General features: G+C 69.4%; 405 protein-coding genes, 11 tRNA genes, 1 other RNA gene and 4 pseudogenes (2 of these 421 only partly in view). 228 read left to right on the top strand and 193 right to left on the bottom strand.

From position 1 onward, the window contains the following. From OHB21_RS07860 to OHB21_RS07845, 4 genes are all read left to right on the top strand, one after another. Positions 1-155, top strand: partial view of a hypothetical protein gene (locus OHB21_RS07860; protein WP_195125007.1) — the 3' portion only. Its footprint begins 622 nt before the window's first position; only the last 155 of its 777 coding nucleotides appear in the window; its start codon lies off the left edge, out of view; the stop codon is at positions 153-155. A gap of 94 nt (positions 156-249) precedes the next feature. Then, on the top strand, positions 250-1227 hold the full coding sequence (trxB, locus tag OHB21_RS07855; RefSeq protein ID WP_067502793.1) for a thioredoxin-disulfide reductase: 978 nt from the start codon (positions 250-252) through the stop codon (positions 1225-1227). Between the two features lie 34 nt (positions 1228-1261). Further along, the gene (trxA, locus tag OHB21_RS07850; protein WP_067502790.1) at positions 1262-1594 is read left to right on the top strand and encodes a thioredoxin; all 333 of its coding nucleotides are present in this window, start codon (positions 1262-1264) and stop codon (positions 1592-1594) included. Between the two features lie 155 nt (positions 1595-1749). Further along, positions 1750-2940 carry an N-acetylmuramoyl-L-alanine amidase gene (locus OHB21_RS07845; RefSeq protein WP_067502787.1) on the top strand — a complete coding sequence of 397 codons (1191 nt, stop codon included), beginning with the start codon at positions 1750-1752 and terminating at the stop codon, positions 2938-2940. A gap of 61 nt (positions 2941-3001) precedes the next feature. On the opposite strand, the gene OHB21_RS07840 is transcribed toward OHB21_RS07845, so the two are convergent. The 9 genes from OHB21_RS07840 to rpmH all read right to left on the bottom strand — a co-directional run bounded on the left by OHB21_RS07840 (position 3002) and on the right by rpmH (position 10442). After that, positions 3002-3727, bottom strand: coding sequence for a GNAT family N-acetyltransferase (locus OHB21_RS07840; protein ID WP_195125006.1), 726 nt, complete (start codon positions 3725-3727; stop codon positions 3002-3004). A gap of 242 nt (positions 3728-3969) precedes the next feature. Next, complete coding sequence (locus OHB21_RS07835; RefSeq protein ID WP_067502781.1) at positions 3970-4995, bottom strand: ParB/RepB/Spo0J family partition protein; 1026 nt, start codon at positions 4993-4995, stop codon at positions 3970-3972. Positions 4996-5056: 61 nt separating this feature from the next. Then, positions 5057-6007 carry a ParA family protein gene (locus tag OHB21_RS07830; RefSeq protein WP_228789760.1) on the bottom strand — a complete coding sequence of 317 codons (951 nt, stop codon included), beginning with the start codon at positions 6005-6007 and terminating at the stop codon, positions 5057-5059. A gap of 875 nt (positions 6008-6882) precedes the next feature. Then, positions 6883-7656, bottom strand: coding sequence for a 16S rRNA (guanine(527)-N(7))-methyltransferase RsmG (gene rsmG / locus OHB21_RS07825; protein ID WP_084537277.1), 774 nt, complete (start codon positions 7654-7656; stop codon positions 6883-6885). A gap of 110 nt (positions 7657-7766) precedes the next feature. Further along, complete coding sequence (locus OHB21_RS07820) at positions 7767-8312, bottom strand: Jag family protein (protein WP_067502771.1); 546 nt, start codon at positions 8310-8312, stop codon at positions 7767-7769. A gap of 75 nt (positions 8313-8387) precedes the next feature. Beyond that, positions 8388-9506 carry a membrane protein insertase YidC gene (yidC, locus tag OHB21_RS07815; protein ID WP_067502768.1) on the bottom strand — a complete coding sequence of 373 codons (1119 nt, stop codon included), beginning with the start codon at positions 9504-9506 and terminating at the stop codon, positions 8388-8390. A 4-nt stretch (positions 9507-9510) separates the two neighbouring features. Next, positions 9511-9852 (bottom strand): membrane protein insertion efficiency factor YidD, encoded by a 342-nt coding sequence (gene yidD, locus OHB21_RS07810; RefSeq protein ID WP_195125005.1) that lies wholly within the window; start codon positions 9850-9852, stop codon positions 9511-9513. A gap of 5 nt (positions 9853-9857) precedes the next feature. Continuing rightward, entirely contained in the window at positions 9858-10277 is a 420-nt protein-coding gene (gene rnpA, locus OHB21_RS07805; RefSeq protein ID WP_084537274.1) for a ribonuclease P protein component, read from the bottom strand. Positions 10278-10298: 21 nt separating this feature from the next. After that, positions 10299-10442: a 50S ribosomal protein L34 gene (rpmH, locus tag OHB21_RS07800; protein ID WP_006550910.1), complete on the bottom strand. Its 144-nt coding sequence runs from the start codon at positions 10440-10442 to the stop codon at positions 10299-10301. Between the two features lie 581 nt (positions 10443-11023). On the opposite strand from rpmH, the gene dnaA reads away from it, so the two are divergent. The 11 genes from dnaA to OHB21_RS07745 all read left to right on the top strand — a co-directional run bounded on the left by dnaA (position 11024) and on the right by OHB21_RS07745 (position 24743). Beyond that, the gene (dnaA, locus tag OHB21_RS07795; RefSeq protein WP_067502765.1) at positions 11024-12943 is read left to right on the top strand and encodes a chromosomal replication initiator protein DnaA; all 1920 of its coding nucleotides are present in this window, start codon (positions 11024-11026) and stop codon (positions 12941-12943) included. A gap of 790 nt (positions 12944-13733) precedes the next feature. Continuing rightward, complete coding sequence (gene dnaN / locus OHB21_RS07790) at positions 13734-14909, top strand: DNA polymerase III subunit beta (RefSeq protein ID WP_067502761.1); 1176 nt, start codon at positions 13734-13736, stop codon at positions 14907-14909. A gap of 51 nt (positions 14910-14960) precedes the next feature. Then, entirely contained in the window at positions 14961-16145 is a 1185-nt protein-coding gene (gene recF, locus OHB21_RS07785; RefSeq protein ID WP_195125004.1) for a DNA replication/repair protein RecF, read from the top strand. A 348-nt stretch (positions 16146-16493) separates the two neighbouring features. Beyond that, a complete protein-coding gene (locus tag OHB21_RS07780) occupies positions 16494-17057 on the top strand; it encodes a DUF721 family protein (RefSeq protein ID WP_067502755.1) in 564 nt (187 codons plus the stop codon). 156 nt (positions 17058-17213) lie between these two features. Next, positions 17214-18113 carry an alpha/beta fold hydrolase gene (locus OHB21_RS07775; RefSeq protein ID WP_067502751.1) on the top strand — a complete coding sequence of 300 codons (900 nt, stop codon included), beginning with the start codon at positions 17214-17216 and terminating at the stop codon, positions 18111-18113. Positions 18114-18559: 446 nt separating this feature from the next. After that, positions 18560-20599: a DNA topoisomerase (ATP-hydrolyzing) subunit B gene (gene gyrB / locus OHB21_RS07770; protein ID WP_067502748.1), complete on the top strand. Its 2040-nt coding sequence runs from the start codon at positions 18560-18562 to the stop codon at positions 20597-20599. 49 nt (positions 20600-20648) lie between these two features. Continuing rightward, a complete protein-coding gene (gene gyrA, locus OHB21_RS07765) occupies positions 20649-23162 on the top strand; it encodes a DNA gyrase subunit A (RefSeq protein ID WP_067502745.1) in 2514 nt (837 codons plus the stop codon). Between the two features lie 39 nt (positions 23163-23201). Then, positions 23202-24218, top strand: a complete 1017-nt coding sequence (locus OHB21_RS07760; protein ID WP_067502742.1) for a DUF3566 domain-containing protein — start codon at positions 23202-23204, stop codon at positions 24216-24218. A 228-nt stretch (positions 24219-24446) separates the two neighbouring features. Continuing rightward, positions 24447-24520, top strand: a tRNA-Ile gene (locus OHB21_RS07755). 29 nt (positions 24521-24549) lie between these two features. Beyond that, on the top strand, positions 24550-24657 hold the full coding sequence (locus tag OHB21_RS07750; RefSeq protein WP_211334139.1) for a DLW-39 family protein: 108 nt from the start codon (positions 24550-24552) through the stop codon (positions 24655-24657). A gap of 13 nt (positions 24658-24670) precedes the next feature. Further along, positions 24671-24743 (top strand) — tRNA-Ala (locus OHB21_RS07745). 367 nt (positions 24744-25110) lie between these two features. On the opposite strand, the gene OHB21_RS07740 is transcribed toward OHB21_RS07745, so the two are convergent. Next, positions 25111-25572, bottom strand: coding sequence for a MarR family winged helix-turn-helix transcriptional regulator (locus OHB21_RS07740; RefSeq protein ID WP_067502739.1), 462 nt, complete (start codon positions 25570-25572; stop codon positions 25111-25113). 76 nt (positions 25573-25648) lie between these two features. Between OHB21_RS07740 and OHB21_RS07735 the strand changes: the two genes are divergently transcribed. Both OHB21_RS07735 and OHB21_RS07730 read left to right on the top strand, forming a co-directional pair. Next, positions 25649-26164 (top strand): DoxX family protein, encoded by a 516-nt coding sequence (locus OHB21_RS07735; protein WP_195124948.1) that lies wholly within the window; start codon positions 25649-25651, stop codon positions 26162-26164. After that, positions 26161-26817, top strand: a complete 657-nt coding sequence (locus tag OHB21_RS07730) for an intradiol ring-cleavage dioxygenase (protein ID WP_195124947.1) — start codon at positions 26161-26163, stop codon at positions 26815-26817. The genes OHB21_RS07735 and OHB21_RS07730 overlap by 4 nt, the downstream gene beginning before the upstream one ends. Positions 26818-26830: 13 nt before the next feature. Here OHB21_RS07730 and OHB21_RS07725 read toward each other — a convergent pair whose 3' ends face one another. From OHB21_RS07725 to OHB21_RS07715, 3 genes are read right to left on the bottom strand one after another with little or no spacing between them, the layout of a single operon-like run. Further along, positions 26831-27202, bottom strand: coding sequence for a hypothetical protein (locus OHB21_RS07725; RefSeq protein WP_195124946.1), 372 nt, complete (start codon positions 27200-27202; stop codon positions 26831-26833). Positions 27203-27215: 13 nt separating this feature from the next. After that, the gene (locus OHB21_RS07720) at positions 27216-28529 is read right to left on the bottom strand and encodes a cryptochrome/photolyase family protein (protein ID WP_195124945.1); all 1314 of its coding nucleotides are present in this window, start codon (positions 28527-28529) and stop codon (positions 27216-27218) included. Further along, the gene (locus OHB21_RS07715; protein ID WP_067502733.1) at positions 28526-29119 is read right to left on the bottom strand and encodes a lipocalin family protein; all 594 of its coding nucleotides are present in this window, start codon (positions 29117-29119) and stop codon (positions 28526-28528) included. The genes OHB21_RS07720 and OHB21_RS07715 overlap by 4 nt, the downstream gene beginning before the upstream one ends. A 156-nt stretch (positions 29120-29275) precedes the next feature. On the opposite strand from OHB21_RS07715, the gene OHB21_RS07710 reads away from it, so the two are divergent. Continuing rightward, positions 29276-30115, top strand: a complete 840-nt coding sequence (locus tag OHB21_RS07710) for a MerR family transcriptional regulator (RefSeq protein ID WP_195124944.1) — start codon at positions 29276-29278, stop codon at positions 30113-30115. A gap of 36 nt (positions 30116-30151) precedes the next feature. Here OHB21_RS07710 and OHB21_RS07705 read toward each other — a convergent pair whose 3' ends face one another. Both OHB21_RS07705 and OHB21_RS07700 read right to left on the bottom strand, forming a co-directional pair. Beyond that, on the bottom strand, positions 30152-31492 hold the full coding sequence (locus OHB21_RS07705; RefSeq protein WP_067502731.1) for a TIGR01777 family oxidoreductase: 1341 nt from the start codon (positions 31490-31492) through the stop codon (positions 30152-30154). 259 nt (positions 31493-31751) lie between these two features. After that, entirely contained in the window at positions 31752-32174 is a 423-nt protein-coding gene (locus OHB21_RS07700) for a winged helix-turn-helix transcriptional regulator (RefSeq protein WP_067502728.1), read from the bottom strand. Between the two features lie 76 nt (positions 32175-32250). Here OHB21_RS07700 and OHB21_RS07695 point away from each other — a divergent pair, with 76 nt between their 5' ends. The 4 genes from OHB21_RS07695 (at position 32251) to OHB21_RS07680 (ending at position 36351) form a co-directional block, all read left to right on the top strand. After that, positions 32251-32730: a pyridoxamine 5'-phosphate oxidase family protein gene (locus OHB21_RS07695; protein ID WP_067502725.1), complete on the top strand. Its 480-nt coding sequence runs from the start codon at positions 32251-32253 to the stop codon at positions 32728-32730. Positions 32731-32739: 9 nt separating this feature from the next. After that, positions 32740-33657 (top strand): acyl-CoA dehydrogenase family protein, encoded by a 918-nt coding sequence (locus OHB21_RS07690; RefSeq protein WP_195124943.1) that lies wholly within the window; start codon positions 32740-32742, stop codon positions 33655-33657. A gap of 835 nt (positions 33658-34492) precedes the next feature. Beyond that, positions 34493-35497 (top strand): ATP-binding cassette domain-containing protein, encoded by a 1005-nt coding sequence (locus tag OHB21_RS07685; protein WP_067502719.1) that lies wholly within the window; start codon positions 34493-34495, stop codon positions 35495-35497. Continuing rightward, positions 35494-36351 carry an ABC transporter permease gene (locus tag OHB21_RS07680; RefSeq protein WP_084537272.1) on the top strand — a complete coding sequence of 286 codons (858 nt, stop codon included), beginning with the start codon at positions 35494-35496 and terminating at the stop codon, positions 36349-36351. Before OHB21_RS07685 ends, OHB21_RS07680 begins: the two co-directional genes overlap by 4 nt. Positions 36352-36358: 7 nt before the next feature. Here the strand turns inward: OHB21_RS07680 and OHB21_RS07675 are convergent, their stop codons facing one another. Further along, positions 36359-36571 carry a hypothetical protein gene (locus OHB21_RS07675; RefSeq protein WP_067502716.1) on the bottom strand — a complete coding sequence of 71 codons (213 nt, stop codon included), beginning with the start codon at positions 36569-36571 and terminating at the stop codon, positions 36359-36361. Between the two features lie 106 nt (positions 36572-36677). Here OHB21_RS07675 and OHB21_RS07670 point away from each other — a divergent pair, with 106 nt between their 5' ends. Together OHB21_RS07670 and OHB21_RS07665 are read left to right on the top strand one after the other, a co-directional pair. Further along, positions 36678-37205 (top strand): peptidylprolyl isomerase, encoded by a 528-nt coding sequence (locus OHB21_RS07670; protein WP_067502713.1) that lies wholly within the window; start codon positions 36678-36680, stop codon positions 37203-37205. A 4-nt stretch (positions 37206-37209) separates the two neighbouring features. Further along, complete coding sequence (locus OHB21_RS07665) at positions 37210-38079, top strand: rhomboid family intramembrane serine protease (RefSeq protein WP_084537271.1); 870 nt, start codon at positions 37210-37212, stop codon at positions 38077-38079. A 48-nt stretch (positions 38080-38127) separates the two neighbouring features. On the opposite strand, the gene OHB21_RS07660 is transcribed toward OHB21_RS07665, so the two are convergent. Together OHB21_RS07660 and crgA are read right to left on the bottom strand one after the other, a co-directional pair. Next, entirely contained in the window at positions 38128-38592 is a 465-nt protein-coding gene (locus OHB21_RS07660) for a PH domain-containing protein (RefSeq protein ID WP_067502709.1), read from the bottom strand. Between the two features lie 93 nt (positions 38593-38685). Continuing rightward, entirely contained in the window at positions 38686-38949 is a 264-nt protein-coding gene (crgA, locus tag OHB21_RS07655; RefSeq protein WP_067502706.1) for a cell division protein CrgA, read from the bottom strand. Positions 38950-39138: 189 nt separating this feature from the next. Between crgA and OHB21_RS07650 the strand changes: the two genes are divergently transcribed. Beyond that, the gene (locus OHB21_RS07650; RefSeq protein ID WP_195124942.1) at positions 39139-39783 is read left to right on the top strand and encodes an aminodeoxychorismate/anthranilate synthase component II; all 645 of its coding nucleotides are present in this window, start codon (positions 39139-39141) and stop codon (positions 39781-39783) included. Beyond that, positions 39780-40919: a dihydrofolate reductase family protein gene (locus OHB21_RS07645; protein ID WP_232331611.1), complete on the top strand. Its 1140-nt coding sequence runs from the start codon at positions 39780-39782 to the stop codon at positions 40917-40919. The genes OHB21_RS07650 and OHB21_RS07645 overlap by 4 nt, the downstream gene beginning before the upstream one ends. Before the next feature lie 139 nt (positions 40920-41058). On the opposite strand, the gene OHB21_RS07640 is transcribed toward OHB21_RS07645, so the two are convergent. The 8 genes from OHB21_RS07640 to OHB21_RS07605 all read right to left on the bottom strand — a co-directional run bounded on the left by OHB21_RS07640 (position 41059) and on the right by OHB21_RS07605 (position 51572). Beyond that, positions 41059-41478 (bottom strand): CBS domain-containing protein, encoded by a 420-nt coding sequence (locus OHB21_RS07640; RefSeq protein WP_067502700.1) that lies wholly within the window; start codon positions 41476-41478, stop codon positions 41059-41061. A 95-nt stretch (positions 41479-41573) separates the two neighbouring features. Beyond that, on the bottom strand, positions 41574-43481 hold the full coding sequence (pknB, locus tag OHB21_RS07635) for a Stk1 family PASTA domain-containing Ser/Thr kinase (RefSeq protein ID WP_195124941.1): 1908 nt from the start codon (positions 43479-43481) through the stop codon (positions 41574-41576). Then, positions 43478-44980, bottom strand: a complete 1503-nt coding sequence (locus OHB21_RS07630; RefSeq protein ID WP_195124940.1) for a protein kinase domain-containing protein — start codon at positions 44978-44980, stop codon at positions 43478-43480. The genes pknB and OHB21_RS07630 overlap by 4 nt, the downstream gene beginning before the upstream one ends. Positions 44981-45017: 37 nt before the next feature. Next, entirely contained in the window at positions 45018-46481 is a 1464-nt protein-coding gene (locus OHB21_RS07625) for a peptidoglycan D,D-transpeptidase FtsI family protein (RefSeq protein WP_067502688.1), read from the bottom strand. Continuing rightward, positions 46478-47953, bottom strand: coding sequence for an FtsW/RodA/SpoVE family cell cycle protein (locus OHB21_RS07620; protein ID WP_067502685.1), 1476 nt, complete (start codon positions 47951-47953; stop codon positions 46478-46480). The genes OHB21_RS07625 and OHB21_RS07620 overlap by 4 nt, the downstream gene beginning before the upstream one ends. After that, on the bottom strand, positions 47953-49440 hold the full coding sequence (locus tag OHB21_RS07615; protein WP_113975112.1) for a PP2C family protein-serine/threonine phosphatase: 1488 nt from the start codon (positions 49438-49440) through the stop codon (positions 47953-47955). Before OHB21_RS07615 ends, OHB21_RS07620 begins: the two co-directional genes overlap by 1 nt. Further along, positions 49437-49904, bottom strand: a complete 468-nt coding sequence (locus tag OHB21_RS07610; RefSeq protein ID WP_067502681.1) for an FHA domain-containing protein FhaB/FipA — start codon at positions 49902-49904, stop codon at positions 49437-49439. Before OHB21_RS07610 ends, OHB21_RS07615 begins: the two co-directional genes overlap by 4 nt. A 195-nt stretch (positions 49905-50099) precedes the next feature. Then, positions 50100-51572, bottom strand: coding sequence for a DUF3662 and FHA domain-containing protein (locus OHB21_RS07605; RefSeq protein WP_067502678.1), 1473 nt, complete (start codon positions 51570-51572; stop codon positions 50100-50102). Positions 51573-51808: 236 nt separating this feature from the next. Here OHB21_RS07605 and OHB21_RS07600 point away from each other — a divergent pair. The 3 genes from OHB21_RS07600 to OHB21_RS07590 all read left to right on the top strand — a co-directional run bounded on the left by OHB21_RS07600 (position 51809) and on the right by OHB21_RS07590 (position 54503). Next, a tRNA-Leu gene (locus OHB21_RS07600) sits at positions 51809-51891 on the top strand. 364 nt (positions 51892-52255) lie between these two features. Further along, entirely contained in the window at positions 52256-53026 is a 771-nt protein-coding gene (locus OHB21_RS07595) for an SDR family NAD(P)-dependent oxidoreductase (protein ID WP_067502675.1), read from the top strand. Between the two features lie 55 nt (positions 53027-53081). Continuing rightward, positions 53082-54503, top strand: a complete 1422-nt coding sequence (locus tag OHB21_RS07590) for a hypothetical protein (RefSeq protein WP_228789742.1) — start codon at positions 53082-53084, stop codon at positions 54501-54503. Positions 54504-54846: 343 nt separating this feature from the next. Here OHB21_RS07590 and OHB21_RS07585 read toward each other — a convergent pair whose 3' ends face one another. Continuing rightward, positions 54847-55512 carry a TetR/AcrR family transcriptional regulator gene (locus OHB21_RS07585; protein WP_067502668.1) on the bottom strand — a complete coding sequence of 222 codons (666 nt, stop codon included), beginning with the start codon at positions 55510-55512 and terminating at the stop codon, positions 54847-54849. Between the two features lie 68 nt (positions 55513-55580). Here OHB21_RS07585 and OHB21_RS07580 point away from each other — a divergent pair, with 68 nt between their 5' ends. Further along, on the top strand, positions 55581-57761 hold the full coding sequence (locus tag OHB21_RS07580; RefSeq protein ID WP_328438006.1) for an MMPL family transporter: 2181 nt from the start codon (positions 55581-55583) through the stop codon (positions 57759-57761). 717 nt (positions 57762-58478) lie between these two features. Here the strand turns inward: OHB21_RS07580 and OHB21_RS07575 are convergent. Then, positions 58479-59516, bottom strand: coding sequence for a stage II sporulation protein M (locus OHB21_RS07575; protein WP_084537269.1), 1038 nt, complete (start codon positions 59514-59516; stop codon positions 58479-58481). A 43-nt stretch (positions 59517-59559) separates the two neighbouring features. Here OHB21_RS07575 and OHB21_RS07570 point away from each other — a divergent pair, with 43 nt between their 5' ends. Then, complete coding sequence (locus tag OHB21_RS07570) at positions 59560-60333, top strand: RDD family protein (RefSeq protein WP_067502662.1); 774 nt, start codon at positions 59560-59562, stop codon at positions 60331-60333. A gap of 5 nt (positions 60334-60338) precedes the next feature. Here the strand turns inward: OHB21_RS07570 and OHB21_RS07565 are convergent, their stop codons facing one another. The 5 genes from OHB21_RS07565 to OHB21_RS07545 are packed head-to-tail and all read right to left on the bottom strand — an operon-like array spanning position 60339 to position 65273. Further along, on the bottom strand, positions 60339-61625 hold the full coding sequence (locus tag OHB21_RS07565) for a DUF58 domain-containing protein (RefSeq protein WP_195124938.1): 1287 nt from the start codon (positions 61623-61625) through the stop codon (positions 60339-60341). A gap of 2 nt (positions 61626-61627) precedes the next feature. Continuing rightward, on the bottom strand, positions 61628-62608 hold the full coding sequence (locus OHB21_RS07560; protein WP_113975113.1) for an AAA family ATPase: 981 nt from the start codon (positions 62606-62608) through the stop codon (positions 61628-61630). Next, entirely contained in the window at positions 62605-63822 is a 1218-nt protein-coding gene (locus tag OHB21_RS07555) for a DUF4129 domain-containing protein (protein ID WP_084537267.1), read from the bottom strand. The genes OHB21_RS07560 and OHB21_RS07555 overlap by 4 nt, the downstream gene beginning before the upstream one ends. Continuing rightward, positions 63819-64688: a hypothetical protein gene (locus OHB21_RS07550; RefSeq protein WP_232331609.1), complete on the bottom strand. Its 870-nt coding sequence runs from the start codon at positions 64686-64688 to the stop codon at positions 63819-63821. Before OHB21_RS07550 ends, OHB21_RS07555 begins: the two co-directional genes overlap by 4 nt. A gap of 45 nt (positions 64689-64733) precedes the next feature. Then, entirely contained in the window at positions 64734-65273 is a 540-nt protein-coding gene (locus OHB21_RS07545) for a TetR/AcrR family transcriptional regulator (protein ID WP_067502648.1), read from the bottom strand. 89 nt (positions 65274-65362) lie between these two features. Here OHB21_RS07545 and OHB21_RS07540 point away from each other — a divergent pair, with 89 nt between their 5' ends. Then, entirely contained in the window at positions 65363-66904 is a 1542-nt protein-coding gene (locus tag OHB21_RS07540) for an MFS transporter (RefSeq protein WP_067502645.1), read from the top strand. Positions 66905-66967: 63 nt separating this feature from the next. On the opposite strand, the gene OHB21_RS07535 is transcribed toward OHB21_RS07540, so the two are convergent. The 3 genes from OHB21_RS07535 to OHB21_RS07525 all read right to left on the bottom strand — a co-directional run bounded on the left by OHB21_RS07535 (position 66968) and on the right by OHB21_RS07525 (position 70970). Continuing rightward, on the bottom strand, positions 66968-68536 hold the full coding sequence (locus OHB21_RS07535; protein WP_067502642.1) for an adenylate/guanylate cyclase domain-containing protein: 1569 nt from the start codon (positions 68534-68536) through the stop codon (positions 66968-66970). 148 nt (positions 68537-68684) lie between these two features. After that, complete coding sequence (locus tag OHB21_RS07530; protein WP_147265835.1) at positions 68685-69083, bottom strand: hypothetical protein; 399 nt, start codon at positions 69081-69083, stop codon at positions 68685-68687. A 114-nt stretch (positions 69084-69197) separates the two neighbouring features. Next, entirely contained in the window at positions 69198-70970 is a 1773-nt protein-coding gene (locus tag OHB21_RS07525; RefSeq protein WP_113975114.1) for a DUF4407 domain-containing protein, read from the bottom strand. A 207-nt stretch (positions 70971-71177) separates the two neighbouring features. Here OHB21_RS07525 and aroQ point away from each other — a divergent pair, with 207 nt between their 5' ends. The 4 genes from aroQ to OHB21_RS07505 all read left to right on the top strand — a co-directional run bounded on the left by aroQ (position 71178) and on the right by OHB21_RS07505 (position 79756). Beyond that, complete coding sequence (gene aroQ / locus OHB21_RS07520) at positions 71178-71747, top strand: gamma subclass chorismate mutase AroQ (protein ID WP_067514565.1); 570 nt, start codon at positions 71178-71180, stop codon at positions 71745-71747. A 708-nt stretch (positions 71748-72455) separates the two neighbouring features. Then, positions 72456-77108: a glutamate synthase large subunit gene (gene gltB, locus OHB21_RS07515; protein WP_067514567.1), complete on the top strand. Its 4653-nt coding sequence runs from the start codon at positions 72456-72458 to the stop codon at positions 77106-77108. Beyond that, a complete protein-coding gene (locus tag OHB21_RS07510) occupies positions 77101-78570 on the top strand; it encodes a glutamate synthase subunit beta (RefSeq protein ID WP_067514569.1) in 1470 nt (489 codons plus the stop codon). Before gltB ends, OHB21_RS07510 begins: the two co-directional genes overlap by 8 nt. Positions 78571-78859: 289 nt before the next feature. Further along, a complete protein-coding gene (locus tag OHB21_RS07505) occupies positions 78860-79756 on the top strand; it encodes a cutinase family protein (protein ID WP_084538246.1) in 897 nt (298 codons plus the stop codon). A gap of 61 nt (positions 79757-79817) precedes the next feature. Here OHB21_RS07505 and OHB21_RS07500 read toward each other — a convergent pair whose 3' ends face one another. Together OHB21_RS07500 and OHB21_RS07495 are read right to left on the bottom strand one after the other, a co-directional pair. Next, positions 79818-80168 carry a hypothetical protein gene (locus tag OHB21_RS07500; protein ID WP_067514571.1) on the bottom strand — a complete coding sequence of 117 codons (351 nt, stop codon included), beginning with the start codon at positions 80166-80168 and terminating at the stop codon, positions 79818-79820. A 114-nt stretch (positions 80169-80282) separates the two neighbouring features. Beyond that, positions 80283-80903 (bottom strand): histidine phosphatase family protein, encoded by a 621-nt coding sequence (locus OHB21_RS07495; RefSeq protein WP_067514573.1) that lies wholly within the window; start codon positions 80901-80903, stop codon positions 80283-80285. Between the two features lie 67 nt (positions 80904-80970). Between OHB21_RS07495 and OHB21_RS07490 the strand changes: the two are divergent. After that, positions 80971-81444: pseudogene (locus OHB21_RS07490) on the top strand (Uma2 family endonuclease); the annotation flags it as partial. 144 nt (positions 81445-81588) lie between these two features. Here OHB21_RS07490 and lysX read toward each other — a convergent pair. Together lysX and OHB21_RS07480 are read right to left on the bottom strand one after the other, a co-directional pair. Then, on the bottom strand, positions 81589-84912 hold the full coding sequence (lysX, locus tag OHB21_RS07485; protein ID WP_067514580.1) for a bifunctional lysylphosphatidylglycerol synthetase/lysine--tRNA ligase LysX: 3324 nt from the start codon (positions 84910-84912) through the stop codon (positions 81589-81591). Then, complete coding sequence (locus OHB21_RS07480) at positions 84909-85439, bottom strand: DUF1772 domain-containing protein (protein ID WP_067514581.1); 531 nt, start codon at positions 85437-85439, stop codon at positions 84909-84911. The genes lysX and OHB21_RS07480 overlap by 4 nt, the downstream gene beginning before the upstream one ends. Positions 85440-85518: 79 nt before the next feature. Between OHB21_RS07480 and OHB21_RS07475 the strand changes: the two genes are divergently transcribed. After that, positions 85519-86028, top strand: coding sequence for a MarR family winged helix-turn-helix transcriptional regulator (locus OHB21_RS07475; protein WP_113975115.1), 510 nt, complete (start codon positions 85519-85521; stop codon positions 86026-86028). Here OHB21_RS07475 and OHB21_RS07470 read toward each other — a convergent pair. From OHB21_RS07470 to OHB21_RS07460, 3 genes are all read right to left on the bottom strand, one after another. After that, positions 85924-86652, bottom strand: coding sequence for a TMEM165/GDT1 family protein (locus OHB21_RS07470; protein ID WP_113975116.1), 729 nt, complete (start codon positions 86650-86652; stop codon positions 85924-85926). The two genes, OHB21_RS07475 and OHB21_RS07470, sit on opposite strands and share 105 nt — an antisense overlap. Before the next feature lie 400 nt (positions 86653-87052). After that, a complete protein-coding gene (htpG, locus tag OHB21_RS07465; RefSeq protein ID WP_067509945.1) occupies positions 87053-89011 on the bottom strand; it encodes a molecular chaperone HtpG in 1959 nt (652 codons plus the stop codon). Positions 89012-89026: 15 nt separating this feature from the next. Continuing rightward, positions 89027-90682, bottom strand: coding sequence for a TM0106 family RecB-like putative nuclease (locus tag OHB21_RS07460; RefSeq protein ID WP_407675231.1), 1656 nt, complete (start codon positions 90680-90682; stop codon positions 89027-89029). A gap of 228 nt (positions 90683-90910) precedes the next feature. Here OHB21_RS07460 and OHB21_RS07455 point away from each other — a divergent pair, with 228 nt between their 5' ends. The 8 genes from OHB21_RS07455 (at position 90911) to rraA (ending at position 95819) form a co-directional block, all read left to right on the top strand. Then, on the top strand, positions 90911-91537 hold the full coding sequence (locus OHB21_RS07455; protein WP_067509953.1) for a DUF6474 family protein: 627 nt from the start codon (positions 90911-90913) through the stop codon (positions 91535-91537). Between the two features lie 6 nt (positions 91538-91543). After that, positions 91544-92161 carry a hypothetical protein gene (locus tag OHB21_RS07450; RefSeq protein WP_195124936.1) on the top strand — a complete coding sequence of 206 codons (618 nt, stop codon included), beginning with the start codon at positions 91544-91546 and terminating at the stop codon, positions 92159-92161. 40 nt (positions 92162-92201) lie between these two features. Continuing rightward, complete coding sequence (locus OHB21_RS07445) at positions 92202-92867, top strand: YcnI family protein (protein WP_067509940.1); 666 nt, start codon at positions 92202-92204, stop codon at positions 92865-92867. Next, the gene (locus tag OHB21_RS07440; protein ID WP_067509938.1) at positions 92867-93400 is read left to right on the top strand and encodes a copper resistance CopC family protein; all 534 of its coding nucleotides are present in this window, start codon (positions 92867-92869) and stop codon (positions 93398-93400) included. Before OHB21_RS07445 ends, OHB21_RS07440 begins: the two co-directional genes overlap by 1 nt. Continuing rightward, on the top strand, positions 93381-94346 hold the full coding sequence (locus tag OHB21_RS07435; RefSeq protein WP_084537749.1) for a CopD family protein: 966 nt from the start codon (positions 93381-93383) through the stop codon (positions 94344-94346). The genes OHB21_RS07440 and OHB21_RS07435 overlap by 20 nt, the downstream gene beginning before the upstream one ends. Before the next feature lie 36 nt (positions 94347-94382). Next, positions 94383-94838 carry an SRPBCC family protein gene (locus OHB21_RS07430; RefSeq protein WP_067509936.1) on the top strand — a complete coding sequence of 152 codons (456 nt, stop codon included), beginning with the start codon at positions 94383-94385 and terminating at the stop codon, positions 94836-94838. A gap of 35 nt (positions 94839-94873) precedes the next feature. Then, positions 94874-95254 (top strand): DUF5313 family protein, encoded by a 381-nt coding sequence (locus OHB21_RS07425; protein WP_195124935.1) that lies wholly within the window; start codon positions 94874-94876, stop codon positions 95252-95254. Positions 95255-95333: 79 nt separating this feature from the next. Next, positions 95334-95819, top strand: a complete 486-nt coding sequence (gene rraA / locus OHB21_RS07420) for a ribonuclease E activity regulator RraA (protein WP_067509932.1) — start codon at positions 95334-95336, stop codon at positions 95817-95819. A 1-nt stretch (position 95820) separates the two neighbouring features. On the opposite strand, the gene OHB21_RS07415 is transcribed toward rraA, so the two are convergent. Genes OHB21_RS07415 through OHB21_RS07405 form a run of 3 tightly spaced genes read right to left on the bottom strand, consistent with a single transcriptional unit; the run spans position 95821 to position 97726 of the window. Beyond that, positions 95821-96042, bottom strand: coding sequence for an RNA-binding S4 domain-containing protein (locus OHB21_RS07415; RefSeq protein ID WP_067509929.1), 222 nt, complete (start codon positions 96040-96042; stop codon positions 95821-95823). A gap of 56 nt (positions 96043-96098) precedes the next feature. Then, positions 96099-96743 (bottom strand): TetR/AcrR family transcriptional regulator, encoded by a 645-nt coding sequence (locus OHB21_RS07410; RefSeq protein ID WP_067509927.1) that lies wholly within the window; start codon positions 96741-96743, stop codon positions 96099-96101. Then, entirely contained in the window at positions 96740-97726 is a 987-nt protein-coding gene (locus OHB21_RS07405) for an SDR family NAD(P)-dependent oxidoreductase (RefSeq protein ID WP_084537748.1), read from the bottom strand. The genes OHB21_RS07410 and OHB21_RS07405 overlap by 4 nt, the downstream gene beginning before the upstream one ends. Before the next feature lie 140 nt (positions 97727-97866). Here OHB21_RS07405 and OHB21_RS07400 point away from each other — a divergent pair, with 140 nt between their 5' ends. Then, a complete protein-coding gene (locus OHB21_RS07400) occupies positions 97867-98634 on the top strand; it encodes an SDR family NAD(P)-dependent oxidoreductase (RefSeq protein ID WP_067509925.1) in 768 nt (255 codons plus the stop codon). A 54-nt stretch (positions 98635-98688) separates the two neighbouring features. On the opposite strand, the gene OHB21_RS07395 is transcribed toward OHB21_RS07400, so the two are convergent. The 4 genes from OHB21_RS07395 to OHB21_RS07380 all read right to left on the bottom strand — a co-directional run bounded on the left by OHB21_RS07395 (position 98689) and on the right by OHB21_RS07380 (position 101895). Then, entirely contained in the window at positions 98689-99507 is an 819-nt protein-coding gene (locus OHB21_RS07395; protein WP_195124934.1) for a class I SAM-dependent methyltransferase, read from the bottom strand. 118 nt (positions 99508-99625) lie between these two features. Next, a complete protein-coding gene (locus OHB21_RS07390; RefSeq protein WP_195124933.1) occupies positions 99626-100153 on the bottom strand; it encodes a peptidase in 528 nt (175 codons plus the stop codon). 291 nt (positions 100154-100444) lie between these two features. After that, complete coding sequence (locus OHB21_RS07385) at positions 100445-101065, bottom strand: superoxide dismutase (protein ID WP_067509919.1); 621 nt, start codon at positions 101063-101065, stop codon at positions 100445-100447. Between the two features lie 218 nt (positions 101066-101283). Next, positions 101284-101895 carry a hypothetical protein gene (locus OHB21_RS07380; protein ID WP_067509917.1) on the bottom strand — a complete coding sequence of 204 codons (612 nt, stop codon included), beginning with the start codon at positions 101893-101895 and terminating at the stop codon, positions 101284-101286. 515 nt (positions 101896-102410) lie between these two features. Here OHB21_RS07380 and OHB21_RS07375 point away from each other — a divergent pair. From OHB21_RS07375 to OHB21_RS07360, 4 genes are all read left to right on the top strand, one after another. Beyond that, positions 102411-102776 (top strand): rhodanese-like domain-containing protein, encoded by a 366-nt coding sequence (locus OHB21_RS07375; RefSeq protein WP_195124932.1) that lies wholly within the window; start codon positions 102411-102413, stop codon positions 102774-102776. A 19-nt stretch (positions 102777-102795) separates the two neighbouring features. Continuing rightward, positions 102796-103860, top strand: a complete 1065-nt coding sequence (locus tag OHB21_RS07370; protein ID WP_084537747.1) for a DUF4328 domain-containing protein — start codon at positions 102796-102798, stop codon at positions 103858-103860. Next, entirely contained in the window at positions 103857-104624 is a 768-nt protein-coding gene (locus OHB21_RS07365; protein ID WP_067509915.1) for a glycerophosphodiester phosphodiesterase, read from the top strand. Before OHB21_RS07370 ends, OHB21_RS07365 begins: the two co-directional genes overlap by 4 nt. A gap of 71 nt (positions 104625-104695) precedes the next feature. Further along, positions 104696-105616: a DUF5926 family protein gene (locus OHB21_RS07360; RefSeq protein ID WP_195124931.1), complete on the top strand. Its 921-nt coding sequence runs from the start codon at positions 104696-104698 to the stop codon at positions 105614-105616. Between the two features lie 283 nt (positions 105617-105899). Here OHB21_RS07360 and OHB21_RS07355 read toward each other — a convergent pair whose 3' ends face one another. The 3 genes from OHB21_RS07355 to OHB21_RS07345 all read right to left on the bottom strand — a co-directional run bounded on the left by OHB21_RS07355 (position 105900) and on the right by OHB21_RS07345 (position 108175). Continuing rightward, complete coding sequence (locus tag OHB21_RS07355; RefSeq protein WP_067509910.1) at positions 105900-106448, bottom strand: ferritin; 549 nt, start codon at positions 106446-106448, stop codon at positions 105900-105902. Between the two features lie 71 nt (positions 106449-106519). Next, positions 106520-107068 carry a ferritin gene (locus OHB21_RS07350; RefSeq protein ID WP_195124930.1) on the bottom strand — a complete coding sequence of 183 codons (549 nt, stop codon included), beginning with the start codon at positions 107066-107068 and terminating at the stop codon, positions 106520-106522. A gap of 9 nt (positions 107069-107077) precedes the next feature. Beyond that, a complete protein-coding gene (locus OHB21_RS07345) occupies positions 107078-108175 on the bottom strand; it encodes an LCP family protein (protein WP_228789736.1) in 1098 nt (365 codons plus the stop codon). 204 nt (positions 108176-108379) lie between these two features. On the opposite strand from OHB21_RS07345, the gene OHB21_RS07340 reads away from it, so the two are divergent. Next, the gene (locus OHB21_RS07340) at positions 108380-108550 is read left to right on the top strand and encodes a hypothetical protein (RefSeq protein ID WP_157115839.1); all 171 of its coding nucleotides are present in this window, start codon (positions 108380-108382) and stop codon (positions 108548-108550) included. A gap of 343 nt (positions 108551-108893) precedes the next feature. Here OHB21_RS07340 and OHB21_RS07335 read toward each other — a convergent pair whose 3' ends face one another. Next, positions 108894-109679 carry a CPBP family intramembrane glutamic endopeptidase gene (locus OHB21_RS07335; RefSeq protein WP_195124928.1) on the bottom strand — a complete coding sequence of 262 codons (786 nt, stop codon included), beginning with the start codon at positions 109677-109679 and terminating at the stop codon, positions 108894-108896. A 306-nt stretch (positions 109680-109985) separates the two neighbouring features. Continuing rightward, the gene (locus OHB21_RS07330) at positions 109986-110747 is read right to left on the bottom strand and encodes a DUF2470 domain-containing protein (protein WP_067509855.1); all 762 of its coding nucleotides are present in this window, start codon (positions 110745-110747) and stop codon (positions 109986-109988) included. A 120-nt stretch (positions 110748-110867) separates the two neighbouring features. Here OHB21_RS07330 and OHB21_RS07325 point away from each other — a divergent pair, with 120 nt between their 5' ends. From OHB21_RS07325 to OHB21_RS07315, 3 genes are all read left to right on the top strand, one after another. Continuing rightward, positions 110868-111278: a hypothetical protein gene (locus tag OHB21_RS07325; RefSeq protein WP_067509854.1), complete on the top strand. Its 411-nt coding sequence runs from the start codon at positions 110868-110870 to the stop codon at positions 111276-111278. A 647-nt stretch (positions 111279-111925) separates the two neighbouring features. Then, positions 111926-112840: a prephenate dehydratase gene (gene pheA, locus OHB21_RS07320; RefSeq protein WP_195124927.1), complete on the top strand. Its 915-nt coding sequence runs from the start codon at positions 111926-111928 to the stop codon at positions 112838-112840. Then, positions 112837-113511 carry a histidine phosphatase family protein gene (locus OHB21_RS07315; RefSeq protein WP_067509849.1) on the top strand — a complete coding sequence of 225 codons (675 nt, stop codon included), beginning with the start codon at positions 112837-112839 and terminating at the stop codon, positions 113509-113511. The genes pheA and OHB21_RS07315 overlap by 4 nt, the downstream gene beginning before the upstream one ends. A gap of 9 nt (positions 113512-113520) precedes the next feature. Here OHB21_RS07315 and OHB21_RS07310 read toward each other — a convergent pair whose 3' ends face one another. The 6 genes from OHB21_RS07310 to OHB21_RS07285 all read right to left on the bottom strand — a co-directional run bounded on the left by OHB21_RS07310 (position 113521) and on the right by OHB21_RS07285 (position 119296). Further along, positions 113521-114354 (bottom strand): ESX secretion-associated protein EspG, encoded by an 834-nt coding sequence (locus OHB21_RS07310; RefSeq protein WP_232331768.1) that lies wholly within the window; start codon positions 114352-114354, stop codon positions 113521-113523. Then, on the bottom strand, positions 114351-115499 hold the full coding sequence (locus tag OHB21_RS07305) for a PPE domain-containing protein (RefSeq protein WP_067509847.1): 1149 nt from the start codon (positions 115497-115499) through the stop codon (positions 114351-114353). Before OHB21_RS07305 ends, OHB21_RS07310 begins: the two co-directional genes overlap by 4 nt. 36 nt (positions 115500-115535) lie before the next feature. Next, positions 115536-115856 (bottom strand): PE family protein, encoded by a 321-nt coding sequence (locus OHB21_RS07300; protein WP_067509845.1) that lies wholly within the window; start codon positions 115854-115856, stop codon positions 115536-115538. Positions 115857-116049: 193 nt separating this feature from the next. Further along, positions 116050-116400 carry a metallopeptidase family protein gene (locus OHB21_RS07295; RefSeq protein WP_067509844.1) on the bottom strand — a complete coding sequence of 117 codons (351 nt, stop codon included), beginning with the start codon at positions 116398-116400 and terminating at the stop codon, positions 116050-116052. A gap of 14 nt (positions 116401-116414) precedes the next feature. Beyond that, entirely contained in the window at positions 116415-117536 is a 1122-nt protein-coding gene (locus OHB21_RS07290; RefSeq protein WP_195124926.1) for a septum formation family protein, read from the bottom strand. Positions 117537-117595: 59 nt separating this feature from the next. Beyond that, a complete protein-coding gene (locus OHB21_RS07285) occupies positions 117596-119296 on the bottom strand; it encodes an aldehyde dehydrogenase family protein (protein ID WP_067509840.1) in 1701 nt (566 codons plus the stop codon). Positions 119297-119436: 140 nt separating this feature from the next. On the opposite strand from OHB21_RS07285, the gene serS reads away from it, so the two are divergent. The 4 genes from serS (at position 119437) to OHB21_RS07265 (ending at position 125256) form a co-directional block, all read left to right on the top strand. Next, entirely contained in the window at positions 119437-120699 is a 1263-nt protein-coding gene (gene serS / locus OHB21_RS07280) for a serine--tRNA ligase (RefSeq protein WP_067509838.1), read from the top strand. A 147-nt stretch (positions 120700-120846) separates the two neighbouring features. Continuing rightward, the gene (locus tag OHB21_RS07275) at positions 120847-122607 is read left to right on the top strand and encodes a putative bifunctional diguanylate cyclase/phosphodiesterase (protein ID WP_228789733.1); all 1761 of its coding nucleotides are present in this window, start codon (positions 120847-120849) and stop codon (positions 122605-122607) included. Positions 122608-122707: 100 nt separating this feature from the next. Further along, complete coding sequence (locus tag OHB21_RS07270) at positions 122708-123985, top strand: MFS transporter (protein ID WP_067509833.1); 1278 nt, start codon at positions 122708-122710, stop codon at positions 123983-123985. Between the two features lie 317 nt (positions 123986-124302). Further along, on the top strand, positions 124303-125256 hold the full coding sequence (locus tag OHB21_RS07265) for a DMT family transporter (RefSeq protein WP_232331767.1): 954 nt from the start codon (positions 124303-124305) through the stop codon (positions 125254-125256). 199 nt (positions 125257-125455) lie between these two features. Here the strand turns inward: OHB21_RS07265 and OHB21_RS07260 are convergent, their stop codons facing one another. Both OHB21_RS07260 and OHB21_RS07255 read right to left on the bottom strand, forming a co-directional pair. Next, positions 125456-126991 (bottom strand): Rieske 2Fe-2S domain-containing protein, encoded by a 1536-nt coding sequence (locus OHB21_RS07260; protein WP_067509831.1) that lies wholly within the window; start codon positions 126989-126991, stop codon positions 125456-125458. Between the two features lie 183 nt (positions 126992-127174). Continuing rightward, positions 127175-127945, bottom strand: coding sequence for a hypothetical protein (locus OHB21_RS07255; protein WP_195124925.1), 771 nt, complete (start codon positions 127943-127945; stop codon positions 127175-127177). A gap of 454 nt (positions 127946-128399) precedes the next feature. Between OHB21_RS07255 and OHB21_RS07250 the strand changes: the two genes are divergently transcribed. Together OHB21_RS07250 and OHB21_RS07245 are read left to right on the top strand one after the other, a co-directional pair. Beyond that, on the top strand, positions 128400-129149 hold the full coding sequence (locus tag OHB21_RS07250; RefSeq protein ID WP_195124924.1) for a lysophospholipid acyltransferase family protein: 750 nt from the start codon (positions 128400-128402) through the stop codon (positions 129147-129149). A gap of 34 nt (positions 129150-129183) precedes the next feature. Then, a complete protein-coding gene (locus OHB21_RS07245; protein ID WP_195124923.1) occupies positions 129184-129936 on the top strand; it encodes a lysophospholipid acyltransferase family protein in 753 nt (250 codons plus the stop codon). Positions 129937-129946: 10 nt separating this feature from the next. Here the strand turns inward: OHB21_RS07245 and OHB21_RS07240 are convergent, their stop codons facing one another. Continuing rightward, complete coding sequence (locus OHB21_RS07240; protein ID WP_067509823.1) at positions 129947-130411, bottom strand: nitroreductase/quinone reductase family protein; 465 nt, start codon at positions 130409-130411, stop codon at positions 129947-129949. A 154-nt stretch (positions 130412-130565) separates the two neighbouring features. On the opposite strand from OHB21_RS07240, the gene OHB21_RS07235 reads away from it, so the two are divergent. From OHB21_RS07235 to OHB21_RS07220, 4 genes are all read left to right on the top strand, one after another. Continuing rightward, a tRNA-Gly gene (locus OHB21_RS07235) sits at positions 130566-130638 on the top strand. A gap of 177 nt (positions 130639-130815) precedes the next feature. Beyond that, positions 130816-131745 (top strand): ATP-grasp domain-containing protein, encoded by a 930-nt coding sequence (locus tag OHB21_RS07230; protein ID WP_195124922.1) that lies wholly within the window; start codon positions 130816-130818, stop codon positions 131743-131745. 521 nt (positions 131746-132266) lie between these two features. Next, positions 132267-133676, top strand: coding sequence for a lipase family protein (locus OHB21_RS07225; protein WP_228789730.1), 1410 nt, complete (start codon positions 132267-132269; stop codon positions 133674-133676). Between the two features lie 137 nt (positions 133677-133813). After that, positions 133814-134641, top strand: a complete 828-nt coding sequence (locus tag OHB21_RS07220; RefSeq protein ID WP_067509819.1) for a hypothetical protein — start codon at positions 133814-133816, stop codon at positions 134639-134641. Here OHB21_RS07220 and OHB21_RS07215 read toward each other — a convergent pair. The 3 genes from OHB21_RS07215 to tuf all read right to left on the bottom strand — a co-directional run bounded on the left by OHB21_RS07215 (position 134638) and on the right by tuf (position 138099). Continuing rightward, positions 134638-135129, bottom strand: coding sequence for a DUF488 domain-containing protein (locus OHB21_RS07215; protein ID WP_067509818.1), 492 nt, complete (start codon positions 135127-135129; stop codon positions 134638-134640). The two genes, OHB21_RS07220 and OHB21_RS07215, sit on opposite strands and share 4 nt — an antisense overlap. Before the next feature lie 233 nt (positions 135130-135362). After that, positions 135363-136796 carry a lipase maturation factor family protein gene (locus tag OHB21_RS07210; RefSeq protein ID WP_067509816.1) on the bottom strand — a complete coding sequence of 478 codons (1434 nt, stop codon included), beginning with the start codon at positions 136794-136796 and terminating at the stop codon, positions 135363-135365. A 124-nt stretch (positions 136797-136920) separates the two neighbouring features. Further along, complete coding sequence (gene tuf, locus OHB21_RS07205; protein WP_067509814.1) at positions 136921-138099, bottom strand: elongation factor Tu; 1179 nt, start codon at positions 138097-138099, stop codon at positions 136921-136923. Positions 138100-138471: 372 nt separating this feature from the next. Here tuf and OHB21_RS07200 point away from each other — a divergent pair, with 372 nt between their 5' ends. After that, complete coding sequence (locus OHB21_RS07200; protein ID WP_067509812.1) at positions 138472-139032, top strand: dihydrofolate reductase family protein; 561 nt, start codon at positions 138472-138474, stop codon at positions 139030-139032. A gap of 54 nt (positions 139033-139086) precedes the next feature. Here OHB21_RS07200 and OHB21_RS07195 read toward each other — a convergent pair whose 3' ends face one another. The 4 genes from OHB21_RS07195 to OHB21_RS07180 all read right to left on the bottom strand — a co-directional run bounded on the left by OHB21_RS07195 (position 139087) and on the right by OHB21_RS07180 (position 144031). Continuing rightward, a complete protein-coding gene (locus tag OHB21_RS07195) occupies positions 139087-141330 on the bottom strand; it encodes a heavy metal translocating P-type ATPase (protein WP_195124921.1) in 2244 nt (747 codons plus the stop codon). Positions 141331-141353: 23 nt separating this feature from the next. Beyond that, complete coding sequence (locus OHB21_RS07190; RefSeq protein ID WP_067509808.1) at positions 141354-142283, bottom strand: hypothetical protein; 930 nt, start codon at positions 142281-142283, stop codon at positions 141354-141356. 52 nt (positions 142284-142335) lie between these two features. Then, on the bottom strand, positions 142336-142539 hold the full coding sequence (locus OHB21_RS07185; RefSeq protein WP_195124920.1) for a heavy-metal-associated domain-containing protein: 204 nt from the start codon (positions 142537-142539) through the stop codon (positions 142336-142338). Between the two features lie 73 nt (positions 142540-142612). Next, positions 142613-144031 (bottom strand): MFS transporter, encoded by a 1419-nt coding sequence (locus OHB21_RS07180; protein ID WP_195124919.1) that lies wholly within the window; start codon positions 144029-144031, stop codon positions 142613-142615. Between the two features lie 171 nt (positions 144032-144202). On the opposite strand from OHB21_RS07180, the gene OHB21_RS07175 reads away from it, so the two are divergent. Then, positions 144203-145375, top strand: a complete 1173-nt coding sequence (locus OHB21_RS07175) for a DUF418 domain-containing protein (protein ID WP_195124918.1) — start codon at positions 144203-144205, stop codon at positions 145373-145375. 125 nt (positions 145376-145500) lie between these two features. Here the strand turns inward: OHB21_RS07175 and OHB21_RS07170 are convergent, their stop codons facing one another. Together OHB21_RS07170 and OHB21_RS07165 are read right to left on the bottom strand one after the other, a co-directional pair. Continuing rightward, the gene (locus OHB21_RS07170; protein ID WP_067509801.1) at positions 145501-146157 is read right to left on the bottom strand and encodes a sterol desaturase family protein; all 657 of its coding nucleotides are present in this window, start codon (positions 146155-146157) and stop codon (positions 145501-145503) included. Positions 146158-146184: 27 nt separating this feature from the next. Beyond that, entirely contained in the window at positions 146185-146898 is a 714-nt protein-coding gene (locus OHB21_RS07165; protein WP_195124917.1) for a FadR/GntR family transcriptional regulator, read from the bottom strand. A 101-nt stretch (positions 146899-146999) separates the two neighbouring features. Between OHB21_RS07165 and OHB21_RS07160 the strand changes: the two genes are divergently transcribed. Further along, on the top strand, positions 147000-147389 hold the full coding sequence (locus OHB21_RS07160) for an NUDIX hydrolase (RefSeq protein ID WP_067509797.1): 390 nt from the start codon (positions 147000-147002) through the stop codon (positions 147387-147389). 595 nt (positions 147390-147984) lie between these two features. Here OHB21_RS07160 and OHB21_RS07155 read toward each other — a convergent pair. From OHB21_RS07155 to OHB21_RS07130, 6 genes are read right to left on the bottom strand one after another with little or no spacing between them, the layout of a single operon-like run. Further along, positions 147985-148869, bottom strand: coding sequence for a hypothetical protein (locus OHB21_RS07155; RefSeq protein WP_067509796.1), 885 nt, complete (start codon positions 148867-148869; stop codon positions 147985-147987). After that, on the bottom strand, positions 148866-150548 hold the full coding sequence (locus OHB21_RS07150; protein ID WP_195124916.1) for an ABC transporter family substrate-binding protein: 1683 nt from the start codon (positions 150546-150548) through the stop codon (positions 148866-148868). Before OHB21_RS07150 ends, OHB21_RS07155 begins: the two co-directional genes overlap by 4 nt. Then, positions 150545-152221, bottom strand: coding sequence for an ABC transporter family substrate-binding protein (locus OHB21_RS07145; RefSeq protein ID WP_195124915.1), 1677 nt, complete (start codon positions 152219-152221; stop codon positions 150545-150547). Before OHB21_RS07145 ends, OHB21_RS07150 begins: the two co-directional genes overlap by 4 nt. A gap of 10 nt (positions 152222-152231) precedes the next feature. Beyond that, on the bottom strand, positions 152232-154079 hold the full coding sequence (locus OHB21_RS07140) for a dipeptide ABC transporter ATP-binding protein (RefSeq protein ID WP_195124914.1): 1848 nt from the start codon (positions 154077-154079) through the stop codon (positions 152232-152234). Beyond that, the gene (locus tag OHB21_RS07135) at positions 154076-154996 is read right to left on the bottom strand and encodes an ABC transporter permease (protein WP_067509787.1); all 921 of its coding nucleotides are present in this window, start codon (positions 154994-154996) and stop codon (positions 154076-154078) included. The genes OHB21_RS07140 and OHB21_RS07135 overlap by 4 nt, the downstream gene beginning before the upstream one ends. Further along, a complete protein-coding gene (locus tag OHB21_RS07130) occupies positions 154993-155970 on the bottom strand; it encodes an ABC transporter permease (protein WP_067509785.1) in 978 nt (325 codons plus the stop codon). The genes OHB21_RS07135 and OHB21_RS07130 overlap by 4 nt, the downstream gene beginning before the upstream one ends. 199 nt (positions 155971-156169) lie before the next feature. Between OHB21_RS07130 and OHB21_RS07125 the strand changes: the two genes are divergently transcribed. Both OHB21_RS07125 and OHB21_RS07120 read left to right on the top strand, forming a co-directional pair. After that, the gene (locus tag OHB21_RS07125; RefSeq protein ID WP_067509783.1) at positions 156170-156970 is read left to right on the top strand and encodes a Cof-type HAD-IIB family hydrolase; all 801 of its coding nucleotides are present in this window, start codon (positions 156170-156172) and stop codon (positions 156968-156970) included. 52 nt (positions 156971-157022) lie between these two features. Beyond that, the gene (locus tag OHB21_RS07120; RefSeq protein ID WP_067509781.1) at positions 157023-157436 is read left to right on the top strand and encodes a hypothetical protein; all 414 of its coding nucleotides are present in this window, start codon (positions 157023-157025) and stop codon (positions 157434-157436) included. A 12-nt stretch (positions 157437-157448) separates the two neighbouring features. Here the strand turns inward: OHB21_RS07120 and OHB21_RS07115 are convergent, their stop codons facing one another. Further along, on the bottom strand, positions 157449-159878 hold the full coding sequence (locus OHB21_RS07115) for an N-acetylmuramoyl-L-alanine amidase (protein ID WP_228789724.1): 2430 nt from the start codon (positions 159876-159878) through the stop codon (positions 157449-157451). Between the two features lie 266 nt (positions 159879-160144). Here OHB21_RS07115 and OHB21_RS07110 point away from each other — a divergent pair, with 266 nt between their 5' ends. From OHB21_RS07110 to OHB21_RS07080, 7 genes are all read left to right on the top strand, one after another. Next, positions 160145-161542, top strand: a complete 1398-nt coding sequence (locus OHB21_RS07110; RefSeq protein ID WP_113975118.1) for a SpoIID/LytB domain-containing protein — start codon at positions 160145-160147, stop codon at positions 161540-161542. A gap of 467 nt (positions 161543-162009) precedes the next feature. Further along, positions 162010-162783, top strand: a complete 774-nt coding sequence (locus OHB21_RS07105; protein WP_232331765.1) for a MerR family transcriptional regulator — start codon at positions 162010-162012, stop codon at positions 162781-162783. Positions 162784-162984: 201 nt separating this feature from the next. Further along, the gene (locus tag OHB21_RS07100; protein WP_195124913.1) at positions 162985-164046 is read left to right on the top strand and encodes a hypothetical protein; all 1062 of its coding nucleotides are present in this window, start codon (positions 162985-162987) and stop codon (positions 164044-164046) included. A gap of 342 nt (positions 164047-164388) precedes the next feature. After that, entirely contained in the window at positions 164389-165012 is a 624-nt protein-coding gene (locus OHB21_RS07095; protein WP_067509776.1) for a hypothetical protein, read from the top strand. Between the two features lie 15 nt (positions 165013-165027). Further along, a complete protein-coding gene (locus OHB21_RS07090; protein ID WP_195124912.1) occupies positions 165028-165282 on the top strand; it encodes a hypothetical protein in 255 nt (84 codons plus the stop codon). Between the two features lie 31 nt (positions 165283-165313). Continuing rightward, positions 165314-165517 (top strand): hypothetical protein, encoded by a 204-nt coding sequence (locus tag OHB21_RS07085; RefSeq protein ID WP_195124911.1) that lies wholly within the window; start codon positions 165314-165316, stop codon positions 165515-165517. A gap of 328 nt (positions 165518-165845) precedes the next feature. Next, the gene (locus tag OHB21_RS07080; RefSeq protein ID WP_067509770.1) at positions 165846-166115 is read left to right on the top strand and encodes a hypothetical protein; all 270 of its coding nucleotides are present in this window, start codon (positions 165846-165848) and stop codon (positions 166113-166115) included. Positions 166116-166197: 82 nt separating this feature from the next. Here OHB21_RS07080 and OHB21_RS07075 read toward each other — a convergent pair whose 3' ends face one another. Then, complete coding sequence (locus OHB21_RS07075; RefSeq protein WP_195124910.1) at positions 166198-167415, bottom strand: hypothetical protein; 1218 nt, start codon at positions 167413-167415, stop codon at positions 166198-166200. A 197-nt stretch (positions 167416-167612) separates the two neighbouring features. Here OHB21_RS07075 and glf point away from each other — a divergent pair, with 197 nt between their 5' ends. From glf to OHB21_RS06995, 16 genes are all read left to right on the top strand, one after another. Further along, positions 167613-168830: a UDP-galactopyranose mutase gene (gene glf, locus OHB21_RS07070; RefSeq protein ID WP_067509766.1), complete on the top strand. Its 1218-nt coding sequence runs from the start codon at positions 167613-167615 to the stop codon at positions 168828-168830. A gap of 23 nt (positions 168831-168853) precedes the next feature. Beyond that, the gene (locus OHB21_RS07065; protein ID WP_195124909.1) at positions 168854-170839 is read left to right on the top strand and encodes a glycosyltransferase; all 1986 of its coding nucleotides are present in this window, start codon (positions 168854-168856) and stop codon (positions 170837-170839) included. Then, a complete protein-coding gene (locus OHB21_RS07060; RefSeq protein WP_195124908.1) occupies positions 170836-171396 on the top strand; it encodes a phosphatase PAP2 family protein in 561 nt (186 codons plus the stop codon). Before OHB21_RS07065 ends, OHB21_RS07060 begins: the two co-directional genes overlap by 4 nt. A gap of 64 nt (positions 171397-171460) precedes the next feature. After that, positions 171461-172387, top strand: a complete 927-nt coding sequence (locus tag OHB21_RS07055; RefSeq protein WP_067509764.1) for a decaprenyl-phosphate phosphoribosyltransferase — start codon at positions 171461-171463, stop codon at positions 172385-172387. Positions 172388-172391: 4 nt separating this feature from the next. Next, the gene (gene zomB / locus OHB21_RS07050; protein WP_228789719.1) at positions 172392-174311 is read left to right on the top strand and encodes a flagellar motor control protein ZomB; all 1920 of its coding nucleotides are present in this window, start codon (positions 172392-172394) and stop codon (positions 174309-174311) included. Positions 174312-174541: 230 nt separating this feature from the next. Further along, positions 174542-175627: an alpha/beta hydrolase gene (locus tag OHB21_RS07045; protein ID WP_067509761.1), complete on the top strand. Its 1086-nt coding sequence runs from the start codon at positions 174542-174544 to the stop codon at positions 175625-175627. A gap of 362 nt (positions 175628-175989) precedes the next feature. Then, on the top strand, positions 175990-177048 hold the full coding sequence (locus OHB21_RS07040; RefSeq protein WP_084537731.1) for an alpha/beta hydrolase: 1059 nt from the start codon (positions 175990-175992) through the stop codon (positions 177046-177048). A gap of 300 nt (positions 177049-177348) precedes the next feature. Next, positions 177349-178359, top strand: coding sequence for an alpha/beta hydrolase (locus OHB21_RS07035; protein WP_067509886.1), 1011 nt, complete (start codon positions 177349-177351; stop codon positions 178357-178359). Positions 178360-178653: 294 nt separating this feature from the next. Further along, on the top strand, positions 178654-179691 hold the full coding sequence (locus tag OHB21_RS07030) for an alpha/beta hydrolase (RefSeq protein ID WP_267465286.1): 1038 nt from the start codon (positions 178654-178656) through the stop codon (positions 179689-179691). 147 nt (positions 179692-179838) lie between these two features. Next, positions 179839-181704 carry an alpha/beta hydrolase-fold protein gene (locus OHB21_RS07025; protein WP_084537729.1) on the top strand — a complete coding sequence of 622 codons (1866 nt, stop codon included), beginning with the start codon at positions 179839-179841 and terminating at the stop codon, positions 181702-181704. Positions 181705-181772: 68 nt separating this feature from the next. Then, positions 181773-182309, top strand: coding sequence for a DUF732 domain-containing protein (locus tag OHB21_RS07020; protein WP_067509758.1), 537 nt, complete (start codon positions 181773-181775; stop codon positions 182307-182309). After that, positions 182306-183286 carry a cutinase family protein gene (locus OHB21_RS07015; RefSeq protein WP_084537727.1) on the top strand — a complete coding sequence of 327 codons (981 nt, stop codon included), beginning with the start codon at positions 182306-182308 and terminating at the stop codon, positions 183284-183286. The genes OHB21_RS07020 and OHB21_RS07015 overlap by 4 nt, the downstream gene beginning before the upstream one ends. Positions 183287-183451: 165 nt before the next feature. Next, positions 183452-184471, top strand: coding sequence for an LLM class F420-dependent oxidoreductase (locus OHB21_RS07010; RefSeq protein ID WP_067509754.1), 1020 nt, complete (start codon positions 183452-183454; stop codon positions 184469-184471). A 194-nt stretch (positions 184472-184665) separates the two neighbouring features. Next, complete coding sequence (gene fadD32 / locus OHB21_RS07005; RefSeq protein ID WP_067509752.1) at positions 184666-186585, top strand: long-chain-fatty-acid--AMP ligase FadD32; 1920 nt, start codon at positions 184666-184668, stop codon at positions 186583-186585. Between the two features lie 110 nt (positions 186586-186695). Beyond that, positions 186696-192041: a polyketide synthase Pks13 gene (gene pks13, locus OHB21_RS07000; RefSeq protein ID WP_084537725.1), complete on the top strand. Its 5346-nt coding sequence runs from the start codon at positions 186696-186698 to the stop codon at positions 192039-192041. Further along, the gene (locus OHB21_RS06995) at positions 192038-193582 is read left to right on the top strand and encodes an acyl-CoA carboxylase subunit beta (protein WP_067509750.1); all 1545 of its coding nucleotides are present in this window, start codon (positions 192038-192040) and stop codon (positions 193580-193582) included. The genes pks13 and OHB21_RS06995 overlap by 4 nt, the downstream gene beginning before the upstream one ends. A gap of 58 nt (positions 193583-193640) precedes the next feature. On the opposite strand, the gene OHB21_RS06990 is transcribed toward OHB21_RS06995, so the two are convergent. Continuing rightward, positions 193641-194138, bottom strand: coding sequence for a peptidylprolyl isomerase (locus OHB21_RS06990; RefSeq protein ID WP_067509748.1), 498 nt, complete (start codon positions 194136-194138; stop codon positions 193641-193643). 128 nt (positions 194139-194266) lie between these two features. Here OHB21_RS06990 and OHB21_RS06985 point away from each other — a divergent pair, with 128 nt between their 5' ends. Next, positions 194267-197602, top strand: a complete 3336-nt coding sequence (locus OHB21_RS06985) for an arabinosyltransferase domain-containing protein (RefSeq protein WP_067509746.1) — start codon at positions 194267-194269, stop codon at positions 197600-197602. Between the two features lie 177 nt (positions 197603-197779). After that, complete coding sequence (locus OHB21_RS06980; RefSeq protein WP_228789716.1) at positions 197780-197977, top strand: hypothetical protein; 198 nt, start codon at positions 197780-197782, stop codon at positions 197975-197977. 76 nt (positions 197978-198053) lie between these two features. Here the strand turns inward: OHB21_RS06980 and OHB21_RS06975 are convergent, their stop codons facing one another. After that, the gene (locus OHB21_RS06975) at positions 198054-198215 is read right to left on the bottom strand and encodes a hypothetical protein (RefSeq protein WP_170160759.1); all 162 of its coding nucleotides are present in this window, start codon (positions 198213-198215) and stop codon (positions 198054-198056) included. Positions 198216-198465: 250 nt separating this feature from the next. Then, complete coding sequence (locus OHB21_RS37425) at positions 198466-198627, bottom strand: winged helix-turn-helix transcriptional regulator (protein WP_232331770.1); 162 nt, start codon at positions 198625-198627, stop codon at positions 198466-198468. Here OHB21_RS37425 and OHB21_RS06970 point away from each other — a divergent pair. Continuing rightward, positions 198553-199251, top strand: coding sequence for a zinc-binding dehydrogenase (locus tag OHB21_RS06970; RefSeq protein ID WP_067509744.1), 699 nt, complete (start codon positions 198553-198555; stop codon positions 199249-199251). The genes OHB21_RS37425 and OHB21_RS06970 overlap by 75 nt on opposite strands. A 204-nt stretch (positions 199252-199455) precedes the next feature. On the opposite strand, the gene OHB21_RS06965 is transcribed toward OHB21_RS06970, so the two are convergent. The 7 genes from OHB21_RS06965 to OHB21_RS06935 form a co-directional block, all read right to left on the bottom strand. Then, positions 199456-200292: a HEAT repeat domain-containing protein gene (locus OHB21_RS06965; RefSeq protein ID WP_228789710.1), complete on the bottom strand. Its 837-nt coding sequence runs from the start codon at positions 200290-200292 to the stop codon at positions 199456-199458. Next, the gene (locus tag OHB21_RS06960) at positions 200283-200840 is read right to left on the bottom strand and encodes a hypothetical protein (RefSeq protein WP_067509742.1); all 558 of its coding nucleotides are present in this window, start codon (positions 200838-200840) and stop codon (positions 200283-200285) included. Before OHB21_RS06960 ends, OHB21_RS06965 begins: the two co-directional genes overlap by 10 nt. A 113-nt stretch (positions 200841-200953) precedes the next feature. Next, positions 200954-204205: an arabinosyltransferase domain-containing protein gene (locus OHB21_RS06955; protein ID WP_067509739.1), complete on the bottom strand. Its 3252-nt coding sequence runs from the start codon at positions 204203-204205 to the stop codon at positions 200954-200956. Positions 204206-204260: 55 nt separating this feature from the next. Further along, positions 204261-204428 carry a hypothetical protein gene (locus OHB21_RS06950; protein ID WP_157115838.1) on the bottom strand — a complete coding sequence of 56 codons (168 nt, stop codon included), beginning with the start codon at positions 204426-204428 and terminating at the stop codon, positions 204261-204263. Positions 204429-204454: 26 nt separating this feature from the next. Continuing rightward, positions 204455-206371: a galactan 5-O-arabinofuranosyltransferase gene (locus OHB21_RS06945; protein WP_228789841.1), complete on the bottom strand. Its 1917-nt coding sequence runs from the start codon at positions 206369-206371 to the stop codon at positions 204455-204457. Positions 206372-207003: 632 nt separating this feature from the next. Further along, positions 207004-207783 (bottom strand): decaprenylphospho-beta-D-erythro-pentofuranosid-2-ulose 2-reductase, encoded by a 780-nt coding sequence (locus OHB21_RS06940; protein ID WP_067509736.1) that lies wholly within the window; start codon positions 207781-207783, stop codon positions 207004-207006. Beyond that, the gene (locus OHB21_RS06935) at positions 207780-209267 is read right to left on the bottom strand and encodes an FAD-binding oxidoreductase (protein ID WP_195125185.1); all 1488 of its coding nucleotides are present in this window, start codon (positions 209265-209267) and stop codon (positions 207780-207782) included. Before OHB21_RS06935 ends, OHB21_RS06940 begins: the two co-directional genes overlap by 4 nt. A gap of 186 nt (positions 209268-209453) precedes the next feature. Between OHB21_RS06935 and OHB21_RS06930 the strand changes: the two genes are divergently transcribed. Then, positions 209454-209909 (top strand): GtrA family protein, encoded by a 456-nt coding sequence (locus tag OHB21_RS06930; RefSeq protein ID WP_170160761.1) that lies wholly within the window; start codon positions 209454-209456, stop codon positions 209907-209909. 24 nt (positions 209910-209933) lie between these two features. Here OHB21_RS06930 and OHB21_RS06925 read toward each other — a convergent pair whose 3' ends face one another. The 3 genes from OHB21_RS06925 to OHB21_RS06915 form a co-directional block, all read right to left on the bottom strand. Continuing rightward, on the bottom strand, positions 209934-210557 hold the full coding sequence (locus OHB21_RS06925; RefSeq protein ID WP_195124906.1) for a pyridoxamine 5'-phosphate oxidase family protein: 624 nt from the start codon (positions 210555-210557) through the stop codon (positions 209934-209936). A 211-nt stretch (positions 210558-210768) separates the two neighbouring features. Continuing rightward, positions 210769-212946: a molybdopterin oxidoreductase family protein gene (locus OHB21_RS06920; RefSeq protein ID WP_067509733.1), complete on the bottom strand. Its 2178-nt coding sequence runs from the start codon at positions 212944-212946 to the stop codon at positions 210769-210771. Between the two features lie 132 nt (positions 212947-213078). Beyond that, positions 213079-214062, bottom strand: coding sequence for an alpha/beta hydrolase (locus tag OHB21_RS06915; protein WP_067509732.1), 984 nt, complete (start codon positions 214060-214062; stop codon positions 213079-213081). A gap of 166 nt (positions 214063-214228) precedes the next feature. On the opposite strand from OHB21_RS06915, the gene rfbA reads away from it, so the two are divergent. Next, the gene (gene rfbA, locus OHB21_RS06910) at positions 214229-215101 is read left to right on the top strand and encodes a glucose-1-phosphate thymidylyltransferase RfbA (protein WP_067509870.1); all 873 of its coding nucleotides are present in this window, start codon (positions 214229-214231) and stop codon (positions 215099-215101) included. Between the two features lie 2 nt (positions 215102-215103). Further along, positions 215104-215655, top strand: coding sequence for a dTDP-4-dehydrorhamnose 3,5-epimerase family protein (locus OHB21_RS06905; RefSeq protein WP_067509730.1), 552 nt, complete (start codon positions 215104-215106; stop codon positions 215653-215655). Positions 215656-215881: 226 nt separating this feature from the next. Here the strand turns inward: OHB21_RS06905 and OHB21_RS06900 are convergent, their stop codons facing one another. Next, on the bottom strand, positions 215882-217348 hold the full coding sequence (locus OHB21_RS06900) for an MFS transporter (RefSeq protein WP_195124905.1): 1467 nt from the start codon (positions 217346-217348) through the stop codon (positions 215882-215884). An 86-nt stretch (positions 217349-217434) separates the two neighbouring features. On the opposite strand from OHB21_RS06900, the gene OHB21_RS06895 reads away from it, so the two are divergent. Further along, positions 217435-217863 (top strand): MarR family winged helix-turn-helix transcriptional regulator, encoded by a 429-nt coding sequence (locus OHB21_RS06895; protein ID WP_067509726.1) that lies wholly within the window; start codon positions 217435-217437, stop codon positions 217861-217863. Between the two features lies 1 nt (position 217864). On the opposite strand, the gene OHB21_RS06890 is transcribed toward OHB21_RS06895, so the two are convergent. Together OHB21_RS06890 and OHB21_RS06885 are read right to left on the bottom strand one after the other, a co-directional pair. Beyond that, on the bottom strand, positions 217865-218743 hold the full coding sequence (locus OHB21_RS06890) for a helix-turn-helix domain-containing protein (protein WP_195124904.1): 879 nt from the start codon (positions 218741-218743) through the stop codon (positions 217865-217867). Between the two features lie 223 nt (positions 218744-218966). After that, positions 218967-219527: a DUF4282 domain-containing protein gene (locus OHB21_RS06885; protein WP_067509722.1), complete on the bottom strand. Its 561-nt coding sequence runs from the start codon at positions 219525-219527 to the stop codon at positions 218967-218969. 257 nt (positions 219528-219784) lie between these two features. On the opposite strand from OHB21_RS06885, the gene OHB21_RS06880 reads away from it, so the two are divergent. Beyond that, complete coding sequence (locus OHB21_RS06880; protein WP_067509868.1) at positions 219785-220267, top strand: hypothetical protein; 483 nt, start codon at positions 219785-219787, stop codon at positions 220265-220267. 183 nt (positions 220268-220450) lie between these two features. On the opposite strand, the gene OHB21_RS06875 is transcribed toward OHB21_RS06880, so the two are convergent. After that, positions 220451-221158, bottom strand: a complete 708-nt coding sequence (locus tag OHB21_RS06875; protein WP_195124902.1) for a hypothetical protein — start codon at positions 221156-221158, stop codon at positions 220451-220453. A 303-nt stretch (positions 221159-221461) separates the two neighbouring features. On the opposite strand from OHB21_RS06875, the gene rfbB reads away from it, so the two are divergent. Then, complete coding sequence (rfbB, locus tag OHB21_RS06870) at positions 221462-222466, top strand: dTDP-glucose 4,6-dehydratase (protein WP_067509718.1); 1005 nt, start codon at positions 221462-221464, stop codon at positions 222464-222466. Between the two features lie 8 nt (positions 222467-222474). Here rfbB and OHB21_RS06865 read toward each other — a convergent pair whose 3' ends face one another. Next, a complete protein-coding gene (locus tag OHB21_RS06865) occupies positions 222475-224100 on the bottom strand; it encodes a DUF2142 domain-containing protein (protein ID WP_232331762.1) in 1626 nt (541 codons plus the stop codon). Next, on the bottom strand, positions 224097-225083 hold the full coding sequence (locus tag OHB21_RS06860) for a glycosyltransferase (RefSeq protein WP_228789706.1): 987 nt from the start codon (positions 225081-225083) through the stop codon (positions 224097-224099). Before OHB21_RS06860 ends, OHB21_RS06865 begins: the two co-directional genes overlap by 4 nt. 41 nt (positions 225084-225124) lie before the next feature. Between OHB21_RS06860 and OHB21_RS06855 the strand changes: the two genes are divergently transcribed. Both OHB21_RS06855 and OHB21_RS06850 read left to right on the top strand, forming a co-directional pair. Next, positions 225125-225832 (top strand): GtrA family protein, encoded by a 708-nt coding sequence (locus OHB21_RS06855; RefSeq protein ID WP_228789703.1) that lies wholly within the window; start codon positions 225125-225127, stop codon positions 225830-225832. Positions 225833-225977: 145 nt separating this feature from the next. Then, on the top strand, positions 225978-227876 hold the full coding sequence (locus OHB21_RS06850) for a glycosyltransferase (protein ID WP_195124901.1): 1899 nt from the start codon (positions 225978-225980) through the stop codon (positions 227874-227876). 51 nt (positions 227877-227927) lie between these two features. Here OHB21_RS06850 and OHB21_RS06845 read toward each other — a convergent pair whose 3' ends face one another. The 7 genes from OHB21_RS06845 to OHB21_RS06815 all read right to left on the bottom strand — a co-directional run bounded on the left by OHB21_RS06845 (position 227928) and on the right by OHB21_RS06815 (position 234208). Further along, the gene (locus OHB21_RS06845; RefSeq protein ID WP_067509714.1) at positions 227928-228773 is read right to left on the bottom strand and encodes an SDR family oxidoreductase; all 846 of its coding nucleotides are present in this window, start codon (positions 228771-228773) and stop codon (positions 227928-227930) included. A gap of 156 nt (positions 228774-228929) precedes the next feature. Continuing rightward, positions 228930-229976 carry a ribosome small subunit-dependent GTPase A gene (gene rsgA, locus OHB21_RS06840; protein ID WP_067509712.1) on the bottom strand — a complete coding sequence of 349 codons (1047 nt, stop codon included), beginning with the start codon at positions 229974-229976 and terminating at the stop codon, positions 228930-228932. Positions 229977-230195: 219 nt separating this feature from the next. Next, entirely contained in the window at positions 230196-230639 is a 444-nt protein-coding gene (locus OHB21_RS06835) for a hypothetical protein (protein WP_147265837.1), read from the bottom strand. 57 nt (positions 230640-230696) lie between these two features. Further along, a complete protein-coding gene (glfT1, locus tag OHB21_RS06830) occupies positions 230697-231692 on the bottom strand; it encodes a galactofuranosyltransferase GlfT1 (protein WP_084537713.1) in 996 nt (331 codons plus the stop codon). Continuing rightward, complete coding sequence (wzt, locus tag OHB21_RS06825) at positions 231689-232519, bottom strand: galactan export ABC transporter ATP-binding subunit Wzt/RfbE (RefSeq protein ID WP_067509708.1); 831 nt, start codon at positions 232517-232519, stop codon at positions 231689-231691. Before wzt ends, glfT1 begins: the two co-directional genes overlap by 4 nt. A gap of 11 nt (positions 232520-232530) precedes the next feature. Continuing rightward, on the bottom strand, positions 232531-233370 hold the full coding sequence (wzm, locus tag OHB21_RS06820; RefSeq protein WP_067509707.1) for a galactan export ABC transporter permease subunit Wzm/RfbD: 840 nt from the start codon (positions 233368-233370) through the stop codon (positions 232531-232533). Positions 233371-233602: 232 nt separating this feature from the next. Next, complete coding sequence (locus OHB21_RS06815; protein WP_067509859.1) at positions 233603-234208, bottom strand: bacterial proteasome activator family protein; 606 nt, start codon at positions 234206-234208, stop codon at positions 233603-233605. Between the two features lie 234 nt (positions 234209-234442). On the opposite strand from OHB21_RS06815, the gene OHB21_RS06810 reads away from it, so the two are divergent. Next, on the top strand, positions 234443-235645 hold the full coding sequence (locus OHB21_RS06810) for a cysteine desulfurase-like protein (protein WP_067509705.1): 1203 nt from the start codon (positions 234443-234445) through the stop codon (positions 235643-235645). A 14-nt stretch (positions 235646-235659) separates the two neighbouring features. Here OHB21_RS06810 and OHB21_RS06805 read toward each other — a convergent pair whose 3' ends face one another. Then, positions 235660-236661, bottom strand: coding sequence for an NAD(P)H-quinone oxidoreductase (locus tag OHB21_RS06805; protein WP_067509703.1), 1002 nt, complete (start codon positions 236659-236661; stop codon positions 235660-235662). An 84-nt stretch (positions 236662-236745) separates the two neighbouring features. On the opposite strand from OHB21_RS06805, the gene OHB21_RS06800 reads away from it, so the two are divergent. The 3 genes from OHB21_RS06800 to OHB21_RS06790 all read left to right on the top strand — a co-directional run bounded on the left by OHB21_RS06800 (position 236746) and on the right by OHB21_RS06790 (position 238565). Further along, positions 236746-237921: a lactate 2-monooxygenase gene (locus tag OHB21_RS06800; RefSeq protein WP_195124900.1), complete on the top strand. Its 1176-nt coding sequence runs from the start codon at positions 236746-236748 to the stop codon at positions 237919-237921. Between the two features lie 124 nt (positions 237922-238045). Beyond that, positions 238046-238456, top strand: coding sequence for a MarR family winged helix-turn-helix transcriptional regulator (locus OHB21_RS06795; protein WP_084537739.1), 411 nt, complete (start codon positions 238046-238048; stop codon positions 238454-238456). 24 nt (positions 238457-238480) lie between these two features. After that, positions 238481-238565 (top strand) — tRNA-Ser (locus tag OHB21_RS06790). Position 238566: 1 nt separating this feature from the next. On the opposite strand, the gene OHB21_RS06785 is transcribed toward OHB21_RS06790, so the two are convergent. From OHB21_RS06785 to OHB21_RS06775, 3 genes are read right to left on the bottom strand one after another with little or no spacing between them, the layout of a single operon-like run. Beyond that, the gene (locus OHB21_RS06785; protein ID WP_228789700.1) at positions 238567-239304 is read right to left on the bottom strand and encodes a site-specific integrase; all 738 of its coding nucleotides are present in this window, start codon (positions 239302-239304) and stop codon (positions 238567-238569) included. Between the two features lie 58 nt (positions 239305-239362). Then, positions 239363-240307 (bottom strand): IS3 family transposase, encoded by a 945-nt coding sequence (locus OHB21_RS06780; protein ID WP_324192205.1) that lies wholly within the window; start codon positions 240305-240307, stop codon positions 239363-239365. Next, on the bottom strand, positions 240253-240558 hold the full coding sequence (locus tag OHB21_RS06775; protein ID WP_195124898.1) for a transposase: 306 nt from the start codon (positions 240556-240558) through the stop codon (positions 240253-240255). Before OHB21_RS06775 ends, OHB21_RS06780 begins: the two co-directional genes overlap by 55 nt. A 114-nt stretch (positions 240559-240672) precedes the next feature. Between OHB21_RS06775 and OHB21_RS06770 the strand changes: the two genes are divergently transcribed. Both OHB21_RS06770 and OHB21_RS06765 read left to right on the top strand, forming a co-directional pair. Next, positions 240673-241323: a hypothetical protein gene (locus OHB21_RS06770; RefSeq protein WP_195124897.1), complete on the top strand. Its 651-nt coding sequence runs from the start codon at positions 240673-240675 to the stop codon at positions 241321-241323. A 267-nt stretch (positions 241324-241590) separates the two neighbouring features. Beyond that, entirely contained in the window at positions 241591-241872 is a 282-nt protein-coding gene (locus tag OHB21_RS06765; RefSeq protein ID WP_195124896.1) for a hypothetical protein, read from the top strand. A gap of 89 nt (positions 241873-241961) precedes the next feature. Here the strand turns inward: OHB21_RS06765 and OHB21_RS06760 are convergent, their stop codons facing one another. From OHB21_RS06760 to OHB21_RS06750, 3 genes and pseudogenes are all read right to left on the bottom strand, one after another. Further along, entirely contained in the window at positions 241962-242708 is a 747-nt protein-coding gene (locus OHB21_RS06760) for a phosphotransferase family protein (protein ID WP_195124895.1), read from the bottom strand. A gap of 161 nt (positions 242709-242869) precedes the next feature. Continuing rightward, positions 242870-244034 (bottom strand): annotated as a pseudogene (locus tag OHB21_RS06755) (IS3 family transposase). A gap of 463 nt (positions 244035-244497) precedes the next feature. After that, complete coding sequence (locus tag OHB21_RS06750; protein ID WP_067508070.1) at positions 244498-244848, bottom strand: hypothetical protein; 351 nt, start codon at positions 244846-244848, stop codon at positions 244498-244500. 311 nt (positions 244849-245159) lie between these two features. On the opposite strand from OHB21_RS06750, the gene OHB21_RS06745 reads away from it, so the two are divergent. The 4 genes from OHB21_RS06745 to OHB21_RS06730 are packed head-to-tail and all read left to right on the top strand — an operon-like array spanning position 245160 to position 249220. Continuing rightward, positions 245160-246047, top strand: coding sequence for a hypothetical protein (locus tag OHB21_RS06745; protein ID WP_067508068.1), 888 nt, complete (start codon positions 245160-245162; stop codon positions 246045-246047). A 6-nt stretch (positions 246048-246053) separates the two neighbouring features. Then, positions 246054-247559, top strand: coding sequence for a S8 family peptidase (locus OHB21_RS06740; protein WP_195126131.1), 1506 nt, complete (start codon positions 246054-246056; stop codon positions 247557-247559). A gap of 31 nt (positions 247560-247590) precedes the next feature. Beyond that, complete coding sequence (locus OHB21_RS06735) at positions 247591-248346, top strand: DUF6345 domain-containing protein (protein ID WP_067508064.1); 756 nt, start codon at positions 247591-247593, stop codon at positions 248344-248346. A gap of 10 nt (positions 248347-248356) precedes the next feature. Next, positions 248357-249220, top strand: coding sequence for a hypothetical protein (locus tag OHB21_RS06730; protein ID WP_067508062.1), 864 nt, complete (start codon positions 248357-248359; stop codon positions 249218-249220). 34 nt (positions 249221-249254) lie between these two features. Here the strand turns inward: OHB21_RS06730 and OHB21_RS06725 are convergent, their stop codons facing one another. Beyond that, the gene (locus OHB21_RS06725; RefSeq protein ID WP_067508113.1) at positions 249255-250373 is read right to left on the bottom strand and encodes a nitric oxide synthase oxygenase; all 1119 of its coding nucleotides are present in this window, start codon (positions 250371-250373) and stop codon (positions 249255-249257) included. Between the two features lie 418 nt (positions 250374-250791). On the opposite strand from OHB21_RS06725, the gene OHB21_RS06720 reads away from it, so the two are divergent. The 3 genes from OHB21_RS06720 to OHB21_RS06710 all read left to right on the top strand — a co-directional run bounded on the left by OHB21_RS06720 (position 250792) and on the right by OHB21_RS06710 (position 253567). Beyond that, positions 250792-251856, top strand: a complete 1065-nt coding sequence (locus OHB21_RS06720; RefSeq protein ID WP_067508060.1) for an alpha/beta hydrolase — start codon at positions 250792-250794, stop codon at positions 251854-251856. Between the two features lie 157 nt (positions 251857-252013). Beyond that, complete coding sequence (locus OHB21_RS06715) at positions 252014-252616, top strand: hypothetical protein (RefSeq protein WP_067508058.1); 603 nt, start codon at positions 252014-252016, stop codon at positions 252614-252616. A 3-nt stretch (positions 252617-252619) separates the two neighbouring features. After that, complete coding sequence (locus OHB21_RS06710; protein WP_067508056.1) at positions 252620-253567, top strand: hypothetical protein; 948 nt, start codon at positions 252620-252622, stop codon at positions 253565-253567. Between the two features lie 6 nt (positions 253568-253573). On the opposite strand, the gene hisC is transcribed toward OHB21_RS06710, so the two are convergent. Next, on the bottom strand, positions 253574-254656 hold the full coding sequence (gene hisC / locus OHB21_RS06705) for a histidinol-phosphate transaminase (RefSeq protein ID WP_067508054.1): 1083 nt from the start codon (positions 254654-254656) through the stop codon (positions 253574-253576). 138 nt (positions 254657-254794) lie between these two features. Here hisC and OHB21_RS06700 point away from each other — a divergent pair, with 138 nt between their 5' ends. From OHB21_RS06700 to OHB21_RS06690, 3 genes are all read left to right on the top strand, one after another. After that, entirely contained in the window at positions 254795-255502 is a 708-nt protein-coding gene (locus OHB21_RS06700) for a dienelactone hydrolase family protein (protein ID WP_067508052.1), read from the top strand. A 92-nt stretch (positions 255503-255594) separates the two neighbouring features. Then, a tRNA-Ser gene (locus tag OHB21_RS06695) sits at positions 255595-255684 on the top strand. A gap of 36 nt (positions 255685-255720) precedes the next feature. Beyond that, positions 255721-255793 (top strand) — tRNA-Arg (locus tag OHB21_RS06690). 96 nt (positions 255794-255889) lie between these two features. Here OHB21_RS06690 and OHB21_RS06685 read toward each other — a convergent pair. Further along, positions 255890-256798 (bottom strand): tyrosine-type recombinase/integrase, encoded by a 909-nt coding sequence (locus OHB21_RS06685; protein WP_195126132.1) that lies wholly within the window; start codon positions 256796-256798, stop codon positions 255890-255892. A gap of 425 nt (positions 256799-257223) precedes the next feature. Between OHB21_RS06685 and OHB21_RS06680 the strand changes: the two genes are divergently transcribed. After that, positions 257224-259023, top strand: coding sequence for a hypothetical protein (locus OHB21_RS06680; RefSeq protein ID WP_195126133.1), 1800 nt, complete (start codon positions 257224-257226; stop codon positions 259021-259023). 1147 nt (positions 259024-260170) lie between these two features. On the opposite strand, the gene OHB21_RS06675 is transcribed toward OHB21_RS06680, so the two are convergent. The 5 genes from OHB21_RS06675 to OHB21_RS06655 form a co-directional block, all read right to left on the bottom strand. Next, positions 260171-260890, bottom strand: coding sequence for a maleylpyruvate isomerase family mycothiol-dependent enzyme (locus OHB21_RS06675; RefSeq protein ID WP_067507926.1), 720 nt, complete (start codon positions 260888-260890; stop codon positions 260171-260173). A gap of 287 nt (positions 260891-261177) precedes the next feature. Beyond that, positions 261178-261579, bottom strand: coding sequence for a Rid family hydrolase (locus tag OHB21_RS06670; RefSeq protein ID WP_195126134.1), 402 nt, complete (start codon positions 261577-261579; stop codon positions 261178-261180). 417 nt (positions 261580-261996) lie between these two features. After that, positions 261997-262674 (bottom strand): DUF998 domain-containing protein, encoded by a 678-nt coding sequence (locus OHB21_RS06665; protein ID WP_324192175.1) that lies wholly within the window; start codon positions 262672-262674, stop codon positions 261997-261999. A gap of 637 nt (positions 262675-263311) precedes the next feature. Further along, positions 263312-263722: a very short patch repair endonuclease gene (locus OHB21_RS06660; RefSeq protein WP_067507922.1), complete on the bottom strand. Its 411-nt coding sequence runs from the start codon at positions 263720-263722 to the stop codon at positions 263312-263314. Positions 263723-263768: 46 nt separating this feature from the next. Beyond that, positions 263769-264902 (bottom strand): DNA cytosine methyltransferase, encoded by a 1134-nt coding sequence (locus OHB21_RS06655; RefSeq protein ID WP_195126181.1) that lies wholly within the window; start codon positions 264900-264902, stop codon positions 263769-263771. 354 nt (positions 264903-265256) lie between these two features. Between OHB21_RS06655 and OHB21_RS06650 the strand changes: the two genes are divergently transcribed. The 4 genes from OHB21_RS06650 (at position 265257) to OHB21_RS06635 (ending at position 272425) form a co-directional block, all read left to right on the top strand. After that, entirely contained in the window at positions 265257-266504 is a 1248-nt protein-coding gene (locus tag OHB21_RS06650; protein ID WP_067507918.1) for a KasA/KasB family beta-ketoacyl-ACP synthase, read from the top strand. Between the two features lie 120 nt (positions 266505-266624). Next, positions 266625-268547, top strand: a complete 1923-nt coding sequence (gene fadD32 / locus OHB21_RS06645; RefSeq protein WP_195126136.1) for a long-chain-fatty-acid--AMP ligase FadD32 — start codon at positions 266625-266627, stop codon at positions 268545-268547. 141 nt (positions 268548-268688) lie between these two features. Further along, positions 268689-270524 carry an ABC transporter ATP-binding protein gene (locus OHB21_RS06640; protein ID WP_067507914.1) on the top strand — a complete coding sequence of 612 codons (1836 nt, stop codon included), beginning with the start codon at positions 268689-268691 and terminating at the stop codon, positions 270522-270524. Beyond that, positions 270521-272425, top strand: coding sequence for an ABC transporter ATP-binding protein (locus OHB21_RS06635; protein ID WP_067507912.1), 1905 nt, complete (start codon positions 270521-270523; stop codon positions 272423-272425). Before OHB21_RS06640 ends, OHB21_RS06635 begins: the two co-directional genes overlap by 4 nt. Before the next feature lie 21 nt (positions 272426-272446). Here OHB21_RS06635 and OHB21_RS06630 read toward each other — a convergent pair whose 3' ends face one another. After that, positions 272447-273376, bottom strand: coding sequence for an alpha/beta hydrolase (locus OHB21_RS06630; protein ID WP_067507910.1), 930 nt, complete (start codon positions 273374-273376; stop codon positions 272447-272449). A gap of 222 nt (positions 273377-273598) precedes the next feature. Here OHB21_RS06630 and OHB21_RS06625 point away from each other — a divergent pair, with 222 nt between their 5' ends. Further along, positions 273599-274204 (top strand): putative glycolipid-binding domain-containing protein, encoded by a 606-nt coding sequence (locus tag OHB21_RS06625; RefSeq protein ID WP_084537506.1) that lies wholly within the window; start codon positions 273599-273601, stop codon positions 274202-274204. 12 nt (positions 274205-274216) lie between these two features. On the opposite strand, the gene OHB21_RS06620 is transcribed toward OHB21_RS06625, so the two are convergent. Then, a complete protein-coding gene (locus tag OHB21_RS06620) occupies positions 274217-275170 on the bottom strand; it encodes a prephenate dehydrogenase (protein ID WP_067507906.1) in 954 nt (317 codons plus the stop codon). A gap of 58 nt (positions 275171-275228) precedes the next feature. Here OHB21_RS06620 and OHB21_RS06615 point away from each other — a divergent pair, with 58 nt between their 5' ends. The 4 genes from OHB21_RS06615 to OHB21_RS06600 all read left to right on the top strand — a co-directional run bounded on the left by OHB21_RS06615 (position 275229) and on the right by OHB21_RS06600 (position 276800). After that, on the top strand, positions 275229-275768 hold the full coding sequence (locus OHB21_RS06615) for a tRNA adenosine deaminase-associated protein (RefSeq protein WP_067507904.1): 540 nt from the start codon (positions 275229-275231) through the stop codon (positions 275766-275768). A gap of 50 nt (positions 275769-275818) precedes the next feature. After that, positions 275819-276274, top strand: coding sequence for a nucleoside deaminase (locus tag OHB21_RS06610; RefSeq protein ID WP_195126182.1), 456 nt, complete (start codon positions 275819-275821; stop codon positions 276272-276274). A 32-nt stretch (positions 276275-276306) separates the two neighbouring features. Then, a tRNA-Ser gene (locus tag OHB21_RS06605) sits at positions 276307-276397 on the top strand. Between the two features lie 202 nt (positions 276398-276599). Further along, positions 276600-276800 (top strand): hypothetical protein, encoded by a 201-nt coding sequence (locus tag OHB21_RS06600; protein ID WP_067507892.1) that lies wholly within the window; start codon positions 276600-276602, stop codon positions 276798-276800. A gap of 52 nt (positions 276801-276852) precedes the next feature. Here OHB21_RS06600 and OHB21_RS06595 read toward each other — a convergent pair whose 3' ends face one another. From OHB21_RS06595 to OHB21_RS06585, 3 genes are read right to left on the bottom strand one after another with little or no spacing between them, the layout of a single operon-like run. Beyond that, complete coding sequence (locus OHB21_RS06595; RefSeq protein ID WP_228791682.1) at positions 276853-277305, bottom strand: hypothetical protein; 453 nt, start codon at positions 277303-277305, stop codon at positions 276853-276855. Positions 277306-277322: 17 nt separating this feature from the next. After that, positions 277323-278540: a hypothetical protein gene (locus tag OHB21_RS06590; protein WP_067507888.1), complete on the bottom strand. Its 1218-nt coding sequence runs from the start codon at positions 278538-278540 to the stop codon at positions 277323-277325. A gap of 20 nt (positions 278541-278560) precedes the next feature. Continuing rightward, positions 278561-279364, bottom strand: coding sequence for a hypothetical protein (locus OHB21_RS06585; RefSeq protein ID WP_195126138.1), 804 nt, complete (start codon positions 279362-279364; stop codon positions 278561-278563). A gap of 353 nt (positions 279365-279717) precedes the next feature. On the opposite strand from OHB21_RS06585, the gene OHB21_RS06580 reads away from it, so the two are divergent. Next, complete coding sequence (locus OHB21_RS06580; protein ID WP_324192177.1) at positions 279718-279969, top strand: hypothetical protein; 252 nt, start codon at positions 279718-279720, stop codon at positions 279967-279969. Positions 279970-280157: 188 nt separating this feature from the next. On the opposite strand, the gene OHB21_RS06575 is transcribed toward OHB21_RS06580, so the two are convergent. Together OHB21_RS06575 and OHB21_RS06570 are read right to left on the bottom strand one after the other, a co-directional pair. Continuing rightward, positions 280158-282443: an MMPL family transporter gene (locus tag OHB21_RS06575; RefSeq protein WP_067507887.1), complete on the bottom strand. Its 2286-nt coding sequence runs from the start codon at positions 282441-282443 to the stop codon at positions 280158-280160. Between the two features lie 227 nt (positions 282444-282670). Further along, entirely contained in the window at positions 282671-284962 is a 2292-nt protein-coding gene (locus tag OHB21_RS06570) for an MMPL family transporter (protein WP_195126139.1), read from the bottom strand. A gap of 203 nt (positions 284963-285165) precedes the next feature. Between OHB21_RS06570 and OHB21_RS06565 the strand changes: the two genes are divergently transcribed. The 5 genes from OHB21_RS06565 (at position 285166) to tgt (ending at position 291660) form a co-directional block, all read left to right on the top strand. Next, the gene (locus tag OHB21_RS06565) at positions 285166-285759 is read left to right on the top strand and encodes a TetR/AcrR family transcriptional regulator (protein ID WP_195126140.1); all 594 of its coding nucleotides are present in this window, start codon (positions 285166-285168) and stop codon (positions 285757-285759) included. 38 nt (positions 285760-285797) lie between these two features. Then, on the top strand, positions 285798-286256 hold the full coding sequence (locus OHB21_RS06560) for an RrF2 family transcriptional regulator (RefSeq protein WP_067507881.1): 459 nt from the start codon (positions 285798-285800) through the stop codon (positions 286254-286256). A gap of 68 nt (positions 286257-286324) precedes the next feature. Further along, a complete protein-coding gene (locus OHB21_RS06555) occupies positions 286325-288058 on the top strand; it encodes an ABC transporter ATP-binding protein (protein ID WP_067507879.1) in 1734 nt (577 codons plus the stop codon). A gap of 67 nt (positions 288059-288125) precedes the next feature. Further along, positions 288126-290045 carry an ABC transporter ATP-binding protein gene (locus OHB21_RS06550; protein ID WP_067507877.1) on the top strand — a complete coding sequence of 640 codons (1920 nt, stop codon included), beginning with the start codon at positions 288126-288128 and terminating at the stop codon, positions 290043-290045. Positions 290046-290415: 370 nt separating this feature from the next. Continuing rightward, the gene (tgt, locus tag OHB21_RS06545) at positions 290416-291660 is read left to right on the top strand and encodes a tRNA guanosine(34) transglycosylase Tgt (protein ID WP_407675166.1); all 1245 of its coding nucleotides are present in this window, start codon (positions 290416-290418) and stop codon (positions 291658-291660) included. A 347-nt stretch (positions 291661-292007) separates the two neighbouring features. On the opposite strand, the gene OHB21_RS06540 is transcribed toward tgt, so the two are convergent. Beyond that, positions 292008-292721 (bottom strand): queuosine precursor transporter, encoded by a 714-nt coding sequence (locus OHB21_RS06540; RefSeq protein WP_067507874.1) that lies wholly within the window; start codon positions 292719-292721, stop codon positions 292008-292010. Between the two features lie 185 nt (positions 292722-292906). On the opposite strand from OHB21_RS06540, the gene OHB21_RS06535 reads away from it, so the two are divergent. Continuing rightward, positions 292907-293428, top strand: a complete 522-nt coding sequence (locus OHB21_RS06535) for a DUF4190 domain-containing protein (protein WP_067507872.1) — start codon at positions 292907-292909, stop codon at positions 293426-293428. Between the two features lie 80 nt (positions 293429-293508). On the opposite strand, the gene OHB21_RS06530 is transcribed toward OHB21_RS06535, so the two are convergent. Genes OHB21_RS06530 through OHB21_RS06520 form a run of 3 tightly spaced genes read right to left on the bottom strand, consistent with a single transcriptional unit; the run spans position 293509 to position 295708 of the window. Further along, complete coding sequence (locus tag OHB21_RS06530; protein ID WP_067507870.1) at positions 293509-294186, bottom strand: RDD family protein; 678 nt, start codon at positions 294184-294186, stop codon at positions 293509-293511. Between the two features lie 42 nt (positions 294187-294228). Beyond that, positions 294229-295161, bottom strand: coding sequence for a tRNA glutamyl-Q(34) synthetase GluQRS (gene gluQRS, locus OHB21_RS06525; RefSeq protein ID WP_232331716.1), 933 nt, complete (start codon positions 295159-295161; stop codon positions 294229-294231). Between the two features lie 19 nt (positions 295162-295180). Further along, positions 295181-295708, bottom strand: a complete 528-nt coding sequence (locus tag OHB21_RS06520; RefSeq protein ID WP_067507867.1) for a DUF309 domain-containing protein — start codon at positions 295706-295708, stop codon at positions 295181-295183. Between the two features lie 420 nt (positions 295709-296128). Between OHB21_RS06520 and OHB21_RS06515 the strand changes: the two genes are divergently transcribed. Next, complete coding sequence (locus OHB21_RS06515) at positions 296129-296338, top strand: DUF397 domain-containing protein (protein ID WP_113975365.1); 210 nt, start codon at positions 296129-296131, stop codon at positions 296336-296338. A 103-nt stretch (positions 296339-296441) separates the two neighbouring features. Beyond that, complete coding sequence (locus OHB21_RS06510) at positions 296442-297839, top strand: wax ester/triacylglycerol synthase domain-containing protein (RefSeq protein WP_328437849.1); 1398 nt, start codon at positions 296442-296444, stop codon at positions 297837-297839. A gap of 458 nt (positions 297840-298297) precedes the next feature. On the opposite strand, the gene OHB21_RS06505 is transcribed toward OHB21_RS06510, so the two are convergent. Further along, positions 298298-298747, bottom strand: coding sequence for a hypothetical protein (locus OHB21_RS06505; protein ID WP_195126142.1), 450 nt, complete (start codon positions 298745-298747; stop codon positions 298298-298300). A gap of 102 nt (positions 298748-298849) precedes the next feature. Between OHB21_RS06505 and OHB21_RS06500 the strand changes: the two genes are divergently transcribed. The 4 genes from OHB21_RS06500 to OHB21_RS06485 all read left to right on the top strand — a co-directional run bounded on the left by OHB21_RS06500 (position 298850) and on the right by OHB21_RS06485 (position 302954). After that, positions 298850-301066 (top strand): hypothetical protein, encoded by a 2217-nt coding sequence (locus OHB21_RS06500; RefSeq protein ID WP_195142325.1) that lies wholly within the window; start codon positions 298850-298852, stop codon positions 301064-301066. Then, positions 301063-301521: a GtrA family protein gene (locus tag OHB21_RS06495; RefSeq protein WP_067507861.1), complete on the top strand. Its 459-nt coding sequence runs from the start codon at positions 301063-301065 to the stop codon at positions 301519-301521. Before OHB21_RS06500 ends, OHB21_RS06495 begins: the two co-directional genes overlap by 4 nt. A 164-nt stretch (positions 301522-301685) precedes the next feature. Continuing rightward, the gene (locus tag OHB21_RS06490) at positions 301686-302195 is read left to right on the top strand and encodes a L,D-transpeptidase (RefSeq protein WP_067507859.1); all 510 of its coding nucleotides are present in this window, start codon (positions 301686-301688) and stop codon (positions 302193-302195) included. Between the two features lie 135 nt (positions 302196-302330). Further along, positions 302331-302954, top strand: coding sequence for a hypothetical protein (locus OHB21_RS06485; protein ID WP_147265992.1), 624 nt, complete (start codon positions 302331-302333; stop codon positions 302952-302954). On the opposite strand, the gene OHB21_RS06480 is transcribed toward OHB21_RS06485, so the two are convergent. After that, complete coding sequence (locus tag OHB21_RS06480; RefSeq protein WP_067507854.1) at positions 302900-303079, bottom strand: hypothetical protein; 180 nt, start codon at positions 303077-303079, stop codon at positions 302900-302902. The two genes, OHB21_RS06485 and OHB21_RS06480, sit on opposite strands and share 55 nt — an antisense overlap. A 648-nt stretch (positions 303080-303727) precedes the next feature. Between OHB21_RS06480 and OHB21_RS06475 the strand changes: the two genes are divergently transcribed. Next, positions 303728-304069 carry a hypothetical protein gene (locus OHB21_RS06475; RefSeq protein ID WP_147265991.1) on the top strand — a complete coding sequence of 114 codons (342 nt, stop codon included), beginning with the start codon at positions 303728-303730 and terminating at the stop codon, positions 304067-304069. Positions 304070-304092: 23 nt separating this feature from the next. Here the strand turns inward: OHB21_RS06475 and OHB21_RS06470 are convergent, their stop codons facing one another. The 4 genes and pseudogenes from OHB21_RS06470 to OHB21_RS06455 form a co-directional block, all read right to left on the bottom strand. Then, positions 304093-304665, bottom strand: a complete 573-nt coding sequence (locus OHB21_RS06470) for an ImmA/IrrE family metallo-endopeptidase (protein WP_328440158.1) — start codon at positions 304663-304665, stop codon at positions 304093-304095. A gap of 342 nt (positions 304666-305007) precedes the next feature. Then, positions 305008-305088: pseudogene (locus OHB21_RS06465) on the bottom strand (helix-turn-helix domain-containing protein); the annotation flags it as partial. A 37-nt stretch (positions 305089-305125) separates the two neighbouring features. Next, on the bottom strand, positions 305126-305380 hold the full coding sequence (locus tag OHB21_RS06460; protein WP_195126145.1) for a hypothetical protein: 255 nt from the start codon (positions 305378-305380) through the stop codon (positions 305126-305128). A 159-nt stretch (positions 305381-305539) separates the two neighbouring features. Next, a tRNA-Ser gene (locus OHB21_RS06455) sits at positions 305540-305625 on the bottom strand. A gap of 138 nt (positions 305626-305763) precedes the next feature. Between OHB21_RS06455 and ffs the strand changes: the two genes are divergently transcribed. Beyond that, positions 305764-305858, top strand: an RNA gene (gene ffs / locus OHB21_RS06450) — signal recognition particle sRNA small type. Positions 305859-306036: 178 nt separating this feature from the next. Further along, the gene (locus OHB21_RS06445) at positions 306037-307326 is read left to right on the top strand and encodes an aminotransferase class I/II-fold pyridoxal phosphate-dependent enzyme (RefSeq protein WP_195126146.1); all 1290 of its coding nucleotides are present in this window, start codon (positions 306037-306039) and stop codon (positions 307324-307326) included. Positions 307327-307365: 39 nt separating this feature from the next. Here OHB21_RS06445 and OHB21_RS06440 read toward each other — a convergent pair whose 3' ends face one another. Then, positions 307366-308172 carry a methyltransferase domain-containing protein gene (locus OHB21_RS06440; protein ID WP_067507843.1) on the bottom strand — a complete coding sequence of 269 codons (807 nt, stop codon included), beginning with the start codon at positions 308170-308172 and terminating at the stop codon, positions 307366-307368. Between the two features lie 142 nt (positions 308173-308314). On the opposite strand from OHB21_RS06440, the gene OHB21_RS06435 reads away from it, so the two are divergent. The 3 genes from OHB21_RS06435 (at position 308315) to OHB21_RS06425 (ending at position 311365) form a co-directional block, all read left to right on the top strand. Then, positions 308315-308899, top strand: a complete 585-nt coding sequence (locus OHB21_RS06435; protein ID WP_232331715.1) for an HhH-GPD-type base excision DNA repair protein — start codon at positions 308315-308317, stop codon at positions 308897-308899. A 118-nt stretch (positions 308900-309017) separates the two neighbouring features. Beyond that, entirely contained in the window at positions 309018-309728 is a 711-nt protein-coding gene (locus OHB21_RS06430; RefSeq protein ID WP_195126147.1) for a hypothetical protein, read from the top strand. A 368-nt stretch (positions 309729-310096) separates the two neighbouring features. Then, positions 310097-311365, top strand: a complete 1269-nt coding sequence (locus tag OHB21_RS06425; RefSeq protein WP_195126148.1) for an ROK family transcriptional regulator — start codon at positions 310097-310099, stop codon at positions 311363-311365. A gap of 46 nt (positions 311366-311411) precedes the next feature. On the opposite strand, the gene OHB21_RS06420 is transcribed toward OHB21_RS06425, so the two are convergent. Continuing rightward, entirely contained in the window at positions 311412-313019 is a 1608-nt protein-coding gene (locus OHB21_RS06420; protein ID WP_067507835.1) for a DUF2207 family protein, read from the bottom strand. Positions 313020-313304: 285 nt separating this feature from the next. On the opposite strand from OHB21_RS06420, the gene OHB21_RS06415 reads away from it, so the two are divergent. After that, a complete protein-coding gene (locus tag OHB21_RS06415; protein WP_067507833.1) occupies positions 313305-314222 on the top strand; it encodes a neutral zinc metallopeptidase in 918 nt (305 codons plus the stop codon). 22 nt (positions 314223-314244) lie between these two features. Here the strand turns inward: OHB21_RS06415 and OHB21_RS06410 are convergent, their stop codons facing one another. Both OHB21_RS06410 and OHB21_RS06405 read right to left on the bottom strand, forming a co-directional pair. Next, the gene (locus OHB21_RS06410) at positions 314245-316488 is read right to left on the bottom strand and encodes an MMPL family transporter (RefSeq protein ID WP_195126149.1); all 2244 of its coding nucleotides are present in this window, start codon (positions 316486-316488) and stop codon (positions 314245-314247) included. 70 nt (positions 316489-316558) lie between these two features. After that, the gene (locus tag OHB21_RS06405; RefSeq protein WP_067507829.1) at positions 316559-317389 is read right to left on the bottom strand and encodes a hypothetical protein; all 831 of its coding nucleotides are present in this window, start codon (positions 317387-317389) and stop codon (positions 316559-316561) included. 455 nt (positions 317390-317844) lie between these two features. Here OHB21_RS06405 and OHB21_RS06400 point away from each other — a divergent pair, with 455 nt between their 5' ends. The 5 genes from OHB21_RS06400 to OHB21_RS06380 all read left to right on the top strand — a co-directional run bounded on the left by OHB21_RS06400 (position 317845) and on the right by OHB21_RS06380 (position 329556). Next, complete coding sequence (locus OHB21_RS06400; protein ID WP_324192180.1) at positions 317845-320949, top strand: DNA polymerase III subunit gamma and tau; 3105 nt, start codon at positions 317845-317847, stop codon at positions 320947-320949. A gap of 302 nt (positions 320950-321251) precedes the next feature. Next, on the top strand, positions 321252-322466 hold the full coding sequence (locus OHB21_RS06395; protein WP_067507827.1) for an acetyl-CoA C-acetyltransferase: 1215 nt from the start codon (positions 321252-321254) through the stop codon (positions 322464-322466). Between the two features lie 45 nt (positions 322467-322511). Then, entirely contained in the window at positions 322512-324662 is a 2151-nt protein-coding gene (locus tag OHB21_RS06390) for a 3-hydroxyacyl-CoA dehydrogenase NAD-binding domain-containing protein (protein WP_067507825.1), read from the top strand. Between the two features lie 132 nt (positions 324663-324794). After that, the gene (locus OHB21_RS06385) at positions 324795-325886 is read left to right on the top strand and encodes an esterase-like activity of phytase family protein (protein ID WP_195126150.1); all 1092 of its coding nucleotides are present in this window, start codon (positions 324795-324797) and stop codon (positions 325884-325886) included. A 157-nt stretch (positions 325887-326043) separates the two neighbouring features. Beyond that, the gene (locus OHB21_RS06380; RefSeq protein ID WP_324192182.1) at positions 326044-329556 is read left to right on the top strand and encodes a protein kinase domain-containing protein; all 3513 of its coding nucleotides are present in this window, start codon (positions 326044-326046) and stop codon (positions 329554-329556) included. Between the two features lie 149 nt (positions 329557-329705). Here OHB21_RS06380 and OHB21_RS06375 read toward each other — a convergent pair whose 3' ends face one another. After that, the gene (locus tag OHB21_RS06375; protein WP_328437835.1) at positions 329706-331025 is read right to left on the bottom strand and encodes a class I SAM-dependent methyltransferase; all 1320 of its coding nucleotides are present in this window, start codon (positions 331023-331025) and stop codon (positions 329706-329708) included. Beyond that, the gene (locus OHB21_RS06370) at positions 331022-332464 is read right to left on the bottom strand and encodes an FAD-binding oxidoreductase (protein WP_195126185.1); all 1443 of its coding nucleotides are present in this window, start codon (positions 332462-332464) and stop codon (positions 331022-331024) included. Before OHB21_RS06370 ends, OHB21_RS06375 begins: the two co-directional genes overlap by 4 nt. A gap of 424 nt (positions 332465-332888) precedes the next feature. On the opposite strand from OHB21_RS06370, the gene OHB21_RS06365 reads away from it, so the two are divergent. Next, positions 332889-333323 (top strand): SRPBCC family protein, encoded by a 435-nt coding sequence (locus OHB21_RS06365; protein ID WP_067507819.1) that lies wholly within the window; start codon positions 332889-332891, stop codon positions 333321-333323. Positions 333324-333464: 141 nt separating this feature from the next. Here the strand turns inward: OHB21_RS06365 and OHB21_RS06360 are convergent, their stop codons facing one another. From OHB21_RS06360 to OHB21_RS06350, 3 genes are read right to left on the bottom strand one after another with little or no spacing between them, the layout of a single operon-like run. Beyond that, on the bottom strand, positions 333465-333815 hold the full coding sequence (locus OHB21_RS06360; RefSeq protein ID WP_195126151.1) for a VOC family protein: 351 nt from the start codon (positions 333813-333815) through the stop codon (positions 333465-333467). Positions 333816-333862: 47 nt separating this feature from the next. Continuing rightward, positions 333863-334678: a MerR family transcriptional regulator gene (locus tag OHB21_RS06355; RefSeq protein WP_195126152.1), complete on the bottom strand. Its 816-nt coding sequence runs from the start codon at positions 334676-334678 to the stop codon at positions 333863-333865. A 39-nt stretch (positions 334679-334717) separates the two neighbouring features. After that, positions 334718-335293: a hypothetical protein gene (locus tag OHB21_RS06350; protein WP_067508082.1), complete on the bottom strand. Its 576-nt coding sequence runs from the start codon at positions 335291-335293 to the stop codon at positions 334718-334720. Between the two features lie 206 nt (positions 335294-335499). Here OHB21_RS06350 and OHB21_RS06345 point away from each other — a divergent pair, with 206 nt between their 5' ends. The 3 genes from OHB21_RS06345 to OHB21_RS06335 are packed head-to-tail and all read left to right on the top strand — an operon-like array spanning position 335500 to position 337141. Then, entirely contained in the window at positions 335500-335844 is a 345-nt protein-coding gene (locus OHB21_RS06345; protein ID WP_067507813.1) for a YbaB/EbfC family nucleoid-associated protein, read from the top strand. A 15-nt stretch (positions 335845-335859) separates the two neighbouring features. After that, on the top strand, positions 335860-336468 hold the full coding sequence (recR, locus tag OHB21_RS06340; RefSeq protein WP_067507811.1) for a recombination mediator RecR: 609 nt from the start codon (positions 335860-335862) through the stop codon (positions 336466-336468). Between the two features lie 52 nt (positions 336469-336520). Beyond that, a complete protein-coding gene (locus OHB21_RS06335; protein WP_067507809.1) occupies positions 336521-337141 on the top strand; it encodes a LysE family translocator in 621 nt (206 codons plus the stop codon). Between the two features lie 82 nt (positions 337142-337223). Here OHB21_RS06335 and OHB21_RS06330 read toward each other — a convergent pair whose 3' ends face one another. Then, positions 337224-337859 (bottom strand): hypothetical protein, encoded by a 636-nt coding sequence (locus OHB21_RS06330; RefSeq protein WP_067507807.1) that lies wholly within the window; start codon positions 337857-337859, stop codon positions 337224-337226. A gap of 89 nt (positions 337860-337948) precedes the next feature. Between OHB21_RS06330 and OHB21_RS06325 the strand changes: the two genes are divergently transcribed. Continuing rightward, a complete protein-coding gene (locus OHB21_RS06325; RefSeq protein ID WP_067507805.1) occupies positions 337949-338584 on the top strand; it encodes a Uma2 family endonuclease in 636 nt (211 codons plus the stop codon). 3 nt (positions 338585-338587) lie between these two features. Here the strand turns inward: OHB21_RS06325 and OHB21_RS06320 are convergent, their stop codons facing one another. After that, positions 338588-338788 carry a hypothetical protein gene (locus tag OHB21_RS06320; protein ID WP_067507803.1) on the bottom strand — a complete coding sequence of 67 codons (201 nt, stop codon included), beginning with the start codon at positions 338786-338788 and terminating at the stop codon, positions 338588-338590. 148 nt (positions 338789-338936) lie between these two features. Between OHB21_RS06320 and OHB21_RS06315 the strand changes: the two genes are divergently transcribed. Genes OHB21_RS06315 through OHB21_RS06300 form a run of 4 tightly spaced genes read left to right on the top strand, consistent with a single transcriptional unit; the run spans position 338937 to position 347537 of the window. Further along, positions 338937-342602 (top strand): transglutaminase family protein, encoded by a 3666-nt coding sequence (locus tag OHB21_RS06315; protein WP_195126153.1) that lies wholly within the window; start codon positions 338937-338939, stop codon positions 342600-342602. A 52-nt stretch (positions 342603-342654) separates the two neighbouring features. Then, on the top strand, positions 342655-345528 hold the full coding sequence (locus OHB21_RS06310; RefSeq protein ID WP_067507800.1) for a circularly permuted type 2 ATP-grasp protein: 2874 nt from the start codon (positions 342655-342657) through the stop codon (positions 345526-345528). Continuing rightward, positions 345525-346439: a transglutaminase family protein gene (locus OHB21_RS06305; RefSeq protein ID WP_067507798.1), complete on the top strand. Its 915-nt coding sequence runs from the start codon at positions 345525-345527 to the stop codon at positions 346437-346439. Before OHB21_RS06310 ends, OHB21_RS06305 begins: the two co-directional genes overlap by 4 nt. Positions 346440-346445: 6 nt before the next feature. Continuing rightward, positions 346446-347537 carry a zinc-binding metallopeptidase family protein gene (locus OHB21_RS06300; protein ID WP_067507796.1) on the top strand — a complete coding sequence of 364 codons (1092 nt, stop codon included), beginning with the start codon at positions 346446-346448 and terminating at the stop codon, positions 347535-347537. 60 nt (positions 347538-347597) lie between these two features. On the opposite strand, the gene OHB21_RS06295 is transcribed toward OHB21_RS06300, so the two are convergent. Further along, positions 347598-348512 (bottom strand): LysR family transcriptional regulator, encoded by a 915-nt coding sequence (locus OHB21_RS06295; protein ID WP_195126186.1) that lies wholly within the window; start codon positions 348510-348512, stop codon positions 347598-347600. 111 nt (positions 348513-348623) lie between these two features. Here OHB21_RS06295 and OHB21_RS06290 point away from each other — a divergent pair, with 111 nt between their 5' ends. Continuing rightward, positions 348624-349604, top strand: coding sequence for an EamA family transporter (locus OHB21_RS06290; protein WP_113975361.1), 981 nt, complete (start codon positions 348624-348626; stop codon positions 349602-349604). A gap of 140 nt (positions 349605-349744) precedes the next feature. On the opposite strand, the gene OHB21_RS06285 is transcribed toward OHB21_RS06290, so the two are convergent. The 5 genes from OHB21_RS06285 to OHB21_RS06265 form a co-directional block, all read right to left on the bottom strand. After that, on the bottom strand, positions 349745-350905 hold the full coding sequence (locus OHB21_RS06285; RefSeq protein WP_067507790.1) for a Fic family protein: 1161 nt from the start codon (positions 350903-350905) through the stop codon (positions 349745-349747). A 115-nt stretch (positions 350906-351020) separates the two neighbouring features. Further along, positions 351021-351731: a type 1 glutamine amidotransferase gene (locus OHB21_RS06280; RefSeq protein ID WP_067507788.1), complete on the bottom strand. Its 711-nt coding sequence runs from the start codon at positions 351729-351731 to the stop codon at positions 351021-351023. After that, positions 351724-352944 (bottom strand): Mur ligase family protein, encoded by a 1221-nt coding sequence (locus OHB21_RS06275; protein WP_195126187.1) that lies wholly within the window; start codon positions 352942-352944, stop codon positions 351724-351726. The genes OHB21_RS06280 and OHB21_RS06275 overlap by 8 nt, the downstream gene beginning before the upstream one ends. 216 nt (positions 352945-353160) lie before the next feature. Then, positions 353161-354861: a hydroxysqualene dehydroxylase gene (locus tag OHB21_RS06270; RefSeq protein WP_195126155.1), complete on the bottom strand. Its 1701-nt coding sequence runs from the start codon at positions 354859-354861 to the stop codon at positions 353161-353163. A 543-nt stretch (positions 354862-355404) separates the two neighbouring features. Beyond that, a complete protein-coding gene (locus OHB21_RS06265) occupies positions 355405-357108 on the bottom strand; it encodes a MinD/ParA family ATP-binding protein (RefSeq protein ID WP_232331713.1) in 1704 nt (567 codons plus the stop codon). Between the two features lie 171 nt (positions 357109-357279). Between OHB21_RS06265 and OHB21_RS06260 the strand changes: the two genes are divergently transcribed. Beyond that, positions 357280-357420 carry a hypothetical protein gene (locus OHB21_RS06260; protein ID WP_157115823.1) on the top strand — a complete coding sequence of 47 codons (141 nt, stop codon included), beginning with the start codon at positions 357280-357282 and terminating at the stop codon, positions 357418-357420. Between the two features lie 242 nt (positions 357421-357662). Here OHB21_RS06260 and leuA read toward each other — a convergent pair whose 3' ends face one another. Next, the gene (leuA, locus tag OHB21_RS06255; RefSeq protein ID WP_195126156.1) at positions 357663-359459 is read right to left on the bottom strand and encodes a 2-isopropylmalate synthase; all 1797 of its coding nucleotides are present in this window, start codon (positions 359457-359459) and stop codon (positions 357663-357665) included. 422 nt (positions 359460-359881) lie between these two features. Between leuA and OHB21_RS06250 the strand changes: the two genes are divergently transcribed. The 5 genes from OHB21_RS06250 (at position 359882) to OHB21_RS06230 (ending at position 365249) form a co-directional block, all read left to right on the top strand. Next, complete coding sequence (locus OHB21_RS06250; protein ID WP_067507776.1) at positions 359882-360649, top strand: sulfite exporter TauE/SafE family protein; 768 nt, start codon at positions 359882-359884, stop codon at positions 360647-360649. An 18-nt stretch (positions 360650-360667) separates the two neighbouring features. Continuing rightward, positions 360668-360847 carry a DUF1272 domain-containing protein gene (locus OHB21_RS06245; protein ID WP_195126157.1) on the top strand — a complete coding sequence of 60 codons (180 nt, stop codon included), beginning with the start codon at positions 360668-360670 and terminating at the stop codon, positions 360845-360847. Between the two features lie 67 nt (positions 360848-360914). Continuing rightward, a complete protein-coding gene (locus OHB21_RS06240) occupies positions 360915-362591 on the top strand; it encodes an alpha/beta hydrolase (protein ID WP_407675165.1) in 1677 nt (558 codons plus the stop codon). A gap of 125 nt (positions 362592-362716) precedes the next feature. After that, on the top strand, positions 362717-364318 hold the full coding sequence (locus tag OHB21_RS06235; protein ID WP_228791683.1) for a GMC oxidoreductase: 1602 nt from the start codon (positions 362717-362719) through the stop codon (positions 364316-364318). Between the two features lie 85 nt (positions 364319-364403). Further along, on the top strand, positions 364404-365249 hold the full coding sequence (locus OHB21_RS06230; protein WP_067507764.1) for a hypothetical protein: 846 nt from the start codon (positions 364404-364406) through the stop codon (positions 365247-365249). Between the two features lie 48 nt (positions 365250-365297). Here the strand turns inward: OHB21_RS06230 and OHB21_RS06225 are convergent, their stop codons facing one another. The 3 genes from OHB21_RS06225 to OHB21_RS06215 all read right to left on the bottom strand — a co-directional run bounded on the left by OHB21_RS06225 (position 365298) and on the right by OHB21_RS06215 (position 366698). After that, positions 365298-365753 carry an SRPBCC family protein gene (locus OHB21_RS06225; RefSeq protein WP_067507760.1) on the bottom strand — a complete coding sequence of 152 codons (456 nt, stop codon included), beginning with the start codon at positions 365751-365753 and terminating at the stop codon, positions 365298-365300. A 154-nt stretch (positions 365754-365907) separates the two neighbouring features. Then, positions 365908-366099, bottom strand: a complete 192-nt coding sequence (locus tag OHB21_RS06220) for a DUF1918 domain-containing protein (RefSeq protein ID WP_067507757.1) — start codon at positions 366097-366099, stop codon at positions 365908-365910. A gap of 29 nt (positions 366100-366128) precedes the next feature. After that, positions 366129-366698 (bottom strand): TetR/AcrR family transcriptional regulator, encoded by a 570-nt coding sequence (locus tag OHB21_RS06215; protein ID WP_067507754.1) that lies wholly within the window; start codon positions 366696-366698, stop codon positions 366129-366131. A gap of 72 nt (positions 366699-366770) precedes the next feature. Here OHB21_RS06215 and OHB21_RS06210 point away from each other — a divergent pair, with 72 nt between their 5' ends. Next, the gene (locus tag OHB21_RS06210; protein WP_195126159.1) at positions 366771-367346 is read left to right on the top strand and encodes a dihydrofolate reductase family protein; all 576 of its coding nucleotides are present in this window, start codon (positions 366771-366773) and stop codon (positions 367344-367346) included. A gap of 3 nt (positions 367347-367349) precedes the next feature. Here the strand turns inward: OHB21_RS06210 and OHB21_RS06205 are convergent, their stop codons facing one another. Then, positions 367350-367763 (bottom strand): YjbQ family protein, encoded by a 414-nt coding sequence (locus OHB21_RS06205; RefSeq protein ID WP_195126160.1) that lies wholly within the window; start codon positions 367761-367763, stop codon positions 367350-367352. 165 nt (positions 367764-367928) lie between these two features. On the opposite strand from OHB21_RS06205, the gene OHB21_RS06200 reads away from it, so the two are divergent. Together OHB21_RS06200 and OHB21_RS06195 are read left to right on the top strand one after the other, a co-directional pair. After that, the gene (locus tag OHB21_RS06200; RefSeq protein ID WP_067507746.1) at positions 367929-369194 is read left to right on the top strand and encodes an aspartate kinase; all 1266 of its coding nucleotides are present in this window, start codon (positions 367929-367931) and stop codon (positions 369192-369194) included. Between the two features lie 3 nt (positions 369195-369197). Continuing rightward, positions 369198-370232, top strand: coding sequence for an aspartate-semialdehyde dehydrogenase (locus tag OHB21_RS06195; RefSeq protein ID WP_195126161.1), 1035 nt, complete (start codon positions 369198-369200; stop codon positions 370230-370232). A gap of 241 nt (positions 370233-370473) precedes the next feature. Here the strand turns inward: OHB21_RS06195 and OHB21_RS06190 are convergent, their stop codons facing one another. The 3 genes from OHB21_RS06190 to OHB21_RS06180 form a co-directional block, all read right to left on the bottom strand. Beyond that, complete coding sequence (locus OHB21_RS06190; protein ID WP_067507740.1) at positions 370474-371079, bottom strand: TetR/AcrR family transcriptional regulator; 606 nt, start codon at positions 371077-371079, stop codon at positions 370474-370476. Between the two features lie 88 nt (positions 371080-371167). Next, positions 371168-372508 carry a serine hydrolase domain-containing protein gene (locus OHB21_RS06185; RefSeq protein ID WP_324192185.1) on the bottom strand — a complete coding sequence of 447 codons (1341 nt, stop codon included), beginning with the start codon at positions 372506-372508 and terminating at the stop codon, positions 371168-371170. Between the two features lie 67 nt (positions 372509-372575). Then, positions 372576-373814 (bottom strand): APC family permease, encoded by a 1239-nt coding sequence (locus OHB21_RS06180; RefSeq protein ID WP_198161716.1) that lies wholly within the window; start codon positions 373812-373814, stop codon positions 372576-372578. A gap of 406 nt (positions 373815-374220) precedes the next feature. Between OHB21_RS06180 and OHB21_RS06175 the strand changes: the two genes are divergently transcribed. Continuing rightward, positions 374221-375624: an ATP-binding protein gene (locus OHB21_RS06175; protein WP_067507732.1), complete on the top strand. Its 1404-nt coding sequence runs from the start codon at positions 374221-374223 to the stop codon at positions 375622-375624. A gap of 43 nt (positions 375625-375667) precedes the next feature. Here the strand turns inward: OHB21_RS06175 and OHB21_RS06170 are convergent, their stop codons facing one another. Then, a complete protein-coding gene (locus OHB21_RS06170) occupies positions 375668-376276 on the bottom strand; it encodes a TetR family transcriptional regulator (protein ID WP_067507728.1) in 609 nt (202 codons plus the stop codon). Between the two features lie 166 nt (positions 376277-376442). Here OHB21_RS06170 and OHB21_RS06165 point away from each other — a divergent pair, with 166 nt between their 5' ends. From OHB21_RS06165 to OHB21_RS06135, 7 genes are all read left to right on the top strand, one after another. Beyond that, positions 376443-377660: an alkane 1-monooxygenase gene (locus tag OHB21_RS06165; protein WP_067507725.1), complete on the top strand. Its 1218-nt coding sequence runs from the start codon at positions 376443-376445 to the stop codon at positions 377658-377660. Then, positions 377660-377845: a rubredoxin gene (locus OHB21_RS06160; protein WP_067507723.1), complete on the top strand. Its 186-nt coding sequence runs from the start codon at positions 377660-377662 to the stop codon at positions 377843-377845. Before OHB21_RS06165 ends, OHB21_RS06160 begins: the two co-directional genes overlap by 1 nt. Continuing rightward, positions 377842-378027, top strand: a complete 186-nt coding sequence (locus tag OHB21_RS06155; RefSeq protein WP_067507721.1) for a rubredoxin — start codon at positions 377842-377844, stop codon at positions 378025-378027. Before OHB21_RS06160 ends, OHB21_RS06155 begins: the two co-directional genes overlap by 4 nt. After that, positions 378024-379262, top strand: coding sequence for an NAD(P)/FAD-dependent oxidoreductase (locus tag OHB21_RS06150; RefSeq protein WP_067507719.1), 1239 nt, complete (start codon positions 378024-378026; stop codon positions 379260-379262). Before OHB21_RS06155 ends, OHB21_RS06150 begins: the two co-directional genes overlap by 4 nt. A 209-nt stretch (positions 379263-379471) precedes the next feature. Continuing rightward, positions 379472-379618, top strand: coding sequence for a hypothetical protein (locus OHB21_RS06145; protein WP_157115822.1), 147 nt, complete (start codon positions 379472-379474; stop codon positions 379616-379618). A 788-nt stretch (positions 379619-380406) separates the two neighbouring features. Then, a complete protein-coding gene (locus tag OHB21_RS06140) occupies positions 380407-380853 on the top strand; it encodes a Fur family transcriptional regulator (protein WP_067507717.1) in 447 nt (148 codons plus the stop codon). 52 nt (positions 380854-380905) lie between these two features. Next, on the top strand, positions 380906-382378 hold the full coding sequence (locus tag OHB21_RS06135; protein WP_067507715.1) for a catalase: 1473 nt from the start codon (positions 380906-380908) through the stop codon (positions 382376-382378). A gap of 98 nt (positions 382379-382476) precedes the next feature. Here OHB21_RS06135 and OHB21_RS06130 read toward each other — a convergent pair whose 3' ends face one another. Further along, positions 382477-383220 carry a TetR/AcrR family transcriptional regulator gene (locus tag OHB21_RS06130; protein WP_067507712.1) on the bottom strand — a complete coding sequence of 248 codons (744 nt, stop codon included), beginning with the start codon at positions 383218-383220 and terminating at the stop codon, positions 382477-382479. Positions 383221-383365: 145 nt separating this feature from the next. Here OHB21_RS06130 and OHB21_RS06125 point away from each other — a divergent pair, with 145 nt between their 5' ends. Beyond that, a complete protein-coding gene (locus tag OHB21_RS06125; protein WP_195126162.1) occupies positions 383366-384874 on the top strand; it encodes an MFS transporter in 1509 nt (502 codons plus the stop codon). A 385-nt stretch (positions 384875-385259) separates the two neighbouring features. After that, positions 385260-385751 carry a hypothetical protein gene (locus tag OHB21_RS06120; RefSeq protein WP_195126163.1) on the top strand — a complete coding sequence of 164 codons (492 nt, stop codon included), beginning with the start codon at positions 385260-385262 and terminating at the stop codon, positions 385749-385751. A gap of 378 nt (positions 385752-386129) precedes the next feature. Here OHB21_RS06120 and atzF read toward each other — a convergent pair whose 3' ends face one another. From atzF to OHB21_RS06105, 3 genes are read right to left on the bottom strand one after another with little or no spacing between them, the layout of a single operon-like run. Continuing rightward, a complete protein-coding gene (atzF, locus tag OHB21_RS06115; protein ID WP_195126164.1) occupies positions 386130-387863 on the bottom strand; it encodes an allophanate hydrolase in 1734 nt (577 codons plus the stop codon). Beyond that, complete coding sequence (uca, locus tag OHB21_RS06110) at positions 387864-391469, bottom strand: urea carboxylase (protein ID WP_067507703.1); 3606 nt, start codon at positions 391467-391469, stop codon at positions 387864-387866. Positions 391470-391479: 10 nt separating this feature from the next. Continuing rightward, positions 391480-392187: a GntR family transcriptional regulator gene (locus OHB21_RS06105; RefSeq protein ID WP_067507702.1), complete on the bottom strand. Its 708-nt coding sequence runs from the start codon at positions 392185-392187 to the stop codon at positions 391480-391482. A gap of 438 nt (positions 392188-392625) precedes the next feature. Between OHB21_RS06105 and OHB21_RS06100 the strand changes: the two genes are divergently transcribed. Beyond that, positions 392626-392769, top strand: a complete 144-nt coding sequence (locus OHB21_RS06100) for a hypothetical protein (protein ID WP_157115821.1) — start codon at positions 392626-392628, stop codon at positions 392767-392769. Positions 392770-393854: 1085 nt separating this feature from the next. Here the strand turns inward: OHB21_RS06100 and OHB21_RS06095 are convergent. The 3 genes from OHB21_RS06095 to OHB21_RS06085 all read right to left on the bottom strand — a co-directional run bounded on the left by OHB21_RS06095 (position 393855) and on the right by OHB21_RS06085 (position 397305). Beyond that, complete coding sequence (locus OHB21_RS06095) at positions 393855-395162, bottom strand: GTP pyrophosphokinase (RefSeq protein WP_195126165.1); 1308 nt, start codon at positions 395160-395162, stop codon at positions 393855-393857. Between the two features lie 518 nt (positions 395163-395680). Then, positions 395681-396472: a protein phosphatase 2C domain-containing protein gene (locus OHB21_RS06090; RefSeq protein WP_195142327.1), complete on the bottom strand. Its 792-nt coding sequence runs from the start codon at positions 396470-396472 to the stop codon at positions 395681-395683. Continuing rightward, a complete protein-coding gene (locus OHB21_RS06085; RefSeq protein ID WP_195142328.1) occupies positions 396469-397305 on the bottom strand; it encodes a sigma-70 family RNA polymerase sigma factor in 837 nt (278 codons plus the stop codon). Before OHB21_RS06085 ends, OHB21_RS06090 begins: the two co-directional genes overlap by 4 nt. Before the next feature lie 468 nt (positions 397306-397773). On the opposite strand from OHB21_RS06085, the gene OHB21_RS06080 reads away from it, so the two are divergent. From OHB21_RS06080 to OHB21_RS06065, 4 genes are read left to right on the top strand one after another with little or no spacing between them, the layout of a single operon-like run. Next, positions 397774-398211, top strand: coding sequence for a helix-turn-helix domain-containing protein (locus tag OHB21_RS06080; RefSeq protein ID WP_195126168.1), 438 nt, complete (start codon positions 397774-397776; stop codon positions 398209-398211). Next, positions 398208-399908: a helitron helicase-like domain-containing protein gene (locus OHB21_RS06075; protein ID WP_228791685.1), complete on the top strand. Its 1701-nt coding sequence runs from the start codon at positions 398208-398210 to the stop codon at positions 399906-399908. The genes OHB21_RS06080 and OHB21_RS06075 overlap by 4 nt, the downstream gene beginning before the upstream one ends. Positions 399909-399920: 12 nt before the next feature. After that, the gene (locus OHB21_RS06070; protein WP_324192187.1) at positions 399921-400133 is read left to right on the top strand and encodes a helix-turn-helix domain-containing protein; all 213 of its coding nucleotides are present in this window, start codon (positions 399921-399923) and stop codon (positions 400131-400133) included. A gap of 3 nt (positions 400134-400136) precedes the next feature. Beyond that, complete coding sequence (locus tag OHB21_RS06065) at positions 400137-401342, top strand: tyrosine-type recombinase/integrase (protein ID WP_195126169.1); 1206 nt, start codon at positions 400137-400139, stop codon at positions 401340-401342. Positions 401343-401643: 301 nt separating this feature from the next. On the opposite strand, the gene OHB21_RS06060 is transcribed toward OHB21_RS06065, so the two are convergent. Continuing rightward, positions 401644-401907, bottom strand: coding sequence for a hypothetical protein (locus tag OHB21_RS06060; protein WP_324196566.1), 264 nt, complete (start codon positions 401905-401907; stop codon positions 401644-401646). Positions 401908-402448: 541 nt separating this feature from the next. Between OHB21_RS06060 and OHB21_RS06055 the strand changes: the two genes are divergently transcribed. After that, positions 402449-403285, top strand: a complete 837-nt coding sequence (locus tag OHB21_RS06055; RefSeq protein WP_195126171.1) for a hypothetical protein — start codon at positions 402449-402451, stop codon at positions 403283-403285. Between the two features lie 5 nt (positions 403286-403290). On the opposite strand, the gene OHB21_RS06050 is transcribed toward OHB21_RS06055, so the two are convergent. Then, on the bottom strand, positions 403291-404001 hold the full coding sequence (locus OHB21_RS06050; RefSeq protein ID WP_195126172.1) for a GntR family transcriptional regulator: 711 nt from the start codon (positions 403999-404001) through the stop codon (positions 403291-403293). A gap of 308 nt (positions 404002-404309) precedes the next feature. Here OHB21_RS06050 and OHB21_RS06045 point away from each other — a divergent pair, with 308 nt between their 5' ends. From OHB21_RS06045 to OHB21_RS06020, 6 genes are all read left to right on the top strand, one after another. Further along, positions 404310-404540 carry a hypothetical protein gene (locus OHB21_RS06045; RefSeq protein WP_328437793.1) on the top strand — a complete coding sequence of 77 codons (231 nt, stop codon included), beginning with the start codon at positions 404310-404312 and terminating at the stop codon, positions 404538-404540. A gap of 173 nt (positions 404541-404713) precedes the next feature. Beyond that, positions 404714-405274, top strand: a complete 561-nt coding sequence (locus tag OHB21_RS06040; RefSeq protein ID WP_324196567.1) for a helix-turn-helix transcriptional regulator — start codon at positions 404714-404716, stop codon at positions 405272-405274. Between the two features lie 145 nt (positions 405275-405419). Continuing rightward, positions 405420-406538 carry a helix-turn-helix domain-containing protein gene (locus OHB21_RS06035; protein WP_195126175.1) on the top strand — a complete coding sequence of 373 codons (1119 nt, stop codon included), beginning with the start codon at positions 405420-405422 and terminating at the stop codon, positions 406536-406538. After that, positions 406535-407296 (top strand): helix-turn-helix domain-containing protein, encoded by a 762-nt coding sequence (locus OHB21_RS06030; RefSeq protein WP_195126176.1) that lies wholly within the window; start codon positions 406535-406537, stop codon positions 407294-407296. Before OHB21_RS06035 ends, OHB21_RS06030 begins: the two co-directional genes overlap by 4 nt. A 1-nt stretch (position 407297) precedes the next feature. Next, entirely contained in the window at positions 407298-407693 is a 396-nt protein-coding gene (locus OHB21_RS37420) for a helix-turn-helix transcriptional regulator (RefSeq protein WP_407675164.1), read from the top strand. A gap of 1 nt (position 407694) precedes the next feature. Further along, positions 407695-409029 carry a tyrosine-type recombinase/integrase gene (locus tag OHB21_RS06020; protein ID WP_195126177.1) on the top strand — a complete coding sequence of 445 codons (1335 nt, stop codon included), beginning with the start codon at positions 407695-407697 and terminating at the stop codon, positions 409027-409029. 105 nt (positions 409030-409134) lie between these two features. Here the strand turns inward: OHB21_RS06020 and OHB21_RS06015 are convergent. From OHB21_RS06015 to OHB21_RS06005, 3 genes are all read right to left on the bottom strand, one after another. After that, positions 409135-409208: transfer RNA gene (locus OHB21_RS06015), tRNA-Pro, on the bottom strand. A 60-nt stretch (positions 409209-409268) separates the two neighbouring features. After that, entirely contained in the window at positions 409269-409952 is a 684-nt protein-coding gene (locus tag OHB21_RS06010) for a hypothetical protein (RefSeq protein ID WP_195126178.1), read from the bottom strand. Positions 409953-410771: 819 nt separating this feature from the next. Continuing rightward, positions 410772-411734, bottom strand: a complete 963-nt coding sequence (locus tag OHB21_RS06005) for a metallophosphoesterase (protein ID WP_067507695.1) — start codon at positions 411732-411734, stop codon at positions 410772-410774. A 116-nt stretch (positions 411735-411850) separates the two neighbouring features. Between OHB21_RS06005 and OHB21_RS06000 the strand changes: the two genes are divergently transcribed. Then, positions 411851-412315 (top strand): GatB/YqeY domain-containing protein, encoded by a 465-nt coding sequence (locus OHB21_RS06000; RefSeq protein ID WP_067508076.1) that lies wholly within the window; start codon positions 411851-411853, stop codon positions 412313-412315. Between the two features lie 62 nt (positions 412316-412377). On the opposite strand, the gene OHB21_RS05995 is transcribed toward OHB21_RS06000, so the two are convergent. After that, complete coding sequence (locus tag OHB21_RS05995; RefSeq protein WP_067508074.1) at positions 412378-414741, bottom strand: penicillin-binding protein; 2364 nt, start codon at positions 414739-414741, stop codon at positions 412378-412380. A gap of 377 nt (positions 414742-415118) precedes the next feature. On the opposite strand from OHB21_RS05995, the gene OHB21_RS05990 reads away from it, so the two are divergent. Further along, a complete protein-coding gene (locus tag OHB21_RS05990) occupies positions 415119-415442 on the top strand; it encodes a WhiB family transcriptional regulator (RefSeq protein WP_067507692.1) in 324 nt (107 codons plus the stop codon). Positions 415443-415543: 101 nt separating this feature from the next. Here OHB21_RS05990 and OHB21_RS05985 read toward each other — a convergent pair whose 3' ends face one another. Both OHB21_RS05985 and OHB21_RS05980 read right to left on the bottom strand, forming a co-directional pair. Further along, on the bottom strand, positions 415544-416650 hold the full coding sequence (locus tag OHB21_RS05985) for an ArsA family ATPase (protein ID WP_067507689.1): 1107 nt from the start codon (positions 416648-416650) through the stop codon (positions 415544-415546). Continuing rightward, a complete protein-coding gene (locus tag OHB21_RS05980; protein WP_407675163.1) occupies positions 416647-417684 on the bottom strand; it encodes an ArsA-related P-loop ATPase in 1038 nt (345 codons plus the stop codon). Before OHB21_RS05980 ends, OHB21_RS05985 begins: the two co-directional genes overlap by 4 nt. A 158-nt stretch (positions 417685-417842) precedes the next feature. Here OHB21_RS05980 and OHB21_RS05975 point away from each other — a divergent pair, with 158 nt between their 5' ends. Genes OHB21_RS05975 through OHB21_RS05965 form a run of 3 tightly spaced genes read left to right on the top strand, consistent with a single transcriptional unit; the run spans position 417843 to position 419315 of the window. Continuing rightward, on the top strand, positions 417843-418007 hold the full coding sequence (locus OHB21_RS05975; protein WP_085999251.1) for a DUF4177 domain-containing protein: 165 nt from the start codon (positions 417843-417845) through the stop codon (positions 418005-418007). Beyond that, positions 418007-418480: a RidA family protein gene (locus OHB21_RS05970; protein ID WP_195126179.1), complete on the top strand. Its 474-nt coding sequence runs from the start codon at positions 418007-418009 to the stop codon at positions 418478-418480. The genes OHB21_RS05975 and OHB21_RS05970 overlap by 1 nt, the downstream gene beginning before the upstream one ends. 43 nt (positions 418481-418523) lie before the next feature. After that, positions 418524-419315 carry an MBL fold metallo-hydrolase gene (locus OHB21_RS05965; protein WP_067507680.1) on the top strand — a complete coding sequence of 264 codons (792 nt, stop codon included), beginning with the start codon at positions 418524-418526 and terminating at the stop codon, positions 419313-419315. Positions 419316-419389: 74 nt separating this feature from the next. Here OHB21_RS05965 and OHB21_RS05960 read toward each other — a convergent pair whose 3' ends face one another. Together OHB21_RS05960 and OHB21_RS05955 are read right to left on the bottom strand one after the other, a co-directional pair. Further along, entirely contained in the window at positions 419390-420064 is a 675-nt protein-coding gene (locus OHB21_RS05960; protein ID WP_011206875.1) for a Crp/Fnr family transcriptional regulator, read from the bottom strand. A gap of 155 nt (positions 420065-420219) precedes the next feature. Continuing rightward, positions 420220-420447, bottom strand: a complete 228-nt coding sequence (locus OHB21_RS05955) for a hypothetical protein (RefSeq protein ID WP_084537496.1) — start codon at positions 420445-420447, stop codon at positions 420220-420222. Positions 420448-420685: 238 nt separating this feature from the next. On the opposite strand from OHB21_RS05955, the gene nth reads away from it, so the two are divergent. From nth to OHB21_RS05935, 4 genes are all read left to right on the top strand, one after another. Beyond that, positions 420686-421387, top strand: a complete 702-nt coding sequence (gene nth / locus OHB21_RS05950) for an endonuclease III (protein ID WP_228791714.1) — start codon at positions 420686-420688, stop codon at positions 421385-421387. Then, on the top strand, positions 421384-422007 hold the full coding sequence (locus OHB21_RS05945; protein WP_113975360.1) for a TlpA family protein disulfide reductase: 624 nt from the start codon (positions 421384-421386) through the stop codon (positions 422005-422007). The genes nth and OHB21_RS05945 overlap by 4 nt, the downstream gene beginning before the upstream one ends. Before the next feature lie 82 nt (positions 422008-422089). Continuing rightward, positions 422090-422806, top strand: a complete 717-nt coding sequence (locus OHB21_RS05940; protein ID WP_195126180.1) for an NUDIX hydrolase — start codon at positions 422090-422092, stop codon at positions 422804-422806. Then, complete coding sequence (locus OHB21_RS05935; protein WP_067507668.1) at positions 422803-423996, top strand: MarP family serine protease; 1194 nt, start codon at positions 422803-422805, stop codon at positions 423994-423996. Before OHB21_RS05940 ends, OHB21_RS05935 begins: the two co-directional genes overlap by 4 nt. 115 nt (positions 423997-424111) lie before the next feature. Here OHB21_RS05935 and OHB21_RS05930 read toward each other — a convergent pair whose 3' ends face one another. From OHB21_RS05930 to acs, 4 genes and pseudogenes are all read right to left on the bottom strand, one after another. After that, positions 424112-425047: an alpha/beta fold hydrolase gene (locus OHB21_RS05930; RefSeq protein ID WP_067507665.1), complete on the bottom strand. Its 936-nt coding sequence runs from the start codon at positions 425045-425047 to the stop codon at positions 424112-424114. 51 nt (positions 425048-425098) lie between these two features. After that, positions 425099-425599 (bottom strand): phage holin family protein, encoded by a 501-nt coding sequence (locus OHB21_RS05925; RefSeq protein ID WP_067507662.1) that lies wholly within the window; start codon positions 425597-425599, stop codon positions 425099-425101. A gap of 105 nt (positions 425600-425704) precedes the next feature. Continuing rightward, positions 425705-425848: pseudogene (gene nhaA / locus OHB21_RS05920) on the bottom strand (Na+/H+ antiporter NhaA); the annotation flags it as partial. Positions 425849-425937: 89 nt separating this feature from the next. Next, positions 425938-427890: an acetate--CoA ligase gene (gene acs, locus OHB21_RS05915; RefSeq protein ID WP_328437776.1), complete on the bottom strand. Its 1953-nt coding sequence runs from the start codon at positions 427888-427890 to the stop codon at positions 425938-425940. A gap of 291 nt (positions 427891-428181) precedes the next feature. On the opposite strand from acs, the gene OHB21_RS05910 reads away from it, so the two are divergent. The 5 genes from OHB21_RS05910 (at position 428182) to OHB21_RS05890 (ending at position 434444) form a co-directional block, all read left to right on the top strand. Beyond that, positions 428182-429777: a peptide ABC transporter substrate-binding protein gene (locus OHB21_RS05910; RefSeq protein WP_228790212.1), complete on the top strand. Its 1596-nt coding sequence runs from the start codon at positions 428182-428184 to the stop codon at positions 429775-429777. A gap of 18 nt (positions 429778-429795) precedes the next feature. Then, positions 429796-430722 carry an ABC transporter permease gene (locus OHB21_RS05905; RefSeq protein ID WP_067514232.1) on the top strand — a complete coding sequence of 309 codons (927 nt, stop codon included), beginning with the start codon at positions 429796-429798 and terminating at the stop codon, positions 430720-430722. After that, a complete protein-coding gene (locus OHB21_RS05900) occupies positions 430715-431656 on the top strand; it encodes an ABC transporter permease (protein ID WP_067514233.1) in 942 nt (313 codons plus the stop codon). The genes OHB21_RS05905 and OHB21_RS05900 overlap by 8 nt, the downstream gene beginning before the upstream one ends. Then, the gene (locus OHB21_RS05895; protein WP_195125214.1) at positions 431653-433326 is read left to right on the top strand and encodes a dipeptide ABC transporter ATP-binding protein; all 1674 of its coding nucleotides are present in this window, start codon (positions 431653-431655) and stop codon (positions 433324-433326) included. Before OHB21_RS05900 ends, OHB21_RS05895 begins: the two co-directional genes overlap by 4 nt. A gap of 371 nt (positions 433327-433697) precedes the next feature. Then, on the top strand, positions 433698-434444 hold the full coding sequence (locus OHB21_RS05890) for a Fic family protein (RefSeq protein WP_067514235.1): 747 nt from the start codon (positions 433698-433700) through the stop codon (positions 434442-434444). A gap of 483 nt (positions 434445-434927) precedes the next feature. Here the strand turns inward: OHB21_RS05890 and OHB21_RS05885 are convergent, their stop codons facing one another. After that, entirely contained in the window at positions 434928-435794 is an 867-nt protein-coding gene (locus OHB21_RS05885) for an HAD family hydrolase (protein WP_228790215.1), read from the bottom strand. 814 nt (positions 435795-436608) lie between these two features. Between OHB21_RS05885 and ssd the strand changes: the two genes are divergently transcribed. From ssd to OHB21_RS05850, 7 genes are all read left to right on the top strand, one after another. Further along, positions 436609-437718: a septum site-determining protein Ssd gene (gene ssd, locus OHB21_RS05880; RefSeq protein ID WP_084538209.1), complete on the top strand. Its 1110-nt coding sequence runs from the start codon at positions 436609-436611 to the stop codon at positions 437716-437718. 364 nt (positions 437719-438082) lie between these two features. Beyond that, complete coding sequence (locus OHB21_RS05875) at positions 438083-439270, top strand: TadA family conjugal transfer-associated ATPase (protein ID WP_195126417.1); 1188 nt, start codon at positions 438083-438085, stop codon at positions 439268-439270. Continuing rightward, positions 439267-440076 carry a type II secretion system F family protein gene (locus tag OHB21_RS05870; RefSeq protein WP_067514238.1) on the top strand — a complete coding sequence of 270 codons (810 nt, stop codon included), beginning with the start codon at positions 439267-439269 and terminating at the stop codon, positions 440074-440076. Before OHB21_RS05875 ends, OHB21_RS05870 begins: the two co-directional genes overlap by 4 nt. Before the next feature lie 726 nt (positions 440077-440802). Further along, positions 440803-441381: a type II secretion system F family protein gene (locus OHB21_RS05865; protein ID WP_195125386.1), complete on the top strand. Its 579-nt coding sequence runs from the start codon at positions 440803-440805 to the stop codon at positions 441379-441381. A gap of 563 nt (positions 441382-441944) precedes the next feature. Then, the gene (locus OHB21_RS05860) at positions 441945-442139 is read left to right on the top strand and encodes a DUF4244 domain-containing protein (protein WP_067514247.1); all 195 of its coding nucleotides are present in this window, start codon (positions 441945-441947) and stop codon (positions 442137-442139) included. Between the two features lie 29 nt (positions 442140-442168). Further along, a complete protein-coding gene (locus tag OHB21_RS05855) occupies positions 442169-442474 on the top strand; it encodes a TadE family type IV pilus minor pilin (RefSeq protein WP_067514239.1) in 306 nt (101 codons plus the stop codon). 302 nt (positions 442475-442776) lie between these two features. After that, the gene (locus OHB21_RS05850; protein ID WP_324195166.1) at positions 442777-443193 is read left to right on the top strand and encodes an Rv3654c family TadE-like protein; all 417 of its coding nucleotides are present in this window, start codon (positions 442777-442779) and stop codon (positions 443191-443193) included. Positions 443194-443564: 371 nt separating this feature from the next. Here OHB21_RS05850 and OHB21_RS05845 read toward each other — a convergent pair whose 3' ends face one another. Beyond that, the gene (locus OHB21_RS05845; RefSeq protein ID WP_195125387.1) at positions 443565-445868 is read right to left on the bottom strand and encodes a DEAD/DEAH box helicase; all 2304 of its coding nucleotides are present in this window, start codon (positions 445866-445868) and stop codon (positions 443565-443567) included. Positions 445869-446367: 499 nt separating this feature from the next. On the opposite strand from OHB21_RS05845, the gene OHB21_RS05840 reads away from it, so the two are divergent. The 4 genes from OHB21_RS05840 (at position 446368) to OHB21_RS05825 (ending at position 451929) form a co-directional block, all read left to right on the top strand. Further along, positions 446368-446574 carry a cold-shock protein gene (locus tag OHB21_RS05840; protein ID WP_011206895.1) on the top strand — a complete coding sequence of 69 codons (207 nt, stop codon included), beginning with the start codon at positions 446368-446370 and terminating at the stop codon, positions 446572-446574. Between the two features lie 600 nt (positions 446575-447174). Continuing rightward, positions 447175-449988, top strand: a complete 2814-nt coding sequence (topA, locus tag OHB21_RS05835) for a type I DNA topoisomerase (protein WP_232331931.1) — start codon at positions 447175-447177, stop codon at positions 449986-449988. Between the two features lie 165 nt (positions 449989-450153). Continuing rightward, entirely contained in the window at positions 450154-450657 is a 504-nt protein-coding gene (locus OHB21_RS05830; RefSeq protein ID WP_067514242.1) for a mycothiol transferase, read from the top strand. Between the two features lie 75 nt (positions 450658-450732). Further along, a complete protein-coding gene (locus tag OHB21_RS05825) occupies positions 450733-451929 on the top strand; it encodes a DNA polymerase III subunit delta' (RefSeq protein ID WP_195125232.1) in 1197 nt (398 codons plus the stop codon). A gap of 224 nt (positions 451930-452153) precedes the next feature. Here the strand turns inward: OHB21_RS05825 and OHB21_RS05820 are convergent, their stop codons facing one another. From OHB21_RS05820 to OHB21_RS05805, 4 genes are all read right to left on the bottom strand, one after another. Next, positions 452154-452387 carry a hypothetical protein gene (locus tag OHB21_RS05820; protein WP_195125233.1) on the bottom strand — a complete coding sequence of 78 codons (234 nt, stop codon included), beginning with the start codon at positions 452385-452387 and terminating at the stop codon, positions 452154-452156. 125 nt (positions 452388-452512) lie between these two features. Next, positions 452513-453835, bottom strand: coding sequence for a site-specific integrase (locus tag OHB21_RS05815; protein WP_195125234.1), 1323 nt, complete (start codon positions 453833-453835; stop codon positions 452513-452515). A gap of 122 nt (positions 453836-453957) precedes the next feature. Further along, positions 453958-454125, bottom strand: a complete 168-nt coding sequence (locus OHB21_RS05810) for a hypothetical protein (protein ID WP_195125235.1) — start codon at positions 454123-454125, stop codon at positions 453958-453960. 87 nt (positions 454126-454212) lie between these two features. Continuing rightward, the gene (locus OHB21_RS05805) at positions 454213-454680 is read right to left on the bottom strand and encodes a helix-turn-helix transcriptional regulator (RefSeq protein WP_195125236.1); all 468 of its coding nucleotides are present in this window, start codon (positions 454678-454680) and stop codon (positions 454213-454215) included. Positions 454681-454836: 156 nt separating this feature from the next. Between OHB21_RS05805 and OHB21_RS05800 the strand changes: the two genes are divergently transcribed. From OHB21_RS05800 to OHB21_RS05790, 3 genes are all read left to right on the top strand, one after another. Continuing rightward, entirely contained in the window at positions 454837-455421 is a 585-nt protein-coding gene (locus OHB21_RS05800) for a hypothetical protein (RefSeq protein ID WP_195125237.1), read from the top strand. A gap of 262 nt (positions 455422-455683) precedes the next feature. Continuing rightward, on the top strand, positions 455684-455995 hold the full coding sequence (locus tag OHB21_RS05795; protein WP_195125238.1) for a hypothetical protein: 312 nt from the start codon (positions 455684-455686) through the stop codon (positions 455993-455995). After that, on the top strand, positions 455992-458349 hold the full coding sequence (locus OHB21_RS05790) for a hypothetical protein (protein ID WP_195125239.1): 2358 nt from the start codon (positions 455992-455994) through the stop codon (positions 458347-458349). The genes OHB21_RS05795 and OHB21_RS05790 overlap by 4 nt, the downstream gene beginning before the upstream one ends. A 666-nt stretch (positions 458350-459015) precedes the next feature. On the opposite strand, the gene OHB21_RS05785 is transcribed toward OHB21_RS05790, so the two are convergent. Then, a tRNA-Thr gene (locus tag OHB21_RS05785) sits at positions 459016-459088 on the bottom strand. Positions 459089-459481: 393 nt separating this feature from the next. On the opposite strand from OHB21_RS05785, the gene OHB21_RS05780 reads away from it, so the two are divergent. The 4 genes from OHB21_RS05780 to OHB21_RS05765 all read left to right on the top strand — a co-directional run. After that, a complete protein-coding gene (locus OHB21_RS05780; protein WP_195125240.1) occupies positions 459482-459751 on the top strand; it encodes a hypothetical protein in 270 nt (89 codons plus the stop codon). Between the two features lie 115 nt (positions 459752-459866). Next, positions 459867-460373 (top strand): hypothetical protein, encoded by a 507-nt coding sequence (locus OHB21_RS05775; RefSeq protein WP_195125241.1) that lies wholly within the window; start codon positions 459867-459869, stop codon positions 460371-460373. A 5-nt stretch (positions 460374-460378) separates the two neighbouring features. Continuing rightward, on the top strand, positions 460379-461029 hold the full coding sequence (locus OHB21_RS05770) for a hypothetical protein (protein WP_195125242.1): 651 nt from the start codon (positions 460379-460381) through the stop codon (positions 461027-461029). A gap of 110 nt (positions 461030-461139) precedes the next feature. Then, on the top strand, positions 461140-461373 hold the 5' portion of the coding sequence (locus tag OHB21_RS05765; protein ID WP_195125243.1) for a hypothetical protein. Its footprint extends 201 nt past the window's final position; 234 of the gene's 435 nt are visible here — the first part of the coding sequence; it begins with the start codon at positions 461140-461142; its stop codon lies beyond the right edge, outside the window.

Raw genomic sequence — 461373 nt, 5'->3', positions numbered from 1 at the left:
CGGTGCTCGGCTCGATGAACATGACCTACAGCGGCCAGGCCGCGGTGCTCATCCTGCTCGGCGGCGCCGACCGCGGCCAGATCACCGCGCTGGTGGTGGGGCCGGGCTGCGCGCCGGGAGATCCGCAGGTGAAGAACATCACCGACATCGGGTAGCGACGGGGCCGGGCCGCGCGGGAACATCAGCGTTTACCCTGTTGTTGAGTTTCACGTTCCCCCAGATCACCCCAGATCACCTCGGAAGGGCGCCATGATTCGCGACCTGATCATTGTCGGCTCCGGCCCCGCCGGTTACACCGCCGCCGTCTACGCGGCGCGCGCCGAGCTGCAGCCCTTGCTGTTCGAGGGCACCCAATTCGGCGGCGCGCTGATGACGACCACCGAGGTGGAGAACTTCCCCGGCTTCCGCGACGGCATCATGGGCCCCGACCTGATGGACCAGATGCGCGAGCAGGCCAAGCGTTTCGGCGCCGACATCCGCACCGAGGACGTCGACGCCATCGACCTGAGCGGTCCCGTGAAGACGGTCACCGTGGGCGAGGAGACCTACCAGGCGTACGCGATCGTGCTGGCCATGGGTTCGGCCGCGCGCTACCTGAACGTGCCCGGCGAGCAGGAACTGCTCGGCCGCGGCGTGAGCGCCTGTGCCACCTGCGACGGCTTCTTCTTCAAGGGCCAGGAGATCGTGGTGGTCGGCGGCGGCGACTCGGCCATGGAGGAGGCGACCTTCCTCACCAAGTTCGCGTCCAAGGTCACCATCGTGCACCGGCGCGAGGAGTTCCGCGCCTCGCGCATCATGCTGGAGCGGGCCAAGGCCAACGAGAAGATCGAGTTCGTGCTGAACGCGGAAGTCGTTCGGGTGCACGGGGACAACGCGGTGACCGGTCTCACGCTGCGCGACACCCGCACCGGCGAGACCTCCGAACTGGCCGCGACCGGCCTGTTCGTCGCGATCGGCCACGACCCGCGCAGCGAGCTCGTGCGCGGCCAGGTCGAACTCGACGATGAGGGCTACGTGCAGGTCCGGCATCCGGGCACCGCCACGAACGTCGAGGGCGTCTTCGCCGCGGGCGATCTGGTCGACCACACCTACCGGCAGGCCATCACCGCCGCGGGCACGGGCTGCCGCGCCGCGATCGACGCCGAACGCTGGCTCTCCGAGCAGGGCGATATCACCGCGAACACCCTGGACCACGCGGGACAGCCGGTCGCCGCGAACGCCCACTGATCTCGCCCACATCCCGATCAACGAGGAGAAACCCATGGCCGACAACGGCAACACGGTCACCGTGACCGACGCGTCCTTCGCCGACGACGTGCTGCTCAGCGAGAAGCCCGTCCTGGTCGACTTCTGGGCGGATTGGTGCGGACCGTGCAAGATGGTCGCCCCCGTGCTGGAGGAGATCGCCGGCGCGCACGCCGACAAGCTGACCATCGCCAAGCTGGACGTCGACGCCAACCCGTCCACCGCCCGCGAATACCAGGTGCTGTCGCTGCCCACTATGATGCTGTTCCGCGGTGGGAAGCCGGTGAAGCAGATCGTCGGCGCCAAGGGCAAAGCGGCCCTGCTGCGCGAGCTCGCGGACGTCATCTGACGGACGCGCTCGACGACGCGCCGTAGGATGCCCGTGGCGGCGGTAATTGCCGTTTTCGGGGCCAGGTCTGAGACAATCGACCGACGCTTCGCGCGAGGGTGTACGCCGTCGCCTGAGTGGGTACCCGGTTCGACGGAAGGAAAGGGCTCTCACGCATGCACCGACTTCGTCACGGCGATACCGGTCCAGCCGTAGCAGAGGTTCGGAGCACCCTGGCCAGTCTCGGATTCCTGCACGCGCATGCCGCCGATTCGGCCGACGGGCACGAGTACTGGAAAGACACCGAGGCCTCCTTCGACCACCACCTCGATTCCGCGGTCCGCGCGTTCCAGCAGCATCGCGGTCTGCTCGTGGACGGGGTGGTGGGTCCGGCGACCTACCGGGCCCTGAAGGAGGCGTCCTACCGGCTCGGCGCGCGCACCCTCATCTACCAGCTGTCAGCCCCCCTGTACGGCGACGATGTGGCCACCTTGCAGCGCAAACTGCAGGATCTCGGCTTCTACGTGCACCGCGTGGACGGCTATTTCGGCCCGCACACCCACGATGCGCTCACCGCCTTCCAGCGGGAGATCGGGCTGTCCGCCGACGGTATCTGCGGGCCCGACACACTGCGCTCGCTGGAGTTGCTCGGCGCGCGTGTGACGGGCGGCAACCCGCATCGCATCGCCGAGGAAGAGGTGGTGCATCGCGCGGGCCCGCAGCTGACGGGCAAGCGCATCGTGATCGACCCGGGCCTGGGCGGACCCGACAAGGGGCACGCGGTGCCCACCGAATACGGCGACGTGTACGAGTCGGAGATCCTGTGGGATCTGGCCAGCCGGTTGGAGGGCCGCATGGCCGCCACCGGGATGGAGACGTTCCTCTCCCGCCCGTGGGGCGCCAATCCCACCGACGCCGAACGCGCCGAGACCTCCAACGCTTTCGACGCCGATCTGATGATCTCGCTGCGGTGCGCCACCAACCCGAGCCCCTCGGCGAACGGGCTGGCCAGCTTCCACTTCGGCAATTCGCACGGTTCGGTATCGATGATCGGGCAGGTGCTGGCCGGGTTCATCCAGCGCGAGGTAGTCGCGCGAACCTCGTTGCAGGACTGCCGGACTCACTCGCGTACGTGGGATCTGTTGCGGCTCACCAAGATGCCCACCGTGCAGGTCGACATCGGTTATCTCACCAACGAATACGACGCGTCGGTGCTCACCAACCCGCGCATGCGCGACGTGATCGCCGAGGCCATCCTCATCTCGGTCAAGCGGCTGTACCTGCTGGGGCAGGACGATCAGCCCACGGGCACCTACACTTTCGCCGAACTGCTGGCCGAGGAATTGGCGGCCGCCGACCGGACCTGAGGCTGCCCAGTACTTTTCGAGAACGCCCTGCCATCCTTCGGGTCGGCAGGGCGTTCTCGTGTCAGCGGGCGCCCGCGCGGGTGGGCGCGGTGATCGACGCGGCGGCGAGCAACTGGTCGAGCGCGCGCTCCACGTCTTCCTTCCAGCCGTGGTCGGAATCCAGCTCCAGGCGCAGCCGCGGGAACCGGTGGTGCGCCGCGACGACCTCGAAACCGAACTCCTCCAACAGGTCCGCGTCGATCATGCAGGTCTGCGGCGAACACTCGGCCGACGCCGATGCGGCCGATCCGCGCAGCGGCGCGCCGATCCGCTCCATGAGCGTCATCGAACCCACCAACCGGTCGGTGCGCTTGGCCGGCGGCTCGGACCGCAATCCGAACGCCTCCAGCGCGCGCACGCCACGGCGGATCAGATCCGTCACGACGGCCTGTAGCAGCGCGTGCGCGACATCTTCGTCGCGGTAGGGGAGTTCGGTGCGCAGCGTGGTCAGCAGCACCGCGTCCGGGCTCACCGGAGAAGTCGGGAACAGGCCGGCACGCGGCACGGCGCTCGGCGGCGAGTACAGCGCGCAACCGGCGACCTTGCCGTCCACGTTCGCCACCTGTCCGCAGGAACCCCACTCCAGCATGACAGTCGAGAGCCAGGCTTCCTTCTCGAACACCGGGTCGCTGAACGCCCGGGAGTCCTCCGCCACGGCGGGATCGATCTCCCAGAACACGCAGCGGCGGGCATGCGCGGGAAGGTTGTCCAGGCCGCCGAGGGTAAGTGCTGTGACGCTGGTCGACACCGCTCTGCTCAGCCTCCAGCTGTCCGATTCATCCACGCTCACGCCGCATCAATGTCTTCTCGCCAGCAAGGATATGCGATCAACGCGAAGCCGCCTCATTCCAGGTCGCTGTGCTGTTGTGTCCGAGTCCGGCGGTTCCGCGCGAACGCGTCACCGCGACGGCGAAAACCATGCCGTCACAGTGACGTTTCCGCGCCGGACCCGTCCCTACGGGATACACGGGGCTATTTCCGCCACTTCTGTCACGAACCGAGTTGCTGTTCCATCATGTTCACGATGCGCTCGAGATCTTCGACCGATCCGAACTCCACCACGATCTTGCCCTTGCGCTTGCCCAGGCTCACCGTGACGCGGGTGTCGTACGAATTCGACAGTCGCTCGGCCACATCCTGGAGTCCCGGCATCTGGATCGGCTTGCGCCGGGGGGCCGGGGGAGCGGCCGCATCCGGATCGCGGTTCGCCAGCGTGACCGCTTCCTCGGTGGCGCGCACCGACATTCCCTCGGCGACAATGCGCGCCGCGAGCGCCTCCTGCGCGTCCGCGCCCGCCTCCAGACCGAGCAGGGCGCGGGCGTGGCCGGCCGACAGCACGCCCGCCGCGACCCGCCGCTGCACCGGGATCGGCAGCTTCAGCAAGCGGATCATGTTCGTCACGACGGGGCGGGACCGCCCGATCCGGGTGGCGAGTTCCTCGTGGGTGACGCCGAACTCCTCGAGCAGCTGCTGATAGGCGGCCGCTTCTTCGAGCGGGTTCAGCTGCACCCGGTGGATGTTCTCCAGCAGGGCGTCGCGCAGCATCGACTCGTCGGCGGTCTCGCGGACGATCGCCGGGATGGTCTCGACGCCCGCCTCCTGGCAGGCGCGCCACCGCCGCTCGCCCATGATGAGCTGATAGCGCTCCTCGTCACCGTCCAGGCGGCGCACCACGATCGGCTGCATGAGGCCGAATTCGCGGATGGAGTGCACCAGTTCGGCCAGCGCCTCCTCGTCGAAGACCTGGCGCGGCTGCTTGGGATTCGGCTCGATGCGATCGGGCGGGATCTCCCGGTAGACGGCGCCGCCCTCGGCCAGCTCCGTCTCCTCGGCGGGTTCGGGGACCCGGTGCAGGAACGCCGACGCCGGCTGCGGGCCGATGGGATCGAGCCCGATCACGACGTTCGCCGCCGCGCTGCCCAGCCCCTGGGTGTTCAACCCCTGGGCATTGGCCGGGCCCGTCGGAATCAGCGCCGCCAGACCACGGCCTAGCCCACCCTTCTTCGCCTGACTCATCGACCCACCGATCCCTTCCCTCGTCCGCCACCTGTCCGGGTCGTGCCGACCCGAGCCCGGATCACTCCGCGCCGTTCGCAGCCTGCTCGGCCAGCGCCCGCTGAGCCATCTCGCGTCCGGCGTCGAGGTAGCTCATCGCACCCCGGGAGCCTGGATCATAATCGAGCACCGTCATCCCGTAGCCCGGCGCCTCCGACACCTTCACCGAACGGGGGATCACCGAGCGCAGCACCACGTCACCGAAGTGACCGCGCACCTCCTCGGCGACCTGATCGGCGAGCTTGGTGCGGCCGTCGTACATGGTGAGAATGACGGTGGAGACGTGCAATTCGGGATTCAGGTGCGCCTGCACCAGACCGATATTGCGGAGCAGCTGGCCGACGCCCTCCAACGCGTAGTACTCGCACTGGATCGGGATCAGCACCTCCTTGGCGGCGACGAGCGCGTTGACCGTCAGCAGGCCCAGCGAGGGCGGGCAGTCGATCATCACGTAGTCGATGTCGTAGCCGGCGATATTCGCTTCCTGGATGGCGCCCTTGAGCCGCCCCTCGCGCGCCACCATCGAGACGAGTTCGATCTCGGCGCCCGCCAGGTCGATGGTGGCGGGGATGCACAGCAGCCGCTCGTTGTGCGGGCTCTGCTGGATGGCCTCCTTGACGGAGACCTCACCGATGAGCAGCTCGTAGCTGGAGGGGATGCCCGAGTGGTGGTCGATGCCCAGCGCGGTGCTGGCGTTGCCCTGCGGGTCGAGGTCGATGACGAGCACCTTCATGCCTTGGTGCGCCAGGGCGGCGGCGAGATTCACCGTCGTGGTGGTCTTTCCGACGCCACCCTTCTGGTTCGCGATGGTGATGATCCGTTGCTCGCGCGGTTTCGGCACTGTCACCTTTCCTGGATGCAATATCTGACTGGCACGCTGAGCTTCGGCGGCGATCGGGGTCTCGCTGGGGGAGATGTTCCCGAACGGGGTGCTTCCGAAAGCCTCCGTGTCGAAGTTGCTGGAGTCCAGCATCCCCGGCACTCGCGACGTTGTTTCCCGTGAAACATTCGCCGGACCGCTCGACATAGACAGCTCCTAACCCGAGAACTACAGACCACGCGCCTCGGGCCAACGCCGATGCCGTGTCTTCACACTGCTGTGTCGGATCGAACATGATGCTCCGTCGGGACGGCGCCCGATCAAACGACCGAGCGGAGCAGTCCCGCACACCCACATCCCACCGTGGCACCAACGCTCACGCCCGACGCTCACTAGCTTGCCAGCACTCAGCCCCAGAAGAAAGTTGAATCGCGGCGACACGCGAATACGCGCCGAACGGAGTGCGAGAACGGAGGAATTCCGGCCCGGGGGAGCGGAATTCGGACGATCCGGAGCGCGATTCGGGGAGGTTCGACCATCGATGTTTCCCGTGAAACCTCGGCATCCCTCTCGGCGGAACACGCCGACCGCGCATTCCGCGGATACGCGCGCCGCCGCGATCGCCGAGACTCCCGGGATGGGGTGCGCCCACTTCGGAACTCGTGAGCGATCCGACCCGCGAGCCACTTCCGGGGCGGACGGATTGCCCGCACACGGGACTTCGCACCGACCGGCCGTCCGCATTGCTCACGTGAAACATCGCAGCGTCCGACCGTGGTCACCGCGCGGCTCGCGGCGTCCCGATCGATGTTTCACGTGAAGCATCGATCGGACCCCACCGGATCGGAGACCTCAGACCCGCCACACTGGCACCTCGGGCGACCGCCACACCGGCACCTCGAGAGAGGAACGCACCGGGGCCCCGAGGGGAGTGACTTGTCCACGCACGGCACAGCGAGGGAAGAGCCTCCGGCGACTCCGGTCGCTGGCCCGGTCGCCATCCACTCACGACACCACGGGCAAAGGGACTACTTCCCTGAGCGACGCCCCCGCGTAATCCCCCGACGCAGTCCCGGCGACGCATCCCCGGCACCCACCCTGTCTCGGCGACGAGCGACGCGCTCGGCGCGGGGGAGGCGCTCGGCGCTGATCACCAAGGTGGGGGTTTCGACGATGCCGACGCCGCACTCGAGGACTTCGAAATTGCCGGCGCCGGCGCGGGCGAGGGAGTCACCGTCGCGCTCGAGTTCGTCGGCGGCGCTGACGCCCTTGAGCGCGAGCATCCGCCCGTGGTCGCGCAGTAGCGGCAGCGACCACTGCGCCAGTTTGGCGAGCGGGGCGACGGCGCGGGAGGTGACGATATCGGCACCGCCCGCTTCCTTCATCACGCCGGACTGTTCGGCGCGGCCGCGGACGACGGTGATGTCGAGTCCGGCCTCCTCGATGAACTCACCGAGGAAGGTGGTCCGGCGCAACAGCGGCTCCACGAGGGTGATGCGGAGATCGGGCCGGGCGATGGCGAGCGGGATGCCGGGCAGTCCGGCGCCGCTGCCGATGTCGACCACCGTGACGCCCTCCGGCATCAGCTCGGCGACCACGGCGCAGTTGAGGATGTGGCGGTCCCACAGCCGCGGCACTTCGCGCGGACCGATCAGCCCGCGCTCCACACCGGCGGTGGCGAGCGCCGCGCAATAGCGCCGGGCGATATCGAGCCGCGCGCCGAACACCGTCGCGGCGGCCGGCGGTGCCGTCTCGGTCGGCAGCGCGGCACCTGCACCGGGTTCTCGTTCCACGTGAAACATCCTTCCGAGCTCGAGGTCGACCACACATGGAGAAGGCCCCCGGCCCGAGGGGGCCAGAGGCCAATCCAATCATCAATCGTCAGCGTGACGAAACGCGACGGGCTCCCGGGTCAGGACGGGACGACCACCACGTAGCGATTCGGCTCCACACCTTCGCTCTCGCTGCTGACTCCGTCGACGGCGGCGACCGCGTCGTGCACGATCTTCCGCTCGAACGGCGTCATCGGCGACAGCGATTCCGGCGCCCCCGACGCCAGCACCCGCTTGGCCGCTTCCGCGCCCAGCGAGCTCAGCTCCGAGCGGCGCTTGGCCCGCCAGCCCGCGACGTCCAGCATCAGCCGGCTGCGCACTCCGGTCGCCTGCTGCACGGCCAACCGGGTCAGCTCCTGGAGCGCGTCCAGCACCTCACCGTCGCGGCCGACCAGCTTCGACAGATCGCGCCCGCCGTCGATGCTGACGACGGCGCGGTCGCCCTCCACGTCCAGGTCGATATCGCCGTCGAAGTCCAGCACGTCGAGCAACTGCTCGAGGTAGTCGCCCGCGATCTCGCCCTCCTCGATGAGCGCCTCTTCGGCGTCGCTCACCACATCGTCGGCCTCGGCGTTCACCACGCTCGTCGCCACGGTGGCATCCCCTCCGTCGGTCTCAACAGTCATTTGGTTTCCTTCATCTCCTCCATCGCGCGGGCCGCTCGGCGCCGACGGCGCGCGATCACGAATGGTCGATGGCGATCAGCGACGGCGCTTCTGATTGGCGCGTCCACGCCCGCCGGAGCGCTTGCCGGCCCCCTGCTTGCGCTGCCCCGCGCCGCCCTTGTTCGCGGTCGTCTTCGACTTCGAGGTTCCGTTGGCCGAAGCCGTGCCGTTGGCCGAGGGCTCGGCATCGGACGGCTCGACGGCGTCGGTGACCTTCTCCGTGGACACCGGACGCTTCTTGGTGCTCACCGGTTTGGCGCCCGGCTTCGGGGCATTCTGCGCCCGCTGCTCGAGCTTGGCCTGTTTCTTGGCTTCCTCTTCCTTCTCCATGCGCCCGAAGACCAAATGCTGCTGACCGTAGGTCCAGATGTTGTTGGCGACCCAGTACATCAGGATGCCGATCATCAGGAACGGGCCGCCGACGAGCACACCGAGCGGGAACACGTACAGCGCCAGCTTGTTCATCAGCGCGGCCTGCGGGTTGGCCGCGGCCTCCGGAGACTGCCGCGCCACCGACGCGCGCGCGTTGAAGTGGGTCGCGATGCCCGCGATGATCATCAGCGGGATGGCGACGGCCGCGATGCTGAGCTTGGAGGGCACCCCGCCGTAATCCTCGAACGCGAGCAGTTCGTTGGCCGGGGCGATGATGTGGGCGGCCAGCGGCGCGCCGAAGATGCGGGCGCTCAGGAAGGACTGCACGTCCTCGGGGCTGAACGCGTAGTTGGCCAGCGCGGCGTTCTGCTCGGGAGTGAGGCCGAGCTGACCGAAGCCGTGGCCGGTGCGGTTGAACGAGCGGAGCACGTGGAACAGACCGAGGAACACCGGCACCTGCGCCAGGATCGGCAGGCAGCCCATGAGCGGGTTGAAGCCGTGGTCCTTCTGGAGCTTCTGCATCTCCAGCGCCATCTTCTGGCGGTCGTTCTTGTACTTCTTCTGCAGCTCCTTGATCTGGGGCTGCAGTTCCTGCATCTGTTTGGTGGTGCGCACCTGTTTGACGAACGGCTTGTAGAGCACCAGGCGCAGCGTGAAGACGAGGAACACGACCGACAGCGCCCAGGCCAGACCGTGGTCGGGGCCGAGGAACGGGATGGCCCCGAACACCTTGTGCCAGAACCACAAGATCCAGGACACCGGCCAATAGATGAAGTCGAGCACGGCTCTATGTACTCCCGTCGTTCGTGTCGCCTGACACCGCGTGCGGCGATCCTTTACAAGCGTGTGGCGCCGACGACGTGTCGGCGACTGCCCCGTTCCGCGCGCGGGATCGGCGCTCGGGAACGGGGTCCCACCCACCAGGGTGCCAGGGCGCGCATTTGGCCAAGCGCACGACCGTCAGTCCGAGGCCGACGAACAGGCCTCGGGTGCGCAGCGCGGTGACCGCGTACTCGCTACAGGTCGGCGTGAAGCGGCACACCGGCATGCGGGTGGGGGAGACATAGGTCCGGTACAGCTCGATCAAGAAGATCAGCGTGCGTGCGGGCAACCGGGCCAGGGAGGTCACGACCTTCACGTGCGCCCCGGTGCCTGTGCTACCCCCAGTTTGCGCAATCCGCCGCGCAGTTGGCGCAGCAGTTCGGCGGAGTCGGCGTGGGCGGCGCCGGGCAGCGCGCGGATCACCACGTCGGCGTCGGCCGGGAGTTCGGCGAGCACCTCGGCGCACATATGACGCAGGCGGCGGGCCACCCGGTGTCGTACCACCGCGGAGCCCACCGCCTTGCTGACAATCAAACCGAACCTCGGCCCGCCGACGCGGACGAGCGATCCGGTGTCCACCGGATCGCCGTGCCGTACGTGTGCGCCCACGATTCCTTCGTACTCGCGCACCAGCGCGTGCACTACCAGATCCCGCCTCCCGATTCGCTGGCCACGGCGCACCGTCCGGGAGAAGTCGGCACGATGATGCAACCGATGCGGCTCAGGCAACACCCGAGCGTCCGAGAGCGAGGATCAGGCAGTGAGGGAGGCGCGGCCCTTGCGGCGACGCGCCGACACGATGGCGCGACCCGCACGGGTGCGCATCCGGAGGCGGAAGCCGTGAACCCGCGCCCGACGACGGTTGTTCGGCTGGAACGTCCGCTTGCCCTTGGCCACGGTCAACACTCCTCAGGTAGGTGGGCATCGGTCGACGCCCGAAGTTTTCGGTGATACGTATGTGCGCGATGAATCGCGGTGTCATCATCGGCGCGAGTCGGTCCTGGCGCACACGGTCGTTCAAATGACCACACGCGGTCAGCACGGGACCGCCACCGCACCAAGGGGTGACTGTACGAGGGTACTGACCAGGCTCGGACGGGTCAAACTCGGCCCCCGGCTCGCCATATCGGCCGCCCGATCCGGTGACCTCGTCCACACCCCTGGGCAGGTCCGGCGGTCACCCGATCGTCACGTTGCCGCGAGGTTGCTGACAAACCGCAGGTCGGCGCCCGATACCGCCGTGACCCGGGGCGAAAGGCGAATTCCCCAGGGTTCTCCACATCTGTGGATAATTGTGTGGAAAGACCCTTGGAGTGGCATATTCGTAGAGCCGACGGCGCAGTGCCGCTGCCAGGAACGGGGGAATCCGAGCAGCGTCCCCACCGGCTGCGGACGTACGCGGGATCACAGAATAGCCCATGTCCGCCCGCAACCCCAGCCGTCTGCTCCCATCGACCTACTCCCGGGGAGGACACTGCATGGACGACGAGCAGAACGTGCTGGCCACCGTGTGGCCCGAGGTGATCGCCGAGCTCACCACCGGCTCCGCCGACGGCGCGATCCAGGCCGTGACCAGGGCCCAGCAGGCCTGGCTCAAGCTGGTCAAGCCGATCACGGTGGCGCAGGGGTTCGCTCTGCTCTCGGTGCCCTCGTCGCTGGCCCAGGAGGCCATCGAGCGCGATCTGCGCGAACCGATCCTGCGTTCGCTGGCCCGCAGGCTGGGTCCCCAGGTCGAAGGTCTGGGTGTGCGCATCGCGGCGCCCGCCACCTCGAGCAGCGCGCGAGCGGCGGCCGATCCCCGGCACGCGCGCATGACGAGCAGGCCCGAACGCACCAGGGAGGCCCCGCGCGCGCCCGCCGGATTCCCCGGCGAGCCGCCGAGCCGCACCGACTACCCGGCCCCGCGCTACGCGCAGCCGGGCGAGTTCTCGCCCGCGCCGGAGTACCCGGGCTCCTCGGATTATCCCCAGGCCGCCGAGTACGCGCCGAGCGCCGACTACACGCCGAGCAAGGATTACCCGGGCGCCGACGACTACCCCACCACCGTGTACCGCGCGCCGGTCGCGGGGGAGTACCCGGGCGACGCCGCGCAGGTGCCCTCGGTGTCCACGCCGCCGCGCCGCGAAGCGGGCCCCGGCTCGCGACGGGATTCCGCGCCGCCCGGACAGGAGTCGCTGTTCACGCCGGAACCGGTCCGCGGCCCGGCCCGGATGCCGCTGCGCGAGCAGCCCGCCGCCCACGAACCGGTGCGTGAGCAGGGCGAATCGCCGCGCGCCGAGCCCGAGGACGAGCCAGTCGTCGACGTGCGCAACTCGTGGCCCACCTATTTCGGCAAGAGCCAGGAGAGCGCGCCCGCGCCGGCCAACTCCTCGGCCAGCCTGAACGCGAAGTACACCTTCGAGACCTTCGTCATCGGCGCGTCCAACCGGTTCGCCCACGCGGCGGCCGTCGCGATCGCCGAGGCGCCCGCCCGCGCCTACAACCCGCTGTTCGTGTGGGGAGCGTCCGGCCTGGGCAAGACCCATCTGCTGCACGCGGCGGGTCACTACGCGCAGCGGTTGTTCCCCGGGATGCGGGTGAAGTACGTGTCGACCGAAGAGTTCACCAACGACTTCATCAACAGCCTGCGCGACGACCGCAAGGTCGCGTTCAAGCGGCGCTACCGCGAGACCGACATCCTGCTGGTCGACGACATCCAGTTCATCGAGGGCAAGGAAGGCATCCAGGAGGAGTTCTTCCACACCTTCAACACGCTGCACAACGCCAACAAGCAGATCGTGGTGTCCTCCGACCGGCCGCCCAAGCAGCTGGCCACCCTGGAGGAGCGGCTGCGCACCCGGTTCGAGTGGGGCCTGATCACCGATGTGCAGCCGCCCGAGCTGGAGACCCGCATCGCGATCCTGCGCAAGAAGGCACGCATGGACCGCCTCGATGTGCCGCACGACGTGCTCGAACTCATCGCCAGCCGGGTGGAGCGCAATATCCGCGAGCTGGAGGGCGCGCTGATCCGCGTCACGGCGTTCGCCTCGCTCAACGGCCAGCCGCTGGACCTGCCGCTGGCCGAGGTGGTGCTGCGCGACCTCATGCCCGACACCGCGGCGCTGGAGATCAACGCGAGCACGATCATGGCGGTCACCGCCGAGTACTTCAACACCACGCTCGAGGAGCTGACCGGCCCGGGTAAGGCCCGTCCGCTGGCCCAGGCCCGGCAGATCGCCATGTACCTGTGCCGCGAGCTCACCGATCTGTCGCTGCCGAAGATCGGGCAGGCGTTCGGCCGCGACCACACCACGGTGATGTACGCGGAGAAGAAGGTCCGCAAGGAGATGACCGAACGGCGCCGCGTCTACGACCAGGTGCAGGAACTCACAGCCCGGATCAAGCAGCGCTCGCGCTGAGCTTCCTCCACACCCTCGCACCGCCCCTGACCTGGGGCGGTGCTTTTTTGTGGCCTGTGGATTCCTCGAGGAATCCCTGTGGAGTCCTCGAGGAATCCACCGGTTTGTCCACCGATTCGTCCACAGGCCGTCGCGCGCGCTACTCACAGGCGGGTATCCACATCATCCACATCGATTCCACCCACAGGCCCTGACCTGGGCGGGGACCTGTTCATCCCTGTGGATTCCTCGAGGAGTCCGTGTGGAGTCCTCGAGGAATCCACCGGTTCTCCACCGGATGGTGCACAGGTGTGAACAACTGGGTGAATCCGGTGGAACAACTCGAGGACGACTCGAGGATGAACGGTGGACAGTTCGGGGCGCTCCACAGTCGTCCCCGATTCATCCTCGAGTCACCCCACGGTCATCCCCACGCCACCACGCCTACTGACCAGCGACAACGGCCGCAGTCCACAGATTCCACAGTGCCTACTACTACTTCAGTTCTTCTTCTAATAGATCTCTCTTCAAAACAGGGTGTGTGGAAAGTCGGGCCGAGAGGGTCACGTCCGGATCGGGGCGAGTTACACAGGCAAGGAGGAGAAGGGACACGGCCGATCCGATGCGAGGGGCGGACTAGGTTCACGCGCCGCGCGCGGGTAGGTTTTATGTCGGCCGTCTGTGCCAGACTTCGATAGGCGGCCGGACACCCCCTGAGTAGAACCAAGGCTGACCATTGGGGTCGCCGGGCCACACGGCTCGCGCGCCGCGCAGGTACGGATCACGGAACCGGGAGAGGACAGATCGGGCGATGGAGCTTGCCAGCATGAAGTTTCGGGTCGCTCGGGAGGATTTCGCCGAGTCGGTCGCCTGGGTCGCGCGCAGCCTGCCGTCCCGGCCTCCGGTGCCCGTGCTCGGCGGTGTGCTCCTGGTGGCCGGTGAGGACGGGCTGACCGTCTCGGGCTTCGACTACGAGGTCTCCGCGCAGATGCGCGTGGCGGCCGAGGTCGCGGGCCCCGGCGAGGTGCTGGTCTCCGGCCGGCTGCTCGCCGACATCACCAAGGCGCTGTCCAACAAGCCCGTCGACGTGTCCGTCGACGGCACCCGCGTGCTCATCACCTGTGGCAGCGCCAAGTTCTCGCTGCCCACCATGCCCGTCGAGGACTATCCCCAACTGCCCGAGGTCCCGCAGGTCACCGGTGAACTGGGTGTGGATGTGTTCGCCGAGGCGGTCGGCCAGGTCGCCGTCGCCGCGGGCCGCGACGACACGCTGCCCATGCTCACCGGCATCCGGGTCGAGATCGAGGGCTCCAAGGTCGTGCTGGCCGCCACCGACCGCTTCCGCCTCGCGGTGCGCCACATCGAATGGCAGCCCGCCCAGGCCGATATCGAGACCGCGGTGCTCATCCCGGCGCGCACGCTCTCGGAGTCGGCGAAGACCCTCGGCCCCTCCGACTCGCCCGTGCAGCTGTCGCTGGGGACCGGAGCGGGCTCCGACGGCCTGCTCGGCATCGTCAACGCGGGGCGCCGCACCACCACCCGCCTGCTGGACGCGGAATTCCCCAAGTTCCGCCAGTTGCTCCCCAAGGAGCACACCTCCCTGGCCACCCTCGAGGTCGCGGCTCTCACCGAGGCCATCAAGCGCGTGGCCCTGGTGGCCGAGCGCGGCGCGCAGGTGCGACTGGAGTTCTCCACAGAGGGCCTGCTGCTCTCGGCGGGCGGCGACGACGCGGGCCGCGCCGAGGAGTGGCTGGCCGCCGACTTCCGCGGTGAGTCGCTCACCATCGCGTTCAATCCCGGCTACCTGGTCGACGGACTGTCCGCGCTGCACGCCGACCGCGTGACCTTCGGGTTCACCACGCCCAGCCGTCCGGCGGTGCTGCTGCCCGCCGGCGAGGAGGAGCCCCAGGCGCTCGACTCCGGCGCGTTCGCGGCCCTGGACAGCCCGTACACCTACCTGTTGATGCCGGTCCGGCTCCCGGGCTGAGCGCGGGTGCGCGATCGAGCGCCCCGCCTCGTCGGCGGGGCGGGCTAGCCGATGTTCGTCCGGGCACTGTCGCTGCGTGATTTCCGCTCGTGGGAACACGTGGAGCTGGAGTTGTCCCCAGGCCGCACGGTATTCCTGGGGGCGAACGGCAACGGGAAGACGAATCTGCTGGAGGCGGCCGGCTACCTGGCCACCCTCGGCTCGCACCGGGTCGCCGCCGACGCGCCGCTGATCCGCATGGGCACCCAGCGCGCGCGGATCGGCGCGACGGTGGTGAACAACGGCCGGGAACTGCGCGTCGACATGGAGCTCAACCAGGGCGCCGCGAACCGGGCGCAGATCAACCGTTCGCCGGTGCGCCGTTCGCGGGAGATCCTGGGGATACTCCAGACCGTACTGTTCGCACCGGAGGATCTGGCGCTGGTGCGCGGCGATCCGGGAGAGCGGCGTCGCTTCATGGACGAGTTGTGCACAGCCCGTCTCCCCAGGCTGGCGGGTGTGCGCTCGGATTACGACCGGGTGCTGCGCCAGCGGTCGGCGCTGTTGAAATCCGCTGGGCGACAGGCCAGATCGCGCGCCGATCTGAGCACCCTGGACGTGTGGGACGGGCACCTGGCCGGGCACGCGGCGGTGCTGCTGGGCCAGCGATTGCGGCTGGTCCACGACCTGTATCCCCATCTGGCGCAGGCGTATCGGTCCATCGCGCCCGAATCCCGGCCCGCCGCAATCGGTTACCGCAGTTCGTATCTGCCCCCCGAATTCCTCGATCCGGCGCGTTCTCCACAGCCCGACGACGCCGAGACGCTGGAGGCGATTCTGCTGCGCGAGCTGGCCGCGGCGCGTCCCAAGGAGCTCGACCGCGGCGTCTGCCTGGTCGGACCGCATCGTGACGATCTCGAGCTCATGCTGGGTGACGCGCCCGCCAAGGGGTTCGCCAGTCACGGCGAATCCTGGTCGTTCGCGCTGGCGCTGCGGCTGGGCGCCTTCGACCTGCTGCGCGAGCAGGGCACCGAGCCGGTGCTCCTGCTCGACGACGTGTTCGCCGAACTGGACCGCCGCCGCCGCAAGGCGCTGGCCGCGGTGGCGGCGGGCGCGGAGCAGGTGTTGATCACCGCCGCCGTGCCGGAGGACGTGCCCGCGGAGCTGGAGGCCACACCCTTGCGCGTGGAGGCGGTGGGGGATGCCGCGCACCGGATCTCCCGCATCGCCGAACCCACCCCGGGAACCGTCACCTGACGATCTGTCCACAGGTAACCCCGATGTTCTGCACAGTTTCTCGGCCGCCACTGGACGCCGGATTCGTCGGCTGGTTCACGTACAGTGACCCGTACGCCGAGGTCCGCGGCGGTTCGCGGGTTCATCCCCAGGATCTGTGGATAACTTCGGCGGCGTGTCACCGCTCCCGTGCGGCGGCCGCGACCTCGCGGTCTCGGCCACCACCTGGGAAAAGTGCCACGAACAGGCGTTCGACCTCCGGGTCGGCGCGGTGCGGGCCCGGCGCGCGACGCGCCGAACGAGACCGCGCGGCCTGGGGACAAACGGTGAGAACTGGGGACAAACCCCGCGGGTGAAGGGAGCCGGCTGATGAGCGAGCGGCAGGAACCCGTGCCCCAGCAGCCCGGTGGCGAACCGGAGCTGCGCGGCATCGACCTGGCCCGGCGCGCGCTGGAGGAGGCACGCGCGGCCGCCAAGGCGAGCGGCAAATCGGTGGGCCAGGGGCGCGCCTCGCCGGTCCGCAAACTGCGCACCGGCGCGCGCAAGCGTTCGGGATGGTCCGGCGCCCGCCCCGACGACCGCGATCCCCAGTTGCTCTCCCAGTTGGCCTCGCGCATCGCGAAGTCCAGGGGCTGGGACGGCAAGGTCGCCGAGGGCACGGTGTTCGGCCGGTGGGCCGGTGTGGTCGGCGAGGACATCGCCGCGCATGCCACGCCGGTCGCGCTGCGCGACGGGGTGCTGACCATCGCCGCCGAGTCCACCGCCTGGGCCACCCAGCTGCGCATGCTCCAGAGCCAGATCCTGGCCAAGATCAACGCGGCGGTCGGCCAGGGCGTGGTCACCCAGCTGAAGATCTCCGGGCCCGCGGCGCCGAGCTGGCGCAAGGGGGAGCGCCACATCAAGGGCCGCGGGCCGCGCGACACCTACGGCTGACCGGCCCTGGCGACTGTCCGGTACCTGGTGTTACGTTCATCCACACCATCCACCGGGGACCCACCATGTGGTTCCACGTGAAACGCTCCCGACCCGATGCCGCGTCGGCCTGACGGCCGCGCGGTGCCGGCGACGGGCAGGAAAGGCGCAGCGACGATGACCACCACCACCGCGGGACCGTTCCCCGCCGCGGCCACGGCCACGGTACGCCGTGGCGATGTGGACCTCGCGGTGTTCGAATGCGGTGATCCCCAGGGCATTCCGATCCTGCTGGTGCACGGCTGGCCCGACACGCACGTGCTGTGGAACGACGTCGCCGCCCGGCTGGCCGCCCGCTTCCGCATCCTCGCGGTCGACAACCGCGGCGCGGGCGCGAGCAGCGTGCCCGATGACGTCGCGGCGTACCGGCTCGAGGAGCTGGCCGCCGACGTGCGTGCGGTCGCCGACGCGCTCTCGCCCGACCGCCCGGTGCACATCCTGGGCCACGACTGGGGTTCGGTCATCGGCTGGGAGCTGGTCGCCGACCCCGGCGCGGTGAGCCGCATCGCCTCGTTCACCTCGGTCTCCGGCCCCAACCTGGACTTCCTGGGCGCCTACCTGCGCGGACCGCTCTCCCCGGCCCGGGTGCGCGGCGCGCTGGCCCAGAGCGTCGCGTCGGCCTACACCGTCGCGTTCCAGATCCCGGGGCTGCCGAATCCGGTGCTGCGCGCGCTGTCGAGCCGGTGGCCGCGCTTCCTGTCGTTCTTCGACGGACTCGACCCGGCCGTGGTGCGCACCGCGCCGACGCTGGAGCGCGACATGATCAACAACCTGAAGCTCTACCGCGCGAATATCCGTGCGCGCCTGGGCCGTCCGCATCCGCGCCCGGTGGACGTGCCGGTGCAGCTGATCGTCTCGACCGGCGACCGCGCGGTGCGCCCGGTGGTGCACGCCGAGGCCGACCGCTGGGTCGCCGACCTCACCCGCACCGAGATCCCGGCCCGGCACTGGTCGCCGTTCACCCATCCCGCCGAGCTGGCCGACCGCACCGCGGAGTTCGCCACGCGCCACGCGTGAGCGAACGGATACACCGGCTCGCCGCGCGCACGCCGCAGCTGAGCGTCAGCGCGGCGCAGACGTGAACGAACGTGGCGAGCGAACGGATATGCCAGTGCTCCGCGCGCACCGGGGCCCAGTGTCGGAGAGGCGGAACCACGCGCCGCGAGCGGCCGCCGGGCACACCGGTCTGAGAACATCGGAGAGTCCCTGAAACCGTCGCGAGGCGGACCGGACACGTCGAGATCCGATTTCTCGCAGCCACGACGCCGTCAGGGGTGTCGTAGGTGCATTGTGAGTCGGGTCTACCAGTAGGATGGTGGCGTAACTAGCGGCGAACCTTCGGCGCGCCCGCGCATCGTCCGCGTCTGACCGGTGTATCTCGACCATTTCCACACCCCCGGGCCAGACGTGTGCGACGCGGTCGACGCGCACCGTGGTCAGCAAGTAAGGAGAGCTACCGACCAGTGGCTGCCAAGGACTCCAACGAATCGACCCAGGCGAAATCAGGCGATTACGGTGCCTCCTCCATCACCGTCCTCGAGGGACTCGAGGCGGTGCGCAAACGTCCCGGTATGTATATCGGCTCCACGGGCGAACGCGGTCTGCACCACCTGATCTGGGAGGTGGTCGACAACTCCGTCGACGAGGCGATGGCGGGCCATGCCTCCCAGGTGTCGGTGACGCTGCTGGCCGACGGCGGTGTCGAGGTGGTCGACGACGGCCGCGGCATCCCGGTGGCGATGCACGCCCAGGGCGTCCCGACGGTCGAGGTCGTCATGACCCAGCTGCACGCGGGCGGCAAGTTCGACTCCGACTCCTACGCGGTGTCGGGCGGTCTGCACGGCGTCGGCATCTCGGTGGTGAACGCGCTGTCCACCCGGGTGGAGGTGGAGATCGACCGCGACGGCTACCACTGGAGCCAGACCTACAAGGACGCCTCGCCCAGCAAGCTGATCCAGGGTGAGCCGACCGAGCGCACCGGTACCACGGTGCGGTTCTGGGCCGATCCGGAGATCTTCGAGACCACCACCTACAACTTCGAGACGGTCTCGCGCCGCCTGCAGGAGATGGCGTTCCTGAACAAGGGCCTCACCATCGTCCTCACCGACGAGCGGGTCTCCGACTCCGAGATCACCGACGAGGTGGTCAGCGACACCGCCGAGGCGCCCAAGCACGCCGAGCCCGGCACCGAGGCCCCGGTGGAGCACAAGGTCAAGACCAGGACCTACCACTACCCGGGCGGTCTGGAGGACTTCGTCCGCCACATCAACCGCACCAAACAGGCCATCCACAACTCGGTCGTGGGATTCACGGGCAAGGGCACCGGGCACGAGCTCGAGGTCGCCATGCAGTGGAACTCCGGCTACTCCGAGTCGGTGCACACCTTCGCCAACACCATCAACACCCACGAGGGCGGCACTCACGAAGAGGGCTTCCGCGCGGCGCTGACCACGGTGGTGAACAAGTACGCCAAGGACAAGAAGCTCCTCAAGGAGAAGGACGGCAACCTCACCGGTGACGACATCCGCGAGGGCCTGGCCGCCATCGTGAGCGTCAAGGTCGGCGATCCGCAGTTCGAGGGCCAGACCAAGACCAAGCTCGGCAACACCGAGGTGAAGTCGTTCGTGCAGAAGACCTGCAACGAGCACCTCACGCACTGGTTCGAGGCCAACCCGGCCGACGCGAAGACCATCGTGCAGAAGGCCGTGTCCTCGGCGCAGGCCCGGGTGGCGGCGCGCAAGGCGCGCGAGCTGGTGCGCCGCAAGTCGGCGACCGACCTGGGCGGCCTGCCCGGCAAGCTGGCCGACTGCCGCTCCAAGGATCCGAGCAAGTCCGAGATCTACATCGTGGAGGGCGACTCCGCCGGCGGCTCGGCCAAATCCGGTCGCGACTCGATGTACCAGGCGATCCTGCCGCTGCGCGGCAAGATCATCAACGTCGAGAAGGCGCGCATCGACAAGGTCCTCAAGAACAACGAGGTCCAGTCGATCATCACCGCGTTCGGCACCGGCATCCACGACGAGTTCGACATCGCCAAGCTGCGCTACCACAAGATCGTGCTGATGGCCGACGCCGACGTGGACGGCCAGCACATCTCGACCCTGCTCCTGACGCTGCTGTTCCGCTTCATGCGCCCGCTGGTCGAGCACGGGCACGTGTACCTGGCGCAGCCGCCGCTGTACAAGCTCAAGTGGCAGCGCGCCGATCCGGAGTTCGCCTACTCCGACCGCGAGCGCGACGGCCTGCTCGAGGCGGGCCTGGCGGCGGGCAAGAAGATCAACAAGGACGACGGCGTGCAGCGCTACAAGGGTCTAGGCGAGATGAACGCCAAGGAACTGTGGGAGACCACCATGGACCCCGCGGTCCGGGTGCTGCGCCAGGTGACGCTGGACGACGCGGCCGCGGCCGACGAGCTGTTCTCGATCCTGATGGGCGAGGACGTGGAGGCCCGCCGCAGCTTCATCACCCGCAACGCCAAGGACGTTCGATTCCTCGACGTGTAGTGCGCGCGTGCCAACGCCCCGACACGTCCTGCCCTTCTGAGGAGACTTCATGACCGAGACCACGCTGCCCCCGAACGGCGGTGCGGGCGACCGGATCGAACCGGTCGACATCCAGAACGAAATGCAGAGCAGCTACATCGATTACGCGATGAGCGTGATCGTGGGCCGCGCGCTGCCCGATGTGCGCGACGGCCTCAAGCCGGTGCACCGGCGCGTGCTCTACGCCATGTACGACAACGGCTACCGGCCCGACCGCGGGTACGTGAAGTCGGCCCGCCCGGTCGCCGAGACCATGGGCAACTACCACCCGCACGGTGACGCGTCGATCTACGACACCCTGGTCCGCATGGCCCAGCCGTGGTCGCTGCGCTACCCGCTGGTGGACGGGCAGGGCAACTTCGGTTCGCGCGGCAACGACGGCGCGGCCGCCATGCGCTACACCGAGTGCCGCCTGACCCCGCTCGCGATGGAGATGCTGCGCGAGATCGACCACGAGACGGTCGATTTCACGCCGAACTACGACGGCCGCTCGATGGAGCCGACCGTGCTGCCGAGCCGGGTGCCGAACCTGCTGATGAACGGCAGCAACGGCATCGCGGTCGGTATGGCGACCAATATCCCGCCGCACAACCTGACCGAGCTGGCCGAGGCCATCTACTGGGCGCTGGAGAACTACGACGCCGATGAGGAAGCCACCCTGGCCGCGTGCATGGAGCGGGTGAAGGGCCCCGACTTCCCGACCCACGGCCTGATCGTCGGCAGCCAGGGCATCCACGACGCCTACACCACCGGCCGCGGTTCCATCCGCATGCGCGGTGTGGTGGAGATCGAGGAGGACAACCGGGGCCGCACCACGATCGTCATCACCGAGCTGCCCTACCAGGTCAACACCGACAACTTCATCAACTCGATCGCCGAGCAGGTGAAGGACGGCAAGATCGCCGGCATCTCCGATATCCACGACGAGTCCTCCGACCGCGCGGGCCTGCGCATCGTGGTGACGGTCAAGCGCGACGCCGTCGCCAAGGTGGTGCTGAACAACCTCTACAAGCACACCCAGCTGCAGACCAGCTTCGGCGCCAACATGCTGTCCATCGTGGACGGGGTGCCGCGCACGCTGCGCCTGGATCAGATGATCCGCTACTACGTGGAACATCAGCTCGAAGTGATCATCCGGCGCACCCGCTACCTGCTGCGCAAGGCCGAGGAGCGGGCCCACATCCTGCGCGGCCTGGTCAAGGCGCTCGACGCGCTGGACGAGGTCATCGCCCTGATCCGGCGCTCGGCCAACACCGACACCGCGCGCACCGGCCTGATGCAGTTGCTCGACATCGACGAGATCCAGGCCACCGCGATCCTGGACATGCAGCTGCGGCGCCTCTCGGCCCTGGAGCGGCAGAAGATCGTCGACGAACTGGCCAAGATCGAGGCCGAGATCGCCGACCTCAAGGACATCCTGGACAAGCCGGAGCGCCAGCGCGCGATCGTGCGCGACGAGCTCGCCGAGATCGTGGACAAGTACGGCGACGAGCGGCGCACCCAGATCGTCTCCGCCGACGGCGATGTCGCCGACGAGGATCTGATCGCCCGCGAGGACGTGGTCGTCACGATCACCGAGACCGGCTACGCCAAGCGCACCAAGACCGACCTGTACCGCTCGCAGAAGCGCGGCGGCAAGGGCGTGCAGGGCGCGGGCCTCAAGCAGGACGACATCGTCAAGCACTTCTTCGTGACGTCCACGCACGACTGGCTGCTGTTCTTCACCAACAAGGGCCGGGTGTACCGGGCCAAGGCCTACGAGCTGCCCGAGGCCAACCGCACCGCGCGTGGCCAGCACGTGGCGAATCTGCTGGCGTTCCAGCCCGATGAGCGGATCGCCCAGATCATCCAGATCAAGTCCTACAACGACGCGCCCTACCTGGTGCTGGCCACCCGCAACGGCCTGGTCAAGAAGTCGCGCCTGGTCGATTTCGACTCCAACCGCAGCGGCGGCATCGTCGCGGTGAACCTGCGCGATTCCGACGAGCTGGTCGGTGCGGTGCTGTGCTCGGCCGACGACGACCTGCTGCTGGTCTCGGCGCAGGGCCAGTCGATCCGCTTCTCCGCCACCGACGAGGCGCTGCGCCCGATGGGCCGCGCCACCTCCGGTGTGCAGGGCATGCGGTTCAACGCCGAGGACGAGCTGCTCTCGCTCAACGTGGTGCGTCCGGACACGTATCTGCTGGTGGCGACGTCCGGCGGCTACGCCAAGCGGACCGCCATCGAGGAGTACACGGCCCAGGGCCGCGGCGGTAAAGGCGTATTGACTATCCAGTTCGACGCCCGGCGTGGCACCCTGGTCGGTGCGCTCATCGTCGACGACGAGGATGAGTTGTACGCGATCACGTCCGGCGGTGGCGTCATCCGGACGGCGGCCAAGCAGGTTCGTAAGGCGGGACGACAGACCAAGGGCGTGCGATTGATGAACCTCGCCGAGGGCGATACGTTGCTTGCTATCGCGCGCAATGCCGACGAACCCGACGCGGTCGACGGCGGCGACGACACCGGTTCCTCTCAGCAGTAACCCACAAGCGGCGGCAACGAACGGATCTGAGGATTCCCATTGACCACTCCGAATCAGCCGAATGACGGGCACCAGAGCAACGGTGTGACCGAGCGGATCGCACCGTCCCCGATTCCGCCGCGGCCGATCCCCCGGCCGAGCGGTACGGCCGAGAACGGACCGCAAGGCGGGGGCCAGCCGCACGAGGCGCCCGGCAATCCGGGTCCCGAGGGCGGCGAGGCGCCGCAGGAGGGCTTCGACCAGGAGACGGTGCGGATGGGTCAGTCCGAGCAGGCGAAGGGCCCCGAGTCGGGGCCCAAGCCCGGCGCGGGCGGCCAGTCGCAGTACAAGGAGGGTTGGTCGCAGCTACCGCAGCGGGAGCCGCAGTCCAACCTGTACCGGCCCGGTCAGTCGCCGGTGTCGGGGCGACCGCCGGCCAGCGGCAACGGTGGCGGTGTCGGGCTCGGCGGCGGCGTCTCCAACGCGCGCACCACGGCCGACCTGGCCGCCAAGGCCGCGCGCAAGGAAGCCGCGATGGTGAAGTCCGTCGGCATCGACGGGCCCACCCGCAGCATCGCCCGCCCGGAACTCATCAAGGACATGCCCGACCTGTCCGAGATCCGGCACCCGCTGCCGCCCTCCGAACCCGCCGCGCCGTCGGCGCCCACGCCGTCCTCGCCCGCCATGCCGGTCGCCGTCGCGGCCACCGTGTCGGGCGACCCGCTGCGCGCCACCGTGCAGGTCCGCCGCATCGACCCCTGGTCGACGCTGAAGATCTCGCTGGTGATCAGCGCGTCGCTGTTCGTGGTGTGGATGCTGGCCGTCGCGATCCTCTACATCGTGCTGGCCGGTATGGGCGTGTGGGAGCGGCTCAACAACACCTTCACCGACATGGTGTCGCAGGAGAGCGGCTCCGTCGGCCTGATCGACGCGGGCACCGTGTTCGGGTACGCCGGTGTGATCGGGTTGATCAACGTCGTGCTGTTCACCGCCCTGGGCACCGTGGCGGCGTTCATCTACAACCAGTGCTGCGACCTGGTCGGCGGAATCCAGGTCACGCTGGCCGACCCGGACTAGTCCGGTCTGGACGATGACGGCCGGTGTCCGCGAGCTTTGCGGACACCGGCCGTTCCTGTTCCGGGGGGAGTTCCGCGCGGTATCGGGTGCACTCCGATCGCCCGCCCAGGGGCTCGCCCGCCCGTTCGGGCAACGCCCGTTTCGGGCCCTTTACCAGCCGTTTTGGTTCGGTGGGCGGGTGTTGTGTAGTCTCTACTGGTCCGGCCAGCACGGACACGATCGGAACACGGGCCTATAGCTCAGGCGGTTAGAGCGCTTCGCTGATAACGAAGAGGTCGGAGGTTCAAGTCCTCCTAGGCCCACTCCCGAACATCACAGTAGGGTGGGAACCATGAAAATTCTCCTGACGCTCGGCGTCGCGGTGGCGGTTCTCCTCGGCATCTCCAAGCTGCGCAAGCGCGACGACGCCGACCTCTGGCACGAGGTCACCACCCGCTGACTCACCCGATCCCGGGGCCTTAGCTCAATTGGCAGAGCACCGCCTTTGCAAGGCGGGGGTTAGGGGTTCGATTCCCCTAGGCTCCACTCGATGGCGAACCCATGCTCATGGAGAGCATGAGCCGGGTCTCGTTTCGCGTGTTTTTGCGGGGGCGCAGCCCCGCGCCCCGTCCGGAGGGGCTTTGCCCCCCGGACCCCCTGTTCGGGCCGCGCCTGATTTGTTGTGCGGAGTCCATATGTCGGTTCCCAGGTGTGCCTGCTAGGTAGTGCCGTGTTCGCAGGTAGTGGTTGCGGGGGCCGTCAAGGCGTGTTGGTTCCTGATTGGACAGGGCAGGCTCGGTTGGGGTGGCCGGGGTTGCGGGGGCCGTTGAGTTGCGTTGACTCTCGATCAGCCAGTACGTCGGGCACGGTCGTTGGGCGCTTACCGATGACATCTCGTGGTGTTTCAGCCTTTTCAGTTCCCCCAGCGTTCGGCGTCGTTGGCGGCCAGGACTCTGGCCAGGAGGGTGGTCAGGGTCTTCTGTTCGGCGGGGGTGAGGACGTCGAGGAAGCCTTTCTGGGATTCGGTGGCTACGGGGCGTAGTTCCTTGGCGAGGGTTTCGCCGGTGGGGGTGAGGGCGATCTTGTTGCGGCGGCGGTCGTCGGGGTCCTGGGCTCTGGTCACGAGGCCGCGGCGCTGGAGTTCGTCGATGCGGCCCACCAGGTGGCTCTTGTCCAGGTCCAGGGAGTCGGCGAGCTGCTGCTGCGACAGGGGGCCGAAATCGTCCAGGGCGCTGAGCACGGCCTGATGCCCAAGGCGCAGCCCCCGTTCGGCGAGCGCGGCCTCCAAACGCTTACGCCCGAACTTCGACACCTGCGAGGCCAGATACGAAGGCTGGGCGAGCAAAGACGGCGGGCGCTGCCGGTGGACTGCCATCACGCGACTATAGCGACGGCACAAACTGTTGCACTCCGCTACTATTGCGATAGGCCACTAATTGAGGGATACGCTCATGAACCACACGGACCAGGGATCCCAACGCATCGGCGCCGATCGATCAGCTCTCGCATTGCTGACCGGCGACGCTCCCCGATCGCTCATCGACGGCGCTCTCCTACTGCTTCGCCTGGCTCTGGGGGTGACCTTCTTCGCCCACGGGATGGACGCGTTCCAGAATCTCGGGGTGTCGGGGGTGATCGACGCCCAGCGCGAGGCGGGCATCCCGCTTCCGGAAATCGCGGGACCCTTCACGGTGTTCGTCGAGCTCCTCGGCGGCCCGTTGCTGGCTCTCGGAGCGCTCACCCGCCCCGTCGCGACCGCGCTGGGCGTGATCATGGTGGGGGCCTTCGCCTTCATCCACGCCCAGTACGGCCTGTTCGTCGAAAACGGCGGCTACGAACTGGTTCTCGTCCTCGCGGCCGCCTGCGCACTGCTGGCCGTGCAGGGTTCGGGCCGCTTCGGCGTCGATGGCCTGCTCGCCACCCGGCGCACCGGGAACACTCCGGTGCGCGCGAGCGGCCGGGTATGAGTGCGGGAGCACCGAACCGCCGGACGGTCCTGACCGCGCTCGGGGTGGGGCTGGCCGCGGCCGGCTGCGGCGTGGACCGTCCGGTCTCGACCGCCCCGCCCGGCGGTTCCGCGCCCGCCTGCGTGCTCACCCCGGAGGGCACCGAGGGGCCGTACTACGTGGACACCGATCTGGTGCGCGGCGACATCCGGGAGGACAGGCCCGGAATCCCACTGGCACTGCGCGTTTCCGTGGTCGACGCGGGCGCGTGCGCACCGCTGCGCGGCGCCGCCGTGGACATCTGGCACGCCGATGCCCACGGCGACTACTCCGGTCTCGGCGAGGGCAGCCGGTTCCTGCGCGGGATCCAGCACACCGATGACGCCGGAACAGCTACGTTCGCCACGATCTTCCCCGGCTGGTACGACAACCGCACCGTCCACATCCACGTCAAAGTGCACGTGGGCGGGCGGGAAATCCACACCGGCCAGCTCTACTTCGACGACGAGATCACCTCGGCGGTCGCGACTTTCGCGCCGTACACCGACCGCACCGAACCCCGCACGCGCAACGACCGTGACTTCCTCTTCCGGCGCGGCCACGCCCTCTTGGCGGTGTCCGGCCACCCGAGCGAGGGCTACCGGGCCGAGATCACCCTCGGGATCAACACCTGAACGACCACGCCGATCACGCCGTGGTGTAGGGGGCCGGGGGTTGGGCGGCGGCTCCTTCGCGGGCGGCGATCCACGTGTCGTGCAACCACATTTCGGCGGCGCGTCGGCCCGCGGCGGAATCCCAGGTGATGTCGCGTTCGTAGGTCAGGATCGTCTCGTCCGCGCCGACGATGGCCCAGACGTAGCGGCCGTTCGCGTGCCTGGTCTTGACCTTCGTGCCCGCCACCGTGACGGATGTGCCGTCGGCGAGGGTGAGGTGTTCGCCGCCGAGCCGGTATGCGGCGGGTTGGTGACGGACGACGGTGACCTCGCGGCAGCTGTTCCGCTCGACGGGCCCGACGCCGTCTGCCGAGACGGCAGCACTGCGCAGTTGGCCGGTGTGCACGTAGAAGACCGGCTTACATCCCCGCGACTTCGATGAGCGGGGGTGGGTAGTCGGTGGATTCGCGCCAGGGGGTGTGGATTCGGGGGCCGGGGAGGTGGGCGAGTTCGGGGATCCAGCGGCGGGTGTAGGTGCCGTCGGGGTCGTAGCGCAGGGCTTGGCGCAGGGGGTTGAGGACGCGGTTGGGGCGGGTGTCGGTGCCGGTGCCCGCGACCCACTGCCAGTTGAGCTGGTTATTGGCGAGGTCGGCGTCGACCAGCCAGTGCAAGTAGTGGGCGGCGCCGATACGCCAGTGCACGCGAAGGGATTTGGTGAGGAAGCTGGCGGCGATGAGGCGGGCGCGGCCCGGCACCCAGCCCTCGGCGCGCAGCTGGCGCATCGCGGCGTCCACCACGGGGTAGCCCGTGCGGCCCTCGCGCCAGGCGTCGAGGCCGGCGGGATCGTCGCGCCAGCGGATGTCGCGCGGGCGGTAGTCGTCGCGGGCGGCGGCGGGGCGGGCCGCGAGCAGCTGGTGGTGGAAATCGCGCCACGCGAGCTGCCGGGCGAACGCCTCGCCGCCCGCGGAGCCCAGGTCGAGGCGGTGCACGAGTTCGGCGGGGGAGAGGCAGCCGAAGTGCAGGTAGGGGGAGAGGTGGGAGGTGGCGTCGGCGGCGAGGTCGTCGTTGAGCTCGTCGTAGTCGCCGATCGGTCCGGAGAGCCAGTCGCGCACCAGTTTTCGAGCCGTGGCTTCGCCGCCCACCGCGAGCTGCGGGGACGACTCGCCGACGGCGAGGTCGCCGGGTCCGGGGAGGGGCTCGCTCGTGAGCCGGGGGACCGTGAGTGCGCGCGGTTCACCCAGCGGCGTGCGGTGGTGGACCTCGGTCCAGCGCCGGAAATACGGTGTGAAGACGGCGAAATGGTCGCGTCCGGTGGAGGGGCGCAGCGATTCCGGATCGACGGCGGTGATGGACGCGGCGTGCGTGCGAACCTCGCAGTCGTGCTCGATGAGCTTGTCCCGCAACGCTTTCACTCTGGCGCGACTGTAGCCGCTCACGTCCTCGGCGAGATGCACACTCCCGGCACCGGTTTCGCGCACCACGCGTGCCACTTCGTCCTCCACCGCGCCGCGCCGGATCACCAGCCGGCCGCCGATCGCGCGCAGTTCCTCGTCGAGTTCGGCGAGCGCGGCCGAGAGGAACCGAGCCCGGTTGGGCGGACAGCGATCCGGGACGAGCGCGGTGTCGATCACGAACAGGGGGACGACCTCGTCGGCCGACCGGTGCGCCGCCGTGAGCGCGGGGTTGTCGCGCACCCGCAGGTCGCGGGTGAACAACGCGACAGCGACGCTCATCGCGTGCACAGCGGCTGCAAGGCGGACTGCCCGCCGGTGGCCGGCGTCGTGAGGAACAGGCAGGAGTTCTGACCGTTCGCGCTGATCGCGGCATCGACGGCGGCCCAGGCGTTTTCGTCCAGCGCGGGCGTGCGGGAGAGCACGAAGCCGGACAGCCGCGACGGGTCGGTGACCAGCGCCCACGAATAGTCGGGACCGAGCGCGGTGACGATGTAGTTCGTCGGGCCGTCCAGCTGATCCTGAGAGGGCACGCCGGGGAAGCTGACGTGCAGTTGGGCGCGCGTGACGGGATCGTTCACGCGCGCGGTGCCGCGGATCTCGCTCGTGCCGCCCGTCCAGGTGGTGCAGCGATTGTGGACGGCGATGTCACCGCGCGCGTCGAGCGTGTACTCGGCGGTGGTGTCGCGGGCGCATTCGAGGTTGAAAGGCTGTGGCACCGCGGCCAATTGACGCCAGACACCGAGGTACCGATCGAGCTCGAGCGACGGTACCGGCTGCGGTGGTGCGGCCGAGGCGGCGCCCGCGGCGGCGAATGCCGCGACGCTGACGGCCACGGCGGCCGCAGCGCGGGTGGTGCGGCGAGAGTTCATGGAGACTCCTCGGGTCGGCGATGCGGCCATGCTACCAAACGAACGATGCATAATTGATTCATCGCGAGGAGGTGAGGCGCCGTGACAGTGGGGCGTACACAGCGCACCGCGGGGCGGGTCGCGCGTCCGGCGGGCGGCACCGGGCAGAATGAGGCGATGCCCGCCGGTTCCACGCACGCTTCCGACACGGCCGGTTACACGGTGCGCGCGGTGGCGGACCGTCTCGGCATCCCCACCGCCACGCTGCGCAGTTGGAACCGCCGCTACGACATCGGCCCCGCGCAGGATCGCCCCGGCCGCCATCGTCTGTACACCGAGGCAGATATCGCGCTGCTCGAGCGCATGGTCGAACTTGTGCGCGGGGGTGTGAGCCCGGCCGGTGCGGCCTCGGCGGCCCGTGGCCCCGCCATCGCGCTCGGCGACCGTGTCACGCTGCTGACCGCGGCATTCACGCTGGAAACGAGCACGGTGTCGACCCAGCTGGAATCCCATATCCGCACCTACGGCGTGGTCGACACGTGGGAGCGGCTGTGCCGCCCGGCTTTCGCGGAGATAGTCGAGCGGCAAAGCGGCGGCGAGGGATGCATCGACGTGGAGCATCTGCTCTCGTGGTGCATAGTCGCCGCGATGCAGCGCACCAATCCGCCCGTGGGTCCGGCCCGCGCCGTCTTGGCTTGCACGAGTGGCGAGACGCATTCGCTGCCGCTGGAAGTGCTGCGCGCCGCGCTGGCCGAACGCGATGTCGGTGCGCGCATGCTCGGCGCCGATGTCCCGACCGCGGCCCTGGTCGACGCCCTCGCGCGCGACACCGCCACCCCGCTGCCCGTCCTGCTCTGGTCGCAGCGGGAGTCCACCGCGCTGAGCTCGGCCCTGCGCGCCTGCCTGGCGGCGGGGTCGCGGGTGCTGGTGGGCGGTCCCGGCTGGGACGAGGTCATCCTGCCCGGCGAGGTCGAGGCGGTGCCGAGTCTCGCCGCCGCCGTCGACCGGCTCGGCTGACGAACGATTCGCCGCGTCAGGCGAATGTCGCTCCCCTCAGCCCACCTTCCCCAGCAGATGACGCAATGTCGGCTCCAGCTCGGCCGTGCGGAACGTATGTCCGCGTTCCCCGAGCCGAGCGGGCAACACACGCTGGCTGGCGGCGGCCAACTCCTGCGCCCCCTGTCGACCGAGCAGGAGGGCGGGGCCGAAGTCCGGTACCGGAAGCACCGCGGGTCGGTGCAGCACCCGCGCCAAAACCTCGGTGTATTCACTGTTCCGGACGGGCTGGGGCGCGACGGCGTTCACCGGCCCCGACAGCTCGGCGTCCCACAGCGCGCGGTGGTACACGTCCACCAGGTCGTCGATCCCGATCCAGGAAAACCATTGCCGCCCATCGCCGATGCGCCCACCGAGTCCGGCGGAGAACAGCGGTCGCAGCAGCCGCAACGTTCCCCCGCTGGGTGACTGCACGATCCCGGTGCGCACCCGCACCACCCGCGCGCCTCCATCGGCGGCGGGCGCGGTGGCCGATTCCCATTCGGTGACCACGTCGGCGAGGAATCCGTCGCCGCGCTCGGCCGATTCGGTGAGCGTCTCGTCGCCGCGGTCGTATCCGTAGAAGCCGATCGCCGACGCGCTGACGAACGTGCCGACGCCCGCGCGGGCCGCGAGTTCGGCCAGGCGCCGGGTGGGTTCGATCCGGCTGTCGGCGATGGCGCGCCGGTGGGCGTCGGTGAAGCGTCCGGCGATGGAGGCGCCGGCCAGATGCACCACGGCGTCCACCCCGTCGAGCAGCGCCGGATCGGGATCGTCCGGCGCCCAACGGCGCTCGCCCGCGTCGCGCGGCTGCCCGCGGACCAGCCGCACCACCCGGTGCCCGCCGGTGCTCAGAAATGCCGCGAGCGCGCTGCCGACCAGGCCGGACGCGCCTGTTATCGCGATGGTCGCCGGCGCGTATCCGGCGCGGGTGTGCGCGAGGAGATCACCGCGAAGCTGGCGGTACCGGTAGTCGAACAGCGGCCGCAGCACGGCGGCCGGAACCGGCGTCTCCACGCGGTCGATCACCCGGCAGTTGTCGGCGTCGACTTCTTCGAATTCGTGCACATGCCGCCAGCGCACCAGGCGCGCCACGGGCTGGGAGGCGAGTCCGTCGGCGGCGACGGCGTCGACGAAACGATGCGGCGGCCGGTATTCGCCGGGATCGTGGCGCGCGACCCAGCGCAGACCGCCCGGCAGGCCGAGCACGGCGGTGCCGTCGGCCAGCGATTCGGCCTCGCGCAGCAGCGTCACCGGCTGCCACGGCGGCGCCAATCTGGCGAAAGCACCGGGACGGGCGTACCAGGCGAAGACGTCCCGCCGGGACGCCGGGACGACGCTCGAACAGTCGATGCCCATCACCCGACTGTAGCTCGCGCCGCGCGAATCGCACCGTTCCTGCAGCGATTCGGCCGCGCGAGTCCGGTACCCGCGCCTCGGCGCCCTGAAGCATTCCCTGCGTTCACGCCCGGTTCCGCGAGCGGTAGCGTGCCCTGCGCGATGAGCACCGCGGCCAGGCGGCGCGACTCGGCCTCTTCGTAGGCGGTAGTCACTCAGTGACACCGACCCGCGCCGGAATCTTCCGACCCGTGCGGAAGCGGGCGTGGGAACCCGCTCCTCACACCGCGGCGGCCTCGGCTTCGTCGTAAGCCGTCCTCGCGGCGGCGATCTCGCGCTGATGCGTCTCGGTCCAGTCGACCAGCGCCTGGATGGTGTGGTGCAGGCTGCGGCCCAGCGGGGTGAGTTCGTAGTCGACGCGCGGGGGCACCACGGGGTACACCGTGCGGCGCACCAAGCCGTCGCGCTCGAGGTGGCGCAGGGTGCGGGTGAGCATGCGCTGGCTCACGCCGTCGATCTCGCGGCGCAACTCGGTGAAGCGCATCGTGCGCCCGGACAGCAGTGCGATGGTGAGCAGTGACCACTTGTCGGCGATGCGGTCCAGGATCTGGCGGACGTCGCAGTCGGCGCGGGTGTCCCACTGGCGCGCCGAATAGTCGGTATCCGCGCAGTAACCGAGTGACTCGTAAGTGCCTTCTTCCACAACAGTCCATGCTGACCGAGGATGCTCATGGTTACAAGAAGTAACCGGCAGGCCTATCGGTAACCGGAGGTGGGAGATGACGGTCGAAGTGGCGGACTACACCGAGATCGAGGCGGAGTTCGACCAGTACGTGGGACGCATCAACTACGCCACCATGGTCACCGTCGACAGCAGGAACCGCCCGCGCACGCGCGTGCTGATCCCGGTGTGGGAGAAGGTGGACGGCGCGCCGCTGGGGTGGCTCGCGACCTATCACACGCCGGTCAAGGCCGCCCATATCGCGCGCAACCCGCACGTCAACTTCTCGTACTGGGATCGGCGCAACGACTCCGTGGCCGTGGACGTGGTCGCCGAGTGGGTGCCCGATCTCGCCGTGAAGCAGCACGTCTGGGATCTGTACGAGCGGACGAGTCCGCGCGGCGCAGGCTATCCGCTCGGGCAGTTCTGGAAGGCGCCCGACGATCCGGAGCTGCACGTGATGCGGTTGGCGCCGTGGCGGATCCAGGTGATCCGGGGCGCGGACCTGCGCAGCCGCATCTGGCAGTCGGGCGGCTAGCGTGCAGGGGTGGAGTGCGTCTTCGATTTCCTGCTGACTGAACCGCCCGCGCCCGCCGCGGATTCCGTCGCCGCGGCGTGGGCGCGGCACCGCGCGGTCGCCGCCCGTTTCGCCACGCCGCTGGACGCGGCCGTCGCGGGTGGGTACAGCGCCGACCGGATCGGGTACGCGTTCCTCTCCGGGTATCAGGAGGCGCTGCGGGCGCTGCTGCCCGCGCTGCCGGAGGGGCCGGGCGCGCTGGCCGCGACGGAGGAGGGCGGCGGGCATCCGGCCGCGATCCGCACCGCGCTGGCGGGTGCGGACGGCGCGTGGACCGTCAGCGGCACCAAGACTTTCGCGACGCTCGGCAGTGCTGCGCGATGGCTGGTGGTGATCGCGAGCGCGGGCGCCACGCCGGAGGGGCGCAACCGGCTGCGCGCGGTGCTCGTGGCGAGCGCGGGGCCGGGCGTGACCGTCACGGATCGCCCGCCGCTGCCGTTCGCCCCTGAGATCCCGCACGCCACCGTCGTTTTCGACGGCGCGCCCGCGACCGTGTTGCCCGGCGACGGGTACGCCGATGTGCTCAAACCGTTCCGCACGGTCGAGGACGTCCACGTGCTCGGTGCGGCGCTGGGGTGGCTGGTGCGCGTCGGTCGCGGCTCCGGATGGCCCGCGTCGATGATCGAGCGGCTGCTCGCCGCCGTGGCGTCGGTGCGGGGGATCGACCTCACGCACGCGTCCGCGCCGGGTACGCATATCGCGCTGGGTGGTGTGTACGCGGAGTTCGGCCGGATCGTGGCCGATTCGGAGCCGCTGTGGGAACTCGCCGGCACGGAGATCACGGCGCGCTGGGCGCGCGATCGCCCGCTGTTCGAGGTGGCCGGACGGGTGCGCGCGCAACGGCTGGCAACCGCCTGGCGTGCGGTGGATTCGGCGGTCGGGAACTAGCGCGAGAAGGTCCGGAAATGGGGAGCGGGCCTCGGCGAAGGGGGGGAGTTAGCCGAGGCCCGCGTAAGGTCGGCCCGGGGGGGAGGGGCCGACGTGACTGATCCTACGCGAAGTTCCGCGATTGTGTGTACAGGGGGCCCATTAGTTTCGAAGAAATTTTTCGGCGGTTGCGGAGTGGGAGTCGGGCGTGACCGGCGTCGGTGCCCCCGGCGTCGGTGGTGAGGTCATCCCGCTCACCTGGGCTTTGTCAAAGGTGTTGCGGTGCAATCTCTTCCATTCCCGAACGGCAATTCCCCGGTGTCGCGTTCGTTCCATCAGGAAACAATCCGACCGGTCTGCGTGTGGTGCGAATCCCTTCCGGACGGGGTGTCGGCGGGTGTGCCTGGCGGGTTTCGTCGCGTGTCGCACAGCCCGCGGTGGCCGGGGCGAGCGTCACACGCGGCAAACCTGTCGGACCCCGGTGCCAGGATGTGTTCGTGTTCACGGACGCGGCCTCCACAGCGGTCCCGGCGCGGGTGCGCCGGGCTGTTGCGGTGCGTCCGGATCGAGTAGCTCACCGGGCCGATTCGGGTAGCCGGCTACCCGTGTTCGCACCGCCGCGGCCGGGGGAGTATCGAGCCGGTCGCATCCCGTGCCGGTACCCCGAGCACCGCCTGGTACGGGATGCGGCCTCTGTCGTGTCCGGGCCGGCGAATCGGATGCGAGTCTCGCGCGCCGCGACGATACTGACGCGGGTACGGATCATCAGCCCGATCCGAGCCGCGGGAGTCGACGGGGCGCGCGGGGACGTCGCACGCCGATCCGCCATCGAGAATTCACGAACGTCAGGAGAATCATGCCCGACGCAATAGTCGCCGAGGGGCTGGTCAAGCGATACGGGCGGGTCGTCGCGCTCGACGGTCTCGACCTGCGGGTGCCGGAGGGCACCGTCACCGCGCTGCTCGGGCCCAACGGCGCGGGCAAGACCACCACCGTCCGCGTGCTCACGACCCTGCTCGTCCCCGACGAGGGCACCGCCACCGTCGCGGGCATCGACGTGCTGCGCGATCCGCAACTGCTGCGCTCGCACATCGGTACGTCCGGCCAGTACGCCGCCGTCGACGAGTACCTCACCGGTTTCGAGAACCTCGAGATGGTGGGCAGGCTCTATCACATGGGGGTGCAGCGCAGTAAGGAGCGCGCCCGCGAACTGCTGGACCGCTTCCGGCTCAGCGACGCCGCCGACCGGCCGGTGCGCGGCTACTCCGGCGGTATGCGCCGCAGGCTCGACCTGGCCGGGGCACTGGTCGCCAACCCGCCGGTGCTGTTCCTGGACGAGCCCACCACCGGGCTGGACCCGAGGGCACGGCTCGATCTGTGGGACGTCATCGAGGAACTGGTCGCGGGCGGCACCACGCTGCTGCTCACCACGCAGTACATGGAGGAGGCCGACCGCCTGGCCGACGCCATCGCCGTCATCGACCACGGCAAGGTGATCGCGCGCGGCACCGCCGACGAGCTCAAGACCCTCGTCGGCGGCGATCGCATCGAGCTCACCGTCGACGACGCGGCCAAGCTCGGTGCCGCCCAGCAGGCGCTGAGCGGGCTCGCCGACGGCGAGATCCACCTGGAACCCGGACTGCGCAAGATCATTGTCCCGGTCAGCAACGGCTCCCAGGCGCTGGTCGACGCCATCGGCCTCCTCGCGAAGGCGGGCGTGCGGATCCACGACGTCGGCCTGCGCAGGCCCTCGCTCGACGACGTGTTCCTCACCCTCACCGGCCACGAGGCCGAGGACTACGTGAACGGCGACGACGTGGACGCCGAACGCGCGGAAGCTACGGAAGGACATGCCCGATGACCGCGGCCGTGCACACCCCCGGCGTGGGGCACCGCCCCACCCTGTCGGAACGACTGTCCATCGTCGTCAGCGACAGCCTGACCATCGCCAAGCGCAACGTCATCAAGATCAAGCGCGTCCCCGACGTGCTCATCTTCAGCACGCTGTCGCCGATCATGTTCGTGCTGCTGTTCGCCTACGTGTTCGGCACGGCGATCAAGGTGCCCGGCCTGGAGGGCGGTTACCGCGAGTTCCTGATCGCCGGCATCTTCGTGCAGACCGTGGTGTTCGGCGCCTCGTTCACCGGCGCGGGCCTGGCCGAGGATATGCAGAAGGGCATCATCGACCGGTTCCGCTCGCTGCCGATGGCTCCGTCGGCGGTGCTGGTCGGGCGCACCCTCAGCGACGTGGTGATCAACGTCGTGAGCCTGGTGGTGATGTCGCTGACCGGTCTGCTGGTGGGCTGGCGCATCCGCGGCTCGTTCCTGGACGCCGTGCTCGCCTACCTGTTGCTGCTGCTGTTCGCCTACGCCGTGTCCTGGATCATGGCCGTGGTCGGCCTGCTGGTGCGCACGCCCGAGGTGTTCAATAACGCCAGCTTCATGGTGATCTTCCCGCTGACGTTCCTGGCCAACACCTTCGTGCCGATCAACGATCTGCCCACGGTGCTCAAGGTGTTCGCGGAGTGGAATCCGGTGTCGGCGCTGGCGCAGGCCACCCGCGAGCTGTTCGGCAACACCAGCCCGCTGGGCCCGGCCTCGGACGCCTGGTCGATGCGCAACCCGATTGCGACCACGCTGATCTGGGTGGTCGTGATCCTGGTGGTGTTCGTGCCGCTGGCGCTGCGTCAGTACAAGCGCACGGTGAGCCGCTGAGCGCGGATCAGTGCCCGGTCTCCGCGCCGGCTCCCGGCACCGGGACCGGCGCGGAACCGTTGCGGGAGTAACCCAGGCGCGGCGGTTCGGGCGCGGGCTCCGGCGGCACCGGCCGTTTGCTGCGGACCAGCCACGCCACACCGCCTGCGAGCGCGACGAGGCTCGCGGCGATCAATCGGTTACGAGATCGTGCGGATACGTGCAGACGCCCCTGTGCCATAGCGACCACTTTGGCACAGCCGTGGTGACGGCGCAGTAAGTACTGGTCGCCGACACCGTCGCGGCGCCGCACCGGAACGCGGGCGCGCCCTGGATAGCATGGCGGGGTGACCTCACCGACCCAGACCGCCGGGGTGACGCTGTGCACCGACCACGGCGATATCAAGATCGCGCTCTTCGGCTTTCACGCACCGAAGACGGTGCGGAACTTTCTCGGCTTGGTGGACGGCTCGGCCGCGTACACCACCGAGAACGCGAGCGGTGGCACGTCGGGCCCGTTCTACGACGGCTCCACCTTCCACCGGGTGATCGACGGGTTCATGATCCAGGGCGGTGATCCCGGCGACAGCGGCCGCGGCGGCCCCGGCTACGAGATCGCGAGCGAGTTCCACCCGGAGCTGCGGTTCGACCGCGGCTACCTGGTGGCCATGGCCAATATCGGCGTGCGCACCAGCGGTTCGCAGTTCTTCATCACGGTGAGTCCGCAGCCGCACCTGAATCGCAAGTTCACCATCTTCGGCGAGGTCCTCGACCCCGACTCACGCAAGGTCGTCGACGCCATCGCCGCCACCCCGACCGACCGCAACGACCGTCCCAAGGACGCCGTCCGCATCGCCACCGCCACGATCGATTGAGCAGATGAACCCTCAGCCGCCCGCACCCACATGCGTCCGCCATCCGAATCGTCCCACCGGCCTGGCGTGTACGCGCTGCGGGCGGCCCGCCTGCCCCGACTGCCTGCAACCGGCCGCCGTCGGCCAGCACTGCGTCGACTGCGTGCGCGCATCAGGCAGGCAGGTGCGCCCCGTCCGCACGGTCGCGGGCGCGCCCGTCGCGAAATCGGCCACGCCGCTGGTGACCTACGGGCTGATCGCGCTCAACATCCTGTTCTTCGGCATCACCGCCGCGCAGGCGGGCAGCGTGGTGGACAACTTCCGCTCCGAGCTGTTCCTGCGCTGGGCGCTCGTGCCCACCCTGGTCGCCGACGGCGAGTGGTTCCGGGTGATCGGCTCGGGCTTCCTGCACTGGGGGCCGCTGCACCTGGCGCTCAACATGTTCGCGCTCTACATCGTGGGCATCCAGCTCGAACCGGTGCTCGGGCGGGTGCGGATGCTCTCGATCTATCTGGTGTCGCTGATCGGGGGCTCGGCCGCGGGCCTGCTGCTGGAGCCGGTGAACACGGTGGGCGCGGGCGCGTCGGGCGCGGTGTACGGCATGTTCGGCGCGATCGCGGTGACCATGTTCCGCCTGCGGATGAACCCCACCCAGATCCTGGTGATCATCGGCATCAACGTGCTGCTGAGCCTGTCCATCCCGGGGGTCTCGCTGTGGGTGCACCTGGGCGGCCTGCTCGCGGGCACCTCGGCCACCCTCGGCGTGCTGTTCGTGCCGCAGTGGGTGGGTGCGAAGAGTCAGGAGTCGGCGCGCACGATCGGCTGGGTGTCCATCGGGGTGGTCGGTCTCGCCTCGGCCGCCGCCATCGCCGCGGCCGCGATGATGATCGGGTAGGCGTCGCGAGCGAAAGCTCGCATTGCTTCACGTGAAACTACGCGGGAACTACTCCGACCGCAGGAACGCGATCCGGTGCACGACCAGGGCTTCGAACACGTCCTCCGGGGACGCGCCGAGATCCCAGCGGCCGAAGATCAGCAGGCGTTCGTCGTCGCCGTGGCGGACGTCGATCTCGAGCATCGGCACCTTGCGCCCGAGGCGGCGGTAGCTCACGATGCGCGCCCGGATGATCTGATCCGGGCGGTAGTCGGTGGGGCCGGTGAGCGTGCGCACCACCAGGCGCGGCTGCGCGCCGGGCACGACCGTCAACCGGGGCCGCTGCCGGTAACCCAGCGCGGCCAGGCCCAGCAGTCCCGCCGCGGCCAGCCCGACGAGCAGACGGCTCGGGGCGTCGGCGGCGAAGAAGGTGGCACCGGCCAGCACGACGCCGCCGACGGCCACCGCGACGAGCGCGGGCAGGGGTGTGGTCCACTCCAGGCGCGGCGGTGGATCGGGTGAATCAGGGTTCACGCGGGCAGTCTCCCCGGTCGGTCCTCGATTTGTCCACAGGCTTCATCCACAGGTGTGCATGAATGACACCGCTGTAATCCCCTGGTCCCGGGGCTAGCGCCACCTCATGGTCATGATCAGCCCCACCACCATCAGGCCGAACCCGATCAGGAAGTTCCAGGCGTTCAGATCGTTCATCCAGCTGATCTCTTCGGCCGCCAGGTAGTACACCAGCAGCCACACCAGCCCGGCCAGCATGAAGCCGAGCATGATCGCGACGTACCAGACCGGCGACGGGCCCGCCTTCACCTTCACCGGGATCCGGCTGGCGGGGTTGATCGTGTAGTCGGTCTTCTTGCGGACCTTCGACTTGGGCATGACGTCCTCGTATTCGGCGTGGTCGGTACCGGGGGCTGATTCAGTTGGCGTGTGCCGGGCCGCTCGACGGCCATCCGGCGACAGCACGGACGGCCCGGTCGGGCCGTGGCGCCCTCCGGTGTTCTCCCTAGGCTATCCCAACTGGTAATGGATGCGACGGCCCGCCGGGCCGCCACGTAATCTCGAACCATGCGTGTACTGGTCGTCGACAACTACGACAGCTTCGTGTTCAACCTGGTGCAGTATCTGGGCCAGCTGGGAGCCGAGGCCGTCGTCTGGCGCAACGACGACGCGAACCTGGCGGATCCGCGGGCCGTGGCCGCCGAATTCGACGGCATCCTCATCAGCCCCGGGCCCGGCACGCCCGACCGCGCGGGCGCGAGCATCGATCTCGTGCGCGCCTGCGCGGAGCGCGAGACGCCGTTGCTCGGGGTCTGTCTCGGCCACCAGGCCATCGGCGAGGCGTTCGGCGCGACCGTCACCAGGGCGCCCGAACTGCTGCACGGCAAGACCAGTTCGGTGTACCACCTCGGCGCGGGCGTGCTGGCCGGCCTGCCCGACCCGTTCACCGCCACCCGCTACCACTCGCTCACCGTGCTCGAGGACACCCTGCCCGCGGAGATCGAGGTGCTGGGCCGCACCGAATCGGGGATCGTGATGGCGATGCGCCACCGCACCTTGCCGATCCACGGTGTGCAGTTCCATCCCGAGTCGGTGCTCACCCAGGGCGGGCACCGCATGCTCGCGAACTGGCTCGAGGTGTGCGGCGAGCGCCCGGCCGAGGGCCTCATCGAGGTGCTGGAGGCGGAGGTCGCCGCGCTGGTGACGCAGTGATCCGTTACGGCGGCGAAAAGCTCTGCGGCGGGCGGCCGTACGTGGTGCTGTCGGTCGCGATGAGCCTGGACGGCTACATCGACGACGCGAGCCCCGACCGGCTGCTGCTCTCGGACGCGGAGGATTTCGAACGCATCGACGGTGTGCGCGCCCAGATGGACGCGATCCTCGTCGGTGCGAGCACCCTGCGCCGCGACAATCCCGGGTTGCTGGTCAAGCACCGAGGCCGCCAGGACTCCCGGGCCATCATGGGGATGCCGTTTCAACCGACGAAGGTGACCATTACGGCGAGCGGGGATCTCGACCCCGGCCTGCGGTTCTTCTACGAACCGGGTGCGAAGCTGATCTACACCACCGACGAGGGCGCGGTCCGGCTCGAACGGCACGCCCGCCTGGCCGAGGTGGTCTCGCTCGGCCCGGAGATCGACTTGCGCGCGATGCTGGACGATCTCGGCCGCCGCGACGTCATCCGGCTCATGGTGGAGGGCGGCACGTCGGTGCACACCGCCTTCCTCGCCGCCGATCTGGCCGACGAACTCCACATCGCCGTCGCGCCCATCCTGGTGGGCGATCCGGCGGCCCCGCGATTCGTGCACCCGGCCGAGTTCCCCGGCGGCCCGACCCGCAGGCTGCGCCTGGCCGAGGTGGGGCAGGTCGGTGATATGGCGGTGATGATCCACCGGCGCGCGGAACCCGATCACCATTTCCTGCGCCGGGCGATCGAGCTGGCGCACCGGTGCCCGCCGAGCGACACCGCGTTCTCGGTCGGCGCGGTGATCGTGGCCGACGGCGCGGAGATTGCCACCGGCTACTCCCGCGAGACCGACGCGAAAGTGCACGCCGAAGAGGCGGCACTGAACAAGCTCGACCCCAAAGATCGGCGCCTGGAGCGCGCGACGCTCTACAGCACCCTCGAACCGTGCTCGAAGCGCGGCACGGCCGACCGTTTGCCCTGTACCGACCGCATTCTGGAAGCGGGCATTCGGCGCGTCGTCATCGCGTGGCGCGAACCGGCCACGTTCGTGGAGAACTGCGTGGGTGTGGAGAAGTTGCGCGAGCACGGCGTCGAAGTGGTCGAGCTGAGCGATCTGGCCGAGGCGGCGATGGAGATGAACCGGCATCTGAAGCTGAGCTGACTCCCAGGTCCGGCCGCCGGTCCCACCGGCTGACCTCGCCCGCTGTTGTCAGCGATCGCTACGGCGCGAGCACTCCGGTTCGCGCACAGCACGACCCGGCGTCCGGGACGGCCGCCCGAACGCCGGGGACGCACACCTGTCAGGGTCGCCCGTACACCGCCGTGACGAACTCGCCCAGCTGGTTGTCGTCGAGATGCCTGGCCAGATCGGCCTCGCTGATCATGCCGATCATGCGCTTGTTCTCGATCACCGGCATGCGCTTGATCCGGTGACTCTCCATCTCGTCGAGGACCTGCTCGACGTCGGCGTCGGCCGCGACCCAGCGCGGCGTCGCCTCGCACAGGTCGGCGGCGAGGGTGGTGCTCGGCGCGCGGCCCTGGGCCACGCACTTCACCACGATGTCGCGGTCGGTGATGATGCCGCACATCCGTTCGTTCTCATCCGCGATGACCAGGGCGCCGACCCCGAGTTCCGCCATCAGGCGGGCGGCTCGGCCGACGGTGTCCTGTTTCGAGATCCACTGGGCGCCGGGCTTCATGATGTCCCTGGCAGTGGTCATGGGGCTGCCTCCTGTTCCACGCTGTCGCTGGTTCGGATGGAGCAGCTCAATTCTCACCCCGGTGACACCGACCGGTCGGCTCTTTCGGATAACGATCAGGGCGGGCCCAGCACCGCCGTGGTGATGGTGATGGTCTCGGTCTTGGAGATCGACTGCCCGGCCGAGGGCTGCTGGCTGACGATCCGGCCGACGGTGCCCGCGTCGAAGGTGCCGGTGGTGTTCTGGTTGATCTGGCTGGTGCTGCCGGTCCAGCCGGCCTGGCGCAGCCGGTCCACCGCCTGCGAGGGCGTCAGGCCCACCACGTTCGGCATGCTGATCTCGTCGCCCGCCGACACCTGGACCGTCACCGTGGAACCGCGGTCGGCGCGGGTGCCGCCCGCCGGGTTGGTGGCGATCACCTCGCCCTTGGGCCGCGAGGACGCGACCTCCTCGATGACGATCTGGAATCCCGCGCTGTCCACCAGATTCGGCTCGGCGACGCTGATGTCCTGGCCGACCAGGCGCGGCACCGACACCTTCTCCGGGCCCGAACCCACCGACACCACGATGGCCTGGTCCACGTCCACGCGCGCGCCCGCGCCGGGCTCGGTGCCGATCACCTTGTCCACGTCGGCCGCGCTCGACTCGCGGCGCACCACGTTCGGGTCCATCCGCAGCCCGACGGCGTTGAGCTCCTGTTCGGCCTGCTGCACCGTGAGCCCGTCCAGCTTGGGCACCTGCACCTGCGCGGGCCCGGTGGACACCTGCAACGTCACCGTCGCACCCTTGTCGATGCGGGACCCGCCGAGCGGCTGGGTGGCGATGACGTTGCCGTTGGCCACCTTGCCGTCGGGCTTCTGCTGGATGGCGACCGAGAAGTCCAGCCGCTCGAGCTCGTCCTGCGCCTGCTGCGCGGGCATGTTCGACAGATCGGGCACCGCGATCTGCTCGGGCTTGCTGCCCGGCCCGATCAGCACCCAGAACAGCGCGAACACCACGAGCACCGCGGCCGCCGCGCCGAACGCCAGATACAGGGTGCGGCGCGGGTTCTCGGACTCGGCGGGCTCCTGCTCGGCGGTGTCGTCGCTGGTCTCGACGGTGCGGAAGGTGCGCGGGCCGGGCTCCTCCGAGCCGAACACGGTGGTGCGGTCCTCGTCGGTCATCACCATCGGCGCGGCCGGTTTCTGGCCGCCCAGCACACGGATCAGGTCGGCGCGCATCTCGGCGGCCGTCTGGTACCGGTTGGCCGGGTTCTTGCTCATCGCCTTGAGCACCACGGAATCCAGCTCGCGCGGGACACCGGAGTGCACGTGCGAGGGCAGCCGCGGATCTTCCCGGACGTGCTGGTAGGCCACAGCGACCGGCGAGTCGCCCGTGAAAGGCGGCTCGCCGGTGAGGATCTCGAAGAGCACACAGCCCACCGAGTAGACGTCGGATCTGGCGTCCACGCTCTCGCCGCGCGCCTGCTCGGGCGAGAGGTACTGGGCGGTGCCGATGACGGCGGCGGTCTGGGTCATCGGGTTGGCGGCGTCGGCGATCGCGCGCGCGATGCCGAAGTCCATCACCTTCACCGCGCCGGCCCGGTTGATCATGATGTTGGCCGGTTTCATGTCGCGGTGCACGATGCCGGCCTTGTGACTGAAATCCAATGCGGCGCAGACGTCGGCGATGATCTCCATGGCGCGCCGCGGCGCCAGCGGGCCCTTGCCGCGCACGATGTCGCGCAGCGTCTCGCCCTCGACGTACTCCATGACGATGTAGGGCAGTGGACCGCCGTCCACTTCGGCCTCGCCGGTGTCGTACACCGCGACGATGGCCGGATGGTTCAGCGCGGCCGCGTTCTGCGCCTCACGCTTGAAGCGCAGGTAGAACGTGGGGTCACGGGCCAGGTCGGCGCGCAGCACCTTGATCGCCACGTCCCGGCTCAGGCGGACGTCGCGCGCCTTGTGCACCTCCGACATCCCGCCGAAGCCGATGATCTCGCCCAGCTCGTAGCGGGAAGAGAGATTCTTCGGCGTTGTCATGGCTGTCCTTGTGACGGAGTGGCGGGCGCGCTACGAGTGGCATCTGGCCGTCCCTGAGCGGGATTCTCCGGAAATGGTAAGTCGAGAGTCGGGAACCAGGTGCGCGTGGTCGTCGGCGACTGCGTCCTGGTCGGGCGGGTCGTCGTCGGCTCGGCGGTGGGTTCCGGTGTGGTCGTGGTGGGTTCCGGAGTCGTGGTGGTCGGCTCGGGAGTCGTGGGCTCCGGCGTCGTGGTGACGGGCGGAGGCGGCGGCACGAACTGGGTGGTGGTGGTCGGCTGTTGCGTCGTGGTGATGACCGGGGGCGCCGGCGCGAACGTCGAGGTGACCGGTTCGCGCACCGGATCGGTGTTCGGTTCGCCGCCGAACAACAGCCAGATCGCCGCACCGCCCAGCAGTACCGCGCCCGCGCCGAGCGCGGCCAGCGCCTTCTGGCTCGTGGTCCACGGCTTCTTGCCCGGCGGCGGGGTGGCCTCGCCCGCACCGGAATTCATCATGGTGGCGGGGGCGGCCGCGGTGGACGCGCCGGCGGGCGGGGTGTTGTAGCGCACGGTCGGGCCGTCGGCCTGGCCCGCGGGCAGGATCACGGTGGGGCCGGGCGGCAGCACCCGGGTGGCGCCCTCGGTGAGCGGACCCGCCGCGGCGCCCGCGTTGCGGGGCGGCGGCGGACGGTGACCGGCCCGCACCGCGGCGACCGCGTCGGCGAACTCGCCGCCGCTGGCGTAGCGCAGGTTCGGGTCCTTGCCCATGGTGATCTCGATGAGCTCGCGCACGTTCGGCGGCAGATCGCCCGGCATGGGCGGCGGCGTCTCGCGGACGTGCTTCATCGCGACGGTGATCGCGCCGTCGCCGGCGAACGGGCGCTGCCCCGACAGCGCCTCGTAGCCGACCACACCGAGGGAGTACACGTCGCTGGCCGCGGTGGCGTCCTCGCCGACGGCCTGTTCGGGCGCGATGTACTGGGCGGTGCCCATCACCATGCCGGTCTTGGTGACCGGGCTGGCGTCGACGGCCTTGGCGATGCCGAAGTCGGTGATCTTCACCTGACCGGTCGGCGTCACCAGGATGTTGCCCGGCTTCACGTCGCGGTGCACCACACCGGCGGCATGGGCCACCTCCAGCGCGCGGCCGGTCTGCTCGAGCATGTCCAGACCCTGGCCCACCGAGAGCTTGCCCAGCCGGTTGAGCACCGCGTTGAGCGGTTCGCCCTGCACCAATTCCATGACCAGGTAGGCGGTTTCGCCCGCGCTCGGGTCGTAGGTCTCGCCGTAGTCGTAGATGCCCGCGATGCCGGGGTGGTTCAGCTGCGCCGTGGTCTTGGCCTCGGTGCGGAACCGGTGGCGGAAGGTGGGGTCGGCGGAGAACTCCGCCTTGAGCACCTTCACCGCGACGCGGCGGTCGAGCCGGGTGTCCAGCGCCTCCCAGACCTGGCCCATGCCGCCGGTGGCGATCAGGCGCTGCAGGCGGTAGCGATCGGCGATCATCGCGCCGTTGTTCAGCATCGGGGCCCCCGAACCTCTCCTCGCACGTTCATATCGATCAACTCCCCCGCAGGCCCGCGTCCAGCACCGCGCGGGCGACGGGGGCGGCCACCGAACCGCCGGTCGCGGCCAACGCCCGGTCTCCGCCGTTCTCGACGATCACCGCGATGGCGATCTTCGGGTTCTGCGCGGGGGCGAACGCGATGTACCAGGTGTGCGGCGGCGTGTTGCGGGGATCGCTGCCGTGCTCGGCGGTGCCGGTCTTGGACGCGATCGTGTACGGGGTGTTGCCGCCGCCGGAGAACTGTTCGGAACCGATCATCATGGTGGTCAGCTGAGACGCTACCTCGGCGCTGATCGCCTGTCCGACCGAGACCGGCTCGGTGCGCGAGAGCTCACTGAGGTCGGGTCCCTGACGCTGATCCACCAGGTAGGGCTCCATCCGGACCCCGCCGTTGGCGATGGTCGCGGCGATCACCGCGTTGTCGAGCGGGGTGAGCGCCACATCGCGCTGGCCGATGCTGCTCTGGCCGAGCGCGGCGTCGTCGGGGATGGTGCCGACGGTGCTCTCGGCGACCGGGATCGGGATGCCGCGATGCGGGCCGATGCCGAAGGCGGCGGCCTCGTCCTTGAGTTCGGTCGCGCCGACCCGCAGGCCCAGCTCCACGAACGCCGTGTTGCACGACCGCGCGAACGCCTCCGACAGCGAGGCCGTCGGTCCGTCGCCGCAGGTCGACCCGTTGTAGTTCTCCAGCGTGGTCGAGGTGCCCGGCAGGGTGATGTTGGGCGCGGCGGTGAACTGGTCGTCGGGACCCGCGACCCCGTTGGACAGCGCCGCGGCCGTGACCAGCACCTTGAACGTGGAACCGGGCGGGTAGGTCTTGGAGACCGCGCGGTTGAGCATCGGCTGTTCGGGATCGCTGGTCAGCGTCTCCCAGGCCTGGGTGTTGCGCGCGCCGTCGTGCCCGGCCAGCAGGTTCGGGTCGTAGCTCGGCGTGGACACCATCGTCAGGATCTTGCCGGAGCTCGGCTCGATGGCGACCACCGAACCGGTGTAGCCCTTCGACGTGAGCTGCTCGTAGGCGACCTGCTGCATCACCGGGTTCAGCGTGGTGAGCACGTTGCCGCCGCGCGGATCGCGGCCGGAGACCAGGTCCACCAGGCGGCGGCCGAACAGCTGGCTGTCCGAGCCGTTGAGCACCTGGTCCTCGGCGTGCTCGAGCCCGGCGCTGCCGTACTGCATCGAGTAGAAGCCGGTCACCGGCGCGTACGCCTGCGGGTCGGTGGGGTAGGTGCGCAGGTACTTGTAGCGGTCCTCGGTGGCGACCGAGCCGGCCAGCACCGTGCCCGCGGCCGAGATCTGGCCGCGCTGGCGCGAGTACTCGTCGAGCAGCACGCGGGAGTTGCGCGGGTCGGCGCGGTAGTCGTCGGCCTTGATGTACTGGATGTAGGTCGCGTTGAGCAGCAGCACGACGATCATCGCCATCACGGCGACCGCGACCCGGCGTAGCGGCGTGTTCATCCTTGCGACCTCGTCTCCGATCGGCGCAGCAGTTCGGTCGGCGCCTCGGCGATGGGCGCCGCGGGCTCCTTCCTGCGCACCGGCGCGGGAGCGCGCGCCGCGTCGGACACCTTGATCAGCAGCGCCAGCAGCGCGTAGTTGGCCAGCAGCGAGGAACCGCCGTAGGAGACGAACGGGGTGGTGAGGCCGGTCAGCGGGATCAGCTTGGTGACGCCGCCCACCACCACGAACAACTGCACCGCGATGGTGAACGAGAGCCCGGCGGCCAGCAGCTTGCCGAAGCTGTCGCGCACCGCCAGCGCCGTGCGCAGCCCGCGCAGGATCAGCACCAGGAACAGGACCAGCACCGCGGTGAGCCCGATCAGGCCCAGCTCCTCGCCGATGGTGGTGATGATGAAGTCGGTCTTGGAGAACGGCACCTGATTGGGGCGCCCGCTGCCCAGACCGGTGCCCGCCAGCCCGCCCGTCGCCAGCCCGAACAGCGATTGCGAGATCTGGTAGCCGGTGTTGTGGTAGTCGGAGAAGGGGTCGAGCCAGGTGTGCACGCGCACCCGCACGTGCCCGAACATCTGGTAGGCGAAGAAGAAGCCGACCGAGAGCAGCGCGCCGCCGATGATCAGCCAGCCCACCCGCTCGGTAGCGATGTAGAGCATCACCAGCACGGTGCCGAAGATCAGCAGCGAGGTGCCCAGATCCTTCTCGAACACCAGCACCGCGATGCACACCAGCCAGACCGCCACGATCGGGCCGAGGTCGCGGGCGCGCGGGAACTCCATGCCCAGCATGTGCTTGCCCGCGGTGGTGAACAGTTCGCGCTTGGCGACCAGCACCGAGGCGAAGAAGACGATCAGCAGGATCTTGGCGAACTCACCGGGCTGCACGCTGAAGCCGGGCAGCCTGATCCAGATCTTGGCGCCGTTGGTCTCGGAGTAGGCGGCGGGCAGCAGCGCCGGGATCATCAGCGCGACCAGGCCGATCAGGCCCAGGGTGTAGCTGTATCGGGCCAGCGTGCGGTAGTCGCGCAACACGACCAGCAGTGTGATGAACACGACCATCGCCAGGCCGGTCCACAGGATCTGCTGGTTGGCGTCGGGCGAGGGGATCGGCATCGAATTGAACTCGGCGTTCTGCGCCGCGCCCAGATCGAGGCGGTGGATCAGCACCAGCCCGAGGCCGTTGAGCAGCGCGACGATCGGCAGCAGCAGCGGATCGGCGAACGGGGCGAAGCGGCGCACCGCCAGATGCGCGATCGCGAACAGCCCGAGGAAGGCCAGGCCGTACTTGGCGATGTCCCAGGTGATGGACTGCTCCTGGCTGGCCTCCACCAGGAACAGCGACACCGTGGTGATCAGCGCGGCGAACGCGAGCAGCAGCAGTTCCGCGTTACGCCTGGTCGACGGTGGCGGCGCAGGCGCGAACCCGCCCGGGGGACTGGGAAAGGCCCCCGCGGACGGCGGTGGCGGTGCGGACATCAGTCCGTCACCCGGCAGTTCTCCCCCGAGGACTGGGGGTTCGACGCGGGCTCGGACGGACCGGTCGGCGTCGGCGTCTGCAGGTCGGTCGCCGGCGGAGCCTGCGTGGCGTTCGGATCGGCGGGCGGCGGCGCGGGCTCGGTGGGCGCGGGCTCACCGGTCGGCGTCGGCTCACCGGTCGGCAGCACACCGGGCTGCGGAACGCTCGGCTCGGTCTTGCGCGCGGGGCACGGCGGCAGCAGTTCCTGCTGGGCCAGCAGGCGCATCTGCTCCTCGGCCTTGGCCAGCGAACCGGGCGGCAGCCCGTTATTGACCTTGTCGCGGCCGGTCTGCTCCAGATCGCTCACCCGCAGCTGCTTGCACCCCGACGGCAGATCCGCGCCGGTGCCCAGCAGCGTCAGCTCGCCGCCCTTGTCGACGCAGCCGACGGTGGCGACGTCGTGGATGGAGTACCCGAGTACCGAACCCGGCAGCCCGCGCAGGATCACCACCTGGCCGTTGTCGGCGCCCACGTAGTAGTTGTTGCGGATCATCTTGTAGCCGACCACCAGACCCACCGCTACGGCCACCACCAGCGCCACTCCGAGCAGCACCCAGCGCAACTTGTGCGATTTGGCGGGCGGCGGCGGCTCCGGCGCGGCCGCGCGGCGCGGCGGGGCGGCGCGCGGCGGGCGCATGGCGGCGGCCCGGCCCGCGGCGGTGTTCGGCGGCGGGGTGTCCTCGTCCTGCCCCGACGCGGCGCCCGCCACGATGGGGTGGCTCTGGCCGTAGTCCAGGTCGATGACGTCGGCGACCACCACGGTCACGTTGTCGGGGCCGCCGCTGCGCAGCGCCAGCTCGATGAGCCGGTCGGCGCACTCGTCGGTGGTGCCCTCGCGCAGGGTATTGGCGATGGTCTCGTCGCTCACCACGTCCGACAGGCCGTCCGAGCAGAGCAGGTAGCGATCGCCCGCGCGGGATTCGCGCATGATCAGCGTCGGCTCGATCTCGTTGCCGGTGAGCGCGCGCATGATCAGCGAGCGCTGCGGGTGGGTGTGCGCCTGCTCCGGCGTGATGCGGCCCTCGTCGACCAGCGACTGCACGAACGTGTCGTCGCGGGTGATCTGGGTCAGTTCGCCGCCGCGCAACAGGTAGGCGCGCGAGTCGCCGATGTGCACCAGGCCGAGCTTCTTGCCCGCGAACAGGATGGCGGTGAGCGTGGTGCCCATGCCGTCGAGTTCGGGCTCCTCCTCGACCTGATCGGCGATGGCGGCGTTGCCCGAGCGGGTCGCGGCGTCGAGCTTGCCGAGCAGATCGTCGCCCGGCTCGTCGTCGTCGAGGTGCGCCAGCGCCGCGATCATCAGCTGCGAGGCGACCTCACCGGCCGCGTGCCCGCCCATGCCGTCGGCGAGCGCGAGCAGGCGGGCGCCCGCGTAGACGGAATCTTCGTTATTGCCTCGGACCAGACCACGGTCGCTGCGCGCTGCGTAGCGGAGAACGAGTGTCACGATCGGAGCTCGATCACTGTCTTGCCGACCCGGACCGGGGTGCCGAGCGGGACGCGGACGGCGGTGGTGACCTTCGCGCGGTCCAGGTAGGTGCCGTTGGTGGAGCCGAGATCCTCGACATACCAGTCGTCACCCCGCGGGGACAGCCGCGCGTGGCGGGTGGAGGCGTAGTCGTCGGTGAGTACCAGCGTCGAATCGTCCGCACGCCCGATCAGCACCGGCTGGGTGCTGAGCGAGATGCGGGTGCCGGCGAGTGAACCTTGAGTCACCACAAGATATTTGGCGCCCTTCTGGCCTCGGCGCAGGGACGGCAGCACCGCGGAACCGCGCGCGGCCCTGGGCTGGATCCTGATGCCGGATGCCGCGTAGATGTCGCTGCGCAAGGTCCGCAATACCGCCCAGACGAACAGCCACAGCAGCAGGAGGAACCCCGCACGGGTCACTTGCAGGATCAGTCCCTGCACGGCGTTCCACCTCCTGTCCAGTCCGTAGGTACGTCGGTGCCGTGGGCGCGGTGCGACCGCCCCACGGCCTCGCCGGCTCCGGTACGGAGCCGCGCGCGTTTGGCAGCATCATAGGGCCGTCGACCGACTCCGATCACGATACGACCGACGAGTACGCCGGAACGATGTCGTGATCCGCATCGCGAGCTTACGGGATCAGACGATACGGATCAGGATCTCGGAATGCCCGGCACGGATCACATCTCCGTCGGCGAGCTGCCAGTCCTGCACCGGCGAACCGTTCACCAGCGTGCCGTTGGTCGAGCCGAGATCCGACAGCATCGCCGTCTGGCCGTCCCAGCGGACCTCGATGTGGCGGCGCGAGACACCGGTGTCGGGCAGGCGGAAATGCGCGTCCTGGCCGCGGCCGATGATGTTGCTGCCCTCGCGTAGCTGGTAGGTGCGCCCGCTGCCGTCGTCGAGCTGGAGCGTGGCCGAGTAGCCCGATCCCGCGCCCGCCGCCGCGCCGTAACCCGGCTCGGCGTACCCGGCCTGCTGGCCGTAGCCGGGCTGTTGCGAGTACGCCTGGCCGTAGCCCTGTTCCTCGGGGGCGGCGTAGCCCTGGTCGCCGTAGCCGGCCTGCTGGCCGTAACCGGGGTCGGCGTATCCCTGCTGGCCGCCGCCGTAGCCGCCGCCCTGCTGGGCGTAGCCCTGCTCGCCGTACCCGGCCTGTTGGCCGTAGCCCTGATCCGCGTAACCCTGGTCGCCGTAGCCTTGCTGGCCGTACCCCTGCTGCTGGCCGTAGCCCTGGTCGGCGTAGCCGCCGCCCTGCTGGCCGTAGCCGGGCTCCTGGTAGCCCTGCGCGCCGTAGCCCTGGTCGCCGTAGCCTTGCTGGCCGCCGCCGTAGCCGCCGCCCTGCTGGGCGTAGCCCTGCTCGCCGTACCCGGCCTGCTGGCCGTAGCCCTGATCCGCGTAACCCTGCTGGCCGCCGCCGTAGCCTTGCTGGCCGCCACCCTGTTGGTAGTCGTAGCCGTTCTGATAGTCGCCGTAGCCCTGCTGGCCGTCGGGCGCCTGATAGTCGGCGGCACCGTACGACGCGCCACCGCGCGCGTAGTCGTCGCGGTACGCACCGTTCTGGGGACCTCCGGGCCGCCCCCCTGGCGGCGGTGCGTACCCGCGATCGCGTGGATCGGACTCCGCGGGCTCACGGCTCGGGTCGTAGCCAGAGTTCTGCGTCATGGGGCCAGCTCCTGGTTGCGGGTGTGCAGGTCGTTGTGGCGTGGGTTCCGGGCGGGGAGCCGACGAGCCCCCACGGCCGGCGTCCGGATCGACGCGGCCGCTCGCCCTGAACTGTCCGGTGTGCAGCGTAGGTGATGCCTCGAACGCTACGTGTACTTCGCCATAGGTCTGCCACCCTTGATCGCGGATGTAGTCCTGGAGATGTTTGGCGAACGCGCGGGTCGTGAGGTCGTGGTCGGAAGCCAGTTTCTCGTGGTCGGACGGGTTGATGGTGATCACATAGCTGTTCGGCACCAGACGGTGTCCACCGTCGAGTTGCCGCACGTTGTCGGTGGCTTCGCGCTGCAGCGCGTCCTCCACCTCCTTGGGCACCACGCTGCCGCCGAACACCCGGGCGAACACGTCGTCGAAACCGCGCAGGCGACGTTCGAACCTCGAGACGATGCCCATACCGGCCTCCCTTCGATGTGCTACACCCTGATGACTTCCCAGCTCCATAACAACGACACGCCGACATGGCGTGTCGCGGCACGACCACGGTCATTGCATGATATCCACGATCCTCCACACCTGTAACTCCTGGAAACGTCCGGAGGTTCCCCGGACGTCTCGGACACGTCACAATGGGCTCTGAACAGGCGATTTCTTGTGACGCCGATACCCGTGATAGTGTTCCGGAGTCGCTCGGGCGAGTGGCGGAATGGCAGACGCGCTGGCTTCAGGTGCCAGTGTCCTTCGGGACGTGGGGGTTCAAGTCCCCCTTCGCCCACTGCACTCGATAAGAGGCTCATGCTCACGGAGAGCGTGGGCCTTTTCTCGTTTCGTGTGTTTTGTGGGGGCGCAGCCCCCACGCCCCGCCCGGCGGGGCTGTGCCCCCCGGAGCCCCCCATTTCCACAGGTGTACCCGGGGGTTGCGTTATCGCAAGTGTGCTCGCCGCGGGATCCCGTGGCGCTGGTGGTTCGTTCCCGAGTTGTGGCCGAAGTGTTGGGGTGGTGTTGTGATCGCCACTGTTCGGGTGGGGGCGGGGTGGGTGTGCCGGTGGGCACAGGGGTGGGAGAGCCCTTCTATATAGGGGTGGTGGGTTGGGGCTCCTACCCTTGATTCCTGACGAGAACCTGTTCTAATTTTTGGCATGCGTAGATATGAGGGTCGTCGGGTTCTGGTCACCGGAGCGGGGTCGGGTATCGGGCAGGGGATCGCGTTGCGGCTGCTCGACGAGGGGGCGCGGCTGGTGGGCGTGGACGTCGACGAGGCGGGTCTGGCCGGGACGGTGGAGAAGGCCGGTGACGTCGACGGGCGGCTGCACACGCTGCGGATCGATATCGCCGATCCGGAGTCGGTGCGGGCCGGCACCGAGGCGGCGCTCGAATTCCTGGGCGGCGGGCTCGACGTGCTGGTCAACGCGGCGGGCATCCTGCGGCCCGCGCGCACCCACGAGATGCCGCTCGAGGTGTGGAACCAGGTGATCACGGTGAACCTCACCGGCACCTTCCTCATGACGCAGGCCGCGCTGCCCGCACTGGTGGACTCCGGGCACGGCGTCGTGGTCAACCTCTCGTCCACCGCGGCGTTCAGCGCCTCGCCCTATCTCGCCGCCTACGCCGCGTCCAAGGGCGGGGTCAACGCGTTCACCCACTCCATCGCGCTCGAATACGCCAAGCAGGGGTTGCGCGCGGTCAATATCGTGCCCGCGGGCATCACCAGCGGCATCACCACGAAGTCGATCCTGGACCAGCCCGACGGGGTGGACTACTCGCTGTTCGCGCGCCTCACCGGCTGGCTCAACAATGGCGCACTCGGTACACCCGAGGACATCGCCGGCGTCGTCGCCATGGTCGCCTCCGACGACGGCCGGTACATGACGGGCACCGAAATCCGCGTCGACGGCGGCGCGCTGATGTGAGTGGGGGCGCCGCCACGTCGTCCCACCGGGCGACCCGATCCTGTTGAGGCTCCGCATGATTCGCGCACCGTATGTTCTGCTCGCCGCCTGCGCGCTGGCGCTCGCCCCGGCCGGGCAGGCGCGGGCGGCGGAGTATTGGGGCCCGCTCGCGCCGCCGAATCCGCATCTCGGGCCGGTCGGCACCGCCACCATGCACGGTGACGCGGGGTCCTCGGATGTCACGCCGCTGCCGGGGCCGGGCCTCGGGCAGCAGCCGGTGGGCGCTTATCCGCTGGCGGCGGCCTGCCCGACGCTGCTGCAGGGTTCGGACGGGCTGGTCGTCGCGCTGTGCACGACCATCGCCGGACGCACGCCGACGGTGTACCTGCTGGATCCGGACGCGGGACCGCTAGGTGGCCCGCTCGCCTCGCTGGCGCTGCCGAAGGGCAGCCTGCTCGGCGGCGTCTACGCCTACCTCGACAGTGCCGACCGGCTGGTGGCCGTCGACGGTGACCGCGCCCTGGTGCGCATCGCGCACGCGCGCGAAGGCGGGCGCTGGGCACTGCGGGTGGACGAACGCGTCGATCTGGCCGCCGCGATTCCGGAGGGGGACAACGTCACCGGACTGGTCCCCGACTGGTCGGGCACGGTGTGGTTCGCGACCGGGCGGGGGTTGGTCGGCACCGTCGCGCCCGACGGCACCACGGCGACGCTCGCCCTGCCCGATCCGGCCGGCGGCGAGACCGTCGCCAACAGCATCTCGTCCGCGCCGAGCGGCCGCGTCGCCGTCGCCACCACGCACGCCCTCTACGAACTGGCCGCCACCGACGGGAGGCCTGAAATCCTTTGGCGCGCACCGTACGATCGCGGCACCGCGCGCAAACCGGGACAGCTGAGCTGGGGCACCGGCTCCACCCCCACGTACTTCGGCCCGCGCACCGGCGCCGACTACCTCACCATCGTGGACAGCGGTGACGAACAAGTGCGCGTCCTCGTCTACGCCTCCGGCGCCGGCGAGCTGCTGTGCTCGCGGCCCGTGCTCACCGAAGGCGGTGCGGGCAGCGAGAATTCGCCGATCGGGATCGGGCGGTCGGTGTTCGTCGCGAGCACCTACGGCTATCCGTACCCGGCCGTGCCGGACGACGCGGGGCCGGCCGTGCCGCCGAGCGCGCCGTTCACCGGCGGCATGACCCGTGTCGACGTGGACGACGCGGGCGGCTGCCGCACGGTGTGGGAGAACTCCGTGCGCAGCGCGGCCGTTCCGCATCTGTCAGCGGCCGACGGCTACGTCTACACCCTCACCCGGATCGGGCCCGCCTCGGCGACACCGCTCGACGGGTACGCGTTCACGGTGCTGGATTCCGGTACGGGACAGGTGGTTTCGACCTCACCGCTGCCCGGCACCCTCGCCAACGATCCGCTCCAGATGTCGCCGTTGTGCACGGCGGGCGGCCGGGTGCTCCAGGGCACCGTCACCGGGGTGCTACGCATCGGCTGACCACGTTGTGCACAGGCGGAGTCAGGTGCTGAACACGCTGTGCACAAGCCGTGTCACCTGTGGATATCTCGGCTCCACCTGTGGAAAACGTGTGTGCCGAGGGGATGCCGACACCCTGTGGACAACTTGCGGGCCGACTGGTGAAACCTCTTGCGCACCAAGAGTTCTACCGCCGACGCCGACTTATCAACAGCGAATTTCCGCTGGTAGAGCCGATAATCCGGAACGCCAACACCCTGGTGATGCCGGTGGATGAATCCGCGCCACCGGCGGAGAATCCTTCGCTCACACCATGTTCGCGGATTCATCCACAGGTAGGCGCAGGTCTGTGGATGCGGCGCGATCAGGGCCGCGGATCCCACTGGAAGGCATCGGCATTCGGCCCCGTCGCGAGTCCGCGCCGCACCACCGTCAGCACGCGCGCGATGGCGGCCTCCCGCGCTTGGGGCCCCTCGTCGGCGATCGCGCGCTCGACGAGCAGCGCCGACATCCCATGCACCATCGACCAGGCCGCCAGTTCGGCGTCGGGCCGGTCGGCCGGATCGGTGAAGCCGATCTCCACCAGTTCGTCCAGCAGATCGGAGAGCAGGTCGAAGGCGGGGGAGTTCCACTCCTCGGAGTTCTTGCGGTCGCGATTGCCGAACGCGGTGCGGAACAGGCCGGGCTCGCGCAGCGCGAACGTCACGTAGCCGCGGCCGACGGCGAACAGCCGCAGCACCGCGTCGGAATCGGGATCGAGTTCGTCCAGCGTCTCGGCCATGGCCCCGAACAGGCTGCGCTGCGCCTCCTCCTGCGCGGCGCCGAGCAACTGTTCGTGATTGGTGAAGTGCCGGTAGGCGGCGGTGGGGGTGACGCCGACCCGGCGGGCGGCCGCGCGCACCGTGACGGCTTCCGGTCCGCCCTTCTCGGCGAGTTCGGCGGCCGCGCGGACCAGGGCATTGCGCAGGTCGCCGTGGTGATACGAGCCTGCGCGGGCGCCCCGGGTGCGAGTGGCTTCCGAATTCGTCATCGATTCGATGTTGACACCTGTGCACATCCGGTGGCAAGTTAACACCCATAAAGTTTACGCATGGCAACATGCCCGTCCGGAGGTTCGCGATGTTCGAACGACTCGGCCGTTTCACGGTCCGGCATGCCCGCTGGATACTCGTCGCCAGCGTGCTGGCCCTCATCGCAGGCAGCGCGTTCGGCGTCACGGCGTTCAGCAAGATGCAGTCCGGTGGCCAGGAGGACCCCGGCGCCGAATCCAGCGCCGCCACCGCGCAATTGGCGCAGAAGTACGGTTCCGACACCGACTTCGTCTTCCTGATCCGGGCCGAGCAGGGCACCGTCGACGCCGAACCGGTCGCAGGGTTCGGCCGTGAACTGGCGGGTGAACTGGCCGCCGACGCCCGGCTGGTCAATGTGATCTCCTACTGGGACACGGGCTCGCCCGCGATGCGCTCCGAGGACGGCACCGCGGCCGTGATCCTGGCGGGCGGATCCAACACCGACCCCAGCCAGGACAACCGGATCGCCGAGGAGATCATCGCCGCCTACGGCACGGATGGGCCGATCGCGCAGGTCGGTATAGGCGGCAACGACGCGACGTTCGCGGCCGTCACCGAGCAGATCGGCAAGGATCTGGCGCTCGCCGAGGGCATCGCCGTGCCGCTCATCCTGGCGCTGCTGGTGCTCGCGTTCGGCAATGTGATCGCCGCGCTGCTCACTCTCGTGGTCGGCGGCGTCGCGATTCTGGGGACGTTCGCCGAACTGGCGATCCTCGGCTCGCTCACCGACGTGTCGGTCTACGCGGTCAACCTCACCACCGCCCTCGGGCTCGGCCTGGCCGTCGACTACGGACTGCTCATGGTGAGCCGCTTCCGGGAACGCCGTGCCGAGGGGGCCGAACCCGGCGACGCGGTGGTGCACGCGGTGTCGACGGCGGGGCGCACCATTGTGTTCAGCGCGGCCACCGTGGTCGCGGCGCTCTCCTCGCTGGTGATCTTCCCGCAGTACTTCCTGCGGTCGTTCGCCTACGCGGGCATCGGTGTGGTGGTGATCGCGGCCTCGGCCGCCGTGCTCACGCTGCCCGCGCTGCTCGCCGTGCTCGGCACCCGGTCCGACGCCTGGCGGGTGCCGGGGGTGCGCGGCATCCGCGGTGACGCCGCGCCGTTCTGGGCCGGGGTCGCGACGTTCGCTATGCGCAGGCCACTGGTCGCGGGCCTGCCGGTGGTGGCGCTGCTGCTGCTGGCCGCCGCGCCGCTGCTCAACGTGCAGTTCGGCACCCCGGACGATCGCGTGCTGCCGGTGAGCACCGAGGTGCGCCAGGTCGGCGACGCGATGCGTGAGGAATTCGGCGGCGGCGACACCAACGCGCTGTCGGTGGTCACCACGTCGGGGGTGGAGGCCGGTCCGCTCGCCGACTACGCGGCGGCGTTGTCGCAGGTGCCGCACGTGACCCAAGTCGATTCCGGTGCGGGCACTTTCGTCGACGGCGCGCGCGTCGCCACCTCACCCGCCGACGCCCGCTTCACGCGGCCCGACGCGCAGCGCCTCAACGTGCTCACGGATCTGGACCGCAACTCGCCCGAGGCGCGCGACCTGGTGGACCGGGTGCGCGAGGTGCCCGCGCCCACCACGGCGCTGGTCGGCGGTCAGGTGGCGGAGCTGCGCGACAGCCTCGCCTCCATCGGGTCGCGACTCCCGGTGGCCGTGGGCTGGATCGTGCTCACCACCTTCGTGTTGCTGTTCCTGTTCACCGGCAGCATCGTGCAGCCGCTGCGGGCGCTGCTGTCGAACGTGCTGAGCCTGGCGGCGACCCTCGGGCTGATGGTGTTCGTGTTCCAGGACGGGCACTTCTCGGGGCTGCTCGGGTTCACGCCCGCGCCGCTGGACGTGTCGATGCTGCTGCTCCTGTTCTGCATCACCTTCGGGTTGTCCATGGACTACGAGGTTTTCGTGATCAGCCGGATCAAGGAGCTGCACGACCGGGGCGCCACCACCGAGCAGGCGGTGGTGGAGGGGCTGGCGCGCACCGGCCGCCTGGTGACCACGGCGGCCGCGCTGATCTCCATCAGCTTCCTGGCCTTCGTCACCAGTGACGTGCGGTTCATCCAGTTCTTCGGGCTGGGTGCAGGCCTGGCGATCCTGATCGACGCCACGTTGGTGCGCGGCGTGCTGGTGCCGGTGGCGATGCGGCTGCTCGGGCCCGCCGCGTGGTTCGCGCCGAAGCCGTTGCGCGTGGTGCACGCGCGCTTCGGCCTCGCGGAGGCGTAGGGGGCGATCGGGAACCGTCCGGCCGAGGGGTGATCGCCCCTCGGCCGGACGTCGTCGCGGGGCGGTGACCCGCGTTTCCGCAGGTCCGTCACGCGAGTGAGGCGAAGATCACACCATCGATTCCGGTAGCGGCCGCGGTGCTGAACCCGGACGAATCGGGCGCTCGCACACTGGCGATTTCGCCTCCGGCAACCTCCCGGAGGTACCCGACCGGAGTGGGTCGAAAACCGGTGTGACCGGGTTCTGATCTTGTTTGATCCGAGATAAACAGACCTCAGGTCTCTTTTGGTTTGAGCAATGTTCAGCTACCTGAATCGTTGGTTACGAAATCGCAGGTAGAAAGCTCGCAAGTGATACATACCGATGTTTCGAATCCGCTCCGGCAAACCATGCCGCAGTCCATTGTTCGGTGCCGGTTCGTCCGTTTCGACGGGGTGTGAGTGGGTATGCCTGGAAGTTCGCCTTCGGCACGCACGGGGCAGCCGCGGGTTAGCTGGAAGTGTGAAGTAGACCGTCGTGACCGGGGTTTGCCAGCGGGCTGCTTTATACGCTTGACATCCGGCGTGGAGGGTTGCGCGGGCATAACGATTGTGTAGAGTCATCGGTAACGCTGGCCGCAGCTGAGCACGACTCGCTGCGGCCAGCGGAACTCAAATGGGGGATATCGCAACACATCCGAGACCTGGCGTTGCTGCCGATTGTCCGGAGTCGTTCAGTTCATCGTGTGCCCGACGTTGTCTGGGCTCGTGCCGTCGCCGGCAGCGCCAGCCAGTCCGTGTCGTCGCCCGGCGTGTGCGCCTGTCGCGCTTCCTGCTCCAGCACCGCGCGCCGCCCGACGCCGAACACGTAGACCAGGAACACCAGCTCGGCCGCCACGCCGATGCCCACCCGCACCGGCGCGGGCAGCGCGCTCGGCGTCACGAAACCCTCCAGCAGACCCGAGACGAACAGCACGCCCACCAGTCCGAGCGCGATCGCGGCGGTCGCCCGGCCCTGTCGCGCGACCGCCTCGACGCGGCTCAGTCGTCCCGGATCGATGAGCGTCCAGCCCAGCTTCAGGCCCGCACCGCCCGCCACGAAGATCGCCGTGAGCTCCAGAATGCCGTGCGGCAGGATGAATCCGAAGAACGAGTCCAGCCGGTCGGCCTCGGCCATGAGCCCCGCCGTGATGCCGACGTTGAGCGCGTTCATGAACAGCAGGTACACGGCGGGCAGGATCAGCACGCCCAGGAACAGGGCCATCGCCGCCACCCAGGCGTTATTGGTCCAGACCTGCGCGGCGAACGCCTCGTTCGGATGCTCGGTGTAGTAGGTCTCGAACGCGCCGCCCGGCGCGGTGACCCATTCGTTCTCGTCGGGGATGCCGAACAGGTCGCGGGCCCGGCCCGAGCCCTCGATCCACCGGGCCAGCCCGGCGGCGGTGGCCACGAACGCCGCCGCGACCGCCACCCACCACGGCCACGTGCGGTACAGCGCGGCGGGGAAGGTGTGGGTGAGGAAGCGGCCGATCTCGGTCCAGGTGCTCGATTTGGTGCCCAGCACCTTGCCGCGCGCCCGGGTGAGGATCGCGCTCAGGCCCGCGATGAGTTCCGGGTCGGGACTGTGCGATTGCAGGCGCGCCAACTGCTGGGAGGTGCGCCGGTACAGGACCACCAGTTCGTCGGCTTCGGCGCCGGTCAGCCTGCCGCGCCGGGACAGCTGATCCAGCCGCGCCCAGGCGCCGCGATGCGCGTAACTGTAAGCGTCGACGTCCATTCGGTTGCCTCCCATCCCCGCCGATGGAAAGAATGCTATCGACATGGCTGAGTTCACCACCGGCGAAGCGGTTGCTCTGGAGCTGCCGATCGCCCGCATCCCGACCCGCGCCGCCGCGTTCCTCATCGACCTGGCGGCGCAGTTCGCGCTGGCCGTGCTGCTGATCCTGCTCGCCGCGGCGATCTTCGCGAGCGCCGATCTGGACTCGGCCTGGCAGGACGCCGCCGTCACGGTGTGCATGGTCACCGTGCTGGTCGGCTATCCGGTCACCTGGGAGACCGCGACGCGCGGGCGCACGCCCGGCAAGATGGCGCTCGGGCTGCGGGTGATCCGCGCCGACGGCGGGCCGGTCGAGTTCCGGCACAGCCTCACCCGGGGCCTCGGCGGGGCGATCGTGGACTTCTGGCTGCTCGGCATGTTCGGGCTCGTCGCGGTGGTCACCTCGCTGTGCTCACCCAACGCCCGTCGCGTCGGCGACGTGCTGGCGGGCACCGTGGTGGTGCACGCCCAGCAGCCGCTGCCCGTGCCCGCCCTCGCCTACGCCCCGCCGTGGTTGGCCGGCTGGGCCACCCGCCTCGACCTGTCCGGTGTGCCGGAGGATCTCGCGCTCGCCATCCGCCAGTACCTCACCCGCCTGCGCACCCTCACCCCGGCCGCCCACGACACCCTCGGCCCCGCCTTGGTCAGCGCCCTGTGCACCCACCTGCGCGTCCCCCCACCCGCCGGCTACCCACCCGTCCAAATCCTCGGCGCCGTGATCTCCGAACGCCAACGGCGCGTGCTGGCGCCGGGACCCGGGCTGGTCCGCACTCGCTGAGCGCCTTAGAGCGACCCCGACTGTTTCAGCTCCAGATACTCGTCCGCCAGCGCTTCCGGCAACCGTCCCGGCGGGGCCGACACCACCGCGACGCCCTTGCGGCGCAGGGATTCCTGGACCAGGGCGCGTTCGGCGAGGACGGATTCGGCGGCGGCCGCGGTGTAGGGGTCGGCGCGGTGGGTGGCGGCCGCGGCGATCTCGGGGTCGATGACCGAGACGATGAGCACGCGGTGGCGGTGCGCGAGGGTCGGCAGGACGGGCAGCAGGTTCTCCTCGACGGCCGCGCCGTCCAGGCTGGTGAACCACACGACCAGGCTGCGGCGGCGGGCCCGCTGCACGGCCGCGCGCACCAGGCCGGCGCTGTCGGTGTCGACGAGGGCGGGCGTCACGCCGGCGAGCGCGTGCATGAGCTTGGGTTGCAGGCCCGCGCCGCGCACGCCCCGCACCTCGGTGCGCACCGAACGGTCGAAGGCCAGCAGGTCGACGCCGTCGCCCGCCGCCGAGGCCAGCCCGCCGAGCAGCAGCGCGGCCTCGATGGCGGCATCCAGGCGGGTGCCCTCGCCGACGCGTCCGGCGCTGACCCGCCCGGTGTCCATGAGCATCAGCACGTGCCGGTTGCGTTCCGGGCGCCAGGTGCGCACCAGCACGTCGGTGGCGCGGGCGGTGGCGCGCCAGTCGATGGCGCGCACGTCGTCGCCGGCCACGTAGTCGCGGAACGAGTCGAACTCGCTGCCCTGGCCGCGGGTGTTGGCCACGGCGCGGCCCTCGAGGTGTTGCAGCCGTTTGACTTTCGAGCGCATCAGCCGTTCGCTGCGGAAGGGCGGCAGCGCCCGCACCCGCGCGGGCACCGTGCGCCGGGACTGCCTGCCCGCCATGCCGAGCGGGCCGAGCAACCGCAGCGTCACCGGGCCCGCCACGCGGTCGCCGCGGAACCGGGGCGTGACCGTGGTGTGCAGGCGCACCTTGGTGTTCGGCGCGAGATCGAGGGTGTGGGTGCGGTTCTCGGTGCGCATGCTGTCGGGCCAGTCGTCCCAGAGCTGTCCGCGTATGTGGCGCTCGCCGGTGTTCACCACCGTCAATTCCACCGCGACGGTGCGGCCTTGGCGCACCACGGTGAGCTCCTTGCGCGACAACGTGAGTCCGGCGATCCGGCCCACCGCCGCCACGTCCACCAGCACCGCCGTGAGCAACACGCCCGTCGCGAGCGCCACCCCGTACCAGGACGGCAGCACCACCGCGACGAACACCGCCAGCACGGCCGCGAGGGCGACCAGACGACCCGTGACGACCACGGCTACACCGGAACCGGAACCGTGTGCAGCAGCGCCGACATCACGCTCTCGGTGGTCACCCCGTCCAGCTCCGCCTCCGGCCGCAGCTGCAACCGGTGCCGCAGCACCGCCACCGCCACGAACTTCACGTCGTCGGGCGTGACGAACGCGCGCCCGTTCAGCCACGCGAAGGCCCGCGCCGCCGCCATCAGCGCGATCGCGCCGCGCGTCGAGGCGCCGTGCTGCACGGCGGGCGCGGTGCGGGTGCCGCGGCACAGGTCCACGCAGTAGGCGAGCACCTCGGGGCTCACCGTGACGCTCGCGACGGCGGCGCGCCCGGCCGCGATGTGGGCGGGCCCGGCGACGCGGCGCAGCCCGGCGGCGGTGAGGTCGCGCGGATCGAATCCGGACGCGTGCCGTTGCAGGATGCGGAACTCGTCGTCGCGGTCGGGCAGCCGCACGTCGACCTTGAACAGGAACCGGTCCAGCTGTGCCTCCGGCAGCGGGTAGGTGCCCTCCTGCTCGATGGGGTTCTGGGTGGCGATCACCACGAACGGGTCGGGCAGCGGCCGGGGCTTGCCGTCCACCGACACCTGCCGCTCCTCCATCGACTCCAGCAGCGCCGACTGGGTTTTCGGCGGCGTGCGGTTGATCTCGTCGGCCAGCAGCAGGTTGGTGAACACCGGGCCGTGCCGGAAGGTGAACTCGGCCGAATGCGGATCGTAGATCTGCGAGCCGGTCACGTCGCCGGGCATGAGGTCGGGGGTGAACTGCACGCGGGCGTGTTCCAGATCCAGCGCGGTGGCCAGCGAGCGCACCAGCAGCGTCTTCGCCACGCCCGGCACACCCTCGAGCAGCACGTGCCCGCGGCACAGCAGGGCGAGCACCAGGTAGAGCACGGCGTTGTCGTTGCCGACCACCGCCTTGCCGATCTCCTCGCGCAGCGCGCCGAACGCCGCACCGGCCTCCGCCGCGGTGGGGGGTTTGCCGATGTCCGTGGTCATCCGACCTCCTGTTCGATGTATTCGAGTTGGGCGGCCACGTGCCGCAGCGCCGCCGCGTCGGGGACGTCGCCGTAGAGCGCGTGGTCGGCGACCTCACCCGGAATGCCGCGCGCCGTGAGCGCGGCGACCAATCGTTCCCGGCCGGCTTCCGCGCCGAAGCCCAGCGTGGGGCGCAGCCTGCGCACGGTCGCCGCGCGCAGTTTGCCCGCGACGTAGGCGTGGTCGCGGGAGCGGCGGTACAGCGCCGCCTGCCCGGCGAGCAGTTCGTTGGCGGCCACCTCCACCGGGCGCGGTTCGCGCACCAGGGCGCCACGCCGCCGGGCCCGCCACCAGATCAGCAGGCCCAGCAGGATCAGCAGCTGGAGCCCGCCGAAGGCCACGGTGCCGGGGAGCCGTTCGAAGATCGAGCCCGAGCCGGGGCCGAAATCCGGGAGGTCGACGTCGCGGTCCCCGGTGTCGGGACTTTCCGTGGGCGGCAGTTGCGGCTCGGGCGGCTTCGGCGCGATCGGCCCGCCGCACGCTTGCAGCACGCCGTAGAGCAGCAGCAGGACCACCGCCGCGCCCGCCACCGCCGCCCAGAATCGCGGATCGCGCAGCAGCTCGGGCAGTTCCGGCAGGCCGCGGCGGGTGCGCGGCGCGACCTCCACCGCCTCGCGCTCCACCGGCTCGGGTGCGGGCGGCGGCGCGCCGGCGGAGAAGCGGTCGGCGTATTCGAGGCGGCGGTACTCGTCCTCGGTGGCGCGCCGCCCGCCGTAGACGACCTCGTCGAAGCTGCGTGCGGCGGGCTGGAGTTCGCTCGCGACCTCGAGCGGGAGGTCGGCGGCCGAGGCGTCGTCGACGGTTTCGTCGGCCGTCCGGGAGCGCCGCACGTCGAGCACGCCGTGCTGTTCCATCCCGCGCAGCACGGCGCGGAACCGTTCGCGCAGGGCGCGGTCGTAATCCCGGTGCTGGGCGGCCTGTTCGGCGGCCGAGCGGTGTTCGTCGGCCGGGCCGAGCCGGGGGACGCCGGGGACGGGGGGTTCGCCGTGGACGGGCTGGTCTTGCGGCCGAGTCTCCGGCGGGGTCGGGGGGTAGTGGAGGGGAGCTCCGGGGCCGTGCGGAGGTTGCGCGCCGACTTGCGGCGGGGCAGCCGGATCATGCGGCGGGACAGCCGGGTTCGGCCGCGCGGGCTGCCCGTCGCCTGGTGTCCCGTCGTCGCGGGTGGGCCCGGTCATCGGCGGGCCTCCGGGACGCGGATGTCCAAACCCTCACGGCGGCAGCGCCGGTCGACGTAGGAGACCACGCGTGAGCTCGAGTCGACGATCTCGGCGAACGCCGCGATCAGCAGCGCGGCGCCGGTGAGGAGCGCGATCACGGCCCAGCGGCGGGTGCCGGAGAAATCGGAGACGAACCAGGGCAGCGCGAGCAGCGGCACGGTGAGCAGCGTGTACAGCATCCGCTGGCACAACCACAGCCCCGTCAGCGACCATTCCGCCTCGAACACCAGCACTTTCGTGCGCTGCACCGCCGCGCCGTAGTCGGCGCGCTCGGCGAAGATCACCGGCACCACCAGGAACCTCTTGGCGCGCAGGTAGCCGAGCCCGACCAGCGCGAACGGCAGCGTGACGATCAGGAATCCGCCGCCGACCAGTACGGCCAGACCGGTCAGCGTGAACATCAACTGCGCGATCAGCAGCGGCGTGAACCTCGCGGTCATGCGTTCGAACGCCGTGCGCAACCCGATGGGGGAGCCGCCCACCGTGGCCAGTCCGAGCGGCACGGTGACGCCGCGCAGGAACAGCCGCACCAGCCACGCGCAGCCCAGGGTGCCGAGGATCGCCGCCCACGCGGTGCCCGCATCGGACCCGTCGGTGAGGTGTGAACCGAGCCCGGTGATCCCGACGACCACCAGCTCGGCCAGGACCAGCGCCAGGCCCGCGGCGGCGGCCAGCGCCTTGATATCGGCCTGGATCAGGGCGAACGGCAGGTCTAGCTGTTCGCGGAAGGTCAGCGGGCGGACCGGCACCGTCGTTCCAGGGGACCCTGGTACCGGATCGTTTCCCGCCCCGACGGCACCGGCCGGGTCAGCGGCTGGCAACACGCGGCCGAGTCTAACCGGCCCGGCGGCCTCGAGTGCGATCGCCGCTCAGCGGCCCAGCAGGTGATCCACCACCCGGCGGTAGCGCTCGGGGTCGACCGAAGGCATGCCGAGCAGGGCGCGCAGGTATACCCCGTCGCCCACCAGGCGGATCAGGTCGGCGCGCACCGGGTCGTCGATCTCGTCGTCCAGGCCCTCCGACCACGTGCCCATCAGGTCCTCGAGCGCACGCTGCACGTCGTCGGTCTCGGCGCCGGCGTCGACGGTGCGCATGGTGGCGAGCATCGAGCGGTAGAGCTCGAGTTCGACGGCCTCGGTGGCGTTGGCCGGGTTGGGGGCTTGCAGGTACCACTCGGCGGCCGAGGTGCCGTGGGCGCGCGCCTCGGCGAGCTGGTGGTTCACGCGGTCGGCGAGGCGGCGCACCAGGCCGGTGAGCAGCGCGTCCTTGCTCTTGAAGTGGTAGAGCAGCCCGCCCTTGGAGACGCCGGCGGCGGCCGCGACGTTCTCCAGGGTCACGTGCGCCATGCCCTTCTCGAGCAGCAGCGTCTCCAGTGCGTCCAGGAGGCGGTCCCTGGTGTTCGGCGTCACGGCCGCGAACTATACCGGCTGGACGGTCCAGTCTGCTACTGTACCGGCTGGACGGTAAACAACCGAGACGACGGAAGTCGAGAAAGTCGATGAACGCCCACACCTCCGCGGTCACCACCGCCCCCGATGCGACCGCCCCGCCGCGCGCCACCGCGCGCGAATGGGCCGGCCTGTCCGTACTCGCCCTGGCGCTGCTGCTGCTCGCCGTCGACGCCACCGTGCTCGACCTCGCGGTCCCCGCCATCAGCGCCGATTTGGCGCCCACCACCCCGCAGCTGCTGTGGATCATCGACGTGTACTCGTTCGTGCTCGCCGGCCTGCTCGTGGTGATGGGCAACCTCGGCGACCGCATCGGGCGCCGCAGGCTGCTGCTGATCGGCGCGATCGGCTTCGGTATCGCGTCGGCGTTCGCGGCGTGGGCCGTCTCGCCCACCATGCTGATCGCCGCCCGCGTCCTCCAGGGCGTCGCCGGCGCGACCCTCATGCCCGCCACGCTCGGCCTGATCCGCGCCATGTTCCTCGACCCGCGCCAGCGCACCGTCGCCATCGCGGTGTGGAGCGCCATGGCGGGCGGCGGCGCGGCGGCCGGTCCGCTGCTCGGCGGCTGGATGCTCGAGCACTTCTGGTGGGGCTCGGTGTTCCTGGTGAATCTGCCGGTCATGCTGGTGCTCGTCGCGCTGGGGCCGCTGCTGATCCCGGAGTCGCGCGATCCCAACCCGGGCCGCTTCGACCTGCCCAGCGCGGCGCTGTCGATGCTGGCGCTGGTGCCGGTGGTCTACGCGATCAAGGAGACCGCGGCCCACGGCCCGAGCGCGGGTCTGGGCGTCGTCGCGGCGCTGGGTGTGCTGGCCGGTGTGCTGTTCGTGCGCAGGCAGCGCGTGCTGGCGAACCCGATGCTGGATCTGCGGCTGTTCGCGCTGCCGCGATTCCGCACGGCGGTGCTCACCAACCTGCTGGCGGTGTTCGCGCTGGCCGGTGTGCTGTTCTTCGGCTCGCAGTACCTGCAATTGGTGCTGGACCGCTCGCCGATGCAGGCGGGTGTGCTGCTGCTACCGGGTCTGGTGGCGAGTGTGATCGCGTCGCTGGCGGCGGCGTGGCTGGTGAACCACCTGCGTCCGGGCGCCGTGCTCGGCGGCGCGCTGGCGACGGCCGCGGCCGGAGCGCTGCTGTTCCTGTGGCTCACGCCCGACGTCGCGACCAGCACCTGGCCGTTCGTGCTGGGCTTCCTCGCGATCGGCGCGGGTGTGGGTGTGGCGTTGACGGTGTCGTCGGACATGGTGGTGAGCTCCGCGCCCGTGGAGCGCGCCGGCGCCGCCGCGGCGGTCTCCGAGACCGCCTACGAGACCGGCATCGCCCTCGGCGTCGCCCTGCTGGGCAGCGTCGTGATGGCGATCTTCCGCGCCGGACTGGACGTCTCGCAGCTGCCGAGCGCCGACGCGGGCGCGGCGGGCGAATCCCTCGGCGCCGCCACCCAATTCGCCCGCGACCTGCCGGAATCGGTGGCCGACGGCTTCCTGCTCTCGGTGCACGAGGCCTTCGTCTCCGGCATCCACCTGGCCGCCCTCGGCACGGCCTCGGTCCTGCTGCTCGCCGCGGTTATCGCCTTCCGCCTGCGCACCCCGCAGGCGTAGGAGCACAACGGAGAAGGGGTCCGCACTACTCATGGTGCGGGCCCTTTCAGCCCCGCCCCGACCTCAGGAACGATTACCGCGTGCCGGCCGCGCCACCACCGTCGCCGTCGGCCTCCCTCTCAACGTCACTTCTTCCCCCCGCTCCCACTGCGCCGCCTCCCGTGCCGCAGCGGCGTCCACCGTCGCCCCCGACGCCAGCAACAACCCCGGGTCGGACTTCGACAGTTCGCACAGGCGCGCCGCCTCGTTGACGGCGTCACCGATGACCGTGAACTCGTAGCGCTGGTCGGCCCCGACATTGCCCGCCACCACGCGCCCAGCCGCCACGCCGATGCCCGCTCTGAGTTCCGGGATCTCACCGAGGCGCGCCTGGATGGCGCGCCCGCACGCCAGCGCCGCGCCCGCCGCGTCGGGCAGGGGAGTGGGGGTGCCGAAGACGGCGAGCGCGGCGTCGCCCTCGAATTTGTTGAGCAGGCCGCCGCGCCGCTGCACCTCGTCGACCACCACGCCGAAGAAGCGGTTGAGCAGCGCCACGGTCTCGGTGGCCGGACGGGTCGCGGTGAGGGTGGTGGAGCCGATGATGTCCACGAACAGGGCCGCCGCGTCGGTCTCCACCCCGCCGAGCGCGGGTTCGGCGGCCAGCGCGGCGTCGGCGACGTCCTGCCCGACGTGCCTGCCGAACAGGTCGCGGATCTGTTCGCGTTCCCGCAGACCCGCCACCATGTGGTTGAAACCGCTTTGCAGCTCGCCCAATTCGGTGCCGTCGTACATCGCGAGCGAGACGTCCAGATCGCCGCGCTCCACCTGCCGCATGGCCTGGCGCACGCCGTTGATGGGCGCGACGGTGGCGCTGAGCGTCTGCGCCATGAGCAGCAGCCCGAACACCAGCGTCGCCCCGCCGAGCGCGAGCACGCACACCGCGAGCCGTTCGGCGGTCACGTGATCGAAGACCAGCGCCAGCACCGCGATCACCATCATCCCGGCCACCGGCACGCCGGAACCGAGCAACCACACCAGCAGCGACCGCCCGAACACGCCGATACCGCGCCGCTTGCGCGCCGGGGCGGCCTCGAGGACCCGCGCGGTGACCGGGCGCAGCGCGAATTCGATCACCAGGTAGCTGTTGGCGCACACCACCACGGCGCTGAACCCGAGGGCGAACATGATCTTGGGGATCAGCTCCGGCTCGACCAGCCCGTACAGCGTGGTGAGGACTAGCAGCCCGCCCAGCCACAGCAGGCCCTGGTGGATCACCAGTTTGCGCGGCACCGCCCCGGCCGCGGCCTGTTCGGCCTCGGTGGGCACGTGGTCGGGGTCGATCGCCCAGCGCAGGGAACGCAGGCTGCGCGAGGTGCCCCAGTAGGTGCCGATCAGCAGCGCCAGCCCCGAATACACCGGCGCGGCGATCACGTTGAGCAGCAACAGGTCCCGCGTGAACACCGTCGGGCCGGGCAGGACGAACCCGGCGAGCGCGATGGACACCACCATCCCGGTCAGGTTGGCCAGCACCAGCGACAAGGTCAGCAACAGCTGGATGCGGATGCGCCGCACCCCCGTCGACTCGCGCTCGGTCCCCAGCAGCCGGGAACCCCACGGCGCGGGCGCGCGCGATTTCACCTCACCGACCGCCATGCGTTGCAGCGTAGACCGCGCGCGGGCCGCCGCACGGCGCGTCGCGCGCCGACTGTGAACCTTCCCATTCCGGATACGCGGAAGCCCGCGCCCGACCTCCCGGTCCGGCGCGGGCTCCGGTGCGTTCCCCCTGCGCGACGTCAGCGGCTCATTTGCCGCAGTTGTCTTCCACGTGCTTGCTGAGACGCGGCGCGACCTCGCCGAGCTTCTCGGCGGCCTCCTGCGCGGCGGTCGCGTTGGCCTGCATGTCCTGCAACGACTGCTCCGGGTTGGTCAGGTCCAGATCGGAGGTGGTCTTGGAGACCTGCTCCTGGGCGTCGGCGAACGCCTCCCAATCGGCCTTGATGTCCGAGGGCGCCACGTCGGCGACCTTCCTGGACTTGGTCACCAGATCGCCGGAGCTGTTCGGGGTGGCGGTGATGCCGCCCAGATCCTCGACCGCCTGACAGTAGGCCGAGTTCGAGCCGGACGAATCGTCGCCGAAGCAGCCGGACAGTACTCCGGCGCCGAGGGCGGCGATGGTGACGGCCATGATGGTACGACGCATGTGAAACGGGACCCTTCCGTTATGGGTGAGCGGAACGTGTTTCGTTCCGCCCGTCCGGAATCCGGACAGGGCAACGTATCAAATCGGACATTCGCCCGCAGCGCGAGCGGGCGCCTACTTGCCCGGCGGCAGTTCGCGCGGCCCGCGGTAGGGGAGTTCGCGGTGGTCGGCGGCGGGCAGTTCGGACCGGGGGTCGGCGGGCGGCAGCGGATGGCCGGTGCGCGGGTCCGTGTAGGGGAGTGCCGCGTAGCGCGGATCGTGCGTCGCGGCGGGCGCGTCCACCACGGCCGAGGCGATCCGGTGCGCGTGCCACGCCTCGGGGGAACCGGGCGGCAGCTGGTAGCCGACGGGGGCGGTGACGGTCTGCTGCGGCGCGTGCGAATCCTGGGTGTCGACGGTGACCTTGCGGGTGCGGCGCAGCGTGAAGGTGATCTCCTCGACCTCCTCGAACGCCTGGCGGGCGGTGCGCAGCGGGTGCGTGGCGGTGTCGAGCGCGTTGGCGACGAAGGAGGGCACCAGCGGGCGGATCCAGCGGGCGGCGGTGTCGGTGAACGGCACGGTGCCGATGATCGGCAGCTCCAGCCCGCCGCCCTTGGGCTCGGCGGGCCGCCCCGCGCCCTGGGCGGGCACGAGCTGTCCGCCCGCGGCCGCCGGCGCGAGGACACCCGGGCTGACGGTGGCGGGCAGGTTCGCGGTCTCGTGGGGCACGGAGCCGTCCTTTCGGTCGGTGGCCTGCGCGGCAGGCAGTTCGGGGCGCTTCGACTCCTCGAGGCGCTGCGGTTCGGTGATGCCGATCTCGAGCCCGCCGATGGCCGCGATCACGCGGGTGCGCTGGCGCTCCCTGTCGATGGCGGCGTCGGCCTCGACGGCCAGCCGGGCGGCGGTGAGCTGCTGCTCGGCGCGCAGCCGCTCGGCCTCGGCGTGCACCTCGGCGCGTTTGACCGCGATCGCGGCCTCGGCCTCGCGGGCCGCCCGGTCGGCGACGGCGCGGGCGGCGTTGTGCCGGTCGAAGGAGGTCTCACCGCGCCACCGGCGCAGCAGCAGCGGCAGCAGGGCCAGCAGGACGAACCCGGCCAGGGCGGCCAGGCGCACCAGCAGCGCGCCGGACTCGGTGGTGTGGTCGTGCATCGCGGCCCAGCGCGCGCCGAGCCCACGATCGCCCTCGGTGAGAGCGGCGGATCGGGCTGCGGCCGTTGCCCTTTCGGCCGCGGCGGCGCGCTCGTCCAGACCGGCGGCGCGGTCCTGGGCGGCGGCCAGGCGCTCGCGGGCGTCGTCGAGCATCTCGTTGGCGGTCTGCGATTCGGGGCCGCGCCCGGGGACGCCGGTGATGCGGGTCTGCGGGCACTCCGGGGTGGGGTTGTACTCGCACCGGGCGATGACCAATGCGCGGTCGATGTCCTGTTCGGCCTTGGTAATGGTCTCGTTCAGGGTGGCCCGGTCGGCGCGGGCCTGTTCGGCCTCCGCGCGGGCGGCCACCACACCGGGTGCGGATTCGGTGGCGGCGTACGCCTTTTCGTCGAGTACCCGGTCCACCGAGCCGCCGAAGATCACGGTGCTCGCCAGCTCGGCGAGTAGCACACCGGTCAGCACCGCGACGGCGACGCGGCCGATCTGGCCGACGCGGTCGGGCCCGCCGCTCGCGCGCGGGGTGGCCAGCGCGCGCCCGAGCGCGCCCGCCAGCAGCGTGACGATCAGCACGACGGGCACGATGGCCACGGCGGGCCAGGTGCCGGTCGCGGCCGTAGCCGCCGCCACAACACCGCCCGCGACCAGCGCGAACAGTGCGACGACGGCGCCGCTCAGCGTGTAGCTCGTACGTTCGTGGCCCTCGGCGATCTCGCCCGTGCGACCTCCGCCTAGCCAGGTGAACAAGCCGGTGATGGACATGGATCACACCCTCCGAGTCCCTCATGACAGCTCGGCGAAACTGTCACGGATTCGTTGTCCCAGCGTGACAGGCCGGGGCCCGACTCACCGAGTGCGCCGGGGCCGATGTGGCCAGCCTCACATTCCGGTCCGGCGGGGTGCTCGGCCGCCGCGCGCCGAAGGCCTACGCTGGCAGGGTGATTCGGCCTCGGGGGAACGGAGCATCGGATGCGCGCTCGAACACTCGCCCTGCTCACGGGATTGCTCGTGGCGTTCGCCGGTAGCGCCGCGGCGCAGCCGCCGGACCCGCTGGACCGTCTCGTCGGACTCGTGGAGCAGCGCCTGAACACCGCCGACGCGATCGCCGCCGCCAAATGGGCCGACGCCGCGCGCGACGGCGTGCCGCCCCGGATCGACGATCCGGAGCGCGAGGCCCTGGTCTACGACGCCATGGTCCGGCTCGGCGCGGGCCACGGGCTGTCCGCGCCCCGGGTGCGCGCGGTGTTCACCGGGCAGATCGAGGCGGGCAAGACCGTGCAGTACGGCCTGGTCACCCGCTGGCGGTTCGATCCGGCCGCCGCGCCCGCCACCCCGCCCGACCTCTCCGAACTGCGCCGGGTGATCGACCGGCTCAACGCGGGCATCGTCACCGAACTCGCCGCCCATCGCGCGCTGCTGGCCGCGCCCGACTGCGCGGTTCGCTTGGCGCCCACCGTGTTCGCGCGCTTCCCCGCCGCCGACGCGCTGCACCGGGCGGCCCTGGTCCGGGCCTCGGTGGCGCTGTGCGGCCCCGCCTGAGCACGCCTGCGCCGACTGTGTCCGACACCACCGAACGGAAGTTGCCGAACGTGTGCTGAAAGCCACAGGCGGCAAAAGAGTCCGGACGGTCGGATCGGTGCCGTGGCTTGTCACACCCCTGTCACAGATGTCTCAGCGCGGCGCGGGCGGAGTTAGCCGCCCCACGTTTGGTTTGTCCTGACCCGGGCCGGGGAAATCCACTTCGATGCAGGTGAGCGCGGTTTCTCCGGCCGGAGACGGCGGTGGCGCACGCCGCGCGAAGGGCTGTTCGAACCCCCCGGCACCCGGTGCCGGGGGATCGATCCGCGCCCGCGCGCTGCTTTACACTGGACGACGCGCACACGTGGAGGACCGACTTGAAGAAGCCCAGCTAGAACGGGTAATTAGTGCAACCTTAGTTGGTTGGGCCCCGGACCTGACTTATCGTTTGCTCTTACGCCGAACACAAAAGCTCGGCAACGTCGCCCGCTCGGGCACACCATGGCAGGTGGCCAGAGTAGCGGGCGAACACCCGCGTGGAGGTAAGGATCGCGTAAGCGATGCGTTACCGCCAGCACCCCACACGAAGCGGGTGGACAACTGGAGACGTGACTGCACGCCGAAGACCATCAGCGCGGCTGGTTTCCGGACCGTACGGGCGCAGTCTTGACGGAGGCGTTCGACGAAAGGCCGTTTTTCTTCGAAGGCCACTTTCTTGAAGGCAGAGGCATGACGCAACTTCCTGGCCACCGGTCACCCGGATCCATTGGTCTCTATGACCCGGCGAACGAACACGACGCCTGCGGTGTCGCATTCGTCGTCGATATGCACGGCCGCCGCAGCCGCGACATCGTGGACAAGGCTATTACGGCCCTTCTGAATCTGGAGCACCGCGGTGCCGCGGGCGCGGAGCCGAACTCCGGCGACGGCGCGGGCATCCTGATCCAGATCCCGGACCGCTTCTTCCGCGCGATCGTGGACTTCGAGCTGCCCGCCGAGGGTGCCTACGCGTCCGGAATCGCCTTCCTGCCGCAGGCCCGCCGCGAGGCCGCCCGCGCCGCGTACGGCGTGGAGAAGATCGTCAAGGAAGAGGGCCTCGAGGTCCTCGGCTGGCGCGAGGTACCGATCGACGAGTCCTCGCTCGGCGCGCTCTCGCGCGACGCCATGCCGACCTTCCGCCAGATCTTCATCGCCTCGCCCAAGGGCGCCGCCGAGCAGCTGACCGGTATGGACCTGGAGCGGCGCGCCTACGTCATCCGCAAGCGGGTCGAGCACGAACTCGGCAACGCGGGCCCCGGCGAGGGCTCGATGGGCCGCGAGTCGGTGTACTTCCCCAGCCTGTCCGGCCAGACCTTCGTGTACAAGGGCATGTTCACCACGCCCCAGCTGCGCGCGTTCTACCTGGACCTGCAGGACGACCGGGTCGAGTCCGCGCTGGGCATCGTGCACTCGCGCTTCTCCACCAACACCTTCCCGTCGTGGCCGCTGGCGCACCCGTTCCGCCGCGTCGCCCACAACGGCGAGATCAACACCGTCACCGGTAACGAGAACTGGATGCGCGCCCGCGAGGCGCTGCTGAACAGCGACGTGTTCGGCATCGACTCGGCGGGCAAGAACCGGCTCGAGAAGATCTTCCCCGTCTGTACCCCGGGGGCGAGCGACACCGCGCGCTTCGACGAGGTGCTGGAACTGCTGCACCTCGGCGGCCGCAGCTTGCCCCACGCCGTGCTGATGATGATTCCCGAGGCCTGGGAGCGCAACGACACCATGGACGCGCAGCGCCGCGCGTTCTACGAGTACCACTCGATGCTGATGGAGCCGTGGGACGGCCCGGCCTCGGTGTGCTTCTCCGACGGCACCGTCATCGGCGCCGTGCTCGACCGCAACGGCCTGCGGCCGAGCCGCATCTGGGTGACCGACGACGGCTTGGTCGTGATGGCCTCGGAGGTCGGCGTCCTCGACATCGACCCCGCCCGCGTGGTGAAGAAGGCCCGCCTGCAGCCCGGCCGCATGTTCCTGGTCGACACCTCGCAGGGCCGCATCATCAGCGACGACGAGATCAAGTCCGAGCTGGCCGCCGAGCACCCCTACCAGCAGTGGCTGGACGAGGGCGTGACCCGCCTGGCCGATCTGCCCGACCGCCCGCACGAGCACATGTCGCACGACCGGGTGCTGATCCGTCAGCAGATCTTCGGCTACACCACCGAGGAACTGAACCTGCTGCTCTCGCCGATGGCCAAGACCGGCGGCGAGGCATTGGGCTCGATGGGCACCGACACCCCGATCGCCGTGCTCTCCTCGCGTCCGCGCCTGCTGTTCGACTACTTCTCGCAGCTGTTCGCGCAGGTCACCAACCCGCCGCTGGACGCCATCCGCGAGGAGGTCGTCACCAGCCTCAAGCGCAACCTCGGCCCCGAGGCCGACCTGCTGCACCCGGGCCCGGAGTCCTGTAAGCAGATCGCCATCGAGCAGCCGATCCTGGACAACGACGAGCTGTCCAAGCTGGTGCACATCAACGACGACGGATCGCAGCCCGAGCTGCGCTCGGTCGTGGTGCGCGGCCTGTACCCGGTGAAGAAGGGCGGCAAGGGCCTGCGCAAGGCGCTCGAGGCCATCAACGTGCAGGTCTCGGCGGCCATCGAGGGCGGCGCGGCGATCATCGTGCTGTCCGACCGCGAGTCCAACGAGAAGCTGGCGCCGATCCCGTCGCTGCTGCTGACCTCCTCGGTGCACCACCACCTGGTGCGCGAGCGCACCCGCACCAAGGTCGGCCTGATCGTGGAGGCCGGTGACGCCCGCGAGGTGCACCACATGGCCATGCTGGTCGGCTTCGGCGCGGCCGCGATCAACCCGTACATGGCCTTCGAGACCCTCGAGGACATGCTCGAGCGCGGCGCGCTGGAGCTGCCCGGCAGCACCGGCGACCTGGCCGCCGACAACCGCAAGGCCGTCGCCAACTACATCAAGGGCGCGGGCAAGGGCGTGCTGAAGGTGATGTCCAAGATGGGCATCTCCACCATGGCCTCCTACAACGGCGCGCAGCTGTTCCAGGTCATCGGCCTGTCGCAGGAACTGGTGGACGAGTACTTCACCGGCCTGCGCTCGCACCTGGGCGGCATCGGGCTCGACGAGATCGCCGCCGACGTGGCCGCCCGCCACCGGACCGCGTTCCTGGAGAACCGCAACGAGCGCGCGCACCGCGAGCTCGAGGTGGGCGGTGAGTACCAGTGGCGCCGCGAGGGCGAGTACCACCTGTTCAACCCGGACACGGTGTTCAAGCTCCAGCACGCCACCCGCACCGGCCAGTACTCGATCTTCAAGGAGTACACCAAGCTGGTCGACGACCAGTCCGAGCGCTTGGCCTCGCTGCGCGGCCTGTTCAAGTTCAAGACCGGTGAGCGCGCGCCGATCTCGATCGACGAGGTGGAGCCCGCGAGCGAGATCGTCAAGCGGTTCTCCACCGGCGCGATGAGCTACGGCTCCATCTCCGCCGAGGCGCACGAGACGCTGGCCATCGCCATGAACCGGCTCGGCGGCCGCTCGAATTCCGGTGAGGGCGGCGAACATCCGGCGCGCTTCGAGGTCGAGGAGAACGGCGACTGGCGCCGCAGCGCGATCAAGCAGGTGGCCTCGGGCCGCTTCGGCGTGACCGCGCACTACCTGACCAACTGCACCGACATCCAGATCAAGATGGCCCAGGGCGCCAAGCCGGGCGAGGGCGGTCAGCTGCCCGCGCACAAGGTGTACCCGTGGGTCGCCGAGGTGCGTCACTCCACCCCGGGCGTCGGCCTCATCTCGCCGCCGCCGCACCACGACATCTACTCGATCGAGGATCTGGCCCAGCTCATCCACGACCTGAAGAACGCGAACCCGCAGGCGCGGATTCACGTGAAACTGGTCGCCGAGCCGGGCGTCGGCACCGTCGCCGCCGGCGTGTCCAAGGCGCACGCCGACGTGGTGCTGATCTCGGGCCACGACGGCGGCACCGGCGCCTCGCCGCTCACCTCGCTCAAGCACGCGGGCGGCCCCTGGGAGCTCGGCCTGGCCGAGACCCAGCAGACGCTGCTGCTCAACGGTCTGCGCGACCGCATCGTGGTGCAGGTCGACGGCCAGATGAAGACCGGCCGCGACGTGATGATCGCCGCGCTGCTCGGCGCCGAGGAGTACGGCTTCGCGACCGCGCCGCTGGTGGTGTCGGGCTGCATCATGATGCGCGTCTGTCACCTCGACACCTGCCCGGTGGGCGTCGCGACGCAGAACCCGATCCTGCGCGAGCGCTTCACCGGCAAGCCGGAGTTCGTGGAGAACTTCTTCCTGTTCATCGCCGAGGAGGTGCGGGAACTGCTGGCGCAGTTGGGCTTCCGCACGCTGGACGAGGCCGTGGGCCGGGTCGACCTGCTCGACACCGCCAAGGCCAAGCAGCACTGGAAGGCCAGCAAGCTGGACCTCTCGCCGATCCTGGACGACGTCGAGACGGCGTTCATGTACCAGGACCGCCGCTGCACCAAGGCCCAGGACCACGGTCTGGACAAGGCGCTGGACCAGCAGCTGATCACCCAGAGCCGCGATGCGCTCGAGCGCGGCGAGCCGGTGAAGTTCGAGACCAAGATCACGAACGTGAACCGCACCGTGGGCACCATGCTCGGCCACGAGCTGACCAAGCTCTACGGCGGCACCGGCCTGCCCGACGACACCATCGACATCACCTTCACCGGCTCGGCGGGCAACAGCTTCGGCGCGTTCGTCCCGGCCGGCATCACGCTGCGCGTGCAGGGTGACGCGAACGACTATGTCGGCAAGGGACTTTCGGGCGGGCACATCGTGGTGCGCCCGTCGCCGAACGCGCCCGCCGATTTCGCGGCGGAGCAGAACATCATCGCGGGCAACGTGATCCTGTTCGGCGCCACCAGCGGCAAGGTGTTCATCAGCGGCGTGGTGGGCGAGCGGTTCGCCGTGCGCAACTCCGGCGCCACCGCGGTGGTCGAGGGCGTGGGCGACCACGGCTGCGAGTACATGACCGGTGGCAAGGTCGTCATCCTCGGGGAGACCGGGCGCAACTTCGGCGCGGGCATGTCCGGCGGCGTGGCGTTCGTCTACGACCCGGAGGGCACCTTCGCCGAGCGGGTCAACTCGGAGCAGAGCGAGGCCATCGAGCAGCTCGGCGGCGACGACTTCACCTGGTTGCGCGACATCATCACCGAGCACCGCGACCAGACCGGTTCGGCGGTCGCCGAACGCATCCTGGGCGACTGGTCGCAGCAGGTGAATCATTTCGTGAAGGTCATGCCTCGCGAGTACAAGAAGGTTCTGCTCGCCATCTCCGAAGCCGAGAAGAGCGGCAAGGACGTGGACGAGGCGATCATGGAGGCGGCACGTGGCTGACCCACAAGGTTTCTTGAAGCACACCTCGCGGGAACTGCCCAAGCGGCGTCCGGTCCCGCTGCGCCTGATGGACTGGAAGGAGGTGTACGAGGAGAACTTCTCCCACGACACCCTCCGCACCCAGGCCAGCCGGTGCATGGACTGCGGTATCCCGTTCTGTCACAACGGTTGTCCGCTGGGGAACCTCATCCCCGAGTGGAACGACCTGGTGTACAAGGACCGCTGGCGCGAGGGCATCGACCGCCTGCACGCGACCAACAACTTCCCGGAGTTCACCGGCCGCCTGTGCCCGGCTCCGTGCGAGGCGTCCTGTGTGCTCGGCATCAACCAGGACCCGGTGACCATCAAGCAGGTCGAGGTCGAGATCATCGAGAACGCCTTCGACGAAGGCTGGGTCACCCCGGTGTACCCGACCCGCATCACGGGTAAGAAGGTCGCGGTCGTCGGCTCCGGTCCGGCCGGTCTGGCCGCGGCCCAGCAGCTGACCCGCGCCGGGCACACCGTCACGGTGTTCGAGCGCGCCGACCGCATCGGCGGCCTGCTGCGCTACGGCATCCCGGAATTCAAGATGGAGAAGCGCTTCATCGACCGCCGCCTGGCGCAGATGGAGGCCGAGGGCACCATCTTCAAGACCGGCGTGAACGTGGGCGTGGACATCACCGCCGACGAGCTGCGCGAGCGGTTCGACGCGGTGGTCCTGGCGGGCGGTGCCACCCAGGCCCGCGACCTGCCGATCCCCGGCCGCGAGCTGGACGGCATCCACCAGGCCATGGAGTTCCTGCCCTGGGCCAACCGGGTGCAGCTGGGCGACGACGTCGCCGATGCCGAGGGCCTGCCGCCGATCCACGCGCGCGGCAAGAAGGTCGTCATCATCGGCGGCGGCGACACCGGCGCCGACTGCCTGGGCACCTCGCACCGCCAGGGTGCGGCCTCGGTGCACCAGTTCGAGATCATGCCCCGCCCACCGGAGGAGCGCGCCTCCTCCACCCCGTGGCCGACCTACCCGCTCATGTACCGGGTGTCCTCGGCGCACGAGGAGGGCGGCGAGCGGGTGTTCTCGGTGAACACCGAGCGTTTCGTCGGCAAGGACGGCAAGGTCACCGGCCTCGAGGCGCACGAGGTGAAGATGGTCAACGGCCGTTTCGAGAAGGTCGACGGCACCGACTTCACCCTGGAGGCGGATCTGGTGCTGCTGGCCATGGGCTTCGTCGGCCCCGAGAAGCCGGGCCTGCTCAGCGATCTCGGTGTCGGCTACGACCAGCGTGGCAACGTCCAGCGCGACAAGAACTGGGCCACCAACATTCCCGGCGTGTTCGTCGCCGGCGACATGGGCCGTGGCCAGTCGCTGATCGTGTGGGCTATCGCCGAGGGCCGCGCCGCGGCCGCCGCGGTGGACAGCTTCCTGGAGGGCGAGACCGCGCTGCCCGCGCCGGTCACCCCCACCATGGTCGCCCAGCGCTGACCGGCTGATCACGAGGCGCCCGCGGACGAAAGTTCGTGGGCGCTTTCGTATGTCGGAAATCGGCCAAGTCCCGGGACTCGAATGGCGTGTGTGACGGCCGAGCCCTATTGTGGTGTCCGTTGTACGGGCGCATTTCCGGATTCGGGGTCTGGTTGCGCCCGTCATAGTGGCGGGTAACTCGAGTTAACCCGGCGTGCACTGGAACGACATCCGTCGGGTTCAGCATGTTAGCGGCAACTCGTCGGGGAACAGCCCCTCCAATCGGGGCTCAGGTGTGAACTGGAGCGGTATGCGGTTGAAGAAGATTGTCGCGGCTGTGGGAGCCTCCGCGGCGATTGCGTCCGGACTCGTGCTCGGCAGCGGGACCGCGGCGGCGGACAATTGCCCCAGCCTGTACGTGGTGGCCATCCCCGGCACCTGGGAGACCGGCCACGACAAGAAGCCACAACCCGGCATGCTGGCCGGGGTCACCCGGGGCCTACCCGCGAACACCAAGGTCGACTATGTCACCTACGCGGCCACCGCCTTCCCGTGGGAGGGCGAGGTCTACGGCAACTCGAAGAAGCAGGCCACCAACGCCGCGCGCGGCCTGCTGTCGGCGATGGCGCAGCGCTGCGGCGGCACCAAGTTCGCGCTCGTGGGCTACAGCCAGGGGGCGGACGCCGCGGGCGATGTGGCCGCCGAGATCGGCACCGGCCTGGGTGCGGTGCCCGCCGACCGGGTCGCGGGCGTGGGCCTGATCTCCGATCCGCGCCGTTCGCCCACCGATATCCAGGTGGGTCCGCCCGCTCCGGGCGCGGGCGCCGGTGGTCCGCGCGTGGGCGGCTTCGGCTGGCTGGCCGACCGCACCCGCACCATCTGCGCGGTCGACGACCTGTACTGCGCCACCGCGACCGACGATTTCGTCACCCGCTTCGCCGGCTTCCTGGCCCAGAGTTCGGACGCCAACCCGGCCAACGTCTGGCGCTACCAGCTCGAGGCGGGCGCGATCCTCAACGACCTGTTCGCCCACGGTGGCGTGCCGACGTTGCAGGCGCAGCTCTCCGACAGCGCGAACCAGCAGCGCGCCAAGGATCTGGAGCGCTTCTACCGTTCGCAGGCGCACACCGTGTACGGCAACTACTCGGTGGGCGGCGGGCAGACCGCCATCTCCTGGATGCACAACTGGATCCGGGGCATGGCTTGATCACCCGGTGAACGCGGCGAAGGTCGCCTCCCCCGCGCGGGAGGCGACCTTCGTGTTTCTGTCAGCTGCTGCCCGCCGATCCCGTCGCGGGCAGCGGGAAGGCGGGCTCGCGGAATTCACGGAACCGCACTCGCGGGCCCTCGCCTTGATCGGGCGGGAACTGGCGGAACTCCACGCGGGGTCCCTCACCCGGCCGGGCCGGGATGGCCGGGCGGGTCCGGTCGAAGCCTGGTTCGCCGGGACGGGTCACCTCGGCGCCCTCCTCGAGGTGGATGGTGACGGTCTCGGCCGGGTCGGTCGCGGCGGGGTCGGCGCTCGCGGTAGCGGCCAGCGTGGCCAGCGGTACGGCGATCAGCGCGCCCGCCATCGCGACCCGCACCGCGCCTCTGCGTATGTTGTCGGTGAGCAACACGGAATCCCTTCTCTCGTCGGGTGATCACCCTCGCGGTGATCCCGCGTCCCATGGAAGGACGCCGCGCTGTGACCACGGTGCGACGAGACTGGTAGTCCGCTGTGAGCGCGGCGCTCAGTGCTCACGCGGGGCGAGGTTGCGCGGCAGCAGATCCCACACGTGACCGTTCTCGTTGACGGTGGCGGCCGTGCGGCGGCCGGTGCGGGAGAACAGGATTCGCGTCACCGAGCAGTAGTCGATCGGGAAGGTCAGCGGCCGGGGCAGTTCGAGCACCTCTTGCAGCAACACGTTGATCACGCCGCCGTGCGCGAACGCGACCACCGTGTCGGCGTGGTCGGCCGCCGCGACGATCTCCTCGATGGCGGCGCGCACCCGCGCCACGAACGCGGGCCCGTCGATCTGCTCGGGGAGGTGCCCGGCCTTGATCCGGTCGTAGGTCTCGCGGAACTCGCGCTTGGCGTCCTCGATCGGAATATAGGCGGGCAGATCTCGGTCGTACTCGGCCAGTCCGTCCACGACGTCCACCCCGAGCCCCAGCTTCGCCGCCGTGGGCGCGGCGGTCTCGCGCGCCCGGCGCTGCGGACTGCTCACCACCCGCACCACCCCGCGCCGCGCCAGCACCTCCGTCACCCGCCCGGCCTGCTCCCGCCCCAACTCCGACAACTCGGGATCAGCGGGCCCCGAACTCCCCTCCACCCGCACCGGCTGCGCATGCCGTACCAGAATCAACTGCACAGCGCCACTCTGCCCGATCGGGTCCAGTAGTCGCCGAGGCGGGTGGCGCCTGATACCTACTGGGTAGGTGCTCATAAATCCCGAACCCTTCCCGCAGTGGCTACGTCCTCCGCCGGGAGGTTTCGTGGCCGAGGATCTGGATCGCCTGCCCGACCTTCCCCCGCACACCGAGTTGATCGAGGGGAGCCTCGTTTTCGTGGGCCCGCAGGCGAAGTTCCACGTGCTGGCGATCACTCTTCTCGACGCGGAACTGCGGCGGCACGCACCGGAGTATCTTCGCGTCCGACGCGAGATGACCGTGACGCTCGCCCCGGACCAGCGGCCCGAACCGGACGTCGTGGTGGTGCTCGCCGAGCGTGACGGCGGTCCCGACCTCACGGGTTATCAAGCGGACGATGTCGTGATGGCCATCGAGGTGGTCTCGGCGGAATCGCGCTACCGGGACCGCGATCGCAAGCCCCGGCTCTACGCGGCGGCGGGTATCCGCCATTTCTGGCGCGTCGAGAACGTCGACGGCCGACCGGTTGTCTACGTGTACGAACTCGACCCCGCCGCGTCGGCGTACGCGCTGACCGGCATCCATCACGACCGGCTGAATCTCACGGTTCCGTTCGACATCGACATCGACCGTGTGGCGGCCGGGTTGGTGTTACCCGGCCGCGGACGTGTCGAACCCGGATTCGCCTCAGCGGGGTTTCACCAGCGGGAACGGCAGGGTCTCGCGGATGCTGCGGCCGGTGATGAGCATGACGACCCGGTCGACGCCCATCCCGAGCCCGCCCGTGGGCGGCATGGCGTGTTCGAGGGCTTGCAGGAAGTCCTCGTCCAGCTCCATCGCCTCCGGATCGCCGCCCGCCGCCAGCATGGACTGCTCGGTGAGACGGCGGCGCTGTTCCACCGGATCGGTGAGTTCGCTGTAGGCCGTGCCGAGTTCCACGCCCCACGCCACCAGATCCCAGCGTTCGGTGACCCCCGCGATGCTGCGGTGCGAGCGCGTCAGCGGCGACACCGAGGTGGGGAAGTTGATGTAGAACGTGGGCGCCTCGGTGGTGGCCTCCACCAGGTGCTCGTACATCTCCAGCACGATCTGCCCGGCGTCCCACCCGTGCAGGTAGGGCACCCCGACCCGGTCGCAGATCGCCTGGAGCTCTTCGGCATTCGTCTCCGGCGACACCTGCGCGCCGACCTTCTCCGACACCGCGCCGTGCACCGTCTTCACCGGCCACTCGCCGGAGATGTCCACCTGCTCGAACGACCCGTCCGCGGCGGGCCGCAGCGCGACCATCGACCCGTTCGCCGCCATCGCCGCGTTCTGGATCAGGTGGCGGCAGGTGTGCATCATCCGCTCGTAGTCGCTGTGCGCCTCGTACGCCTCCAGGATGGTGAACTCGGGATTGTGGCTGAAGTCCACGCCCTCGTTGCGGAACGTGCGCCCCAGCTCGAACACCTTCTCCATCCCGCCCACACACAGCCGCTTGAGGTAGAGCTCGGGCGCGATGCGCAGGTACAGGTCCAGGTCGTAGGCGTTGATGTGGGTGAGGAACGGCGTGGCGTTGGCGCCGCCGTGCACCTGTTGCAGGATCGGCGTCTCCACCTCCAGGTAGCCCCACGAGTTCAGCGAATCGCGCAGCGAGCGCACCACCGCGCTGCGCTTGGCCATCACCTCGCGGGTCTCGGCGTTGATCGCCATGTCCACGTAGCGCTGGCGCACGCGCGCCTCGGGATCGGCCAGGCCCTTCCACTTGTCAGGCAGCGGGTGCAGGCATTTGCCGTTCATCCGCCAGTCCGCCGCCAGCAGCGACAGTTCGCCGCGGCGGCTGCGCCCGATCTGGCCGCTCACCTCGATGAGGTCGCCCAGGTCGAAGTACTCGCCGAATTCGGCGCTGCGCCGCGCGCCGACCCGTTCGCGGTCGATGACCAGCTGGATGTCGTCGGTCCAGTCGCGCAGCACGGCGAAGATCACGCCGCCGTAGTCGCGGATGCGCAGCAGCCTGCCGCACACCCGCACGGTGGTGCCGCGCGGGGAGCGCCGCGCCGCCGCGACGGTGTGCGTCGGGGGATAGGCCACGGGGTAGGGGTCGACGCCGGCCGCGACCATCCGGTCCAGCTTGTCCATGCGCACCCGCACCTGCTCGGGGCGCTTCGGAAGCTGTTCGGCCAGTTCGTCTTCCGACGATTCCGGCGGGCTGCCGTCGGGGTGCAGACCGGTGACGCCCGGGGGCACCGCGCTGTGCAGGCCGGTGTGCGCGCTGGCGTCGGGCTCCTTGCCCAGGCGCGGCAGGAAGCCCTCGGCCAGGGCGCTGGCCATCGCCACCCGCGGCAACTGCCTGCGCTCCTCGAACAGGAAGAATCGCGGCACCCAGTGCGGCTGGTACTTCACGTTCGACCGGTACAGCGCCTCGAGCTGCCACCAGCGCGAGAAGAACAGCAGCACCCCGCGCCACATCCGCAGCACCGGGCCCGCGCCGATGCGCCCGCCCTCCTCGAACACCGCGCGGAACACCGCGAAGTTCAGCGACACCTTGGTGATCGCGTACTGGTCGGAGTTCAGCGCGAGCTGGGAGATCATCAGCTCCATCACGCCGTTGGGGCTGTGCGGATCGCGGCGCATCAGTTCCAGCGAGGCGCCGGTGCGGCCCCACGGCACCAGCGACAGCATGCCGAGCACCTTCTCCTGCGGGTTCACCGCCTCCACCAGCAGGCAGTCGCCGTCGAGCGGGTCGCCGAGCCGGCCCAGCGCCATGGAGAAGCCGCGTTCGGTCTCGGTGTCGCGCCAGGCCTCGGCGCGAGCGATGATCGAGGCGAAATCCTCGGCGGGAATGTCGCGGTGGCGGCGGATGCGCACGGTCACACCGTGTTTGCGCAGCCGGTTGGCGGCCTGGCGCACCTGCTTCATCTCCGGGCCCGCCAGCGAGAAGCTCCGCGTGTCCAGGATCGCCTCGTCGCCGAGCCGCAGCGCGGAGAGGCCCGCGCGCCGGTAGGCCGTCGCGCCCAGTTCGCTCGCGCCCATCACCGCGGGCGCCCAGCCGAACTGATCCGCCATGCGCAGCCAGGCGTCGATCGCCTGCGGCCAGGCCTCGCGCCCGCCGATCGGATCACCGGAGGCCAGGCAGACGCCCAGCTCCACGCGATAGGTGACAGCCGCCTTACCGCTGGGCGCGAAGACCACCGCCTTGTCGCGCCGGGTGGCGAAGTACCCGAGCGAATCCTCCACGTCGGAGCGTTCCAGCAGGCCGCGGATGGCCGACTCGTCGAGCCCGGTCATCGCGTTCTCCGCGCGCTGCGAGCGCAACAGCACGATGACCGCCGCCAGCAGCGCGAGCGCGCCGAACAGGCCGAGCAGGAAGTTCACGAACGGGCGCGGATGCCCGTCGAAGTGCTCGTTCTCCACCAGGATGGCCGCCGTCACCCGGTACACCGCCCACGCGGGCCGCTGCCAGCCACCGGGCAGCGAACCCGGGAACAGTTCCACCAGCCCCCAGCCCAGCAGGCAGCCCGCCGCCAGGCCGCCGGCCAGCACGCCCAGCGCCTTGCGCACCGCACCCGGCCGCACCCGCGTGTAGAACTCGCTCCACGAGGCGATCAGCACGCCGATCACGGCGAGCTGCACGACCATCGCGATCAACGCGTGGACGTTGCCCTCCCCGGCGAACTCCAGCACGTTCGCGAAGGCGAACAGCGCCAGGTAGCCGACCAGCAACCACCAGGCGATCCGCTTGCGGCTGGCGATAGCCCCCGCCAGCAGTCCGACGATCAGCGCCCACATGAGGTTCGTGTCGGGCGCGTCGAAGTAGTAGTCGTCGATGTAGCGGCGCGGCGCCTGGGTCAGGAACCGCAGCGCGGGCGAGAGGCTCCACAGGAAACACAGCACCGCGAAAACGCCCAGCACCGTCCCCGCGATGTGCGGGACCCGCACGAACCTGCCGTGCCCACGGTGCGGAACCGGCGGCGCCGGGGTGTCCGGCGCCGCGTCGATCTCGGTGCGTTGGCCGTCCTGCGTGGAAGTCACCGATCCAGTGTGTACCTGGGGACGTTGCGTGATCGAACCGGCGCGCCGTGGGCCCCCGACAGTGACAGCGCGCGCAGCAGGCACAGCCAGCCCGCGCCGCCCAGGGCCATGCGGGCGTAGTTCAGCCCGGTCCACCAGGTGACGAAGGTGTCCACCCGCTCCGCCGACCAGTCCGCACCCCCGGACTGGAACATCAACATCTGCGGCACGAAATACGCGTAGCTGACCACGGCGTAGGCGGTCATCACCGCGGCGCCGAGCAGCCACCACCGCCGCATCGGTGCCGGCGCGCGGCGCGCCAGCAACAGATTCACCACCGCGAGCAGCGCCACGACCGGCGAGACGAACGGCCAGAACGCCCGCCCCGCCCGTTTCATGCCGGACTCCTCCATGGCGGTGAGGGTCTGGTCGGTGGGCACGTCCGTCCACAGCGGGACGATCGCCAGCTTCTCGTACCACCCCGCGCCGAACTGGATGCCCACGAAGATCACCAGCGCCCACAGCGCGATCGTTCTCCCGGTCGTCATCGGTCACTCTCCCTGAGCCGGTGATACTCTCGGAGTTCGAGTATCTCTATTTCAGAGAGAGTAGGAGGCGTGCGCGCCCATGACATCGGGGAAAGCCCGGACCGAGACCCTGAACTCGCTGCTGCGGGAGTTGCGCACCCAGGCCGTGCGCACGGTCGTGTTCCACTCGGCCGTCGCGGCGCGGCTCGGCATCACGATCACCGATCTGAGCTGCCTGAACATGCTCTCCATGGACGGTCCGAGCACGCCGGGGGAGCTCGCCCGCCGCATCGGCATCACCAACGGCGGCGCGGTCACGGCGATGGTCGACCGGCTCGAGCGCGCGGGTTATGTGCGGCGCGAACGCGATCCGGGCGATCGCAGGCGGGTGCGGGTCGAGTTGGTCGCCGAGCGGGCGGCCGCCGCGGTGACGCCGCTGTTCGCCGGGCTGGGCGCGGGCGTGGCGGGCGAGCTCGACCGTCGTGACGACGCGGAACTCGCGCGGCTACTGGAGTTCGTCGGCGCGCTCAACGGCGTGCTCGGCGCGGCCGCCGCCGCGCTGCGCGACGGCACGGCGCCGGCACCACCAGGCGAACGCGCCGGCCAGTAGCGGCGCGATCGCGGCGAGCGCGGCCGCGGGCAGGGCGCCCAGATCCGGGGCGAGCGCGCTCGTCAGCGACATCGCGCCGAAGAACAGGAACAGCAGGGCCGAGCCGAGGCCGATGGCCCGCTCGGGCAGGTGCTTGCCGACCAGGATGCCGACCGCGATGGCCAGCGCGTCGGCGATCACCATGCCGATGGTGGAGCCGATCCACACGCCGAACCAGTCGTTCTCGGTGGCCAGGGCGGCGGTGGCGAACATGGTGCGATCGCCCAGTTCGGAGAGCAGGAAGGCCGAGACCACCACGAGGAAGGGCGCCGCCGTGGCGAACCGGGAGACCTTCGGGGTGTCGTCCTCGTCGTCCTCGCCGAGGTTCTCGCGCAGCGTCCAGAGGCCGACGGCGAGGAAGGTGAGCGCGGCGAGCAGCGCGATGGCCTCGGTCGGCAGCGCCGCGCCGAGGGAGTGGCCGACCGCGACCGAGAGGACGTGCACCATGGCCGTCGCGGTCGCGATACCGCCGAGCACCACCCACCAGCGATAGCGCAGCGCGAACGTCAGCGCCATGAGCTGGGACTTGTCGCCGAGTTCGGCGAGGAAGACGATGCCGATGCTCAGCAGGATGGTGGCTGTCATGTGTCGCGTGCTCCCGGATCTCCGGCCCGCCGGGGGTGCATACGCCTCCGGCCGACAACGAGTAGTTGTTCAGGCCGAAGGTCTCGCCCACCGGAGGTCGTTCCGGTTCATGCGACCGGACCCGCACCGAGGGTGTGGGTCAGTATGTCGACCGCATGATTGGGGGCTACTCCCCTTCGCTGCCACCGACCCTACCTCGGCAACCGCACCGCCGACAACACCGCGCATCACGAAAACCCAATGCGCGCAATAAGTTTGGGATACCAACCCACAGTTTCAGGTAACCCTCACATTGCTGTCCGCAAACACCGCACACCCGGATGCGGTGACCGGACGCGACCGGGCTCAGATACGCGAAAAGGCCCTCTCCCGTTGCGGGAGAGGGCCTTTCGGGATCGATCTACAGCGTCCGGGTGAGCCGATCGGTGAGGATGTGGGCGAAGCGCGCCGGGTCCTTCAGCTCGCCGCCCTCGGCCAGCACGGCCGTGCCGTAGAGCAGTTCGGCGGTTTCTGTGAGCTCGGGCACTTTGCCCTCGTCGGCATCGGGCTTGCGCGTGTCGTAGGCGTCGCGCAGGCCGGTGACCAGCGGGTGGGTCGGGTTGAGCTCGAGAATCCGCTTGGACTCGGGCACGATCTGCCCCGACGCCCGGTACATGCGCTCGAGCATCGGCGTGAAATCGAACGTGTCGCCGACCAGGCAGGCGGGCGAGGTGGTGAGCCGGTTGGTCAGGCGCACCTGCTTCACGCTGTCCTCGAGCGTCTTGCCCAGCCAGCTCAGCAGCTCGGCGAAGTCCTTGTCCTGCTGCTCGCGCAGCTTCTCGGACTCCTTCTTCTCCTCCTCGGTCTCCAGATCCACCTCGCCCTTGGCGATGGACTGGAACCGCTTGCCCTCGAACTCCGGCACCGAGCCGACCCACATCTCGTCGACCGGATCGGTCAGGATCAGCACCTCCAGGCCCTTGGCCTGGAAAGCCTCCAGGTGCGGGGAGCTCTCCACCTGCTGGCGGGACTCGCCGGTCATGTAGTAGATCGCGTCCTGGCCGTCCTTCATCCGCTCCACGTACTGCGCGAGCGTGGTCAGCTCCGACTCGGAGTGCGTGGACGCGAACGACGACACCTGCAGCAGCGTCTCGCGGTTGTCGAAGTCCGAGAGCAGGCCCTCCTTGAGGACGCGCCCGAACTCCTTCCAGAACGTCTGGTACTTGGTCTGGTCCTCGGCGCCCTGCAGGTCCTTGACCGTGGACAGCACCTTTTTCACCAGCCGCTTGCGGATCATCTGGATCTGGCGGTCCTGCTGCAGGATCTCGCGCGACACGTTCAGCGACAGGTCCTGCGCGTCCACCACACCCTTGACGAACCGCAGGTACTCCGGCATGAGCTCTTCGCAGTTGTCCATGATGAACACCCGCTTGACGTAGAGCTGCACACCGCGCTTGTGCTCGCGGGTGAACAGGTCGAACGGCGCGTGCGAGGGCAGGAACAGCAGCGCCTGGTATTCGAAGGTGCCCTCGGCCTTGAGCGGGATGATCTCGAGCGGATCGTCCCACGCGTGCGAGACGTGCTTGTAGAACTCCTTGTACTCCTCGTCGGAGACCTCGCTCTTGGGCCGTGTCCACAGGGCCTTCTGCGAGTTCAGCGTCTGCGTCTCGACGATCGTCTTCTCTTGCTTCTCCTCGCCCTCACCCTCGGTGACGGTGCGCTCGACCTCCATGCGGATCGGCCAGGCGATGAAATCGGAGTACTTCTTGACGATCTCGCGGAGCTTCCACTCCTGCGTGTAGTCGAAGAGGTGGTCGTCGGGGTCGGCGGGCTTGAGGTGCAGCGTCACCGCGGTGCCCTGCGGCGCGTCGGCGACCTCTTCGATGGTGTAGGTCGAGCTGCCCGCCCCGGCCTCCCAGCGGGTGCCCTCGGACTCGCCCGCCTTGCGGGTGGTCAGGGCGACCTTGTCGGCCACCATGAACGTCGAGTAGAAGCCGATGCCGAACTGGCCGATCAGCTCCTCGGCCGCGGCCTCGGACTTCGCGTCGCGCAACTGCCTGCGCAGCTCGGCGGTACCCGACTTGGCCAGGGTGCCGATCAGGTCGACGACCTCGGCGCGGGACATGCCGATGCCGTTGTCCCGGACGGTGAGGACCCGATTGTCGCCGTCGACCTCCAGCGCGATGTGCAGATCGGAGGTGTCGACGGCCAGGTCCTTGTCCTGGAAGGACGCCAGCCGCAGCTTGTCCAGCGCGTCGGACGCGTTCGAGATCAGCTCCCGGAGGAAGGTGTCCTTGTTGGAGTAGACGGAGTGGATCATCAGCTCGAGCAGCTGATGAGTTTCTGCCTGGAACTCGAGTTGTTCGACGTGCTGAGTCACGTCGCGATGTTACCGCTACGGGCGCACCGCGGAACCGGCGGCGGAGGCGTCCCCGGAGCGCACCCGCGGCGGGTCGCCGAAGTCGGCCAGGGCGGGCACCTCGAGCTCGGCGCAGTGCGGATTCGGCGTCTTGGGCGCCATCCATTCGCGCAGCACCCAGGTGGCGCGCACATCGTCCTCGTTGTACTCGAACAGGCGGGTGCGCTGGCTCAGGTCGGGGGGCGCGTCGTAGCCGACGGCCAGCCGGTACCAGCTCATCGACGCCTCGCCGCCGGCCTCGGGATCGCGCCAGGAGAAGCCCGCCACCGGCGCGATCTTCTTGAGGCCCTTGCCGTTCGGGCAGATGAACTGATCGGTGACGGCCTGGAACATGTCGACCCATTCGGGGCCGTCCACGAAGGCGCGCACCTGCTCGACGGTGGGCACGCCGGGCCTGCCCGCGAAACGCTTGGCCGATTCGTAGAGCCATTTGTCCTCGGCCGTGCGCGAATAGCAGTAGGCGGCGAAGGTCTTGCCCGCCGCGACGGCCTGGGCGCGCACGGTCATCAGCCAGGTCCAGAACTCGCCGAAGGAGCGGCCCTCGTCCTCGGTGGGCAGCGGATCCCAGGTCACGAACGGGCGGTACACGCCGTCGAGCAGGGTGCCCCACAGGTAGGCGCCGAACTCCTGGAAGCTCTCCAGATCCACGTCCACCTCGACGTCGGCGCGACGCACCCGCACCCGGTCGAAGCGGCGCACCAGCGGGGCGCCCGCCAGCCACGCCCGCGCGGTGACCACCGCCTCGTCGAACGGGCCGTGCTGCCAGTCCTGCGGGTCGGGGCCCTGCCAGGCGGCCAGGTCGTCGATGGTGCGCACGCCGTGGCCGCGCAGCACGTCGGCGCGCGAACCCGGCGCCACGACGCTCACGTCACGGTGCTCGATCAGCCAGGATTCGCAGCTGGGCCCATCCACCCCGCGCGTCCACCACGGGCACTGCCTGCACTCGGGCACCTTGGACGGTTCGGTGGGCAGTTCGCCGCGCACCACCGCGATACGGTCGGCGTAGCGGCGGTCGTAGTCGGCCAGGATCGGGGCCACGTCGTGCACCAGGATGCGGTCGAAGTGATAGCCGATCACGCCGCCCAGCAGCGACGGGCTGGCCAGGCCGCGGCGCTGCAACATCCGGTACAGGTGGGCCAGGCGCTGCTGGTCGCGCGGCTGCTGGCGCAGTTTGCGGGCCGGGTCGGGGCGCGGGTCCCAGCGGAACAGATCGGAGGTGACGGGGTGGAAGTCGGCGGGTTCGGGACGGCGCGGATCGGTGACCTTGTGGTTCACCACGATGACGGGGATGTAGCCGCCGCGGTCCAGATCGCGCAGCAGGATCTCCGCGCCGCCGCGCCTGCCGGTGTCGGGTTCCTGCGGCAGCAGCCCGCCCCAGATGCGGTGTGCCCCTTGTTCACACGCGCGCAGCGTGGCCTCGGCCCGGTCGCCGGCGCGCAGGGCCGGATCGATCACCACCCAGGCCTCGGGCGCGTCGGCCACCAGGGTCTCGCGCACCTTGTCGCGGTGCGCGGCGGCGGCGTCGCGGCGCTGGCGCACGCCCGGATCCTCGGCGACGCCGCGCACGATCTCGGGATGCGCGGCGTCCATACGCAATCGGTGCCTGCAGCCGATGAGCGCGCGGGCGTCCAAGAACGCGGTGCGACTCGCACCCGGCCGCGTGTCGGCCGGGTGCCCCTCGTCTCGACCCTCGCGGTCGCCGCTGCCCGAATCCACGTATGCAGTATGGTCCAGACCCCCGACAGGACACGGTGTGCCCTCGCTGCCCGGCGCCCGCACCCGATAAGGTGGGCGCGAACCGCGTGGTAGACGGCAGACGCTGCGACGCTGCCCACACACAGCATGACGGAGGGCCTTCCGATGGGGTTGTTCACGAAGCGCAAGCGGCGACCGAGTCGCCGGGCCGAGGCCAAAGCCCTCAAGCACAAGGCGGCGGTCGAGGCCAAACTGCTCGCGAAGAACGACCGCAAGTCCCGCCGCGCCGAGGCGCGCACCCAGCGCAAGGTGGCCAAGCAGCAGATCGCCACGCTGCAGGCCGAGGAGAAGGCCGCGCTCAAGGCGGCCGCCAAGGCCGAGCGGGACCCGTTCAGCGCGAGCCAGGTGCGCAAGTACATCGGCGTGGCCCGGGTGCTGGTGCCGGTGCTCGCGCCGCTGGCCTACCGGGGCGCCACCTTCGTGCGCGGGCAGCTCGACACCCGCCGCGCGCATCAGCTGGGCGTCGGCGTCGATCAGCTCGGCGACTTCGCCGGGCACGGCGGCAAGTTGCAGGCGCGCATCGCCAACACCGAGGCCGCGCTGGGCAAGCTGGAGAGCCCCGACACGCAGAAGTTCGTGGCCACCACCCGCGAGCGCCTGGGCAGCCTGGACGCCGCGGTGCGCACCGCCGAGCAGATGCCCGCCACTCGCAGGCGCGCGGTGCACACCTCCATCTCGCACGAGCTGTCCGGCATCGAAGCCGATGTGCTGGCGCGCCTCGGCGTGAACTGAGTCCGGATGTCTGTCGATCGGGGCACCGGCCCGCCGCGCGGCGGCGCGGCCGGTGCGCTGGTCGGCGGGCTCGCGGTCGCGGCCCACGGCGCGGCGGGCGGCGGCTACCCCGATTCGGCGGAATTCGCCCTGCTACTGGCGGTTTCGGTAGTCGCCGGGTGCGCGGCGGCGGCGCGTGGTTCCCGTCCGGTGGTGGGTGCCGACTTGTCCCGAGCCGGTGGCACTTTCGCGCGGACGCCCTCGAATGCCCTTGCCGGGGGCGGGTTCCGGTTGCTGGCGGTGCTCGGGCTCGGTCAAGCGGCCGGGCACGTCGTGCTCGGGGGAATGACCGGTCACGCCGGCGGGGGCTCGCATGTGGCGCAGACCAGTTCGTCTATGGCGGGTCTAGTGCCCGGCGGGTGGATGCTTTTCGCGCACATCGTCGCGACATTCGTCTGCGCGCTGCTGATCCTCGCGGCGGAGCGGTTCTACGGGCTCGTATCGAGCGTCATCCGTGCCGTGCGATACGCGCCCCGCACACCTCTCGTCGCTGAACCCCCGCTGCGTTCCCGGCGCGGTGCGAGCTTCTATGTCCATCTTCCGAAGGTCTCGACAGGTCCGCGCGCGCCGCCCGCGTGCGTGTGAATCCCTCCACGAAACCCCCTCGGACAGAAAGACATTCCCTATGCGCACAGCGCTTTCGCGCGCCTGTGGCGCGGCGGCCTTGGCCGCCACCGCCACCCTGTTCACCGCGGGCACGGCCGCCGCCCACATCACCGCCGACGCGCCCGGCGCCACCCAGGGCGGGTACGCGTTCGTCACCTTCCGGGTGCCCAACGAGTCGCCCACCGACGCCGCCACCACCGAGGTCACCGTGACGGTGCCCAACCTGCGCAGCGCCTACACCCAGCCGGTGCCCGGCTGGAGCGCCCGCGTGGACCGCAACGACAAGAACGAGATCGTCGCCGTCACCTGGACCGCCGAACCCGGCGCGCCCGGCATCACCGACGGCCAGTTCCAGGGCTTCACGGTCGCGTTCGGCCCGATGCCGCAGCAGGAGCGCGTCGAGTTCCCGGCCAAGCAGGTCTACAGCGACGGCAAGGTCGTCGACTGGAACCAGAGCGACGCCGACGGCAAGCTGGTGCCCGCCCCCGCGCCGAGCATCACCCTGGCCGCCGGTTCCGGCGAGCACTCCGACGGGCACGGCGTCGACGCCTCGGCGGCCGACACCGGCGCCGACGCCGCGGACGAGTCCGACGACACCGCCCGCTGGCTGGGCGGCGCGGGCCTGGCGCTCGGACTGTTCGCCGTCGCGCTCGGCCTCGGCAACCTGATCCGGCGGCGGTCGTGATGCGCCGCGCGCTCGTCGCGGTCCTGCTCGCGCTGGGCTTCGGGCTCGCCGCGACCGGCGTCGCCGCCGCGCATTCGGCGGTGGTCGGCAGCGTGCCGGAGGAGGGCGAGGCGATCCGGGTGGGTCCCGAGTGGGCCAGCGTGACGTTCAACGAGGAGATCCAGCCGAGCTTCCCGTCGCTCACCGTGGTCGGGCCCGACGAGAACCTGTGGTCCAAGGGCGAGCCGGTGGTCGAGGGCCGCACCGTCAAGGTGGCCGTCGGCGCGCTCGGTCCCACGGGTGAGTACCGCCTCGCGTACCGGGTGACCTCGGCCGACGGGCACGTGGTCGGCGGCTACCGGGTGTTCACGCTGACCGAGCAGGGGACCGGCACCCCCGGCCCGCGCGCCGACGGCCGCACCGACGAGGCCCAGGGCGGCGGCGACTCCGGCGGCATCCCGGTGTGGGTGTTCGTGCTCGGCGGCGTGGTGCTGTTCGGCGCCGGTCTGGCGGTGGCCCTGTTCGGGTTCAGCGGTGGGACGAAGAAGCGCTGAGGACCGCGGTCCGTCGCGGCGTCCGACGACCGGCGGCCGGGACGCGGGCGCACTGCTGCTCGTCGTCCCGGCCGGGCTGCTCGGCGTAGTCGCCGCGTGGTTGCTGACAGCGCCGGGCCCGCTGCCCGCCGAGGCGATCGTGCGCGTGCTCGCGGACTGCGCGGGCGCGACCGTCTTCGGGCTGGCCGCGCTGCCCCGGCTGCACGACCGGCTCGCGCCGCCCTGGCGGCTGCTCGCGGCGCTGGCCGCGCTGTGGTGCGCGACCGAGTTCGCGGTGCTGGTGTTCGAGGCGGCCGAGGTGGTCGGCGTGCCCGCGCGCAGGCTGGGCGCGGGCGAGTTCGGCACCTTCCTCACCGAGCTCAGCGGCGGGCAGGTCGGCATCGCCATCCTGATCGGCACGGGCGCCATCGCCTGCTACGCCGCGCTGGCCTTCCGCGAAAAGGTCGACGCCGCACCGGATCTGGTGCTGGTGTTCGCCGCCGTCGCGCTCACCCTGCGCCCCGTCACCGGGCACATGTCGCAGCAGGCGTTCGGGTCGGTGCTGGCCGCCACCCACGCGCTGGCGGCCGCCGCCTGGTTCGGTCTGCTCGCGGCGCTGGCGCTGGTGGTGCGTTCGCGCGGCGGCTGGGCGGCCGCGCTGCCGAGGTACTCGGCGGTGGCGCTGCCGCTGGTCGGTGTGGTGGGGGTGACCGGGCTGGTCAACGGGCTGGTGCGCGTGGGCGGGGTGCACGCGCTGGTCGACACCGGCTACGGCCGCATCCTGCTGGCCAAAGCGGCGGTGCTGGCGGCCCTGCTCGCGCTGGGTTGGTGGTGGCGGCGCGACTGGGTGCGCCGCGCTGCCGACCACCGGATGGATGCCGGAGATTCGCTGCGCCGGGCCGTGCTGGAGGTGACGGTGATGGCGGTGGCGTTCGGCCTGGCGGCCGCGCTCGCCGTCACGGCGTGACCCGCGGCCGGTCGCGCACCGGTTAAGGTGGGCGCCATGACCGAAGTGAAGATCGTCGCGGACTGCGCCGCCTCGGCCGAGTCCGCGTTCGAGTACGTCAACGACTACCGGAATCTGCCGAACTATTTCCACGGCATCCAGTCCTTCACCCCGGTCACCGAGCAGACCGAAGGCGTCGGCGCCGCGTTCGACGGCCACATGAAGCTGGGCCCGGCCTCGCTGCACTCCCGCGTCGAGGTGGTGCGCTGGGAGAAGAACTTCGCCATCGCGATCAAGTCCATCAAGGGCTTCGAGATCGAGTCGACCTTCCTGTTCCACCCCAAGACCGACGCCCTGTCCACGGTCGACGCCATCGTCGACTACCGGGTGCCGGGCGGACTGGCGGGCAAGGCGCTGGGCCGGACCATCGAGCCGTTCGTGAAGATCGCGGTGAAGCACACCACCGACAACCTGATCAAGCAGATCGCCGAATTCCACGCCGCGCGCGGCTGACCCACGCCGGCCCGGCCGGTGGGATCATGGCAGTCATGAGCGAGCGCACCACCCCGACCTTCGTCCAACGGGTCGGCTACATCTGGGGTCGCACCCTGCCCCCGTCGATGTCGGACTGGGTGCTCGCGGATCTCACCGGGCCGGGCGCCACGCGCCGCTACCTGCTGCGCATCCTCGTCCCGATCATCCCGCTGCTGTGCGTGTTCCTGCTGCTGCCGGGCCCGCTGTGGATGGGCCTGTCCATGATGGCCCTGCTGTACCTGCCCCTGATCTACTTCACCATCGCGCTGACCTACGTCTTCCGCAGGCACCGCCTCCTCGAGCACGGCCTCGACCCGGCCCTGGCCGACGCGGGCGCCCGCGCTCGCGCCGCCGACACCCGCCTGGCCTACGAACGCCGCCACGGCCGGGCCTGAACCGCGCCGGAGCGACCCGGATCACACCTGGTCACCCACCGGAACCGCGGGGTGGGCCGGGCGTCCTAAGCTGACAGCCGTGACCGAATCAGTGAACGTTGCCACCGCCGATCTGGCCGATGAGATCGGCCCCGAGATCCGCAGCTGCGATACGCAGTTCATCCAGTTCGGCGGACGCGAGGTGTTCTCCGGGCGGATCACCACGATCCGCTGCTTCCAGGACAACCTGCTGGTCAAGCAGACGCTGAGCGAGCCGGGCGAGGGCAAGGTGCTGGTGGTCGACGGCGGCGCGAGCGTGCACACCGCCTTGGTCGGCGACATCATCGCCGGGCGCGGCGTGGACAACGGCTGGGCCGGCGTGATCGTCAACGGCGCGGTGCGCGATTCGGCGATCCTGCGCACCCTCGACATCGGCGTGAAGGCGCTGGGCACCAACCCGCGCAAGAGCACCCAGACCGGCAGCGGCGAACGCGACGTGCCGGTGGAGTTCGGCGGCGTCACCTTCGTCCCCGGCGAGGTGCTCTACAGCGACCACGACGGCGTCGTCGTGCGCGCCGAGGACTGAGTCAGCCCGCGGCCACCCGCACCTTGTGACCGGCGAGGACGACCACGTCACCGGCGTGCAACTGCCGCCCGCGACGTAGTTCGACCTCGTCGTTCACGCGCACCAGTCCCGAGGCGATCACCGTCTTGGCCTCCGAACCGGAATCGATCAGGTTGGCCAGCTTCAGGAACTGCCCCAGCCGAATCGCGTCGTCATCGATCGGCACATCGATTGGTTCCGACATACCCCCATCCTCGCCCCAGGACGGTGTGAACACCAAAACCCGGGTGGCCTGCCCTGTCAGAGTCCGGCGGCCGCCGAGCCGTACAGGTCGCCGCCGCGGCGGACCATGTCGAGCAGGGGGTCGCGCAGGGTGCGCAGGCCGTCGATGTCGTCGGCGGCGATGCGGGCGGTGACCATCGCGCTGACGGCGGCCGCCAGGGTGCGGCAGGCGAAGCGCTGGGCCTCGGTGGTGGCGCCCAGCACGTCGGCGATCAGGGCGACGAACGATTCCTGCAACTCCGCGCGGCGTGCCACCGCGCGCGAGCCCACGGCGTACACCTCCACCAGATACAGCCGGGCGTAGGCGGGTTCTTCGATCAGGCCGTCGAAGTACGCGTCGAGCAGGCGCCGCATGCGTTCCAGATCCGGACCGTCGGAGTCGCCGGTGGTCGAGGCCGAGGTCACCCGCGCCACCAGCCGTTCCACGGCCCGCTCGAAGGCGGCCTCGAAGCAGTGCTCCTTGGAGCGGAACTGCTCGTAGAAGGTTTCGCGGGAGACGCCCGCCCGCTTCAGCACGGCCGCCACCGAGGTGTTCACGTAGCCGCCGTCGGCCATCGCGTCGGCCATGGCGTCCAGGATGCGGTCGCGCTGCGCGGCGATGACCTGTTCGCGCGGCAGACCGTGACGCCCCCTCGGCAATTGGCGAGCGGACCCGTTGGTCATGCTGATTCTTCTTTCGCATGCCCGAGGGGCCCCGCGTGGTGACGCGAGCTGCCGCCTCCGGGCCCTGACTCGGTCATGCTGTGGGCTCCCGGGCGGTCGCTGTCGCGGTCCGAGCGGACGATGCGGCGCGGGCGGGCGGGCTGTTCGGTGGTGAACGGCGCGTCCTCGGTGCGGGCGATGTCGAGGGCCTCGGCGACGCCGCGGCGCAATGCCACATCGATCACCCGCTGGGCGATCGGGCGGAACGGCAGCACCACCGCGACCCACCACGGCGAGACCACCTGTCGCTTGCGCCGGGCGATCGCGCGTTCGGTCGCATCGATGGCCGGCCCCAGCGGCGCGACGCCGGACACGGTGCTGCGGCCCAGGATTTCCCTGGCCGCGGCGGTGCCGAAGCCGCGCGTGGTCATATCGGTGTCGAGTTCGGCGAAGTAGGCCACGCCCACCTTGGCGCCGGTGTGGCGGACCTCGTTGCGCAGGGTGTGGCCGAGCGCCTCCACCCCGGCCTTGGACGCGCTGTAGGCCCCGGCCAGCGGCAGGTGCACGGCCGCGGCGAGCGAGCACATGATGAGCACGTAGCCGCTCGGGTGACAGACGTGCGGGCCCGCCGCGCGCAACGTGTAATACACGCCGAGCACGTTCACCGCCAGCGTCTCCTCCAGCACGCCGGGATCGCCGCCCAGCAGCGAGAGTTGTTTGGCCACACCGGCATTGGCGACCACCGTGTCCAGCCCGCCGAGTTCGGCGACGAGCGCGTCGACCACCCGCTGCACCTGCGCCGGGTCGCCGATGTCGCAGTACCGCCACGGCGCGTCACCGCACTCGTGCGCCAGCTCGGCGAGCAGGTCCGGCTCCAGGCCCAGTAGCGCCACCCGCGCGCCGTGCGCGTGCAGCTGCCGGGCCAGTGCGGCGCCGATGCCCCGCGCCGCCCCCGTGATCAGCACCTTCCTGCCGGTGACGGCCGGGCCGGTGAACAGCTTCATGCGGCGACGATACCACCGATGAACAGCGATGTTCGCAAATATTCCGCCCCCGCGAGGGAGCCGTGACCCGCCTCTCACCGCGACCCGTTAGGGTGCAATTGACGAAAGGCCAACTGGCTGTCACGAATGAGAGGACCATCGTGGAGATTTCGGGTTCCGCCGCCATCATCACCGGAGGCGCATCCGGCCTCGGCGCCGCCACCGCCAAGCGTTTCGCCGATCTGGGCGCCACCGTCTTCGGCCTGGACGTGCCGCAGTCGATCGAGCGCGCCGGCGACAACGTGCCCGCCGGAGTCACCCTCATCCCGGCCGACGTGACCAGCGGCGACGAGGTCTCGGCCGCCGTCGCGAAGGTCGTCGAGTCCGGTGCGCCGCTGCGCATCGTGGTCAACTGCGCCGGTGTCGGCTGGGCCGGGCGCATCCTGTCCAAGAACGGCCCGCACGATCTGGAGCTGTTCCGCACCGTCATCACGGTGAACCTGCTCGGCACCTTCAACGTCATGCGCCTGGCCGCCGACGCGATCGCCAAGACCGACCCGGTCGACGAGTACGGCCAGCGCGGCGTCGTCATCAACACCGCCTCCGTGGCGGCGTTCGAGGGCCAGATCGGCCAGATCGCCTACTCCGCCTCCAAGGGCGGCGTGCACGGCATGACGGTGCCCGCCGCGCGCGACCTGGCGCAGTTCGGCATCCGCGTCAACACCATCGCCCCCGGCATCATCGACACCCCGATGCTGGCCGGCGTCACCGAGGAGTACCGCAAGGGCCTCGAGGCCGGCGTGCCCTTCCCCTCGCGTCTCGGCCGTCCCGACGAGTACGCGCAGCTCTCGCAGTACATCGTCGAGCACGACTACCTCAACGGCGAGACCATCCGCATGGACGGCGCGCTGCGTATGGCGCCGCGCTAAAGCGTTCCCGCGACAGGGCCGCCTCTGAGTTCCGCTCGGGGGCGGCCCTTTTCGTCAGCGCTCGGGCTTGTGGCCGATGCCCAGGAACGCGGTGGTCGACAAGAGGGAGTGCGGGCGGTAGTGCTCGTTGAGATAGGCCCGCATCGAAGCCGACCTCTCCTCCCACGCATCCTCGCCCAGGGAACGCCGCAAGAGCACCAGGGGCGCACTGCTGCGCGCCATCTCCGTCCACAGATGGTCGGGGTCGTCGTAGGCCACGGCTGAGGTGTGGCGCTGGATGGACACGCCCGCGAACCCCGCGCCGCTCATCTCCCCGGCGAACACCTCCGGGTTCTCCAGATTCAGGAAGTCCGGTTGCGGCTCGCGGATCGCCGGATCGCCCGCCGAGAGCGCGCCGAACATCAGCCGCATCAGCGGCGACTCCGCCACCGGCGCCCAGCTCGACACCACCGCCACCCCGCCGGGGCGCAGCACGCGGAACAACTCGGCGAAACCCTTGGGCCGGTCGGGGAAGAACATCAGGCCGAACATCGAGAACCCCGCGTCGAAGGTGTCGTCGGGGAACGGCAGCGCCTGGCCGTCGCCGTGGGTGACCTCGACATTGGTGAGCCCGGCCGCCGCGGCCGCCGCGCGCAGCCGGTCCAGCATGGGCTCGGCGAAATCGACGGCGTCGACCCGCGCGACCTGCGCCGCGGCGGGCAGGCTCAGCGTGCCGGGCCCGGCCGCGACATCGAGCACGCGGGCGGTCTCCGGTAGCCCGGCCAGCTCCAGGGCGCGGGCGGAGAACGGCGCCATGATCGCGAGCGCCGATTCGGCGTAGCCGTCGGCGACCAGTTCCCAGGGTGCGGCGGCGGCGAGCGGATTGCCAGACATGTTCCTCCACGATCCTTTCGACCGTCTGAGGCTAACCGCGCGGGCCCGTGCGGAACCACCAACTCATGCGAATGTCGCTGCGCGCGAATGTGTTCGCCCGCGCCCAGATCCGGCGCGCTCAGGCCGCGAGGAGCATCGCCAGCACGGCGGTGTCGGGATCGCTGATCGGGTCCAGGCCGACGCGGCTCACCAAAGACGTGACCGTGCCGTCGGATTCGGCCTCCACCCAGGCCGCGCGATGCTCGAGCCCCAGGTGCGGCACACCCGGCAACAGCACACACCCCGACGCGGCACCCACGCACTCCGGCAGCGAGGGGCGCGTCTCCGAGGGCGGATGCAGCATCAAAAGGGCGGGCGGCTGATGTTCGGCGAACCGGCCCGGTTCCACCGCCTCCTCGCCGAGCACCGGCCCCTCGGCGAGCACCAGGCCGACGGTGCCGGGGGCGGGATCGTCGGGCAGTTCCTCACGCACCCCGAACACGGTGGAGGTCGAGAGCAGGCCGGGCAGGCTCGCGACCCGCACCGCGAGCACCAACACCTGCGCCCACTCCTTGGTGGTGTCCGGCCAGCGGCCGGAGATCACGAATCCGCGCAGCGACCCGCGCGCATGGAACGGCGTGACACCGATCGGCCCGTTCGTCCGCATGGTGGCCTCCCGTCGTGAAACCGGGGGCGGCTCTGCCCGTCCTCGAACTGTGGAAACTGAGAATGACCCTCGACCCACCTGGCACACAAGTACCAAAGAGTGCTAGGGGAACGGGAGAGAGACGAAAAGGCTCCCCGACCACGGGCCGGGGAGCCTTCACGTAACAACTGATTTCGCACGGACATGGGTAACTCGTCGGGTACGCCCAGAACTCGGCACGTCGGCGATCCGGCAGCCCGGTCAGGAACGACCGAGGCACCCGCGACCGGCGAAAAAACGCGGAGAGGCGGGCTAGAAGATCAGACCCTTGCCCTGGTCTACGGCGCGAGCGAAGCGGTTCTGCACGTCTTCCCAGTTGACGACGTTCCAGAAGGCGGTGACGTAGTCGGCCTTCACGTTCTTGTACTGGAGGTAGAAGGCGTGCTCCCACATGTCGACCTGCAGCAGCGGGATGATGCCGAGCGGCACGTTGGCCTGCTGGTCGTACAGCTGGAAGGTGAGCAGCTTCTGGCCGAGGGTGTCGTAGCCCAGCACGGCCCAGCCGGAGCCCTGCAGGCCGTTGGCGGCGGCGGTGAACTGCGCGCGGAACTTGTCGAACGAACCGAACTGGTCGTCGATGGCGGCGGCCAGGTCGCCGACCGGCTTGTCACCGCCGTTGGGGGAGAGGTTCTTCCACCAGATGGAGTGGTTCACGTGACCACCGAGGTGGAACGCCAGGTTCTTCTCGTACAGGAAGATGGCGCCGTGGTCGCCGGCCTCACGGGCCGCCTCGAGCTTCTCGAGGGCCGTGTTGGCGCCCGCGACGTAGGCCGCGTGGTGCTTGGAATGATGCAGCTCGTTGATCTGCCCGGAGATGTGGGGCTCCAGAGCGCTGTAGTCGTAGTCCAGATCTGGCAGCGTGTACTCAGCCACGATGTCCCTTCCTATGTCGGGCTGTGCGCGCCCGGAAAATATGGGCACTTCCAACCATCATTCGTACACCCGTTCCGTACCAACCGGGCCGCGTGCCCCCACATTCCATCGCACGGAAGAACTTCACGCAGTGGTTCGTACCCGTGTGAGCGGAACGAAACGGTGCGCACACGAAACCGCCGCGCATCCAGGGGGTGCGCGGCGGTGGGGAACTCGTCCTACAGCGGGGGGATGATGCCCGGCCGGAGGGTGCGGGGGTCGCCCGCGTCGTGGGCCTTCCACCAGCGGACGCCGCCCGCGATGAAGTCGGCGGGCGCGATCTCCTTGCCCTTGGCGTCGTGCACGACGATATTGTCGAACCAGACCCGCACGTCGAGCTCGCGCGGATCGATGCCCTCCTCCTGGGAGAACTCCAGCACGTGCGCCGGGATGCGGTCCTCGATCTTGGTGTCGAAACTGAGCAGTTCGCGCCAGAGTTGCCAGCCGCTGTCGTCGAGGTCGATGAACTCCCAGCCGTGCAGCCTGCCGCCGCCGAAGCTGCGGACGGCCTCGTCCAGACCCTCCAGCTGCAGCGGCAGCACCTCGGCCTCGATGTCGTCCCAGCGCTGGATGCGCAGCGAAGCGGCGACCCGGCTCACGCCGGTGAAGGTGATGCGCACCTGATGCTCGCGCGGGTCGGCCCCGTCGGCGGGCAGTGTCAGCACCGTGAGGTCCAGGCGCAGCGTCGCCGCGTCCTTGTCGACCTCGAGCCCGAGGCAGGTGGCCTCGGAGATCGCGGTGTTGAGTCCGTTGGTGTCCAGTCCGTCGAGTAGCCCCCTGCTCACGTTCATGTGACCCAGGCTACCTACCGTCGCAGCTGGAACCCGGTATTTCAGTTTTTCGCTAGTGTTCTCGTTTTTATGGAACCGATCGGGTGTGGACGGCGTCCAAGTAGATGTCGGGACCCGCACGGCTGCGGTTCCGAGGCGCCGAAGCACCGGCCGGCTCCGGGATGACAAGGAGGGGAGTCCCGGATCCGGTCCTCGCGGGCGCGCGCCTCGACGAGCGGCACCGGCCGCGCCGGGTGGGTCCCGATCCCGTTCATCCCGGATTCGCCAAGAGTTTGCTTATAGCCCCGCCCTGTGGGTGACGGGCGACACGATAGCCACCGCCTGTGGATCAAGTTGTGGATTGTGTGGATAACTCTGACGAAGATATACACAGGCGGCCGCACAACGGGCTGTGGATACAGCGGATCGCCGTGAAAACAAACCGTAGGTATGTAATTCCCCCTGGCGAACGACCGGCATCCGTAACGGTGCCACCGCTACTCCCCGCGACGCGGTGACCATGGCAGGATCGACGTGTGACGAGTTCCGAGATTCCGTCGGTGCCGGTGTCGGCCGTCCCCGGCGAATTCGACGACACCGCGCGGCCCGACCCGGCCAGGGCGATCCTGCTCGACGTGCGCGAGCCCGACGAATGGGAACTCGGGCACGCGCCGGGAGCTGTCCACATCCCGATGGCCGACGTGCCCGCCCGCGCCGAGGAACTCGACTACGACGCCGAGCTCTACGTCATCTGCCGGCAGGGCGGCCGTTCCATCGAGGTGGTGCGGTATCTGAACCACGTCGGCTTCGAGGCCGTGAACGTGAGTGGCGGCATGGTGGCCTGGCAGCAGGCGGGCAGGCCCCTGGTCGCCGACGGCGACCACCCGGCGAAGATCTACTGACCGATTGCGAGGCCAGGCCATGAGTACGGTGGTGCAACCCTGTGCGCGGTGCGGCGCGCGCTGGACCGTCCAGGGCAGCCCCATGCACTGGTGCCCGCGCTGCCGCGGCGTGCTGCTCTCGCCCGCCCCCATCGACGCCCCCGCCGAACGCCGCAACTACCGCTGGGTCGCCCGCCGCCCCGACCATCGCACGCGCAAACCGGCCCCGGCCGGGACCCCGCGCACGCCCACGCCGCGCTACGCGCTCATACCGAGCTGGGGCCTGCGCGATTTGCCGCCCGAACCCGCCGTCGAGGTGGAGCACGCGCCCTCGCGCACCGCGCGCTGGGCGCTCGCCCCGCTGCTGCTCGTCACCGCGGGCCTGTTCGTGCTCGCCGCCGTCGCCGAACTGCTGCGCTACGCGATCCTGCTGGTCAACCGCACCCGTTTGATCGACCCGCTCACCCTGCTGCTCTCCGACGGTTTCGTGCTGATCAGCTCGATCGGCGCGCTGGTCTTCGCGCTGGGCAGCGCCGTGGCGCTGCTGTTGTGGCTCATCGAGACGCGTCGCGCCGCGTTCGAGGCCGCCGGGCACAGCGATCCGCGCAGCCCCACCACGCTGGCGCTCGGCTCCCTGATCCCGGTCGTGAACCTGGTGTGGCCGGGCATCTACCTGGCCGAACTGGCCCAGCGGCGCGACGATCCGCGCGCGGGCCGGGCCGGGCGGATCTGGTGGTGCGCCTGGATCGTCGGCGGCCTGCTGGCCGGGGCGGCGCTGCTGTGGCGCACGGCCGACTCGCTGCAGGTCCAGGCCGACGGCGTGCTGTTCGCCGCGTTCACCGACGGCTACGCCGCGGGCCTGGTGATACTGACGCTGTGGACGGTCCGGCTCTTCGAGGGCCGCGACCTGTTCGGCCGCTCGCGCCGGTCGCGGCGCTGGGTGATGGCCGTCGATCCGGCGGTGCCCGTCATCGAGCCGGTGCACCCCGGCGGCGCGCCGGACACGCCCACCCGGGATGCGGCCGAGGCCGAGATCGCCGAGGATCTGGATACCGACGCCGCCGCGGACGGCGACCGCAGGCACGAGGAGGTTGTGGCCAAGTGAGCCAGGGCAGTCGCGCACCGTTCGTCGTCGCGCACCGGGGCGCCTCGGCGGCACGTCCCGAGCACACGCTCGCCGCCTACGAACTCGCGCTGCAGGAAGGCGCCGACGGCGTCGAGTGCGACGTCCGGCTGACCAGGGACGGGCACCTGGTGTGCGTGCACGATCGCACCGTCGACCGCACCTCCTCGGGCACCGGCCTGGTCAGCGAGATGACGCTCGACGAACTGCGCGAACTCGACTTCGGCGCCGACGGTGAACCGGCCGACGTGCTCACCCTGCACGAGCTCATCGAGCTGGTGCTGGACTGGCGCAGCAGGCCGACGAAGCTGTTCATCGAGACCAAGCACCCGGTGCGCTACGGCGCGCTGGTGGAGAGCAAGCTGCTCGCCGAACTCCAGCGCTTCGGCATCGCGACGCCCGCCTCGGCCGATCACTCGCGCGCCGTGGTGATGTCGTTCGCCGCCACGGCCGTCTGGCGCATCCGCCGCGCCGCGCCGCTGTTGCCGACCGTGCTGCTCGGCGAGTCGTCGCGCTACCTGGGCGGCGGCGCCGCGACCACCGTGGGCGCGACGGCCGTGGGCCCGTCGGTGAAGACGTTGCGCGACCACCCCGACCTGGTGGACAAGGCGGCCGCCGCCGGTCGCGCCACCTACTGCTGGACCGTCGACGACCCCGACGACGTGCGCCTGTGCGCCGAACTGGGCGTGAGCTGGGTGGCGACCAACCATCCCGGCCGCACGAAAGCTCTGCTCGCGGCCGCCTGACCGGTCCTTTCCCGCGGCCCCGCCGTGCCGCGCTGGGGTGTGACGCCGCCAACCCTGTAGGTTGTGCGCTCGTGGGTAAGAGCAAGCGCAACAGTCCGAAGCCCGGAGGGAACCGGGCGCAGCGTCTCGCCGAGCGCAAGGCGGCGCTGGAGCAGGCGGCGAGCGTCGTCACCCGTCCCTTCGCGGGGCTGGCCGCCGAATGCGATCTGGTGGCACTGCGGGAGTTCGTCCCGTCGGCGACCGCGACCCTGAAGCTGACGCCCGGCGTGGGCGCCGAGCGGTCGGTCGTGCTGGGCACCGTGCTACCCGGCGCGGTGGCCGCGCTGGTGCGCGCCGGCGACGATCCGGTCGGCTACGTGGCCACCCAGGTGCAGTTCCAGGGCGCTGACCCGGCCTCCGATCTGGCCGCCGCCATTCTGTGGACGCAGTCGGCCGAGCCGGGCGATTCGCTGAACTCGGTGGAGGCCGTCGCGGGCGGTCCGCGCCTGGCCGACGTCATCGACCCGGGCGCCGATCTGGAACTGATCGTGCACCAGGACTTCGACTGGTGGGTGCCCGAGGGCGTCACCCCCGACCCGCAGGTCGCGGCGACCATCGAGCAGGCCAAGCAGGCGATCATGCCCTCGGCGCGGCTGGATCTGGGCGCGGACGCGATCGGCGCGGCCTGGTGGGTGGACGCGGGCGAGAAGGCGCATGTGCGCTGGCTGCGCCCCGAGGACGAGGACGCGCTCATGCTGGCGCTGGCCCGGCTGCACGCCGCGGGCGGGCTGCACCTGGGCGAGGGTTCGCGCTTCGCGGGATCGTTCCGCACGCACGGCCTGCTGGTACCGGTGTTCGACCTGGATCGCGAGCGGCACCCGAGCGAATGGGTGGAGCCCGCGACGGCGTTCGGGGCCCGGCTGGCCGAGGCACTGGCCTCCGAGGAGCCCCTGACCTCGGACGAGCGGCGGTCCAGGGACGGGCTGCGGTCGCGTCAGGTCACCCTGCGCTGAGCGCCGCAATTTCCCGGAGAAATTTTCTGAAAAACCCTTCTTTCTGACTCGCCCTCGGTTACGTTCGTCACATCACCGCTCGCGGTGACGGCGAGGAACCTCTCGCCGAGAGATGAGGAAAGTAGGGAACACCATGGAAGCCATTCTGGAGCTGCTCGTCGGTCTGCTCAGCAGCCTGAGCGCCGAGTGACACACGAGCTCGGTCGGTGAACGGGCCCGGTTCGTCGCGACGAACCGGGCCCGTTTCCACGCCGAGTATTACCGTGTCAGCACGCATTTCGCGTCAGAGCGAACCGCCCGCGGTCGCGGGGGCGCCCGAGGCATCGGACGGGGAGTTCATTTCCCGCGCGATGAAATTCTCCAGATCGAACAGGTTCGAGCCGGCGCGGTCGGCGATATTGAGCAGGGTGGTCATATTCGCGACCTCCTCCACCTGCTCCTTCAGGAACCATTGCATGAACTGCTCGCCGAGATAATCGCCCTCTTCGCGGGCGGTGCTGGCGAGCCGGATGATCTGATCGGTGACGGTCTTCTCCTGCGACAGCGCCAGCGCGATCGGCTCGCGCACATTGTCGAAGTGCGACTTCGCACCGTCGACGCCGGTCAGCTCGACGCTGAGATCCCGGTCCAGGAAATACTGGACGATCATCAGGGCGTGGTTGCGTTCCTCGACGGCCTGGGCGTAGAAGCGCTTGGCCAGCTGGGGCAGATCCGCGTTGTCGAACCAGACCGCGATCGCGATGTACTGGTGCTCGGCATTGAATTCGTGCCGGATCTGATCGTGGAGCAGGCTGTGGAATTTGCTACGGGGGGACTCGGATTGGCTGGACATGCCGCCACATTATCGCTGGTCAGAGCGCGTGTCATCCAAGTACACCCTTATTGAGGCTAGTATTGCCTAATTCAAATGTTTGCTGTCCCGGCAATTTTCGGCGCCGTGACATCCGGCTTCGAGCCGTTCCGTAACTCGCGCGCCACGAACTGTTCCACATCGAACAGATTGTCGTCACCGCGATCCAGCACGGTGAGCAACGTCGTCATCCCGGAGACGTTGTCCACCTGTGCCTTGAGGAACCACTGCACGAATCGTTCGCCGAGGTAGTCCCCGCCGTCGCGCGCGGCCTTGGCCAGCGCGGTCACCCGCGCGGTGTAGCCGCGCTCGGCCTCCAACAGGAAAGCGGCCGCGGCGCGCGGTGATTCGAAATCGTCGCGCACCGCGTCGAGGCCGCCGACCCGCACCGGGAGATCCCGGTCGAGCAGGTATTGCACCATGCGCAGCGCGTGCGCGCGATGCTCCTCGGCACGGCCGTAGCCGTGGCCGGCCAGCTGCGGTAGTCGCAGACTGTCGAAGTAGACGGCGGTGGCGAGATACTGCTGCGCCAGCGTGAAGGCGTGCCGGATCTGTTCGCGCAGCAGCGCCGGAAAGGGCTGGGCGACTTCGGTGTCGGGCATACTTCGACGCTACCTGGTGAGCAGCGCCTCCGGCACCGGTCGATCCTCGGCGAGTGCCGCGAAGAACTCACCGGCGCGGGTCCTGTCCCACAACACCACATTTCCGCTGCCCGACACGTCCTCGAATCCGGCGATCGGCACCGTCGTCGCGACCGTGTCGCCGCGCATGGCCCAGCCGAGTCGCGCGATGTCCCACAGGTGGTCGCCCTCGTCGACCTTCAGCGAGTCGGTCATGCCGGTCGCCAGCGGCCACAGCCGGAACGGGTTGGCCAGCGTCGCGCCGCTGGTCGCCTTCTCCAGCAAGGCCGCCATGAACAGGCGCTGATTGTTCATGCGGTCGATATCGGCGAGCGCGGTGGCGCGGCTGCGCACGAAACCCAGCGCCTCGGCGCCGTTCAGCTCCTGGCAGCCCGCGGGCAGGTTGATGCCGGCCAGCGGGTCGTCGATCGGGTTCGGCACGCACACGTCGATGCCGCCGAGCGCGTCCACGAGGTCGGCGAACCCGGCGAAGCCGATTTGGGCGTAGTGGTCGATCCGCAGGCCGGTGGCGATCTCCACCGTCTGCACCAGCAGTTGCGGGCCGCCGAAGGCGAAGGCGGCGTTGAGCTTGTCGCGGCCGTATCCGGGGATGCTCACGTACGAGTCGCGCGGCAGGCTGACCATCGTGGTGGCGCCCGATTTCGGGATGTGCACCAGCATGATCGTGTCGGTGCGCTCCGGGCCGGTGTCGCCGCCGGTGGCCAGCTCGCGTTCCTGATCGGGGGACAGGTCGCCGCGGCCGTCGGAGCCGACGAGCAGCCAGTTGGTGCCCGGCGTGTCGCCCACCCGGTCGGCGTAGTTCGCCAGCGCGTCGATCCTGGTGAGTTTGCCGTCGAGGTGGAAGACCGCCGCGACGATGCCGATCACCAGGAGCAGCAGGATCGCCAGGAACCAGCGGAACGGATGCCGCTTGCGCCGCCGCTTGACCTTCGCGGGTGGAGCGGCGGGCGGGGGAGCGGCGCGTCTGGGCTGTCGCGTGGGTGGCGGCGGGGGCGGGGCGTCGCGGAACGGTTCGGGCCGCTGCGTGGGCTGGTATTCGGGCTCGGCTCGGGAGGTCTCCTTCGCCATCTGCGAATAGGCGAGGGGCTGCGGTTCGCTGCCGTCGCGCCGGAGGACGGCGGTCGGCTCGATGTGGCGCGGATGGGCGGAGACCGTCGGGTCGTTCGCGCCGGGGAAGCCGGGGTCGGCGGCCGGAGGCGTCCGGCGCGGGTCGCGCGGCGGTGGACCGAGGCGCTTGCTCTGCGGCGGTTGTGCCGGTCCGGCGGGGTGTGGATGGCCGGGCTGGCGATCTGCGGGCCGATGTATGGGGTCGGCGGGGCGACGGTCGCGCGGAAGATACGCCGGACCGGCGGGACGACCCTCGCGATGCCGAGAACGGTCACGCTGGAGGTGCGCCGGATCGACAGGACGGCCGTTGTACTCGGGCCGACGATCCTGCTGTGATCGGCCTGGATCGCGGTCGTGCGCGGAAATGGCCGGATCGGCGGGACGGCGCACCTGCGGGTCGCCCCTCCGGGGGCTCTGTTCGCGCCCGTCGAGCGGCGCGTCCGGGAAATCTTCGTGCCGGGGGCGCTCGTTCGGAGGCGGGCCACTGCGAGCGTCCGGCGCGGGGCGGCGCGGCACGCCGGGCCCCCCTTGCGGCGGCGGGACCCGGCGCGGCCGCGGGTCGCGGGGGTCGTCGCCGTTCATCTCACTGACTTTACTGATCGGGCGGTGCTGGATCGCTTTCCTGGGAATCACCGCGTCGGGTGTTTCCGTTACCGCCGCGCGGCAAGCCCCGTCGACGTCACGGCAGCCAGGAGACGCGCCCCTGCAGCGCGGTGTAGCCGAGGTAGGCGACGGCGTCGATGAGGGCGTGCGCGAGGATCAGCGGCCACAGGCGGTTGGTGCGCTGCCAGTAGCGGCCGAAGACCAGGCCCATGACGATATTGCCCAGCCCGCCGCCGATCCCCTGGTACAGGTGGTAGCTGCCGCGCAGCAGCGCCGAGGCCAGCAGCGAGGAATTCTCCGACCACCCGAGCCTGCGCAGCCGCGTGATCAGGTACGCCACCACGACCACCTCCTCGGCCACCGAGTTCGCGCAGGCCGACAGGATCAGCGCGGGCAGCCGCCACCAGTGCTCGTCGAGCGCACTCGGCACGATCGTCACGCTGACGCCCGCGGCGTGCGCGATCAGGTACAGCGCCAGGCCGGGCAGCCCGATGATCGCCGCCAGCACCACGCCGGGCAGCACATCCCCGCGCACCCGCAACCGTCCGAGTCCGATGGCGCGCGGCCCGAATCCGCTGCGCCACAACAGGTACAGCCCCAGCGCACCCCACGCCATCAGCTGAAGCACACCCACCAGCTGGAACAGGAAGTCCAGCAGCGAGTGCTCCGACCGCGAGGCGTTGAGCGCGACGGTGCGCCCCCCGACGCCCTCTGGCGAGAGCGCCGCGCTGATCAGGGAGAGCGCGGCCCGCAGCCCGCTGAGCCCGAACGTCACCGCCAGGACGATGGCGATCTCGATCCGGATCTCCCGCCGTTCCCGCTCCGAGGGCCCGTCGGTACCGGCCTTCACCTCACCGCGCATGCCGTCGAATCTAATCAGCGCGCGAGGGAGGAGGTTGGGCGGCGGCCCGTCGAAGCGCGGCGGCGTCCGGTGTGCAGCCGGATCGGCTCCGGTTGGACACGAGCTCGTGGTGGCGCGGGGCGCCCGACCACCCGCACGGTCGTGAGTCGGGTCGTCGCACTCGGTTCGACGGCCGAGCGCGGATCGACGTGCAGGTCGTGGCAAGATCTCCCGAGCCCGATCGCCGGTGCGGTACCAACCACCCGGCCGGTGCGCGTCGCACGGGTGGACTCGCGACGCTACCGGGGGGACACCGCCCGGCCGACCTCAGATGCGGCGCAGCCCGTTCAGGAAGGGGCAGCCCGCCAGGGTGCGCACGGCGCGGCTCAGGGATTCGACGTCGTCGGCCGGGGCGGAGAAGGGCAGGCGGAAGTCGTGGTCGCCGTCGTGGCCTTCGACGCGAAGAGTGACGCCGTAGCGGTCGATGGCCAGCGGGTGCACCGAACCGGTTTGCAGCCGCGGCGGCAGGTGGCGCGCGAGCTGGGCGATGACGTCGGCGTGGTCGGTGTCCATGTGCTGCAGCCAGGCCGATTCCAGCTCGCAGAACGGATCCGGGCGGGCCGTGCGCAGCTCTTCGACGCACACCGATTCCGCGCCGGTGGAGTCGGCCACCACGGCGGTGTTGATCACCAGCCGCAGCAGCGTGGAGGTGTGGCCGACGTCGAGCAGCGCTGGGTCGGGGTTGTCCTTGGCCACCTCGCCCGCGAGCACGCGCTGGGCCTGGGCGGGCACCGCGCGCACGGTGCCGCGCAACCACACCAGCGCCCGCACCGGCTCGCGCAGCGGCAGCGGGGCGTGGTCGGTGAGCTCGAGCACGGCGGCCGCGCCGCCGGGGCCGAAGTTGTGCGTCATCACCGCGGCCAGCGAGCCGGTGGGCACGGCCACCACCACGTCGCCGCAGCCGCGGACGTGGTGCAGGGAGGTGGGCGTCGGATCGATACCGGGCAGCGCCAGGACCGCCTGGTCCGACTGCGCGCACGCGCTGCGGACCCGCTCGGCGGTGGTGGGCGCGACGGTCGATTTCGGCATGCGGACCTCCGGGTGGCGGCGGTGACGTTGATTAGGTAACCCTAAGCTAAGTGAGGTTGCCCTGATCTGCAAGCGTTACGCCCGCGCCGGTTCCACATCCCGGGACGCTACGGTGGTCGCATGGCAGCTCCGACCCCGGGCGAACCCGTGCTGATCTCCCTGAGCACTCCGGCTCGGCGCAGTCTGCTGGACGGCCTGATCCGGGCTCCGGGGGAGAGTCCGGCGGGCATCCCGGTCCTGGACGCCGACGCCCCCGACGCCGAGATCGCCGACTTCCTCGCGGGCATCGCGCACACCGACACCGGCTACATCGCCCGCACTTCCCACGGCGACCGCGCCCTCGCCGTTCTGGCCGCCACGGCCGCCGCCCTCTGCGGCGACGACATCCGCACCGCCCTCACCACCCCCGACCTCCCCTTCCTCACCGGCCTAAAACCCCCGGCCGTCGAAGCCGTCCGCGGCATCCTGCGCGCGATCGAAACCGACGCCCCCGACACCGTCCGCGCCCACCTGGCCGTCCTCGAACCCTGAACCGCAGCCTCTGCCGCGCCCCTGAACCGCAGCCTTCGCCGCGCCAAGGCCGTGTGCGCGCACGGCTCATCTGTTCGGCTGCGACCCCGCAACTGCTGCGGTGCACGACTCGTCCTCTCGGTGGCGTGCCCGGCTGCGCGCGAGCCGTGGCCGCGTGCGTGCACGGCTGATCTGATCGGCGGCGGCTCCCGCAGCTGCGGCCGGGCTGTGGCCGCACGCATGCCTCGCCCGCTCGGCGGCGACGACCCGGCTCAGCTCTGGCTCTGGCTGGCCACGGCCGGTCGGTTCGGCCGCGAGCACGCGACTGTGCCCGAGTTCATGGCTGGGCGCGTGTGCGGCTGGTCGACTCGACAGCGGGCCGCGCGGCTGCGCCCCTGCCATGGTCGCGTGGTTGTGCGGCCCGTCCGTTCGGCGGTGGTGTGCGTGACCGCGGCCGTCCGGTGGCCGCACGGGTCCATGGCTCGTCTGATCGGTCAGGACCAGCGCGACTGTGGCGGGGCTATGCCCGCCCGGGAGGATCATCGGCGTCACCACAGCCTGGGTTCCGAGGGCGGATTCGGGGATCAGGGGGCGTCGGGCGGGTGAACAGCCGCGTGGGTCGCGGCGATGTGGGTTCGCCGCTCGGTGGCGCTTGTAATGTCGTAGGAGTGCCGCGCATCGCGTATTTCGGGCCGTCCGGGACCTTCACCGAGATGGCCCTCGCCGACCTGGAGAACTCGGGGACCTTCGACGGGCCCGTCGAGCGGGTGCCCGCGCCCAGTCAGGGGGCCGCGCTGGATCTGATCAGGTCCGGCGAGGTCGAGGGTGCCGTGGTGCCGATCGAGAGTTCCGTGGAGGGCTCCATTTCGGCCACCCTGGATTCGCTCGCGCTCGGCCCGCGATTGCAGATCGTCGCGGAAACCGAGCTGGAGGTCACCTTCACCATCGTGGCGCGGCCCGGCACCACCCTGGCCGACGTGCGGTCGCTGGCGGCCTACCCGGTGGCCGCGGCGCAGGTCCGGATGTGGGTGGCGCGCAACCTGCCCGAGGCCCGCCCCTATACGTCCGCGTCGAACGCCGCCGCCGCCGAGGACGTGGCCGCCGGGCACGCCGACGCCGCCGTCTCCACCGCGCTGGCGGGCGAGCGCCTCGGCCTCACCGCGCTGGCCGCCGGCGTGGCCGACCACGATCAGGCCGTCACCCGGTTCGTGCTCGTCACCCGGCCGCGCGTGGCGCCCGCCGCCACCGGCTCCGACCACACCTCCATCGTGCTGGAACTGCCGAACGAGCCCGGTTCGCTGATGCGCGCGTTCGCCGAGTTCGCCACCCGCGGCATCGACCTCACCCGGATCGAATCCCGGCCCACCCGAACGGGTCTGGGCACCTACCGGTTCTACCTGGACTGCGTGGGCCACATCGATGACGCCGCCGTGGCCGAGGCGCTCAAGGCACTGCACCGCACGGCGCGCATCCGTTTCCTCGGCTCCTGGCCCGCCACGTCGGCCACCGGCACGCCGCCGCCGTCCGACGAGGAGGCGGCGCAGTGGCTCACCCAGTTGCGCAAGGGGGTGGCGGACCTGTGACCACCACGCCGGGCAAGCTGATCCTGGTGCGGCACGGCGAGACCGAGGGCAACGTCGCCAGGATCCTCGACACCAAGGTCCCCGGGCTGCCGCTCACCGAACGCGGTGCGGCGCAGGCGAAGACGTTCGGGTCCCGGTTGGTCGTGCCGCCGCGCATCCTGCTCACCTCGCAGGCGTTGCGGGCCCGCCAGACCGCGAGCTACATCGAGGAGGCCACCGGCGTCTCCGCCGATGTGCTGGACGGGGTGCACGAGGTGCAGGCCGGCGCGCTCGAGGGGCTCAACGACGTGGAGTCGCACCGCACCTTCCAGCGTATCTATCGCTCCTGGCACGCCGGCGAACTCGGCGTGCGGGTGCCGGGCGGGGAGTCGGGTGACGAAGTGCTCGAACGCTTCCTGCCCGTCATCGACACGCTGCGCACGTCGTTCCTGACGCCCGACGCGGGCGGGGGCGACGTGCTGCTCGTGAATCACGGCGCCGCAATGCGTTTGGTGGCGCGCACACTCACCGGCGTGGCGCCACCGTTCACCACCGACAACCTGCTCGACAACACCGAGACCATCGAGCTGATCCCGCGCCGGGACGGCGGCTGGGAACTGGCCCGCTGGGGCCGGTTCGTGCCGCCGTTCGGCTTCGAGACCTCGCCCATCGGTACCGACCCGATGGGCTGAGCCGCGCCGTCAGGACGGCTCGGTGATGATCGTCGGGAACTCTTCCCGCTCGGGGAGCGAGTTGATCAGATCCTGGATGGCGGTGCGCAGCCGCGCCTGGGTGCCGGAACTGATCGAGGACCACTTGATCCCGTCGTCGGCGACGCTGGAGGTGAGGATGATCCGGCCGCCCCGGGTGTTGAACAGCGCGATGTGGTTCTCCGCGATATCGCGGGTGCCGTCACCGTGCACGATCGCCGAGATCTGCGCGTGCGACTGGATGTCGACCAGTGCCGAGGCCAGCTTCTGCGCATCCCGGTTCGGGGTGCACACCTGCGCGAGCCGGTTGGCCGTGGCCGCGGCGTCGCCCGCATCGCCGAAAATCGGTGCGAGCAGCTCGGTCTGGGCGTTCATGCTCTCCAACTCGAGCGCCTCGGCCGGGCCGAGGGCCGCGACGATCGGGCCCGGCAGATCCTCGTCCACCTCGTCGATGACGTAGGACTCCGCGCCGCGAAGGGCGACGACCACCAGATCATCACCCTTCGCCAGACACAGCCTGCTCACCTGTCCGTCGACGACCAGCCGCAACGCCAACTCCCAGTGCGGGCGATAGAGCGTGCGCAGCCTGTCTTCGACGTCCCGGTGCACCACGCCGTCGACCAGGAGGTCCCGGTCGGCGAGCGATCGGGCGGCCACGTCCATCGATGCGTTGTGGTCGGTCTCGTTGTCGTACCGGCCCATCGCTTGCAGCACGATGGGCAGCTCGTCGAACTGCAGTTTCTCCAGGAGGTACTGCATCTCGTCGAGCGAGAGCACGACGCCGCCGAGCATCGACGGGTCGCGACCCGCGCCGAGGACGGTCACTTAGCCGTCCCGGCGGGTTCGGCGCCGATCACGCCGTCGGCCGTGTAGCGGCCGTCGGAGAAGTGGTCGCCGTGCAGGTAGTCGGCGGCCTTGTGCTCGGACTCGTCGTCCTCGCCGCTGCGCGCGCTGCCCAGCAGCGGGCTGGCCGGACCCGTGGCGGCCGGCCGGACGGGCGCGCCGTCGACCTTGACCACGTCGGCGACCGGAGTGGCCGCGGCCGCGCCGAGCGGCAGGCCGGTGCCCCAGCCGTCGGGCAGCTTCAGCGAGGTGTTGTTGAAGTTCACCGAGGTCGGCGTGAAGTTGGCCGCGCGGGTGCTCGAGCCACCGCCGCCTGCGGGCACGCCCGCACCCATCATGGTCATCGGCGCGGCCGGGGCGGCGGGCGCCGCGGCGCTGGTGGCGGCCGCGATCACGCTGCCACCGAGGTTGCCGACCGTGCTCACACCGCCGGTGGCGATGCTGCCCGCCACGTTGGCGGCCTGGGTGACCGCACCCGCGACACCCGGGTTATTGGCCAGCGACGCGACGGTGGAGATCGCGGTCTGCACCAGGTCGCCGCCCTGGGGGGTGTTCTCCACGGCCGACGGGTCGGCGGCGCCCGCGCCCTGGGCGATCGACGGCGGCGCGGCGAACTCGCCGGGCGTGGTGACGGTCGCGGTGGTGGCGGCCTCGTAGGTCTCCATGACCAGCGCGGCGCGGATGTCCATGGCGTGCTTGGCGGCCTCGGCGGCGGGGAACGCGCCCGACACCGCGCCCGCCGGGTTCGCGGCCGCGACGACGGCGGCGTTGGTGGCCACGATCTCGGGCAGGCTGGGCATGGCCAGCGACGCGACGGTGTAGGCGGTCGCGTTGGCGGCGGCCTTGGTGCCCATCGTCGCGGCCATCACGCCCTGCTGCTCCGCCCAGCTGGTGAACGGGATCAGCTTCGACAGCGCCGCGATGCCGTTGACACCCTGCATGCCGATGCCGAGCTCGGCGATCACGCGGGTGACGGTGAAGGTGGCGTCCACCCAGGCCCCGGTGAGCGCGCCCCACGCGGTGGCGGCGGCCGAGATCGGAATGGCGTGCGCGCCCGTGTTCAGCGCGACGGAATTGAACTCGGCCATGCGGGGCAGCCAGAACACCCCGGTGATTCCTGCGGTCATGCTTGTTTCTCCCCTGCGTTCTCGGTGGCTCGCGCGTCAGACGATGGTGTTCGTGACGGCGTTCATCACGGCCGACTTGGCGATGTCCTCGGCGACATTCGTGGCGAGCTGGAAACGCAGCACGTTGGCGGCGTGGTGCAGCTCGAGGATGCCCTGCGCGACCGCGTGGTCGTGGGTGCCCGCGGCCCGGTTGAAGTGCTGGGCGGCGAGCAGCGAGACCTCGTCGGCGCCGGAGGGCAGCACGTGCGTCGCGGGGCCGGTCACGGCGGCCGCGGCGGCCAGCCGGTCGGCCAGCAGGTCCAGTTCGGCGGCGGCGGCGAGGACGAGCTCGGGTGTGATGGATACGTGGCCAACCATGACTCGACTCCTTCTAGTGGCGGCTATGGGGCGGAACCACGAGAATTCCCCCTACGAGTGTTAGGACGCGACGGCTCCGCGTTCGGTTCCATCGAATCCCCTACTTCTTACAGCGATCTTGCCAGCTGCTGATGCTCCCCTGCGCACCGTGTCGGTCGTGATGACGCGGCTCGCACCCGCAACCCTGCTAAGACTAGCCCCATCCCAGCTCATGGAGCCGGTCTTCGTCAATGCCGAAATAGTGTGCAATCTCATGGATCACGGTGATCGCGACCTCTTCGACCACCTCTTCCTCGGTGCCGCAGATCTCCAGGATGGCCTCGCGGTAGATGGTGATGGTGTCGGGCAGCGACCCGCCGTAGTGGCTGTCGCGTTCGGTCAATGCGATGCCGCGGTACAGGCCGAGCAGGTGCGGATCCTCGGGATCGCGCGGTTCGATCAGCACCACGACGTTGTCGATGGCGCCGGTCAGCTCGGGTGGGATGAGGTCGAGCGCATCGGAGACCAGTTCCTCGAACCGGTCCTCGGACATGGAGACCGCCATGGGTTGTCGCGGACCTACCTCGGCTGCGGTTGCGGGGGCAGCGGCGCGGCGCCCGGCAGCGGGGTCGGGGTGGAGCGGCCGGAGTTCGGCGGCGGCACGGGCGCCTGGCCGTCGATGAGGATGTCGCCCTTGGCCGTTCCGATGATCGGCGCGAAACCCTCGCGGTCGGTGCCCTTGCCGATCATGCAGTCCAGCTTCCGGCTGCCCGCCAGCCAGCTGCGCGCGTCCAGGTAGTCGAAGAACAGCGTGAGCGTCTTGTCCCGGATGGCGGTCGGCGAGCCGAGGTAGTCGGTGGCGGCCTTCGCGCACTGCTCCTCGACGTAGCGGTCCTGCTCCTCCTTGGCGGGCGGCCCGCCGGGGAAGCGGGCGGCCAGGTCGACGGTGGAGACGATCTCGACCGCGTGCTCCTGCCCGCAGTCCACCGGATCGGTGGGCAGGTTCTGGTTGATGCCCAGGCAGGTGCCCGCCGCGAACACCTTCGACTGGTCCTGCTCGGTGGCGCTGCCCTCGATGGGCAGCGGGGTGCCGGTGCTGGCCGAGAACTGCAGGCCGCAGCGCAGGGTGCGGTCGCCGTTCTTCCAGCCCTCGGGGCTCGGGTACATCAGGCCGACCACGTAGCGGCCGCGCGGGTCGAACTTGCCGCCCATGTACCGCTGCACGGCGGGCGTGCAGTGCTCCTCCTTGAGCTCGGTGAGCCGCAGCGAGTCGGGGAAGCGGGAGCCGGGGCCGAACTCGACGCCCGGGTACCTGCTCATATCGATCTCGGCGGCGACCTCGAACATGTGCCTGGTCTCGCAGGCCACCTTCACCAGATCGCTGCGGTCGGGTTTGGTCCAGCTCAGGCAGTCGCCCGCGGCGGCGGTGCCGAACTCCTTGTCGAGCACGGTGTGCGCGGGCTGGGCCGGGCTGTGCGCCTCGAGGCCGCTCTCGTTCTCGAATCCGGTGACGAACAGCGTGACCAGCGCGGTCACCACGGCGCCCGCGGCGACGGCGAGCAGACCCCAGCGCAGCTTCGACGCCGACAGGTGCAGATCCGGCAGCGCCGGGCGGCGGCGCGCGGCCTTGCCCCGGCGCCCGGCACCGCGGCGGGGTTTCCCCGGCGCACCGGAGGGCTTGGTCACATCATCGGGGGACATCGCGCTCCATCATGGCAGCGTCCGCGCCGCGGTGCCACGACCAGGCCGGATCCGCCCGCTCACCCGCGGAACGCGGAGAGGAACAGGCCGGGCAGCCGCAGCGGATCGCGCCCGGCGTAGAACTCGGTGAGCTTGCGCCCGGTCTCGGCGGCGGTGGCGTTGTCCACGAACCACGGCGGTTTGGGGGAGAGCGCGGGTTCACCGGCCAGCAGCGAGCGCGGCGCGGGACGGAACGGCCCGCGCACCACGGTGCGTTCCACGTGGTCGAGCAGGAAAGCGTTGTGCACCACGCCGATTCCGCTCTGCACGTCGTCGAGGGTGTGTCCGGGATAGGCGCCCCAGCTGGCGCGCGGGGCCAGGAACGCCAGGCCGGTCCAGGCGTTCACCGCGATCGCGCCGTAGCGCAGCCGCTCCAGGGCCCGGTCGAACGCGGTGCCCAGCCTGCGGATCACGGCGGGCTGGGCCAGCACGTTGGCGCCCAGCGTGCCGGTGAGTTCGGCGTTGGCGAAATCGACCGCGCGGTGCAGGAATTCGCCGCCCCGGCCCGGCAGTTCCACCACGCCGAGCACGGGCGAGAAGTACTCGGTGTTCAGCAGCGGGCTCTCGGCGGGCGGGACGCCCTCCACCAGCACCCGGCCCTGGCCCAGCCGTTCGGCCGCCGGATAGGCGGCGAGTGCGTCGGCGACCCGCTTGTCGCTGCCCGGGTAGTACGGCGTGCGCTGCGGCGCGAGTTCCAGCGCGGTGCGCAGTTCGTCGAGGAAGCGGTCGCGCTGGGGCCAGTCGGCGGCGATCACCACGGCCTGGGCGGCGACGCAGTTGTAGCCGCCGTTGTGCAGCCGCTGGGTGGCGATGTGGGCGGCCTGGAAGGCCAGATCGGCGTCGGACCACTCGCCGGGCACCACGAGGGTGGGCGACACCCCGCCCAGCTCGCTGGTGATCGGCTTGTCCAGCAGCGGGGTGCCCGCCTTCTTGTTGGCGGTGCCCTCGGCGCCGGTGCCCCACACGATGGCGTCGTGGGTCTGCGCGCTGCCGGTCATGTGCGCGTGCGCGACGAGCGGATGGCGCACCAGATAGCCGCCCTCCTCCGCGCCGCCGAGCAGGATCCGCACGACACCGAGTTCGATGAGCGGCGCGAACACCATCTCGAACACGGTGAACAGCGGATCGGTGATCGGGTTCAGCTTGAGCGCCACCACGCGGTTGTGGGCGAACAGTTCGTAGAGCGTGTCCAGCGGCGGGATCGAGGTGATGTTGCCCGCGCCGAGTACGGCGCCGATGCCGCCGGTCTGCGCCGGATCACGTTGCGCGAGTCCGGCGTCGCGGCGCGCGGTCGCCTCGTCCACGCCGGGCCGCAACCACACCTCGCCGCTGAATCCGCTCAGCAGCAGCCGGTCGTACAGGTCCAGCGGCAGGATCGGCACCGACACGCGTCCGCCCGGCGCGCTGCCCAGCGTCACGCCGTCGAGCGGGCTGCGTCCCGCGTCCAGCTTGCGCAGCGTGTCGGCCAGCGCCGCCGTGGCTTGCAGCAGGGTCATCGGCCCCGACATCCACTCCTCGCCGACCAGTGGCGAGTCCTCCGGCAGATCCTTGACGGCGCGCGCCGCCCGCACCCAGTCGGCGGCGAAGCGACCCGTGCGCTTGTGGATCTGGTCGAGCAGTTCGGCCCGCTCGCGCAGCGGGGTGGCGGCCCAGGTCCGCTCGCCCGCGGACAGATCGGCCAGTGCGTCGTCGATGGTCGTCGCGTCGAAAGTCGTACCCACCAGCCAACTATGCGCGTCGCGGCCGGGTTCGCGGCCCGGAACTGGGCAGATCGGCGCGAACCCGCCACCGGGCGGGCGTGTCGGTGCGCGGCGGATATCGGGATGAAGTCGCCCCGGGCCGCCGACTACGCTGATTCCCCATGATCGACCTGCGACTCCTGCGGGAGGACCCCGAGACGGTGCGCGCCTCGCAGCGCGCGCGTGGCGAAGACCCCGCGCTCGTCGACGCCCTGCTGGAGGCCGACGCCGCCCGCCGCGCCGCGGTGGCCACGGCCGACAACCTGCGCGCCGAGCACAAGGCGATGGGCAAGCTGGTCGGCAAGGCGTCCAAGGAGGAGCGCCCGGCGCTGCTCGCGCAGGCGCAGGAGATGTCGGTGAAGGTGAAGGAGGCCGAGGCAGCCCAGCACGCCGCCGACGCCGATCTGGACGCCGCGCACCGCGCCATTCCCAATGTCGTGCAGGAGGGCGCGCCCGCGGGCGGCGAGGACGATTTCATCGTGCTCGAAACCGTCGGCACGCCACGCGAATTCGACTTCACGCCCAAGGACCACCTGGAACTCGGCGAATCGCTGGGCCTGATCGACATGGAGCGCGGCGCGAAGGTGTCGGGCGCGCGCTTCTACTTCCTCACCGGCTACGGCGCGCTGCTGCAGCTGGGCCTGTTGCAGCTGGCCGCGCAGAAGGCCACGGCCAACGGGTTCACCATGATGATCCCGCCGGTGCTGGTGCGCCCCGAGGTCATGGCGGGCACCGGCTTCCTGGGCCAGCACTCGGCCGAGGTCTACCACCTGGCCGAGGACGACCTGTACCTGGTCGGCACCTCGGAGGTGCCGCTCGCGGGCTACCACGCCGACGAGATCCTGGACCTGAGCGGCGGCGCCAAGCGCTACGCGGGCTGGTCGTCGTGCTTCCGCCGGGAGGCGGGCAGCTACGGCAAGGACACCCGCGGCATCATCCGCGTGCATCAGTTCGACAAGGTCGAGATGTTCGTCTACACCACGCCCGAGCAGGCCGACGCCGAACACCGCCGCCTGCTGGACTGGGAGAAGGAGATGCTGGCCGCCATCGACGTGCCCTACCGGGTGATCGATGTCGCGGCGGGCGATCTGGGCACCTCGGCCGCCCGCAAGTTCGACTGCGAGGGCTGGGTGCCGACCCAGGGCACCTACCGCGAGCTCACCTCGACCTCGAACTGCACCACCTTCCAGGCGCGCCGCCTGGCCGTGCGCTACCGCGACGAGAACGGCAAGCCGCAGATCGCGGCGACGCTGAACGGCACGCTGGCCACCACCCGCTGGATCGTGGCGATCCTGGAGAACCACCAGCAGGCCGACGGCTCGGTGCGGGTGCCCGCCGCGCTGGTCCCGTTCGTCGGCACCGAGGTGCTCGCGCCGCGGGGCTGAAACGGGCCGCTCACCGGTGCGGATTCCGGGGATGTGGCAACCGTTGTGATGGGTAGTGTCTAGGCTGTTCCCGTGCGAGGAATCGGGGCGCGCGGCGATACCCGAACCCGGGTCCGGGCGGCATCGGCGCTGGCGACGGCAATGGTCATGGCTCGGACCACCGGGGCGTTCTACGTCATGGGCGGTGTGCTCGGCCTGATCATCACGGCCATCGCGCCGGGCGACGAGGGTAATCGGCCGCTGGTCGGCACGGCGGCGGCGATTGCGCTGGTGCTGGGATTGACGCTGCTCGCGTGGGGTCCGCGCCTTCCGCATTCCATCCATCACGGCTATGTCGCCGTCGCCACCGTATTGGTGACGGTGGCGGTGCATTCATTCCCGAATATGGTCGGCGGGATCAGCCTCGCCTCGTTCTATGTGTTCGTGGCGTGCGACGCGGCGCTGTTCTTCCGGTGGTCACAAGCGTTCGCGCACATCGCTTTCGCGATGGTGCTGTGCCTGTGGGCGTTGCCCGCGCGCGATCTGCCCTGGTGGTCGGGCCTGATCCCGGCCGGTGTCACCTTCGGTGTGGGTGTCGTGGTCGGCATCCTCACCCGGATGGCGTCCGAGGCCGATATCGACGTGCTCACCGGGCTGCTGAACCGGCGCGGGTTCGACCGCGCGCTCAACACCGCGATCGAGCACGCGGCCCGCACCGGGCAGGGGCTCTCGCTGGTGCTGGTCGACCTGGACCGCTTCCAGAAGATCAACGACCACCTCGGGCACCGCGCAGGCGACGCCGTCCTGCAACGCGTCGCCGACACCTGGTCGAAACTGCTGTCGCCCGATCAGGTGCTGGCCCGCTACGGGGGCGACGCGTTCGCGCTGCTGCTGCCCAACACCACCGAACAGGCCGCGATCCTGCTCACCGAGCAGTTGCGCGCCGCCGTCACCACCGGCTGCTCGGCGGGTGTCACCTCCTGGCAGCAGGGCGAGTCGGGATCGCTGCTGGTGAGCCGCGCCGACGTGGGTCTCTACCGGGCCAAGCAGGCCGGGCGCAACCGCACGGTGCTGGAGTCCTCGCGGCAGCTGCCGCTGGCCGTCGAGCTGCGCGAGGCCATCGACCGCGGCGCGCTCGATGTGCACTACCAGCCGATCGTCAGCCTCAGCGAGGGCGGCGGCAAGGCGGTCGGCGTGGAGGCGCTGCTGCGCTGGTCGTCCAGCGCGCAACCCGACGTCACCACCGAGGGCCTGATCCGGGTGGCCGAGGAGTACGACCTCATCGCCGATCTGGACGAGCTGGTGCTGCGCCGCGCCTGCGCCGACGCCGCCCGCCTCCAGGAGACCTTCGCCCAGCTCGACCTCACGCTCAATGTCAACGTCAGCGGGCTCGAACTGGCCGAGACCGGGTACGCCGACCGGGTCGCCGGCATCCTGGCCAGCACCGGCTGGCCCGCCGATCAGCTGGTGCTCGAGGTGACCGAGAGCGAGCTGGCCGCCGAATCGCAGACCGCCATCGCGAACCTGCACACCCTGCGCGAGCGGGGCGTGCGCATCGCCATCGACGATTTCGGCACCGGCTATTCCTCGCTGAGCCGGCTGGCCACGCTGCCGAGCGACATCATCAAGGTCGACCAGTCGTTCGTCGCCGCCATCCGCTCCGATTCGCCCGCGCCGCCGCTGCTCGGCGTCATCGCCGCGCTGAGCAAGTCGCTGGACCTGCAGGTCATCGCCGAGGGCGTGGAGACCGAATACCAGGCCGCGGTGCTCACCGAGCTCGGTTTCGCACTGGCGCAGGGCTACCACTACAGCGATTCGCACCCGGTCTCGGAGCTGATCCACGACCTCAACCAGGGCCAGAGCCGGGTGGGTCCCGGTTCGCACGACGACTCGGTGCCCGCGAACAACGGCTGGCTGCCGCTCGGCTGAAATGTGCTTGACGCCGCGCGCGCCCGGCGGCCAAGCTGAATGCATGCGTCAGATCCTGCATCGATGTTGACACTTCCGTAGCACCTCGGTCCGCGGTCATATGCTGCGGGCGATCCTGTTCAAGGGCTCGCGGGAACTCATCCCGCTGTATGCCCTCTACGCGCTGCTGTTCGCCGACCACGGGCTGAGCACGGCGCAGATCTCCTCGCTGCTGGCCATCTGGTCGGTGACGGCGTTCGTCCTGGAGGTGCCCTCCGGCGCGTGGGCCGACACGGTGTCGCGGCGTCTGCTGCTGATCCTGAGCGGTGCGCTGGTGTGCGCGGCGTTCGTGCTGTGGACCGCCACGCCGTCCTATCTCGGATTCGCGCTCGGTTTCGTGCTCTGGGGTGTGTCGGGTGCGCTGGAATCCGGCACCTTCGAGGCGCTGATCTACGACGGGCTCGCCGCCGAAGACGCGACCGCCGAGTACCCCCGCATCATGGGTTACGCGGGCGCGGCGGAAGAGGTCACCGTCGTCGTCGCCATCCTGGCCGCGGCGCCGCTGTACGCGGTGGGCGGTTACGCGCTGGTCGGCTGGGTGAGCGTGGCCGTGGCCGCCGCGCACACGCTGGTCGCCGCCTCGCTGCCCAGCGCCCCGAAGGCCGGTTCGGTCGAGGACGTGGACGAGGACGGTCACGAGATCACCACCCCGGGTCACGTGCCCGCGCCCACCGTGGTCGAGCACACCGGGGTGCTGCACCGCTACCTCGCGATGCTGCGCGCCGGTATCGGCGAGTCGATGCGGGTGCGCCGGGTCCGGTACGGAGTCCTGTTGGGCGCGTTGCTGTTCGGCATCACCGCCTACGACGAGTACTTCGGCCTGCTGGCGCAGGAGGCGGGCGTGGCGACCGCCCTGGTGCCGGTGCTGGTGGGCGTCACCGTGCTCGGTTCGCTCACCGGCACGCTGCTCGCGGGCCGCACCAGCGCGCTGTCGGCGCGCACGCTGGCGATCGCCGTGGCGGCGGGTGGTGTGCTGTTCATCGGCGGCGCGCTCGTCGCGGGTGCCGCCGCCGCGCATCCCGGGCTCGTCTACCCGCTCACCGGACTCGGCTTCACGGCGATCGGCGTCGGCTACGGCGTGGTCCTGAACGCCGAGATCGTCACCGACGCCCGCCTCCAGGACGCGATCGCCGGCCCGGCCCGCGCCACCGTCACCTCGGTCTCGGGCTTCCTCTCCGAGATCCTGGCGCTCGGCATCTTCGGCTTCGCCGCCCTGGCGACGCAGTGGTTCTCGATGGCGGTCACCCTGGCGCTGCTGGGATCGCTGATGTTCGCGATCGCCGCGCTGATGCCGCGCTGGTTGCCGCCGCGGGTTGTGGAGCACGAGTCGGTGGAGTGAGGGGTGGGCTCGGCCGTGGGGTGTGCGCTGAGGATGTGGTGGCGCGGCGATTGAGTAGACGCTCAGGCTGTCGGGAGGCGGGTGACGAGGGGGAGGCGTGTGGTTGGCGGCGCTCGGGGTGTCGTGCGGTGGGTGACCAGTGTGGAGTCGTGTGGTGAGCGGCGTTGCGGGATCGGGTCTCCGCTTCGCCGTGGGGCCGTCGTTGAGGACGTGGCGGTGACGATCAGGCGGACGGTCAGCGTAATCGGAAGGCGCGTGGATCGGGGCCCGGCGTCGCGTGGCGGTGTAAGCCGGGAGCGGGCGGGTAGCGTGCGGGCGTGACCGTGCGGACGAGGTGGGGGTTGGTGTTCGGGTTCTGCATCGGGGCCGGGGTCGCGGTGCAGGGGCGGATCAACGGGGCGCTCGGGGCACGGTTGCAGGACGGGATCGCCGCCGCGACGGTCAGTTTCGGGACTGGTCTGCTGATCCTGGTGATCGCGTTCGCGATGAGTGCGCGGCTGCGGGCGGGGTTCGGCGCGGCGCGCGCGGCGCTGGCCGAGGGGACGCTGCGCCCGTGGCACCTGCTCGGCGGGTTGTGCGGTGCGTTCTTCGTCGCGGGTCAGGGGCTCACGATCGCGGCGATCGGCGTCACGGTGTTCACCGTCGCGGCCGTCGCGGGACAGCTGTTGAGCAGCCTCGCGGTGGATCGGCTCGGCCTCGCTCCCGGCGGCGCGACACCCGTCACGGCCTCGCGGGCGCTCGCCGCCGTGCTGGCGATCGGCGCGGTCGTGCTGACCTCGGGGCGAGGGGGCGAGCAACCGGGCGCCCTGGCCTTGCCTGAATTGTTCGGCGCCACGCCGCATTTCCTGCTCGTCGCGCTGCCCGCGCTCGCCGGCATCGGCCTGGCCTGGCAGCAGGCCGTGAACGGCCGGGTCGGCGCGGCGGGCGGGCCATTCTCCGCCGCCCTGGTGAACTTCACCGTCGGCCTGATCGCGCTGGTGCTGATCGAATCCGCACTCCTGGCCTACACCGGCGGCCTGCCGGCGTTTCCCACCGAACCCTGGCTCTACCTGGGCGGACTCATCGGCGTCGCGTTCATCGCCCTGGCCGCGCTCACCGTCCGCTGGATCGGCGTCCTGCTGCTCGGCCTCACCTCGGTCGCCGGCCAGCTCGCCACCGCCCTCACCCTCGACCTCCTCACCCCGGACACCCCGGCCCCCTCGGCACTCTCGGTCCTCGGCTGCCTGCTCACCCTCGCCGCCGTCACCCTCGCCGCCCGCCACCGAACCTGAACGGGTGCGCCGCGCGATCGCTCGCACGCACTCTGATCTCGCTCTCGGGCCGTCGCCCGCGCTATTGAATCCGAACGGGTGCGCACACACCTCCGGTCCGCACGGCTTTGGCCTCGGCACTTCCGACATCGCCCCGCAGAGGTACCGATTCGCCGACCGGCCCGAGTGCACCGGACCGGGCCAACCCATCAGAGCCGTATCAGAGCTTGCGCGAACGCAATTCGTGTCCCTTGGAGGTCTTGCAGCGACCCGACTCCAGATCCCACTGCCAGCCGTGCAGGTTGCAGGTGAGCGTGTTGCCCTCCACCACACCGAATTTCGACAGGTCCGCCTTCAGGTGCGGGCAGCGGCGCTGCACCTCCCATCCGGCGATCTCGGTGGACGCGGAATCGTCGTGCGCCTCGGCGAACCAGCCGTCGGCGTAGGCGATGCGCTCGTCGGTGAGGCATTTGAAGAACGTGTACAGGAATTCGTTGTAGCCGCCGATGCGCCAGGCCTGGAAGCGGGTGGACAGGAAGATCGTGTTCACCCAGTCGGGTTCGTTGTCGCGCAACACCGTGCGCACCAGCTCGGGCGCGATGCGGAAACCGTAGCGGTACTTGCCCTCACCCTCGATCGGCGCGCGCACCACCCGCTTCGGGAAGTCGACCACCACGGTCTCGTCGCCGATCACCAGGCCAACGGGGTAGCCGATGCCGTCGCAGATCAGGTCGCTCTGCACCATGATCGGCTCGAACAGCTCCTTGAGCGGCTCCAGCAGCGAACCCTCGCCGGTCGCCCACGAGGCCTTCTCCGCGGCCAGCACGGGCGCGAACTTCTGCGCCATCCGCTCGATGTAGGCGGCCTTGTCGTCGTAGATCTCGGCCGGGTCGAACGGGTGCGTCAGCGCGAGCTCCGGCCCGCGCACGTCCACGACCGAGCCGGGGATCATCAGCACCCCGCCCTTGTTGCCGTGGATCTCCATCTGCTCGAGGAAGACCATCTGGTCGGGGAAGATGTTGCCCTCGTCGCCGTGGTCGTCGTTGAGCGAGCGCAGCTCCGGATCCAGGAACACCGGCGGCCCCGCCGAGGGCACCACCCAGGTGGCCCCGACCTGCTCGATGTAGCTGCGCGCCCGGTCCATGCCGCGCTGGCGCTTCTGCTTGCCGAAGTTGGTCTTGGTGCGCGAGGGGATGTCGTACACCATCGGGTACCAGATCGCGCCCGAGTACTGGAGCAGGTGGATGTCGACGTGGCCGAACGCGTCGTGCAGTACGTCCATGTCGACCGGGCGGGCGTCGTTCATGTTGAAACAGGTGGTCTCGCCGTCGGAGACCACCAGGCCCGAATCGCCGATCGGCCCGTCGGCGGGCGCGCGCAGCGCGATGATCATGATGTCGAGATCGCCGCCGGGGCCGGTGACGGTGTGCTTGACCGAATCCTCGGTCTCGAAGAACTTGTGGAAGCCCAGCTTCTCCAGCTCGCGGCGCAGGTCCGGCACCGGGTAGTCGGGCAGCAGGACGGTCGCGTCCTTGTTCACGTGCTCGGTGAGGTTCTTCGCGTCGAAGTGGTCGCGGTGCAGGTGCGAGACGTAGAGGAAATCGCAGTCGCCCAGCTCGTCCCAGTCCAGCTCGGAGTTGTCCGGGAACGGGACCCACGAACCGAAGTAGGCCGGGTTGACCCACGGGTCGCACAGGATGGTCCCCGCCGCGGTGCGGATGTGGAATCCGGCGTGGCCGACGCTGGTGATCTGCACGAGCTTTTTCCTCCTAGACGTCCCTGCGCGTGCGCCGCGGCCGTGCGCGAGCGCGTGCCCCGCGCCGGCCGTGCGCGCGAGATCGCGCGCGGGAATCGAGAACGGGCTGTGGCCGGTGACGCGGGGTGTTGTCAGCCAACCAGGGTAGTAGCCGCGCGCGACCGGCGTCGGCGCGGCCGTCCGCTAGGGGGTGACGTCGCCGAGGCAGTAGCCGGCCGGTCGCTCCGCCAGGAGGAACGTGCGGGTCAGGGTGAAGCCTGCGGCGTTCGTCACCGGAACGCTCACCGAGTGGTAGCCGGCGCGCAGCGGCGCCGAGCGCATCTCCTCGGGGGAGAAGTGCTTGGTGCCGGTGAGCACGCCCGGATTGTTCGCCAGCGGCGCGGGAATCGGGGTGCCGGTGTCTTCCGGGTCCCAGTCGGCGGGGGTCGCCCGGCACACCAGCGGGTAGGCGTCCTCCTTGTCGTCGGGATCGACCGGTTCGCCGGTGAACCGCGCGAGGTAGCGGTAGACGGTGTGGCGTGCGTCGGCGTCGTCGAAGCCGATGCGTTCGCCGGGGGCGTAGCGGCGCGGGCAGGCGTAGCCGGTGGCGAGCGCGGCGCGGGGGACGGCGAGCACGATGTCGCCGTCGCGCCAGACGAGCGTTTCGCCCTCGACCGCGCCCGGCCCGGCGGCGGCCGCGAGCACCGCGTCGCGCCGCTCGTACACCTCCGCGACGTGCGCGGGCGCGACCGTCCAGCACTTCGCCTCCAGGTCGGGGAGGGTGTTCGAGACGAGGTCGGCCGCCCAGCGGCGTATCGGGGTGACGTCGGGGATGCCGTCGGGGGCGCCGATGGAGGGAACGTCGGCGGGCAGAGTCACGGAGGTGGTGGGGATCGCCGCGGGTGGTGTTGTCGCGTGGATCGGGGTGGGGCGGTCTTCGGACGGGTCCGGGGTGGAGTCGCACGCAGTTGTCATGGCCGCGAGCGCGAGTAACGCGGCGGCAGTTGATCGGATGCCGCTCAGTGGTGGTCGGCGGCGCTTCTCGGCCGGGGCCGCTCGGTTGCTCGGGTTCGTGCTGGTTGATCGTGCGCGGTCCACCGGGCGTTGATCGGGCGGACGTGCGGGGTCGGCCGGGCGTCGGCCGGGCAGAGTCGCGGCGCGGGATGGGTTCGTGCCGGGCGTCGGCGCGCCATCGTCCGGGCTCCGGGCGGCATCGCTCGCCGCCCGCGTCCTCGAACCGGACCGCCCAGCACCACCCTCCGGAACTCGGTCCGCCCGGTCCCGGTGAACAGGGTCTTGCGCCCGGGCGAACGCGCGGTCGCCCCGCGATGATCGGTCGGTTCGCACGGTCGGCACCACCTTCCGCGGGGCGGCCGAAGGGCCCCGCCCTCTGCCGGATGGGACAGTCAGCGACTACGCTAGCGGAATTGTGGAACCCGTCTACAGGACGATCATCGGGCTGGCCCGGACCGTCTTCTTCGCGCAAGGTCTGAAATTCACCGTCGCGGGCGATGAGCACATCCCCGCGACGGGTGGCGCCGTGCTGGCGGTGAACCACACCGGCTACCTCGACTTCACCTACGCGGGCCTGCCGGTGCGCACCCCCAAGCGCTACATCCGCTTCATGGCCAAGAAGGAGGTGTTCGACGACAAGATCTCCGGGCCGATCATGCGGGCGCTCAAGCACATTCCGGTGGATCGCGCGGCGGGCGCCGACTCGTACAAGGCCGCGGTCGAGTACCTGCGCCGGGGCGAGCTGGTCGGCGTGTATCCCGAGGCCACCATCAGCCGCAGCTTCGAGATCAAGGAGTTCAAGTCCGGCGCCGCCCGCATGGCCATCGAGGCCGGGGTGCCGATCATCCCGATCGTCATCTGGGGTGCGCAGCGGGTGTGGACGAAGGGTTTCCCGAAGCGTCTGGGTCGCACCAACACGCCGATCTCCATCCTGGTCGGCGCGCCCATTCAGCCCTACGAGCCGGCCGCCGGCCTCACCGCTGAGCTGCGCGCCACCATGCAGCGCATGCTGCTGGAGGTGCAGCGCGACTACGAGCACGAGCCCGGCGCGTACTGGGTGCCCGCCCGTCTCGGCGGTAGCGCGCCCACGCTCGAGGAGGCCGACGCGATGGACGCCGCCGAAGCCGCGGAGAAGGCCGCCCGCCGCGCCTCCGCCCAGGACTGACACCTGTTCTCGGTTCCTCGGGTACCGTCGCGCTATGGCGCGTGAACCCGTCTACGACGTGCTCACCGGCTTGGTGCGCACGCTGTTGTGGTGGCAGGGCCTGCGGATCGATATCCGCGGGCAGGAACACATTCCGCGTTCCGGTGGCGCGGTGCTGGCCGTGAACCACACCGCCTACCTGGATTTCATGGAGGTGGGCTTGGTCGGCCGCCGGTCCGGGCGCAATGTGCGGTACATGATGAAGGCCGAACTCGAACACGGCATCGTCGGCTTTCTCATGAAGCACTGCAAGGCGATCGGCGTAGATCGGTCGGCGGGCGCGGAATCGTTCGGCCGCGCCGTCGATTCGCTGCGCGAGGGCGAACTCGTGGTCGTCTACCCGGAGGCGACGATCAGTCGCAGTTTCGAGCTGAAGGAGCTCAAGTCGGGCGCGGCGCGGATGGCGTTGGAGGCCGGCGTGCCGATCATCCCGCTCGCCATCTGGGGCGCCCAGCGCATCTGGACCAAAGACGTCCCGAAACAGTTGGGCCGCCACCGCTTTCCCATCACCATCCGCATCGGCGAACCCCTCCCACCCGTCGGCACCCCCGACGAACTCACCGCCACCCTGCGCACCGCGCTCCGCACCGCCCTCGACACCGCCCAGCGCGACTACCCCGACCCGCCCACCGGCGCCCGCTGGGCCCCCGTCCGCCTTGGCGGCACCGCCCCCACTCTCGAACAAGCCGCCGAGATCGAACGCGCCGAACTCGAAGCCCGCCGGGCTCGTAGAGCGGAACGGGCGTAGGCGGGCCACCCTAGTCGCGCGGTTCGAGAACCACGACGGCGGTTTCGGTGGAGCGGAGGGCGGCGTGCGCGTCGAGGTGGGGGTCGATGGCGCGCCAGCGGGACCACAGGCGCCGGCGTTCCTCGTCCACCGCGGCGTGGGCGTAGACCGGGCGGGTGCCGTCCTTCAACGCCACGGTGGCCTCGGGGTGGGAGAGCAGGTTGAGCCACCAGGCGGGCTCGCCCTCGCCCCACCCGTTCATCGCCAGCGTGACGAGGTTCGGACCGTCCTCGACGTAGCCGAGGATCACGCTGCGGGGTTTGCCGGAGCGGCGGCCCGGGACGGTCAGGCGCAGGGTGCCCCAGCCGTCGGGCTTCGGGCGCCACAGGCCGACCTTGCCGAAGGTCACGCGGTACAGCGCGCGGTGCACCACCCACGCCGTCCTGATGAACCAGCGCGGCGGCACGCCCGCGCCCTTTGCGCCTGCGTCCGGCATGTGCGAACCCTTCGACCGGGCCTCCGTGCGGGCCGTCGCCCGCCCGCTCAGTGTCCCACCCGCGGGCCCGCCCGGCCAGGTGCCGGACCGACCCCGATTTGGTCGCGCGCACCCCGGCCGACTAAAGTCGACGCCGCACCGCGCGGCGGTGCACGCGGATGTAGCGCAGCTGGTAGCGCATCACCTTGCCAAGGTGAGGGTCGCGGGTTCGAATCCCGTCATCCGCTCAACGACCTCTCCGGCCCCTCGCCGATGTCCGAATTCGACCGGACGAATCCCCTTGCACGGTAAGATCATCCCCGGCGCAGGCGGTCGATGTTGTTCGCGGCAACGTGATTTCGCTCGTCCGTGCCGCCACGCACCGCCCCCACGGACTACGGCGACGCGTGAAGAGGGGGAGCGTGGTGTCCGACCGCGAAACGATCCTGCTGTACGACCACGATTCGGCCGAGGGCAGCCACCGGACCTTGTCCCGCGCGATCGAACACCTCACCGGCACGCGGCCGAAACTTGTCGACGCCAGGCATTTCCTGCCGAGCGGTCACGGCGCCCTCCGGATCATCGACGGCACACCCCGGCTCACCCTCGGCGACGTCACCCTCACCCCGGACGCGGTACTCGTCTATGCGATCGCCCCGGAACGCCGCCCACATCTCGCCGCCTTCCTGTCCACCCTGGCGGACCACGGCCTCACCGCCGACACCGCGAACGGCTGGCGCGACGCCACCGAAAAAGACCGCACCATAGCCTGTTTCGCGCGCGACGGCGTGCCGTTCCCCGACACCATCGTCCTGCGCACCGGCGACCCGATCGTCGCGCAGCGTGCCTTCCGCCAACTCGGCGGCGACGTGTGGATCCGCCCGGCGATCGGCATGAGCGGTCGCGGCGTCGCGCACGCCACCACCTCCGCGCAGGTCCGCGACGCCGCCCACGGATTCGCCGGCCGCACCTGGCTCATGTCCCGCGACACGGGCAACCTCACCGCCCGCCGCGCCCGCGAAAGTCTGCGCATCGTCGTCCTCGACGGCACCCCGCTCTGGGCCGTCCACCACCTCCAGCCCGACCCCGACGCCCCCACCAACGAATCGGCGGGCGCCACCAGCACCCCCGTCCCCGTCGACGCCCTCCCCACCGCCACCCTCGCGGTCGCCACCGCCGCGGTCCGCTCCGTCGGACTGCGCTTCGGCGGCGTCGACCTCGCCCCCGCCGACAACCTCGTCTTCGAAGTGAACGCCCACCCCCTACTCCTCCCGAACCGCCACCTCCACCCCGTCGCCATCCCGTGGGCCAAGGCCCACCTGACCCCCGCCCTCAGCCCCGCGCCCCTGTCCTGACCTCCTTCCGGGTCATCGAACCGCTCGCACCATCCGTCCGTTGCCGTATCACCTGTTTGTGGCAGCGTCAGAGAACCGCGGACGAGAGTTGGTGACGTACCCGAAGTTTCCGCCCGCCAGGTGCGTGACCTGCGATTTCGCGAATAGCGTGCTGTTCGCCGCCGGGTCGACAGACGCCACCGAGGCAGGGAGTATCGAGATGACGAGTGCCGTGGGACGCGTGTTCTGCGCTGCGGTGGTGCTCAGCGGCGCGGGTGCGCTGTGGGCGGGAGCGGCGCATGCCGAGGTGACTTGCGTCGGCAGCGCCGCCGGGTGCGATCGGGCGACCACCGGATCGAGTCACTACAAGACCGGATCGGACGGGGATCGACTGGTGCGCGGGATCCTGGACCCCGGCCGATGGGCGGCGGAGCTCGAACGTCTCGGCCTGCCCATGTCGGTGGCCGCGGGCCTCGGCCGAACCGCACCGGGAAACACAGTTCTCGCAGACCTCCACGAGCCAACATTGCTCAACTCATTCATTGCCGGACAAGAACTTCGGAGCGGGGGTGGCGGTGCGGACTCGTGAGCACCGGCAAAAGGTACACGTCAGGATCGCGAATCTGCTTCGGCTGCTGCTGATCTCGCTACTCATCTGCGGTCTGTGCACCACCCCCCTGGCGCTGGCCGACGAGCGTCCGAGCCCGTTCCAGGAGTGGATCGACCGCACCGTTCCGCCGAAAGTCGTTCCCGCCGCGCCCTCGCCGCCGACCGGTGAACTGAGCCCGCACCTCGCGGCCCTGTGGCGAGCGGTGCTGGCCTCGCCGACCGGAGATCCGTTCTTCGACGTCTGGCCCGCCGAGCTGGACGCGCGGGCGCCCGGCGAGCTCGTGACGTGGCGAGATGTGACCGCGACCGCCGCGCCCCTCGCGGCCGTGCCGATCCGGCGGGCGGTGCAGGTGAAGTTCCGCAGCACCTCGGCCTCGGGTGCCGCCTCGTTCGGTACGGCGACATTGCTGATCCCCGCTGCCGAGTGGACGGGTGCGGGTACCCGCCCGGTCGCGGTGAACGCCCTGCCGATCAACTCGCTCGGCGCGCGCTGCACGCCGAGTTACGCACTGGCGCACGGACTTCACGACAAGTTCAACGCGGGCGACTTCTTCCCGCCCACCACGTGGTGGGCGCTCAGCCGCGGGTACGCGGTGCTGGTCCCCGATCACGAGGGGCCGTGGATGTCGTACGCCGAGCCCGTCGTCGCCGGGCGGGTGGTGCTCGACGCCATCCGCGCGGTGCGCGGGCTCGCCCCGGAAGAGTTCGGCGACAGCCGATTCGCCGTCGGCGGGTACTCCGGCGGCGCGATCGCGGCGTACGCGGCGGCGGTGCTGCTCGACGAATACGCACCGGATCTGTCCGGCGTGCTGGTCGGCGCCGCCACCGGCGGACTGATCACCGACTACCGCGAGGTGGCCCGAGATTTCAACGGCAACATGGCCTCCGGCATCCTGCTGGTGGTGGCGCTGGCGATGGCGCGTGAACACCCGGAGCTGCTGGCGCATCTCAACCACCTCGGCCAGTGGCTCGCCACCTCACCGGTGCGGGACGTGTGCGGCGACAGCAACGGCCCGCTCGGCGTAACCGGAATCCCCCTCGAAATCCTCACCGACGTCGCCGACCCGCTCGGCAGCGAAGCGGCGCAACGCATCTTCGACCATGCGGACCTGATGGATCGCAAATCCGGTGCGCCCCTGTACATCTACCACGCCGCGCACGACATCTGGGTATCCGGCACCGGCTCCGAAGAGTTCCACCGCCGCCAGTGCGCGCTCGGCGTTCCGTCGGTACGCCGCACCGTCCCGGGCGAACACGCCATCGGCTTGTTCGCGGGCTTCCCGGGGGCCATCGACTGGCTCGACGCCCGTCTCAGTGGCCATCCGCCGCCGGCCGACTGCTGAGCAATCGCTGAGGTGTCTCGACGGCGACGCCCGGGCGCCCGTCACTACGCGGACGGAGAAATGCGCTTCTGCTATGGACATCTGAGCCCGCCGCCTGGTATTTCTGGGTGTACTGGTCTTGCTGCCGAGGGGGCGCTGTGGCGAAGCTTGGACATCAATCCGCGGAAATACTCATCACTGTGAAGACGTATCCGTCTCCGTCGGTTCGATACGAGGAGACCGTCTGCGTCGCCGGTGTTCGTCTGGATGGCGATAAACCGGAATGGATTCGTCTGTATCCTGTCCGATTTCGCGGTATCGACACGGACTATCGGTTCGACAAGTACGCGCGAGTGAGCGTGGATGTGCAACGACATGGCGGCCGGGATCCGCGCCTGGAATCGTTTAGGCCAGACCAGTACTCGCTGAAAGTGCTGGGAAGTGTGCCCTCGGGCGGCGCGTGGACGGCACGCCGAAATCTGATGGGAGACTTGATAGGAGACACCACGACCTGCGAACTGATATCAACCAACGCGAACTGGAAAGACGGCCATCCGGCACCGAGATCCCTGGGGCTCATCGAACCGAGAATTGATCAGATATATGTGTCGGACGGGAAGCCTTGGGATGCCGACCAATTGGAAAAGATTCGGCGCGCCGGTGAAGATACGTTGCTCGGGCCGGGGTTGCCGCCGCTGGAGCCCATGCCTTATGAAGTCCGGTACCGGTACCGCTGTGCGGCCACGACGTGTTCCGGCCATACGCAGAAGGTCCTGGACTGGGAGCTCGGTGAGGCGGGGCGACAGTGGAAACGCGCCTACGGCGACGCCGAAGCCAAGCTGAAGATCGAACAGAAGTGGGGGGACGAAATGTGCGATCCGTCGCGGGATCTCCATTTCTACCTGGGCAACCAGGCCCGGCGGCACCACACGTTCTCCATCCTCGGAACGTGGTACGCGCTCCCCGCGCCGATGACGCTGTTCTAGAGGTGGATGATCTCGGCGCGCGGCATGGCGGCCAGCAGTTCGGCGGCGACCAAGTCGCGATGACAGGTCGCGTGGTCACGCTCGTAGCAGAGCAGGGCAACGGCTCCACCGTCCAGCAGTTCCATCACATGGGCGATGGCGCGCTCGGCTTCGTCGGTCGACAGGACTTCTCGAAAGCGGCGACGACTATCCGAATCGCCGTTCCGGAAACCCTCACGATTGTCCCGGGGATTCCCGAGAGCCCGATGGTGGACGTACTCGATACCGGCAGCATTCAGCGCCTCGGAAAGTTTCGTCTTGGAAAGTCCGGGCTTGCGCGAAAACGCGTGCAACCGGACATCGACAAGAACCTGGACGCGCTCCACCAGCAAGCTTTCGATCAGCCCCTCGAGGCTGCGACCTTCGTAGCCGATACTGATCAACGTCGGGCCGTGCTCCACCCGGGAGCCGGAGCTGGAGACGTCGACGGGAGCGCTCGCTGTCGTCATTGTCGAACCCATTCATCGAGTTGATCGGAACAAGATCGGATACGAACACTCTACTCGAGACCATGACTCTGGCACCATTACCCGGTCGACGTCGGAACTGATCCGGATGCCGTGGTGGGTGCCCCATATCGCCGCAGTGCTCCGTCGGCCTGGAGCGACGAGTTCACCCGGCCCGCAGAGGGATTCCGGCGAGGGAGCACCACACCGCAACGGGCAGCGGGGAAGCTGCCCCTTCACGACCGGCGCTGGATCGCGTCCAGCGTCAGCGGCGGCAGGTACTCCGAGATCAAAGTCCGGGTCCAGCAGGTGTGGGTGCGGCGGAGTTCGGAGGGGGCGGTGTAGCGGTACTCGTACAGGAGGGCGCGGATGTGGCGGGGGCGGGTGGTGCGGAAGGGGGAGTGGCGGAGTAGGCGCAACGTGTCGGGGTCGTTGTCGAGGAGGCGGACGACGAAGGGCAGCAGCCAGGTGCGCGCGTAGGAGGGGGAGAGGGCGGCGAACCACATCAGCCAGTCCAAGCGCAGGTGGTAGGGCGCCCACTGGCGCGGCCAGCGGTCGACGGCGCCGGGCTTGCCCTTGAATTCGTATTCGCGCCAGGCAGTTTCGCCGGTGACGTGCTCCTCGGCGGTCCCCTCGAACACCACCTCGTAGCGCACGCGCCCGATCGTCCCGAACGCCCCGTAGGTGTTCACGAAGTGAATCGGGTTGAAGGCGGCGTTCATTCGCTGCGCGCGCGAGCAGAGATTGCGGATCGGCCAGTAGCTCAACACGATCACCGCACCGGTCAGCGCGATCACCGCGCCCGCGAACCAGAGCGGCGTTTCGGCGACGGGTGGCGCCGACGGTAGCCCCGGCAGCATCCACGCGTCCAGCGCCGACGCGGCGAGCAGGATCGTCAACCAGTTCAACCACGCGAAGTTCCCCGACAGCACCAACCACAACTGCGTCACGACGATGATCGCCGCCGCGATGCCGGCCACCGGCTGCGGGAAGAACAACCCGAACGGCACCGCCAGCTGCACCACGTGGTTGGCCGCCACCTCCACCCGGTGCAGTGGCGCGGGCAGGTGGTGGAAGAACCAGCTCAGCGGGCCCGGCATCGGCTGCGTTTCGTGGTGGTAGCGCAGACAGGTGAGGTCGCGCCAGCACGGGTCGCCGCGCCACTTGATCAACCCCGCCCCGAACTCCACCCGGAACAGCAGCCACCGCAGGAGCAGGAGCACCAGCAGCGGCGGCCCGACCGTGTCGTTACCGAGGAAGATCGCCAGAAAACCGGCCTCGAGCAGCAGCGATTCCCATCCGAACGAGTACCACGCCTGTCCCACGTTGACGATCGACAGGTACAGCACCCACAGCGCCGCCCACAGCACCATCGACGCCCACAGCGGCACCGCGTCCCCGAGCCCCACCGCCATGGCCCCCGCCAACCCGACGCCACCCCACGCCACCACCGCGAAGAACCGATCCGAGTAGTGCCACTGGAAAACGCTCGGCGCGTTCCGGAACGGCACCCGCCGCACATACCGCGGCACCGGCAGCATCCCCCGCTCCCCGATCAACGCCCGGAATTGCAGCGCCGCCCCCAGAAAAGCCAGCAGATACACGACCGCCAGACCACGCTGAAACACCAGCCTGGCCTGCCAATACTCCGGCGCCGTGAACCACTCCACCGCTCACTCCGCATCCGTGGCCGCCCGCCCCGAAGGAGTACCCGACCGTCCGGTCGGGGAAACGATCGTACGCCTGATCGGAAGGACCGGTCCGGTGGACAACCCCACCGGACCGGGCCCTCGCTCACTCGACGGTCAGCACCGTCCCCGCACCCACGGTGCGCCCGCCTTCGCGGATCGCGAACCCGAGGTCCGGTTCCAGCGGCACCGGGCGGCCCAGCTCGACGGACAGTTCCACCGTTTCGCCGGGCATCGCGAGCCCGCCGTCGCCCAGCGTGACGTCGCCGACCACGTCGCCGGTGCGCACGTAGAACTGCGGGCGGTAGCCGGTGGTGATCGGCGTGCGCCGCCCGCCCTCACCCGCGCCGAGCAGGTAGACGCGCGCGGTGAACCGGGTGCGCACGGCGATGCTGCCCGGCGCGGCGACCACCTGCCCGCGGCGCACCTGGTCGCGCTGCACGCCGCGCAGCAGCAGCGCGACGTTGTCGCCGGCCTGCGCCGACTCCATGGTCCGCCCGAACGTCTCCACGCCGGTGACCACGGTGGCCAGCGGTTCGCCGCCCAGCCCGAGCAGTTCCACCCGGTCGCCGAGCGCCACCCGCCCGCGCTCGATCGCGCCGGTGACCACCGTCCCGCGCCCGGTGATGGTGAGGACGTTCTCCACCGGGAGCAGGAACGGCGCGTCGGTGTAGCGCACCGGGATCGGCACGTGCTCGTCCACCGCCGTGAGCAGGTCGAGCAGCGCGGCCGTCCACCGCTGGTCGCCCTCGAGCGCCCGCAGGCCGGAGACCCGCACGATCGGCGTCTCGTCGCCGGGGTAGCCCTGCGCGGTGAGCAACTCCCTGATCTCGAGTTCGATCAGGTCGAGCAGTTCGGGGTCGGCCCCGTCGGCCTTGTTCAGGGCGACGACGAGGTGACGCACCCCCACCTGCTTGGCGAGCAGGACGTGCTCGGCGGTCTGCGGCATTACGCCGTCGTGCGCCGACACCACCAGGATGGCGCCGTCCAGCTGGGACGCGCCGGTGATCATGTTCTTCACGAAGTCGGCGTGCCCCGGCATGTCGACGTGCGCGTAATGCCGTGTGGCGGTCTCGTATTCGACGTGCGAGATATTGATGGTGATACCGCGCGCGGCCTCTTCGGGCGCCCGGTCGATGCGGTCGAACGGCACGAAGGCGCCGCCGCCGCGCTCGGCGAGCACCTTGGTGATCGCGGCGGTCAGCGTGGTCTTGCCGTGGTCGACGTGACCCATGGTGCCGATATTGACGTGCGGCTTGGTGCGGACGTAGGTCTGCTTGGGCATGGCTGTTCCTTGCCTGGTGGGCGCGCTCGGGCGAGCGGGCCGGATGTCTCGGGGACCTCGGCGACGGGGGCACCTTCCCCGTCGGAGGTCCCGGGACGTCCCGGGGAAGGTCAGCGTCGGGCGCCGTCGAGCACGGCGGACAGTGCCGCCGCGGCCAGGGCAGCCGTCATCGCGCCCGCGACCGCGGACTCGGAGACGATGACGAGCTGGAACATGCCGGTCAGCGTACGGTGACCTACTCTCGGACCGCCACCGAATTTCCGCCTCGCGGAGAACCTTTCGCGGGCCGATGAATCGGGGGCGTGCGCCCCGTCTGGATTGATGAGACCCTGCGGTGCACAAGCCCGGGGCACGACATGAAGCGAGGTCATCATGGGTAAGGTCGTTGTCAGCGAATTCATCTCGGCCGACGGGATCATCGAGAACCCGGCGTGGACGGTGCCGTTCTGGAACGACGGGATCGCGAACTTCAAGAGCCCGGAGGTGTTCGACGCCGACGCCCTGCTGCTGGGCCGCACCACCTACGAGGCGTTCGCCGCGTCCTGGCCGGAGCACCCGGAGGAGGGCGACTACAAGGACCGCATGAACGGCATGCCCAAGCACGTCGCCACCACCACCGCCACCGATCTGACCTGGAACGCCACCCGGATCGAGGGTGACGTGGCCGAGGCCGTCGCGAAGCTGCGCGCCGAGCAGGACCTGCTGGTCTTCGGCAGCGGTGAACTCACCGACGCGCTGCGCGCCGCCAACCTGGTCGACGAGTACCGCCTGGTCATCTACCCGGTGCTGCTGGGTAAGGGCCGCCGCCTGTTCACCGACGTCGACGCCGAGGAAACCCTCGAACTCACCAGCTCCGAAGTCCTCGACAACGGCGTCATCCTGGCCACCTACAAGGTCACCGCCCACACCGTCGAGCGCCCGTCCTTCGACTGAGCCGTGAAACACGGAAGGGCCGAAGGGTTCTCCCTTCGGCCCTTCCGCGTCGAATCAGCTCGCCGTGGACTGGAACCCGCGCAACCGCAGGCTGTTGCTGACCACGAACACCGAGGAGAACGCCATCGCCGCGCCCGCGATCATCGGGTTCAGCAGGCCCGCCATGGCCAGCGGGATCGCGGCCACGTTGTAGGCGAAGGCCCAGAACAGGTTGCCCTTGATGGTGCCCAGCGTGCGCCGCGAGAGCCGGATGGCGTCGGCGGCGGCGCGCAGGTCCCCGCGCACCAGGGTCAGGTCGCTGGCCTCGATCGCCACGTCGGTGCCGGTGCCCATGGCCAGGCCCAGATCGGCCTGGGCCAGGGCGGCCGCGTCGTTGACGCCGTCGCCCACCATGGCGACCACCTTGCCCTCGTCCTGCAACCGCTGGACCGTGGCGACCTTGTCCTGCGGCAGCACCTCGGCGATCACCTCGTCGATGCCGACCTGCGCGGCGATGGCACGGGCGGCGGCGGTGTTGTCGCCGGTCAGCATGATCGGAGTGAGCCCGAGTTCACGCAGCTGCGAGATCGCCTGGGCGGAGGTCGGTTTCACCGCGTCGGCGACCACGAGCACGCCGCGCGCCTTGCCGTCCCAGCCCACCGCGACGGCGGTGCGGCCCTGCTCCTCGGCGGCGCTCATGGCGCGTTCGAGGTCGGCGTCCAGTGCCAGCGACCAGTCGGCCAGCAGCCGGGCCCGGCCGACGACCACCGCGTGACCGTCCACCACACCCTGCACACCGAGCCCCTCGACATTGGCGAAACCCTCCACCGCCGCGAGTTCACCGGCCTTCTCCCGTGCGCCCTTGGCGATCGCCTGCGCGATCGGATGCTCGGACGAATCCTCCAGCGAGCCGGCCAGTTTCAGGATCTCGCCGGTGTCCTCGCCCTCGGCGGCGACCACGTCGAGCAGCGTCATCTTGCCGGTGGTGACGGTGCCGGTCTTGTCCAGCACCACGGTGTCCACCCGCCGGGTCGACTCCAGCACTTCGGGCCCCTTGATCAGGATGCCCAACTGCGCGCCGCGCCCGGTGCCGACCATCAGCGCGGTCGGTGTGGCCAGGCCGAGGGCGCACGGGCAGGCGATGATCAGCACCGCCACCGCGGCCGTGAAGGCCGCCGCCACGGAACCGCCGGTGCCGAGCCAGAATCCGAGCGTCGCCGCGGCCAGCGCGATGACGATCGGCACGAAGATCCCGGAGATCCGGTCGGCCAGCCGCTGCGCCTGCGCCTTGCCGGTCTGCGCGTCCTCCACCAGCTGCGCCATCTGCGCGAGCTGGGTGTCGGCGCCGATCCTGGTGGCGCGCACCAGGAGTCGACCGCCCACGTTGACGGTCGCGCCCACCACCGCGTCGCCCGCGGCGACCTCCACCGGCACGGACTCACCGGTCAGCATGGACGCGTCCACCGCCGAGGACCCCTCGGCGATCACGCCGTCGGTGGCGATCTTCTCGCCGGGCCGCACCACGAATTCGTCACCGACGGTGAGCTGTTCGATCGGGATGCGCACTTCCTTGCCGTCGCGCAGCACCGCCACATCCTTGGCGCCGAGCTCCAGCAGGGCTCGCAGCGCCGCGCCCGCCCGGCGCTTGGACCGGGCCTCGAAGTAGCGCCCGGCCAGGATGAACGTGGTGACGCCCGCCGCGGCCTCCAGGTAGATGTTGCCGGTGCCGTCCATCCGCGCGATGGTGAATTCGAACGGGTGCGTCATGCCGGGCGTGCCCGCCGTGCCCCAGAACAGCGCGTACACCGACCAGCTCAGCGCGGCCAGCGTGCCCATCGACACCAGCGTGTCCATGGTGGCGGTGCCGTGGCGCAGGTTGGTCCACGCCGCCTTGTGGAACGGCAGCGCGCCCCACACCACCACCGGCGCGGCCAGCGTGAGCGAGAGCCACTGCCAGTTGGTGAACTGCAAGGCCGGGATCATCGCCATGGCGATCACCGGCACGGTGAGCACGAGCGAGACCAGCAGGCGGGTGCGCAGCGCGTCGGTGGCGTCGGGAGCGGCGGCCGCCTCCTCGGCGGTGGGTTCCGGCGCGGGCAGCGCGGCCGTGTAGCCGGCCTGCTCGACGGTGGCGATGAGCTCGTCGGGGGAGACGTCGCCGGTGAAGTCGACGCGCGCCTTCTCGGTCGCGTAGTTCACCGTGGCCGTGACGCCGTCCAGCTTGTTCAGCTTCTTCTCGATGCGGTTGGCGCAGGACGCGCAGGTCATACCGCCGATCACCAATTCGACGCGGCCCGTGGGTTGTGTCGCGGTCGCCATCGGAGGTCCTTTCTCTTCGGCGGTCAGTGCCCGTGCCCGGGGGTGGACTCGGTGTGGTCGTCGGTGGTCTGCCGCGTTCCGTCGGACGCGGCCGACACGGTGAACTCGGCGGTCCGGACCGTGCCCCCGTGCTGGAAGTCCAGGAAGAGGCGGTAGTCGCCCGCGCTCGGCGCGGTGACGTAGAAGGTGACGCCGGGGCCGGGCGCGGTCACACCGTCGCCGGGGTGCCCCTCCGGGTGGACGTGCAGGTAGGCCAGGTCGGTGGCGCGCAGGGCGACGAGATGCCCGTAGGCGCCGAGGTAGGGCTCGAGATCGGTGACCGGCGTGCCGCCGCGCGACACGGTCAGCGTCACCTTCGAGGCCGTACCCGGGGTGATCGCGCCGTCCAGCGTCACAGTGTAGTCACCGACGGTGGCCGTGGCGGTGGGCGGCGGCAGGGGTTGCGGGTCGTATGCCCCGGCCACTCGCAGGTCCGCGCCGAGCGTCAGGTTCTCCCCGCCGGCGGGCACGAAATCGGCGAAGACGCGGTAGTCGCCCGCGCGGGTCAGGTCGAGCGGGGTGCTCCAGGTGCCGTCCGCCTCACGCGTGGGGTGGACGTGCTGGAAGGCGCTCATATCCCTGCGCACCACGATCAGGTGGAGTTCCTTTTCGTGGCTCGGGGTGTAGTCGGTGAGCGCGACACCGCTGTCGTTGACGATGCGAAACCGCAGGGGGGTATCGGGTGCGGCCGGGAGCTGGGCGTTTTCCAGGCTCAAGGTGTAGCCGCCCGCGGTGGCGAGGGTGCCGCCGGGGATGGGGGACTCGGTGTTCGCCTCGGTGCCGGCGTCGTGCGCGATGTCGTGCGCGGCCGGGCCGGAGGGTTCCGGGCCGACCAGCGCGCCGGTCGCGAAGGCGATCCCGAAGACCGCCGCGAGGCCGAGCGTGAATCCGGCGAACTTGGTGGTCGCGTTCATCGGGGTGCTCCGTTTCCGGGGTAGTGCGAGGTTTCCGGGGTAGTGCGAGTGATCAGCCGAGCCGGAACCCGGCGAGCTCCACGGCGGCGGCGACCTGGTCGCGGTCGGTCTCGCCGGTGACGGTCACGGTGGCGGCGTCCAGATCGACGGCCACCTCGGTGACGCCCGGCAGTGCCCCGACCTTGTCGCGCACCTTGCCGACGCAGCATCCGCAGGTCATACCGTCGACGGTGTAGGTGGTGGTCGCGGTGCTCATGTGGTCCTCCTGGTCTGGATTCGCGGCGTTCCCCGCCGCTTCGGTTATTACCATACCCCCCTAGGGTACTTTGTCAATCGGTCGCCCCGACCGGCTCCTTCGCCGGTGCGCGCAGGGTCGCGGCCGCGATGCCCGCCCCCGCCAGGGCGATCAGCGCCGCCCCCGCGAACGCCGCGGAGAACCCGCTGGTCAGTTCGTCGATATCGGTGAGCTGCCCCGCGCCGAAGGCGGTCGCGACCGCGGTCATGGCGGCCAGGCCGACGGCCGAGCCGACCTGATAGCTGACGTTGACCAGGCCCGAGGCCAGACCGCCCTCCTCGGGCGGCGCCGCCGAGATGGCGGTGCCCAGCGAAGGGATGAACGCCAACGACATACCGCCGGCGGCCACCAGCGACGCGGGCAGAACGTCGATCCAGAACGTGCCCGTGGGGCGGATCAACGACATGATGCCCAGGCCGAGGCTCAGCACCAGCAGACCGGTGACGATCATCGGTTTCGCGCCGAACCGGGCCATGGCGCGCGGGGCCAGCACGATCATGCCCAGCATGATCAGCGTGGTCATCGGCAGCAGCGCCGCGCCCGAGGGGAACGCGCTGTAGCCGAGCACCTGCTGCAGGTAGAGGTTGAGGAAGAACCACATCGGCACCCACGCCGCGCCCAGCAGCAACTGCGCGACATTGGCGGCCGCGAGATTCGGCGCGCGCAGCATGCCCAAGCGCATCAAGGGTTCTCGCCGCCGCGACTGGATCGCGACGAACCCGGCCAGCAGTGCTGCGGCCACCGCCAGCACACCCCAGGTCTCACCCGAGCCCCAGCCGATTTCCGGCGCCCGCACGATCCCGTAGACGGCGGCGGCCAATCCCGCGGTGACGGTCACCGCGCCGAGCAGATCGATCGAACCCCGCCGGGCGGGCGCGTCCGGCATCAGCGCGGGCACGGCGATCAAGGCCAGCAGCGCGAGCGGGGCGTTGATGTAGAAAACCCAAGGCCAGCTGATGTATTCGGTGATCACGCCGCCGAGGAACACGCCCGCCGTGCCGCCCGCCGGCGCCGCCGCGCCGTAGATCGCGAGCGCCTTGGTGAGCTCGCCCGGCGTGGCGCCGAACAGCATCATCAACAGCGTCAGCGCCGAGGGCGCGATGAGCGCCGCGCCGCCGCCCTGGATGGCGCGTCCGGCCAGTTCGACCCCCGCGTTGCCGGCCGCGCCGGCCAGGATCGAGCCGGCCAGCAGGGTTGCCCAGCCCGCCGCGAACACCCGTCGCGCGCCGAACAGGTCCGAGAGCCGTCCGCCGAGCAGCAGCAGTCCGCCGAACGCGATCACGTAGGCGTTGAACACCCAGGTCAGGTCCTCCTGCGAGAACCCGAGCGCCGCCTGCATCTCGGGCAGGGCAATTCCGATGATCGAGGTGTCCATGATGACCACGAATTGCGCGGCGGCGATCACCCCCAGCGCCCACCATCTCTTCGTGGTGGAAATCCCTTGTGTAGCCATGACTTTTCCGTCCTTCCGGAACCGGGACCGGTTCCATGGCGACGTACCATACCCCCCTAGGGTATCTTCTCGTCAAGTGTTGATTCCGTGGGATGTGCGAGATCGCTGCGATGCGGGCACGCATCGCCCGGCTGATTGCCATCGAGTAGCTGATTCCGGGAGGATGCTCGGATGGCCGAACAGCGGGGGAGCGATGTGGCGCTCGTGATCGCGGTGGGCGTGGCGACGATCGGGATGATCGTCGCCGACGTGATGGGCGGGAATCCGCTGGGGTGGTCGGGGCCGGGATCGCTCGCGGTGGGGCGCGCGGCGGTGTGCTTCGTCGTGTTCGGCGGGGTGGTGCTCGCGGTGCTGTCCGGCGGGTCGCGGCCGTTGCGCGGGGCGGAGATGGTGGCGGCGCGGTTGGGTGCGCTGGTGCGGGCGGGGGCGTTGTTCGTGCTCGGTGGTGTGCTGGTGACGGTGTCGGATTCGCCGTCCGTGATCTTGGAGAGTTTCGCGGTGCTCGTCGCCGTGGGGGTTCTGGTGCTCGGGTGGCGGGCGCGGTGGTTGTTCGTCGCGGCGGTGGTGACGGCGGTCGCGGGGCCGTTGCTCGTGTGGTGGTGGCAGCCGGAGATGCCGCGGCGGTACGCGGATTACCTCGACGGGTGGGTCGCCTCGGATCGGTCCGGGTCGGGTTTCGTCGCCGAGATGGCGTTCGATGGCGTGTACCCGGTGCTGGTCTGGGTGCCGTTCCTGCTGCTCGGGGTCGCGATCGGGCGTCTCGATTCCGAGGAGGTGCGGGTGCGCGTCGGGCTGGTGGTCGGCGGGTTGGTCGCGGCGATGGTGGGGTATTTCGCGGTCTGGTCGATGGAGGGGGATTCCGCGGGGTTCGGGTGGACGGCCTACACGCCGCTGGAGGAAGGGGCGTCGACGGGGGCGACCTACATCGATCTACCGCCCGACTCCGACTTCTATACGATGTGGTCCCTCTCGACCGGCCCCACAGGCCCCGCCTACGACCCGCTCCTCGCCGCCTCCGCCCAATCCGTCGTCACACCGCTCCAGATCCTCGGCTCGGCCGGTGTCGCGGCGCTACTCCTCGGGCTCATCCTGCTGATCCCCACCACCCTGCATCGCCGGCTCGCTCCACTGTCCGCCGTCGGCCGCATGCCGATCACGCTGTACACCCTCTCCGTCCTGGCCCTCACCGGCCTGAACCTCGAAACCCTCGACCGCGCGGCGGTTCTCATCACCCTCCTGACCCTCACCCTGATCGTCGCCTACTTCTGGAACCGCTTCCTCGGCCGCGCGCCCCTCGAATGGGCGACCGACCGCCTGGCCGACCGCCTCACGTCGATGTCGTGAGTGCGCCGGCAGGCTTGGCGAACTCCTTCTTCGCGGGAGTGGACTCGCATCAACGGGCGGCCCCGATCTGGAACGCCCACTTTCTCGACCGGTCGGTCTGACCGGATCGGGCGCCTGGGCGTCCGCTAGGCGGTGCCGTGGAGGTTGCGCGCCGTGGCGGAGGTCGGGACCGCGGCAGGGTCGGGGCGCGTGCCGAACAGGCGGTCGGCGGTGCCGGAGGTGGTGACGGTGAACCAGTAGTGCTCGTTCTTGTAGTGGTGGTGGCGGTGGTTGCGCCAAACAGCGCGGTAGAGGGCGGTTTTCGGCTTGTAGTCGGTGTGGATGAGGTAGTGGGTCCACTCGTAGAGGAGGCCGACCACGGTGACGGTGAGCAGGAAGGTCAGGCCCAGCCCGACGCGCGGGAACGCGAACGCGGTGAGGGCGAGCAGAACGACGATGACCACGATCAGCGAGCGGGTGGGGATGAAGATCAGGGGGATGTCGCGCGGGTCGCGGTGATGGCGGCGGTGGTCGCGGGCCAGCTCGCTGTCGAGCGTGATAGGCCCGAGTTTCCTGGGCCGCCAATGCAATACGGTCACGTGCACCACCCACTCGAACGCCGGGAACAGCGCCAGCATCACCAGAGGCACGAGCGCGTCGGTGAGCTGCCAGTCGCCCACGATCAACCGGACGGTGAGCGCTCCCGCCAGCACGGTGGCGATCATCCACGGTGAAGGATGGCGCAGGAATTCGCGGAACGCGTCGCTCAGCGAAAGTCCGCGGCGCAGTGTGGATTCCGACATTGTGAAACACCTCGTCGTGTCACGCGATCAGTGCCCGTCCAGGGCGCCGATCAGGGCGGTGGTCGCCGGCTCGAGCAGTGCCCGAGCCTTCTCGGCGGCCTTGTTGGGGCGGCCCGCCACGATGGCGGCGGCCAGGTCGCGATAGCCGGGCGCGTTGCCGACCTCGGCAGTCATCAGGGGCGCGAGCGCGGCGAGCGCGGGTTCGTAGGCGGCGCGCAGCATGTTGAACATCAGGCGGAAGACGATCGAATCGGCCGCGTCCACCACGTGATCCCAGAACTCCAGCGCGTGCCGTTGCCGCGCGATCGGGTCGGTTTCGGCGGCCAGTGCCGCCACGGTGCGATCCAGCGCGGCGCCCAGCTGTTCGCGATCGGCGCGCGCGGCCGCCAGCTCGGCGACCTTCGGCCCGTTGTGCAGCCGCGCCTCGAGGATGCTGCGCGCGACAGCCGGTTCCAGCGTGCCCTGCTGGATCAGCAGGCGCGGCAGCACTTCCAGGCCCGCGCCGCGCCGGTAGTCGAGCACGGTCGTCGCGTCCCCTTGACGCACCGCCACCAGTCCGGCCGCGACCAACCGCTGCAACGCCTCGCGCACCGCGGGCCGCGAGACGCCCAGCGCCTCGGCGAGTTGCCGCTCGCTCGGCAGGGCTGTGCCGGGGGACAGTTCCCCGCTCAGCACATCGGCCGCGATCTGTTCGAACACGTCCGCCGACACCGACCGCTTCACCACTGGTTGCCACGCCATGCCTCCACTGTGCGCCGCTCTGGTCTGCTGGTCAAGTGGTCAGACCAATTCCGTTCGGCGGGTGCGCGTGGCAGACTTGGGAACCGGGAGGGAGACAAGACATGAGCGAACAGCATTTCCGTGCGCACGCGTTGCTCATCCGGGCGGGAAAGGTGCTGCTGCACCGAGTCCCGGATCGCGGTGACGTGTGGGAGATCCCCGGCGGTTCCGTCGCCCCCGACGAGACGCCGGCCGAAGTCGCGCGCCGCGAAGTCACCGCCGAAACCGGCCTCGACGTCCTCGTCGCCGACGAACTCACCCACTTCGTCGACAGCGCCGGCGACACCCACACCATCACCTTCGGCTGCTTCGAAAACGAAGTCCACCCCGAAGCCGACCCCACCCCCGCCGACTTCCAATGGATGTCCTACGAACAGGCCACCCACCTACCCTTGGCCTGGCACGTCCGCAAAACGTTGGAACACGCCGACGCCCTGGGCATGCTGTCGTAGGGCGCGCCCGGCAAACCGGCTGGCGCGGTTCGGCTCAAAGGCTGAGCGTTGCCCCGTCGTACCTGGTTGTCGTTGACCGCGCCATCGATCGCGGAGTGCGGGCCTCTTGCTCCGCTACGCCTTCGCGGCTCCGCTGCGGTCTGTCCGACGGTTCGGGCCTGGCGTCGAGCGGGTGCGTGCTCGCCCCATCGAGTCAGCTGCCGGTCGGCGTTAGTGTGCAGAGATCGGACTCGATCCCGCCCGTCGCATGGCCTCGGCGTGTCGCCCTGAGTGGATTGGCGTGCCGTAGCCGAGCCGACATCTTGGTGTCGCACTGGAACTTTCGAAGCCGTTGTCCTCGATCCAGGGATTGCGGACAACACAAAGCCCCGGCGACATGATCGAAGTCAGCGGCCCACCGGGGCTATTCGTCCTTGCGGCTGAAGAACATCGGCGAGGGATCGCAACCTGCCCTCGGCGCCGAGCATGTACCGGAGCTCAGGGAAGTGCGGCGTCAGGTCGCCGAACGCCGGGAAGCACGAGGGGGAGTTGGTTGTTCGACCGGTGAATCGGCCGGTGGTGACCGCGGGTGGTCCGGGGACGAGCGGGTGCTGCGCTAGCTCGGGTCGGACCCGCGGATGGCGGGGAGCCAGGTGGCCGTCGCGAAGGCGACAGTGAGGGCGGCGGTGAAGGTCCAGAGGGTGCCGCCGTCGAGGTAGATCCAGAGGAGGGCGGCGAAGGGGGCGGCTACGGCGGGTTGGGCGTCGAGGAGGAGGCGGCGGGGGAGGCGGGTGGTGGTCGCGGTGAGGGTGGGGGCGTCGGGGGTGGGGCGGGTCGGGTTGTCGATGAGGCGGCCGGGGGGTTCGGTGGTGCGGGCGCGGCCGGAGGGGTAGAGGCGGAGGGATTCGGTGTGGAGGGAATGGGTTGTGGCGGTGGCGTTTTGGGGGGTGAGAGTTAGGAGAGCCGGGTCGAAGTAGACCGGGAGCCAGTGGGTGGGTTGGCCGGGGGTGGTGACTTCGAGCCAGGTGCGGCTGGTGAGGCGGTGCTGTTGGCGGATGCGGGTGATGTGGACGGTGGCGCCGGTGGGTATCCGCTGGGGGTGCTTCCCGGGGACGGGTGCGGCTCCGGCGGCGGTGCCGGGGCTCGGTTCGGGGTCGCCCCCACGCCCGCGTCCGGCCCCCGTCGCCGACGTGGTGCTAGTGCCGACGGTGTCGCGCGCGGTGGTGCCGCCAGGTACCCTCTCGGAGCCGCCCGCATCCGAGTCGCGGCGCCCCGAACCGGTTGCGCTACCGCTGGATTCCCCCACCGGCAACCCATTCGACAACACCCCCAGAGCCCGGCACACGCGAAAACCCGTGTACCCCACGATCGCCAGGGCGACGGTCGAGATGGCCGCCCCCTGGTCGATCGTGGCGAACGGGATCCAGGCCGCGCACACCGCGAGCGCACCCGCTGTCACCGCGAGGGGATAGGACAGCGGGTGGCCCGCGCGTGGGCTCACGGCAGGAAGCCGACCTTGGTCGGATCGACCGACGCCAAGCCGAACGCGCCGTAGTTGGCGAGCTTGTCGCGGGTCGCGACGGTGCCGGCCGACTGGGTGATGGGCAGCGAGTGACCGAGTTCGAAGATCATCTTGTCGGCCTCGTTGGCCAGTTCGACGGCGCGATCCGGGTCGAGCTCGGAGATGGTCTCCTCGATGAGCGCGTTGAGTTCGGGGCTGCCGATGCGGCCCTTGTTGCTCAGCGGGTTGGCCGGGTCGTAGGAGTAGATCTGCGGCAGCGAGCCGAGCGGGAAGATGCTGCCGCCCCAGGTGAACTGGCAGATCTCGAAGTTGCCCGGGTCGATGACGTCGGTGAACAGCCCGTTGCCGGGGAAGGTCTGGATCTCCATCTTCACGCCGACGGCGGCGAGGTTCTGCTGCGCGATCTGCGCGACCTGCACCCAAGTGGCCTGCTGGAACATCACATTGCGCAGCACCAGCTGGCGCCCGTCCTTCTCCCGCACGTCACCGTTGAGCGTCCAGCCCAGTTCGTCGAGCATGCGGGCCGCCTCGGCGGGGTCGTAGGCGACGACTCCGGAGTTGTCCTGGTAGCCCTTCTGCCCGTGCAGGAAGACGTGGTTGTTCAGCGGCTTCGGATTCGTGACGACGCCGTTCTGGATGGCCGTCGCGATGCCCTGCCGGTCGATCGCCTTCGAGATCGCGATCCGCAGCTGCGGGTCCTCGAGCAGCGAGCCGGGCGCGCCGTTGAAGGTGAAGTGCGAGAAGCTCGGGCCGGGCGCGCGGCGCACCACGATGCCGGGCGAGTTCGAGGCGGTGGTCACCTCGTCGATGCCGGAGACCGTCGCCGCGTCGAGTTCGTTGTTCTGGAGCGCGCCGATGCGGGCGGAGTAGTCGAGCACCGAGTAGGTGATGTTCTCCAGCTTCGGGGTGTCGCCCCACCACTGCGGGTTGCGCCCCAGCGTGATGCGCTGCTGCGCGCGGTCGATGTTCGTGATGATGAACGGCCCGGACGAGACCGGCAGCTCGTTGCGGGCCCAATCGTTCAACGCCTGGGGCGATTCGGTGGCGGCCTTCGGGTACAGGGGGTTGAACATGCCCTGCCACTCGGCGTAGGGCTGGGCCATCGTCACGATGACCTGCCGATCGTCGACGCCGCGCTCGACCTTCTCGATCCGGCTGTAGCCCTGCGTCGCGCGCACCTGGAATTCGAGGTCGCGCCCGCTCAGCGCGTTCGCCTGGGACGCGAAGTCCTCCCAGGTGATCGGGGTGCCGTCGGTCCAGATGGCCTCGGGATTGATCGTGTAGGTGATCTGCTGCGGGTCGGTGCCGGTGAGCTGGACGTCGGTGAAGAAGTTCTTGTCGACCGTCAGGTTGCCCGCCGCGTCGGAGTTGATCGTGCCGGGCAGCGTCCAGCCCACGACTTCCGAGGAGTCGCCGTCGGCGTCGACGTGCAGGGTGTTGTAGGTGGCGGGGAACGAGGTCAGCGCCAGCCGCAGATTCCCCCCGTCCCGCAGCTCGCTGACGTCCCGCGTGTTGATGTCGTTGGTGTCGCCGATCGACGCGTCCCCGGTCTTGAGGTTCGAATCCCCGCCACAGCCGGACAGGATCAACGCGAGGGCGACGGCGGGCGCGGCCACGCGCAGGCCGAGCCGGCGCGGGCGAGATAACGTAGCGGTCATTGCACGAATCCGATCTTGGTGTAGTCGTAGGTCGCCAGGCCCGGCGAACCGAAGTTGGCCAGGTCCGAGCGCACCCCCCAGCTGCCGTCCGACTGGGTGAGCGGCAGGGAATGGCCCATCTCGAACACCGTGCGGTCCACCTCGTTGGCCATCTCGATGGCCTTGTCCGGGTCGAGTTCGCGCAGGGTGCGGTCGATGAGGTCGTTGAGTTCGGGCGAGCCGATCCGGCCGTAGTTGCCCTGCAGATCGTCGGGGTCGTAGTAGTAGATCTGCCGCATGCTGCTCAACGAGAACGCGTCACCGGCGAAGATGAACTGCGCGGCGTCGAAGTCGCCGGGCTGGATCACGTCGGTGAAGAATCCCGCGGCGGGTTTGGTGTCGATGGTGAGGCCGACGCCGATCCGGGCCAGGTTCTGCTGGATGATCTGCGCGATCTGCACCCACAGCGGGTCGTTGTACATGACGTCGCGGATGATCAGCTTGCGGCCGTCCTTCTCGCGCACGTCACCGTTGAGCTTCCAGCCGAGCGCGTCGAGTTCGCGCGCCGCGGCGTCCGGGTCGAACGGCAGGCTGTTGTCCTGATAGCCCTTCTGGCCCTGGAGGTAGAGGTGGTTGTTCAGCGGTCGCGGGTTCTCGACCAGCCCCGCCTGGGTGGCGGCCGCGATGCCCTGCCGGTCGATGGCCTTCGAGATGGCCACGCGCACACCCTGTTCGGCGAGGATGGAGCCGGGCGCGCCGTTGAAGGTGATGTGGCGCCAGCGGTTGCCGGGCGCGCGGCGCACCTCGATGCCCGGGGTGTTGCGCACGTTCCGCACATCGTCGATCGAGGCGAGCGAGATGGCGTCGATCTCGTTATTGCGCAGCCCGCCCACCCAGGCGCTGCGGTCGAGCACCGTGTACGTGATGGTGTCGAGCTTCGGGCGCTCACCCCACCAGTTCGGGTTGCGGCCCAGCACGATTCGGCTCTGCCCGCGATCGGCGGACTGGATCTGGAACGGCCCGGCCGTGGGTCCCATAGCGTCGCGCAGGCCCTCGTTGAACGACTCCGGCGTGGCCGTCACCGATTTCGGGAACAGCGAGGAGTTCCCGGAGAACTGTCCGCGCCATTCGGCGAACGGGTGGCTGAAGGTGAGCACGGCCTGGCGGTCGTCGACGCCGCGCTCGACCTTCTCCACGAACTCGAAGCCGTTGGTGATGGCGATGAAGAACGACTTGTCGCGTCCGCTCAGCGCGTTGGCTTGGGAGGCGATGTCCTCCCAGGTGATCGGATTCCCGTCCGACCACGTGGCTTTCGGGTTGATGGTGTAGGTGACCTGTTGCGGGTTGGTGTTCGTCAGCTCGACCGAGGTGAAATAGTCCTGGTTGACCGTCAGTTCGCCCGCCGCGTCCACGATGAACGAGCGCGGCATCATGGGCCGCTGGATATCGGCGATCTCGCCCTCGTTGCCGTCGTTGGACAGCGTGTTCCAGTTGGCGGGGTAGGAGGTGACAGCCAGCCGCAGGTTGCCGCCCGCGCGAATCTCCTCGCGCGGGCGCGGATTGATGTCGCTGGTGGTGCCCAGCTCGCCGGACAAGCCCTCCGCGGACGGATCGTCGGCGCTACAGCCCGCCGCCACCAGTCCGGCCGCGACCAGACAGACCGCCCACCGTATACCGCTGGATCGCCACCGCATCCTGCCCTCCTTATCCGCTGACGACCGGTAGGGGTACCGCGTCGATCAGCCTGCGGGTGTACTCGTGTTCCGGATCGGCGAAAATCCGCTCGGCCGGTCCGGATTCGACGATCTTGCCCCGGTACATGACGGCGATGTCGTGGGCCAGGTTGCGCACCACCGACAGATCGTGGGAGACGAACAGATACGACAGGCCGCGCTCGGTCTGCAAGTCGCGCAACAGGTTCAGCACGCCCGCCTGGATGGACACGTCCAGCGAGGACACGGGCTCGTCGAGCACCAGCAGCTGCGGGTCCAGCGCCAGCGCCCGCGCGATGCTGATGCGCTGCTTCTGGCCGCCGGAGAAGTCGGCCGGGTAGCGGTCGGCGTGCTCGGGGCGCAGGCCGACCAGTTCCAGCAGTTCGGGGACGCGGCGGCTGATCTCGGCGCGCGGGCGGCCGTCGATGCGCATCGGCTCGGCGAGCGCGTCGAAGATCGGCAGGCGCGGGTCCAGGGACGCGGTCGGGTCCTGGAACACGATCTGCATCTTCCGCCGGATCTCGCGCTTGTCGGCCTTGGTGAGCGCGGCGACATCGCGGCCCATGATCTCGATTGTGCCCGACTGCGGCGCCACGAGGTCCATGATCTGGGTGAGCGTGGTCGACTTGCCGGAACCGGATTCGCCGACCAGCGCCAGCGTGCGCCCGGACCGCACCTCGAAGCTGATGCCGTCGACCGCGCGCACCTCGCCGCGGCGGCGCTGGAACACCACGCCCGAGGTGATCGGGAACGTCTTGACCAGGTCGGTCACCCGCAGCACCACATCGGGATGGGTCTCGAGCTCGGCGCGCGGCTCCTCGATCTCGGCGCGGTAGGCGGCGAACAGGCCCGCGCTGTCCACCTCGGCGGTGCGGATGCAGGCCGCGGCGTGGCCGGGCGAGGTCATCTCGAGCGGCGGTTCGGCGGCGGCGCAGTCATCGATCGCGATCGGGCAGCGCGGGGTGAACGAGCAACCGCGCGGCAGTTTGTGCATGGCGGGCGGCGCGCCGGTGATCGGGATGAGCGGGGAGCGCGCGGGCCTGTCCATGCGCGGGATGGAGCCGAGCAGCCCCACCGTGTACGGCATCCGCGGCTCGTTGAAAAGGGCTGCGGCGCCCGCGGATTCGACGATGCGCCCGGCGTACATGACGGCGACGCGGTCGGCGAGCGTGGCGGCGATGCCCATGTCGTGGGTGATCATCACGACCCCGGCGCCGGTGATGTCGCGCGCCTTGCGCAGCAGGTTCAGGATCTGCTTCTGCACCGTCACGTCCAGCGCCGTGGTGGGCTCGTCGCAAATGATGAGCGCGGGATCGTTGGCGATGGCCATGGCGATCACCACGCGCTGGCGCATACCGCCGGAGAATTCGTGCGGGAACGCCTTCGCCCGCATCCCGGCGTCGTCGATGCCGACCAGCTCGAGCAGTTCGACGGCCCGCTCGGCCGCCTCCTTCTTGCCCATCGACTTGTGCGCGAGCAGCGCCTCGGCGATCTGATCGCCCACCCGGTACACCGGCGTGAGCGCCGAGAGCGGGTCCTGGAATACCATGCTCAGCGAGCTGCCGCGCAGTTTGGACATCTCGCGGTCGCTGATGCCGAGCAGTTCGCGGCCGCGCAGCCGGATCGAGCCCGTGATGCGCGCCTGCTCGGGCAGCAGACCCATCACCGCCAGCGACGACACCGATTTGCCCGAACCGGATTCGCCGACGATGGCCAGCACCTCGCCGTCGGCGACGGTGTAGTTCACCCCGCGCACGGCGTCGATGCGGCCCTCCTCACTGGGGAACGTGACGCGCAGATCGGCGACTTCGAGCAGGGGGGCGGTGGAGCCCGAGGTCATTCGTCGGCCCCTTTCTTACGCGAGCGGGCCCGTTTGGCGCTGGGGTCGAACGCGTCGCGCAGACCGTCGCCCACCAGGTTCGCCGAGAGCACCGTGATGATCAGCAGGCCGCCGGCGAACATGTACAGCCACGGGTAGGTGAGCGCGGACGCGGTGCCCGCGGCGATCAGCGAACCGAGCGACACGTCCGGCGGCTGCACGCCGAATCCCAGGTAGCTGAGCCCGGTTTCGGCCATGATCGCCGCGCCGACCGCCAGCGTGGTGTCGATGATCAGGATGGACGCGATATTCGGCACGATGTGGCTGACGATCACCGTGCGCGTCGGCGCGCCCATGTAGCGGGCGGCCCGCACGAATTCCCGTTCCCGCAGGCTCAGCGTGAGCCCGCGCACCAGGCGCGCGCTGATCATCCAGCTGAACACCGACAGCAGCACGATCAGCAGCAGGATCGACCCGCTGCCCTTGGTGCGCGGCGCGAACAGCGCGATGATGATGAAGCTCGGCACCACCAGCAGCAGATCCACCAGCCACATCAGCGCCCGGTCGGTCCAGCCGCCGAGCAGGCCGGCCAGGGTGCCCACCGCAGCCGCGATGAGGGTGGAGAACACCGCCACGCACAGGCCGATGATCAGCGATTTCTGGAGTCCGCGCAGGGTCTGGGCGAGTACGTCCTGGCCGATGGCGGTGGTGCCGAACGGGTGGTCCAGGCTGGGCGGCTTGCGCAGCGCCGTGTAGTCGAGTTCCTGGTAGTCCCAGGGCAGGAACGGCGGCAGCGCGAAGCTCAGCACGAACATCAGCGCCAGCACGATCAGCCCGGCCACCGCGGGCTTGTTGCGCAGGAACCGGCGCAGGATCAGCTTGCGCCTGCCCATCGCGACCTCGGGCGCACCCTGGATGATGATCTCGGTCTCGGTCATCGGACACGCACCCTCGGGTCGAGCAAGGCGTAGACGACATCGGACAGCAGACCCGCGATCAGCACCATCAACCCGGCGAACGCGGTGATGGTGACGACCGGGTACAGGTCCTGGGCGTTGATGGAATCGAGCAGCCACTCACCGACGCCGTGCCAGCCGAAGATCTTCTCGGTGAACGTGGCCCCCGTGATGATGCCCGCCAGGCTGTAGGCGAACAGGGTGGCCATCGGGATCAGCGCGGTGCGCAGGCCGTGTTTGTAGAGCGCGCGGTTGCGGGTGAGGCCCTTCGCGCGGGCCGTGCGAATGAAATCGCTGCTCAGCACGTCGAGCATGGCGTTGCGCTGGTAGCGGCTGTAGCCGGCGATGCCGCCGAGCGCCAGCGCGGTGGTGGGCAGCACCAGGTGCTGGAGCCGGTCGAGCAATTGCGGCCAGAAGCCCTCGATCGCGGTCGCCGAGGTCTCCCCGGTGTAGAGGAAGATCTGCGCGCCGGTGAGCGAGTTGATCTCGAGTGCACCGTATTTCAGCAGGTTCGCGAGCAGGAATATCGGGGTGCTCAGAATCAGCAGGGAGAAAACCGTTGTGAAGTAGTCGCTGAATTTGTATTGGCGTATCGCGCCCGCCGCGCCGATCAGCACACCCAGCACGGTGCCCATGATCGAGCCGAGGATGAGCAGGCGCAGACTCGTCGCGACCCGGCGCGGCAATTCCTCGCTCACCGGCTGCCCGGCCAGCGTGGTGCCGAAATCCCCGCTCGGGATGCCCTTCAGCCAGGTGAGGTAGCGCTCCGGAATCGGATCGTTGAGATGTAATTCCTCGGCCTTCGCGTCGATCACCGACTGCGGTGGGCGGGGATTGCGCTGTTCCAGACTGTCCAGCGGGCGGAATGTCAACGACGCGAGACTGAACGTCAGAAACGAGGCCAGCAGCAACAGCACGACATAATTGAGCGCGCGTCGTAGCAGGAAGCCGGTCATCAGTCCTCTGGTTCTGCGGCTGGGCGGGCCAGCGGGGCGAGTGTTAGCACATGATCTTAAGGACGGTGCCCCGGACGCGCGTGCCATGTGGGCCCACGGCATGTCCGCGAAACCCCCGCGCCGGTGGTCCGCGACCGCGCCGAGACGCTTTTCCGGCAGGATGGAATAGGTGACTCGCCTGCACCTCCCCAAGCCGAAGATGGTGGCCACCGACGTGGACGGCACCCTCATCGATCACGACGAACGCGTGACGCCGCGCACCAGGGCCACGGTCGGGGCGCTCATCGCCGACGGTGTGCCGTTCGTGCTCGCCACCGGACGCCCACCGCGCTGGATCGATCCCGTGGTGGACGGGCTCGGGTACGCGCCGCTGTGTGTCTGCGGGAACGGCGCGGTGATCTACGACAGCGCCACCGATCGCGTGCTGGCCAGCCACACTCTCGACGTCGAGACGCTGAGCTGGATGGCCGACCTCGCCGAACGGGCGCTGCCCGGCTGCGGCCTGGCCGCCGAACGCGTCGGCGCCAGCGCGCACGACGCCGTGACGCCGCAGTTCGTGAGTTCCCCGCTCTACGAACACGCCTGGCTCAACCCCGACGACACCGCCGTCGCCCGCGACGAGGTGATCGACACGCCCGCCATCAAGATGCTCATCCGGCTGCGCGGCGCGCCCAGCGGCGAGATGCGCGACGTGCTCGCGCCCCTGATCGGCGATCGCGCCGACATCACCTACTCCACCGACCACGGCCTCATCGAGCTGTCCGCCCCCGGCGTGACCAAGGCGTCGGGTCTCGCCTCGGTCGCGCAGCGCCTGGGCGTGGAACATCCGGCGATCATCGCGTTCGGCGACATGCCCAACGACGTGCCCATGCTGAGCATGGCCGGACACGGCGTGGCGATGGCGAACGCGCATCCGGAGGCGTTGGCGGTGGCGGATGAGGTGACGGCGACCAACGCGGAGGACGGGGTGGCGCGGGTGCTGGAACGGTGGTGGACCTGAGCGGATTTCGCTCGAAGGGCGACATCGCGCCGGGTCACCTAGGGTTCTGAGCATGAGCGCCATGGCGAATCCACCCGTTGCGGCCTGGCGGGATCGCGTCGCGCGGGTGCTGCTCGTGCTCGGCGCCGTCGCCGCGCTGGCGGGCGCGGCGTCGATGATTCCGGATTACACCGCGTTGGCGGGCGCCGAGGTCGAGCGGGTGTGGCGATCGTTCGGGCTGGTCGTCTTCGCGGGGTTGTTCCTGCTGCTGGCGTGGCGGCCGCGGGGGTTGCCCGGTGTGTGGGAGCTGGTGATCTTTCACAAGGCCGCGCTGACCGTCGCCGGCGTGGTCTGGTTGTCGGGTGAGGTGGACGGTGCCGGCGAGCTGGTGGTGAGCGACGGGGTGCTCACGGCCGTGCTGGTGGGGTGCTATCTGCTGACCGAGGGCTGGACCGCGTGGCGGCCCAGCCCTCCTGCCGAGGTGTGATCTCCGGAACGGTCAGCCGGCCGGGGCTGGTTCGGGAGGGGTTGCGGGAGCGGGGGTTTCGGCCGGCGGCGGAGCGGAGACCTCGGTGCCCTCGTCGCGGCCCATTTCCTGCTGGTAGGTCTCGTTGTAGGTCTTCCAAACCGTGGTGACGATGCCGGTGATCTGGTTGAGGATCAGCGAGCCGTACTGGAAGTCGGCGCGCAGGCCGTCGGGCACGGGGTAGGCGTCGGTGAGGGGGAGACCGAGGATGCCCGCGTCGGCGCCGAGTTGCAGGAAGCGGTCCAGGATCTCGCCCAGCACCTCCACCACCTCGCCGTCGGGCGTGGTGTACACGTAGCCGTTGACGAACTTCGCGTACTGCGCGCCCTGCGCGGCGGGCAGCACCTCGGAATCGGCCTGGCCGAGCGGGCCGTCGGGACCGCCCGACGCGGCGTAGTGCTTGGCGATCAGGTTGTCGTTCACCATTGTCAGCAGCTTCGCGGTGAGCGCCGCCAGCGTCGCCAGATCCGACTGGGTCCGTTTGCGCGGTGGCTGCTGCTGATTCGGGCTCGGTCCCCCGCCGCTCGCCGCGATATCGCGGATGCGATCCATCGCCGCGTAGCCGGCGTCGCCGGGGCAGCTGGTGTTGCCGACGTCGCGGTGCGCGAACACGATCGGCAACCGCACCGCCTCACCCTGGCGGTACGGGGTGAACTCGGTGCCCTCGGAGTACATCGTCGTGTAACCCTTGGGGTCCAGGCCGGCGATCTTGGTGCGCCAGCCGACGAACCGGCCGACCGCGTTGATCGCCGCGTCCGAGGGCGCCTCCGACTCGTGGTTGCCCATGAGCGCCACACCCGAGGTGTTCTCGTTGAACCCGCCCGCGTGCGCGCCCTGCACCGGGCGATCCAAGCCGCCCTTGCGGCCCTCGAACACCTGGCCGTACTTGTCGACCAGCGCGTTGTAGCCGATGTCGCACCAGCCCAGCGTGCGCGAGTGATAGGTGTAAATGGCGCGGACGATGCCCGCCGACTCGGATTTCGAGTAGTCGTTGCGGCCCGCCGTGTGATGCACGGTGACGCCGCCGAGCGCGTCGTCGTAGGTCGGTTCGGCGCAGCGGATCGACTCGTCGGCGCCCCACTGCGCGCGGGTGATCACGTTCGGGCCGCCGCCGGGCAGCGCGGCGGCCACCTCGGAGAGCGCGCCGTCGATCGCGCCGCGGCCCGGATCGATGAGCACGGCGGTGAGCGGATCGGCCTGCATAGGATCACCCATCGGCGCGGCGGCGGGTGTGGGCTCCCACGGCGCGGATGGCGGTGCGGCGGCGGGGTTTCCGGCGGCCCGGTCGCGGGTGACGAGGATCTGCACCGCCGTGGTGTTGCCGACGTAGATCGGTTCGGTGCCCGCCGTGCCGCCGGCCGGGGTGGCGTCGTCGCGGCGGGTGTCGATCGGTTCGGTCTCGTACCACGGGCCCCAGGTGCCGTCGGGCTGTTTGGCGCGCACCATCGCCTTGGTGCCCGCCAGATCGGCGGCGGTGAGCGCCACGACGCTGAACGGCGTATCACGCGACAGCTCCTTGACCTGCGCGCCGACCTGATCCACCAGATCCGCGGGCACGGCGCCGGGAGCGAGGGCGGGCGTGTCGGGGGTGGTGCCCTCCGGCAGCTGCGCCGGGTCGGCGATGAAGCGGATGGGCTGGGGGACGGGGCTGGGAGTGGCGGGAGCCGGGATCGACTGGGTCGCGGGGGTGTTCGGGGTGGTGGGTGCGGGGGTTGCGCTGGTCGGGGCGGAGTCGGGTGCGCCCGGGGTGGGTGCGCCGTCGGGGGACGGAGTTCCAGGTGCGGCACCGGCTGGCGGCTGGGAGTCGGGTGCCGTGTTCGCGGGTGCGGAGTCGGGCGCGCTGCCGGGGGCCGGAGCGCCGTCGGGTGCGTGTGGGTTGGGGGTCGCGCCGTCGGGTGAGGGAGCCGCACCGTTGGGGGACTGCGGGTTCGAGCCCGCCGGCGACTGCGAGCCGGGGTTCGACGCACCGGGAGCGCCCGCGTTCGGCGCTCCGGGCGACACGCCGGGCGCGGGTGTCGGAATCGCGGTGCCCGGGGTGGGTGTGGGGATCGCAGCGCCCGGTGCGGGGGTCGGGGTCGCGGCGGGCGCCTGGGTTTCGGGGGCGAAGCGCGGGAGCGGAATCTCCTTGGGTAGCTGCACCCCCGGTGGTAGGGGTAAGCCTTCCGGAATCGGGATGGAGGCGGGCAGCGGGAGCATCCGCAGATCGGAAAGGCGCAGGTCGGGCAGGTCGAGGCCGGTCAATTCGCGCAGCGGCAAGGTGATCTCGGGCGCCTGCGTGAGCATCACCTCGGCCAGCTGGGCGGGCACCGCGGCCACATCGGTGTCGTTGGCTTGGCGGTAGTCGGCCGAATCGCCCGGGACCAGTGCCGCGAGGGGAGCCGCCACCGCCAGCGTGGTCACCATCGGGAGCACGTATGAACGTTTCGGTTTGCGGTGCGGCACGAGCGTCTCCAATCAGGTCGAACCGGTGATCAGGCGCGGTGTTCAGGGCCTTGCTTCCTGATGCATCAACCATCACACTAGTTCACTAATGTCACATATCTAAACCTCTTGTTGAGGATTAGGATCATGTGATTGCTCGAATGTAGCTCTCGGAATGCGACCGGAATGGAAACGACATGCCGACAACCGCGACGTGATCCGGTCCCGACGACCCGTGGGAGTACCCGATGCGCAATAGAATCCGACCAGGTCCGCTACCGTTTCACGCACTGCTGGCCGCGGGCGGCGCAGCGGTGCTCACCGGCACGATGGTGACCGTGGGGGCGTACACGACAGGGGGGTCGACACCCGGCGACACGCCGTATCGGGAACTCGCCGGACCCGGCCACGGACGTGGCATGAGCCAGCACGGCGCCTTCGACAACGCCCAGCAGGGCTGGCTCGCCGAACGAATCCTCGAGCACTACTACCCCGGCGCGACGCTCGGCACCGTCCCGCCGACCGTGCTCGCCGTCCGGCTCCAAGGTATGGACAACGGCTCCCTCGACGCCTTCGCCGACGCGGGCATCCGCGTGGCGGGCCGTGAACTCGAACCCGGCCAGGTCGCCCACCTCACCCCGCTGCCCGACGGCGGCGCGAACGTGGTGGTCACCGTCGGATGCGACGGTGAAGTCCTGTGGCAATCGGCCACCTCCGATCCCTGGGTCTATCCGCTGGATCCGAATCCGGGGCGGCCCGCCGCCGAACACCTGAAATTGTGCGGCGGCCCCAGTTATCGTGGTGCGTTGGGCGTGGCCAGCGAAAATGGTGAATCGCGCGTGGTGAACCGGGTGGACGTCGAGGATTATCTGCTCGGTGTCGTGCCCGCGGAAATGCAGGCCAACTGGGCGGACAAAGGCGCGGCGGAAGCATTGCGCGCCCAAGCCATCGCCGCGCGCTCGTACGCATTGTCCGAAACCCGCTATCCCTATGCCGGGACCTGCGATTCCACCGACTGCCAGGTGTATCCCGGTACCGCCAAAGAGGATCCGCGCGCCGCGGCGGCGGTCGCGTCCACGGCCGGGACGGTGCTCCTGCGCGACGGACGGATCCTGCGCTCGGAGTACTCCTCGGCACCCGACGGGGGTGAGCCCGCCGACATCCAGACCTTCGAGGTGGGGCCGATGCCCTCCGAACTCGAGGTCGCGCGCCCGCCCGCCGACCCGCGCACCCGCACCTCGACCACCGAGACGATCATCGACGCCGAATACCGCCGCACCGGCGGTGAGGACGGTCCGCTCGGCGCGCCGCTCGGGCCGGAGTGGGTGCTGCCGTTGAACTCCGGGACCTACCGGCTGTTCACCAACGGCGTGATCATCGCGACACCGACGCTAGGGCCGCAGGTCATCGACTTCGACACGCTGCTGGATCTGATCCCGGACCCCGACGAGCGGCCGTCGATTCCGGAGAACATGCCGGAGTCGGGCGCGGTGCCGCCCGGGTCGGACACGTCGCCGGGGCAGAACGCCGTTCCCGGTTCGGAGTCCACGACCGGTCCGGATGTGGCCCCGGGCGCGGAGTCCGTTCCGCTGGGACCCGAGCACGTCGTGCCGGGTGAACCCTCGGAACCGGTTTCCTCCGAATAGTTTCCGCTCGCGCGCGGCTTCCCGGTCTCGGCTGGGGGGCCGCGTCGCGCTTTTCGGGGTGACGGGACCGGGTTCGAACGGGCCGCCCACGTACCCCGGGGACCCGAGGCTGCCGAGCAGCGGCGACGCGGGCGAGAGCGTAGGTTCGAGGTGACAGGTGCGAAGCACGCGCCGGACGACTCGTGGCACCTTCCGCTCCGCAGCCGCATGCCGGGTAGTCGTGTGTGCTGCGGGCTAACCGTGACGCGCGCTGTCCGCCCACGCCCGGGTTCCAGAGCGGTGATGCGACCGGGGTCCCGGACGTTGTGGGTCGGCCCGGCTCGGGCGCCGGTGGCTCGAGTCGGTTCGCGGACTGTCTCGGCGCGCTCGTGCCGCCCTCCGCGAAGCCCCTGAACAAACGGGGTTGACCTTGACGCTACGTCAACTTGCAGACTGGTTTCACCGACGAGATGAAGGAGACCCGGATCGTGGGAACGGGTACCCGGACCGGCGAATGGTCCATCCAGGATCTGGCCAGGGCGGCCGGTACCACCAGCCGAACGCTGCGCCACTACGGGCAGCTGGGGCTGTTACCGCCCAGCCGGATCGGCCCCAACGGGTATCGCTACTACGACCAGGACTCCCTCGTGCGGCTGCAACGAATCCTGTTGCTGCGGGAACTCGGCCTCGGCCTGCCGGTCATCGCCGAGGTCCTCGCGGGGGAGCAGGACGCGGCCGCCGCGCTGCGCACGCACCTGGACCTGCTGCGGCAGGAACAGGACCGGATCCGGCGGCAGATCGACTCGGTGACGGCCACGCTGGACAAGACGGAAAGAGGTGAGAATCTCGTGGCAGCAGAAGTTTTCGACGGGTTCGACCACACGCGCTACAAGGATGAGGTCATCGAACGCTGGGGCAAGGACGCCTACGAGAGCGGCGACCGCTGGTGGCGCTCGCTCAGCGACGAGGAGAAGAAGCAGTTCCAGCAGACCCAGGCCGATATCGCCGCCGACTACGGCCGCGCGTTCACCGCGGGGCTGGCGCCCGACAGCGACGAGGTGCAGGCCATCACCGCCCGCCACAAGGACTGGGTCGGTGTCGGCTGGCAGGGGCGTGAGGTGGTGGCGGACTACTTCATCAACCTCGGCCAGATGTACGTCGACGACCCGCGCTTCACGGTGCACTACGACAAGCACGCCGAAGGCACCGCCGCCTTCGTCCGTGACGCGATGAAGATCTACGCCGAGGCCAACCTCCGCTAGGTCGAAGCACGAACGCCCGCACGCCCATCCGCGTGCGGGCGTTCCGCGTGCGGGCGAGGGCGAGGTTCTTTCCCCCGTCGCGGGGTCTGTTGCGCCGAGTGGGAATCGCGCGATTGTTCCCGCGCAGGTGAGTGTGGGGGCACGGTTGGGCATACTCGACCATCGGGAGTGACGATCGCGCGGTGGAGGAGGGTGGACCGGATGGTCGACATGAGTGTGGGGGTGTCGCGTGAGAGGCCGGGGACCACCGCGGCGAACGTGACGATCGGGCTGGCGGCGCTCGGCGCGCTCGCCAATCTGGTGGGCGCGCTGGTGGTGGGCGTGGGAGTCCTGCGGCACGCCGCTCGCTACGACAACTCCCTCGCCGGCATCACCGTGCTCGGCGGAGTGCTGCTCGCGTTCGCCCTCGGCTACGGAGCGCTGCTGGTCTACCGCCGTGACGAGGCCGGGCGATTCGCGATCCTGCTCGCGGCGGGAGTGTGGACGGCCGTCGGCGCGGTCGGCCTGTTCGGCGCGCTGATCGGGTACGAATCAGACTACGGCGTCCGCTGGCCCGGCTCGAGCGGATACTCCGCCGACATCGCCACCTCCACGACGGGCTTGCCCGGTGCGATCACCGCCTTGGTGCACAACGATGTGCTGCCCAACCTCACCGGACTCGTGCTGCCCGTGCTGATCCTCGTCGCGGCCGGGATCCATGCGACCGCACTGTGGTTCGAGGACGATCCCGCGCTGGCCGCGCGACGGCGGGCGCTCGCCGCGCAGTACTCGCCGGACCAACCCCGGCCGAGCGGCGGCACCGCCATCGCGGCGGGAGTGCTCGCGGTGCTGGGCTGCCTGGCCAACGCTCTGGTCGGGGCCGGCTTCTTGATCCTCGCGCTCGCCGGTGCCGACGGGATACACCTGCGTTCGACCTACATCGTCGATTCCGACGTCTACCAGCTGGTTTTCAGCGCCTCCAGCGTCCTCGTGGCGATAGTGCTCGGCGTCGGCGGCGCGTTTCTGCTGATGCGCAGAAAGGTGGGCCGCGTCCTGGTCATCCTCGGCTGTGTGGGCGCGCTCCTGCCCAGCTCGGTCACCACGGTGATCGATGTGATCCAGCGTGGTGAACTGGGCTCGATCTCGGCGGCCACCGCCCTGGCCGCCCTCCTGTTCGCCCTCGGCTTCCCCGTTCTCACCCTCTACCTCGCCGCCCACCGCAACACCCGCCGCTGGTTCACGGCGCCCGCGCAGCCGTCAGGGGCCGAACTGCAAGGAACCTGAGCCGGCTCCCGGGGCCCGCCTCGGGCACGTCGCTCCACCCATCTCCGGCTTTCCCCACCGACACTTTCGTGCTGGTGATGCTGCGGTCCACCCTGGGGTGAACGCGCGCACCGCGCCGGCTCCCGAGTAGGTGGTCGGCGTGGGCCGACGACGTCGACCTGGGCGGGGGTGCGCGGCCGGGCCGTGGTGGGCAGGTCAGCGAGGTGGGCGCAGGCACCAGAGCGCCGGGGACGCGAGGGAGGTTTCGGTCGCCGCAATGCCGGGCGTACTTCCGGGCCCCGCACGTCGGCCCCGTGGCGGTAGAGTCACGCGCGGAGGAGATCTGCGACGGGGGAGGGTGTCATGTATCCGGGATATCCCGCGCCGAACGGTTATGCGCCGTACGGGAACACGCGGCCGCCAGGTGGTGGGACGGCGATCACCGCCGGGATTCTGGCGTTGCTCGGGTGCGTGGCGGGTGTCGTCGGCCTGATTTCGGGCGTGGTCGCGGTGGTCGATTTCCACGACTACAACGACGTGTTCAACGATTCCGTCTACAGCGGGTTCGAGTACGAGATGTTCCTGTACGCGCGCATCGGTTGCCTGGCGATCCTCGCGCCACTACTGGGGATCGGCGGCGTCATGCTGCTGATGCGCCGTCGCGCGGGCCGTTCGATGGTCATCATCGGCTGCCTGGTCGCCATCGTCCTGAGCATCGGCAGCCTGGTGACGAACGGCGCGCTGCTCGGCAGCATAGGCGCGCTGGACGGCCGGACCGCGGGCGTCTCGTTGCTCGGCACCGTCGTCGGCCTGATCTTCCCGGTCACCACCCTGATCCTCGCCGCCGTCGGCGCGACCGTCCGCTGGATCGACGCCCGCGCCACCACCTCGGCCCCCGCCTACGGTTACCCGCCCAACCCGTACGGCCAGCCGAACCCTTACGCCCAACCCAACCCCTACGGCCAGCCGCAGTACCCGCCGTATTGATGCCGAAAGCCAGTCATGGCGCTGGTGCTCGCCACCGGCGCCATTCTCCTGCTCGCGCGCCGCCTCGCCGGCCGGGTGGTCCTGCCGATCGGCTGCGCCATCGCGGTGATCCTCGGCATCGCGAACATCGTGACCCGCTGGTCGGATTCCTACCTCGCGACGGTCTACGGACTCGTCATGATCGCCGTCCCCCTCGCCCTGGCGGTCTTCGCCCTCCTGGAACCCACCGCCCGCTGGCTCCGCACCCGCCCGGTTCCGCAGGCCCGTTAGCGCCGAATTCCGCACAGCGAAGGGACTTTCGATGAGCAACCCGCAGATGCCACACGGCGGCGCGCAACCGGGACAGCAGCCCTATCCGCAGCCCGGTGCGAACGGGCAGTTCGCCTTTCAGCCGGGGTATGCGCCACCGCCACAAGGGCAGCAGATGTACGGGCGCCCGCCCGGCCCGCGCCCGAGCGGGGCGACGGCGATCCTGGCGTCCGTCGCGGCCCTGGTGGCCGGGTAGTTCCTCGTCGCGTCGGCGGCGGGCGGCGTATTCATGTGGCGCCACGACTATTCGAGCTTCCTGTACTACCGCACGCCGCCGTGGCCGTACTCCGTACTCCTGGGCGCGCGCGATGGCGGGGCTGGGCGCGGCGCGCAGTGCGAGATCGCTGAGCAGCCGGTCGGAAGCCTGTAGCTCGCAGATCTTTTCGACCAGGTAGACGAACGCGTCCCACGGGTCGCCGAGGGTGAGCGCGTCCTCGGCGATGCGGCTGCCCGCCTCGACGCGGTCGGAGACGGCGGCGGCGATCAGGTCGTCGCGGGTGGGGAACCGGTTGTAGAGGGTGCCGATGGCCACGCCCGCGCGCGGCTCCGGCGCACTGCTGTTCTCCTCCGGCCACTCCGAACGCCACTTCCAGCCCTACCTCGCCAACTTCGGCGTGGCGCTCGGCGCGCTGATCGGCAACAGCAAGGCCGAACGCATCGTGGACGAGAACCCCGAAGCGGTACCGCCGGGTCTCGTCCTCCCGCGCATCACCAATGCCGAAGTGGGCGAACGCTATTGGCGGCTGTATACCGAACGCGACACGGTGGAACTCGACGTCGGCTTCCCGGCGTGACGGGTCGACCTGCGCGCTCACCGGCAGTTCCGCACGCGAAAACGCCGGGCCGAGAACAAGTCTCGACCCGGCGCTCTCCCGATCAGGCCGCGCACATGGACTGCATGACACCCTTCAGCACCGGCGCGCCGTACGTCGTCGGCGCGAACGCCAGCGTCTGGATGATCGACAGCGGCGTCGTCACCGCCGACCCCACCCCGGTGAACCCGAGCGCGGTGTTCCCGGCGGTGAGCAGCAGGCTGGTCACGTCCAGGCTCAGTGTCGCCAGGTCGAAGGCGTGCTCCACCTCGATGTCGGCCAGCGGCACGGTGTTCAGCGCGCGCCCCTCGTAGATGCTGAACCCGAGGTTGGTGAGGAAGGTCAGCGGGCCGTAGTCGATGGCGTGCACGAGCGGTCCGAGTTCCTCGGTGCGCCGCATCAGCATCAGTTCGGCCACGCGGTTGTCGCGCAGGAAGGACTGGAGCGAGTCGGCGGCGGCGTGCATCGCCGGCCGGTCCAGCGGCAGCCCGGCGGTGTCGAGGAAGGTCCTGGTGCGTTCGACCAGTTCGCGGGTGGTGAGGTCGGCGACGGGCGTGCAGGTGCCGTCGGCCAGCACCACCGAATTGGCCAGGTCGATGAGCGGCTGCGGCAAGACGACGTGCCCGATCGGCGGCTGCTCCAGCTCGAGCGCCGGATACACCCCCGGTGCGGTGCAGGTGGTGGCGACGGCGTTCTGGATCTGTCGCGCGACGGCCTTCACACCATTGAACATCGCGCCCACGATCGGCTTGAGGAAGAAGCCCACCGTCGGCACCAGGCTGGCGGCCAGCTGCGCGGGGATCTTCACGATCCGGGTGGCCAGGATGAACACCTCGACGACGTCGTTGACGGTGAGTTCGGAGATCGACACGGTCTCGTGCACGCGTCCGGTGCGCACCGCGTCGAGGCCGTTCACCAGGTAGGTGACGATCGGGTCGTCCAGGAACTCGAGCCGCTCACCGACCTGTTCGGGCAGTTTGGGCAGTCCGTCGCGGTGCACCCGCAGCGATGCGACGGCCAGGCGGAAGTCCTGCACCTGCCGGTCGTAGTCGGCGAGTTGCGCGGGCGGGACCGCGGTGCGGACGGCGCTCGCGGCGGCGGTGACCACGTCGTCGAACGTCGGCGCGCCCGGCAGGCACGGGCCCGCGGCGCCGGCGACGGGCGTCGCGGCGAGGGTCTGGGGTGTGGCGTTCGCGGTGGCCGGAACGAGGACTCCGGTACCGAGAACGGCGCACAGCGCGACGGCCGCCGTCAGCGGGGCCAGGAGGCGCGGGATTCGCATGGGCGTACTCCGGGTGATGGTCGGTGACCGACTCGGGGGCGACAACTGGACGTATGTTCAGTTCGGGTGCCTATGTAATAGCGCCGCGGTGGACGGCAGGTTGTGGTTTCGGCGAACATCGCGAGAATTTCCCGTGGCCGCCACCGGGGGCCGCCTTCCCCGGGGGCGCGCGCGGACTTCCGATACTCTGGGCTCCCGTGACCGTCGCATCGTCCCCCGGTAACTCCACACCCTTCGATCTGATCGTCGTCGGCTCCGGCTTCTTCGGGCTGACCATCGCCGAGCGCGTCGCCGCGACCCTCGGCAAACGCGTCCTGGTCCTGGACCGCCGCCACCACATCGGCGGCAACGCCTACTCCGAACCGGAACCCGAGACCGGGATCGAGATCCACAAATACGGTGCGCACCTGTTCCACACCTCCAACAAGAAGGTGTGGGACTACGTCACGCAGTTCACCGAATTCACCAACTACCAGCACCGCGTCTTCGCGATGCACAAGGGGCAGGCCTTCCAGTTCCCGATGGGCCTGGGCCTCATCTCGCAGTTCTTCGGGCGCTACTTCACCCCCGAGGAGGCGCGCGCGCTCATCGCCGAGCAGTCCGCCGAGATCGAGACCGCCGACGCGCAGAACCTCGAGGAGAAGGCGATCTCGCTGATCGGGCGCCCGCTCTACGAGGCGTTCATCCGCGACTACACCGCCAAGCAGTGGCAGACCGACCCCAAGGAACTGCCCGCGGGCAATATCACCCGCCTGCCGGTGCGCTACACCTTCGACAACCGCTACTTCAACGACACCTACGAGGGCCTTCCGAAAGAGGGCTATACGAAGTGGCTGGAGAACATGGCCGCCTCCGAACTCATCGAGGTGCGCCTGAACACCGACTGGTTCGAGGTGCGCGACGAGTTGCGCGCCCAGAACCCCGACGCCCCGGTCGTCTACACCGGCCCGCTGGACCGCTACTTCGACTACAGCGAGGGCGAACTGGGCTGGCGCACCATCGACTTCGAGACCGAAGTCCTGGCCACCGGCGACTACCAGGGCACCTCGGTGATGAACTACAACGACGGCGACGTGCCGTTCACCCGCATCATCGAGCCGCGCCACTTCCACCCCGAGCGCGACTACCCGGCCGACAAGACAGTCATCATGCGCGAGTACTCGCGCTTCGCGCAGACCGGCGACGAGCCGTACTACCCGATCAACACCCCCGAGGACCGCGCCAAACTGCTGGCCTACCGCGAGCGCGCCAAGCGCGAGACCGCCGAGGCCAAGGTGCTCTTCGGCGGCCGTCTCGGCACCTACCAGTACCTGGACATGCACATGGCGATCGGCTCGGCGCTGAGCATGTTCGAGAATGTGCTGCGACCGCACCTGGAATCGGGCGCCCCGCTCACCGACGGGGTCGCCGAGTGACCACCGCACCGATCCTGGACGATATGACGAACCGGACCCGCGCGATCTCGCTGCTACAGCGCATCATCCTGCCCCGGCCGGGCGAACCCCTCGACGTGCGCACCCTCTACCTGGAGGAGTCGGCCACCAACGCGCGCCGCGCGCACGCGAGCACCCGCACCTCGCTGTCCATCGGCGCGGAGTCGGAGGTCTCGTTCTGCACCTACTTCAACGCGCTGCCCGCCAGCTACTGGCGGCGCTGGAGCGTGCTGAGCTCGGTGGTGCTGCGGCTGGAGCTGGCCGGGCACGGCCGGGTCGACGTGTACCGCTCCAAGGCCGACGGCTCGCGCATCCACGTGCAGGGCAAGGAATTCGGTGCGCCGCGAGCTCAGAGCCCGGAGGCGGTAGCGGAGCGTGACCACGTAGGGCTCAGTGAGTGGCGCGAATTCAACACAGCCCCCACCGGGGCCGACTCCACCACCGTCGAGTTCGAGACCGACCTCGCGCCGTTCGAGGACGGCGGCTGGATCTGGTTCGACATCACCACCGACACCACGGTCACGCTGCTCTCCGGCGGCTGGTACGCGCCGGCCGAGGCGCCCGGTGCGGGCACCATCGCGGTGGGCATGCCCACCTTCAACCGGCCCACCGACGCGGTGAAGACGCTCGCCGCGCTCGGCGCCGACCCGCTGGTGCTGGACAAGATCGAGGCCGTCATCATCCCCGACCAGGGGACCAGGAAGGTCGTCGACGAGCCGGGCTTCGCCGAGGCCGCGGCCGTGCTCGGCGCCCGGCTGGCCATCCACGACCAGCCCAACCTCGGCGGGTCGGGCGGCTACAGCCGGGTCATGTACGAGGCGCTGAAGACCACGAACGCCGAGTACATCGTCTACATGGACGACGACATCGAGATCGAGCCCGACTCGATCCTGCGCGCGCTGGCCTTCGCCCGCTTCGCGCGCTCGCCGATCCTGACCGGCGGCCAGATGCTCAACCTGCAGGAGCGCTCGCACCTGCACACCATGGGCGAGGTGGTCGACCGCGGCATCTTCATGTGGACCGCCGCTCCCAACGTCGAATACGACCACGACTTCGCGAAGTACCCGCTGCGCGACCGGGACAACTCCAAGCTGCTGCACCGGCGCATCGACGTCGACTTCAACGGCTGGTGGACCTGCGTGATCCCGCGCCGGGTGGCCGAGGAGCTCGGGCAGCCGCTGCCGCTGTTCCTGAAGTGGGACGACGTCGAGTACGGCCTGCGCGCCCGCGCCGCCGGGTACCCGACCGTCACGCTGCCGGGCGCGGCCGTGTGGCACATGGCCTGGAGCGACAAGGACGACGCCATCGACTGGCAGGCGTACTTCCACCTGCGCAACCGCCTGGTGGTCGCCGCGCTGCACCTGCCCGGCGACGGGCGCGCGATGGTGGCCAACACCGTCAAGGCGACGCTGAAACACCTGCTCTGCCTGGAGTATTCGACGGTCGCGATCCAGAACGAGGCGATCCGCGACTTCCTGGCCGGTCCGGAGCGGCTGTTCGAGCTGCTGCCCAGCGCGCTCGGCAAGGTGCACGCGCTGCGCAAGGAGTACCCCGACGCGGTGGTGCTGCCGTCCTCGACCGACCTGCCGCTGGCCAGCCACCACGCCGTCGGCGCGGTCGGCGAACCGGGCAACCCGATCGCCAAGGTCGCGCGCCTGGCCAAGGGCGTGGTGCACAACCTGCGCGCCGCCAAACCCGAACACCACGACACCCCGCAGCTCAACGTGCCCACGCTGGACGCGCGCTGGTTCCTGCTCTCGCAGGTCGACGGCGTCACGGTGACCACCGCCGACGGGCGCGGCGTGGTGTATCGCAAGCGCGATCCGCGCAAGGCGGCCGCACTGCTGCGCGAGGCCCTGCGGTTGCGCAAGGAACTCGCCGCCCGCTTCCCGGAGCTGCGGCGGCGCTACCGGGACGCGCACGCGGAACTCACCGGCACCGCGGCGTGGGAGAAGGCATTCCTCGACGACCAGAACGGAACCGGCAAGTGAACGCGGTCAACCCCAGCCTGCGCGATTCGGCCACCCGGCCGCCCGAGGTCGCGGTCCTCAACGCCGTGCAGTCCACGATCGGCGCCAACCCGGCGGTGGTGTCGGCGGCGCGCGGCATGTCCCATTTCGGTGAGCACGCGCTGGGCTGGGTCGGCATCGCGGCCGCGGGCTGGCTGGTCGACAAGCCGCGCAGGCGGCAGTGGGCCGGGGTCGCGGTGGGCGCGGTGGGCGCGCACGCGGCCTCCATCGTCATCAAGCGGATCGTGCGGCGCCCGCGCCCCAACGATCCGTCGGTGCAGGTCAACGTGGGGACGCCGAGCAAACTGAGCTTCCCGTCCTCGCACGCCACCTCCACCACGGCGGCGGCCGTGTTGCTCGGCAGGCTCACCGGGCTACCCTTGCCTGCGGTACTCGTCCCGCCGATGCTGCTCTCCCGCGTCGTGCTCGGCGTGCACTACCCCTCGGACGTGCTCGCCGGTTCCGCGCTCGGCGCCGCGTCGGCCGCCGCCGTGCTCGCCGCCGAGAAACGGTATGAGCGCAAGGGCGGAGGCAGGTAGTTTGCGTAACGACGTGGCGGCGGGGGATGAGCACCGCACATCGAACACAGAAAAGGTCTTGGACATGAGTGAAGAGCCGACCGGCGCCGACCTGGCCGAGGCCGTCGTCAAGGGCCCGCCCAAGACCCTGGTCGGCGGACTCGTCAAGGCCGTCCGCCCGCGCCAGTGGGTCAAGAACGTCTTGGTGCTGGCCGCGCCGCTGGCCGCGGGCTCGGTCACCGAGATCGACGTGCTGGCCAACGTGGGCGTCGCCTTCGTGGTGTTCTGCATGGCCGCCTCGGGCATCTACCTGGTGAACGACGCCATGGACGTGGAGGCCGACCGGGCGCACCCGACCAAGCGCTACCGCCCCATCGCGGCGGGCGTGGTGCCGGTCAACCTGGCCTACGGCCTGGCGGCGATCCTGCTCACCGCCTCCATCCTCGGCTCGTTCCTGGCCTCCTGGCAGCTGGCGGTGGTGATGGCGGTCTACATCGTCATCCAGCTGGCCTACTGCTTCGGGCTCAAGCACCAGGCCGTGCTCGACATCTGCATCGTCTCCTCGGGCTTCCTGCTGCGCGCCGTGGCCGGTGGCGCGGCCGCCTCGATCCCGCTCTCGCAGTGGTTCCTGCTGATCATGGCGTTCGGTTCGCTGTTCATGGCGGCGGGCAAGCGCTACGCCGAGCTGCAGATCGCGCTGGGCACCGGCGCCAAGATCCGCAAGTCGCTCGAGTACTACACACCGACCTACCTGCGCTTCATCTGGACGCTCGCGGCCACCGCGGTCGTGGTGTTCTACGGCCTGTGGGCGTTCGAACAGGACGAGAAGAACGACACCACCTGGTTCGCGATCTCGATGATCCCGTTTACCATCGCAATCCTGCGTTACGCGGTCGACGTCGACGGTGGCGAGGCCGGAGAACCCGAAGAGATCGCGCTGGGGGATCGCGTCCTCCAGTTCCTCGCAATCGCCTGGATCGGAGCGGTAGGTGTCGCTGTCTATCTCACCTGACGAAATGCTGGTAGAGGGAGCGGAGCGAACTGAAGACGAGTCCGAACGTCCCGCCCACGCGCGGGACCGTTCGGCCCTGTCGCTACGCCTGTCCCGCGCCACGTTCGTCGGTGGGATCGCGCTCACCGTCGCACTGTTCGCGGCGGGCGCCTGGAGCAGGCGCTGGATCGCCGATGACGGCCTGATCGTCCTGCGCACCGTGCGCAATCTGCTGGCGGGCAACGGCCCGGTCTTCAACGCCGACGAGCGCGTCGAGGCCAACACCAGCGCCGCCTGGACCTATATCGTCTGGTTCTTCTCCTGGCTCACCCAGATCCGGCTCGAGTACGTGGTGCTCGGCGTCGCGCTGACGCTCTCGCTGGCCGCGATGGTGTTCGCGATGCTGGGCTCGGCGCGCCTGTGGGGCGGTACGTCCACGGCGCTGCTGCTACCCGCGGGCGTGCTCGTCTACATCGCGGTGCCCCCTGCGCGCGACTACGCCACCTCCGGCCTGGAGAGCGGGCTGGTGATCTTCTGGATCGCCGTGCTGTGGTGGCTGCTCATGCGGTGGGCGCAGGCCGATCGCGTGCGCGTGCCCGAACTGCTGGGCCTGGTGTTCTTCGCCGGGCTCGCGCCGCTGATCCGGCCGGAGATGGCGCTGGTCGGCGCGCTCGCTCTGCTGATGATCTTCCTCGCGCCGATGCCCGAGGCCCGGTTCTCGCCCACGGTGCTGCGGGTGCTGATCGTGGCGGCGGCCGGACTGCTGCCGATGGGTTACCAGATCTGGCGCATGGGCTACTACGGCCTGCCCTACCCGAACACCGCCGTCGCCAAGGACGCGGGCGGCGCGAAATGGGAGCAGGGCTTCACCTACCTGTGGGACTTGGTCGGCCCCTACTACCTGTGGGTGCCACTGCTGGTGCTGCTGATCGGCGGTGTGTTCGCGGGCCGTTCCGGCCTGGTGCGCCCGTCCCCGCGCAAGCTGGACGGCTGGTCGGTGCGCGGGCTGCGCGCCTGGCTGCGCTCGCCCGCCGCGGTGGTCACGCTGGTGCTGTTCAGCGGGTTCGTGCTCACGATCTACGCGCTGCGCGTGGGCGGCGACTTCATGCACGGGCGGATGCTGCTCTCGCAGCTGTTCCTGTTGCTGCTGCCCGTCGCGGTGCTGCCGGTGCGGGTGCCCCGCGAGGGGCTGCGCGCGGTGGGCAAGCCGCTCGCGGTCGTCGCGGTGGCCTGGCTGGCCGCGATGGCGTGGGCGGTCGTCGCCTCGGGCACCACGGCCATCACCAACGGCACCAAGATCAGCTCCTCGGGCATCGTGGACGAGCGGGTGTTCTACGTGCTCAACACCGGGCACGACCACCCGATCCGCGCCGAGGACTACCTCGACTACGCGCGCATGCGGCCCATGGTCGAGGCCATCGCGAACACCCCCGACGGCGGTCTGCTGCTGAACTCGCCCTCGTTCATGATGTGGTACATCGCCCCGCCGCCCCAGCCGATCCCCGAGGGCGGCGCCGGGCACACCGTGTACTTCCTGAACCTGGGCATGACCAGCATGAACGTGCCGCTGGACGTGCGCGTCATCGATCCGATGGGCCTGGCCTACCCGCTGGCCGCGCACAGCGACCGGCTCGCCGACGGCCGCATCGGCCACGACAAGAGCCTGTTCCCGGACTGGGTGATCGTGGACACGGGCATGGTCGATCGCAAGCCGTGGATGCCGTGGTACCTGGACGAGGACTGGGTCACCCAGGCCCGCGCGGCCATGGGCTGCCCCGACACCCAGGCGCTGCTGATCTCCTCGCGGGAGCCGCTGACCTTCGAACGGTTCCGGCACAATCTCCGCAACGCGCTGAATTTCGCGAGCTACCGCATCGACCGGGTGCCCAAGTACGAGATCCAGCGCTGCGGGCTGGTCGATCCGATCCCGCAACCGCCGCGCTGATCCGCGCCCCACGTGTCACACTGGTCGCACGAATCGCGGGGAGTCTCTTTGGACATCTCTACAAAAGTGGTGTGCGCCGCTTTATATCGGTTTGATAACGCCCTCGCATCGATGGCGGGTTAGGCTCAGGCGGCGCATCCGCGGGGAGGTGCACTCGTCATGGAGAGATCCGGCGGAACCCGTCGGCGCGGCCGCGTGCGGCCGCATGAAGGAAAGGCCGTAACGAACACATGCGAGGCGTGATCGGGCGTGGCGCGCGGACACAACGTTCGCGCGCCGGTAGAGCCCGTGACTGGATCAAGAAGTCGGTGCTGGTGTCACTGGCCGTCGTACTGCCGCTGGGAGCGACGGTCGCGGGTCAGGGAGCCACGGCATCGGCGGCGTTCAACCCCGACGGATTCGACTTCTGGGTCGACTCCAGCATGGGACCCATCAAGTCGCGGATCTTCCGCGCGGCCGACGGCAACACCAACCGCGTCGTGTACGCCCTGGACGGCATGCGCGCCCGCGGCGACCTGAACGGCTGGGAGATCGACACCGAGGTCGCCCGCGAGCTGGCCAAGTGGAACATCAACGTGGTCATGCCGGTCGGCGGCCCGTCCAGCTTCTACGCGGACTGGAACGCCCCGAGCACCTTCCTCGGCATCCCCACCGGTTCCGGCCCGTCCGGGTCGTCGGCGGGTTCGTCGATGACCGGATCGTCGGGCTGGCAGGAGACCCTGGGCAAGGTCAACACCTACAAGTGGGAGACCTTCCTGACCCAGAACCTGAAGAACGCGCTGCGTGACCGGCTGGGCTTCAGCTCCACCCGCAACGGCGTGTTCGGCCTGTCGATGGGCGGCAGCGCGGCGCTCACGCTGGCCGCGTACCACCCGCAGCAGTTCAGCTTCGCCGGCGCGTTCTCCGGCTACCTGAACATCTCGGCCCCCGGTATGCGCGAGGCCCTGCGCCTGGCGATGATCAGCGCGGGCGGCTACAACATCGACGCGATGGCCCCGCCGTGGGGTCCGCAGTGGCTGCGCATGGACCCGTTCGTCTTCGCGCCGCGCCTGAAGGCCAATAACACCCGCCTGTGGGTCGCCGCTGGCAGCGGTCTGCCCTCCGGTGGCGACATCGGCTCGCCGATGGACGTGGTGCAGGGCGTGCCGCTGGAACTGCTGGCCCACGTCAACACCCGCGCGTTCCAGGTCCGCATGGCGACCCTGGGCGCGAACAACGTGACCTACAGCTTCCCGCCCACCGGTATCCACAACTGGCGGAACTGGGAGTCCGAGGTCTACCGCATGATCCCGGACATGTCGGCCAATATCGGCTGACCCTGGTCACGTAGCGCGGCGTCGCCGCGCGGGCTTGTGTGCCCGCCGCGACGACGCCGCCGGGCCGAGTCCCGAGAGAACCGCCCGCGCGCTCGCGCCGGGCGGTTTTTTCGTGCCCCGACCGGGGCATCCACCCGCACCCGCGACAACGAATGCGAGGTGGGGGACCGCGAATCCTTGTGCCGTGGATCACTATCCAGCAACATGGAGGCATTCGTTCCCGATTCATACACAGAGAGCATGCACTGAGGTCGAAACGTCCGGTTCTGCGCCGGACGGGCGATCTTCGTGCCCGATGAGGGGGCCGGTGATGTTGCCTGCTATTTGCCATTCGCCGGCCGCTGAAGGAGAGGTCGAGTCGAATGCGAGTTGTCCGCTGGAAACGTAGGGCCGAACGGCCGTCCTCCCGCGCACGGATGCGGGTGTGGGCGCTGGGGGTCGCGATGGCGATGCTGGCCCCGCTCGGCGTATCGGTCGCGGGCACCGGCGCCACGGCGTCGGCGGCGTTCAATCCGGCGGCGTTCGACTTCTGGGTCGACTCCGGTATGGGCCCCATCAAGAGCCGCGTCATCCGCGCGGCCGACGGCAACACCAACCGCGTGGCCTACGTCCTGGACGGCATGCGCGCGCCCGAGACGCTCAACGGCTGGGAGATCGAGACCGACATCCCCGGCATCCTCGCCAGGAACAACATCAACGTCGTCATGCCCGTCGGCGGCATGTCCAGCTTCTACGCCGACTGGAACGCCCCGAGTGAGTTCTTCGGCATCCCGGCCGGTGCGGGGTCGAGTTCGGGTTCCGGCGCGCTGAACGCCTTCGCGGGCGGCCCCGGCAAGAGCTACCGGTACCAGTGGGAGACCTTCCTGACGCAGAACCTGCGCTGGGCCCTGCGCGATCGGCTCGGGTTCAACCCCCACCGCAACGGTGTGTTCGGCCTGTCCATGGGCGGCAGCGCCGCGCTGACGCTGGCGGCCTACCACCCCGATCAGTTCAGCTTCGCCGGCGCGTTCTCCGGCTACCTGAACATCTCCGCGCCCGGTATGCGCGAGGCCATCCGCCTGGCCATGCTCGACGCGGGCGGTTACAACGTGGACGCGATGGCCCCGCCGTGGGGTCCGCAGTGGCTGCGCATGGACCCGTTCGTCTTCGCGCCCAACCTGATCCGCAACGGCACCCGGGTGTGGATCGCGGCGGCCAGCGGCCTGCCCACCAACACCGATCCGCCGAGCTTCAACACGCTCAACGGCATGGGCCTCGAGGCGCTGGCGCTGGCCAACACCCGGGCGTTCCAGGTGCGCATGGCGACCCTGGGCGGCGGCAACGCGCACTACTCGTTCCCGCAGTTCGGTATCCACGCGTGGAACACCTGGAACGACGAGGCGCTGCGCATGATCCCGGACATGTCGGCGAATATCGGCTGATTCCGGCTGTCTCGACCGCCCGCGACCCGAATGGTCGCGGGCGGTTTCGTGTTGTCCGGAAGATCGCTGAGTACGGTGCCGCTCCGGTATTCGCGACGTGTCACGGAAAATCGGGCAAATCTTCCGCTTTCGTCACGATCCGATCTCGCCACGTGTAATTACCGGCGTGTAGGCCGAATTCCCGCTTATAGAAAGTGGTACCGCCGACGAGCAGCGCACGTTCGGTTCCCGGCGTCGAGTGTCGATTGTCATGCATGGCGGTTGCGGTCGATGGGGATCGCAGGGCGAAAGGTCGAGTCGATGCGGGATGGCGGGATACGCGGGATAGTTGCCAGAGGATGGTCGCGGGGGTGGCTGCGCCGGTCGGCCGCCGGTCTGGCACTCGCGGTGGCCGCGCCGTTCGGGGTGGCGGCGGTGGGGCCGATTCCCTCGGCCGCCGCGGACTACAACCCGGCCGGTTTCGATTTCTGGGTCGACTCCAGCATGGGCCCGATCAAGACGCGCGTCTTCCGCGCCGCCGACGGCAACACCCGCCGCGTCGTGTACGCGCTCGACGGCCTGCGCGCCCGCAACGACCTGAGCGGCTGGGAGATCGACACCGAGATCTCGCGGGTGCTGCCGCAATGGAACATCAACGTGGTGATGCCGGTGGGCGGCCAGTCCAGCTTCTACTCGGACTGGATCGCGCCGAGCAACACCAACGGCCAGACCGCCCCGTACGCGTGGGAGACCTTCCTGACCCAGAACCTGCGCTGGGCGCTGCGTGACCGGCTGGGCTTCAATCCCTACGGGAACGGCGTGTTCGGCCTGTCCATGGGCGGCAGCGCCGCGCTCGCGCTGGCCGCCTACCACCCCGACCAATTCCGTTACGCCGGTTCGTATTCCGGCTACCTGAACATCTCCGCGCCCGGTATGAAAGAGGGGTTGCGGCTGGCGCTGCTGGACGCGGGCGGGTTCAACATCGACGCCATGTGGGGCCCGCCGTGGGATCCGCGCTGGCTGCGCAACGACCCGTTCATGTTCGCACCGCTGTTGCGCGCCAACGGAACTCGCCTGTGGATCGCGACCGGCAACGGGGTGAACGGCCCGCGCGACGTGATCGAGGAACCGATCGACGTCTACCACCTCGGCAACGCCATGGCGCTGGAGACGATCGCGCTCGCCAACACCCGCGCGTTCCAGGCCCGGATGGACAGTCTGGGCGGCGCCAACGCCGTGTATCGCTATACGCCGGTGGGCGTGCACTTCTGGCGCTACTGGGAGGATCAGGTCTATGAGATGCTGCCGGATCTGAGCGCCCATCTCGGGTGAGATGACAAAATCGGACATCCGGGACGACATCGCGACCGGAACGCGATAGGGTCACCGCACGATCACAGAGTGTGCGCGGGCGGATATCGGCCAACGGAGCGGCGGCAATCTTGCTAACGATTCGGGTGTCGAATATTCTCTCGCGAGCGCAAGTGTGTGACCAGATCGTTGCAGCGCGGTCATCTGTGCCGGAGGTCGGGATCCGGCGCGAGTGTGACGTGCGTCTCGTCGGCACGGGTGTCGGCTCGCCTCACGGTGAGCGGGCGCCACAACAGCAGAAAGAGAGCAGTATTCATGCGTTTCGGCAGGGCCGCCGCGCCGAAGAGTGTCAAGGCAGGACGGCGAGGCGCACCTCGTGGATGGCGTCAGCGAATTCTGGCTGTCGGCGCAGCGGCACTAGCGCTGCCGATCGCCACCGGACTGGCGGCCCCGACCGTCGCCACGGCCGCCCCGGCGTACGCGCCGGTGTTGCGTGCGCCGGCGGGGGGCTACGAAGAGCTCATGGTGCCCTCGCAGATGGGCCCGATCAAGGTCCAGGTGCAGTGGGCCGCGCGGGGCGGCAACGCCGCGCTCTACCTGCTCGACGGCATGCGCGCCCGCGACGACCGCAACGCCTGGTCGTTCGAGACGAACGCCATGGAGCAGTTCAAGAACGACAACATCACCCTGGTGATGCCGGTCGGCGGCCAGTCCAGCTTCTACCGCGACTGGTACGCGCCCTCGAACACCAACGGGCAGAAGACCACCTACAAGTGGGAGACCTTCCTCAGCCAGGAGCTGCCCAACTTCCTCGCGGGCTACGGCGTCTCCAAGACCAATAACGCCGTCGTCGGCCTGTCCATGGGCGGCAGCGCGGCCCTGGCCCTGGCCGCCTACCACCGCGACCAGTTCAAGTTCGCCGGTTCCTACTCCGGCTACCTGAACATCTCCGCGCCGGGCATGCGCGAGGCGATCCGCATCGCGATGCTGGACGCCGGCCGCTTCAACGTGGACGCGATGGCCGCGCCGTGGAGCCCGGAGTGGCTGCGCATGGACCCGTTCGTGTTCGCCCCGCAGCTCAAGGGCCTGCCGATGTACATCTCGGCGTCCTCGGGCCTGCCCGGCCAGCACGACCGCCCGAACTCGCCGGTCGGCGTGTTCAACACCGGTAACGCGATGGCGCTCGAGGCCCTCTCGCTGGTGAACACCCGCGCCTTCCAGGTCCGCCTGAACTCGCTGGGCATCCCCGCCCACTTCGATTTCCCGGCCACCGGCACCCACAACTGGAAGTACTGGCAGGACCAGCTGTGGAACACCCGCAAGGGCATCCTCGACGCCACCGGCGCCTGGTGAGGTAAGTACCCGAAAGTTCCACGACGCCGCCGTTTCCCCAGGAAACGGCGGCGTCGTCGCATTGAAGGGTCAACCCTCTGAGACGGATTCGTTAGCTACTGGCGTGGCGTGCACGGAACTTCGTCTTTTCAGGAGTACAAAACTCTTGTGGCTGGAGTTGCTTGTGGTAAGAGAGCGAAACGGCGCGGCGGACGTTCCGCACGCGGTCGGCTCACCCTGCTGGCCACCGCGCTGACCATCCCGCTGGCCGCCGGACTCGCCGCCGCCCCCGCCCAGGCCCAGCCGGCCGCCGTGCCCGCCGAGGCCACCGTCCACAACGCCATCTGGCTGACCGACCGCCGCGTCGCCCTCTGGGTGAACTCGCCGTCCATGGGCACGCCCGTGCAGGTGCAGCTGCTGCTCGCCCGCGACTGGAACACCCGCCCCGACGCGAAGTTCCCGCTGCTGTTCATGCTCGACGGCCTGCGCGCCACCGAGGACGAGAGCGGCTGGACCAAGGACGCGGGCGCCGCCGACTTCTACGCCGACAAGAACGTCACCGTGGTGCTGCCGGTGGGCGGCCAGTCCAGCTTCTACGCCGACTGGTTGCAGCCCGACAACGGCCGCAACTACAAGTGGGAGACGTTCCTGACCAAGGAACTGCCGCCGCTGCTGGAGAGCCAGTGGCGCGCGACCGACGCCCGCGGCCTGGCGGGCCTGTCGATGGGCGGTACGGCCGCCATGTTCCTGGCGGGGCGCAACCCGCAATTCGCGAAGTACGCCGCCTCCTACTCCGGCTTCCTCACCACCACCACGCTGGGCATGCCGCAGGCCATCCAGTTCGCCATGCGCGACGCGGGCGGCTACGACTCGGCCGCCATGTGGGGCCCGCCGACCGACCCGCAGTGGGAGGCGCACGATCCCTACCGGCTGGCCGAGCACCTGAAGGGCGTGAGCCTCTACGTCTCCAGCGGCGCCGGCACCACCGGGCCGTTCGATCAGGAGTCCGGGATCATCCCCGGCATCAGCACCAACTTCGCCGGGATGGGTCTGGAGATCCTCTCGCGGCTCACCTCGGAGAACTTCGTCACCAAGCTCGGTGAGCTCCAGATCCCGGTGCAGGTGAATTACCGTGCGTCCGGGACGCATTCGTGGCCCTACTGGGATTTCGAGATGCGCCAATCCTGGCCGCAGGCCGCCTCGGCGCTCGGCGTGGAGCCGAACGGCCCGGCGTGTGCGGCGGCCGGCGCGATCGGCCCGGTGGCCGCCGCGAACGGCTGGCTCGGCCCGTGCCGCACGGCCGAGTACGCGGTGCCGGGCGGTGTGGCGCAGGACTTCGTCGGCGGCCGGGTGTTCTATTCGGGCGCGACAGGCGCGCACGCGGTGGGCGGCATGATCGGCGGCGGCTACCAGGCCGCGGCGGGTCCCGGCGGTCCGCTCGGGCTGCCCATCGACGGGGAACACCCCCTGCCGGACGGGCGCGGGCGCTACCAGGCGTTCCAGCACGGCTCGCTGTACTGGACGCCACAGACCGGCGCGCATGTGGTGCGCGGCGCGATCCTCGACGAGTGGGGCAGGCAGGGCTTCGAGCGCGGCCCCGCGGGCTACCCGGTGGCGCCCGAGGTGAAGACCCCCAACCGCGACGGCGCGGTGCAGGCGTTCGAGAACGGGCCCTTCTACTACAGCGCCGCCACCGGCGTGCACCGCGTGCAGGGACTGATCCTGGGCAAGTACGCCGAAATGGGTTACGAGAACAGCTGGCTCGGCTTCCCGGCCGCCGAGGAGCAGCCGCTGAAGGACCTCGGCCGCTACAGCCGGTTCGAGGGCGGCAACCTCTACTGGAGTCCGCTCTCGGGTGCCTGGGCGGTGCGCAACGGTCCGCTGATGGACGCGTGGGGCGCGGAGGGTTTCGAGAACGGCAGGCTCGGCTATCCGGTCGGCGACGAGTTCGCCATCCCGGGTGGTGTGCGCCAGAACTTCCAACTGGGGTTCGTCACCGTCGTCGACGGCAAGGCGCAAGTGCACGGCAACTGAACCCCGCCGTTGCCATTACCCTGGGGGCCGACCGATCCCCCCTGCCGACAGATCGAGGACAGACATTCATGCATCGGACCCGTGGAAAGGTATTCGGCGTCGCGGTGGCCGTGGCCGCCACCGCCCTGCTCACCGCGTGCGGTGACAACGACTCCACCGCGTCGAGCACCCCGACGCTGACCACCACCGCGGCGGCGCCCACCTCGGCCGCGGCGCCGACCGGCGCCGAGAACCACGAGGACCACGGCCAGACGCCGGCACCCGCCCCCGAGACGACGCCGCAGGCCGAGACCCCGGCCCCCGAGCGTCCGCAGCCGGTGCCGACCGCCGAGACCCCGCAGGGTTCGGCCGACCTCAGCGAGCGGGACCAGAAGTTCCTCGACGCGCTGAAGGAGCAGGGCATCACGCCGTACGGGCCCGATATCGCGCTGAGCATCGCGGCCTACGTGTGCGACGGCACCGCCTCCGGGGTGTCCGATCAGGAGATCACCACCTTCGTCAACGCGATGGCCGGTGCCGACCCTTCCTTCGACCCGGCCAAGATGCCGGTCGAGAAGGCCGGTGAGATCTACATCCAGACCGCGAAGTCGACCTACTGCCAGTGAGCGCGCGTCGCGGTGCCCGATCCCGCCGGTCCCGGCCGGCGGGCTGTCTGGTGTTCCTCGCGGTGGTGGCGCTGCTCGTCATCATCGTGATCGCGCTGTGGTACCTGCTGGCCGGGCGCCTGCGGGTGCCCGAGCCCGGCCCCGGGCCCGAGCCGCCGCCCACCACCCAGCCCGAGACCTGTCCCGATGTGCAGCTGTACTCGGTGCCGGGCACCTGGGAGTCGAGCAGCGTCGACGATCCGTACAACCCGTCGGCCAATCCCGCCTCGCTGATGCTGAACATCTCCGGGCCGCTGCGCGCACAGTTCCCCGGCGACCGGCTCGACGTGTACACGGTGCCGTACGTGGCGCAGTTCTCGAACCCGATCGCGATTCCGCCGGACGGTCAGCAGTCCTACAACAACAGCCGGTCCGAGGGCACCCAGCGCCTGATCGACGCGATGACGGCGCGCGCAAGTGAATGCCCCTTGACGACCTATGTGCTGGCGGGCTTCTCCCAGGGCGCGGTGATCGCGGGCGACGTGGCCGCCCGCATCGGCGCGGGTGAGGGCCCGGTCGCCGCCGACCGCGTGCTGGGCGTCGCGCTGCTCGCCGACGGTCGCCGCACCGGCGAATCCGGGCCGGGCCAGGCCGTCGAGATCGGCCCGCCGCCGCCCGGCGTGGGTGCCGAAGTCGCGCTGGCCGGGTTGAACGTGCCCGGCATCACGATGACCGGCCCGCGTGAGTTCGGCCCCCTCGGCGAGCGCACCTTCACCATCTGCGCGCCGGGCGACCTGATCTGCGATTCGCCGCGCCAGGCGCTGAATCCGGTGAACTGGGTGCCGAGCGTGCTGACCCTGGTCGGCGCGATCGGCAATCCGGTGCACAACCTGTACAACGGCTATGTCGTGGACGGCAACGGCACCACGGCGACGCGGTGGACGGTGGGGTGGGCGAGCGGCCTGATCGAGTCGGCCCCGCGCCCGCCGCATTCGTGAGATGGCACAAACCACACCCTCGCGGCGTGTGCCGGGCACCGCGCTCGGAAGACAACGCACAGGAGTTCGTCGGTACGTTGTAAAGTGCGCTGATGATCGCGACGTACGCCCGAGTATCCGGGGCTGTGTCGCGCCGCATTTCCTTACAGCCAGGAGCATGAGTTCATGACACAAGCCGCCGCACCGGCCGGTGAGCTGACCGCGCTGGGCACCCCCGCGCGTCCTTTCCGCTTCGCGGCCGCGGGCGAGGGAAACAAGCAAGAGGGTGGCGCGCGCAAGTTCGTGCAGACGGCGCAGCAGGCCGAGGAGTACGGCTTCGACACCTTCGTCGTGCCCGACCACCTCGGCGACCAGATCGGCCCGATCGCCGCGCTGGGCGCGCTGAGCCAGGCCACCGAGCGGATCCGGCTGGGCACCTCGGTGCTGGCCAACGGCTTTCGCCATCCGGTGGTGCTGGCCAAGGATCTCGCCACCATCGACGTGCTCTCCAAGGGCCGCCTGGAAGTGGGCATCGGCGCGGGCTGGAAGCAGGACGAGTACCTCGCCGCCGGCCTCGACTACGACTCGCCGGGTGTGCGCCTCGCCAAACTGGACGAGACGCTGACGATTCTGGACGTGCTGCTGCGCGGCCAGGAGTGCCACTTCGAGGGCAAGTACTACAAGGTCGACGGGATCAAGGGCACGCCGCGGCCGCGGCAGGGCCCGCGCCCGCCGATCTGCACCGGCGGCGGCGGACCGAAGATGCTGCGCCTGGCCGCCAAGCACGCCGACATCATCTCCGTCGTTCCGGTCACCACCAAGAACGGCAAGGGCCTGCTCTCCGGCATCACCCTGGAGAAGACCGTGGAGAAGGTGAACTTGATCAAGGAGGCCGCGGGCGACCGCTTCGCCGAGATCGAGCTCAACTGGGCGATCACCGCGATCGTCATCACCGACGACCGGGAGAAGACCGCGGAGATGGCGCTGTCGGCCATCGATCGCGGCCTGCACCCGGACCTGGAGGTGGACACCAAGCTCTCCGTCGAGGACATCCTGAACTCGCCGTACGTGGCGATCGGTAGCTTCGAGGAGATCGCCGAGCAGATCCGCCGTGTGCGGCAACTCACGTCGATGTCGTACGTCGGGGTGTTCCCCACCCAGATGGACGCTTTCGCGCCGGTTATCCCCCTGCTGCGGGAAGAGTGAACGGGTCATCTCTGTAACATGACCCTGGTTTGAATACATCTAGCCGATAGCGGTCACCGCGCAGACCGCAGGAATAATCCGCAGGCTGTCGTCTTGTCACGAGAGCATCCGCGGGCGAAAGCGAGTCGGGGCCTCACAGGTGAACAGTGGTGTACGCACCGCCGTTCAGGGTGCGCCTCGGAGGAGAAGAAGGAATGGAAGAGACTTTCGACGACTACCTGGACGAAACCGGGAACATCCGAATTCCCGAGGATCACACCCTGGTTGATCACGTCGAGAAGCACACCCGCAATGACGCGAACACGCTCGCGTACCGCTACATCGATTATTCGCGGGAACGCGATGGTGAGGTACACGAGCTGACGTGGCAGCAATTCGGGGTGCGGCTGCGCGCGGTGGCCGCCCGCCTCCAGCAGGTCACCAAGCGGGGTGACCGGGTCGCGATCCTGGCCCCGCAGGGTCTGGACTACGTGGTTTCCTTCTTCGCCGCGATCTACGCGGGCACCATCTCGGTGCCGCTGTTCGACCCGGACGAGCCCGGTCACACCGACCGCCTGCACGCGGTGCTCGGCGACTGCCAGCCCTCGGCCATCCTGACCGCCAGCTCGTCGGCGGCCGGGGTGCGCCAGTTCTTCCGCGCGCTGCCCGCCGCGCAGCGCCCGCGCATCATCGCCGTGGACGCCATCCCCGACAGCGTCGGCGAGACCTGGGTGCGCCCGGACCTCAAGATCGACGACATCGCCTACCTGCAGTACACCTCGGGTTCCACCCGCGTGCCCGCCGGTGTGGAGATCACCCACCGCGCGGTCGGCACCAACCTGCTGCAGATGGTGGACGCGATCAACCTGGACTGGAACTCGCGCGGCGTCACCTGGCTGCCGCTGTTCCACGACATGGGCCTGCTCACGGTGATCCTGCCCGCGGTGGGCGGCAAGTACATCACCATCATGTCGCCGAGTGCGTTCGTGCGGCGGCCCTACCGCTGGATCAAGGAGCTGGCCGCCGTGTCCGACGGCGCGGGCACCTTCGCCGCCGCGCCGAACTTCGCCTTCGAGCACGCCGCCGCGCGCGGTTTGCCCAAGCAGGGCGAGTCGCTGGACCTGTCCAACGTGATCGGCCTGATCAACGGCTCCGAGCCGGTGACCACGTCCTCGATGAAGAAGTTCAACGAGGCGTTCGCGCCGTACGGCCTGCCCAAGACCGCCATCAAGCCCTGCTACGGCATGGCCGAGGCCACGCTGTTCGTCTCGGCCACCAAGGCCGAGGACGAGGCCAAGGTCACCTACGTCGACCGCGACGCGCTGAACGCGGGCCGCATGGTGAAGGTGGAGCCCGGCACCGACAACGCGATCGCGCAGGTGTCCTGCGGTTATGTCGCGCTGTCGCAGTGGGCCGCGATCGTGGACCCGGAGACCGTCGAGAACGACGGCGGCGGTCATGAACTGCCCGACGGCCGGGTCGGCGAGATCTGGCTGCACGGCAACAACATGGGCATCGGCTACTGGGGCCGCCCGGACGAGACCAAGAAGACCTTCCAGAACAAGATCACCGAACGCCTGCCCGAGGGCAGCCACGCCGAGGGCACGCCCGAGGACGCGAACTGGATGCGCACCGGCGACTACGGCGTGTACTTCGAAGGCGAGCTCTACATCACCGGCCGGGTGAAGGACCTGGTGATCGTGGACGGCCGCAACCACTACCCGCAGGACCTCGAGTACTCCGCGCAGGAGGCCAGCAAGGCGCTGCGCCCCGGCTTCGTCGCGGCGTTCTCGGTGCCCGCCAACCAGCTGCCCGCCGAGGTGTTCGAGCAGGGCAGCCACTCCGGGCTGAAGACGTTCGACGCCGACGACGCCTCCGAGCACCTCGTCATCGTCGCCGAGCGCGGTCCCGGCGCCGGCAAGGCCGATCCGCTGCCGATCGCCGACGCGGTGCGCGCGGCGGTCTCGCAGCGCCACGGTGTGACCGTGCGTGACGTGCTGCTGGTGCCCGCGGGCTCGATCCCGCGCACCTCCAGCGGCAAGATCGCCCGGCGCGCCTGCAAGACTGCGTATCTGGAGGGAACGCTGCGGGGTGGTTACACCCAGCAGGCTTTCCCCGATGCACCGGAAGAGTAAGAGCCCAGGGTGAGCTAGAGGCCGGTCACCGGCGCTCGGCGCGGACGTGTTCCGAGCCGGGCGCCATTTCGCGGCGCGCCCGGTACGGAGACAGGTAGCTTGAGGAACTGATGGCTGACAACGAGGGCACGCCCGCCGAGACGACCGAGACCGCACCCGTCGCGCCGACGGCTTCCGAGGTCGCGCCGCCCGCCGACATCACGGTGAGCGAGGTGCGAGAGTGGTTGCGCCGCTGGGTCGCCGACGCCACCGGGCAGGCGATCGAGCAGGTCACGGTGGACCGGCCGATGGAGGAGTTCGGCCTGGCCTCGCGCGACGCGCTGGCGCTGCACGGTGACATCGAGGAGATCACCGGCGTGGTGCTGGCGGCCACCGTCATCTATCAGCATCCGACCATCGCCTCGCTGGCCGAGGTCATCGTCAACGGCGAGCCGGAGCTGCCGGCGGAGTCGGCCGACGACGCCTTCTACGCCGGATACACCCCGGGCGAGGCGCACGACATCGCCATCGTCGGCCTGTCCACCCGCCTGCCCGGCGCGGGCGACACCCCCGAGTCCACCTGGGACTTCCTCATCAACGGCGGCGACGCGATCCGCGAGCTGCCCGAGGGCCGCTGGGAGGAGTTCACCAGCGATCCGGCCACCGCGAAGCTGATCGAGGAGAGCAACACCCTCGGCGGCTACCTGGACCAGGACGTGGTCAAGGGCTTCGACGCGGAGTTCTTCGCCATGTCGCCGGTCGAGGTGGAGCGCGTCGACCCGCAGCAGCGGCTGATGATGGAGCTCACCTGGGAGGCGCTCGAGCACGCCAGGATCCCGGCCAGCGAGCTCAAGGGCGAGCAGGTCGGCGTGTTCGTCGGCTCCTCGACGCAGGACTTCCAGCTGATCGCGGCGCTGGGCCTGGGCGATCGCGACCCGAGCCTGCCGATCTCGGCGGAGGCCTACGCGCTGCTGGGCGCCTCGACCGGCATCATCGCCAACCGCGTCTCCTACTTCTTCGACTTCCGCGGCCCGTCGGTCACCGTCGACACCGCGTGCTCGTCCACCATCGTCGCCGTGCACCAGGCCGTGCGCGCGCTGCGCGACGGTGACGCCGACCTGGCGCTGGCCGGCGGCGTGAACATGATCCTCGCGCCGGTCGCCTCGCTCGGCTTCGAGAAGAACGGCGCGTTCGCGAAGAACGGCCGCATCAAGGCGTTCTCCGCCGACGCCGACGGCATGATCCGCTCCGAGGGCGCGGGCCTGGTGGTGCTCAAGCGCCTGGCCGACGCCGAACGCGACGGCGACAAGATCTACGCCGTGATCAAGGGTTCCGCGGTGAACAGCGACGGCCGCTCCAACGGCCTGTTCGCCCCCAACCCCGACGCGCAGGCCGACGTGCTGCGCGCCGCCTACCGCGACGCGGGCATCAAGCCGTCCACCGTCGACTACATCGAGGCGCACGGCACCGGCACCCTGATCGGCGACCCGATCGAGGCCGACGCGCTGGGCCGGGTGGTCGGGCGCGGGCGCGACGCCGACAAGCCCGCGCTGCTCGGTTCGGCCAAGACCAACTTCGGCCACCTGGAGTCCGGCGCGGGCGCGGCCAGCCTGGCCAAGATCGTGCTGGCGTTGCAGCACAACGTCATTCCGCCCAACCTGCACTACGCGGGCCCGAACCCCTACATCCCGTTCGAGCAGGCGAACCTGAAGGTCGTGGACACCCCGACCGAGTTTCCGCGCTACAGCGGTGTGGCCACCATCGGCGTCTCCGGCTTCGGGTTCGGCGGCACCAACGCGCACTTGGTGATCCAGGAGTACGTGCCGGCAGCCGCGACGGAAACCGAAGCGCCGCAGGTCGATTCGGACGGCGAAGAACTGGACGCCGAAACCACCGACGTGGTGGCCGAGGCCACCGAGATCGTGGCGGAGGCCGAGGCCGCCGAGGCCGAGCCCGAGTGGTCGCCCGGGCGCGAGGAGCCGCTGCCGGTGATCCTCGCCGTGTCGGGGTACCTGCCCTCGCGCCGCAAGCGCGCCGCCGCCGAACTGGCCGACTGGCTGGAGGGCGCGGGCAAGGACGCGCCGCTGGCCGATGTGGCGCGGGCGCTGGCCAAGCGCAGCCACTGGCGCTCGCGCGGTGTGGTCGTCGCCAAGACGCACGAGGAGGCCGTCGCCGGTCTGCGCGCCATTGCCGCGGGCAAGCCCGGCAACGGCGTGTTCACCTCCGACGCGCCCGCCGCGCAGGGCCCGATCTGGGTGCTCTCCGGCTTCGGCGCGCAGCACCGCAAGATGGGCAAGCAGCTCTACGCGGAGAACGCGATCTTCCGCCGCGCCGTCGACGAGGTCGACGAGCTCGTGCAGGACGAGGCGGGCTACTCGATCCGCGAGATGCTTCTCGACGACGCCCAGGACTACAACGTCGGCACCTCGCAGGTCGGCATCTTCACCATCCAGATCGGCCTGGCCGCGCTGCTGCGCGCGCACGGCGCCGAGCCCACCGCCGTCGTCGGGCACTCCATGGGCGAGGTCGCCGGCGCCTACATCGCGGGCGGTCTCGCGCTGGAGGACGCGGTGCGCGTGATCTGCGCCCGCTCGCGCCTGATGGGCGAGGGCGAGCAGATGATCAGCGACGACGACGTGCGCAATATGGCGCTGGTCGAGCTGAGCGCCGACGACGTGGCCACGCTGCTCGCCGACTACCCCGACGTGGAGTGCGCGGTGTACGCGGCGCCCACCAACACGGTGATCGGCGGCCCGGCCGAGCAAGTGCAGGCGATCGTCGCGAAGGTCGAGGAGGCGGGCAAGTTCGCGCGTGTGCTCCCCACGCGCGGCGCGGGCCACACCTCCCAGATGGACCCGCTGCTCGGCGAATTGGCCGCCGAACTGGCCGGCATCGAGCCGACCGAGCTCACCGCCGGCCTGTATTCCACGGTGCACAAGGAGACCTACTACCGTCCCGGCAGCGACCCGGTGCACGACGAGGACTACTGGGTCACCAACATGCGCCACAGCGTGTACTTCACCAACGCGGTGAAGCTCGCCGTGGACGCCGGCCACACCACCTTTATCGAGCTGGCGCCGAACTCGGTCGCGCTCATGCAGGTGCTCGGCACCACCTACGCGGCCGGGCTGCACAACGCCCAGCTCATCCCGACGCTCAAGCGCAAGGAAGACGAGTCGGCGGGCGTGATCTCGGCGCTGGCCCAGCTCTACGTCAACGGCCACGCCGTCGACCTGCCCTCGCTGTTGCCCGACGGCGACTACGCCGACGTGCCGCGAACCCTGTTCCTGCGCAAGGAGTTCTGGCCCAAGGGCCGGATGGCCGCCGGTGGCGGCAGCGGTCGCGCCCCCGGCGCGCACGTCGCGCTGCCCGACGGCCGCCACGTGTGGGAGGTGCAGGCCTCGGCCGTCACCGAGCTGCCCGCGCTGGTGCGCGCGGCCGCCGCGCAGGTGCTCGGCGACGTGGCGCTCGGCGCGTCGGTGCCGCACGGCGAGCTGCCCGCCGCGGGCACCCTGACCACCACGCTGACCCCGCACCTCGGCGGTGCGTCGGCGCAGGTGCATGCCAAGGAGGGCAACGCCTTCCGGCTGCTGTTCGAGGCCGTCGTCACCTCCGGAGCGCCGCTGCCGGAGGCCGTCGCCGCGCAGCCCGTCACCGAGACCGCCGCGGCGCCCGCCGAGGTGGAGGTCGTGGAGAGCTTCGGCGACCGGTGGGACCCGAACGGCAGTCAGACCCTCGAGGACCGGCTGGCGCTCATCGTCGCCGAATCCATGGGCTACGCCGTCGAGGACCTGCCGATGGAGATCCCGCTCATGGAGCTGGGTCTGGACTCGCTGATGGCCATGCGCATCAAGAACCGCGTGGAGTACGAGTTCGACATCCCGCAGTTGCAGGTGCAGGCCGTGCGCGACGCCAACCTGCACGAGGTCGGCAAGGTGCTGCGCTACGCCATCGAACATCGCGACGAGGTGCAGGCCATCGCCGAGCGCCAGGCCGCGGGCGAAGACGTCACGGTGGACGCCGATTTCGTCGCCGCCGCGCGCGCCGCGCTGGAGGCGGGGGAGGATCCCGTCGCGGCGGCGAAGGACGCGGGGGCGGAGGTGCCGGTGGCGCAGGCCGCGACCGCTACGGCGGAGTCCGCTGCCGCGACTGGTGCATCCGCCGGCGTTACCGCCGAGTCCGCTACCGCTGCCGGTGGGTCCGGCTCCGTGAACGCCGAGTCCGGCGCCGCTGCCTCGACTGTGGAGTCGACCGCCGCCGCGCCGAGTACCACCGGAACGGCGACTGCGACGCCGAGCACCACCGAGCTATCGGCCCAAGCGAAGTCCACCGGAACCACCGATATCGCCGCTGTCTTCGGTGGCACCGACCCCGCCGAGCCGGCCGACACCGAGAACGTCCCGCCGCGCGACGCGGCCGAGCGCCTGGTCTACGCCACCTGGGCGATCGTCACCGGCAAGTCGGCGGGCGGCATCTTCAACACCCTGCCGATCCTCGAGGAGGAGGTCGCCGAGAAGCTGGCCGAGCGCCTCACCGAACGGGTCGGCGCGGAGGTCACCGTCGACGACGTGCTCGACTCGGAGACCATCGAGGAACTCTCCGACGTGGTACGTGAGCTCCAGGACAGCGGCGCCGACGTGGACGGTTTCGTCCGCCCGCTGCGCGCGCGCCCGGACGGTTCGAATGCCGTGCCCGTCTTCGTGTTCCACCCGGCCGGTGGCAACACCCTGGTCTACGAGCCGCTGCTCAAGCGCCTGCCCGCCGACACCCCGATGTACGGCTTCGAGCGCGTCGAGGGCTCCATCGAGGAGCGGGCCCGCCAGTACCTGCCGGAGCTGCGCAAGATCCAGGGCGAGGGCCCGTACGTGCTGTACGGCTGGTCCCTGGGCGCGGTGCTCGCGCTCCAGGTCGCGCAGTTGCTGCGCGCCGAAGGGGCGGACGTGCGCCACGTCGGCCTGATCGACCTGGTCATCCCGGTCGAGGACGAGGACAACAGCCCCTCCGAGCGCGTCCGCCGCATCGAGCGCTACCAGGCCTTCGCCAAGAAGACCTACAACGTGCAGGGTGAACTCGACCGCGAGCAACTCGAGACGCTGGCCGCCGCCAGCGACGAGGAACAGTTCAAGATGATCGGCGATCTGATCAAGCTCAGCGGCACGAAGATCCCCGGCGGCGTGCTCGAACACCAGAAGCATTCCTGGGTGGAGAGCCGCGAGCTGGCCAAGATCCAGCCGAAGCCCTACGGCGGCCACGTCGTGCTCTACCTGGCCGATCGCTACCACGACGGCGCCATCGAGCTCGAACCGCGCTACGCGCACCGGCGGCCCAACGGTGGCTGGGACGAGTACGTGCAGAACCTGGAGATCATCCATATCCCCGGCGATCACTTGCAGATCATCGACGAGCCGCGCATCGGCACGATCGGCGCCGACCTGACCGCGAAGCTCACCGGGATCGAGGCGAAAGGGGCCCCGTGAGCACTACTGCCGAGAAACTCGCCGACCTGCGTAAACGCCTGGAGCTGGCGCAGGAACCGGCGGGTGAAGCGGGGGTCACCAAGCGGGCGCGCAAGGGCATACCCAGCGCCCGCGACCGGATCAACATGCTGCTCGATCCGGGCACCTTCGTGGAAATCGGCGCCCTGGTGCGCAAACCGGGCGACCCGGCCGCGCTCTACGGCGACGGCGTGGTCACCGGGCACGGGCTCGTCGACGGCCGCCCGGTCGCGGTGTTCTCGCACGACCAGACCGTCTACGGCGGTTCGGTCGGCGAGATGTTCGGCCGCAAGGTCGCCTACATCATGGAGTACGCGGCCCGGGTCGGCTGCCCGGTCGTGGGCATCAACGACTCCGGCGGCGCGCGCGTGCAGGAGGCGGTCACCTCGCTGGCCTGGTACGCCGAGCTGGGCCGCCGCCAGGAACCGCTGTCGGGCCTGGTGCCGCAGGTGTCGATGATCCTCGGCAAGTGCGCGGGCGGCGCGGTGTACGCGCCCATCAACACCGACGTGGTGGTGGCGACCGAAGAGGCGTACATGTTCGTCACCGGTCCCAAGGTGATCCGCGAGGTCACCGGCGAGGACGTGAGCCTGGAAGAGCTCGGCGGCGCGCGCAGCCAGGCCGAGTACGGCAATATCCACCACGTCGCCAAGGACGAGGAAGCCGCCTTCCGGTGGGTGCGCGAATACCTGAGCTTCCTGCCCACCAGCTGCCAGGAACCGCCGCCCATCGTGAACCCCGGGCTGGAACCGGAGATCACCGACTCCGATCGCGAACTGGACTCGATCGTGCCCGACTCCGACAACGCGGGCTACGACATGCACGAGATCCTGCTGCGCATCTTCGACGACGGCGATTTCCACGAGTTCGGCGAGACGGCGGGCCGCAATATCATCACCGGTTTCGCCCGGGTCGACGGCCGCAGCGTCGGTGTGGTCGCCAACCAGCCGATGGTCTACGCGGGCGCCCTGGACGCGCGCGCCTCCGACAAGGCCGCGCACTTCGTGCGGCTGTGCGACGCGTTCGAGCTGCCGCTGGTCTTCGTGGTGGACACCCCCGGCTTCCTGCCGGGCGTGGAACAGGAGAAGATCGGCGTCATCAAGCGCGGCGGCCGGTTCCTGTTCTCCTTCGTGGAGGCCACCGTCCCGAAGGTCACCGTGGTGATCCGCAAGTCCTACGGCGGCGGCTACGCGGTGATGGGGTCCAAGCAGCTCGGCGCCGACGTCAACCTGGCCTGGCCCACCGCCCGCATCGCGGTGATGGGCGCGGAGAGCGCGGTCAGCCTGATCGGCGCCCGCCAGATCGAGGCGGCGCCCGAGGACCAGCGCGCGGCGATCCGCCAGCAAATGATCGACTTCTACAACGCGACCGTCGCCACGCCGTGGGTCGCGGCCGAACGCGGATACATCGACGCGGTCATCGAACCGGCCACCACGCGCCTGGAGATCCGCAAGGCCCTCCAGCTGCTCCAGGACAAGACGATCTCCCGCAATCCGCGCAAACACCACCTGCTGCCGCTCTAGAACGCGGATCGGGCCGTATTCCTCGCGGAATACGGCCCGATATGTCGTCGCGGGTGTCTCAGGCGACCGTCGCCGACGTGATCACCACGTCGTCCAGCGGAACGTCCTGGTGCATACCGGCCGAACCGGTGGCCACGCCGGCGATCTTGTCGACCACCTCGGTGCCGTCCACCACGGCGCCGAACACCGCGTAACCCCAGCCCGAGGGGGTGGGCGCGGTGTGGTTCAGGAAATCGTTGTCGGCGACGTTGATGAAGAACTGCGCGGTGGCCGAATGCGGGTCGTTGGTGCGGGCCATCGCGACCGTGTACTTGGTGTTCTTCAGGCCGTTGCCCGCCTCGTTCTGGATCGGGGCCTTGGTGCCCTTCTGCCGCATACCGGGCTCGAATCCGCCGCCCTGGACCATGAAACCAGGGATGACGCGGTGGAAGATCGTGCCGTTGTAGTGGCCGGCGTTCACGTAGTCCACGAAGTTCTGCACCGACGCGGGCGCCTTGCTCTCGTCCAGTTCCAGGACGATCGGTCCGAAATTCGTCTCGAGATTCACCTTGGTCATACCCCCACCTTTCCATTGCCGGGGTGACCGGTCAGCAACACGGGTCCCCTTTTCGCGTTTCGCACCGCTGTCGGCGCGGTGTGAATCCGCCGGTCGCCCCGCGCGGGCACCGGCTAGCATTTGCAACCGTGCCCGACGCCGCAACCGCTGTCTTGACAAAGCCTCCCGCCGCACCCGAGGTTCGTCCCAAGGATTTCCGCACCGCGCGAATAATCGCGCTGGTGGCCGGAACGCTGGGCGCGTTGCTGGCGCTGGCCGCGCCGTTCCTGCCGGTCAAGCAGACCACCGCGATCCTGAGCTGGCCGCAGAACGGCACGCTGGACAGCGTGCAGGCGCCGCTGATGTCGCAGGTGCCGATCGACCTGACCGCGACCATCCCGTGCGCCGCCGTGGCCGCGCTGCCCGAACAGGGCGGCATGCTGCTGGCCACCGCGCCGCCGCAGGGCGACCGGGCGGCGCTGGAGGCGCTGTTCGTGCGGGTCTCCGACAGCGCGGTCGACGTGGTGGACCGCAACGCGGTGGTGGCCTCGGCCGAGCGGTCGCGGATGGGGGAGTGCTCGGCCATCACCATCACCTCCGACCAGAACCGCACCCACGCGGCGTTCGTCGGCCTGACGAACACGGTGGAGCGCCCGGTCGAGGGCGGCGCGCCGGGTCAGGTGGAGACCGTGCAGGTGCCGGTCGAGGGGCAGCTGCTCGGTGATCTGCGCCCGCAGGTGGTGGGCGTGTTCACCGATCTGCGCGGCGATGTCCCCGCGGACCTGGCGTTCGACATGACCGTCGACACCCGCTTCAGCTCCAGCCCCACGCTGGTCAAGCTGCTGGCGATCCTGGGCGCGGTGCTGTGCACGCTGCTGGCGCTGGGCGCGCTGGCCCGCCTCGACGGCAGTGACGGCCGCGGGCACCGTCGCTTCCTGCCCGCGAACTGGTTCAAGCCCACCGCCGCCGACGGCGCGGTGATCGGCACGCTGCTGGTGTGGCACTTCATCGGCGCCAACACCTCCGACGACGGCTACATCCTGAGCATGGTGCGCGTCGCGCCGGAAGCCGGCTACATGGCCAATTACTTCCGCTGGTACGGGGTGCCGGAGGCGCCGTTCGGCTGGTACTACTACGTGATCCAGGTGTTCGCGGAGATCTCCACCGCGAGCCCGTGGGTGCGCCTGCCCGCCCTGTGCTGCGCCATCCTGTGCTGGCTGGTGATCAGCCGCGAGGTGGTGCCCCGCCTCGGGCGCGGCGTGCGCAACAGTCAGGTGGCGCTGTGGACCGGCGGCCTGGTGTTCCTGGCCTTCTGGCTGCCGTTCGACAACGGCCTGCGCTCCGAGCCGATCGTCGCGCTGGGCGCGCTGCTGACCTGGGTCTCGATCGAGCGGGCCATCGCCACCGGCCGCCTGCTGCCCGCCGGTATCGCGGTGCTGATCGCGGCGTTCACGCTGGCCGCCGCGCCGACCGGCCTGATGTGTGTGGCGGCGCTGCTGGCCGGCATCCGGCCGCTGGTGCGAATCGTGGTGCGCCGCCATCGCGAACACGGCACGCTGCCGCTGCTGGCGCCCATCGCCGCGGCGGGCCTGCTGGTGTTGACCGTGGTCTACAGCGACCAGACCTTCGCCGGCATCCAGGAGGCCAACCGGGTGCGCCAGGCCACCGGACCCAACCTGGCCTGGTACGAGGACTACCTGCGCTACTACTACCTGTTCGTGGAGACGGTCGACGGTTCGCTCTCGCGCCGCTTCGCCTTCCTGGTGATGCTGCTGTGCCTGTTCACCACCATGCTGGTGCTGCTGCGCCGCAGGCGGGTGCCCGGCATCGCGAGCGCGCCGACCTGGCGGCTCATGGGCATCGTGTTCGGCACGATCTTCTTCATGATGTTCAACCCGACCAAGTGGACCCACCACTTCGGCGCGTACGCGGGCATCGCGGGTTCGCTGGCGGCGGTGACCGCGGTCGCGGTGTCGGCGACGGCGCTGCGGGCGCGCAAGAACCGGGCCATCTTCCTGGCCGGGCTGCTGTTCGTGCTGGCGATCGCGTTCTCGGGCATCAACGGCTACTGGTACGTGTCGAGTTTCGGGGTGCCGTGGTTCGACAAGCGGATCTCGCTGTCGGGCTACCAGTCCAACACGCTCATGCTGATCCTGTTCGGCGTCGCGCTGGCGCTGGTCGCCTGGTTCACCCTGCGCGAGGAGTACATCAAGCCGCAACCGTCCGCGAAGACGGCGCGCGGCAGGCGGATTCGCAAGTTCGCCGCCATCCCGCTGACGATCGTCGCGGCGGGCATGGTGCTGCTCGAGGTCGCCTCGCTGGCCAAGGGCGCGTACTCGCAGTACCCGGCCTACTCGCTGGGACGGTCCAATATCGAGGCGCTCGGCGGCAAGACCTGCGGCTTGGCCGGCGACATCCTGGTGGAGCCCGACCCCAACGGCGGCAGGCTGAATCCGATCATCGACCCGGCCGCGCCGCCGGCCAACGGCGATCCGCTGGCGGGCGCGAACCCGGTCGGCTTCGACCCCAACGGGGTGCCCGACGACCTGTCCGCCGACGCCGTCGAGGTGAAGCCGGGCACCGGCAACACCTCCACCCAGTCGGTGGGCGCGGCGTTCGCCGAGGGCGAGAGCGCGGGCACCGGCGGCGGCCAGGGTGAGCGCGGCGTGAACGGCTCCACGGTCGCGCTGCCGTTCGGCCTGGACCCGGCCACCACCCCGATCATGGGCAGCTACCAGGAGGGCGTGCAGCAGCCCGCGCACCTGACCTCGAGCTGGTTCGAGCTGCCGGAGCGGTCCGAGGACCGGCCGCTGATCGTGATCACGGCGGCGGGGCGCATCATGTCCTTCACCGACACCGGCGATATGACCTACGGCCAGTCGCTGCGGGTGGAGTACGGCAGGCGGCTGCCCGACGGCGGCGTCGAGGTGCTCGGCGAGTACCTGCCGCGCGATATCGGCCCGTTCCCGTCCTGGCGCAACCTGCGGGTGCCGCTGGACGAGATCGCCCCCGACGCCGACGCGGTGCGCGTGCTGGCCAACGACCCGATCCTGATCGGCGACCAGTGGCTGGCGTTCACCCCGCCGCGCATGCCGCAGCTGGTCTCGCTCAACGACTACATCGGCCGCGACCAGCCGGTGCTGCTGGACTGGGCGGTGGGCCTGCAATTCCCGTGCCAGCGGCCGTTCAGCCACGAGAACGGCGTCGCCGAGGTGCCGAACTACCGCATCCTCCCCGACCGCCCGCTGGCCATCAGCTCCACCAACACCTGGCAGGCCCAGGAGTTCGGCGGCCCCCTCGGCTTCTCCCAGATGCTCGCCAAGTCCGTCACCCTCCCGACCTACATGAAGGACGACTGGGCCCGCGACTGGGGCTCCCTGGAGCGCTACGACCGCTACTACCCCAACGCCCGCCCCGCCGACCTCACCACCGGCACCCACACCCGCAACGGGTTGTGGTCGCCCGGTGATATGCGAGTGTTCTGAGCGGTGGATGCGTGAAACCGCCCGGGTGGACTTCGAGTCCACCCGGGCGGTTTCTGTTCACGGCCGGGTGCGTGCACGGCTCGGGTGCACGTTGCGTTTCACGCCAAGGTTGTCGAGCTGCCCAGGGGGTCAACGGTTTTCGTTGGCGCCGGTCTACCCGCACTTTGTCGCTACGTCGTGCTGATCGAGGACGTCGTCACGACCGGTGGTGCGGTGCGCGCCGCCGCTCGGCAATTGCGTGCGCGGGGTGCGACCGTGGACACCGTGGTGTGCGCCATCGACCGCTCGCCCGCGAGGGAACACGCGCTGGCTGCCGGTGGTGTGACCGTCCGGCCGGTGCTGACCAAGGATCTGCTCGACCGTGTGACGGATTGATCCTGCTCGGTCCCGTCCGCACCGCACTCGTACCCCACCGGGTGGCGGGGTAGGGGATGTGCGGTGGCAGGCGGGGTCAGACCTCGAGCATGCGGCGGCCGAGTTCGCGGCGCAGCACCTCTTGGGCGGGCAGGCGGTTCAGGACCCGCAGGATCGCGGGCCGGATTTCGCGCTTCTCCTCGTCGGTGAGCAGATCGACGAGATCGCGCAGATCCATGTCATCGAAGGCTCCTGTCATACCCACGAGGGTACGTATCGAAACGCGATTCGTCTCGCAATCCGCGCCCCGGTCACAGATCCTTCACACCTTCGAAACCGGCAGCGCGTCAGGACAATTCGGACGCTCTCTCGGTAACCCGCCGGTCATAGAAAACCGACCGCCCACCCTCCCGGCGGGTATTCGGATCGGCTCCCCGGTTCGGATCGCCGAGCCCGAGTTGCACGGTTCTGCGTCACGGGATATTCGGTCAAGGACGCGAGGCGTACCCCTACCGCTGCGCGTCGTAGCGGGCGCGGGCGGCGAGCACTTCGCCCATGCGGGACTCGGCCCAGTCCTTCATGGTGACCAGCACCGGGTGGAGGCTGCGGCCGAGGTCGGTGAGTTCGTAGTCGACGCGGACGGGGACCTGGGGGGTGACGTGGCGGTCGATCAGGCCGTCGCGTTCGAGGGCGCGCAGGTCACCCCGATCCCCGACTCCCTCGACGACATCGCCGCCGCCACCATCCCGCTCAACGGACTCACCGCCCTCCAAGCCCTGAACGCCCTCGACCTGCGGCCCGGCGAAACCCTCCTCGTCACCGGCGCGGCCGGCGCGGTCGGTGGCTACGCGGTCGAACTCGCTTCCGCCGCGGGCGTGCACGTCGCCGCGCTCGCCGACGCCGCCGACGAACCGCTGCTCCGCACCCTCGGCGCCGCCGAAACCCTCCCCCGCACAACCGACCTCGCGGCCACCGTCCGCACCCGCTACCCCGGCGGTGTGGACGCCGCCCTCGACGCGGCGGCACTCGGCCCCGCCAGCCTCGGCGCCGTCCGCACCCTCGGCCGCTTCGCCTCCGTCACCGCCCACACCACCCCGATCCCCTTGCGCGGCATCACGGTCACCACCGTCTTCGCCCACGCCGACCGCGCCCAACTCGAATCCCTCACCACCCGCGCCACCGCCGGCGCCCTCACCCTCCGCGTAGCCGAATCCCTCCCCCTCACCGACTACGCCACCGCCCACCAACGCCTCACCAAAGGCGGCCTCCGCGGCCGAATCGTCCTGGTGCCGTAGCCATTTCCTAGCCCGTGCCGGGTGAGCACTATTGGACGCCTCCGACAGGCTTCGGCATCGACGAGCGCACGGGCGTCAGCCGCGCCTCGGAACCGATGACCTTCGCGGCGGCGTCCAGCGCGCCGGCGGGCGGCGTCGGTGGGCACGCCGGAGCCGGGGCGGATTTTCGCTTCGCGATCAAGGGCGTGCTCACCATCGGATCGGTCAGGCCGGTGCGGGTTCCGGTGGGGGGAGTTTCTCCATGGCGCGCAGGGCCTGTTTGCGCACCGGTGGATGGGGATCGTCGAGGAACGGCTCGATGAGATGCCGGACATCGGGAGCCTTCATTTGCACCAGTGCTTTTATCGCGGCCTCCCGGGTCGGTCCACCCAGATATTTCACGGCAATATCCCGGGACCGAGCGGTTTTGACTTTGCCGAGATATTCGACCAGTGGAATGGTTGGTGAACCCACCGGGAGTTCGGCCAGAAGTCCGGCGATCTGATCGAAATTTTTTCCGGTCGCGATCGTGCGTAGAGCCAAGCATGCCCAGTCCTGCGTCCGAGTCGGCAGTGGGGGTTGACGGCGCATTTGAGCGATGAGCAGGTCGATTGCTTGCTGATTGCCCCGGGCGGCGGGATCGATCAGGTTGCGAATGAGCCCGGACCGGATGATGGCGCGATGCTCGGACTCGGGGCCGGGAATCCGTTTCTCCAGATCGGCGAGCCAGTCGACGAAGATCGGAATGCCCTGCGGGATGGTGCGTGGGCCGTTGGCCAGGTCGCCCAGCGTGTAACAGGGCACACCGACGGCGGCGAGTTCTTCCATGATGCGACGATCGAACCCCCGCTGCCCGTCCACGTAGCGAACCGGAAGATCGTCCATCCACGCGGTGCCTCCGTCTTCGCTGCCGGGGGGCATTCGCAGGTATTTGATCGGCTCATGGTGGGGATAGTCAGGAGTATCGAGCTCTTTTCGTATCAGTTGAATTTGTCCCGTGTCGATATAGCTCTGGATGGCGGGATCATTGATCACGGTTCGGTGGTCGACAATCAGCACCATAGTGTAGCCGTTGTCGCGCGCCCACTGCTGACCTGAATCGGGTACACCGATCCCGTTGATCCATAAGGGAATTCGAGATACTCATGGCGCACTTCGAGCCCGGCGGTGCGGTAGATGCCGGATACCTTCACGCCCCCGTGATCGCAGATCTCGACGGGCTCGCTGCTCGATTCCTGCCAGCCGGGCCCGTTCGCACGCAGAGTGCGGAGCGTATCGAGCGCGGCAGCGGCGGTGTCGGTGGGAGAGAAGGCGGTGAGCGTGACAGTCGCCGTGCCCATATCGGCATCCGCTGTCGGAGGGTCGAACCTGTGCAGCACAAATCCCGGTGACGGTCCCTCCGATTGCCGCTGGGTCCAACCCGGCAACCGCGGAGCCTGAAGCGTGAAGTCCTCCGCGCCCGGCTCGCTGGTGAACATCGAATCGGCGTGCTGGCCGGTGGCACAGGCGAGGTGAGATCCGGAACCCTCACTCGGCGAGTCGGGCGTCGGACCGCCACACGCGACAAGCCACAACACCGACACGCTGATCGCGAGAGCGCGCTTCACCATGGATCGAGTTCTCACGACTCCACAGCCTATTCAGCAGTGGGCCGTTGCTACGGCCGGTGCACGTTCTTCGTGATCGACGTCCGAGCGGGTCGGATGTCGTGGCCCCCTCATCCCTACCGCACCCGGATGGGCGCATCTTCCTCTCGCCCACCGCGCGAAACCTGGTTCACTGTGATCTCGGCGGGGACCGCGGTGGGGTCGTAGGGGGTGAAGCGTTCGAGGGAGCCCCAGTCGCGGCCCCAGTCGTCGGCGAGGTAGGTAGGGACGGAGTCGGCGCGCAGGAGGAGTTCGGTCCAGCCGAGGGGGCCGCCGCCGATGTCGTCCTGCCAGGCGTTGGAGGCGTCGGAGCCGACGCGGTCGGGCAGGATGCGCCAGGCCGGGGACTCGGCGACGCCGTTGTGGTGGGAGAAGGGCCGCTGGCAGGGGAAGGCGAGGCCGACGTGCCAGTCCAGCAGCACCGGATCGGTGTGGCCCACAACGGAATCCAGCGTGGCCAGGCGGGGGAGGCGGGGTGGGGTGACGGCCAGCCACTGACGCTGGGTGATGTCGTTGTCCACGGCCACCAACCGCACCGCGTTCACCTCGGCGGGCAGTGCGTCCAGCGGGACGCGCAGCGTGCGCCACGAGGGCGCGGGCCCGATGTCGAGCGGGTTGATCGCGCCGAGCACGTCGACCGAACCGTCGGCGGCGCGGGTGCCGTACTCGACACGCAGTTCCTGCCCGTAGGTTTCGACGCCGTCGGCATCCACCGACTTGATGCGCCCGGCCGCCGTGATGGCCAGCACCCGGTAGGCGGGGTCGTCGCGCACGCTGTCGGCGAGGTCGAGCCGGTACCACTGGGAGGTCAGCGACGCCTGCCGCTGCTCGGACTCCTGGAAGGAGCCGAGCACGGGCGTGCGGGCCGCGTCCAGCCCGAACGGGAGCGCGACGGTACTGCCGTTGATACCCGCCTGTTCCGTTGTGCCGCCGCCGGTTCCGGCGCCGGTGGTGTCGGTGGTCTTGTTCTCCGAGCCCTGGTTCACGGAGTTGGCTGCGCCGGTGACGGTTTCCTCGGCGTCGGCGGTGAGGTCGGAGGCTACGCCGTTGGGGGAGAAGCCGGTCGACTCCGCGCTCAGTCCGTCGGCGGGCGCGCCGTCGTAGGGCAGCAGCAGCGAGTCGGCGGTGTCGGTCTCCACCAGTACCTCGTCGGCCAGCGCGCACGTATCCCCGGTCAGGGAGCGCAGATTCGACTTCGTGATCGAGTACGCCGGGTACTGGGTGACGGCTCCCTTGGCGAGCGAAGCGATTTCGAACAGCACCAGCAGCGCGGCCGCGATGGTCAACGGCACCGAGGCGAGCCGGTCGAAACCGTTGGGCGCCGTGGCCTTCTCCCGCTTGTAGGGCTCGCGGAAGTGGAACCAGACGGCGAAAAGCAGTGCCACACCGGTCAATCCGAGGAACAGCGTGGACAGTCCCTTGCCCGCGACGAGCGGCGCCTTGTCCCACCACGGCACACCGTAGCTCGACACGTACCACCAGCCGTTGGACCCGGTGAACGTGATCGCCAGCAGGAACAGCACCGCCGCCGCGAACAGCGCCCGGTTGCGCGGGGAGCGGATCGCCGCGCTGCCCACCGCGACGGCGGCCAGCGCCGCCAGCGAACCCGCCAGTCCCGCGTACACGCCGAAGTGGTGGGTCCACTTGGTCGGCGTGAACATCATCAGGGCCAGCGACGCGAACACGATGCCGAGGATGCGCACCGACGGCCCGCGCGAGGTCCCCGGAATCCGGCCCTTGCGCAGCACTTGCAGCACGCAGACCAGCAGGCACAGCAGCATCAGCAGCACGCCGAACCGCCGCGCCAGCGACCCGTCGGGGGAGAGCATGAGCAGCGAATCCCAGCGCGTGCGCTCGTCGAACCACGCCACGTTCGGCCCGACCTCGGTGCGCACCCGGGTCGCCTCCATCACCGTCGACAGCGTCTGGTCGGCGAAAACCACGATGAGCACGACGGTTCCGGCCGCCAGCCCCGGCGCGATCAGCGCCGCGTACCGGAACAGGGCCTGCCCGAACGACATTCCGCTGGTGGCCGCGCGCTTGACGATGATCTGCAAGACCGGCCGCGAGCCCGCGATGAGCGCCGCCACGCAGATCAGGCCGGTCGGCCCGGCCGCCAGCGAGAACGCGGCGATCAGCACGGCGATGGCGGCGGGCAGCAGGCGGCCGGTGGCGATGGCGCGCTCGATCGAGCACCAGGTGAGCAGCGCGCCCGCCGCGATGAGCGGTTCGGGCCGCAGGCCGTTGTCGTAGGGGAGCCAGAACGCGAGGAACACCAGACCCGCCGTCCACAGCGCCACCCGGTGGCGCCGCACGCGAGCGCCCAGGCGCGGCAACACTTCCCGGCTGATCACCAGCCAGCACACGATGCCCGCGAGCAGCGTGGGCAGCCGCATCCAGACGCTGGCGGTGGAGATCGACGTCATCCAGGCCAGCACCTCGTAGGACCAGCCGAAGGGTGCCTCCGGCACCGCGAACCAGCGGTAGTAGTTCGCCATGTACCCCGACGGCCCCGACGCGCGCGCCATGTTCAGGATGTAGCCGTCGTCGGAGGTGTTGGCGCCGATGACGTGCCACAGCGCCAGCGTGCCGAGCACCGCGCCGTCGGCGAGGGTGAACCGCCACCAGTGCGCGGGCAGGAAGCGGCGCGCGCGCCTGCCGTCGGAGGTGTCGAGCAGGTGCAGCGCGACGAGGGCGACGATCGTGCTGAGCGCCGCCAGGATCATGGCGGCGAGTTTGATCGTGCTCGGCGTGGAGGAGAAGCGCGAGTCGATGTCGGCGCGCAGCCGCGCGCCGGTGAGCTGCGCTTCGTCCAGATCGGTGAACACGCCGACGATCTGCGGCCGGATGTCGCGGGTGACGGTGTTGCGGAACGGCGTGCCGTCCTCGCGGTTCACGCCCGTGAACTCGACGGTCGTCGCGGCGGCGTCGGCCACGATCTCGACGGTCGAGCACCCGCCGATCTCCTCGACCGGAGCCGACAGCATCGGCACGTCGCGTTCGATGACCGACAACTCGCCGCCGTTGACCGCCACGACCACACCTTTGGCCGTCGCCTGCCCCGACTCCGCCGGAATCGTGGACAGCAGCGTCCGGTCCCCGCCGGCGAGCAGCCCGCACGGCAGCGAGACCTCCAGCCGCAGCGGCACATACGACACCAGCGGCGCCTCGACGCTCGACGCCTCCGCCTGCGGCCACTCCAGCACCGCCTGGTCCTGGCGCACCGGCAGCAGCGGCGTCAGTAGCGCCAGCACGAACCCGATGAGCCCCGAAACCAGGGCGATCAGGCGGAATCGGGTGAACGCTCGAGTCGATCGGTCCGGTCGCACGATCAGTCATGCTAGCCACACCCCGGCCCCCGCCCGGCACCGCGCGCCGGGGGAGCTACCCGGGGTGGACGGAGGTCCGGCGGAGCAGGAGCGGGCAGACGATCGCGGCGAGGGCGAGCACGCCCGCTCCGGTGGCGGCCGCGCCACCGAGACCGTCGAGAAAGGCGCTGCGGGTGACGTCGGTGAGACCGGCCGCGAGGTCCGGTGGCAGCTGCCCGGCCACGTTCGTCGCGGCGCCGAGCCCGGGAGCTAGCGGTTGACGGTGACGAGGGTGAACGGTCCGATGTCGGTCTTGGTGAACGCGTCCGAGTCGAAGAGGGATTGGGGGAACGCCACCGTGTAGCGCTCGACGTTCGGGTCGTTCGGGTAGACGTCGCGCGCCAAGCGCAGGGTGTAGGTGTCGGCGCCGCGGCGGAAGAGGAACGCGTCGGGCGCGCGGTAGGGGGTCGCGGCGAGGGCGTCGAAGAGGGCTTCGGGGGTTTCCAGCTCGCTCCAGCTCTCGATGAGGGCGGCGCGGTCGGCGAAGTTCGCGAGCGGGTTGGCGTAGTGGGAGGTCAGTCCCTGGAAGCCGAAGTACGGGTGGAAGGCCAGGAAGCTGGTGTCGGCGGTGAGCACCACGGTCTCGTCGTGGGGGCGGCCGGTCCGCGCCCGGAGGGCCTCGTCGATCTCCGCGTAGTACGACACGGCCGAGGGCGGACGGCGGTCGCCGCGCTCGCCGTCGCCGTCGGTGTCGGTGTAGGCCGTGGTGATCTCGGGGGCGAGGATGGCCGGGATGTGCTGGGTGAACGCGAGCGCGCCCAGCACCGCCACCGCGACGACGGCCACGCGAAAACGCTCCGGCTCGTTGAACGCCTGGTAGACCGCCCGCGCACCCTCCACGAACCCGAACGCGCCCGCCGCCGCCAGCAGCGCGTAGAGCGGGACCTCGAGGCGGAACGAGAGCAGGGTGGTCCCGGCCACCGTCGCCAGCATCGACAGCAGCGTCCACAGGTAGATCGCCACCACCCCGATGCCGAGCGCCTGCGCCCGCCGCGACGACCCGGCCCGGACCACCAGCCAGATCGTCCCCACCAGGCAGAATCCGCCGAGCAGGGAGAACTCGACCATCGGCAGCGGCAGTTCGGCCCCCGACGCGGGCAGATAGTGCATCGCGGTCCCCGAGCTGGGCAACCCGGAGGTCAGCGCCTCGACCAGGAACGGGAGCCAGCAGACCAGCGCGACGAGGCCGGCGATCGCGGCGATGGAGACGAGACGGATGAGCGGAGGGACGGCGGCCCGCCACGCGGGGGCAGTGGATTTCGCGGGAGAGCGCACCGCGATGCCCGCCGCCAGCAAGCCCATCAGCGTCACGGCGAAGGCGGCGACCAGCAGGTACAGCGTGTAGAAGTTGGCGGCGATGCCGAGCAGGAGGCCGGTGCCGAGCACCGCGCCCCAGCCGCCCGCCGTGCGCGGGGACGGCGCGCCCGCGTCTTCCTCCGGACGGTGCAGCGCGCCCCACGCCAGCACCAGCATCGGCGGCAGCAGCAGGGCGATGATCGCGCCGTAGATTTCCGGCGAGCCGTAGGCGACGACCACGGCGGTGGTCGCGGCGGTGACGGCGACCGCCCAGTCGGCGCGGATGAGCCGGGTCCACAGCACGAGCGCGAGCACGGCCGCCACCGCCAGCGATCCGATCGCGTACGGCTTGAACGCCTCCCACCCGTCCATGCCGAGCGCGTTCGCGACCCGTCCGCCGATCCAGAACCACCCGGCCGGGTAGAACGGCGGCAGGTCGATGTAGGTCATATCGCGCAGCGCGGGGCTGTCGGTGAGCCGCGTCAGGTACTCGGTGCGGAACTCCTGGTCCACCGAGACGCCGTGCAGGTACAGCTTGGTGGCGGCCAGCGGCATCCCGAGCGTCACCGTGACGAACGCCGAAACACCCGTCCACGACAGGATTTTCGCCACCCACGGCCACCGGCGCGCCCGGATCAGCCACACCGCCGCGATCAGCAGCGCCGCCGACCCCACCTGTCCGACCGTCGTCAGCGCCCGCGTCACATTGGACGAGTTGAACGCGGGCCACTCCACCAGCGAGAACCCGAACAACCCGACCGCCGCGACCACCACCGCCACGGCGACGGCCAGCGCCGCCTCCCCGAGCGCGGACCCGATATGCCTGCCCAGCACCGGAATCCGGCCGCCCTTGGTCTGCGACTGTGTGGCGCTCAACGAATCACTCCGTCCTGCCGAGCGGGCGTACGACCCGCTCCCTTGGTCGGTCTCGGCCGTCCCGGCCGCGTCCAGCCCGCCGCGGCGGGATCGCGACGATGGTATCCATCGGGCCGCCCCCGCCGACATCGCACCGCACGGCCCGCCGGTCCGGGTGCGGCGACTCGGCGTCGCGCGGGCCCGCCCGATATTCGGCGACGGTCAGGCCGGCGCGGCCCTGCCCGGTACCCATCCGGGGCGACATCGCGTCGTACCGCCCATCCGACGTCCGGGTGCGGCGACCAAGCCCTGCGGCGGGCGGCCCCATGTCCGGCCGAGACCAAGCGTCGTGCGGGCGCGCCCGGTACCCGGCCGGGCGACACCGCGTCGCACGGCCCACGACCACCCCGACGCCGGATCGCGCAGCCGTCCCTCGGCTCCCGAGATTCGCGCCGTTCGGTGCCGGATCACCGCCACCGTAGCGACGGGCCACGAGTGCGAGCGAGCGGCGAAATCGGGTGCCGCGTCGATGGTTCCGGCGAACGGCAGCTGACGCGCGAGAACCCGCCGAGGCGTATCCGGCTCGGCGGGTTGGGCGTCGGTTCCGCTCAGAGCGGGAGCTTGCGGAAGATCGGGCGCGGCACGTGGCGCAGCGCCGACATCAGGTAGCGCACCTGGCCGGGGGCCCAGATGAGCTCCTTGCCCTTCTCCGAGGCGGAGACGGCCAGCGCCGCGACGTCTTCCTTGTCGACGGTGAAGGGGGCTTCCTTCGCGCCGGTGGCCTTCCAGTGCTCCAGCGTGGTGGTGGTGCGCACCTGGCCGGGCCGGATGACGAGCACGCGCGGCCCGTGCGGCCGCAGCGCCTCGCCGAGGCCCAGGTAGAAGCCGTCCAGGCCGGCCTTGGTGGAGCCGTAGACGAAGTTGGAGCGGCGCACGCGCTCACCCGCCACCGAGGACATGGCGATGATGCGCCCGTAGCCCTGCGCCTTCATCTTCTCGCCGACGAGCACGCCCACCGACACGGCGGCGGTGTAGTTGATGCCCACCACCTGCACGGCCTTGCGCTGGTCCTGCCACAGCTGCTCGGCGTCGCCGAGCACGCCGAACGCGACGATCGCCACGTCCACGTCGCCGCCGGCCCAGGCGGCGTCGATCACCTTGGGGTGGCTGTCGGTGTCGAGCGCGTCGAAGTCGAGCACCTCGACCGTGCTCGCGCCGGCCGCCTCGGTCTCGGCAACGGCCTTGTCGCGCAACGGATCACCCGGCAGCGTGGCCAGGATGACCCGGGCGGGGCCCTTTTTCAGGTACTCGGCGACGATCGCCAAGCCGATCTCCGAGGTACCGCCCAGCAGGAGAATGGACTGCGGGTTGCCTACGGCATTGATCACTGAAGCTCCAGCCTTCTCGCCATATCGGACATGAAAACGCCTGTGGGGTCGACGGTTCGGCGGACCTTGATCCACTCGTCGATCCGGGGGTACATCTTGTGGAAGGTCTCGGCGGTGGTGCGCGAGTCCTTGCCGGTGTAGAGCCGGCCGCCGAATTCCAGGACGCGCCGGTCCAATTCGGTGACGAACTCGTTGAGCCCGGGGCCGATGGGGAAATCGACGCAGATGTTCCAGCCCGGCATCGGGAAGCTCAGCGGCGCTTGGTTTCCCGGGCCGAACAGCTTGAACACGTTGAGGAACGAGTAGAACCCGGACCGCTGGATGTCCACGATGATCCGCTTGAACTCGTCCACGGACTCCGGCGGAACCACGAACTGGTACTGGAGGAATCCGTTGGAGCCGTAGCCGCGGTTCCACTCGCCGAGCATGTCCAGCGGGTGATAGAACTGCGTCAGGTTCTGGACCTTGCCGCGGTAGGTGCCGGACTTGCGGTACCAGAGTTCACCGATCGGGGTGAACGTGTACTTGTTGGCCAGACCGTTCGGGAACACGTCGGGCAGCGTCAGGAACGTCTTGCCGGTGAATCCGAGCGGGTTCTTGCGCAGCTTCTTCGGCAGCTCGTCCAGTTTGGCGAGGTTGCCCCGGGAGATCGCCGCGCGGCCCAGCTTCGGTGCGGGGCTGATCGCGTCGAACCACGCCGAGCTGTACTCGTAGCGGTCCTCGGAGCCGTCGCTGTGGAAGGCGATGGTGTCGTCCAGCGTCGGCGTCACGTCACCGTCGGCGATGAAGTACGCCGTCTCGGTCGGCGTCATCTCGATGGTCGCGCGCAGGATGATGCCGGTGAGCCCGCAGCCGCCGATGGTCGCCCAGAACAGCTTGGCGTTGCGCTTCGGCGTGATGTGCTGCACGGTGCCGTCGGCGGTGAGCAGTTCCATCGAGCGCACGTGGTTGCCGAAGCTGCCCGCGCTGTGGTGGTTCTTGCCGTGGATATCGGAGCCGATGGCGCCGCCGATGGTGACCTGCCGGGTGCCGGGCAGCACCGGCACCCACAGCCCGAACGGCAGCGCGGCCTTCATCAGCTGGTCGAGGGTGACGCCGCCGTCCACGTCGACCAGGCGGGAGTCGCCGTCGATGCGGTGGATGCGGTTGAGCGCGGTCATGTCGACCACCAGGCCGCCCGCGTTCTGGGCGTTGTCGCCGTAGGAGCGGCCGAGGCCGCGCGCGATGACGCCGCGGCGCAGGTGGGCGGGCTTGCTCTCGTTGTCCTCGGCGACCATGGCCACGGCCTTGGCGATCACCTCCGGATCGGAGGTGGCGAGCACTTGTGCGGAGGTTGCTGCGGTGCGACCCCACCCGGTCAGCGCGCGGGTCACGGTGGGCAGCGCGTAGGCGTCGGCGCTCGTCGCGCCGGTCTCCTCGCCGCTTACCGTCCCGCCGGCACCGTTCGTCGTGGTGGCGGTCGAAGCTTTCGTGGACATCGGCATAGAGGCTACATGCATGACGAAACAGGGGGAGGATCTCGCGGTACTCGCGGGTATGGGATGCGTCTCGTCGGTGGACGCGCGGGCTGCCGCCCGGCAGCGCCTATTAGGCGTACCTCCGCCTTCGCTCCGGCCGTGCGCGGTGTACAGGCGGGCTGCCGCCCGGCAGCGCCTATTAGGCTCGCTCGCGTGAGTGCCGAACCCCACCTCCCGCTGCCCGCCGAGCTGCCGCTTGTCGACGAGCCCGGCGGCACGGACGTGGACCTGAAGACCCAGATCGTCCGGTTCACCGTCACCGGCGGCCTGTCGGCGCTGGTGGACTTCGGCCTGTACGTCCTGCTGCTGAACGTGGTGGGGTTGCCCGTCGCGCTGGCCAAGTCGCTCGGCTTCCTCGCGGGCACCACCACGGCCTATCTGATCAATCGTCGCTGGACCTTCAAGGCCCCGCCGAGCCGCAAGCGGTTCGCGGCGGTGGTGGCGCTCTACGCCACGACGTTCGCGGTGCAGGTGGGCATCAACCAGGTGCTGTTCCACGTGCTCGGCGACTTCTGGTGGAAGGTGCCGCTGGCGTTCGTCGTCGCGCAGGGCACCGCCACCGTCATCAATTTCGTGGTGCAGCGCGTGGTGATCTTCAAGATCCATTGACCGTCATGGCCCGTTGACGGGATCTCAGGCGAGCGCGGCGGTCTCCTCGGCGCGGGCCTGCGCCTTGACGCCGAAGTAGTCGCCGCCCTTGGCGCGCACGTTGTCGGTGCCCCAGTCGCGCACGCGGTCGGCGGGCACCAGATGCGGGATGTGCTTGCGGCAGTGGATGTAGGCCTCTTCCACATCGACCACCACCCACACTTGCGCGGCGCGGCCTTTCACCGGGGGCGGCAGTGCGGGCACGCTCTTTCGCAAATGTGCGTCCTCAACGATGCGCGCCGTGCCGTTGATGTGCAGGCCGATCAGATCGCGCACGAAATCCAGCAGGAGAATGCCGACGTGCGGGTTCTCCAGGATGTTGCCGAGACTGGCCATCACGCCGTTGCCCCGGTATTCGGGATAGGCGATCGTGCGCTCGTCGATGACGTGCAGGAATCCGGGCACCCCCGCGCGGAAACTGTTGTCGCATTCGCCGTGCTTGTCGGCCGTGGCGACGAACGCCATGTCCATGCGGCCGATGAACTCGATCATGGTCTCGTTGAGATGGTCGAGCATCTGGTCGTCGTAGAATCGCTGCGCCCGGTCGGTGGTGCCGAGCCGCTCCTGTAGTTCGTGCTCGCCGTCGCTGCCATACTGTTTGCCGGACATGCGCGCCCCTCTGCTAGCCGGATTCGGCAAGGTCCGGGGCGATTCGCCGGTGGATCGACCCGGGCCGAAATCTCACCCATTTTAGAGGAATCCGGTCGCGTCAATACGCGAAATCGCATTCGCCGAACCGCGCCGGATACCCCCGGGCGCCAACGGAATTCCGGCCGGAAATTCAAATCCGACCGGCCGGAATTCTTTTCGGAAAGCGCGCTCAGGCCGGAGCGAGCGTGACCGGCACGCCGTTGAACACCGCCGTTCCGGAGGGTGCGTCCACCACCGAATCATCGGTCAGCGCATTGGCGTTCACGCCCGAGGTGGCATCGGCGACGGATTGCGTGCCGGTGGCGTGGCCCCAGCCGTGCGGCAGGCTCACCACGCCGGGCATGATCGTCTCCGTCGGCTCCAGGGCGACGGTCACCGCTCCCGCCGCCGACTTCACCACGGCCCGCTCGCCGAGCCCGAGCCGCGCCACATCGCCGGGGTGGATCTGCAAGGTGCACCGGTTCGATCCGCTCACCAGCGTGGGGACGTTGTGCATCCAGCTGTTGTTGGAGCGCAGATGGCGACGGCCGATGAGCACGAACTCGGGCGCGTCCTCGGTGAGCCGGGCGCGCAGCCGCGCCACGTCGGCCAGCAGCGGCTCGGGTGCGACCTCGACGCGTTTCGAGGCGGTGCGCAGCGCGCCGGGCAGGCGCGGGGTGAGCGGGCCGAGATCCACGCCGTGCGGATTGTCCAGCAGCACTTGGAGATTCAGGCTCCCGCCGTTCCATTCGCCGTGCGGGCCGAGGCGCAGCATCAGGTCGATGCGCTGTTCGGTGCTGTTCGCGCCGTGCAGGTCCGGGCGGCGTTCGGGGATGCCCGCCTTGTGCAGCATCCCCGCGATGACGAGTTCGTCCAGCTGCCCCAGCGGGTCGCCGTCGTGCGGTGCGCCGGTGAGCGCCGCGCCCAGGCGCGCCAGCACCGCCGCCTCCGACGGCCGGTCGCCCAGCGGCACCAGCGGCCGCGAATAGCGCGCGTAGTTGCGCACCGCGAACTGGAGCAGCGCGAAATCGTAGTGCGGCGACTGGAGTTTGCGCGGCGGCGGCAGGATCACATCGGCGTGCCGGGTGGTCTCGTTGACGTAGCGGTCCACGCTCACCATGAACTCCAGCCCGGCGAACGCCGCGTCCAGGCGCGGGCCGCTGGGTGCGGAGAGCACCGGGTTGCCCGCCACCGTCACCAGCGCACGGACCTGTCCCGGGCCCGGTGTGGTGATCTCGTCGGCGAGGGTGGCGACGGGGAGTTCGCCCATGGTTTCGGGCAATTCGCGCACGCGACTGGTCCAGCGGCCGGTGCGGAACGGTTTGGTGCGCGCGATGGCGCCCGCGGCGGCGGTGGCGAACATGACGCCGCCGGGGGAGTCGAGATTGCCGGTCAGCACGTTGATCACGTCGACGAGCCACTGAGTGAGCGTGCCGAATTCCGCTGTGCAGGTGCCGATCCTGGCGTAGACGGCGGCCGTGGGCGCGCCGGCCAGTTCGCGGGCCAGGCGCGCGATGGTGCCGGCCGGTACGCCGGTGCGCTCCGCCACTACTTCTGGCGGGAATTCCGCTGCGGCGCGGCGCAGTTCGTCGAGTCCGTTCACCTCGACGCGCACGTCGGCGAGATCCTCCGCGAAGAGCGTGTGCACGATGCCGAACAGCAGGTACGCGTCGCTGCCCGGCCGCACGAAGACGTGCTCGTCGGCGATCTTCGCGGTGCGGGTGACGCGCGGATCGACCACCACCAAACGCCCGCCGCGCTTGCGCAGCGCCTTGAGCCGTCCGGGGAAATCCGGTGCGGTGCAGACCGATCCGTTGGAGTCGAGCGGATTCGCGCCGAGCATCAGCAGGTAGTCGGTGCGGTCCAGATCGGGTACGGCCACCGCCATCGGGTCGCCGAACATCAGCCCGCTGGCCACCTGTTTGGGCATCTGGTCGGCGGTGCTGGCGGAGTAGATGTTCTTGGTGCCCAGCGCCCGGATCAGCATCGGCAGGTAGAGCGTGCCCGCGATGGTGTGGGCGTTCGGATTGCCCAGGTACAGCGCGGCGGACTGGTTGCCGTGCGCGGCGACGATCGGGCCGAAGCGCGCGGCGATGTAGTCGAACGCCTCGTCCCAGGTGGCGACGCGGCGTTCGCCGGTGGCGCGGTCGCGGATCAGCGGTTCGGTGACGCGGTCGGGGTCTTCGTCCACGCGGCCCAGGCTCGCGCCCTTCGGGCACAGGAAGCCCTTGCTGAACGGGTCGAGTTTGTCGCCGCGCACGGCGGTGACGTGGTCGTGCGGGTCGAGGGTGATCTCGAGGCCGCAGACCGCCTCGCACAGCGGGCAGGTGCGCAGCAGGTTGCGGGACAGGTCTGTGATCCGGGCCATATCCCATCTTGACCCGGCGCGGGCGGCGCCGGAACCCCTATTTGCGACATTTCTCGACAATGTCGCATAGCGGAGAATCCCGCCCCGGACGCGGGGCCCGGGGCGGGGTTCGACTCGTCCGGCCGACCGTGGTCAGGCCGTCCGAGCCCGCTCCACCTCCTCGAGCCGAGTGCGCACGAAGCGCGCGACCCGTCCGAGCGCCGCCCTGCCCTCGGGCAGATTCGGCGCGATGCTCATGAACGCGTGCACCTGCCCGCGCCAGAGCTCCAGCGTGTTCGGCACCCCTGCGGCGTCGAGCCGCTCGGTCATGAGCTCGCAGTCGTAGCGCAGCACCTCGTCCTCGGCGGCCACCAGCAGCACCGGCGGCAGCTCGGCGAGGGTGTCGTTGACGGGCGAGAGCAGCGGATCGAGCAGGCCGTCGCGCTCGGCGCCGATCCGCACCACGGCCTCGATCGCCGAGACCGGGATGTACGGATCGAGCGCGACATTGCGGTACGCGCGCTTGGCGGCGTAGTCGAGATCGAGCAGCGGGCTCAGCCCGACCAGTCCGGCGGGCGCGGGCAGTCCGTCGCGCAGGGCGCGCAGCGCGGTCGCGAAGGTGAGGTAGCCGCCCGCCGAATCGCCAGCGAACACGATCCGGCCCGGGTCGACGCCGTGGGCCAGCAGCCAGCGGTAGGCGGTGAGACAGTCCTCGATCGAATCCGTGATGGCGCGCCCCGGCAGCTGCCGGTATTCGACGTTGACCACCGCGAGTCCGGTGCGCCGGGCCAGGCTGGCCGCGACCGGCCGGTGCGTCTCCAGTCCGCAGATCGCGAAACCGCCACCGTGCAGATACAGCACCGCGCCGTGGCGCAGGGCGCGCGCGGCGCCGGACGGGCGCACGATCTCCATCCGGAATCCGGCCAGGCGCACCTGTTCGCGTTCCACGCCGCGGGGGCTCGGGCGCAGGCGGGCGAGCCCGTCGATGGCGGCCGCGCCCACCGGGATCGTCACGCGGGTGATGGGGGCCGCGCGCAGCAGCGGGCGCACCACGCCACGGCAGGTGGCCAGCAGGAACCGGGCCTGCGCGCTCGGACCGTGCGGGTTCATCACGACCGGGGCACTGATCGTCGCCATGGCACACCTCCCTCATCGAGGCGCGCCCGAGTGCCCGGCCACGCCAGTGTGATCCGTTCCCTCTCTATCGACCGACACGCCCGGTGGCGAAACCTCCGTGACCGATTCGTGCGCCAGTCGGAACCTCCCCGACTCCGGAACCGGCCCGGCTGGCACACTCGGGGGCATGCGCGGAATCATCCTGGCGGGCGGCACGGGTTCCCGGCTGCACCCCATCACGCGCGGGGTGAGCAAGCAGCTGGTGCCGGTCTACGACAAGCCGATGGTCTACTACCCGCTGTCCACCCTGATGCTGGCGGGGATCACCGACATCCTGGTGATCACCACCCCGGAGGACGCCGAGGCGTTCACCCGTCTGCTCGGCGACGGCAGCCGCTTCGGCATCTCGCTCAGCTATGTGGTGCAGCCGGAACCCGACGGCCTGGCCCGCGCGTTCGTGCTGGGCGCGGACCACATCGGGAACGAACCGGCCGCGCTCGTGCTGGGCGACAACATCTTCCACGGCCCCGGCCTCGGCACCAGCCTGCGGCGCTTCGAAAGCATCTCCGGCGGCGCGGTCTTCGCCTACTGGGTCTCCGATCCCACGGCCTACGGCGTGATCGAGTTCGTGGACGGGCGCGCGGTGTCGATCGAGGAGAAGCCGAAGGTCCCGCGCTCCAACTACGCCATCCCCGGGCTGTACTTCTACGACAACGACGTGGTGGAGATCGCCAAGGGATTGACGCCCTCGGCGCGTGGCGAATACGAGATCACCGACGTGAATCGCGCCTACCTGGAGCAGGGCAGACTGCGGGTGGAGGTGCTGGCGCGCGGCACCGCGTGGCTGGACACCGGCACCTTCGACTCCCTGCTCGACGCCGCCAACTATGTGCGCACCATCGAGGAACGGCAGGGTCTCAAGATCGGCGTGCCCGAGGAAGTGGCCTGGCGGATGGGTTTCATCGACGACGAGGGGCTGCGCGCTCGCGCTGAACCGTTGGTGCGCTCCGGCTACGGTAGCTACCTGCTGGACTTGCTGGAGCGCGGACGGGATTGGTGAGCATGGAGTTTCGAGAACTGGCGGTGCCCGGCGCGTGGGAGGTGACCCCGCGGCTGTTCCACGACGAGCGGGGCGCCTTCGCGGAATCGTTCAAGGCCTCGGAGTTCGAGAAGGCCACCGGCCGCCCGTTCGATCTGCGCCAGGTGAACGTGTCGGTGTCGGCGGCGGGCGTGCTGCGCGGCATCCACTACACCGAAAACCCGCCCGGCCAGGCCAAATACGTGACCTGCGTGCGGGGTGCGTTCCTGGACGTGGTGGTGGATCTGCGCCCCGGTTCGCCGACCTACGGCCGCTGGGACAGCGTGCTCATCGACGACGTGGACCGCCGCTCGGTGTTCGTCTCCGAGGGGCTCGGCCACGCCCTGCTCTCGCTCGAGGACGACAGCACGGTCACCTACCTGTGCTCCCTCGAGTACACCCCCGAACTGGATCACGACATCGACGCCTTCGATCCGGTGCTCGGGATCGACTGGCCGACGGCCGGCCGCGACGGAAACCCGTTGACCTACAGGCGTTCCCCGAAAGACGAAGCGGCCCCGCCCTTCTCGCGCTGAGCGGCGGGCGTTCGGCCGCCCTCGCCAGGTCGCCGGGACGATCTCGGTCAGACCGCCGCACCGATCGCGCCAGGTCGCCGGGACGCTCGCGGCCAGGCTTCCGGAACGCTCGCGGCCACGCTGCCGCAACCATCGCGGACGCCCGCCCGCACACCCGCTATCCGGACGCGGCGACACCCCCGGTCCCAGCCGCCGGGGGTGTCGCACGTTCGCCGGCCGCTGCGGATCAGCCGACGAGTTCGGGCGCCGGTTCGGTGACCGGCTCACGGGTGGCGCGCCCGGCCACCAGCAGCGGGACGATCGCGACCAGCGCGCCGACGATCGTCACGCCGGTGACGAAGTACAGGCCGGGCCGGAAGGCGTCGAGCGCGGCCGCCGCCGAGGTCTCCCCGTGGGTGACGCCGGAGGAGATGAGCGCCGTGGTCACCGCCAGCACGATCGCCGCGCCGACCTGCATCGACGTCTGGAGCACGCCGGCCGCCAGGCCCTGTTCGTCGTCCTCGATACCGCTGGTGGCCTGGATGTTGATGGCCGGGAACCCGACCCAGCCCATGCCGATCAGCAGGATCGCGGGCAGCAGCATGGTCAGGTAGGCCGGTGCGGTGTCGACGCGCAGGAACAGCACGTAGCCGATGGCCATCAGCGTCAGCGTGACCGCGATGACGCGCCCGGTGCCGAACCGGTCGACCAGCTTGTCGGAGTACACCGCCGACAGCGCCACCAGGATGCCGGTCGGCAGCAGCGCCATGGCCAGCTTCAGCGGTGACCAGTCGAGGGTGTCCTGCAGGTAGAGCGTGACGATGAACTGCCAGCTGAAGAACGAACCGGCCAGCGCGACCACGGCGATCGCGGCCCGCACCAGCGTGGTCTTGCGCAGGATGCCCAGCCGCACCAGCGGGTGGCGCAGCCGCCGTTCCACCGCCACGAACGCGGCGGCCAGCGCGAGCACGCCGACGAACGAGCCGAGCGTGCGCGGCGTCGTCCAGCCCACTTCTGGCGCGCTCACCACCGTGTAGACCAGCAGCAGCATGGCGCCGGTGGAGAGCACCGCGCCCAGGATGTCGTGGCCGCCCTCCTCGGCGGGCTTGTCCTTGGGCACCAGCACGTACGCGGCGGCCAGCGCGGCCAGCGCGATCGGCACCGGGAGCAGGAAGGTCCAGCGCCAGCCGATGCCCGTCATCAGGCCGCCGAACAGCAGCCCGGAGGAGTAACCGCCCGCGCCGAAGACGGTGTAGATCGACAGCGCCTTGTTGCGGGCCGGGCCCTCGGCGAACGTGGTGGTGATGATCGACAGGCCGGTCGGCGCGGTGAACGCGGCGGCCAGGCCCTTGATGAACCGGGTGAGGATGAGCAGCGGGCCCGAGCTGACCAGCGCGCCCGCCAGCGAGGCGAGGGCGAAGACGGCCAGCGCGATCAGGAAGACCTTGCGCCGCCCGAGCAGATCGGCGGTGCGCCCGCCGAGCAGCAGCAGGCCGCCGAAGCCGAGCACGTAGCCGCTGACCAGCCACTGCAGCGTCGAGGTGGACAGGTCGAGATCGGCGCCGATCGAGGGCAGCGCGACCCCGATCATCGAGACGTCGAGGCCGTCCAGGAACAGGACGACGCACAGGGTGATCAGCATGCCCCAGAGCCGGACGGGCCATCTGGTCGGATCGGTCGCCGCGGCGGCCGAGAGCGTTGCCGGTGAATTCATGGGATGGGACATTACATGCGTGCACATAAGATGCCAACACATAAAATGCCGTTGCATGGTTCAGGGGCGGGTACTAGGATGGCCCCATGTCGAAGCCGGTTCCGCAGGCGGTTCGGCGGGGCGAGGCGCCCGCCGAGCTGGTGGCCGAGTGGCGCGAGCTGCTCGAACGACATGCGGCCGTCAGCTGTGCGATGGAGAACGCGCTCCAGAAACGGCACGGCATCGGGCTCAGCGAATTCGAGACCATGGACCGGCTGGTCTGCGCGGATCAGGCCAAATGCCGGATGAGCGATCTGGCCGGCGAGATCCACCTGAGTCAGAGCGCGCTCTCCCGCGCGGTGGCCCGGCTGGAACGCGACGGCCTGGCCGAGCGCACCATGTGCGCCGACGACCGCCGCGCCCTGTTCGTCCAGCTCACCGCGAAGGGCCTGCGGTTGCACGCCGAGGCGCTGCCGACCCACCGCGAGGTGCTGCTCGAGACGTGGACCGGCGGCCGCGCCGAAACCTGCCGGTGAATTACGCCAGGGCGGCGCGCACCTCGTCCAGCAGCGGGCGCGCGTCCACCGCGGCCGCGGCGATACCGGCGAACGCCGCGCGGTACCTGTCGATCTCGAGATCCTTGTCGACGTAGACCGGGCCGGTGAACGACTCCACGTACACCACCGGCGGCTCGGCGGCCGCGCCCGCGCTGCCCTCGCCGAAACCGAGCAGCACGAACGGGCCCGATTCCAGACCCGGGTGGAATCCCGCGTCCGGCGGCACCGTGCGCAGCCGCACGTTCGGCAGGTCGCACATGCGCCGCAGGTGGTCGATCTGCGCGCCCGACACCTCGACGCCGCCGACCCGCCGCCACAGCACCGACTCGTCGATGATCGCGTCCAGTTGCACGGGCGCATCCGCGCGCGTGATGAGGTTCTGCCTGGTCATGCGCAGTTGTACGCGGCGGTCGACCAAGCCGGGGGAGGAGCCGGGGCGGCCCTCGGCCAGCACCGCGCGCGCGTAGTCCTCGGTCTGGAGAAGCCCCGGCACCAGGGCGTTTTCGAAGGTGGACAGCTGTAGTGCCGCCTCCTCGAGCCCGATGTAGATCTCGAAACCCTCGGGGATCGCGTCACCGTAGGTGGTCCACCACCCGCGCGCCTTGGTCTCCCTGGCCAGCGCGGTGAGCGGGCCGACCAGCTCGCTGGGCGCGCCGTAGATCTTGCACATGGCCTCCACGTCCAAGCTCCGCAGGGAGGTCTGCCCGGTCTCGATGCGCCAGATCTTGGCTTCCGACCACTCCAGGCGCTGAGCCGCCGTCCTGGTCGTCATCCCGGCACGGTTGCGCAGGTCCCGCAGGTGGCGGCCGAGCTGCCGGCGCGGCATGGTCGATCCGGTGGTTCCCTGCGGTAAAGCCATGCTTTCCCCCTTGCGAGCTCTGCGCCGAGGGCGACCGGCGATTCCTCCCGTGCCGCCGCTGCCGACGCTCGATTGTCCGAGCGGCCGACTGCCCCGTCCGCTCAAACAGCAAGTTTCACAGCGTATCTGAAAAAAACTATGTGAATCGACTCAGATACGTCATTGTCCGAACTGAGACAAAAAGGTTCGGTGCGGTCTGATTCGGGCAATTAAGCCTGATTGCTCACTTGCGCGGACCGCGCTTGCGGAAGCGCCAGAACTGGACCGCACGCACGTCCTCGGACAGCTGATTCACCGGTTCGGCCACATCCGAGAGCGCCTGGAACAGGTCGTCGGCCAGATCGCTGATGTGCTCCACCCGGGTTGCCAGACGTGAGGCGTTGACCAGGAACTCGAGCATCAGGCGCACCGCCGCGGCGATGGACAGGCCCAGCGGCAGCGCGATCAATCCGGCCAGCACGCCGAGCACGGCCGAGACCTGCCACATCCACACCGTCAGCGTGATCGGCACGGCGATCGCGAAGATCAGGCCGAGCATGTAGGTCAGCGGCAACAGGGTGCGGGTGGCGGTGCGCTGGAACTGCACATCGACCAGGGCGCGCGCGGCCTCCGCGCTCCACTGGCGGAAGGCGCGCGGGCTGCGGAACGGCTCGGCGGGCCGCTCGTCGTGCTCGGCGGCGCGGGTGAAGCGGCGGGTGGCCGATTCGCGCCATGCGAGCCACCGGGATTCGGGTTCGAACTCCTCCGGATCCGGGTCGGCGGCGGCGCTGGGTTCATCGGTCATAGCCGAATCCTCCCCGCATTCCGCGCCCCGAACCAGCCCACCGCCACCACACAGCGGCTTCCCAGCTCATCCCCAGGTTCGGGGGGCACATTCGAGCCCAGGCAGCGGCCGGATCGAGGACGACAGGACCCCGCCCGAATGAGACCTACTGCACAGTTCGGAAAAGTTCTGGCGAACGCGTAACGCTCGGGGCCCCGCCGCTCGATACGACCCATGAACGCAGGAACCCACGATCTATACGGGGAATGGAGAAAACAGTGCGCACCTCGTTTCCGACTTCCGTCTCAGCGGCCGACATCGACGCCGCTGCGCAGGACTACATCCAGCGCGGGTGGACGGTCGCCGAAACGGCCAACGGGATCTGCCTGATCACCGATGAGGACGTGTCCGGCATCGAGGTCAGCGGCGAGCTCGCGGGTGAGGTCCGGCGCTTCCTGCGCGCGAACAACCTGTCCGGCCCGGTGATCGAGTTCCCCGGCGCCGACCGTCGCGAGATCCACCTGGTGACCGGTCTGCGCAAGGCCGCGATGGCGCTCGAGGCGCTGCGCGAGGCCGGCGCGGTCGTGCACACCGACGGCGCGGGCATCCCGCTGCCGCCGAGCAAGATGTCGGCCGGTGCGGCCTGCTGGGGCGTCGCCCCGCACGAGGCCCGCTGGATCCCGCCGGTGGTGGCCCTGGCCGCGGCCGTGCGCTCGGCGGTCTCGCGCCGTCGCCCCCAGCTCACCAGCGTCGCCTGCTGAGGCGAGCCGCCCTGTAGCGACAGGGACGGCCCGCACTACCGGCCCTGAGAGACCGGCATCCGATTCCCGGATGCCGGTCTTCGCCGTTTCCGGAGGACGGACGAGGAGCCCCGCCGGTCTCCCGGCGGGGCTCCCAGTCCTCGCCGAAGCGAGCGAATTCAGTTGTGGAGACCGTCGATCCGCTTACTTGGCGGGCGGGGTGAACGGCTGGTTGATCGTCGTGAAGTACTGGATGGCCGCGCCGATCGCGACGGGACCCGTCACGAAGATCTGACCGGCGATGGTGCCCAGCGCGCCGACCGCCGCCGCGCCCGCGACGCAGCCCAGCAGCGCGCCGCCGATGAACGGGCCGAACAGGCCGACGATGGTGCCGCCGATGGCCGCCGCGCCCACGGCGCCGCCGGCCAGGCAGCCCACGGCCGCGCCACCGAGGCCGCCGACCAGGGTGCCGATGGTGGCGCCCATGGCGATGGTGCTGGTCATGCGGTTCCAGGCGGCCTGCTCGCGCTCGTATTCGGTCTTCCAGGGCGCCTGGTTCTCGTACGGCAGGGCGACCGGCTTGTAGACCGCCTTGTCCGGGGCGACCTGCGGGGTCAGGGTGGCGTTGCGGCCGGAGATCTCGGCGGCGATCGGGAACTCGAACTCGTCGATGCGCAGCTTCAGCGGGGTGCCGGCGACGGTGGTGCCGTCGGCGGCTTTGATCTTCAGCGCGTCGTCCTCGACGACGAGCGAGCCCACGTCGGTGGAGATGAGCGCCGAGGTCTCGGTCTGCTCGGCGGTGAAGTTGATGACGCCGTCGTGCTCGGCGGGGGCCGCGTTGACGGCGCCCGCGGTGACGCCGAGAGCGGCGATCAGCAGGGCCGAGGTGGCGGCGAATTTCCTCATCAGCATGTGTATTACCTCGATGTGCAGCGTTCGGAGGGGACTCGATGATCCAAATCGGGGCCAGCTATCGCGCGGTGAACTCGCTGTGTCCGTTGATTCAAATTCCGTTCACCGGCGCGCGGCCTCGATCGGTGGGTTCGCGGAAACATCCACCCCGGCAGTGCGTCAGCGGAGCGAACGAACCGGTCGCTCCGAGTCACCGCGGTTCGCGGAGATCGAAGTCACAATTCCCGTGTGTGCCCTCGGCGAATCAGCTCGTCGTCCGCCCGTCACTTCGGCGACGGGCGCGCGCCGACGTAGAGTCGGAACGTGCGATTGCTCGTAACCGGCGGCGCCGGATTCATCGGCGCGAATTTCGTCCAGCGGACCGTGACCGAACGGCCCGGCGTCACCGTCACCGTGCTCGACGCCCTCACCTACGCGGGCAATCGGGCCTCCCTCGATCCGGTCGCCGACCGCATCGATTTCGTGCACGGCGACATCGCCGATCTGGATCTGGTCGACGAATTGGTCAGCGGCGTCGACGCGGTGGTCCATTTCGCCGCCGAATCCCACAACGACAACTCCCTCGCCGAGCCGTGGCCGTTCGTGCAGACCAATATCGTCGGCACCTACTCGCTGCTCCAGGCCGTGCGCAGGCACGAGGTGCGCTACCACCACGTCTCCACCGACGAGGTGTACGGCGATCTGGGCGCGGGCGATCCCGCCTTCACCGAGTCGACGCCCTACAACCCGTCCAGTCCCTACTCGGCCACCAAAGCCTCCAGCGACATGCTGGTGCGCGCCTGGGCCCGCTCGTTCGGCGTGCGCGCCACCCTGTCGAATTGCAGCAACAATTACGGGCCGTATCAGCACGTCGAGAAGTTCATTCCGCGCCAGATCACCAACTTGATCGACGGTGTGCGCCCCCGCCTCTACGGCGCGGGCCATCAGGTCCGGGATTGGATTCACGTGGACGACCACAATCGCGCGGTCTGGGACATTCTGGACAAGGGACGGATCGGGCAGACGTATCTGATCGGCGCGAACGGCGAACTCGACAACAAGTCCGTCGTGCGCCTGCTGTTGGAGGCCTTCGGCCGCGATCCCGGCGATTTCGATCACGTCACCGACCGCCCCGGCCACGATCAGCGCTACGCCATCGACGCGACATTGTTGCGCACCGAATTGGGCTGGGCACCGCGCTACGCCGATTTCCGCGCCGGACTCGCCGACACCATTCGCTGGTACCGCGAGAACGAATCCTGGTGGCGCCCGCACAAGGCCGTCACCGAGCGCGCCTACGCCGAGGCGGGCGAGCGCACGCTCGGCTGAAGCCGGGCTCAGCCCCAGACGATCGTGGTGTACTTCGCCAGCGCGGCGAACAGCGCCACCACGGTCGCCACGATCACCGCGATGGCCGGGCCACGGGTGGGCGTGCGGCCCTGCGCGTCGGCCAGGCGCAACGGCATCCACCGCAGCAGCGCCGCGAACGCGACCAGCGCCAGCGGCACGAAGTAGCGCCCCTGCACACCGTCGATGATGTAGAAGCCGATCGGCGTGAACGACATGTACAGCGTCACATAGATCATCGCCACGCTCGCGGCGACGGTCAGCGCGACGACCAGCGTGCGGCGGAAGGTCGCGGTGTCCGGGTTCATCCGGTCGGCGACGCCCAGGCTCACCGCGAACGCGAACAGGCAGCACAGGATGGTCACGGCGGGGACGTCGATGTAGGCGAACCCGAGTTCGCCGAAGAACTGGGTGAACCAGCGCTGGTCGCGATAGATGATGCTGTCGCCGAACACGCGCACGAATCCGACCGGATCGCCGAGGATTTCGCCGAGCTGCTCGTCGGGCTTCACCGTGTACCACTGGTGCCGGGGGCGCATCAGGCTCATACCGTCGCCGGTGGGCGCGGCGATCTTCATCCACACCGCGAACGCCAGCGCGCCCACCGCCGCGAACGCCCACGGGACGAATCGCCAGACGCGGCCCGCGCGCTCGCCGAAGAACGCGAAGCGGTCGACGGGCACGACCACCACCAGCATCGCCAGCAGCACGTAGGTCGGTTTGCTCAGCGGCAGCAGCAGCGTGGCGCCCAGCAGCGCCACGGTCTCCGCGCGGTTGAGCGCGTTGCCCAGGAACACCGCCTTGACCAGCAGCGCCGACACCATGATCGCCAGCGCGTTGGTGAGCGTGTCGGCCGTGACGGTGCCCGCCTGGAACACCGCGATCGGCAGCACCGCCACCGTGAACGCCAGCCACTGCACCCGGTGCGCGCGCAGCGCGTAGAGGCCGAAGCCCACCACCAGCAGGTAGGCCAGCAGCCCGGCCAGGCGGGTGAGCAGCACGAGCCCGCCCACATCCGCGCCGGTCACCTCGGCGATCTTGATGCCGATGGCGGCGGGCACGTACGGGACGGCGGAGTAGGCGGCGGTATTGGTGAACCAGATCGGCCGCATCGGGGTGTCCAGGCTCGCCGACTCCAGCCGGTCGTAGGCGCCGGGATCGGCCACCATGCGGCCGGGTTCGGCCGGATTGTCCTGGTAGTCGCGGAACGCGTAGCCCATCAGCTCGTCGACGCTCGCGGGCACCTCGCCGCCGTAGGCGACGCCGCGATCGTCCTCGATCTCCTGCGGCAGGAAACCGCCCTGGGACACCTGGTAGGCGCGCCCGAACTGGGTGATCTCGTCGTGGCCCCAGAACGGCGGGGTGTACACGGCGAACAGCGCGCCGAAGACGGCGGCGATCACCGCGAACGCCACGGTGGCCGCGCCGAAGCGCTCGACCACGCCGCCCGCGACGCCGCGCACCTTGGCCGCCGCGGTCGGCGAGTCCTGCTGCGGCGCGGCGGTTTCGGACTCGGCGCGAGCCGGCGCGGGATCGTCCACGCGCGCCGAACCGTTGCCTGCGGCCGGATGCTCGGGGTCGTCCACGGTGGTACCGCGCTCGGCCGAGGCCGTCACCGCGCGTCCCCGGCCGCGTCACCGCCACGCGGGTCGTCCGCGCCGACCGCCGCGTAGCGCAGGTAGATCAGCCGGGCCGCCTCGTGGCGGGAACGGCGGATGCCGTCCAGGATCAGGCCCGCCGTCCAGGCCAGGCTGCCCAGCAGCAGCAGGGTGAAGCCGAGGAACAGGGTGGGGAAGCGCGGCACCTCGCCGGTGCGGGTGAACTCGATGACGATCGGGATGGTCAGCACGATCGACACCAGCCAGCTCAGCGTGCCGAACAGGCCGTAGAACGCGACCGGGCGCTCGTGGCGGGCCAGGCCGATGATCAGCGCCAGGATCTTGAAACCGTCGTGGTAGGTGCGCAGTTTGGATTCGCTGCCCGCCGGGCGATCGCGGAACCCGACCGGCACCGCGGTCTGGGGCACCCGCAGGTGCAGCGAGTGGACCGTCAGCTCGGTCTCGATCTCGAATTCGCGCGACACCGCGGGGAAGCTCTTCACGAACCGGCGCGAGAACACCCGGAAGCCGCTCAGCATGTCTTCGACGTTCTCGCCGAACACCTTGCCGACCACGCCGTTGAGCACCTTGTTGCCGGTCTCGTGCCCCGCGCGGTAGGCCGAGCCGCTCTCCTGGTCCTGCTTGCGCACGCCGAGCACGTGGTCGTACGGGCCGTCGAGCAGCGTCTTGATCATCAGCGGCGCGGCCGACGCCTCGTAGGTGTCGTCGCCGTCGATCATCAGGTACACGTCGGCCTCGATGTCGGCGAACGCGCGTCGCACCACATTGCCCTTGCCCTTGGTGTGCTCGTGACGCACGACCGCACCCGCCGCGCGCGCCAGCTCGGCGGTCCGGTCGGTGCTCAGATTGTCGTAGACATAGACGACGATGCCCGGCACGGCGGCCTGCAGGTCGGCGACGACCTTGGCGACCGAGGCCTCTTCGTTGTGGCACGGGACCACGGCGGCAATGCGAAGCTCGGTGGAATCCACCCGGGTCATTCCTCGAAGTCGGCGGTGAAGGGGAACACCGGGGAGGGTACATGGCGGTACCGGTCGCGCGCTCACCCGTGCCCGCGCCACGCTGGGGTACCGTCGCCCAGGTGTCCCACCCCGAGCAGTCCGCCACGGCGCCCGAGCGCGTCCCCGAAACCGGGCGGGCCGATCCTCTCGTGAACGGCGCGCCCGTCGCGCCGCGTTCGACAGCTGCCCCCCGTACCGAGCCGGGGTCCGCCGAGCCGGGGTCGGGCGAGCCGGTCGTCTCCGGTGCCTCGAATGCCGTCGCCGCGAAACAGCCCCTGCTTCCACGGCTGATCGCGGGACTGCGCAAAGCCGCGGCGTTCCTCGTGGTCGGCGCGATCGGGTTCCTGGTCGACGCGGGCACCTACAACGTGCTCGTGTTCTGGGGCGGCGAAGGGCCGATGCACGCCGCGCCGCTGCCGGCCAAGATCATCGCGATCGGCGTGGCGACCGTGGTGACCTACTTCGGCAACAAATGGTGGACCTACGGGCAGCAGCAGACCGACAACCCGGGCCGCGAATACCTGCTCTACGTCTTGATCAACGTCGTCGCCATCGGCCTGCAACTGGGCTGTCTCGGATTTTCCCGGTACGTGCTCGGTCTGTCGAGCCCGCTGGCCGACAACATCTCCGGCACGCTCATCGGGCAGATCGTCGCGGTCGTCTTCCGGTTCTGGGCCTACGACAAGTTCGTCTTCACCGGCAAATCGGCAAATGAACAGCAACAATAGTGAGGGCGATACCCCAGGTTCCTGGGCGGGCGCGCCGCCATAGCGGTTGATATCCTCGCTCCCGCCGCGCACGGTGGCCAGGGGCGCGTCCGCCCCGTCCGCCCGCTCGCCCCGTCGGCAAAGACAATGAGGATTTCGAGGACTTATGGAGCAGTCGGCTACCAAGGCCGTTACCGAAACGAACGGCCGCGCGACCGTCGTCGCGCCGGCCTCGCTACGCGCCGACCATCGGGCCCCGGACCGTCTGGTCCTGCAGCGCGGCATCTTCACCGGCCCCTCGCCCCGGGTCAGCGACGAGCTCTACGCCGTGGTCAAGGGCCGTTTCACCCGTGAGCGGCAGGCGCTGCGCCTGGAAAAAGGCGCCACCGCGCACACCAACACCTACTTCGGCCGCTTCGCCGCCAGCTACTGGCAGCGCTGGACCACCGTCACCGAGGTGCGCGCCACGGTCACCCTCGAGGTGAAGGGCCTGGCCCGCGCCCGCCTGGTGGCCTCCGATATCGCGGGCCACCGCCGCATCATCGACTCCACCACCGTGAATTCCAGCGGCCCGATCACGCTGACCGCGCCGCTGGACCAGTACGTCGACGGCGGCGCGCTGTGGCTGGAGTTCGACGCCGCGGGCGGCGAACTCGGCCTCACCGATCTGGCCTGGACCGCCGTCGCCCCCGAGCGGGTGCGCCCCGTGGCCATCGCCATCTGCACCTTCAACCGCGCCGCCGACTGCGCCGAGACGGTCGCCGCGCTGGCCTCCGATCCCACCGTGCTCGGCGCCATCGACGCGGTCTACGTGGTGGACCAGGGCACCGACCTGGTGCAGGACCGGCCCCGCTTCCAGGAAGTGCTGCCGGTTTTCGGCGACAAGCTGCGCTACATCCGCCAGCCGAATCTGGGTGGCGCCGGCGGCTTCACGCGCGGGCTCTACGAGGTGTCTGCGGTGAACGAGCACGCCGACGTCATCCTCATGGACGACGACATCCTGTGCGAGCCGGAAACGGTGCTGCGGCTCAACGCGTTCGCCAACCTCACGGTGGAACCGACGCTGGTCGGCGCGCAGATGCTGTTCCTGCTCAACCCCGACTACCTCAACGTCGGCGCCGAAGAGGTGCACCTGCACGAGCTGCGGCACGGGCAGAAGGTGCCCAAGGCGCTGCGCAACACCAGCATGCTCAAGAAGAACCAGGAGCGCCGCGTCGACGCCGGCTACAACGCCTGGTGGACCTGCCTCATCCCGGCCGAGGTGGTCGCGCGGATCGGCCTGCCGATCCCGATCTTCTTCCAGTGGGACGACGTGGAGTACGGCATTCGCGCCCGCGAGCACGGTTTCGTGACGGTGACGCTGCCCAACGCGGCGGTGTGGCACGCCGACTTCTACTGGAAGGACTACGACGACTGGGCGCGCTACTTCAGCACGCGCAACTCGCTGGTGGTCGGCTCGCTGCACACCGATCTGGACGGCAAGAAGATCACCCGTCAGCTGTTCCGCAATATCGCCGAGCAGCTGGTCGGCATGCAGTACGGCCTGGTGCACACCACCCTGCAAGGCATCGAGGATTTCCTCGAGGGCCCGAAGGTGTTGCGCGACGGCGGTATCGAGGCGCTGGCGGCCGCGCGCACCAGCCGCAACGACTACCCCGAGACCATCAAGCATCCGGCCGCCACACCGCCGGTGCCCTCGGGTGAGATCCAGATCCGCCGCGCGGGCGGCGAGCCGAGCCGCGTCACGATGGTGCTGGTCAAGCGGGCCATCAACCAGTGGTTCGGCCGCACCCAGCACGGTCTGATCGGCGTCACCCGCGAGGACGCGCACTGGTGGCACGTCTCGCTGTTCGACCACGTGGTCGTCACCGACGCCTCCCAGTCGGGCGTGCGCGTCCGGCAGCGCGACAAGGCCCGCGCCCGCCAACTCCTGCGCCGCACGATCCGCGTCCTGCGCCGCCTGCGCCGCGAACTGCCCACCGTGCAGGAGCAGTACCGGGCTGCCATGCCCGAGCTCACCAGCCGAGAGAACTGGGAGCGCTTGTACGGAATCGACTCGAAGTAGTCGAAAAGCGATGCCCCGGAACACCTTTCGTGTTCCGGGGCATCGTGCTCACTACAGGAACAGATCTGTGGTCAGCGGTCCGTCGCCCGGGGTGACGCGGTACTTGTCGAGGTCGGTGATGCCGTGTGCGGCGAGGACGTCGTCATCGATGAAGAAGTTGCCCGTCGTCTTCTCGGCGGGGGAAGTGAGGACCAGGTACGCGGCGTCGGCGTAGATGTCGGGGGTGCGGGAGGTGGCGACCATCTGCTCGCCGCCGAGCAGGTTGCGCACCGCGGCGGTGGCGATGGTGGTGCGCGGCCACAGCGAATTCACGCCGATGCCCTCGTTTTTCAGCTCCTCGGCCAGGCCGAGCGTGGTGAGCGACATGCCGTACTTGGCGATGGTGTAGCCCAGCGAGCCGCCCGCCCACTTGGGGTCGAGGTTCAGCGGCGGGGAGAGCGTGAGGATGTGCGGGTTGCGGCCGGCCTGTGCCGAGGCGCGCAGGTGCGGCAGGCTCAGTTTGGACAGCAGGAAGCTGCCGCGGCAGTTGATGTCCTGCATCAGGTCGTACTTCTTCATCGACAGCGCGCTGGTCGGCGAGAGGTCGATGGCGGAGGCGTTATTGACCACGATGTCGATGCCGCCGAAACGCTCGGCGGTCTGGCGCACCGCCTCGGCCACCGCGTCGTCGTCGCGGATGTCGCCGACGAAGGGCAGGACCTGTCCGCCCGCCTGCTCGAGTTCGGCGGCGGCGGTGTGGATGGTGCCGGGGAGCTTGGGGTGCGGCTGATCGGTCTTGGCGATCAGGGTGATGTTCGCGCCGTCGGCGGCCGCGCGCTTGGCGATCTCGAGCCCGATGCCGCGGCTGCCGCCCGACATGATGACCGTCTTGCCCGCGAGCGGCTTCGATTCCGTCATGGACGTGCTCCTTCGTCTGCGTGGCCGGACGGGTCACCGCCCGGAGGGCGCGCGGGCGAGCCCGCTGTACCCACAACTGTGCACAGTAGGCGCAGGGTCCGTCCATATGCAATGAGTTGCATAATGGTGGGCGGGACGAATCCCGCCCACCATTGGTCAGCGTCTCCCGCCGCGCTCTCGGTACATGCGCCGCTGGTGCTTGGCGATGTCCTTCCATACCTGTTCGCGCTCGGCCTGCAACCGCTTGTCGGTGCGGGCCCGCATCCATTCGTTCTCGCGGGCCAGCTTGCGGTAGCTCTCGAGCCGGCGCTCGGTCAGCGCGCCGCTCTCGATCGCCGCACGTACCGCGCACCCGGGTTCGCCGTTGTGCGCGCAATCGTGGAATCGGCAAGCGGCCGCGAGGGATTCGATATCGCTGAACGTCTTCTCGATCCCGTCGGCGGCGTCCCAGAGCCCGATCCCGCGCAGTCCCGGCGTGTCGATGAGGGTGCCGCCGCCGGGCAGCGGGCGCAGCTCCCGGTGCACGGTGGTGTGGCGGCCCTTCTTGTCGACCGAGCGAACGGCGTTGGTGGCGAACACATCCGCGCCGAGCAGCGCGTTGGCGAGGGTCGATTTGCCCGCGCCGGACGGGCCGATCAGCGCGACGGTGCCGTCGAGCACGGCCGCGAGCACGTCGAGGCCGTGGCCGCCGGTCGCGCTGACCGCCAGCACGGTGGCGCCGGGCGCGATCGCGCGCACCTCGTCGAGCGGAATATCCTGCGCCGCATCGGCTTTGGTGAGCACGACGACGGGTTGCGCACCGCTTTCCCAGGCCAGGGCGAGCATGCGCTCGATCCGGCCCAGGTCCACGTCGCCGTCGGCGGCGGTGCAGATGAGCACCGTGTCGACGTTGGCGGCGAGCACCTGGCCCTCCGAGCGCCGCGACGCGGTGGAGCGCACGATCGCCGACCGGCGCGGCAGCACCGCGCGGACGGTCAGGCGCGCGTCCACGCCCACCCAGTCGCCGGTGCACAGCCCGCTGGGCTCGGCGTCGGGACGCGGACAGGTGGCGCGCGCGGGCCCGTCGGGCGTCACCACATCGCATTCGCTGCGATCCATGCGCACCACGCGCGCGGGCACACAGCCCTCGTCGAGGTGCGGCGCGTACTGATTGGCTACGGCTTCGGTCCAGCCGTAAGGGACGAGCAGGTCGTAGTCGACCATGATGGGGGAGTCCTTCGTTGGGCGCGGAGCCCGGAAGAAGGGCTCAGCGCGAGGAGAGGGAGGCGGAATCCGGTGCGGCGGCACGCGACAGCGCGGCGCACGCGGGCACGACAACGGCAACGTACGTCGTCACGATCCACCTCCCTCTCGACTCGGCCCGGCTCACGCCGGGATGCCCCACACGCTGCCAGACCAGCCCTGGCGCGGCAACCTGTTTTCCTACAGGGCGACCGCTACGCCAGCGGCGAGCACGAGGATCACCGCGAGCACGGCCCACGCGACATACATGACCACCACACCGGGCGTGGGCTGGGGCTCGGGGCCGAGGGCGCCGTTCAGCCAGACCTGCGCGGGTGCGCGGTAGTACACCCGGGTCGTGTGTCCCTCGATGACCGGGACGTAGGCGACGGCATTGCCGTACTCCATACCCAGCTGGCTCATGCCCGCGATCACCTGGTGCTGCCCCGCGGGCCCCGGCACCGCGTTCGTGCCCCACCGGGCCTGCGGCAGCGGATAGCCGTTCACGCGCAGCACGGGTTTGATGCCGATCTGCAGTGCCATCCTGGTCATCTCGACCGTCAGGCCCGTCGGCCCCGGCTCGAAGCGGAATTCGGGTGTCCCCGAGGGCATCTGCGCACGATTCACCCTGCCGGGATCGGTCACGGCACCTCCTCTTGCTCGGCGCACGAGTGTACCGGCGCCACGCCGACCGGGCCCGGCCTACTTCTCCGGCTTGCCGAACTGCTCGTTGCGGCCGAGCGAGCGCAGGTGGAACCACTCGCGCAGGCCCGCCGGGTCGCGCCGGGTGACGAGGAAGAACCAGGAGAAGCGAATCCACTCCTGTGGCAACAGCTTCCGCATTCCGGGCTGGGACATCAGGTAGCCGCGGTTGCGGTAGGTGAAGTAGCGCTTGACCGGATCGTCGGGATACTGGGTGTGCATGCGCCCGCCCAGGATCGGCTTGAACTCCGCCGCCCCGTTCGGGTGCAGGTAGGCCGTCTGCAGACAGGTGCCGAACGGCAGGCCCGAGCGCACCAGGCGCCGGTGCACCTCCACCTCGTCGCCGCGCACGAACAGCCGCAGATCGGGCACGCCGATCAGGTCCACCGCCCGCGCGGCGATCAGCGCGCCGTTGAACAGCGACGCGATGCCGGGCAGGAAATCGTCGTCGCCCAGCTCCGAGCGCTTGCGCCGCCACACCACACCGCGCCGCAGCGGGAAGGCCAGGCGGTCGGGATCGTCGATATCGCAGACCACCGGCGAGACCTCCGCCAGCCCGTGGCGCTCGGCGCAGTCGAGCAGGGTGGCCAGCACCTGGTCGCCGTCGGGGCGGCCGTCGTCGTCGGCCAACCACACCCAGTCCGCGCCCTGGCTGAGCGCGTGCAGGATGCCGAGCGCGAAACCGCCCGCGCCGCCCAGGTTGTGCGCCGACCCCAGGTAGGTGGTCGCCACCGGCTGCTGCTCGACCAGCTCGGCGACCTCGGGCTCGTTGCCGTTGTCGATCACGATCAGGTGGTCCACCGGACGCGACTGGGAGGCGAGCACTTTCAGCGATTCGGCGAGCAGCTCACGCCGCTTGTGGGTGACCACGACGGCCACCACTTTCGCGGTCGGGCCGGTATCGGCCGGAACCCAGTCCACCGCGGGCGCGGTCGAGTCGGCCGGGGCGTGGTCCCCAGCGGTGATGGGGGCGTCCTGCCCGGCCGGGGAGTTCATGCGTTGTTCCGCTCCAGTTCTCGTTCGCTGCCGTCGCGTTCGGCCGCCAATTCCTTCAGCACGGTCGCGACGTGATTCCCGGCGTCGGGCCCCTCGTACGCGCGCACCACGTCTTCGATGCCGCCGCGCTCCCGGATGCGACCGTGATCGATCCACAGCGCCGAATCGCAGAGTTGGGCGAGGAATTCGTTGGAATGGCTGGCGAACACCAGAATGCCAGAACGCGCGACGAGTTCCTGCAGGCGCAGCCGCGCTTTCTTCATGAATTCCGCGTCCACCGCGCCGATGCCCTCGTCGAGCAGCAGGATCTCCGGGTCGATGGAGGTGACCACGCCCATCGCCAGGCGCACCCGCATACCGGTGGAATACGTGCGCAGCGGCATCTGGAGGTATTCGCCGAGTTCGGTGAAATCGGCGATCTCGTCGATCTTGGCGAGCATCTGCTTGCGCGTCTGCCCGAGGAACAGGCCGCGGATGATGATGTTCTCGTAGCCGGAGATCTCCGGGTCCATGCCGACGCCGAGGTCGAATACCGGCGCCACCCGGCCCTGGATGCGGGCGCTGCCGCGGGAGGGTTCGTAGATGCCCGCCAGCAGGCGCAGCAGCGTCGATTTGCCCGCGCCGTTGTGGCCGACCAAGCCGATCCGGTCGCCCTCCTTCAGCGAGAGCGTGATGTCGCGCAGCGCCTCGACCACCACCACATCGGACTGGTTGCGCCCGATCGCGCCGCCCGCTTTCCCCAGGAAGGCCTTCTTCAGCGAGCGCGATTTGGCGTCGAAGATCGGAAATTCGACCCACGCGTCATGGGTTTCGATACTCACACTCATCGCGGCGGCTCCTACACCCAGTACGGTACGCGCGAACGGTACTTCTTCATGGCGACCAGGGCGAGAATCCAGCCGACCACGGTGATGACGCCGACGATCACCCAGTGCCGCAGCGCCTGCGGTTCACCGAGCAGCGGGGCGCGCACGATCTCCAGGTAATGGAAGGTGGGGATGATCTCCACCAGCCGGGCCCGGTCGCTCGCGCCGCCGATCTGATCTTCGAGCGTCTTGGTGGTCCACATGACCGGCGTCAGCACGAACAGCATCAGCGTCATGCTGCCCAGAATCGGCGCGATATCGCGGTAGCGGGTGCTGAAGATGCCGAACAGGATCGACACCCACATCGAGTTGAGGAAGATCAATCCGATCGCGGGTATCGCCAGCAGGCTCGCCCAATGCAGGTTGCGCCAGACCCCGAACGCGACCAGCAGCACGAAATAGATGCCGACGTTGTGGATGAAGAACAGGAACTGCCGCCACACCAGCCGGTACACGTGCACGCTCAACGCCGAGGGCAGCTGTTTGATCAGGCCCTCGTTGGCGATGAACACCTCCGAACCCTCGAGGATGCTCGCGCTGATCACGTACCAGAAGATCAGGCCGACGGTCACGTAGGGCAGGTACTCGCGCAGCGGCTGGCCGAGCAGGGTGGCATAGAGGATGCCCATCGCCGCGGCCTGCACGGCGGTGGCGATGGTGATCCAGAACGGGCCGAGCACCGAGCGCCGGTAGCGCTGCTTGATGTCCTGCCAGCCCAGCGAGAGCCACAGTTCGCGCTGCCCGAAGCCGTCGCGCATGTCCTTGAACGCGCGCCGCCAGGTCTGCGAATCCGAGGCCGGGGGCGTGCTCATCCGGCCCGCCGACTCCTCGGCGGTCGCGGCATCGGCACCCGGACTCTGATCTGACGACACTGGGCTCACTTCGGGACTATTGCTCTCTTCGTGACTTTCGCTCTCATCGGGGCGCGGCGTACTCACGTCGGCGTCGGTACGAGCGGCTGCGGAGGGCACGGTGGTCGAGACTACCTGGGGCACCGTCCCCGAGGTCCGCAGGTACACGCCGGACCGGGCCGCGAACAGCTGGTTACAGGTACTGTCCGGACCCGCCCGTGACGTGATCGGCCCGGCCGCCGCGCGGGTCGACCGCGTGCATCCCCGGCGGCAGCGCGCCCTGGCGCATCTGCTCGAGCTGGGCCCGCGCGGCCATCTGCTGGGCGAACAGCGCGGTCTGGATGCCGTGGAACAGGCCCTCCAGCCAGCCGACCAGCTGGGCCTGGGCGATGCGCAGCTCCGCGTCGGAAGGCACCGCGTCGTCGGTGAACGGCAGCGTCAGGCGCTCCAGCTCGTCGCGCAGCTCGGGGGCCAGGCCCTGTTCGAGCTCGCGCACCGAGGACTTGTGGATCTCCTTGAGGCGGCTGCGGCTGGCGTCGTCCAGGGGGGCGGCGCGCACCTCTTCGAGCAGCTGCTTGATCATGGTGCCGATCCGCATCACCTTGGCCGGCTGTTCCACCATGTCGGCCAGCGATTCGCCGCCGTCCTCGCGCTCGCTCGCCTCGCCTGCGGGTTCGTCGTCGTCCGCGATCACCTGTCCGGTCAGGGGCGTGCCGTCCGCGCCGGCGGGGATGGCGAGCGGCCTGCCGTCGGGACCGACCACGACGATGGATTCGGGTGCCTCATCCGGATGCGTCATGGTCCCCATCATGTCGCGTTGTCGTCCGGCGCGCTAACGCCGGTCGCGGCGGCCCCCGCTGCCGCGCTCGCGGCGCGCGACTATTCTGTCCGGGTCCGTGTGGTTCGGATTTCCCTGAAGGTCGGTTGCCATGCTGATTCCCGGTTCGCGCCGTCGCCGCGCGCCGCTTCCGCGTGCGATCGGGGTGTGCGACGCGGTTACACGGCATCGCCGGATGCCCTTAGAGTGGCCAGCATGACTTACGACGTCGCGAGGGTTCGGGGCCTGATACCGTCCCTGGGCGACGGCTGGATCCACCTCGATCCGCAGGCGGGCATGCTCGTCCCGGACGCGGTATCCCGCGCCGTGTCAACGGGTTTCCGCACGTCGTCGTTCTCCCACATCGGCCGCCACTCCGCCTCGGCCCGCAGTGCCGCCATTCTCGACGCCGCCCGCGAGGCCGTCGCCGACCTGGTCGGCGGCGATCCGGCCGGGGTGGTGCTCGGCCCCGACCGCGCGGTGCTGCTGGCCTGGCTCGCGGAATCGCTGAGCTCGCGCCTCGGGCTCGGGACCGGCATCGTGCTGTCCCGCCTGGACGACGAGGCCAACGTCGCGCCGTGGCTGCGCATCGCCAACCGCTACGGCGCGCACGTGCGCTGGGCGGAGGTCGAGATCGAGACCTGCGAGATGCCGTCCTGGCAGTTCGAGGAGCTGATCGGGCCGACCGCCCGGCTGGTCGCGCTCACCGCGGCCTCACCCATCGTCGGTTCCGCGCCCGCGGTGCGGGTGGCCGCGGACCGCGTGCACGAGGTGGGCGGTCTGCTGGTGGCCGACGCGTTCGGCGCGGCGCCGTACGCGCTCATCGACATCGACGAACTCAACGCCGACGTGGTGGCGCTCAGCGCGCCCGCGTGGGGCGGCCCGCAGATCGGCGCACTGGTGTTCCGCGATCCGGCGTTCCTGGACCGCATCCCGTCGATGTCGCTGAACCCCTACGCCAAGGGGGCTGAACGGCTCGAGGTGGGCGGGCACCAGTACGCGCTGCTGGCGGGGCTCACCACGTCCATCGACTTCCTCGCCGGGCTGGACGAACGCGCCACCGGCACCCGCCGCGAGCGGCTGGAGATCTCGATCACCTCGCTGCAGGACTACCACGACCAGCTGTTCGAGCACCTGATGGACACGCTCGACAAGATCCCCGAACTCACCGTCATCGGCCGCGCCTCCACCCGCATCCCCACCGTCAGCTTCACCATGGCGGGGATGCAGGCGGAGAAGATCGCCGCCAAACTCGCCGACGCCCGCATCGGCACGCTCAGTGGCGTGCACGGCGGCAGCAGGCTGCTCGACGCGCTGGGCGTCAACGACGAGGGCGGGGCGGTCACGGTGGGACTCGCGCCGTACACGACGAAGTTCGAGATCGATCAGCTGGGGCGGGCGCTGTCGGCGCTGGAGTGAACGGGCGCGCCCCCTCACTCCTCGCGTACGCGCAGCACGACCTTGCCGAAGGTGCCCGAGCCGTCCAGCAGGCGGTGGGCCTCGGCCGCCTCGGTGATCGGCAGCTCGGCGTGCACCACCGGCACGATCTGGCCCTCCGCGATCGCGGGCCACAGTTGCCCGCGCACCTGCGCGACGATCTCGGCCTTGCTGCCGGTGCCGACGGCCGGGCGGTTGCGCACGTTCGTCGCGTGCACGGTGCCCCACTTGCCCAGCAGCGCGGCCAGATTCAGCTCGCCCTTGACCCCGCCCTGCATCCCGATCACCACCAGGTGCCCGTGCGGGGCGAGCGCGTCGACGTTCCGGGAGAGGTACGCCGCGCCCATGATGTCGAGGATGATGTCGGCGCCCGGCCCGCCCAGCCCCTGCTCCGCGCGCACGACCTCCACGAAGTCGCGCTCGCGATAGTTGATCAGCACGCTCGCCCCCAGCTCGGCGCACCGCGCCAGCTTCTCGTCCGAGCCCGCTGTCACCGCCACCCGCGCGCCGCGCCGCGTCGCCACCTGGATCGCGTGCGTGCCGATCCCGCTGCCGCCGCCGTGGATCAGCACCAGCTGCCCGGCGTGCAGCCCGGCGGTCATCACCAGGTTCGACCACACCGTCACCGCCGCCTCCGGCAGCGCCGCCGCCGCGGCCAGATCCAGGCCGTCCGGCACCGGCAGCACCTGCGTGGCGGGCACCGCGACCCGCTCGGCGTACGCGCCGCCGGAGAGCAGCGCGCACACCCGGTCGCCGACCCGCCAGTCCCGCACCCCGTCGCCGAGTTCGGCGATCACGCCCGAGCACTCCAGCCCCAGGATCTCGCTCGCCCCGGCGGGCGGCGGATACATCCCGCGCCGCTGCAAGAGGTCGGCGCGGTTCACGCCCGCCGCCACCACGTCGATCAGCACCTCGCCGTGCGCGGGCGCCGGGTCGGGGCCCTTGCCCCACTCCATCACCTCGGGCCCGCCGACACCGTTCAGCTCCATCGCGCGCATCACCCCATACTGCCCGCGCCACACCGTGTCCGAAACGCCCGGCAACGGTGCGGGAAATCTCACAACGGACTAGCGTTCCGGAGCGTGAGCAGCTTCATCGACTTCCAGAACGAGATCTATCTGGGCGGACTCGGCGGCGCGCTACCCGAATTGCCCATGACGGCGGCGGGTTTGGAGCAGCGCGCGGCCGAGGTGCTCGGGGAAGCCGAATTCGCGTACGTCGCGGGCAGCGCGTCGGGGGAGCGCACCGCCGCCGCCAACCGCGCCGCGTTCGACAAGTACCGGATCGTGCCGCGGATGCTGCGCGGCACCACCGGGCCCGGCGCGCGCGATCTGTCGGTGGAGGTGCTCGGCACCCGGCTGGCCGCGCCGGTGCTCACCGCGCCCATCGGCGTGCTGGAGCTGATGCACGAGCGCGGCGAGGTGATCGTCGGCGAGGTCACCAAGGAACTCGGCATCGGCGACGTGCTGTCCACGGCGTCGTCGTCGACCATCGAGGAGGTGGGCGCGGCCGCGGGCGAGTGGTGGTACCAGCTGTACTGGCCCAATGACCACGAGCTGGCGCGCTCGTTCGTGGAGCGGGCCGAGCGCGCGGGCGCCAAGGCCATCGTCGTCACCGTCGACACGCCCACGCTGGGCTGGCGCCCGCGCGACCTCGAACTGGCGCACCTGCCGTTCCTGCACGGCAAGGGCATCGCCAACTACCTGTCCGATCCGGTGTTCCGCGCCAAGCTGCCCGCGCCGCCGGAGGAGAGCGAGGACGCGATGCGCGTCGCGATCCTCACCTGGGTCGGCCTGTTCGGCAACCACACGCTGCGCCCCGCCGACCTGACGCACCTGCGCGAATGGACCGATCTGCCGATCGCGGTGAAGGGCATCCTGCACCCCGACGATGCCCGCCAGGTGGTGGACGCGGGCGCCGACGCGGTCGTCGTGAGCAACCACGGCGGCCGCCAGGTCGACGGCTCCATCGCCGCGCTGGACGCGCTGCCCGCCGTGGCAGCGGGCGTCGGCGACCGCGCCGACGTGCTGTTCGACTCCGGCGTGCGCACCGGCTCCGACGTGCTCATCGCGCTGGCGCTCGGCGCCAAGGCGGTGCTGTACGGCAGGCCCTACGCCTACGGTCTCGGCATCGCGGGCCGGGCGGGGGTGAAGCACGCGCTGCGGTTGCTGCTCGCCGATTTCGATCAGGCGCTGGGGCTTTCGGGATGCGCGAGTCCCGCGGAACTGTCGAGGTCGATGATCTCGGTGCTGCGCTGACGGAAGCGATTTTCCCAGTTCACACCCGCTTTAGAATGATCAAGTGCATCCAGAACAGACTGGTCGTCCGCTCACCGAACCGCGCTGGCTGACGCCGGCGCAGCAGCGGGCCTGGCGGGCCTACATGGACGGCCACCAACGCCTGATGACCGCGCTCAACCGGCAGCTGCAACGCGACAGCGATCTCAGCCTGCCCGAATATCGCATCCTGGTGCTGCTCTCCGAGGCCCCCGGCCGATCGCTGCGCATGAGCGAACTCGCCGACGGCGTGCTCTCCTCCCGCAGCAGGCTCACCCACCAGATCCGCCGCATGGAGGCCCAGGGCATGGTCCGGCGCAACACCGTCGTCGAGGACGGCCGCGGCGTGCGCGCCGAACTCACCGACGAGGGCCTGCGCCGCCTCGCCGCCGCCGCGCCAGGCCACGTCGAAGCCGTCCGCCGCGACTTCATCGACCCCCTCACCCCCGACCAACTCGACCTGGTCGGCGAGATCTTCGCCCGCATCGACCGCGTCATCGATGCGCGCGGCGACTGACCCGTCCGTTACTATCGGGGCCCTGGAGACGTGGCAGAGCGGCCGAATGCACTCGCCTTGAAAGCGAGCGTCGCGAGAGCGACCGGGGGTTCAAATCCCTCCGTCTCCGCTCAACTTCCGCAGGTCAGCCAGCCGACCGGCGACGCGGCTGAATCCGAACCGGGCGAACGCTTCGGCTTGTCACGATTTGTCACAACCGCGTTCAAGCTCCGAGCGGCGTCGGCCAGCGCGTCCGCCTGGCTGTGCACGTACGTCCGCATCGTGAACGCCGCATCGCAATGCCCCAGCCCCGCCGACACGACCGCGATCGGCACGTTCTGAAGATGCAGCAACGTCCCGCAGGTGTGCCGGGCATCGTGAAGCCGGATATGCCGCACCTTCGCCGCCTGGCACACGCTGTGCCATCCCCGAGACAGTTTGTCGGGGTGGACCGGTTCCCCCGCCTCATCGCACACCACGTACAGCCCTTCGCCGTAGCTCTCACCCAGTTCGAGCCGTTCCGCCGCCTGCTTCGCCCTCGCCCGCTCGAGAACCTCCGTGATCGCCGGAGTAAGCGGCAGACTCCGCCGAGACTTCTCCGTCTTGGTCGTCTTCTCGATGACCTTGCCGTCAACCTGAATGCGCGTGTTCTCGACTGTCAGCGTTCCGTTGCCGAAATCAACGTCACTCCAACGCAATCCGGCGATCTCGCCGCGTCTGAGCCCGGTCAGGGCAAGGTCCCACGCATGGCCAATCCGGTCACCATCAGCCGCCGCGAGCACCCTGCGAACTTCGGCCGCGCTGTAGGTGTCCATCTCCTTCTTCGACCCCGGCACCCGATCCACCAGCTTCGCGACGTTGCGCGCCAACCGGCCTTGACCTATCTGCGAATCGAGATGAGGTTCCCCCGCTAATCCGGGGAGCGGATTATCTGGTTCCGGCTGGAACCTGTTGATGGTAGCCGGCTTCGAACTCGTCGGGTGATCGCCAGCCGAGCTTCTTCTGGATGCGCTGGGAGTTGTACCAGCCGTCGATGTAGGCGAACAGGGCGTTCTCGGCCTCGTCGCGGGTGCGCCAGGTCCGCCGGTAGACCAGCTCGGTCTCGAGAGTGGAGAAGAAGTTCTCCATCAACGCGTTGTCGTAACTGTCGCCGACCGATCCCATCGATTGCGCGATCCCGATGTCGGCCAACCGATTAGCGAACCGGATCGCGGTGTAGGTCGAACCGCGGTCGCTGTGGTGAATCAACTGCCCGTCACGGATCTCCCGGCCCCAGACCGCGTACTCCATCGCGCCGAGTACCAACTCGGTATCACAGCGGTCAGAGGTCTTCCAGCCCACGATCCGATTAGAGAACGCATCGCGCACCGCGGCCAGCCAGAACGCACCCTGACCACACAGAACACGAGTGGCATCGGCCACCCACAGCCGGTTCGGTTCCGCGGCGGTGAAGTTGCGTTCGACCAGATCCGGCGCCGGTGTGGCCCGCGGATCCTGCCGGGTCGAACCGAGCCGCCACTTCTTACGCAGGAACGCTCCCTGCAACCGCGAGGCCCGCATCAACCGTTCCACACGTTTGCGTCCGACCCGGAAACCTCTGCGCCGCAACATCGCATGCACTCTCGGCGACCCATTAGTGCCGCCGGAACTGGTATGAATGTCGACGATCTCGGCCAACAGCTTCTCGTCTTCGACATGACGATCCGACGGCTGTCGCGCGCGTTTGCGCCATTCGTAATAGGTCGAGGACGCGATGCCCAGGACCCGTAGTAGGAGCTCGACCGGGTGCTGGCTGTTCTGTTCGATGAACCGCATGATCACCGCCGGGTCGGGCCGAGCTCCGAAGCGAAATACGCACTCGCAGAACGCAATATCTCGTTCACCCGCTCCAACTCCGCGACCCGCTTCTTCAACGCGCGGTTCTCGGCGGCCATGTCGGTGGTCGGCCTGTCGGCGCGTTCGCCGGCATCGGCCTCGGCTTGGCGGATCCAGTTCCGCAACGCCTCGTGATGCACCCCGAGCTGGGCGGCGAGCTTGCGGATCGTCGGCTTGGGATCGGACTCCCGATACAACCGCACGGCCCGCGCCTTCAACTCATCTGGATACTTCTTCGGTGCTGCCACGAATGACTCCTTCCGGCCCCTACCGGACCACAATCAGAGCCCTCCGAGAAAGCGGGGGAACCTCACTGCGGTGCCAGCGGCCACCGCTACACCGACCACCTATGTTCTCGATGCGTGCTCGCCGACCGGCTCGACGCGCTGCTGTCGGCCCCCGGCCGCCCGGTGCCCGCGCACCTCGAACCCGTCCGCCAGGTGCTACTCGGCGTCACCGACCCGCGGAGCGCCCTGCACTGGCTCCGCAGCAGCCGCACACCCGCGCTGCTCGCCGAGCTGGCCACCCTCAGCGAACCGATCACTCACGACACACTCGATGCCCTGGCGCCGACTCCAGCGCGCAGCTACATCCGCGAACTGCTGATCACCAGCGGCATCCTGGAACCCCGCAACGAATACTTCGGATCCATACCCGCCTGGGCCGACGCCCTCCTAGCCGACGTCGCAGCACAGCATCGGCAGATGCTCTCTCCCTTCGTCCACTGGTTCCTACTGCGCCGGGCCCGCCAACGCGGCAGCACCTCCCACAGTTCCGCCGCCTTCCTACGCTCGCGACTGCGCCGAGCAGCTGACCTACTCGCCTGGATTGACGAACACCAACTCACCCTCGGCACCCTCACCCAGGGCGAGTTCGAGCAATGGCTCTCAGACGGCAACACGACCCGAACAAACATCGACGCATTCATCAGCTGGGCCACAGCGCGCGGCCTGATCAGCAGCATCACCTTGCCCCGCAAATCCCAGCACGGACCGCTGGGCCTCCTCGACTAACAAGAACGCCGAACTCACCTGCACCGCTGCCTCAACGACACCGGGCTGCCCCTGCCCCTGCCCCTGCCCCTGCCGCTGCGAGTCGCAGGGGCGCTGATCCTGCGGTTCGGGCTCGAAGGAACCCGTGTCGCGCACCTCACCCGCAGTGATCTGCACGATGACGGCGACCGGATCCGACTCGCGATCGACTCCCACCGCATCGAACTGCCGCCGAAACTGGCCACCCTCATCCGCGAGCTGCGCGACGCTCCCGCAACTCCGTCGCTGATGAACCGGGCGGTCGGCGGATCGGTCTGGCTCTTCCCCGGGCGCTATCCGTCTCGCCCGATCGGCAGGTCGCACTTCTGCAAAATGCTTGCTGCCGAAGGCATTGCAGTCAGGGACGGACGCAACAGCGCTCGCTATGCCCTTGCGAGCCATCTTCCAGCCGCGATCCTGGCCGACCTGACCGGCTCAAGCATTGCCACCGCTGTCGGCTGGACCCAGTGGTCCAAACGCAACTGGTTCGACTACGTCGCGATCCGGGCTGGTTCTATCGGTGATCTCTGACGTCACCGATCGGTGGATCCTGACGTCGCCCCAGATCCGACGATGTTTGTATCGGCGAATTTTGACGTCGCAATCTTGGTTGTGAGTGGTCAGCCCCGCAACGCCTGGGTTCTCAGCACGTCGACCTCGCAGCCTGGCGAGGTCGGATCGAAACCGTGCTCCACCAGCCAGCGGACTCCCCGCAGGCTACGCAACGACCACCAGGCGCGGATCACGTCAAGGTCGACGTCGGAGCCGTACCCGGCAACGACGTCACCGAGGTGTTCCGGGTGTCCGAGCGTCAGGGTGGCGAGGTCATACAAGGGATCACCCTGTGCCGCCTCCGACCAGTCGATAATGCCCGTGACCTCGTCACCGTCGACGAACACGTGAGAGATCTGGAGGTCGCCGTGTGTGAATACCGGCGTCCACGGCCGGAGCGCGATCTCGGCTATCCGACGGTTGTATGCGACAACGTCGGCAGGAACCACCCCGCTCCTGACAATCCATGCACATTCGCGGTCGAGCTCCGATGCGAGCGCGTCGAGGCTGCGGCCGGGCCATGGCGGTAGCGGCGCGTCGTGCAGCTTCCGTATCGTGGCGCCCACCGCCGCCCACGCCGCTGGTGGTGCAGTCGACGGCTCACCGAGGCGACCGAGTGTCGTCCCTGGCAGAGCGGCGAGCGCGAGCACGGGCGGGTTGCGCCACAGAACCTCGGGGGTCGGGATCGGTGCCCTGGCCATCGCCTCGACCTCGACGTCGGTGTTCGACTGCTCAGCGTCAATCTTCAGGAACACTGCGCCGACGCGCAGAGTCGCGCGCTCGTGATGGGCGACGACGACCTCGACTTCTTTCACGTCGGAGATTATGGCTGGGATAGCCATCGACGTCGCCGCGATTATCGCGGGCCAGTGGCCCGTCGCTGGCTTGCCGAGCGTTGTCTCAACGGGTCTTCCCAGAACCTCTGCTGGTCCCCGCTGTCACCGTTGGGGGCTGCTGCAGGATCGGGTGACAGCGGTTAGGCAGCTTGTCGGGCTGCTGGAGCCATGATGGTTTCGAATTCGATTGGGGTCAACCGGCCGAGCCTGGCTTGTCGACGACGCCGGTGGTAGGTGCGTTCGATCCAGGTGACGATCGCGATCCGGAGCTGCTCGCGGGTGTCCCAACGCTGTCGGTCCAAGACGTTGCGTTGCAGCAGGCTGAAGAAGCTTTCCATGGCGGCGTTGTCAGCGGCCGCGCCGACACGGCCCATGGATCCGACCATGCGATGACGGTTGAGCGCGCCGACGAATCTCCGCGAGCGAAATTGAGATCCGCGGTCGGTGTGGATCACGCAACCGGACACGTCACCGCGTCGGGCAACGGCATTGTTCACCGCGGTCACCGCCAGTCGAGACTTCATCCGGGATCGATCGAATACCCGATGATCCGGTTGGAGGAGACGTCTTTGACCGCGCACAAGTACAGCTTGCCTTCGCCGGTCTGATGCTCGGTGATGTCACTGAGCCACAGGCGATTTGGTGCGTCGCTGCGGAAGTTGCGCTGTACCAGGTCGTCATGGACGGGCGGCCCCGGTTTGCCGTTCTTGCCACGCCGCGGCTTGCCGAACGCGCTCCACCACCGATTCGTCGAACAGATCCGCCACGCGGTCCGCGCACTCATCGATTCACCGGCTTCGCGGGCTTCGTCGGCGAGAAACCGGTAGCCGAACTCAGGGTCGTCGCGATGCGCGTCGAACAACGCGTTGGCGCGATACGCCTCGGCGAGTTCGCCAGTGGTCACCGGATCTGCCAGCCATCGGTAGTAGGGCTGGCGAGCGAGCTGCAGCACCCGGCACGTCACCGCCACAGGGATTCCCTTCGGCGGCAAGCTCTTTCACGAGCGGGTAGAGCCTTTTCCCGGGATCTGTGCCTGCGACAGATACGCCGCGGCGCGGCGCAGGACCTCGTTCTCCTGTTCCAACAGGCGAATCCGGCGGCGAGCATCCCGCAACTCGACCGACTCGCTGCGAGTGGTCCCGGGCTTGTTCCCGTCATCGATCTCGGCTTGGCGCATCCATTTCGACAACGTCATCGGATGAACCCCGAAATCGGCCGCGACCTGCTCCAGGTCACTCCGTCGTCGCGGTTGCGAGCGACCCGCACGACGTCGTCGCGGAACTCTTTCGGATACGGCTTGGGCACTGCGACATCCTCTCAGGCCTGCCTCTCGGCAAGCCACCTCGGTTGTCACCCACCCCTGCAGCAGCCCCGTCCATCCAGCGAAGAACTCGTTCGCTGCGCTGCCCGTCCACCCGTCGTCGAGCACCGAATCCACGTCGACGCCAGCCGAATCCAACGCTGACTTCAACTCTTCAGCCAGCGCATAGACCTGGTTGCCGACCGCACGGACCTTCTCCGGCACCACGCTCAGGCTCTGAGTACTCGGTGTTCCCCCCTCGGTCACGGTCGAGAAGCCTACCGGCCCGATCGAGCGGCTGTCGACGTCGTTGCGCCGGGATGTAGCCGCCACGCCGCCCGAGCGCGGACGGAGTCCGCACCAGAAAACGACTGGCAACGCGGTGGTCCTTCCCCCAACTTTCTCGGAATCCGCGGTGCCACGGCGTCATTCTCCTCGCGGCCCTCGGTTCGGCGGTTAGCCGCACGCTCAGCGGGGGATCTCCCATCCTCGGGCCCGCGCGAGGTCGGTCAGCCAACGTTCGGCGCCGTGCGCGTCCTCGGCTCGGCGCCCCTTCGGGAAGGTGACGATGCCCGCGTAGACGGTGCAGTCGAGGGTGCCGGTGACGGCGAAGCCGCGGTACCCGAGGCCCGGTGGGTCGGCGCGCCGGTCGGTCGGGGGAAGGTCGTCGAGCAAGCGGGCCAGTTCGCGTGCCTGCGGCGCCGTCAGCGTCCACGCGGGGTTGGGACGGCCGCTGAACAGGTCCAGCTCGACGGAGAATTCCGGGGTCATCGCACCGCCGCACGCCGTGCACAGCGCGCCCGTCGCGATGACTCGCACGAAGGCCCGTCTACCGATGTCATCAGTGATGCCGGCTCGATTCTCGTCGGAGGCGCGACCACTCGGAAGGACGCTCATCCCACTGTCCCACGCAGGTGGTATCGCCAACAGTCCCCTGGTCCCACCGCTTCGATTCCGGGTAGCGAACTACTCGTGTGACGACCCGCGCCGCCTGCCACGATTGTTTCGCACTTTCCGCTCGACCGATCCCAGGTCGGTAGGCACCGCGACCGCGCGGAGAACACCTTCAACGGCCCGACCGGCACGACATCGACCGGTCCGCCATTCAGTACCACTTTCCAGGAGCAGCGATGCTGCGCATCACGATCGACGCCTTCTCGGGTCGACCCAATCCTTACTATTACGTGGACGGCGAGCAGTCGCGCCAATTGCTGCGCGATGTCGCCGCCAGGCCCGATGTCGCCACCGAGCCGGACTCCGGTTTCGACGGACTCGGCTTCCGGGGCGCGCTGGTCCAGGCCATGGACGACGATGGCGAAACCTTCGGCCTGCCAAGGGAATTCAAGATCGATGCGACCCACGCGGGCGGTGTGGGACTCGACTTCGCCGAACGCCTCATCCGCGGCCTCGGTACCTACGACGCGGTCACCGACGGCGTTGTCGCGCCCGAAACCGACGTGCAGAACCTCTTGGCGATGCTCGATTTCGTGCGCTCGCCCCGCGAGACGGTCGAGGATCGGTCCGGCGCCCCGGCCGAGGTCGCCCCCGACTCCGACACGTGCTACATCGAGCGCTCCAAGTTCAATCCGGGATTCTGGAACGACCCGGCGGTCATCCTGAAGAACAACTGCTACAACTACGCGAGCAACTGGCGCACCAACACCTTCGCCCAGCCCGGACTCGGCGCCGGCGCGAAGTACACCGCGTTCACCTGCGCCGAGCTCACCCGCGCGTCGTTGGCCGACGGCTGCCACCGGCGTTTCCACTGCTTCCCCGACGCCGAGAAGCCGCGCAGGCTGGTGGCCCTCGTCGTGGCCCGCAATCAGGACTTCCACTGGTACCGAATCCATTCGGCCGCCGAGGGATTCTGGGGACACAAGCCCGGCCGAACGGCGGCCCGCAACACCGACAACAGCGGCCGCGTGATCGTGAATCCGGAGACCTGTGATCGCGGGCCCTACCGCGATTTCTGCGGGTACTTCTACACCTGCAAATCGCAGGCGCATCGGATCCGGTAGCCGGCGATGACGAACAAAGTGAGCGAGGCGTTGCGGGTTCTGCTCGACAACGCCCGCGACTACGACACGATCGAGGTCGACATCTTCCTGCACGGCGAGCCCGCGGCCGAATTCCGCGCCGCCGACGGCGCGGGCCGGGATGCCGCCACCGCGATGAAGGAGCGGGCCGCCGCCGACCAGCGCGATCTGCTGGACTACCTGCGGGGCCGGTCGGCGGAGGACTCGGAGCCCGCCGAGGGTGTCGCCGTGCCCAAAGTGGCGGGGCTGGACACCTCCTGGTCGACGAACTCGATCTCGGCGCGACTCACACCCGACGTGCTGCGGGCCGTCCTGGCCCGCGCGGACGTCGCCTCCGTGGACATCTCACGCACCGTGGACATCGAGGACCTCCTCGATGCGCCCACCACGACCCGTCCCGCGCGGGTGCGCGAGCGGGCACGGGCGGCCGGCGACAGCGCGCTGCCGCAGCCGACGTGGAGCGTGACCCGCGTGAAAGCGCCCCTGCTGTGGCAGCTCGGCGTCACCGGCGACGGCGTGGTCGCGGCGGTCATCGATACCGGCGTGAACTACGACCACCCCGATCTGGCGGATCGGATGTGGGACGGCGGCCCCGAATTCCCGCACCACGGTTGGGATTTCTGGTTCGACGACGACGATCCGAGGGACGACAGGGGCCACGGCACCTCGTGCGCGGGCATCGTCGCCGGAACCGGATCAGCCGGTGCGCGAACAGGAGTCGCACCGGGCGCCACCATCATGGCGCTGCGCGTCGGCGGCACCGAGAACAGGTATTGGCGCGCATTCGAATTCGCGATCGAGCACGGTGTGCACGTCATCAGCATGTCGATGTCGTGGAAGTTCCCGAGCAACCCCAATTACACGGGGTGGCGGCGCGCGACCGAGGCGATCGCGGCGGCGGGCATCCTGCACGCGAACAGCATCGGGAATCAGGGTGATCAACCCGGGCTCTATCCGATCCCGTACAACATCGCGACGCCGGGGAACTGTCCGCCGCCGCGAATTCATCCGTCGCAGAACCCCGTCGGCGGCACCGCGTCGGCCATCGGCTGCGGCGCCACCGATGTCTCCGATCAACTCGCCGGGTATTCCGGGCGCGGCCCGGCAGAGTGGGGCAAACCGCCCTACACCGACTATCCCTACGCGAACGGAATGCGCCCGGGCCTCATCAAGCCGGACATCTGCGCTCCCGGGCCCGGCACGACCTCGTGCAACTACCTCCACGACGGCTCCGGCACGGGAAGCTCCTTGCCCTACAGCGGATTCGGCGGCACGTCCGCGGCGACTCCGCACGTCGCGGGATGCCTCGCACTGCTCGCCCACGCCTGTCTGATCGCGAACACGCCGATCGTGCCGGTGCGGGTGCAGGAGGCGATCGAGAACACGGCGGCGCGCGTCGTGGGCCAGCTCCGGGACAAGGAGAACCATTTCGGCGCCGGACGGATCGACGTCTACGCGGCGTACCGGTACGGGGCGGACAAAGGCTGGTGGTGAGGTTTCACCGGCGGAGAAAGAGGTGACGACGATGGCAGATTTCACGCGGGTCGAATTCGCGGTGGAATGGAACAGCGCGGCCGTGGTGCCGGGGACCGTCTGCGGTTTCCGCGCACTGCCCGCCGCGTGGAGCGTGGCGGCGGCGGTGATCAACACCGCGCGCAACTTCGGGCATATCGAGAAGTTCGTCTGGGGCAATGCGGACGCGTGGGCCACCGACTACGAGCACCCCGCGGTGGTATCCACCGGGGATTCGCTCAACATGGTGGACAACACGCACCTGATGTATGTCTCCGGCCACGGCGCCGCGGAAACGGCGGTGTCGTTGGCCTCCAACCACTTCGGGTGTCGCGCGTTCTACCGGAACATGCGACTCGGTGTGCGCAGGCTGCGGTGGCTCGTCCTCGACCTGTGCGACGCCGTGACCGAGAACCCGGACGTCGGCACCAGCGTGATGCGCACCTGGGACACGCCGACCTCGGGCGTCGCCGGGCAGCCCCGGCGCGCGCTGCACGTGCTGTGCGCCTTCATCGGCACCGAATTCCCCGGAATCGACACCAACCGCGGCGCCGAATTCCTCACCGCGGTGTCGCGGGGCACCCCGGTCGGCACCGCATGGCTCGACGCCGCGTTCGCGCGCTCGGGCAGCAACACCAACAGGCCGATCGCGATCGCCTGTGGCCGCGACGGGCCCGACTCCCGGTTCCGGCGCGACCACGGCAAGCTCTCCGATCGCGACGCCGGGCCCGTGCCCTCGAATCATCTGGCCTGGAAATGGCGGAGTTAGGAGCAAGGAGATGGACTACGACGCGCTCGCCGCACGTTGGCGCGGCTTCGAGGCGGCCACCAACATCTACCGGGTGGACCCGCGCGTCGACCCGCTGGACGACCTCGACGCACTCGCTGAACGCGCCGGGCTGAAACGGGATTCGAGCCGGAGCTGGACCGAGTTCGGCCCGCTGCTCGAGCTCGAGGACGAATCGCGCCTGGTGACGGTCTACCGCCCCTCGCGCGCGGTGCAGTACGTGGACCGCGATCGCTGGCAGGTCGACGACGGAGAGTCGAACCTGGACATCAGCGACGCGGATGCGATCGACGCGGCGGTCCGGGCCGTCGATCACCTCGACCTGGCCGACGGTGAGGTGTTCACGCCGGAGCGAGTCACCCGCCTGCACGTCGCGTCCGCCGAGATCGGCGGCGAGCCGGCGTACCCGCGGGTGATCGACGCCGGGGTGATCCTCGCCCGCGAGCTCGACGGCGTGCCCGTGCTCGGCCAGGGTGGCTGTCTCGTGGTCTACCTCGACGCGAAGCACGAGCTGACGGGATTCGAACGGACGGCGCGGCGCATCGCCGGGATCCACGAGCCGGTCCGCGCGCTGCGGACCCTGGACGATGTGCTCGGCGAGGTCGAGGATTACTGGCACCTGTCCCGCGACAGCGGATTCCTCGTGCGCGACGCGCATTTCGGATACCTGGAGTTCGGCCGTCTCCAGGAACAGGAGTACATCCAGCCGGTGTATACGCTCGATCTCCGGCTGCCGGATCAGGACAACGAGGAGACGCGGACCGTGCAGCATGTCGTCCCCGCCGCCGTCAACGGCGTGGGACCCCTGATGCCGCAGGCCACCGGACCCGAATCGGGCACCCGTCCCACGGGCTGACGCCGACCGGATCACACCCGGGATACCGGCGACCTCAGCCGCCGGTATCCCGCCGCACGAAATTGGGGCGCAGGTCGTCGTCGGGCGGATCGAAGTACCGGTGGAAGGTGGGCGTCAGTCCGGAGGAGATCGGCGGATTCACCCACGACCAGTCCGTCGGGCATTTCCGCCCGGCGGATTCCTCCTTGGCGACGTGTTCGCAGAACTGTTTGGCGACGGTGTGGTGGTCGACGATGTGCACCTTCGCCTTCCGGTAGCTGTGCAGCACAGCCTTGTTCAGCTCGATCAGCGCTTGGTCGCGCCACAGGGTGCGCGCGTGGGAGGTGTCCAGGCCCATCATGTCGGCGATCAGCGGCAGCATGTTGTAGCGGTCGGTGTCGCTGAAATTGCGCGCGCCGATCTCGGCACCCACGTACCAGCCGTTGAAGGGTGCGAAAGGGTAAGTGATCCCGCCGATTTCGAGGTTCATGTTCGACACGGCGGGCACCGCATGCCATTTCAGCCCGAGTCCGGCGAACCACTCGAATTCCGGGTGCTCGAGCTCCACTTCCCACGCGATCTCCGGCGGCACCTCGAACCAGCGGATCGGTTCGTCGGGTGTGCTGATCAACAGCGGCAGGATATCGAAAGGCGTTCGCGCACCGCGCCATCCGAGTTTCATCGCGAACTCGGTGATCGCGATATTGGCCGGGTCGCCGGTGACGGTGCCGTCGCCGTTGCGGTATCCGGCATAGCGGATGAGTTGCGGGCTGACGATCCGGTACTCCCGCCCGTCGGGCCTGCGCGGCGGGCCGACGGTGATCAGGGATTGCACCGCACCGCCATTGGTGGCCATGTGCAGGTGCTGCCAGCACACCTCGGCCAGTTCACGCGCCGTGGTCACGCGCCGGGCGTCGAGCAATTTCAGTGAGCGCCAATGTTTGCGGCCCACGCAGCGGGCGTGGTTGCGCCAGGCCAGCCGGGCGCCGATCTGGATCTCCTCGGCGGTCTGCACGTACGTGCCGGTGTCGCGCAGTTGGGCGAGCGCGGCGCGGCGGCGCTGGTCGGACAGGTGGGCGAGTTCGGGCTGTCGGAAGAATTCATCGCATTCGCGCAGTCGCCGTCCGAGATCGAGACCGAAAGGTTCGGTACCGACGGTGGTTTCGGGCGGAATGGCGGGCAGAACGTGGTTCACGGGGTTCTCCGGTCGGGCATCAGGTACTGCGGCCGAACAGAACATTTGCGAGTGGGCAACGCGACAAACCGACCGGTCCGGTGGATCACGCGACCGGATGCCGCGCCGTTGCCCTGCGATTGCCCGAAAACCGCTCGGTCGGTGGGCATTCGGGCGTGATGGATGGACGTGTGGGACAGGATCGCTGCTGTATGCGGTCATATGATCCCCATCGACGTCCGTGGAAGCGTCCGATCGTCAGGGTACGGCGGGTGTGCTGGCCGTGTGCCCGAATTCGGGTAATCCCCGGGCGCGATGGCGCTTCCGGACGCCCCCTTGACAGTGCTCCAGATCCCATCTGAGCACGTGTCGGCATAGGTCCCGGGTCGCCCGCGAGGCGTCTGGCACTATGGCAGGCATGGTGTCTCGGTCCACGCCGTGGCGACGCCTGATCGTCGCCGCAACGAGCGCCGCATTGCTCGCCGGTGCGGCGCTCGCAGCGCCCCCCGCCGCCGGCGCGCCCGATATCCCCGACCTGCCCGACACCGGTTCGTCCGAGGGGCCCGCGCCCGCCGAGCCGACCACCACGCCCGCGAGCACGGCCGCCATCGAACGCGTCGAGCCCATCAGCGACCGCAGGCTGCGTGTTTTCGTGCGCTCGCCGTCGATGCGCCGCACCGTGCAGGTGCAGGTGCTGCTGCCGCGCGACCGCGGCGCTCCGCGCCCGACGGTCTACATGCTGGACGGCCGCGCCGCCGAACCCGACACCAACAACTGGCTCGAGATGGGCCGCGCCGAGCAGTTCTACGAGGACAAGAACGTCAATGTCGTGCTCACCGTCGGCGGCCCGGCCAGTTTCTACACCGACTGGCAGCGTCCCGACCCGGTGCTCGGCACCAACATGTGGGAGACCTTTCTCACCCGGGAGCTGCCGCCCCTGCTCGACGCCCGCTTCGAGGGCAACGGCCGCAACGCCGTGATGGGCGTCTCGATGGGCGCCGAGGCCGCGATGATGCTCGCCTTCCGGCAGCCGGGCCGCTACCGCGCCGTCGCCGCGCACTCCGGCTGTTTCGCCATGGGCACCGACCTCGGCCAGACGCAGGCGCGCGCGGTGGTGGCCACCTACGGCGGCGAACCGGACAACATGTTCGGCCCCGAGAACCACAGCGACTGGCTGGCCCACGACGTGATGCTGCACGCGGAATCGTTGCGCGGCAAGGCGATCTACCTCTCCGTCGGCAGCGGACTGCCCGGCGAATACGATGTGCCCGGCAACCCGGAACTGGCCAACGCCGTCGGCTTCGGCGGCCCGCTCGAAGCCGCCACCGCCACCTGCACCCGCCGCCTGGTGGACCGCTTCACCTCCTTCGGCATCCCGGTCACCGTCAACTTCCGCGCCACCGGCACCCACTCCTGGCCCTATTGGGCCGACGAACTCGCCCGCTCCTGGCCCACCGTGGGCGGAGCGCTCGGCGTGAACTAGCCCGATCTCCCACCGCCGCACGGAGTCGAGCGGCGAAACCCGCCCGGTCCCGGGTGGTCTGGGGGATGATTGGTGGTTGAAACGCGCCTGCTCGGCCCGGTCGGGGACAGGTCGGAAGCTCGTCGCGATCGCGTATCGGAAGGCGAGAGGTACGGACATGATCGCTTCGCGGATGCTGGTCGTGATCGCGGCGGCGGTGGCGCTGACGGCGTGCGCCACGTCGATACCCGAACAGCGGTCGGGTGCCCGGGCGTCGGAGACCACCGAGTCGGGAGGTGGGCCGGGCGGCGGGGTGCCGGGGCGGCCGGAGAAGACCGATGCCGGGCGGACGGCGGGGGCGCCCTTCCGGATCCCGGCGCTGGTACAGAGCGAAGGCGGTGCGATCGTCCTCGTGCAGGCGAAGGCCGAAGCGGATATCGCCGCGGCGTGCGGTGGCTGCGTGACCGTACTCGTCGCCGAGGGCTCCGACACGCGCAACAGCGTCTGCCAGTACTCCGGCCAACTCCGAGGCGGGGAAAGCGATTCGACGTCGACGGCCGAGGCGCCTTACGGGTCACTGGTCCTGACGCCAGGCGTTCCGCTGACATTGTTCACCGGGACGCTGCCCGCGCAGACATTCCCCTGTGACGAAGAGGGTTACCTCCCGAAGGAGGCGCCGGACACGGAGACTCCCACCGAGACCGACACCCCCACCGAGACGGACTCACCCACCGAGACCGGCACGCCGACCGAGACCGACGCACCGCCCCCGACGGAATAGCCCATGACGCAACCGCCTGACGAGCAGGCGCCGCGCGCCGCGGCCGGGTCCCCGTTCGAGGGGTTCACCCACGTCGCGGGCGCGATCGGGCGGGTCGTGGCGCCGACGACGCTGCTCACCGCCGTGTTGTTCTACTTCGGCTGGGCCCACGTCTACTGGTTCTTCGACTACTTCGGCGTCGACTCGACCACCCTGAACCCGAGCATCCGCGAGTACCTGATGCGGACCGTCGACACGCTGTTCGTCCCGGCGATCTTCGTCGGGCTGCTCGGCATGATCCTGCTGTGGGGATACCTCGCGTTGCCGGATTCGGTTCGCGCGCACCGGCCTTCGCGGTGGGCGACGGTGATCACGGCCGTGGTCGCGATCGCCGTTCTCGCCAACGGCCTTTCCCGCATCTACGTGGTGACCCCGCTCAACAGCGGGCTGTGCGTGGCACCGATATCGGTGATCGCCGGTGTGCTTCTGCTCTGGTGGTTGGTGGTCTTGCGCCGCAAGAGGTTACGTGAGCGTCAGCCGGCATCGGAGGTGCCGTCCTCGCCGGCCGTCGCGGTGGTCGAATGGGCGATCCTGTTCACCATGGTGGGCATCAGCATGTTCTGGATCGCCACCGACTATTCCGTCGCGGTCGGGCAGACCCGCGCCCAGGAATGGGCCGACCAGCTCTCCACCAGCTCGGGAGTCATCCTCTACAGCGAACTGGACCTGCACCTCTCCCGCTCCGACGTGCGCACCACCCTGTGCACCACCCCGCCCGACGGCGCCTCCTCCGCCTACCGCTTCCGCTACGACGGCCTGGTCCCCCTCACCCGCATCGGCGACCACTACATCCTCGTCCCCCGCACCTGGACCCCCGGAAACGGCGCCGCCATCGTCCTGCCCGCGCAGATCCCCGGCGCCGTCCGCTACGAGTTCCGGAAAGCGGGAGACGAGGCGTCGGAGATCTGCTGAGGTGCCCTATCGCCCGAGGAACCGGCCGAGCACGTCGGCGTTCGTCGCGAACTCGAGGAACAGGTCGTTCTCGTGCGGGTCGCCCACCGTGACGCGCACGCCGTCGGCCCCGTACGGCCGCACCAGCACACCGGCCTCGGCGCTCGCCTCGCCATACTCGACGCTGCGGTCGTCCAGCGGCAGCCATAGGAAATTGGTTTCGCTGGGCGGCACGCGATAGCCGGCGGCGAGCAGGGCGGCGCGTACCCGTTCCCGCTCCGCGACCACCGCGTCGGTGCGCCCGAGCAGTTCGTGGCGCGCCTCGAGCGACGCGATCGCCGCCGCCTGCGCCACCCGGTTCACGCTGAACGGGATGTGCACCTTCTGCAGCGCCGTGATCACTTCCGGATCGCCCACGGCGTAGCCGACGCGCAGCCCGGCCAATCCGTAGGCCTTCGAGAAGGTGCGCAGCACAATCACATTCGGGCGATCGCGGGCGATCTCGACGCCGTCGGGGCGATCCTGCGGGGTGCGGCGCAGGTACTCGAAGTAGGCCTCGTCCAGGACGACGAGCACGTGCGCGGGCACCGCGTCCAGGAAACGGATGAGCGCGTCGCGGCCGTGGGCGGTGCCGGTGGGGTTGTTCGGATTGCACACGAAGATCAGCCGGGTGCGTTCGGTGACGGCCGCGGCCATCGCATCCAGATCGTGGGTCAGCTCGGGCGTGAGGGGCACCTGCACGGCCGTCGCGTTGCCGACCTGCGTCACGATCGGGTACGCCTCGAACGAGCGCCACGCGAACAACACCTCGTCGTCCGGTGCGCCGCAGGTGATCTGCACCAGCTCCTGGCACAGCGCGACGCTCCCGCAACCGACCGCCACGTTCGCCGGCGTGACGCCCAGGAACTCCGCCAACGCGGCGCGCAAGTCGGCCGCCTGGTTGTCGGGGTAGCGGTGCGCCAACTCGGCGGCCTCCGCGATCGCCTTCGCGGCGGCGGGCAGCGGCGGCAGGGTGGTCTCGTTGCTGGCCAGCTTGACCGCGCCGGGATGACTACGGCCGGGAGTGTAGGCCGGGATGGCGGAGAGGTCGGGCCGGATACGCGCTGTCACCCCTCCACAGTAGTGCGGCGGTCAGGGTGGGTTCGGTCGCGGGCGCCGGTCGGCTCCCACACCGGAAAAACCGGCGGGTAACGGCCCCTCACGTGCGAACTTCTCGCGAAGATCAGCGCCGGGTCCTACCCTGGTTTCATGTCGGGCATTTATCGCGACGTCGCCCTGTTGCGCGGTGACGAGGATCAGGATCAGAGTCCCGCCGACCTGGGCCGCGTGCCCATCACCGTGATAGAACCCGAGGTCCACGCGCGCGGCGGGATCGTCGTGCTGCACGAGTCCCGCGAGTTCACCGGATCGTTGCTGGAGTTCATGCGCGCGCTCGCGACGGAAGGCTGGATCGTGGTCGCGCCCGACCTGTTCCACCGCGGCGAGACCGAACCCGACCACGAGGTCTTCGGCGACGAGCTCTTCGCCGATTTCGACGCCTCGTTCGACTGGCTCACCCGCCGCGGCGTCTTCCCCGACTGCATCGGCGCGCTCGGCTTCGACCACGCCGGCACCGCCGCGTTCCTGGTGGCCACCAACCGGCCCATCGGCGCCGCCGTCAGTGTCGCCGCGCCCGGCATCGCCGAACCCCTCACCGACGACGCCGAAGCCCTCGTCCGCGCCGCCCCCAACCTCCAGGCCCCGTGGCTCGGCCTCTACGGCGCCGACGACCCGGACACCCCGCCCGACGACGTCGAGAAACTGCGCGACGCCACCGCCCGCGCGTCCGTCGCCAGCCTCCTGGTGAGCTACCCGCGCCTCGGGCACCGCGCCGACAATCCCGGCACCGAGGACGACGACAGCACCTACGACGCGCGCACCAGGATCTTCGACTGGTTCGACAGCAATTTACGCTGATAACCAGGCGTTTTGTGATCTGGACGCCAGGTACTGTAACCTTTCTGCTCGGCGGTTCGAAAGGACCGGTTGCCCTCGAAGAGAAGGCTCCAGGAGGCGTGCCAGAGCGGCCGAATGGGACTCACTGCTAATGAGTTGTCCCTTCACGGGGACCGGAGGTTCAAATCCTCTCGCCTCCGCCACACCCGGTTCGCCGGGTGACAACTGAAGAATGCTATGCGCCCGTAGCTCAACGGATAGAGCATCTGACTACGGATCAGAAGGTTAGGGGTTCGAATCCCTTCGGGCGCACAGAAAACAGCCCCCGACCTGCGAAAGCGGATCGGGGGCTGTTTCATGTTCTCGATGAAGAGACCGATCCCGTACTTTGCCCGTACAAACGAGCCCCTACTTTCCTCCGGCGTACCGGTCGAGAGCGCTCCGGACATCCGGGCCCTGTGTCTGGCGCTGGAAGTAGTGCTGCTCGGTGGTGGACAGCTTCGAGTGCGACAGCTGAGCCTGAGCCTCGGCCGGCCCGAGGTCATCACGAACCACCGTCGCCACAGTCCGGCGGAAGCTGTACGGCGTGACCCACCCCAACTCATCGGGAAGCGCTGCCCGCAGTGACCGCCGGAGATTTGCCAGGCTCATCCACCCGCCGTCACGGTTGGCGAATACCGGTCCTTCTGGGTCGGTGGCATCGCCGAACAAACCAGCCAGTGCTTCCACGGCCAGTTTCGGGAGGATGACGGTGTGATCAGGAGCGCCGCCCTTGCGCTCATCCTGCCGATGGACCGCCTTACCGACCACTCTCCCGTGATCCAGCGTCGTCCCTGTGAGCGTCATGGTCGGCGGGTCACCCAGCAGGTCCACGTCACACCACCGCAGCCCCAGCACCTCATTCGGGCGGCACCCGGTCGAGGCCATCACGTCGATGAACTCCAGCAGCAACCGCCCCGGACGAGGCCCGCTGACACCCGGCCGATCGCGATACGCCTGCACTGCCGAACGAACCACCGCAAACTCATCGGGTGTCAGCGCACGCGCCGGCGCCGCCTTGCTTCTCCTGCGGGTTACCTCCCGGATCGGATTCACCGTCAGGATGTCGTACCGGACCACCGTCGAGAACATGCCGGTCAGCACCACCCGAAGAATCTGCGCCCGCGAAACCGGAATCGTCGCCAGGTACCGCTCAGCACGACTCGTCGAAAGCTCACGCACCCGTAGCGCGCCAAGCTGAGACTCGCCGTACTTGTTCCACACCCGGCGGTAATCGTCGCGTGACTGCTGCTTCAGCCTGTCCTTCGACGCTATCAAGAGGCGCCGGCGCTGCGCGCCGCCGCCGCACTACGGCGCGCAGCGGCCTTGCTCGTACCTCACCGCCCGGCGCGCCGGTGCGTCGGCCGCACGCTACGCCGACACCCACCGATCCGAGATTGCTGAATTTTCGATAACCGAGAAGTGTGGGCACGACGAGTGCCGTACCCGACCTACCTCCCGCAGTGATCTGCGATCTTGCGACTGGTAGCCAGTCCACTGGCTGTGGTTGCGCAACATCCCTCGGATGCCCATGTCTCGCCTGTCACCTCCCGGCCGCAGCAGGCCCAGACCGATCGTTTCATCAAAAACGTTGCGACCGCGGGGAACAACCGGTACTAATGCAATCACATCGCCTGATCTGAGAACTCGGCATGTTGCGCAATGATCGGCCCAAGAGGTTTCGAGGAATAGGAAGTCGCCAGATGACGAGTTTTATCCCAACAGAGCCCAACTTGATTGTCGCTTCCGATGTTTTTGGGGATAGCTTTGGCTTAGAATTGCGGAAAGAAATTTGGGCAGCGTGCAATTTTCGCAACGCAATTGCAGGCGTATCCAACATGCTGGCCTTGCTCGATAGGTCGATGCTGACCAACGGATGGAACAATATCGAACGCGAGTGGGGGAAAAAGGTAGCCGGCGATGCGGGCAAAAAGCTCGGGGATAGACTTCGTAAGTCACATATGGCCTTGACCCCATTCGCGCTGGTGCAGTGCCTCAAGGAAATAGCAGTGTACGCCGACCATGAGGGTGGGTCATCCCTAAAAGCAGATGACTTCGCTAAATGTGTACTAGGGATAAATGAAGAGGTGGATGAAAATGCCTTTCATGAGGTGAAATCCTGGGAAGAACTCCATGACAGTTTCACCCTCTTCGCAATAGCCGAGACGTCCGCACTGCACTCCTCGACACTGGCCACGCTTTGCGCAGATGCCGAGGAAATCTGGTACCGAGATTGGCCGTCATCAACCGATCCGGGGATCCTGTCAGACATTGGCTCTGGACCAGCCGCCATGTTCGAAGAAGCTACCGGAATCAATATAAGCGACTTCTTTGCGCTCGGCTTCTTGATCTACAGGACTTGCGAAATGTCCGGCCAAGCGCGCTTATCTGCCACCTTCTTCCATGATCATAAAGTTCCCGCACCCGTCGAGCGGTTCTTTACTGATCACTGCACGCTGACGCCAGACGAACTCCGCCAAACTCTCGCGAAGGAGATGCGAGAGGGGACGCCGATCAACCCGTGGTCGCGCTACACCCTCCAGCAGCGTCCATTTGTCCGACTCGCTGACGGCTCGTTCATCATGATGCGACTCCAGTACGCATTGCAGCGGTTCTTCGGGGACCACCCCTACCTTGAGTCTCGATGGATCCTTAGTCAGACGCCCGACAAGAAGAGGCAATCAAAGCATTTCTCAAGTGCGATGCAGCATTTATTTGAGCAGCGAGTCGGTGAGGTCCTAGAAAGGATTTCTAATCTGCAATCACCACGCACCGGAGGCGTAATTCTATCGGATCCAGACTTCCGTGCCGCATGGGGCGGAAAGAACGAGGATGAAATCGGAGACTGGGGTTATGCTCACGGTAACGAAATTCTCATTATCGACGCCAACATGCGGAGCCTTCTTCAGGGACTCGCTGAAGGGACGGCAGAGATCAGCGTTTTGGATGAAGATCTCCAGAAGAAGTACAGGAAGAAATTCAGCCAATTGGTTTCTACGGTCAAGCAGTTTCGCAGTAAAGGGTGGCCAGACAGCCGGGTATCAGTCACCGACGATACGAAATACATTCCAATAGTGCTAGCGCCCGACGACGGTATGGCCATCAACTATATGACACAGATAAAGCTGCTTGAAATTGGAATGCCCATGGTGGCCGAGCTCGATGGCTCCTCACTACCCCCGGGAATAATTAGTTGGCGTGAGTTGCTCATACTCGAATCGGAGGTTGAGCGACGGGGTATTGATTTTATCAAGGTGCTCGCAGAATGGAGACTGGAAGGGTCGGATGGCACGAGGCTGGCGACTTCTCTTCAGCATTTTATGCAGATGCAGCCAGGGTTCCTCGGGTTATTCACTGCGAAATACCAAAAGAAAGCCGAAAGACTTTTCGATCGAGTCTCACAGCGCGGTTTCAGTTGGACATTGCAGGGTCTTTCCGACAAAGACAGAAGGCGGGAGATAAACAAGTACCAAGCCATTACGGGCAAGACTTGGAAAGAGTGACGAGGACCAATCCGGCGCGACCTCCGGCCGCGTGGCCCTGCTGGGTGGTGGCCTGCATTGTGTTCCCGCGCCCCTCCACGGTCAAGGGCGCCTACGGCGTCACTACGTGATGGCTATCGCCACCCTTGACCGCGGAGCCTCTGCGCGAGAAGGGCAGGCCCTATCGGGGCAGGCGGGTAGCCAGCCCCACCTATGTGCAGACCACCACCCAGCAGGGCCATGGTCGGGGCGCGACTCGATGATCCCCTACTTTTCCCGTACAAACGTCCGCGGACAAGCCCGGACGGAAGCGGACCCGAAACGGTGGCCGGTGCCCAAATCCGTTGCTGCACAAAACCAGCGATGGACGCGGGCGGACAGTCATGTACGCGCGAATGGATCAGAAGGTTGGGAGTTCGAGTCTCTCCGGGCGCACTTCACTCGATAGCCGGTCCATGCCCACCACGGGCGTGGGCCGGTTCTCGTTTCGTCGTGTTTTGCGGGGGCGCAGCCCCCGCGCCCCGCCCGGCGGGGCTTCGCCCCCCGGCCCCCCGATGTGGGGGGTGCGTTTGTGGGGACGTGCGGTTTGGTCGTGGGTCCGCCCCAGCCCGCCGTGCCGACATGCTGGAATTCCCACAGGCTCTTGCGGTGACTGTCCTGATTCTCGACCTCGTCCGCGATGACCAGCACCGGCTGCCCAGCCTGCGTGCGTGGGAATCGACCGCTTGGAGGACGTGTTCCAGTACGACGCGGTGCGGGTGGTACGGCTTGGCATATCGGCGGACCAGTGCCTCCCGGTCCACGCCACGCAGCACGAGGCGCAGTCCCGGAGTGGACGCGGTGGATCTCAGCGCGTTGTGGTAGACGCCGATACGTGCTCGGACCTGCTTCTTGACCGGCGCCCAGTCGTTCTTGCCCTGGACCAGATCGTTTCCGTGCAGTTCGGCACGCGGATCGGTCGACCACGTCGCCGCGGCCTTCTCCACGACCGCGTCCAACTCGGCACCGAGACTCAGCACCTCCGAGGAGGGGCAGATGACAGCGGCGATCCTGTACTCGCCCTTGTCGAAGGATTCGTCGAGGTATGCCAGCAGCACGTGCCGTGTATCCCATCGAACTATGTTGTGCCCCAACGGCGTAAACCCCGGTCGACAGACCGGTACCTCACTTACCGCCAGGCGGGGAGGTTCGGTAGGTCGCCGGTGAGGTCGGTGCCGGGGGAGCGGCCTATGAGCCAGGCGAGGAGGGCGGGGGTGGGGCCTTCGATGGTGTGGGTGGGGGTGCCGGGGCCGAGGGTGGTGGTGAAGTCGGTGTCGGTGGCGCGGATTGTGAAGGGGGACCGTATGGATCGGCCGAGGTCGGTGGTCGCTTGGGTGAGGGTGCGGTGGACGAAGGGGGTGGGCCAGCCGGCGGGGGTGTAGGTGGAATTCAGGTCCACGTGGTGGATTTCGACTTCCAGCAGGCGCATCCAGGGCACCTCGGCGGCGGGGATGGCGCGGCCCGCGCGGGTGCGCACGGTGGCGCGCCAGGATTGTGGCGGCGCGGTGGTGGCGAGGGCCGACCAGCGGGCCGCGGAGGCTTCCAGATCGATGACCTGTTCGGTGAGGGGGCGGGGCGCGCCGGCGTCGATGTCGAAATCGCGCAGGAACGGGCTCGCGTACTGCGGGGTCTCGATGCCGGTGCGCGCCCAGATGAGCAGGTTCACCAGGCTGTCGGCATTGCGCGAGAGGTGCGCCAGCACGTGGCCGCGCGTCCAGCCCGGCAGCAGGGACGGGGCGATCACGTCGGCGTCGGTGAGGGTCCGCGCGGTGTCGAGCAGGCGCGTCGTGGCGGTGGCGACCTGATCCAGCAGCGCGAGGGGGAGGACGTCTGGTGTATCGGTGGTCACAATTCGACCCTACCGGGAGGGCGCATACCGCTCGGACGTCGTTGTGCGGGCCTGGCTCGAGCACTGCCGGCGACGTCGGTGGCCACCCCCAGCCGCGCGGCCGTCCACGACCAGACCCGCGGCCCGGCCTCGGCCCGCAGGTCCCAGCACTCGGCGCTGGGCGGTCCGTTCACCGCAGCCAGGCCTCGGCATCCTGATAGTCGGGGCCTCGGGTGGCGTGGCGATGACTGCGGCCCTGCCTAGGTATCCCGGTGGCAGGGCCTCGGGTGGCGCGTCGGTGATCGCGGCTACGGGGCCGACCCGTTCACGATCGCGTCGGCTTCGATCTCGACCATCAGCTCGGGCGCGATGAGGGCGCGGACCTCGTACATCGACGCGGCGGGCCGGATCGTGCCGAACACTTCGGCGTGGGCGGCGGCCACCTCGGGCCAGCGCGCGATATCGGTGACGAAGATCCGGGTGCGCACCACGTCGGCGAGGTCCGCGCCCGCCTCCCGCAGTGCGGCCGCGATCCGCCGCAACGCTTCGCGCGCTTGCTCGCCGATGTCGTCGCCACCGACCGCACCACCGCCGGGCGCGGCCGCCGTGGTCCCGCTGACGGCCACGAAATCGCCCACCCGCACCGTCCGCGAATACCCCACGACATCCTCGAAATCCGAAGCGGACGAGATGTTCACACGGTCACCCATGCCGACAGCATTCATCATCCGCGACCGATCCGGCCACCGCATTCCGTCCGATTCCGCCGCGCCTCGCCGCGTCGGCAGTGCGACCGCGACCACCCGCGACGTACTGGCCGACATCTCCGCCTGGGACCGGCCACACCCGCTACTCGACTGGCGAGCGCTTCAGATCGCGCGCTGTCGGCGGTCGGTCCGATGACCTGCCGTGTGCCTCGGACCGGACCGCTGACCGCCGTGCCTGGTACCGGTACTCGTTGTTTGGCGCGACCGCCCAATGCTCGCCCCGCCGAACTCGCGGTTGGCCCGCGTCAATGCTCGCCACCGTCGAATGCGTGTCGCCCCCGCCGCGTCGAATGCGCGGTCGGCCCCATACCTGACGCGCGGTCGCCCCGTCCCCTGTACGACGGCGCCCGACGCGCACCCTCAACGCTTCCCCTCCAGCACCACCGCGACGGCCAGCGTCAATAACCACACCGACATCGACCCCACCTGGATTCGCTGCGCGATGCCGAGGGCGTAGTCGCCGGGCAGGTTGTCGGCCACGAGCATCCAGATGGTGGCGGCCGCGCCGAGAACCAGTGCCACCAGGCCGAATTCGCGCAGGATGCGCCAGCGGTGGTAGCGGAAGGCGGCGAGGCTGAACGCGAAGACCGCGATCGCGAGGGAGGTGACGGCGAGGGTGGAGGTGAGGGCGTGGGGTTGGTGCAGTTGGGGGAACAGGTCACTCGGGTCGCCGCATCCGCTCTCGCCGGGGGTGCAGTCGCGCAGGGGGAGCAGCGCGTCGGCGATGGTCGCCGCGCCGAAGCAGCCGAGCGCCACCCAGCCGACGGTGCTGAGCCTGCGGCGCGGGAACAGCAACAGTCCGCTGACGGCCGCCGGGATCAGCAGGAACCCGGCGATCTTGTCGCCGGTGGCGAAGACCTCCCGGTACGGCTTGCCCTCGGCGTCGAGTTCGCTGAGGAAGGAGTTCACCGGGTCGGCATCGATCGGCAGCACGAACTCCAGCACCCACGACGAGTAGCAGAGCCCGGCGAGCGCGATCGCCGCCGCGATCAGCCACGACCCCACGCGCACCCGATCGGCACCTCGGCTCTCGGTCACCTCCGCCATTGTTCCCGGCCGAACCGCGGGCGCCGTCCGATCACGCACGCGTGTTGCCGGAGAGCCGCCGGGCGCACCAGCTCCCGCCGAGGCGCTTACCAGCCGCGACACCTGCTCGCTGAATTCGCGTAGGTCCGCGCCCGTGCGCCGGCGGTTCGCACAGGTTTGACACCGGACGCACAGCTTGTTGTCAGGTCCGGCGGGCAGCCTGGTCGGAAAGCTCACGAAGGAGGTCCACCCATGATCGGATACGCGACAGCGATCGCCGGGTTCGCGATATTCGCCGCCATGGCGCTGTCCAGTTACGTGGCTGCCAACGCGCCCCGCAGTCTGGTACGCGTCCGCAACCGGTAGGTCGACGGCGCTCGACCATGTGGGTCCGTGAGGTCGGTCTCAGTCCTTTGCGAATGTGCCCGGCCGGAGAGTGGCACCCGCACAGAAGGTGATCACGGTCGAGTCGGCGGGGGCGCCACGGTGGCCGTGCCCACGGGGTCGCAGCCCGCCGAGCCGGTACGGGCGATCGTCGCGACGGTAGAGGAGGCGGGCACATTCGCGTGCGTGCTCCCGGTGCGCGGCGCAGGCCATGCCTCGCAGATGGATCCGCTGCTCGGCGACGGTCAGGGCCCGGCTCGCGTCCCTACTTCCCCAACGCGTCCTGCACACGATCGGCGGCGACCGCCGGGTCCTCGTGCTCCCAGACGCGCACCACCGTCCACCCCGCCTCCCGCAGCGCGGCGTCGGTCGCCCGGTCCCGCGCGACGTTGCCCGCCAGCTTCTCCGCCCACCATGCGGCGTTGTTCTTCGGGTGGGTGGCGTGGTCGGGGCAGCTGTGCCAGAAGCAGCCGTCCACGTAGACCGCGACCCGCAGGCGCGGGAAGACGACGTCGGCCCGGCGGCGCTGTCCGCGTAATGGCGCGCGGTCCACGAAGTACCGCAACCCGCGGCGATGCAGTTCGCGGCGCAGCGCGAGTTCGGGATCGGTGCCCGTGCGCCGCTGCCGCGCCATGCGCGCGCTGGTCGCGGCGTCGGTGCGGGGCCGTTCGCTCATGCCGGAGTCTTTCCGGCCCTAGCGTGCCCGGCGCGGACCCGCGCACTCATGCCGCCCAGCCGCCCATGCGATCCAGGTGCTGCTCCACATCCAGCAAAAACCCTTCGGGGAAGCGGAGGTTGCCTCTCCCCGCGCGGCGCAGGAAGCCGGCGGTGGCGCGGGCGGAGAGCAGGCGCGAGTCGGTGAGGAAGTTCTTCAGGTCCTCGTAGGGCTGGTGCACGGGCCAGGTCGAGACAGGCACCCGGTAGGCGGTGCCGCCGCGCCCCCAGGCGGCCGTGGGCCAGGGCTGGCCGGGGCGCAGTTCTTCGGAGTGCGGGATCGGGTCGCGCGGATCGGTGAGGCGATCGCCCACCCAGTCCGCCATCCGCACGCTCACCGCGTTGCCGATGAGCTTCCAGCGGTGGCCCTGCTTGATGCTGGGGACGGTGGTGGCGGGCGCGGTCCAATCGGTAGAAAACCCTTGCAGCCGTTCGCCATCCGTGATTCCTGGCGTCACGATCTCACCCGAGGGCAGGCGCACCGCTGGTGGGCTGGCGATACCGAGCGCCGACCCGCCCTTGAGTGTTGGCACCGCGTTCACCGCCCACCCGAGCCCGCGCACGCCTTCGGTCCAATAGAACCCGCACGGATCGCTGCCCGCGTCGCCGACTTCGCGCGGGCCCGCGTCGTCGGCGAACAACACGCGGCGCGGGTCCTCGGTGCGCGAGGCCAGCATCAGCACCCGCTGGCGACGTTGTGGCAAACCGAACGAGCGCGCGTCGACCACCCGGTACGCCCAGGTGTAGCCGAGTTCGTCCAGCGCGGCGGTGATGTGGCGCATGGCGGCACCGCGCCCCAATTGCAGCATGAACGGCACGTTTTCGATGAGCAGCCAGCGCGGGCCGCGCTGGCGGCGCACCAGCCGGAACACCTCGTCCACCAGACCCGACCGCTGCCCGGTGATCCCCGCGGTGCGCCCCGCCTGCGACAGGTCCTGGCAGGGAAAACCGGCCGCTACCAGTTCGGTTCCGGCGGGCAGGGCGCGCAACTTGGTGATGTCACCGTGCAGTGGCACGTCGGTGAAATGCGCGGCCAGCACGGCCCGAGCCCCCGGCTCGATTTCGCAGAGCAGATCGGTGTGCCAGCCGTGCGCGCCGAGCCCGAGTTCGAGCCCGCCGATCCCGGCGAACAGCCCGACCATTCGCCCGCCCGTCACAGTCGTCCCTTCTCGCGATCCCACGACGGGCGCCGAGTCCGCGCACCGCGCCCGTCCAGCACGTTACTCGAGGGTTGCCGCGGCGACCAGCCGAGCCCGCCGAGCCCACCCACTTGACCTGCGCGAGCGGTCGGCCGGGCCCGACATGTCCGGGGCCGACGGCGACACCCCCAGGTCAGACCGCGGATTCGCGTGTCTTGCTGCGCGCGGGCCCGGTCTCCCACATAATGCCTATCGGCCGGTTCACGACCACGGCTTCTCTTCCTGCTCGGCCCTGCGACGCCGATGCGTCGTATGCGCAGTCCCGCCCCTCGTGTGACGTCAGGAAAGTGAGTCTTGATGCAGCTTCCGTCCGGTAAACGTGGCTTCCCGGATGTCGTGGTGACCAGCGTCGCGGCCACCACCTCGATCGCCGGCGATGTCGACTCGACCTGGAAGGGCCTGCTCAACGGCGAGAGCGGCATCGACGTGCTCGACGATTCGTTCATCGACCAGTTCGAGCTGCCGGTGCGCATCGGCGGCCACCTCGCGGTCACCCCCGCCTCCTGCCTGGAGCCCGGCGAGGTGCGCAGGCTGGCCTACGTGGAGCAGATGGCGACGGTGCTGGGTCGCGAAGTATGGCGCAACGCGGGCAGTCCCGAGGTGGACAAGGACCGCCTCGGCGTCTCCATCGGCACCGGGCTGGGTGGTGCGGAAGCGCTCATCGACGCCCGCGACAAGTTCCACAACGGCGGCTACCGCAAGGTGTCGCCGCTGTCGGTGCAGTGGATCATGCCGAACGGCCCCGCCGCCTGCGTGGGGCTGGAAGTCGGTGCGCGGGCGGGCGTTTCGACGCCGGTGTCGGCGTGCTCGTCGGGTTCGGAAGCGATCGCGAACGCGTGGCGGATGATCGTGATGGGCGATGCCGACATGGTCGTCACCGGCGGCGTGGAGGGGTCCATCCAGGCGGTGCCGATCGCCGCGTTCACCATGATGCGCGCCATGAGCACCCGCAACGCCGAGCCGAAGGCCGCCTCCCGCCCGTTCGACGTGGACCGCGACGGCTTCGTCTTCGGTGAGGCCGGCGCCATGATGGTGCTCGAGACGGAGGAGCACGCGAAGGCGCGCGGCGCCACCATCCACGCCAGGCTGCTCGGCGCGGGCGTCACCTCCGACGGCTTCCACCTCGTCGCGCCCGACCCGGAAGGCACCGGCGCGGCCCGCGCGATGACGCGCGCGCTCGAAACCGCGGGTCTGTCGAAAACCGATGTCTCCCATATCAACGCGCACGCCACCGCCACCCCGATCGGCGACACCGCCGAGGCGCGCGCGATCGGCAAGGCCGTCGGTTCGCACGCCTCGGTGTACGCGCCGAAGTCGGCGCTCGGGCATTCGATCGGCGCGGTGGGCGCGCTGGAATCGGTGCTCACGGTGCTGAGCGTGCGCGACGGGATCGTGCCGCCCACCTTGAATCTGGAGAACCAGGACCCCGAGGTGGACCTGGACATCGTCAAGGGCGGCTGCCGGCAGGGGCGCATCGACTACGCGGTCAACAATTCGTTCGGCTTCGGCGGTCACAACGTCGCGATCGCCTTCGGGAGGTACTGAGTCATGCGTCCACGGCATGACTCCGACCGGGGGACCTGCTAGCCTACCCGTCGCTCCGGTGTCGATCTGTGTTCGGTGTCACCGCACGGGTACGTGCGTGCATGGGAAAAGGATAGGGCGATGATCCGCGAGACCTTCGACGAATATCTCGACGAGCACGGCAATATCAGGATCCGGGGCGAGCGGACCCTGATCGACTTCGTCGACCAGCACACCGCCGCCAACCCGGACGGTCTCGCCTACCGATTCATCGACTACTCGCGCGAGCGCGACGGCGAGTACATCGAACTGACCTGGAGCCAGTTCAGCGTGCGGCTGCGCGCCGTCGCGGCCCGGTTGCAGCAGGTCACCGAGCCGGGGCGGCGGGTGGCGATTCTCGCCCCGCAGAGCCTGGACTACGTGGTGGCGCTGTTCGCGGCGGTCTACGCGGGCACCATCGCGGTGCCGCTGTTCGATCCCGAGGAGCAGGGCCACACCGACCGCCTGCGCGCCGTGCTCACCGACTGCACCCCGTCGGCGATCCTCACCGTGTCGTCGGCGGCGGCCGGGGTGCGGGCGTTCTTCCGGCACCTGCCCGCCCTCGAGCGCCCGCGCATCATCGCGGTCGACGCGATCCCCGACGAGGTGGGCCGCACCTGGGTGCGTCCCGACATCGATCTCGACAGCATCGCCTACCTCCAATACACCTCCGGCTCCACGAGAACCCCTGCGGGCGTGGAGATCACACACCGCGCCGTGGGCACCAACCTGATGCAGATGATCGACGCGATCGGCGTCACCGAGAACTCGCGCGGTGTGACCTGGCTGCCGCTGTTCCACGATATGGGCCTGTTGTGCGTGATCCTGCCGACGATCGGCGGCGGGTTCATCACGATCATGTCGCCGAGCGCGTTCGTGCGCAGGCCCTACCGCTGGATCAAGGAGCTGGCCGCCGTGTCCGACGGCGCCGGAACCTTCGCCGCCGCACCGAATTTCGCGTTCGAGCACGCGGCGGCGCGCGGATTGCCCAAGGCCGGCGAGGAATTGGACCTGTCGAATGTGATCGGACTGATCAACGGCAGTGAGCCGGTGTCGGTTTCGTCGATGCGGAAGTTCAACGAGGCCTTCGCGCCGTACGGGTTGCCCGAGACCGCGATCAAGCCCTGCTACGGCATGGCGGAGGCCACGCTGTTCGTCTCGGCGACCAAGGCGCAGGACCGGGCCAAGGTGGTCTACGTGGATCGCGGTGAGCTGAACGCCGGGCGCATGGTCGAGGTGGAACCGGGCACGGACAACGCGATCGCGCAGGTCTCGTGCGGGTACGTGGCGCTGTCGCAGTGGGCCGTGATCGTGGATCCGGAGACGGGCGAGGAGCGCGCCGACGGCGAGGTCGGCGAGATCTGGTTGCACGGCGAGAACATGGGCATCGGGTACTGGGGGCGGCCCGAGGAGTCGGTGGCGACGTTCCACAACCGGCTGGCCCGCCGTCAGCCGGGACGCAGCCACGCCGAGGGCACGCCGGCCGACGCGAAGTGGATGCGTACCGGCGATTTCGGCGTCTACCACCACGGTGAGCTGTACATCACGGGCCGGGTGAAGGACCTGGTGATCGTCGACGGCCGCAACCACTACCCGCAGGACCTCGAGTACTCCGCGCAGGAGGCGCACACCGGGTTGCGCCCCGGCTTCGTGGCGGCGTTCTCGGTGCCCGCGAACCAGCTGCCGGTGGAGGTGTTCGAACAGCCCGGTGACAGTGGGCCGCGCTGCGACGCGGACGACACCGCCGAACAACTCGTCATCGTCGCCGAACGGGCCACGGGCGCGGCCAAACTCGACGCCGAGCCCATCGCCGACGCCGTGCGCGCGGCCATCGCCCAGCGGCACGGCGTCGCGGTGCGCGACCTGCTGCTGGTGCCCGCCGGGTCGATCCCGCGCACGTCGAGCGGCAAGATCGCGCGGCGCGCGTGCCGCACCGCGTATATCGAGGGCACGCTGCGCGGCGGGTACCGGCAGCAGGCGTTCCCGGACGCGTTGGACCGTGAGCCCGAAGGGGCGGGGGTGTAACCCAACGCCTTCGGCGGGGGCGAAAAATCGGTTGGCTGGAGCTGGGTGCGGTGCCACCCTGGATTGTCGGACCCCGGTGGGAACATCACCGGGCGCCGCTTTCCACGACACCGCCATCCATCGCAACCGTGAGGGGGAGCTTTGTCCGTCACGCTGGAGCTGCCGTCGGCCGAATCGGAGGCCGACAGACTCGAGCGGCCCGCCGCCACCCGGCCGGGCCGCCTCGCTTCGCTACGCCGGTTCCTGCCGTACCTGCGGCCGCACCGCGCCCCGCTGATCGGGGCGACCGTGCTCGCCATCCTCGCCATGAGTACGGCGATCGTCATCCCGCTGGTGGTGGCCCGCATCATCGACGGACCGATCGCGCGGCGCGACGCCGGCGGGCTGGTGCTGCCGGTGCTGCTCGTCGCCGTGCTGGGCCTGCTCGAGGCACTGGGCGTGTGGGGCAGGCGCTGGATGGTCGCCAAACCCGCCACCGCCGTCGAGATCACCTTGCGCGCCAAGATCTTCCGGCACCTGCAATCGATGTCGATCGGGCGCCACGACGCGTGGGAGTCGGGTCAGTTGCTCTCGCGCGCGGTGGAGGACATGTCCACCCTGCGGCGGTTCGTCTCGTTCGCCGGGCCGTATCTGGTGATCAACCTGTCGATCCTGCCGATCGGTGTGGCGGTGCTGTTCGCGCAGAGCTGGCAGATCGGGCTGGCGTTCGCGGCCACCGCGCTGCCGACAGCGTACGTGTGCGTCCGGTTCGTACAGCGCTACGAGGTGGCCTCGCGGCGGTCCCAGGACCAGGCGGGCGATCTGGCCACCACGGCCGAGGAATCCACCCAGGGCGTACGGGTGCTCAAGGCGTTCGGGCGCGGCCTGTTCTTCGGCAACCGGTTCACCCAGCAGTCGCGCGCGTTGCGCGGCACCGAACTGCTCAAGGCGCGGCTGAGCGCCACGCTGTGGTCGTCCATGGTGGGCATACCGCAGCTGGCGCTGGTCTTCACGCTCGGCTTCGGCGGTTACGCGGTGGCGAACGGCGCGATGACGCTCGGCACGCTGGTGGCCGCTATCACGCTCGCGACCTTCCTGCAGTGGCCGATCATCTGGACCGGCTTCCTGCTGGCCGAGCTCAATAACGCGCGCACCGCCGCCGACCGGTACTGGGAGATCATCGACACTCCGCTCGACATCACCGATCCGGAGCATCCGGTGCCGCTGCCCGAGCGCGTCGAGGGCGAATTGACCTTGCGCGACGTGCGTTTCGCGTTCCCGCCCGCGGAGGGCGAACCGGCCGGGCGCGAGGTGCTCGCCGGCGTGGACCTGACGGTGCGCCCCGGCGAGACGGTGGCGCTGGTCGGCGCGACCGGCAGCGGCAAATCGGCGCTGCTGGAACTGATTCCGCGGCTCTACGACGTGACCGGCGGCGCCGTCGAGATCGACGGCGTCGACATCGCCTCGCTGCGGCTGGCGGATCTGCGCTCGCTGGTCGCGGTGGCGTTCGAGGAGCCGGTGCTGTTCTCGGCCAGCGTCCGCGAGAACGTGGCGCTGGGCGATCCTGGCGCCACCGACGACGACGTGCGCCGCGCGCTCGACGTCGCGCAGGCGACGGACTTCGTCGACGAGCTGCCGTGGGGCCTGGACACCAGGATCGGCGAACAGGGCATGAGCCTGTCCGGCGGGCAGCGGCAGCGCTTGGCCCTGGCCCGCGCGGTCCTCACTCGCGCCGGGGAGGAGGACCGCCGCCGCGTCGTCGTGCTGGACGACCCGCTCTCGGCGCTGGACGTGGAAACCGAAGAGCGCGTGCAGGAACGGCTGCGCACCGTACTCGCGGGCGCGACCACGCTGCTGGTGGCGCACCGCCCGTCCACCGCCGCGCTGGCCGACCGGGTGGCGCTGCTGGACGGCGGGCGCATCGCCGCCGAGGGCACCCACGAACACCTGCTCCGCCACAACGCCCGCTACCGAGAACTGATGGGAGGTGAACCATGACCACCGACACCGTGACCAAAGACGAACCCGCCGAACCCGATTCGCGCACCGAGCGCGACGAGGTGGCCGACTGGCGCGGTATCGCGGGCGAGGACAAGGAGGTCACTCAGACCGGAAACCTGGTGCTGGCCGAGCGATCCCGGCGGCTGCTGCTCGATCTGGTGCGGCCCTACCGCAGGCAGGTGCTGCTGGCGCTGGTGCTGGTCGTCGTGGACAACGCGGCGATGGTGTCGGGGCCGCTGTTCATCGCCTACGGGCTGGACAACGGTATCGCCCAAGGCGCGCAAGGAAACTGGACGCCCATGGCGACGACCGTCGCGGGTTACCTCGGCACCGTCGCGCTTGGCACGTTCACCACGTACTGGTTCCTGCGGTTGACCGGCAGGTTGAGCCAGAGCGTGCTGTTCGACCTGCGGGTGCGGCTGTTCGAGCACATGCAGCGCCAGAGCGTGTCGTTCCACGACAAGTACACCTCGGGCAAGGCGGTCGCCCGGCTCACCGGCGATATCGAAACCCTGCAGGAACTGCTGGAGGGCGCGCTCGACCAGGCGTTGAGCGCGATCCTGTCGGTGGTGACCATCGCGGCGCTGCTGATCTACCTGGACCAGACGCTCGCGCTGATCGTGCTGGCCGGATTCGTGCCGCTGGTGCTGGTCACCCGCTGGGCGCAGCGCAGGCAGCGGGCCGGCTACCGGCGCACGCGCGGCGCGATCGCGAAGGTGATCGTGCAGTTCGTGGAGTCCATGGGCGGTATGCGCGCGGTGCAGGCGTTCCGGCGCGAGCGGCGCAACGAGTCGATGCTCGCGGCCGAGGACGCCGAATACCGCACGGCCACCATCGCCGCCATGCGCGGTATGGGCGACTACGCGGGGCTCACCCGGCTGCTGGGCAACCTCACCACGGTGGTCGTCATCGTGGTGGGCGCGTGGCAGGTGATGGAGGGCAACCTCGCCGTCGGCGTGCTCGCGGCGTATCTGCTCTACCTCAACGAGTTCTACGGTCCGCTCGACGAACTCGCGCAGGTGTTCAACTCCTACCAGTCCGCGGCCGCGGCGCTGGAGAAGATCTCCGGCGTGCTGGAGGAGGAGCCCACGGTGCGCGAACCGCGGGATCCGGTGCCGCTGGAGAAGGCGAAGGGCACGCTGCGGCTCGACGGCGTGTGGTTCGGCTACGACAGCGCACCCGGCCCGGCAGGCGCGGCGCCGGACGCGCGCGGGCCGGTGCTGCCCGAGTTCTCGCTGGAGATTCCGGCAGGGCAGGTGCTCGCGCTGGTCGGTGCGACGGGTGCGGGCAAATCGACGCTGGCCAAGCTGCTCACCCGGTTCTACGACCCGTCGGGCGGCACGGTCACCCTGGACGGCGTGGACCTGCGCCACCTGAGCGACGCCGACCTGCGGCGCAACGTGGTGATGGTGACCCAGGAGTCGTACCTGTTCTCCGGATCGGTGGCCGACAACATCCGGCTCGGCAGGCCCGAGGCCACCGACGCCGAGGTGCGCGCGGCCGCCCGCGCGGTCGGGCTGTACGACTTCGTCACGGCACTGCCCGACGGATTCGACACCGACGTGCGCAGGCGCGGCGGCCGCCTGTCCGCGGGCCAGCGGCAGCTGGTGGCGTTCGCGCGCGTCTTCCTGGCCGACCCGGCGGTGATCGTGCTGGACGAGGCCACCTCCAGCCTGGACATCCCCGGCGAACGCCAGGTCCAGCGCGCCCTGGAGACCGTGCTGCGCGACCGCACGGCCGTCATCATCGCCCACCGGCTCTCCACCGTCGCCATCGCCGACCGCGTCCTCGTGCTGGACCGGGGCCGCGTGGTGGAGGACGGACCGCCCGGCGAATTGATCGAGGGCACCGGACGTTTCGCGTCGCTGCACGCCGCGTGGCGGGAGTCGCTGGTGTAGTCGGCGGCCTGTCGTCTCGGTCTACGCCCCGATGGCGCGGGCCAGATGCGGCCAGGAGTCGTGCAGGTCGGTCTCGAACTGGCCCCACGTGTGCGAGCCGACGGCGCGGTTGAGGTGGATGGCGGGGATGCCGAGTTCGGCGAGGCGGCCCGCGAAGGCGCCGGTGCAGGCGCTGGCGATGGCCTCGACGGGCGGGGCGGGGACACCGCCCTCGTCGATGACGCCCGGGATGCCAGAGGCGGCGGAGAGGTAGATCGTCTTGCCCGCGAGGCGTCCCGCGTTCAGGAACGGGTCGTGGGCCCGCCAGCCCGCACCACCGGGCACGCCCCACATGTTGACCGGGTTGCCGCCACCGCGCAGCACCTGCGCGCTGGCCAGGGCGATGCCGAGCGGGTCGGACGACCACGGGCACCCGCTGTAGGCGGCGACCGCCTGGTACCGGGGACCGCCCTGGATGGCCAGGTCCAGCGCGGAGGCCGCGCTCATCGACACACCGGCGATGGCGTTGCGCCCGCTGGCGCCCAGGTGCGCGTCGATCACGCCGGGCAGTTCCGCGGTGAGGTAGGTCTGCCACTTGTTGCGGCCGAGCGCGGGATCGTCGGCGATCCAGTCGGTGTACAGGCTGAACCGGCCGCCCACCGGCATCACGACGTTGACGTTCCTGTCCGCGAAGAACTGCACCACATCGGTGTCGTCCCACCAGGAGATGCCGTCCTGGCCGCCGCCCGCGCCGGTGAGCAGGTACAGCGTGGGCGCCCCCGCGCCCGCCGCCTTGATCACCCGGTTGGGGATCACCCGGTCCATCGACGGCGAATACACGTCGATCTGGGATACCCGCGGCGCCAGCGGCGTCTCGCCCGCCACCCGTGGCGCCGCGCCTGCGGGTGGCGCGAAGGCGATGCAGGCAGCGAGAGCGCCGACGACCACGGTCCACAGCTTCGAAGCCTTCATCCTTCCGTTGTACCGCTGGATTCCGGAATCCAAACGACCCGACAGGCCGAGCGGGCACGTGTCCTGCGTTACCCGGTCGCGCTCAGGCGCCCGGGGCGCGGCGCGCACGTGTGGTCGGCGCCCGCGGATTCGCAGGTGATGGCCGGTGCCGGGGGCGGCGGGCCGAGGTGATGCGGGCGGGCGTATAGCTACGACGGCGCGTTTGTCGCTTACCGTAGATGGGTGACCATTCCTGCCCCCGATCTCGACGGCACACCGGCGGCGCCCCGGTGGCCCTCGATTCTCACGTGGCGAGCGCACAACGCGACACGGATGGAGTCGGTGCGCGTGACGTTGAACGGCAACCGCATTCGCGCGGCGGGCCGCATGATCGGCGGCGACTGCGAGGACCACCCGGCCTTCAGCGCGTCCTACGACCTGGTCACCGACGAGAACGGCGCCACCAAGCGACTGTCCCTGCGCACCACGACCGCGGCGGGGGAGCGGCACGCCTCCATCGCCAGGGACGAGGAGAACTACTGGCTGGTGGACGCGGGCGGCAGCCACGTGCGCTCCACCTTCGCCGGCGCCCTGGACGTGGACGTGGTGCTGAGCCCGTTCTTCAACACGCTGCCGATCCGCCGCTTCGGCCTCCAGCACGCCGTGGAGGACGTGCAGGTCCCCGTGGTGTACGTGCGGCTGCCCGACCTGCTGGTGCAGGAGGCGAGCCTGGTCTACAGCAGCGCCGCCGACGGCATCAGCGTGCTGTCGCCGGTCTCCAGCGCGACCGTCACGGTGGACGAGGACGGGTTCCTGCTCGACTATCCCGGTCTCGCCGAGCGCATCTGATATAGGACCAGCTCAGTCGAGCGGTTTCGTGATCACGCCACCGCGTTGCCCCGCCGCGCGCAGACGCTCGAGCCAGTCATGGTCGCCGATCCGCACGTCGGTGATCTCCCAGCGGTCGACCGTCTCGTACTCGAGGCGCCCGTCGTGCCCGGCCTGCACCAAGTCGGCCAGCGACCCCCGCTCGGTCAGTGAGGCGCGGGCGGCCGTGAGCGCGTCGAGGGTTTCGTCGAGGACTTCGAGCAACGCGCCCGCGTTGGGTTCGCAGATGGCGCGCACCAGGTCGGGGGCGGTGGCGGCGACGCGGGTGCCGTCGCGGAACGACCCCGCCGCCAGGCCCAGCGCCAGCGGCCCGCCCGCCGCGCCCGAGGCGGCCAGCGCCTCGGCCAGCACGTGCGGCAGGTGCGAGATGCGCGCGACCGCCCGGTCGTGCTCGGCCGCCACCACCGGCACCACCACCGAACCGCAATCCAGCGCGAGCCGGGTGACCCGCCGCCAGGGGTCGGCGTGCGTGCCCTCGTCCACGCCGACCGCCCACACCGCACCGCGGAACAGCTCGGCGTCGGTGGCCTGCCAGCCCGATTCCGACGTGCCCGCCATGGGGTGGCCGCCCACGTAGCGGGCCGCCAGCCCGTGCTCGCGCACCGCGTCGGCGACCGGGGCCTTGACGCTCACCACATCGGTGAGCGCGCAGCCCGGTGCGAAGGTGGCGATCGAGGACAAGATGTGCGCCACGGCGGGCATCGGCACCGCGACGACCAGCAGCGCGTCCGCCTCGGCGGCCCGGCCGAGCACGGCGGGCAGGTCGGTGTCCACGTCGAATCCGTCGGCGCGGGCCGCCTCGGCGCCCGGCCGCGATCTGTTGTATCCGAACGCCGGATAGCCCGCCGCCACCGCCGCGCGCAGCAGCGATCCGCCGATCAATCCCGTGCCGAGGACACACACCGGTGCTTTCCGCTCGCCAGTCACCCGAACAGATTCGCACACGACTTCATCATTTGAGCTCGAGCCGACTACCGTTGCGGCCATGGCAGCACAGCGCTCGGGCACGAACAGGGCGGCGTCGGAAGATTACGACGACGTGGAAGGGTTCGCAGTGGCGGTTGTCCGCGAAGACGGTAAATGGCGGTGCAGCCCGTTGAGTTCGGCGGCGCTCACCGATTTGTCCGCCGCGGAAAACGAGTTGAAGGCTTTGCGCAGTTCGGGTGCGGTGTTCGGGCTGCTGGACGTGGACGACGAGTTCTTCATCGTCGTGCGGCCCGCCCCGAGCGGCACCCGGCTGCTCGTGTCGGACGCCACGGCCGCGATCGATTACGACATCGCCGCCGACGTGCTCGACGCGCTGAACGTCGAGATCCCCGATATCGACCCCGACGAACTGGACGATGTCGACCCCTGGGAGGAGGGCGATCTCGGCGTGCTCGCCGACCTGGGCCTGCCGGAGCCGGTGCTCAGCGTGATCCTCGCCGAGACCGACCTGTACCCCGACGAGCAACTGGGCATGATCGCGCAGCGGCTCGGTTTCGCGGGCGAATTCTCGGCGGTGCTGGACAAACTGCCACGGTGATCGGCGGCATGAACGCGCTGCCGGAGAATCCGCTGGTGTCCGATACGGCGATGATGCGCGCCGCGCTGGCGGCCGCCGCCGCGGCCGATCCGCGCGACGTGCCGGTCGGCGCGGTGGTCTTCGACGCCGAGGGGCGCGAGCTGGCGCGCGCCGCCAACGCCAGGGAGGCACTGGGCGATCCCACGGCGCACGCCGAGGTGCTGGCGCTGCGCCGCGCCGCCGAAATCCACGGCGACGGTTGGCGACTCGAAGGCGCCACCCTGGCCGTCACGCTGGAGCCGTGCACCATGTGCGCGGGCGCGCTGGTGCTGGCGCGCGTCGGCCGCCTGGTGTTCGGGGCGTGGGAGCCGAAGACGGGCGCCGTCGGCTCCCTCTGGGACGTGGTGCGCGACCGTCGCCTCAACCACCGCCCGGATGTGCGCGGCGGCGTGCTCGAGCCCGAATGCGCCGCCCTCCTCGACACCTTCTTCCGCACCCGCCGCCACCCGTCTGACCACCCGATTTAGCGATAGGCCCCGGTTCGGGTACCCTAGTCGGCGGTGGCGTGTCCGAGCGGCCTAAGGAGCACGCCTCGAAAGCGTGTGAGGGGTAACCCCCCTCCGAGGGTTCAAATCCCTCCGCCACCGCCAAAGGCTCCGACCTGATACCACCAGGTCGGAGCCTTTTTCATGATCAAGGTGACCTCCGGGGTCCCCACTTTTCCCAACATTCCACCGCCCACCGGGCACATCCCCCGGTGAAACCCGGAATTCCGGGTATACCGCCGATATCGGAACGCGGAACGCGCGCGGCGGGCAAAGGGTCGTGGCGCCGACCGCTTGGGAGTGACACATGAGAATAGGTAGTGCGATCGTCCTGATCTGGCTGCTGATCGGCGTCGTGGCCGCGGTGCAGCGCGGATACTTCGACGGCGGCCCCGTGAACTGCGCGGGCTTCGGCACCATCGCGGTCACCACGATCGCGGGCCCGCTCAACTACATGGGCGTGAACCCGAAGATCGCGGATTGCAATGTGCCGCAACCGAGTCCGTAGGACGTGAGCGCGCGGCCGGGAACGTGAGTTCCCGGCCGCGTCTTTCGCCGGGTCAGACCAGCCAGGATTTCTCGCCCGGATAGTCGTCGAAATCGTCCGGCCAATCGCTAGGGCCGACGACGCCGGGATCGGCCGGACGCGGCGCGGGCGGCGGCGGTGGGGGAGGCGGCGGCGGATTGTCGCGCGGATCCCACGGCCAGATGAAACGCGGCGAGGATTTGAGATCCACGACCTCCGGCGGCAGCGGGTGCACCAGCGATTCGATATCGGGCCAGCGGCATTCACCCGCGTGGACCCGCTGCGCGTATTCGCGCAAGGCGGGGGAGGCGTAGGGCAGGGCGGCGAATTCGAACATCAACGCCTCGGTGACGAGCGTCGGTTCGTTCAAGATCGCCGAGACGTCCATGTTCTCCACGCGCATGCGCACGGTGCGCAGGTCGTCCACGCTGTCGAGCACGCGTTTGGCCGCCGCCTCGATCGCCGGATCGACGTTCGGTTCGCGCATGCTCCCCCACCGGGGATTCATCCGTTCTCCCACGGTTGGTTGCCGGTACCCACTTCGTAGCTCTCGCGCGGCCGCTCCAGCGTGCTGTTGACCTTCGAGATCTCCTTCAGGTCGTTGGCGACCGCTGCGGTGCGCAGCGCGGGCTGCACCTTCTCCTCCAGCTTCTGCGCGACCACCTGCGTCGGATTGTTCAGGAACTCCAGGAATTCTTTGAGCCGGTTCTTCGTCTCCTCGATCTTGTCCACGATGTCCTTCACCGCGGTCACGATCGTGTAGATCTTGTGGCCCAGATCCACCACCTCGACGATCTGGCCGAGGCCCGGCACTCGCTTGATCACGTTCTTGAAGATGCCTTTGACGCTCTTGACGTCGATATAGTCCTCGAGCATCTCCTTGAGCTTGGTGAGGGCGGTTTTGATGCCCGCGCGAATCTCGTCGGCCAGTTTGCCCGCTACATCGGCCAGCACCCGGCCGACCGGCCCCTCCCATTTCATGGCGGCGATCTGGCGCTGGGCCCAATTCTGCTCGAAGGAGATGGCGGCCTTGCCATTCCAATGTTCGCCGACGAGCTTGACGCCGTTCTCCAGGTTCTTCCCGGTCGCCTCCATGGCGTTGCCCGCGACCTTGTAGGACTCGCCGATCCGGCGGACTTCGTTCCAGTTGCCTTCGATCGGTTTCAACACCCAGACCAGCGGATCGACCTCGTTGCCCGCCATGCGCGTGACGCTCTTGATGGATTCGTTGACGTCGTTGAGCCAGGGCGCGACCTCGCCGATCAGCCCGGCGGTGTCCTCCTGATTGACCGTCGGCGGGTTGAGAGTGATGGATTCCGGCTTCGGGTACTGGGTGGCGGCGCCGTACGGGGCGGTCTGGCCCTGCCGCTCGACGTTCGGGCCGGGGTCGCCGGGCGTCGCGCCCGGCACGTCGCTGGTGTGGGCGTTGAGCGCGGCGTAGTTCCGCTGGTCCTGGTCGTGGTACATCCAGGCGGTCTTGTTCAGTTCGACGGCGGTGCTCTTGTTGTGTGTCCCGATATCGGACATCCGGACTTTGAACGTATTGGCGAGGCCGTTGAAGGGTGTGAGCAGATCGCTGATGATCACGCCGGTGAACAGCTCACCTTCCGGGTGGCAGTTCTCGCCGATGAATGTCGCGATGGTGGCGCTGTCGTTTCCGAGATCGTCGACCAGCTTGCTCAGGCCGGCGATCTCGCTCGGTCGTGCCCAGAACTCTTCCATGATTCCCTCCCCGTACGGATCTACTCGGTCTTGCGCAGCGACGCGATGATCGCTTCGACGTCGTCGTCCGGCAGTGCGTCCGGCAGACCACGGTGCTGTTCGACCATCAGCAACACCACTTCGGCCGAGGCGTATCCGGAGGTGGCGACGATATCGAAGTGCGCCTGGTCCGGGTCGCAGGACGATTCTTTCGGTATGTCGGTGAGGACCGCCGTGTAGCGCACGGCGGGGCGTGCGGAGACCTCGAACGACACGGGCCCGCGCAGTTCCACCTGCGGCTTGCGGCCGGACTTGTCGCTGAAGATCCGTTCGGCCTTCGCGACCTCCTCGCGGGCGGCGGTGTCGATGTCGACGGCGTTGCGGCCGGTCACGCCGACCCGCGCCAGGGCGGCGCCCTTGACGTCCGGGCAGTAGGTGTGGCGGTATCGGCTGCCCGCGCCGTAGGTGGCGATGCTGCTGCCGTCGGGGTCGGACCAGCCCAGGACCGCGTCGTTCGTCGCCTGCCAGTGTTCGCTCGACGGCACGCTGTAGGTGAGTCCGAACTTGGTCGGCACCGGCTGGGGCTGCCCTTCGGGGGCCTTCGACATCGGCGGTGGGAAGTCCATCGTCGGGAAGCCGGGTGGCGGCGGAGCCGCGGTGGTCGTGGTGCCGGGCTCGGTCGGCGCCGTCCACCCGGTCGTGGCCGGGCCGGATCCCTGCGACTCCAGGTTCGGGTTCCCCACCCACACCACCGCGCCCGCGACCACCGCGAAGGCGCCCGCGGCGATGCCGAGGCGGGCGAGGGGGTTCATCTGGCGATAGCGCTGACGTAGCCGGCGGTCCATCAACTGGTGCCTGGGTGGAACATGGCGGAGCTCGCCCCCCGCGTTTCGAGACTCATGGGGGCCGACTGTAGGGCCACCGGTATCGCACGTCAATCGGGGCGATCGGGAGCTGTCGAGGTGCCGGAACTCACCGGGATTCCCCACCGCCGACCGCGCGAACCCGCGGTATCGGCTCGATAACGGTCGGCCTGTCGCGAAATGCGGTCCCGGCGTGGCGTTCCCGCGTTTGCGGGCGCTGAGCGGGGGATCTGCCCGGCGTTGCGAAATGGCGCCGCAATCGTTGCCTGCCCGGCGTCGAGTAACCGCAGGGCATACGGGTATTCCAGTCCATACGCAAGGTGTGGAAGGAAGCGATGATCATGCGCGAGCGAGTGGTACCCGGGCGGGCTGCGCGCGATACCGGGATGCGGGTGCTGAGCCTGCTGATCCTGGTGTGGTTGGCCATCGGCATGCTTGCCGCAGGTCAGCGGAACTATTTCACCAGTGGGCCGATCAATTGCGCCGGATTCGCCACGATCGCGCTCTCGGCCGTGGCCGGTCCGCTGAATTACATGGGACTCAATCCGAAAGTGAATGAATGCCGATTGCCACAACCCAGTGAATGAGGCCGGGCAACCCGGCAGCGACACATGTCGCCCCGCCGGGGCGAGCGCGTGAGCGGTTCGTACGGAAATCGTCCGCGGACAAAGAATTCGGGCCCCGCACGAAACGTGCGGGGCCCGCTCGAACCAGACCACAGTCCACACATGCGGCACTGGCGCTTACTGCCAGGCGATACGCCGAAGGCGTTTGGCTACACCGGTGCGGTCACCGGTTCCTTCCCCCGCTCCCGCAACTCGCGCAGCTTCGCCCCTTCGACATCGATATCCGGGACGATCCGGTCCAGCCAGGCGGGCAGCCACCACGCCCATTTGCCCAGCAGCACCAGCAGCGCCGGGATCAGCACCATGCGTACGATGAAGGCGTCCAGCAGCACGCCCGCCGCGAGCGCGAAACCCATGGATTTGGCGGTCTGATCGGTCTCCAGGATGAACGAGCCGAACACCGAGATCATGATGATCGCCGCGGCCGTCACCACGCGGGCGCCGTGGTGATACCCGTGCACCATCGCCTCGGTGGGCGATTTCCCGTGCACGTATTCCTCCCGCATGCGGGTCACCAGGAACACCTGGTAGTCCATGGCCAGGCCGAACACGAGACCGATGAGCATGATGGGCAGGAAGCTGACGATCGGCTGCGGGTCGTCGATGAGCCCGAGCTTGCCCTCCTGGAAGATCAGCACGGTCGCGCCGAAGGTGGCCGCCATGGACAGCAGGAAGCCGAGCGCGCCCGTCAGCGGTACCAGGATCGAGCGGAACACCAGGATCAGCAGCACGAACGCCGCGCCCGCCACGATCGCCATGTACGGCACGATCTTGCTGAGCAGCACATGGTCGATATCGGCGTAGATGGCGGTGGTGCCGGTGATGCCGTACTCGATCCCGTACTCGTCGCGCAGTCCGCTCTCGGCGTCGCGGGCGTCGCGTACCAGGTCTTTGGTGGCCTGGTTGTTCGGCCCCGCCTTCGGGTAGCCGTCCATGATGGCGCCGCGGCCGTCCTCGCTGAGCGTCGGCTCGGTGACGTAGTCCATGTCGGGGTAGGCGGCGAGCTGGTCGTGCAGGGCGGTGAGCGCTTCCGCGCGGCGCTCGGCGGGCACGTCGCCGAGGTCGACCGCGACGTTGAGCACGCCGTTGCTGCCCTCGCCGAACCCCTCCGTCCGCAACTCGTACGCCTTGCGGACGGTGGTGTCGGGCGGCAGCGAATCCTCGCCGGGCAGGCCGAGTTGCAGGCCGGCCGCGGGGGCGGCGAGCAGGCCGAGCACCACGATGCTGAGCACCAGCGTGACGGCGGGGAACTTGCCGATCACCTGCGCCACGCGCATGCCGTTGGTGACGACGGTGTCGTCCTCGGGATCGTGCTGCGCGATCAACGGCAGCTTCGGCTTGAACAGGTACTTGCCCAGCGCGCCCAGCAGCGCGGGCATCAGCGTGAGCGCCACCAGCACGGCGAATGCCGCCGCGACCGCACCGCCCAGACCCATGAAGGTCAGGAACCGCACGCCCACGATCGCGAGTCCGGCCAGGGCGATGATCACGGTGAGACCGGCGAACACGACGGCCGAGCCGGCGGTGCCGAGCGCGGTGCCTGCGGCCTCCTCGGGTGAATCCTGCACGGCGAGTTCGTGTTTGTACCGGGAGACGATGAACAGTGCGTAGTCGATGGACAGCGCGATGCCGATCATGGTCGCCAGGAACGTCGTGAAGCTGGGGATCGAGAGCACCGAGGTGCTGAGGAAGATCAGCGAGGTGGCGGCGCCGAGCCCGATGATCGCGGTGAAGATCGGCACGAACGCCGCGACGATGGCGCCGAACGCCACGATCATCACCACCAGCGCCACCGCCATGCCGATCATCTCGGACTTGCCGCTGGGTGCCTCCTGCTCCATCGCGATGGAGCCGCTCAGTTCGACGGTGAGTCCGGCGGCGCGCGCGGTCTCGCCCGCGTCGTAGGCGGCCTCGCGGTCCTCGGCGGTGATATCGGTGAAGCCCGCGATGGTGAACGGCACGTTGATCACCGCGACGGTCTCGGGGTTGTCGCCGAGCACGTTCAGCGGCGCGGCGCTGCACACCGAGACGTCGGGTTCACCGCCGACACAGCCCATCTCGCGTGCCGCCTCGACCGGATCGACCAGCGGTTTCGCGTGGTCGACGATGCCGAGCCGATTCAACTGCTCGATCAGCCCGCGCACCGCCTCCTCGTTGGCGGGGTCGGTGAGCTTCTGCCCGGCGGGCGCGCCGATCACGTACGTCCCGGTGACGGCGTCGAATTCGAAGGCCGCCGACATGCCGGGGAAGTGCTCGTCCAGGATCTGCGTCGCCCGCTCCGAGGGCAGGTTCGGCAGGCTGAAGTCGTCGCTCATCGGCTTCTTCAGCTCGTTGCCGAGTGCGCCGAGCAGCACGAACAGCAGCAGCCATACCGGTAGGACGATCCACTTCCGGCGGAAGGCGAACTTCCCCCACCGGTACAGATAGACGGACACAGGGTTCTCCTCGCGGGTGATCGGGTCGAGCCGTTGCGGGTCACGGACGCGCGGGGCGACCGCCCGCGCGGACGAACATGCCGTCGCCGCGGCGACGGGCTACCGAGCTGAGAGTCGAACTCCTCGAGTCTGCTGTGTCCCGGACGCGAGATCAAGAATCCCGCCCGGAGCGGCGAGGGCCCCGCACTCGAGGTGAGTGCGGGGCCCTCGGTCCGGCGGCCGGGCGATCAGCCGACCGGCACCGGATCCTTCGTCAATTCGACGGACCGCTGCTGGATCTCGCGCAGCTTGGTGCCCTCGACGTCGATGTCGGGCAGGATGCGGTCGAGCCACTTGGGCATCCACCACGACCACTTGCCCATGATCACCAGCAGTGCCGGAATCAGCACCATGCGCACGATGAACGCGTCGAACAGCACGCCCGCCGCCAGCGCGAAGCCCATGGACTTGGCCGTGACGTCGGTTTCCAGCAGGAACGAGCCGAAGACCGAGATCATGATGATGGCCGCGGCGGTGACCACACGGGCGCCGTGGTGGTAACCCTTGACCATCGCGTCCTTCGGCGATTCGCCGTGCACGTATTCCTCGCGCATGCGGGTCACCAGGAACACCTGGTAGTCCATGGCCAGGCCGAACACCAAGCCGATCAGCATGATCGGCATGAAGCTGACGATCGGCTGCGGATCGGCGATCAGGCCGAGCGCGCCCTCCTGGAAGATCAGCACAGTCGCACCGAAGGTGGCCGCCACCGAGAGCAGGAAGCCGAGCGCCGCGGTGAGCGGCACCAGGATCGAGCGGAACACCAGGATCAGCAGCACGAACGCCGCGCCCGCCACGATCGCGAGGTACGGCGCGATCTTGCTGAGCAGCACGTGGTCGACGTCGGCGTAGATGGCGGTGGAGCCGGTGATGCCGTACTCCATGCCGTACGCCGCATTGAGTTCGGCTTCGGCGTCGCGGGCGTCGCGCACCAGGTCCTTGGTGGCCTGGTCGTTCGGCCCCGCCTTCGGCACGCCGTCGAGGATGGCGCCCGACTGGTCCTCGTTGAACGTCGGCGCGGTGACGTAGTCCATATCGGGGTAGGCCGCGAGCTTGTCGCGCAGCGCGGTCACCGCCTCCTCGCGGCGCTCCGAGGGCACCTGGCTGAGGTCGACCGCGATATTGAGCACGCCGTTGCTGCCCTCACCGAAGCCCTCGGTGCGCAGCTCGTAGGCCTGACGCACGGTCGAGTCCTTCGGCATGCTGTCCTCGCCCGGCAGGCCCAGCTGCAGGCCGGCGGCGGGCGCGGCGAGCGCGCCCAGCAGGACGACGCTCAGGGCCAGCGCGGCCCACGGCGCCTTGCCGATCAGGCGCGCGACGCGCATGCCCAGGGTGACGGCGGTGTCGTCCTCCGGGTCGTGCTTGGCGACCAGCGGCAGCTTCGGCTTGAACAGGAAGCGGCCGAACGCGCCGAGCAGGGCGGGCATCAGCGTGATGGCCGTGATCACCGCGAACGCCGCGGCGATCGCACCACCCAGACCCATGAAGGTGAGGAACTCGACGCCGACGATGCTGAGCGCGCCGAGGGCGATGATGACGGTGAGGCCCGCGAAGACGACGGCCGAGCCGGCGGTGCCGAGCGCGGTGCCGGCGGCCTCCTCGGGTGAATCCTGCACGACGAGTTCGTGTTTGTACCGGGACACGATGAACAGCGCGTAGTCGATGGACAGCGCGATGCCGATCATGGTCGCCAGGAACGTGGTGAAGCTGGGCACTTCGATGACCGAGGTGCCGAGCATGATCACCGACATGGCCGCGCCGAGGCCGAAGATCGCGGTGACGATCGGCACGAACGCGGCGACGATCGCGCCGAACGCCACGATCATGACCACCAGCGCCACACCCATGCCGATCAGCTCGGCGGTGCCGCCCGGCTGCTCGGCGACCTGCGCGATGGAACCGCTCAGCTCCACCTGCAGGCCGGCGGCCCGCGCGTCGGCGCCCACGTCATAGGCGGTCTCGCGGTGCTCTTCGGTGATGTCGGTGAAGGTGGGGATGGTGAACGGGACGCTGAGCACCGCGACCGTGTCGGGGTTGTCGCCCAGCACGTTCAGCGGCGCGCCACTGCACGTGGACGGGTCGCGGTTGTCCAGACAGCCCATCTGTTCGGCCACGTAGATGGGGTTGTCGAGCGGTTTGGCGTGGTCGACGATGTCGAGCTGGCTCAGTTTGCCGATGAACGCCTGCACGGCCGCACGGTTGGCCGGGTCGGTCAGCTTCTGGCCCTCGGGCGCGCCGATCACGTAGGTGCCGGTGACGGCGTCGAACTGGAAGGCGGCCGACATGCCGGGGAAGTGCTGGTCGAGGATTTCGTTGGCGCGCTCGGACGGCAGTGCGGGCATGCTGAAGTCGTTGCTCATCGGCTTGCTCAGCTGCGCGCCGAGGCCGCCGAGGAGCACGAACAGGACTAGCCAGACCGGAAGCACTATCCATTTCCGGCGGAAAGCGAACTTTCCGAATCTATAGAGGTAGACGGACACGAGGGGTTACTCCTAGTGGGGTCTGGTGACGTGCTGGTTCATGGCCCGTAGACAGCACTCGCGGGGTGCCCTGCCGGTCCCGCCTCCACTTCCGTTTTCTGCCTACCGTGCGGTAGGTAGACTACCCGGGGGTTAAGTGGAGGGACAACCTCAATTTTGGTGGCAGCGTGAGACCCACGCGCAGTTGGTGAGAGGATCGTCCTATGGCCGGACCGAGCGCATCCGAGAGCGTTATCGCAGGTAGCGGGACAAAAGTCGCGATTCGCGACGCCGCCGTGAAGCTCTTCGGGAATAAAGGATTCGATCAGACGAGCCTGCGTGAGGTCGCGGATGCGGTGGGAATCACAAAGGCCTCGCTGTACTATCACTACCCCTCGAAGCTGGATCTGCTGATGGCGATCATCGATCCGATCGTCGATCACATGCGCTCGGTGGTGAACGACATCGACGCCGTCCCCTACGACGCCGACGGCGTGCGCACCGTCCTGCGCAACTATCTGCGCGGCCTGCTGCGCCACCGCAACGCGGGCGCGCTGTGCGTGCGCGACACCGTCGCCGTCTTCAACGCGATGGGCGACCGCTTCCCGGACCTGTTGGACACCAGCCAGAAGCTGCGCGAATGGCTCGGCGGTCCCGATCCCACCGACGAGGCGCGGGTGCGCGCGGCCGCCGCGCTGGAGGTGCTGGGGGTGGCGCTGGCCTCGGACGAGTTCATGCCCGGCGTGCCGGAAGAGCTGCTGGAGCGGACGCTGCTCGACGCGGCGACCTGCGTGCTGACCGCGTGCGGCACCACCTAGATTCGAGCGAGCCGACGACGACGTTCCGGGAGTAGACCGTGCACATCACCGCGAAAATCGACTACGCGGTGCGTACCCTGCTCGAGATCGCCGGTGCCACCGCCGACACCAAGATCAAGGCGGAATCCATCGCCACGGCGCAGGGCATTGCGCCCAAGGTGCTCGAGACCGTGCTCGGTGAGCTGCGCCGCGCCGAGTTGATCACCAGCAGGCGCGGGCCCGACGGCGGCTACTGGCTCGCGCGCCCCGCCGAGCGCATCTCCGTCGCCGACGTGATCCGCGCGATCGAGGGGCCGCTGGCGTCGGTGCGCGGGGAGCGCCCCGAGGACGTGGTGTATCGCGGCGCGGCCGAACCGCTGCAAAAAGTGTGGATCGCGTTGCGCGTCAACATCCGCGCGGTCCTGGAGAACGTCTCCATCGCCGACATCGCGGCCGACGCGCTGCCCGGGTTCGTCGACGCGCTGACCGGCGATCCGGGCGCGTGGGCGCGGCGCTGACCTTTCGAATCATGCGGCGTACAAACTCGACGGCGACCGTCGATCTTTGCCGGTAGCCTGCCAGCATCATGTTGATCCGTCTGCTCAGCACCTTCCTGCGCCCCTACCGCGCCCAGCTGGCGGGGGTCGTGGCGCTGCAGCTGATCGCCGTCATCGCCATGCTCTACCTGCCCAGCCTCAACGCCGATCTCATCGACAACGGCGTCACCCAGGGCGATATCGGCTACATCTGGACCACCGGCCTGTGGATGCTCGCGGTCACCGGCGTGCAGATCGTCGCCTCCGCGTTCTCGGTGTATCTGGGCGCGCGAGCGGCGATGGGCGCGGGCCGCGACCTGCGCGGCGCGCTGGTGCACCGGGTCGGTGAGTTCTCCGCCCGCGAGGTCGGCCTGTTCGGCGCGCCCTCGCTGATCACCCGCAACACCAACGACATCCAGCAGGTACAGCTGCTGATCGTGATGTCGGCGACCATCCTGGTGATGGCGCCGATCATGTGCGTGGGCGGGGTGATCATGGCGCTGCGCGAGGACCTGGGCCTGTCCTGGGTGCTGCTGGTCGCGGTGCCCGCGCTGGGCCTGTCCATGTCGTTCATCGTCGCCAGGATGGTGCCGGGTTTCCGGGAGATGCAGCGGCGGATCGACGCGGTCAACCGGGTGCTGCGCGAGCAGATCACCGGCATCCGGGTGGTGCGGGCGTTCGTGCGCGAGCGCCAGGAGATCTGGCGCTTCGGGGTGGCCAATTCCGAGCTCACCGAGACGGCGCTGCGCGTCGGGCGGCTGATGGCGCTGATGTTCCCCACCGTCATGCTGATCAGCAATGTCACCGCGGTGGCGGTGATCTGGTTCGGCGGCCACCTGATCGACGACGGCCGGATGCAGATCGGCTCGCTCACCGCGATGCTCTCCTACATCATGCAGATCCTGATGGCGGTCATGATGGCCTCGTTCCTGGCCATGATGGCGCCGCGGGCGTCGGTCTCGGCCGACCGGATCGGCGAGGTGCTCGAGACCGAGCCGTCGGTGCGTCCGCCGGTCCTGCCCCAGCCCTACGCGGGTGATCCGGGCGAGGTGGAGTTCGCCTTCGCCGAATTCGCCTATCCGGGCGCGGAGAAGCCGGTGTTGTCCGGGATCCGGTTCCGGGTCACGCCGGGCACCACCACCGCGATCGTCGGCTCCACTGGCGCGGGCAAGACCACGCTGCTCGATCTGATCCCGAGACTCATCGACGTGACCGACGGTTCGGTGCTGGTCGGCGGCACCGACGTGCGCCACCTCGACCTCGAACAGCTGCGCCGCGGCATCGGGCTGGTGCCGCAGAAGGCGTACCTGTTCTCCGGCACGGTCGCGAGCAACCTGCGCTACGGCGATCCCGACGCCACCGACGAGGAACTGTGGCGCTGCCTCGAGATCGCCCAGGCCGCCGACTTCGTGCGCGAGATGCCCGACGGGTTGGAGACCACCATCGCCCAGGGCGGCACCACCGTCTCGGGCGGGCAGCGCCAGCGCCTGGCCATCGCGCGGGCGCTGGTCCGCAAGCCGCGCGTCTATCTGTTCGACGACTCGTTCTCGGCGCTGGACGTGGCCACGGACGCCCGCCTGCGCGAGGCGCTGCGCCCCGAGACCCGCGACGCGTCGGTGATCATCGTGGCCCAGCGCGTGGCCACCATCCGCGACGCCGACCAGATCGTGGTGCTCGAGGACGGCGCGATGGCCGGCATCGGCACCCATGAGCAATTGCTGCGCGACTGTCCGGAGTACCGGGAGATCGTCGAGTCCCAGCTGAGTGTGGAGGAGGCTCGATGAGACATCATGGCGCAGCGCTCGTCGTGCCGACGGGGTGCGGGAACTCCCGCAGGACGCAGGAGGCTCGATGACCTCGGCCATGCCGAACCCGGGATCGCCCGACGCCAAGCCGAAGTCCTTCGGACCGTCCCTGAAACGGTTGCTGCGCAGGCTCGCCCCGGAGCGGGTCTACGTGTGGTGCATCGTCGGCTTCGCCATCGTGTCCGTGGTGCTCAACGTGCTCGGGCCCTACCTGCTGGGCAAGGCCACCAACCTCGTGTTCGACGGCGTGGTCGGGCGCAACCTCGACGCGATGAGCGGCATGTCCAAGGACCAGGCCGTCGAGCAGTTGCGCGCGAGCGGCAACGACACCCTCGCCGACATGTTGAACGCGATGGACGTGATCCCCGGCGTCGGCGTCGATTTCGGCGCGGTGGGCCGGGTGCTGCTGGTGGTGCTGGCGCTCTACATCGGCGCGTCGGTGTTCGGCTGGTTGCAGGGTTTCCTGCTCAATATCGTCATCAACCGCACCGTGAAGCGGCTGCGCGCCGAGGTGGAGGAGAAGATCCACCGGCTGCCGTTGCGCTACTTCGACACCCAGGCCCGCGGCGATGTGCTCAGCCGCGTCACCAACGACGTGGACAACGTCTCCCAGAGCCTGCAGCAGACCATGAGCCAGCTCATCGTCTCGGTGTTCTCGGTGCTCGGCATCCTGATCATGATGTTCTGGATCTCGCCGCTGCTGGCGTTGATCGCGCTGCTCACCGTGCCGGGGGCGATCATCGTCACCGCGCAGATCGCCAAGCGCTCCAAACCGCATTTCGTGGACCAGTGGAAGTACACCGGCCAGGTCAACGCGCAGGTCGAGGAGGCCTACACCGGCCACGAGGTAGTGACCGCGTTCGGGCGCGGCCGTGAGGTGGCCGCGGAGTTCGACAAACGCAACGAGGCGCTCTACCAGGCCAGTTTCAAGGCGCAGTTCATCTCCGGGCTGATCATGCCCGCGATCATGTTCCTGGGGAACGTGAACTTCGTGCTGGTGGCGCTGGTCGGCGGCCTGCGGGTGGCGACGGGGCACATCTCGCTGGGCGAGGTGCAGGCGTTCATCCAGTACTCGCGCCAGTTCAGCCAGCCGCTGACCCAGATCGGGTCGATGGTGAACCTCATGCAGTCGGGCGTGGCCTCGGCCGAGCGGATCTTCGAGATCCTCGACGCCGAGGAGCAGAGCCCCGATCCGGTGCAGGCCGATATCCGTCCGGTGGATCGCGGGCGGGTCGAGTTCGAGGCGGTGTCGTTCCGCTACGAGCCCGACAAGCCGGTGATCGAGCGGCTCTCGCTGGTCGCCGAGCCGGGCCACGTGGTGGCGATAGTCGGGCCGACCGGTGCGGGCAAGACCACGCTGGTGAACCTGCTCATGCGGTTCTACGAACTGGACGCGGGCACCATCACCATCGACGACGTGGACATCACCGAGATGTCGCGCGACCACCTGCGCTCGCGGATCGGCATGGTGTTGCAGGACACCTGGCTGTTCCGCGGCACCATCCGCGAGAACATCGCCTACGGCGATCCGAACGCCTCCGAGGACGACATCCTCGCCGCCGCCCGCGCCGCGTACGTGGACCGGTTCGTGCACGCGCTGCCCCACGGGTACGACACCCTCATCGACGAGGAGGGGTCGGGCGTCAGCGCGGGCGAGAAGCAGCTCATCACGATCGCGCGCGCGTTCCTGGCCAAGCCGTCCATCCTGATCCTGGACGAGGCGACCAGTTCGGTGGACACCCGCACCGAACTGCTGGTGCAGCATGCCACCGCCGCCCTGCGCAAGGACCGCACCAGCTTCGTGATCGCCCACCGCCTGTCCACCATCCGCGACGCCGACCTGATCGTGGTCATGGAGGCGGGCCGCATCGTCGAACACGGCACCCACGAACGCCTGCTCGACGAACGCGGCGCGTACTACCGCCTGTACAGCGCGCAGTTCGCGGCGGCAGCCGCCGACGCCTGAGGGGCTGAATCGCCGTCCCGGTTTCGCGGCACCTCCGGTGGTATCAGGGGGCGTGAATGTCGGCGGACCGTTCGCTGGACCGGCGGCCCGGTGGCGGGAGTTCGGTCGGCTCGGCACCGGCGCGTCGCGGTGCCCGCCGCTTGCGCTCGTGCCGGGGTTCCGGACCGGGTGGCGACGGTGCCTGGGTCGTCGTGCTACGCGACGCCCTCGGATCTGGTCGGGCAACGCAACGGCGGGTAGGTGCGGGCGGGGCCGGACCGTACCGGGGGCTCGCCGAGTCCGAGCGGATGATCGCGCCGGGTGTTACCACTCGACCGGAGGCGGGGAGGGGTGGGCGGGGGCGCGCGTCGCCCCTGAGAGGATGGGGCGCGTGGCAGCCTCGGCAGATTTCTCCTTCACCGTCGGAACCCGGTTGGACGGGCGGCACGGGCGGACCGGGGTGATCCGCACGCCGCACGGCGAGATCGCGACGCCCGCGTTCATCCCGGTCGGTACCAAGGCGACCGTCAAGGCGGTGCTGCCGGAGACCATGAAGGAGCTCGGCGCCCAAGCGCTGCTGGCCAACGCCTACCACCTGTATCTGCAGCCGGGCGCCGACATCGTGGACGAGGCGGGCGGGCTGGGCGCGTTCATGAACTGGCGTGGGCCCACCTTCACCGACAGCGGCGGCTTCCAGGTGATGTCGCTGGGCGTCGGGTTCAAGAAGGTCCTCGCCATGGAGTCGGTGGACGTGCGCAGCGACGACGTGATCGCCAAGGGCAAGGAGCGCCTGGCCACCGTGGACGACGACGGCGTCACCTTCCGTTCGCACCTGGACGGCTCGAAACACCGCTTCACGCCGGAGGTTTCGATGGGCATCCAGCACCAGCTGGGCGCCGACATCATGTTCGCGTTCGACGAACTCACCACGCTCATGAACACCCGTGGCTACCAAGAGGAATCGCTGCGCCGTACGCACGAGTGGGCGCAGCGCTGCCTCGACGAGCACGAGCGCCTCACCACCGCCCGCGCGCACCGCCCGTACCAGGCGCTGTTCGCGGTGATCCAGGGCGCGCAGTACGAAGACCTGCGCCGCAAGGCATGTCGCGAGCTCGAGGAGTTACGGGGCGCCGAGGGAACGGAATTCGACGGCTACGGCATCGGCGGGGCGCTGGAGAAGCACAACCTCGGCGCCATCGTCGGCTGGTGTTGCGACGAGCTGCCCGAGGCCAAACCCCGGCACATGCTGGGCATCAGCGAGCCGGAGGACTTCTTCGCCGCGGTGGAGAACGGCGCCGACACCTTCGACTGCGTGAACCCCTCCCGCGTCGCGCGCAACGCCGCCATCTACGTCCCCGACGGCCGCTTCAATATCAACACCAGCCGCTTCCGCCGCGACTTCACCCCGATCGACGCCGACTGCGACTGCTACACCTGCGCCCACTACACCCGCGCCTACCTCCATCACCTGTTCAAGGCCAAGGAGATGCTGGCCGCCACACTCTGCACCATCCACAACGAACGCTTCACGGTGCGCCTTGTCGACCGTATCCGCGAGAGCATCGACGGCGGGTACTACGACGAGTTCAAGGCGGAAACGCTGGGCCGCTGGGGTTCTCGCACGCGTAGCTCGTGAGTCGTCCCCTCTCGCATGCGAACGTGCCGCGAGGTCACGCGACCTTGTGCCACTGAGGCTCTCACCGCAATACGATCGCCCCGCCCTGCACGCCGCCCGTGCTCCGGGCGTTGCGAGACGTGGGGGACCGGACTGCTGAACGACTGCGGTACCGACCGTCGTGTGAAGGCCGACCGACCCCGTGGCGTGCTCATCCCGAATGTGGACGCCTGTGGACAACTTCGGAGCACGACCGCGGCCGAACGCGCGCAGCCGAATTGTCCACAGCCGTCCCGAGTTGCAGCCCGAACCTGTGGACGCCTTTCGACGTCCCGGTGCGCGACTGCACGCACCGGGACGCCCGGAACTCAGGAGCGCAGCGCTCCCGACCGCACCGGCGCGTAGCCGGGTTCATGTTTCTTCAACAGCGCGATCACGCGGTAGGTGATCGGCATGACCACGATTTCCACCAGCGTCTTCCACAGGAAGCCGATGACCACGTAATTCACGAACTGCTGCCAGGTTTGGATGCCGATGGCGCCGGCGGCGATGGAGCAGAAGATGAGGGTGTCGGCGAACTCGCCGACCACGGTGGAGCCGATCAGCCTGGCCCACAGGTGCTTTTCCTTGGTGCGCTCCTTGATCATCACCAAAGTGGCCGAATTCAGCAGCTGGCCCACCAGATATCCGGCGAGACCGGCGATCACCAGCCGCGGCACCGGGCCGACGACGCTCTCCAGCGCAGCCTGGTTCTCGTAGAACCCGGCGGGCGGCAGCGCGAGCACCACGGCGAAGCACAGCACCGTCAGCAGCAGCGCGGCGAAACCGTAGTAGATGGCGCGCCGGGTGGCGCGGAAGCCGTACACCTCGCTGAGCACATCGCCCAGGATGTAGGCCAGGGGGAACAGGAAGAACGCGCCGTCGGTGACGATCGGCAGGATCTGTAGCGGACCCAGCGTCACCGACTGGTCGCCGAAGAACTCCACGCCCTTGGTGGCGCAGATGTTCGAAATGATCAGCGTCGCGGTGAACAGCGCGACGATCGGTGTGTAATACCCCCGCGCGACCTGGGCGAATGCCACCTGGTCCGGCGCGGGGCGCCCAGGCCCGTCGAGTTCTTCGTTTTTCTTGAGATCACTCACGGGCTACATCTTCCCAGGTCCGGGCCCCGAGCCGGGCGTCGCGGCCGCACCACGGCGCCCGGGCGGCTCGCGCGCCCGCGAAATCGACACCGGACTGGGCCGACCCGCCCGTCTACGCTGTACCCATGAAGAACGCGGGTGATTCCGACGAGTGGTGGAAGCAGTACGGCGGCGAGGGCGTCACGCCGGGCTCCCCTGGCCAGGGCTCCACGCCGCAGTACCCCACCCAGGACCCGTCCGGATACCCCTCGGCGCCGCAGTATCCCCAGCAGCCGTCGCAGCCGGAGTACCCGAACTACCAGCAGCCCCCGCCGGGTCCGGCGCCGGGCGGTTATCCACAGCCGCCCGCCTACGGTTATCCCCAGGGCTATCAGCCGTACGGCTACGCGCCGCGGCAAAGCTCCAACGGGCTGGCGATCGGCGCGATGGTCACCTCGATCATCGGTCTGCTCGGCTGCTGCGCCTTCTTCGTCCCCAGCCTGATCGGCCTGGTGCTCGGCGTCGTCGCGCTGAACCAGATGAAGCAGCACGGCAACGAAGAGGGCAAGGGCATGGCGCAGGCCGGTGTGTGGGTCGGCGTCGCAGGCATCGTGCTCGGCATCCTGTACTGGGCGCTGATCATCACCGGCGCGATCGCGGGCTGGTAGTCGACCGCCCGACGACGAATCAGGGGCGTTCCCATCTTGCGATGGGAACGCCCCTTTTCGTGTTCAGCGGGTCGCGGGTGTCAGCCCTTGACGACCTGGGTGCCGCCGGCGAACTTGTCGTGCCAGCCCTGCTTGTTCGGGTCCTGCTCGATGGTGACGGCGATGTAGATCATCAGACCGAGCGCGACCAGATTGCCCACGCAGTACACGACATTGGCGGCAAGGAAGATGTTGCGCTTGAGCGAGGTGACGGGATCGATCTTGGCCGCACCGCCGGGAGCGACGACCCGCAGGCCGAGGATCCTCTTGCCGAGGGTGGCCCCCTGGCTGGTCTCCATCAGCACGAAGTAGCCCAGCAACGCCAAAGCCGACAGGGCGGCGAGCAGGATGCTGATGAGGGTGCTGCCGATGAAGACGCTGACGACCTGGAACGGGATGCCGACGATGAGGCTGTCGATCAGCCGAGCCGCGAATCGGGTCCATAGATCGCCCGGCTGCGGCCCACCGAAACCACCGCCGTACGGCGGCTGCCCGTACGGCTGCTGCTGGCCGTAGGGGTCCTGCGGGTACGGCTGCTGCTGTCCGTACGGCTGCTGCTGACCGTATCCGGGCTGCTGCCCGTAACCCGGCTGCTGCGGCTGCCCGTACGGCTGCTGGCCGTACGGGTCTTGCGGGGGCTGCTGCCCGTACTCGGGCTTGCCGCCGTACGGCTGCCCGCCCTGCGGATACTGGTTGGGGTCGTACCCACCGCTGGTCATGTCTAATCCTCGTGATCGGGTGATCTGGTGTCGAACGGTACGTTACGGACATCCGGACGGTTGCAACAACCTGTCCGGCGATACGATCCACGGTTGCCCCGGCAGCAGCGCGGGATCGAAACGCGCGAGGACCTGCGACGGGGTGTTCCCGGCGAGCCCGAGCGAGCCGGCGAGCAGTGCCAGGACCTGTTCGGGCGTGTTGCCCAGGGCGCGCCGGTCGGCCAGCGTCACCGCGCCGTCGCGCTTGGCCAGGCGCTTGCCCTCCTCGTTGAGGACGAGCGGTACGTGCGCGTAGTGCGGGACCGGGAGCCCGAGCAGCGTCGCGAGGTAGGCCTGGCGCGGGGTGGAGGGGAGCAGATCGTCGCCGCGCACCACTTGGTCGACGCCCTGTTCGGCGTCGTCCACCACCACGGCCAGGTTGTAGGCGGGGATGCCGTCGCCGCGGCGCAGCACCACGTCGTCGACGGGGCCGCGGTAGTCGCCGTGCAGTTGGTCGTGGACGGTGAACTCGTGCACGTCGGCGCGCAGGCGCAGCGCGGCAGGCCGGCCCTCGGCGCGTTTGCGCGCCCGCGCGGCCTCGGTGAGGTCGCGGCAGGTGCCGGGGTAGGCGCCCATCGGGCCGTGCGGTGCGGTGGCGGCCTGCTGGATTTCCCTTCTCGTGCAATAACACTCGTAGGTGCGTCCGGCGGCGGTCAATCGCTCGATGGCGGCGTCGTAGCGGGGCAGGCGTCCGGATTGCCGCACGACCGGTCCGTCCCAGTCCAGGCCGAGGGCGGCGAGGTCGGCGAGCTGGCGCTCCTGCGCGCCGGGCCGCACGCGGTCCAGATCATCGATGCGCAGCAGGAACCGCCGGCCCGTGGATCGCGCGAACAGCCATGCCAGCAGTGCCGTTCGCAGATTGCCCAGGTGCAGATCGCCCGACGGGCTCGGCGCGTAGCGGCCCGCGGGCGTCGGATCGGCAGCGTCGTCCGGCACGGCTGCCATGGTAGGCCGGTCAGGCGCGCAGGCGCGGACGCAGCCGGGCCTCGGTGATGTCGGCGCCGTCGTCGAGCGCGGCGAGCAGGGATTCCGCGTGCGCAATGAGCCCCGGTCCGTCGATGCCGTAGGGCAGTCCGGGCGCGCTGTCGGCTCGCTCGTCATGACTATTGTCGAAATTGCGGCAATCTTCGGGCGCGTAGGCGCGCAGACGGCCGACGGCGCGGGTGAGCAGCGTCCGCGCGCCCTTGTGATTTCCGCGCTGGATGTGTGTCAGACCCACCGCATATTGCGCGAGACCCTGCCACAGCATCCTTTCGGCGAACGGCCCGTTCTTCCACGCCGCCTCTAATACCTCATGTGCATTGAAAGCCAAACCGTCGTCCAGAAGTTGCTGGGCGAGGTCCAAGGTTTGCTGGGGCGGCAGGTCCAGATCGTCCGGAATTCGCGGCACGCCGGCGGCGCCGTGCGGGAGCGGGCGGCCGAAGCGGTCCCGTGGGCGGGCGTTGCGGGCGCGACCTGCCTCGTCGCGTGGGCGTTCGAGCATAGGTTCCATGATCCACGGTGGAGAGGTTCCGCGTCATCACCGGAGGGGTACTCCGATTCGTTTGACGGATCACGGATCAATCACGCGGGTGGTCCGTGTTTGCCGCGCGCGGCAATTCGGCGATTGCTCATCGACCGGCTATGTTTCCGCAACGCGCGAACTTCGCAACATTGGCAAATGCGGGGGCTGGGCTGGCAAGAGACCGGCAAATTCTCCCGGGAACCTGCTAGGGTTCACTTCGCGGGGTGACCCGCCAGGTGAATTCACCTCGAACCGCACTGCGGAGGCCGGACACCGCGGCGGTTGCGCGCTACCACCAGGCGCATCTGGAGCATCCGTGTTCGATGTCGAATGCCGATGCTGGTTGGAACGTTCTCAGTGGGAAAATCTCGTTCTCGACGCAGCGAAGGAGCTAGTGCCGTGGAAGTTGATCTGACGGGCGCTGTGTGGCGTAAGAGCACATACAGCGGCCCCGACGGGAACTGCGTGGAAGTGGCGTTTCTCGGCGACGGCGATGTAGCGGTCCGTGACACCAAGGCGCGGGGCGAGGGCCCCGTTCTCGCGTTCACGCCGCGCGCATGGGACGCCTTCCTAACCGGCGTATCTGCGGGGGAGTTCGGTCCCGCCTGAGCGGCGCGCCGAACTGTCAGCACGGGCCCCGGGTCGACTCGACTCGGGGCCTTCGCGTGCGTGCGGTGCGTTTCGCGCGACGGCGCCGACTAGGGTCGTGACCGTGGGTTCGGTGGCGCCGCAGGATGCGACGATGTTCTGGCTGTCGGGTCGCACGCGCAACGACCTGTTCCTCCTGTACTGCTTCACCGACACCGGCGTGCCGAGCGAAGAACTGCGCGCGAGGGTGGCGGCTCGGGCGGCGCTCGTCCCCGATCTGAGCGTGCGGCTGCGCGAAGTCCCGCGCGATCTGTCGTACCCGTCGTGGGTGCCGTGCGCCTTCGCCGACGACCAGTTCTTCGAGCACCATCTGCCCGAGTGCACTTGGCCTGCTGTGGAATCCGCCCTCGGCACCCTCCTCGCCACGGGCGTCGACGCCACCCACCGCCCGTGGCGCCTGCACGTCTTTCGCGCCGTCACCGGGGCCCCCACCTCCTCCGGCCCCGTCACCGTCGCCGTCCTCCAGATGTCACACGCCCTGGCCGACGGCCGTCACGCCGCCACGCTCGCCCGCGCCCTCTTCACGGACCTGCCGCAGGGGACTGAGGTCGATGCTGTGGAAGCCTCTGTGCCCCTGGGTAAGTCGGGGGGACCCGCGCGCTCGTGGTTCGGTGCTGTTCCCTCGCCGGAGCGGGTCGGTGCGGTGGTTGATGCGGTTCGGGGATTGGCGGAGTTTCCCTTTCGGATGGTGGGGACCGTGGTGTTCGGGGTGGGGGCGTTTCGGGCGCAGCGGGAGCTCGCCGCGTTGACGGAGGCGGGGGAAGTTCCCGCTGCCGGTGGTGGTTTCGCGCCGTCGGCGGTGAATCTGGTTGGCGACGGGGAGGTTTCGCGGCACCGGGTGCGCATGATCGTGTGCCAGGCCGGGGAGTTGCGGGTGCCCGACTACACGGTGACCGTGGTGGTGCTCACCGCCGTGTCCGTCGCGTTGTCGGAATACCTTGCGGGGGAGCAGCGGCTCGGCGCTCAGGTGCCGATGGCGTTGGACGGGAAAGCGCGGGCGCGCAACAACTATCGCAGCCTGGGCATCGACCTCTTCGCCGACGAGCCCGATCTGCGCGCGCGAGCCCGTCGCATCGCCGACGATCTCGACCAGCGCCGCCGCCGCGCCCGCCACCCGCTGCTGGCCGCGCAGGACCGCGTCACCACCTGCACGCCGGCGCCCATCCTGCGCCGCGACGTCGCCCGCTACCCGCTCGACGTGGTCCCCGACGCGCTCGCCGGCCACACGGTCGTCTCCAGCGTCCACCGCGGCCCCGCCGACCTCGCCTTCGGCGGCCCGGTGCTCTTCACCGCCGGTTTCCCCGCCCTCGGCTCGGTCATGCACCTCACCCACGGCGTCCACGGCCTCGGCGACACCGTCACCCTCTCCCTCCACGCCGACCTCCCCGACCTCGACCGCTACGCCACCCTCCTCCGCACCGCCCTGTCGACCGTCCCGTCCGCCCTCGCGGCCGCCCCCTGACTCTCGGGCGCGCCCAGCGCGTGAGTGTGCGCTGTAGCGACTGCGCCCCGACCCACGGCGTGCCCACTGCGCAGGTTCGCGCACGTCGCGACGGCGGCGCCGAGCCCACTTCGTGACGCACAGTGGGCGACCCCTGCCGCGCGAGTTCACCCTTCTGGCACCGGCGGCGGGACACCGCGAGCCGCGGCGCCCCGAAACAAGGCCGTTGCGTCGCGCACTCCGGGAGTGGCCACTCCTCGTGCGGGATACCGCCGTCGATCGGGGGCGCCCGATCGCTTCGGGCGAGCGGGGCTGTGGCGGCGTACTCACACGTATCCCCGGGCGTGCACCCCGGTCTCGCATCGTTGCGGCGGAATCACCGCTTGTCCGGCCGGTGCAACCATGCGGCCCGGCGCGATTCGGTGACCTACCCGCACGGGGATATCGGCACCACCAGACGTCGTTCCGGTGCGCGTCCCTCACCCCTCTTTCGCGAGCCCGTCGAACACCCGCCGGTAGTACGTCGTGAAGAACTTCGGCCCCATCAGCCGCATCATCCCCACGCCGAGACGCGCCGAGGGGTGGATCGCGGTGTTGTCCCAGAGCCCGTGGATGTCGCTGCCGCCGTCGTCCGCGGGACGGATGGTGAGTTCGTGGAGGCTGCCCGGCGCGAGATGCGCGCTGTCCACGACGTGCATCCGGATCAGGCCCGGCGTGGACCAGTCGTAGACCCAGCGCGCCGAGATGGGTGGGAAATCCTGACCTTCCTGCACGTCGGCGGTGGTTTCGCCGACGTCGTACACCCGGTAGTGCCGGGACGAGAGGGCGGGCCAGCGGCGCGGGCGGTTCGCGGAGAAGTCCGTGAACAGCTCGAGGATCTGCGCCGGCGTCGCGAGGGAATGCAGGTCGAATTCGAACCGTGTGCGCATGGTCGCCCTCACTCGTGGGGAAGTCGCGTACGCCCAACGATAGCTGCGCGCGTGTCGCTTCCGTGTCACGGATCACACATCGCCTGTTAATGTCTGGGACTCGTGGCGGACAGCACAACTCGGGCAACGCCCGGGACAGTCGGATGGGGCATCGTCACCGCGCTCGGGGTCGTCACGGGATACGTCGCGGTCCTGCTCGCCAACGCCCGGCATTTCTACGCCGACGACACCGAATCCCAGTACGCGCCGCTGTGGGTCATGATGGGCGAGCGACTGCGCGCGGGCGAGTTCCCCGTCCTGGTGCCCGAACACTGGCTGGCCGGTAACTACGCCATCGAGGAAGCCGGCCTGCTGAACCCGCCGCAACTGCTCATCGACCTCATCGCCCCCTCGGTCGACAACCTCGCGCTCTACGCCACGGTCGTCAAACTGCTGTTCGCGATCATCCTGGGCCTCGGCGTCTTCCGCATCTGCCTCGCCTACGGTTCGCGCGCGCCCTGGGCGGCGGTCGCCGGTGTGGCGCTGCCGTTCAGCGGCTGGCTGCTCTTCTTCGACGAGGCCAGCTGGATGACGGCGTTCACCGGCACCGCTTGGCTCACCCACGCGTGGGCGTCGGGCGTCCGGTACGCGCGCGGGCGCGGCGGGCCGATCCCGGTGTTCGTCTTCCTGTACCTCACGATCTCGGTGCTGTACGTGTTCCCCGCCGTGGAGGCCGGGCTGATGATCGCCGCCGTGGTGATCGGCGAGGTCGTCTACCAGCGGGTGTGGCGGCCGTCGCTGCGGCTGCTCGCGGTGTCGGCGTGCGCCGCGCTGGCCGGGTTGGCGACCTATCTGCCGAGCGCGCTGTCGGCCAAGTCGACCTGGCGCGGCACCGCGCAGATCAATAACGAGCCGCTGCTCACGGTGCCGTGGTCGGAGTCGCTCAACGCGAGCCTGCCGAGCACCCTGCCCGCCTTCACTTCCTGGTGGGGGTACGTGCAGCCGATGCCCGTGGTCTATATCGCGTGGTTCCTGATCCCCGCGCTGGCGTTCATCGACTGGGAGCGCGCGAAGGGCATGGTGCGCGAGCTCACCGGCCCGATCGTGTTCGCGGCGGTGGCGCTGATGTGGGCGGCCGGTCCCGGTGCGATCGGTCCACTGCGCTGGCCGGGGCGGGTGCTGCCGATGGTGGCGCTGGGCCTGCTGGTGCTGGTGTGCGTGCTGCTCGGCCGGTGCGCGACGGTGGAGAACGCGCGCACGCGCGGACTCGTCGCGGCCGCCCTGATCGGAGTGCTGTGGGTGCGTTCGATTTCCGCGGCGCCGAGCGAATTCGCCTGGCATGTCGTGGCCGCGCTCGCGGTGGGTGCACTCGGTGTGGTGACTGTCTGGCTGACGCGCAACCGTGGCGGCACGGCGGCGTGCGGTTTCGTCGTCGCCACCGTCGCGCCGATCGCCTACCTCCAGGTAGCGGCCGCGCAACCGACGCCGCTGGGCTGGAACCTGCCCGAGAAGCGTTCCGAGATGAAGGCCGCCTTCCCCGACTTCCCCGGCACCACACTGCAATTGGCCGACCGCGCGCTGATCCCGCCCGGCGAACGCGCCGCCGAAGGGGCTTACGGCTCTTTGGTTTTCGGCAACTACGCCAAGAATCTCGGCCTCGACTACGTCGGCGGATACACACCCAACGGGCACTTCTACTTCGGCGAACTCCTCTGCATGCGTTGGGATGTCAGTGCTTGCCCCGACGCCTACCGGCGCGCGTTCGCCGTCGAGCCCTCCACCGGCAAGACGATCGTCGACCTCATGAAGATCGACCGCGTGGTCCTGCACACGGCCCTGTACCCGGACGCGCGCGGCCAGGAACCCCCGGCCGGTTGGCGGTGGGTCGACTACCCCGGCCACGAGCGCTACATCGCGGTGCTCGAGCGCCTCGACGGTCCCGTCTCCACCGTCAACGGGCGGATCGCGGTGGCCGAGGGCGTCAGGGCGACGTCGCTCGCCGAGTCCGACACCACCAGTCGCGTGCGCGTCAGCTCGGATTCGGGCGGCCGCGTCGTGTTCGCTCGCCTCGGCTGGCCCGGCTACCGCGTGACGCTCGACGGACGCGAGATCCCGTTCGACACCGTCGCGCGAACCTTTGTCGCCGTGGACATTCCGGCCGACACCGAGGCCGAACTCGTACTCTCGTGGCGCCCGCCGGGCTGGAAGATCGGGGGCGCGGCGGCCCTGCTCGGCGTGGCCGGCGTCGCGGCACTGCACTGGCTGTACCGCCGTGAACGTGACCCGGACGCGCCCGCGCCCGCGCCGCCCACCCCGGCCGAGCTGGTAGGTGCGCGATGACCGTGACCGCCGATCCGGGCCCGCTGCTGCGCGTGGTGCGCCGGCAGGAAATCGCGTTCGCCGTGGTCGGCGGATTCAACACGGTGCTCGGGATCGCGCTGACCGTCTTCTGGCTGGCGGTGTTCGGCGACCGGATCGCCGCGGCCGCCGCACCCGCCGCGGCCTACGCGATCAGCATCGTGGTGGCCTTCGTGCTGCACCGGACCCTGGTGTTCCGGGTGCGCGGGCACGTGGTCCGCGATTTCTGCGCCTTCGTGGCTGTGAACTCCGGCGGACTGCTGCTGAACATGGTGCTGCTCCAAGCGGCCGTCTCGGTGCTCGGGTTGCCGAGCATTCCGTCGGCCGTCGTGGTGATGGCGCTGGTGGCGGTGGTCAGCTTCTTCGGCCACCGGCACGTGTCCTTCCGCCGCAAGCCCCTGCCCGAACCGGGGTTCGCGGGCGCGACGAGACCGTAGGGAGGTGACGGATCGGTGTCTGGCAACGGATCGGTTACGCGTGTATCGCGCACCGTTGACCGCTGCGGACCGGGTCCGCGATGATCATGTTCACCTCGCGACGGTTCCATCCAGCCTACCGCCGACACCGACGTCGGCGGCCCGGTAGAGAGGTCAGGAACGTAATGAGCAGCACTCGTTCACGTCACTGGGCGGCCCGCTTCGCGGTGCTCGCCGGTATCGCATCGGCCGTGTTCGCCATGACGGCGACCGCGCAGGCCGAACCACTGTGGCCGGGCGGACCCGACATCCCGGGTGTTCCGGCAATCATCCCGCCACCGGTGCCGGTCGCCCCCTGCTCCACCGAGGCGCGCGCCTGCATGCGCCTGTCCACCAACGAGGCCTGGCTGATGGACAACGGCAAGGTCGCCTACGGCCCCACCCCGATCTCGCACGGTATGCGCGGTTACGAGACCCCGCCCGGCGTGTTCAAGGTGTCGTTCAAGCGCGAGTTCCACTGGAGCACCATGCACAACGCGCCCATGCCCTACGCCACCTTCTTCAACGGCGACATCGCCTTCCACGTCGGCCCCATCGAAAAGGAATCGCACGGCTGCGTCCGCATGACGCACGAGGGCGCCAAGGCGTTCTACGAGTACCTGTGGCCGGGTGACCGAGTGGAGGTTGTGGAGTAGGAGGGTCACCGGGGGGACTCGGCAACCCGTTCGAAGGACTCACGGCCCCCTGCGTCGGCGGCTACCCGAACACCGGACTCGGCGTCGTGACGGGTGTGCGGGTGGGCTGAACGTACCGGACACGTGCCGCTCCGAGTGGCGACGGCCGGTGGGTACGCTGACCACCGGCTGTCCGCCGAGCGGCGGGCATCGTCCGTGAGTGCGGCCGGCTTTCTCCCGATGCTGATCTGCCTGGGCGGCGCGGCGCTTCCGGGTGCGGTGGCGCTGGTGCGACTCCGTCGCCGCACCTATGACGACTGGACACGCTGGGGAATCGTGCTCGCCACGGCGTACGCGCAGGTCGTCGTCGGCATAGCGTTGATCATCGTCTTCGCCGGCCGCAACCTCACACAGTCCATGGTGGTTCCCATGCTCCTCGGTGGCGCCGTGCTGCCCCTGGCGGCGTGGGTCGCGGCACGGGCCGCCGGCGAGCGGATGATGGAGTGCCTCACGCTCGATCGGATCGGTCACAGCACCCAGCATGTCGATACCCAGCGCGGCGACCCCGGAGAAGATGTTGAAGATGCTGTCCGAATCGAAACCGTGCGAGATCTGGACGAGGGCCTCGGCCGGGGTGAATCCGGTGAGCCGACCAGCGGAGTTGCCTTCGTAGTCGACATCCGGGTTCAGATCGACTTCGACGCCGAGCACTTCGAACTCCATCATCACAGCTCCTCGGCCTCACGATCCGTCCGCGCGGTGACGTCGACCGTCTCGTAGACCTGCGCGCAGGTTTGTACGCGAACACCCATGACACCGGCGGCGTCGCCGACCTGGTAGATCTTCCCGACGGTGGGTTCGTGGATCTGCGCCTTCAGCAACCATCCGATCGGGTCGGCCAGCACACCGAACGCTTGGCTCGGATCCGCCGATTCGGTGGTCGTGCGCGCAGCGTCGGCGATCGACCTGAGCCGCCCGCCGAGGTCGTTGAGCTGTTGAGCATGCGAGTAGAGCTCGCCAGGTACGACGTTGAGCTGTGGTGGGGTCGACGTCGCGGGTGACGGGGTGCGTGGCCAGGATCGGGTCGAGGTCGAGGGTGGGCGCGTCTGGGATCGGGCACGGCGTCAGGATGGTCGCCAGTCGTTCGACCGTGCGCAGTGCGGCCGCCAACTCGTCGGGCTGGGCGAACCGCGGATGTCGCCCGTCCAGGTCCTCGAACGCGACCGCGAACCACCCGTCGTCCTCGAGCGTGAACAGCACGCGCGGCGCGGACACCTCCCTCGGCAGCCGCGCCGCCGTACCCGCCTCGGACCGATACGCCCCGGCCAACCCATCCGCACCCTCGATCACCTTCACGAACGCGCGCCCACCGTGCTCGGTCCGAATCCGCACGGCCGCACCGTGACTGAACCCACCGGTCGGCGTCACCGCCTCCACCACCGCACCCCCGAGCCGCCGCCCGGTCCCATCGTGGGCACCGGTTCTGGGGTCTGCCGGTGCGGTCCCCGTTATGGTGCGCTCGATCCGAAGGGGACGAATAGGAGGATTCGAGCGTGAAACTCACCCGTGTCGTTCCGGCTGCCTTCGGCATAGCCTTGGCCGCGAGCACCACCGCCGTATTCGCCGGTTCCGGTGCCGCGCAGGCGGTGCCGCCGGGCTGCGTGGAAACTCGCAATCTCACCAGCGTGACCGTCCACTGCCCCGGCACCACCGATATGTACCGAGGGGTCGACGTCGACTGCGTCGGTGTGTACCTCACCTACGGCCTCGGCCCCGGCGTCGGCCCGTACACCCAGCGCTACTTCGGCAACCTGTCCGAAGGACTCACGGCCCCCTGCGTCGGCGGCTACCCGAACACTGGACTCGGCGTCGTGACGGGTGTACGGGTGAGCTGAACGTAGCGGACACCGCCGCTCGCTCACACCACGCGCAGATGACGCCCGGTCGGACCGCGCCGCGCCGTTTCCGCATTCACCTCGGTCGATTGCGCACTGCGCAGCTCGGTTCCGAAGGTCAGCGCGTGGACGTCGCTCACGGGGAGGTGCAGTTCGCCGGCGATGGTGCGCGCGTGGACCGCGCCGGTTCGATCCAAGACCTGCGGAAAGACCCGTGACATCTCGTAATTGGGCATACCGTCCGGTTCGGAGGTGCGATAACCGCGCGTGGACAGCTCGACGCAGGTCTGCCGATAGGCCCAGTCGGACAGGCGCCCCGCCTTGTGACAGGCGAACGCTGTCGCCATCGCCGAGGTCTTGAACGTGTCGCGCAGCATCAGGATCTGTGGGAGCGACGGGTTGTTCGGCAGGTATTCGGCGACACTCGCGGCGGGCAGGAGGAACTCGGACGCGAAGGCATCCGCTTCGCGTTCCTGGTTCGATGTGTCGCACGCTTCCTCGCCGTGCAGCACGAGATGGAGGAAGACATACGGAATGTCGTCGCGCCACAGTGAATACGCGTCGACCGCGTCCGCCAACGGCGGCAGGGTGTACACCCTGATTCCCCGGGATTCGCACAACTGCACCAGGTTGGGCAGCGGCTTCGTTCCGAGCCCCCATACGGCGCGCAGGAGTTGCGCGGCGGTCGCGGGGGCGTGGCCGGTGAACGACGGTACGTCGACCGGAGGCAGCACGAACCGAGTCGAGATCCACCTGTCGATCTCGATCCCGGACACACCGGCCGCTACGGCGGCATCCCGTTCCCGCGCGGTCGCGCGTCGCGCGGCGCGGAACCGGACCTCGTTCGCGCCGATCAGCGGTGGGGCACCAACCGAGAAATAGGTGGCGGGGTAGTCGAGGGCAGCACCGAGAGAACCGGCGACACCGGTCGGCGCCATACCGTCCTCATATTTCGCGATGGTCCGGGGCGTGACCGAGAGACGATGCGCCAGTTCGACTTTGGTCATGCCTCGGCGCATCCGGGCGATCCGGACGCGATCCGGGTCGAGAAAGGTCCTAGCCGGCTTCGACGACTCGGAGGTCGACATCCTGCCCTCCGACGTCGAGCGGCAGCCTGTCGACCGTGTAGATCCACCTGGCCAGTCCCGCGCCGGTAGACGGGTGGAAGCCCGTGATGTTGCCCGCAACGGTCTCGCCCGCGGCGAGTGCGTTCGCGATGTCGTCCACGTCCAGATCCATCTTGGCGAGATACGCCGCCGTATCCCGGGGTTCGACGACTATCGGCTGGTGGCGGTATCCCGGCTGGCTCATGATCGGTCCCCCTGGTTCGAGTCGGCCTCAGTTTCGTGTTGAGAACCAGAACATGCGGTGGTCAGAAGGTAGCAGAGGGAAGGGGCGGAGCCGCGCAGACATGCCCCCGAAACAACGGCTGGCCGGGTGGTTCGTGAACCACCCGGCCAGCCGGTTGAGCGGAGGATAGGGGATTTGAACCCCTGAGGGCTGTTAACCCAACCCGCGTTCCAGGCGAGCGCCATAGGCCACTAGGCGAATCCTCCGTGGAGCAGCATACCGGGTGACCCCGGTGGGATGCCAAATGGGTGCCGGGGAGTCGGCGGGGTGGGGGTGTCGGTGCTGGTGGGACGGGTGATCGGGGGCGGATGTGGGCGGGGCGGGGGTGACCCGCTACACTGGCCGACGGATCCCGCGCGGCGCGCATCCTGTGAACTCCCCCAGGGCCGGAAGGCAGCAAGGGTCAACGGGCTCTGCCGGGTGCGCGGGGTCCCCTATATATCGGCCCGGTCGACGGGCCCAGCGGCCGGAGATCGGCCAGTCTCCTCACTCGGGCGAACGCCTACTGATACGGGCAACCGCCGGGTAACGTGGGCAGCGATCCGCCGATGGTCCCCCCGACATCGGAACGGACCACCGAAACCACACCCCCAGCTGCTTCGAAAGGCTGCCCAAGGATGCCCCGGCAAACGCAGATCGGTTTGATGAGCCACGAGGAGCTCGTGTCCGAGCACGAGACCCAGACCGCGAACTACGCGAAGCTCCGGACCGAGAAGCTCACGCTGGATCTGACCCGAGGAAAACCCTCGCCGGAACAACTGGACCTATCCGCGGCGCTGCTCTCGTTACCCGGCGACGGCGACTTCCGCGACGGCACCGGCACCGACTGCCGCAACTACGGTGGCCTGCACGGACTCCCGGAGCTGCGCGCCCTCTTCGGCGAACTGCTCGGCATCGGCGTCGACAACCTGCTCGCGGGCAATAACGCCAGCCTGGAGCTGATGCACGACGTCATCACCTACGCGATGCTGTACGGCACCAACGATTCCGAGCGCCGCTGGGCCGCCGAGCCCACCCTCAAATTCCTCTGTCCCGCACCGGGTTACGACCGCCACTTCGCGATCACCGAGGCGCTGGGCTTCGAGATGATCACCGTCCCGATGCGCCACGACGGCCCCGACACCCACCTGATCGGCGAGCTGCTGGCCGCCGACCCGCAGATCAAGGGTCTGTGGGCGGTGCCGAACTACTCCAACCCCACCGGCGTCACCTACTCCGAAGAGGTTGTGCGCGAACTGGTTTCGCTGCCCGCCGCGGCGCCCGACTTCCGTCTGTTCTGGGACAACGCCTACGCGGTGCACCCGCTCACCGACACCGCGGACCCGGTGATCGACGTGCTCGGCCTGGCGGCCACCGCCGGTAACCCGAACCGGCCCATCGTGTTCGCCTCCACCTCCAAGATCACCTTCGCGGGCGCGGGCGTGAGCTTCCTCGGCGCGTCCACCGCGAACCTGGACTGGTACCTCTCACACGCCGCGAAGAAGAGCATCGGCCCCGACAAGGTGAACCAGCTGCGCCACTTGCGCTTCTTCCGGGACGCCGACGGCGTGCGCGCGCACATGCAGAAGCACCGCGCCATCCTGGAGCCGAAATTCGCTCTGGTGCTGAAGATCCTGGAGGACCGCCTCGGCGCCTCGAAGGTCGCGTCGTGGACCGAGCCGAAGGGCGGCTACTTCATCAGCCTGGATGTGCTGGAGGGCACCGCCGCTCGCGTGATCGCCCTGGCGAAGGAGGCGGGTATCGCGCTGACCGCCGCCGGCTCGGCCTTCCCCTACCGGAAGGACCCGGAGGACAAGAACATTCGCATCGCCCCTAGCTTCCCGAAGACCGAGGAGCTGGAGAAGGCGATGGACGGCCTGGCGACCTGCGTGCTGCTGGCCGCCACGGAGAAGTTGCTGGGTAAGTAAGGGGACGTGAAGGCTCCCCGGGGCGGGGAGCCTTCGCCGTCAGTTCGGTTTGTGGGCCAGCACCGCGAACATGGTCACCGAGAGGTGGATGTCGCCGGTTTCGGCGCCGCGTTCGAGGTCGCGCAGCAAGTCCTCGCGCTCGGCTTCGGTGATCGAACCGCGCGCCACCGCCATGGCGGAGATGCGGGTGACGAGCGAGCCGGGCCCCGCCGCGCGGTCCTGGACCAGGGCGTGGGAGCCGATCTCGTCCACCACCAGACCTGCCCTGGTGAGCTGGCCGGGGATGGCGCGGCCCGCGAGGGGATTGGTGGTGGCGGAGATCAGCGTGTCGAGCACCTGGCGCACCACGCCGCGCTCGCCCGGATGCACGATCGCGGTGTCCCAGTCGACGTCGACCACCACGGCCCGCCCGCCGGGGCGCAACACGCGGGCGATCTCGTTCGCCGCCCGCACCGGCGCGGTGAGGTGCTGGAACACCCGCTCGCACAGCGCGGCGTCGAAATAGTCGGCGCCGAACGGGATGCCGTAGGCGTCGCCGGAATGGAATCGCGCGGCCGAGCCGAGCTGATTCGCGCGACGCTCGGCGGAGGCCAGCAGGTTCGGGTCGGGTTCGACGCCGACGGCCTCGCCGGTGGGCCCGACGGCGTCGGCGAACGCGAACACCTCCGATCCCGTTCCCGAGCCGATATCGACGGCCTTCTCCCCCGGGCGCAGCGCTAGTGCCTCGTGGGCCCAGGTGCGCAGGCGATGGATACCGGGCAGCGCGGCCTGTAGGTCGCGCACATCGACCAATTGGTCCTGGCCCGCGCTGTCGAAGCGGTCCGGGCGCAGCGGTTCAGTGCTCATGGGTCCGTGTCCGTCCCTGGAAATCGCCGCAGTCAGTGGCATGCGCCGAGCCTACGCGGCACCGAGACGTACCACACAGTAGGAAATGGGTGAGATGATCGCAGGGCCCGCACGAGCCGACGATCGCGAAAGGATGTCGACGGTGACCGTGACATTGTGTCTCGCCCAGGAACCCGAGGCGGATAAACTCCTCTCCGAGGACCCGTTCGCGTTGCTGACCGGGATGTTGCTGGATCAGCAGTTTCCGCTGGAACACGCCTTCCGCGGGCCGAAGAAGATCGCCGATCGCATGGACGGCTTCGATATCCACAAGATCGCCGACGCCGATCCGGAGGCGTTCGAGGAACTCGGCGCCACCCCGCCCGCCATTCACCGCTACGGGCGGTCGATGGCGCGCCGTACCCAGGAGCTGGCCCGCTACGTGGTGGAACACTACGACGGCGACACCACCGCTATCTGGACCAAGGGCGACCCCGACGGCAAGGAAGTGCTGCGCAGACTCAAGGATCTGCCCGGCTACGGCGACCAGAAGGCGCGCATCTTCCTGGCCCTGCTCGGCAAGCAGCTCGGTGTGCGTCCGGCGGGCTGGGAGCAGGCGGCGGGCGCCTACTCCGAAAAGGATTCGCGCCGTTCGGCCGCCGACATCACCGACGAACAGTCGCTGCTCGAGGTGCGCGCGTTCAAGAAGCAGATGAAAGCGGCGGCCAAGGAGAAAACCGGTAAGTAGTAGTTCGCCGGTCGGTTGCCGCAGTTCCGATCTTGCTGCGTTTTTCCCTCGTCCCGCGGCGTCGCGTGCTCGATGCTTTCGTCACGAAAGCTCCATCGGATGAGGGATAGCAGCACACATGAAATTCAGGAAGCTCGCCGTGGTCGCGGCCATGCTCACGGTCGCGACCGGCGTTACGGCGGGGACCGCTGTCGCGGCTCCGGAAGCGCCTGCCGCCGACGTCATCAACTTCACCGCCGACAGCACCGACACCCAGTCGATCATCTCCATCGACCAGGGTTCGCTGGTGGTCGAGGACGGCGCGTTGAAGATCAAAGCCGCCGATGGCACCACAGTCGCGGGGACGCCGCTGACGTTCCGCCTCGACGAGTTCGAGTTCCCGATCGCCGCGCAGATCGCGGGCCGCACCGCGACCCTGACGCCGCAGTTGTCGCTGGACAAGGCGATCTACAAGCCCGTCGCGCTGCCGTTCGAGAACCAGGCGCCGTGGAAGACCGAGTACGAGCGTGAGCAGGCCGCCTGGAGCCGCCTGACCAGCACCGTCTCCCTCGGCGCCGCGATCGGCACGCTCGTCGGTGGCCTCGGTGGCGGCGCGCTGGGTTGCGTCCTCGGCGGCATCGCCGGCGCCACCGTCGCCTCGGCGACGATCGTCGGTCTGTTCGGCCCGTTCATCCCCGCGGCGGCGATCGGCTGCCTCGGCGGCATCCTCGCGGTCGGCGCCCTCGGCACGCTCGCCGGGCAGATCTTCGTGACCGCTCCGTTCGCGATCGGCGCGGTGATCCAGTACTTCACCACGATCAACCAGCCGTTCACCCCGCCCGCCAAGTAGCAGGCACGGCGACCGCGCCGCACGACGCGGAATCGGGCCCCGCTCAACACCTCTCGGCCGAGCGGGGCCCGATTCCGCGTGCGTGGCGCCCGACCAGGCGAAACGGTGTGTCCTGGAACACCGGGAGCGGTCGGGCCTTGGAATGGTGGCGGCCCGGGTGTTACCTTCATGAACATGTCCGCCAGCCGTCACATCGCGCCGCGGGTCACCTATGTGACCGCCGCGCTGGGCCTTCGGCTGCCGTTGACGCGGGAACTGTGTTGTCGCTGCCCCCGCAGCTGAGCCGGTTTCCGTACTCGCTCGCTGCACCGTCGCCGCACGTGTAGGCACGACCCGCTTCGAGCGGGTCTTCAGCGAGGAATCTTCACATGTCCATCCCCACCCTGGAGCGATCCGTTTCGCGGGTTGCCACCGGCCGTGTCCGTGTTCAGCGCCCCGTCGTCGCGCCGGAACTCCGTATCTCCGACAACCCCGCCGCCGCGGTGCTCCGCGCCGCCACCGCGGGTCCGATCTCCCGCGACAACGCCGCCCGCACCACGGGTTTGAGTATCGCGACGGTCAACCGTCAGGTGTCCGCGCTGCTCACCGCCGGTCTGCTGCGGGAACGCCCCGACCTGACCGCCTCCGGTGCCGTCGGCCGCCCCCGGGTGCCGTTCGAGATCGACCACGACACCTACATCACTCTCGGCATCCACATCGGCGCCGCCGCCACCAAGATCGTGGCCGCCGACCTGCGGGGCCGCATTCTCGGCGGTCTCGCCATCGCGACGCCGCAGACCGGTCAGGAATTCGCCACCACCACGGTGGCGCGCAGCGCGCGAGCCTTCCTACAGCGCTGGCACCGGCGAAAACCACTCTGGGCCGGCGTCGCCATCGGCGGCCGCGTCGACACGCTGACCGGCGTGGTCGACCACCCGAAGCTGGAGTGGCAGGGCGCCAAGGTCGGCGCCGTACTCGGTGACGTGCTCGAGCTGCCGGTCTCGGTGGCCCCGCACGTGGAGGCCATGGCCGCCTCCGAGCTCCTGCTCCCCACCCCGGAACTGCGGGAGGGTGGCGAGCGCGGCAGCAGCCTGTACTTCTACGTGCGCGAGACCGCGGGTGTCGCGGTCACGCTGGACGGCCGCGTGCACACCCCGAGCAACGGCCCGGGTTCCATCGCGCACCTGCCGACCGGTTCCGACGTGGAATGCACCTGCGGCAAGCGGGGCTGCTTGGAAGTGACCGTGGGTGACCGGGCGCTGCACGCGCGCGCGGTCGGACGCGGAATCATCCCGGCGCACAACGGCACCGCGGGCACCACCATCGCGGACCTGTATCGCGCGGCGTCGGGCGGTTCGGCGCAGGCGCAGGAGCTGCTGGCCGAACGCGCCACCATGCTCGGCCAGACCGTCGCCTTGGTGCGCGACATGCTCAACCCCGACCGGGTGATCCTGGGCGGGCAGGCGTTCACCGGGTACCGGCCGGGCATCGCGCACGTCGCGCAGGCCTTCCGGCAGAGTTCCACATTGCCGTCCACCGACATTCGCATCAGCGGCTTCGGTGGCAAGGTGCAGGAGTTCGCCGCGGTGGTGACCTCGCTCAGCTCGCTCTACGCCGATCCGCTCTCGGCCATGCGGCGCGTCACCGCGGTCGACTGAGCAGTCGAGGAAAGGTCCGGGTTCCCCAGGGAGCCCGGACCTTTCGTCAGTTCTCCCCGAAGAGTCCTTCGACGGCGATGATGAAGTACGGGAAGTGCGCGGCGAACCGGTGCAGGTTCGGGTCGCGCTCGAATCCGCCGAACCAATAGAGGCCCGGGTGGGCGTCGGCGGCGGGATTGAGGTCGCGGAAGGCGCGGATCCAGTTGTCCCCGCGCCCGCCGATGACCGTGAAGGGCAGCCCGCGCGAGAACACCGTCTCCTGGTCGGTCGGCGGAATCCGTTCGGGGCGAACGGCATCCAGGCCGCGTTGCAGCGCCCGCACCTGCCCGGCCAGCTGCCTGCCGTGGGCGGTGCGCACCGGAAGGTACTTGGGCAAAAACAGCGTCGCGACACCCGCCAGCGCGACGGCCACGCCGACCAGCGCCGCCCCGCCGGCGCTCGCGAGGGCGACCGTCGCGGCGACGCCCGCCACCACCAGCGCGCCGCCGATCCAGGTGGCCGGGGCGATCCCCGACCGGTCGGTGAACGCGCCGTTGTCGACGGCGTCGGCGATCATCGCCGCGCGGATGGGCGCCGGGTCGACCCGGCCGCGCAGTTGGCCGACGGTCACCGCGTCCGTGCCTTCGGGCAGAATCGCCTCGTAGACGGCATTTTCGTAGTCGCGCAGCTGATCGTCGGGTGCGTTCACTCTGGTGATGCGCCAGTCGTTCTCGGCGATGCGGTCGATCCACAGGTAACGGCGCACCGCGAGATCCACGACGGTGGCGGCGATGTCGACCGGATCAGCGTGCTCGTCGAGCAGCACACCGGCCTCGCCGGGCAGGATGCCCTCGGGCGAGGTGAACCGCACCTCGCCCGACTCCTCGCGCAGCGGGTCGATGCTGTCGGTGCCCGCGAGGGCGGCCGCGTCGGCGCGGCGGGCGCGCAGCACGTACGCCGCGAGCCCGGCCAGCGCGGCGAGCAGCGCGCCGAACGCCAGCAGCACCGGCGCGGTCACCGAGAACGGCCCGGGTTTACCGAGATCCTCCACATCGGCGTTGGCGGGCACCGTGCCGGGCGGCAGCTGGAGGGTGAGGTCGATCGCGTCGCCCTTGTTCAGATCGGTCTGCTCCAGCCAGAGCACGCCGTCGGCCTCGATCCGCACATCGGCGCACGGCCGGGTGTTGCCGGGCGGGCCGAGTTTGCAGTCCACGATGGCCATTTCGAAGCTGGGACTGATCACCGACGCGCTGATCGCGGCGATATCGGTGTTGAGCACGCCGAACCAGTTGAACACCTGGGTGCCCGGCGCGTCGCTGACGGTGTTGTGGATCGAATACGAGTAGGTCGACTGCCCCGGGGTGGCGTCGATGGTGAACTGCTCGTCGGCGACCTGCGCGGTGCCCGCCCCCTGCGCCTGGATGTCGGTGACCTGGAAGCGGCGCTCGATATCGCCGTCGAGTTGCAGTCGCAGCGGCAAGGATTGGGTGAAGTGCTCGCCCTCGGGCACGGTGACTTCTTCGACCACTTCGAGCACACCTTCGCGGCTGAGCTTCAGATCCGCGACAATCGTGATCCCGTCGGGTGCGGGCTGGCTCTGGGCCGCCGGCGCGCTCGCCAATCCCGCCGCGGCGAGAAGCAGCACGCCTACGGCGGCCCCCCGGAATGTCAGCATGGGTGCCTACTCTAGACAGGTTGCTATCCTGCGTCAGCGGCTGTCGGCGAAACATCGGAGACGAGGGGGTACGGGGGAGTGACCCAACCACCGTACGGATATGGACCGGTTCCACCCGGTGGGCGTCCGGTCCCGCCGCCCGGGTATGGGCAGCGCCCCGGTTACGGCCCCCCGCCCGGATATCCGCAGCAACCACCCGGTTACGCGCCGCGCCCGGCCTACGGTCCGCCGCCCGGGTACGGCCGGCGCCCCGCCGATCCGCCGCAGGGCGGCTACCGCCCGCCGATGCCGCCGCCCCTGCCCTACGGCCCGCCCGGCCAGGCGCCCCGTCCGCCGCGTAAGAGCGGCGGATCGAAGATCGCCGGTGTGCTGTTGCTGATCGTGGCCGTGGTGGTCGCGGCGTTGGTGCGCAACGGTTTTCGCATGATCGACCGCGATGATCGCGCGACGGGTCCGTCCTCGGGGATCACCTACGAGGAGGGAACCCAGGGTCCCGCCGAGACGGGCGCCAACCCGCTGGTCACCGGCCCGCACACGCTCATCCCCGCCGACTGCGAATACACCCGCTGGAGCACCGATGTCGAGGTCGCGCGCGCGTTCTTCGACACCGCCGAACAGTGCCTCGAGGACGCCTGGAAGCCGGTGCTCGACCAGGCGGGACTGCCGTTCACCCCGCCCACCGTGCACGTCAGCGCCTCCACGCAGGGCATCAAGACGCCCTGCACCGGCACCACCACCGACTTCGCCGCGTTCTACTGCCCGGCCAACAAGTCCATCTACATGCCGATCAGCCAGTTGCAGACCGATCTGTTCAAGGACAACTGGGTGGTCTACCTCTCGGTGTTCGCCCACGAGTACGCCCACCACGTGCAGTCGGTGTCGGGCATCCTGCGCGCCGCCAACAGCGAGCGCGTGGACGCGGGCACCCGCAGCGCGCGCGGGCTCGAGCTCTCGCGCCGAATCGAGTTGCAGGCGCAGTGTTTCAACGGCATGTACCTCGGTGCGTCCGAGGACGGCGGCGGGCTGAGCTCGTCGCAGATCACCGTCGCCCGCCGCGACGCGTTCGGCCGCGGCGACGGCCCCACCGACGCGCGCGATCACGGCACGCCGGAGAACAGCGGCAACTGGTTCGAGGCGGGCGTGGACGAGAACCTCACCACCGAGTGCAACACCTTCACCGCGCCGGCCTCGGAAGTCAACTGAATCCGCCGCTCCGCCAACGGGTTCAGCCCTTCTTCGCCAGATCCGGACTGGGTGCGGGCGCGGCCGGTTCCGCGTCCTCGGTGAGGCCGATCTTCGCGTGCAGCTTGGCCAGCGGCGCGGGCGCCCACCAGTTGGCGGTGCCGAGCAGGCGCATCAGGGCCGGGGCCAGCATGCCGCGGATGACGGTGGCGTCCACCAGCACCGTGAGCGTGAGCCCGAGGCCCATGAGCTGCATGAACGACACCTTGGAGGTGATCATCGCGCCGAGCACGATGGCCATCAGCAGGGCGGCGGCGGTGATGATGCGCCCGGTGCGGGCCACGCCGAGCGCCACGGCGCGCGTGTTGTCGCCGGTGCGCAGCCACTCCTCGCGAATCCGCGAGAGCAGGAACACCTCGTAGTCCATCGACAGGCCGAACGCCAGGCAGAACATGAGGATCGGCATGGTCGGCACCAGGTAGCCGACGGCGGTGAAGCCGAGCAGCCCGGACAGGTGCCCCTCCTGGAACACCCACACCATGGCGCCGAACGCCGCTGTCAGCGAGAAGGTGTTGAGCACAAGCGCTTTCACGGGCAGCACCACGCTGCCGGTGAACAGGAACAGCACGAGCAGGGTGGTGAACGCGATGAGCGCGGCCGCGATGGGCAGGCGCGCGCCGAGCGCCGAGAGCGCGTCGTCGTTGATCACCGCCGCGCCGCTGTAGAGCGCGGGCACGGGCGGTTCGACGGCCCGGATCATCTCCAGGTGCCGCGCGCCTTCCTCGGAGTACGGGTCGAGTGCGCTGCTGACGGTCAGGTAGGTGACCGAATCGGTCGCCATACCGGGCGGCGCGGGCGCGGACAGGCTGCCCGCGAACGTGCCCGCGCTGGAGAGCACCGCGGGGACGTCGGGCAGTTGCGCGAGTTCCTTCGCGTAGGCCGCGATCGGTTCGGGGCCGCCGGTGTAGTCGTCGAGCACGACGTACACCGCCGAAACCGGGTCGGCCTGTGGAAAATTCGAGCGCAGTTCGTCGCCGACCTGTCTGCTCTCCGCCGAGGTGGGCAGCACCCGGTCGTCGGGGTAGCCGAAGGCCAGGTTCAGGAACGGCGAGCCGACCACCAGCAGCAGCGCGATGATGATCGTCGCGAACGGAATCGGGTGGCGCATCACCTTCGACACCAGGCGGTACCAGCCGGTGTCCTCCGGGCGCGGCGCCGCGGTGGGGGCGGGCCTGCGCAGCAGCCGCCGCACCGGCACCCGCAGGTCGAGCGAGTTGACGCGGTGTCCGAGCAGCACCAGCGCGGCGGGCAGGATCAGGATCGAGGCCACCGCGGCGGCGGCGACCACCGCCACGCCCGCGTAGGCGAACGACTTGAGGAAGTACAGGTTGAACACGCTCAGCGCGGCCAGCGACAGCGCGACGGTGAGCGCGGAGAACAGCACCGTGCGCCCGGCGGTCTGTACGGCGCGCACGGTCGCGGCGGTCACGTCGCGGCCCGCGGCCAGCTCCTCGCGATAGCGGCTGACGATGAACAGGCTGTAGTCGATGGCCAGCGCCAGGCCGAGCGCGGTCGTCATGTTCAGCGCGTAGATCGACACGTCGGTGATCAGCGTGAACAGCCGCAGGATGGCCAGCGCGGCGGCGATCGCGAACAGGCCCACGGCCAGCGGCAGCGCGGCGGCGATCAGGCTGCCGAACACCAGGATCAGCACGATCATCGACAGCGGGATCGCGACCGCCTCGGCGATCGCGAGATCGCGCGAGGTCTGCACGGTGACGTCGTTGTAGACCGCGGCGGGCCCGCCCGCGCGCACGGTGACACCGTCGGCGGTGCCCGCCAGGCGATCGGTCAGCTCGCCCGCGATCTTCTGCATCTCGGTCTCGTCGCCGGTGATCGCGGCCAGCACCAGCGCGCTGTTGCCGTCGGCCCCGCGCAGCGCGGTGTTGTAGGGCGCGGGCGTCGTCCAGTACGACTGCACGCCCTCCACGGCCGGTGTATCGCGCAGCTCCTCGGCCAGGCGCTGTCCGGTGTCGCGCGCGGCCTCGGTGTCCACGCCCGCCGGGGAGTCGACCAGCAGAACGTAGTTCGGCGTCGCGCCGGGGAAGTGCTCCTCGAGCACACGCGAGGCGCGCAGGGACTCGGCGTCGTCGGAGACGAATCCGCCCGACTTCAGGTGGCTGGCCGCCGTGGCCCCGAACAGCCCGGCCAGCACCGCCACGGCGAGCGCGCCGAGCAGAATGGCCCGCGGATGGCGGGTGGCGAACAGAGCGATCCGACCGAGCATTACATCCCCTCGTTGGTTGCGCCGTCAGCGTAAGACGGGCGACCAGGGGTGAAAAGATCTGTGTCCCGGATCACGCACCGGCCGTGCGGCGGCGCGACAGCGCGCGCAGGCCGCGGCGGCCCGGCACCGGCAGATCGTCCTCGATCGCGATCCACTCGGCCGTGGTGAGCCACAGGCGCTGTGCGTGGGCGTCGGCCGTGTCGTGGAAGATCCGGTGGCCGCGGTCGTCGCGCGCTTCGTCCGCGAGCGCCGTCCAGTGCGGCGGGTGGCCGTGCGCGTCCCGATGGTCGGCCAGATAGCCCGCCACCAGGGTGCCGATCGTGTGCATCGGGCGCAGCGAGACCCGCTTGCCGAACGGGGCCGCGTGGAATCGCCGTGCCGCGCACAGCGAGTGCGGACTGGCGTTGAAGGCGATCCAGCCGGCGCGCTGGGCGCGTTCCACCAGCCACAGGTGCTTGACCGCGTTGGGCGCGACCGGGCCGATTCGTGCGGCGATGAGCGCGGTGACCGGCTCCGAGGTGAGGATGTCGCGGCGGGTGGGGCCCGTGCCGTGCTCGGCACAGTGCTCGTGCGCCAGCCGCGCCAGCACCTTGCCGAACTCGTCGATGCTGCGCTGGGCGCGTCTGCCCAGGCGCTCGATGCGCGCGGCCTCGCGGCGCATCTCGTTCTGCGCGGTGAGGGTGCGGATCGCCGCCATGGTGGGCACCTGGCCGCGTTCGAGCAGTTCCAGGATGGCCGAGGCGGTCATCGGATCGGCGGCCGCCGCCACGGGTAGCGAATCGCGTTTGAGTGCGTACTCCTGCGGATTGATCGCCCGGCTGAGCAAGCCGACCGCGGCGGTGTTGCCCGCGAAGTCGGTCTGGGAGAGCCAGGCGGCGGCGATTTCGTCACACGACGGCACGGTGGCGCGGACCTCCGGGAGGCGCGGTGGGATGCGGCGATGTGGTGCGAAGGTTGTGCCCCGGCCGGGATGAGGGACCGGTCGGGGTCACCAACCTGATGAAGGTTTGGCTACCGAAGTTGCCATTGCCCACGGTAGCCACGGCGATCCGGCCGTGTCGATTCCGGTGATTGATTCGTTATGTCGGCAAATCGGCGGTGAATCGGGGTGTGAGTTCGGTCGACTCCCGGCGGAGGGGACCGGTCGGCGGAAATAGTTCGGTCGGTCGCGGGACGGCGTGCGGGATCGCGGGTGGGTTCGGCCGCGCGCGAGCGGTTCGGCACGGGCGAAGAAGTCGCCGGGAATCTTGTTAGATATGTCACATTCTCGCGGGCGTCCGGCGCCTTCGCTCGCCCGGGTCCGCGTGGGGGCCGGTCGCCGCCCGGCCTGTCGGTGGGCGCCGGTAACCTCTGGCCGTGGCTCTGTACCGGAAGTACCGACCGGCAACGTTCGCTGAGGTGGTGGGTCAGGAGCACGTCACCGACCCGCTGAGTACCGCGCTGGACACCGGGCGGATCAGTCATGCCTACCTGTTCTCCGGTCCGCGCGGCTGCGGTAAGACCTCCTCGGCGCGCATCCTCGCGCGCTCGCTGAACTGCGTGCAAGGCCCCACCTCGCGGCCCTGCGGCGTCTGCCCGTCGTGTGTGGCGCTCGGGCCGGGCGGTTCGGGCAATCTCGACGTCATCGAACTCGACGCCGCGAGCCACGGCGGCGTCGACGACACCCGCGAACTGCGCGACCGCGCGTTCTACGCGCCCGCCGAATCCCGCTATCGCGTGTTCATCGTGGACGAGGCGCACATGGTCACCACGGCGGGCTTCAACGCACTGCTCAAGATCGTGGAAGAGCCGCCCGCCCACCTGATCTTCATCTTCGCCACCACCGAGCCCGACAAGGTGCTGCCGACCATCCGCTCGCGCACCCACCACTACCCGTTCCGGCTGCTGCCGCCCGCCACCATGCGCGGGCTGCTCGGCCGGATCTGCGAACAGGAGCACGTGCCGGTCGAGGAGGCGGTGTATCCGCTGGTCATCCGCGCGGGCGGCGGTTCGCCGCGCGACAGCCTGAGCGTGCTCGACCAGCTGCTGGCCGGCGCCGGGCCCGAGGGCGTCACCTACAACCGCGCCGTCGCGCTGCTCGGCGTCACCGACGTGGCGCTCATCGACGACGCGGTCGCCGCGCTCGCCACCGACGACGGCGCGGCGCTGTTCGGCACCGTCGACCGGGTGATGGAGGCCGGGCACGACCCGCGCCGCTTCGCGGTGGACCTGCTGGAGCGGTTCCGCGATCTGATCCTGCTGCGCGCGGTGCCCGACGCCGCCGATCGCGGGCTGGTCTCCGGCCCCGGCGACGTGCTGGACCGCATGCGTGAGCAGGCCGAGCGCATCGGCTCCGCCACCCTCACCCGCTACGCCGAACTCCTGCACGAGGGTCTGGGCGAGATGCGCGGCGCCACCGCCCCGCGCCTGCTGCTCGAAGTCATCTGCGCCCGCATGCTGCTGCCCTCGGTGTCCGACGCGGAATCCGCCACGCTGCAACGCCTGGAGCGCCTGGAGCGCGGATTCGCCGGCGGGGTGCCCGCCCCGTCGGCAGCGGCCCCGGCCGCCGCGCCGCGCACGGAATCTCCGCGCCCGTCCGGCGGTGACCCGTCCCGCCGCCGCGGAGCGGAAGCGCTCGCCGCGCTGCGCGAGGAGAAGTCCGGACGCCCCGGAAAGGGTGATGCCGCAAGCGGTTCCGGCCCGGACCGCCCGGATTCGCTCGACAATGCCGCAGGTCGGCGTCCCTCGGGTGGTGGACCGGGGCGCGGTGACGACGCGGTCGGCTCGCTGCGGGCGGAGCACTCCGCCTCGGATACGCCCCATGAGTCGGAAGTCGCCGCCGGACATGAGCGAGCCGGGGGTGCGACGCGACCCGATGCGCAGAACCTGAGCGCCGGTGATTCGCCGGCGCCGCCCGGTGGCGTGCACTCGGCGTCGCCGGGCGTCGCCGGAGCCGAGCAGCCCGCGGGTCAGGATCGCCCGGCCTCCCCCGAGTCGCGCGTGGGTGAACCGAGCCCGGTGCCCGAGCGGCCGAGTGCCGATGTGCCGACCGAGAGTATTTCGGCGCGGCCCGACTCGGCGGCGTCGAGTGCGGCGCGCGGGGCGGAAAGGGGCCCTGCGGAGACTCCGTCGGCGGGTGTGCGGGCGGCCGGGGCGGGCTCCGGCGCCGGGGCGTCCGGTCCTGTGGAGGGCGCTGTGAGTTCGCCGGCGGGCGGGCAGGAAACCGCCCATCCGGGTGACGCCGCGCATCAGGAGAACGCTCGACCCGCCGCGCGGCAGGCCGAGTCCGCCACGCAGCAGCCCGAGGCCTCCGCTCTGCATGCTGAATCCGGCGGACATCACGCTGGGCCCACCGCACACGGAGCCGAGTCCGCCGCTCGACGCGCTGAATCCGGCGCGCAACATGCTGCGCCTGCCGCCGGACAAGCTGATTCCGCTGGTCGAGTTGAGCCCACCCCTCAGCAGCCGGAGCCCACCACCCGGCAGGCCGAGTCCGCCGCGCAGCACGCTGACCCTGCGGTCCGGCGGGGTGAATCTGCGGATCGGGCCGAGCCCACCGCGCAGGTGTCCGAATCTGCCGTGCCCGCAAAGGCTTTCGAGTCGGCCCCCATGCGGGCCGCTGAGCCGGTCGGCGCGCCCGAACCCACTCCGGCAATGCCCGCGGCAGCTCCCGCACCCTCGGAACCCGAAGCAACGCAAGCAGATTCGTCCGGTGCGCCGGACGGTGAAGAGCTCAGGCGCGCGGTCGAAAGCGCTTGGGGAGACATCCGGGCCAAGGTGCGGGAGTTCGGGGCGGCGGTGCACGCGCTGCTGTCGGGGGCGTCGGTGGCCGGGGTCGAGGACGGCGTCATCGTGTTCGCGCACCAGCACGCGCCGCTGGCGCAGCGGTTGTCGGATCCGCGCAATACCGAGGCGGTGCGATCCGCGGTGCGCGCGGTCCTCGGCCGCGATCACGAGATCCGGTGGGTGGTGGCCGGTGCCGCGGCGCAGGCCCCGCGCGGCCGGGGCGGTCAGGGTGGCCGAAGCGGCCAAGGTGGTCAAGGGGCCGCGACGGATCGTCCTGCCCAGGGCAACCGGGCCGCGGGCACTCGCGCCCCCGCGGCGCCGTCGCGCCCGCCCGCTCCGGAAGGTAACCGGGAGTCGAACACCCCGCCGCGCTATTCGCGCCCGAGCCAGGCGAAGGCGGGCGGCACCGGCGGCGGCAGGCCCGCCCCGCCACCCCGCTCGGGAGGCGACGACGACATCCCCCCGCCCGACTACCCCGACCTACCCGACGACCCCGGTCCGGGCAGCTATCCGCCGCCCGATCCCGTCGAGTACGCGCCCGCTCCCGCGGTACCCGGCCCGCTGACGGCCGAGGAGGAGCAGGAGATGCTCGCCGAGGCCGCCAAGCCGGTGGCCCCGGAGGACCGGCGCGACCCCGACGAGGTCGCCCTGGAGTTGCTGCGCTCCGAGCTGGGCGCGACCCGGCTCGATGGTTGACAACCACCGCCTCGACACCGTTAAGTTAACCGGAGTTCGCACACGACGGTAGTATGAACGGGTGGCCGTGAACTCCGGTGTGACGAGGTTCTATGGTTAGCCCAGGCGTACGGGCGACCCTGGGACGTGCGTCCGCCGGTGTTCGCCATGATTTGTACAGCGTTATGCGGTGCGGACCACGGGCACGGGCGAGCACCGTCAACTGAATACGGACGGTCGGTCCCATGGCCGGTCGGCGAGGTTGTCCGCGGCCGTGCCGCACATCGCGGTGCAGGCGCACCCCAAGGAAGGAACACTCCGATATGACCACAGAGGCCTACATTTACGAGGCCATCCGCACTCCGCGCGGCCGCGGCAAGAAGAACGGTTCGCTGCACTCGGTCAAGCCGATCGACCTGACTGTTGGTCTGATCCAGGAGCTGCGCAACCGCTTCCCGAACCTCGACGAGGATCGCCTGTCGGACCTGATCCTCGGCGTCGTGAGCCCGGTCGGCGACCAGGGCATGGACATCGCCCGCACCGCCGTGACCGTCGCGGGCCTGCCCGACACCGTCGGCGGCTTCCAGCTCAACCGCTTCTGCGCCTCCGGCCTCGAGGCCGTGAACCTGGCCGCGCAGAAGGTGCGCTCGGGCTTCGACGATCTGGTGATCGCCGGTGGCGTGGAGTCCATGTCGCGTGTCGCCATGGGTAGCGACGGTGGCGCCTGGGCCCTGGACCCGGCCACCAACTACGACACCTACTTCGTTCCGCAGGGTGTGTCCGCCGACCTCATCGCCACCATCGAGGGCTTCAGCCGCGACGACGTGGACGCCTACGCCGTGCGCTCGCAGGACCTCGCCGCCAAGGCCACCACCGGCGGCTACTTCGCCAAGTCGATCGTGCCGGTCAAGGATCAGAACGGCCTGGTCGTGCTGGACCGCGACGAGCACATGCGCCCCGGCACCACGGCCGAGGACCTGGCCAAGCTCAACCCCTCCTTCGCCGTGATCGGCGAGATGGGCGGCTTCGACGCGGTGGCGCTGCAGAAGTTCCACTTCGTGGAGAAGATCAACCACGTCCACCACGGCGGCAACAGCTCGGGCATCGTCGACGGCGCCGCCCTGGTGCTGATCGGTTCGGAGGAGGCCGGCAAGGCCTCGGGCCTGACCCCGCGCGCCCGCGTGGTCGCGACCGCCACCAGCGGCGCCGACTCCACCATCATGCTGACCGGTCCCACCCCGGCCGCCAAGAAGGCCCTGGCCAAGGCGGGCCTGACGCTGGACGACATCGACCTGGTCGAGATCAACGAGGCGTTCGCCTCCGTGGTGCTGAAGTTCCAGAAGGACCTGAACATCCCGGACGAGAAGCTGAACGTCAACGGCGGCGCCATCGCGATGGGCCACCCGCTGGGCGCCACCGGCGCGATGATCACCGGCACCATGGTGGACGAGCTCGAGCGCCGGGGCGGCCGCTACGCGCTGATCACCCTGTGCATCGGCGGCGGCATGGGCGTCGCGACCATCATCGAGCGGGTCTGACCCAACCGAACAGCTGAGACGTAAAGACACAGGAGACACAGAGCTGTGAGCGAAACCAACATGATCGGTTGGGAGCAGGATTCGGACGGCATCGTCGTGCTGACGATGGACGACCCGAACCAGGGCGCCAACACGATGAACGAGCTGTACAAGAAGTCGATGACCGCCACGGTCGAGCGGCTCGAGGCCGAGAAGGACAACATCACCGGCGTGGTGCTGACCTCGGCCAAGAAGACCTTCTTCGCCGGCGGCGACCTGAAGAACATGATGAAGGTCGGCCCGGACGACGCGCAGGCCCTGATGGACGAGCTGGGCGAGATCAAGGGCGCGCTGCGCCGCCTCGAGCAGCTCGGCAAGCCCGTCGTGGCCGCCATCAACGGCGCCGCGCTGGGCGGCGGCCTGGAGATCGCGCTGGCCACCCACTACCGCATCGCGGCCGATGTGAAGGGCTCGCAGATCGGCCTGCCCGAGGTCACCCTCGGCCTGCTGCCCGCGGGCGGCGGCGTGATCCGCACCGTGCGCATGCTCGGCCTGCAGAACGCCCTGATGCAGGTGCTGCTGCAGGGCCAGCGCAACCGTCCGGCCAAGGCCAAGGAGATCGGCCTGGTCGACGAGCTGGTCGGCACCGTCGAGGAGCTGATCCCGGCCGCCAAGGCGTGGATCAAGGCCAACCCCGAGGGCGGCGTGCAGCCGTGGGACAAGAAGGGCTTCAAGATCCCGGGCGGCACCCCGTCGAGCCCGGCGTTCGCCGCCAACCTGCCCGCGTTCCCCGCGAACCTGCGCAAGCAGATCAAGGGCGCGAACATGCCCGCCCCGCGCGCCATCATGGCCGCGGCGGTCGAGGGGTCGCAGGTCGACATCGACAACGCCTCGCTCATCGAGTCGCGCTACTTCGTGCACCTGCTGACCGGCCCGGTCGCCAAGAACATGATCCAGGCGTTCTTCTTCGATCTCCAGTCGATCAATAACGGCGGTTCGCGTCCGAAGGACGTGCCGCAGAAGGAGATCAAGAAGATCGGCGTGCTCGGCGCCGGCATGATGGGCGCGGGCATCGCCTACGTCTCGGCCAAGGCCGGCTACGACGTGGTGCTCAAGGACGTCACGATCGAGGCGGCCGAGCGCGGCAAGAACTACTCGGAGAAGATCGAGGCCAAGGCGCTCTCGCGCGGCCGCACCACCGAGGAGAAGTCCAAGGCGCTGCTGGACCGCATCACGCCGACCGCCGACGCGGCCGACTTCGCGGGCGTGGACTTCGTGATCGAGGCCGTCTTCGAGAACACCGAGCTCAAGCACAAGGTGTTCCAGGAGATCGAGGACATCGTCACCCCCGACGCGCTGCTGGGTTCCAACACCTCCACGCTGCCGATCACCGGTCTGGCGACCGGCGTGAAGCGCCAGGAGGACTTCATCGGCATCCACTTCTTCTCGCCGGTCGACAAGATGCCGCTGGTGGAGATCATCAAGGGTGAGAAGACCTCGCCCGAGGCGCTGGCGCGGGTGTTCGACTACACCCTGGCCATCAAGAAGACCCCGATCGTCGTCAACGACAGCCGCGGCTTCTTCACCTCGCGCGTGATCGGCACCTTCGTCAACGAGGCGATCGCCATGCTCACCGAGGGCATCGAGCCCGCGACCATCGAGCAGGCCGGTCTGCAGGCGGGCTACCCGGCCGCGCCGCTGCAGCTCTCGGATGAGCTGAACCTCGAGCTCATGCAGAAGATCGCCAAGGAGACCCAGGCGGCCGCCGAGGCGGGCGACACCACCATGGGCAAGCAGCGCCACCCGGCGCAGGACGTGGTCGACTACCTGGTCGAGCAGGGTCGTCCGGGCCGCCTGAAGAAGGCCGGCTTCTACGAGTACGACGAGGACGGCAAGCGCCTGGGCCTGTGGCCCGGTCTGCGCGAGCACTTCAAGACCACGGCCGACTTCACCGTGCCGATCCAGGATCTGATCGACCGCATGCTCTTCATCGAGGCGATCGAGACCCAGAAGTGCTTCGACGAGGGTGTGCTCGAGACCACCGCCGACGCCAATATCGGGTCGATCTTCGGCATCGGGTACCCGGCCTGGACCGGTGGTGTGCACCAGTTCATCGTCGGTTACCCCGGCGGCCAGGAGGGCTTCGTGGCCCGCGCCGACGAGCTGAAGGCCAAGTACGGCGACCGCTTCGAGGTGCCCGCCTCGCTGCGCAAGTAGTACGCGCGTCAACGGCGAAGCCCGCCACCGCTTTTCGCGGTGGCGGGCTTCCGCCTTTCGCGGGTCCCGGTGAGCGGACTCTTCCGGTTCCGTTCACCCTGTGGTCCGGCGCGGCCGATACGGTGGGGGACCGTGACGGTTCGCAGACGTATCGGTTCGATTCTCGCCCTGACGGTCGCGATAGGCGCGCTGACCGCGTCACCGGCCCATGCCCAGCCGGGCGTCCGCCTGCTCGGCCACCAGACGATCGCGCACGGTTTCGAGTTCGAGGGCACCGTCGTCGGCGGGCTGTCGGGCATCGACTACCGGCCCGCCACCGGCGATTACGTGCTGATCAGCGACGACAGGTCCGAGCGCGGCCCGGCGCGCTTCTACACCGCCCGCGCCGCCGTCGGCGCGCACGGGCTCGGCGCGGTCGAGTTCACCGGCACCCGCCCGCTGCTCTCCGCGAACGGCGCGCCGTACGCGCCGAAATCGGTGGACCCGGAGGAGATCCGGGTCGACCCGTGGTCGGGCGACTTCTTCTGGACGCAGGAGGGCGAGCGCGCCGACGGTGTGCTCGACGACCCCGCCGTGCGCGTTTCCCGCCCCGACGGCGCCTTCGCGGGTGAGCTGCCGATCCCGGACAACGAGCGGATGCGCCCCGACTCCGGTCCGCGCCGCAACGCCGCGCTGGAGGCCGCGACGTTCGCCGCCGGCGGCTCGCTGTTCGTCACCGCGCTGGAGGGACCGCTGCTCGAGGACGGACCGGACGCGACGGTCGCGCACGGCGCGCTCACCCGGATCACGGTGCAGGGCAGGTTCGGTCCGCCGCTGGCCCAGTTCGCCTACCCGCTGGAGCCGGTGTTCACCGAGTCGAGTCCGGAGCCAGGTCAGGGCACCAACGGCGTGGCGTCGATCCTGGCCGCCGACCCGCTGGACCCGGCCCGGCTGCTGGTGCTGGAACGCTCCTTCGTGGTGGGCGCGGGCAACAAGATCCGGATCTACGAGGCGGATCTGGCGGGCGCGACGAACGTGCTCGACGCCCCGCTGGCGGGTGCGCGCCCGGTGGCCAAGCGCCTGCTCGCCGACCTCGGCGAGGTGGGCCTCGCGCACGTCGACAACGTCGAGGGCATGACCTGGGGTCCGCGCCTGCCGTCGGGGGAGCGCACGTTGATCCTGGTCAGCGACGACAATTTCGCACCGGCCCAGGTGACCCAGGTGATCGCGCTCGCCGTGCGCTGAGGCGCGCCGCGACAATTTCGCCCAACCCGCACGCGGTCGCGCTACGTTGGAGTATGCGCAGGCAATTCGGACATCGCGTGGGTTCGCGCGGGGACGGTTGCCCGCACCCGCCACGATCGCCGGTGACGCCGATTCGATGTGAATTCGAGGTGGTCACGTGAATCCAGAGCCGGGTTCGGGCCGGTCGAGTCGCGAAGGGACGCCGGCCGATTCGGACACCCAGCGCAGCGAACCCCTCGGGGTCGCCGACGACCTGGAGTCGATGGGCCTCACCGGTGCCGTGGAGATCGGGCGGGGTGGGTTCGGCGTGGTCTATCGCTGTCTGCAACCCGCGCTGGACCGGGTGGTCGCGGTGAAGGTGCTGTCCTCGGAGATCGGCATCGAGAGCCGGGAACGGTTCCTGCGCGAGGAACAGGCCATGGGCCGGCTCTCCGGGCACCCGAACATCGTGGACATCCTCCAGGTCGACGTGACCGCCACCGGCCTCCCGTTCATCGTGATGCCGTACTGCACACGGGGTTCGCTGGAAACGCTCGTCCGCGATCACGGCCCGCTCACCTGGGCCGACTCGCTGCGCGCCGGGGTGAAACTGGCGGGCGCGATCGAGAGCGCGCACCGCGCCGGGATCCTGCACCGCGACGTGAAACCCGCGAACGTGCTGCTCAGCGCGTACGGCGAACCGCAGCTCACCGATTTCGGCATCGCCCGCATCCCGGGCGGCTTCCGCACCTCGGGCAGCCTGATCACCGGCTCGCCCGCGTTCACCGCGCCCGAACTGCTGCGCGGCGACGAGCCGACCGTGCGCTCGGACGTGTACGGGCTGGGCGCCACGCTGTTCGCCCTGCTCACCGGTCACGCGGCGTTCGAGCGGCAGGCCGGCGAGAAGGTGGTGGCGCAGTTCCTGCGCATCACCACCCAGCCGGTGCCCGATCTGCGCGAGCAGGACATCCCCGCCGATGTCGCCGAGGTGATCGAGCAGGCCATGGCGACGGACCCGCAGCGGCGGCCCGCGTCGGCGTTCGAACTGGGGTCGCTGCTGCGCGCGGTGCAGGAGGCGCACGGCCAGGTGCCCGACGAGATGGCCTTGCTGGACCCGGCGCTGGTCGAACCCGCGGGCGAGTCGGCCGCCCACACCACCGGGTCGCTGGTGACCGCCCGGCGCAGTATGCCGTTGACGTTGCGCCCCACCGTTTCTCCGTCCGGCAATTCGGTGACCTTGCCGCCGACCGCCGCGACGAAATTCCGCCCGCCCACCCCGGCCCGCGAGCCGGTGCCGCGCCCCCGCCTGCTCGACACGCTGCGCGCGGGCGGGCGGCGCAGGCTCGCCGTGATCCACGCGCCCGCCGGGTTCGGCAAGAGCACCGTGGCCGCGCAGTGGCGGGCCGAGCTGGACGCGGGCGGGGTGCCGGTGGCGTGGATCGGCGTCGACCACGACGACGACAACGAGGTCTGGTTTCTCGCCCACCTCGTCCAGGCCATCCGCCGGGTGCGCCCCGATATCGGCGCGGGCCTGGAACAGGCGCTGGAGGAGCGCCCCGCCGACGCGGCCGCCTACGTCGTGTCCACCCTGATCGATGAGATCCACGGCAGCGGGCAGACCATCGTCGTGATCGTCGACGACTGGCACCGCGTCACCGATCCCGGCGCGCATCGCGCCATGGCCGCGCTGCTCGACAACGGTTGTCACCACTTGCGTTTCGTGGTCATCAGCCGCGAACAGTCGGGTCTGCCCGTGAGCCGGATGCGGGTGCACGACGAACTGGTCGAGATCGGTTCGGCCGCGCTGCGGCTCACCCGGGCCGAGACGCGCCAGATCCTGGTGGAGCGCAACGGTTTCGACCTCACCGACGAGCAGGTGCGCCGGATCCACGAGGTGACCGACGGCTGGCCGGCCGCCATCCAGCTCATCAGCCTGTCGCTGCGCGGCGACGCCGATCCCGAGGCGCTCATCACCACGCTCTCCGACGGCAGTCACGGCCTGCGCGAATACCTCGCCGAAAACGTGCTCGACACACTGGAACCGCGGATGCTGGACTTCCTGTCCGCCATCTCGGTGACCGAACGGGTGTCGGGGTCGCTGGCCGCGGCGCTGTCCGACGACAGCGAGGCCGAACTGCTGCTCGAGCAGGCCGAGCAGCGTGAGCTGTTCCTGCGCCGCATCGACCACGACCCGGAGTGGTTCCGGATGCAGCCGCTGTTCGCCGAACATCTGCGCGCCCGGCTGGAGCGCACCCAGCCGGGGAAGCTGAAGTCGCTGCACCGCAAGGCTTCTCGCTGGTACGCCGAGCACCAGATGCTGCGCAAGTCGGTGGATCACGCGCTGGAGGCCGCGGATCTGAAGATGGCGCTGGACCTGCTCGAGGTGGGCGGGATGGACCTGATCGACGGGTCGCGGCTGGCCACGCTGCTCGGCACCGTGTCGAAACTGCCTGTGCAGCAGGTGGCTTCGCGATCGAAGCTGCTGATGGCGGTGGCGCGGGCCAACGTCAATCTGCAGCAGTCCGGTGCGGCGCGCACCGCGCTCGGGCGGTTGTCGGGCATGCTGGCGCGCGGGTCGTCCGGTGACGAGGACGTGGAGCGACAGCGGTGCGAGGCCGAGGTCCTGGCGGCCGCCGATCTGGTGGCGCGCGACCACACCGAAGGCGTGCAGGACCGGGTCGCGGGCTGTCTGGAGCGCGCCGATCAGCTGCCCGCCTGGACGGTGTCGACGGCGGCGAACCTCGTCACGTTCGTGCGGCTGTGCGAGTTCGATTTCGACGGCGCGCGCGAAATGCAGGACTGGGCAGCGGAGTACCACGCCGAATCCAAGGATCCGCTCGGCGCGGTGTTCGGGTTGTGCGGGCAGGGCGCGGCCGCCTACGAGCAACTCGATATCGACACCGCCGCGCGCTGCTACCAGCGGGCGTGGGAGATCGCGCGGGTGCGGGCGGGGCCTCGGTCACACGCCGTGCGGGTGGCCTCGGCGCTGCTCGGCGACTTGAACTATCGGCGCGGTGATCTGGACGCCGCCGATCGGTTGCTCGACGAGAGTCACCGCCTCGTCACGCGGATCGGCCCGGTGGATTTCCTGATCTCGACGTTCGTCGTGGGCGCCAGGGTGAAGGCGGTGCTCGGCGATCTCGACACGGCCGCGTCGCGCCTGGACGAGGGCGCGCGCCTGGCCGCCGACCAGCGGTTGCCGCGCCTGGCCGCGCACATCCGCGGGGAGCGGTTGCGGCTGGGGTTCCCGGTCGAGCCCGCGCGCGACGCCGAGTCCGATCGGCTCGGGGGCCACCGCCTGCACCGCGCGACAGGTGCGGTGGCGTTGACTGCCGAGGCGGAGGAGATCGCGGCCATCCGCGGACTGCTCGCCGCCGACCCGTCCGCCGCCGACGATCTGGCCGTGCGTCATGCCCGCGCCCTCTACGGCCGCATGGTGGAGCAGCGCAGGCCGCGCGCCGAACTCGACACCGCCCTGCTGCTGGCCGAATGCCTGGCCGCGGCGGGCTGGGTGGGCGAGGCCACCGGCATGCTGCTGCCCGCCGCCGCCACCTGCGCCCGCCTCGGCTGGACCCGCCCCCTGCTGGACGCGGGCCCCGGCGTGCTGGCCATCCTGCGCGTCCTGCACGGCGACGGCCACACCGAGGAGAACACCCTCCCGGCCGTCTTCCTCGCCGAACTCCTCGACTGAGCGGGGTTCGCCGGTGGGACGTCATCACCACCGGTCGAATGGGCGACCGTCACTCCAACGATCCGCTTCGTGCCGACCGGACGGTTGGAGCTCGGGCCCCGGTATCGGCCCCTTCTCCGGCCGCCGATCCCCGGCCACGGACCTGGGGGCTACGGCTCCCACCAGGGGCGGAGGGGGACGGTCCAGGTGCCGTCGTCGGGGAGACGGACGCCGAGGACCTGGTGGAGCTGGACGACGTTGCGCTGGAAGCCGAGCCGGGAGCCGGCCATGTACAGGCCCCAGACCTTGGCGGTGCCCTCGCCGGCCTCCGCGACGCAGGCGTCCCAATTGGCGACCAGGTTCTTACTCCATTCGTGCAGGGTCAGCGCGTAGTGCTCGCGCAGGTTCTCCTCGTGCAGGACCTCGAGGCCCACGTTCTGGATGTCGGAGATGATGCGGCCGGAACCGATCAGCTCCCCGTCGGGGAACACGTAGCGGTCGATGAAATCGCCCGCCTTGGTGGTGCGGGTGTTGTCGGGACGGGTGATGCAGTGGTTCAGGAACAGCCCGCCCGGCCGCAGCTTGCCCTTGATGTACTCGAAGTAGAACGGGTAGTTGTGCACGCCGATGTGCTCGGTCAGGCCGATCGATGACACCGCGTCGAACTCGCCCTCGGGCACATCGCGGTAATCGGAGTGGCGCACCTCGGCCAGTTCGCTCAGACCCTCCTCGGCGATCTTGCGCTGGGCCCATTCGGCCTGTTCGGCCGAGAGCGTCGCGCCGATCACCCGCACCCCGCGCTTGGCCGCGTAGCGCACCATGCCGCCCCAGCCGCAGCCGATGTCGAGCAGCCGGTCGCCCGCCTTCAGGCGCAGCTTGTCGAACACCAGCCGGTACTTGTTCTCCTGCGCGCGCTCCAGCGACCAGTCCGCCTCGCCGTAGGCCGCGCAGGTGTAGGTCATCGACGGGCCGAGCACGTGCTCGTAGAAGGTGTTCGAGACGTCGTAGTGGTGGTGGATGGCCTCGGCGTCGCGAGTCTTGGAGTGCCGCAACCCTTCCAGCGCGATCCGCCGCCAGCGCGGCAGCGTCTCCTGCGGCGGCGGGGCGATCGGCTTGAGCCGCTCCCAGCCCAGCGAGCGCGCGATCGCGACCAGCGCCAGCGCCGACGGGCGGCGGAACTTCATGTCCCGCATCGCCACCAGGATCGGGTAGGGGTCGCCGGGATGCACGCCGGTGGCGGTCATATCGCCGGAGATGTAGGCGCGGGCCATGCCCAGATCGCCGGGCGCGGTGGCCAGGTAGTTGATGCCGCGCGGCGTGCGGATGTCCAGCGAGTAGGGCGAATCCTCGGGACCGGTCGCGCTGCCGTCGTAGGCCGTGAGGCGGATCGGGACCTCACCGTCGATGAGGGTCTCGAAGATCTCGGCAATGCTGAGCTTCATCCCCGGGTCCGGTAGCTTTCCGGTCCGCGCGTCCTTGAACGTCGTCATTTGCGTTGCACCGCCTTCGAATACAAATCCAGCAGCCGCTGGTTCGGGTCGTAGCGTTTCTTCAGATCGGTGTAGACCGAGCCGCCGTACAGCTCGGCGAACTCGGCCTCGTCGTAATAGGCATCCGAGTAGAGCGATTTGTGGCCGTCGAACTCGGTCACGGTGCTTTCGATCGCGCGGTTGGCCGCACCCTCGGGCTGCCCGGGAACGGTGGGCACCGCCGACCAGAAGCCGACGTTGACGTAGGTGCGATCCGGCTGGATAGGGTACAGCGGCCAGGGGCGTTCGTCGGCCGCGCCGGGGGCCGCCGTGTCGCGCAACCGCAACGGGCACAGCCACACCGGCTCGATCGGGATCTCGCGCAGGAACCATTCCATGAAATCGGCGGTGCGCTCGACGGGCACCTCGATGTCCTGCACCACCCGCTCGCGCGGCGGATTGCCCTTCCTGGCCTCCAGCTTGTCGCCGATGTTGTATTTGTGGTCCAGCGCGACGAGCTTCCAGTAGAAACTGCTGCGCCGGTAGCGCTTCGGCCAGAACCGGCGGATCTTCGGGTTCTGCGTGCCGAACGCCCGCGAGCACCAGAACCAGTCGGTGTCCCAGCGCCACAGGTAGTCGTGGATGGTGAGCCGGTCGCGCTTGGGCAGCGCCGAATCGTGCTGCAGCGAGCGGTAATAGATGTCCATGCCGGTGTAGTCGCTCACCGGGCCCGGCTCGTCGGTCTGCCTGCCCAGCGTCAGGTAGCTCTCGCCGGCGCTGAACACCACGCCGTCGAGGTAGTCGACGCGTTCGCCGCCGTGGGACTTCTCGTCCACGATGCGCGCGATGGCGGCCTCGAGTTCGCGCAGGTCGTGGAAGCGCAGGTGCCGCAGCGCGACGTAGGGCGGCACCGGCTCCAGCTCGATCTTCAGCCGCACGGCGTAGCCGAGGGTGCCGTAGGAGTTGGGGAAACCGTGGAACAGGTCGGCGTGCTCACCGTCCGGCGTGGCGGTGACGATCTCGCCCGCGCCGGTCAGCACGTCCATCTCCAGCACGGATTCGTGCGGCAGGCCGTTGCGGAACGAGGTCGATTCGATGCCGAGCCCGGTGACCGCACCGCCCAGGGTGATGGTCTTGAGCTGCGGCACCACCAGCGGCGCCAGCCCGTAGGGCAGCGTCGCGGCGACCAGATCCTCGTAGGTGGTCATGCCCGCCACCTCGGCCGTGCCGGCCTCCGGATCGACGGCGATGACCTTGGTCAGACCGGAAACGTCCAGGCCGGGGGCGGTGTTCTTCGCCCTCGCCCGGAACAGGTTCGAGGTCTTCTTGGCCAGGCGCACGTTGGCGTGCTCGGGTATGGCGCGGTAACTCGCCAGGAGGCGATCCACACCCGCTCGGTGCGCGGCGAACCCTGATTCGTGTGCGGCCGGAGTGTGACCGGCCTTCCCCAACAGACTCACTGCCACCCCTCGACGCTAGTACGCCCCGTCACGCCCGGCCAGCGAGAAATGATCTCCCAGCGAGAAATGTCACGGGAATGTTGCATCGGGAACACCGGACGTTGTGGATGGCAGTAGGCGCTGCGGACGCCCGGCCCGGTGTCGCCGCTCGGATGCCTGAGTCGGATGGTGACCCGGAACCGGCTGTGGCCCGGCGCGGCGCGGCGACGGATGTTCAGCACGGCTGGCCGGGCGGCGGGTTGCCGGGCTGTCGCGCGTACTGCGGCCGGTAGGGCCGGCCCGTACGCGAAATTCCGCAGGCTGTCCCCTCTGGAACGATCGAACGCGGAAGCCCGGCAAGGCCGAGGGCGCACCACCGTCCGCGCGGGCGACAGGGCAGGATAGGGGGCGGTCGAGACACGCACCCGGGACAGAGGAGCTCATTGTGGGACAGGTCAGCGCCAGCAGTTCGATCACCGTCGCGGCGGATCCGCAGCGCACCCTCGAGGCCATCGCCGACTACGAGACGGTGCGCCCGCGCATCCTCTCCGCGCACTACCGCGACTACAAGGTGATCGAGGGCGGCAAGGGCGCGGGCACCGTGGCCCAGTGGACCCTGCAGGCCACCGAATCGCGCTCGCGCGACATCAAGGCGGCCGTCACGGTGTCGGATTCGATCGTCACCGAGCGCGACGCCAACTCCACGCTGGTGAACACCTGGACCGTCACCCCCGACGGTGCGGGCGCGCAGGTCACGCTGCGCACCACCTGGCAGGGCGCGGGCGGCGTCAAGGGCATCTTCGAGGGCATCTTCGCCCCGCTCGGCCTGAAGAAGATCCAGGCCGAGGTCCTCGGCAACCTGCAGCGCGAACTGGCTTGAGCCGCACCGTGACCCGGGGTTCACCCCGGGTCACGGGAAGTGTGCGCCGCCGCCCGAGCGCGCCTGGGCGAGTCCCGCTGAGCCGGACATGTTTTCGCCCCGAATACTCCCGGACCCGCACTACCGCCGGAACCGCGCCGATCAGCTCGCGCCGATGTCGAACAGATTGCCCTCCGGATCGGCGAGGGTGGTCCAGCGCCCGCCGTGCTCCTCGAAATCGCCGATGTGTTGGGCGCCCAACGCGATCGCGCGGTCGATGTGCTCGCGCCAGTCGGCGGCGGACAGGTCGAGGTGCACGACGTTCTTGCCCGGCGTCTTGTCCGGCACCTGGATGAACATCAGGATCGGCGACATCCCGGCCGCCCGCCCGACCGTCGCGAAGTAGGGATTGGGGTCGGGATCCACCTCGAGTTCCAGCAGTCGCGCCCAGAAGTCGGCGAGCGCGGCCGCGTTCCGGCAGTCGACGGTGATATTGGCGATGGCCAAGGACATGGTGGTGCCTTTCTCGATTGCGGGACAGGGGCTTTCGCCGACGGGCGTCAGAGCCTGCCGACGGGCCAGCAGACCTCGGTGCGGTAGTCGGCGGTGTCGCCGGTTTCGCGGGGCGAGGTCAGGTAGATCTCGCGCACGGGTTCCGGCAGTGCGACATCGTGCTCGGCGACGTAGCTGCCGAGCGCGCCGTAGGTGCGGTCGAAATCCTCGAAATCGCCGTGATGTTCGGCGACGGCGAAGCGCAGGCCAGGCAGTTCGGTCACCGCGCAGCCGTCGGGCGCGTATGGTTCGGCGTCCCCGGGGATCGGGACGAACACCACGACTTCGCCCTCGTCGTACTCGAAGAACTCCATCGAATACGTCGCGCCCCCGGGCCCGGCCGGCGCAACGCCCGCGGCGCCCAGCGCTGTGTAAAGGGTGCTGAACGCTATCCCGCACCACGGCCCGATCTCCGGGCGCGCCACGGACTTCGCCATCGCGAGGGCGCGGAACGCGGGCACCGAGCGGTACGACACCTCCAGCGCGGGGCCCGGCGTCAGCAGCGAGCGCAACGACGCCACCACATCGGCGGTGCGGCGCAGCTGGTCCTCCATCCGCGTCAGGTGCGCGCGCAGCGCGGCGTCGCGGGCGGCGGTGTCGGGTGCGGCCAGCACCGCCGCGATCTCCGGGATCGGCATGTCGAGGGCGCGCAGGCGGCGGATCAGGTGCCCCCGGCCGACCTGCTCGGTCGAGTAGCGGCGGTAGCCGGTGACCGGGTCCACCGACACCGGTTCGAGCAGGCCGACCTCGTGGTAGTGGCGCAGCGTCTTCACACCCAGGTAGGTGAGCCTGGCGAACTCGCCGATGGACACGGTCGCTGTCATGGGTTCAGCGAACACCCTCCGGCAACGGGAGAGTCAAGCTCACGCCAGCGCGAACGTCAGCAGCAGCACGTTCTGGAGCCCTCCGCGCCACCACGAATAGCCCAGCCACACGCCCGGGGTGACCTCGCGGATCTCGTCCCACAGCGGCGGCGTGGGCGACGGCGCGTAGTTCAGCGCCCACGCCGGGCGTCCGTCGAGCAACGCGGGCGCGCGGTACACGTCTGCCCGCCACGCCTCGAGGCCCGCGCCCGTCACGCGGTTCATGAGGAAGCCGCCGTCGGGCCCGGTGTAGAAGGTCTTGCCGATCCACACGCCGGAGGCCGCGCCTTGCAGATACCTCGGCCGCACCACCCAGCCGTCGCGCACGCCCGTCGGCACCGCACCCTGCGGAGCGTTGTGGAAGATCATGTCCTCCTGCTCCGGTGAACAGCGGAAACGCAGCGAATCCAGCGTCACCGCCTTGTTGTTCGGGTCGAGCACGCACCCGCCGCCGTAGTCGGCGACCGGGACGGCCGCGGGGGCGGCGGACGCGGGGCCCGCCCCGCCGAGGAAGAGGCTCGGGACGATCGCCGCGCTCATCGCCGCGCCGAGCAGTCGAAATCGTTTCGCGCTCATGGCTGTCTCCAGGTTCACATCGTCGTGCTCCCGACCTCCCTTCGAGCATAGATCCGGCAACCGCGCCGGGACGGCCGATTGCGCGCACTCCCGCGCCGACCTGTCCGCCTGGGCCGTCGCACGCGGACTAGGCTGGGACGCGGCAATCCCGCGGTGGTGCGACCGGCTCGCCCGCGACCGCGCAGCGAACGAGGAGAGGACGAACCGTGCAGCCCGGTGGTGGTCAGTTCGACATGCAGCAGTTGCTCGCCCAGGCCCAGCAGATGCAGCAGGCGATGGTGCAGGCGCAGGCCGAGATCGCGGCGACGGAGGTGCAAGGGCAGGCCGGTGGCGGGCTGGTCTCGGTGACCATCAAGGCGACCGGTGAGGTGGTCGCGCTGACCATCGACCCGAAGGTGGTCGACCCCGACGATATCGAGGGCTTGCAGGACCTGGTGATCGGCGCGGTCAACGACGCGATGGCCAACGCCCAGCAGCTGGCCGCCGACAAGCTCGGCCCGCTCTCCGGCGGCCTCGGCGGCGGTGCGCTGCCCGGTCTGCCCGGCTTCTGATCGAGGGCGGGTCGGTTGTACGAGGGTCCGGTCCAGGATCTGATCGACGAACTGGGCAAACTCCCCGGCGTCGGTCCCAAGAGCGCGCAGCGCATCGCCTTCCACCTGTTGCAGGTGGAGCCGCCGGAGATCGATCGGTTGCAGGCCGCCTTGCAGAAGGTGCGCGACGGCGTGCAGTTCTGCACGGTCTGCGGCACCGTGTCCGACGGTGAACTGTGCCGCATCTGCGCCGACCCGCGCCGCGATCTCACCATGATCTGTGTGGTCGAGGAGCCCAAGGACGTGCAGGCCATCGAGCGCACGCGCGAGTTCCGCGGCCGCTACCACGTGCTCGGCGGCGCGCTCGACCCGCTCAGCGGCGTCGGCCCCGACCAGCTGCGCATCCGGGAGTTGCTGGCGCGCATCGGCACCCAGACCGACGGCGTCGATGTGACCGAGGTGATCATCGCGACCGACCCGAACACCGAGGGCGAGGCCACCGCCACCTACCTGGTGCGGATGCTGCGCGATTTCCCCGGTCTCACCGTCACCCGGCTGGCGTCGGGCCTGCCGATGGGCGGCGATCTGGAGTTCGCCGACGAACTCACCCTCGGGCGTGCCCTTTCCGGGCGGCGCACGCTGTAGTCCGCGAAACCGGGTCTGGCCGCGTCCCCGCCGACGGGTTAGCGTGCGGGGGATGAGCATCGAATTCCTGTTGACGACGCTCGTCGTCGTGGCCACCCCGGGGACGGGGGTGCTGTTCACCCTGGCGGCCGGGTTGTCGCGCGGCGTGCGCGCGAGCGCGGTGGCGGCGTTCGGGTGCACGCTGGGCATCGTGCCGCATGTGGCGGCCGCCGTCACCGGGCTGGCGGCGCTGATGAACACCAGCGCCGTCGCCTTCCACACGGTGAAGTACCTCGGCGTCGCCTACTTGCTGTACATGGCGTGGACGACGTTGCGCGACAAGGGCGCGCTGGCGCTGTCCGAGGCGGAAGCGGGCGCGCCCGCGCCGTCGTCGCGGCAGGTGATCGTGTCGGCGGTGCTGCTGAACGTGCTCAACCCGAAGCTGACCCTGTTCTTCTTCGCGTTCCTGCCGCAGTTCGTGCCCGCGGGCGCGCCCGACGCGCTGCCCCGCATGCTGCTGTCGAGCGCGGTGTTCATGCTGGTCACGTTCGTGGTGTTCGCCGCCTACGGCGCGTGCGCGGCGGCGGTGCGCGCGCACGTCCTCGCGCGGCCCGCGGTGGTGACGTGGATGCGGCGGGTGTTCGGGGCGTCGTTCGTCGCGCTGGCCGGGCGGTTGGCGGTACAGGACCGGTAGGAGCCCGGGCCGCGGCTCGGAGTGACGGGACTGTCAGGTCGGTGCGCTGGGCTGGTGACCCTGGTTTCGGTGTGCGGCCGGGTCAGAGTTCGACGCGCTCCCATGGGACGCCCGCGAGCGCGCTGGTCTGCCCGGTGGCCCACGCCCAGATCAGCTTGATCACCACGGCCGGGTCGTTGACCACGGTGGCGTAGTGCTGGTCGGGGCCGCCCGCGCGGTACTCGACCGTGTACTCGGAGGGTTTGGCGCGGTAGGTCTGGATGTAGTCGTGGTCGCCGCGTTCGGCGATGAGGTAGGGGTTCGGCGGGGCGAGATCCGGAATCCATTGTCGCAGCACGTCTTCGGTGAGGTACGGGTAGTGCCCGGCACCACCGTGCGTGACCAGCGCCGGCACGTGGTTCGTGGGCGAGACCAGCCACATCAGCTGCGGGTCGTATATGGCGTAGCCGCGCGGCGTCGCGATCTCGAAAAGCAGGTGCCGGACGTAGCCGATGGCGTCATACGGGCTCGCGACGAACAGCGCGGTCCCGATACCCACTGGATCCCCACCCAGAAAAGTGTCCGCGGGCGGCAGCTCGGCGTCGCGCTTCTCGACCTCCGCCCGCATCTCGGCCACCACCGCCGCCTCGGCCAGCCCCTCCTGCGCCGCGAGATACCCCTCCGCCTCCTCGGCACCCGCGACGACCCCGGCAGGCAACAGCACGTGCTCGTAATTCACCCGGCCAGCGTACGGGGGCGTACCGACGCGACCTCTCCGCCCCGTTGGGCTGACCTACGATTGGGGCACCCACCAGCCCAAGGACGGTCATGATGTCGGAAGCGTTCGACTGGTCTTCGCTGAAGCCGTACCCCTACGCGGTCGAGCTCGACGACTACCTCACGATGCCCGAGGACATCGCGAGTGCCATCGAGGTCAAGGATGGGATGATCGTGCACTGCGAGTCGCCGTCGCCGAACCACAACGCCGTCGCCCGCAATCTGGAGCGAGCGCTGTTGGACGGCAGGGCCAAGCGCGGGGACAGTCAGCCGTGCCTGCGGATCAACCGCGATGTCGACATGCTCGTCTCCGAGGTGCCGTTGCACTACAAGCGGCCGGACGTCATCGTGTACCGCTGCATCGACGAGCCGCGCGGCAAGTGGAAACTGAAGCCGACGGTCGCGGACGCGGTGCTGGTCATCGAGATCGTCTCGCCGAGCACCGTGACCGCAGACCTGATCGACAAGCGGGCGGAGTACGCGCGATTCGGCATCCAGTACTACTGGATCGTCCGAATGGTGGACAACGACGGGCCGGTCGTGTCGATCGAGATGCTGACGCTGGATTCCGAGGGCAAGTACGCCTCCTACGGCCACCGGACCCGGGCGAATCCGCTCGCGATCGAAACGGTCGCCCCGTTCGGGATCCACGCCACCTGGGACGATCTCGACGAAGACGTCGGCTGATCGCTAGGCCGAACGGCGGGCCTCCTCGGCCGCGCAGGCGCAGCCGCCGGCGATGTCGGTGCAGTCGATGACGAACGCGTGGCGGGCGTGGTCGGGGTCGGGGCAGGTGTCGTCGGTGCACTCGGGGCGGCCGGTGGGGTGGACGACGAGGGTGCCGTGGCAGTGGTCGACGGCGGATTCGCAGAACGTGCAGATCGCGCGCATGGGACCTCCCGACGGATCGGCTGGTGATTCGATGCTGGCATCCTGGCACGGCCCGCGGTGGGACCCGGCACCGGTGTGTCGGCGGCGGGTCCGCCGAAACGCCGCGCTCGGGCCGTCACGCACCGGCGCCGTGTGGTGAACTTGCGGGATGGGCATCAAGGTGTCGCTCGAACACCGGACGACCTACACCTTCGACCGGCTGGTGGAGGTGCACCCGCACGTGGTGCGGCTACGCCCGGCGCCGCACTCGCGCACCCGCATCGACGCCTACTCGATGCGGGTGACGCCGCGCGAGCACTTCGTCAACTGGCAGCAGGACGCCTTCGGCAATTTCCTTGCGCGCCTGGTGTTTCCCGCGCCCGCCAGGGAACTGTCCATCACGGTGGGGCTGATCGCCGATCTGGAGGTGGTCAACCCGTTCGACTTCTTCGTCGAGGACTACGCCGAGCACTTCCCGTTCACCTACCCGCCCGCGCTGGCCGCCGATCTGGAGCCCTACCTGCGGCCCGTGGACGAATCGCCCGGCGCGGGCCCGGGCGCGCTGGTACGGGACTGGGTGCGCGCCCACGTCCCCGGCGACGCGCCGCGCACCATCGACTTCCTGGTCGCGTTGAATCACGCGGTGCGCGGGGATGTCGCGTACACGGTGCGGATGGAGCCGGGCGTGCAGTCACCCGACCACACGTTGCGTGCCGCGCTCGGCTCGTGCCGCGACTCCGCGTGGCTGCTGGTGTCGATCCTGCGCGAGTTCGGGTTGGCCGCGCGGTTCGTGTCGGGGTACCTGGTGCAACTCGCGCAGGATGTGCCCGCCCTGGACGGCCCCTCCGGTCCCGCCGCCGATTTCACCGACCTGCACGCCTGGACCGAGGTCTACGTGCCGGGCGCGGGCTGGGTGGGCCTCGACCCGACGTCGGGCCTGTTCGCGGGGGAGGGCCACATCCCGCTCTCGGCCACCCCGCACCCGAACTCCTCGGCCCCGATCACCGGCGCGACCGGTCGCACCAACGCCACCCTCGACTTCGCGAACACGGTGCGCCGCGTGCACGAGGACCCGCGGGTCACGTTGCCCTACACCGAATCCCAGTGGGAGCGCATCACCGCCTCGGGCGCGGCCATCGACGCGCGGATGGCCGCCGAGGACGTGGGCCTCACGATGGGCGGCGAACCCACGTTCGTCTCGCTCGACGACCAGACCTCCCCGGAGTGGAACACCGACGCCGACGGCCCGCACAAACGTGAACGCGCCGTCGACCTCGCCGAACGCCTGCGCCGCATCTACGCCCCGAACGGCATCGTCCAGTACCGGCAGGGCAAGTGGTATCCCGGAGAACCGTTGCCGCGCTGGGAGATAGCGCTCGCGTGGAGCGCCGACGGCACCCCGATCTGGACCCGGCCCGACCTGCTGGTCGGCCCGTGGACTCCGGTTGCCGTCGCTGATACGCCCTCGCCGACCGCATCACCGCTGGCCGCCTCAGGGACAGCGGTCGCGCCTGATGACAACGAACTCGCCAGCCCGTTCGGCGTGCCAGGGGCGGCGGCGGTGCCCGAAGAGCCCTTCGCCGGAGGACCGAAGGAAGCCGGGACAGAGGGCTCGGCCACCGGCGACTCGGACGGCCGCGGCGGCGACGCTCAGACCGTCGGGGCGGTTGCTGTCCCGTCCGGTGAACCGGACAGCATTGCTCCCGGCGACGCGCACGCTATCGGGGCAGATACGCTGCCGCCACGCCCCGACATCCGCCCGGTACCCCCGCACGCCGCACGCGCCCTGATCGCCCACATCGCCGCCGGACTCGCCCTCCCCGAATCCCAAGTGCGCCCCGCCTACGAGGACCCGCTCGCCCGCCTCGCGCGGAAAGTGCGCCTCCCCGAGGGCAATCCGGTCGCCGACGACGAAGACCTGACCGCCGACTCCCCCGAGGTGCGCGCGGAACTGCTGCGGCGACTGGACGATTCGATCACCGAACCCAGCGCCTACGTCCTGCCGCTCTACCGCACCGAGGACGGTCGCGCCTGGGCCAGCCCCAACTGGCGGTTGCGACGCGGGCAGCTCGAGAACCCGCCCCACGGCCGAATAGTGCTGACGGAAGGCGACTCTCCGGCCGGACTGCGCCTGCCACTGGACGCCGTGTCCTGGAGCGAACCGCGTCCGCGCCCCGAACGCGACCCGCTGTCCGACACCCCTGAGCGAGACCCACACCGGGAACCACCCGGCGAGGTCGCCGAGCCGGACGGCGAGCCGGTCACCGCGCTCGTGGCCGAGGTGCGCGACGGCCGGATACACGTATTCCTCCCGCCCGTCGAGGAATTGGAGGATTTCCTCGACCTGCTGCGCCGGGTCGAGGACGCGGCGGCGGCCGGCGGCCTGCCGATCGTGCTGGAGGGCTACGCCCCGCCCGCCGACCCCCGACTGCGCTCGCTGTCGGTGACGCCCGATCCCGGCGTCATCGAGGTCAACGTCCAGCCGACGGCGTCCTTCGCCGAACAGTCCGAGCTGCTCGCCACCCTCTACGAACAGGCCAGGCTGGCCCGCCTCGGCACCGAATCCTTCGACGTGGACGGCACGCACGGCGGCACCGGCGGCGGCAACCACATCACCCTGGGCGGCGTGACGCCCGCCCGGTCACCGCTGCTGCGCAGGCCCGACCTGCTGGTCTCCATGCTCACCTACTGGCAGCGCCACCCCGCGCTGTCCTACCTGTTCGCGGGCCGTTTCGTCGGACCCACCTCGCAGGCGCCGCGGGTGGACGAGGGCCGCGAGTCGGCGCTGTACGAGCTGGAGATCGCTTTCGCCGAAATCGCCCGGCTCACCGCGTCGTCCGCGCGCGGGCGCGACGCCGAATCCGGTCCGTGGCACGTCGACCGGGCGCTGCGCCACCTGCTCACCGACCTCACCGGCAACACCCACCGCGCCGAGTTCTGCATCGACAAGCTCTACAGCCCCGATTCGGCGCGCGGGCGGCTGGGCCTGGTGGAGTTGCGCGGTTTCGAGATGCCGCCGCACCACCGCATGGCCATGGTGCAGTCGCTGCTGGTGCGCGGGCTGGTGGCGAAGTTCTGGTCGAATCCGTTGCGCGCCGGGCTGATCCGGCACGGCGCCAACCTGCACGGCCGCTACCTGCTGCCGCACTTCCTGATGGCCGACATCGCCGAGGTCGCGGCGGATCTGCGCGCCGACGGCATCGATTTCGACACCGCGTGGCTCGACCCGTTCACCGAGTTCCGTTTCCCGCGCATCGGCACCGTGGTGCTCGGCGGCATCGAGATCGAACTGCGCGGCGCCATCGAGCCCTGGTACACACTCGGCGAACAGACCGAGGCCACCGGCACGGCCCGCTACGTCGACTCGTCGGTGGAGCGCGTGCAGGTGCGCGTGGTGGGCGCCGATCGCGGCCGCTACACCGTGACCTGCAACGGCTGGCCGGTCCCGCTGCTGGCCACCGAGAACGCCGATGTGCAGGTGGCGGGCGTGCGCTACCGCGCGTGGCAGCCGCCGAACTCGCTGCACCCCTCCCTCACCGTGGACGCGCCGCTGGTGTTCGACCTGATCGACACCGAGTCGGGGCTCTCGCGCGGCGGCTGCACCTATCACGTCTCGCACCCGGGCGGCATGGCCTACGACGATCCGCCGGTGAACGCCGTCGCGGCGCAATCGCGGCGCAATCGACGCTTCGAGGCCGCCGGTCATACCGTCGAACGCGTAGATCCCGGCGCGCTACGTGCGAAGATGGCCGCACAGTCGACCGACGCCGGCGTCCAGGGCATCCTGGATCTACGCCGGGCCCGCACGGTGTGGGGACCGGTCAGCGATCGGTGAGCCGGGCGTCGACGTCGCCGGGCGCGGGTGAAGGGGCGGAGGTGAGGTCGGCATGGTGGCCGAGGCGGCGCGACCGATGACGGGCGCGCGCGACGAGATCGCCGAACAGTTCGCGCGCTATCGCGCCGAGGGCGGGGCGGTCGGCGCCTACGACGAATGCGGCGGGCCGATGGGCGGCTACTTCGACGAACTCGTCGACTCCGGCGGCCGGGTGCGCCGCATGTGGTCGGAGCTGAGCGCCGATTTCGTGGAACTGGGCACGGCGGGGCTGGGCAGGCTCGACACCCGGGTGCGCAGACTCATCGAGGACGACGGCATCACCTACACCGAGGTCGGCGCGGGCGATCCCGCGGTGCCCACGCCGTGGCGGCTGGACCCGATCCCGCTGCTGGTCTCGGCCGACGACTGGACCCGGCTGGAAGCCGGCCTGGTGCAGCGCTCCCGCGTGCTGGACGAAGTGCTCACCGACGTCTACGGCCCGCGCCGCACCCTCACCTCGGGGCTGCTGCCGCCGGAGGTGGTGTTCGGCAACGACGGCTATGTGCGTGCGGCGCACGGCATCACGATCCCCGGACGGCACCAGCTGTTCCTGCACGCCTGCGATATCAGCCGGTGGGGCGACGGCCGCTTCCGCGCGATCGCCGACTGGGCGCAGGCCCCCTCGGGCGCGGGGTACGCGCTGGCCGACCGGCGCGTGGTGTCCACCGCGATTCCGGAGGCGTTCGAGCACTCCAACCCGCGCCCGCTCACCCCGTTCGCGCGGGCCATGCGGCTGATGCTCATCGAGTCGGCGCCGATGCCGGAGGACGATCCGGTCGTGGTGGTGCTGAGTCCGGGCGTGCACTCTGAAACCGCGTTCGACCAGGCCTATCTCGCGGCGACTCTGGGTTTCCCGCTGGTGGAGAGCGCGGATCTGGTGGTGCGCGACGGGTCGCTGTGGATGCGGTCGCTGGGCGCGCTGGAACGGGTCGACGTGGTGCTGCGCCGCGTGGACGCCGAGTTCTCCGATCCGCTGGATCTGCGGCCGGATTCGCATCTGGGCGTGGTCGGGTTGGTCGAGGTGCTGCGGCGCGGCGCGGTGACGGTGGTGAACACGCTGGGCAGCGGACTGCTGGAGAGCCCGGCGCTGCCCGGTTTCCTGCCCGCGATCGCGCGGGCGCTGCTCGGCGAGGAACTGCTGCTGGAGAGCGCGCCCTCGTACTGGGGCGGTGACGCCGCGCAGCGGTCGCATCTGCTGGCGAACCTGGACCGGTTGATCCTCCGTTCCGCCGTGGACGGCGCGACGCTGTTCGGGCCGGAACTCGCGGCCGAGGCGCGCGAGGAGCTGCGGGCGCGCATCGAGGCCGAAGGGTGGAAGTGGGTCGGCCAGGAGCCCGCGCAGTTCTCGCTGGCGCCGGCCGTGCACGGATACGGCGGGTTGTCGGCCGCGCCCGTCGGGATGCGGTTGTTCTCGCTGGCCCGGCGCGGCGGGTACACGGCGATGGCGGGCGGGCTCGGACAGTTGCGCCAGCGGATCGAGCCCTCCCGCAGCGTGATCAAGGTGGCCGCCAAGGACGTCTGGGTGCGCGCGGCCCCTGCCGCCTCCCCGGCCGTGAGTGCCGAACCGCCGCACGAGGATCGCGCGCCGCGCCGCGCCGCGCCGGTGGTGGAGGCGATCAGCTCCCCGCGCGTGCTCAACGACCTGTTCTGGATGGGCCGCTACGCCGAACGCGCCGAATCGCTGGCGCGCCTGCTCATCGCCACCCACGACCGCTACCAGGACTACCGCTATCGCCCGTGGCTCGAAGGGGCCGAGGCGGTCCCGGTTCTCATGGCGGCGCTGTCCCGGTTGAGCGTCACCCCCGCCCCGCCCGCGGTGCTGGCCGATCCGCGCCGTCGTCGCGCGTCGATGCCGGAGGCGCAGGCGGCGGCGAGTGACCGCGCGGCGGGCGAGGGTGTGGAAACCGAAACGTCCACTGAAAGTGCCGGTCCCTCGCGTGCGAGTGCGGGCGATCAGCGGCCAGGTATCGCCGGGGCGGCCGACGCGTCCGTGGGCGCGGGCGGCGCTTCCGGGAGCGCCGCTGCTCCGGGCGGAAGCGCCTCCACCGCAACCCATTCCGCGATCTGGCCCGCCGTCGCCGGTGCCTCGCGCGAAGGCCACGACTACCTCGAAGCCCTGACGATCGATCGCGACATGCCCGGCTCGCTCGCCTTCGCCATCGACCGCTACGGGTCGTCGGCGCGGGCGGTGCGCGATCAGCTCTCCGAGGACACCTGGATGATCCTCAGCGCCGTCGACCGCGCGCTGGCCGAATATCGCGGCACCGGAGGGGATCAGGAGGCCGCGCTCTCGGCGGTGCACTCGCTGACGCTGGCCGCGTTGCTCTCGCTGTCGGGGATCGGCGCGGAGTCGCTGGTGCGCGACACCGGTTGGTACGTCATGGATATCGGCAAACGTATCGAGCGCGGCGTCGGGCTCACGGCGCTGCTCTCGGCCGCGCTCACCGAAACCTATCCGGCGGAGGCGCAGCGCGTGGTGATCGAAGCGGTGTTGCAGGCCGCGGAGTCGTCGGTGAGTTATCGCCGCAGGCACCGGGATTCGGTGCGGCTGGCCGCCGTCGCCGGACTGCTGCTCTTCGACGCGGGCAACCCCCGGTCGCTGGCGTATCAGCTGGAACGGCTGGAGGCCGACTTCCAGGCCTTGCCCGGCGCGTCGGGATCCTCACGCCCGCAACGACTCCTGGCCGACGCCCAGCGCATGCTGCGCCGCGTCGACCCCGCCGAGCTCGAGCACACCGACGAGGCGGGCCGGCGCACCGAACTGATCGAACTCCTCGACGGCGTGCACCTGCGGCTGCGGAAGGTCTCGGAATCGTTCGAGACCACGAAACTCGCACTGCCGGTGGGTATCCAACCGCTGTGGGGCAGCACGCGGGTGGTCGAATGATCGGCGGCGACGGCGCCACCCGGCGGTACCGGGTGGTGCACCGGACCACGTACTCCTATTCCGACGAGGTCTCCAGCTCGTACGGCCGCGCCTACCTCACCCCGCGCGAATTCGCCGGTCAGCGGCTGCTCGATCACGACATCCACATCGAACCCGTGCCGTCGGACCGTTCCGTCGGCGCCGACGTGTACGGCAACACCTCCTCGTACTTCCACGTCACCGCCGAGCACAGCGAACTGGTGGTCACCGCGGAGTCGACCGTCGAGGTGGACCCGCCCGGCCTGCCCGCCGGCGGTCTGGCCCGGTTGCCGTGGGAGTCCGCGCGACCGACCCACGCCAACGGGCCGTTCGCGGTGGAGTTCACCCTGGACCTGCGCCCACCCGAGATCACCGACGAGGTCACCGCGTACGCGGCGGAATCACTCACCCCCGGCCGCCCGCTGCTGGAGGCGGTGCGGGAGCTCACCTCGCGCATCTACCGCGATTTCACGTATCGGTCCGGGTCCACGACGGTGTCCACCAGCGTCGCCGACGTGTTCGCCGCACGCGAGGGCGTCTGCCAGGACTTCGCCAGGATCGGCGCGGCCTGCCTGCGCTCGCACGGTCTGGCGGCGCGCTACGTGTCCGGCTACCTGGCCACCGACCCGCCGCCCGGCAAGGAGCGCATGGTCGGCGCCGACGCCACCCACGCGTGGGCGGCGGTCTGGCTGCCGAGCCCGGACCAGGGCGACCGCACCGGTCACTGGATCGGCTTCGACCCCACCAACGACCAGTTCGCCGACGAGCGTTACGTGACCGTCGCGTGGGGTCGCGACTACGCGGACGTGCCGCCCCTGCGTGGCATCATCTACACCGACGCCAAGGAGAGCATCATTACCGTGTCGGTGGACGTCGCTCCGGTGGAGGTGTGAACCTGCGTGCGCGATTTCTCTTGTCCCAACTGCGGTCAGCAACTGGCTTTCGAGAACTCGGTCTGCCTTTCGTGTAACAGCCCCCTGGGATTCAGCCTCACCCAGCGGGCGCTGGTGGTGATCGGTGATCCCCCCGGCGACGCCGCGGTCGATCACCGCAACGGTGTGGTGGACGGCGGGCTGTTCCGTTTGTGCGACAACCTCCATGTGGCGGCGTGCAATTGGCTGGTTTCCACGCCGGAGCCCGCCGAGACCGAGGACGTGGAGGCGATCGCGCCCCCGCAGGATCCGAACGCGGGCCCGGTGCTGTGCGAGTCCTGCCGCCTCACCAGGACCAGGCCCCACGACTCCGACACCGCGGGACTGGCGGCGTTCGCCGAGGCCGAGGCGGCCAAGCGCAGGCTGATCATGGAGCTGGACGAACTCGGGCTGCCCATCACCGGCCGCGACGCCGATCCGGAGTTCGGGCTCGCGTTCGACCTGCTGTCGAGCTGGTCGGAGAATGTGATGACCGGGCACCAGAACGGCGTGATCACCGTCGATCTCGCCGAGGCGCACGACGCGCACCGCGAACAGTTGCGCATCGAGATGGACGAGCCGTACCGCACGCTGCTCGGGCACTTCCGCCACGAGATCGGGCACTACTACTTCACCGTCCTGGTCGCCGACGACGAGGCCTCACGCCGGTTCCGCGACCTGTTCGGCGACCCCGACGCCGACTACCAGGCCGCGCTGGACCGGCACTACTCCGAGGGCACCCCGCCCGGCTGGGAGAACGACTACGTCTCCTCCTACGCCACCATGCACGCCGCCGAGGACTGGGCCGAGACCTTCGCCCACTACCTGCACATCCGCGACACCCTGGACACCGCCGCCGCTTTCGGCTTCGCGCCGGCGGGCGCCACGCTGGACCGGCCCCAGGTCGGCCGCGCGGGCTTCGACAAGATCATCGAGCTCTGGCTGCCGCTGGCCTGGTCGCTGAACATGATCAACCGCTCGATGGGTCACCAGGACCTGTACCCGTTCGTGCTGCCGGACCGAGTGCTGGAGAAGATGCGGTTGGTCCACGACTTGTGCGCGGCGTCAGCGACGCGGTGAGGTCTGCGAGTCCGGTCACGCGGCGTCGACGGATGCCGACCGCCCGCCGTGGGGCGACGGTCAGCTCGCCGTCGGCTCGTCGCGCTCGGTGACCTGCGCGGCCGCCGCGCGGAACGCGTCCAGCACCGTCGCGATGGCCGGACGACGTTCGGCGCGGGGCCGGGTGACGAGTTCGTAGATGCGGGCCGCGCGCACGCCGGAGAGCCGCAGCATCACCAGGCCGGGGTCGGCCACCACGAACCGCGGCATGAGCGCCACGCCGTAGTCCGCCGCCACCAGCGTCTCGATCACGCGGAAGTCGTTGAGCCGCTGCGCTATTCGCGGCTGCACTCCGGTGACCGTGGCGATCGACTCGAGCACGTCGTCCACGGGGAACCCGCCGCGCACGCTCAACCAGGTCTCGTCGGCCAGTTCCTCGGGGGCCACCGAGGTCTGCCCGGCCAGCCGATGGGTCGGCGCCACCACCACGTCGATGGGCTCGCGCATCAGCGGGTGGCACGTGATGCGCGGGCCCGCAAGGGGATTGGCGCGCTCGTCACGGTGGGTGAGCACGATGTCGTAGTCGGCCAGCAGGGCGGGCGCGCCGCTGGGCGGGACGTCCTCGTCGCGGGCGATCACGTCGATGTCGCCGCCCGCGAGCGCGGGCAGCACCAGCGGCAGTAGCAGCGCCGCGCCGGACGGGAACAGCGCCACCCGCACCCGTCCGCGCGGCGAGCCGCGGTAGTGCGCCATCTCGGCGGCGGCGCGATCCATGGCGGCGAGCGCCTCGTCGGCGCGCACCACCAGCGCCTGCCCGGCGTCGGTGAGCCGGATGCGGCGGCCGTCGGGTTCGAGCAGCGCCACGCCCGCCTCCCGCGCCAGGGTCTTGAGCTGCTGCGACACGGCCGAGGGCGTCATGTTCAGCGCGGCGGCCGCGGCCGCGATGGTGCCGCGATCGGCGAACTCGCGCAGCACGCGCAGGCGCTCCAGCGACATCGGCGGACCGGATCCGGCGGGCACCGCGCCTCCCATTGGTGAAGTACTTCTACAGTATTAGTACAGTATTATTCGATTGTCCTGATGGTTCACCGATCCGACGATGGACGGGTGAACCACCGCGACCGCCTCCTCGGACTGACCGTCGTCCTGCTCTGGGGCCTGAACTTCCTCGCCATCCGCTACGGCCTCGACCACTTCCCGCCGCTGTTCTTCGCGGCCCTGCGCTTCGCGGTGCTCGCCGTCCCCGTGCTGCTGTTCGTGCCCCGTCCGCGCGTGCCCGCGCGCTGGTTATTGTTGTACGGCACCGGTTTCGGCGTGCTGCAATTCGCGTTCCTGTTCACCGCGATGCGCGAGGGGATGCCGACCGGACTCGCCTCCCTGGTGCTGCAATCCTCCGCGCCGTTCACCGTCGCGCTCGGCGCGCTGCTGCTGCGCGAACGCCTGCGCCCGGCCCAGATGGGCGGCCTCGCCGTGGCCGTGACCGGGATCGTGGTGATCGGCGCCGACCGGATGCACGTCGCGCCGTTGCTTCCGCTGCTGCTCACGTTGGCGGGCGGACTCGGCTGGGCCTTCGGCAATATCGGCTCGCGCCTGGCCGCGACCGGTCGCGACGTCAACCCCCTGCACCTCACCCTGTGGATGACCGTGATCCCGCCGCTCCCGCTGTTCGCCCTGTCGGCGCTCACCGAGGGCCCGTCCACCGGCCTGCGCGCCCTCGCTGACACTGCCGCGTCCACCTTCTGGCCCGCCCTGGCGGGCCTCGCCTACATCGTCGTGTTCGGCACCGTCATCGGTTCGGGCCTGTGGACCTTCCTCATGAGCCGCTACCCGGCCGGCACCGTAGCCCCCTTCTCCCTCCTCGTCCCCATCGTCGGCATAGCCGCCTCCTGGGCCGTCCTCGACGAAGACCCCACGGCCCTCCAACTCGCCGGCGGAGTGATCGTGATCGCTGGCGCGTTCGTGGCGACCACGGGCGGGCGGGTCAGGCAGTCTGGGAATGGTCGTAGCCCCGATCGTGCCGCCGCGTCGGCGGCACCCACGGAGGTGTCCCGGATCGGCGATCTGGAACGGGCGGCCAGTCGCCCGTAGCGCGAGGTCGCGTCGGGCGGGTATTCGCGAGCGCCGGTAGTACTCACCGTCGAAGCCGTTCAGGTGCCGTGTATCGGGCCACGCCTCCGACGCGGGCGGAACCCGGGCAGCACCGTAGCGACCGGGTGCGGTGTCACCGGTCAGCGAATATCGCGTGCCGGTGTGTCGCTCATGACGGCCATGATCTCCGGAGCGGCGAACAACCGGGTTCGACTCCGCGTGACCTCGACCAGGATCCCTGCCGCGACCAGCTTCTCCAGATTCAAGGTCGCCGCCCGATGCGTCACTCCCAGAACATCTTTCGTGGTGTTGATACCGATCACCGGCGATCGGAACAGTTCGTCCACCAACAGTGGCAACAGCCCGGAAGAGCGCGCGGTCGCGACCCGTCGGCGCAGATCTGTGCGGAGTTCGTCCAGACGGATCGCGCGCGCCAGACTGTCGCGGGCTTGCTCTTCGATCACTTCGAGGAAGAACTCGAACCAGCCCTGCCAATCACCGTCGGTGGATACGCGAAGCAGGCCGTCGTAGTACCGGTCACGACGCGGTTCGATGTAGGCGGACAAATCGAGGAGTGGACCCGGCAGCAATCCCCACTCGACCAGTAGCAACACCGCCAGAAGGCGGCCGATACGGCCGTTGCCGTCGACAAATGGACGAATCGCTTCGAACTGATAATGCACCGCGGCGATCGCCAGCAGCGGCGGAAGCACACCGTCGGCGTGGAGGTACTTCTCCAGAGCGACCAGGCAATCCCACATCTGTTCCGGAGGCGGCGGTACATAAGTTGCGTTGTCGATGACGGACCCGGGTGGCCCGATCCAGTTCTGTGTCCGGCGGAAGTCCCCGGGTGTCGCGTACTCACCTCGCACGCCCGACAGCAAGATCTGATGCGCTTCCCGCAGCAGTGGCAGGCTCAGCGGAAGTCGGCGATCCGGATCGAGCACATGATCCGTTGCCCGCACATAGTTGAATACCTCCCGGACGTCGCCCTCGGACCTGCGTGGCTGCTCGGCCTCGTACAGCGCCAGGTCGGACAGCGACGCCTGAGTGCCTTCGATCCGACTGGACAGCACCGCTTCACGTCGCACGAGCGCCCGGCAGAACAGTTCGGGATTGGGCAGGCCACGGCCCAATCCGGCCAGCTCGCCGACTGCCCGGTCGGCCCCCGACAACCTCCGCACCAAACCGGGCTGCAATGCCAGATCCGGTGGTAGCGACGGCGGGACGAACGCCCGGTAGCCGTTCTCGGCTCGCACGACGTACGGTCGCTGACCGGGGCCGAAGTCCTCGATCCGCATCTGCTACTCACCCCGCACCGACCGTCGTTTGTGCTACTTTACGGCTGAAAAGTAGCACAAACGACGATGAATGCTACTCGAGTAGCACAACGCGTAGGAGAAGGTCGGCCGGCTCTCAGGCGCGGAGGCGTTCGCGGCGGAGTTGGTCCACCTCGGGCAGGTCGAGGGGGGCCAGGGAGTCCACGCCGAGTGCTCGGGAGAGCAGCAGGTCGGCGAGTTCGGGGTTGCGGGCCAGGGCGGGGCCGTGCATGTAGGTGCCGATGACGGAACCCTGCACTGCCCCTTCGAGACTGTCGCCCACTCCGTTGCCGACGCCGCGCGTGACGCGGGCCAACCCCTTGGCCGAGGCGCCGAGAGTCGTTCCGCCCCGGTGGTTTTCGAAGCCTGTCAGCGGCGCGGTGAGCCCGTCGATGAGCGGTGTCGTGGTGACTTCGCCGATGGAGCGGGTCTTCTGGGGCGAGGTGGTGACGTCGAGCATGCCCACACCGTCCACGCGCTCGCCGGACGAGGTTTCGTACCAGTTACCCAGCACCTGGATCGCGGCGCAAATGGCAAGCACCGGAGCGCCTTTCGCGGCCGCTTCCTGCAAACCGGGGTACCGCTGGAGGTGGCGCGTGGCCAGGCGCTGCGCCGAATCCTCCGCGCCGCCGAGGGTGTAGAGGTCGAGGGAGTTGGGAACCGGGTCGGGCAGGGTGATTTCGACGATCTCGGCGTCGTACCCGCGCATCCGCAGCCGCTGGCGCAGCACGAGCGCGTTGCCGCCGTCACCGTAGGTGCCCATCACATCGGGCAGGACCAGGCCGATCCGAACGGTCGAGTCACCCATGATTCTCCAAGTCGCGGTTGAGGTCGCGGAACGCGGTGTAGTTGGCGAGCACTTCCACCCGTCCGGGCGGGCAGGAAGCGATGGCGCGCAACGGATTCGCCACCGTGGTGTGCTCGACACCCGCGTAGGTGAGGCGCACCGCGAGGTCGGTGGCGCGCTCGCCCGAGGCCACCACCTGCACGCCCTCGAAGTGCTCGAAACGCACATCCCACAGCCAGGACAGGTCCTCACCGTCGGGCACCTGCCCGTTCACGGCGATGACGAGACCGGCCGCGGTCGGCTCGATCATCGACAGCGCCTCCTGCCAGCCCGCCGGATTCTTCGCCAGCAGCAGCCGCGCGGAATGCTTGCCGACCTGCACGGTGCGGTAGCGGCCCGCGATCTCGCGCACGGTCCCGGCGGCCGCGACGGCCTTGGCGGCGTCGGCGCCCAACGCGACGGAGGCCGCCACCGCCTGGGCCGCGTTGCCGCGATTGGCACGGCCCGGCAGCGCCAGTTCGAGGTGGTGGCGGTCACCGCCCGGCCCGACCAGGTCGGTACCTTCCAGCCACCAATCCGGTTGCGGCCGTTGGAAATCCGTGCCGGTGCTGTACCAGTGCTCGCCTTCCCAGAGGATCGGCTCGCCGCTGCGCGGACAACTCGTGGCGTCGACGGCCCAGCCGCTGCCCGCCGCCACCCACACCACGTTCGGATGGTCGTAGGCGATCGAGGTGACCAGCACGTCGTCGCAGTTGGCGACCACCACGGTCTCGGGGTGGCGTGCCAGCCCCGCCCGCAGCCTGCGCTCGATCATGTTGATCTCGCCCACCCGGTCCAACTGGTCGCGGCTGAGGTTCAGCAGCACCACCCCGGCCGGGTTCAGCGCGTCGCTCACGTGCGGCAGGTGCAGTTCGTCCACCTCGATGGCGGCCAGCGCCACGCCGGGGTGCGCGCTCAGCGCGGCCACGATGCCCGCGTCCATGTTGGCGCCGTCGGCCTGGGTGGCGACCTGGCCCAGCGTGCTCAGCGCCGCCGTGGTCATGCGCGTGGTGGTGGACTTGCCGTTGGTGCCGGTGATGAGCACCGTCCGGCGGTCGCGGCCGAGCTGTTCCATGATCGTCGGATCGATCTTCAGCGCGATCAGCCCGCCGATCATCGAACCCTTGCCGCGGCCCGCCTTCTGCGACGCCCACGACGCTGTCGCCGCGGCGCGCAGGGCGATCCGCCCACGCATCGATATCTTCGCCACGCCGAGAGTCTATGTGCGGGTCCCCCGGCGTGTGCCGACAGCCGGGGTCGGGCCGCTCACACCCCTAGTACAACCGCTTGCGGAAGTTCTCCAGGGTGTAGGCGCGCTCCATCTCCTCGAGCGAGGCAGGGACGTCGGGGATCGTCCTCCTTCAGGATGCGCCCACGGACTTACATCCCATGAATGGTGCCCGGCGGGCGATCAGAACTCCACGTCGAAGAGATTCGGCTCGCCCGCCGCGTAGCGCTGCACGTCCAGCTGGCGGAACGGCTCGAGTTCGGCGGCGCGATACAGCGTGAACGTGCGGCAGCGCGGGGCGTCCGAGCCCGCGACATCGAGCAGCGCGTTCACCGCGGCGCGCGCCGACTCGTTCGCGCCCTCCATCGTGGCCAGATCCACGTTCGTACGCACGTAGTCGCCCGCGAGGAACAGGTTGGTCACCCCGCCGTGCGGTGCGGGGCGCAGGTCCCAGGAGCCGGCGGTGTTGATGAGCAGCGGATCGTCGTTGGTGTTGCGACCGCGGTCGGGGTGCCAGACGATCGCCGGGTCGAGGAACCAGGAGTGCAGGTCGTCGTCGCGCAGCAGGTCGCCGCGGTCGTTGAGGTGGGCTTTCAGCTGCGCCCACACCTCGCGGGCGATTTCGTCGTGGGTGCACTCGATCGCGGGCTTGCGATACAGGATGCCGGGGGTGTGCCAGTCGGAGATGTCCACCGAGAGGCAGTCCTGCACGCCGCCGTCGCCGTAGTCGGGCAGCTTGCGCGTCCACAGCTGGTTCTGGCTGATCGAGGTGAGCGACCACGGCGAGTCGATATAGGCGACGTGTCCCTGCGACAGCACGGGCGAACGGCGCAGGTAGAACTGCATTCCCGTCATCCAGTCCACGAAAAGCCGTTCCATGCCCGACAATTCGGGCCACGCCTCGAGCAGCGCGGGCGACCACAGCAGCCGCGCCTGTTCGGCCGCCAACGCCACCACGAAGTAGTCGGCGTCGACGTTCTCGGCCGCGCCGCCGCGCACCACGCGCGCCGAAACCACACGGCCGTCCCGCATTTCGAGCCCGCGCACATCCGCGCCCAGCACGAACCGCACGCCCAGCGCACGTAACCGCTCGGCCCACGGGTCGATCCACGCCTCGTTGGTGGGGCCGGTGAGCACGCGGTCCAGCGCGCCGTCGTTGCCCACCTCGAACGGGTTGCCGAGGAACTGCTCTCCCATGTTGCCGATGGTGCGCACACTGGCGAGGTTGTCCTTCGCGGCGACCATGATGCTGGTGAGGGTGCGCGAGATGAGCGCGCGGAACTCGTGCGAACGGTCGCGGCTGCCCACGTAGTCGCGCCAGGACAGGTACTCCCACTGGCCGAAGCGGCGGGCGTCGCAGCTGGTGTTGAAGACCAGCAGCCGGTTGGCGAACCACAGCCCCTCCGACATCGGCATCCGCAGGGCGGTCGCGATGCCGGCGCCGAGGGTTTCGCGCAGCGCGTCGGGCGTGGGTTCGGGGCGGGCGCGCATACCGAGGGGGACGCGGAAGTCGTCGCCGTCGAGGCGGGAGAAACGGGCTTCCGGCACGCCGATCAGGTTGTTCCACACACCATCGGGATTGCCGCCGAACGGAATTCGCCGCATGGTGTCCGGAATGTGTTGGTAGAAGCCGGGAAAGAAGCGGAACCCGTGCTCGCCCGGGAGGTCGGGGCGGCCGTCGCGCCCGCTGCCCGGCACCGGAATGCTGCGGGCCTTGCCGCCCAGGGCGCGTCGCTCGTAGACCGTGACCTCGAAGCCGCGCTCGGCCAGTTCGTGCGCCGCGGTGAGTCCCGCGACACCGCCGCCGAGCACCGCCACGCGTCTACCGGGGGCGGCCGCCGCCGTCGCCGAGCCGAGCGAGGCGGCCGTCAGCGCCGCCCCCATCGCCGCCGTACCCCGGAGTACCGTCCTCCGCGACACGGCCAACCGCTGATCTCGCACTTCCGCCGCCCAGCCTTCGCCACACCGTTGATCTCGCCGACCCACTGTAAAGCGCCTGCTCGGAGCCATCCCACCCGCCCCGCACGGCACCGCGACCGGTCCACTCCAGCCCCAGCCGCACCATGGGCATCCCGGGGAGCCTAACCCTCGCCCGCCCGATGCGCGCGCCACTTCTCGAAACTTGCAGGGGGAACCTGGCATGTTCTGGGGCCTTGGGGGATTCGAGGTAGGCGCCTGCGCGGCGAGCGTACCGGCCGCCCGAACTGACTCGCCGGCGAACTCGTGCCGCTTCATGCGTACTTGCTACGCGCAGACTCCCTGGCCTCTACTCGCTTGTGCCCTTGTGCAGCAGCGGAACCAGCGAGACAGGCCCGCAGACAAGTCTACTCGGGGTGTGATCGTTCGTGCCACCCGGCGACCCTGCGCGGTGAATCACGGACCTGGCCCGCCGGGGCGCGAAATCCCCTGCGCCCCGGCGGTTTTCGATCAGCGCGGGCCGACCGGCCCCGGACCCTGGTATTGCTGGGCGCCGACGAAGCCGAAGTCGTCGGCGACCATGGCGGCCAGTTCGAGCAGGGCGCGGCGGGTGGGTTTGCTCACCAGTTCCAGGTCGATTTCGGCGCCTTCGGCGAGGTGGTCGTCGAAGGGGACGACCTGGACGGCGCGGGTGCGGTCGAGGAACAGCTTGCGGAGCTGGTCCAGGTCGACGGTGGAGGCGCCGCGGCGGGAGGCGTTGACCACCACCACGGTGCGCTCGACGAGCTTGCCGTAGCCGTGGTGGTCGAGCCAGTCCAGGGTGGCCGAGGCGGAGCGGGCGCCGTCGATGGCGGGGGAGGTGACCAGCACCAGGGCGCTGGCCATATCCAGCACGCCCGACATCGCCGAGTGCATCAGGCCGGTGCCGCAGTCGGTGAGGATGATGTTGTAGAAGGACTGCAGGATGCTGATCGCCTTGCGGTAATCGGCTTCGCTGAACGCCTCGGAGACCGCCGGATCCTGTTCGGAGGCAAGCACTTCCAGGCGGCTCGGCGCCTGCGAGGTGTGCGCCCGCACATCGGAGTAGCGCGAGATGTGGGTGTCCTCGAGCAGGTTGCGCACGGTGGAGCGGGTCTGGCGCGGCACCCGGTGGGCGAGGGTGCCCAGGTCGGGGTTGGCGTCGATGGCGATGACGCGGTCACCGCGCAGCGAGGAGAAGGTGGAGCCCAGGCCGACCGTGGTGGTGGTCTTGCCGACACCGCCCTTCAGCGAGAGGATCGCGATCCGGTAGTCGCCGCGCACCGGCTGGTTGACGCGGTCGACCAGGTCCCGGTAGACGACGTCGGCCGCCGACTCGCCGGGGTTGATCATGCCGCCGGACGCCTTGTGCACGGCTCGGCGCCACCCGCTGCGCGGCGCGCGGCGCGCCCGCTTCAACAGGTTCAGATCGTTCACCGAACCGGGCTGCTGCCCCGGCTGCGGCATGTGCTGCGGCTGGAAGCCGTGCTGCTGCGGCGGCTGGTACTGCTGCTGCGGCGCGAACCCCTGCTGCTGCGGGGGCTCGAAACCGGGCTGCTGCGGGGGCGGACCACTCTGCCAGGGCTGGCCGTGATCCGGCGCGCCCTGCGGCTCCTGATACATCGGCTGCTGCGGCGGCATCGGTTGCGCGGGCGGAGGCGGCGGGGCCCAGCTGTAGATGGGACCGTTCGGATTGTCCTGCGCGGGGCCCTGATCCGGCCCGTCGTGCGACACCCGGCGGACCAGGCCGTCGGGCCCTATCTCCTGCCGGTATTCGCCGTACGGCGCGCCGCCGGGCTCGCCGGGCGGCGGGGGAAGCTGCTGGTCGGGCGAGAACTGCCCCTGCGGCCCCTGCTGCGGGAACTGTCCGGTGTTCCACGGCCCCGGCGGGGACGGCACGGGACCGCCCGGCGGTGCGAAGCCGGGCGGATAGCCGGAGGGGTCCACGGGACCGGGCGGTGGCGCGAAGCCGGCGCTCGGGTCACCCGGGGGCTCCGGCGGCAGCCAGGCGGCGGGCTCGGGCGCGGCGGGCTGTTCCCCACCGGCCTCGGGCGCGCCCGGCTGCGACGCGACCTCGGCGGGTTGCGCGTCGCGCTGTTCGTCCTGCGCCGCATGCGATGCGGAGGGTTCGGCCGTGTCCACCGGATGGCTCTGGAGCCACGGCGGAGAGGTCGGATTGTGGTCGTTGTTTGTCACAGTTCCCCCATCTGCCCGGGATTCGAGCAGAGAGCTCGGCGCTTGCGTGCAAACCAACGCTAGCAGGTCAGCAAACGACCGCGCAGGTCGTGCCGAGACCCACGGTGTGACCGGCCCGGGACGGGTGCTCGCGCCGGAACCTTCTCGAAACGGGCGGCGGATCGGCTACGAATGCCGAGCCAGGTACCGGAAGACGGCCGCGCCGATCTCCGTCCCCGGCGCGTGGTCGTCGCCGTCCACCTGGCGAGCCCGCTCGCGATGGCGACGGCGCGCACCCGGTCGGGGGCCGGGGCGGCCAGCGCGCAGGAGTAGGGCGCACCCGCCGAGATCCCGACCACCGAGAACGACTCGTAGCCCGCCGCGACCGGGCCACTCGTGCGCGAGCTTTCGCCCACTGCCGCAGGTGCGGTCGAGGTCGCCTCGGTAGCGAGCGGTACGGCGGAGCGGGGTGTTCGGTGAACCCCGGTTTCGCTCATTCTCTCCACGAACGCCGACGGCGCGGGTGACGCATCACCCGCGCCGTCGATGCCGAAAACGATTCGGCCGGAAGGGATCTACCCCGCCGCCCGGTTGACCGCCGACACCACCGCGCGCAGTGACGCCGTGGTGATGGAGGTGGCGATGCCCACGCCCCACACGACCTTGTCGCCGATGGCGCACTCCACGTAGGCCGCGGCCTGGGCGTCGTCACCGGCCGACATGGCGTGCTCGGAGTAGTCCAGCACCCGCACGTCGTACCCGACGGTGCCGAGCGCGTCGACGAACGCCGCCAGCGGGCCGTTGCCGCGCCCGGAGATCTCCTGCTCCACGCCGTCGACCTTCACCACCGCGGTGATCTGGTCCTCGCCGCCGTCGGTCTCCGAGGCGGTCACCTTCTGGCGCATCCGCTCCAGCGGCGTGACCGGGGCCAGGTACTCCTCGTGGAAGACGTCCCACATCTCCTTCGGGGTGACCTCGCCGCCCTCGCCGTCGGTCAGCTGCTGGATCGCCTGCGAGAACTCGATCTGCAGCCGGCGCGGCAGCACCAGGCCGTGGTCGGTCTTCATGATGTAGGCCACGCCGCCCTTGCCGGACTGCGAGTTCACCCGGATCACGGCCTCGTAGGTGCGGCCCACGTCCTTCGGGTCGATGGGCAGGTAGGGCACCTCCCACACGATGTCGGCCACGTCGGCGTCCTGCGCGTCGGCGGCGGCCTTCATCGCGTCCAGACCCTTGTTGATGGCGTCCTGGTGGCTGCCGGAGAACGCGGTGTACACCAGATCGCCGCCGTAGGGGTGGCGCTCGTGCACGGGCAGCTGGTTGCAGTACTCGACGGTGCGGCGGATCTCGTCGATGTCGGAGAAGTTGATCTGCGGGTCCACGCCGCGCGAGAACAGATTCATGCCCAGCGTGACCAGGCAGACGTTGCCGGTGCGCTCACCGTTGCCGAACAGGCAGCCCTCGATGCGGTCCGCGCCCGCCTGGTAGCCCAGTTCGGCGGCGGCCACGGCGGTACCGCGGTCGTTGTGCGGGTGCAGCGACAGCACGATGGACTCGCGGCGGGCCAGGTTGCGGCTCATCCACTCGATGGAGTCGGCGTACACGTTGGGCGTGGCCATCTCGACGGTGGCGGGCAGGTTGATGATCAGCGGCTTGTCGGGCGTCGGCGCGATGATCGCCGAGACCGCGTCGCACACGTCCTTGGCGTACTCCAGCTCGGTGCCGGTGTAGGACTCCGGGCTGTACTCGTAGCGCCAGTTCGTGTCGGGGTAGCGCTTCTCCACCTCCAGGCACAGGGCGGCCGCGTCGGTGGCGATCTTCTTCACCTGCTCGCGGTCGGCGCGGAACACCACGCGCCGCTGCAGGATGGAGGTCGAGTTGTAGAAGTGCACGATCACGTTGGCCGCGCCCGCGCACGCCTCGAAGGTGCGCTCGATCAACTCGGCGCGACACTGGGTCAGCACCTGGATGGTGACGTCGTCGGGGATCGCGCCGTCCTCGATGATCTCGCGGACGAAGTCGAAGTCGGTCTGGCTGGCCGAGGGAAAGCCGACCTCGATCTCCTTGTAGCCCATCCGCACCAGCAGGTCGAACATGCGGCGCTTGCGGGCGGGGCTCATCGGGTCGATCAGGGCCTGATTGCCGTCGCGCAGGTCCACGGCGCACCAGCCGGGCGCGCGGTCGATGACCTTGTCGGGCCAGGTGCGGTCGGGCAGCGTGATCGGCTCGACCTCTTCGGCGAAGGGGCGGTAGCGGAAGGCAGGCATGGACGAGTCGCGCTGCTTGTTCCAAGCGGCCTGGTCGGCCGGTGCCGGTTTGCTGGGCGCGGTGATGGTGCGCGAACCGGATACGTAGGCGTCAGCGGGGGACATTGCAATTCTCCAGGGTGTGGTGGAATCCCAAGGTGGGTCGACCGGCACGGCGAAACCCCGCGACGGGAGCCGGTCCGATCAGACCCCGTCGCGGCGGCCGAGAAGAAGTGCCCGCTGCATGATGGCCGACAGCTTACCGCGCGACCGCACCACCCCGACAGTCCGGTCCTGATTGCGGGCGGGTCGCCGGGTGGGGGCTAGCGTGCCCTACGAACTGAACGCTTGTACGGGCCGCTGGGGTCCGACGGGACGTAAGAGGACCTGACCGCGTGACCGAGTCGGGGCCCGGCGGTGGCGGCTGGCCCACCTCGCGCTGGGCCCTCGGGCAGGCACAGAAGGACCTGCCTGGCCGAGTCAGGGCGCGGAGGAGGCAGCTTGCGTAACCACGGAGGGCCCCTCGGGCAGGCACAGAAGGACACAGCATGACCTGGCTCGAACAACTCGCCGTGCTCGGCGCGGGCGTCGCCGCGGGCGGCATCAACACCATCGTCGGCTCGGGGACGCTCATCACGTTCCCGGTGCTGCTGGCCTTCGGGCTGCCGCCGGTGACGGCGAACGTGTCCAACACCATCGGCCTGGTGCCGGGCTCGGTGAGCGGTGTGATCGGCTACCGCCGCGAACTCGAGGGGCAGCGCCACCGGTTGCTGCAGCTGGGCACGGCCTCCCTGCTGGGCGGCATCACCGGCGCGGTGCTGCTGCTGACGCTGCCGCCGGGCGCCTTCAAGGCGATCGTGCCGGTGCTGATCATCGCCGCGCTGGTGCTCGTGGTGGTGCAGCCGCGACTGTCGGCCTGGGTCAAGCGCCGGCGCGAGCAGGACGACGCGCCCGCCCCCGCGCACGGCGGCCCGATCCTGTTCGTGCTGGTCTACGCCACCGGCATCTACGGCGGGTATTTCGGCGCGGCGCAGGGCGTGCTGCTGATCGGCCTGCTCGGGGTGTTCGTGCACGAGGACATCCAGCGGCTCAACGGCGTGAAGAACGTGCTGGCGCTGATCGTCAACGCGGTGTCGGCGGCGATCTTCATCGTCATCGCCGACGTGGACTGGCAGGCGGTCGCGCTGATCGCGGCGGGCTCCATCGTCGGCGGCCAGCTCGGCGCGCGGATGGGCAGGCGGATGCCGCCGAACGTGCTGCGCGCGGTGATCGTGATCGTCGGCACCATCGCGGTGATCCGGCTGCTGACGACCTAGCCCATCGAGGAGAAACCCATGGCTCTGGAGATGCGCACGGTGTGCGAACGCTGCGCGGCGGCGGTGACCGACAGCGGCGCGGCCGTGATCTGTAGCTACGAATGCACGTTCTGCCCGGCGTGTGACCGCGCGTTGCGGCACGTGTGCCCCAACTGTTCCGGCGAGCTCGTGCCGCGCCCACGCCGGGTCGCCGGGTGAACCTCGGGGTCGATGTCCTCATTGAGGATGATGACGCCGGGCGGGCCCGCCGCAGATGATGGTGACCGTGCGTAGGTGGAAGTTCGTCCTCATCGTGCTCGCGGCGACGGCGCCCGTGCTGGTGGGCTGCACCGCTCCGACCGGTCACGAGTCGCGGGTCGCCGAGCTGGTCGCGCAGGCCGACGCCGCGCCGACGCCCCGCCTGGACTGGGCGCCCTGCGCCGAGGCGGGCCTGGCGGAGTCGGAGTGCGCGACCGCGACTGTGCCGCTGGACTATTCGCGCACCGACGGCCCCACGATCGAGCTGGCGGTGGTCCGCCAGCGCGCCACCGATCAGCAGCGCCGCATCGGCACGCTGTTCTCGGCGGTCGGCGGGCCGGGCGGTTCCGGGGTGGACGCGGCGCGCGACAGCAGGCTGTTCGAGGGCGAGATCGGCGAGCGGTTCGACGTGGTGACCTTCGATCAGCGCGGTGTGGGCCGCAGCTCGCAGGTGCGCTGTTTCGCCGATGACGCCGCGCAGGAACGCTTCTGGTTGTCGGCGATGATCCCGCCCGCGAACGCGGAGCAGGAGTCGGCCGCCGAACGCAACAGCCGCGCCCTGGCGCAGGGCTGTGCCGAGCACTCCGGCGAGCTGCTCCCGTACCTCACCACCGTGGACGCGGCCCGCGACATGGACCTGCTGCGCCGCGCGGTGGGGGCGGAGCAGATGACCTACGCGGGCGGGTCCTACGCCAGCTACCTCGGCGAGGTGTACGGCGCGCTGTTCCCCGACCGGGTGCGCGCGCTGCAACTGACCTCGATGATCGACCCCGAGACCTACACCGACGACACGCGCGCCATGCTCACCACCATCGCGGCGGGCACCGAGGAGGTGCGCTCGGAGTTCTTCCGCCGGTGTGCCGAGGCGGGCGCGCAGCGGTGCTCGTTCGCCGACCCGGGGCGTTCGGAACTCACCGGGCCGTCGCCCGAACGCGGTGACAAGGCAGGCTCGGCCGCGCCTACGAGCCCCGAGTGGACCACGACCACCGCGCCGCCCGTCGACAACACCGCCGCCGAGGGTCTGCGTGCCAGGGACGAGGCGCTGCTCGCCCGGCTGCGCGAGGGGCCGATCACGGTGGGCGAGGGCGAGAACGCCGTGCCGGTCTCCTACGTGGACGCCGCGCAGGCGCACGCGATGCTGCTCTACGACCCCGAACAGGGCTGGCCCGCGCTGGCCACCTTGCTGACCGAGCTGGAATCGGGCCCGCGCGGTGACGCCGCGGCGGTCGAGCAGGTGCTCGGCGCGGGCATGCTGACGTTCGACTTCCTCGAATCGTTCCTCGCGATCTCCTGCGCCGACAACAGCTTTCCCTTCGCGCCCGGCGACTGGCCCGGGATCGTCGACGAAATCGACTCGAGCGCAAGGTTTTACGGATCGTTCTGGTTCTACGGTCGGCAGGCGTGCGCGGCGTGGCCCGATCCGGAGGGCGGTTACCCGCAGCGCTGGACGGGCCCGTGGACGCTGAGCTCCGACAAGCCCGCCTTGCTGCTCCAGAACCGCTACGACCCGGCCACCCCGGTCGAGCTGGCGCGCGCCGCCCAGCAGGAAATGGTCAACGCCAGGCTCGTCGTGGTGAACGACGGGTACGGCCACAGCCCCGCGGGCGCCTGCGTACGGCACTTGCGCGAGCGCTATCTGGTCGATCTGCGACTGCCCGCGCCCGGCGCGACCTGTAACGCGGAGAGCGAGCCGTTCGACTCCTGATCACACGGAGCTCGACGGTCCACGCGGTGACGTTTCACAGTGTGTGGCCGCCGCCGGGTCGTGCGCGCTATTCTGCGCTCGGCCATGCGTGATGAGGGAGGTGGCCGGTGCACAGACGTGCCTTCATGAGGGCCGCGGGTTTGGCGGCGCTCGTCGGCGCGGCGGGGTCGGCGTTCGGTGCGCGTCCCGCGGCGGCGGATCCGATCTGGCACGGGCTGTTCCGCGACTGGGTTCCGGAGATCTTCGCCCCGATCCCCGACGCGCCGGAGCATTCGCCCGCGATCGTCGTCGGCTCCGGTTTCGGCGCGTCCGTCACCGCGTTGCGCCTGGCACAGGCCGGGGTCGCCACCACCGTGCTGGAGCGCGGTTCGCGCTGGCCGAACGACCCATGGCGGGAGATCTTCACCGGCGACGACCTGCCCGACGGGCGCGGTTTCTGGCATCGCACGTCGTTCACCGGCGTGACCAAGGTGCCGATGAGCTTCGCGAAGTTCGGCGGTGTGCTCGACTGCACCGAGTACCCCGGCATCGACGTGTGGCGCGCGGCGGCGGTCGGCGGCGGTTCGGTGATCTTCACCGGCGCGATGGTCGCCCCGGAGCGCCGATTCTTCGACGAGGTCTTCCACGGCGCGGTGGCCTACGACGAACTCGAGCGCGTCTACTACCCGCGCGTGCGGCAGATGCTGCGGTTGAGCACTATGCCCGCCGACATCTACGGCTCCTCGCCGTTCACCCATTCGCGGGCCTGGGACGAGCAGGTGCGCAAGGCGGGATACGAACCGCTGGCCAACGATTCGATCTTCCGGTGGGATGTGCTGCGCGCAGAACTCGCCGGGCAGAGCCGCCCCTCGGCCACGGCCGCGCGCTCGAACCTGGGCAACTCCAACGGCGCCAAGTTCGACCTGAACCAGAACTACCTGAAATTCGCGCAGGAGACCGGGAAGTCGGCGATCTTCCCCGGCCACCGCGTGGACGCCATCGCACAGGAGAGCGGTGGCCGCTACGCCGTCACGGTCACCAAACTCGCGCCCACCGGCGACGTGCTCGGCACGCGCACCCTGACCTGCGACCGCCTGTTCCTCGGGGCCGGGTCCGTCGGCACCTCGGAGCTGCTGGTCCGCGCCCAGGCCACCGGCGCGCTCGGCAACCTCAACGAGCACATCGGCGACGGCTGGGGCACCAACGGCGACGTGGTGCTGGCGCGTGGTGCGAGCTCGCTGGCCGGGCTCGGACAGGGCGTGCCGAGCGCGAGCCGCATCCTCGACGAGTCGAACGTGCCGGTGACGCTGGAGAGTTGGTACATCCCGGGCATTCCCTTCGAAACCGGCGCGATGGCCTCGCTGGGCATGGTGCTCGACCCGGCCCGCACCCGGTTCGGCTACGACGCCGGGCGCGACGCGGTGGGGCTGTCCTGGCCGACGCGCAACCGCGACGAGGTGGTGGCCGCGGCCCGCGCGGTGGACCGCAAGATCGCCGAACGCGCCGGGGCGCTGGTCGAGTACAGCGCGCTCGGCTACGACGCCAACGCCCTGTTCACCGCGCATCCGCTGGGCGGCGCGGTGCTCGGTAAGGCCACCGACGGGTACGGGCGGGTGCACGGTCACCCCGGCCTCTACGTGATGGACGGCGCGGCGATCCCGGGCAGCACCGGCACGGTGAACCCGTCGCTCACCATCACCGCGCTGGCCGAGCGCAATATCGAGCAGATCATCCGCGCCGGTCGCTGACGCGAAATCCCGTGCGGGTCGGCCACATCGGCGGGGGTGGACGACTACGCTCGATCCGACGCCGGCGTCGAAGGGAAATCCATCCGTGTCTGTCCCCACCGAACACGAATTCGGACCGGCGCCAACCGCGACGGACTACCCGCGCAAGCCGCCTGCGCTGTGGACCGATTTCGCGATGCTGGCGCTGGCGGTGGCGTCGCTGGGGCTGATCCTGTGGATCACCTTCTTCGACGTCTCCGAGCAGACCTATCGCGCCGTGGTGATCGCCGACGTGTCGATCTGCGCGGTGTTCGCCGCGGAGTTCCTCTGGCGGTGGCGCCGGGCCGGCTGGCCGTGGACGTTCCCGTTCGTCTACTGGTACGAAGTGCTCGGCATGATCCCGGTGACCAGCCCGATCTTCCGCGGCTTCCGGCTGCTGCGCATCGTGGTGATCCTGGTACGCCTGGGCCGCATCGCCGACCGCGTGTTCGGCGACCGGATCACGGCGGCCATCGTGAACCGGTTCGTGGGGACCATCGTGGACGTGATCAAGCGGCCCATCACGATCGCCGTGCTGGACGAGGTCGCGCACGTGCTGCGGACCGGTCACTACACCCGCAATATCGCCGCCGCGCTGGAGGAGAACCGCGCGGAGATGGACGAGATGATCCTCGAGCTCATCAAGAAGGACCCGCAGGCCGGGAAGGTCAAGTACGTCCCGTTCCACGACGACATCATCCGGCTGGTCGCCGACACCACGTTCCGCATCGTGTTCCAGGTGCTCGACGACCCCCGCACCGACGAACTGGTCTCGGACATGATCCGGGAGAACGTCGACCAGATCCGCGACGCGGTGCGCGGCGGCGTGCGCGTGGAACCCTCGGCGTACGGGCCGCCGCCCGTCGAGAAGACCGTGCGCTACCTGGTCTCCAACGACAAGCCGTTGCCCTAGCGAGCGTGCTCGATGATGCGCATGAGCTATCGCTACGATGCGCTACGGCTATACCGGAGAGTATTTCTCGGTTTCTGGATAACTTTCGGCGAATTCGATGAAGTTCTGCACGACGGTTTCGTTCCAGCGCTGCACCGTTCGTTTCATCAACAAACCGGGCAGGGGTATGCGGGAATGGAGTTCGGCGTGGTACCAGACCTCGGTGCCCTCGGGCCCTTCGCTCACCTCGAACCAGCCGCCGCCACGGATGCCGCGGGAGGAGTCCACGACCTGCCAGGAGGCGCGGTCGGCGGTCCATTCGTACTCGAGGACCTGCAGATCCTGGCTGCCGAGCACGTCGGCGGTGACGTACACGCGGTGCGGGCGGCCCGCCCGGTCGCGGGTCGCCACGCGGGCGTCCTGGTACATCGACCATTCCGGGAGCATGTCGATCGCGGCGACGGCGTCGAGTACTTGGGCCGGGCTCGCCTCCACGGCGAAACGGATATCGGTTTTCGTGCGCATGCAGTACCTCCGCGCCCCCGGTGGATCAACTCGCCGATTCTGCCCAGCGCCGTTCCCATCCGTCAACAACGCGGTCTATGGTGCGCGAACTGCCGCGTGGTAGCTACCACGCGGCAACTTGTGTGCGCGGGTGATCTCGCGGCCCGCGCGGGTCTCAGTCGGCGGTCGGGTGCTCGATCACGGCGTCGGGGCCGGGGTACATCAGCGACTCGTGGCCGTCGTCGAACCGCACCAGGTACGGCGGGCCGCCCTCGGGTCCGCGGACCTCGATGATCTCGGCGTGTCGATCCATTTCGCCCACCACGTGTCCGTGGACGAGCAGTCGGTCTCCAATGTTCGCCATCATCGGCCCATTATCGAATGTAGTGACCTGGGTCACAAGGCTAGTCGGCGCACGGCCACCTCGATGAGCCGCTCGCTCTCGGCGGCGTCGATGATCTCCGGCAGCGTCAGCCGGTCCACGATCAGCCAGTTCAGTGCGAGGTAGAGCAGCTTGACCGTATCGGTGTCGCCCGGGTTGTTCGATTCGATGTGGTTGCGGATGTTGAAGTCGAGATCGGCGCGCACCCGCTCGGTGAGCACCGCGCGCAGCTCGGGTCTGCGCGTGGCCTCCAGCCGCAGTTCGAGCATGGCCAGGTAGCCGGTGCGGAAGGCCTCCAGGCGTCCGACCACCTCGCGCATCAGCTCGATCAGGTTCTCCCGGGTGCCCGGCCCGTCGGTCATCTTGGTCATCATCGCCTCGGTCGGTTCGAGGCGTTCGTAGAAACGACTGCCGACCTGGGTGAACAGGTCGTCGCGGTTGGCGAAGTAATTGGAGGCCGTGCCCGTCGGCACGCCCGCCTCCTTGTCGACCGCGCGGAACGTCAGTCCGCGCGCACCGTCGCGCGCCAGCACCTCGATCGCCGCATCGATGAGCGCCCGCCTGCGCTCGGGGTTCGTCCGCATCTTGACACCACTCCATCTGTAGTACTACGTTCAAATCACTACAAACAGAGTAGTGCGAGAAAGGTGGTCCGCATGCGAAAGCTCGTCTACTTCGTCGGCGTTTCGATCGACGGCTATATCGCCGGGCCGGGCGGGGAGGTCGACTTCTACCCGGTCGGCGACGATATGAAGGAGTGGTTCCGGGCCGACTATCCGGAGACGCTGCCGACCCACGTACGCCCGTACTTCGGCATCCCCGAGGGCGCGCCCAACCGGCACTTCGACACCCTCGTGATGGGACGCGGCACCTACGATCCGGCGCTGGAAATCGGCGTGACCAGCCCGTATGCGCACATGCGGCAGTACATCGTGTCGCGCAGCCTGGGGGAGATCGCCGATCCGTCGGTCGAGCTGGTCCCCGGTGATCCGGTGGGGCTGGTGCGCGAGTTGAAGAAGGAGGAAGGGCTCGACATCTGGTTGGCGGGCGGCGGCAACCTGGCCGGTCAGCTGCTCGGGGAGATCGACGCGCTCGTCGTCAAGGGCTACCCGGTGGTCGCGGGCGATGGCGTCCGCGCGTTCACCGGCGGCTTCGACCCGACGCGGTTCACGCCCACCCGGCGCCTGGACTTCGCCGACGGCACCCAGGTCACCTGGTTCACCCGTGCCTGAGGGTCACGACCCGTTCGTGAGCAGGGACAGCCGCACCGAGCGCTCGGGGTTGTCCACGTTCAGGTCGACCAGCGCGATGGACTGCCAGGTGCCGAGCATGAGTTCGCCGCCCAGCACGGGCACAGTGGCGTAGGGCGGGATGAGGGCGGGCATCACGTGCGAGCGGCCGTGTCCGGGGGAGCCGTGCGCGTGGCGCCAGCGGTCGTCGGCGGGCAGCAGTTCGCGCAGCGCGGCGAGCAGGTCGTCGTCGCTGCCCGCGCCCAGTTCGATGATCGCCACGCCCGCCGTGGCGTGCGGCACGAACACGTGCAGCAGGCCGTCGCCGCCGGACTCGCGCGCGAACTGCGCGCAGGCCGGGGTGAGGTCGTGCACTACTTCGCGCCGTCCGGTGGTGACCGCGACGAGTGTGCTCTTCATGTCCTCTATCTTCGCGCGCGTTGCCCGGACGCGCCGGTTCAATCGAGAGCGCGTGCGCCTGTGTGCTTTTCCACAGGTCAGGGAGGTAGTCACCGGAGCGGCGGAGTCCGGCCGGTAGTCTCTATGGCTGTTACCTGCTGATTGTCGATCTTGGAGGACCCTGTCGTGGCTCTCGTTGTTCAGAAGTACGGAGGATCCTCGGTGGCCACCGCCGAGCGCATCCGGCGCGTCGCTGAACGGATCGTGGAAACGAAGAAGCAGGGGCACGACGTGGTGGTCGTCTGCTCCGCGATGGGCGACACCACCGACGAACTACTCGACCTCGCCCAGCAGGTCGCGCCCGCACCGCCCGCCCGCGAGATGGACATGCTGCTCACCTCCGGCGAGCGCATCTCCAACGCGCTGGTGGCCATGGCCATCCACTCGCTGGGCGCGGAGGCCCGCTCGTTCACCGGCTCGCAGGCCGGCGTGATCACCACCGGCGCGCACGGCAACGCCAAGATCATCGACGTGACGCCGGGCCGGCTGCGCGAAGCCCTGGACGAGGGCACGATCGTGCTGGTCGCGGGCTTCCAGGGCGTCAGCCAGGACAGCAAGGACGTCACCACGCTGGGCCGCGGCGGCTCCGACACCACCGCCGTCGCGCTGGCCGCGGCGCTGGAGGCCGACGTCTGCGAGATCTACACCGACGTCGACGGCGTCTTCACCGCCGACCCGCGCATCGTCGCCGACGCGCAGCGCCTGGAACAGGTCTCCTACGAGGAGATGCTGGAGATGGCGGCCTGCGGCTCGAAGGTGCTGATGCTGCGCTGCGTCGAGTACGCCCGCCGCTACAACGTGCCCGTGCACGTGCGCTCGTCCTACACCGACAAGCAGGGCACCTACGTTTACGGATCGATGGAGGACATCCCCTTGGAGAAAGCAATCCTCACCGGCGTCGCGCACGACCGCAGCGAGGCCAAGGTGACCGTGGTCGCGCTGCCCGACGAACCGGGCTACGCCGCCAAGGTGTTCCGCGCCGTCGCCGACGCGGAGATCAATATCGACATGGTGCTGCAGAACATCTCCAAGGTGGAGACGGGCAAGACCGACATCACCTTCACCCTGCCCAAGACCGACGGCGCGCGCGCGGTGGAGATGCTCACCCGGCGGCAGGGCGAGATCGGTTTCGCGCAGGTGCTCTACGACGACCACATCGGCAAGGTGTCGCTGGTGGGCGCGGGCATGAAGAGCCACCCCGGCGTCACCGCCACCTTCTGTGAGGCGCTGGCCGAGGCGGGCATCAATATCGACCTCATCTCCACCTCCGAGATCCGGATCTCGGTGCTGGTCAAGGACACCGAACTGGACGACGCCGTGAAGGTGCTGCACCGCGCCTTCGATCTGGGCGGCGACGAGGTGGCCGTGGTGCACGCCGGAACGGGGCGATAAGCCATGGGTGTACGGGTAGGCGTCGTCGGCGCGACCGGTCAGGTCGGCGCCGTCATGCGGAAACTGCTGGAGGAGCGCGACTTTCCCGCCGACGAGGTGCGGTTCTTCGCCTCGGCCCGCTCGGCGGGCAAGACGCTGCCGTGGCGCGGCGGCGAGATCGTGGTGGAGGACACCGAGACCGCCGATCCGTCCGGCCTGGACATCGCGCTGTTCTCGGCGGGAGCCACCATGTCGCGCGTGCAGGCCCCGCGGTTCGCGGCGGCCGGCGTGACCGTCATCGACAATTCCTCGGCCTGGCGCAAGGACCCCGAGGTGCCGCTGGTGGTGAGCGAGGTGAACCCCGAGGCCACCCGCAACCTGGTCAAGGGCATCATCGCCAACCCCAACTGCACCACCATGGCCGCCATGCCGGTGCTCAAGCCGTTGCACGACGAGGCGGGCCTGACCAGGCTCATCGTCTCCAGCTACCAGGCCGTGTCGGGTTCGGGCCTGGCCGGCGTGGAGGAGCTGGCCGCGCAGGTGCGCGCCGTGGTGGACGACGCGGAGAAGCTGGTGCACGACGGTAGCGCCGTGGCGTTCCCCGCGCCGAACAAGTACGTGGCTCCGATCGCGTTCGACGTGATCCCGCTGGCGGGTTCGCTGGTGGACGACGACTCCGGCGAGACCGACGAGGATCAGAAGCTGCGCAACGAGAGCCGCAAGATCCTCGGCCTGCCCGAGCTGGCGGTGAGCGGCACCTGCGTGCGCGTGCCGGTGTTCACCGGGCACTCGCTGTCGATCAATGCCGAGTTCGTGCAACCGCTTTCGGTGGCGCGCGCGCGGGAGATCCTGGGCGCCGCGGCCGGTGTGAAGCTGGTCGAGGTGCCGACGCCGCTGCAAGCCGCGGGCATCGACGAGTCGCTGGTGGGCCGCATCCGCCAGGACCCGGGCGTGCCGGACGGCCGTGGGCTCGCGCTGTTCGTGTCGGGCGACAACCTGCGAAAGGGCGCCGCGCTCAACACCATTCAGATCGCCGAGGTGCTGCTCAGCGAGCGCTGAGCGAAACCTGTTGGAGGCCGCCGGAATTCGTTCCGGCGGCCTTCGGTATTGCGGGGCGATGTGAGTGCCGATCTGTGAAGCTGGTCAGGCCGGTGCGGACATGGTCGCCGGGTGAACCGGCGTCCCGCACCATGCGGTCGTGCCGGGGGCAGGTGCGTGCCGGTGGGTGGTGCGCCGCTGTTCCCCGTGGCGACGGGGTCCAGGGCGCGGCCCGAACGGTGGCCGGGCGGGGCCCATGGGATCAGGTGCGCACCGCCGGGACCGGTGTGTGGCGCGGTGTGACCAGTGCCAGCGCGAGGTGGGTCAGCCGGTCGATCGCCTCGTCCGCCCCGACGGTCGGTGCGACCACGTGGGTCACGGCGGTGCGGGCGATCGCGTCGGCGTAGACCTGGGCGTCGCGGTCGGTGAGGCCCGGGTCGACGGTGCGCAGAATCTCGGCCAGGCGGGTGGTGGCGCGCTCGTTGGTGACCCGCACCAACGCCATGACCTCCACGCTGTCGGCGGCCAGCGCGGTCTGGATGAGGGGTTCGTCGGCGAGCACGAAGAACCGCGCGAACGCCTCGCGCAGGGTGTCGGCCAGGTCGTCGCCGTCGACGCGCTCGGCGACCATGTCGAGCAGGCCGTCCAGCCGGTGCACGATGTAGGCCTCGGCGATGGAGCGGCGGCTGCCGAATTCGTTGTAGAGGGTCTGCCTGCTCACCCCGGCGGCGCGGGCGATGGCCGAGAGGCTGGTGGCGGCCCAGCCGTCGGAGCGCACCAACTCGTCGACGACGGTCAGCACGGTCGTGCGCAACAGTCCCCGTGCGGCGTCGGGGTAGGGGAGCCGGCGCAGCGGGTTGGTGATCATGCGGCGCCGGTTCGGTCGACGGCCGCGAAGCAGCGGGCCATCAGACCAGAGTTTGACAAATGTAATGATTTGTCAAGGAGTTGTTAGGTCAGCGGATACCCGGCGTGCGCGGGTCGTTCCCGAGGCAGGCCACCAGGTAGCAGCCGGGCGGCGCGTCGGCGAACGGCGGCACGAGCCGAGTGTTCAAGCAGGAGAACACATCACAGCCCGGATAGGCCGCGGTGCCGAGCCCGAACACGGCGAGCAGCAGGTTCGGGTCCACCAGATCGCCGGGCTCGTCGTCCGGCACCGGTTCGGGGTAGGGGCCCGGGTCCGGAAACGGGTTGTCGACCAGTGCGGCGAAAAGCCTGCGGAAGAACTCGTGCGGCAGCTCCGAGGTGTTCTCCAGTACGCCCGTCGGCCCGTACGCGCTGACGTTGCCGAACGCGCCGGTCCACATCACCACCAGATCCAGGTCGGGCAGCACGAAGACGTCCTGCATGCCGAGTCCGGAGATCCGGTAGGTCCGGTCCGGGAGGAACCCCGCCGCCGCGGTGCAGTCGGACCCGAGCCAGAACAGGTAGCCGTAGCAGGAATTGGTGGCCGACGGCGTCAGCGCCTGGCGCAGGTAGCGCTCGGAGACCACCTGCCGCCCGGCCCAGCGGCCCTCGCCCGCGACGAGCAGGCCGAATTTGGCGTAGTCGTCGGGCGGGATGTAGAGGTGCGCGTGGCCGTAGGTGTTGCCCGAGCGGTCGCGCGCCCAGTAGTAGTCGCCGCGCCGGATGCCGAGCGGGTCGAACAGCTCGCGCTGCGCGAACTGCTGCAACGGCTCCCCGACGGCCAGCTCGATGACCCAGGCCAGCAGATCGACGTTGCGCTGGCTGTAGGAGAACTCGGTCCCGGGCGGATGCTCGAGCGGCACGCCGAGCGCCTGCACCGCGCTGTTCGGGTCGAGGGGGACGATCGCGGTGAGCCCCTCGGCGACCGAGGAGGCCTGCATCCCCGAGGACTCGGTGAGCAGGTTCTCCACCGTGATCGCGCGCCGGGCGGCATCACCGAGGCCAGGGGGCAGGTAGGCGTCGATGGGTGCGTGCACGTCGAGCAGGCCGCGGTCGGACGCGATGCCCGCGAGCAGGGCCACCACGCTCTTGGTGCCGCTCCACACGTTCCACGCGACGCCGCCGGTCCGCGCGTTGTCGGGGCCCTCGCCGATCAGGCAGTTGTGCCGGAACACCTGGATATTGAGCCGGTTGCGGCCGTCGGCGAAGGCCAGCGCCGCCGCCAGCCGGTCGGCGTCGAATCCCGCTTGCTCGGGAGTTGCCCGCTGCGGCTCGCGACCCGTCTGGACCTCGCACCGCGCGGGTGTCACCGGCTCGGCTCCCGCCGATGCCGCCACAGCCCCTCCCAGGAGCAGCGAGAACACCGTGAAACCGGCCAGCAAGCAGCGCACCGCACGAGGTTATCGCGCCCTGTTCCCCGGGAGTTGCGGGTACGGAAAATGGGTATCCATCAGTTGCTCAACCGGATCGGCCGCGGCGGATCGCATAGCCGATCGCGCCCGCACCCAGCACCGCGAGCCCGCTCACCACGGCCGCCGGCGGCAACGACAGGGCGACGATGCCACAGCCCGCAGCGCCGAGCACCGGGATCCAGCGGGCCGGCCGATGCTCGGTCGCCGTGAGTGTGCTCGCGGCGATGTTCGCGACGAGGTAGTAGACGAGGACCGCGAACGAGGAGAACCCGATCGCCGCGCGCAGATCGAAGAACGCCACCAGCACGGCCACCACCGCGCCCACGGCCAGTTCGGCGCGGTGCGGCACGCCGAATCGCGGGTGCACGGCCGCGAGCGCGTGCGGGAGATGACGGTCGCGCGCCATGGCCAGCGTCGTGCGCGAGACGCCGAGGATCAGCGCCAGCAGTGAACCCGCCGCCGCGAGCACCGCGCCCACCCGCACCACCGGCGCGAGTTCCGGAGCCCCCGCCGCCGTCACGACCTGGGCGAGCGGGTCGGCCGCGTCGGCCAGGCCCGCCGAACCGAGCGTCAGCAGCGCGGCGACGGCGACCACCGCGTACACCGCCAGGCTCAGGGCCAGCGCGAGCAGAATCGCGCGCGGGATGGTGCGTCGCGGATCGCGCACCTCCTCGCCGAGGGTGGCCAGGCGCGCGTATCCGGCGAACGCGAAGAACAGCAGGCCGGTCGCTTCCAGCACGCCGAGCGGACCGATTCGATCCGGCAGCGCGCCGGCCGCCGCGTGGTCGCCCGCGAGCCCGGTCGCGGCCACCACGCCCAGCACGATCAGGACGGCGGCGACGATCGCCCGCGTGGCCAGCGCCGATTTCCGCACGCCCGCGTAGTTCAACGCGGTGATGGCCGCGACCGCCGCCACCGCGACCGGCCGGGCGTGCTCGGGCCACGCGTAGTGGCCGATCGTGAGGGCCATGGCCGCACACGACGCGGTCTTCCCGACGACGAACGCCCACCCGGCGAGATACCCCCAGAACGGCCCGAGTCGCTCGCGCCCGTATACGTACGTTCCGCCCGACACCGGGTAGAGCGCGGCCAGGCGGGCCGAGGACGTCGCGTTGCAGTAGGCGAGCAGACCCGCCAGGGCCAGGGCGAGCAGCAGCCACGAACCCGCGGCGGCGGACGCGGGAGCGAGCGCGGCGAAGATGCCGGCCCCGATCATGGACCCGAGGCCGATCACCACGGAGTCGGTGAGTCCGAGGGTGCGGCGCAGGGCGTGCGGGTTTGCCATGTCGTGCATCCTGGCCTGTTTCGGTGAACGGCGCGCGACATGCGAAACGCCGCCAGGTCCGGGGGTTTACCTGGCGGCGCTGAGTCGCCGGACGTCACGCCAACGTCACGACTAGGGGTGTCGACGTCCCACAAGCGCCTCTCGGCGAGTGGTCGCTCGAAGCGACAAAGGGTGCGGCCCGGGGCTGTCCGGACGCCGACAGTGGGGATCAACGACCGTCCGTCCGGAACTATTCCGTTGTCCAGTTGTGGCGCCTGTCACCGGGCGGGGATGCCCGGCCGATTCGAAGGCGCGTTGCCACGGGCGCGATCACCCGGCGCGCCTGGTGTTTCCCGCGAGAAACGGGGTGAAGTTCGTCGGCGGCGCTCGTTAGGATGCAGCTGTTTCGTCAGAGGAGGGGGACCCAATGACCGCCGATCCGGTGCTCACCGAGATGCTCGCCGCCGTCGAGCGCAGCCCCGACGTGCTCGCGCTGCGCCTGCACGTCATCGAACTGCTCGCCGAACGCGGCAGGCACGCCGAAGCCATCGCGCACTGCGGCACGGCCCTCACCCAGGAGCCCGGCAACGCGAAGGTGGTCGAGCTGCTCCAGCGCAGCACCGCCGCCCTGGCGAATCCGGCTGCGGGGCACTCGGATTCCGCTGCGTCCGATGACCAGCCGGGCACTCCCGACCCAACGGGGGCCGTCGGCCCGCAGGGTGAAGCGGTCGGGGCCGGAGGAGCTCGGACCTCCGCGTCCGGCGATCGCGCGTCGACGGACGGCGTCGGGCGCGCGGATGTTCCCGCGCGCGAAGAGGATTCCGCCGCGTCCGGCCACCCCGCCGATCCTTCCGGCTACGACTGGGCCGCCGCCGAGAGCGAGGTGGCCGGCATCATCGAGCCCGCGTTCGTCGATAGCGGCCCCACCGCCTACGCCGCCGAGGGCGACGCCGCACTGTTCTCGCGCACCCGCGTGACCCTCGCCGACGTGGGCGGCATGGAGGAGGTCAAGCGACAGCTCGATCTCACCCTCCTCGGCCCGTTGCGAAACCCGGGGCTGGCCAAGGCTTTCGGTACGTCCGCGCGCGGCGGGCTGCTGCTGTACGGCCCGCCCGGATGCGGCAAGACGTTCATCGCGTCCGCGGTCGCGGGCGAGCTCGGCGCGAACTTCTATCCGATCGAGATCGCCGACATCCTCGACATCTACACCGGCGCCAGTGAGCGCAATCTGCACAGCGTGTTCGAGGTGGCCCGCCGCAACGCGCCCTGCGTGCTGTTCCTCGACGAGCTGGACGCCCTCGGCCACCGGCGCAGCCAGATGTCGGGGTCGGCGACGATGCGCACCGTGGTGAATCAGCTGCTCACCGAGATGGATTCGGCGACCCAGGACAACGAGGGCGTCTACGTGCTCGGCGCGACCAACCATCCGTGGGACGTCGACGTGGCCCTGCGTCGCCCCGGCCGCTTCGACCGGATGATCCTCGTCGCCCTGCCCGACCGCGCCGCCCGGCACTCGATCCTGCACTACCACCTGCGCGACCGTCCGGTCGCCGGAGTCGACCTGGGCGCGCTCGCCGCCCGCACCAAGGGCTTCTCCGGCGCCGACCTGGCGCACGTGTGCACCTCGGCCACCCAGCTGGCCATGGCCGAATCGATCCGCACCGGCACCGTCCGCCCGGTCGGCATGGCGGATCTGGAAGCGGCCCTCGCGGAGATCGGGCCGAGCGCGGGCGCGTGGTTCGACTCCGCCCGCAACGTGGTCGAATTCGCCAACGGCGACGGCAGTTACGACGAACTGGCGCTCTACATGAAACGCAGGCGCCTGCGCTGACGGCGTGCCTCCATCCGGATGAACACGTGCGGCGCCACCGGTCTCAGACCGTGACCGGCCCCAGCACGCTCACGACCACCACCGAGATCTGCTCGAGCGCGCGCTCGACCGAGCCGAGCGGCTGGAACAGGTGGCTCAGCGTCAGCCGCACCACGCTCTCCACCCGCGCCGACAGGTCCTCGTCGGAGAGTTCGGTCAGTCCGTAGCGGGTGCGCACGGCGGTGGTGAGGGCGGCCAGCGCCCGGCCGAGCACCGGCTCCGGATCGGTCATCAGGGTGGGCAGCAGCGCGGTGTCGGCCTCGGAACGCCCCGCGAGCACCGCTTTGATCAGCGTGTTGTCGGCCGCGGCCCGCAGCGCGTACCCGGCGGCCGCGATCACGCCCGCCACCGGGTCGTCCGGGTGCGCGGCCAAGCTGTCGTCGATACCGACCAGGAAGGTCTCCACCTCGCTGCGGATGACGAGATCGGCCAGCTCCTGTTTGGTGCCGACTTCCTTGTACAGCACTGGCCTGCTCACGCCGACGTCCTTGGCCAGGCGGGACATGTTCACCGCGCCCCAGCCCTCGGTGGACACGACGTCGCGCGCGGTCTCGATGATCCGCTCGCGCAGCAACGAGCGCATCCGGGCGTGGAAGTTCGGCGTTTCGGACACGCCCTCGATCGTACACACGTGCCACTTTTGTATCCACTATTGACAATTTTGTGTGATGTGTATTCCAATTGGACACAGCTGCACGATTTGTAAAGTGCTCGACCGGTGGCCCCACCGCCCCCCCGCGGTGCGGGCCCGTCCCCGCCGGGAAATCCGAGGAGAAGACATGACGACATCTCGAAGCGAAGCGCCCGACCAGGCCGTCCAGTGGCGCGACCGCAAGCGATACCTGTGGCTGTTCGGCCTCATCCCGCCGACCGCGCTGATCGTCGCGCTCGGCCTGGTCTGGGGCTTCAATCAGCTCGGCTGGCAGGCCGTCTCGCCGGTGTGGTGGTGGATCGGCCCGATCCTGCTCTACATCCTGCTGCCGCTGCTGGACCGCTTCTTCGGGCCCGACGGGCAGAATCCGCCCGACGAGGTGATGGAGGCGCTGGAGAACGACAAGTACTACCGCTACTGCGTCTACTCCTACATCCCGTTCCAGCTGATCAGCCTGGTGCTGGCGAGCTACCTGTGGACCGCCTCCGACCTGTCCTGGCTGGGCGTCGACGGCGGGCTGAGCCTGCTGTCGAAGATCGGTCTCGCGCTGAGCATCGGCGTGATGGGCGGTGTCGGCATCAACACCGCGCACGAACTCGGCCACAAGAAGGACGAACTGGAGCGCTGGCTGTCGAAGGTCACCCTCGCCCAGACCCTGTACGGCCACTTCTACATCGAGCACAACCGCGGCCATCACGTGCGCGTCGCCACCCCGGAGGACCCGGCCACCTCGCGCTTCGGCGAATCCTTCTGGGCCTTCCTGCCGCGCAGCGTATGGGGCAGCCTGACCTCGTCGTGGGAGTTGGAGAAGACCCGGCTGGCCCGGCTCGGCAAGAGCCCGTGGACGCTGCGCAACGACGTGCTCAACGCCTGGCTGATGTCGGTGGTGCTGTGGGGCGCCCTGGTCGCGGTGTTCGGCGTCGGCGTGCTGCCGTTCCTGCTGATCCAGGCCGTCTTCGGGTTCTCGCTGCTGGAGACGGTGAACTACCTCGAGCACTACGGCCTGCTGCGCCAGAAGACGGCGACCGGTCGCTACGAGCGCTGCACCCCGGAGCACAGCTGGAACTCCGACCACATCGTCACCAATATCTTTCTGTACCACCTGCAGCGCCACAGCGATCACCACGCCAACCCCACCCGGCGCTACCAGACGCTGCGCAGCATGGACGGCGCGCCGAACCTGCCCAGCGGCTACGCCAGCATGATCACGCTGGCCTACTTCCCGCCGCTGTGGCGCAAGGTGATGGACCACCGCGTGCTCGCGCACTACAACGGCGACATCACCCGCGTGAACATCCAGCCCGGCAAGCGCGACCGGGTGCTGGCCGCCCACGGGGTGCGCTGATGTCCGCCTACGTCTGCCCCATTTGCGACTACGTCTACGACGAGTCGAAAGGCGCTCCCCGCGAAGGCTTTCCGGCCGGCACGGCCTGGTCGTCGATCCCCGACGACTGGTGCTGCCCCGACTGCGGCGTCCGCGAGAAGCTCGACTTCCAGCCCGTTTCGCTCGCGACAGGAGAAACCCGATGAGCACCGACTACAAGCTGTTCCGCTGTGTGCAATGCGGTTTCGAGTACGACGAGGCGCTGGGCTGGCCCGAGGACGGCATCGAGCCCGGCACCCGCTGGGACGACATCCCCGACGACTGGTCCTGCCCGGATTGCGGAGCGGCCAAAGCGGATTTCGAGATGGTCGAGGTGAGCCGCGCATGACCGAACGGATCATCGTCGTCGGCGCGGGCGTCGCCGGTGCCACGGCCGCGAAAACCCTGCGCGCCGAGGGCTTCACGGGAGAGATCGTGCTGGTGGGCGCGGAGCGGGGCTTGCCGTACCGCCGTCCGATGGTGTCGAAGGAACTGCTGGCGGGCACCGCCGAGGAACGCAGGACGCTGCTCGAGCCGGCCGACTCCTGGCGCTCCCTCGAGGTCGATCTGCTGCTGGGGCGCGGGGTGGACGCCGTCGACGTCGACGCCAAGCGGGTGCGGTTCGCCGGTGGCGAGTCGCTCGGCTACGACCGGTTGCTGCTGGCCACCGGCGCGCGGGCCAAATCGCTGCCGGGCCCGCAGCGCAACGTCCACACCCTGCGCGGCGCGGCCGATGTCGCGCCGCTGCGGGAGGCGATCATCGCGGGCGGTTCGCTGTTGATCGTCGGCGCCGGCCTGGTGGGGTGCGAGGTGGCCGCGACGGCGCGCGGGCTCGGCGTGCGGGTGGCGATCGTGCACGCCGGACCGGCGCCGCTGGACCGGATCGCGCCGCCCGCCGTCGGCGACTACTACCGGAACCTGCACGCGGACAACGGCGTCGAGATCCACGACGAGGTGGTGCTGGACCGCCTCGACGGGATCGAGACGGGGGTGACGGCGCTCGCCCGCGACGGCCGCAACTGGTCAGCCGCGGCGGCGCTGATCGCCATCGGCTCGGCGCCCGACACGGCGCTGGCGAGTGTCGCGGGCCTGGCCGTGGGCAACGGCATCCTGGTGGACGAGCACTACCGCACGTCCGCGCCGGACGTATTCGCCGCGGGCGACGTCGCCAACCGCTTCGACCCGGAGCTGGGCGCGTACGAGCGCGACGAGCACTGGAACGGCGCGCAGGCCCAGGGCGCGGCCGCCGCGCGCTCGATGCTCGGCAAAACCCCTGCACGACCGGATGTTTCGTGGGGCTGGTCCACCCAGTACGGCCGCAACCTCCAGTTCGCGGGCCGCTGGCAGCCGGGCGACGACTTCGTCGTGCGCGGCAGCGTGGACAGCGGTGAGTTCGCGGTCCTCGCCCTGCGCGACGGCAGGCTGGCCGGTGCGGTCGCTCTCGCCCGCCCCGCCGACCTGCGCGCCGCCCGCCCCCTCATCGCCCGCCGCGCGGTCCTGGACCCCACCCGCGCGGCCGACGTATCCGTCCCGCTCGCCGACGCGGTCGCCTCCGACGACGATCTCGCTGCCGACCGGGCGTGAGCGCGTGCGCCGACCTCGCCACCGACGGGGCGTGCGCCCGAGCGGCAAACCTCGCCTGTCGATCGGGCGTGAGCGTGGGCGAGGACCGTGCTACCGACGAGGCGTGCGCGGGAGCGGCAACCGCACCTGTCGATCGGGCGTGAGCGTGGGCGCCGACCTTGTCACCGACCGGGCGTGAGCGTGGGCGCCGATCTCGCCGTCGATCGGGCATGAGCGTGGGTGACGACCTCGCCGCCGGCGTGCGCGCGAGCGACAACCTCGCTGTCGACCGGGCGTGCGTGCGGGTGACGACCTCGCCGCCGACGGGTGCGTGCGAGATCTCCGCGCGGTCGGCGCGCACATCCGGGTTCCCCTGAACCGCCGCGTAATTCGGCCGCACGGCATCGGACCGGATGGCGGCGCGCCGCGTGCGTCATCCGATCGAGGGTGGGCACCGGCCGTCGCCTCGGGCAGGGGCGTGGGCGACGGCCGTGTCACCATCGCGACACGCTGGACGGCACGCCGAGGGGATCGTGTCGGAGTTGCGAGGGCGGGCGGAGCCGGAGGTACACTCGATCCCGTCACCTATGTGATGCCGGGAGGGCGGAGCGCCGCTGGTGACGACGCTCCACCCGGTGGGTCACCTAGCCCGCACCCGGCGGATCAGGACGAGGGCCCCGGCGGTTACGACGACGATCGAAAGAACGAAGCCGTAGTCGACCGGGGCATCTCGCTTTTTCCGGCGATGTTTCCCCATTCCCCACCACCTCCTCCCTGGGCGCGGTGTCTGGACCACGGTCCACGGCCCCTCGGCAGGAGGTGTCTCCACATCGATCGCTGATTTCTATTGCGCCACTGCCGATTACGCGTGTCGCGTGCATCGGCGTGTCCGGAGTGAATGATCACCGAACCCCCTCGCCCCGGTGACGGATCAACGCGTATATGGAGCGAAAACTCCCACGTCGCGATGCGTATATGGAGCGCCCGAGTCCGTGTCGGCGGATGTATGGCTGTCGCCATCGCATCGGCGTAGCTCCACCCGGTGTGGGTTCGCACGGGCTACCGTGGGGTGTCGATACAGTGACCGTCATCACATCACCACATCCCGCAACACTCCCGCCTCCTTTTCTTGACTAATTCCAGAAAAAGAGCAACCATGGGACCCATGCACACCAGAGGTGCTGACCCCCGCGAGTGGTTGCGGGCAGCAGGCCTGCGGGTTACCGCCCCGCGGGTCGCGGTGCTCGATGCGGTGGCGGCCCGGCCGCACTCGGACGCCGACCGAGTGGCAGCCACGGTCCGGGCGAATCTGGGTTCGGTGTCCACGCAGGCCGTCTACGACGTGCTGCGCGCCTGCGTGAACGCCGGAATCCTGCGCCGCATCGAGCCCGCGGGCTCACCCGCGCTCTACGAGACGCGGATCGGGGACAACCACCACCACCTGGTGTGCCGCAACTGCGACACGGTCGTCGACGTCGACTGTGTCGTCGGAAGTGCTCCGTGTCTGGAACCCGGCGAGGATCACGGGTTCGAGATCGACGAGGCAGAGGTCGTGTTCTGGGGCCTGTGCCCGGCGTGCCGCGCCGAGCGGCGCACGGACCGCACACCCTGACACCCCCGGGTCAGCCCATTTTCCTGGGTCCCACCGTTAAGGAGGCTTCGAGATGACCAAGCCGACCACCACCAACACCGGCACCGCCGTATCCAGCGACGACGAGTCGCTCACCGCGGGCATCCAAGGCCCGATCCTGCTGCACGATCACTACCTGATCGAGAAGCTGGCCCAGTTCAACCGGGAGCGCGTGCCCGAGCGCATCGTGCACGCCAAGGGCGCGGGCGCCTACGGCGAACTGGTCGTCACGGGCGACGTCAGCCGCTACACCAGCGCCAAGCTGTTCCAGCCCGGCGCCCGCACCGAATCGCTGGTGCGGTTCTCCACCGTCGCCGGCGAGCAGGGCAGCCCCGACACCTGGCGCGATCCGCGCGGTTTCGCGGTGAAGTTCTACACCGAGGACGGCAACTACGACCTGGTCGGCAATAACACCCCGATCTTCTTCATCAAGGACCCGATCAAGTTCCCCGACTTCATCCGCTCGCAGAAGCGCTTGCCGGGCAACGGACTTCGCGACCACAACATGCAGTGGGACTTCTGGACGCTGCGCCCGGAGACCGCGCACCAGGTGACCTGGCTGATGGGCGATCGCGGCATCCCGAAGACCTACCGGCACATGAACGGCTACGGCTCGCACACCTACCAGTGGATCAACGCCGCCGGTGAGCGGTTCTGGGTCAAGTACCACTTCAAGACCGACCAGGGCGTCGACTTCCTCACCCAGGCCGAGGCCGATCGCCTGGCCGGCACCGATCCCGACTACCACCGCCAGGATCTGTGGGACGCCATCGAGCGCGGCGAGTACCCGAGCTGGACCCTGCACGTGCAGGTGATGCCGGTCGCCGAGGCCGAGGGCTACCGGTTCAACCCGTTCGACCTGACCAAGGTGTGGTCGCACAAGGACTACCCGCTCATCGAGGTCGGCAAGTGGACCTTGAACCGCAACCCGCGCAACTACTTCGTCGATATCGAGCAGGCCGCGTTCGAACCGTCGAACGTGGTGCCCGGCATCGCTTTCTCGCCCGACAAGATGCTGCTGGGCCGCGTGTTCTCCTACGCCGACGCGCACCGCTACCGCATCGGCACCAACTACGCGCAGCTGCCGCCGAACCAGCCGCGCGCCGCCGAGGTGAACTCCTACTCCAAGGAGGGCGCCATGAGGTACTTCTTCAACGACGCGGATGTGCCGGTGTACGCGCCGAATTCGTACGGCGGGCCGCACGCCGACCCGGCGCTCGCGCCCGACCCCGGCGCCTGGGAGTTCGATCCGACCATGCTGCGCGCGGGCTACATCCAGCACGCCGAGGACGGCGACTTCACCCAGGCGGGCACCCTGGTGCGCGAGGTGCTCAACGATGAACAGCGGGATCGCCTGGTGGACAATATCGTCGGGCACGTGCTGGCCGGCGTGCGCGAGCCGGTGCTCTCCCGGGTGTTCGAGTACTGGAAGAACGTCGACGCCGATCTCGGCAAGCGCGTGGAGGAAGGTGTGCGCGCCGGTCTGAACGGCAACGGCGCCTCGTAAACCCTTCTGCTCCCGCTGTCAGCGCGAAGGGCGCGTGATCTCTCGGAGATCGCGCGCCCTTTCCGTCGCTGTGCGACAAGGATTCCCGCGCCCAGCCGTCACGCGCGAGAGCCGCCGACCCCGGGGTCGATGCCGTCGAGAATCATCTCGACCTGTTCCACGAAGGCGTCCCCGGCCAGCGGCACCGTCGCCCCGTCGCCCCGTTTGGTCACGTAACGCCGGTGCAGGTGCGGGAACGGCCGGGCGGCGGACTCGCCGGCGACGAGCATCTTGCCGATCCAGGCCGCCATGCTCATGCCGCTGCGGCGCACGATCGCCACCGAGGCCGCCTCGGCCGAGGTGATGCCGATGACGTAGGCCATCAGCACGTTCATGGCGTTGTCGGCCCGGCGCTCGTCGAAACCGGCCGAATGCAGGACGGAGAGCACGCCCTCGCAGCTGCGCATCATGTTCGGGCCGAGGTAGAGCGTGCCGATCTCACCGAACACCGAGCTCATCCACGGGTGGCGCAGGATCAGCGCGCGCAGTTCGGTGGCGAAGCCGAGCAGCGCGCCGCGCCAGCCGCGCGGATCCGCCGGATCGGGCACCGCGAGCTCGCCGATCACCTGATCGGCGACCAGCTCGATGATCTCCTCCTTGTTGGCCACGTGGGTGTAGAGCGAGGTCGCGCCCGCGTTGAGCTTGGCGCCCAGTTTGCGCATGCTCAGCGCGTCGATGCCCTCGCTGGACAGCAGGTCGATGGCCGCGGCCACGATCTGCTCGCGACTCAGCGCGGGCTGGTCGCGCCTGCGCCGCTGCGGGCGCGCCCATACCGACCCGAACGCCGCGTCTTCGACTGCCATCCGCCCTCCTTCTGTTCCTTGCGGCCAGCCTAGCCGCACCTCATCGGGGCCCGTACGTCGTTCGTTATTGCGAACGCTGTTCGGCGGACAGTACAGTGTTCGACAACCGCACAGTGTGCGGACGAGCTCTCCGGAAAGGCTTTCCATGAACACGACCGAACCGCGCGATCCGCGGCGCTGGCTGATCCTGATCGTGCTGTGCCTGAGCACGTTGGTGCTGGTGATCGACAACATGGTGCTCAACGTGGCGATTCCGCAGATCGCCACCGATCTGGGCGCGAGCGCTCAGGACATCCAGTGGATCATCGACTCCTACATCCTGGTGTTCGCCGGTCTACTGCTCACCTCCGGCAGCCTGTCCGACAAGTACGGCCGCAGGCTGGTGATGCTCATCGGCCTGGTGATCTTCGGGGCGGCGTCGGTGCTGGCCGCGCTCGCCACCACGCCCGAGATGCTGATCGCCGGGCGTGGCGCGATGGGCATCGGCGGCGCGCTGGTCATGCCGAGCACGCTGTCGATCCTGATCACCGTGTTCGACGAGGACGAGCGGCCGCGCGCGATCGCGGCCTGGAGCGCGGTCGCGGTGATCGGCATGGTCGGCGGCCCGGTCACCGGCGGCGTTCTGCTGGACCACTTCTGGTGGGGTTCGGTCTTCGTGCTGAATCTGCCCATCGTCGTGTTCGCCCTCATCGCCGCGCTGGCGCTCATGCCCGAGTCCAAGGGGCCGTGGCGCCGGTTCGACCTGCCGGGCATGGCGCTCTCGATCGTCGGCATGACCGCCCTGGTGTGGGCCATCATCATGACTCCCACGCACGGCTTCGCCGATCCGGGCACCCTCACCGCCGCGACCCTCGCGGTGATCTGCCTGGCGGGCTTCGTGATTCGCGAATTGAGCACCGACGCGCCGATGGTCCCGCTGGAGTTGTTCGGCAACCGCGTCTTCACCGGCTCGAGCCTCTCGCTGGTCCTGCTGACCTTCGCCAACGGCGGTCTGCTGCTGGTGCTCACCCAGTACCTGCAATTCGTGCTCGACTACAGCCCCACCCGCACCGCGCTGGCGTTCACGCCGATGGCCGTCACGGTGCTGATCTTCAACGCGATCGGCGCGAAGCTCATCGGGCGCCTCGGGCACCGGCCGATCGTCGCGACCGGCCTCACCGTGACCGCGGGCGGGTTCGCTCTGCTCGCCACCCTGCAACCGGACTCCGGCTTCTGGCTGCCCGCGCTGGCCATGGCCGTGATGGGCGGCGGCTTCGGCCTGGCCATGCCCGCGGTGATCGGCGCGCTGATGGGCGCGGTGCCGGGCGAACACGCGGGCGTTGGGTCCGCGCTCAACGACACCATCCAGCAGGCGGGCGCGGCGCTGGGTGTCGCGATCCTGGGGGCCGTGCTCGCGAGCGGTTACACCGGCGCCATGCCCGCCGACGCGCCCGCCGCGGCGCGCGAATCCATCTCGGACGCACTGGCATTCGGTGACGACGCGCTCACCGGCGCGGCGCGGGAGGCGTTCACCTCCGGTATGGGCGTCACCTTCGTGGCGGGCGCCTGCTCGGTGCTGGCCGCCGCCGCCCTCTCGCTCGTCCTGCTGCGCAAGCGCGACGACGAGGCCGAACTCCCGGAGGCGGAGGAGGCTGTTCCCGAGACCGTGCGCTGATCAAGCGCTGAACGCGACGGTGCCCCGGGGTGGAAAGCCCCGGGGCACAGTCGTTCTCGTCATTCGCGTGCCGCGCCGCGGACGCCCGATCAGGGATTGGGGAGCCTGGCCGGCGATGCGGCCAGGCCATTGCTCACAGCAGACCCCACCAGTACAGGATGCTGGCGAGGATCCACACCACCACGGTTTCCATCGTTGCTCCGATCGTCGGGAGTCGCAGGCTTTTCCATCATCGCTCGCACCGTGGGCAAGTGTTAGCACAACCCCATCTACCTGCGGTTTCTCCCCTGCAAGATCTTTTTAAGGGTGCCCCAAGACGCGCGACGCAAAGTTTGTGACAACACCGGAACACACCGGCTCGGACACCACGAAGGACGCCAGACAGATGATCGGCAAGCTGACCACCGCACTCGCCCTCTCGGCCACCGCCTCCGCGCTCGTCTTCGGCTCGGGCGTCGCCGCCGCCGACACCGGCACGCCGGGCGTCGCGCTCACCGGCCAGGCCACCTGCACCCACAAGGACAACCGCATCCAGATCGAGATCGCGGCGCCCATCGTCTACGCCCAGGCCGGTTACCAGCCCGACGAGAAGCAGCAGGTCCGCTACCGCACCGTCATCTACGACGCCGCCCAGCTGACCCTCTCCAGCGCCGGTGAGTGGGAGCAGGGCAAGGCCACCGACACCAAGCCCGCCGATCTGGACGACACCAAGGTCGAGGTCCTGCGCAACGACCCCAACGCCTACAAGGTCGTGCAGGAGGTCGAGTGGCTCGCGCCCGACGGCGAAAACGTCGTGGCGAGTACCGATCTCGCCGCGACCGGCTACCTGATCAAGGACGGCCGTACCGAACTGGGGACGTTCGCGTACTGCCAGTAACCCGGGGGAAGGGGGGATATCGACAACCACCACCGGGGTGGGAGTCCGGGGCGTGACCTGTCCAACGAGGGGTGACAGGTCCCGTCGCGGAATCCGGCCGGGTCGGTCCACGAGGGGTGATCGACCCGGCTGGTTCTCCTCCGGCTACGCCGCCGAAGGCTCTTCCGGGAGCTGCGGGCGACGCAGGTGCGCCCGCTGCCGAAGGTAACCGTCGGGCAGCGGCCGAAAATCCCACCCGACAACGGGGCGGGCCGGTTCACGAGGGGTGACCGGCCCGCCCACCCAGAGTTCCGCCGGACGGCGCGGGGAGGCGCCCCCGGCGGACACAGCGAAGGCCCGGCAGACCTGGGGAGGAACTGCCGGGCCTTCCGCGTGTTCTCAGTTGGCGCGGCCCAGATACGCTTTCCAGCCGCCGAATTCGGTGATGTCGGTGGCCGCGAGCGCCGCGTCGTAGGTGCAGGCGAAGCCGATCACCGAACGGCCGTCGGACAATTCGACCGCCGTCAGCGCCATCGGCGCGGGCAGCGCGGTGAGGAAGCCGCCGAGGCCGGCCCGCGACACCGTGTACAGCTCGCCGACGATCGGCGCGCCCTGCCCCGCACCGTGGCGCACCAATCCGGGCTTCGGCGGCACCGTGTCCAGCGCCGTCAGGCGGTAGGCGTCGGTGGTCTCGATCTCGCCCGCGAAGCGTGCGCCGATCTCCTCCAGCTGCCAGTGCAGCGGCTGCCCGCGCAGGTGCGCGCCGAAGACCGCCAGCTCCACACCGTCGCGGACCAGCAGCGGCGCGTGGTCGAGCCCGGCCACGCGGGCCGCCAGATCGACCGCCACCTGATCGGTGAACGTGGGCGTCACCACCATCACGCCGAAGGGCGCGCCCGTCGCGGTCGGTGCGCCGGGAACGGCGATCGAGACCATGTCGAGCAGGTTGCAGAAGTTGGTGTAGGTGCCCATGCGGCGGTTGATGCCGACCGTATCCTCTTGCACCGCAGCGATACTCGGATGTTCGGTGGTGGTGGGTAGCAGCAGGCCGTCCACGTCTCGCAGCAGGTGCGCGGCGCCGGTGCGGGCGCGGGCGAGCGCGTCCAGATCGGCGGCGAACGCGGGACCGGTGGTGCCCGCGGCCGCGCCGATGATCGCCGCCACCGTCGGATCGGCGCCCGCGGGCCCGGTGGACAGGAACTCGCCGACCGCCGCGTACCGCTCGGCGACGATCGCGCCGTCGTAGAGCAGCAGCGCCGCGCCGAGCAGACCGGAGATGTCGATCTCCACCGTCTCTATCCCGGATTCCCGCACGGCGGCAAGGGTTTTGGCGAACGCGTCGCGATAGTCCTCGCTCAGCGGCGCCAGGTCGAGTTCGCGCGGCACGCCCAGGCGCGGTTGCTGCCGCGCCGCGAGCGCCACGTCCGGCGGCCAGGTGCGGCTGCGCGGGTCGCGCGATTCCGGTCCTGCCATCACCGCCGCGGCCTGGATCGCCAGGTCCAGGTCGGCGGCGAACACGGTGACGGCGTCGTAGTCGGCGCAGGCGGGCACCACACCGTGCGCCGGGATCACACCCAGCGTGGCCTTGACTCCGACGATCCCGTTCAGCGCCGCGGGCACCCGGCCCGACCCGGCGGTGTCGGTGCCGATGCCGATATCGGCGACGCCGAGTGCGACGGCCACCGCCGACCCCGACGACGAACCACCCGAAACCAGTTCCGGGTCAACGGCATTGCGCACCGCGCCGTACGGGCTGCGGGTGCCGACCAGGCCGGTCGCGAACTGGTCGAGATTGGTCTTGCCGAGCACCACCGCGCCCGCCGCCGTCAGCCGCTCCACGGCAGATGCGGTTTCCGTTGCGGTGTAGGCGAACTCGGGACACGCGGCCGTCGTCGGCAGCCCCGCCACATCGATATTGTCCTTGACCGCGACGAGCCGGCCGGCCAGCGGCAGCTCCTCGCCCTCGGCCACCCGGCGCGCCACCTCGGCGGCCTCGGCGGCGACCTCGGCCTCGGGGCGCAGCGTGATCCACACCTCGGGCCGGTCCACCTCGGCGATGCGCCGGTAGGCGGCGGCCACCCGCTCGGTGGGCGAATCCTGTGCTGGGGTGACACCCAGGACGCCTGCGGTCATTCAGTCGACTCCGATCACTGCTAGCGGGGTTCCCGGTTCCACTTTGGCGCCGGGCGCGGTGAGCACCCTGAGCACGGTACCGGCGCCCGGGCTGTGCACCGGTAGTTCCAACTTCATGGCCTCGAGGATGGCGACCGGCGCGCCCGCGTCGAGGCGCTGCCCCTCCTCGATCTCCACCCGCCAGACGTTGCCGATCATCGGCGCGGTCACCACGGTGGCGTCGGCGGGCAGACCCGCGAGCGGATCCTCGACCGGTTCCGGGGCGGCGGGTTCGGCACTGGCGCGGTCGAATTCGCCCGAGGCGTGCCACGCCTGCTTCTCCACCTCGAACGCCTCGCTCTGCCTGGCTTCGAACGCGGCGATGGACTCCGCGTTCTCTTCCAGCAGGCGCAGGTGGTCGGCGAGGGCGAACGTGCCTTCGCTCACCTCGGCGTCGAAACGGCCCGCCTTGGCGGCCGCGCGGAAGTCGAGCAGCTCCTCCGGGGTGACCGGCTCCCACACGATGCGATCGAAGAACCGGAACAGCCACGGCGTCCCGGATTCGAACGGCGCGGACTGGCGGTAGCTGGACCAGATCGGCACGGTGCGCCCGATGAGCTGGTAGCCGCCGGGGGAGGCCATGCCGTAGACGCACAGGTACTTGCCGCCGATGCCCACCGCGTCGGAGGGGGTCCAGGTGCGCGCCGGGTTGTACTTGGTGGTGACCAGGCGGTGGCGCGGATCGAGCGGAACCGCCAGCGGCGCACCGAGATACACGTCGCCGAGGCCGAGCACCAGGTATTCGGCGTCGAAGACGGTGTCGCGCACCTGGTCGACGCTGTCCAAACCGTTGATGCGCCGGATGAATTCGGTGTTGGACGGCAGCCACGGCGCGGTGTCGCGCACGCCGCTGCGGTAGCGGTCGATGGCCTCGGCGATGGACGGGTCATCGAAGGAGAGCGGCAGCCGGATGGTGCGGCTCGGCACCACCAGATCGTGCGTGGCGGGCAGCTCGGTCTCGAGCTCGGCGAGGGTACCGACCAGCCGATGCTGCGGCAGCACATCGGGATCGAAGTGGATGTGCAGCGAGCGCACGCCCGGCGTCACGTCGATGATGCCGGGCAGGCCGGCCGCCGCGAGCGCCTCCGAGAGCGCGTGCACCCGCATGCGCAGACCCAGATCCAGCACCATCTCGCCGTATTCGACGAGGATGTTGTCGTCGCCGCCGCGCAGGTACACCACGCGCGGGCGGTCGGCGCCCGCGTCCACCGAGCCGAGCACCCCTCGGTCGCCCGGATCGGTCCACACGCTGGGGACGGCGGCCTTGGCGCGGCGCTCGTCGGAGCGGCGCAGGGCCGTCGCCTCCTCGTCGTCCACCGGCGCGAAGCGGATGCTGTCACCGGGACGCACCTGGCCCAGCTTCCAGCGGTGCCCGGCCACCACGGTGAGCGGGCAAGCGAAGCCGCCGAGGCTCGGGCCGTCGGGGCCGAGCAGGATCGGCGTATCACCGGAGACGTTCAATGTGCCGACGCTGTAAGGATTGTCGTGCAGGTTCGACGGGTGCAGGCCCGCCTCGCCGCCGTCGGTGCGCGACCAGGTGGGCTTCGGGCCCTCCAGCCGGATGCCGGTGCGGTTGGCGTGACTGCCGACTTGCCAAGGGTGTGTGCAGAACTGGGCCATGTCCTCGTCGGTGAAGTACGCGGGCGAGGTCTGCGGGCCGAGGCCGACGGCGAGCTCCCACTCGTGGGTGAACTCCGGGCGCGCGGCGGCGGGCACCTCGGCGGGTGCGCTCAGATCGTCGCGGCCGGTGACCACGTGCAGCACATCGCCCGCCGTGACCGCCTTGCCTGTCACGCCGCCGAAGCCGCCGAGCGTGAAGGTGGACGCGCTGCCGTGGTAGAGCGGCGCGTCGAATCCGCCGCGCACCGCGAGGTAGGTGCGCAGGCCCGCGCCGGCGGGCGCGCCGATGTCGAGCACCGAGCCCGCGGGGACCGTGACCGGCTCCCACATCGGGACGGGTGCGTCGTCGAGGGTGACGGGGGCGTCGGCGCCGGTCACGCAGACCACCGTCTCCGTCGCGAACCGCAGGCGCGGTCCTTGCAGAGTGCACTCCAGCGCCGGGACGCCCGCCGGGTTGCCGACGGCCGTATTGGCCAGGGTGAACGAGAGGTCGTCCATCGGGCCCGACGGCGGAATTCCCACCTCCCACAAGCCGATTCGACCGGGGTGGTCCTGGATGGTGGTCATGGTGCCGCCGCGTTCCACGTCGACGCGGTGGTCGGCGATGGTGAGGTCGGCCAGCGTGGTGGTGACGTGGCCGGCCGCCGCGACCGTGGGATTGGTTGCGATGGCACGCAATTGGGCCGTATTGGTATGCACGCCGTGGATGGTGGTGGCGGCCAGCGCGTCGGCCAGGCCGGCGAACGCGGCGTCGCGGGTGGGGCCGGAGGTGATCACCTTGGCCAGCAGCGGGTCGTAGTACGGGCTCACCTCGGTGCCGGTGGCGACCCAGGTGTCCACGCGCGCGTCGGCGGGGAATTCCGCGGCGGTGACCAGCCCGGCGCTGGGCCGGTAGTCGTGGCCGGGGTCCTCGGCGTAGACGCGGGCCTCGACGGCCCAACCGCTGCTCACCGGGCCGGATTCGGGCAGGCCGTCCAGCATGGACGCGTCGCCGCCGGCCAGCCGCAACATCCACTCCACCAGGTCCGCGCCCGTGATCGCTTCCGTCACCGGGTGTTCCACCTGCAAGCGGGTGTTGACCTCGAGGAACGAGGCCTCGCCCCGATCCACGTCGTAGACGAATTCCACGGTGCCGGCCGAGCGGTAGCCGACCGATTTCGCCAGCTCCCGCGAGGTGCGCAGCAGCTGTTCGGTCACCTCGTCGGCGAGGCCGGGTGCGGGCGCCTCCTCGATGACCTTCTGGTTGCGGCGTTGCAGCGAGCAGTCGCGGGTGCCGAGGCTGACCACGCGGCCCGCGCCGTCGCCGAACAGCTGCACCTCCACGTGCCGGGCCCGCGCCACGAAGCGCTCCAGGAACACGCCGGTGGAGGAGAAGTTGGTGGCCGCCAGGCGCTGCACCCGCTCGAACGCGGCGCGCACCTCGTCGGCGGTGAAGCAGCTCTGCATGCCGATACCGCCACCGCCGCCGACGGCTTTCAGCATCACCGGGTAGCCGATCCGCTCCGCCTCGGCCACCGCGTGGTCGGCCGATTCCAGCAGACCGCTGCCCGGGATCAGCGGCACGCCCACGGCGCGCGCGGCCTCACGGGCGGTGTGCTTGTCACCGAAGACGCGCAACTGGTCCGGGGTGGGGCCGACGAACGCGATCCCCGCGTCGGCGGCCGCGGTCGCGAAATCCGCGTTTTCCGAGAGGAATCCGTATCCCGGATGAATCGCGCCCGCGCCGGTCGAGAGCGCCGCCTCGATCACCAGATCGGCGCGCAGGTAGGACTCGGCGGCTGGGGCCGGACCCAGACGCACCGCGGCATCGGCGAATTCGACGTGCGCGGCGGCCGCGTCGGCATCGGAATAGACGGCGACCGTTTTCAGGCCGAGCGCTTTGGCGGACCGCAGAACCCGGACCGCGATCTCGCCGCGATTGGCGACGAGCACCGTATCGAACTGCACTTCGTACTCCTCAATCCGTCGCCAGCGACATCGCGGCGATGGCGCGGGTCACCCGTTCCAGCACCACGTCCAGCGATTCGCCGATGTGCTTGTGCAGCAGGCGATATGCCAGCTGAAGGTCGTCGGCCAGAACGGCGTCGAGAATGCCGAGATGTTCGGTGATGGTGGTCTCGATGCGGTTGTTGACCATGAAGTCGTACATGCGCACGTGGCGGATGCGGGAATTCACCGATTGCAGCGCGCGCACCAGTTCGGCGTTGCCCGCCGCGGTGAGCAGCGTGACGTGGAATTCCTCGTCGCGCACCACGAATCCCGGTTCCTGCGCGGGCGGGTCGGCCTGCAATTCCAGCCACGCCTTGCGCTCGGTCGCCAGCAATTCGTGATCGTGGTGGATATCGGGGTTGTCGATGGCGCGCTGGATACCGCCCAGCTCCAACGTGATTCGCAATTCGTACAGGTCGCGCACGAGTGGAATGCTGGGGCGGACGGGGCTGAAGCCGTATTCCTCGCGGCGGAGCAGGCCGTCGGAACACAGCACCGTCAGGGCCTCGCGGATGGGGGTCCGCGAAATCCCGAAGCGCGCCGAGAGTTTCGGCTCGGTGAGGCGTTCGCCGAACTTGATGTCGCCGTTCATCAACTCGTCGCGCAACGCCGTATACACCACGTCCCGCAACGGTCTACCCGCTGCATCGGCCAGTGTGGCCACCCGTGTCGACATGCCTGTATACGCTATGGACCTCGCGTTTCGGCCGTGTGCCCGTAAGTTAACAGCGAGTAAGCGTCTGCTCACCGCCGGTGCTCGGAGGCCGGGACGACGATTCGATCATCGCAGGCGCGTTCGAGTTCCGATACTCGAGTGCGGGGTGGGCCGACGGGTTGGCGCCCGGCGAGCGCTGTCGGTCCGGATTCGATGCGGTCGTGCCGCACCCCGTATTGCAGCCTGTGGAGTCCGAAAGTTCACCGATGGTTGTCCCGCCGTGCGAGGACAACGCAACACGGTGTGCGCCCGCTGGTCACATTGAAGGGTCATCCTGATGATCGGCCCCGGCGTCGGGACCACACCGTGCGCCTTCATCGGCACTCCGCCCGGTTGCGCCACCGGGCGGGCAGGCCCCACCTGACGCCGGGCGCCCTCCGTCACCACCGGGAGGATCCGATGAACCCACCCACCCTCATCGCCCTGCTGACCCTCGTCCTCGCGCTGGTATCGATCACCGCCGCCGCCATCTGGTGGCCCCACCCGAGCGCGCCCGCCGAGGAGGTGGAGGAGCCGATGCCGGCGGAACCGCCCAGCCGCTGACGGTCGTCGCCCTCTGTCGATTGCCTACTGCGACTGGTTCCGTTGACGGGGATGCCGTGTGCGGGATTCCGGTCCGGACAGTCGCCCGCTGCGGTTGGTTCCGTTGTCGAGGCTGCCGCGTGCGGGAATCCGGGCCGGACAATCGGAGGATTCGGCCATCGATATCAAGCGTCCATTCGGGATGTTCCAGACAAGCCCACATGTGCGACACGCGAAATTCGTTGTCGCGCAATAGGACGACGCGATTCGTTGTCGCAATGTGATCTCACCTCCTGCCGAGGGGCGGTGGACATTTGGTCCAGACACCGCGCCCAGGGAGGAGATGGTGGGGGATGGCGAAAACATCGCCGGAAAGGAGTGATGCCCCGGTCGATTACGGCTTCGTGCTCGTAATCGTTGCCGTAACCGCCGGGGCTCTCGCTCTGGTCCGCCGAGTGCGGGCTGGATAGCCCACCCGGTGTGTCGTCGTGGTGAGCGCGCCGACCGGCCGCATTCGACTCGGAACCGAGAGACGCGACGGGGTGCGGCAGTTGGGGCCACCGCGCAGGCGGACTGGCCCCTGAGGGCTTCTGGCGAGCTGTGCACGGATTCCGGGCAAAGATTGAGGCCCTGACCCAAGTGGCAGGTCAGGGCCTCTATCGTGTCTCAACCACACGAGTCGGGGTGACAGGATTTGAACCTGCGACCTCTTCGTCCCGAAGGATGAACCCTTGGTCCGGTGGGTACGGCTCAGTGGCGCTGAGCTGGGAATACGGGACGTTCAGTGTCGATGCGTTTCAGCCTGTGCCAGCGACTGCGCCCCTTCTTTGCCCCCGAAAGGCGACCACGGTTGGCCCTGGTGGGTGGTGGCCTGCGCCTGACGGCGGGCTGGCTGCGCCTGCCCCTTATGGCCTGCCCTTCTCGCGTAGAGGCTCCGGGGTCAAGAGTGGGCGAAGCCCATCCCGGAGGGACGCCTTCGGCGCTCTTGAGGCTGGAGGGGCGCGGGAACACAATGCAGGCCACCACATAGCAGGGCCAACCGCCCGAAGGGCGGTATATGCTGCCCGAAATGGAGTCCAAGCGGTTTTGCGGCCTATCCCGAAGGTCTATGCGCCCGAATCTTCGTCTGCGTTCGCTGTTCTGCTGTCCGTCATAGACATTCCCATGCGCTGCATATTCCGTACCACCTCATCGGTAATTGCAATTACGCGATTGGTCGCTCGTTCAATATCGGAAGGTGGGTAGCCTACGACCCGTCCATGCACTAGCTGATTCCTGATTGTGCGCAAACTGCGCAACTCTGAGTACGTTGGATCGTCCACAATTTGCAGTTCTCGAAGTATGGCGACATCGGGGACTCTGTAACGCCTTCCGCTATCGTTGTTTTGCATAAGCTGTGCGGTTATTCTTTCCAGCCCGACCCATGTGGAGAGGAAGCGACCGAGGGCTTCATTTAGTGCACGCTGCTCGCTGAGATTCCCATGCCGAATTTCCTGGTATAGGTTGTATCTATGCTCATCTTCAGCGAGAAGCGCGTCGATTACCTGGTCGGCGAGTGGGCGTTCTTCGAATTTGTCATGCAGTAGATCCACGTACCGGCTGATGCTTAAGGGTGTATTCAGCGCAAGGGCGGTGATGAAGTTGAAAAGATGGTCCATACGACCCAACCCTGAGTCGTTTACGGATGTCTGATCGGAAATCCCCAACTTGCTCAGCAGGTAGGTCGACAGCTCGTAGTGATCCCTGAAGGCTCGCTGTAGGTCAGCGACACGGCGCTCGTTCGCCTTCTGGAGTCTTTCCAGTGCTATTTCCGCTGAGATGGCAAGACCGTTTAGCTGGTCGAGTAGAGCGTATTCCTCCTCGGATAGGTCACCTTCTTGAGGCTTGTAGACGAGATCGTGTTCCACTTCTGACCAGCCGTGCATAAACACGGATGCCACCTGAATTTCAACCTTGGCATCAGCATACCGCTTGTGTGAATTGGTAAGACGCGACTCTTTGAGCATTACTCTGAAGTGTGTGGCCGCATACCCCGAAAATCGAGGGTTTCCTTGTCGTTCCCCGCCGGACTCGGGGAATTTTTTCGGATCCCCCAGTACGTCGAATAAGCGATATATCGCGGACGCTACGATCTTGATATCTGACGGGAAGTATAGGGCTACTCGCGCGCCAGCCAAATCTACGATATCTTCGTAGATTTCGTGAACTGATTCGTATGGTTTGTCGCGCTTAGAGTTTCGCTTACGGCATTTCTCTTCGAGGCGGTCGACGGACTTTGCGCGACGGGAAACAGTGCATCGAACACCCTCCTTCTTCAATTCCGATTCAAGAAGGTCGCTAGCTCGTTGGGCCACGTTCTGATAGAAGTCGATTTCTCTCGTGTACCGAGAAACGAAGTCTTCTATCACATCCATGAGGATCTCCACATTTGTGCTAGGTGTCTTATCTGTAGCGCGCTCAGCTAGTGGAGGAGGCGCTTGTTGTGGCGTTACGTTACAGGCAGAGACGACTACGCGGGTTGACAGTGTCGATCTTTGCCATGTCTAGTGGCGGTGCCTCTGCGCGCTTTGGGCTTGCTCTACTCGTCATGATCAGATGAGGGCTTCGCGCCAGTCGGATCGTGACGGGAGCACAGCCGGTTGACTGGGCTGGCTGCCGGTCGATTGCTCCCTGCTGCGGGAGGTAAGTCCGGTAGGGCTGGCGTCGTGCCCAGCTCTTGTTCGGTTGGAAGAGAAGGCGGTCAGAGTGGATCACGGATCGTTCTGCTAAGGCGCACACGTGCTGCCGACGTGCCGACGCGCCGCGGGCGACGCCTCATCAGCCAGCGTTGCGCGTCGTAGCGCGGCGGCGGCGCGTATGCGCCGCCGCAGGCGCTCTTGATCCTATATAGCCAAATTCGGCAACAACTCTCGTGAAGTGGGGGGGCGCACGGTCAGGGCCGAAGGATGGCAATCGCCTTGTCGTCGTGGCGCTTGGCGCGTGGCAGTCTCAGCCCGTTCGGGTCGGTTGTAGCTTCCCAGTCGGTGCATTGGCGCAGGAGGTGGCTGAGCCCAGTGCTGTCGTCCTGGCTGATGCTCTGCCAGTCGAGGCCAACGGCGGGGAGCACGTCGAATGCGCCATCAGTTGCCAGTAGAGCCCACGCCACATCGGTTCGTGGGTAGCTGACGGTGAGAGCGTGTTCGGCTGCTGTGGGATCGGCTTCGGCAATCCAGAATCCGGCCGGCCGATTTCGGTGGTGGCTCTCTGCACGCTGGAGGTCTTGAAGCAGTCGACGGTGTTCGTCGTCGTAGCCCGCGCCCGTGGTGAGCCGCTGGCGGTAGTGGTCAGCTTCGGCCAGGCCGAGGCGGTCGAGTCGGTCGTCGGTGTGAATGTGCTGTGTGCCATCGCGGGTGCCGATGACCACAGCCGAGTCACCCAGGACGAGAAGATCAATGACGTTCTGGCGGGTGCGCACTATGGCGACGGTGCTGGAAGGTGCGCGTCCGGCGGTCAGGTCGAGTTGTGTGGCGGTGGCCTCGATGGCTTCGGCAAGGGCCTCACGGAGGTCGTTGTCCGGGCCGATCCTGTCGCTGAGTTCGTGGCTCAGTGTCTCGACGTAGGTGCGAGCCTTCGGTGTCTCGGGTGCGTGGGCGGTGGCGCCGTCGAGCACGATGACTGCGTGCTCTGAGGTGACGATGTGGTCTTCGCCCGACTGGGCGGGGAGAAGTGCGGAGTGAACGATCATGGCTCGGTCGTTGTGTACGGCCCGACCAGCAATCGGGTCGCTGTGACGGCGAGGTCTTCGCCGAAGTCGCATTCCACGATGCCGCTGGTGAATCGTGAGGCCGGGTCGTACACGGTCGCAAGGTTCTTGCTCAGCCAGTGAGCCACGCCGAGAGATCCGATGCTGGTGATTCCAGCGATGTGGACCACGACCCGGCCTCCGGAAGTGCGCCGCGAGAAGTAGCCAATGTCGGTGAGCTTGACGTCCGGCAAGCGGAAAGGCGAGAAGTGCCGGCGTCCGGTCCGTGCATCCACGATCGACCAACCTTCTTCGGATCGGTCGAACGAAAGGTTCGGGTCATCGGCAAGCAGGCCGGAAGCGATCGGCGCTGACTTGGGGCCGCACACGATGATGCAATCGCCCGTCGGTACTTCTTCCTGGTCGGGGTCGATGGCTGCTCGGCTCGTCACGATCGCCAGCTCTGCGAGTACTTGCTCGAGAGCTTCCTGTGTGGCCTGGTCGTGTGCGTCGAAGTAGGGACGTTCGCGCCCGTCCTCGAGGCCGAACCGGCGGGGGATGGCGATAGCAACGGGGCCGACCCCGAAGAAGGCGCGTTCGGCCTTCGGTGCGGTCGTGCGAATCTGACTGATCCGGCCCTTGGTGACACCCAAGAGGTTGGCAATCTCGGTGTAGCTCAACCCATTTCGATGAGCTTCTTCGATGGCTTCCTTTCGCAGCCGAGCTAGCTCGGTGGCCCGCTGCTGATAGGTCGTGATGAGGTCCGTGGCGCGTTGACCACGGCGGATCGGGTCCGGATCGCTCCGGACCTGCTCGAACTCATCAGCAATTGCCATGTCCTGAGTTTAGAAGGCCTTGACGACATGTCCACAGCCTGCGTACCCGCTCTGTTTAGACCCCCTCAACCGACACTGGATGTCACTCGGTCGCAGAGTTTATGGGGGGTAAACCAGAGGTGGGAGGCTCAGAGATGGCAGTTCTGAACTCGGTTGGTGAAGCGGTCAGCTTGCGCCCGGCGCGTCTCAACTTCGCGGGGTGGTGCAACTACTGCGGTGAGCAGTGGTGCGAGGACGCGTCCTGTGTGGCGCTGCACGCGGAGTCGTTGTGGGTGGAGTGCGATGACTGCCATGGCACCCAGCGGATCGAGGGCCAGATCGGGTTGTGCGGGTGGTGCCTCGGTGGGCTGACCCAGGTCACTCCCGCTGGTTACAGGGCGGCTCAGGCAGCTCGGGAGTCGCGGTTGTCGCTGCGGCGTCCGAAGCGGAGTTCGGGTGTGCGCGAGCTGCGGGGCTGGGGGATCTGAGATGGCTGCCAACGTTCGTTTGCGTGAAGCGCTGATGAAGGCCGGGCTGACCCCGGCATCGGCGGCCGAGCGGCTGGAGGTCGACCCGAAGACCGTCGAGCGGTGGATCACCAAGGGCCGCGCCCCGTACCCGCGTCACCGCTACGCCCTGGCCGCGCTGGTCGGGGTGTCGGAAGCCGATCTGTGGCCGGAAACGGCGCAGGTGCTGCGACCGGCGCGGCTGTCGTTCGCCGGTGTCTGCATCTGGTGCGAGGGCCGCGACTGCGCGTCGGCCGACTGCGTGGCCCGGCACGAGGGCTCGACCTGGCAGGTATGCCCCACATGCTCGGGAACGCCGTGGACCCGTCCGGGTGGGTGCGCGTGCCTGTTCGGGTTGACCGAGCGGGTGAAGTTCGCTTCCGTCCCGACTCCGGGTGCAGCGTTCCGGGTGGTCGCATGAGCGCCCCGGTAACCGAACAGCCGAGCCCCGCTACCGCTGATGGTGGTGGGGCTCCGGCCCGTCTGACCGCCGCCGACCGTCGCGCCCAACTCAACCTCGTCGAGCTGGCGGCCGCGGCGGCCGAACAGCACGAGGTGTGCCGTCGCCCGCTGGCGATGCTCTCCACTGACCCCGACACCCATCAGACCAAATACGTCCCTGCCCCCTGCAAATCCACCCTCGAATGCGTGTGCCCGGCGTGTGCGGCGCGGGCTCGGGCGGTGCGTATCCAGCAGTGCCGGGAGGGCTGGCACATCGAGGAGGAACCCATGACCGAGAAGAACGACCCCACCTCCGAGCAGGTGCAGCTGCTCAAGACTCGCGTGACGCTGGCCGAGGAGTACACCAAGGCCGCCGACGACGGCGACACCGAAGCAGCGGAGGCTATCGCCGAAGTGGTCGAGGAGATCGACGCCGAACTCCGGGCCTCGGGGATCCGTGGCAAGTTCCCGCCCCTGGACCCGGAGGCCAAGCCGGTGCGCAAGCGCTCGACCAGGCGGCGCCAGGAGCAGCCGGACCTGCCCAGGAAGAAGGTCACCAAGACCACGATCGGCCGTCAGTACGCGGGCAAGTACCGGCCGTCCATGTTCCTGACCCTCACTCTGCCGTCCTATGGCCGTGTAGGTCCGGACGGTGCCCCGGTCGACCCGGACTCCTACGACTACACCCAGGCCGCCCGCGACATCATCCACTTCTCGGCCCTGTTCGACCGGTTCATGCAGAACTACCGGCGGGCGACCGGCCGGGATGTGCAGTACTTCGCCACCGTCGAACCCCAACGACGCGGCGCGCCGCACATCCACATCGGTGTCCGGGGTTCGGACTCACGAGCGTTGATCCGTCAGTTGGCGGCGGCGACGTATCACCAGGTGTGGTGGCCGCACTTCGATCACGAGGTCTACGAGTCCGGGCGTCTGCCGCAGTGGGACTACACCGCTGGCCGGTTCACCGACCCCGACACGAACGAGCCGGTGCCGACCTGGACCGAAGTGCTCGACCTGATGGATTCGGTGGACGACATCCAACCGGCGCATGTGATCCGGTTCGGCCAGCAGGTCGACGTGAAGGGCATTCTGGCCGGGACCCCGGAAGCCGACCGGCATATCGGCTACTTGACCAAGTACCTCACGAAGTCGGTCGCCGAGGTCATCGAGCCGAAGACTCAGCGGGCGGCCGATCACTACGACCGGTTGCACGCCGAGCTGGCGGTGACTCCGTGCTCGCCGTCGTGCGGTCTGTGGTTCCGCTACGGCGTGATCCCCAAGGGTGCGACCTCGAAGACCGTGTCGGGTGTCTGCAAGGGCAAGGCACATCGCCGGGAAACCCTCGGTCTGCGTGGTCGTCGGGTGCTGGTGTCGCGGAAGTGGACCGGCAAGGACCTGGCCGACCACCGTGCCGACCGGACCGAGCACGTCCGCCAGGTCCTCGCCGCGGCGGGCATCTCCAAGCCGGAGATCGACCGGATGCAGATTAGCCCGGTCGAGCCCGGTGACCCGAACGTGCCTCCTCGGGAGCATCTGATCATGGCGATGGTCGCCCAGAAGATCAGCCGACGAGCCGAGTACACGCACGCCCAACTCGCCCTATCGGAGGGCGTGATCGTCTCGGAAAGCATTGTGCAACAGCAGGAATCGACCGACGGTCAGTCGGCCGCGTAGAGAGGGGGAGCTGTGCAGATCATCAAGGGCGGTAGACAGTTGGAACCGGCGACGTACACCGTGGATGAGGTGGCGCGGCTGCTGGGGCTGTCTCGGGGCAATGCCTATCAGTTCGTGAAGGACGGCGTGATCCCGGCGAAGCGGATCGGGCGGCGGTGGGTGATCGCGCGTGCGAGCTTCCATGCCTGGCTCGCCGAAGCCGACAACGTGTCGGAGGCGGTGTAACCGGTGGGGTGGATTGAGCGCACGCCCTCGGACAAGTGGCGGGCTGGTTGGCGTGATCCCTCTGGGGCGAAGCGGCACAAGACGTTCCGCACGAAGAAGGAGGCTTCGACCTTCCTCGCGCAGATCGAATTGTCGATGTCCTCAGGCGCCTATGTCTCGCCGCACGCGGGTCGGCTGCTGTTCGGGGATCATGCGCGGGAGTGGATGAAGTCCTGGAACCACGAGCGCACGACCAACGCTCGCGACGAGTCCATCATGCGGACGCATGTGCTCCCGAAGTGGTCGGACTGGCAGCTGGGGAAAATCGACCACCTGTCGGTGCAGACCTGGGTGACCGAGCTTTCGGCAATGAAGTCGCGGGCGACGGTCGCGGAGTGCAAGCGGCTGATGGCCGGGGTGATGCGTTCGGCGATCCGGAACAAGCTCATCGGGTCCGACCCGACCGAGGGTGTGAAGCTCCCGAAGCGACGCATCCGCGATACCGATGAACGGCTGCTGACCCGCGAAGAGGTGCGGTATCAGCTGCTTCCGGCTGTACAGCCCGAGCGGTATCGGGTGTTCGTGGCGACGGCGGCGTTCGCGGGTCTGCGCTGGGGCGAGGTCGCCGGGCTGTGCACTGATGCCGTGGACCTGGATGCCGGGGTGGTCCGGGTGATCCGCACGGTGACGGAAGTGGCCGGCCACACCGAGTTCAAGCCGTTCCCGAAGTCGCGGGCCGGTCGGCGGACGGTGCCCATCCCGGCCTGGCTGGTCGGTGAGCTGCGCGACTACCTCCGGCAGTATCCGCAGGGGCCACAAGGGCTCATCTTCACCAACGAGGTCGGCGGGCCGTTGCGGCGGACGTTGTTCCGGTCGCGGGTGTGGCGCCCTGCTCTGGTGCGGGCTGGTCTGCTCGGTGAGGTCGGCGAGGTCGGCGAGGTCGGCGAGAAGTTCGAGGCGGTGTGGATGAACGACCGCGGCGAAGTCGAGTCGGAGGTGTTCGGCAAGTACGAGCAGGCGGTGCGGATGGTCGCTCGCAACGAGGCGGGCGGAGTCCGGTTCCACGACTTGCGCGACATGTTCGGAACCTGGCTGGCCGACGACGGCTTGCCCCCGCACAAGCTGGCGGTCGTGATCGGCCACGAGGATGCCACCACGACGATGCAGTACTACGTCCGGCGCACGGAGGACCATGACGCGGTTCGTCGGTCGATGGGGGACAGCGAGTAGGCGGTGTGCCCCCTATTTGCCCCCTCTGGCGGCTTCCATGAGTTGCCTTCGCTGGGCGAAGAAAAAGCCCCTGACCAGGAATCCCCGGTCAGGGGCCTTATCGTGTCTCAACCACACGAGTCGGGGTGACAGGATTTGAACCTGCGACCTCTTCGTCCCGAACTACCAGGTTCGGCATATGTGCAGGTCAGGGCATTTTCGGGTGGAATTGGTGACGTTGGCTGACCTGCGGCGTTGTCGTTGGTCGTGTTGGCCGCGCGGTGCGGCAAACGGCGCTATTGCGTACCCGTTGCGTACCGAATCAGCGAGGTTGGTCGAGCACCCGGACCAGTAGGTCACGGACCTCGGCAACGGTCTCCTCGATCGACCGAACTCGAACGTTCGTATCGGCGAGTTTCGCGTCGGCGCGCTCGGACGCCTGGTCGACCTTCTCCGCGACCTGGTCCAGCCGCTCTCGGGTCTGCTGGCTGAGCGCGTTCACGACGGCGAGCACGGCTCGGTAGTCGGCGCGCTCGGCTTCCAGCGCGGCCACACGAGCTTCGAGTTCTGCGAGCGAGGCGGTCACGAATCCGATGGTACCGGCGGCGCCTGGCTGCCACCTCCTCATTGTGGTCCATCCCCGCCCCGTACACCACCGCACCGCCTCAGCTCGAACCCAACCGCGCACCCCACCGCGTGCCCTCCGGCACCGTCCAGCCCATCGGACCACTACGCCAACTACGTCGAAACGCAACGGGCGCTCCTCAACTCAGCCACCCACCCAAGCCAGCCCCCTTGTGGTCACACACCCCACTTCCTCACTCTCTCAACCTCTCTCACCTATTTACTCAACTGAACCACCTTGGCTCTCGCTCTCGCCTTCCTGATTCTCTGCGAACAGCGAAGCCGTAGAGAATCAGGAAGGCGAGAGCGAGAGCCCTGCACCGGAGGTGCAGGTCAAACGGTATGACTGCCGGAAATTCTTGGACCAGGCGGGGACCTCACAGCTACGGGCCAGCTTCGGGCCGACTTCGGGCCATCTCCGGAACGGAGTCGCCGGACCTGCGGGCGCAAGACCTCGGCGAAGTGGCAGCGGAAGCCACTCCGGCCAAGCGAGAATGGGGCGCATGACGGAACTTGCACTCACGGTCGAACGACGGGCACAGCTGTCCGATCTGCTGGGGGACGATGCTCGTCTGCGCGCTCAGTTCCCCAAAGTTGCGGAGTACCTGGACACCGCTCTCATGCTGCCGGGCACCGGTGACGATCGCGCCGACGCGGCGTTCGACTTGAGGCTCGTCAACTTCATGACCGGTGGCGAGGCGGAGAGCCGGAATCCGTACTGGGACATCGTCGCTGCCTCGGTGTTCGAGCACGAGGGGCGCCGTGTTGTGAACGGCGGCCGAGACCAGGGCAGTGCGCGTCTCGGGTACGCACAAACCGTCCTGCAATCGACGTACGCATACGCGATCCCATCGCCCGAGACGGTTGCGTGGGCTGTCGCCTTCTGTGACGGCTGCCCGGTTCTCGAACTCGGCGCCGGCCGCGGCTACTGGGCGGCGCAGCTCCACCAGGCTGGGGCGGCAGTAGAGGCGTACGACTCCGAGCCTCCCGGCGAGGCCGAGAACGTCTCATTTCCTGGAGCTGTAGGCCAGCGTGACACCTGGTACGCGGTGCGTGGCGTCGACGTGTTCGAACAGCGAACTCGCGACTGCGCTGACACCGTCTTGCTTCTCTGCTGGCCTCCTGGATGGGGTAACCCCATGGCGTCGGAAGCGCTCGCTCGCTTCCAGCGCGGGGGCGGCAGCCGCGTTCTGTTCGTCGGCGAGCCCCAAGGGGGGAAAACTGCGGATGACGCCTTCTTCGATGCCTTGAACGCCTGCTGGAAGTTGGAGACCGAGGACGAGCAGTTCGTCTCTTGGTGGAACCTGGTCGATCGGGCACAAGGCTGGGTTCTTCGGTAGTCCCACTACACGTTGTGGTCTGGCGAGCCGGTCGGTTTAGCCCCAGCGTCCAACCGCATCCGAAACACGAAGGCGTCGTAGCGATCGCGTGGGTAGGAGATCTCGGACAGCATTAGAAGCTGCCCGTTCTCTCCGAGGTACCTCTGGCGCACCGCCTTGGTCAGGTCTCCCGGAGCCGCGCCCAGCCACTCCGCATGCACTGGGGTGGGAATGCGGTCGGAGACCATCTCCTCCAGCACCACAGCGTGCGAGATATCCGGAGCACCAACAGGTTCGTAGGTGTCCGAGATCGAGATCGGGCGGCCATCCTCGGCTGCCCGAGTGATCGTGTGCCGCAGTTCTACTGCCGCATCCGGGGCGACGCCGAACTCGTGCGCGAGATCTCCGGTGGCTGCGACGAGGCTCGTCTCGCGGTCGATGCGCACCTCTCGATCCGACTCGTGCCCGTACGTGTCTTCAGGGTCTTCCATCTGACGCTCTGGAGCTACGCGAACGAGGTTAGGGCTGTCGGTGACGAACGTTCCGCGCCGGGGAACTGTGCGAACAAGGCCCTGCCTCTCCAGAAGCTGAATCGCCTGGATGACAACGATCTTCGAGACGCCGTGCCGCTCGACGAGCTCGCTGAGACTCCGAAGCTGGGTGCCGCCAGGAAGCTCGCCGCTTCGGATCTGCCGTGCATACATCGCTGCGATCGAGACGTAAGCGGGTTCAGTCAACGCGAGGATGTCCTCTCTTGAGCGGCCCAAATGAAAACCATTTTAGACATGCACAGCTATGCATGTACAGCATAGATGCGCAGGAAGTCTTGTGTATATACAGTTGAGTATATACAGTTTCGTTTGCTGAGTTGGTCCGGTGGAGCTGGTGACGACGCGGCGACAAGAAAGCAAGAAACTCCCTGGCAGTTGGAGCTGCCAGGGAGTCCGATGACCGAGCTGGGCGGCAACCCACTCGGTCTTCACTTCTCGGATTGGAGCCCAGAAGCATGTCCAGTGTAGAGCGTGTCGAGTCGTATAACCGGGCGGTGTTCGCATCGTCGGTGCTTGACGATTTGGAGCGGCAGGGTGTCTCGGAGCGTGACATTCGTACGGCGTTGGGGTGGCGGGAGAAGTTCCGCGAGACCTATGACGCGCCGTGGCCCGGTATGCGGTCCGAGCACGAGATCGGCTCGTTCGCCCGCGTGGCGGGCGCCGAGCACGAGCGCGGGGTCGTCGCGGATCGCCCGGAGCGGGCGGGTGCGGAGCGTTCGCGATGAGCGAGTCCGAGTCGAAGCCGACGATGTTGAAACAGCTTCTCCAGCAACGTGATTTGACTTCGTATAAGGAGTTCCGGCGGGAGTTCGATCGGGTCGCGCGTCGGCTCGACCGCAACGCTTCCGGTCATGTTCCCTCGGCGTACGCGTTCCGGGACTGGGTCAATGGTCGCACTGTGCCTCGTGACGGGTTCCGCCGCGATGTGCTGGAGGCGATGTTTCCGGGCCGAACCGTGAGCGAGTTGCTGCGCTCGCCGGACGCGCCCGCGCCGCCCGCGCCGAAGAATCCGCAGGAGGAGTTGGGTGCGCTGCTCAACCATTACCGCACCAAGGCGCTGGTCAGTCAGGAAGCGCTGGCCAGGGAGTGCCTGCTGGACCCGTCCTATGTCCGGCATGCCGAGCGGGGGCGGGCCATTCCGGCGCGCCGGTTCTGGGCGGAGGCCGATATCGCGCTCGCGGCCGAGGGCGCGTTGGTTACGGCGTATGACCAGTGGGCCGAGCCGCGGAACAAGCCGCGTGAGGGGGTGCGGGTGCTGGCCCGCCGCCAGCTCGACGCGTCGAGTCCCCGCATGAGTGAACTGCTCGCCCGAGCCGACGCGTCCGCCACGTTCAAGGAACGCGACCTGCGCGGCCCCGCGGGCGCCCGCCCCGCCGGTGACACACCCGCCGGGGGGCTGTCCCGCGACGACGCGCCCGGCGAGCGCCCGGCACGCCGGATCCGCACCCGCGCCCGCTGACCTGGCGGACCACGGGGACGCCGAGGGTGTCGCGGGCTCGCGCGGGGACGTCCCGAGCTGTCCCGCTCTGCGGTGTCGATGCCTTCGGCGTTCGAGTCCTGTTGAACAACAGCACTTTCCACACTTTCACACTCAGGAGGGTCCTATGACCACAACCAGGGAGGCGGGGCACGCCACCGACGCACCCGCACCGACCTGCGCGGGCGACGCCACCCGCGCGGTCGCGCGGCCGGCCGACCCGTACGCGGCGCTGGAACTCGCCCACCGGGACGCCATCGTGGGCGGGCTGCGCGACCGCGGCCAGTCCTACCGCCAGATCGCCGCGACACTCGGGATCAACACCCGCAAGGTCGAAGCCATCCTCGGCGAAGCCGCACGACTCCGCGAAAACGGCTACAGCACAAGAGAAATCGCCGAACGAATCGGCGCACCCCGGACCACCGTGCAACGCCTTCTCCGGCCGCAGAAGTCCGCACTGTCGCTCTCGACGGCGCGGAAGTCGCTCGCGCTGGCGGGGTTGTCGGAGATGTACGGCATGCAACTCGACGTGCTCGGTTGGTTTCTCGGCATGTCGGAGCCGCACACCTATGTTTTGGTGCGCCAGCTCCGAGAGCAGCGGTTGCTGTTGCCGTTGATGGAGGTGCAGCCGGGTATCAAGTGGGTGGTCCCCACGCGGGATGCCGCGGCGAGTGTGTTGGGGTGGGTGCCGCGTTCGACGTGGCGCCCGCCGCTCAAGGACGCTGCCCACTACCGGGCGGTCGCTCAGGCCCGGATCATGCTCGTGGGCGCCGAACCTGGTGTGTGGATCTCGGAGCGGCAGTTGCGTCACGACGCCGAACACGCTGCGCGCCAGGAGAGTTCGCGTGGCCGCCGTGCGGTGGGGCATATCCATGATGGCCGGTTCCTCGGCGTGGTCGATGGCACCTACGGGTGGTGGGCGCTGGAAGTCGAACTGACCGCGAAAAGCACCGCGAACATGGACACCGCGCTGCGGGGTGCGATCCGCACCGCCCGCGACGCGGCCCCGGACCCGATGATCGGGGTGCTCTATCTGGTGCGCGGGCGGGACGTGAACCGGGTGGTGCTGGCCGCTGCCGAGCGGCTTCCGGCCGAATTCGCCACGCTGGACATGCATCTGGTGGTGCGCGACTTCGCCACCGACTGGGCACGGTTCCTCGACCACCGCACCGCCCTCGCCCAGGCTCGCCGCGCGGCGCGGCCGGCCACACCCCGCACCGGCACCGCCAACGGTGGTGTGGCATGAGCCGCGCCGGTGCTCCGCGCAGCGAACGCGACGGGCGCGCCCTGGTCGCCCTCGTGCAGCAACGCGCCATCCAAACCGATGTCCTGACCGACTACCTCGCGATCAGCCGATCCCACGTCTACGAGACGCTGAAATCGCTACGCACCGAAGGACTCGTCCGCCCGCTGGAAACCCACTCCGCGGGCGCCCGCTGGGCCGTGCCCACCAAAGCGGGTGCCCGCTGGGTGACCGGACGCAACGAACCCGACTGGACCCCTTCCCCGTTGTGGTGCCCCCACGGACGCGCGGTCACCCAAACCCGTATCGCGCTCGGCGCGACCGGGCTCGACGCGTGGACCTCCGAGCGGGAACTGCTGACCGAGACCGGTGGACGGCGGATGCGCTACCCGTATGACGGCCGATGGACCGACCCCACCTCGGGGGAGTGGGTCGCGGTCCGGGTGGACATCTCCAACCTCGCCAGCAACTTCCGCGCCAACCTCGCCGCCACCGTCGCCCGCACCGAGCACGACGGCTGCGACCGGCTGCTCTACGTGTGCGGCGGTGTCGCCATGCCCGACACCGTGCGACGCCACGCCACCCAGACCGGCCACGACGTGCCGGTCGACGCGGTCGATTTCGACGACCTGCTCGACCACTGGCGACAGCGCACCGACCGGCAGGCGACAGCAGGCGACACCAGCACACCCGACCCACGCCACCCCACGAAACCACAGGTCACACCCGGTACTAGCCGGGACCGACACCGGAGCCGATGACATGACAACCAACCCGACCGGGGCGCGCCTGTCGCCCCACGGCGGGCAGGCGACACCCCACGCGACACCCGCCGTCGCCCGCGACACCCGAAGCGACACCAAGGCGACACCCGCCGCCGCCGACGACACCCGAAGCGACACCCCGGCGACACCGCCCGCGACACCCCGAAACGAGGCCACCATGACCCACACCCTCAGCAACCCCGACCGCTTCCTCCAGGCCACCGACTGCGAAGCCCTCACCGGCATCCCCGCCGCCACCTGGCGCTACTGGGCACACATCGGCAGCGGGCCGGCCAGCTTCAAACTCGGCCGCCGCCGCGTCTGGCGTGAGTCGACCATCCTGGCCTGGATCGCCGAACAGGAACAGGCCACCTCGACCGGCGGAGCTGCCTGACATGGCCACCACGAGTGCAGGCGCGAACTCACCGCAGTCGGTGCCGTTCCCGGCGTTCCTCGCCGCCGACCGGTCCACGCCGACCAGAGCCAAGAGCAGCGACCCACAGGCCCGGCCGGTGAATCGCCGCAACCGCCGCGCCGGAGTCGAAGACCTCTGGACCAAAGACGAACGCCAACAAGACGGCACGATCCGGCGCGTGCCGTCCAAACTCCACGGCAAAGGCAAACGCTGGCGTGCCCGCTACGTCGACGACACCGGCAACGAGCACACCAAGCGCTTCGCCCGCAAGACCGACGCGCAAGCATGGCTCGACGCGCAGGTGAGCACGGTGGTCCAAGGCAGCCACGTAGCTCCGTCCGCGGGCAAGGAACTGATCGCTGATGCGGGCGACCGCTGGCTGAAGGTGCAGGCGCACCTGAAGCAGACCACGACGTCGACCCGCGAATACACGTGGACAGCGCATGTCAAACCGCGATGGGGACGCGACAGCCTCAAGGACGTACGAAAGTCGGCGGTCCAGTCGTGGATAGCTGAGATGGTCGCGGCCGACGTCGGCGTTCCCACCATCGAGAACGCCGTGGGGATACTGCGGATGATCCTCGAGTCGGCCGTCGAAGATCGACAGATTGCACTGAATCCCTGTGCGTCCGTGAAGCTTCCGCGACGAATGCACAAGCCGCGTGGATACCTGACCCATACGCAAGTGGACCAACTCGCACACGAGGTTGCCGAACACGCGACGGCGGTCCGATTCCTCGCATACACGGGCCTACGCTGGGGTGAAATGGCAGCGCTCCGCGTCTCGAACTTCGACATGCTGCGCCGCCGCGTCAACGTGATCGAAGCCGTCGCAGAAGTCCGCGGCAAGCTCGTCTGGTCGACGGCGAAGGATCACGAACGTCGCTCGGTTCCCTTCCCCGAATTCCTCGCCAACGACCTCGCCGCCCTGATGACGGGCCGAAACCGTGACTCCCTGGTCTTCCGGTCCGACCGAGGCAAGACGCTCCGGGTGTCGACGTACCGGCCTCGAGTATTCATGCCGGCCGTGCGGCGGCTCCAAGCGGCGGCCACCAAGGCGCGCGCCGAGGAACTGGCGAGCGGGAAAGGACTACGTACCCCCGAATTCCCCACGGTCACACCGCATGACTTGCGACACACGGCCGCGTCGCTCGCCATCAGCGCCGGAGCGAACGTCAAAGCGGTACAGACCATGCTCGGGCACAAGTCCGCGGCGCTCACCCTCGACACCTACGCCGACTTGTTCCCGGACGACCTCGAAGCCGTCGCGGAAGCCCTCGACGCGGCGGTCCGCGCTTTGCGCACTGCGTACTGACTGCGTACCCACGCAGGAAAACCCGGCCGGGCGACCCCCGGATAGAAGAGAGCCCCTGACCGATAATCCCCGGTCAGGGGCTCTTTCGTGTCTCAACCACACGAGTCGGGGTGACAGGATTTGAACCTGCGACCTCTTCGTCCCGAACGAAGCGCGCTACCAAGCTGCGCCACACCCCGTGGCTTGAACCTGGAGTAGCTTACAACAGGTCGGGTCCAGACGTTAAACCGGCAGGTCAGTCAGCCTTCGTGGGGGCGGATGGTGCGGAAGATGCGCTTGGCGATCTCGGTGTCGACGGCGCCGGGGACGCCGGTGTCGGCGGCGATGACCAGGACGACGGTGCCGGTGTCGGCGGGGGCGGCGAAGGTGTAGATGGTGTACTCGGTGGCGCAGCCGGGCTGGGAGGCGGGGATGGCGCCCTTGGACTCGACGAAGGTGCCGTTCTGGGCGCCGTCGAGGGAGGCGAGGGGCTGGGGTGCGCCGGTGGGTCCGCCGCCGGTGGAGTCGGCGTAGGCGGCGCGCGCCGTGCGGGTCGCGAGTTCCGTTGCGGCGCCGGAGGTGTCGGTGTTCTGCGAGCTGGTGACGAAGGCGACGGTGCGCGTGGAGCCGGGGCAGTAGTCCTTGCCCTCGAACGCATAGCCCTTGCCGCTCACGGCGTCGGGCGGGGTGCCGAAGCCGCCCGGGGTGCCGGATTCGGCGACGGTCCAGCCGGCGGGCACGTCGTAGGCGGCGCCGTTGTCGGGCGCGACCACCACCTGGTACCCGGGCACCACCGGCGGCCCGGCCTGCACGGACGTGGAGCGCCGCGACAGCGACGCCTCCGACGCGGTGAGCGCGCTCACCATCGCGGGCGCGTCCTCCTCCCCGCCGCCGCTCACCACCACCGCGACCGCCCCACCGGCCACCACCACTCCGGCCGCCACCGCCCCGGCCCATGCCTTCCACCCCAGCGGGGTTCGTTCATGCTGGTGCGCTCCGGGGCCGGGAGGCGCCGGGAAACCCTGCGGCGCCGAGTACCGGGGAGAGGTGAAGTTCAGCTGGGCTGTGTGCGCGTCGAATGCCGGGGCGGACGTGTAGGCGGGCCGCTCGGTCTCCGGCGCCGACGGTGTCGGGTGCGCGGTCTGCCTCGGTGTCGTATGGGTTGTTGCGTACCCCGGGCGGTCCGGCTGCGGCGACGCCTCGGGGGACGGCGCCGGCTCGGTGCGCGTGCCTCTCGGGGATGAAATCTCTTGTACGGGAGCCACATGCGACTCGTCAGCCCCCGGAGCGGGTGCCGAGATCCGGGGAGCGCCGCCGAGGCCTTGGTGGAGGGGCGGCAGGGCGGTCGGAACCGTTGTGCCCATGGCGGATTGGGGAGGGGGAGTGATCCCCGGCAGGGTCAGGGGGATGTCGTTGGACGCGGACGGAACGTCGGGGGCGGGGAGCGCGGTGGCGACGTCTCCGGGGTGGTCCGGGTGTATCCCCGTGGGGATCGGCTCGGTCAACGGCTCGCCGGACCCTCTGCTCAACGTCGTCCCCTCCTCGACTGTCTCCAGTTTCGGCAAGCGACCATACCGGGCCATGCAGATCGAGCTCAACTGCTACACCCGCCCCATGACCCGTCTCGCCCCGCGCGAAAGGTCAACCCGGGCAACGGTTCGAGACACTCGGGCGACGCAGATGCGCACGATCTGAAGGGTCGACGAAAGGAACGCTCAGCCGCCGGAGGACGGCCGAGCGTCAGTCAGCGAATCGGTACGCCCTCAGCGCGCGACGGTCTCCGACGTCGACACTCCACGATCACTGTCCGAGATCGGACGCTTCGGGGGAGCGGCGACGAGCGTGAGGAGGGTGGCTTCGGGGCGGCAGCAGAAGCGGTAGGGCGCCCAGGGCGACGTGCCCACGCCGGCGGACACGTGCAGCTGGGTGTGCGCGCCCCACTTCGACGGGCCCTTCACGCGCGACTTGTCGATACCGCAGTTGGTGACCAGCGCGCCGTAGCCCGGCAGCACCAGCTGACCGCCGTGCGTGTGCCCGGCCAGCACCAGGTCGTAGCCGTCGTCGGCGAACCGATCCAGCACGCGCGGTTCGGGCGAGTGGGTGAGGCCCAGGCGCAGGTCGGCCAGCGGGTTGGGCGCGCCGGCCACCGTGTCGTAGCGGTCGCGCTGCAGGTGCGGGTCGTCGACGCCGGCGGTGGCGATGCGGATGCCGCTCACCTCGAGGTCGCGGCGCACGTGGGTGAGATCGAGCCAGCCGCGTTCGGTGAACGCCGCGCGCAGGTCCTTCCACGGCAGCGGCGCGCCGTACACGCGGCGGTGGTCCTTCTTGAAGTACTTCAGCGGGTTCTTCGGCACCGGCGCGAAGTAGTCGTTGCTGCCGAACACGAAAAGTCCTGGGCGGGCGAGCAATCCGCCGAGCGACTGCACCACGGCGGGCACGGCCTTCTGGTGCGACAGGTTGTCGCCGGTGTTCACCACCAGATCCGGCTCCAGCCGGTCCAGTTCGCGCAACCACTGCTGCTTGAGCTTCTGGCCCGGCGTCATGTGCAGGTCGCTGATGTGCAGCACGCGTAGACTCGATGATCCCGGCGGCAACACCGGCATGGTCGCCTCGCGCAGCACGAACGCGTTGCGCTCGATCAGGGAGGCGTAACCGATTCCAGCTACCGCGGCACCGGTGGCTCCCAGTGCGGTTCTGCGGACGGCGGACGTCGAGATCACGGGCATTTGCCCAGCATAGGTGAGCCCGCCGCGGATCGCCGAGTGTGTTTCCGCACAAGCTCGGCGCGGCCACCGGCGAAATGTGGTGGGCCGGTTCCCCGGGAGCGGCTACCGTGTGGCACATGTCGGAACTCAAACAGCGGCTGCGGACGGACATGACCGCCGCGATGAAGGCCAAGGACACGCTGCGCCTGTCGACCCTGCGCATGCTGCTGGCCGCGATCCAGAACGCCGAGGTCGCGGGCACGCAGGCGCGCGAACTCTCCGACGCCGAGGTGATCGCCGTCCTGCAGAAGGAGGCGAAGAAGCGCAACGAGTCGGCCGAGGTCTACACCCAGGCCGGTCGCGGTGAACTCGCCGCGAACGAGCACGCCGAGGCCAGGATCATCGACGAGTACCTGCCGACCCAGCTCACCGAGGCCGAGATCGCCGATCTCGCCGACACCGCCATCGCCCAGGTCGCCGAGGAGATCGGCGAGCGGCCCGGCATGCGCCAGATGGGCCAGGTCATGAAGGCCGCCACCGCGCTCGCCGCGGGCAAGGCCGACGGGTCGCGCATCTCCGCGGCCGTGAAGGCCCGGCTCTAGCCGGATCCGCGAACGCGAACGGCCGACCGGAGTTTCCGGTCGGCCGTTCGTCGTTCACTGGACTATCGGGGCCACCACGGTGGGAGTGGGAAGCCGGGCGGCAGCGCCGGTGGTGGCGGCAGGTTCGGCACCGCGGGCGGTGGCGCCGGAGCCGGCGCGACGCGTTGCGTGCCGTCGCTGACGTAGATCGTGATGACCGAGCCCGGGATCGCCGAACCGTTCGGCGAGGTGCTCATCACGCTGCCCTTGGGCGGCGGCCCGGTGCCGGTGACCGCCGAGACCTGGAAGCCCGCGGTGGTCAGCGCGGCGGTCGCGTCGGCCTGCGACATGCCCGCCACGTCGGGGACCTGCGCGTTATTGGCGCCGCGCACGTATTTGTCGTCCAGCGGTGGCAGCGCGGCGGGCGGGAACCGGTCCACGATCGGTTTGATCGCGTTGAACCAGGTCCGCGCGGGTTCGTTACCGCCGAACAGGTTGCCGCTGCCGCAGCTGCGCAGCGGGAACGAGCAGATCTCACCGGGGGTAGGGCTGTCGCCGTACACGTAGACCGCGGCGGCCAGCGAGTTGGTGAAGCCGAGGAAGGCCGAGGAGCGGTGGCTCTCGGTGGTTCCCGTCTTGCCCGCCATCGGCAGGTTCCAGCCCACCGACTGGGCGGCCGCAGCGGCGGTGCCCGCGGTGTCGTCCTTGCTCAGCGCGTTGGCGAGGGTGTTGGCCAAGCCGGGCTCCACAACCTGCTCGCACGCCTGCTGGGTGAGCGGCACCGGCTTGCCGTAGCGGTCGACGACCTCCTTGATCGGCGACGGCGGGCACCACTTGCCGCCGGAGGCCAGCGTCGCGGCCACGTTGGACAGTTCCAGCGCGTTGATCGCGACCGGGCCCAGCGTGAACGAGCCGAGGTTCTGGCTCTTGATCATGTCGGCCAGGCTCTGGTTGCTGATCCCGGAGCTGCCCGGCTCGGTGAACGAGCGCATGCCCAGGCGCACCGCCATATCGACGGTCGGTCCCACGCCGACGGCCTGGATCATCTTCACGAACGTGGTGTTCGGCGAGGTGGCCAGTGCCTCGGTGACCGACATGGGCGACTTGTAGGCGCCCGCGTTCTCCACGCAGTAGGTGGCGGGCGGGCAGCCGCGCGCGCCGCCGTCACCGAGGCCGCGGGCCTCGAAGCGGCCGGGCACGTCGAGCTGGGAGTTGATGCCCATGCCCTTCTCCATGGCCGCGGCGGTGGTGAAGACCTTGAAGACCGATCCCGCGCCGTTGCCGACCATGGAGTACGGCTGCGGCAGCAGCGTCTCGTTGGCGTCGCGGTCCAGGCCGTAGGTGCGGCTGCTGGCCATGGCCAGCAGCGGATGCGAGTCCTGGCCGGGTGCGATCACCGACATGACCTCGGCGACGTGCGGGAGGTTCGGGTCGGCGTGCTGCACGACCGCGCGCTTCACCGAATCCTGCACGGCCGGGTCCAGGGTGGTACGGATCAGGTAGCCGCCCTTGTCGATCTGCTCGCGGCTGATGCCGGCGTTGGCCAGGTACTGCAGCGCGTAGTCGCAGAAGAAGCCGCGGTCGTTGGCGGCGATGCAGCCGCGCGGCAGGCCCTTGGGCTCGGGGAGCACGCCGAGTGGCTCCTCCTTGGCCGCGCGGAATTCGGCGGCGCGGGCCGGGATGTTCTGGATCATCGTGTCCAGCACGGTGTTGCGGCGCTCTCGCACGCCCTGCTCGTTGGTGTACGGGTTCAGCTTGGAGCTGGACTGCACCATGCCCGCGAGCATCGCCGACTGCGCGACGTTCAGCTGCGAGGCGTCGATGCCGAAGTAGGTCTGCGCGGCGTCCTGGATGCCGTAGGAGGAGTTGCCGAACGGCACCAGGTTCAGATACCGGGTGAGGATCTCGTCCTTGCTGAGTTCCTTGTCCAGGGTGAGCGCCATCCGGATCTCGCGGATCTTGCGGGCCGGGGTGGTCTCGATGGCGGCGCGGCGTTCGGCGTCGGTCTTGGCCAGCACCAGCAGCTGGTAGTTCTTCACGTACTGCTGGTCGAGGGTGGAGGCGCCCTGCTGGACCTCACCGCTGGTGGTGTTGGTGAGGAACGCGCGCACGGTGCCCTGCCAGTCCACGCCCTGGTGTTCGGCGAAGCGGCGGTCCTCGATGGAGATGATGGCCAGCTTCATGTCGTTGGAGATCTTCTCGCTGGGCACCTCGAAGCGCCGCTGCTCGTAGAGCCAGGCGATGGGCGTGCCGTCCGCGTCGACCATCGTCGACACGGCGGGGACGATGCCCTCGACCAGTTCGGCGGCGACGTTGTCGACCGCGTCGGCGGCGCGGTTCGAGACGAATCCGAATCCGCCCGCCAAAGGGAACAGCAGCCCGGCGACGAGCACGGCGGCCAGCGCGCAGCTGCCCGCCAGCTTCGCGAGCGTATGTGTGATCGGCACGTTCGGCACGTTCCCCAGACTACGGGGTGGCTCCGCGACGCTCTCGGGTGTGTTTGGCGGACCGCCGCGACCGGCGCTCCTCGCGGCGCGCAGGGCGTGTCGCACCGGCGTGTACGGCGTGTCGCACGCGGGCGAGTCGCAAAGAGAGCCGACCGACCGGTTCGCTATCCGAATAGGAGGGACGGTCGTACCAAAAATTCTCGAGACGGTCTTGCGCTGAAGCCCAACCTTTACCTAGATTGAGAACCCAGTGTGATGGAGCTAACACTCAAAGTGGAATGTGGTTCAGTTCGCAGCGGGGTTCGGGTTGCTGTGAGCTGGCACGCGATTCTGGAGCGCCGTTGACCCGGTGTTCGGACTGCAAAGGGGCACACCAAATGCATACGACAACCCCCATCGCTCGATTGGACGTGGAGCAGGCCGAAGCGCGAATCGCCTGGGTATCCCAGGCCCGATGCAAGGAAGTGGATCCCGATCAGCTGTTCGTCCGCGGCGCGGCGCAGCGCAAAGCGGCGACGATCTGCAGGCACTGCCCGGTCCTGATGCAGTGCGGGGCCGACGCTCTCGACAACCGGGTGGAGTTCGGTGTGTGGGGCGGCATGACGGAGCGGCAGCGGCGGGCGCTGCTCAAGCAGCATCCCGAGGTGACCTCGTGGGCCGACTTCTTCCAGGCCCAGCGCCAGCACCAAGTGGCGATGTAACCCCTCGCGAAACGAGACCGAGCCCGCAGATCTGCGGGCTCGGTCTCGTTGGGGCCTATAGCAATTCCGATTCAATACCGAACGTTACGGTCCGGTGCGGCTCACGCGGACGCGGCGGTGAGCTGATCGCCCACGGCGCGCAGCGCCTCCAGATCCGCGACCTCGAACGGCAGCGCGGTCACCGCCGCGATCGGCACCCGGGGGTGGGCGCCCGTGAAGCGGTGCAGCAAATGCTGTTCGCGCCGGGAGGTGGCCACCCGCTCGGCGTGGATGCGCAGCACCGCGCTGGTGAGCGGATCGGATTCGGCCAGCTGATCGGCCGCGGTGAGCGCGTGATCCGGGGAGAGCGCACTCAGCGCCGGATGCGTGCGGTTGAGGACCAGCCCGGCCAGCGGCATGCGCTCGGTGGAGAGGCGGTCCACGAAGAACGACGCCTCGCGCAGCGCGTCCGGTTCGGGGGCGGCCACCACGAGGAAGTGGGTGCCCGGCTTGGAGAGCATCGCGTAGGTGCGGTCGGCCCGGTCCTGGAAACCGCCGAACAGCGATTCCAGCGACTGCAGGAACAGCGACGCGTCCTTGAGCATCTGGCCGCCGACGATCGTCGACACGCCGCGCATGGCCAGGCTCATCGCACCCGTCACGAACCGCCCGACACCGCGGCCCGGCGCCATGATCAGCCGGATCATCTTGCCGTTGAGGAACGTGCCCAGTCGCTTGGGCGCGTCCAGGAAGTCCAGCGCGTTGCGCGAGGGCGGGGTGTCCACGACGATCAGGTCCCATTCGCGCCGGGAGGCGAGCTGGCCCAGCTTCTCCATCGCCATGTATTCCTGCGTGCCGCCGAACGACGAGGCCACCGTCTGGTAGATCGGGTTGGCGAAGATCTGCTCGGCCTTCTCGGGGGTGGTGTGCTCGAGCACCATGTCGTCGAAGGTGCGGCGCATGTTGAGCATCATCGCGTGCAGTTCGCCCTTGGCCTCCGGCCCGAGCTCCACCCGCTGGGGGGCGTTGTCCAGGTCGGCCACGCCGAGTGACTGGGCCAGCCGGCGCGCCGGGTCGATGGTGAGCACCACGACCTTGCGGCCCACCTCGGCGGCGCGCAGCGCGATGGCCGCGGCCGTGGTGGTCTTGCCGACACCGCCGGAGCCGCAGCACACCACCACGCGGGCGGTGGGATCGGCGATGATCCCGTTGATGTCCAGCGCGGTCATCGCACCCCCTGCGCGTTCAGGTGTTCGGCTAGTTCGTACAGGCCGCCCAGGTCCATGCCGTCGGGCAGGGCGGGCAGGTACAGCTGGGACACGTCGACCTTGTTCAGTTCGGCGGCGCTCGCGTCCTGGGCCGCCAACCTGGCCGAATGCTCGACGGTTTCGGTGATCAGGCCGTCGAAGTCCTCCCGGGACAAGGTGATTCCCGCCTTCTCCAGGCCCGCGCGCACGCCGTCGCGATCGACCTCGCCCAGCGCCGCCCGGTTGCGGACGTCGGCGGGCAGGAATCCCTCGCCGGCCCGGTTCACGATGACGGTGCCGATGCGCAGATCGCCCGCGGTGAGTTCGGCGACGGCGTCGGCGGTCTCCTGCACCGGCAGCGCCTCCAGCAGCGTGACCAGGTGGATCATCGTCTCGTCGGAGTGCAGCAGCCGGGAGACGCCCTCGGCCTGCGCGGCGATCGGCCCGCCCTTGGCGATTTCGGCCATGGCGGTGGTGACGTCGAGGAAGCTCGCGATGCGCCCGGTGGGCGGGGCGTCTACGACGATCTCGTCGTAGACCCGCTTGCCCGCCTTGTCGACGCGGACCGCACACTCCTTGATCTTGCCGGTGAGAATCACGTCACGCAGGCCGGGCGCGATGGTGGTGACGAACTCGATCGCGCCCATCCGGCGCATCGCCCGTCCGGCGAAGCCCAGGTTGTAGAACATGTCGAGGTATTCGAGAAAGGCGTGCTCGATGTCGAGCGCCAGCGCGACCACCTCGCCGCCGCCGTCGGCTGTGGCGATGCGGGTCTCGGTGGGCGGCAGCGGCGGCAGGTCGAAGAGCTGGGCGATCGATTGCCTGCTCTCCACCTCGACCAACAACACCCGCCTGCCCCCGGCGGCCAGCGCCAGTGCGAGCGCGCCGGCGACGGTGGACTTCCCGGTTCCCCCCTTGCCCGAAACATAGTGCAAGCGGGCCTTTTCCGCGCGCTTCGGCCAACCCGTTTCCAGCCCCGGCTCCGCCGAAATGGGCACTGCTGTTGGTACTCCCACGCTCGCGAGCCTATCGCCCACTCCCCGATCACGTGCCGGGGATCCGGTTTGCGGGCCGATTCCGGATGCTCCTGTACCAGACAGCGGCGCCGGAACGGGGCGCGGAAAAGCGCCACCCGGGAGGCGGAGCGCACCGTTCGCCCGGCAGGATGCACACCATGAGTGATGTGACCCTGTGGGAGTACGCGACCGTTCCGCTGCTGACGCACGCCACCAAGCAGATCCTGGACCAGTGGGGCGCTGACGGCTGGGAGCTGGTGACGGTGCTGCCCGGCCCGACCGGCGAGCAGCACGTGGCCTACCTGAAGCGCCCGAGGCAGTAGTGGCAGCCGAGGCGGCCCCCCCGTGGCGGAAGAACCTGGAGCGGCTCGGCCTGTCCGTGCCCGCGGTGGCCGCGCCGGTCGCCGCGTACATCCCGGCGGTGCGCACGGGCTCGCTCGTGTACACCTCGGGTCAGCTGCCGTTCGTCGACGGTGAGTTGTCGGCGGTCGGCAAGGTCGGCGCGGACGTGACGCTGGAGGCCGCGGCCGAGGCGGCCCGGCTGTGTGCGCTCAACGCGCTGGCGGCCGTGCATGATCTGGTCGGGCTCGATGAGGTGGTGCGGATCGTCAAGGTGGTCGGATTCGTGGCGTCCGCGCCCGGTTTCGCCGATCAGCCGCTGGTGATCAACGGCGCGTCGGAGTTCCTCGGCGAGGTGTTCGGCGAGGCGGGCGCGCACGCGCGTTCGGCCGTCGGCGTGTCCGAGTTGCCCAAGAACACCCCCGTCGAGGTCGAACTCATCGCCGAAGTGCGTTAGACAGGGTGTCGGACACCGATTCTCTAGCGATGTAGGTACCGCGATGACGCTGACCCATCCCGCGTACGGGCACGTGCGCCAGGTGACGCCCACGGCGGCCGTGCTGCTGGCGGACAATCCGGGCAAGATGACCCTGGACGGCACCAACACCTGGTTGCTGCGCGCGCGGGACTGTCCGGACTACGTGGTGGTGGACCCGGGGCCCAAGGATCACAAGCACGTCGAGGCGATCGCGCGGGCCACAGACGGGCGCATCGCGATGACCTTGATCACGCATCGCCACCACGACCACACCGGGGCCCTCGACCGGCTGGTGAAGCTGACCGGCGCCCCGGTGCGGGCGGTGGACCCGTCCTACCTGCACGGCTCGGGCGAGCCGCTGGCCGACGGCGAGGTCGTCTCGGCGGCCGGGCTCGACATCGGCGTGCTCGCGACCCCCGGCCACACCGGTGATTCGGTGAGTTTCGTGCTGGCCGACGCGGTACTCACCGGCGACACCATCCTCGGCAGCGGCACCACCGTGCTGGACTCCACCGACGGCACCCTCGCCGACTACCTCGGCTCGCTGGACCGGTTGGTCGAGGCGGGCACGGGCAAGGCGCTGCTGCCCGCGCACGGCCCCGACCATCCCGACCTGGAGCCGGTGGCGCGGTACTACATACGGCATCGACACGAGCGGCTCGACCAGGTGCGCGCCGCGCTGCGGGAGCTGGGCGAGAACGCGGGGGCGATGTCGGTGGTGCGCAAGGTGTACGCCGACGTCGACAAGCGCCTGTGGCCCGCCGCGCACAGTTCGGTGAAGGCGCAGCTGGACTACCTGCGCAGCGAAGGCTGAGCACACGACGGCCCGCCGCGACCAGTGGAGCGCTGGTCGCGGCGGGCCGTTCTCGTCTTCGGGTGCGGCCCGCGTCAGCGGGCGCGGCGGGCGAGGCGCTCGGAATCGGAGATGAGCACGCTCTTGCCCTCGAGCCGCAGCCAGCCGCGGTGCGCGAAGTCGGCCAGGGCCTTGTTCACGGTCTCGCGGGAGGCGCCGACGAGCTGGGCGATCTCCTCCTGGGTCAGGTCGTGGGTGACCCGCAGGGCGCCCGCCTCCTGGGTGCCGAAGCGCTGCGCGAGCTGCAGCAGCGCCTTGGCCACGCGACCGGGCACGTCGGTGAAGATCAGGTCGGCGAGGTTGTTGTTGGTGCGGCGCAGGCGGCGGGCCAGTACGCGCAGCAACTGCTCGGCGATCTCCGGACGCTGGTCGATCCAGGACTTGAGCGCGTCCCGGTCCATCGTCACGGCGCGGACCTCGGTGACCGTGGTGGCGGTCGAGGTGCGCGGGCCCGGGTCGAAGATCGACAGCTCGCCGAACATGTCCGAGGGGCCCATGATCGTGAGCAGGTTCTCCCTGCCGTCGGGGGAACGGCGGCCGATCTTCACCTTGCCCGAGGTGATGATGTAGAGCCGATCGCCCGGTTCACCCTCGTTGAAGATGACATGGCCGCGCGGAAAGTCCACGGGCTGAAGTTGTTTGGCGAGTGCCGCGACCGCGGTGGGCTCAACGCCTTGGAAGATGCCTGCTCTGGCGAGGGCCTCGTCCACGAATGTGCTCCTTATGGGAAATGGCTCTGGGCTGGACCGAAGCGCTTCGGCCAACAGCGCAGTCTACGCGGCAATCCGCCGGCGTAGTGACAGACACCACGTAACGAGTGGATTGCGCGGTGTCGCGCTATCGGGGAATCGGGCGAATCCGCCGCTCAGCTCGCGCGTGCGACGTCGAGGTCGTCGGTGCGGCTGCGGCGCCTGCGCATCTTGGCGACGGCGGCCGGCAGTCCGGCCTTGGTCAACTCCTTGACCTCGGCGTTGCTGGCCCTGTCCAGGTACTGCTGAACCTCGGGATCGGGTTCGAGAATTTTGCGGAGCCGATTCTCGACCCGCTCCATCAGCAGTGCGAACAGCATCAACACCACTGGGAAGAGCACCACAGCGAGTCCTTGCATAACCAGGAGTAAACACGCTGAAGGTCTCAGATGGAACACGGCAACCGATCTGAACGGGCGACTTGTCGCCCCGGTTCCGTATGGTGGACGCGTGCCAGCCACCCCCTCGACAGCCGTCGCGGGCTCCCCGCGCGCCGCCGTCGGGGCGACCGCCGCGCAACCCGCCACGCCCGCGCCCCGCAAGCGGAGAAGCCGCGCGCGACAGGCGGAAACGCGCCTCGGCCTGGTGCGCCGCGCGCGCCGCATGTACCGCACCCTCTCGGCCGAGTTCCCCGACGCGCACTGTGAGCTGCATTTCACCGATCCGCTCGAATTGGCGGTCGCGACAATCCTTTCCGCCCAGTGCACCGACGAGCGCGTGAATCTCACCACTCCCGCGCTGTTCGCGAAGTACCGCACGGCGCGCGACTACGCCGAGGCCAATCGCGCGGAGCTGGAGGAATACATCCGGCCGACCGGCTTCTTCCGGAACAAGACCAGCTCGCTCATCGGGCTCGGCCAGGCACTGGTCGAACGCCACGATGGTGAGTTACCTCACACTCTCGACGAATTGGTGAAACTGCCCGGCATCGGGCGCAAGACCGCCAACGTCATCCTCGGCAACGCGTTCGACGTGCCGGGCATCACCGTCGACACCCATTTCGGCCGCCTGGTGCGCCGCTGGGGGTGGACCGAGGAGGAGGACCCGGTCAAGGTCGAGCACGCGATCGGCGCGCTGATCGAGCGCAAGGACTGGACCATGCTGTCGCACCGGGTGATCTTCCACGGGCGGCGGATCTGTCACGCGCGCAAACCCGCCTGCGGCGCCTGCCCGCTCGCCGACGACTGCCCGTCCTTCGGCGCGGGCCCCACCGAACCGGAACTCGCCGCCAAATTGGTGAAGGGGCCGGAGCGCGAGCATCTGCTCGGGATGGTCGGGCTGTGACACGAGGGCTGCGCTGGGGGCTGGTCGGGTTGATCGTCGTCGTCGCTGCCGCGGTCGCGCTGTGGCCGCGTGGCGGTGACGAACCCGCCACTCCGGAGCGACCCGCGGCCACCGCCGCTCCCGTCGCCGCGCAGCAGCGCGCCGAGGCCGCGCTCGCGCCGTGCCCGAGCGCCGTGCCCGGCGCGGTCGGCTCCGGTCCGCTGGCCGGGATCACGCTCGGCTGCCTCGCCGACGGCTCCTCCGTCGACCTGGCCGCCGCGCTCGCGGGCCGCCCCGCCCTGCTGAACCTGTGGGCGTACTGGTGCGGGCCGTGCGCCGAGGAACTGCCGATGCTGCGCGAATACGCCGAGCGCGCGGGCGATTCCGTCACCGTGCTCACCGTCCACAGCGATCCCGACGAGGCGAAGGCCCTGGCCCGGCTGAGCGGCTTGGACGTGCGCCTGCCCGGCGTGCTGGACGCGGACACCCGCGTGCGCAACGCCGTCGAAGCGCCCGCGGTGCTGCCGATTTCGGTGCTGATTCGCGCGGATGGTTCCCTCGCGCAGGTTGTTGTGCGTACGTTTACCGGGGTCGACGACATCGCCGACACGGTGGCGGCGGCCCTCGGAGTCCGGGCGTGATGGCGCGCCGGACGGATCGTTCTGCTGTGGAGGTGGTGGTGGGCTCGAGCTCCGGGGGCGGCGCGGCCGCGGAGGGCGCGGCATGATCGCGCTTCCGCCCGGTACGCCGCCGTGGCTGCGCCGGGCCGTCGAATCCGGTGGCGCCGACACGAGCGACACGCTGACGATGGCCCGCGCCCTGCGCCGCGCCATGACCGTGGGCAAGGAGCCGCGTCAGGCGGCGGTGCTGGTGCTGTTCAGCGGTGCGCCCGAGGACGATCCGGTCGCGCCCGGCGGGGTGCCGCACGACGCCGACGTCCTGCTCACCCAGCGCGCCTCCACCATGCGACAGCACAGCGGCCAGGTCGCGTTCCCCGGCGGCGCTGTGGATCCCGGTGACGACGGGCCGATCGATACGGCGTTGCGCGAGGCGTGCGAGGAGACGGGTCTGATCCCCGAGCACGTGGAACCGCTGGCGGTGCTGCCCAAACTGTTCGTCCCGCCATCGGGTTTCGACGTCACACCGGTGCTGGCCTACTGGCGCACGCCCGGTGAGGTGCGGGTGGTCGACCAGGGCGAGACCGAACGCGTTGTGCGCGTGCCCCTCTCGGAGATGCTGGACCCGGCCAATCGGTTCCTGGTGCGCGGGCGGTTCGGGTACCAGAGCCCCGCGTTCGCGGTGGACGGGATGCTGGTGTGGGGGCTCACCGGCGGGATTCTGGCGGGGATATTCAAGGCCGCGGGCTGGGAGCTCGACTGGGACCGCGACGATGTGCGTGATCTGGAGGAGGCGCTGGCGGCGGTGGGGATGACCTTATGAGTTCGTCTGCTTGGCTCGACATCATCGTGGTGCTGCTCGCGCTCGCCGCCGCGGCGTCCGGGTGGCGGCAGGGGGCCGTCGCCTCGGCGCTGGCCTTCCTCGGCGTGGTGCTCGGCGCCGTCGCGGGCATCCTGATCGCGCCGCACATCCTGGTCCACGTGGACGAGGGCCGCACCAGGGTGCTCACCGGTGTGCTGCTGATCGTGCTGCTGGTGATCGTCGGCGAAGTCGCGGGCATGGTGCTCGGCCGCGCCGCGCGCAGCGGGATGCGCCACCCGTTCACCCGCAGCGTGGACAGCGTGGTGGGCGCGGTGCTGCAGGCCGTCGCGGTGCTGGTCACCGCGTGGCTGCTGGCGCTGCCGCTGGCCACCTCGTCGCAGCCGTCGATCGCGACGGCGATCAACGGGTCGCGCGTACTGGCCGACGTCAACGAGGTCGCGCCCAACTGGCTGCGCAAGGTTCCCAACGAATTCTCCAAGCTGCTCAACACCTCCGGCCTGCCGGACGTGATCGGGCCGTTCGGCCGCGCGCCGATCGCGGCGGTGGAGCCGCCCGATCCGAGCGTGCTGTCCAGTCCCGTGGCGGCGTCGCTGCAGCAGAGCGTGCTGCGCATCCGCGGTGTCGCGCCGAGTTGCCAACGCGCGCTGGAGGGTTCCGGTTTCGTCATCGCGCCGGAGCGGGTGATGACCAACGCGCACGTCGTGGCGGGCACCACCAGCGTGTCGGTGGACACGCCGCGCGGTCCGCTGGAGGCCTCGGTCGTGCTGTTCGATCCGTCGAAGGACATCGCGGTGCTCGCGGTGCCCGGCCTGGTCTCGCCGGTGGTCCCGCAGGCCCCCGCGCCGGCCCGCTCGGGTGACAGCGCCATCGTGCTCGGCTACCCCGGCGGCGGCCCCTACACGGCCAGCGCGGCCCGCGTCCGCGAGACCCTCGACCTGACCGGCCCCACCATCTACCGCAACGGCACGGTCGAGCGCGAGGTCTACACCGTGCGCGGCCTGGTCCGCGCGGGCAACTCGGGCGGCCCGCTGGTCGACACCGAGGGCCAGGTCCTCGGCGTGGTCTTCGGCGCCGCCGTCACCGACGACGACACCGGCTACGTCCTGACCCTGGACGAGGTCCGCACCGAACTCGACTCCGCCCCGGTGGTGTCGGCCCCGGTGGACACGGGAGCCTGCGTCCTGAGCTGAGCGGGCACTACCGGGCTAACCCCAACGCTCGACCAGAACGCCCCATCCGCACCCTCCCAACCACCTCGGGGGGGAGCCCGACGACCGAACACGCGCGCCCCGGCGCGCCGACAACTCAGCCCAGGAACTTCGCCAGTTCCGCCACTACCGCGTCCGGATTCTCCTGGTGCGCGAAGTGCCCGGCGTCGGGGATCGTCACCAGCTTGCGGCGTGGCGCCCACCGGTGTCCGCGGTGCAGCGTCGCGCTCAGCAGGTAGTCGTCGTGTTCGCCGCGCATGGCGAGGACGGGGATGCGGATCGGGGAGCGCACGGTCGCCATGAAGCGGCGGCCGTCGGGGCGCCATTGGCTGCGGAAGGCCCAGCGCTGGTACTCCAGCGCGCAGTGGGCGGCGCCGGGGATGCGGATGGCGGTGCGCATCCGGCGCGCGGTGTCGGTGAATTCGTCGGTGCCGGACCATTTTCCGGTCACCCGGCGGCGCAGCAGCCGTTCCACCTCCGCCCCGTCGGCGGTGGTGAGCCGGTGCTCGGGGTAGCGGGGGAGCTGGTAGCGCAGGAAGTCGGGCAGCCAAGCCCGGCGCTGGCGGCGGTCGCGCAGCACGGCGCTCTTCAGCGCGGCCGGGTGCGGGGAACCCACCAGCGCGATGGAGCCGACCAGGCGCGGGTGCAGGATCGCGGTCGCCCAGCAGACCAGCCCGCCCTCGGCATGCCCGACCAGCGCGGCCTCGGTGTGGCCGAGCGCGCGGATGAGCCCGGCGATATCGCCGGCGAGGGTCCAGCCGTCGTAGCCGCGCGGGGGTTTATCGCTGTCGCCGTAGCCGCGCAGGTCCACGGCGACGGCGCGGTAGCCGAGGTCGGACAGCGCGGTGAGCTGGTGGCGCCACGTCCACCAGAAGTCGGCGAACCCGTGCAGCAGCACGACGAGCCGGGCGTCCGCGCGCTCGGGTTCGGCCTCCACCACGTGGAATCGAATGCCGTTGGCGCGCACGTCCCGATGGATCCAGGGGCCGTCGTAGCGGACGGTGGAAGGATCAGGAAGCAGGTTCACCGACACGCCGATCGAGCGTACTGGGCGGATGCGCGGTCATGTCGGCGACCCGCGCCGTCAGTGCTCGCGCTTGGTGAGCGCGGGCGTGTCGGGCGCGCCACCCAGCCCGGCGGGCAGCACCGAGCCGGCCTGCTTGAGCGAGTTGATCGTCTTCTCGGGGGCGCGCAGCTTCTTCACCTTGCGGTAGCCGAGGAAGCCGAACAGCGCGGCGATCAGCACCATCAGCGCGAACACGATGCCCGAGGCGGCCGAACGCGGCAGCCAGATGTCGAGCAGATCGGCGAGGAAGAAGAAAAAGAAGAAGCTGCTGAACAGCAGGACGGTCAGCGCGACGATGAAGAAGACGCTGCCCTGCACGCCCTTCTTGATCTCGCCCGTGACCTCGGCCTTGGCCAACTCCACTTCGGCGCGCACCAGCGTCGACATCTGTTCGGTCGCGTCGCGCACGAGCGAGCCGAAGCTCGCGGAACCGATGGGGTTGGCGTCGGTCAGCGGAATCGAGGTGACCGTGCGACCGTCGCGCGCGTCGTTCCCGTTACCGCCCTGGGTGAAACTCACTTGGTCGACCCTTCTCCCTGTCCCGGCACTGCTGGCTCCGTTCTGTGCGCGGCGGCACCCGCCACGGTCACGCAGGCTACCGTGTGGGCGCGCGGCCGCGCCGGTTCATTCCTCTGGTTGTAGCGCACGGGCGGTCCGCCGCGCCCGGTGGACACGCCCACGCCGCAACAGTAGCGCCGAACCGGCCAGGGACGCGGACATGGAGGTCACCAACACCGACCCTTTGACCAATTCGGCCGCCGATCCGTCGCGGGCCGGACTTCCCGGCACTCTTGTGCGATCTCAACCGGCGGGGCCGGTGACCCCGAAAGATCACCGGCCTCGTCGTGCGGATGCGGTCAGGCGTTCTCGGCGCGGATATTCTCGAAGACTGTGGGGTCGACGAGGGTGGAGGTGTCGCCGAGGGGGCGTCCTTCGGCGGTGTCGCGCAGGAGTCGGCGCATGATTTTGCCGGAGCGGGTTTTGGGGAGTTCGGGGACGATGTGGATGGTTTTGGGTTTGGCGATGGGGCTGATGGTGTGGGCGACGTGGTTTTTCAGCTCGTCGATGAGGGGTTGGCCGGTGTCGGGGGTGTCGGCGGTGAGGATGACGAAGGCGACGACGGCTTGGCCGGTGGTGGGGTCGGTGGTGCCGACGACGGCGGCTTCGGCGACGCCGGCGTGGCCGACGAGGGCGGATTCGATTTCGGCGGTGGAGAGGCGGTGGCCGGAGACGTTCATGACGTCGTCGACGCGGCCGAGGACCCAGAGGTCGCCGTCGGTGTCGAGGCGGGCGCCGTCGCCGGCGAAGTACCAGCCGTGTTCGGCGAAGCGTTCCCAGTAGGTTTGGCGGTAGCGGTCCATGTCGCCCCAGATGCCCCGCAGCATCGACGGCCACGGCTGGTCGAGCACCAGGTAACCGTTCGCCTCGGTTTCACCGAGCTGGACCTGGTTGCCGTCCTCGTCCACCACCCGCGCGCTGATCCCGGGCAGCGGTGTCTGCGCCGCACCGGGTTTGGCGGCGGTGACGCCCGGTAGCGGGGAGATCATGATCGCGCCGGTCTCGGTCTGCCACCACGTGTCCACCACGGGCGTGCGTCCCGCGCCGATGGTGTCGCGGTACCAGCGCCACGCTTCGGGATTGATCGGCTCGCCCACCGAACCCAGCAACCGCAAGCTGGACAGATCGTGCGCGGCCGGAATCTCCTTGCCCCACTTCATGAACGTGCGCACGAGGGTGGGCGCGGTGTAGTAGATCGTCACGCCGTAGGTCTCGACGATCTGCCAGTGGCGGTGCTCGTCGGGGTAGTTCGGGGTGCCTTCGTAGACGATTTGGGTGGCGCGGTTGGCGAGGGGGCCGTAGACGATGTAGCTGTGGCCGGTGACCCAGCCGATGTCGGCGGTGCACCAGTAGATGTCGGTGTCGGGTTTGTGGTCGAAGACGTTGTGGTGGGTGTAGGCGGCTTGGGTGAGGTAGCCGCCGCTGGTGTGGAGGATGCCTTTGGGTTTTCCGGTGGTGCCGGAGGTGTAGAGGATGAACAGGGGGTGTTCGGCGTCGAAGGGTTGGGCTTCGTGGTCGGGGGAGGCGGCGGCGACCGTCTCGTGCCACCACAGGTCACGGCCCTTACGCATCGGCGTCTCGATCCCCGTGCGGCGCACCACGAGTATGTGCTCGACCGTGGTGGGCGCGTCGCCGGGCGCGTCGAGCGCTTCGTCCACCGCCGCCTTCAGCGGGGCGGCGCTGCCGCGACGCCACTGACCGTCGGTCGTGATGATCAACCGGGCCCGCGCGTCGTCCACGCGCTGGCGCAGGGCGGCGGGGGAGAAGCCCGCGAACACCACCGAATGGGTGAGGCCCAGGCGCGCGCAGGCCAGCATCGCGACGATCGCCTCGGGGACCATCGGCATGAAGATCGCGACCCGGTCGCCAGCCGTCAGGCCCAGGTCCGTGAGGTAGTTCGCGGTGCGGGACACCTCGGCGAGCAAGTCTTTGTAGGTGAGGGCGCGGGTGTCGCCCGGCTCGCCCACCCACTGGATGGCGACCTTGTCGCCGTACCCGTCGGCGACGTGGCGATCCACGCAGTTGTAGGCGACGTTGAGCTGTCCGCCGACGAACCATTTCGCGACCGGCGCGTCGCTCCAGTCCAGCACCTGGTCCCACTGGCGATGCCAGTGCAGGCGTCCGGCCTGCTCGGCCCAGAAGCCAAGCCGGTCCGCCTCGGCCGCGGCGTAGAGCGAGGCGTCGGCGTTGGCCTGCGCGGCGAATTCCGCGCTCGGCGGGTAACTGGCCCGGTGATCGGTGGTTTCGGTCATCACGTCTCTTCTTTCGCGTCGACTCTGCCACCCCCGACCCTAGCCAAGTGTGACCTACGCCGCGTCCGCGTCCGCGCATCCGTTCCGGCCGCCGTCGGCGGCCCGCCGGTGTTTCGCCGATGTTGCCGTATCGGTAACAAGCGACTATCGCCCGCACGGAACTCATGACAAGACCTGTTCGACTGGCTAACGTCCCAGGCATTCCGAGGCGGATCGCCCGGTCGGCGCTATGGGGCACGATGGGCGCCGCCCGGCGCTCCGCCTCCTCCTACGCGACATCGGGAGTACGCGTTGCGATTTCATCGAGTCACCGCGCTGGCCGCGGCCGCACTACTCGCCACCGGCCTCGGACTGGCCGGCTGTTCCACCGACGGCGGCGACGCCGACATCGTCACCGTGAACGGCGCCGAACCACAGAATCCGTTGGTGCCCACCAACACCAACGAGAACATGGGCGGCCGCGTCGTGGACCGGCTCTACGCCGGGCTCAAGTACTACGACGCCGAGGGCGTCGCGCACAACGAGGTGGCCGAGTCGATCGAGACCACCGACCGCAAGAACTACCGGGTCACCCTGAAGCCGGACTGGACGTTCACCGACGGCACACCGGTCACCGCTTCCTCGTTCGTGGACGCGTGGAACTACGGCGCGCTCAGCACCAATGCGCAACTCCAGAACTACGTGTTCGCGCCGATTCTCGGATTCGACGAGGTGTCGGCCGAACAGCCGACCGCCGAGACCATGTCGGGCCTGAAGGTAGTGGACGACCGGACCTTCACGATCGAGCTGAAGCAGCCGTCGATCGATTTCGAGAACGCGCTCGGCTACGCGCCGTTCTACCCGCTGCCCGAGGCGGCGTTCGCCGATATGGAGGCCTTCGGCCGCAACCCGATCGGCAACGGCCCCTACAAGTTCAGCACGTGGGAGAACAACGTCAAGATCGATCTGGTGCCCAACCCGGACTATCCGGGCGGCCGTCCGGCCAAGAACAAGGGCCTGCGATTCGTGATGTACCAGTCCTTCGACACGGCCTACGCGGACCTGCAGTCGGGCAACCTGGACGCGCTGGACACCGTCCCGGCCAGCGCCCTGGCGGTGTACAAGCAGGATCTCGGCGACCGGGCGATCACCAAACCCACCGCGCAGAACCAGCACATCGGCATTCAGACCAACGTGCCGCATTTCGCCGGTGAGGAGGGATTGCTGCGCAGGCGCGCGATCTCGATGGCCATCAACCGGGAACAGATCTCGGACAAGATCTTCCACGGCACCCGCATCCCCGCGCGCGATTTCACCGCCAGCACCCTGCCCGGTTTCGAGGGCAACCTGCCGGGTTCCGAAGTCCTCCAGTTCAATCCGGAGGAAGCCAAGCGGCTGTGGGCGCAGGCCGACGCGATCTCCCCGTGGTCGGGGCGCTACGAACTGGCGTACAACTCCGACGGGGGACACCAGGCGTGGGTCGAGGCCGTGGCCAATAGCGTGAAGAACACTCTCGGCATCGACGCTATCGCCGTTCCGTACCCGACCTTCAAGGCCATTCGCGACGAGGTGACCGCCGAGACGATCGGAAAGGCTTTCCGCTACGGCTGGCAGGGTGACTATCCGTCGATGCTGCAGTTCCTGACGTCGCAGTACTACAGCTTCTCCGAGACCAATAACGTCAACTACAACAACCCCGAGTTCGACCGCCTGCTCGACCAGGCGCTGGCAGCGGCCACGCCGGAGGAGTCGTACCGGATCATCGCGCAGGCCCAGGCGCTGCTGATCCGCGATATGGCCGACATCCCGGTGCTGGACTACGTTGCGGCGGCGGGTCATTCGGATCGCGTGCGCAACGTCCGGTTGGCGTGGAACGGGTTGTTCGACTTCGAGAACATCGAGAAGTAACCGGCGCGGGCCCCGACGATGGCTTGGTACATCCTGCGCCGGTTGCTCCAGATGATCCCGGTGTTCCTCGGCGCGACGCTGCTCATCTACGCGATGGTGTTCCTCATCCCCGGCGACCCGATCAAGGCGCTGGCCGGTGAGAAACCGCTGACGCCCGCCGTCGAGGCACAGCTGCGGGCGCGGTACAACCTGGACGAGCCCTTCTTCATGCAGTACCTGCTGTACCTGAAGGGCGTGCTGACCTTCGATTTCGGCACCGCGTTCTCCGGCAGGCCGGTGCGCGAGGAACTGGCCCGCGCCTTCCCGATCACCATCAAACTCGCGTTCATGGCGGTGTTCATCGAGGGCGTGTTCGGGATCGTGTTCGGCCTGATCGCGGGGCTGCGCAAGGGCAAGCTGTTCGACTCCACCATGCTGGTGGCGAGTCTGGTGATCATCGCGATGCCGGTGTTCGTGGTCGGCTATATCGCCCAGTTCCTGTTCGGGGTGAAATGGGGGATCGCGCCCACCACGGTCAGCGGGCAGGCGAGCTTCACCGAACTGCTGCTGCCGGCGTTCGTGCTGGGCTCGCTCTCGTTCGCCTATGTGCTGCGGCTGACGCGGAACTCGGTGGCGGAGAACATGACCGCCGACTACGTCCGCACGGCCACGGCGAAAGGGCTGGGCAGGCGGCGCGTGGTGACCGTGCACATCCTGCGCAACTCGATGATCCCGGTGGTGACCTTCCTCGGCGCCGATCTGGGCGCGCTCATCGGCGGCGCGATCGTCACGGAGGGCATCTTCAACATCCCCGGCGTGGGCGGCACGCTCTACCAGGCGATCCAGCGCGTGGAACCACCCACGGTGGTGTCGTTCGTGACGGTGCTGGTGGTGATCTTCCTGCTCGCCAACCTGGTCGTCGACCTGCTCTACGCCGCACTCGATCCGAGGATTCGCTATGCCTGAGCAAGCCCGGCCCGGGCAGGAGTACTACGTGGCGCCTCCGGAGGAGGTGACCATCCTCGCCACCGATCGCGTGACGGAAACCGGTGCGCCGAGCAGCCTTTGGGGCGATGCCTGGCGCAGGCTGCGGCGCAATCCGCTGTTCCTGATCGCGGTGCTGCTCATCGTGATCGTGGCCGTGGTGGTGCTGTGGCCGGGACTGTTCACCGATCAGGACCCGCGCCGCTGCCTCGGTGACGACATCATGGCCCCCTCGCGCCCGGGGCATCCGTTCGGCTTCGACCGGCAGGGCTGTGATGTGTACGCGCGCACCATCTACGGCGCGCGGGCGTCGGTGCTGGTGGGGATGGGCGCGGCGGCGCTGTTCGTGCTCATCGGCGGCACGCTCGGCGCGCTGGCCGGCTTCTTCGGCGGCCTGTTCGACGAGATCGTCTCGCGCATCGCGGAGATCTTCTACGCGATCCCCATGGTGCTCGCGGCGATCGTGCTGCTCCAGATGCTGCGGCCGGCCACCATGCTGAACGTCATCCTGGTACTCGCCTCGTTCACCTGGCCGCAGGCCGCCCGTATCGCGCGCGGCGCGGTCATCGAGGCGAAGAACAGCGAATACGTCACGGCGGCACGGGCATTGGGAGTGTCGCGGATGGGCGTATTGGTGCGGCACGTGCTGCCGAACGCCGCCGGGCCGCTGATCGTGGTGGCCACGATCTGGTTGGGGGTGTTCATCGTCGCGGAGGCCACGCTGTCGTATCTCGGCGTGGGTCTGCCACCGGACATCGTTTCGTGGGGCGGCGATATCGCGCGGGCCAAGAATGATCTGCGGACCTCGGCCATCCTGTTCTACCCCGCCGCCGCGCTGGCACTCACGGTGCTGAGCTTCATCATGCTCGGCGACGCGGTGCGCGACGCGCTCGATCCGAAGGCGAGGAAGCGATGAGCGCCGATCGTCCGCTGCTCGACATCCGGGACCTCAACGTCGCTTTCAGCGCCGACGGGGAGCTGATACCCGCCGTGCGCGACGTGAGCCTGACCGTCTATCCGGGCCAGACGGTGGCGATCGTCGGCGAGTCCGGTTCGGGGAAATCCACCACCGCGCACGCGATCATCGATCTGCTGCCGGGGACGGGACGCGTCACGTCGGGGTCGATCGTGTTCGACGGGAAAGACCTCACCAAAGCGTCGCCGAAGGAGATCGTCGCGGTGCGGGGGCGTGGGATCGGGTTGGTGCCGCAGGACCCTATGTCGAATCTGAACCCCGTCTGGAAGGTCGGTTTTCAAGTACGGGAGACATTGGAGGCCAACGGGATAGCAAAAGGTGCGGAGGCGAAGAAGCGGTCCATCGCATTGCTCGGGGAAGCCGGGATGGCCGACGCGGCGCGCCGAGTGAACCAGTATCCGCACGAGTTCTCGGGCGGGATGCGCCAGCGCGCGCTGATCGCCATCGGCCTGTCCTGCCGGCCCAAACTGCTCATCGCCGACGAGCCGACCTCCGCGCTCGACGTCACCGTGCAGCGCCAGATCCTCGACCACCTAGACGGTCTCACCGCCGAACTCGGCACCGCCGTCCTGCTCATCACCCACGACCTCGGCCTGGCCGCCGAACGCGCCGAGCACCTGGTGGTGATGTATCGCGGCCGGGTGGTGGAATCCGGTCCCGCCCTGCGCATCCTGCGCGAGCCGCAGCACGCCTACACCAAGAAGCTGGTCGACTCCGCGCCTTCGCTGGCCTCGCAACGGCTTTCGGCGGTGCGCAAACGCGCCGAGATCCGGGAGCACGCGGTAGAGGTGGCCGAACAGGTCGCCGAACGCACCGGCGACGTGGTGATCGCCGAGCACCTGACCAAGGACTTCCGCGTCCGCGGGTCGGCGCCGTGGCGTTCGTCGAACCATCGCGCGGTCGACGACGTGTCGTTCCGGCTGCCGCGCGGCACCACGCTGGCCGTCGTCGGCGAATCCGGATCGGGCAAGTCGACGGTGGCGCGCATGGTGCTGGGCCTGCTCGAACCGACCTCGGGCAGCGTCACGTTCGACGGCCGCGACGTGGCGAAGCTGGACGCCAAGGGCGCCTTCGGCTTTCGGCGCCGCGTGCAGCCCATCTTCCAGGACCCGTACGGCTCGCTCGACCCGATGTACTCCATCTACCGCACCATCGAGGAGCCGCTGCGCACGCACAAGATCGGCACCGCCGCCGAACGCGCCGCGACGGTCCGCGAATTGCTGGACAAGGTCGCGCTGCCCGACTCGGTGTTGCGCCGCTATCCGAACGAACTGTCCGGCGGGCAGCGGCAGCGGGTCGCGATCGCGCGGGCCTTGGCGCTCTCGCCGGAGGTGGTGGTGTGCGACGAGGCCGTCTCCGCGCTCGACGTGCTGGTGCAGGCGCAGATCCTGAACCTGCTCGGCGAACTGCAGGCCGAGCTGGGCCTGTCGTACCTGTTCATCTCCCACGACCTCGCCGTCGTGCGGCAGATCGCCGACCACGTCCTGGTCATGCGCGAGGGGCGGGTGGTGGAATCGGCGGCGACCGAGGAGGTGTTCGACAACCCGCGCGAGGAGTACACGCGGCGGCTGCTGGACGCGATTCCGGGGCGCGATCTGCTGGTGGGGTGAGGTGACGGGGTGGTCGCAGGCCGGACAGGTGGCGGGGTGGTCGCAGGCCCGGATGGCCGGGCCACCGTCGGCACATCGACGTCGGCGCAGTCGTGCGGCTGAATGGTGCCGGTGGGTCCGGGCGGTAGGGCCCGACTTCCGCGCACCGATGCCGACGACACGGCGGCGCCGGCGTACGCCGGCCGTTCGTGGCGGCACGCGCGGTCCGAACCTCGGGCGATGCCGGACGAGCCCGCGTGGGCGGCACGAGGGGCACCGCGCCTCTTCTCGGTCCGGGGCGCGAGCTGCCGGTGCGTGCTGTTGGTGGCGAGACCTTCCGCCTGTGACCTGCCGCGGCGGTGGCGGCCCCCACACCAGTAGCCTCGTATTCCGTGACCGACCCGCTGCAACCTCTCGTCGACCTGCCCGGCGTGCGCGACGCCGCCGACCGCGCCCGCGACACGCTCGCCGCGGTGCACCGGCACAAGGCGAACCGGCGCGGCTGGCCCACCACCGCCGCCGAGGCGGCGGTCCGCGCGGCGCGTTCCTCGGCCGCCATCGACGGCGGCAGCACCGAGCTGCCCGCCGACGGCCGGGTCGAGGACCCGATCCTGGCGGGCTCGCTGCGTGTCGGTCAGGCCCTCGACGGTGACGCGTTGCGCAACCTGGCCGGCGTCTGGCAGCGCGCGCCCCTGCAGGCGCTGGCGCGCTTGCACCTGCTCGCGGCAGCCGACATGGTGTCCGACGAGCAGACCCTGGGCCGTCCGCGCACCACGCCCGGCGTGGCCGAACGGCTCGATGTGCTGGCCCAGACGGTGCTCACCACGCGCGCGCCCGCCCCGGTCATCGCGTCGGTGGTGCACGGCGAGCTGCTGACCCTGCGGCCGTTCGGCACGGCGGACGGAATCGTCGCGCGAGCCGCGGCCCGGCTGGTCACGGTGTCGAGCGGGCTCGATCCGCACGCGCTCGGGGTGCCGGAGGTGTTCTGGCTGCGGCGGCGGCAGGCGTATCTGGACGCGGCGGCCGCGTTCGGCACCGGGCAGCCCGAAACGGTGGGCGGCTGGGTGATCTTCTGTTGCGGCGCACTGGAAGACGGCGCGCGCGAGGCGACCTCGATCGCGGACGCGGCCTCGGGATAGGGTCCGCGCACATCAAAGCGGGCGGCGTTGTCGATGTCGACCTCACCGCCCGCTAGCACGGACTACCGGGTTACCAAGCGTGCTGTGTGGGTTGTGTTCGGCGGCCTCGGCGATCGTCCGGATTCGCCGCGGTTCATCCCCGCAACCTGTGCGAGGCCATCGCCGTCGACATACCCGGATTTCGCAGGCCCACAACGCTTCTGCCCTTGCGCGGCGTGCTCCGCGTGGGTGCCTGGTGTCCGTGCTGGGAAGGGTGGGTCGGGAGACTGAACCTTCTCTTCCGGCTCCGCCTTGGCCTTCCGTCCTTCCGTAGCTACATTTCTACCACTGTGAGTGGCGTCACTCAAGTGCCGAAAACGCATGGAAATATCGGCGTGTCGCGCGGCGTTTCGTGGTTGAATGCCTGGTCGCGCCCGAGCACCGTCCCCGTGGAGGACGCCCGTTGATACCCCTTTCGCGGGCCGGGAGTCAGCTGGCGAACGGTCAGCGACGCCGGCGCAGCAGCCGGTAACTGATCGCCCCCGCCAGGATCGCGCTGAGCCCCACCGCCGCCGTCGCGGCGACCGTGGTCGAGGACGGCGATTGGAAGCGCGCCCACAGCGAAACCGGGTTGGAGAACGTGAGAATCGGCCAGCCGCGCGCCGTCGCCTCCTTGCGCAGGTTCCGGTCCGGGTTCACCGCCGTGGGATGGCCCACCGCCTCGAGCATCGGCAGATCGGTCACCGAATCGGAGTAGGCGTAGCACCGCGCGAGGTCGTAACCCTCACTGGCGGCGAGCTTTTCGATCGCGGTCACCTTGCCCTCGCCGTAGCAGTAGAACTCGACCTCGCCGGTGTACTTGCCGTCCTTCACCACCATCCGGGTGGCCGCGGTGTGCGAGGCGCCCAGCACCTCGGCGATCGGCCCCACCATCTCCTCGCCCGAGGCCGAGACGATCACCACATCGTGGCCCCTGATCTTGTGATCGGCGATCAGGTCGGCGGCCTCGGCGTAGATCAGCGGGTCCACCAGCTCGTGCAACGTCTCGGCCACAATGGATTTCACCTGTTCCACGTCCCAGCCCGCGCACATCTTCGTGAGGTGCTCGCGCATCCGCTCCATCTGATCGTGGTCGGCGCCGGAGAGCAGGAACAGGAAGTGCGCGTAGCTGCTCTCCAGCACCGCGCGCCGATTCAGCAGCCCCTGCGCGAAGAACGGCTTGCTGAAGACGAACGTGCTCGACTTGGCGATCACGGTCTTGTCCAGATCGAAGAACGCGGCCACCCGCGTGCGCGCCGCGGGCGCGTCCGCGCCGTCGGGGGCGGGTGTCCGCCCGTCCGGAACCGCTGTCAGGTCGCCTTCGGCCATCATCCGTTCAGAATAGGCGTAACCTCCGCCTTCGCTCCGGCCGTGCGCGGCGGCTGAGGATGGGGCTACGCCCCAGCAGTGTCAGCCGTGCGTAACCTCCGCCTTCGCTGCGGCCGTGCGCGGCGGCTGAGGATGGGGCTACGCCCCAGCAGTGTCCGCCGTGCGTAACCTCCGCCTTCGCTGCGGCCGTGCGCGGGGGCTGAGGATGGGGCTACGCCCCAGCAGTGTCAGCCGTGCGTAACCTCCGGCTTTGCTCCGGCCATGCGCGGGGCTGGGGATGGGTTGTGTGTGCCGTCGCCCTGGTGGGCTCTGCCTCGGGCGCTCGGTGCGTGTGGCCGGCCACAGGCTCGGGGCGCGTGTTGCGCGTACCTCCTCGCCTTCGCTCGAACGCGCGTATCCGGCCCAGGCGTTCCTGCTGCGCGCATGTCCAGCGTTCGTGTGCGAGGGCTTCGGATGGGCTCCGCACCAACGGAGTCCGTGCGGGCGCGTCAGCGGACGGGATCGGCGCCGTGAGTTTGCTCGGCAGACGCCGGGTGTCCGGTGCCGGCGAAACTTCTCCGAAGACGGACTTGCGTAAGGGCCGGGGAATGGGTGTAGTATTGCTGGCACCTGGACATGGTCCAGGCGCGTTCAGCCCGACCCCCCGGGGCTGAACCCGACGGCCCCAGCCTCCTCCCCCCCCGGCTGGGGCCGTCCTCTATTTCGGGGACGGTTCCCCACTCCTCGTCGGCGCCCGAGTTGTCCACAGCGCCTGAGTTATCCACATTCGGCACATCGGGTCTTCTGCACCGCGCCCGTTTCCGCGACGCTGACCTGCATGGACGCCGACAACCCGCAGCCAGGCCCGATGCCGCCCGCGCTGGTGCTCATCCGCGACACCCGCCTGCGCGAGGAGGTGCGCCGTGTCGCGGCCGCGGCCGCCCGCGCACTGGAGGAGCGCGAGTCCGCCGCGGGCAGGCATGCGTGGACCGCCGCACCCATGGTGATCCTCGACACAGAGTCGGCGCGGGAGTGCGCGGAGGCGGCGTATGTGCGCCGGGCCGGCGTCGTCCTGGTCACCGAAGGCGAGCCGGAGCTCCCCGATTGGCAGGCCGCGGCCGCCGTCGGCGCGGAGCGTGTGGTGGCGCTGCCCGGTGCCGCCGTCGGGCTTATCGAGAAGTTTGCTGAGCACGGTGAACCGCGCGCCGCGGGCGGTGTCGTAGTGGCTGTCGCCGGCGCGTGCGGCGGTGCGGGAGCCTCGGTACTCGCCGCGGCCACGGCGCTGCGGGCGGCCGCGGGCGCCGTCCGGCGCGAGGTGGTGCTGGTCGACGCGGCCCCGCTCGCCGGGGGTCTGGACCTGCTGCTCGGCATCGAAACCACGCCCGGCGTGCGCTGGCCCGACCTGGTGGTCGAGGACGGCCGGGTGGCCGCGCCCGCACTGCACAGCGCCCTGCCGAGTGCCGCACCCGGCCTCACGGTGCTGTCCTGCGGGCGCGGCGGTGCCGGTCGATTGCCGAGCCCGATCGGGGCGAGCGCCATGCGCGCCGTACTCGAAGCATGCCGTGGCGCAGGCGATCTCGTGATCTGCGACGTCTCCGGCGAGCGCGGCCCGCATGCCGAGCAGGCGCTAGACCGCGCCGATCTGGTCGTCCTCGTCACGCGCGCCACCCTGCGCGCCGCGGCCGCCGCCGAATGCGCCACCACCCACCTCACCCGCCGCAACCCGAATATCGGGCTGGTCGTGCGCGGTCCCGCTCCCGGCGGCCTGCGCGGCGGCGAACTCGCCGAAATCCTCGACCTGCCCCTGCTCGCCGCCATCCGCGCCGACCCGGCACTCCCGAGCCGCTTGGAGCGCGGAGGCCTGCGCGCACCGCGCCGCGGTGGACTGCGCGAAGCCGCCGACGCGATCCTCGCCCTGGTCGACGCGCCTGTCGGGGGTGCGCGGTGAGGCGCCCCGAGGCGGTTGACCTGCGTTCGGCGCTCGTCTGCGGACAGCCGATTGCCGGGCTGAGTGCCCGGTGCGGTCTTCGCGGGCGCGGTGGCGGGCTCACCGACCTGCCCGCCGAATGTCTCGGGGGCGTGTGCAACCCGCCCACCTACGCCGCAGCCGCCGCCCGTTCGAGTGCGGTGGTCCGGCTCGCCGAGAGTGCGGGCGGGGTGGTGTCGCGCGGTCGAGAAGGGCGGGATGCGGGAGCGCCGCCGACATGGGCGCGGCCCTACGGAGCGGCCCCGAGCATCAACGAGGCAGGGCCCGCCTCCCACGCCCTGGTCGTGGGGCGGCTGGATTCGGTCAACAGCGGCGGTGGTGGGGCATGAGCACCCTGGTGACGGCGGAACTGTTGGACCGGGTGCGGGAGCGCCTGGCGGGGCGCGCGGGTGAGCCGGATCCGGCGGCGGTCGCGGCGGCCATTCGCGCCGAGGCCGGCGGGGTGCTGGGCGACACCGACATGCTCCGGGCGCTGCGCCTGTTGCAGACCGAGATGACGGGCGCGGGCGTGCTCGAACCCCTGCTGCACGATCCGCGCGTCGCCGACGTCCTGGTCACCGCGCCCGACGCGGTGTGGATCGACCGAGGCGACGGACTCGAGCGAACGGCGATCACTTTCCCTGACGAGGCGGCGGTGCGCAGGCTCGCACAGCGCCTGGCTCTCGCGGCGGGCCGCAGACTCGACGACGCCCAGCCGTGGGTCGACGGCCGACTGCCGGGAACCGAAGCGGCGCTGGGCAGTTCGTTCGGCGTCCGCCTGCACGCCGTGCTGGCGCCCATCGCCCACGGCGGCACCTGCCTGTCCCTGCGCGTGCTGCGCCCCGCCACCCAGGGGCTCGCGGCACTCGCCGCCGCGGGCGCCGTCCCCGCCGAGGCGCGCACACTGCTCGAGCGGATCGTGCGCGCCCGCCTCGCGTTCCTCGTCGTCGGCGGCACGGGAGCAGGAAAAACAACACTTTTGTCCGCGCTGCTCGCGGCGGTGGACGCGCGCGAGCGCATCGTCTGCGTCGAGGACGCGGCCGAGCTCGCACCACCCCACCCGCACGTGGTGCGCCTGGTCGCGCGCACCGCGAACGTGGAGGGTATCGGCGCGGTCGGTGTGCGCGATCTGGTCCGCCAGGCGTTGCGCATGCGTCCCGACCGCATCGTGGTCGGCGAGGTGCGCGGCGCCGAAGTGGTCGATCTCCTCACCGCTCTCAACACCGGGCACGACGGCGGAGCGGGCACCGTCCACGCGAATTCCCCGCGCGAAGTGCCTGCCCGCCTGGAAGCCCTTGCGGCCCTGGGCGGTATGGACCGCGCCGCCCTGCACAGCCAGCTCGCCGCCGCCGTTCAGGTGATCCTGCACGTTCAGCGCCGTGCCGACGGAAGCCGCGGTCTCCACGAGATCGGTGTGCTCGACCGCTCCGCGAACGGAACAGCGCACATCTGCGCCGCGTGGCGCGCTACCGGCGGTGCGGTGCCCGGTGCGGAGGCGTTGGCGGTCCTTCTCGCGGAACGGTTGGACCGATGAGGGATTGGTGCTCGTCCGCGATTCCGGCGATCTTGTGTCTGGCAGCGGCGTTGCTGCTCGTCCCAGCCTCAGGTTCGCGGCACCGCCTGCGTGCATTCTTCGGCATCCAGGCTGATCGGAAGTTCCGATTCGGCAAGCTGATTCGCGTAGCGGCAGTGGCCACCGTCGTGATCGTCGCGCCGGTAGGAGTCGGGCCGATGCTCGCGGCCGCCGTCGTCGTCGGCACGCTCACGGTCCGGTTCCGTCGCACTCGCCGCGACCGCGAGCACGCCGTGGAGTCGACCCTCCTGCTGGACGCGCTCGAGGCGGTGATCGGCGAGTTGCGCGTCGGCGCGCACCCGGCCGCGGCGGCCGAAGTCGCGGCCAGGGAATCCGGTGGCGCGGCGGCCCGTGCGTTCGCGGTCGGCGCGGCCCGCAGCAGGCTCGGCGGTTCCGCCGCCGACGGGGTCCGTGACGCGGACGCGGTGATCGCCCCCGAGCTCACCCGCGTCGCCGACGCCTGGTCGATCGCCGAACGGCACGGTCTCGCATTGGCCGATCTGCTCACCGCCGCCCGCACCGACCTGCTCGGCCGCGTCCGCTTCCGCAGCCGCACCACCGCGGCACTCGCGGGCCCGCGCGCCTCCGCCACCGTCCTGTCCACTTTGCCCCTGCTCGGACTGGCCCTCGGCCAGCTCATGGGCGCCAACCCCCTCGGCATCCTCCTCACCTCGCCCGCGGGCGCGATCCTCCTTCCCCTCGGCGCCGCCCTGGCCTGCACCGGCCTCCTGTGGTCCGACGCGATCACCAGAAAGGTCCTGCCGTGAACCTCGAACCTCCTCCGCCCCAAACGAACACAGCCCCACCCCAGTCCGGCCGCGCCATCGAACCATGCCCTGACCCAACCCGCGCAGCGCGAATGAGTCAGGGCCACGCGAGCCGGCGATCCGTGGAGACTCGACAGGCTGCGTCCCGACACCGAGAACCCCTGTCCCACAGCATGTTCAGACGAGGTGATGTCCTGGCGGTAGGGACACGATCACACCACGGCCTGTGGGCAATTGTGGATAACTCCCGATCGCGCCCAGACAGTCCGGCGATGCCTCGGTGGAGGTCGGCCGGAGTTTGCGTACGAGAGACCGGATTCCGCCCTGGGTCGGACCCGCACGGGCCTGCGGGTGTCGTTTCCGAGAGATGGGCAGTCGGCGGGTCGCGGGCTCCTGGGCTGTCTGTCGGGTCGCGGGTTCCTGAGGTGGTTATCGGGTCGCGGGTCACCTGTGTCGTCGGGTTGTGGGCTGCTGGTGTTGTCGTCGGGTCGCGGGTTACCCGTGTCGGCGGGTCGCCGGCGGCTGGTGTGGTTGTCGGGCTGCGGGTTACCGGTGTGGTTGTCGGGCTGCGCGCTGCCGGTGTGGTTGTCGGGCCGTGGGCTGCCGGTGTGGTTGTCGGGCCGTGGACCGGTGACGACGCATGCGCTGTCGCATTGGGACCGTTGGGGTTTCGAGTTCGGGGGAGGGGTTGTGGAGTTGGGTGGCTGGCTGGTCGGTCCATCGGTGATGCTGGCAGCCGCGTTCCTGGCGTGGCCGCGGCGAGTCACCACCGGTCGGCGACTGCGCGCGTTGCGGGAGGGCACGCCTCGTGTGGCGGCGGTTCGGTCGGGGCCGGCGGATCCGCTGGGCGCGGCGTCGGTGTTCGACCTGTTGGCGGCGTGCTTGCGGTCCGGCTTGCCGATGGCGAGCGCGGCGCGTGCGGTGGCGCCCGGCGCCCCGCCGGTTCTCGGGTCGGCGCTGGCGACGGCGGCCGATCTGCTCGCCCTCGGCGCCGACCCCGCCGACGCGTGGGAGCGCGCGGCCGCTGTGGCACCGCCCGGACCGGGAGCCGCCGACGTCGAAGCCTTGGCTCGGATGGCACGCCGCTCGGCACGATCGGGCGCATCCTTGGCGAAGGCCGTGTCCGAACTCGCAACCCAGCACCGCGCCACGGCGGAGGACGCTGCGGCGACCCGTGCCGAACGCGCCGGAGTCCTGATCGGCGGCCCGCTGGGCCTCTGCTTCCTGCCTGCCTTCGTCTGCCTCGGCATAGTGCCGGTCGTGATCGGCCTGGCGGGCAACGTCCTCGGCGACGGTCTCCTGTGAACATCCATCCCACCCGCTACGACCCCGGACCGCGTATCCACGCGTTTCCCTCGGTGCCCGTCCGCAGGGCGCAACGAGTGGCGGAGCCGCGGTGATGGCTCCGTTGGTTGGTCCAGTCGAGGCAACGGCGCTGGTGGACGGCGAGGCCGCACAGGGAACTCGCGACATGGCGGGTGTGCCGGCGGTCGGCTGTTCGACCGCGACTCACCCGTCGCTCAGAACTCACCCGCGCGGAGGGGCCGCGCGGGTATCGAGGAAAGGGGATATCGGTGCGAATCGAGGGATCGGCGGATCGGATGGTCCGGCCGCGCGGGGGACTGGTGTGGCTGCCACACCGGGACGCACCCGAGAAGACCGGGGAGGTGCGGACGGCGGGTCCGCGTGCCCGCCCGTTGAACAAGCGGAATCCCGCCGTGCGGCGGATGCGGGTGCTCATCCTCCGGGCCAAGCGGCGCTTCCGGCGCACCGACCCGAGGGCGGTCGCGCGGGCCGGGAACTCGGAACACGGTGCGGCCGAGCGGAATCCGCAGGCGCGGGCGGTGCGGCTGGTGCTCGCGGTGAAGATGTTCCCCGCGCGGTTGCAAGCGCGGATCCTGCGCCTGAGCATCGCCGACGAGGGCATGAGCACGGCGGAGTACGCCATCGGCACGATCGCCGCCGCGGCCTTCGGCGCGATTCTGTACACGGTGGTGACGGGCGATTCGATCGTGAACGCGTTGACTCGGATCATCGACCGGGCGCTGAACACCAGCGTGTAGGACTCGGTGACGACCGCGGTGCGGTCACGGTGGAGGCGGCGATCTCGCTCGGTGCTCTGGTGGCGGCGGTGCTGACCTGTCTCGGTGTGTTGCTCGCGGCGTCGGCGCAGGTGCGCTGTGTCGACGCCGCGCGCGAGGCGGCCAGGTTGACGGCGCGCGGCGACGAATCGCGCGCCGTCCCCACCGCACACCGAGTCGCCCCCTCCGGCGCCGACATCACCGTCCGAGTCGACGGCTCCTACGCGATCGCCACCGTCACCGCCCGCCCACCCCTACTCCCACTCCGCCTCCACGCGGAGGCCGTCGCCGCGCTGGAACCGGAGATCGACCGATGAACCACCCCATCCCACGAGCTCGGCTGCCAGTCCACCCGACGAACCGCCACATCCCGCGAGCCCGGTGGCCAGGTTTCGCACGGAGACCGGTGGAACGGGTCGCGGCATCCGAACAAGTGCGGGTGCCCGGAGTTGATCGGCACAACGCGGCGGGCGGCGTGCGGCTGGGTGATGAGGGTGGCGTGCGGCGATGTGAGGCGGCTGATGCGCGGCGATGTGAGGCGTGCGGTGTGCGGCCATGTGACGACGGTGGCGCGTGGCGATGTGAGGCGGGTGGTGCGCGGCCACGCGACGAGGGCGGCGTGCGGCGACGAGAAGCGGCTGGCGTGCGGCTACGCGAACAGGGTGGCGTTCGGCTTCGGCGGTTCGCGGGAGACGGAGGTGGGGCGACGGTGTTCGTGTGCCTGGCGCTGACCGGACTGATCGGGGCGACATCGTTGGTGGGGCAGGTCGGGGCGGTGGTGGTGGCGCGGCATTTCGCGCAGGCCGGTGCGGATCTGGCGGCGCTGGCTGTGGCGGGTGCGTTGGATCGGGGGATCGAGGTGGCCTGCGCGGAGGGTGCGGAGGTCGCGCGGCGCAACGGCGCGCGGATTCGGGAGTGCGAGGTGCGGGGATGGGAGGCCACCGTCACGACCACTCGGAAAATACCAATGGGTCTGTTCGGGTCGAGGACCGTTGTGGCGATGGCGAGAGCGGGACCTGTCGACAATGCGGGGTGATGTACGCGCGCATACACTGGCCGGTGTTAGTTCCTCGTGAACTAATTGAACAATAGGAATGGCTGAATAATTGGCACGTGTTAGACATTCTCCGTGGCGACGCGGAATTCATCGGAATGAATCCGCACGTCGTGTGTCTCACTGCAAGGGCAATAGTCCAGTTAACATGACAATCTTCCTTTTTATTCGGCCCGGCCGACACGCCCGGTGATCACCGAAAACCCACACTGTCCGGGGCAGCTGCCGATCGGTCACCGTCCGGCTGGTCGACGCGCGGTCACACCGGGGACGCGACGCGGTCACGAATCCTGATCACGCCCGTGACCTGCGGGAACCCTGAGCGCGAGGCCTACTGCGCGAGGCACCGCCGATCACACCTCGTTCAGTTCGTCGAGCACGGCGCGGAGCAACAGCCGCGCCCCCGCCTTGTCGAGCGGATGGTTCCCGTTGCCGCACTTGGGGGACTGCACGCACGACGGGCAGCCCTGCGCGCAGGCGCAGGACTCGATCGCCGACAGCGTGGCCCCGAGCCAGTGCCGGAGCTGGGCGAAGCCACGCTCGGCGAAGCCGGCCCCGCCGGGCTGGCCGTCGTAGACGAACACCGTCGGCAGCCCGGTGTCCGGATGCTCGGCGGTGGAGACGCCGCCGATATCCCACCGGTCGCAGCTCGCCACCAGCGGTAACAGTCCGATGGCCGCGTGCTCGGCCGCGTGCAGGGCGCCGGGCACCCGGTTCTGGGCGATCCCCGCCCTGGTCAGCAGCTCGGGTGTGACGGTGTAGAGCACGGCCGCGGTGCGCAGGGTCTGCGGCGGCAGGTCCAGTTCCACCAGGTCGAGCACCTCGCCGGTGGGCAGCGTGCGCAGGTACCCGGTCACCTGGCCGGTCACCCGCACCCGCGCCAACGCGCTGGTCACCGCGCCGTGCACCGCCTCGTCGGTGATCTCGTCGACGACGATCGAGGTGACCTGCCTGGCGCTGGTGGTCCACCCGGGCTCGGCGGCGTGCACGAACGCGACCCCGCCGTCGAGGTCGAGCTCGTCCACCACGAAAGTTTCGCCTTGATGCAGGTGGACGGCCCCTTCGTGCAACGTGGCGGGGGCGCGACCGGCGTCGGCCGTGCCGAGCAGCCGCCCGGTCTCCCCGTCCACCACGGCGACCGGCGCTCCGATGCCGCCGCGCACGTCCACCGCGTCGTGCGGCTGTGTCTCGGCGGTGACGTACCAGCGCGCCGCGCCGTCGCGGCCGGTGCGCCGCCGGATCAGCCCGTCGGTGGCCAGGTCGTCCAGCACCGCCCGCGCGCCGAGTTCGTCCACCTCGGCGTCGGTGAGGGGCAGTTCCAGTGCCGCGCACAGCAGTTGCGGGCCCAGCACGTAGGGGTTGCGCGGGTCGGTGATCGTCGCCTCGACGGGCTTGTCCAGCAACGCTTCCGGGTGGTGCACGAGGTAGGTGTCGAGCGGATCGTCCCTGGCCACGAGCATGACGAGCGAGCCGTGCGCCCGCCGCCCGGCCCGCCCCGCCTGCTGCCAGAAGGAAGCGACGGTGCCGGGGAATCCGGCGAGCACGGCCGCGTCCAGGCCCACGATGTCGACTCCGAGTTCGAGCGCGTTGGTGGTGGCCACGCCCAGCAATGTGCCGTCGGACAGCGCCGCTTCCAGTAAGCGCCGATCCTCCGCGAGGTAGCCGGCGCGGTAGGCGGCCACGCGCGCCGCGAGCTCGGGATCGACCTGCGAGAGGTGGAATCGGGCGTCCATCGCGGTGAGTTCGGCCGACCTCCTGGACCGGACGAAGGTCAGCGTCCGAGCGCCCTCGACCACCAGATCGGCCATGATCCGCGCCGCCTCCGAGGTGGCCGAACGCCGCACCGGCGCACCGTTCTCGCCGGTCAGCGTGCTCGACAGCGGCGGCTCCCAGAGCGCGATCGTGCGCGGGCCGCGCGGCGAACCGTCCCCGGTCACCGCGACGCACCGGGCGCCGACCAGCCGCGCCGCCGCGGCTTCGGGTTCGGCGGTGGTGGCCGAGCAGAGGATGAACACGGGATCGGCGCCGTACCGCGCGGCGATCCTTCGCAACCTGCGCAGCACCAGCGCCACATGCGAGCCGAAAACCCCGCGGTAGGCGTGGCATTCGTCCACCACTACGTAGCGCAGCCTGCGCAGGACCCGCGCCCAGCGCTGGTGGGAACGCAGGATGCCGACGTGCAGCATGTCGGGATTGGTGAAGACCCAGCGACCGTTCGCCCGCACCCACTGCCTGATCTCGGCGGGGGTGTCGCCGTCGTAAGAGGCTGCGTGGATATCGCGCAGCGGCCCTTCGTGGGTGAGCTCGCCGATCGCGCGCAATTGGTCGGCGCCGAGCGCCTTGGTCGGTGCGATGTACAGCGCCGTGGCCTGCGGATCCTCGCGCAACGTGGTGAGCACCGGCAATTGATAGGCCAGCGATTTGCCCGACGCCGTACCCGTGCTGACCACGACGTTGTGCCCGGCCGCGGCCAGGTCGGCGGCCTGCACCTGATGTGTCCACGGCAGGCCGATTCCAGTGTCGCGCAGCGCCTCCACCACGTCGGGCGCCGCCCATTCCGGCCAGTTCGCGGTGGCCGCGGGCCGCGCCGGGAACTCGGCGACATGGGTGAGGCGGGGGTCGTCGTCGGGCGCTCCGGCCAGGACGCGATTCAGCAACGATCGCCCATAGCTGAGCTCTTCGAGGGGCGCGGTCAGGCCCGCCCGGTCGGCTGGATTCACGACGCGACGACCTCGACACGCGGGGGAAGTGTGAAACGTGTGCGGTTTGGAAGACCGACCAGCGATTTCGATACCAAATAGCGACCTGGGTCACAGCTCGTTAGCTGCACGCTCTCCCGGTTATCACGAAGCAAACCAACCTCAAGTACGGATTCGGGCATTCTGTCCCTCACCTGCGCATTCGCAAGATCAACTTTTTTGCAAATTGTCGGTAACTCGACTGTTGAAATGCTCGGAGACATGGTTCACTGGGTCCTGGTCGCAAGCTTCTGTGTTCGAGGGACGGATCCAAAGTCCAAACCGTCAGCAGGATCGATGTTGCGAACGGTGTGCTTGGTGCTTTCCTGCAGGGGGAACCAAGAGTACAGCGGTCGGAACGGACCCGGTGGACGAACCCAGTTGTCCGCCGTTCCGGTAAGAAAAGAGAAGGAACAGAATGGCACAGGGAACTGTGAAGTGGTTCAACGCGGAGAAGGGGTTCGGCTTCATCGCGCCCGAGGACGGCTCCGCTGACGTCTTCGTCCACTACTCCGAGATCCAGGGTTCGGGCTTCCGTACCCTCGAGGAGAACCAGAAGGTCGAGTTCGAGGTCGGCCAGGGCACCAAGGGCCCGCAGGCCACCGGAGTTCGCGCGCTCAGCTGAGCCGCACGATCCATAGCTCGTCCCTCACCACCGGCATCCGGGGTGAGGGACGAGCTGTATCTGGGGGTGGGTGACCTCACCGCGCGAGCCGCGCGCCACCTGATCCCGCACCGCCGATTCCGCCCGCGCGCCCCGTCGCCGGCCCGCCGGGCGCACCTTTCCGAACGCCGCCGATCCGCGCCGCCGAGTGCCCCGCGAACGTGTGCCCGACCCCGTGCGCTTGCCACCCGAGCTATGGTTACGGGAATCCGACCGAGGAAAGGCAAACCCCGAGCTTCACGAATCGCTCGGAGCGAGTCTTGCAAGTTGGCCCGTTCGCGGCACTCCCCGCGTCGCGACGATCGAACCGCCCGCGCCCACGGCGCGAGTACCGACCGTCCGGCGCGGACAGCACGGCGCCCCGAACAGGCGCGCTCCAGCGCACCAATAACACAGCCAAGGTATAAACGTGTCTGGTGGCGGTGTCAGCATCGTCGCATGCGCCAGCCGCGCAGCAACCGCGCACGAGCACGTCGCGCGGGTCGAGAAGGAAAGGTGTATTCGCCGGTGGCAACACGAGACCGCGGTGCAGCCGACCAGGGCCGTCCCCTGCGTCGTCTCGTGATCGTCGAGTCCCCGACCAAGGCCCGCAAGATCGCGCCCTACCTGGGTCGCAATTACACGGTGGAGGCGTCGGTCGGTCACATCAGGGACCTGCCGCGCGGTGCGGCCGACGTTCCCGCCAAGTACAAAGGCCAGCCGTGGGCGCGCCTGGGCGTCGACGTCGACAACGACTTCGCGCCCATCTACGTGGTGAGCCCGGACAAGAAGGCCAAGGTCACCGAGCTCAAGAGCCTGCTGGCCGACGTCGACGAGCTCTACCTCGCCACCGACCCCGACCGCGAGGGCGAGGCCATCGCCTGGCACCTGCTCGAGACGCTCAAGCCGAAGGTGCCGGTGCGCCGGATGGTCTTCCACGAGATCACCGAGCCCGCGATCCGCGCCGCCGCCGCCGACACCCGCGACCTCGATTCCGATCTGGTCGACGCGCAGGAGACCCGCCGCATCCTGGACCGGCTCTACGGCTACGAGGTCAGCCCGGTCCTGTGGAAGAAGGTCATGCCGCGTCTGTCGGCGGGCCGCGTGCAGTCGGTCGCGACGCGCGTCATCGTGCGGCGCGAGCGCGAGCGCATGGCGTTCCGTTCCGCCGAGTACTGGGACATCGCCGCCAAACTGGACGCGGGCAAGGGCGAGGAGGAGTCCGCCAATCCGCGCACGTTCGGCGCGCGCCTGGTGAATGTCGACGGCGCGCGCGTCGCCACGGGCCGCGATTTCGGCTCCGACGGACAGCTGAAGTCCGCGAACGGCGTGGTGGTGCTCGACGAGGCCCACGCCCGCCGCCTGGCCGAGGCGCTGGACGGCGCCGACCTGGTGGTCTCCTCGGCCGAGGCCAAGCCGTACTCGCGCAAGCCGTACCCGCCGTTCATGACCTCGACGCTGCAGCAGGAGGCGGGCCGCAAGCTGCGCTTCACCTCCGAGCGCACCATGCGCGTCGCGCAGCGGCTGTACGAGAACGGCTACATCACCTATATGCGTACCGACTCCACGACACTGTCGGAGTCGGCGATCGCGGCGGCCCGTTCACAGGCCACGCAGCTCTACGGCGCCGAGTACGTGCACCCCACGCCGCGCCAGTACAACCGCAAGGTAAAGAACGCCCAGGAGGCCCACGAGGCGATCCGCCCCGCCGGCGACACCTTCGCCACGCCGGGCCAGCTGCACTCCCGCCTGGACAACGACGAGTTCCGCCTCTACGAGCTGATCTGGCAGCGCACCGTCGCCTCGCAGATGGCCGATGCGCGCGGCACCACGCTCACCTTGCGCATCACCGGCATGGCCGGGACCGGCGAGGAATGCGTGTTCTCGGCGTCGGGCCGCACGATCACCTTCCCCGGCTTCCTCAAGGCGTACGTGGAGAGTGTCGACGAGGAGGCGGGCGGCCAGTCCGACGACGCCGAGTCGCGCCTGCCCGCGCTCGAGGAGGGCCAGGGCGTCACGGCCGTGGAGCTGAACCCGGATGGGCACAGCACCAACCCGCCCGCGCGCTACACCGAGGCCTCGCTGATCAAGACGCTCGAGGAACTCGGCATCGGCCGTCCCTCGACGTACTCCTCGATCATCAAGACGATCCTGGACCGCGGCTACGTGTACAAGCGCGGCAGCGCGCTGGTGCCCTCGTGGGTGGCCTTCGCCGTGGTGGGCCTGCTGGAGGCGTACTTCGGGCGGCTCGTCGACTTCGACTTCACCGCCGCCATGGAGGACGATCTCGACGCCATCGCCGGCGGGCGCGAACAGCGCGGAAACTGGTTGTCCAGCTTCTACTTCGGCGGCGACCACGGCGTGGAGGGCTCGGTCGCGCGCTCGGGCGGGTTGAAGAAGATGGTCGGCGAGCAGCTCGACGACATCGACGCCCGCGAGGTCAACTCGATCAAGCTGTTCTCCGATGCCGAGGGCCGCGACGTGGTGGTCCGGGTCGGCCGTTTCGGCCCGTACCTGGAGCGCATGGTCATCGATCCCGACGACCCGGAGGGCGGTCCGGTCTCGCAGCGGGCGAACCTGCCCGACGATCTGCCCCCCGACGAGCTCACCCCCGAGGTGGCCGAGAAGCTGTTCTCGACGCCGCAGGAAGGTCGCAGGCTCGGCGTCGACCCCGCGACCGGGCACGAGATCGTCGCGAAGGAAGGGCGCTTCGGGCCCTACGTCACCGAGATCCTGCCCGAGCCCGCCGAGTCCGCGGAACCGGCCAAGAAGACCGCGAAGAAGGCGGCCGCGCCCAAGCCGCGCACCGGGTCGCTGTTCAAGTCGATGGACCTGGCCACGATCACCCTGGACGACGCGCTGAAGTTGCTGTCGCTGCCGCGGGTGGTCGGCGCCGATCCGGCTTCCGGCGAGGAGATCACCGCGCAGAACGGCCGCTACGGGCCGTACTTGAAGAAGGGCACCGACTCCCGGTCGCTGGCGTCGGAGGACCAGATCTTCTCCGTCACGCTGGAGGAGGCGCTGAAGATCTACAGCGAGCCCAAGCGCCGTGGCAGGCAGGCTGCGAGCGCCGCCCCGCTGCGGGAACTGGGCAACGACTCGGCCACGGGCAAGCCGATGGTGATCAAGGACGGTCGCTTCGGCCCGTACGTCACCGACGGCGAGACCAACGCGAGCCTGCGCAAGGGCGACGAGGTCGAGTCCATCACCGACGAACGCGCCTCCGAGTTGCTGGCCGACCGGCGCGCCCGCGGTCCGGTGAAGAAGACCGCCAAGAAGACCGCGACCGCCGCGAAGAAGACGACGGCTGCCAAGAAGACGACGGCGGCAAAGAAAACCGCGGCGAAGAAGGCACCCGCCAAGAAGGCTCCGGCGAAGAAGGCACCCGCCGAGTAGGCTCCGGCGAAGAAGGCACCTGCCGAGTAAGGACAGCGTGTCGGCCGACGGCTACCTGAGAGATGCGGCTCCGGCTGGTTCTCGGCGCGATCGCCGGGTCTTCGTCGGAGCCGCGGGTTAGCCTCTCGAGGACAAGGTGCGACGTCTCGGGAAAGGACCCTGTCCATGGCCGACCAGGAGCGCGAGGATCTCATCGCGATGCTCGCCGATCAGCGCGCGCTGTTCCGCATCACGCTGCGCGGCATCGACGACGAGCAGGCGCGCGCCCGCACCACGGTGAGCGAGCTGACCCTCGGCGGGTTGCTGCACCACCTGATCAGCTGCGAGCGGCACTGGACCAAGGTGATCGTCGACCGCGACGAGAACGCCGCGATGGACGTGGCGGCGATGGGCACCGAGTACGTGATGGGTCCGGACGAGACCGTCGAGGGGCTGCTAGCCGAATGGGACCGCGTCGGCGAGAACACCGCCGAGTTGATCCGCTCCCTGGACAGCCTCGATCCCGTCATTCCCACGCCGTCGAATCCGTGGCAGCCCGAAAGGGTGTGGCAGAGCGTGCGTTTCACGTTCCTGCACATCCTGCGGGAGATCGCGCACCACGCCGGGCACGCCGACATCATTCGCGAGGAACTGGACGGGCAGAACTCGACGTATTCGCGCATGGACTGAGCGGTGGGGGTGCCACCGGGCCGGCGGGGCGTGACGGCGGGCGGAGGTGTCGGTGCGGGTGGTTAAGGTGGACGCGTGGCGGGAGTCTTCGAGCGGTTGGTCGGCCAGGAGGCGGTCGAGTCCGAGTTGACGGCTGCCGCGGTCGCGGCGCGGGCCGGGGTCGTCGAGGGTGCCATGACGCATTCGTGGCTGTTCACCGGTCCACCCGGATCGGGGCGTTCGATCGCCGCGCTGTGCTTCGCCGCCGCGCTGCAATGCACCGATCCGGGGACGCCGGGTTGCGGGAAGTGTCACGCCTGCACCACCACCATGGCAGGCACGCACGGCGACGTGCGGCGCGTCGTGCCCGAGGGCTTGAGCATCAGCACCAAGGAGATGCGCGAGATCGTGCAGATCGCCTCGCGCCGGCCCAGCACCGGGCGCTGGCAGGTGGTGGTGATCGAGGACGCCGACCGGCTCACCGAGGCCGCGGGCAACGTGCTGCTGAAGGTGGTGGAGGAGCCGCCCGCCCGCACGGTGTTCCTGCTGTGCGCGCCGTCGGTGGATCCGGAGGACATCTCCGTCACGCTGCGCTCGCGCTGCCGGCACGTGCATCTGGTGACGCCGTCGGTGCCGTCCATCGCGCACGTGCTGCGCGAGCGTGACGGACTCGACGAGAACACCGCGCAGTGGGCCGCGTCGGTGAGCGGCGGACATGTCGGCCGCGCCCGGCGCCTGGCCACCGACGGCGACGCGCGGGCGCGCAGGCAGCGGGCGCTCTCGCTGGTGTCGGCGGTCGCGCGTCCCGCCGCGGCCTACGCCGCCGCCGACGACCTCGTGAAGGCCGCCGACGACGAGGCCAAGCAGATGAGCGCGGCCCGCGACGAACGCGAACGCGACGAACTGGCCACCGCCCTCGGCGCGGGCGGCACCGGCAAGGGCGCCGCGTCCGCCACGCGCGGTTCGGCGGGTGTGCTCAAAGACCTGGAGCGCCGCCAGAAGTCCCGCGCCACCCGCACCGGCCGCGACGCCCTCGACCGCACTCTCATCGACGTGGCCGGCGTCTACCGCGACGCCCTCGCCGTCCACTACGCGGGCACCACCTCGATCACCCTCACCCACCCCGACCTCGCCGACGAGATTCGCGACCTCGCCGACACCGTCCGACCCGAGGGTCTGCTGCGCTCCATCGAAGCCGTCCTCGCCTGCCGCGAAGCCCTCGACCTCAACGTCAAACCCCGCTTCGCCCTGGCCGCCATGGTCTCCGGCCTCATCGCCGCCCGCTCCACCTGACCACCCGTTTTCGCGATCCGGCGTCCAGACGATAGACTCGGCGTCGCCGAACGGCACGCCGCCTTAGCTCAGTCGGTAGAGCGCTTCACTCGTAATCAGATGCCGCCTCTCGCGAAGGTCTCGGCAATCCTCCCTGAAATACCTTCTGACATGCATGTTTGCGCGTAACGATCTTTCGCTCGATCGCACACAGGTTCGGTGTGCGTGCAGTGTGCGTGTCGGCGTCACCGAAGAGGTGTTCGAGAATCGCCCAGCGTCTGTAAGCGGCGGGTGATGGTGATTGCAAGCTTGAGTGCTCGGAGAGATTGCCGATCCTGCTTGGTCGGTGTGGAAAGGCTGTTGATGTCCACACCCGCCCGTATCGCGTCGGCGATGAGATTCGACGGGTCCTCGGTCTTGGCTCGATCACGGAACGCGAGCATCGGTCTCGGGGCGTCCCACCATTTCGCGGTGCTCATGCGCGCATCATAAGAATGTGGGTTTGACCGGCGGAGATGCTTCGCTCAGCACGTCTGTGAGTGCCTGTGGATAACTCGCGCGACAGTGTGTGTCGGCGTGAACGTGCGGGCGCGTACGGACGAACCTAGACGCTCTTGCGCGTCCTCGGGATGAACGCGGTCACGTTGTCGGCGCTCGTTTGGGCTACGTCTTCGAACATGGACACGTAGACCTCCATCGTCAGCTTCATGTCGGCGTGCCCCAAGGTCTCTTGAACGGTCTTCGGATCGGAGCCCGACGCGATCATGAGCGACCCGGCGGTGTGGCGAACGTCGTGCAGCCGGATCGGTGGCAGGTCGGCGGCTGCGGCAAGGCGCTTGAACAGCTTGGTGAACTGGTTCGGGTCGATGTCGCGCCCATCCTCGCGGGTGAAGATGCGGTCGGTCTTGGTGTACGCCTCGCCCCACTTCAGTTGTTCGCGTTTCTGCGCAGCGCGGTACGTCTTCAGCAACGAGACGTTCTCGGTGCCGAGGGCTACGGTGCGGTCGCCAGCGTCGGACTTGGGCGTGTCCTCGATGACGCCGGACGGGCTGTGTACCAACTGGTTGTCGATCGTCACGGCCTTGTTGTCCCAGTCGACCACGGGCCAATCCAAGCCGAGCGCTTCGCCACGCCGGAGACCGCGCGTACCCAGGATGTGCCAGAGGGTGTAGAGGCGGTCACCTTCGACGGCGTCGAGGAATGCGCCCAAGTGATCGGCACGCCAGACCATGACCGTGGAGGGTGTGGGCGCTTCGCGTCGCGCCTGCTTCGGGGTCCGGCCTTCTTCGATGAGCTTGGCAATGGCGTCGCGCCAGGTCTTTTCGCGTGCCTTGGTCCAGACGAGAGCCTTGGGCGGCTTGCCCGATGGGAGCTTGACGAGCTTCGCCACGTTCACCGTGACCAGACCCTCACGCAGGGCATCGCTGAGGCAGCTACGAAGCATCGCGCGCATTCGCTGCATGGCAGACGGCCCGGTGACGCGAGCCTTGATCTTGCCGCGCCGGATCTCTTCGTTGCGTTCCTCGATGTGCTCGAAAGCCGCGGTGAGGTGATGCACGCGAAGTTCGTCCAGCTTCACGCGACCGATGTACAGGCCCCAGCGCTTCGAGTACCGGGTGTAGTGGTCGTGGGTGTTGCCTTTCAGTTCGTGCGCCTTGCCCTTGAGCCAGGTCTCCATGTACTCCGCGACGGTCTGACGTTCGGTGACGGGCGCACCGCGATTCGCCTTGGCGCGCAGATCATCAAGGGCGGCCTGTGCTTCGTCCTTAGTCGAGAAGCCCGACCGTGTGACGTTCTTCCGCTTGTTCGCCACGGTGACGCCGAGGGAGAACGCCCAGGTGCCGTGATTCGCCCAAGTTCCGTTGGGACGCTTCAGCTTCGGGCACTTCTGCCCCCATTGCTTGCGGGTCTGGGTATCGGGGTCCACGTAGGTGCATCCACACCGACGGTGTACGTATCCGGTTCCTGCCATTGTCTTGCCTTTCTGGGTGGAGATATGCGACGAGCCCCACGCATCGCGCAGGGCCCATCGGGGGTTGGTGGGTGTGGTCAGGCGGCTTTGGTTCGCGCGCAGCGGAAGCACACGCCGTCGCGCAGGAGGTCGAGTTTCGTCAGTTCCTCGCACTGGACGCAGAACCCGGCGACGTAGGGCTTCTGGCCGGGCTTGCGCACGATGCGGTGATGTGGATTGGAGGATGACTTGCGGATGTCGGTCATTGTCGTTGTCCTTCAGTTGATTTCGGTCGTCTAGGAGGCGCGGAGGGCGCCTGTCGGGATGCGGTGCATGTCGTTGCTTGGTCGGCGCTATTCGGTGTCTCTGTCGACCTCCTTGTGCAGCTCGATCAGCAAGGCGTGAATGGACGACAGGGTGCGGCGTTCGCGGGTGGCATCATCGGCCTTGCGTGAGTTCGCCTCTGTCAGCTCATCGACCAGGCGTTCGAGGTCGTAGAGGGCTTCCTGTGCCGGGTTGTCGGCGACGCGCAGATCATCGAGAACAGTCGTGGGATACGTTGTGCCGGAAGAGACTTCGACCTCGCCCACACCGCTCGGTGGTGTGAATAGAGAGCTGACCGGGACACGAAGAATCTGAGCGAACACGAACAGCTCACTTGCCGTGAAGGCGCGTTCGCCCCGCTCGAAAGCGGATACGGCTTGTCGCGGTGTGGCCTTGTCGAGCGCTTCGCCGACACGTCGCCCCAACTCGGGCTGCGAGTACCCGATGGCTTCACGGGCGATGCGGATTCGCTCACCCACTATGCGTTCGATCTTCAATCCGTCCTCCTTGTGGCTGCCGGTTTGCCTTAGGGGGAACTGTACACCGTTCGTGTAACCGGACACAAACGCTGCATATTGACTTTCATTCGTGTCGTGTGCATTGTTGATGCCGACATGACCCTCAAATGTGCAGGTAGGAAGGTGTTTTTGAAGATGAGCAGATATCTCAAGAAGGAGCCGAAACGACTCACGCAAGAGGAAGTGGACGACCAGCCGTTGCTGATGAGCGTCCTGACCTTGGCGGGTCTGTTGGGCCTCACGAGACAGCGCGTCTATCTGCTGCTCAGCGAGGGGCGCGTGGGTTTCACGCTGTACCAGGTGCAAGCGACCAAGCGCTTCTCGACCATCGAAGTTCTGCGCGGGCTGGGATACGACACGACCGAACTTGAGGCGCGGCTCAGGGCCAAGCCGATGTACAGCGCAACCGAGCTGTCCCGGATGTTCGATCTGTCGTACAACCTCGCCAAACCGTTGCTCGAACAGGCAGGAATCAAGGCAATTCCGCTTGGCGCACATCCGCGCTATTCGGCTGCGGCGGTGGCGGATTGGCTGGGTGTGGGAGACATCAACAGTCCACACACACTGTCGGCTTCCTCGCCGGGAGAACCGGGCACCTCACATGTTGTGAAGACCAAGGGCGGCAAGGAGATTCACGCGGGTAAGCCGTATCGCTACGCCGGGCGCGTGTACGACGGGGCCGACATCATCGCCATCGCTCAGTTGCTCGGTGTGGCCTGATATGCGCGCCGACAACGAATCACGCGCGATGCGGTGTGCCAGGCGCTCTACGGATCTGCTGGGACGTGGTGCCGATGTCTAGCAACGTCGTGCTTGATTACGTGCTCGCGATAGTCGCCGTACCGGACGACCAGGCGAACGAATGGCCTTACGCCGCAGCCGTTCCCCTCGCGTTGCTCGTGTATCTGATCCATCCGTACCGGCGTGGTGCGCGATGAGACGGCGATACACAGCGCCACCGATCGAGCCTCCCGCGTCAGCGTTGGAATTCGTCGCCAGGTTCGTGTGCCCGGTGTGTGGAGGTAAGGCCGAGCTGATCGAGGGGCCGAGCAACTGGGCCGTCGAGATCGACCACACCGCCGACTGCGCGAATCCGATACCCGCGCCTGAGTTCGACGAGGCCGACGTGGAGGACCCACGGGACCGGATCAGGTTTCCCGAGCTGTTTGCCCCCGCGCCCGTGGACCTTGATCACATCGACTGCCGACACGGGCCACTCGGGCGGGCGTACTGCGAACGCAAGCGGCGACAGGACGAGCGCGTCCGACGCGCAGAACAGGAAGCGATGAGATGACCATGACTCTCACCAGAGAAGTCCGATTCGAGTTCGACCGTAGCGCCGTCGCATACGAAGCGCTGTGCGCTTTCCTCGGCCGGCGTGGACCGGGAGCCATTGCGGCCATTGCCGGGTACGCAGGTACCGGGCGGGAACAGAACAGTCCGAAGGGCAATGTGGTGTTCTTCCCGAACAGCATCGGAGGACGGCGCGAACTCGTCGCATTCGGGGCTGCCAATGCAGAGGCAGGGCTGAATACGTTCCTGAACTCGGCGCTATGGCCTGACGCGGTACTCGACGCCACAGAGCCGCACCCGTTGGGCAAGGAGTTCTACAGCCCGATCAAGTTCCCATGCCTGTGGGGCGACATCGACACCTTGAGCAAGGTTCCCCGCCCACTCTGGCGAGAACTGCGGCGCAAGGGCTGTGTCGTCGTGAAATCGGGCGGTGTGGGCGAGGACGGGAAGCCGTCCCACCACATTCGCCTGTACCTCAAGGAGCCCATTACTGACGTTCACGAGTTCCATCGCTTGAACGGCTGGCTCGCGAAAGCGCTTGGTGCGGACAGCAAGTGGAACGCCTACGCATGGCTGACCCTGCCGGGAATGATTCGCTTCAAGCCGAACGAATACCCGGAGGGCCGGGATATCGCCGTGCAGCAGATCGAGCGTGGGGCATGGACGGTTGCCGAGCTGGAAGCGTTGTTCGCCCTGTACGCGCCCACACCGCGCGTCGTGAGGGTCGCTGACGATGCGGCGTCGATAGTCGCTGAGGCGGTCTCTTGGGACGCCCTACCGCGCCCCGTGCGGCACGCATGGGCGAACGGATTCGATGACGAGAGCCGGGGCCTGTGGAATTACCTGTGTCTGTGCGCGGAGTACGGGATGTCGCAGGGTGCGGCCCTGCATTGGGCGATCGAGGGTCGCGACGCTGGTCAGTTCCCGGCGCGGCATAGCGACGTCAGCCTGAGAACGCAGACGAGCAAGGCGTTTGCCGAAGTAGAAGCCAATGGGAAGTTGAACAGCAAGTCGACGCCAGAAACGCGCCGAAAAGCCAAGGCGCGCAGGAAGGATGCGGGCTCTGGAGATGACCGTGGCATCGAGGATTTCTGGACAGCTCGCCCGGAGCTGACGCACATCCGCGACTTCGCGCTGTCCCGCCGCCGTTCGCCCTGGGGCGTGCTGGGTGTGGTACTTGCACGACTGTCTACGGTCATCCCACCGAACTACGTGCTGCCTCCTGACAGCGCAAGCCACGGATCGCTGAACACGTACGTCGGACTCATCGGCGTGCCCGGTGCGGGCAAGTCGGCGACAATCGCCGCGGCTCGTGATGCGGTCTACGTGGGTGAGGTCTACACGCCGAATATCGGCTCAGGCGAGGGCATCGCGCACCGGTACGCCTACTACGACGAGAAGGGCAAAGACCTTGTGCCGACTCGTGATGCGGTGCTCTTCACCTGTGACGAGATCGGTCGTCTCCGCGCGCTGATGACACGGGCGGGCTCGACGCTGATGTCCGAGCTCCTGACCGCGTGGTCGGGTGGCCCGCTCGGGTTCGCGAACGCCGATAACAAACGGTCCATCACTATTGCTGCGCTGCGGTATCGGCTGTCTTTCACGACGGGCGTTCAGCCGGACAACGTGGACATCTTGTTCGGCGAGGCTGGAAGTGGTCTGCCGCAACGGTTCTTGTTCATGCCCGTACGGGACTCCAGCGTCACACGGGAATCCGTTGCTGCGGCGCGTGCGCTATCGCCAAAACAGTTGGAATGGGCTGTGCGCCCGGATGATTCGACGGTCACCTTGGTGCCCGAGGACCTCAAGACTGAGGTTCCCAGCGCTGAACTGAGCGTCATCACCATCCCGCAGTTCGTTCAGGACCTTATGGACGAAGCCGACTTCCTCGGTAATCCCGATGAGTTGGACGGTCACGCGCTGTTCGTCCGGGCCAAGGTCGCCGCGCTGCTGATGTGGTTCAACCGTCGGACGGATGCGATCACGCCGGAGGACTGGGCGCTGGCGGGAACGGTGATGCAGGTCAGCGACGCCACGCGGGCTGAACTGCGCGAGCATCTTGTCCACACCGCAACCCGAGGGCGTGAAGCACGCGCAGCCAGTGACGGCAGGTACGAGGCTCGGAAAGAAGCGGCGAAGGCTCAAGCCTCCTTGGAAACGCTTGTCGCTGCGATCATTCGCAAGCTCGGTAATGCCCCCGCCCAGACGATGACGCAGAACCAGTTGAAGAAGGGCCTGAACAAGCCCCTGGTCGCCGCCTATTTCGATGAGGCAATTGGCCTGCTGACTGAGTCGGGGCGGGTACGAGTCGAACCGCGCAAGCAGAATGGATGTGCCTATGTCCTGATCGAATGACGGGGGTACGGGGGTACGGGGGTACCGATTGATGGTGTCGCCGTACGACCTGGTTAAACCCAGGAACCGGTATTCTTCTTCTTTTATCTGAGGGTCGATGTTCGAATCGAGTGCATCCCGTGTACCCCCGTACCCGTGTACCCCCGTACCAGGTGAACGTAGGAGTGTTCGTCTTCGCGGATCTGCGCCGGTGCGCGCCGGTGTGTGCGCTCGCGCGAGGAAGACATACCCGCTTCGAACCAAGAACCGAACCAATACCAATAGCGACAAGCGTTAGAGGGGTCACCTCACGCGAGAAAGGATAAGGCAATGCCGATAGTTCAGCTGGACCCGACTCCGATCTACAAAAGGCACAGGTGCAAGAAACGGCATCGCACAGCTCGGACATTCATGAAGTGCGCGATTCCACGGGCGGTGTGGATTCGAGGCGAAGGCCCATACGCGCTCATCGCTTGGTGTGGAGTTCCGACCGTCACCTTGCACGAGACGCGCGAACTCGCAGAGTTTCATGAGGACCAGATCGACCGATACTACTGCGGGCATATGTGCAATGGAAGGCACGTGATTGTCCGTGTGCGCTTGGACTGCAATTCATAAACAATCAGATGAGCAGTGCTTATGTGCAGATGAGGCGATATGTGACGAGACTGTGCGCAGAAGTAATTGAGCCGCCCAGGGGAATCGAACCCCTGACCTACGCATTACGAGTGCGTTGCTCTACCGACTGAGCTAGGGCGGCGCGCCTCTCGGCAAGACGAGAGTCTATCGCCTCATCGTACCTACCGTGAAAACGCCTGGTCAAAGTGGGTGCATCGGGCATGTCTCGGACCTCATGCGCGGCACCCACGGGCACGGGAGCGGACGCCGTAGCGCCTTGACTGTGCGCGACCGTGTGATTTATCGCGAGAGCGCACGAAAGGCGCTGCACGAGCCTTCTGGATGTCTATGCCGGCGTCTTGTTTGTATATGTCGCAACGATGGCAAATTCATTTGTCTCTGGATATGGCTTGGTCGCGCCTGCGTGCGAGGAGTCAAAACTGAGGGGTTCGGATTCAATCGCCTTTGTGCATATCATGCCGACAATGGCGCACGCCGCCGCGTCATTCGGAGGAAACCCGGAAGGGAAACAGAAATGAGCAATCGCGCATTCCGAGACACATTCACACCCGCCTTTGCCGGTCTTGAGAAGGAAGTCATTTACCGCATTCCGGGTGTTCCGCGTGAATTCGTGGTCGAAGCGGAAACGTTGGCGAACCTGATCTGCAAGGACTGCTCGGTTCCAATCCTGGTAATGGCCGATAAGAAATCCGGGCGGGCCATCCGTGCATGGCACGACGAGACGTGTCCGACTGCGCGAGAGGAGTCGAAGGTCAAGCCGCGAATTCTGCACCGTCAGAGGTAGAACGGTCCGCACATCGCCGATGGTGGGTGTGGACGTAGGAATTCCGTCTGTCGCCGAATGGCAAGGTCGGGAATCCGTGAACAGGTAGACAAACACATCGGAAGGGGATTTAGGAATGGCGAAGATTGATGTAGACGGGTTGTTGAAGGAGTCGAAGAGCGGGGGCGCTGACTATGCCTCGATCCGCAGTCGAATCGACAACGAGCTGGGCGGAAGCAAGGACATGATTCAGCAGGCCCGTGACGCGATGACCAAGCGGACGGGTACCGCGCAGGAACAGGACGCCGCCGACAAGGCATTCGCCCAGGAATGGCCGAAGCTTCAGGGCGCGATGATGCTGGAACAAGATGCGGGTGCAGCGACCGACCTTGCGGCACAAGCGATTCAGAACTCCGACGCTGGCGTGAAGCCGTTGCTGATCATGCAGACGATCGACTATCTGACGACCGCTCGGCGCATGACCGAGGACGCGGTTACCAAGCTGCTGCTCGTCAAGGTGTCGCCCGAACTCAAGCAGGCCATGGACGACCACGAGGCCAATGAGAAGAACGCCGTGATCGCGCGGCACAACGTCGACCAGGCGCAGCAGGGCACCGGTCGCTACTTCACCGGAAGGAAGTAACTGACATGGCTACCGTTGCCGAACTCGAAGCTGCGGTGATCGCGGGAGACAAGAGCATCAAGCCCGCCGACATCGAAAAGGCCCGTGCGGCTGAGCGATACGCGGAACTGACCGCGCAATCCGACGCCCGCGAGGCGAAGGAAGCCGAGGCCGCCGCGCATCAGGCCGCCGTGAACGAATTCCTCAAGGACTACGAGGAGTTCATGACCTCGGACCTCGAACCGCTGCGCGAGGCGTACGCCGCCCTGGTCGTAGCCGTCGCCGACCTTCACACTCTGCTGGAGGATCACCGCGCGAAGCAGTCCCAGATCAAGGCGAGGGCTTCGAAACTGGGTCTGCACAGCCACCCCATGACCGGAGAGGCGATGCCCCACCACGCGCCGGTTCCCGAAGATGCGGAGCGGTGGAGGGCTCAGTTCGTGTACCGCGATGTTCCCGCTCGGGAGGGGCAGAAGGAACGGGGCTATATCGCGGATGCCGTGGAGGAAGGCAAGCGCGGATTCCTGCCTCGTCGGGGCAAGGTCGGTACCCACGTCCTCCACACGCCCGAGCGCAAGGAAGAGCTGCGTTCGCTCAATGAACGGGGTGCCGACAGAAAGCAGCTCGGTATCGAGATGCGCGACCGGATTCTGAACGAAGCACTGTCCGGCGAGTAAGACCGGGGTCCCGTGAAGCTGCACACGGGGCCTCGCTTACAGGAAGGGGATAAGGAATGGGACGCGGAAAGGTAGCCCCCTCGAAGGCGCGGCGATCCAAGGCCGTGCAAATGAAGATCGAGGGCGCGAGCTACGCGGATATCAAGGCGGCATGTGGATATCGGACGCAGAAGTATTGCCGTGCAGAAGTGCGCGAAGGGTTGCGGCAGTACTGGATTGCGGATGAAGAACAGAAGCGACAGGCGATCTCTCAGGCAGCAGGCCGTCTCGAACGTGCTCAGAGGCTGGCCATGAAGCTCATGTTGGACGATTGCACGGAGCCCCGCGACGTAGCCAAGCTGATG

The organism is Nocardia puris (genome assembly GCF_036051655.1).
In the GTDB taxonomy this organism is placed as follows: domain Bacteria; phylum Actinomycetota; class Actinomycetes; order Mycobacteriales; family Mycobacteriaceae; genus Nocardia; species Nocardia puris.
This window is presented reverse-complemented; position numbering and strand designations above follow the sequence as displayed.

Coding starts and splice junctions, on each gene's coding strand:
- OHB21_RS07430 (WP_067509936.1), top strand. CDS start 94,383: ATGACCGAAGTGAAGATCGTCGCGGACTGCGCCGCCTCGGCCGAGTCC.
- OHB21_RS07185 (WP_195124920.1), bottom strand. CDS start 142,539: ATGAGCACCGCGACCACCACCTACACCGTCGACGGTATGACCTGCGGA.
- OHB21_RS07405 (WP_084537748.1), bottom strand. CDS start 97,726: ATGAAGCTGTTCACCGGCCCGGCCGTCACCGGCAGGAAGGTGCTGATC.
- OHB21_RS06335 (WP_067507809.1), top strand. CDS start 336,521: ATGAGCATCGAATTCCTGTTGACGACGCTCGTCGTCGTGGCCACCCCG.
- OHB21_RS06735 (WP_067508064.1), top strand. CDS start 247,591: ATGGCAGATTTCACGCGGGTCGAATTCGCGGTGGAATGGAACAGCGCG.
- OHB21_RS06855 (WP_228789703.1), top strand. CDS start 225,125: ATGGCGGTACCGGTCGCGCGCTCACCCGTGCCCGCGCCACGCTGGGGT.
- glfT1 (WP_084537713.1), bottom strand. CDS start 231,692: ATGAACTCCCCGGCCGGGCAGGACGCCCCCATCACCGCTGGGGACCAC.
- OHB21_RS06505 (WP_195126142.1), bottom strand. CDS start 298,747: ATGCGCACACGGTTCGAATTCGACCTGCATTCCCTCGCGACGCCGGCG.
- OHB21_RS07440 (WP_067509938.1), top strand. CDS start 92,867: ATGCGCCGCGCGCTCGTCGCGGTCCTGCTCGCGCTGGGCTTCGGGCTC.
- OHB21_RS06850 (WP_195124901.1), top strand. CDS start 225,978: ATGGAGCAGTCGGCTACCAAGGCCGTTACCGAAACGAACGGCCGCGCG.
- OHB21_RS07195 (WP_195124921.1), bottom strand. CDS start 141,330: ATGGCGACCGCGACACAACCCACGGGCCGCGTCGAATTGGTGATCGGC.
- OHB21_RS07130 (WP_067509785.1), bottom strand. CDS start 155,970: ATGACCGGCTTCCTGCTACGACGCGCGCTCAATTATGTCGTGCTGTTG.
- OHB21_RS06935 (WP_195125185.1), bottom strand. CDS start 209,267: ATGCCGATGTCCACGAAAGCTTCGACCGCCACCACGACGAACGGTGCC.
- OHB21_RS07100 (WP_195124913.1), top strand. CDS start 162,985: ATGGTCGACATGAGTGTGGGGGTGTCGCGTGAGAGGCCGGGGACCACC.
- OHB21_RS07040 (WP_084537731.1), top strand. CDS start 175,990: ATGCGAGTTGTCCGCTGGAAACGTAGGGCCGAACGGCCGTCCTCCCGC.
- OHB21_RS06245 (WP_195126157.1), top strand. CDS start 360,668: ATGGCTCTGGAGATGCGCACGGTGTGCGAACGCTGCGCGGCGGCGGTG.
- OHB21_RS07820 (WP_067502771.1), bottom strand. CDS start 8,312: ATGACTGTTGAGACCGACGGAGGGGATGCCACCGTGGCGACGAGCGTG.
- OHB21_RS05875 (WP_195126417.1), top strand. CDS start 438,083: ATGAGCACCCTGGTGACGGCGGAACTGTTGGACCGGGTGCGGGAGCGC.
- OHB21_RS06900 (WP_195124905.1), bottom strand. CDS start 217,348: ATGAATTCACCGGCAACGCTCTCGGCCGCCGCGGCGACCGATCCGACC.
- OHB21_RS07300 (WP_067509845.1), bottom strand. CDS start 115,856: ATGGTTGGCCACGTATCCATCACACCCGAGCTCGTCCTCGCCGCCGCC.
- OHB21_RS07410 (WP_067509927.1), bottom strand. CDS start 96,743: ATGACCAACGGGTCCGCTCGCCAATTGCCGAGGGGGCGTCACGGTCTG.
- OHB21_RS07685 (WP_067502719.1), top strand. CDS start 34,493: ATGCCCGACGCAATAGTCGCCGAGGGGCTGGTCAAGCGATACGGGCGG.
- rsmG (WP_084537277.1), bottom strand. CDS start 7,656: ATGTTTCACGTGGAACGAGAACCCGGTGCAGGTGCCGCGCTGCCGACC.
- OHB21_RS06055 (WP_195126171.1), top strand. CDS start 402,449: ATGACGGAACTTGCACTCACGGTCGAACGACGGGCACAGCTGTCCGAT.
- OHB21_RS07415 (WP_067509929.1), bottom strand. CDS start 96,042: ATGTCGGAACCAATCGATGTGCCGATCGATGACGACGCGATTCGGCTG.
- OHB21_RS07140 (WP_195124914.1), bottom strand. CDS start 154,079: ATGACCTCGGGCTCCACCGCCCCCCTGCTCGAAGTCGCCGATCTGCGC.
- OHB21_RS06075 (WP_228791685.1), top strand. CDS start 398,208: ATGAGCGCCCCGGTAACCGAACAGCCGAGCCCCGCTACCGCTGATGGT.
- pknB (WP_195124941.1), bottom strand. CDS start 43,481: ATGACAACGCCGAAGAATCTCTCTTCCCGCTACGAGCTGGGCGAGATC.
- OHB21_RS07450 (WP_195124936.1), top strand. CDS start 91,544: ATGTCTGTCGATCGGGGCACCGGCCCGCCGCGCGGCGGCGCGGCCGGT.
- OHB21_RS07020 (WP_067509758.1), top strand. CDS start 181,773: ATGCATCGGACCCGTGGAAAGGTATTCGGCGTCGCGGTGGCCGTGGCC.
- OHB21_RS06805 (WP_067509703.1), bottom strand. CDS start 236,661: ATGCGCGCGATGGAGCTGAACGGTGTCGGCGGGCCCGAGGTGATGGAG.
- OHB21_RS06595 (WP_228791682.1), bottom strand. CDS start 277,305: ATGCGCGAACCGAACGTCGATCCGGCGATCGAGGCGGCGGCCAAACGC.
- OHB21_RS06275 (WP_195126187.1), bottom strand. CDS start 352,944: ATGCGTGGGCGGATCGCCCTGCGCGCCGCGGCGACAGCGTCGTGGGCG.
- OHB21_RS06120 (WP_195126163.1), top strand. CDS start 385,260: ATGATCGGCAAGCTGACCACCGCACTCGCCCTCTCGGCCACCGCCTCC.
- OHB21_RS05770 (WP_195125242.1), top strand. CDS start 460,379: ATGGCTACCGTTGCCGAACTCGAAGCTGCGGTGATCGCGGGAGACAAG.
- OHB21_RS07085 (WP_195124911.1), top strand. CDS start 165,314: ATGAGCAACCCGCAGATGCCACACGGCGGCGCGCAACCGGGACAGCAG.
- OHB21_RS07115 (WP_228789724.1), bottom strand. CDS start 159,878: ATGGTGACCACGCTGGCGGTGGCGGCTCCCCTCGCGGCACTGGTCCCG.
- OHB21_RS06195 (WP_195126161.1), top strand. CDS start 369,198: ATGGGTGTACGGGTAGGCGTCGTCGGCGCGACCGGTCAGGTCGGCGCC.
- OHB21_RS05820 (WP_195125233.1), bottom strand. CDS start 452,387: ATGAGCACCGCGAAATGGTGGGACGCCCCGAGACCGATGCTCGCGTTC.
- OHB21_RS07540 (WP_067502645.1), top strand. CDS start 65,363: ATGAACGCCCACACCTCCGCGGTCACCACCGCCCCCGATGCGACCGCC.
- OHB21_RS05840 (WP_011206895.1), top strand. CDS start 446,368: ATGGCACAGGGAACTGTGAAGTGGTTCAACGCGGAGAAGGGGTTCGGC.
- OHB21_RS05935 (WP_067507668.1), top strand. CDS start 422,803: ATGAGTTCGTCTGCTTGGCTCGACATCATCGTGGTGCTGCTCGCGCTC.
- OHB21_RS05780 (WP_195125240.1), top strand. CDS start 459,482: ATGAGCAATCGCGCATTCCGAGACACATTCACACCCGCCTTTGCCGGT.
- trxA (WP_067502790.1), top strand. CDS start 1,262: ATGGCCGACAACGGCAACACGGTCACCGTGACCGACGCGTCCTTCGCC.
- OHB21_RS07380 (WP_067509917.1), bottom strand. CDS start 101,895: ATGAACGTGAGCAGGGGGCTACTCGACGGACTGGACACCAACGGACTC.
- OHB21_RS06020 (WP_195126177.1), top strand. CDS start 407,695: ATGGCCACCACGAGTGCAGGCGCGAACTCACCGCAGTCGGTGCCGTTC.
- OHB21_RS07590 (WP_228789742.1), top strand. CDS start 53,082: ATGATTCGCGCACCGTATGTTCTGCTCGCCGCCTGCGCGCTGGCGCTC.
- OHB21_RS07390 (WP_195124933.1), bottom strand. CDS start 100,153: ATGCGGACGAACGGGCCGATCGGTGTCACGCCGTTCCATGCGCGCGGG.
- OHB21_RS07350 (WP_195124930.1), bottom strand. CDS start 107,068: ATGCCCGACACCGAAGTCGCCCAGCCCTTTCCGGCGCTGCTGCGCGAA.
- OHB21_RS07325 (WP_067509854.1), top strand. CDS start 110,868: ATGGCAGCTCCGACCCCGGGCGAACCCGTGCTGATCTCCCTGAGCACT.
- OHB21_RS05900 (WP_067514233.1), top strand. CDS start 430,715: ATGCCTGAGCAAGCCCGGCCCGGGCAGGAGTACTACGTGGCGCCTCCG.
- OHB21_RS06655 (WP_195126181.1), bottom strand. CDS start 264,902: ATGGTCGGGCTGTTCGCCGGGATCGGCGGGCTCGAACTCGGGCTCGGC.
- OHB21_RS07585 (WP_067502668.1), bottom strand. CDS start 55,512: ATGACGAATTCGGAAGCCACTCGCACCCGGGGCGCCCGCGCAGGCTCG.
- ssd (WP_084538209.1), top strand. CDS start 436,609: ATGGACGCCGACAACCCGCAGCCAGGCCCGATGCCGCCCGCGCTGGTG.
- OHB21_RS06495 (WP_067507861.1), top strand. CDS start 301,063: ATGACCGTGACCGCCGATCCGGGCCCGCTGCTGCGCGTGGTGCGCCGG.
- OHB21_RS07470 (WP_113975116.1), bottom strand. CDS start 86,652: ATGACAGCCACCATCCTGCTGAGCATCGGCATCGTCTTCCTCGCCGAA.
- pks13 (WP_084537725.1), top strand. CDS start 186,696: ATGGCTGACAACGAGGGCACGCCCGCCGAGACGACCGAGACCGCACCC.
- OHB21_RS07605 (WP_067502678.1), bottom strand. CDS start 51,572: ATGGGCATCGTCTCGAGGTTCGAACGTCGCCTGCGCGGTTTCGACGAC.
- OHB21_RS06410 (WP_195126149.1), bottom strand. CDS start 316,488: ATGCTCGGTCGGATCGCTCTGTTCGCCACCCGCCATCCGCGGGCCATT.
- OHB21_RS07030 (WP_267465286.1), top strand. CDS start 178,654: ATGCGTTTCGGCAGGGCCGCCGCGCCGAAGAGTGTCAAGGCAGGACGG.
- OHB21_RS07200 (WP_067509812.1), top strand. CDS start 138,472: ATGGGTAAGGTCGTTGTCAGCGAATTCATCTCGGCCGACGGGATCATC.
- OHB21_RS07170 (WP_067509801.1), bottom strand. CDS start 146,157: ATGTCGGAATCCACACTGCGCCGCGGACTTTCGCTGAGCGACGCGTTC.
- OHB21_RS06360 (WP_195126151.1), bottom strand. CDS start 333,815: ATGTCCTTGGCCATCGCCAATATCACCGTCGACTGCCGGAACGCGGCC.
- OHB21_RS06440 (WP_067507843.1), bottom strand. CDS start 308,172: ATGAGCACTGAACCGCTGCGCCCGGACCGCTTCGACAGCGCGGGCCAG.
- OHB21_RS07580 (WP_328438006.1), top strand. CDS start 55,581: ATGCCCGTCCGGAGGTTCGCGATGTTCGAACGACTCGGCCGTTTCACG.
- OHB21_RS06445 (WP_195126146.1), top strand. CDS start 306,037: ATGCCCCGGCAAACGCAGATCGGTTTGATGAGCCACGAGGAGCTCGTG.
- serS (WP_067509838.1), top strand. CDS start 119,437: ATGATCGACCTGCGACTCCTGCGGGAGGACCCCGAGACGGTGCGCGCC.
- OHB21_RS06315 (WP_195126153.1), top strand. CDS start 338,937: ATGGGCATCAAGGTGTCGCTCGAACACCGGACGACCTACACCTTCGAC.
- OHB21_RS06205 (WP_195126160.1), bottom strand. CDS start 367,763: ATGAAGAGCACACTCGTCGCGGTCACCACCGGACGGCGCGAAGTAGTG.
- OHB21_RS05895 (WP_195125214.1), top strand. CDS start 431,653: ATGAGCGCCGATCGTCCGCTGCTCGACATCCGGGACCTCAACGTCGCT.
- OHB21_RS06035 (WP_195126175.1), top strand. CDS start 405,420: ATGACCACAACCAGGGAGGCGGGGCACGCCACCGACGCACCCGCACCG.
- OHB21_RS06430 (WP_195126147.1), top strand. CDS start 309,018: ATGAAATTCAGGAAGCTCGCCGTGGTCGCGGCCATGCTCACGGTCGCG.
- OHB21_RS07290 (WP_195124926.1), bottom strand. CDS start 117,536: ATGTCCCCCGATGATGTGACCAAGCCCTCCGGTGCGCCGGGGAAACCC.
- OHB21_RS06080 (WP_195126168.1), top strand. CDS start 397,774: ATGGCTGCCAACGTTCGTTTGCGTGAAGCGCTGATGAAGGCCGGGCTG.
- OHB21_RS06565 (WP_195126140.1), top strand. CDS start 285,166: ATGGCCGGACCGAGCGCATCCGAGAGCGTTATCGCAGGTAGCGGGACA.
- OHB21_RS05990 (WP_067507692.1), top strand. CDS start 415,119: ATGCATACGACAACCCCCATCGCTCGATTGGACGTGGAGCAGGCCGAA.
- OHB21_RS05790 (WP_195125239.1), top strand. CDS start 455,992: ATGACCATGACTCTCACCAGAGAAGTCCGATTCGAGTTCGACCGTAGC.
- OHB21_RS06975 (WP_170160759.1), bottom strand. CDS start 198,215: ATGACAGGAGCCTTCGATGACATGGATCTGCGCGATCTCGTCGATCTG.
- OHB21_RS06425 (WP_195126148.1), top strand. CDS start 310,097: ATGTCCATCCCCACCCTGGAGCGATCCGTTTCGCGGGTTGCCACCGGC.
- OHB21_RS06905 (WP_067509730.1), top strand. CDS start 215,104: ATGGAGTTTCGAGAACTGGCGGTGCCCGGCGCGTGGGAGGTGACCCCG.
- OHB21_RS06145 (WP_157115822.1), top strand. CDS start 379,472: ATGAGCGTGGGTGACGACCTCGCCGCCGGCGTGCGCGCGAGCGACAAC.
- OHB21_RS07135 (WP_067509787.1), bottom strand. CDS start 154,996: ATGACCGAGACCGAGATCATCATCCAGGGTGCGCCCGAGGTCGCGATG.
- OHB21_RS07045 (WP_067509761.1), top strand. CDS start 174,542: ATGCGAGGCGTGATCGGGCGTGGCGCGCGGACACAACGTTCGCGCGCC.
- OHB21_RS37420 (WP_407675164.1), top strand. CDS start 407,298: ATGACAACCAACCCGACCGGGGCGCGCCTGTCGCCCCACGGCGGGCAG.
- OHB21_RS07215 (WP_067509818.1), bottom strand. CDS start 135,129: ATGACGACAGCGAGCGCTCCCGTCGACGTCTCCAGCTCCGGCTCCCGG.
- OHB21_RS05885 (WP_228790215.1), bottom strand. CDS start 435,794: ATGATGGCCGAAGGCGACCTGACAGCGGTTCCGGACGGGCGGACACCC.
- OHB21_RS06710 (WP_067508056.1), top strand. CDS start 252,620: ATGACGCAACCGCCTGACGAGCAGGCGCCGCGCGCCGCGGCCGGGTCC.
- OHB21_RS06350 (WP_067508082.1), bottom strand. CDS start 335,293: ATGAGCGCGAAACGATTTCGACTGCTCGGCGCGGCGATGAGCGCGGCG.
- OHB21_RS06990 (WP_067509748.1), bottom strand. CDS start 194,138: ATGACCAAGGTGAATCTCGAGACGAATTTCGGACCGATCGTCCTGGAA.
- OHB21_RS07335 (WP_195124928.1), bottom strand. CDS start 109,679: ATGCGCGGTGAGGTGAAGGCCGGTACCGACGGGCCCTCGGAGCGGGAA.
- OHB21_RS06150 (WP_067507719.1), top strand. CDS start 378,024: ATGACCGAACGGATCATCGTCGTCGGCGCGGGCGTCGCCGGTGCCACG.
- OHB21_RS06925 (WP_195124906.1), bottom strand. CDS start 210,557: ATGTCCGGCAAACAGTATGGCAGCGACGGCGAGCACGAACTACAGGAG.
- OHB21_RS07055 (WP_067509764.1), top strand. CDS start 171,461: ATGAGTGAAGAGCCGACCGGCGCCGACCTGGCCGAGGCCGTCGTCAAG.
- OHB21_RS07190 (WP_067509808.1), bottom strand. CDS start 142,283: ATGAACGCGACCACCAAGTTCGCCGGATTCACGCTCGGCCTCGCGGCG.
- OHB21_RS06815 (WP_067509859.1), bottom strand. CDS start 234,208: ATGACGCATCCGGATGAGGCACCCGAATCCATCGTCGTGGTCGGTCCC.
- wzm (WP_067509707.1), bottom strand. CDS start 233,370: ATGAGCACGCCCCCGGCCTCGGATTCGCAGACCTGGCGGCGCGCGTTC.
- OHB21_RS07680 (WP_084537272.1), top strand. CDS start 35,494: ATGACCGCGGCCGTGCACACCCCCGGCGTGGGGCACCGCCCCACCCTG.
- OHB21_RS06660 (WP_067507922.1), bottom strand. CDS start 263,722: ATGAGCGAACGGCCCCGCACCGACGCCGCGACCAGCGCGCGCATGGCG.
- OHB21_RS06875 (WP_195124902.1), bottom strand. CDS start 221,158: ATGCTGATGAGGAAATTCGCCGCCACCTCGGCCCTGCTGATCGCCGCT.
- OHB21_RS07780 (WP_067502755.1), top strand. CDS start 16,494: ATGAGCGAGCGGCAGGAACCCGTGCCCCAGCAGCCCGGTGGCGAACCG.
- OHB21_RS07750 (WP_211334139.1), top strand. CDS start 24,550: ATGAAAATTCTCCTGACGCTCGGCGTCGCGGTGGCGGTTCTCCTCGGC.
- OHB21_RS07425 (WP_195124935.1), top strand. CDS start 94,874: ATGAGCGAGCGCACCACCCCGACCTTCGTCCAACGGGTCGGCTACATC.
- dnaA (WP_067502765.1), top strand. CDS start 11,024: ATGGACGACGAGCAGAACGTGCTGGCCACCGTGTGGCCCGAGGTGATC.
- OHB21_RS07110 (WP_113975118.1), top strand. CDS start 160,145: ATGCGCAATAGAATCCGACCAGGTCCGCTACCGTTTCACGCACTGCTG.
- acs (WP_328437776.1), bottom strand. CDS start 427,890: ATGACCGAAACCACCGATCACCGGGCCAGTTACCCGCCGAGCGCGGAA.
- leuA (WP_195126156.1), bottom strand. CDS start 359,459: ATGTCCCCCGCTGACGCCTACGTATCCGGTTCGCGCACCATCACCGCG.
- OHB21_RS07125 (WP_067509783.1), top strand. CDS start 156,170: ATGGTGGCCACCGACGTGGACGGCACCCTCATCGATCACGACGAACGC.
- tuf (WP_067509814.1), bottom strand. CDS start 138,099: ATGCCCAAGCAGACCTACGTCCGCACCAAGCCGCACGTCAATATCGGC.
- OHB21_RS07330 (WP_067509855.1), bottom strand. CDS start 110,747: ATGCCGAAATCGACCGTCGCGCCCACCACCGCCGAGCGGGTCCGCAGC.
- OHB21_RS06745 (WP_067508068.1), top strand. CDS start 245,160: ATGCTGCGCATCACGATCGACGCCTTCTCGGGTCGACCCAATCCTTAC.
- OHB21_RS06165 (WP_067507725.1), top strand. CDS start 376,443: ATGACGACATCTCGAAGCGAAGCGCCCGACCAGGCCGTCCAGTGGCGC.
- OHB21_RS06610 (WP_195126182.1), top strand. CDS start 275,819: ATGATGCGCGCCGCGCTGGCGGCCGCCGCCGCGGCCGATCCGCGCGAC.
- OHB21_RS06005 (WP_067507695.1), bottom strand. CDS start 411,734: ATGCCCGTGATCTCGACGTCCGCCGTCCGCAGAACCGCACTGGGAGCC.
- OHB21_RS05810 (WP_195125235.1), bottom strand. CDS start 454,125: ATGACCGACATCCGCAAGTCATCCTCCAATCCACATCACCGCATCGTG.
- OHB21_RS07065 (WP_195124909.1), top strand. CDS start 168,854: ATGACGAACCGGACCCGCGCGATCTCGCTGCTACAGCGCATCATCCTG.
- OHB21_RS07480 (WP_067514581.1), bottom strand. CDS start 85,439: ATGACGACCGGGAGAACGATCGCGCTGTGGGCGCTGGTGATCTTCGTG.
- OHB21_RS05905 (WP_067514232.1), top strand. CDS start 429,796: ATGGCTTGGTACATCCTGCGCCGGTTGCTCCAGATGATCCCGGTGTTC.
- OHB21_RS06305 (WP_067507798.1), top strand. CDS start 345,525: ATGATCGGCGGCGACGGCGCCACCCGGCGGTACCGGGTGGTGCACCGG.
- OHB21_RS06085 (WP_195142328.1), bottom strand. CDS start 397,305: ATGGCAATTGCTGATGAGTTCGAGCAGGTCCGGAGCGATCCGGACCCG.
- OHB21_RS07295 (WP_067509844.1), bottom strand. CDS start 116,400: ATGGCGGTCTCCATGTCCGAGGACCGGTTCGAGGAACTGGTCTCCGAT.
- OHB21_RS06215 (WP_067507754.1), bottom strand. CDS start 366,698: ATGCGGACGAACCCCGAGCGCAGGCGGGCGCTCATCGATGCGGCGATC.
- OHB21_RS06160 (WP_067507723.1), top strand. CDS start 377,660: ATGTCCGCCTACGTCTGCCCCATTTGCGACTACGTCTACGACGAGTCG.
- OHB21_RS06030 (WP_195126176.1), top strand. CDS start 406,535: ATGAGCCGCGCCGGTGCTCCGCGCAGCGAACGCGACGGGCGCGCCCTG.
- OHB21_RS06395 (WP_067507827.1), top strand. CDS start 321,252: ATGACCACAGAGGCCTACATTTACGAGGCCATCCGCACTCCGCGCGGC.
- OHB21_RS07555 (WP_084537267.1), bottom strand. CDS start 63,822: ATGACCGGGCCCACCCGCGACGACGGGACACCAGGCGACGGGCAGCCC.
- OHB21_RS07595 (WP_067502675.1), top strand. CDS start 52,256: ATGCGTAGATATGAGGGTCGTCGGGTTCTGGTCACCGGAGCGGGGTCG.
- atzF (WP_195126164.1), bottom strand. CDS start 387,863: ATGACCGCAGGCGTCCTGGGTGTCACCCCAGCACAGGATTCGCCCACC.
- OHB21_RS06490 (WP_067507859.1), top strand. CDS start 301,686: ATGAGCAGCACTCGTTCACGTCACTGGGCGGCCCGCTTCGCGGTGCTC.
- recF (WP_195125004.1), top strand. CDS start 14,961: ATGTTCGTCCGGGCACTGTCGCTGCGTGATTTCCGCTCGTGGGAACAC.
- OHB21_RS06960 (WP_067509742.1), bottom strand. CDS start 200,840: ATGGTGAAGCGCGCTCTCGCGATCAGCGTGTCGGTGTTGTGGCTTGTC.
- OHB21_RS06235 (WP_228791683.1), top strand. CDS start 362,717: ATGAGGGCCGCGGGTTTGGCGGCGCTCGTCGGCGCGGCGGGGTCGGCG.
- OHB21_RS07570 (WP_067502662.1), top strand. CDS start 59,560: ATGGCTGAGTTCACCACCGGCGAAGCGGTTGCTCTGGAGCTGCCGATC.
- OHB21_RS06530 (WP_067507870.1), bottom strand. CDS start 294,186: ATGACCAGCGGTGGGTACGACCCCAACCAGTATCCGCAGGGCGGGCAG.
- OHB21_RS06355 (WP_195126152.1), bottom strand. CDS start 334,678: ATGACAGCGACCGTGTCCATCGGCGAGTTCGCCAGGCTCACCTACCTG.
- OHB21_RS07665 (WP_084537271.1), top strand. CDS start 37,210: ATGAACCCTCAGCCGCCCGCACCCACATGCGTCCGCCATCCGAATCGT.
- OHB21_RS07255 (WP_195124925.1), bottom strand. CDS start 127,945: ATGACAACTGCGTGCGACTCCACCCCGGACCCGTCCGAAGACCGCCCC.
- OHB21_RS06190 (WP_067507740.1), bottom strand. CDS start 371,079: ATGATCACCAACCCGCTGCGCCGGCTCCCCTACCCCGACGCCGCACGG.
- OHB21_RS06810 (WP_067509705.1), top strand. CDS start 234,443: ATGACTTACGACGTCGCGAGGGTTCGGGGCCTGATACCGTCCCTGGGC.
- OHB21_RS07080 (WP_067509770.1), top strand. CDS start 165,846: ATGGCCACGCCCGCGCGCGGCTCCGGCGCACTGCTGTTCTCCTCCGGC.
- OHB21_RS06590 (WP_067507888.1), bottom strand. CDS start 278,540: ATGGAAGAGTTCTGGGCACGACCGAGCGAGATCGCCGGCCTGAGCAAG.
- OHB21_RS07240 (WP_067509823.1), bottom strand. CDS start 130,411: ATGCCGGACGCAGGCGCAAAGGGCGCGGGCGTGCCGCCGCGCTGGTTC.
- rsgA (WP_067509712.1), bottom strand. CDS start 229,976: ATGGTCGACTACGACCTGCTCGTCCCTTACGGCTGGACCGAAGCCGTA.
- OHB21_RS07120 (WP_067509781.1), top strand. CDS start 157,023: ATGAGCGCCATGGCGAATCCACCCGTTGCGGCCTGGCGGGATCGCGTC.
- OHB21_RS07705 (WP_067502731.1), bottom strand. CDS start 31,492: ATGGGCATCGACTGTTCGAGCGTCGTCCCGGCGTCCCGGCGGGACGTC.
- OHB21_RS06325 (WP_067507805.1), top strand. CDS start 337,949: ATGATGTCGGAAGCGTTCGACTGGTCTTCGCTGAAGCCGTACCCCTAC.
- gltB (WP_067514567.1), top strand. CDS start 72,456: ATGACGCAACTTCCTGGCCACCGGTCACCCGGATCCATTGGTCTCTAT.
- fadD32 (WP_067509752.1), top strand. CDS start 184,666: ATGGAAGAGACTTTCGACGACTACCTGGACGAAACCGGGAACATCCGA.
- OHB21_RS06550 (WP_067507877.1), top strand. CDS start 288,126: ATGACCTCGGCCATGCCGAACCCGGGATCGCCCGACGCCAAGCCGAAG.
- OHB21_RS06090 (WP_195142327.1), bottom strand. CDS start 396,472: ATGATCGTTCACTCCGCACTTCTCCCCGCCCAGTCGGGCGAAGACCAC.
- OHB21_RS06225 (WP_067507760.1), bottom strand. CDS start 365,753: ATGCGCACGAAAACCGATATCCGTTTCGCCGTGGAGGCGAGCCCGGCC.
- OHB21_RS06210 (WP_195126159.1), top strand. CDS start 366,771: ATGCGAAAGCTCGTCTACTTCGTCGGCGTTTCGATCGACGGCTATATC.
- OHB21_RS07475 (WP_113975115.1), top strand. CDS start 85,519: ATGACATCGGGGAAAGCCCGGACCGAGACCCTGAACTCGCTGCTGCGG.
- OHB21_RS07720 (WP_195124945.1), bottom strand. CDS start 28,529: ATGAGCGTCGCTGTCGCGTTGTTCACCCGCGACCTGCGGGTGCGCGAC.
- OHB21_RS07395 (WP_195124934.1), bottom strand. CDS start 99,507: ATGTCTGGCAATCCGCTCGCCGCCGCCGCACCCTGGGAACTGGTCGCC.
- OHB21_RS07035 (WP_067509886.1), top strand. CDS start 177,349: ATGCGGGATGGCGGGATACGCGGGATAGTTGCCAGAGGATGGTCGCGG.
- OHB21_RS06615 (WP_067507904.1), top strand. CDS start 275,229: ATGGCAGCACAGCGCTCGGGCACGAACAGGGCGGCGTCGGAAGATTAC.
- OHB21_RS07530 (WP_147265835.1), bottom strand. CDS start 69,083: ATGCGTCGTACCATCATGGCCGTCACCATCGCCGCCCTCGGCGCCGGA.
- OHB21_RS06320 (WP_067507803.1), bottom strand. CDS start 338,788: ATGCGCGCGATCTGCACGTTCTGCGAATCCGCCGTCGACCACTGCCAC.
- OHB21_RS05975 (WP_085999251.1), top strand. CDS start 417,843: ATGAGTGATGTGACCCTGTGGGAGTACGCGACCGTTCCGCTGCTGACG.
- trxB (WP_067502793.1), top strand. CDS start 250: ATGATTCGCGACCTGATCATTGTCGGCTCCGGCCCCGCCGGTTACACC.
- OHB21_RS06730 (WP_067508062.1), top strand. CDS start 248,357: ATGGACTACGACGCGCTCGCCGCACGTTGGCGCGGCTTCGAGGCGGCC.
- OHB21_RS06270 (WP_195126155.1), bottom strand. CDS start 354,861: ATGGGGGCGGCGCTGACGGCCGCCTCGCTCGGCTCGGCGACGGCGGCG.
- OHB21_RS06895 (WP_067509726.1), top strand. CDS start 217,435: ATGTCGAAGCCGGTTCCGCAGGCGGTTCGGCGGGGCGAGGCGCCCGCC.
- OHB21_RS06155 (WP_067507721.1), top strand. CDS start 377,842: ATGAGCACCGACTACAAGCTGTTCCGCTGTGTGCAATGCGGTTTCGAG.
- crgA (WP_067502706.1), bottom strand. CDS start 38,949: ATGCCCAAGTCGAAGGTCCGCAAGAAGACCGACTACACGATCAACCCC.
- OHB21_RS06100 (WP_157115821.1), top strand. CDS start 392,626: ATGAACCCACCCACCCTCATCGCCCTGCTGACCCTCGTCCTCGCGCTG.
- fadD32 (WP_195126136.1), top strand. CDS start 266,625: ATGATCCGCGAGACCTTCGACGAATATCTCGACGAGCACGGCAATATC.
- rfbA (WP_067509870.1), top strand. CDS start 214,229: ATGCGCGGAATCATCCTGGCGGGCGGCACGGGTTCCCGGCTGCACCCC.
- OHB21_RS07455 (WP_067509953.1), top strand. CDS start 90,911: ATGGGGTTGTTCACGAAGCGCAAGCGGCGACCGAGTCGCCGGGCCGAG.
- OHB21_RS07830 (WP_228789760.1), bottom strand. CDS start 6,007: ATGCTGGACTCCAGCAACTTCGACACGGAGGCTTTCGGAAGCACCCCG.
- OHB21_RS05965 (WP_067507680.1), top strand. CDS start 418,524: ATGACGCTGACCCATCCCGCGTACGGGCACGTGCGCCAGGTGACGCCC.
- OHB21_RS07505 (WP_084538246.1), top strand. CDS start 78,860: ATGCGGTTGAAGAAGATTGTCGCGGCTGTGGGAGCCTCCGCGGCGATT.
- OHB21_RS07355 (WP_067509910.1), bottom strand. CDS start 106,448: ATGTCCAGCCAATCCGAGTCCCCCCGTAGCAAATTCCACAGCCTGCTC.
- OHB21_RS06295 (WP_195126186.1), bottom strand. CDS start 348,512: ATGTCGCTGGAGCGCCTGCGCGTGCTGCGCGAGTTCGCCGATCGCGGC.
- OHB21_RS06555 (WP_067507879.1), top strand. CDS start 286,325: ATGTTGATCCGTCTGCTCAGCACCTTCCTGCGCCCCTACCGCGCCCAG.
- OHB21_RS07845 (WP_067502787.1), top strand. CDS start 1,750: ATGCACCGACTTCGTCACGGCGATACCGGTCCAGCCGTAGCAGAGGTT.
- OHB21_RS06680 (WP_195126133.1), top strand. CDS start 257,224: ATGACGAGTTTTATCCCAACAGAGCCCAACTTGATTGTCGCTTCCGAT.
- OHB21_RS06635 (WP_067507912.1), top strand. CDS start 270,521: ATGACCACCGACACCGTGACCAAAGACGAACCCGCCGAACCCGATTCG.
- OHB21_RS05865 (WP_195125386.1), top strand. CDS start 440,803: ATGCTGGCAGCCGCGTTCCTGGCGTGGCCGCGGCGAGTCACCACCGGT.
- OHB21_RS07270 (WP_067509833.1), top strand. CDS start 122,708: ATGCTGCGGGCGATCCTGTTCAAGGGCTCGCGGGAACTCATCCCGCTG.
- OHB21_RS06580 (WP_324192177.1), top strand. CDS start 279,718: ATGATCATGCGCGAGCGAGTGGTACCCGGGCGGGCTGCGCGCGATACC.
- OHB21_RS07305 (WP_067509847.1), bottom strand. CDS start 115,499: ATGACCGCAGGAATCACCGGGGTGTTCTGGCTGCCCCGCATGGCCGAG.
- OHB21_RS06765 (WP_195124896.1), top strand. CDS start 241,591: ATGAACCGGGCGGTCGGCGGATCGGTCTGGCTCTTCCCCGGGCGCTAT.
- OHB21_RS06135 (WP_067507715.1), top strand. CDS start 380,906: ATGACCAAGCCGACCACCACCAACACCGGCACCGCCGTATCCAGCGAC.
- OHB21_RS06585 (WP_195126138.1), bottom strand. CDS start 279,364: ATGGACCGCCGGCTACGTCAGCGCTATCGCCAGATGAACCCCCTCGCC.
- OHB21_RS07145 (WP_195124915.1), bottom strand. CDS start 152,221: ATGCGGTGGCGATCCAGCGGTATACGGTGGGCGGTCTGTCTGGTCGCG.
- OHB21_RS07095 (WP_067509776.1), top strand. CDS start 164,389: ATGTATCCGGGATATCCCGCGCCGAACGGTTATGCGCCGTACGGGAAC.
- OHB21_RS05775 (WP_195125241.1), top strand. CDS start 459,867: ATGGCGAAGATTGATGTAGACGGGTTGTTGAAGGAGTCGAAGAGCGGG.
- OHB21_RS05870 (WP_067514238.1), top strand. CDS start 439,267: ATGAGGGATTGGTGCTCGTCCGCGATTCCGGCGATCTTGTGTCTGGCA.
- zomB (WP_228789719.1), top strand. CDS start 172,392: ATGCTGGTAGAGGGAGCGGAGCGAACTGAAGACGAGTCCGAACGTCCC.
- OHB21_RS06420 (WP_067507835.1), bottom strand. CDS start 313,019: ATGCTGACATTCCGGGGGGCCGCCGTAGGCGTGCTGCTTCTCGCCGCG.
- OHB21_RS07715 (WP_067502733.1), bottom strand. CDS start 29,119: ATGAACTCTCGCCGCACCACCCGCGCTGCGGCCGCCGTGGCCGTCAGC.
- OHB21_RS07160 (WP_067509797.1), top strand. CDS start 147,000: ATGAGCGAACAGCATTTCCGTGCGCACGCGTTGCTCATCCGGGCGGGA.
- OHB21_RS06175 (WP_067507732.1), top strand. CDS start 374,221: ATGACCGCCGATCCGGTGCTCACCGAGATGCTCGCCGCCGTCGAGCGC.
- OHB21_RS05830 (WP_067514242.1), top strand. CDS start 450,154: ATGGCCGACCAGGAGCGCGAGGATCTCATCGCGATGCTCGCCGATCAG.
- OHB21_RS06310 (WP_067507800.1), top strand. CDS start 342,655: ATGGTGGCCGAGGCGGCGCGACCGATGACGGGCGCGCGCGACGAGATC.
- OHB21_RS07740 (WP_067502739.1), bottom strand. CDS start 25,572: ATGGCAGTCCACCGGCAGCGCCCGCCGTCTTTGCTCGCCCAGCCTTCG.
- OHB21_RS07560 (WP_113975113.1), bottom strand. CDS start 62,608: ATGACCACGGACATCGGCAAACCCCCCACCGCGGCGGAGGCCGGTGCG.
- OHB21_RS05860 (WP_067514247.1), top strand. CDS start 441,945: ATGTTCCCCGCGCGGTTGCAAGCGCGGATCCTGCGCCTGAGCATCGCC.
- OHB21_RS06795 (WP_084537739.1), top strand. CDS start 238,046: ATGGACGGCCACCAACGCCTGATGACCGCGCTCAACCGGCAGCTGCAA.
- OHB21_RS07175 (WP_195124918.1), top strand. CDS start 144,203: ATGGCCGAACAGCGGGGGAGCGATGTGGCGCTCGTGATCGCGGTGGGC.
- OHB21_RS06220 (WP_067507757.1), bottom strand. CDS start 366,099: ATGATGGCGAACATTGGAGACCGACTGCTCGTCCACGGACACGTGGTG.
- OHB21_RS06285 (WP_067507790.1), bottom strand. CDS start 350,905: ATGCGGATCGAGGACTTCGGCCCCGGTCAGCGACCGTACGTCGTGCGA.
- OHB21_RS06520 (WP_067507867.1), bottom strand. CDS start 295,708: ATGCTCGAACGCCCACGCGACGAGGCAGGTCGCGCCCGCAACGCCCGC.
- OHB21_RS07630 (WP_195124940.1), bottom strand. CDS start 44,980: ATGCTGAACAACGGCGCGATGATCGCCGATCGCTACCGCCTGCAGCGC.
- OHB21_RS06415 (WP_067507833.1), top strand. CDS start 313,305: ATGCCGCCGCCCCTGCCCTACGGCCCGCCCGGCCAGGCGCCCCGTCCG.
- OHB21_RS06180 (WP_198161716.1), bottom strand. CDS start 373,814: ATGGCAAACCCGCACGCCCTGCGCCGCACCCTCGGACTCACCGACTCC.
- OHB21_RS05985 (WP_067507689.1), bottom strand. CDS start 416,650: ATGACCGCGCTGGACATCAACGGGATCATCGCCGATCCCACCGCCCGC.
- OHB21_RS07620 (WP_067502685.1), bottom strand. CDS start 47,953: ATGTCCGCACCGCCACCGCCGTCCGCGGGGGCCTTTCCCAGTCCCCCG.
- OHB21_RS06630 (WP_067507910.1), bottom strand. CDS start 273,376: ATGAAGGCTTCGAAGCTGTGGACCGTGGTCGTCGGCGCTCTCGCTGCC.
- OHB21_RS07275 (WP_228789733.1), top strand. CDS start 120,847: ATGGCTCGGACCACCGGGGCGTTCTACGTCATGGGCGGTGTGCTCGGC.
- OHB21_RS07165 (WP_195124917.1), bottom strand. CDS start 146,898: ATGGCGTGGCAACCAGTGGTGAAGCGGTCGGTGTCGGCGGACGTGTTC.
- OHB21_RS06965 (WP_228789710.1), bottom strand. CDS start 200,292: ATGGTGCTGATTGTCGACCACCGAACCGTGATCAATGATCCCGCCATC.
- dnaN (WP_067502761.1), top strand. CDS start 13,734: ATGGAGCTTGCCAGCATGAAGTTTCGGGTCGCTCGGGAGGATTTCGCC.
- OHB21_RS07010 (WP_067509754.1), top strand. CDS start 183,452: ATGACACAAGCCGCCGCACCGGCCGGTGAGCTGACCGCGCTGGGCACC.
- OHB21_RS06740 (WP_195126131.1), top strand. CDS start 246,054: ATGACGAACAAAGTGAGCGAGGCGTTGCGGGTTCTGCTCGACAACGCC.
- OHB21_RS07075 (WP_195124910.1), bottom strand. CDS start 167,415: ATGCGAATCCCGCGCCTCCTGGCCCCGCTGACGGCGGCCGTCGCGCTG.
- OHB21_RS06720 (WP_067508060.1), top strand. CDS start 250,792: ATGGTGTCTCGGTCCACGCCGTGGCGACGCCTGATCGTCGCCGCAACG.
- OHB21_RS06095 (WP_195126165.1), bottom strand. CDS start 395,162: ATGGATGTGATAGAAGACTTCGTTTCTCGGTACACGAGAGAAATCGAC.
- OHB21_RS06715 (WP_067508058.1), top strand. CDS start 252,014: ATGATCGCTTCGCGGATGCTGGTCGTGATCGCGGCGGCGGTGGCGCTG.
- OHB21_RS06000 (WP_067508076.1), top strand. CDS start 411,851: ATGTCGGAACTCAAACAGCGGCTGCGGACGGACATGACCGCCGCGATG.
- OHB21_RS07775 (WP_067502751.1), top strand. CDS start 17,214: ATGACCACCACCACCGCGGGACCGTTCCCCGCCGCGGCCACGGCCACG.
- OHB21_RS07835 (WP_067502781.1), bottom strand. CDS start 4,995: ATGAGTCAGGCGAAGAAGGGTGGGCTAGGCCGTGGTCTGGCGGCGCTG.
- OHB21_RS07735 (WP_195124948.1), top strand. CDS start 25,649: ATGAACCACACGGACCAGGGATCCCAACGCATCGGCGCCGATCGATCA.
- OHB21_RS07675 (WP_067502716.1), bottom strand. CDS start 36,571: ATGGCACAGGGGCGTCTGCACGTATCCGCACGATCTCGTAACCGATTG.
- OHB21_RS06105 (WP_067507702.1), bottom strand. CDS start 392,187: ATGTCGACACGGGTGGCCACACTGGCCGATGCAGCGGGTAGACCGTTG.
- OHB21_RS07245 (WP_195124923.1), top strand. CDS start 129,184: ATGGCGCGTGAACCCGTCTACGACGTGCTCACCGGCTTGGTGCGCACG.
- OHB21_RS06860 (WP_228789706.1), bottom strand. CDS start 225,083: ATGACCCGGGTGGATTCCACCGAGCTTCGCATTGCCGCCGTGGTCCCG.
- OHB21_RS06280 (WP_067507788.1), bottom strand. CDS start 351,731: ATGGGTGACTCGACCGTTCGGATCGGCCTGGTCCTGCCCGATGTGATG.
- OHB21_RS06700 (WP_067508052.1), top strand. CDS start 254,795: ATGTCGGGCATTTATCGCGACGTCGCCCTGTTGCGCGGTGACGAGGAT.
- OHB21_RS07730 (WP_195124947.1), top strand. CDS start 26,161: ATGAGTGCGGGAGCACCGAACCGCCGGACGGTCCTGACCGCGCTCGGG.
- OHB21_RS07640 (WP_067502700.1), bottom strand. CDS start 41,478: ATGACCACTGCCAGGGACATCATGAAGCCCGGCGCCCAGTGGATCTCG.
- OHB21_RS06535 (WP_067507872.1), top strand. CDS start 292,907: ATGAAGAACGCGGGTGATTCCGACGAGTGGTGGAAGCAGTACGGCGGC.
- OHB21_RS07340 (WP_157115839.1), top strand. CDS start 108,380: ATGGCCGGGCTGGCGATCTGCGGGCCGATGTATGGGGTCGGCGGGGCG.
- OHB21_RS06140 (WP_067507717.1), top strand. CDS start 380,407: ATGCACACCAGAGGTGCTGACCCCCGCGAGTGGTTGCGGGCAGCAGGC.
- OHB21_RS07090 (WP_195124912.1), top strand. CDS start 165,028: ATGGCGCTGGTGCTCGCCACCGGCGCCATTCTCCTGCTCGCGCGCCGC.
- OHB21_RS07370 (WP_084537747.1), top strand. CDS start 102,796: ATGAGTACGGTGGTGCAACCCTGTGCGCGGTGCGGCGCGCGCTGGACC.
- wzt (WP_067509708.1), bottom strand. CDS start 232,519: ATGAGTGTGAGTATCGAAACCCATGACGCGTGGGTCGAATTTCCGATC.
- OHB21_RS06915 (WP_067509732.1), bottom strand. CDS start 214,062: ATGGCGACGATCAGTGCCCCGGTCGTGATGAACCCGCACGGTCCGAGC.
- OHB21_RS06890 (WP_195124904.1), bottom strand. CDS start 218,743: ATGGCTTTACCGCAGGGAACCACCGGATCGACCATGCCGCGCCGGCAG.
- OHB21_RS06460 (WP_195126145.1), bottom strand. CDS start 305,380: ATGAGCCAGCCGGGATACCGCCACCAGCCGATAGTCGTCGAACCCCGG.
- OHB21_RS07650 (WP_195124942.1), top strand. CDS start 39,139: ATGCGTGTACTGGTCGTCGACAACTACGACAGCTTCGTGTTCAACCTG.
- OHB21_RS05800 (WP_195125237.1), top strand. CDS start 454,837: ATGAGCAGATATCTCAAGAAGGAGCCGAAACGACTCACGCAAGAGGAA.
- OHB21_RS06260 (WP_157115823.1), top strand. CDS start 357,280: ATGCCGAGCCAGGTACCGGAAGACGGCCGCGCCGATCTCCGTCCCCGG.
- OHB21_RS06670 (WP_195126134.1), bottom strand. CDS start 261,579: ATGGGTGACCGTGTGAACATCTCGTCCGCTTCGGATTTCGAGGATGTC.
- OHB21_RS07180 (WP_195124919.1), bottom strand. CDS start 144,031: ATGGCTACACAAGGGATTTCCACCACGAAGAGATGGTGGGCGCTGGGG.
- OHB21_RS06130 (WP_067507712.1), bottom strand. CDS start 383,220: ATGGCAGTCGAAGACGCGGCGTTCGGGTCGGTATGGGCGCGCCCGCAG.
- OHB21_RS07525 (WP_113975114.1), bottom strand. CDS start 70,970: ATGTCCATCACCGGCTTGTTCACCTGGCTAGGCGGAGGTCGCACGGGC.
- OHB21_RS07575 (WP_084537269.1), bottom strand. CDS start 59,516: ATGGACGTCGACGCTTACAGTTACGCGCATCGCGGCGCCTGGGCGCGG.
- OHB21_RS06920 (WP_067509733.1), bottom strand. CDS start 212,946: ATGGCCCGGATCACAGACCTGTCCCGCAACCTGCTGCGCACCTGCCCG.
- OHB21_RS06845 (WP_067509714.1), bottom strand. CDS start 228,773: ATGACGGAATCGAAGCCGCTCGCGGGCAAGACGGTCATCATGTCGGGC.
- OHB21_RS06125 (WP_195126162.1), top strand. CDS start 383,366: ATGAACACGACCGAACCGCGCGATCCGCGGCGCTGGCTGATCCTGATC.
- OHB21_RS07345 (WP_228789736.1), bottom strand. CDS start 108,175: ATGGCGAAGGAGACCTCCCGAGCCGAGCCCGAATACCAGCCCACGCAG.
- OHB21_RS07625 (WP_067502688.1), bottom strand. CDS start 46,481: ATGAACACGCCGCTACGCCGGGTCGCGGTCGCCGTGATGGCGATGATC.
- gyrA (WP_067502745.1), top strand. CDS start 20,649: ATGACCGAGACCACGCTGCCCCCGAACGGCGGTGCGGGCGACCGGATC.
- OHB21_RS07150 (WP_195124916.1), bottom strand. CDS start 150,548: ATGACCGCTACGTTATCTCGCCCGCGCCGGCTCGGCCTGCGCGTGGCC.
- OHB21_RS06250 (WP_067507776.1), top strand. CDS start 359,882: ATGACCTGGCTCGAACAACTCGCCGTGCTCGGCGCGGGCGTCGCCGCG.
- OHB21_RS07710 (WP_195124944.1), top strand. CDS start 29,276: ATGCCCGCCGGTTCCACGCACGCTTCCGACACGGCCGGTTACACGGTG.
- OHB21_RS05940 (WP_195126180.1), top strand. CDS start 422,090: ATGATCGCGCTTCCGCCCGGTACGCCGCCGTGGCTGCGCCGGGCCGTC.
- OHB21_RS06650 (WP_067507918.1), top strand. CDS start 265,257: ATGCAGCTTCCGTCCGGTAAACGTGGCTTCCCGGATGTCGTGGTGACC.
- OHB21_RS06600 (WP_067507892.1), top strand. CDS start 276,600: ATGAGAATAGGTAGTGCGATCGTCCTGATCTGGCTGCTGATCGGCGTC.
- OHB21_RS07445 (WP_067509940.1), top strand. CDS start 92,202: ATGCGCACAGCGCTTTCGCGCGCCTGTGGCGCGGCGGCCTTGGCCGCC.
- aroQ (WP_067514565.1), top strand. CDS start 71,178: ATGCGCGCTCGAACACTCGCCCTGCTCACGGGATTGCTCGTGGCGTTC.
- OHB21_RS07535 (WP_067502642.1), bottom strand. CDS start 68,536: ATGGCGGTCGGTGAGGTGAAATCGCGCGCGCCCGCGCCGTGGGGTTCC.
- OHB21_RS06885 (WP_067509722.1), bottom strand. CDS start 219,527: ATGACCGATGAACCCAGCGCCGCCGCCGACCCGGATCCGGAGGAGTTC.
- OHB21_RS06375 (WP_328437835.1), bottom strand. CDS start 331,025: ATGACGACGTTCAAGGACGCGCGGACCGGAAAGCTACCGGACCCGGGG.
- OHB21_RS07695 (WP_067502725.1), top strand. CDS start 32,251: ATGACGGTCGAAGTGGCGGACTACACCGAGATCGAGGCGGAGTTCGAC.